At 67.3% G+C, this 456,624-nt stretch carries 446 protein-coding genes, 7 tRNA genes, 3 rRNA genes, 2 pseudogenes and 1 riboswitch (2 of these 459 cut by a window edge); of the genes and pseudogenes, 301 read left to right on the top strand and 157 right to left on the bottom strand.

Annotated features, from left to right (window positions below):
• Both OD997_RS06410 and OD997_RS06405 read right to left on the bottom strand, forming a co-directional pair.
• Nucleotides 1–1,606: the 5' portion of a phospho-sugar mutase gene (locus tag OD997_RS06410; RefSeq protein ID WP_434330860.1), read on the bottom strand. It extends 65 nt beyond the left edge of the window; only the first 1,606 of its 1,671 coding nucleotides appear in the window; it begins with the start codon at nt 1,604–1,606; its stop codon lies beyond the left edge, outside the window.
• Nucleotides 1,603–2,436, bottom strand: a complete 834-nt coding sequence (locus OD997_RS06405; RefSeq protein WP_434330859.1) for a purine-nucleoside phosphorylase — start codon at nt 2,434–2,436, stop codon at nt 1,603–1,605. Before OD997_RS06405 ends, OD997_RS06410 begins: the two co-directional genes overlap by 4 nt.
• Nucleotides 2,437–2,484: 48 nt before the next feature.
• Between OD997_RS06405 and OD997_RS06400 the strand changes: the two genes are divergently transcribed.
• Complete coding sequence (locus OD997_RS06400) at nt 2,485–3,939, top strand: NAD(P)H-quinone dehydrogenase (RefSeq protein ID WP_194285947.1); 1,455 nt, start codon at nt 2,485–2,487, stop codon at nt 3,937–3,939.
• Nucleotides 3,940–4,015: 76 nt separating this feature from the next.
• On the opposite strand, the gene OD997_RS06395 is transcribed toward OD997_RS06400, so the two are convergent.
• The 4 genes from OD997_RS06395 to OD997_RS06380 are packed head-to-tail and all read right to left on the bottom strand — an operon-like array spanning nt 4,016 to nt 6,176.
• Nucleotides 4,016–4,312 carry a WXG100 family type VII secretion target gene (locus tag OD997_RS06395; RefSeq protein WP_434330858.1) on the bottom strand — a complete coding sequence of 99 codons (297 nt, stop codon included), beginning with the start codon at nt 4,310–4,312 and terminating at the stop codon, nt 4,016–4,018.
• Nucleotides 4,313–4,322: 10 nt separating this feature from the next.
• Nucleotides 4,323–4,763, bottom strand: coding sequence for a hypothetical protein (locus OD997_RS06390; protein WP_056373374.1), 441 nt, complete (start codon nt 4,761–4,763; stop codon nt 4,323–4,325).
• Nucleotides 4,744–5,112, bottom strand: a complete 369-nt coding sequence (locus tag OD997_RS06385) for a hypothetical protein (protein ID WP_434330857.1) — start codon at nt 5,110–5,112, stop codon at nt 4,744–4,746. Before OD997_RS06385 ends, OD997_RS06390 begins: the two co-directional genes overlap by 20 nt.
• Nucleotides 5,112–6,176 carry a hypothetical protein gene (locus OD997_RS06380; RefSeq protein ID WP_434330856.1) on the bottom strand — a complete coding sequence of 355 codons (1,065 nt, stop codon included), beginning with the start codon at nt 6,174–6,176 and terminating at the stop codon, nt 5,112–5,114. Before OD997_RS06380 ends, OD997_RS06385 begins: the two co-directional genes overlap by 1 nt.
• Nucleotides 6,177–6,291: 115 nt before the next feature.
• Here OD997_RS06380 and OD997_RS06375 point away from each other — a divergent pair, with 115 nt between their 5' ends.
• Nucleotides 6,292–7,173, top strand: coding sequence for a hypothetical protein (locus tag OD997_RS06375; RefSeq protein ID WP_434330855.1), 882 nt, complete (start codon nt 6,292–6,294; stop codon nt 7,171–7,173).
• A gap of 56 nt (nt 7,174–7,229) precedes the next feature.
• On the opposite strand, the gene OD997_RS06370 is transcribed toward OD997_RS06375, so the two are convergent.
• Nucleotides 7,230–8,996: a biotin carboxylase N-terminal domain-containing protein gene (locus tag OD997_RS06370; RefSeq protein WP_434330854.1), complete on the bottom strand. Its 1,767-nt coding sequence runs from the start codon at nt 8,994–8,996 to the stop codon at nt 7,230–7,232.
• Between the two features lie 78 nt (nt 8,997–9,074).
• Complete coding sequence (locus OD997_RS06365; RefSeq protein WP_434332348.1) at nt 9,075–9,713, bottom strand: Maf family protein; 639 nt, start codon at nt 9,711–9,713, stop codon at nt 9,075–9,077.
• A 23-nt stretch (nt 9,714–9,736) separates the two neighbouring features.
• Here OD997_RS06365 and OD997_RS06360 point away from each other — a divergent pair, with 23 nt between their 5' ends.
• The 5 genes from OD997_RS06360 to OD997_RS06340 all read left to right on the top strand — a co-directional run bounded on the left by OD997_RS06360 (nt 9,737) and on the right by OD997_RS06340 (nt 15,394).
• The gene (locus tag OD997_RS06360; protein WP_434330853.1) at nt 9,737–10,966 is read left to right on the top strand and encodes a class I SAM-dependent RNA methyltransferase; all 1,230 of its coding nucleotides are present in this window, start codon (nt 9,737–9,739) and stop codon (nt 10,964–10,966) included.
• Nucleotides 10,967–11,004: 38 nt separating this feature from the next.
• Nucleotides 11,005–11,667: a response regulator gene (locus OD997_RS06355; protein WP_431071697.1), complete on the top strand. Its 663-nt coding sequence runs from the start codon at nt 11,005–11,007 to the stop codon at nt 11,665–11,667.
• Nucleotides 11,657–12,889, top strand: a complete 1,233-nt coding sequence (locus tag OD997_RS06350) for an ATP-binding protein (RefSeq protein WP_434330852.1) — start codon at nt 11,657–11,659, stop codon at nt 12,887–12,889. Before OD997_RS06355 ends, OD997_RS06350 begins: the two co-directional genes overlap by 11 nt.
• Nucleotides 12,886–13,896, top strand: coding sequence for a hypothetical protein (locus tag OD997_RS06345; protein ID WP_434330851.1), 1,011 nt, complete (start codon nt 12,886–12,888; stop codon nt 13,894–13,896). Before OD997_RS06350 ends, OD997_RS06345 begins: the two co-directional genes overlap by 4 nt.
• A 298-nt stretch (nt 13,897–14,194) precedes the next feature.
• A complete protein-coding gene (locus OD997_RS06340; protein ID WP_434330850.1) occupies nt 14,195–15,394 on the top strand; it encodes an ROK family transcriptional regulator in 1,200 nt (399 codons plus the stop codon).
• Between the two features lie 211 nt (nt 15,395–15,605).
• Here OD997_RS06340 and OD997_RS06335 read toward each other — a convergent pair whose 3' ends face one another.
• The 5 genes from OD997_RS06335 to OD997_RS06315 all read right to left on the bottom strand — a co-directional run bounded on the left by OD997_RS06335 (nt 15,606) and on the right by OD997_RS06315 (nt 20,248).
• Entirely contained in the window at nt 15,606–15,851 is a 246-nt protein-coding gene (locus tag OD997_RS06335) for an acyl-CoA carboxylase subunit epsilon (protein ID WP_434330849.1), read from the bottom strand.
• Nucleotides 15,848–17,437: an acyl-CoA carboxylase subunit beta gene (locus OD997_RS06330; protein ID WP_396653427.1), complete on the bottom strand. Its 1,590-nt coding sequence runs from the start codon at nt 17,435–17,437 to the stop codon at nt 15,848–15,850. Before OD997_RS06330 ends, OD997_RS06335 begins: the two co-directional genes overlap by 4 nt.
• 103 nt (nt 17,438–17,540) lie before the next feature.
• On the bottom strand, nt 17,541–18,542 hold the full coding sequence (locus OD997_RS06325) for a hypothetical protein (RefSeq protein ID WP_434330848.1): 1,002 nt from the start codon (nt 18,540–18,542) through the stop codon (nt 17,541–17,543).
• Between the two features lie 80 nt (nt 18,543–18,622).
• Complete coding sequence (locus OD997_RS06320) at nt 18,623–19,315, bottom strand: NTP transferase domain-containing protein (protein WP_434330847.1); 693 nt, start codon at nt 19,313–19,315, stop codon at nt 18,623–18,625.
• 147 nt (nt 19,316–19,462) lie between these two features.
• Entirely contained in the window at nt 19,463–20,248 is a 786-nt protein-coding gene (locus tag OD997_RS06315; RefSeq protein ID WP_434332347.1) for a pentapeptide repeat-containing protein, read from the bottom strand.
• Between the two features lie 201 nt (nt 20,249–20,449).
• Here OD997_RS06315 and OD997_RS06310 point away from each other — a divergent pair, with 201 nt between their 5' ends.
• Genes OD997_RS06310 through OD997_RS06300 form a run of 3 tightly spaced genes read left to right on the top strand, consistent with a single transcriptional unit; the run spans nt 20,450 to nt 23,197 of the window.
• The gene (locus OD997_RS06310; RefSeq protein ID WP_434332346.1) at nt 20,450–21,349 is read left to right on the top strand and encodes an ABC transporter ATP-binding protein; all 900 of its coding nucleotides are present in this window, start codon (nt 20,450–20,452) and stop codon (nt 21,347–21,349) included.
• On the top strand, nt 21,325–22,890 hold the full coding sequence (locus OD997_RS06305) for a hypothetical protein (RefSeq protein WP_434330846.1): 1,566 nt from the start codon (nt 21,325–21,327) through the stop codon (nt 22,888–22,890). The genes OD997_RS06310 and OD997_RS06305 overlap by 25 nt, the downstream gene beginning before the upstream one ends.
• Before the next feature lie 40 nt (nt 22,891–22,930).
• Nucleotides 22,931–23,197, top strand: a complete 267-nt coding sequence (locus OD997_RS06300; RefSeq protein ID WP_046013003.1) for a DUF3039 domain-containing protein — start codon at nt 22,931–22,933, stop codon at nt 23,195–23,197.
• A 22-nt stretch (nt 23,198–23,219) separates the two neighbouring features.
• Here OD997_RS06300 and OD997_RS06295 read toward each other — a convergent pair whose 3' ends face one another.
• On the bottom strand, nt 23,220–24,545 hold the full coding sequence (locus OD997_RS06295) for a nicotinate phosphoribosyltransferase (RefSeq protein WP_434330845.1): 1,326 nt from the start codon (nt 24,543–24,545) through the stop codon (nt 23,220–23,222).
• Between the two features lie 75 nt (nt 24,546–24,620).
• Between OD997_RS06295 and murI the strand changes: the two genes are divergently transcribed.
• From murI to OD997_RS06270, 5 genes are all read left to right on the top strand, one after another.
• Entirely contained in the window at nt 24,621–25,454 is an 834-nt protein-coding gene (murI, locus tag OD997_RS06290) for a glutamate racemase (protein WP_056312239.1), read from the top strand.
• 48 nt (nt 25,455–25,502) lie between these two features.
• A complete protein-coding gene (rph, locus tag OD997_RS06285; RefSeq protein ID WP_056312237.1) occupies nt 25,503–26,237 on the top strand; it encodes a ribonuclease PH in 735 nt (244 codons plus the stop codon).
• Complete coding sequence (gene rdgB, locus OD997_RS06280; protein ID WP_434330844.1) at nt 26,237–26,830, top strand: RdgB/HAM1 family non-canonical purine NTP pyrophosphatase; 594 nt, start codon at nt 26,237–26,239, stop codon at nt 26,828–26,830. Before rph ends, rdgB begins: the two co-directional genes overlap by 1 nt.
• A gap of 61 nt (nt 26,831–26,891) precedes the next feature.
• Nucleotides 26,892–27,467 carry a dihydrofolate reductase family protein gene (locus tag OD997_RS06275; RefSeq protein ID WP_434330843.1) on the top strand — a complete coding sequence of 192 codons (576 nt, stop codon included), beginning with the start codon at nt 26,892–26,894 and terminating at the stop codon, nt 27,465–27,467.
• A gap of 83 nt (nt 27,468–27,550) precedes the next feature.
• Nucleotides 27,551–28,471: a cation diffusion facilitator family transporter gene (locus OD997_RS06270; protein WP_434330842.1), complete on the top strand. Its 921-nt coding sequence runs from the start codon at nt 27,551–27,553 to the stop codon at nt 28,469–28,471.
• Between the two features lie 4 nt (nt 28,472–28,475).
• Here OD997_RS06270 and ligD read toward each other — a convergent pair whose 3' ends face one another.
• Nucleotides 28,476–30,458: a non-homologous end-joining DNA ligase gene (gene ligD, locus OD997_RS06265; RefSeq protein ID WP_434330841.1), complete on the bottom strand. Its 1,983-nt coding sequence runs from the start codon at nt 30,456–30,458 to the stop codon at nt 28,476–28,478.
• 58 nt (nt 30,459–30,516) lie between these two features.
• On the opposite strand from ligD, the gene OD997_RS06260 reads away from it, so the two are divergent.
• Nucleotides 30,517–31,371: a Ku protein gene (locus OD997_RS06260; protein ID WP_434330840.1), complete on the top strand. Its 855-nt coding sequence runs from the start codon at nt 30,517–30,519 to the stop codon at nt 31,369–31,371.
• Between the two features lie 33 nt (nt 31,372–31,404).
• On the opposite strand, the gene OD997_RS06255 is transcribed toward OD997_RS06260, so the two are convergent.
• Together OD997_RS06255 and OD997_RS06250 are read right to left on the bottom strand one after the other, a co-directional pair.
• Nucleotides 31,405–32,175, bottom strand: a complete 771-nt coding sequence (locus tag OD997_RS06255) for a DedA family protein (RefSeq protein ID WP_056513283.1) — start codon at nt 32,173–32,175, stop codon at nt 31,405–31,407.
• A gap of 66 nt (nt 32,176–32,241) precedes the next feature.
• Nucleotides 32,242–32,323, bottom strand: a tRNA-Leu gene (locus tag OD997_RS06250).
• Nucleotides 32,324–32,442: 119 nt separating this feature from the next.
• Here OD997_RS06250 and OD997_RS06245 point away from each other — a divergent pair.
• The 3 genes from OD997_RS06245 to OD997_RS06235 are packed head-to-tail and all read left to right on the top strand — an operon-like array spanning nt 32,443 to nt 35,353.
• Entirely contained in the window at nt 32,443–33,630 is a 1,188-nt protein-coding gene (locus tag OD997_RS06245) for a CpaF family protein (RefSeq protein WP_434330839.1), read from the top strand.
• A complete protein-coding gene (locus OD997_RS06240) occupies nt 33,627–34,484 on the top strand; it encodes a type II secretion system F family protein (protein WP_434330838.1) in 858 nt (285 codons plus the stop codon). Before OD997_RS06245 ends, OD997_RS06240 begins: the two co-directional genes overlap by 4 nt.
• On the top strand, nt 34,481–35,353 hold the full coding sequence (locus OD997_RS06235) for a type II secretion system F family protein (protein WP_434330837.1): 873 nt from the start codon (nt 34,481–34,483) through the stop codon (nt 35,351–35,353). The genes OD997_RS06240 and OD997_RS06235 overlap by 4 nt, the downstream gene beginning before the upstream one ends.
• Nucleotides 35,354–35,361: 8 nt before the next feature.
• Here OD997_RS06235 and OD997_RS06230 read toward each other — a convergent pair whose 3' ends face one another.
• Complete coding sequence (locus OD997_RS06230; protein WP_290160466.1) at nt 35,362–36,048, bottom strand: hypothetical protein; 687 nt, start codon at nt 36,046–36,048, stop codon at nt 35,362–35,364.
• A gap of 297 nt (nt 36,049–36,345) precedes the next feature.
• On the opposite strand from OD997_RS06230, the gene OD997_RS06225 reads away from it, so the two are divergent.
• From OD997_RS06225 to OD997_RS06210, 4 genes are all read left to right on the top strand, one after another.
• Entirely contained in the window at nt 36,346–37,455 is a 1,110-nt protein-coding gene (locus OD997_RS06225) for a phage major capsid protein (RefSeq protein WP_434330836.1), read from the top strand.
• A 173-nt stretch (nt 37,456–37,628) separates the two neighbouring features.
• Nucleotides 37,629–37,940 (top strand): hypothetical protein, encoded by a 312-nt coding sequence (locus tag OD997_RS06220; protein ID WP_434330835.1) that lies wholly within the window; start codon nt 37,629–37,631, stop codon nt 37,938–37,940.
• Nucleotides 37,941–38,323: 383 nt separating this feature from the next.
• A complete protein-coding gene (locus OD997_RS06215) occupies nt 38,324–38,521 on the top strand; it encodes a hypothetical protein (protein WP_434330834.1) in 198 nt (65 codons plus the stop codon).
• Nucleotides 38,499–39,260, top strand: coding sequence for a hypothetical protein (locus OD997_RS06210; protein WP_434330833.1), 762 nt, complete (start codon nt 38,499–38,501; stop codon nt 39,258–39,260). The genes OD997_RS06215 and OD997_RS06210 overlap by 23 nt, the downstream gene beginning before the upstream one ends.
• A gap of 5 nt (nt 39,261–39,265) precedes the next feature.
• On the opposite strand, the gene OD997_RS06205 is transcribed toward OD997_RS06210, so the two are convergent.
• The 8 genes from OD997_RS06205 to OD997_RS06170 all read right to left on the bottom strand — a co-directional run bounded on the left by OD997_RS06205 (nt 39,266) and on the right by OD997_RS06170 (nt 43,775).
• The gene (locus tag OD997_RS06205; protein ID WP_434330832.1) at nt 39,266–39,433 is read right to left on the bottom strand and encodes a hypothetical protein; all 168 of its coding nucleotides are present in this window, start codon (nt 39,431–39,433) and stop codon (nt 39,266–39,268) included.
• Nucleotides 39,434–39,476: 43 nt separating this feature from the next.
• On the bottom strand, nt 39,477–39,638 hold the full coding sequence (locus tag OD997_RS06200) for a hypothetical protein (protein WP_434330831.1): 162 nt from the start codon (nt 39,636–39,638) through the stop codon (nt 39,477–39,479).
• Entirely contained in the window at nt 39,625–39,933 is a 309-nt protein-coding gene (locus OD997_RS06195) for a hypothetical protein (RefSeq protein WP_434330830.1), read from the bottom strand. Before OD997_RS06195 ends, OD997_RS06200 begins: the two co-directional genes overlap by 14 nt.
• A 156-nt stretch (nt 39,934–40,089) precedes the next feature.
• On the bottom strand, nt 40,090–40,392 hold the full coding sequence (locus tag OD997_RS06190; RefSeq protein ID WP_434330829.1) for a hypothetical protein: 303 nt from the start codon (nt 40,390–40,392) through the stop codon (nt 40,090–40,092).
• A gap of 535 nt (nt 40,393–40,927) precedes the next feature.
• On the bottom strand, nt 40,928–41,347 hold the full coding sequence (locus OD997_RS06185) for a hypothetical protein (RefSeq protein ID WP_434330828.1): 420 nt from the start codon (nt 41,345–41,347) through the stop codon (nt 40,928–40,930).
• A gap of 140 nt (nt 41,348–41,487) precedes the next feature.
• A complete protein-coding gene (locus tag OD997_RS06180; RefSeq protein WP_434330827.1) occupies nt 41,488–41,718 on the bottom strand; it encodes a hypothetical protein in 231 nt (76 codons plus the stop codon).
• 138 nt (nt 41,719–41,856) lie between these two features.
• Nucleotides 41,857–42,174 (bottom strand): hypothetical protein, encoded by a 318-nt coding sequence (locus tag OD997_RS06175; RefSeq protein ID WP_434330826.1) that lies wholly within the window; start codon nt 42,172–42,174, stop codon nt 41,857–41,859.
• A complete protein-coding gene (locus tag OD997_RS06170) occupies nt 42,171–43,775 on the bottom strand; it encodes a recombinase family protein (protein ID WP_434330825.1) in 1,605 nt (534 codons plus the stop codon). Before OD997_RS06170 ends, OD997_RS06175 begins: the two co-directional genes overlap by 4 nt.
• Before the next feature lie 44 nt (nt 43,776–43,819).
• On the opposite strand from OD997_RS06170, the gene OD997_RS06165 reads away from it, so the two are divergent.
• The 4 genes from OD997_RS06165 to OD997_RS06150 are packed head-to-tail and all read left to right on the top strand — an operon-like array spanning nt 43,820 to nt 45,235.
• The gene (locus OD997_RS06165; protein ID WP_434330824.1) at nt 43,820–43,984 is read left to right on the top strand and encodes a hypothetical protein; all 165 of its coding nucleotides are present in this window, start codon (nt 43,820–43,822) and stop codon (nt 43,982–43,984) included.
• 24 nt (nt 43,985–44,008) lie between these two features.
• On the top strand, nt 44,009–44,410 hold the full coding sequence (locus OD997_RS06160; RefSeq protein ID WP_434330823.1) for a TadE/TadG family type IV pilus assembly protein: 402 nt from the start codon (nt 44,009–44,011) through the stop codon (nt 44,408–44,410).
• A complete protein-coding gene (locus OD997_RS06155) occupies nt 44,403–44,834 on the top strand; it encodes a TadE family protein (protein ID WP_434330822.1) in 432 nt (143 codons plus the stop codon). The genes OD997_RS06160 and OD997_RS06155 overlap by 8 nt, the downstream gene beginning before the upstream one ends.
• 17 nt (nt 44,835–44,851) lie before the next feature.
• The gene (locus OD997_RS06150; protein ID WP_434330821.1) at nt 44,852–45,235 is read left to right on the top strand and encodes a hypothetical protein; all 384 of its coding nucleotides are present in this window, start codon (nt 44,852–44,854) and stop codon (nt 45,233–45,235) included.
• 26 nt (nt 45,236–45,261) lie between these two features.
• On the opposite strand, the gene OD997_RS06145 is transcribed toward OD997_RS06150, so the two are convergent.
• Nucleotides 45,262–45,822: an NUDIX hydrolase gene (locus tag OD997_RS06145; protein ID WP_434330820.1), complete on the bottom strand. Its 561-nt coding sequence runs from the start codon at nt 45,820–45,822 to the stop codon at nt 45,262–45,264.
• A complete protein-coding gene (locus OD997_RS06140; RefSeq protein WP_434332345.1) occupies nt 45,812–47,083 on the bottom strand; it encodes an MFS transporter in 1,272 nt (423 codons plus the stop codon). Before OD997_RS06140 ends, OD997_RS06145 begins: the two co-directional genes overlap by 11 nt.
• Nucleotides 47,084–47,191: 108 nt before the next feature.
• Here OD997_RS06140 and prfB point away from each other — a divergent pair, with 108 nt between their 5' ends.
• Nucleotides 47,192–48,301: a peptide chain release factor 2 gene (gene prfB / locus OD997_RS06135; protein ID WP_434330819.1), complete on the top strand. Its 1,110-nt coding sequence runs from the start codon at nt 47,192–47,194 to the stop codon at nt 48,299–48,301.
• A gap of 7 nt (nt 48,302–48,308) precedes the next feature.
• Here the strand turns inward: prfB and OD997_RS06130 are convergent, their stop codons facing one another.
• The gene (locus tag OD997_RS06130; protein WP_434330818.1) at nt 48,309–49,535 is read right to left on the bottom strand and encodes a DUF2510 domain-containing protein; all 1,227 of its coding nucleotides are present in this window, start codon (nt 49,533–49,535) and stop codon (nt 48,309–48,311) included.
• Between the two features lie 23 nt (nt 49,536–49,558).
• Nucleotides 49,559–51,025, bottom strand: coding sequence for a DUF2510 domain-containing protein (locus OD997_RS06125; RefSeq protein WP_434330817.1), 1,467 nt, complete (start codon nt 51,023–51,025; stop codon nt 49,559–49,561).
• Nucleotides 51,026–51,163: 138 nt separating this feature from the next.
• Here OD997_RS06125 and ftsE point away from each other — a divergent pair, with 138 nt between their 5' ends.
• The 3 genes from ftsE (at nt 51,164) to smpB (ending at nt 53,714) form a co-directional block, all read left to right on the top strand.
• Entirely contained in the window at nt 51,164–52,225 is a 1,062-nt protein-coding gene (gene ftsE / locus OD997_RS06120; protein WP_434330816.1) for a cell division ATP-binding protein FtsE, read from the top strand.
• A complete protein-coding gene (gene ftsX / locus OD997_RS06115) occupies nt 52,222–53,136 on the top strand; it encodes a permease-like cell division protein FtsX (RefSeq protein ID WP_434330815.1) in 915 nt (304 codons plus the stop codon). Before ftsE ends, ftsX begins: the two co-directional genes overlap by 4 nt.
• A gap of 101 nt (nt 53,137–53,237) precedes the next feature.
• Nucleotides 53,238–53,714, top strand: a complete 477-nt coding sequence (gene smpB, locus OD997_RS06110) for an SsrA-binding protein SmpB (protein WP_056312202.1) — start codon at nt 53,238–53,240, stop codon at nt 53,712–53,714.
• Here the strand turns inward: smpB and OD997_RS06105 are convergent, their stop codons facing one another.
• Together OD997_RS06105 and lexA are read right to left on the bottom strand one after the other, a co-directional pair.
• Complete coding sequence (locus OD997_RS06105; RefSeq protein WP_434330814.1) at nt 53,715–55,574, bottom strand: S9 family peptidase; 1,860 nt, start codon at nt 55,572–55,574, stop codon at nt 53,715–53,717.
• 44 nt (nt 55,575–55,618) lie between these two features.
• Nucleotides 55,619–56,305 carry a transcriptional repressor LexA gene (gene lexA, locus OD997_RS06100; protein ID WP_120493959.1) on the bottom strand — a complete coding sequence of 229 codons (687 nt, stop codon included), beginning with the start codon at nt 56,303–56,305 and terminating at the stop codon, nt 55,619–55,621.
• 282 nt (nt 56,306–56,587) lie between these two features.
• Here lexA and OD997_RS06095 point away from each other — a divergent pair, with 282 nt between their 5' ends.
• The 4 genes from OD997_RS06095 (at nt 56,588) to hisH (ending at nt 59,366) form a co-directional block, all read left to right on the top strand.
• A complete protein-coding gene (locus OD997_RS06095) occupies nt 56,588–56,950 on the top strand; it encodes a LysM peptidoglycan-binding domain-containing protein (protein WP_431071766.1) in 363 nt (120 codons plus the stop codon).
• A 78-nt stretch (nt 56,951–57,028) separates the two neighbouring features.
• Nucleotides 57,029–58,114 (top strand): histidinol-phosphate transaminase, encoded by a 1,086-nt coding sequence (locus tag OD997_RS06090; protein ID WP_434330813.1) that lies wholly within the window; start codon nt 57,029–57,031, stop codon nt 58,112–58,114.
• The gene (gene hisB / locus OD997_RS06085; protein WP_341954504.1) at nt 58,111–58,728 is read left to right on the top strand and encodes an imidazoleglycerol-phosphate dehydratase HisB; all 618 of its coding nucleotides are present in this window, start codon (nt 58,111–58,113) and stop codon (nt 58,726–58,728) included. Before OD997_RS06090 ends, hisB begins: the two co-directional genes overlap by 4 nt.
• Nucleotides 58,725–59,366 carry an imidazole glycerol phosphate synthase subunit HisH gene (gene hisH / locus OD997_RS06080; RefSeq protein ID WP_434330812.1) on the top strand — a complete coding sequence of 214 codons (642 nt, stop codon included), beginning with the start codon at nt 58,725–58,727 and terminating at the stop codon, nt 59,364–59,366. The genes hisB and hisH overlap by 4 nt, the downstream gene beginning before the upstream one ends.
• A 27-nt stretch (nt 59,367–59,393) precedes the next feature.
• Here the strand turns inward: hisH and OD997_RS06075 are convergent, their stop codons facing one another.
• Complete coding sequence (locus OD997_RS06075; RefSeq protein WP_434330811.1) at nt 59,394–61,211, bottom strand: AAA family ATPase; 1,818 nt, start codon at nt 61,209–61,211, stop codon at nt 59,394–59,396.
• A 155-nt stretch (nt 61,212–61,366) separates the two neighbouring features.
• Here OD997_RS06075 and priA point away from each other — a divergent pair, with 155 nt between their 5' ends.
• From priA to OD997_RS06060, 3 genes are read left to right on the top strand one after another with little or no spacing between them, the layout of a single operon-like run.
• Complete coding sequence (priA, locus tag OD997_RS06070; protein WP_434330810.1) at nt 61,367–62,113, top strand: bifunctional 1-(5-phosphoribosyl)-5-((5-phosphoribosylamino)methylideneamino)imidazole-4-carboxamide isomerase/phosphoribosylanthranilate isomerase PriA; 747 nt, start codon at nt 61,367–61,369, stop codon at nt 62,111–62,113.
• Nucleotides 62,097–62,921 carry an SseB family protein gene (locus tag OD997_RS06065; RefSeq protein ID WP_434330809.1) on the top strand — a complete coding sequence of 275 codons (825 nt, stop codon included), beginning with the start codon at nt 62,097–62,099 and terminating at the stop codon, nt 62,919–62,921. Before priA ends, OD997_RS06065 begins: the two co-directional genes overlap by 17 nt.
• Before the next feature lie 38 nt (nt 62,922–62,959).
• Nucleotides 62,960–63,367 carry a hypothetical protein gene (locus OD997_RS06060; RefSeq protein WP_434330808.1) on the top strand — a complete coding sequence of 136 codons (408 nt, stop codon included), beginning with the start codon at nt 62,960–62,962 and terminating at the stop codon, nt 63,365–63,367.
• Between the two features lie 95 nt (nt 63,368–63,462).
• Here OD997_RS06060 and OD997_RS06055 read toward each other — a convergent pair whose 3' ends face one another.
• Complete coding sequence (locus OD997_RS06055; protein ID WP_056513077.1) at nt 63,463–63,861, bottom strand: DUF1844 domain-containing protein; 399 nt, start codon at nt 63,859–63,861, stop codon at nt 63,463–63,465.
• 232 nt (nt 63,862–64,093) lie between these two features.
• Here OD997_RS06055 and infC point away from each other — a divergent pair, with 232 nt between their 5' ends.
• The 23 genes from infC (at nt 64,094) to argH (ending at nt 88,633) form a co-directional block, all read left to right on the top strand.
• Nucleotides 64,094–64,744, top strand: coding sequence for a translation initiation factor IF-3 (gene infC, locus OD997_RS06050; protein ID WP_311245886.1), 651 nt, complete (start codon nt 64,094–64,096; stop codon nt 64,742–64,744).
• A 72-nt stretch (nt 64,745–64,816) separates the two neighbouring features.
• Complete coding sequence (gene rpmI / locus OD997_RS06045) at nt 64,817–65,011, top strand: 50S ribosomal protein L35 (RefSeq protein ID WP_017828564.1); 195 nt, start codon at nt 64,817–64,819, stop codon at nt 65,009–65,011.
• Between the two features lie 32 nt (nt 65,012–65,043).
• On the top strand, nt 65,044–65,430 hold the full coding sequence (rplT, locus tag OD997_RS06040; protein WP_045252681.1) for a 50S ribosomal protein L20: 387 nt from the start codon (nt 65,044–65,046) through the stop codon (nt 65,428–65,430).
• A gap of 102 nt (nt 65,431–65,532) precedes the next feature.
• Complete coding sequence (locus OD997_RS06035) at nt 65,533–66,345, top strand: TrmH family RNA methyltransferase (protein ID WP_434330807.1); 813 nt, start codon at nt 65,533–65,535, stop codon at nt 66,343–66,345.
• 74 nt (nt 66,346–66,419) lie between these two features.
• The gene (locus OD997_RS06030; protein ID WP_434330806.1) at nt 66,420–67,088 is read left to right on the top strand and encodes a response regulator transcription factor; all 669 of its coding nucleotides are present in this window, start codon (nt 66,420–66,422) and stop codon (nt 67,086–67,088) included.
• A 6-nt stretch (nt 67,089–67,094) separates the two neighbouring features.
• A complete protein-coding gene (locus OD997_RS06025; protein WP_434330805.1) occupies nt 67,095–68,471 on the top strand; it encodes a sensor histidine kinase in 1,377 nt (458 codons plus the stop codon).
• Nucleotides 68,472–68,500: 29 nt separating this feature from the next.
• The gene (locus OD997_RS06020) at nt 68,501–69,448 is read left to right on the top strand and encodes a TAXI family TRAP transporter solute-binding subunit (protein ID WP_434330804.1); all 948 of its coding nucleotides are present in this window, start codon (nt 68,501–68,503) and stop codon (nt 69,446–69,448) included.
• A 353-nt stretch (nt 69,449–69,801) separates the two neighbouring features.
• Nucleotides 69,802–70,551 carry an amino acid ABC transporter ATP-binding protein gene (locus OD997_RS06015; protein WP_434330803.1) on the top strand — a complete coding sequence of 250 codons (750 nt, stop codon included), beginning with the start codon at nt 69,802–69,804 and terminating at the stop codon, nt 70,549–70,551.
• A 46-nt stretch (nt 70,552–70,597) separates the two neighbouring features.
• Nucleotides 70,598–71,506: a glutamate ABC transporter substrate-binding protein gene (locus OD997_RS06010; protein WP_434330802.1), complete on the top strand. Its 909-nt coding sequence runs from the start codon at nt 70,598–70,600 to the stop codon at nt 71,504–71,506.
• A 60-nt stretch (nt 71,507–71,566) separates the two neighbouring features.
• Nucleotides 71,567–72,223 (top strand): amino acid ABC transporter permease, encoded by a 657-nt coding sequence (locus OD997_RS06005; protein ID WP_431071793.1) that lies wholly within the window; start codon nt 71,567–71,569, stop codon nt 72,221–72,223.
• Nucleotides 72,220–73,161, top strand: a complete 942-nt coding sequence (locus tag OD997_RS06000; protein WP_434330801.1) for an amino acid ABC transporter permease — start codon at nt 72,220–72,222, stop codon at nt 73,159–73,161. The genes OD997_RS06005 and OD997_RS06000 overlap by 4 nt, the downstream gene beginning before the upstream one ends.
• Nucleotides 73,162–73,209: 48 nt before the next feature.
• Nucleotides 73,210–74,250 carry a phenylalanine--tRNA ligase subunit alpha gene (gene pheS, locus OD997_RS05995; RefSeq protein ID WP_434330800.1) on the top strand — a complete coding sequence of 347 codons (1,041 nt, stop codon included), beginning with the start codon at nt 73,210–73,212 and terminating at the stop codon, nt 74,248–74,250.
• Entirely contained in the window at nt 74,250–76,754 is a 2,505-nt protein-coding gene (gene pheT / locus OD997_RS05990; RefSeq protein ID WP_434330799.1) for a phenylalanine--tRNA ligase subunit beta, read from the top strand. Before pheS ends, pheT begins: the two co-directional genes overlap by 1 nt.
• 100 nt (nt 76,755–76,854) lie before the next feature.
• Nucleotides 76,855–77,571, top strand: a complete 717-nt coding sequence (locus tag OD997_RS05985) for a DUF402 domain-containing protein (protein ID WP_434330798.1) — start codon at nt 76,855–76,857, stop codon at nt 77,569–77,571.
• A gap of 64 nt (nt 77,572–77,635) precedes the next feature.
• Nucleotides 77,636–78,601 carry an NAD-dependent epimerase/dehydratase family protein gene (locus OD997_RS05980; protein ID WP_434330797.1) on the top strand — a complete coding sequence of 322 codons (966 nt, stop codon included), beginning with the start codon at nt 77,636–77,638 and terminating at the stop codon, nt 78,599–78,601.
• 23 nt (nt 78,602–78,624) lie between these two features.
• Nucleotides 78,625–78,718: riboswitch (TPP riboswitch) on the top strand.
• Nucleotides 78,709–79,557, top strand: coding sequence for a hydroxyethylthiazole kinase (thiM, locus tag OD997_RS05975; protein ID WP_434330796.1), 849 nt, complete (start codon nt 78,709–78,711; stop codon nt 79,555–79,557). It overlaps the preceding riboswitch by 10 nt.
• Entirely contained in the window at nt 79,554–81,704 is a 2,151-nt protein-coding gene (locus OD997_RS05970) for a bifunctional hydroxymethylpyrimidine kinase/phosphomethylpyrimidine kinase (protein WP_434330795.1), read from the top strand. Before thiM ends, OD997_RS05970 begins: the two co-directional genes overlap by 4 nt.
• Nucleotides 81,705–81,948: 244 nt before the next feature.
• Nucleotides 81,949–83,001: an N-acetyl-gamma-glutamyl-phosphate reductase gene (gene argC, locus OD997_RS05965; protein ID WP_434330794.1), complete on the top strand. Its 1,053-nt coding sequence runs from the start codon at nt 81,949–81,951 to the stop codon at nt 82,999–83,001.
• The gene (gene argJ, locus OD997_RS05960; protein WP_434330793.1) at nt 82,998–84,155 is read left to right on the top strand and encodes a bifunctional glutamate N-acetyltransferase/amino-acid acetyltransferase ArgJ; all 1,158 of its coding nucleotides are present in this window, start codon (nt 82,998–83,000) and stop codon (nt 84,153–84,155) included. Before argC ends, argJ begins: the two co-directional genes overlap by 4 nt.
• Nucleotides 84,152–85,069, top strand: a complete 918-nt coding sequence (gene argB / locus OD997_RS05955) for an acetylglutamate kinase (RefSeq protein WP_434330792.1) — start codon at nt 84,152–84,154, stop codon at nt 85,067–85,069. Before argJ ends, argB begins: the two co-directional genes overlap by 4 nt.
• Nucleotides 85,066–86,277: an acetylornithine transaminase gene (locus tag OD997_RS05950; protein ID WP_434330791.1), complete on the top strand. Its 1,212-nt coding sequence runs from the start codon at nt 85,066–85,068 to the stop codon at nt 86,275–86,277. The genes argB and OD997_RS05950 overlap by 4 nt, the downstream gene beginning before the upstream one ends.
• Nucleotides 86,274–87,203, top strand: a complete 930-nt coding sequence (gene argF, locus OD997_RS05945; protein WP_056312147.1) for an ornithine carbamoyltransferase — start codon at nt 86,274–86,276, stop codon at nt 87,201–87,203. The genes OD997_RS05950 and argF overlap by 4 nt, the downstream gene beginning before the upstream one ends.
• The gene (gene argH, locus OD997_RS05940) at nt 87,203–88,633 is read left to right on the top strand and encodes an argininosuccinate lyase (RefSeq protein WP_434332344.1); all 1,431 of its coding nucleotides are present in this window, start codon (nt 87,203–87,205) and stop codon (nt 88,631–88,633) included. The genes argF and argH overlap by 1 nt, the downstream gene beginning before the upstream one ends.
• 111 nt (nt 88,634–88,744) lie before the next feature.
• On the opposite strand, the gene OD997_RS05935 is transcribed toward argH, so the two are convergent.
• The gene (locus OD997_RS05935) at nt 88,745–89,332 is read right to left on the bottom strand and encodes a DUF1349 domain-containing protein (protein ID WP_434330790.1); all 588 of its coding nucleotides are present in this window, start codon (nt 89,330–89,332) and stop codon (nt 88,745–88,747) included.
• 59 nt (nt 89,333–89,391) lie between these two features.
• Between OD997_RS05935 and OD997_RS05930 the strand changes: the two genes are divergently transcribed.
• The 4 genes from OD997_RS05930 to OD997_RS05915 all read left to right on the top strand — a co-directional run bounded on the left by OD997_RS05930 (nt 89,392) and on the right by OD997_RS05915 (nt 93,150).
• Entirely contained in the window at nt 89,392–90,036 is a 645-nt protein-coding gene (locus tag OD997_RS05930; protein WP_434330789.1) for a SatD family protein, read from the top strand.
• Nucleotides 90,033–90,893 (top strand): hypothetical protein, encoded by an 861-nt coding sequence (locus OD997_RS05925; protein ID WP_434330788.1) that lies wholly within the window; start codon nt 90,033–90,035, stop codon nt 90,891–90,893. The genes OD997_RS05930 and OD997_RS05925 overlap by 4 nt, the downstream gene beginning before the upstream one ends.
• Before the next feature lie 62 nt (nt 90,894–90,955).
• Complete coding sequence (gene tyrS, locus OD997_RS05920) at nt 90,956–92,257, top strand: tyrosine--tRNA ligase (protein WP_434330787.1); 1,302 nt, start codon at nt 90,956–90,958, stop codon at nt 92,255–92,257.
• Nucleotides 92,258–92,352: 95 nt separating this feature from the next.
• Entirely contained in the window at nt 92,353–93,150 is a 798-nt protein-coding gene (locus OD997_RS05915; protein WP_434330786.1) for a DUF4184 family protein, read from the top strand.
• On the opposite strand, the gene OD997_RS05910 is transcribed toward OD997_RS05915, so the two are convergent.
• Nucleotides 93,135–94,394 (bottom strand): CoA transferase, encoded by a 1,260-nt coding sequence (locus OD997_RS05910; RefSeq protein WP_434330785.1) that lies wholly within the window; start codon nt 94,392–94,394, stop codon nt 93,135–93,137. The two genes, OD997_RS05915 and OD997_RS05910, sit on opposite strands and share 16 nt — an antisense overlap.
• A 661-nt stretch (nt 94,395–95,055) precedes the next feature.
• Between OD997_RS05910 and OD997_RS05905 the strand changes: the two genes are divergently transcribed.
• The 3 genes from OD997_RS05905 (at nt 95,056) to rrf (ending at nt 100,315) form a co-directional block, all read left to right on the top strand.
• A 16S ribosomal RNA gene (locus OD997_RS05905) occupies nt 95,056–96,580 on the top strand.
• Nucleotides 96,581–96,989: 409 nt separating this feature from the next.
• A 23S ribosomal RNA gene (locus OD997_RS05900) occupies nt 96,990–100,092 on the top strand.
• Nucleotides 100,093–100,198: 106 nt separating this feature from the next.
• A 5S ribosomal RNA gene (gene rrf, locus OD997_RS05895) occupies nt 100,199–100,315 on the top strand.
• The 16S, 23S and 5S rRNA genes sit together here, the layout of an rRNA operon.
• Before the next feature lie 45 nt (nt 100,316–100,360).
• Here the strand turns inward: rrf and OD997_RS05890 are convergent.
• Entirely contained in the window at nt 100,361–101,785 is a 1,425-nt protein-coding gene (locus OD997_RS05890) for a hypothetical protein (protein WP_434330784.1), read from the bottom strand.
• Here OD997_RS05890 and OD997_RS05885 point away from each other — a divergent pair.
• The 18 genes from OD997_RS05885 (at nt 101,744) to OD997_RS05800 (ending at nt 118,868) form a co-directional block, all read left to right on the top strand.
• Nucleotides 101,744–102,745, top strand: a complete 1,002-nt coding sequence (locus tag OD997_RS05885; protein ID WP_434330783.1) for a hypothetical protein — start codon at nt 101,744–101,746, stop codon at nt 102,743–102,745. The two genes, OD997_RS05890 and OD997_RS05885, sit on opposite strands and share 42 nt — an antisense overlap.
• Nucleotides 102,745–103,782, top strand: coding sequence for an HAD-IIA family hydrolase (locus OD997_RS05880; RefSeq protein WP_434330782.1), 1,038 nt, complete (start codon nt 102,745–102,747; stop codon nt 103,780–103,782). Before OD997_RS05885 ends, OD997_RS05880 begins: the two co-directional genes overlap by 1 nt.
• A 78-nt stretch (nt 103,783–103,860) precedes the next feature.
• Entirely contained in the window at nt 103,861–104,037 is a 177-nt protein-coding gene (locus tag OD997_RS05875; RefSeq protein ID WP_167347478.1) for a hypothetical protein, read from the top strand.
• Nucleotides 104,034–104,831 (top strand): TlyA family RNA methyltransferase, encoded by a 798-nt coding sequence (locus tag OD997_RS05870; protein ID WP_434330781.1) that lies wholly within the window; start codon nt 104,034–104,036, stop codon nt 104,829–104,831. Before OD997_RS05875 ends, OD997_RS05870 begins: the two co-directional genes overlap by 4 nt.
• The gene (locus tag OD997_RS05865; protein ID WP_434330780.1) at nt 104,828–105,742 is read left to right on the top strand and encodes an NAD kinase; all 915 of its coding nucleotides are present in this window, start codon (nt 104,828–104,830) and stop codon (nt 105,740–105,742) included. The genes OD997_RS05870 and OD997_RS05865 overlap by 4 nt, the downstream gene beginning before the upstream one ends.
• Nucleotides 105,739–107,430 (top strand): DNA repair protein RecN, encoded by a 1,692-nt coding sequence (gene recN / locus OD997_RS05860; RefSeq protein ID WP_434330779.1) that lies wholly within the window; start codon nt 105,739–105,741, stop codon nt 107,428–107,430. Before OD997_RS05865 ends, recN begins: the two co-directional genes overlap by 4 nt.
• Before the next feature lie 17 nt (nt 107,431–107,447).
• On the top strand, nt 107,448–109,145 hold the full coding sequence (locus tag OD997_RS05855) for a CTP synthase (protein WP_434332343.1): 1,698 nt from the start codon (nt 107,448–107,450) through the stop codon (nt 109,143–109,145).
• 36 nt (nt 109,146–109,181) lie between these two features.
• Nucleotides 109,182–109,760 (top strand): NUDIX domain-containing protein, encoded by a 579-nt coding sequence (locus OD997_RS05850; RefSeq protein ID WP_434330778.1) that lies wholly within the window; start codon nt 109,182–109,184, stop codon nt 109,758–109,760.
• A gap of 2 nt (nt 109,761–109,762) precedes the next feature.
• Nucleotides 109,763–110,665, top strand: a complete 903-nt coding sequence (gene xerD / locus OD997_RS05845) for a site-specific tyrosine recombinase XerD (RefSeq protein ID WP_434330777.1) — start codon at nt 109,763–109,765, stop codon at nt 110,663–110,665.
• Nucleotides 110,666–110,831: 166 nt separating this feature from the next.
• Complete coding sequence (locus OD997_RS05840; protein WP_056311554.1) at nt 110,832–111,665, top strand: ParA family protein; 834 nt, start codon at nt 110,832–110,834, stop codon at nt 111,663–111,665.
• Entirely contained in the window at nt 111,649–112,536 is an 888-nt protein-coding gene (locus OD997_RS05835) for a segregation and condensation protein A (protein WP_434330776.1), read from the top strand. Before OD997_RS05840 ends, OD997_RS05835 begins: the two co-directional genes overlap by 17 nt.
• Complete coding sequence (scpB, locus tag OD997_RS05830) at nt 112,526–113,128, top strand: SMC-Scp complex subunit ScpB (RefSeq protein ID WP_434330775.1); 603 nt, start codon at nt 112,526–112,528, stop codon at nt 113,126–113,128. The genes OD997_RS05835 and scpB overlap by 11 nt, the downstream gene beginning before the upstream one ends.
• A 73-nt stretch (nt 113,129–113,201) precedes the next feature.
• Nucleotides 113,202–113,990 carry a pseudouridine synthase gene (locus OD997_RS05825; RefSeq protein WP_056306897.1) on the top strand — a complete coding sequence of 263 codons (789 nt, stop codon included), beginning with the start codon at nt 113,202–113,204 and terminating at the stop codon, nt 113,988–113,990.
• Complete coding sequence (locus OD997_RS05820) at nt 113,987–115,132, top strand: prephenate dehydrogenase (RefSeq protein ID WP_434330774.1); 1,146 nt, start codon at nt 113,987–113,989, stop codon at nt 115,130–115,132. Before OD997_RS05825 ends, OD997_RS05820 begins: the two co-directional genes overlap by 4 nt.
• Nucleotides 115,125–115,799: a (d)CMP kinase gene (gene cmk / locus OD997_RS05815; protein WP_434330773.1), complete on the top strand. Its 675-nt coding sequence runs from the start codon at nt 115,125–115,127 to the stop codon at nt 115,797–115,799. The genes OD997_RS05820 and cmk overlap by 8 nt, the downstream gene beginning before the upstream one ends.
• Nucleotides 115,792–117,312 (top strand): ribosome biogenesis GTPase Der, encoded by a 1,521-nt coding sequence (der, locus tag OD997_RS05810; RefSeq protein ID WP_434330772.1) that lies wholly within the window; start codon nt 115,792–115,794, stop codon nt 117,310–117,312. The genes cmk and der overlap by 8 nt, the downstream gene beginning before the upstream one ends.
• 162 nt (nt 117,313–117,474) lie before the next feature.
• The gene (locus OD997_RS05805; protein WP_434330771.1) at nt 117,475–118,410 is read left to right on the top strand and encodes an NUDIX domain-containing protein; all 936 of its coding nucleotides are present in this window, start codon (nt 117,475–117,477) and stop codon (nt 118,408–118,410) included.
• The gene (locus tag OD997_RS05800) at nt 118,407–118,868 is read left to right on the top strand and encodes a hypothetical protein (RefSeq protein WP_434330770.1); all 462 of its coding nucleotides are present in this window, start codon (nt 118,407–118,409) and stop codon (nt 118,866–118,868) included. Before OD997_RS05805 ends, OD997_RS05800 begins: the two co-directional genes overlap by 4 nt.
• Before the next feature lie 153 nt (nt 118,869–119,021).
• Here the strand turns inward: OD997_RS05800 and OD997_RS05795 are convergent, their stop codons facing one another.
• The 6 genes from OD997_RS05795 to OD997_RS05770 are packed head-to-tail and all read right to left on the bottom strand — an operon-like array spanning nt 119,022 to nt 122,859.
• Nucleotides 119,022–120,476 (bottom strand): DUF222 domain-containing protein, encoded by a 1,455-nt coding sequence (locus OD997_RS05795; protein WP_434330769.1) that lies wholly within the window; start codon nt 120,474–120,476, stop codon nt 119,022–119,024.
• Between the two features lie 38 nt (nt 120,477–120,514).
• Nucleotides 120,515–120,901 (bottom strand): RNA-binding S4 domain-containing protein, encoded by a 387-nt coding sequence (locus OD997_RS05790; RefSeq protein ID WP_434330768.1) that lies wholly within the window; start codon nt 120,899–120,901, stop codon nt 120,515–120,517.
• Nucleotides 120,901–121,566: a lysoplasmalogenase family protein gene (locus tag OD997_RS05785; protein WP_434330767.1), complete on the bottom strand. Its 666-nt coding sequence runs from the start codon at nt 121,564–121,566 to the stop codon at nt 120,901–120,903. Before OD997_RS05785 ends, OD997_RS05790 begins: the two co-directional genes overlap by 1 nt.
• Before the next feature lie 38 nt (nt 121,567–121,604).
• Entirely contained in the window at nt 121,605–122,060 is a 456-nt protein-coding gene (locus tag OD997_RS05780) for a hypothetical protein (RefSeq protein ID WP_056306912.1), read from the bottom strand.
• Nucleotides 122,061–122,080: 20 nt separating this feature from the next.
• Nucleotides 122,081–122,278: a hypothetical protein gene (locus OD997_RS05775; RefSeq protein ID WP_434330766.1), complete on the bottom strand. Its 198-nt coding sequence runs from the start codon at nt 122,276–122,278 to the stop codon at nt 122,081–122,083.
• On the bottom strand, nt 122,275–122,859 hold the full coding sequence (locus tag OD997_RS05770) for a GNAT family N-acetyltransferase (RefSeq protein WP_434330765.1): 585 nt from the start codon (nt 122,857–122,859) through the stop codon (nt 122,275–122,277). The genes OD997_RS05775 and OD997_RS05770 overlap by 4 nt, the downstream gene beginning before the upstream one ends.
• A 118-nt stretch (nt 122,860–122,977) precedes the next feature.
• Here OD997_RS05770 and OD997_RS05765 point away from each other — a divergent pair.
• Nucleotides 122,978–123,054: transfer RNA gene (locus tag OD997_RS05765), tRNA-Pro, on the top strand.
• A gap of 121 nt (nt 123,055–123,175) precedes the next feature.
• Here the strand turns inward: OD997_RS05765 and OD997_RS05760 are convergent.
• Nucleotides 123,176–124,084 carry a hypothetical protein gene (locus OD997_RS05760; protein WP_434330764.1) on the bottom strand — a complete coding sequence of 303 codons (909 nt, stop codon included), beginning with the start codon at nt 124,082–124,084 and terminating at the stop codon, nt 123,176–123,178.
• Nucleotides 124,085–124,208: 124 nt separating this feature from the next.
• Nucleotides 124,209–125,045 carry a hypothetical protein gene (locus tag OD997_RS05755; RefSeq protein WP_434330763.1) on the bottom strand — a complete coding sequence of 279 codons (837 nt, stop codon included), beginning with the start codon at nt 125,043–125,045 and terminating at the stop codon, nt 124,209–124,211.
• Between the two features lie 224 nt (nt 125,046–125,269).
• On the opposite strand from OD997_RS05755, the gene OD997_RS05750 reads away from it, so the two are divergent.
• Nucleotides 125,270–125,437: a hypothetical protein gene (locus OD997_RS05750; protein WP_164481734.1), complete on the top strand. Its 168-nt coding sequence runs from the start codon at nt 125,270–125,272 to the stop codon at nt 125,435–125,437.
• 84 nt (nt 125,438–125,521) lie between these two features.
• Here OD997_RS05750 and OD997_RS05745 read toward each other — a convergent pair whose 3' ends face one another.
• Together OD997_RS05745 and OD997_RS05740 are read right to left on the bottom strand one after the other, a co-directional pair.
• On the bottom strand, nt 125,522–125,797 hold the full coding sequence (locus OD997_RS05745; RefSeq protein WP_056516395.1) for a hypothetical protein: 276 nt from the start codon (nt 125,795–125,797) through the stop codon (nt 125,522–125,524).
• Between the two features lie 64 nt (nt 125,798–125,861).
• Complete coding sequence (locus OD997_RS05740; protein ID WP_434330762.1) at nt 125,862–126,347, bottom strand: MarR family winged helix-turn-helix transcriptional regulator; 486 nt, start codon at nt 126,345–126,347, stop codon at nt 125,862–125,864.
• Nucleotides 126,348–126,421: 74 nt separating this feature from the next.
• On the opposite strand from OD997_RS05740, the gene OD997_RS05735 reads away from it, so the two are divergent.
• A complete protein-coding gene (locus OD997_RS05735) occupies nt 126,422–127,321 on the top strand; it encodes a VOC family protein (protein WP_434330761.1) in 900 nt (299 codons plus the stop codon).
• 67 nt (nt 127,322–127,388) lie between these two features.
• On the opposite strand, the gene OD997_RS05730 is transcribed toward OD997_RS05735, so the two are convergent.
• A complete protein-coding gene (locus tag OD997_RS05730; protein WP_434330760.1) occupies nt 127,389–128,978 on the bottom strand; it encodes an amidohydrolase in 1,590 nt (529 codons plus the stop codon).
• Entirely contained in the window at nt 128,978–130,213 is a 1,236-nt protein-coding gene (locus tag OD997_RS05725) for an MFS transporter (RefSeq protein ID WP_434330759.1), read from the bottom strand. Before OD997_RS05725 ends, OD997_RS05730 begins: the two co-directional genes overlap by 1 nt.
• 182 nt (nt 130,214–130,395) lie before the next feature.
• Between OD997_RS05725 and OD997_RS05720 the strand changes: the two genes are divergently transcribed.
• Both OD997_RS05720 and OD997_RS05715 read left to right on the top strand, forming a co-directional pair.
• Nucleotides 130,396–130,998, top strand: coding sequence for a TetR/AcrR family transcriptional regulator (locus OD997_RS05720; protein ID WP_434330758.1), 603 nt, complete (start codon nt 130,396–130,398; stop codon nt 130,996–130,998).
• 374 nt (nt 130,999–131,372) lie between these two features.
• Nucleotides 131,373–131,765 carry a hypothetical protein gene (locus OD997_RS05715; RefSeq protein ID WP_434330757.1) on the top strand — a complete coding sequence of 131 codons (393 nt, stop codon included), beginning with the start codon at nt 131,373–131,375 and terminating at the stop codon, nt 131,763–131,765.
• A gap of 42 nt (nt 131,766–131,807) precedes the next feature.
• Here OD997_RS05715 and OD997_RS05710 read toward each other — a convergent pair.
• From OD997_RS05710 to OD997_RS05700, 3 genes and pseudogenes are all read right to left on the bottom strand, one after another.
• Nucleotides 131,808–135,363: pseudogene (locus OD997_RS05710) on the bottom strand (error-prone DNA polymerase).
• On the bottom strand, nt 135,363–136,901 hold the full coding sequence (locus tag OD997_RS05705) for a DNA polymerase Y family protein (RefSeq protein WP_434330756.1): 1,539 nt from the start codon (nt 136,899–136,901) through the stop codon (nt 135,363–135,365). The pseudogene OD997_RS05710 and the gene OD997_RS05705 overlap by 1 nt, the downstream one beginning before the upstream one ends.
• Nucleotides 136,898–137,695 (bottom strand): hypothetical protein, encoded by a 798-nt coding sequence (locus tag OD997_RS05700; protein WP_434330754.1) that lies wholly within the window; start codon nt 137,693–137,695, stop codon nt 136,898–136,900. The genes OD997_RS05705 and OD997_RS05700 overlap by 4 nt, the downstream gene beginning before the upstream one ends.
• Nucleotides 137,696–137,827: 132 nt before the next feature.
• Here OD997_RS05700 and OD997_RS05695 point away from each other — a divergent pair, with 132 nt between their 5' ends.
• The 5 genes from OD997_RS05695 to OD997_RS05675 are packed head-to-tail and all read left to right on the top strand — an operon-like array spanning nt 137,828 to nt 141,099.
• On the top strand, nt 137,828–138,298 hold the full coding sequence (locus OD997_RS05695; protein ID WP_434330753.1) for a prepilin peptidase: 471 nt from the start codon (nt 137,828–137,830) through the stop codon (nt 138,296–138,298).
• Between the two features lie 35 nt (nt 138,299–138,333).
• On the top strand, nt 138,334–138,546 hold the full coding sequence (locus OD997_RS05690) for a response regulator (RefSeq protein WP_434330751.1): 213 nt from the start codon (nt 138,334–138,336) through the stop codon (nt 138,544–138,546).
• Nucleotides 138,539–139,183 (top strand): CYTH domain-containing protein, encoded by a 645-nt coding sequence (locus OD997_RS05685; RefSeq protein WP_434330750.1) that lies wholly within the window; start codon nt 138,539–138,541, stop codon nt 139,181–139,183. Before OD997_RS05690 ends, OD997_RS05685 begins: the two co-directional genes overlap by 8 nt.
• A 54-nt stretch (nt 139,184–139,237) precedes the next feature.
• Nucleotides 139,238–140,392 (top strand): type III polyketide synthase, encoded by a 1,155-nt coding sequence (locus OD997_RS05680; RefSeq protein ID WP_434330749.1) that lies wholly within the window; start codon nt 139,238–139,240, stop codon nt 140,390–140,392.
• Entirely contained in the window at nt 140,389–141,099 is a 711-nt protein-coding gene (locus OD997_RS05675) for a methyltransferase domain-containing protein (protein WP_434330748.1), read from the top strand. Before OD997_RS05680 ends, OD997_RS05675 begins: the two co-directional genes overlap by 4 nt.
• 56 nt (nt 141,100–141,155) lie before the next feature.
• On the opposite strand, the gene lpdA is transcribed toward OD997_RS05675, so the two are convergent.
• The gene (lpdA, locus tag OD997_RS05670; RefSeq protein ID WP_434330747.1) at nt 141,156–142,553 is read right to left on the bottom strand and encodes a dihydrolipoyl dehydrogenase; all 1,398 of its coding nucleotides are present in this window, start codon (nt 142,551–142,553) and stop codon (nt 141,156–141,158) included.
• A 9-nt stretch (nt 142,554–142,562) separates the two neighbouring features.
• Nucleotides 142,563–143,213, bottom strand: coding sequence for a copper resistance CopC family protein (locus tag OD997_RS05665; protein WP_434330746.1), 651 nt, complete (start codon nt 143,211–143,213; stop codon nt 142,563–142,565).
• Between the two features lie 99 nt (nt 143,214–143,312).
• Here OD997_RS05665 and OD997_RS05660 point away from each other — a divergent pair, with 99 nt between their 5' ends.
• The 3 genes from OD997_RS05660 (at nt 143,313) to OD997_RS05650 (ending at nt 145,129) form a co-directional block, all read left to right on the top strand.
• Nucleotides 143,313–143,798: an FHA domain-containing protein gene (locus tag OD997_RS05660; RefSeq protein WP_056306951.1), complete on the top strand. Its 486-nt coding sequence runs from the start codon at nt 143,313–143,315 to the stop codon at nt 143,796–143,798.
• Entirely contained in the window at nt 143,798–144,484 is a 687-nt protein-coding gene (gene ftsR, locus OD997_RS05655) for a transcriptional regulator FtsR (RefSeq protein WP_434330744.1), read from the top strand. The genes OD997_RS05660 and ftsR overlap by 1 nt, the downstream gene beginning before the upstream one ends.
• Nucleotides 144,485–144,583: 99 nt before the next feature.
• On the top strand, nt 144,584–145,129 hold the full coding sequence (locus OD997_RS05650) for a MerR family transcriptional regulator (RefSeq protein WP_056306955.1): 546 nt from the start codon (nt 144,584–144,586) through the stop codon (nt 145,127–145,129).
• Nucleotides 145,130–145,210: 81 nt separating this feature from the next.
• Here the strand turns inward: OD997_RS05650 and OD997_RS05645 are convergent, their stop codons facing one another.
• Complete coding sequence (locus OD997_RS05645; protein WP_311244406.1) at nt 145,211–146,023, bottom strand: ParA family protein; 813 nt, start codon at nt 146,021–146,023, stop codon at nt 145,211–145,213.
• A 93-nt stretch (nt 146,024–146,116) separates the two neighbouring features.
• Here OD997_RS05645 and OD997_RS05640 point away from each other — a divergent pair, with 93 nt between their 5' ends.
• The 3 genes from OD997_RS05640 to OD997_RS05630 all read left to right on the top strand — a co-directional run bounded on the left by OD997_RS05640 (nt 146,117) and on the right by OD997_RS05630 (nt 152,229).
• Nucleotides 146,117–149,524 (top strand): pyruvate carboxylase, encoded by a 3,408-nt coding sequence (locus OD997_RS05640; RefSeq protein ID WP_434330743.1) that lies wholly within the window; start codon nt 146,117–146,119, stop codon nt 149,522–149,524.
• Nucleotides 149,525–149,590: 66 nt separating this feature from the next.
• The gene (locus OD997_RS05635) at nt 149,591–151,738 is read left to right on the top strand and encodes an AAA family ATPase (protein WP_434330741.1); all 2,148 of its coding nucleotides are present in this window, start codon (nt 149,591–149,593) and stop codon (nt 151,736–151,738) included.
• Nucleotides 151,738–152,229 carry a peptide deformylase gene (locus OD997_RS05630; RefSeq protein ID WP_434330740.1) on the top strand — a complete coding sequence of 164 codons (492 nt, stop codon included), beginning with the start codon at nt 151,738–151,740 and terminating at the stop codon, nt 152,227–152,229. The genes OD997_RS05635 and OD997_RS05630 overlap by 1 nt, the downstream gene beginning before the upstream one ends.
• Nucleotides 152,230–152,290: 61 nt before the next feature.
• On the opposite strand, the gene OD997_RS05625 is transcribed toward OD997_RS05630, so the two are convergent.
• Nucleotides 152,291–154,123, bottom strand: a complete 1,833-nt coding sequence (locus OD997_RS05625; RefSeq protein WP_434330739.1) for an AMP-dependent synthetase/ligase — start codon at nt 154,121–154,123, stop codon at nt 152,291–152,293.
• A 151-nt stretch (nt 154,124–154,274) separates the two neighbouring features.
• On the opposite strand from OD997_RS05625, the gene OD997_RS05620 reads away from it, so the two are divergent.
• On the top strand, nt 154,275–154,973 hold the full coding sequence (locus OD997_RS05620; RefSeq protein WP_434330738.1) for a lysophospholipid acyltransferase family protein: 699 nt from the start codon (nt 154,275–154,277) through the stop codon (nt 154,971–154,973).
• Nucleotides 154,974–155,011: 38 nt separating this feature from the next.
• The gene (locus OD997_RS05615; protein ID WP_434330737.1) at nt 155,012–156,352 is read left to right on the top strand and encodes a class II 3-deoxy-7-phosphoheptulonate synthase; all 1,341 of its coding nucleotides are present in this window, start codon (nt 155,012–155,014) and stop codon (nt 156,350–156,352) included.
• 86 nt (nt 156,353–156,438) lie between these two features.
• Here OD997_RS05615 and pknB read toward each other — a convergent pair whose 3' ends face one another.
• A complete protein-coding gene (gene pknB, locus OD997_RS05610; RefSeq protein ID WP_434330736.1) occupies nt 156,439–158,385 on the bottom strand; it encodes a Stk1 family PASTA domain-containing Ser/Thr kinase in 1,947 nt (648 codons plus the stop codon).
• A gap of 79 nt (nt 158,386–158,464) precedes the next feature.
• The gene (locus tag OD997_RS05605) at nt 158,465–159,658 is read right to left on the bottom strand and encodes a LysM peptidoglycan-binding domain-containing protein (RefSeq protein WP_434330735.1); all 1,194 of its coding nucleotides are present in this window, start codon (nt 159,656–159,658) and stop codon (nt 158,465–158,467) included.
• A 221-nt stretch (nt 159,659–159,879) separates the two neighbouring features.
• On the opposite strand from OD997_RS05605, the gene OD997_RS05600 reads away from it, so the two are divergent.
• Nucleotides 159,880–160,224: an Rv2175c family DNA-binding protein gene (locus tag OD997_RS05600; protein WP_434332342.1), complete on the top strand. Its 345-nt coding sequence runs from the start codon at nt 159,880–159,882 to the stop codon at nt 160,222–160,224.
• Nucleotides 160,225–160,250: 26 nt separating this feature from the next.
• Here the strand turns inward: OD997_RS05600 and OD997_RS05595 are convergent, their stop codons facing one another.
• The gene (locus tag OD997_RS05595; RefSeq protein WP_434330733.1) at nt 160,251–161,351 is read right to left on the bottom strand and encodes a polyprenyl synthetase family protein; all 1,101 of its coding nucleotides are present in this window, start codon (nt 161,349–161,351) and stop codon (nt 160,251–160,253) included.
• An 85-nt stretch (nt 161,352–161,436) separates the two neighbouring features.
• On the opposite strand from OD997_RS05595, the gene OD997_RS05590 reads away from it, so the two are divergent.
• The 27 genes from OD997_RS05590 to OD997_RS05460 all read left to right on the top strand — a co-directional run bounded on the left by OD997_RS05590 (nt 161,437) and on the right by OD997_RS05460 (nt 190,312).
• Nucleotides 161,437–161,808 (top strand): DUF3040 domain-containing protein, encoded by a 372-nt coding sequence (locus OD997_RS05590; protein ID WP_434330732.1) that lies wholly within the window; start codon nt 161,437–161,439, stop codon nt 161,806–161,808.
• A 304-nt stretch (nt 161,809–162,112) separates the two neighbouring features.
• Entirely contained in the window at nt 162,113–162,544 is a 432-nt protein-coding gene (gene mraZ, locus OD997_RS05585) for a division/cell wall cluster transcriptional repressor MraZ (protein ID WP_056306971.1), read from the top strand.
• 117 nt (nt 162,545–162,661) lie between these two features.
• Nucleotides 162,662–163,600 carry a 16S rRNA (cytosine(1402)-N(4))-methyltransferase RsmH gene (gene rsmH / locus OD997_RS05580; protein WP_434330731.1) on the top strand — a complete coding sequence of 313 codons (939 nt, stop codon included), beginning with the start codon at nt 162,662–162,664 and terminating at the stop codon, nt 163,598–163,600.
• Entirely contained in the window at nt 163,597–164,184 is a 588-nt protein-coding gene (locus tag OD997_RS05575; protein WP_434330730.1) for a hypothetical protein, read from the top strand. Before rsmH ends, OD997_RS05575 begins: the two co-directional genes overlap by 4 nt.
• Before the next feature lie 39 nt (nt 164,185–164,223).
• On the top strand, nt 164,224–166,005 hold the full coding sequence (locus OD997_RS05570; protein ID WP_434330729.1) for a peptidoglycan D,D-transpeptidase FtsI family protein: 1,782 nt from the start codon (nt 164,224–164,226) through the stop codon (nt 166,003–166,005).
• Nucleotides 166,006–166,033: 28 nt separating this feature from the next.
• Complete coding sequence (locus tag OD997_RS05565; protein WP_434330728.1) at nt 166,034–167,446, top strand: UDP-N-acetylmuramoyl-tripeptide--D-alanyl-D-alanine ligase; 1,413 nt, start codon at nt 166,034–166,036, stop codon at nt 167,444–167,446.
• A complete protein-coding gene (mraY, locus tag OD997_RS05560) occupies nt 167,443–168,555 on the top strand; it encodes a phospho-N-acetylmuramoyl-pentapeptide-transferase (protein WP_434330727.1) in 1,113 nt (370 codons plus the stop codon). The genes OD997_RS05565 and mraY overlap by 4 nt, the downstream gene beginning before the upstream one ends.
• Nucleotides 168,545–170,083 (top strand): UDP-N-acetylmuramoyl-L-alanine--D-glutamate ligase, encoded by a 1,539-nt coding sequence (murD, locus tag OD997_RS05555; protein ID WP_434330726.1) that lies wholly within the window; start codon nt 168,545–168,547, stop codon nt 170,081–170,083. Before mraY ends, murD begins: the two co-directional genes overlap by 11 nt.
• Nucleotides 170,052–171,290 (top strand): putative lipid II flippase FtsW, encoded by a 1,239-nt coding sequence (ftsW, locus tag OD997_RS05550; RefSeq protein WP_434330725.1) that lies wholly within the window; start codon nt 170,052–170,054, stop codon nt 171,288–171,290. Before murD ends, ftsW begins: the two co-directional genes overlap by 32 nt.
• Entirely contained in the window at nt 171,287–172,363 is a 1,077-nt protein-coding gene (locus tag OD997_RS05545; protein WP_434330724.1) for a UDP-N-acetylglucosamine--N-acetylmuramyl-(pentapeptide) pyrophosphoryl-undecaprenol N-acetylglucosamine transferase, read from the top strand. Before ftsW ends, OD997_RS05545 begins: the two co-directional genes overlap by 4 nt.
• Nucleotides 172,364–172,427: 64 nt before the next feature.
• Nucleotides 172,428–173,825, top strand: a complete 1,398-nt coding sequence (gene murC / locus OD997_RS05540) for a UDP-N-acetylmuramate--L-alanine ligase (protein ID WP_434330723.1) — start codon at nt 172,428–172,430, stop codon at nt 173,823–173,825.
• A gap of 3 nt (nt 173,826–173,828) precedes the next feature.
• A complete protein-coding gene (locus OD997_RS05535) occupies nt 173,829–174,770 on the top strand; it encodes an FtsQ-type POTRA domain-containing protein (RefSeq protein ID WP_434330722.1) in 942 nt (313 codons plus the stop codon).
• A gap of 176 nt (nt 174,771–174,946) precedes the next feature.
• Nucleotides 174,947–176,098: a cell division protein FtsZ gene (gene ftsZ / locus OD997_RS05530; RefSeq protein WP_434330721.1), complete on the top strand. Its 1,152-nt coding sequence runs from the start codon at nt 174,947–174,949 to the stop codon at nt 176,096–176,098.
• Nucleotides 176,099–176,148: 50 nt separating this feature from the next.
• Complete coding sequence (locus OD997_RS05525) at nt 176,149–176,799, top strand: YggS family pyridoxal phosphate-dependent enzyme (RefSeq protein WP_434332341.1); 651 nt, start codon at nt 176,149–176,151, stop codon at nt 176,797–176,799.
• Between the two features lie 43 nt (nt 176,800–176,842).
• Nucleotides 176,843–177,322, top strand: coding sequence for a cell division protein SepF (locus tag OD997_RS05520; protein WP_434330720.1), 480 nt, complete (start codon nt 176,843–176,845; stop codon nt 177,320–177,322).
• A 3-nt stretch (nt 177,323–177,325) separates the two neighbouring features.
• Nucleotides 177,326–177,625, top strand: coding sequence for a YggT family protein (locus OD997_RS05515; RefSeq protein ID WP_434330719.1), 300 nt, complete (start codon nt 177,326–177,328; stop codon nt 177,623–177,625).
• Between the two features lie 154 nt (nt 177,626–177,779).
• Nucleotides 177,780–178,382 carry a DivIVA domain-containing protein gene (locus tag OD997_RS05510; protein ID WP_341958131.1) on the top strand — a complete coding sequence of 201 codons (603 nt, stop codon included), beginning with the start codon at nt 177,780–177,782 and terminating at the stop codon, nt 178,380–178,382.
• A gap of 9 nt (nt 178,383–178,391) precedes the next feature.
• Nucleotides 178,392–179,042, top strand: coding sequence for a signal peptidase II (lspA, locus tag OD997_RS05505; protein ID WP_434330718.1), 651 nt, complete (start codon nt 178,392–178,394; stop codon nt 179,040–179,042).
• A 2-nt stretch (nt 179,043–179,044) separates the two neighbouring features.
• A complete protein-coding gene (locus tag OD997_RS05500; RefSeq protein ID WP_434330717.1) occupies nt 179,045–179,965 on the top strand; it encodes an RluA family pseudouridine synthase in 921 nt (306 codons plus the stop codon).
• A gap of 97 nt (nt 179,966–180,062) precedes the next feature.
• Complete coding sequence (locus OD997_RS05495; RefSeq protein ID WP_434330716.1) at nt 180,063–180,662, top strand: GNAT family N-acetyltransferase; 600 nt, start codon at nt 180,063–180,065, stop codon at nt 180,660–180,662.
• 31 nt (nt 180,663–180,693) lie between these two features.
• Nucleotides 180,694–181,281, top strand: a complete 588-nt coding sequence (locus OD997_RS05490; RefSeq protein ID WP_434330714.1) for an RNA polymerase sigma factor — start codon at nt 180,694–180,696, stop codon at nt 181,279–181,281.
• Nucleotides 181,268–182,404, top strand: a complete 1,137-nt coding sequence (locus OD997_RS05485; protein WP_434330713.1) for a hypothetical protein — start codon at nt 181,268–181,270, stop codon at nt 182,402–182,404. The genes OD997_RS05490 and OD997_RS05485 overlap by 14 nt, the downstream gene beginning before the upstream one ends.
• A gap of 75 nt (nt 182,405–182,479) precedes the next feature.
• Nucleotides 182,480–185,998 (top strand): DNA polymerase III subunit alpha, encoded by a 3,519-nt coding sequence (gene dnaE, locus OD997_RS05480; RefSeq protein WP_434330712.1) that lies wholly within the window; start codon nt 182,480–182,482, stop codon nt 185,996–185,998.
• A gap of 116 nt (nt 185,999–186,114) precedes the next feature.
• Nucleotides 186,115–187,491, top strand: a complete 1,377-nt coding sequence (locus OD997_RS05475) for a hypothetical protein (RefSeq protein WP_434330711.1) — start codon at nt 186,115–186,117, stop codon at nt 187,489–187,491.
• Nucleotides 187,491–188,798: a histidinol dehydrogenase gene (hisD, locus tag OD997_RS05470; RefSeq protein WP_434332340.1), complete on the top strand. Its 1,308-nt coding sequence runs from the start codon at nt 187,491–187,493 to the stop codon at nt 188,796–188,798. The genes OD997_RS05475 and hisD overlap by 1 nt, the downstream gene beginning before the upstream one ends.
• A gap of 10 nt (nt 188,799–188,808) precedes the next feature.
• Complete coding sequence (nrdR, locus tag OD997_RS05465) at nt 188,809–189,279, top strand: transcriptional regulator NrdR (protein ID WP_056307011.1); 471 nt, start codon at nt 188,809–188,811, stop codon at nt 189,277–189,279.
• 10 nt (nt 189,280–189,289) lie between these two features.
• Nucleotides 189,290–190,312 carry a quinone-dependent dihydroorotate dehydrogenase gene (locus OD997_RS05460; RefSeq protein WP_434330710.1) on the top strand — a complete coding sequence of 341 codons (1,023 nt, stop codon included), beginning with the start codon at nt 189,290–189,292 and terminating at the stop codon, nt 190,310–190,312.
• A gap of 71 nt (nt 190,313–190,383) precedes the next feature.
• Here OD997_RS05460 and OD997_RS05455 read toward each other — a convergent pair whose 3' ends face one another.
• Nucleotides 190,384–190,971 (bottom strand): DUF3043 domain-containing protein, encoded by a 588-nt coding sequence (locus OD997_RS05455; protein WP_056307014.1) that lies wholly within the window; start codon nt 190,969–190,971, stop codon nt 190,384–190,386.
• A 46-nt stretch (nt 190,972–191,017) separates the two neighbouring features.
• Between OD997_RS05455 and OD997_RS05450 the strand changes: the two genes are divergently transcribed.
• From OD997_RS05450 to OD997_RS05430, 5 genes are all read left to right on the top strand, one after another.
• Complete coding sequence (locus OD997_RS05450) at nt 191,018–192,439, top strand: dipeptidase (protein ID WP_434330709.1); 1,422 nt, start codon at nt 191,018–191,020, stop codon at nt 192,437–192,439.
• 71 nt (nt 192,440–192,510) lie between these two features.
• Complete coding sequence (erpA, locus tag OD997_RS05445) at nt 192,511–192,876, top strand: iron-sulfur cluster insertion protein ErpA (protein WP_434330707.1); 366 nt, start codon at nt 192,511–192,513, stop codon at nt 192,874–192,876.
• Between the two features lie 96 nt (nt 192,877–192,972).
• Nucleotides 192,973–193,875 carry an aa3-type cytochrome oxidase subunit II gene (gene ctaC, locus OD997_RS05440; RefSeq protein ID WP_431071975.1) on the top strand — a complete coding sequence of 301 codons (903 nt, stop codon included), beginning with the start codon at nt 192,973–192,975 and terminating at the stop codon, nt 193,873–193,875.
• A 3-nt stretch (nt 193,876–193,878) separates the two neighbouring features.
• Entirely contained in the window at nt 193,879–195,612 is a 1,734-nt protein-coding gene (gene ctaD / locus OD997_RS05435; protein WP_056516527.1) for an aa3-type cytochrome oxidase subunit I, read from the top strand.
• A 3-nt stretch (nt 195,613–195,615) separates the two neighbouring features.
• On the top strand, nt 195,616–196,050 hold the full coding sequence (locus OD997_RS05430; protein ID WP_341958106.1) for a cytochrome c oxidase subunit 4: 435 nt from the start codon (nt 195,616–195,618) through the stop codon (nt 196,048–196,050).
• A gap of 94 nt (nt 196,051–196,144) precedes the next feature.
• On the opposite strand, the gene OD997_RS05425 is transcribed toward OD997_RS05430, so the two are convergent.
• From OD997_RS05425 to ctaE, 7 genes are all read right to left on the bottom strand, one after another.
• On the bottom strand, nt 196,145–196,564 hold the full coding sequence (locus tag OD997_RS05425; protein WP_434330706.1) for a rhodanese-like domain-containing protein: 420 nt from the start codon (nt 196,562–196,564) through the stop codon (nt 196,145–196,147).
• Nucleotides 196,565–196,650: 86 nt separating this feature from the next.
• On the bottom strand, nt 196,651–197,154 hold the full coding sequence (locus OD997_RS05420) for a GNAT family N-acetyltransferase (RefSeq protein ID WP_434330705.1): 504 nt from the start codon (nt 197,152–197,154) through the stop codon (nt 196,651–196,653).
• Entirely contained in the window at nt 197,151–197,564 is a 414-nt protein-coding gene (locus OD997_RS05415; protein ID WP_434330704.1) for a RidA family protein, read from the bottom strand. The genes OD997_RS05420 and OD997_RS05415 overlap by 4 nt, the downstream gene beginning before the upstream one ends.
• A 95-nt stretch (nt 197,565–197,659) precedes the next feature.
• Nucleotides 197,660–199,474: a cytochrome bc1 complex cytochrome b subunit gene (gene qcrB / locus OD997_RS05410; RefSeq protein ID WP_434330703.1), complete on the bottom strand. Its 1,815-nt coding sequence runs from the start codon at nt 199,472–199,474 to the stop codon at nt 197,660–197,662.
• Entirely contained in the window at nt 199,471–200,547 is a 1,077-nt protein-coding gene (qcrA, locus tag OD997_RS05405; RefSeq protein ID WP_434330702.1) for a cytochrome bc1 complex Rieske iron-sulfur subunit, read from the bottom strand. Before qcrA ends, qcrB begins: the two co-directional genes overlap by 4 nt.
• A 36-nt stretch (nt 200,548–200,583) precedes the next feature.
• A complete protein-coding gene (gene qcrC, locus OD997_RS05400; protein ID WP_434330700.1) occupies nt 200,584–201,387 on the bottom strand; it encodes a cytochrome bc1 complex diheme cytochrome c subunit in 804 nt (267 codons plus the stop codon).
• Nucleotides 201,388–201,407: 20 nt separating this feature from the next.
• Nucleotides 201,408–202,061 (bottom strand): aa3-type cytochrome oxidase subunit III, encoded by a 654-nt coding sequence (gene ctaE, locus OD997_RS05395; protein WP_082478282.1) that lies wholly within the window; start codon nt 202,059–202,061, stop codon nt 201,408–201,410.
• Nucleotides 202,062–202,253: 192 nt separating this feature from the next.
• Between ctaE and trpD the strand changes: the two genes are divergently transcribed.
• Both trpD and OD997_RS05385 read left to right on the top strand, forming a co-directional pair.
• Nucleotides 202,254–203,318, top strand: a complete 1,065-nt coding sequence (gene trpD / locus OD997_RS05390) for an anthranilate phosphoribosyltransferase (protein ID WP_434330699.1) — start codon at nt 202,254–202,256, stop codon at nt 203,316–203,318.
• A gap of 9 nt (nt 203,319–203,327) precedes the next feature.
• A complete protein-coding gene (locus tag OD997_RS05385) occupies nt 203,328–204,314 on the top strand; it encodes a PHP domain-containing protein (RefSeq protein WP_434330698.1) in 987 nt (328 codons plus the stop codon).
• A 1-nt stretch (nt 204,315) separates the two neighbouring features.
• On the opposite strand, the gene OD997_RS05380 is transcribed toward OD997_RS05385, so the two are convergent.
• Nucleotides 204,316–205,251, bottom strand: a complete 936-nt coding sequence (locus tag OD997_RS05380) for a 5'-3' exonuclease (protein WP_434330697.1) — start codon at nt 205,249–205,251, stop codon at nt 204,316–204,318.
• A 204-nt stretch (nt 205,252–205,455) separates the two neighbouring features.
• On the opposite strand from OD997_RS05380, the gene rpsA reads away from it, so the two are divergent.
• The 12 genes from rpsA (at nt 205,456) to OD997_RS05320 (ending at nt 218,874) form a co-directional block, all read left to right on the top strand.
• Entirely contained in the window at nt 205,456–206,910 is a 1,455-nt protein-coding gene (gene rpsA, locus OD997_RS05375) for a 30S ribosomal protein S1 (RefSeq protein WP_120493468.1), read from the top strand.
• Nucleotides 206,911–207,053: 143 nt separating this feature from the next.
• The gene (locus tag OD997_RS05370; protein ID WP_434330696.1) at nt 207,054–207,908 is read left to right on the top strand and encodes an ABC transporter ATP-binding protein; all 855 of its coding nucleotides are present in this window, start codon (nt 207,054–207,056) and stop codon (nt 207,906–207,908) included.
• The gene (locus tag OD997_RS05365; RefSeq protein WP_434330695.1) at nt 207,905–208,951 is read left to right on the top strand and encodes an aliphatic sulfonate ABC transporter substrate-binding protein; all 1,047 of its coding nucleotides are present in this window, start codon (nt 207,905–207,907) and stop codon (nt 208,949–208,951) included. Before OD997_RS05370 ends, OD997_RS05365 begins: the two co-directional genes overlap by 4 nt.
• The gene (locus OD997_RS05360; protein WP_434330694.1) at nt 208,948–209,808 is read left to right on the top strand and encodes an ABC transporter permease; all 861 of its coding nucleotides are present in this window, start codon (nt 208,948–208,950) and stop codon (nt 209,806–209,808) included. Before OD997_RS05365 ends, OD997_RS05360 begins: the two co-directional genes overlap by 4 nt.
• A 2-nt stretch (nt 209,809–209,810) precedes the next feature.
• Nucleotides 209,811–211,811, top strand: a complete 2,001-nt coding sequence (gene acs / locus OD997_RS05355; protein ID WP_434330692.1) for an acetate--CoA ligase — start codon at nt 209,811–209,813, stop codon at nt 211,809–211,811.
• A complete protein-coding gene (locus OD997_RS05350; RefSeq protein WP_434330691.1) occupies nt 211,808–213,112 on the top strand; it encodes an O-acetylhomoserine aminocarboxypropyltransferase/cysteine synthase family protein in 1,305 nt (434 codons plus the stop codon). The genes acs and OD997_RS05350 overlap by 4 nt, the downstream gene beginning before the upstream one ends.
• Complete coding sequence (locus OD997_RS05345; protein ID WP_434330690.1) at nt 213,109–213,693, top strand: CoA-binding protein; 585 nt, start codon at nt 213,109–213,111, stop codon at nt 213,691–213,693. Before OD997_RS05350 ends, OD997_RS05345 begins: the two co-directional genes overlap by 4 nt.
• Nucleotides 213,694–213,724: 31 nt before the next feature.
• On the top strand, nt 213,725–214,324 hold the full coding sequence (gene coaE / locus OD997_RS05340) for a dephospho-CoA kinase (protein WP_434330688.1): 600 nt from the start codon (nt 213,725–213,727) through the stop codon (nt 214,322–214,324).
• Nucleotides 214,321–215,535, top strand: coding sequence for an MFS transporter (locus OD997_RS05335; RefSeq protein WP_434330687.1), 1,215 nt, complete (start codon nt 214,321–214,323; stop codon nt 215,533–215,535). Before coaE ends, OD997_RS05335 begins: the two co-directional genes overlap by 4 nt.
• 55 nt (nt 215,536–215,590) lie before the next feature.
• Nucleotides 215,591–216,382, top strand: coding sequence for a GNAT family N-acetyltransferase (locus OD997_RS05330; protein ID WP_434330686.1), 792 nt, complete (start codon nt 215,591–215,593; stop codon nt 216,380–216,382).
• Between the two features lie 67 nt (nt 216,383–216,449).
• Entirely contained in the window at nt 216,450–218,522 is a 2,073-nt protein-coding gene (gene uvrB / locus OD997_RS05325) for an excinuclease ABC subunit UvrB (RefSeq protein WP_434330685.1), read from the top strand.
• Between the two features lie 19 nt (nt 218,523–218,541).
• On the top strand, nt 218,542–218,874 hold the full coding sequence (locus OD997_RS05320) for a TfoX/Sxy family protein (RefSeq protein WP_434330684.1): 333 nt from the start codon (nt 218,542–218,544) through the stop codon (nt 218,872–218,874).
• An 11-nt stretch (nt 218,875–218,885) separates the two neighbouring features.
• On the opposite strand, the gene OD997_RS05315 is transcribed toward OD997_RS05320, so the two are convergent.
• Entirely contained in the window at nt 218,886–219,128 is a 243-nt protein-coding gene (locus OD997_RS05315; protein WP_434330683.1) for a hypothetical protein, read from the bottom strand.
• 44 nt (nt 219,129–219,172) lie between these two features.
• Between OD997_RS05315 and OD997_RS05310 the strand changes: the two genes are divergently transcribed.
• The 16 genes from OD997_RS05310 to OD997_RS05235 all read left to right on the top strand — a co-directional run bounded on the left by OD997_RS05310 (nt 219,173) and on the right by OD997_RS05235 (nt 235,103).
• Complete coding sequence (locus tag OD997_RS05310; protein ID WP_434330682.1) at nt 219,173–219,616, top strand: MarR family winged helix-turn-helix transcriptional regulator; 444 nt, start codon at nt 219,173–219,175, stop codon at nt 219,614–219,616.
• A gap of 20 nt (nt 219,617–219,636) precedes the next feature.
• Nucleotides 219,637–220,368 (top strand): DUF4129 domain-containing protein, encoded by a 732-nt coding sequence (locus OD997_RS05305; protein ID WP_434330681.1) that lies wholly within the window; start codon nt 219,637–219,639, stop codon nt 220,366–220,368.
• Nucleotides 220,359–220,901: a hypothetical protein gene (locus OD997_RS05300; protein WP_434330680.1), complete on the top strand. Its 543-nt coding sequence runs from the start codon at nt 220,359–220,361 to the stop codon at nt 220,899–220,901. The genes OD997_RS05305 and OD997_RS05300 overlap by 10 nt, the downstream gene beginning before the upstream one ends.
• Before the next feature lies 1 nt (nt 220,902).
• Nucleotides 220,903–221,868, top strand: coding sequence for an AAA family ATPase (locus OD997_RS05295; RefSeq protein WP_434330679.1), 966 nt, complete (start codon nt 220,903–220,905; stop codon nt 221,866–221,868).
• The gene (locus tag OD997_RS05290) at nt 221,865–223,130 is read left to right on the top strand and encodes a DUF58 domain-containing protein (protein WP_434330678.1); all 1,266 of its coding nucleotides are present in this window, start codon (nt 221,865–221,867) and stop codon (nt 223,128–223,130) included. The genes OD997_RS05295 and OD997_RS05290 overlap by 4 nt, the downstream gene beginning before the upstream one ends.
• Nucleotides 223,127–223,654, top strand: coding sequence for a hypothetical protein (locus tag OD997_RS05285; RefSeq protein WP_434330677.1), 528 nt, complete (start codon nt 223,127–223,129; stop codon nt 223,652–223,654). Before OD997_RS05290 ends, OD997_RS05285 begins: the two co-directional genes overlap by 4 nt.
• Before the next feature lie 64 nt (nt 223,655–223,718).
• Nucleotides 223,719–226,607 carry an excinuclease ABC subunit UvrA gene (gene uvrA, locus OD997_RS05280; protein WP_056307078.1) on the top strand — a complete coding sequence of 963 codons (2,889 nt, stop codon included), beginning with the start codon at nt 223,719–223,721 and terminating at the stop codon, nt 226,605–226,607.
• Nucleotides 226,607–228,523 carry an excinuclease ABC subunit UvrC gene (uvrC, locus tag OD997_RS05275; RefSeq protein ID WP_434330676.1) on the top strand — a complete coding sequence of 639 codons (1,917 nt, stop codon included), beginning with the start codon at nt 226,607–226,609 and terminating at the stop codon, nt 228,521–228,523. The genes uvrA and uvrC overlap by 1 nt, the downstream gene beginning before the upstream one ends.
• Before the next feature lie 31 nt (nt 228,524–228,554).
• Nucleotides 228,555–229,427, top strand: coding sequence for an RNase adapter RapZ (gene rapZ / locus OD997_RS05270; protein WP_434330675.1), 873 nt, complete (start codon nt 228,555–228,557; stop codon nt 229,425–229,427).
• 68 nt (nt 229,428–229,495) lie between these two features.
• On the top strand, nt 229,496–230,473 hold the full coding sequence (gene whiA / locus OD997_RS05265) for a DNA-binding protein WhiA (protein ID WP_311244346.1): 978 nt from the start codon (nt 229,496–229,498) through the stop codon (nt 230,471–230,473).
• A gap of 187 nt (nt 230,474–230,660) precedes the next feature.
• Nucleotides 230,661–231,287 carry a superoxide dismutase gene (locus OD997_RS05260; RefSeq protein ID WP_056307086.1) on the top strand — a complete coding sequence of 209 codons (627 nt, stop codon included), beginning with the start codon at nt 230,661–230,663 and terminating at the stop codon, nt 231,285–231,287.
• A 115-nt stretch (nt 231,288–231,402) separates the two neighbouring features.
• Nucleotides 231,403–232,413 carry a type I glyceraldehyde-3-phosphate dehydrogenase gene (gap, locus tag OD997_RS05255; RefSeq protein WP_053096657.1) on the top strand — a complete coding sequence of 337 codons (1,011 nt, stop codon included), beginning with the start codon at nt 231,403–231,405 and terminating at the stop codon, nt 232,411–232,413.
• A gap of 10 nt (nt 232,414–232,423) precedes the next feature.
• Nucleotides 232,424–233,638 carry a phosphoglycerate kinase gene (locus OD997_RS05250; RefSeq protein WP_434330674.1) on the top strand — a complete coding sequence of 405 codons (1,215 nt, stop codon included), beginning with the start codon at nt 232,424–232,426 and terminating at the stop codon, nt 233,636–233,638.
• Complete coding sequence (tpiA, locus tag OD997_RS05245) at nt 233,629–234,420, top strand: triose-phosphate isomerase (RefSeq protein ID WP_056307090.1); 792 nt, start codon at nt 233,629–233,631, stop codon at nt 234,418–234,420. The genes OD997_RS05250 and tpiA overlap by 10 nt, the downstream gene beginning before the upstream one ends.
• Nucleotides 234,421–234,501: 81 nt before the next feature.
• Nucleotides 234,502–234,750 (top strand): preprotein translocase subunit SecG, encoded by a 249-nt coding sequence (secG, locus tag OD997_RS05240; protein WP_053096652.1) that lies wholly within the window; start codon nt 234,502–234,504, stop codon nt 234,748–234,750.
• Complete coding sequence (locus OD997_RS05235) at nt 234,750–235,103, top strand: RNA polymerase-binding protein RbpA (RefSeq protein ID WP_056307093.1); 354 nt, start codon at nt 234,750–234,752, stop codon at nt 235,101–235,103. The genes secG and OD997_RS05235 overlap by 1 nt, the downstream gene beginning before the upstream one ends.
• 72 nt (nt 235,104–235,175) lie before the next feature.
• Here the strand turns inward: OD997_RS05235 and OD997_RS05230 are convergent, their stop codons facing one another.
• Both OD997_RS05230 and OD997_RS05225 read right to left on the bottom strand, forming a co-directional pair.
• Nucleotides 235,176–236,381: a hypothetical protein gene (locus OD997_RS05230; protein WP_434330673.1), complete on the bottom strand. Its 1,206-nt coding sequence runs from the start codon at nt 236,379–236,381 to the stop codon at nt 235,176–235,178.
• A gap of 107 nt (nt 236,382–236,488) precedes the next feature.
• Nucleotides 236,489–236,559, bottom strand: a tRNA-Gly gene (locus OD997_RS05225).
• A gap of 109 nt (nt 236,560–236,668) precedes the next feature.
• Here OD997_RS05225 and OD997_RS05220 point away from each other — a divergent pair.
• The 11 genes from OD997_RS05220 (at nt 236,669) to OD997_RS05170 (ending at nt 246,615) form a co-directional block, all read left to right on the top strand.
• Nucleotides 236,669–236,742 (top strand) — tRNA-Pro (locus OD997_RS05220).
• A gap of 62 nt (nt 236,743–236,804) precedes the next feature.
• Nucleotides 236,805–238,325: a trigger factor gene (gene tig / locus OD997_RS05215; RefSeq protein WP_434330672.1), complete on the top strand. Its 1,521-nt coding sequence runs from the start codon at nt 236,805–236,807 to the stop codon at nt 238,323–238,325.
• Nucleotides 238,326–238,405: 80 nt separating this feature from the next.
• Entirely contained in the window at nt 238,406–238,903 is a 498-nt protein-coding gene (locus tag OD997_RS05210; protein WP_434330670.1) for a tetratricopeptide repeat protein, read from the top strand.
• An 81-nt stretch (nt 238,904–238,984) separates the two neighbouring features.
• The gene (locus OD997_RS05205) at nt 238,985–239,581 is read left to right on the top strand and encodes an ATP-dependent Clp protease proteolytic subunit (protein ID WP_042540775.1); all 597 of its coding nucleotides are present in this window, start codon (nt 238,985–238,987) and stop codon (nt 239,579–239,581) included.
• A 20-nt stretch (nt 239,582–239,601) separates the two neighbouring features.
• Nucleotides 239,602–240,243, top strand: a complete 642-nt coding sequence (locus tag OD997_RS05200) for an ATP-dependent Clp protease proteolytic subunit (RefSeq protein ID WP_056307101.1) — start codon at nt 239,602–239,604, stop codon at nt 240,241–240,243.
• Nucleotides 240,244–240,400: 157 nt separating this feature from the next.
• Nucleotides 240,401–241,336 (top strand): sugar-binding transcriptional regulator, encoded by a 936-nt coding sequence (locus OD997_RS05195; protein WP_056307103.1) that lies wholly within the window; start codon nt 240,401–240,403, stop codon nt 241,334–241,336.
• The gene (deoC, locus tag OD997_RS05190; RefSeq protein WP_434330669.1) at nt 241,333–242,334 is read left to right on the top strand and encodes a deoxyribose-phosphate aldolase; all 1,002 of its coding nucleotides are present in this window, start codon (nt 241,333–241,335) and stop codon (nt 242,332–242,334) included. Before OD997_RS05195 ends, deoC begins: the two co-directional genes overlap by 4 nt.
• An 11-nt stretch (nt 242,335–242,345) precedes the next feature.
• Complete coding sequence (locus OD997_RS05185) at nt 242,346–243,788, top strand: aldehyde dehydrogenase family protein (RefSeq protein WP_434330668.1); 1,443 nt, start codon at nt 242,346–242,348, stop codon at nt 243,786–243,788.
• Complete coding sequence (locus OD997_RS05180) at nt 243,785–244,654, top strand: aldehyde dehydrogenase family protein (protein WP_434330667.1); 870 nt, start codon at nt 243,785–243,787, stop codon at nt 244,652–244,654. Before OD997_RS05185 ends, OD997_RS05180 begins: the two co-directional genes overlap by 4 nt.
• A 159-nt stretch (nt 244,655–244,813) precedes the next feature.
• Nucleotides 244,814–246,082 carry an ATP-dependent Clp protease ATP-binding subunit ClpX gene (gene clpX / locus OD997_RS05175; RefSeq protein WP_434330666.1) on the top strand — a complete coding sequence of 423 codons (1,269 nt, stop codon included), beginning with the start codon at nt 244,814–244,816 and terminating at the stop codon, nt 246,080–246,082.
• A complete protein-coding gene (locus OD997_RS05170; RefSeq protein WP_434330665.1) occupies nt 246,079–246,615 on the top strand; it encodes an NUDIX hydrolase in 537 nt (178 codons plus the stop codon). Before clpX ends, OD997_RS05170 begins: the two co-directional genes overlap by 4 nt.
• A 27-nt stretch (nt 246,616–246,642) precedes the next feature.
• Here the strand turns inward: OD997_RS05170 and OD997_RS05165 are convergent, their stop codons facing one another.
• Both OD997_RS05165 and OD997_RS05160 read right to left on the bottom strand, forming a co-directional pair.
• The gene (locus tag OD997_RS05165; RefSeq protein WP_434330664.1) at nt 246,643–248,694 is read right to left on the bottom strand and encodes a M3 family metallopeptidase; all 2,052 of its coding nucleotides are present in this window, start codon (nt 248,692–248,694) and stop codon (nt 246,643–246,645) included.
• Nucleotides 248,691–249,599, bottom strand: coding sequence for a LysR family transcriptional regulator (locus OD997_RS05160; RefSeq protein ID WP_434330663.1), 909 nt, complete (start codon nt 249,597–249,599; stop codon nt 248,691–248,693). The genes OD997_RS05165 and OD997_RS05160 overlap by 4 nt, the downstream gene beginning before the upstream one ends.
• An 81-nt stretch (nt 249,600–249,680) precedes the next feature.
• On the opposite strand from OD997_RS05160, the gene tdh reads away from it, so the two are divergent.
• The 4 genes from tdh (at nt 249,681) to OD997_RS05140 (ending at nt 252,813) form a co-directional block, all read left to right on the top strand.
• Nucleotides 249,681–250,724: an L-threonine 3-dehydrogenase gene (gene tdh / locus OD997_RS05155; RefSeq protein ID WP_434330662.1), complete on the top strand. Its 1,044-nt coding sequence runs from the start codon at nt 249,681–249,683 to the stop codon at nt 250,722–250,724.
• The gene (locus OD997_RS05150) at nt 250,724–251,902 is read left to right on the top strand and encodes a glycine C-acetyltransferase (protein ID WP_434332339.1); all 1,179 of its coding nucleotides are present in this window, start codon (nt 250,724–250,726) and stop codon (nt 251,900–251,902) included. Before tdh ends, OD997_RS05150 begins: the two co-directional genes overlap by 1 nt.
• 72 nt (nt 251,903–251,974) lie before the next feature.
• Entirely contained in the window at nt 251,975–252,598 is a 624-nt protein-coding gene (locus OD997_RS05145; RefSeq protein WP_434330661.1) for an ArsR/SmtB family transcription factor, read from the top strand.
• Nucleotides 252,595–252,813, top strand: a complete 219-nt coding sequence (locus OD997_RS05140) for a hypothetical protein (RefSeq protein ID WP_434330660.1) — start codon at nt 252,595–252,597, stop codon at nt 252,811–252,813. The genes OD997_RS05145 and OD997_RS05140 overlap by 4 nt, the downstream gene beginning before the upstream one ends.
• 67 nt (nt 252,814–252,880) lie before the next feature.
• Here OD997_RS05140 and OD997_RS05135 read toward each other — a convergent pair whose 3' ends face one another.
• The 7 genes from OD997_RS05135 to OD997_RS05105 form a co-directional block, all read right to left on the bottom strand.
• Nucleotides 252,881–253,096 carry a hypothetical protein gene (locus tag OD997_RS05135; protein ID WP_434330659.1) on the bottom strand — a complete coding sequence of 72 codons (216 nt, stop codon included), beginning with the start codon at nt 253,094–253,096 and terminating at the stop codon, nt 252,881–252,883.
• Nucleotides 253,096–255,690 (bottom strand): valine--tRNA ligase, encoded by a 2,595-nt coding sequence (gene valS, locus OD997_RS05130; protein WP_434330658.1) that lies wholly within the window; start codon nt 255,688–255,690, stop codon nt 253,096–253,098. The genes OD997_RS05135 and valS overlap by 1 nt, the downstream gene beginning before the upstream one ends.
• 97 nt (nt 255,691–255,787) lie before the next feature.
• Nucleotides 255,788–256,261 (bottom strand): hypothetical protein, encoded by a 474-nt coding sequence (locus OD997_RS05125; RefSeq protein ID WP_434330657.1) that lies wholly within the window; start codon nt 256,259–256,261, stop codon nt 255,788–255,790.
• A 1-nt stretch (nt 256,262) separates the two neighbouring features.
• A complete protein-coding gene (locus OD997_RS05120; RefSeq protein ID WP_434330656.1) occupies nt 256,263–257,834 on the bottom strand; it encodes a hypothetical protein in 1,572 nt (523 codons plus the stop codon).
• The gene (locus tag OD997_RS05115; RefSeq protein ID WP_434330655.1) at nt 257,831–258,154 is read right to left on the bottom strand and encodes a hypothetical protein; all 324 of its coding nucleotides are present in this window, start codon (nt 258,152–258,154) and stop codon (nt 257,831–257,833) included. Before OD997_RS05115 ends, OD997_RS05120 begins: the two co-directional genes overlap by 4 nt.
• Nucleotides 258,155–258,196: 42 nt before the next feature.
• Entirely contained in the window at nt 258,197–258,490 is a 294-nt protein-coding gene (locus tag OD997_RS05110) for a WXG100 family type VII secretion target (RefSeq protein ID WP_434330654.1), read from the bottom strand.
• A complete protein-coding gene (locus OD997_RS05105; RefSeq protein ID WP_434330653.1) occupies nt 258,490–258,897 on the bottom strand; it encodes a YbaB/EbfC family nucleoid-associated protein in 408 nt (135 codons plus the stop codon). The genes OD997_RS05110 and OD997_RS05105 overlap by 1 nt, the downstream gene beginning before the upstream one ends.
• Before the next feature lie 157 nt (nt 258,898–259,054).
• On the opposite strand from OD997_RS05105, the gene OD997_RS05100 reads away from it, so the two are divergent.
• The 4 genes from OD997_RS05100 to OD997_RS05085 all read left to right on the top strand — a co-directional run bounded on the left by OD997_RS05100 (nt 259,055) and on the right by OD997_RS05085 (nt 264,024).
• Nucleotides 259,055–260,665 carry an ABC transporter substrate-binding protein gene (locus tag OD997_RS05100; protein WP_434330651.1) on the top strand — a complete coding sequence of 537 codons (1,611 nt, stop codon included), beginning with the start codon at nt 259,055–259,057 and terminating at the stop codon, nt 260,663–260,665.
• 103 nt (nt 260,666–260,768) lie between these two features.
• Nucleotides 260,769–261,710 carry an ABC transporter permease gene (locus OD997_RS05095; protein ID WP_434330650.1) on the top strand — a complete coding sequence of 314 codons (942 nt, stop codon included), beginning with the start codon at nt 260,769–260,771 and terminating at the stop codon, nt 261,708–261,710.
• Nucleotides 261,707–262,519, top strand: a complete 813-nt coding sequence (locus OD997_RS05090) for an ABC transporter permease (RefSeq protein ID WP_434330649.1) — start codon at nt 261,707–261,709, stop codon at nt 262,517–262,519. Before OD997_RS05095 ends, OD997_RS05090 begins: the two co-directional genes overlap by 4 nt.
• Nucleotides 262,516–264,024 (top strand): ATP-binding cassette domain-containing protein, encoded by a 1,509-nt coding sequence (locus tag OD997_RS05085; RefSeq protein ID WP_434330648.1) that lies wholly within the window; start codon nt 262,516–262,518, stop codon nt 264,022–264,024. Before OD997_RS05090 ends, OD997_RS05085 begins: the two co-directional genes overlap by 4 nt.
• On the opposite strand, the gene OD997_RS05080 is transcribed toward OD997_RS05085, so the two are convergent.
• A complete protein-coding gene (locus OD997_RS05080) occupies nt 264,014–264,664 on the bottom strand; it encodes a pentapeptide repeat-containing protein (protein ID WP_434330647.1) in 651 nt (216 codons plus the stop codon). The two genes, OD997_RS05085 and OD997_RS05080, sit on opposite strands and share 11 nt — an antisense overlap.
• A gap of 344 nt (nt 264,665–265,008) precedes the next feature.
• On the opposite strand from OD997_RS05080, the gene ileS reads away from it, so the two are divergent.
• The 4 genes from ileS to ndk are packed head-to-tail and all read left to right on the top strand — an operon-like array spanning nt 265,009 to nt 270,560.
• Nucleotides 265,009–268,374, top strand: coding sequence for an isoleucine--tRNA ligase (ileS, locus tag OD997_RS05075; protein WP_434330646.1), 3,366 nt, complete (start codon nt 265,009–265,011; stop codon nt 268,372–268,374).
• Nucleotides 268,371–269,723, top strand: coding sequence for a bifunctional folylpolyglutamate synthase/dihydrofolate synthase (locus OD997_RS05070; RefSeq protein WP_434330645.1), 1,353 nt, complete (start codon nt 268,371–268,373; stop codon nt 269,721–269,723). The genes ileS and OD997_RS05070 overlap by 4 nt, the downstream gene beginning before the upstream one ends.
• The gene (locus OD997_RS05065) at nt 269,720–270,142 is read left to right on the top strand and encodes a DUF4233 domain-containing protein (protein ID WP_434330644.1); all 423 of its coding nucleotides are present in this window, start codon (nt 269,720–269,722) and stop codon (nt 270,140–270,142) included. Before OD997_RS05070 ends, OD997_RS05065 begins: the two co-directional genes overlap by 4 nt.
• Nucleotide 270,143: 1 nt before the next feature.
• Entirely contained in the window at nt 270,144–270,560 is a 417-nt protein-coding gene (gene ndk / locus OD997_RS05060; protein ID WP_045254652.1) for a nucleoside-diphosphate kinase, read from the top strand.
• Between the two features lie 69 nt (nt 270,561–270,629).
• Here ndk and OD997_RS05055 read toward each other — a convergent pair whose 3' ends face one another.
• A complete protein-coding gene (locus OD997_RS05055) occupies nt 270,630–271,247 on the bottom strand; it encodes a vitamin K epoxide reductase family protein (protein WP_434330643.1) in 618 nt (205 codons plus the stop codon).
• Between the two features lie 283 nt (nt 271,248–271,530).
• Between OD997_RS05055 and OD997_RS05050 the strand changes: the two genes are divergently transcribed.
• A complete protein-coding gene (locus tag OD997_RS05050; RefSeq protein WP_434330642.1) occupies nt 271,531–273,966 on the top strand; it encodes an Rne/Rng family ribonuclease in 2,436 nt (811 codons plus the stop codon).
• On the opposite strand, the gene OD997_RS05045 is transcribed toward OD997_RS05050, so the two are convergent.
• Complete coding sequence (locus tag OD997_RS05045) at nt 273,931–274,197, bottom strand: DUF4031 domain-containing protein (protein ID WP_056307168.1); 267 nt, start codon at nt 274,195–274,197, stop codon at nt 273,931–273,933. The two genes, OD997_RS05050 and OD997_RS05045, sit on opposite strands and share 36 nt — an antisense overlap.
• Nucleotides 274,198–274,409: 212 nt before the next feature.
• On the opposite strand from OD997_RS05045, the gene rplU reads away from it, so the two are divergent.
• The 11 genes from rplU (at nt 274,410) to OD997_RS04990 (ending at nt 282,365) form a co-directional block, all read left to right on the top strand.
• Complete coding sequence (rplU, locus tag OD997_RS05040; protein ID WP_028501602.1) at nt 274,410–274,718, top strand: 50S ribosomal protein L21; 309 nt, start codon at nt 274,410–274,412, stop codon at nt 274,716–274,718.
• Nucleotides 274,719–274,737: 19 nt separating this feature from the next.
• Nucleotides 274,738–274,995 (top strand): 50S ribosomal protein L27, encoded by a 258-nt coding sequence (gene rpmA, locus OD997_RS05035; protein WP_028501603.1) that lies wholly within the window; start codon nt 274,738–274,740, stop codon nt 274,993–274,995.
• A 109-nt stretch (nt 274,996–275,104) separates the two neighbouring features.
• Entirely contained in the window at nt 275,105–276,607 is a 1,503-nt protein-coding gene (gene obgE / locus OD997_RS05030; RefSeq protein WP_434330641.1) for a GTPase ObgE, read from the top strand.
• Complete coding sequence (gene proB / locus OD997_RS05025) at nt 276,604–277,389, top strand: glutamate 5-kinase (RefSeq protein WP_434330640.1); 786 nt, start codon at nt 276,604–276,606, stop codon at nt 277,387–277,389. The genes obgE and proB overlap by 4 nt, the downstream gene beginning before the upstream one ends.
• Nucleotides 277,390–277,398: 9 nt before the next feature.
• Complete coding sequence (locus tag OD997_RS05020; protein WP_434330639.1) at nt 277,399–278,652, top strand: glutamate-5-semialdehyde dehydrogenase; 1,254 nt, start codon at nt 277,399–277,401, stop codon at nt 278,650–278,652.
• A 66-nt stretch (nt 278,653–278,718) separates the two neighbouring features.
• Nucleotides 278,719–278,943 carry a hypothetical protein gene (locus OD997_RS05015; RefSeq protein WP_056307176.1) on the top strand — a complete coding sequence of 75 codons (225 nt, stop codon included), beginning with the start codon at nt 278,719–278,721 and terminating at the stop codon, nt 278,941–278,943.
• A 6-nt stretch (nt 278,944–278,949) separates the two neighbouring features.
• Nucleotides 278,950–279,552 (top strand): nicotinate-nucleotide adenylyltransferase, encoded by a 603-nt coding sequence (nadD, locus tag OD997_RS05010; RefSeq protein WP_341957956.1) that lies wholly within the window; start codon nt 278,950–278,952, stop codon nt 279,550–279,552.
• Nucleotides 279,549–280,904 (top strand): hypothetical protein, encoded by a 1,356-nt coding sequence (locus tag OD997_RS05005; RefSeq protein WP_434330637.1) that lies wholly within the window; start codon nt 279,549–279,551, stop codon nt 280,902–280,904. The genes nadD and OD997_RS05005 overlap by 4 nt, the downstream gene beginning before the upstream one ends.
• Complete coding sequence (gene rsfS, locus OD997_RS05000) at nt 280,904–281,287, top strand: ribosome silencing factor (protein WP_434330636.1); 384 nt, start codon at nt 280,904–280,906, stop codon at nt 281,285–281,287. Before OD997_RS05005 ends, rsfS begins: the two co-directional genes overlap by 1 nt.
• A 1-nt stretch (nt 281,288) precedes the next feature.
• Nucleotides 281,289–281,981 carry an SDR family oxidoreductase gene (locus tag OD997_RS04995; protein ID WP_434330635.1) on the top strand — a complete coding sequence of 231 codons (693 nt, stop codon included), beginning with the start codon at nt 281,289–281,291 and terminating at the stop codon, nt 281,979–281,981.
• A 234-nt stretch (nt 281,982–282,215) separates the two neighbouring features.
• Nucleotides 282,216–282,365: a hypothetical protein gene (locus OD997_RS04990; protein ID WP_434330634.1), complete on the top strand. Its 150-nt coding sequence runs from the start codon at nt 282,216–282,218 to the stop codon at nt 282,363–282,365.
• A gap of 49 nt (nt 282,366–282,414) precedes the next feature.
• On the opposite strand, the gene OD997_RS04985 is transcribed toward OD997_RS04990, so the two are convergent.
• The 6 genes from OD997_RS04985 to OD997_RS04960 all read right to left on the bottom strand — a co-directional run bounded on the left by OD997_RS04985 (nt 282,415) and on the right by OD997_RS04960 (nt 287,230).
• Nucleotides 282,415–282,591, bottom strand: coding sequence for a hypothetical protein (locus OD997_RS04985; RefSeq protein WP_434330633.1), 177 nt, complete (start codon nt 282,589–282,591; stop codon nt 282,415–282,417).
• Nucleotides 282,592–282,696: 105 nt separating this feature from the next.
• Nucleotides 282,697–284,127, bottom strand: a complete 1,431-nt coding sequence (locus OD997_RS04980; RefSeq protein ID WP_434330632.1) for a PepSY-associated TM helix domain-containing protein — start codon at nt 284,125–284,127, stop codon at nt 282,697–282,699.
• A 10-nt stretch (nt 284,128–284,137) separates the two neighbouring features.
• The gene (locus OD997_RS04975; RefSeq protein ID WP_434330631.1) at nt 284,138–285,364 is read right to left on the bottom strand and encodes a Dyp-type peroxidase; all 1,227 of its coding nucleotides are present in this window, start codon (nt 285,362–285,364) and stop codon (nt 284,138–284,140) included.
• Nucleotides 285,364–285,897, bottom strand: a complete 534-nt coding sequence (locus OD997_RS04970) for a copper chaperone PCu(A)C (protein WP_434330630.1) — start codon at nt 285,895–285,897, stop codon at nt 285,364–285,366. Before OD997_RS04970 ends, OD997_RS04975 begins: the two co-directional genes overlap by 1 nt.
• Nucleotides 285,898–285,908: 11 nt before the next feature.
• Complete coding sequence (locus OD997_RS04965) at nt 285,909–286,502, bottom strand: copper resistance CopC family protein (protein ID WP_434330629.1); 594 nt, start codon at nt 286,500–286,502, stop codon at nt 285,909–285,911.
• A 122-nt stretch (nt 286,503–286,624) separates the two neighbouring features.
• On the bottom strand, nt 286,625–287,230 hold the full coding sequence (locus tag OD997_RS04960) for a hypothetical protein (RefSeq protein WP_434330627.1): 606 nt from the start codon (nt 287,228–287,230) through the stop codon (nt 286,625–286,627).
• 195 nt (nt 287,231–287,425) lie between these two features.
• Between OD997_RS04960 and OD997_RS04955 the strand changes: the two genes are divergently transcribed.
• Complete coding sequence (locus OD997_RS04955; RefSeq protein WP_434330626.1) at nt 287,426–289,582, top strand: hypothetical protein; 2,157 nt, start codon at nt 287,426–287,428, stop codon at nt 289,580–289,582.
• A 31-nt stretch (nt 289,583–289,613) separates the two neighbouring features.
• Here OD997_RS04955 and OD997_RS04950 read toward each other — a convergent pair whose 3' ends face one another.
• Nucleotides 289,614–290,744, bottom strand: a complete 1,131-nt coding sequence (locus OD997_RS04950; protein ID WP_434332338.1) for an AI-2E family transporter — start codon at nt 290,742–290,744, stop codon at nt 289,614–289,616.
• A gap of 326 nt (nt 290,745–291,070) precedes the next feature.
• Here OD997_RS04950 and OD997_RS04945 point away from each other — a divergent pair, with 326 nt between their 5' ends.
• The gene (locus OD997_RS04945; RefSeq protein WP_434330625.1) at nt 291,071–291,400 is read left to right on the top strand and encodes a hypothetical protein; all 330 of its coding nucleotides are present in this window, start codon (nt 291,071–291,073) and stop codon (nt 291,398–291,400) included.
• 91 nt (nt 291,401–291,491) lie between these two features.
• On the opposite strand, the gene OD997_RS04940 is transcribed toward OD997_RS04945, so the two are convergent.
• A tRNA-Ala gene (locus tag OD997_RS04940) sits at nt 291,492–291,564 on the bottom strand.
• Between the two features lie 108 nt (nt 291,565–291,672).
• On the opposite strand from OD997_RS04940, the gene OD997_RS04935 reads away from it, so the two are divergent.
• The 6 genes from OD997_RS04935 (at nt 291,673) to OD997_RS04910 (ending at nt 296,492) form a co-directional block, all read left to right on the top strand.
• Entirely contained in the window at nt 291,673–292,113 is a 441-nt protein-coding gene (locus tag OD997_RS04935) for a GNAT family N-acetyltransferase (RefSeq protein ID WP_434330624.1), read from the top strand.
• Nucleotides 292,114–292,155: 42 nt separating this feature from the next.
• A complete protein-coding gene (locus OD997_RS04930) occupies nt 292,156–293,220 on the top strand; it encodes an NAD(P)-binding domain-containing protein (RefSeq protein WP_434330623.1) in 1,065 nt (354 codons plus the stop codon).
• 63 nt (nt 293,221–293,283) lie between these two features.
• On the top strand, nt 293,284–294,075 hold the full coding sequence (locus tag OD997_RS04925; protein ID WP_434330622.1) for a hypothetical protein: 792 nt from the start codon (nt 293,284–293,286) through the stop codon (nt 294,073–294,075).
• Nucleotides 294,072–294,599, top strand: coding sequence for a hypothetical protein (locus OD997_RS04920; protein ID WP_434330621.1), 528 nt, complete (start codon nt 294,072–294,074; stop codon nt 294,597–294,599). Before OD997_RS04925 ends, OD997_RS04920 begins: the two co-directional genes overlap by 4 nt.
• A 44-nt stretch (nt 294,600–294,643) precedes the next feature.
• The gene (locus OD997_RS04915; protein ID WP_434330620.1) at nt 294,644–295,300 is read left to right on the top strand and encodes an SDR family oxidoreductase; all 657 of its coding nucleotides are present in this window, start codon (nt 294,644–294,646) and stop codon (nt 295,298–295,300) included.
• 4 nt (nt 295,301–295,304) lie between these two features.
• Nucleotides 295,305–296,492, top strand: a complete 1,188-nt coding sequence (locus tag OD997_RS04910; protein WP_434330618.1) for a glycoside hydrolase family 3 N-terminal domain-containing protein — start codon at nt 295,305–295,307, stop codon at nt 296,490–296,492.
• Between the two features lie 2 nt (nt 296,493–296,494).
• Here OD997_RS04910 and OD997_RS04905 read toward each other — a convergent pair whose 3' ends face one another.
• Genes OD997_RS04905 through OD997_RS04895 form a run of 3 tightly spaced genes read right to left on the bottom strand, consistent with a single transcriptional unit; the run spans nt 296,495 to nt 299,073 of the window.
• Nucleotides 296,495–297,370 (bottom strand): 3-methyladenine DNA glycosylase, encoded by an 876-nt coding sequence (locus OD997_RS04905; RefSeq protein ID WP_434330617.1) that lies wholly within the window; start codon nt 297,368–297,370, stop codon nt 296,495–296,497.
• Nucleotide 297,371: 1 nt separating this feature from the next.
• Nucleotides 297,372–298,397, bottom strand: coding sequence for an App1 family protein (locus tag OD997_RS04900; RefSeq protein WP_434330616.1), 1,026 nt, complete (start codon nt 298,395–298,397; stop codon nt 297,372–297,374).
• Between the two features lie 4 nt (nt 298,398–298,401).
• Nucleotides 298,402–299,073, bottom strand: coding sequence for a DedA family protein (locus OD997_RS04895; protein WP_434330615.1), 672 nt, complete (start codon nt 299,071–299,073; stop codon nt 298,402–298,404).
• Nucleotides 299,074–299,114: 41 nt separating this feature from the next.
• Here OD997_RS04895 and OD997_RS04890 point away from each other — a divergent pair, with 41 nt between their 5' ends.
• From OD997_RS04890 to OD997_RS04880, 3 genes are all read left to right on the top strand, one after another.
• Nucleotides 299,115–300,452, top strand: a complete 1,338-nt coding sequence (locus OD997_RS04890) for an anthranilate synthase component I family protein (RefSeq protein WP_434330614.1) — start codon at nt 299,115–299,117, stop codon at nt 300,450–300,452.
• A gap of 33 nt (nt 300,453–300,485) precedes the next feature.
• A complete protein-coding gene (gene leuS / locus OD997_RS04885; RefSeq protein ID WP_434332337.1) occupies nt 300,486–303,062 on the top strand; it encodes a leucine--tRNA ligase in 2,577 nt (858 codons plus the stop codon).
• A gap of 100 nt (nt 303,063–303,162) precedes the next feature.
• Nucleotides 303,163–303,765 carry a helix-hairpin-helix domain-containing protein gene (locus tag OD997_RS04880; RefSeq protein ID WP_434330613.1) on the top strand — a complete coding sequence of 201 codons (603 nt, stop codon included), beginning with the start codon at nt 303,163–303,165 and terminating at the stop codon, nt 303,763–303,765.
• Nucleotides 303,766–303,844: 79 nt separating this feature from the next.
• Here the strand turns inward: OD997_RS04880 and OD997_RS04875 are convergent, their stop codons facing one another.
• Together OD997_RS04875 and OD997_RS04870 are read right to left on the bottom strand one after the other, a co-directional pair.
• Nucleotides 303,845–305,119 (bottom strand): FAD-dependent oxidoreductase, encoded by a 1,275-nt coding sequence (locus tag OD997_RS04875; RefSeq protein WP_434330611.1) that lies wholly within the window; start codon nt 305,117–305,119, stop codon nt 303,845–303,847.
• Nucleotides 305,112–306,668: a cryptochrome/photolyase family protein gene (locus OD997_RS04870; RefSeq protein ID WP_434330610.1), complete on the bottom strand. Its 1,557-nt coding sequence runs from the start codon at nt 306,666–306,668 to the stop codon at nt 305,112–305,114. The genes OD997_RS04875 and OD997_RS04870 overlap by 8 nt, the downstream gene beginning before the upstream one ends.
• 247 nt (nt 306,669–306,915) lie before the next feature.
• On the opposite strand from OD997_RS04870, the gene OD997_RS04865 reads away from it, so the two are divergent.
• Entirely contained in the window at nt 306,916–307,653 is a 738-nt protein-coding gene (locus OD997_RS04865) for a hypothetical protein (RefSeq protein WP_434330609.1), read from the top strand.
• Between the two features lie 130 nt (nt 307,654–307,783).
• Nucleotides 307,784–308,470, top strand: coding sequence for a retron system putative HNH endonuclease (locus tag OD997_RS04860; RefSeq protein ID WP_434330607.1), 687 nt, complete (start codon nt 307,784–307,786; stop codon nt 308,468–308,470).
• Nucleotides 308,471–308,871: 401 nt separating this feature from the next.
• Here the strand turns inward: OD997_RS04860 and OD997_RS04855 are convergent, their stop codons facing one another.
• The 3 genes from OD997_RS04855 to OD997_RS04845 all read right to left on the bottom strand — a co-directional run bounded on the left by OD997_RS04855 (nt 308,872) and on the right by OD997_RS04845 (nt 311,006).
• Complete coding sequence (locus tag OD997_RS04855; RefSeq protein ID WP_434330606.1) at nt 308,872–309,876, bottom strand: type I glyceraldehyde-3-phosphate dehydrogenase; 1,005 nt, start codon at nt 309,874–309,876, stop codon at nt 308,872–308,874.
• Nucleotides 309,873–310,355 (bottom strand): GNAT family N-acetyltransferase, encoded by a 483-nt coding sequence (locus OD997_RS04850; RefSeq protein WP_434330605.1) that lies wholly within the window; start codon nt 310,353–310,355, stop codon nt 309,873–309,875. The genes OD997_RS04855 and OD997_RS04850 overlap by 4 nt, the downstream gene beginning before the upstream one ends.
• Before the next feature lie 78 nt (nt 310,356–310,433).
• The gene (locus tag OD997_RS04845) at nt 310,434–311,006 is read right to left on the bottom strand and encodes an NADPH-dependent F420 reductase (protein ID WP_434330604.1); all 573 of its coding nucleotides are present in this window, start codon (nt 311,004–311,006) and stop codon (nt 310,434–310,436) included.
• Between the two features lie 276 nt (nt 311,007–311,282).
• Here OD997_RS04845 and OD997_RS04840 point away from each other — a divergent pair, with 276 nt between their 5' ends.
• The 6 genes from OD997_RS04840 (at nt 311,283) to OD997_RS04815 (ending at nt 317,314) form a co-directional block, all read left to right on the top strand.
• The gene (locus OD997_RS04840) at nt 311,283–311,681 is read left to right on the top strand and encodes a nuclear transport factor 2 family protein (RefSeq protein ID WP_434330603.1); all 399 of its coding nucleotides are present in this window, start codon (nt 311,283–311,285) and stop codon (nt 311,679–311,681) included.
• Nucleotides 311,682–311,812: 131 nt separating this feature from the next.
• On the top strand, nt 311,813–314,518 hold the full coding sequence (locus OD997_RS04835; RefSeq protein ID WP_434330602.1) for a cation-translocating P-type ATPase: 2,706 nt from the start codon (nt 311,813–311,815) through the stop codon (nt 314,516–314,518).
• Nucleotides 314,515–314,865 carry a UBP-type zinc finger domain-containing protein gene (locus OD997_RS04830; protein WP_434330601.1) on the top strand — a complete coding sequence of 117 codons (351 nt, stop codon included), beginning with the start codon at nt 314,515–314,517 and terminating at the stop codon, nt 314,863–314,865. Before OD997_RS04835 ends, OD997_RS04830 begins: the two co-directional genes overlap by 4 nt.
• 86 nt (nt 314,866–314,951) lie before the next feature.
• Nucleotides 314,952–315,758 carry an SDR family oxidoreductase gene (locus OD997_RS04825; protein WP_434330600.1) on the top strand — a complete coding sequence of 269 codons (807 nt, stop codon included), beginning with the start codon at nt 314,952–314,954 and terminating at the stop codon, nt 315,756–315,758.
• A gap of 25 nt (nt 315,759–315,783) precedes the next feature.
• A complete protein-coding gene (locus OD997_RS04820) occupies nt 315,784–316,305 on the top strand; it encodes a universal stress protein (RefSeq protein ID WP_363520288.1) in 522 nt (173 codons plus the stop codon).
• Between the two features lie 34 nt (nt 316,306–316,339).
• Nucleotides 316,340–317,314 carry a DUF5996 family protein gene (locus OD997_RS04815; RefSeq protein WP_434330599.1) on the top strand — a complete coding sequence of 325 codons (975 nt, stop codon included), beginning with the start codon at nt 316,340–316,342 and terminating at the stop codon, nt 317,312–317,314.
• Nucleotides 317,315–317,367: 53 nt separating this feature from the next.
• Here OD997_RS04815 and OD997_RS04810 read toward each other — a convergent pair.
• Nucleotides 317,368–317,559, bottom strand: a pseudogene (locus OD997_RS04810) (LuxR C-terminal-related transcriptional regulator); the annotation flags it as partial.
• Between the two features lie 1,831 nt (nt 317,560–319,390).
• Between OD997_RS04810 and OD997_RS04805 the strand changes: the two are divergent.
• Nucleotides 319,391–322,234, top strand: a complete 2,844-nt coding sequence (locus tag OD997_RS04805) for an AAA family ATPase (RefSeq protein ID WP_434330598.1) — start codon at nt 319,391–319,393, stop codon at nt 322,232–322,234.
• Here OD997_RS04805 and OD997_RS04800 read toward each other — a convergent pair.
• From OD997_RS04800 to OD997_RS04775, 6 genes are all read right to left on the bottom strand, one after another.
• A complete protein-coding gene (locus OD997_RS04800; RefSeq protein ID WP_434330597.1) occupies nt 322,181–324,754 on the bottom strand; it encodes a LuxR C-terminal-related transcriptional regulator in 2,574 nt (857 codons plus the stop codon). The two genes, OD997_RS04805 and OD997_RS04800, sit on opposite strands and share 54 nt — an antisense overlap.
• Nucleotides 324,755–324,761: 7 nt before the next feature.
• Nucleotides 324,762–325,742: an aldo/keto reductase gene (locus OD997_RS04795; protein ID WP_434330596.1), complete on the bottom strand. Its 981-nt coding sequence runs from the start codon at nt 325,740–325,742 to the stop codon at nt 324,762–324,764.
• On the bottom strand, nt 325,739–326,179 hold the full coding sequence (locus OD997_RS04790; RefSeq protein ID WP_434330595.1) for a MerR family transcriptional regulator: 441 nt from the start codon (nt 326,177–326,179) through the stop codon (nt 325,739–325,741). Before OD997_RS04790 ends, OD997_RS04795 begins: the two co-directional genes overlap by 4 nt.
• A gap of 107 nt (nt 326,180–326,286) precedes the next feature.
• On the bottom strand, nt 326,287–327,003 hold the full coding sequence (locus OD997_RS04785) for an alpha/beta fold hydrolase (protein WP_434330594.1): 717 nt from the start codon (nt 327,001–327,003) through the stop codon (nt 326,287–326,289).
• Nucleotides 327,004–327,007: 4 nt separating this feature from the next.
• Nucleotides 327,008–327,967 (bottom strand): alpha/beta hydrolase, encoded by a 960-nt coding sequence (locus OD997_RS04780; RefSeq protein ID WP_434330593.1) that lies wholly within the window; start codon nt 327,965–327,967, stop codon nt 327,008–327,010.
• A gap of 108 nt (nt 327,968–328,075) precedes the next feature.
• Entirely contained in the window at nt 328,076–329,491 is a 1,416-nt protein-coding gene (locus OD997_RS04775; RefSeq protein WP_434330592.1) for an MFS transporter, read from the bottom strand.
• Between OD997_RS04775 and OD997_RS04770 the strand changes: the two genes are divergently transcribed.
• The 14 genes from OD997_RS04770 to OD997_RS04705 all read left to right on the top strand — a co-directional run bounded on the left by OD997_RS04770 (nt 329,490) and on the right by OD997_RS04705 (nt 342,593).
• A complete protein-coding gene (locus OD997_RS04770; RefSeq protein WP_434330591.1) occupies nt 329,490–330,590 on the top strand; it encodes an alpha/beta fold hydrolase in 1,101 nt (366 codons plus the stop codon). The two genes, OD997_RS04775 and OD997_RS04770, sit on opposite strands and share 2 nt — an antisense overlap.
• Nucleotides 330,591–330,625: 35 nt before the next feature.
• Nucleotides 330,626–331,363 (top strand): SDR family oxidoreductase, encoded by a 738-nt coding sequence (locus OD997_RS04765; RefSeq protein ID WP_434330590.1) that lies wholly within the window; start codon nt 330,626–330,628, stop codon nt 331,361–331,363.
• A 174-nt stretch (nt 331,364–331,537) separates the two neighbouring features.
• Nucleotides 331,538–331,804 (top strand): hypothetical protein, encoded by a 267-nt coding sequence (locus OD997_RS04760; protein ID WP_434330589.1) that lies wholly within the window; start codon nt 331,538–331,540, stop codon nt 331,802–331,804.
• 3 nt (nt 331,805–331,807) lie between these two features.
• On the top strand, nt 331,808–332,566 hold the full coding sequence (locus tag OD997_RS04755) for an SDR family oxidoreductase (protein ID WP_363520318.1): 759 nt from the start codon (nt 331,808–331,810) through the stop codon (nt 332,564–332,566).
• A 67-nt stretch (nt 332,567–332,633) separates the two neighbouring features.
• A complete protein-coding gene (locus OD997_RS04750) occupies nt 332,634–334,217 on the top strand; it encodes an SLC13 family permease (protein ID WP_434330588.1) in 1,584 nt (527 codons plus the stop codon).
• A gap of 63 nt (nt 334,218–334,280) precedes the next feature.
• Nucleotides 334,281–335,603 (top strand): NAD(P)/FAD-dependent oxidoreductase, encoded by a 1,323-nt coding sequence (locus tag OD997_RS04745; protein ID WP_434330587.1) that lies wholly within the window; start codon nt 334,281–334,283, stop codon nt 335,601–335,603.
• Between the two features lie 23 nt (nt 335,604–335,626).
• A complete protein-coding gene (gene sigJ, locus OD997_RS04740; RefSeq protein ID WP_320488602.1) occupies nt 335,627–336,553 on the top strand; it encodes an RNA polymerase sigma factor SigJ in 927 nt (308 codons plus the stop codon).
• 70 nt (nt 336,554–336,623) lie between these two features.
• Nucleotides 336,624–337,358, top strand: coding sequence for an SDR family oxidoreductase (locus tag OD997_RS04735; protein WP_285363244.1), 735 nt, complete (start codon nt 336,624–336,626; stop codon nt 337,356–337,358).
• A gap of 90 nt (nt 337,359–337,448) precedes the next feature.
• Nucleotides 337,449–338,459, top strand: coding sequence for an NAD-dependent epimerase/dehydratase family protein (locus tag OD997_RS04730; protein ID WP_434330585.1), 1,011 nt, complete (start codon nt 337,449–337,451; stop codon nt 338,457–338,459).
• A 59-nt stretch (nt 338,460–338,518) separates the two neighbouring features.
• On the top strand, nt 338,519–339,082 hold the full coding sequence (locus OD997_RS04725; protein ID WP_434330584.1) for a TetR/AcrR family transcriptional regulator: 564 nt from the start codon (nt 338,519–338,521) through the stop codon (nt 339,080–339,082).
• Between the two features lie 119 nt (nt 339,083–339,201).
• Nucleotides 339,202–339,897 carry a TetR/AcrR family transcriptional regulator gene (locus OD997_RS04720; protein WP_434330583.1) on the top strand — a complete coding sequence of 232 codons (696 nt, stop codon included), beginning with the start codon at nt 339,202–339,204 and terminating at the stop codon, nt 339,895–339,897.
• 25 nt (nt 339,898–339,922) lie between these two features.
• Nucleotides 339,923–341,200, top strand: coding sequence for an FAD-dependent monooxygenase (locus OD997_RS04715; RefSeq protein WP_434330582.1), 1,278 nt, complete (start codon nt 339,923–339,925; stop codon nt 341,198–341,200).
• A 114-nt stretch (nt 341,201–341,314) separates the two neighbouring features.
• The gene (locus OD997_RS04710; RefSeq protein ID WP_434330581.1) at nt 341,315–342,070 is read left to right on the top strand and encodes an SDR family oxidoreductase; all 756 of its coding nucleotides are present in this window, start codon (nt 341,315–341,317) and stop codon (nt 342,068–342,070) included.
• Between the two features lie 154 nt (nt 342,071–342,224).
• Entirely contained in the window at nt 342,225–342,593 is a 369-nt protein-coding gene (locus OD997_RS04705) for a DoxX family protein (RefSeq protein WP_434330580.1), read from the top strand.
• A 94-nt stretch (nt 342,594–342,687) separates the two neighbouring features.
• Here OD997_RS04705 and OD997_RS04700 read toward each other — a convergent pair whose 3' ends face one another.
• Both OD997_RS04700 and OD997_RS04695 read right to left on the bottom strand, forming a co-directional pair.
• Nucleotides 342,688–343,425, bottom strand: a complete 738-nt coding sequence (locus OD997_RS04700) for an SDR family oxidoreductase (protein WP_434330579.1) — start codon at nt 343,423–343,425, stop codon at nt 342,688–342,690.
• A 171-nt stretch (nt 343,426–343,596) separates the two neighbouring features.
• Nucleotides 343,597–344,391 carry an SDR family NAD(P)-dependent oxidoreductase gene (locus OD997_RS04695; protein WP_434330578.1) on the bottom strand — a complete coding sequence of 265 codons (795 nt, stop codon included), beginning with the start codon at nt 344,389–344,391 and terminating at the stop codon, nt 343,597–343,599.
• Between the two features lie 424 nt (nt 344,392–344,815).
• Between OD997_RS04695 and OD997_RS04690 the strand changes: the two genes are divergently transcribed.
• Nucleotides 344,816–347,014: a ComEC/Rec2 family competence protein gene (locus OD997_RS04690; protein WP_434330577.1), complete on the top strand. Its 2,199-nt coding sequence runs from the start codon at nt 344,816–344,818 to the stop codon at nt 347,012–347,014.
• A 40-nt stretch (nt 347,015–347,054) separates the two neighbouring features.
• The gene (gene holA, locus OD997_RS04685; protein ID WP_434330576.1) at nt 347,055–348,092 is read left to right on the top strand and encodes a DNA polymerase III subunit delta; all 1,038 of its coding nucleotides are present in this window, start codon (nt 347,055–347,057) and stop codon (nt 348,090–348,092) included.
• 138 nt (nt 348,093–348,230) lie between these two features.
• Here holA and rpsT read toward each other — a convergent pair whose 3' ends face one another.
• Nucleotides 348,231–348,491 carry a 30S ribosomal protein S20 gene (gene rpsT, locus OD997_RS04680; protein ID WP_053096545.1) on the bottom strand — a complete coding sequence of 87 codons (261 nt, stop codon included), beginning with the start codon at nt 348,489–348,491 and terminating at the stop codon, nt 348,231–348,233.
• Nucleotides 348,492–348,695: 204 nt separating this feature from the next.
• Between rpsT and OD997_RS04675 the strand changes: the two genes are divergently transcribed.
• Nucleotides 348,696–350,108 (top strand): MFS transporter, encoded by a 1,413-nt coding sequence (locus tag OD997_RS04675; protein ID WP_434330575.1) that lies wholly within the window; start codon nt 348,696–348,698, stop codon nt 350,106–350,108.
• Here OD997_RS04675 and OD997_RS04670 read toward each other — a convergent pair.
• The 5 genes from OD997_RS04670 to OD997_RS04650 form a co-directional block, all read right to left on the bottom strand.
• Nucleotides 350,026–350,826: an alpha/beta fold hydrolase gene (locus tag OD997_RS04670; RefSeq protein WP_434330574.1), complete on the bottom strand. Its 801-nt coding sequence runs from the start codon at nt 350,824–350,826 to the stop codon at nt 350,026–350,028. The two genes, OD997_RS04675 and OD997_RS04670, sit on opposite strands and share 83 nt — an antisense overlap.
• An 85-nt stretch (nt 350,827–350,911) precedes the next feature.
• Nucleotides 350,912–352,624: an ABC transporter family substrate-binding protein gene (locus tag OD997_RS04665; protein ID WP_434330573.1), complete on the bottom strand. Its 1,713-nt coding sequence runs from the start codon at nt 352,622–352,624 to the stop codon at nt 350,912–350,914.
• Between the two features lie 116 nt (nt 352,625–352,740).
• Nucleotides 352,741–354,672: an ABC transporter ATP-binding protein gene (locus tag OD997_RS04660; RefSeq protein WP_434330572.1), complete on the bottom strand. Its 1,932-nt coding sequence runs from the start codon at nt 354,670–354,672 to the stop codon at nt 352,741–352,743.
• Nucleotides 354,669–355,595 carry an ABC transporter permease gene (locus OD997_RS04655; protein WP_434330571.1) on the bottom strand — a complete coding sequence of 309 codons (927 nt, stop codon included), beginning with the start codon at nt 355,593–355,595 and terminating at the stop codon, nt 354,669–354,671. The genes OD997_RS04660 and OD997_RS04655 overlap by 4 nt, the downstream gene beginning before the upstream one ends.
• Nucleotides 355,595–356,578, bottom strand: coding sequence for an ABC transporter permease (locus OD997_RS04650; RefSeq protein WP_434330570.1), 984 nt, complete (start codon nt 356,576–356,578; stop codon nt 355,595–355,597). Before OD997_RS04650 ends, OD997_RS04655 begins: the two co-directional genes overlap by 1 nt.
• Before the next feature lie 240 nt (nt 356,579–356,818).
• On the opposite strand from OD997_RS04650, the gene lepA reads away from it, so the two are divergent.
• The 3 genes from lepA to hemW all read left to right on the top strand — a co-directional run bounded on the left by lepA (nt 356,819) and on the right by hemW (nt 360,631).
• Nucleotides 356,819–358,672, top strand: coding sequence for a translation elongation factor 4 (gene lepA / locus OD997_RS04645; protein ID WP_434330569.1), 1,854 nt, complete (start codon nt 356,819–356,821; stop codon nt 358,670–358,672).
• Nucleotides 358,673–358,743: 71 nt separating this feature from the next.
• On the top strand, nt 358,744–359,397 hold the full coding sequence (locus tag OD997_RS04640) for a DUF1990 family protein (RefSeq protein ID WP_434330568.1): 654 nt from the start codon (nt 358,744–358,746) through the stop codon (nt 359,395–359,397).
• Nucleotides 359,398–359,413: 16 nt separating this feature from the next.
• Entirely contained in the window at nt 359,414–360,631 is a 1,218-nt protein-coding gene (gene hemW, locus OD997_RS04635; protein WP_434330566.1) for a radical SAM family heme chaperone HemW, read from the top strand.
• 16 nt (nt 360,632–360,647) lie between these two features.
• Here the strand turns inward: hemW and OD997_RS04630 are convergent, their stop codons facing one another.
• The gene (locus OD997_RS04630; RefSeq protein WP_434330565.1) at nt 360,648–362,063 is read right to left on the bottom strand and encodes a carboxylesterase/lipase family protein; all 1,416 of its coding nucleotides are present in this window, start codon (nt 362,061–362,063) and stop codon (nt 360,648–360,650) included.
• Nucleotides 362,064–362,154: 91 nt separating this feature from the next.
• On the opposite strand from OD997_RS04630, the gene hrcA reads away from it, so the two are divergent.
• From hrcA to OD997_RS04585, 9 genes are all read left to right on the top strand, one after another.
• Nucleotides 362,155–363,186 (top strand): heat-inducible transcriptional repressor HrcA, encoded by a 1,032-nt coding sequence (gene hrcA / locus OD997_RS04625; protein WP_434330563.1) that lies wholly within the window; start codon nt 362,155–362,157, stop codon nt 363,184–363,186.
• A gap of 39 nt (nt 363,187–363,225) precedes the next feature.
• Entirely contained in the window at nt 363,226–364,341 is a 1,116-nt protein-coding gene (gene dnaJ, locus OD997_RS04620) for a molecular chaperone DnaJ (protein WP_056307243.1), read from the top strand.
• A gap of 14 nt (nt 364,342–364,355) precedes the next feature.
• Nucleotides 364,356–365,084 (top strand): 16S rRNA (uracil(1498)-N(3))-methyltransferase, encoded by a 729-nt coding sequence (locus tag OD997_RS04615; RefSeq protein ID WP_434330561.1) that lies wholly within the window; start codon nt 364,356–364,358, stop codon nt 365,082–365,084.
• A gap of 44 nt (nt 365,085–365,128) precedes the next feature.
• Complete coding sequence (locus OD997_RS04610) at nt 365,129–365,476, top strand: HIT domain-containing protein (protein WP_434330560.1); 348 nt, start codon at nt 365,129–365,131, stop codon at nt 365,474–365,476.
• 64 nt (nt 365,477–365,540) lie between these two features.
• Nucleotides 365,541–366,566 (top strand): PhoH family protein, encoded by a 1,026-nt coding sequence (locus OD997_RS04605; protein ID WP_434332336.1) that lies wholly within the window; start codon nt 365,541–365,543, stop codon nt 366,564–366,566.
• A gap of 16 nt (nt 366,567–366,582) precedes the next feature.
• Nucleotides 366,583–367,041 (top strand): rRNA maturation RNase YbeY, encoded by a 459-nt coding sequence (ybeY, locus tag OD997_RS04600; RefSeq protein WP_056516826.1) that lies wholly within the window; start codon nt 366,583–366,585, stop codon nt 367,039–367,041.
• Nucleotides 367,038–368,333, top strand: a complete 1,296-nt coding sequence (locus OD997_RS04595; protein WP_434330559.1) for a hemolysin family protein — start codon at nt 367,038–367,040, stop codon at nt 368,331–368,333. The genes ybeY and OD997_RS04595 overlap by 4 nt, the downstream gene beginning before the upstream one ends.
• Nucleotides 368,326–369,222, top strand: a complete 897-nt coding sequence (gene era / locus OD997_RS04590; protein WP_434330558.1) for a GTPase Era — start codon at nt 368,326–368,328, stop codon at nt 369,220–369,222. The genes OD997_RS04595 and era overlap by 8 nt, the downstream gene beginning before the upstream one ends.
• Nucleotides 369,222–370,166: an NADP-dependent oxidoreductase gene (locus tag OD997_RS04585; protein WP_434330557.1), complete on the top strand. Its 945-nt coding sequence runs from the start codon at nt 369,222–369,224 to the stop codon at nt 370,164–370,166. The genes era and OD997_RS04585 overlap by 1 nt, the downstream gene beginning before the upstream one ends.
• On the opposite strand, the gene OD997_RS04580 is transcribed toward OD997_RS04585, so the two are convergent.
• Entirely contained in the window at nt 370,163–370,801 is a 639-nt protein-coding gene (locus OD997_RS04580; RefSeq protein ID WP_434330556.1) for a hypothetical protein, read from the bottom strand. The genes OD997_RS04585 and OD997_RS04580 overlap by 4 nt on opposite strands.
• Nucleotides 370,802–370,999: 198 nt before the next feature.
• Between OD997_RS04580 and leuA the strand changes: the two genes are divergently transcribed.
• Nucleotides 371,000–372,754: a 2-isopropylmalate synthase gene (leuA, locus tag OD997_RS04575; protein WP_434330555.1), complete on the top strand. Its 1,755-nt coding sequence runs from the start codon at nt 371,000–371,002 to the stop codon at nt 372,752–372,754.
• A gap of 74 nt (nt 372,755–372,828) precedes the next feature.
• On the opposite strand, the gene OD997_RS04570 is transcribed toward leuA, so the two are convergent.
• Complete coding sequence (locus tag OD997_RS04570) at nt 372,829–373,524, bottom strand: trimeric intracellular cation channel family protein (RefSeq protein WP_434330554.1); 696 nt, start codon at nt 373,522–373,524, stop codon at nt 372,829–372,831.
• A gap of 34 nt (nt 373,525–373,558) precedes the next feature.
• Between OD997_RS04570 and recO the strand changes: the two genes are divergently transcribed.
• Both recO and OD997_RS04560 read left to right on the top strand, forming a co-directional pair.
• Complete coding sequence (recO, locus tag OD997_RS04565) at nt 373,559–374,305, top strand: DNA repair protein RecO (RefSeq protein ID WP_434330553.1); 747 nt, start codon at nt 373,559–373,561, stop codon at nt 374,303–374,305.
• A complete protein-coding gene (locus tag OD997_RS04560) occupies nt 374,302–375,105 on the top strand; it encodes an isoprenyl transferase (protein ID WP_434330552.1) in 804 nt (267 codons plus the stop codon). The genes recO and OD997_RS04560 overlap by 4 nt, the downstream gene beginning before the upstream one ends.
• Here the strand turns inward: OD997_RS04560 and OD997_RS04555 are convergent.
• Nucleotides 375,045–375,659, bottom strand: coding sequence for an AAA family ATPase (locus OD997_RS04555; RefSeq protein WP_434330551.1), 615 nt, complete (start codon nt 375,657–375,659; stop codon nt 375,045–375,047). The genes OD997_RS04560 and OD997_RS04555 overlap by 61 nt on opposite strands.
• Before the next feature lie 53 nt (nt 375,660–375,712).
• On the opposite strand from OD997_RS04555, the gene OD997_RS04550 reads away from it, so the two are divergent.
• Nucleotides 375,713–376,405, top strand: a complete 693-nt coding sequence (locus OD997_RS04550) for a DsbA family oxidoreductase (RefSeq protein ID WP_434330549.1) — start codon at nt 375,713–375,715, stop codon at nt 376,403–376,405.
• Here OD997_RS04550 and OD997_RS04545 read toward each other — a convergent pair.
• Nucleotides 376,402–376,896, bottom strand: a complete 495-nt coding sequence (locus OD997_RS04545; protein WP_434330548.1) for a glutathione peroxidase — start codon at nt 376,894–376,896, stop codon at nt 376,402–376,404. The two genes, OD997_RS04550 and OD997_RS04545, sit on opposite strands and share 4 nt — an antisense overlap.
• A 59-nt stretch (nt 376,897–376,955) precedes the next feature.
• Between OD997_RS04545 and dusB the strand changes: the two genes are divergently transcribed.
• The 5 genes from dusB to OD997_RS04520 all read left to right on the top strand — a co-directional run bounded on the left by dusB (nt 376,956) and on the right by OD997_RS04520 (nt 382,345).
• The gene (gene dusB, locus OD997_RS04540) at nt 376,956–378,110 is read left to right on the top strand and encodes a tRNA dihydrouridine synthase DusB (RefSeq protein ID WP_434330547.1); all 1,155 of its coding nucleotides are present in this window, start codon (nt 376,956–376,958) and stop codon (nt 378,108–378,110) included.
• Nucleotides 378,100–379,494, top strand: coding sequence for a deoxyguanosinetriphosphate triphosphohydrolase (locus tag OD997_RS04535; RefSeq protein WP_434330546.1), 1,395 nt, complete (start codon nt 378,100–378,102; stop codon nt 379,492–379,494). The genes dusB and OD997_RS04535 overlap by 11 nt, the downstream gene beginning before the upstream one ends.
• Nucleotides 379,494–381,362 (top strand): DNA primase, encoded by a 1,869-nt coding sequence (gene dnaG / locus OD997_RS04530; protein ID WP_434330545.1) that lies wholly within the window; start codon nt 379,494–379,496, stop codon nt 381,360–381,362. Before OD997_RS04535 ends, dnaG begins: the two co-directional genes overlap by 1 nt.
• Nucleotides 381,363–381,398: 36 nt before the next feature.
• Entirely contained in the window at nt 381,399–382,172 is a 774-nt protein-coding gene (locus OD997_RS04525; RefSeq protein WP_434330544.1) for an ATP-binding cassette domain-containing protein, read from the top strand.
• 97 nt (nt 382,173–382,269) lie between these two features.
• Nucleotides 382,270–382,345: transfer RNA gene (locus OD997_RS04520), tRNA-Asn, on the top strand.
• Between the two features lie 144 nt (nt 382,346–382,489).
• Here OD997_RS04520 and OD997_RS04515 read toward each other — a convergent pair.
• Both OD997_RS04515 and def read right to left on the bottom strand, forming a co-directional pair.
• The gene (locus tag OD997_RS04515; RefSeq protein ID WP_434330543.1) at nt 382,490–383,005 is read right to left on the bottom strand and encodes a septum formation family protein; all 516 of its coding nucleotides are present in this window, start codon (nt 383,003–383,005) and stop codon (nt 382,490–382,492) included.
• Nucleotides 383,006–383,125: 120 nt separating this feature from the next.
• Entirely contained in the window at nt 383,126–383,692 is a 567-nt protein-coding gene (gene def, locus OD997_RS04510) for a peptide deformylase (RefSeq protein WP_434330542.1), read from the bottom strand.
• A 49-nt stretch (nt 383,693–383,741) separates the two neighbouring features.
• On the opposite strand from def, the gene OD997_RS04505 reads away from it, so the two are divergent.
• Entirely contained in the window at nt 383,742–384,752 is a 1,011-nt protein-coding gene (locus OD997_RS04505; RefSeq protein WP_434332335.1) for a DMT family transporter, read from the top strand.
• A gap of 10 nt (nt 384,753–384,762) precedes the next feature.
• Here the strand turns inward: OD997_RS04505 and pgl are convergent, their stop codons facing one another.
• Genes pgl through tkt form a run of 6 tightly spaced genes read right to left on the bottom strand, consistent with a single transcriptional unit; the run spans nt 384,763 to nt 392,862 of the window.
• Nucleotides 384,763–385,548 carry a 6-phosphogluconolactonase gene (gene pgl / locus OD997_RS04500; protein WP_434330541.1) on the bottom strand — a complete coding sequence of 262 codons (786 nt, stop codon included), beginning with the start codon at nt 385,546–385,548 and terminating at the stop codon, nt 384,763–384,765.
• Nucleotides 385,548–386,483 carry a glucose-6-phosphate dehydrogenase assembly protein OpcA gene (locus OD997_RS04495; protein WP_056307286.1) on the bottom strand — a complete coding sequence of 312 codons (936 nt, stop codon included), beginning with the start codon at nt 386,481–386,483 and terminating at the stop codon, nt 385,548–385,550. The genes pgl and OD997_RS04495 overlap by 1 nt, the downstream gene beginning before the upstream one ends.
• The gene (gene zwf, locus OD997_RS04490) at nt 386,480–388,030 is read right to left on the bottom strand and encodes a glucose-6-phosphate dehydrogenase (RefSeq protein ID WP_434330540.1); all 1,551 of its coding nucleotides are present in this window, start codon (nt 388,028–388,030) and stop codon (nt 386,480–386,482) included. Before zwf ends, OD997_RS04495 begins: the two co-directional genes overlap by 4 nt.
• A gap of 22 nt (nt 388,031–388,052) precedes the next feature.
• Entirely contained in the window at nt 388,053–389,660 is a 1,608-nt protein-coding gene (locus OD997_RS04485; RefSeq protein ID WP_434330539.1) for a glucose-6-phosphate isomerase, read from the bottom strand.
• Complete coding sequence (tal, locus tag OD997_RS04480; RefSeq protein ID WP_434330538.1) at nt 389,657–390,769, bottom strand: transaldolase; 1,113 nt, start codon at nt 390,767–390,769, stop codon at nt 389,657–389,659. Before tal ends, OD997_RS04485 begins: the two co-directional genes overlap by 4 nt.
• Entirely contained in the window at nt 390,766–392,862 is a 2,097-nt protein-coding gene (gene tkt, locus OD997_RS04475) for a transketolase (RefSeq protein ID WP_434330537.1), read from the bottom strand. Before tkt ends, tal begins: the two co-directional genes overlap by 4 nt.
• 331 nt (nt 392,863–393,193) lie before the next feature.
• Between tkt and OD997_RS04470 the strand changes: the two genes are divergently transcribed.
• Nucleotides 393,194–394,108, top strand: coding sequence for a heme o synthase (locus OD997_RS04470; protein ID WP_434332334.1), 915 nt, complete (start codon nt 393,194–393,196; stop codon nt 394,106–394,108).
• Here the strand turns inward: OD997_RS04470 and OD997_RS04465 are convergent.
• Both OD997_RS04465 and OD997_RS04460 read right to left on the bottom strand, forming a co-directional pair.
• Nucleotides 394,054–394,500 (bottom strand): hypothetical protein, encoded by a 447-nt coding sequence (locus OD997_RS04465; RefSeq protein ID WP_434330536.1) that lies wholly within the window; start codon nt 394,498–394,500, stop codon nt 394,054–394,056. The genes OD997_RS04470 and OD997_RS04465 overlap by 55 nt on opposite strands.
• 86 nt (nt 394,501–394,586) lie before the next feature.
• A complete protein-coding gene (locus tag OD997_RS04460; RefSeq protein WP_434330535.1) occupies nt 394,587–395,696 on the bottom strand; it encodes a COX15/CtaA family protein in 1,110 nt (369 codons plus the stop codon).
• A gap of 233 nt (nt 395,697–395,929) precedes the next feature.
• Between OD997_RS04460 and sufB the strand changes: the two genes are divergently transcribed.
• The 6 genes from sufB to OD997_RS04430 are packed head-to-tail and all read left to right on the top strand — an operon-like array spanning nt 395,930 to nt 401,146.
• Nucleotides 395,930–397,348, top strand: a complete 1,419-nt coding sequence (gene sufB / locus OD997_RS04455; protein ID WP_042537589.1) for a Fe-S cluster assembly protein SufB — start codon at nt 395,930–395,932, stop codon at nt 397,346–397,348.
• Between the two features lies 1 nt (nt 397,349).
• Nucleotides 397,350–398,555, top strand: a complete 1,206-nt coding sequence (sufD, locus tag OD997_RS04450) for a Fe-S cluster assembly protein SufD (RefSeq protein ID WP_434330534.1) — start codon at nt 397,350–397,352, stop codon at nt 398,553–398,555.
• On the top strand, nt 398,552–398,878 hold the full coding sequence (locus tag OD997_RS04445) for a non-heme iron oxygenase ferredoxin subunit (RefSeq protein ID WP_434330533.1): 327 nt from the start codon (nt 398,552–398,554) through the stop codon (nt 398,876–398,878). The genes sufD and OD997_RS04445 overlap by 4 nt, the downstream gene beginning before the upstream one ends.
• The gene (gene sufC / locus OD997_RS04440; RefSeq protein ID WP_056516888.1) at nt 398,879–399,649 is read left to right on the top strand and encodes a Fe-S cluster assembly ATPase SufC; all 771 of its coding nucleotides are present in this window, start codon (nt 398,879–398,881) and stop codon (nt 399,647–399,649) included.
• Nucleotides 399,650–399,659: 10 nt separating this feature from the next.
• A complete protein-coding gene (locus tag OD997_RS04435; RefSeq protein ID WP_042537580.1) occupies nt 399,660–399,989 on the top strand; it encodes a metal-sulfur cluster assembly factor in 330 nt (109 codons plus the stop codon).
• 2 nt (nt 399,990–399,991) lie between these two features.
• The gene (locus tag OD997_RS04430) at nt 399,992–401,146 is read left to right on the top strand and encodes a MalY/PatB family protein (protein WP_434330532.1); all 1,155 of its coding nucleotides are present in this window, start codon (nt 399,992–399,994) and stop codon (nt 401,144–401,146) included.
• A 20-nt stretch (nt 401,147–401,166) separates the two neighbouring features.
• On the opposite strand, the gene OD997_RS04425 is transcribed toward OD997_RS04430, so the two are convergent.
• Nucleotides 401,167–401,751 carry a TetR family transcriptional regulator gene (locus OD997_RS04425; RefSeq protein ID WP_434330531.1) on the bottom strand — a complete coding sequence of 195 codons (585 nt, stop codon included), beginning with the start codon at nt 401,749–401,751 and terminating at the stop codon, nt 401,167–401,169.
• Between the two features lie 55 nt (nt 401,752–401,806).
• Here OD997_RS04425 and OD997_RS04420 point away from each other — a divergent pair, with 55 nt between their 5' ends.
• Genes OD997_RS04420 through OD997_RS04410 form a run of 3 tightly spaced genes read left to right on the top strand, consistent with a single transcriptional unit; the run spans nt 401,807 to nt 403,666 of the window.
• Complete coding sequence (locus OD997_RS04420; protein WP_434330530.1) at nt 401,807–402,394, top strand: biotin transporter BioY; 588 nt, start codon at nt 401,807–401,809, stop codon at nt 402,392–402,394.
• The gene (locus tag OD997_RS04415) at nt 402,384–403,076 is read left to right on the top strand and encodes an energy-coupling factor ABC transporter ATP-binding protein (RefSeq protein WP_434330529.1); all 693 of its coding nucleotides are present in this window, start codon (nt 402,384–402,386) and stop codon (nt 403,074–403,076) included. The genes OD997_RS04420 and OD997_RS04415 overlap by 11 nt, the downstream gene beginning before the upstream one ends.
• Nucleotides 403,073–403,666, top strand: a complete 594-nt coding sequence (locus OD997_RS04410) for an energy-coupling factor transporter transmembrane component T family protein (RefSeq protein ID WP_434330528.1) — start codon at nt 403,073–403,075, stop codon at nt 403,664–403,666. The genes OD997_RS04415 and OD997_RS04410 overlap by 4 nt, the downstream gene beginning before the upstream one ends.
• Here the strand turns inward: OD997_RS04410 and OD997_RS04405 are convergent.
• From OD997_RS04405 to OD997_RS04390, 4 genes are all read right to left on the bottom strand, one after another.
• Nucleotides 403,613–404,929, bottom strand: a complete 1,317-nt coding sequence (locus OD997_RS04405) for an acyltransferase family protein (protein ID WP_434330527.1) — start codon at nt 404,927–404,929, stop codon at nt 403,613–403,615. The two genes, OD997_RS04410 and OD997_RS04405, sit on opposite strands and share 54 nt — an antisense overlap.
• A 110-nt stretch (nt 404,930–405,039) precedes the next feature.
• Nucleotides 405,040–405,711 (bottom strand): response regulator, encoded by a 672-nt coding sequence (locus OD997_RS04400; RefSeq protein ID WP_434330526.1) that lies wholly within the window; start codon nt 405,709–405,711, stop codon nt 405,040–405,042.
• Nucleotides 405,708–406,964, bottom strand: coding sequence for a sensor histidine kinase (locus OD997_RS04395; protein WP_434330525.1), 1,257 nt, complete (start codon nt 406,962–406,964; stop codon nt 405,708–405,710). The genes OD997_RS04400 and OD997_RS04395 overlap by 4 nt, the downstream gene beginning before the upstream one ends.
• Before the next feature lie 5 nt (nt 406,965–406,969).
• Entirely contained in the window at nt 406,970–407,590 is a 621-nt protein-coding gene (locus OD997_RS04390) for a DedA family protein (protein ID WP_434330524.1), read from the bottom strand.
• Between the two features lie 27 nt (nt 407,591–407,617).
• Here OD997_RS04390 and OD997_RS04385 point away from each other — a divergent pair, with 27 nt between their 5' ends.
• The 5 genes from OD997_RS04385 to OD997_RS04365 all read left to right on the top strand — a co-directional run bounded on the left by OD997_RS04385 (nt 407,618) and on the right by OD997_RS04365 (nt 411,299).
• Nucleotides 407,618–408,004 (top strand): CHY zinc finger protein, encoded by a 387-nt coding sequence (locus OD997_RS04385; protein ID WP_434330523.1) that lies wholly within the window; start codon nt 407,618–407,620, stop codon nt 408,002–408,004.
• 74 nt (nt 408,005–408,078) lie between these two features.
• Entirely contained in the window at nt 408,079–409,677 is a 1,599-nt protein-coding gene (locus OD997_RS04380; protein WP_434330521.1) for an ABC-F family ATP-binding cassette domain-containing protein, read from the top strand.
• 36 nt (nt 409,678–409,713) lie between these two features.
• Entirely contained in the window at nt 409,714–410,328 is a 615-nt protein-coding gene (locus OD997_RS04375) for a pyridoxamine 5'-phosphate oxidase family protein (protein ID WP_434330520.1), read from the top strand.
• Nucleotides 410,325–410,528, top strand: coding sequence for a hypothetical protein (locus tag OD997_RS04370; protein ID WP_434330519.1), 204 nt, complete (start codon nt 410,325–410,327; stop codon nt 410,526–410,528). Before OD997_RS04375 ends, OD997_RS04370 begins: the two co-directional genes overlap by 4 nt.
• Before the next feature lie 3 nt (nt 410,529–410,531).
• The gene (locus OD997_RS04365) at nt 410,532–411,299 is read left to right on the top strand and encodes a hypothetical protein (protein ID WP_434330518.1); all 768 of its coding nucleotides are present in this window, start codon (nt 410,532–410,534) and stop codon (nt 411,297–411,299) included.
• A 6-nt stretch (nt 411,300–411,305) separates the two neighbouring features.
• Here the strand turns inward: OD997_RS04365 and OD997_RS04360 are convergent, their stop codons facing one another.
• From OD997_RS04360 to OD997_RS04350, 3 genes are all read right to left on the bottom strand, one after another.
• Complete coding sequence (locus tag OD997_RS04360; RefSeq protein WP_434330517.1) at nt 411,306–412,118, bottom strand: SURF1 family cytochrome oxidase biogenesis protein; 813 nt, start codon at nt 412,116–412,118, stop codon at nt 411,306–411,308.
• 187 nt (nt 412,119–412,305) lie between these two features.
• Complete coding sequence (locus OD997_RS04355; protein ID WP_434330516.1) at nt 412,306–412,662, bottom strand: DUF3099 domain-containing protein; 357 nt, start codon at nt 412,660–412,662, stop codon at nt 412,306–412,308.
• A 65-nt stretch (nt 412,663–412,727) separates the two neighbouring features.
• Nucleotides 412,728–413,411, bottom strand: a complete 684-nt coding sequence (locus OD997_RS04350) for a DUF4190 domain-containing protein (RefSeq protein WP_434330514.1) — start codon at nt 413,409–413,411, stop codon at nt 412,728–412,730.
• Nucleotides 413,412–413,547: 136 nt separating this feature from the next.
• On the opposite strand from OD997_RS04350, the gene OD997_RS04345 reads away from it, so the two are divergent.
• Nucleotides 413,548–414,255, top strand: coding sequence for a beta-ketoacyl-ACP reductase (locus OD997_RS04345; RefSeq protein ID WP_042537549.1), 708 nt, complete (start codon nt 413,548–413,550; stop codon nt 414,253–414,255).
• A gap of 37 nt (nt 414,256–414,292) precedes the next feature.
• Here OD997_RS04345 and OD997_RS04340 read toward each other — a convergent pair whose 3' ends face one another.
• From OD997_RS04340 to glgC, 3 genes are read right to left on the bottom strand one after another with little or no spacing between them, the layout of a single operon-like run.
• Complete coding sequence (locus tag OD997_RS04340) at nt 414,293–414,991, bottom strand: alpha/beta fold hydrolase (RefSeq protein ID WP_434330512.1); 699 nt, start codon at nt 414,989–414,991, stop codon at nt 414,293–414,295.
• Between the two features lie 32 nt (nt 414,992–415,023).
• Nucleotides 415,024–415,659: a phosphoserine phosphatase SerB gene (serB, locus tag OD997_RS04335; RefSeq protein ID WP_434330511.1), complete on the bottom strand. Its 636-nt coding sequence runs from the start codon at nt 415,657–415,659 to the stop codon at nt 415,024–415,026.
• A gap of 60 nt (nt 415,660–415,719) precedes the next feature.
• A complete protein-coding gene (glgC, locus tag OD997_RS04330) occupies nt 415,720–416,961 on the bottom strand; it encodes a glucose-1-phosphate adenylyltransferase (protein WP_056307331.1) in 1,242 nt (413 codons plus the stop codon).
• A gap of 69 nt (nt 416,962–417,030) precedes the next feature.
• Here glgC and glgA point away from each other — a divergent pair, with 69 nt between their 5' ends.
• The 3 genes from glgA to OD997_RS04315 all read left to right on the top strand — a co-directional run bounded on the left by glgA (nt 417,031) and on the right by OD997_RS04315 (nt 419,367).
• Nucleotides 417,031–418,215 (top strand): glycogen synthase, encoded by a 1,185-nt coding sequence (gene glgA / locus OD997_RS04325; protein ID WP_434330510.1) that lies wholly within the window; start codon nt 417,031–417,033, stop codon nt 418,213–418,215.
• Nucleotides 418,216–418,232: 17 nt separating this feature from the next.
• Nucleotides 418,233–419,018 carry an ABC transporter ATP-binding protein gene (locus OD997_RS04320; protein WP_434330509.1) on the top strand — a complete coding sequence of 262 codons (786 nt, stop codon included), beginning with the start codon at nt 418,233–418,235 and terminating at the stop codon, nt 419,016–419,018.
• A gap of 91 nt (nt 419,019–419,109) precedes the next feature.
• Nucleotides 419,110–419,367 (top strand): type B 50S ribosomal protein L31, encoded by a 258-nt coding sequence (locus OD997_RS04315; RefSeq protein WP_028501712.1) that lies wholly within the window; start codon nt 419,110–419,112, stop codon nt 419,365–419,367.
• Between the two features lie 67 nt (nt 419,368–419,434).
• On the opposite strand, the gene OD997_RS04310 is transcribed toward OD997_RS04315, so the two are convergent.
• From OD997_RS04310 to OD997_RS04300, 3 genes are all read right to left on the bottom strand, one after another.
• Nucleotides 419,435–419,716 carry a hypothetical protein gene (locus OD997_RS04310; RefSeq protein WP_434330508.1) on the bottom strand — a complete coding sequence of 94 codons (282 nt, stop codon included), beginning with the start codon at nt 419,714–419,716 and terminating at the stop codon, nt 419,435–419,437.
• 68 nt (nt 419,717–419,784) lie between these two features.
• Nucleotides 419,785–421,035: an alpha/beta fold hydrolase gene (locus tag OD997_RS04305; protein ID WP_434330507.1), complete on the bottom strand. Its 1,251-nt coding sequence runs from the start codon at nt 421,033–421,035 to the stop codon at nt 419,785–419,787.
• A gap of 1 nt (nt 421,036) precedes the next feature.
• Nucleotides 421,037–423,040 (bottom strand): DUF262 domain-containing protein, encoded by a 2,004-nt coding sequence (locus tag OD997_RS04300; RefSeq protein ID WP_434330506.1) that lies wholly within the window; start codon nt 423,038–423,040, stop codon nt 421,037–421,039.
• Nucleotides 423,041–423,216: 176 nt separating this feature from the next.
• Between OD997_RS04300 and OD997_RS04295 the strand changes: the two genes are divergently transcribed.
• A complete protein-coding gene (locus tag OD997_RS04295) occupies nt 423,217–423,990 on the top strand; it encodes a hypothetical protein (RefSeq protein ID WP_434330505.1) in 774 nt (257 codons plus the stop codon).
• A 188-nt stretch (nt 423,991–424,178) separates the two neighbouring features.
• A complete protein-coding gene (locus OD997_RS04290; protein WP_056516966.1) occupies nt 424,179–424,682 on the top strand; it encodes a DUF3145 domain-containing protein in 504 nt (167 codons plus the stop codon).
• A 141-nt stretch (nt 424,683–424,823) separates the two neighbouring features.
• Here OD997_RS04290 and OD997_RS04285 read toward each other — a convergent pair whose 3' ends face one another.
• The gene (locus OD997_RS04285) at nt 424,824–426,227 is read right to left on the bottom strand and encodes a PLP-dependent aminotransferase family protein (RefSeq protein ID WP_434330503.1); all 1,404 of its coding nucleotides are present in this window, start codon (nt 426,225–426,227) and stop codon (nt 424,824–424,826) included.
• 95 nt (nt 426,228–426,322) lie between these two features.
• On the opposite strand from OD997_RS04285, the gene OD997_RS04280 reads away from it, so the two are divergent.
• The gene (locus OD997_RS04280; RefSeq protein WP_434330501.1) at nt 426,323–426,979 is read left to right on the top strand and encodes a YczE/YyaS/YitT family protein; all 657 of its coding nucleotides are present in this window, start codon (nt 426,323–426,325) and stop codon (nt 426,977–426,979) included.
• Between the two features lie 68 nt (nt 426,980–427,047).
• Here the strand turns inward: OD997_RS04280 and OD997_RS04275 are convergent, their stop codons facing one another.
• The 6 genes from OD997_RS04275 to aceE form a co-directional block, all read right to left on the bottom strand.
• The gene (locus tag OD997_RS04275) at nt 427,048–428,286 is read right to left on the bottom strand and encodes a beta-ketoacyl-[acyl-carrier-protein] synthase family protein (protein WP_434330500.1); all 1,239 of its coding nucleotides are present in this window, start codon (nt 428,284–428,286) and stop codon (nt 427,048–427,050) included.
• Between the two features lie 90 nt (nt 428,287–428,376).
• Nucleotides 428,377–428,625, bottom strand: coding sequence for an acyl carrier protein (locus OD997_RS04270; protein ID WP_017202249.1), 249 nt, complete (start codon nt 428,623–428,625; stop codon nt 428,377–428,379).
• A gap of 70 nt (nt 428,626–428,695) precedes the next feature.
• Entirely contained in the window at nt 428,696–429,697 is a 1,002-nt protein-coding gene (locus OD997_RS04265; protein ID WP_311244223.1) for a beta-ketoacyl-ACP synthase III, read from the bottom strand.
• Entirely contained in the window at nt 429,694–430,614 is a 921-nt protein-coding gene (locus OD997_RS04260) for an ACP S-malonyltransferase (RefSeq protein ID WP_434330499.1), read from the bottom strand. Before OD997_RS04260 ends, OD997_RS04265 begins: the two co-directional genes overlap by 4 nt.
• Nucleotides 430,615–430,719: 105 nt before the next feature.
• Complete coding sequence (locus tag OD997_RS04255; protein WP_434330498.1) at nt 430,720–431,925, bottom strand: PucR family transcriptional regulator; 1,206 nt, start codon at nt 431,923–431,925, stop codon at nt 430,720–430,722.
• A 31-nt stretch (nt 431,926–431,956) separates the two neighbouring features.
• Nucleotides 431,957–434,683: a pyruvate dehydrogenase (acetyl-transferring), homodimeric type gene (aceE, locus tag OD997_RS04250; RefSeq protein ID WP_434330497.1), complete on the bottom strand. Its 2,727-nt coding sequence runs from the start codon at nt 434,681–434,683 to the stop codon at nt 431,957–431,959.
• 214 nt (nt 434,684–434,897) lie between these two features.
• Between aceE and OD997_RS04245 the strand changes: the two genes are divergently transcribed.
• The 3 genes from OD997_RS04245 (at nt 434,898) to OD997_RS04235 (ending at nt 436,522) form a co-directional block, all read left to right on the top strand.
• The gene (locus OD997_RS04245) at nt 434,898–435,506 is read left to right on the top strand and encodes a carboxymuconolactone decarboxylase family protein (RefSeq protein WP_434330496.1); all 609 of its coding nucleotides are present in this window, start codon (nt 434,898–434,900) and stop codon (nt 435,504–435,506) included.
• A 9-nt stretch (nt 435,507–435,515) separates the two neighbouring features.
• The gene (locus OD997_RS04240; protein WP_434330495.1) at nt 435,516–436,409 is read left to right on the top strand and encodes an RNA polymerase sigma-70 factor; all 894 of its coding nucleotides are present in this window, start codon (nt 435,516–435,518) and stop codon (nt 436,407–436,409) included.
• A gap of 40 nt (nt 436,410–436,449) precedes the next feature.
• Nucleotides 436,450–436,522: transfer RNA gene (locus OD997_RS04235), tRNA-Val, on the top strand.
• 100 nt (nt 436,523–436,622) lie between these two features.
• On the opposite strand, the gene OD997_RS04230 is transcribed toward OD997_RS04235, so the two are convergent.
• Nucleotides 436,623–437,459 carry an alpha/beta fold hydrolase gene (locus OD997_RS04230; protein ID WP_434330493.1) on the bottom strand — a complete coding sequence of 279 codons (837 nt, stop codon included), beginning with the start codon at nt 437,457–437,459 and terminating at the stop codon, nt 436,623–436,625.
• A 193-nt stretch (nt 437,460–437,652) separates the two neighbouring features.
• Here OD997_RS04230 and OD997_RS04225 point away from each other — a divergent pair, with 193 nt between their 5' ends.
• Nucleotides 437,653–438,870 carry an MFS transporter gene (locus tag OD997_RS04225; protein WP_434330492.1) on the top strand — a complete coding sequence of 406 codons (1,218 nt, stop codon included), beginning with the start codon at nt 437,653–437,655 and terminating at the stop codon, nt 438,868–438,870.
• A gap of 98 nt (nt 438,871–438,968) precedes the next feature.
• Complete coding sequence (locus OD997_RS04220; protein ID WP_434330490.1) at nt 438,969–441,254, top strand: helix-turn-helix domain-containing protein; 2,286 nt, start codon at nt 438,969–438,971, stop codon at nt 441,252–441,254.
• A gap of 21 nt (nt 441,255–441,275) precedes the next feature.
• Here OD997_RS04220 and OD997_RS04215 read toward each other — a convergent pair whose 3' ends face one another.
• On the bottom strand, nt 441,276–442,328 hold the full coding sequence (locus OD997_RS04215) for a PucR family transcriptional regulator (RefSeq protein WP_434330489.1): 1,053 nt from the start codon (nt 442,326–442,328) through the stop codon (nt 441,276–441,278).
• A gap of 225 nt (nt 442,329–442,553) precedes the next feature.
• Here OD997_RS04215 and OD997_RS04210 point away from each other — a divergent pair, with 225 nt between their 5' ends.
• From OD997_RS04210 to OD997_RS04200, 3 genes are read left to right on the top strand one after another with little or no spacing between them, the layout of a single operon-like run.
• The gene (locus tag OD997_RS04210; RefSeq protein WP_434330488.1) at nt 442,554–443,279 is read left to right on the top strand and encodes an alpha/beta hydrolase; all 726 of its coding nucleotides are present in this window, start codon (nt 442,554–442,556) and stop codon (nt 443,277–443,279) included.
• Nucleotides 443,272–444,918 (top strand): MFS transporter, encoded by a 1,647-nt coding sequence (locus tag OD997_RS04205; protein ID WP_434330487.1) that lies wholly within the window; start codon nt 443,272–443,274, stop codon nt 444,916–444,918. Before OD997_RS04210 ends, OD997_RS04205 begins: the two co-directional genes overlap by 8 nt.
• A 14-nt stretch (nt 444,919–444,932) precedes the next feature.
• The gene (locus tag OD997_RS04200) at nt 444,933–446,144 is read left to right on the top strand and encodes a cupin domain-containing protein (RefSeq protein WP_434330486.1); all 1,212 of its coding nucleotides are present in this window, start codon (nt 444,933–444,935) and stop codon (nt 446,142–446,144) included.
• Here the strand turns inward: OD997_RS04200 and OD997_RS04195 are convergent, their stop codons facing one another.
• The gene (locus tag OD997_RS04195; RefSeq protein ID WP_434330485.1) at nt 446,145–447,398 is read right to left on the bottom strand and encodes an FAD-dependent oxidoreductase; all 1,254 of its coding nucleotides are present in this window, start codon (nt 447,396–447,398) and stop codon (nt 446,145–446,147) included.
• Entirely contained in the window at nt 447,395–447,754 is a 360-nt protein-coding gene (locus OD997_RS04190) for a UBP-type zinc finger domain-containing protein (protein ID WP_434330484.1), read from the bottom strand. Before OD997_RS04190 ends, OD997_RS04195 begins: the two co-directional genes overlap by 4 nt.
• A gap of 144 nt (nt 447,755–447,898) precedes the next feature.
• On the opposite strand from OD997_RS04190, the gene OD997_RS04185 reads away from it, so the two are divergent.
• A complete protein-coding gene (locus tag OD997_RS04185; protein WP_434330483.1) occupies nt 447,899–448,885 on the top strand; it encodes a Dyp-type peroxidase in 987 nt (328 codons plus the stop codon).
• Here the strand turns inward: OD997_RS04185 and OD997_RS04180 are convergent.
• The 3 genes from OD997_RS04180 to OD997_RS04170 are packed head-to-tail and all read right to left on the bottom strand — an operon-like array spanning nt 448,882 to nt 450,481.
• Nucleotides 448,882–449,169, bottom strand: coding sequence for a DUF6510 family protein (locus OD997_RS04180; protein ID WP_434330482.1), 288 nt, complete (start codon nt 449,167–449,169; stop codon nt 448,882–448,884). The genes OD997_RS04185 and OD997_RS04180 overlap by 4 nt on opposite strands.
• Nucleotides 449,169–449,894 (bottom strand): ferredoxin reductase, encoded by a 726-nt coding sequence (locus tag OD997_RS04175; protein WP_434330481.1) that lies wholly within the window; start codon nt 449,892–449,894, stop codon nt 449,169–449,171. Before OD997_RS04175 ends, OD997_RS04180 begins: the two co-directional genes overlap by 1 nt.
• Complete coding sequence (locus OD997_RS04170) at nt 449,891–450,481, bottom strand: sulfite oxidase-like oxidoreductase (protein ID WP_434330480.1); 591 nt, start codon at nt 450,479–450,481, stop codon at nt 449,891–449,893. Before OD997_RS04170 ends, OD997_RS04175 begins: the two co-directional genes overlap by 4 nt.
• A gap of 199 nt (nt 450,482–450,680) precedes the next feature.
• Here OD997_RS04170 and OD997_RS04165 point away from each other — a divergent pair, with 199 nt between their 5' ends.
• The 9 genes from OD997_RS04165 to fliF all read left to right on the top strand — a co-directional run.
• Entirely contained in the window at nt 450,681–451,538 is an 858-nt protein-coding gene (locus tag OD997_RS04165; protein WP_434330478.1) for a sigma-70 family RNA polymerase sigma factor, read from the top strand.
• A gap of 116 nt (nt 451,539–451,654) precedes the next feature.
• Nucleotides 451,655–452,479 carry a flagellin gene (locus OD997_RS04160; RefSeq protein WP_311244215.1) on the top strand — a complete coding sequence of 275 codons (825 nt, stop codon included), beginning with the start codon at nt 451,655–451,657 and terminating at the stop codon, nt 452,477–452,479.
• 102 nt (nt 452,480–452,581) lie between these two features.
• A complete protein-coding gene (fliD, locus tag OD997_RS04155; RefSeq protein WP_434330476.1) occupies nt 452,582–453,946 on the top strand; it encodes a flagellar filament capping protein FliD in 1,365 nt (454 codons plus the stop codon).
• A 57-nt stretch (nt 453,947–454,003) separates the two neighbouring features.
• Nucleotides 454,004–454,414 carry a flagellar export chaperone FliS gene (fliS, locus tag OD997_RS04150; RefSeq protein ID WP_434330475.1) on the top strand — a complete coding sequence of 137 codons (411 nt, stop codon included), beginning with the start codon at nt 454,004–454,006 and terminating at the stop codon, nt 454,412–454,414.
• Nucleotides 454,415–454,421: 7 nt separating this feature from the next.
• Nucleotides 454,422–454,700, top strand: a complete 279-nt coding sequence (locus tag OD997_RS04145) for a hypothetical protein (protein ID WP_434330474.1) — start codon at nt 454,422–454,424, stop codon at nt 454,698–454,700.
• A 109-nt stretch (nt 454,701–454,809) separates the two neighbouring features.
• Nucleotides 454,810–455,157, top strand: a complete 348-nt coding sequence (locus OD997_RS04140) for a flagellar basal body rod protein FlgB (RefSeq protein ID WP_434330473.1) — start codon at nt 454,810–454,812, stop codon at nt 455,155–455,157.
• Complete coding sequence (gene flgC, locus OD997_RS04135) at nt 455,154–455,546, top strand: flagellar basal body rod protein FlgC (protein WP_056307381.1); 393 nt, start codon at nt 455,154–455,156, stop codon at nt 455,544–455,546. The genes OD997_RS04140 and flgC overlap by 4 nt, the downstream gene beginning before the upstream one ends.
• Complete coding sequence (fliE, locus tag OD997_RS04130) at nt 455,546–455,863, top strand: flagellar hook-basal body complex protein FliE (RefSeq protein ID WP_434330472.1); 318 nt, start codon at nt 455,546–455,548, stop codon at nt 455,861–455,863. The genes flgC and fliE overlap by 1 nt, the downstream gene beginning before the upstream one ends.
• Nucleotides 455,863–456,624: the start of a flagellar basal-body MS-ring/collar protein FliF gene (gene fliF / locus OD997_RS04125; RefSeq protein ID WP_434330471.1), read on the top strand. It continues 879 nt past the right edge of the window; only the first 762 of its 1,641 coding nucleotides appear in the window; its start codon is at nt 455,863–455,865; its stop codon lies off the right edge, out of view. The genes fliE and fliF overlap by 1 nt, the downstream gene beginning before the upstream one ends.

The following is a 456,624-nucleotide window of genomic DNA, read 5'->3' as shown; positions in this document are numbered from 1 at the left end:
GTGCGGCCGACTCGGCCTTCGCGTCGATGTAGACCTTGAGCTTGGGTTCGGTGCCGCTGGGTCGGACGATGATCCGGGATCCGTCGGTGAGGCGGTACCGCAGCACATCCCCCGACGGCTGTCCGGGTCCCGCCTGCAGCAGATCTTCCGCCGAGGCGATGGTGTGCCCGCCGAACTGCGACGGCGGCAGCGTGCGCAGCGAAAGCATCACGGTGCCGATCACCGAGAGATCGTCGACGCGCACCGACACCTGACCGCTGGCGAAGTGGCCGTAGGTGTCACCGAGCTCCGTCAGGAGATCAGCCAGCGACTTGCCTCGCTCGTGCGCCTCGGCCGCGAGGCCGAGGATCGCCACGGCAGCCGAGATCCCGTCCTTGTCGCGGACGGTCTCGGGGTTCACGAGGTAGCCGAGGGCTTCTTCGAATCCGAACACGATCCCTGGCGCGCGCGAGATCCATTTGAAGCCCGTGAGCGTCTCGTGGAAGTCGAGCCCGTGATGTGCGGCGACCGCGCCGAGACCGGGGGAGGAGACGAGCGAGCAGGCCAGGGATGCGCCGGGTGTGCCCGCAGCCGCCTTCGCGGCGCGCGCTCCGAGCAGGAGGCCCACCTCGTTGCCGGTGAGGCGACGCCAGCCGTTCTCGGACGAGGCATCGGGGATCGCGACGGCGAGGCGGTCGGCGTCCGGGTCGTTCGCGAGGATGAAGTCCGCCTGCACTCGGCGAGCACGGGCGAACGACAGATCCATCGCTCCCGGCTCCTCCGGGTTCGGGAACGACACGGTGCGGAACGTGGCGTCGGGCTTCAGCTGCTCTCCGACGACCATCGGCTGCGGGTAGCCGGCCGCCGCGACGATCTTCGACAGGGTCTCCCATCCGACGCCGTGCATCGCGGTGTACACCCACCGGATGTCCGATGCGGATGCCGGAGCAGGGGCCACTGCGGCGGTCGCGGCGACATAGGCGTCGACGACGTCCTCACCCGCCGTCTCGTAGACGGTCGACCGGGGAAGAGCACTGACGTCATCCGCATCGGCGATCCGCTGGATGTGCGCGGCGATCTCGGCATCCGCCGGTGCGACGATCTGCGAGCCCTGATCCGCGCCGCCCAGGTACACCTTGTAGCCGTTGTCGTTCGGGGGATTGTGCGATGCCGTCACCATGACCCCGGCATCCGCCCCGAGGTGCCGTACCGCGAAGGCGAGCACCGGGGTGGGCAGAAGGCGCGGGAGGAGGATGGCGCGGAGCCCTGCGCCGGCGAAGAGCTCGGCGGAGTCGGTGGCGAAGACCCGCGAGTTGCGGCGCCCGTCGTAGCCGATGATCACGGTCGGGGTGCCGCCGTGCGCGCGTTCGCGCAGGTACGAGGCGAACCCGGCCGCAGCCTGGGCGACGAGCACGCGGTTCATGCGGTTGCTGCCGGCACCGAGAGCACCGCGAAGCCCCGCGGTGCCGAAGGCGAGGCGCGTGCTGAAGCGATCGTCGAGATCGGCGATCGCTGTCTCGTCGCCGCTCGCTGCACGGGTGATCACCGCGGCGAGCTCGTCGCGGGTCTCGTGGTCGGGGTCCTGCCGCATCCAGGCGCGAGCCTGCGCGAGGCGCTCGTCGCTCACAGCGCCTCGACCACTCGGGCCAGCAGCGCCGAGATCACAGGCTCGGCCTCGCGGCCTGCCTCGATCACCTCGGCATGGCTGAGCGGCGTCTTCTGGATGCCGGCGGCGAGGTTCGTGATGAGCGAGAAGCCGAGGATCTCCATGCCGGCTTCACGAGCGGCGATCGCCTCGAGGGCGGTGGACATGCCGACGATGTCGCCGCCGATGTGCTTCGCCATCTGCACCTCGGCCGGGGTCTCGTAGTGCGGGCCGCGGAACTGCGTGTAGACGCCCTCGTCGAGCGTGGGGTCGACGCTGCGAGCGATGTCGCGCAGGCGCTTCGCATAGAGATCGGTCAGGTCGATGAAGGTCGCGCCCTCGAGCGGGGAGTCGGCCGTGAGGTTGATGTGGTCGCTGATCAGCACCGGCTGTCCGGGCGTCCACGTCTCGCGGACGCCGCCTGCACCGTTGGTGAGCACCATGATCTTCGCCCCCGTGGCTGCGGCTGTGCGCACCGAGTGCACGACCCGGCGCACACCGTGGCCCTCGTAGTAGTGGGTGCGGGCGCCGATGACGAGCACGTTCTTGCCGTCGGGGGTGCGGATGCTGCGCAGAGTGCCCACGTGCCCTTCGAGAGCGGGCTTCGAGAAGCCGGTCACCTCGGTGGCGGGGATGGTCGCTGTGGTCTCGCCGATGATGTCGGCGGCCTTGCCCCAGCCGCTGCCGAGGGTCAGGGCGATGTCGTGCTTCTCGACTCCGGTCAGGCGCGCGATGTCGGCGGCTGCGTCGGCTGCGACCTCGAACGGGTTCGCATTCGGGTCGTCGAGGGGGTTGCTGTGTGTTTCGGACATGGATCCACTCTAGGAAGGTGCAGGCTCGGGGGCCAGGATTGCGGAAGAATGGAGATCATGTCTTCCACCCCTTTTGAGCGCACTCAGCGCGTCGCCGTGCTCGGCGGCGGTCCCGGCGGCTACGAGGCGGCGCTCGCCGCCGCCCAGCTCGGAGCCGAGGTGACCCTGGTCGAGCGCGTGGGCGTCGGCGGTGCGGCGGTCCTCACCGACGTCGTGCCCTCGAAGAGCCTGATCGCGACGGCCGATGCGGCCATCGCGATCTCGGAGGCATCCGACCTGGGTGTGCAGTTCTACGCGAAGGGCGAGCATGGCAAGCCGCTCAAGCCCGAGATCGCCATCAACCTCGCCGCCGTCAACAAGCGCCTCATCGCCCTCGCCGGACAGCAGTCCGAGGACATGCGCTCCGCCCTGCTCGAGGCCGGAGTGCGCATCCTCTCGGGACACGGGCGCCTTGAGGGCCCGAACGCGATCATCGTCTCGACCGGTCACGGCGGCACGGACTTCGACCGCATCGAGGCCGACACGATCATCGTCGCCGTCGGCGCGTCGCCGCGCGAGCTGGACTCGGCGAAGCCCGACGGCAAGCGCATCCTCACCTGGACGCAGCTGTACGACATGAAGGCTCTGCCCGAGCACCTCATCGTCGTCGGATCCGGCGTGACCGGTGCCGAGTTCGCCTCCGCCTACATGAACCTCGGCGCCAAGGTCACCCTGGTGTCCAGCCGCGACCAGGTGCTTCCGGGCGAGGATCAGGATGCCGCGCGCGTGCTCGAGAAGGTCTTCAAGCGCGGTGGCATGACGGTGCTCTCGAAGGCTCGCGCCGAGAAGGTCGAGGTCACGAAGGACGGCGTGACGGCGACGCTCTCGGACGGCCGCACGGTCGACGGCAGCCACTGCCTCATGGCCGTCGGATCGATCCCCAACACCGCGGGCATCGGCCTCGAGGATGCGGGAGTCGAACTCGACGAGAGCGGACACGTCCGCGTCAACCGCGTGGCTCGCACCTCGGTTCCCAACGTCTACGCCGTCGGCGACTGCACGAACTTCTTCCCGTTGGCATCCGTCGCGTCGATGCAGGGCCGCACGGCCGTCTTCCACGCGCTGGGCGACATCGTGATCCCGCTCGAGCTGATCAAGATCACGTCGAACATCTTCACCGCGCCCGAGATCGCGACGGTCGGATACTCCGAGAAGGACGTCGAGGACGGCGTGGCTGACGGGCTCGTCTACAAGCTGCCTCTCGCCGCGAACCCACGGGCCAAGATGATGGGCATCAAGGACGGCTTCGTGAAGCTCATCGCCCGCAAGGGCTCCGGCACCGTGATCGGCGGCGTGATCGTCGGACCGAAGGCATCCGAGCTGATCTACCCGATCGCCGTCGCAGTCGAACGCCGTCTGACGGTCGACCAGGTCTCGCGTGTGTTCGCGGCCTACCCGTCGCTGTCGAGCAGCATCACCGACGCGAGCCGGGCGATGCACCTCGTCAACGCGAAGATCTCCTAGCTCGTCGAGACGGTCGGACCGCGGCCGGTACCGTCGTCTGCGAGGACGGTACCGGCGCGAGTCCGCCCGTCTCGCCTCAGCGTGCCCAGACGGCCGCGTCGCGGCGATCCTGCGCGCGGAAGCTGTTGTTGCCCCGATGGGCGATCGCGGACAGCGCATGTGCGATCGCCGTCATCTCGCGCATCGACTGGTGCCATTCGCGCTGCGCCACACGATAGGCGACCTGTGCCTCTCCTGACCACTGCCAAGACAGCGCGTCCGCCGCAGCCTCGAGTCGATCGAGCTCGGCGTCGATCTGCCTCACATGCTCCGAGATCTCGGTGCACGCGGCGTCCAGCTGGTCGTGCTCGATCGAGATGATTCGAGTGTCCATCTCACTCCCCTCAGAAGTCCTTCTGCGATGTGCAGGTCAGTGTGCCGTCGAGTGTCGCCGACGTCTCGAGTTCGGCCGGATACCCGTCGGTGGAGGTGCCGATTCGGGCTTCGGCGTTGTCGAACGTCACCGCGCCGTCATGCTCGAACGCGTCCGTCGTCAGCAGCCACCGGTCGTCTCCGAGGCTGATCCAGGTGGTCGCGTCCGCGGCACCGGAGATGGACGCGGTGAACGCCGAGAGCTCGCCGACGCGGTCCTGCGCGCTGGATGCGGTGAATCGATCGCCTGAGGTGACGCACTGCAGATCTGAAACCGAGACGGTCTGTCCTTCGCCCTCTTCGAACTGCACGGTCAGCGTGGATTCCGCGGAAGACGAGCAGCTGCTGAGCAGGATCGCGGCGAGTGCCGTGCCGACGACCGCGAGCGCGCGCTCACCGCGCACGGTCGTCACCCGAACCGGTCGTGTCGGAGCGGTCGCCCGGTCCGTACAGGAAGGCCGTTCGCACGGCTTCTCGCTGCTCGTCGTCCATATCGGCGAGGGCGGCCCTGAGCAGGCGGCCCGCCTCTTCCATCCGTGCGGCGAATGCCGGGGTCTGGGCGACGTCGCGGAGCGTCGCGCGTCCGGCGAGCGCCGCCTGAGCGCGATTGCGCACCGATTCGTCCATCTGCGGATCGCGGCTCAGGCGTGCGAGCAGTTCGCGGGCGCGGAGGTCGAGGGGGCTTCCGGCCTGAGCGGTGCCGAGCACGCGGGGCTGGCCGGGGACTTCTCCTTCGGGAGAGATCGAGGGGTCGTCCATCATCAGTTCACCTGCGCATTGTCGTATCCGACGGGGAGGGGGAGGTCGGTGCCGCCCGCGAGCAGCGAGCTCAGCACTCCCACCGAGGCGTTCAGCGCGTCGAAGAAGGTCAGCACGGACTGCACGGTGTCGTAGGCGGACTTGGCGAGCCACAGGGCGTATCCGATCTCGATGCCACCGCAGAGGTAGCCGAGGATTCCACCGACGACCGTCTCGATCGTCACTGTGCCCGCCGCGATGCAGACGGCGGCCACGAGTGCGGCGTCGAGGATCTTCGAGAAGATGCCGCTCACCAGTGCAGCCGTGCTGATCATGCCCCGCGCCACCATCTCGAACTCCGGTCCGAGCTCGGCGATCTTGGTGCCCGCCTCGCGGAGGAGCTCCGCGAGGTCGGTGAAGAACGCGTTCGCGGCTGTCGCCGCTTCCCCGGTCCAGGATCCGGCGGTCACGGCCATCTCGTAGGCCACGTTGTCGCCCTGGGTGCCGGTGTAGGCGCCGAGCTTCCGGAGCGAGTCCGAGACTTCGTACAGCTTGTTCCAATCGCCGCTGAAGTTCTTGGAGATGACGTCGAGGTAGTTCCAGTCGAAGATCCAGTCCAGCACCTGGGCCAGCACCGACGACGGGCTCAGCCAGTCGGTCGTGAGGATGGTGGAGACCAGATCCTCCGGAGTCTCCGTGGCCGGAGGGGACAGCTCGTCCACTGCGTTGTGGGGCGAACCGGACGACGCGTCGTCCGCCGATGTCGTGGCACCGCTGCCGCCCCCGCCGGGATAGTTCCGGTCGAGGTCGGCTTCGATCGCGTCGTCGAGTTCGAGTGATCGGGTCGCCGTGCCCTGCAGCTCGGTCGCGGATGCCGTCAGCGCGGTGTTCAGTGCGCCGAAGTAGCTGTTGAGTGCCTCCACCGTCTCATTGGCCGCGAACAGAGCCTTCGAATAGACGAAAGAAGTGTCGAGGTACTCGAGCGTGATGTGGTCGGACGCGTAGGTCGTGGCTGTTGCCGTCGATCCGGAATCGTCGGTCAGTGCGCTCGCGTGCGCCGTGAGTCGCGCGGGGTCGATCCGATACATGCGATCCTTCCTCGGTGGTGGTCCGGCGGCCAGCCTACTTCGAATGCGCTGCGATAATGGTGGCCATGCCACGTTCCGTCGTCGAACCGCCGCTCCTCTTCGCGGAGGGGAACCGGTGACGGATCCTCTCGCATCGCCACGGTTGCAGGGATGGCCGGCGAAGTGGGGTGAACGTCGCCCTCGACGTAACCGAGGCATGCTCTGGCTCGGCGTGGTCCTCCTCGCCGCCGCGGCCGCCATGATCGGATTCTCGGGCGGTGCCGACGGCCCGCTGTGGTCGGGTGCGTTCGTCGCGCTGTTCGGTCTCACGGCACTGGCGGTCGCTGCTCGCAGGCCTTTCGTCGAGGGGCGCGCGCGTCTGGTCGACGCCACGACTCTGACGCGCGGGCGGATAGGAAGCCCCGATGCGCGCGTGCACTTCGTGTCGGAGCGACGGCCGGGCGTCGTCACCCTGATGCTGTGTGTCGTGTGGGCCATCGTGCTCACGGCCGCGACGATCGTGGCGGTCGTGATCGGGCTGACCGGCCGTCCTGAGGCCTTCCTCGGAGTCGCGGTGCTCGCAGCGACCGCCGCGCTGTTCGTCTACACGGCCGTGCGCGCGGCCATCACGCAGTACCGCTCCGACTCTTTCGGCCGTCGATCGATGGGGGTGGGCATCGGCCACGACGGGGTGCTCCTGATGCGTGCCACCGAGGCCCTGTACGTGCCGTGGAGCGCGATCCGCCGGGTGGAGCCGGACCTGACCGAGCCGCGACGCGGCATGGACGAGCTCCCGCTCATCAGACTCCGCGTGGATCCGAGTCGCGTGACTGCATCAGACGGGATGCGTGTTCCCGCCACGGTCACCGTGGCCCCGGCGATGCTGAAGACGCACCCGCAGGTCGTCTGGTCCGCGCTGCGGGAGTTCCACGATTCGCCGGCGGCACGCGCCGCCCTCGGCACATCGACAGGGCAGCGACTGTTCGACGAGTGGTGCGCGTCTGCCCCTGCGGACTGAGGGAATGACGAAGGCCCCCGCCTCGAGGCGGGGGCCTTCGTCATGACTCTCTGCGGTCAGCTGATCGTGAGCAGCTGGTGGCCGGCGGCGACGGTGGCACCCGCGGTGGCGGCGATGTTGCCGACCGTGCCGTCCTTGTGCGCCTGCAGCGGCTGCTCCATCTTCATCGCCTCGAGGACGACGACGAGGTCGCCCTTGACGACCTGCTGCCCCTCTTCGACGGCGACCTTGACGACCGTGGCCTGCATCGGGGACTTCACGGCGTCACCGGACGCACCGGCGCTGACCGAAGTGGCGTGGTTGCGACGAGACGGCGGCACGGCGGCCGGTCGTCCCGCGGTTCCTGCGGCGACCGCGACACGGTCGGGCAGGCTCACCTCGAGCCGCTTGCCGGCGACCTCGACGACCACGGTGTGGCGGTTCTCAGCGGCCGCAGGAGACTCGAGCTCGCCGTCCCATGCGGGGATGTCGTTCTCGAACTCGGTCTCGATCCAGCGGGTGAAGATGCCGAACTCGCCGTTCTCCGCGGTGAAGGCGGGATCGCGGACGACCTTGCGGTGGAACGGGAGAACGGTCGGGAGACCCGCGACCTCGAACTCGTCGAGGGCACGGCGCGAGCGCTCGAGCGCCTCGGCGCGGTCCTTGCCCGTGACGATGATCTTCGCGAGCAGCGAGTCGAATGCTCCCGAGACCGAGTCGCCGGCGGTGACGCCGGAGTCGAGACGGATGCCGGGGCCGCCGAAGGTCTTGAAGACGTGGACCGGGCCCGGCTGCGGGAGGAAACCGCGACCGGGGTCCTCACCGTTGATGCGGAACTCGATCGAGTGTCCGGTCGGCTTCGGGTCGTCGTAGTCGATGGTGCCGCCGGCGGCGATGCGGAACTGCTCGCGCACCAGATCGATGCCGGTGACCTCTTCGGAGACGGGGTGCTCGACCTGCAGACGGGTGTTGACCTCGAGGAACGAGACGGTGCCGTCGGCGCCGATCAGGAACTCGCAGGTGCCCGCGCCGACGTAGCCGACCTCCTTGAGGATGGCCTTCGATGCCGAGTACAGCAGGTCGTTCTGCTCGTCCGTGAGGAACGGCGCAGGCGCCTCCTCGACCAGCTTCTGGTGGCGGCGCTGCAGCGAGCAGTCGCGGGTCGAGATGACGACGACGTTGCCCTCGGCATCCGCCAGGCACTGCGTCTCGACGTGGCGGGGCTTGTCGAGGTACTTCTCGACGAAGCATTCGCCGCGGCCGAACGCCGTGACGGCCTCGCGGGTCGCGGATTCGAACAGCTCGGCGACCTCGTCGAGCTCACGGGCGACCTTGAGGCCGCGTCCGCCGCCGCCGTATGCGGCCTTGATGGCGATCGGCAGACCGAACTCCTTCGCGAAGGCGACGACCTCGTCGGCGCCGGTCACGGGGCCGGGGGTTCCGGGGGCGAGCGGGGCGCCCACCTTCTCGGCGACGTGGCGGGCCGTGACCTTGTCTCCGAGTGCCTCGATGGCCTCGGGGGAGGGGCCGATCCAGGTCATTCCCGCACCGATGACGGCACGGGCGAACTCGGCGTTCTCGGCGAGGAAGCCGTATCCCGGGTGCACGGCGTCTGCGCCGGCACGGCGGGCGATCGAGAGGATCTTCTCGATCTGCAGGTAGGTCTCGGCGCTCGTCGCTCCGCCGAGGGCGTAGGCCTCGTCGGCGAGACGTGTGTGCAGAGCGTCGCGATCCTGGTCGGCGTACACGGCGACTGAGGTGATCCCCGAGTCACGAGCGGCACGGATGATGCGGACGGCGATCTCGCCGCGGTTGGCGATGAGCACCTTGGCGATATCAGGCATGGTTGCCAGCCTAGCGAGAAGCCCCCCGATCTCTTTGACGACTCTCCACAAGAAAGAGGGAGAAACGTCGACGAGACCCTACGACCAGAGGTCGGTCCAGGTGACGCCCAGCTCCGCGGCCAGTCGACGCACGGTCGACAGCGACATCCCCACGACGGTCGACGGGTCGCCGTCGACGCGGGTGATGAAGGCTCCGCCCAGGCTGTCGACCGTGAACGCGCCCGCGACGTGCAGGGGCTCACCCGACGCGACATAGGCGGCGATCTCGGCATCCGTGATGTCGTCGGCGAACGTCACCGCCGCTTCGGCGGTCGCGGTGGCCTCGACGGGGTCGACGCCGGGGGAGACCCGGAACACCGAATGGCCGGAGTGCAGGATGCCGGTGGCGCCGCGCATCTCGTGCCAGCGGCGGGTGGCCTCCTCTGGCGTGTAGGGCTTGCCGTAGACGCGGCCCCCGAGAGCGAACATCGAGTCGCCCCCGATCACGATGCCGTCGAAGAGACCCTCGGCGGCGAGTTTGTGCGCGACGTCGGCGGCCTTCGCTCGAGCGAGGAGCAGCACGAGTTCCGCCGGGGGCAGGTCGGTGCCGCGCGCTGCCGCCGCGACGGCCGCCACGGCATCCTCATCCACGGCCGGCGACTGCGTGAGGGGCTCGATTCCGGCCTGTCGCAGCAGCATCAGACGGGCGGGGGACGTGGAGGCGAGGCAGACGCGCATGTGCACCACCGTATCCTCGAAGGATGACTTCTTCCCCAGCCCTGCTCGATCTGGACATCACCGGCATCGCGCACGGCGGTACCTTCATCGCCCGCCACGAGGGACGCGTCATCTTCGTCTCCGATGCGATCCCCGGAGAGCGGGTGCGTGCGCGACTGACTGAAGACTCGACGAGCGAGTCGAAGAGCTTCTGGCGCGCGGAGACGGTCGAGGTCCTCGAGGCGTCGCCGCACCGTCGCCCGCACATCTGGTCGGAGGCCGACGTCTCCCGTGCACCGGAGGACCGCCCGGGAGGTGCGGACCTCGGACACATCGACCTCGTGCATCAGCGGGTCCTGAAGCGTCAGGTGCTGACCGAGGCCCTCGACCGTTTCGCGGGTGCGGGTCTCGAGGCTCCCGAGATCGAGGCGGTCGACTCCTCCGACGGCACCGGATGGCGAACCAGGGTCACGCTGCACGTCGACGATGACGGACAGGTCGGGCCCTATGCCGCGCGCAGCCACCGTGTGATCCCCGTGGGCTCGCACCCGCTGGCGCGTCCGTCGATCGCCAGGGCCGCGCTCGCGCTCGCCGGCGGCGAAGCAGGCAGCGTCGATCTGGTCGAACCCGGCGACGGCACGGTCAGGGTCATCCGTCGCGAGCGGCTCGATGAGCGCCCCGCGCGAGGACAGGGTCGACGACCCGCACCCGAGGTCGTCTACGAGCAGGTGGGCGATCGACGCTTCCAGGTCGATGCCGGCGGCTTCTGGCAGGTGCATCCGCGGGCTGCATCGGTGCTCGACGGTGCCGTGTACGGCATCCTCGACGGCCACGTCGACCCCGAGAAGAAGCACTTCGATCTCTACGGAGGCGTGGGACTCTTCGCCGCATCGCTCGCGGATCTCGGCGGCACCGACATCGTCACGGTCGAATCCAGCAGACGCGCGACGGCTCACGCGCAGCAGAACCTCGCTCCGCTCGACGTCAGCGCGGTGACTGCACGCGTCGACCGCTACCTGGCGGGAATCCCGGCGGGGACGAAGGCGGGCGCAGTCGTCCTGGACCCGCCACGGGCCGGTGCCGGACGCGCTGTGGTCGAGGCGCTCGACGCTCTCGCGCCCGAGGCGATCGCCTACGTGGCCTGCGATCCTGTCGCCCTGGCGCGTGACCTCGGCACCTTCCGCGAGCGCGGGTGGAACGTGGGGACTCTCCGCGGTTTCGATCTGTTCCCGCACTCGCATCATTTCGAGGTCGTCGCTCTGCTCACGCGCTGACGGGGATCGACACCCGCGAGAATCACTAGGCTGGGTGGATGAGCAGGGTCGCACTCATCGACGATCACGAATCCGTCCGCCTCGGTCTGGAGGCCGCGTGCGCCCGGGACGGCGCGCAGACGGTCGTCTTCTCCGGCAGCACAGTCGTGTCGTACCTCGAGTGGCGATCCGCGTCCTCGGCCCCGCCCGCGGACGTGGTCGTGCTCGACCTCACGCTGGGCGACGGCACGACGGTCACCGAGAACGTCAGATCGCTCGTCACAGATGGGGCGAGCGTCGTGATCCACAGCGTCGCCGACCGCCCGGCAGCCGTCCGGGAGGCGCTCGCGGCGGGTGCCGCCGGAGTCGTCAGCAAGTCCTCGGCGCTCGACGATGTGCTCGATGCGATCCGCACAGTCGCCGACGGAGAGGCTCTCAACAACGTCGAATGGGCGAGTGCCGTCGACGGTGACCGAGATTTCGCGGATGCACAGCTCTCTTCTCGTGAGCGCGATGTACTGCGCCTGTACGCGGCGGGACTGCCGTTGAAGGCGGTGGCCGAGCGTCTCGGCGTCGCGTACTCGACCGCCAAGGAGAACATCACCCGGATCAGAGTGAAGTACGTCGAGGTCGGGCGCCCGGCGCCGACCAAGGTCGATCTTCTCCGCCGCGCGATGGAGGATGGGATCGTCGCCGCAGACGGGGCGCCGAGTGCCCACTGACCCGCTCAGCATCCGTGATGCCTGGAGCAAGATCCCTTCCCCGGGCAGCGTGGAGACCGAGTTCGAGCGATTCACCGGCAAGCGCATGGAGCGCATCCTCGCGACGGTCGTCGCGATCGGATCGGCGATCCTCGGAGCCCAGGCGCTGATCGCCGGGATCACGACGATGTCGTGGTCGGACGGCGCGCGGATCGCGATGCTGCTGGTGGTCTTCATCCCCCTCGTGGTGATGCTGATCGCCTGCGTCGTCGGCCGAGGGGTGCGCACCGCATCGGGTGCGTTCGCGATCATCTACACCGTGGCGCTCGGAGCCTGGCCGAGTTTCGTAGACCCGGTGGGAAAAGCCGCGGATCAGCCGTGGATCTTCTTCCTCGTCAACGTCGGCGTCGTCGCCGCGATGCTCGCGTTCCCGCTGTGGCTGCAGTTCGCCTGGGCAGTCGGTCTTCCGTTCGTCTACGGGTACGTGCGGCTCGTCGAGGGAGCGTTCTCGCGAGACTTCTGGGTGACCACGGCGTTCGACGTGTCATTCACGCTGATCCTCGGCATCGTGATCATCGCGCTGGGCTGGATGTTCCGATCCGTTGCCGCCGGTGTCGACGAAGCACGTGCACACGCCGTCGCCTCGTACGCTTCTGCCGCAGCGGCTGCCGCCGCCGAGGAGGAGCGGGCGACCATGTCGGCGCTCATGCACGACAGCGTCCTCGCCGCCCTCATCGCCGCTGAGCGGGCCGAAGGCGAACGCGCTCAGGACCTCGCCGTCGGAATGGCGCGCGAGGCGCTCACCCGGCTCGCGAACACCGAGGCCGCGGTGGCGCAGGAGGGCAGCGACGAACCGGTCGGCGCCGCGCAGATCGTCGTCGAGCTGCGGCGGGCGCTCTCCGAGCTCGGAGCGGATGCCATCGTCGAGGAGCGTGGAGGGATCGGACTGATCCCCGGCCGTGCCGCGCGGGCCCTCGTGCTCGCCGCCAGGCAGGCGCTCGGCAACGCCGTGACGCACGCGAACGGACGGGGTCTGCACATCCTCGCTGAGGGGAAGGGCGACGAGGGTATCAGCGTGACGATCACCGACACCGGTCCCGGGTTCGATGTGAAAGCCATCGGCGCCGACCGCCTGGGCATCAGCGCCTCGATACTCGCGCGTATGGCCGGAGTCGCCGGTACGGCGGAGATCGACTCGAGCGAGTGCGGAACCACCGTGACGCTCGGTTGGGAGCAACCGTGAACCGGACCGTTCGCAGCGTCGCGACCTCGCTCGCGGTCGGATTCGCGATGTACTTCGCCGCCAGGGGTGTCTGGTGGATCGAGCAGCCCACAGGACCTCTGCTGATGGTGGCGGCGATCGGTCTGTACCTCGTGGTCGTGAACGCGGCCATTCTGTGGGATTCGGCGACCTCGGTCCGGATGCCTCTGTGGGTCGCGCTCGTCTCGGTGGCGTCCAGCGTGCTGATTCCCATCCTCGTGACGTCGTCGCTCGATCCTCTGATTCTGACCGCGCCGTTCGCCACCTGGTACATCGGTGCACTCGGTCTGATGGGAATCGTGTGCATCGTGCGTCGCCGATTCGTGATCGGGTGGCTCGTCGTTCTGATCCTCGTCGTCGCCTCGTCGGCGTTCCTGGGGTTCTTCGTGGCGTTGTCGCTCGGTCTCGTCGGGTCATTCATGTGGGTCGCTGTGGCCCATCTGCTGGTCATGTTCTGGGATCGGGCGGTGCGCGACACCGAGCGACTCGCCGGCATCCAGCAGGCGGTGTCCGCGTGGCACGCGACACAGCAGGTGCGGCAGAAGGAGCGGCGCCTGCGCACGCAGTTCGCGCTCGCCGTCGCCGGCCCTGTGCTGAGTCGCGCCGTCGCATCCCGGGGCGCGCTCGACGCCGAGGAACGGCTCCAGGCGCGGCTCGCCGAGGGGCGGTTGCGTGACGAGCTGCGCGGCGCCGATCTGCTCAACGATGCGGTGCGGGATGCGATCGAGGATGCCAGGCGGCACGGCGCCGTCGTCACCGTCTTCGACGAGGGCGGTCTGGACGATGTCGGCGAGGGTCGACGAGCCGTGATCCGCGATGAGCTGGCGAGGGTGCTGCGCCAGGCCGACGTGGAGCGGTGGATCATCCGCGCCGCACGGGACCCCGTGACGGCCGTGACGGTGGTCGGCAGGGCCGGTGCCGGAGGCCAGAGCGACGACGATGCCGTGGACGTCTTCCACGAGATCCCCCGTGAGGTGCCGGAGTACTGAGGGCCCCTGCCCTCGGCTCTGGCCGGGGGAGGAGGTCAGAGTCGAGGTCAGACAGAGTGGGCGAGGGGCGGCGAATCCGCCAGCCCCTCGCCATGCGGACAGTTACCCGAAAACCATCCGCTGGTGGCCGGTCTGCGTCTATCTACCCTGGGACAGAGAGACCAGCCGAACGCGAAGCGTCTCCATAAGTCTCATGGTTAATCAAATCGTTGTCTGTAGGTATTTTGGGGGACACGGGGATGGCGCCCATGCGAGAAGATGGGGCATGGGAATGCGTCGAGGAACCAACCTCCCCCGAATGGGTGACTTCAACCAGTCGGTGATCCTCGAGGCCATCCGCCGCTCGACCGAGGGGCTCAGCCGGATCGAGCTCGTCGAGGCGACGGGGCTCTCCGCTCAGACGATCACGAACATCACTCGCCGCCTGCTCGACGCGGGGTTCATCGCCGAGGCCGGCCGGACGATCAAGGGACCGGGCAAACCCCGTGTGACTCTGCGTCTGGTCGCGGAGAGTCGCTTCTCGGTCGGCGTGCATCTCGATCCGGCGCTCATCACGTTCGTGCTGCTGAACATGTCGGGCGCCGTGGTCCACCGGCATATCATCCGGACGCCCGACAAGGATCCGCAACGCATCGTCGAGGCCATCGCTCAGGCGATCGATGCGCTCGTCGACGAGGCCGGTGTCGACCGCTCTCTCGTCGCAGGCGTCGGGGTCGCGGCTCCCGGCCCGCTCGACGCGCGGAAGGGAACGGTGATCGATCCGCCGAAGCTGCACGGGTGGCATCGTGTTCCGCTGCGCTCGGTGCTCGCCGAGGCGACAGGGTTCGACGTCACCCTCGAGAAGGACACGACTGCTGCTGCGGTGGGCGAGCTGTGGACGGGAACCGATGCCACCGAGGGCTCATTCCTCTTCATCTACCTCGGCACCGGGCTCGGCGCGTCCGTGGTGCGCGAGGGCGGTGTCATCACTGGCAGTTCCCACAACTTCGGCGAGATCGGCCACATCATGGTCGATCCCGAGGGGCCGGTGTGCTCGTGCGGCTCCCGCGGATGCGTCGAAGTGGTGTGCACCCCGCAGGCGATCGTCGAACAGGCCGAAGCTGCGGGACTGTTCGAGGATGATCGACAGGCAAGCGACGAGCGTGCGGTCGAAGAGCGATTCACGCTGCTGTGCGAACGGGCCGCTGCCGGCGACATGCCCGCGCTCGGGGTGCTGCGCCGTTCGGCCGCGCACCTCGTGGTTCTGATCTCGGTGCTGACGAACGTGCTCGACGTCGACCGCGTCGTGCTCGGTGGACCGTTCTGGGGTCGTCTGTCCGAGGTGTATCTGCGTGAGATCCCCGAGCCGCTGAACCGACGCAGCGCGACGCGGGCGGTGCACGCGCTTCCTGTCGACGGAACAGTGGTGGGTGATGATGTGGGCGCTGTCGGAGCGGCCTGCGTGGTGCTCGACGCCGTCCTCACGCCGCGGGCTTCGGATCTCTATCTCGAGGACTGAACGCTCCCTCAACTGCCATACCGGTATATCGGTTGTGGTGCCACGTTGATAATTCCAATCGATGTACTATCGAACGGATGCGCCGACTGGGGTGATCCGATTGCGGGACGACGGTCCCGCATCGACCGGGGGAGACTGTCTGCGTGGCCCGAGAGCTGGGGGGCTCCGGGCCTCGCAGGCCTCGCAGCTCACCCGATCAGCGGTGGGGCACTCAGCGCGAGAAGCGGCCCCACGGGATGTCCCGCCGAAGTGGCCTGCGCAGGGGGCGCTGCGTGCGAGTCCACGCCGAGACGCGAGGCTCGTCGACGACTGCATCCGCCGATTCCTGCGCGTACGCGTCACTGACCACCGCGATGAGTGCGGCGAGCTCCTCTTCCGTGGCGGAGCCGCGCGTGATCTCGATCGTCGGCGGACGCTCTGCCTCCGCCGACGATCCCGGTGCGTCCTGCGCGCTCACAGCGGGATGTTCCCGTGCTTCTTGGGCGGCAGCTCCGCCCGCTTGCCACGCAGAGCGCGGAGGGCCTTGGCGATGGAGACGCGGGTGTTCGCCGGCTCGATGATGCCGTCGATCTCGCCGCGCTCGGCGGCGAGGAACGGTGAGGTCACGCTGTACGTGTACTCGTTCGCGAGGCGCGTGCGCACGGCGGCGACGTCTTCGCCCGCCTCTTCGGCGCGCTTGATCTCACCGCGGTAAAGGATGTTGACTGCCCCCTGGCCGCCCATGACGGCGATCTCGGCGGTGGGCCAGGCGAGGTTCACATCCGCGCCGAGCTGCTTCGAGCCCATGACGATGTAGGCGCCGCCGTAGGCCTTGCGGAGGATCACGGTGACCAGCGGCACCGTCGCCTCGGCGTACGCGTAGATGAGCTTCGCGCCTCGGCGGATCACACCGGTCCACTCCTGGTCGGTGCCCGGCAGGTAGCCGGGAACGTCGACGAGTGTGACGATCGGGATCGAGAACGCATCGCAGAAGCGCACGAACCGGCTGGCCTTCTCGCCGGCCTCGATGTTCAGCGTTCCGGCCATCTGCGACGGCTGGTTCGCGATGATGCCGACCGACCGGCCCTCGACGCGTCCGAAACCGATCACGATGTTCGGGGCGAAGAGCGGCTGCACCTCGATGAAGTCCCCGGCGTCCACGACGTGCTCGATGACCGTGTGGATGTCGTAGGGCTGATTGGGCGAGTCCGGGATGATGGTGTTCAGCGTGCGATCGGCATCTGTGGTCTCCCACTCGAAGCCGCTCTCGTAGCCGGGGATCTCCGCCATGTTGTTGTCGGGCAGGAAGCCCAGAAGCGTACGTGCGTAGTCGATCGCATCGTCCTCGTCTTCGGCGAGGTAGTGCGCGACGCCGGAGCGGGTGTTGTGCGTGAGGGCTCCTCCGAGCTCCTCCATGCCGACATCCTCGCCCGTGACCGTCTTGATGACGTCCGGGCCGGTCACGAACATCTGACTGGTCTTGTCGACCATGATCACGAAGTCGGTCAGTGCGGGGCCGTAGACGGCGCCACCGGCGGCCGGACCCATGATGATCGAGATCTGCGGGATGACACCGGACGAGCGGGTGTTCAGGCGGAAGATCTCGCCGTACTTGCTGAGCGCGAGAACGCCCTCCTGGATCCGCGCGCCGCCCGAGTCGAGGATGCCGATGATCGGCATGCCGCCCGAGAGGGCGAACTCCATGATCTTGATGATCTTGTCGCCGGAGACCTCGCCGAGCGAGCCGCCGAACGTGGTGAAGTCCTGCGAGTAGACCGCGACCGTTCGTCCGTGGATCGTGCCGACGCCCGTGACGACCGAGTCCCCGTATGGCCGGTTCTTATCCATCCCGAAGGCCGTGGTGCGGTGGCGCACGTACTCGTCGAACTCGACGAAGCTTCCTGGATCGACGAGCAGCTCGATGCGCTCGCGGGCGGTCATCTTGCCCTTGGCGTGCTGCTTGTCGTGCGCGACCTTCTCAGCGTCGACAACGGCTTCGTTGTAGCGAGCGCGGAGGTCTGCGATTCTGCCGGCGGTGGTCGAGAGTTCGGGCTTGTCCGTCACGGATTCCACCCTATCGTCGGCTAGGCCCCGTCCGTTGGATGCTCGCCACAACGGGTCGCCGGATCCTTTGGCGGCTCTCTCGGGTCGGGCGGTCCGCGCGGAGTCAGTCGTTCCGAGTGGGATCCGCGTCCGCGCCGAGCATGTCCGACAGATCGTGTGTTCCCGACCGCTGGTCCGTACCGCCTTCGATCTCGGCCGCGCCGCCCCGGCGGCCACGACCCACCGAGGAGATCTTCCGACCCGCCCAGCCGACGCCGCGTGCGGCGGTACCGGCCGCGCCCGCGACCGCCCCGCCGACGAACTGCGCGCCGTGGAGCATCCGCAGTTCGAGCTTCTCGGCACCGTCGACGGGTTCGAGGTCGAGTGGCATATCCATCGGAGCCGCGCCGAAGGCACGGTGCGAGGTCGTGAGCACTCGGCGTCCGAGAATGTGGTTGCCGGCCCCACCCACCGCGGCACCGACGCCGAACGGCAGCGCCTTGCCGATGAACGAGGCGCCGCCCTTGGCTGCGAACTGCCGGACGAACATGCTCTTGAGTCGGTCGACCAGAGGTCCGACCGCGGCGCGGGGGAGTGACTTCGTCACCATCTCGCCCCAGTACGTCGATCGGCTGCCGCCCTTGCCCGACGCCTCCCCGGCGAGCTGACCGACGAGGGCGACGCCCTCCTTGCCGAGCATCAGGGTCATCACGAGAGCTCTCGCCCTGTCGGGATTCGAGACCGCGATGCCGTGCACCTCGGCGACCGATTGGGCGAACAGGGCGGTCGATTCGACGAAGCCGACGGTCTCGACCGCGGACAGCGCGAGGGTGATGCCCGTGCCGATCCCGGGGACCACTGCTGTCGCACCGACGGCTGCGCCGCCGGTGGTCACTGCGGCCAGGTAGCGGCGTTCGAGGATGCGGATGATCTGTTCGGGCGACGCGTGGGGGTTGCGCAGACGGATGCTGCGGATGTGCGCGAGCACGAGTGGGCGCTGGATCGCGAGGACGCGATCCAAGCCCCGCACCATGAGCGGATGCTCGGTGGAGCCCACCGGCGGCACGCCCCTGTCCCACGGGGAGTCGTCGGGGAGGGAGTGGATCTTGTGCACCTTGGGGGCCATGGATCGATCCTAAGAACACAGCCCGAAAAAACGCCGAAAGCCCGGCACCCTTGACGGGGCCGGGCTTTCGTGACAGATGATCAGACGAACAGGTTCGCCCGCTCGAGGTCTTCGGCGAAGTCGACCTCGACCGCGTACAGGTCGGAGACGTCCATCGGCTCGAGCAGGAGGCCGTCCTCGGCGATCGCGAGTTCGAGTCCGCGCTCGAAGTAGTCCTGGTCCTCGACGCGCTGCAGCTGGCGCATGAACGCCTGCTTGTTCGCGGAGGAGATGTAGTTGATGCCCACGGCCTCGCCGAGTCCGCCCTTGACGGTCTTGGAGAGCTCATTGATGAAGCCCTCGGCGGTGACCGTGTACTTCACCTCTTCGTCGCTGACCTTGGAGGTGTTCACCGTGACGAACGACTGGTCGCGCTCGATGTAGGCCGCGGCGCGACCCAGGATCATCGGGTCGAAGACGACATCGCCGTTCATCCAGAGCACGCCGGACTTTCCCGTCGCACCCAGGGCGCGAAGAAGGCTCTTCGAGGTGTTCGTCTCGTCGTAGCGCTCGTTGTGCACGTAGTTGACGTTCGGGAAGGCCTCGATGATGGTCTCGGCGCGGTAGCCGACGACGGCGGTGATGCGCGCGTCGGTGCCGAAGGCTGCGCGGATGTTGTCGTGCTGCTGGCGCATGATCGTGCGGCCGTCGCTCAGCTCCGTGAGCGGCTTCGGCAGCGCGCGGCCCAGGCGTGAGCCCATTCCTGCTGCGAGGATGACGGTCTGAAGAGTCACGAGTGCTCCTAAAGGAAGTATGTGTTCACGGTCGGTTCACCGACCAGACACTTCGTCGTGCCGAGAGTCATGCTAGCGATCGAGCCTGGGAACCCCCGGGTGATGTCGACGCTGTTGCCAATTCGTGATCCAGTACACACCCAACACTCAGATTCGTCCACATCGATGCCCGACACGGGCCGATCTGTGATTCCGAGGGCCAATTGTTGCGGCGACCCTAAGAAAGTGGGCGCCCGTTGATACCGTAGGACGGTGACTGCTTCCCCCGACGACCGCACCGATCAGGTGGCCGACGCCGCGCCCTCGACCGCCAAGACGACGCCGGCTCGGAAGACGCCGGCCAAGAAGGCGACGAGCGCCCGAACGCCCGCGAAGTCGGCTGCCGACAAGGCCGCCGCGACGATCGAGGTGGTGGTCGAGCCTGCGTTGAAGATCGATCGAAGCGCTGCTCCTACGGCCCCGCGTCTCGCCACGGCGAACAAGGCTCCGTCGACGACTGCGCGCACGGCTGCAGCAAAGGATTCGGCACGCCCCGCGGGTGCTCGCGGCACTGCGGCGAAGACGACCACAGCGCGCTCGACGACGGCGAAGACGACTGCCGCGAAGACGACTGCGGCGAAGACTGCTGCCGCGAAGACTGCTGCGGCGAAGACTGCTGCGGCGAAGACGACGGCCGCGAAGACTGCTGCGGCGAAGACGACGGCCGCGAAGACCGCTGCGGCGAAGGCTGCCGCCGAGAAGAGCGCTGCAGCGAAGTCCACCGCTCGTACCTCTGCCGCGAAGACCGCTTCGGCCCGGACAACGGCCGCGAAGACCGCTGCTGCGAAGACTGCGGCAGCTAAGGCCGCAGCTGCCAAGGCCGCTGAGGTTGAGGCCGAGGAGGCAAAGGCCGCCGAGGCACGCGTCGCGGAGGCGAAGGCCGCGGAGGCGCAGGCCGCGGAGGCGCAGGCCGCGGCGCCACAGGCCGCGGCGGCGCAGGCTGCGGAAGCGACCGCGATCGTTCTCGACGACGCGACTGACGCTCGTGCGGACGGCGCAGAAGAGGTCTCGTCGGTCGTCGAAGAACCCCGTGTCGACGACGTCGCCGCACCTGCCGTCGAGTCACCGGCGGCGGACGCTGCTCCGCTCGAGGGTGTGGCCGCCGATTTCGACGTCTACGACGACCCGACAGCCGAGGGCTCGGCCGACGAGAATCCGGTGTCCGAGGACGACGACGCCGTCTCCGACGCGGATGCGACGGATGAGGCCGTCAGCGGTGTCGAGGCGGCATCCGGCTCCGAAGCGATCCGCATCCGTGGCCTGGTCAAGAGCTTCGGCGACCACACGGCTGTCAACGGCATCGATCTGACCGTACCCGCGGGATCGTTCTACGGAATCGTCGGACCCAACGGAGCGGGCAAGACGACGACCCTCTCGATCGTCGCGGGGCTTCTGCGCGCCGACGAGGGGAACGTCGTGATCTGCGGCATCGACCAGGCTGCCAAGCCGCTCGCGGCAAAGCGGATGATGGGTGTGCTTCCCGATCGGCTGCGCACGTTCGATCGCCTCACCGGCCGCCAGCTCCTCTACTACTACGGTCTGCTGCGTGGCCTCGCCTCGAATGTCATCGAGAAGCGCGTCGGTGACCTCGCACGCGCCTTCGACCTCGGGGAGGCGCTGAACCGCGTCGTCTCCGATTACTCGGCCGGTATGACGAAGAAGATCATGCTCGCGGGAGCGATGATCCACTCGCCGCGCGTCCTGGTGCTCGATGAGCCCTTCGAAGCAGTCGATCCCGTGTCATCCGCGGTCATCCTCGACATCCTGCGCGCATATGTCGACCACGGGGGAACCGTCATCCTCTCGAGTCACGGTATGGATCTCGTCGCGCGTGTCTGCTCGCGGGTCGCGATCATCGTCGGAGGAGAGGTCCTCGCCGAGGGCACGATCGACGATGTGCGTGCAGGACAGACGCTCGAGGCCCGCTTCGTCGAGCTCTCCGGTGGTATCAGCGAGGTGGAGGGGCTCGAGTGGCTGCACACGTTCTCCGACTGAGGGCGGCGCTCCTGATCGGGTCGCTCCGCGGCGAACGTCGGGTGCGCACGCTGATCATGCTCGCCGTGATCGTCGTCCTCACGGTCGTGGTCTGCGCCGCGGTCCTGAGCCTCCACGACGCGCCGGTCGCCGTCGCACGCACGGTCATCGTGCTCGGCAGCGCCGCATTGCTGCTGGGGTTCCTGGTCGGCCCGATACTGGTCGGCGCCGTCGATCAGCTCGATCCCCGGCGGTTCGCCGTGTTCGGAGTCGACGAGCGGCAGATGCCGTGGATCCTCGCCCTCGCCTCGTTCATCAGCGTCCCGAGTCTGGCGCTGCTCGCAGTGAACATCAGCGTCTGCATCGTCGCGATCAGGCTGGGCGCTCCATGGCTCCTCGCTGTGCTGATGAGCTTCATCAGCCTCGTGTCGACGATCCTGGCGGCGCGGATCGGAATGGCCGTCAACGCACTCGTCCTGCCCGAACGCCGATCGCGCGAGCTCACCGCGCTTTTCGCGCTCGCTCTGATCGTCATCGCTTTCCCCGTGGCCGTCTTCCTGGCGTCCCTGAAGTGGGACGGCGAAGTGCCCGCCGCGGTCGGCACTCTCGCAGCAGCGGTCGGAGTCACACCCTTCGCGGCCTCCTCGCGCTTCCTCTTCTCATTCGCGACGGACGACAACACCGGCAACTGGATCAGCGGCGTCGTGGCGTTCGCGACCGCGGCGATCCTCTGGGCGTCGTGGACCTGGCTGGTGCGTCGACTGCTGACCACCACCGAGCGACCCGTCACCTCGCGCGAGCGATCAGGACTCGGCTGGTTCGGTCTGCTGCCCTCGAACGCGTTCGGCGCGATCGCGGCGCGGAGCCTCGTCTACTGGCTGCGTGACCGTCGGTACATCATGAATCTCATCGTGGTTCCCGTCGCTGGCGCGCTCACAGTGCTTCCCCTGCTCGTCGCCGGTGTGCCGCTCGAGATCGCAGCGCTCGTGCCCGTCCCGGTGATGGCGCTGTTCTTCGGATGGCTCCCGCACAACGACGTCGCCTACGACTCGACGGCCCTGTGGACCCACGTCGCGAGCGGTGTGCGCGGTATCCCCGATCGCCTGGGACGACTGGTGCCGGTCGTGCTCGTCGCCGTGCCGGTGCTGGCGATCTCGGTGCCTTTGACGCTGCTGTGGATCGACGACTGGCGCCTGCTGCTCCCGCTCACGGGACTCGGAGCCAGCCTGCTGCTGTCGGCGCTGGGGTTCTCGAGCATCGTGTCGGTGATCGCTCCGTATGCGGTTTCCCGCCCAGGCGACAGCCCGTTCCAGCAGCCCCAGCGGCCGACCTCACGCGGCGCCTACGGCCCGGCCGCGGCGTTCCTCGGTGCCATCGTGGTGAGCATCCCGACCATCTGGCTGCTGGTGCTCACGATGCTCGAGGGCTCGCAGTTCGCCCCGGCGACGTTCTGGGCCGGGATCGCCACGGGGCTGGTCATGCTCGCCGTCGGCGTGAGCGTCGGTGGTCGGATCTTCGAGCGCGGGGGCGAGCGCCTGATGGAGTTCGTCGAGACCGCGTGACAGCCGCCCACCGTGGGCTGTGCACGGCTAGACTCTCGGCATGAGTACTCCGCTGGACAGCCCCGATCAGGGCGGCGTGGCAACGCTTGATCGCGAACTGGAAGAGCTCCTCCGGGAGGAGAATCTCGAACCGGGCGACCACGAGCGCTTCTCGCATTACGTGAAGAAGGACAAGATCCTCGAGTCCGCCATCACCGGCAAGCCGGTGCGTGCGCTGTGCGGCAAGAAGTGGACTCCGGGTCGCGACCCGGAGAAGTTCCCTATCTGCCCCACGTGCAAGGAGATCTACGAGTCGATGATCAGCTGAACCGCGCGGGTTCAGCGGCAGATCAGCTCGCGTCGACGAACACGGTCGGGATGGCCGGGTCAGACTTGCTCAGTGCGAGGGCTCTGACCGGAAGCTCTTCGCGCACGCGCAGGTGATGCGTCCGAGCGGATGCCGTGCCCTCCGGCCCTTCGAATGCGGTGTCGATCTCGCCGGCCTCGACGAACGTGGTCTGCAGCGCGCGACCCTCCGGGTGCTCCGCCGGGGTGTCCAGCTGCTCGAAGCCGTCCGAGACCACGACGGTCTCGGATGTGGCCACGCCGTCGACGAGAGTGCGGAACGCTGCCTTGCGTCCTCCGTGGGATGACTTGTCGGTCGAGGCCTTCGCCACGCCGATCCAGGCTCCCGTCGGATCCTGACGGGCGACGAGCTTGTAGACCATGCTCGCCGTGGGATAACCGGATCCCGTGACGACCGAGGTGCCGACGCCGTATGCATCGACCGGTGACGCCGCCAGCGCGGCGATCGCGTATTCGTCGAGGTCGCTCGTGACCGTGATCCGCGTGTCCCTCGCGCCGAGCTCGTCGAGTTGGGCACGCACCTCGGCAGCGACGATCGGGAGGTCGCCGGAGTCGATGCGCACTCCACCGAGGCCGGTGCCGGCGACACGGATGGCCGTCTCGACCCCCGCGCGGATGTCATAGGTGTCGACCAGCAGGGTCGTGTCCGTTCCGAGGCTGTCGATCTGCGAGCGGAAGGCCTCCTCCTCGGTCTCGTGCAGAAGCGTCCACGAGTGCGCGGCCGTTCCCATCGTCGGGATGCCCCATCGACGGCCGGCCTCGAGGTTGCTCGTCGCGCGGAAGCCGGCGATGTACGCGGCGCGGGCCGCAGCGACGGCGGACTGCTCGGCGGCTCGGCGCGATCCCATCTCGGCGAGCGGCCGCTCGCCCGCGGCGATGCTCATCCGGGAGGCGGCAGTGGCGACGGCAGAGTCGTGGTTCAGGACGCTGAGCGCGAGGGTCTCGAGCACGACGGCGTCGGCGAAGGTGCCCTCGACGGTGAGGATGGGGGAGCCGGGGAAGTACAGCTCGCCCTCCCGGTAGCCGCGGATGGAGCCCGTGAAGCGGTAATTCTCGAGGTATGTCAGCGAGTCGGCATCCACCACGTCGTTGTCGCGCAGGAAGCGCAGCTCGTCGTCGCCGAAGCGGAAATCGCGCAGCAGGGAGAGCAGACGGCCCGTGCCGGCGACGACGCCGAAGCGGCGCCCGCCGGACAGACGTCGTGAGAAGAGCTCGAACACGCTCGGACGTGAGGCCGTTCCGTCGCGCAGCGCGGCGGCGAGCATGGTCAGTTCGTAACGATCGGTCAGAAGCGCCGTGGACGTCGTCATGCGCTCAGCTTAGTGACGACATCCGCTCGGGTTGCTGAGCATGACGCGGGGCGCGCGCGGGTAGGCTGGTGAGTCATGAACGACGCCCCGATCGGAATCTTCGACTCCGGTGTCGGCGGACTCACGGTGGCCAGAGCCATCAGAGCCCAGCTGCCCCGGGAATCGTTCGTCTACATCGGCGACACCGCGCACTCGCCGTACGGCCCGAAGCCGATCGCCGATGTGCGCCGTTACAGCCTCGAGGTGCTCGACACGCTGGTCGATCAGGGTGTCAAGATGCTCGTGATCGCCTGCAACACGGCATCCGCTGCCATGCTGCGTGATGCGCGCGAGCGATACGACGTCCCGGTCGTCGAGGTCATCGGCCCCGCCGTCCGCCGTGCCGTGTCGACCACGCGCAACGGGCGCGTGGGCGTCATCGGCACGGTCGGGACGATCGGCTCACGCGCCTACCAGGACATGCTCGAGGTGAACGAGCGTCTCGAGGTCTTCACGGCGGCGTGCCCCCGCTTCGTCGAGTTCGTCGAGGGCGGCATCACCGGCACGCCCGAAGTCCTCGCCACCGCCGAGGAGTACCTCGCGCCGCTGCGTGACGCAGAGGTCGACACACTGGTGCTCGGATGCACGCACTACCCGTTCCTCCGCGGTGCGATCAGCTACGTCATGGGGGAGGGCGTCACGCTCGTCTCCAGTGACGACGAGACCGCGGGCGACGTCTACCGTCAGCTGGTCCGCGGTGACCTTCTCGCATCGCCCGATGCCACCGCCTCGTACGTCTATGAGGCGACGGGCGACTCGACCACCGAGTTCACCGCGCTCGCCAACCGTCTGATGGGCCGGGAGGTGCGCGACGTGCAGCTCGTGCAGACCGGTGTCATCACGCTTCCGGAGTCGGCCGCAGGGCTCTGACTCCTCCGCAGCATCCATCCGCTTCTTCCACCCCACCGAAGGAATCCCATGACCAGCATCGTCCGCGCCGACGGCCGCTCCACCGACCAGCTCCGTGAGATCACGATCGAGCGAGGCTGGAGCAGCCACGCCGAGGGATCGGCGCTGATCAGCTTCGGCGGCACCAAGGTGCTGTGCACCGCATCGTTCACGAACGGCGTGCCCCGGTGGCTCACCGGCAAGGGCAAGGGATGGGTGACCGCCGAGTACTCGATGCTTCCCCGTGCGACAAACAGCCGCAACGACCGCGAGAGCGTGAAGGGCCGCATCGGCGGACGCACGCACGAGATCTCTCGCCTGATCGGCCGGGCGCTGCGTGCGGTCGTCGACACGAAGGCCCTCGGCGAGAACACGATCGTGATCGACTGCGACGTGCTGCAGGCCGACGGCGGAACGCGCACGGCTGCGATCACCGGCGCCTACGTCGCTCTGGCGGATGCGATCGAATGGGGCCGCGAGAAGAAGTTCATCGGCAAGAACTCGACGCCGCTGCTCGACTCCGTCGCCGCCGTCTCGGTCGGGATCATCGACGGTGAGCCCATGCTCGATCTCGCATATGTCGAGGACGTCCGCGCCGAGACCGACATGAACATCGTCGTGACCGGTCGTGGCCTGTTCGTCGAGGTGCAGGGCACCGCCGAGGGCGCGCCGTTCGACAAGCGCGAGCTCGATGCGCTTCTCGAGCTCGGCGTCGCGGGCTGCGCCGATCTGAAGGATCAGCAGCTGAAGGCGCTCGCAGGCTGATGAAGGTCGTCCTCGCCACGCACAATCCGCACAAGGTCGCGGAGTTCCAGCAGATCGTCGCGTCCACGCGTCCCGATCTCGAGGTCGTCGGATACGACGGCCCGGAGCCGGTCGAGGACGGCGTGACGTTCGCTGCGAACGCGCTCATCAAGGCGCGCGCCGCCTCGCTGCACACGGGACTCGCGGCCCTCGCCGACGACTCCGGTATCTGCGTCGATGTGCTCGGCGGGTCGCCCGGGGTCTTCTCCGCCTACTGGGCGGGGCAGAAGAAGGATGCGGTGGCCAACCTCGAGCTGCTGCTCGACCAGCTCCACGACATCGCTGACCCGCACCGCGCCGCCCACTTCAACTCGACCATCGCACTGGTGACGCCGGAGGGCGCTGAGCATGTGGTCGTCGGGAACTGGCCGGGTCGCCTGGCCTCCGAGGCATCCGGCGGAGGCGGGTTCGGCTATGACCCGATCTTCATCCCGGACGGACAGCCGGAGGGCGCCGAGCGCACGGTAGGGGACTTCACCGCCGACGAGAAGCAGGCGCAGTCGCACCGCGCCCGCGCGTTCGCAGAACTGGTGCCGTTGCTCGCCGATCTCTGAGCCACCGAACTGTAACCACTACGCTTGACGTACGTCATGCGTAGTGGTTACGGTGGTCCGCATGCGAGAACTCACCTACTACATCGGCGTCACCCTCGACGGGTTCATCGCGGGCCCCGCCGACGAGGTCGACTTCTATCCGGTGACCCCGGCCTTCGCCGAGACCCTGGGCACCGAGCTCGCCGATATCCAACCCGCACACGTGCGCGCCGGGCGAGGAGGCGTCGACGAGCCGCTCACCCGCTTTGACACCGTCGTGATGGGCCGCCGAACCTTCGAGCCCGCGCTGCACGCCGGGATCACCGACCCGTACTCGCAGTTGCGCACCGTCGTGTTCAGTCGTTCGCTCGATGATCCGGGCGAGCCGAACGTCGAGATCGTGCGCACGGATCCCGTCGCGCGGATGCGCGAGCTCAAGGCGGAGCCCGGTCTCGGCATCTACCTGGCCGGCGGCGCCGTGCTCGCCGGCGTGCTCCTCGATGAGATCGACAGGCTGATCGTCAAGAAGTACCCGGTGATCGCCGGCTCCGGCATCCCGATGGTGAGTCATCCCTTCGCCCCGACGCAGTTCGCGCTCGATCAGGTGCGCTCGTTCGACAACGGCTGCGTCGTGCTCGAATACACCCGACTGCGCTGAAGGCGCGGTTACTGAGAATCATCACCATTCCCGACTGCGCGTAGACCCGCCGGACGGCGCGATCGCCGGTCTAGCCTGGAAGCATGCACGATCACGCCCCCGCCGCCGGCGGCATCCGCTCTGCGAGTCATCGCCGTCTCCTGGCGATCTCGCTGAGCCTGACGGCGACCATCATGGTCGTGCAGGTCGTGGGTGCGATCCTCACCGGCTCTCTCGCGCTTCTGGCGGATGCGGCTCATATGTTCACCGACGCGTCGGCGCTCGTGATCGCGCTCATCGCGGCGGCTGTGGCCGCACGCCCGGCCGATGACCGCCGCACCTTCGGATACCAGCGCGCCGAGGTGTTCGGGGCGCTGATCAACGCGATCATCCTGATCCTCCTCGCCGGATGGGTCGGGATCGAGGCCGTCGGACGCCTGATCGACCCGGGCGAGACCGAGGTCGCCGGAGGGCTGATGCTCGTCGTCGCGGTCGTCGGACTCGTGGCCAATGCGATCTCGATGTGGCTCCTGAGCCGTGCCCAGCGCACCAGCATCAACGTCCGCGGTGCATACCTCGAGGTGATGGGCGACCTCATCGGCTCGGCGATGGTGATCATCGCCGCGATCGTGATCGTGACGACCGGATGGATGCCGGCTGATGCGCTCGCGTCGATCATGATCGCCGTGCTGATCATCCCGCGCGCGATCGCGCTGCTGCGTGAGGTGTTCTCGGTGCTCTCCGAATCGGCTCCGGAGGGCACGGCGGTCAGCGACATCCGCCAGCACCTGCTCGACTACGACGGAGTCGTCGGAGTGCACGATGTGCACGTGTGGCAGCTGACCCGAGGTGCTCCGGTGTTCAGCGCGCATGTCAGCGTCGAACCGGCGCTCCTCGCCGACGGGCGATCCGCGAAGCTGCTGAGCGACCTGCAATCGTGTCTCGCGCATCACTTCGACGTGGAGCATTCGACCTTCCAGATCGAACCGGCCGAGCAGTCGGACTGCGAACCGCATCACGCGTGACGCGTCAGCTCTCGACGAGGACCTCATCGGGAGATTTGTCGGGTCGCAGGCCGCGCCAGCGCGAGTGACGGAGCACGCCGTCGGGGGTCCAGTTCGCGAACTCGACCTCGCCGACCAATTCGGGCTCCACCCAGAGTGCGTCCGAGGCGTCGAGAGCGGGTACTCCGTTCAGCGGGGCTGATTCGACGCGCAACGGCGCGAGACGCCCGAGCAGATCGCGCAGCATGCGGTCCGTGAAGCCGGTGCCGACGCGTCCCACGTATCGCAGCCGTCCGGAGTCCGGTACCGCGAGCAGCAGCGACCCGAACGTGCCCTCGCGGTCGCCCTTGCCCGGACGGATGCCGACGATCACGACCTCCTGCATCCGGGTGAGCTTCAGCTTGAGCCAGGCGGGGGAGCGCTGCCCGGCGCGATAGCGGGAGGCGGGGTCCTTCACGACCACGCCCTCGAGTCCGAACTCCTCGCTCGCTGCCAACGCGGCGTCCACGTCGTCGAACACGGGCGGCACCTGAATCGGGGCCTCCAGATCCGAGACCACCTCTTCGAGCAGAGTGCGTCGCTGTGACAGCGGCATCGAGCTGAGGTCGTGCCCGTCGAGGCGCAACAGGTCGAAGACCATGTAGACGATCGGGGTGCGCACGACCTCGCGTTCGATCTCGCGGGGCCGCGTGAGGTGCATCCGATTCTGCAGCAGTGAGAAGCTCGGCCTGCTGTGCGAGTCGAAAGCGACGATCTCCCCGTCGACGATCGCGTCGCCGACCGGGAGGAAAGGGGCGCCGTCCGCGGTGAGCTCGGGGTAGCGGGCGGTGATGTCCGTACCGCTGCGGGCATGCAGCAGCATCCGTCCGTCCGCCCAGGTGCCGATCGCCCGGATTCCGTCCCATTTCACCTCGACCCAGGAGGGCGAGCTGAGCGCGCGGGCGATCGCGGGTGTGCCGTTCTCGGCGAGCATCGGAGACACGGATGCCGGGGCCGAGGATGCCGGGGCACTCGCCGCGCCGGAGATCCGCGGGCGGTGTCGCGCAGGTGCGGCGGGCTGTGCGGAGGCGGCGTGCTCATCGGATGCTGCGGGGTTCGGCGCCTGCACGTGCGGTACGTGCTCCGTGCGCAACGGTGCGAGGGGATCGATCCCTGATTCCGCGCGCTCCAGCACCGTCGCGAAGTCGAGTTGCGCCAGGTCGGGGTCGTCGAGTTCGTCCCAGGTGCGGGGTGCGGCCACCCAGGGCTGTGCTCGGCCGCGCATCGAGTACGGCGAGATGGTCGTCTTCTTGCCGTTGTTCTGGCTCCAGTCGAGAAACACCTTGCCGCCGCGGGCAGCCTTCGCCATGGTGCTGGTGGCGATGTCGGGATGCTCGGTCTCGATGAGGCGGGCGACCTCTTTCACCACTGCCGAGATCTCGTCGCTGGTCTGCTGACCGGGAAGGGCGGCATACAGGTGGATGCCCTTGCTGCCGCTGGTGACGGGAACGGGGTCGAGGCCGATGTCGGTGAGCAGGCCGCGGGCGATCCGGGCGACCTCGGCGCACTGGGCGAGACCGACGCCGGGGCCCGGGTCGAGGTCGAGCACGAGGCGGTCGGGGTTTCCGGGGAGGCCGTCCGATGCGAAGCGCCACTGCGGCACGTGCAGCTCGATCGCGGCGACCTGGGCGAGCCAGACGAGGGTCGGCACGTCCTCGACGAGCGGGTACTCCTTCGCGCCGTCGGAGTGACGGATCTCGTGCCGCGGGATCCAGGTCGGCGCTCCGGGCTCGAGCTGCTTCGTGAAGAAGGAATCGGCGGGATGCTCGGCCGTTCCGACTCCCTCCACCCAGCGCTTGCGTGTGACCGGGCGGCCGTCGAGCAGGGGGAGGATGTGGGGCGCGATCGCCGTGTAATACGCGATGATCTCGCCCTTGGTCGCGCCGCTTTCGGGGTAGACGACCTTGTCGAGGTTGGTGATGCGCAGGCGGCGGCCGTCGATCTGCACGTTCTGCGCCTCCGGAGCCATAGCGCCAGCGTAGTCAAGGTACTGGCCGCGACCGGGGCGCCTGGTGTTCACTGGGGGCATGAGAACGATCTGGAAGGGCGCGTTGACCTTCGGCCTCGTGAACGTGCCGGTCAAGGTGTACTCCGCGACGGAGGACCACGACGTGCCGCTGCATCAGGTGCACGAGAAGGACGGCGGTCGCATCCGGTATCAGCGCACCTGCGAGGTGTGCGGCGAGACGGTGGCGTATGCCGACATCGATCGCGCCTACGTCGAGGAGGGGCAGACGGTCGTGCTCACGAAGGACGACCTGGCGGCGCTGCCCGCCGAGAAGAGCCGTGAGATCGACGTGGTCGAGTTCGTGCCGTCGGATCAGGTCGATCTGCTGACCCTCGACAAGCCGTACTACCTCGAGCCCGACTCGAAGTCCCCCAAGGCCTATGTGCTGCTGCGCAAGACGCTCGAGCAGACCGATCGCACGGCGATCGTGCGGTTCACGCTACGTCAGAAGACCCGTCTGGCGGCACTCCGCGTGCGCGGCAAGGTGCTCGTGCTGCAGACGCTGCTGTGGGCAGACGAGGTGCGCGAGGCGGAGTTCCCGGCGCTGGACGAGGACGTGCGGATCTCGAAGAAGGAGCTCGAGCTCTCGGCATCCCTCGTCGACAGCTATTCGGCCGACTTCGACCCCGAGTCCTTCGTCGACGAGTATCAGAAGGAGCTGCGCACCCTGATCGACGCCAAGATCGAGGCGGGTGACACGTTCGACGTCTCGGAGACCTTCGGCGAGGCAGAGGGCGACGCCAAGAGCGGCGAGGTCATCGACCTCATGGAGGCGCTGCGAGCCAGTGTCGCGCGCACCAAGGCCGCGCGTTCCGAGTCCGCCGACAGCAAGGCGAGCACCAAGAAGAGCCCGAGCAAGAAGAAGGCGGGCTGAGTCCTCAGCCCGCCTTGTCTCACTCGCTCGAGGTCAGTGCTTGCCGTCTCCGTCGAAGTCGGGAGCGCGGTCGAACACCTCGGGGTCGAGCGTGAGCTCTTCGGCCTCGGCGGCGTCGGTCTCGCCCTCACCGGCGAGGGCTTCCTTCTTCGCCTTGTGACGCTCGGACAGGTAGTGCCAGAGGGTCACCAGCGCGGTGCCGCCGACGGCCGCGAGCAGGATCAGGTCGATGTAGCTCTCGACGAATTCCGCGATCGGCGGGATGAACCCGATCGCGTAGCCGAACATCGTGAGGCCGAAGCCCCAGAGGATCGCGCCGATGAGGTTGTAGAGCGTGTAGCGGCGCCACGGCATATGACCGACACCGGCGGCGACCGGCGCGAATGTGCGGACGATCGGCACGAAGCGGGCGAGGATGACGGTGATGCCGCCGAAGCGCTCGAAGAACGCATTGGTGCGCTCGACGTTCTTCTTGCTGAAGAGTCCCGATTCTTTGCGTTCGAAGACCGCAGGCCCGCCCTTGTGACCGATAAGGTAGCCGACTTCACCACCGACGAACGCGGACAACCCGATGAGCAGCGCGACGATCCAGACGTTGATGCCGAAGACGCCGTGCTCGGAGCCGGCGATCGGATGCGACAGCAGACCCGAGATCACGAGCAGCGTGTCGCCCGGCAGCAGGAAGCCGACCAGCAGGCCGGTCTCGGCGAAGACGATGAAGCACACCACGAGCAGCGCCCAAGGGCCGGCCGAGCCGATGATGGTGGCGGGGTCGAGCCAGGGGATGAGAGCGGCGTGATGCATGGATTTCCCGTCGTAGTGCGCTGTGCGGCGGTCAAGTCGTCGGCCGCACGGCATGCGACTGAACGGTGCGGAAGGTGGGACTTGAACCCACACGCCCTAGGGCACAGGAACCTAAATCCTGCGTGTCTGCCAATTTCACCACTCCCGCGCGGTGAAATCAGTCTACTGACCGGGAGATCGCGCGTTCCTGGGGATCCACCCGCAGGTGGTGGCCGGCGCTGTGGATAACTCCGGAGGCGGGAGCCGGATCCTTGCGAGGATGCTCGGGTGATCCACCCCTCCGTCCTGGTCGTCGAGCGCGTCCGTCAGCGCCTCCGCACAGAGGGGACGGACCCGTCGCTGGATGCTGAGGTCGCTCGCGTCGTCGCGCTCGCCGAGGTCCGTCGTTTCAACGATGTCGCGCTCGCCCGGGGTGAGACTCCGATCGATGACGAGGCCGGATGCGTGCGCGATGTCCTCGCCGCGGTGAGCGGCTTCGGCGTGCTGCAGCCGCTGCTCGACGACCCCGAGATCGAGGAGATCTGGCTCAACGGCCCCGAGAGCATCCATGTCGCGCGGGGTGGTGTGTCGCAGCGACTCGCGCTGCGGGTGAGCGACGCGCAGCTGCGCGATCTCGTCGAGCGGATGCTGCAGTCGACCGGTCGTCGGGTGGACATCAGTCAGCCTTTCGTCGATGCGTCGCTCGCGGATGGATCGCGACTGCACGTGGCCATCGCAGATGTCGTGCGGGGGTCCTGGTCGGTGAACATCCGCAAGTTCCTGCCGCGCTACCGATCGCTCGACGCCCTCGTCGCACACGGGGCGCTCCCCACCGACCTCGCAGTCACTCTGCGTCAGGCGATGAGAGGCGGGAAGAGCGTCGTCGTGTCCGGGGCGACGCACGCGGGCAAGACCACGTTCCTCGGCGCGCTTCTCGCATCGTGCGCCGATGAGCAGCGCATCATCACGGTCGAGGAGACGTTCGAGCTCGCCGTCGACGGCCCTGATGTCGTCTCGTTGCAAGGACGCCAGGCGAGTCTCGAGGGAACAGGCGAGATCACGCTGCGCCGGCTGGTGAAGGAGGCGCTGAGAATGCGTCCCGATCGCCTCGTGGTGGGAGAGGTCAGGGATGCGGAGGCGCTCGATCTCGTCCTCGCACTCAACACCGGCGTGCCGGGTGCAGCCACGGTGCACGCGAACTCCGCAGCCGACGCGCTCGACAAACTGACGCTCCTGCCGTTGCTGGCGGGCAGGAACATCGACCGGTCCTTCATCGCGCCGGCGCTCGCCGCCGCAGTCGACCTGGTGGTGCACTGCGTGCGCGGCAGCGACGGCGTCAGACGAGTGCACGAGGTCATCGCGCCGACGGGGGAGGTCCGTGACGGCAGACTCATGACCCGATCGGTGTACGCGCACGGTGCGGATATGAACGCGGGTCGGCGTGGCGATCTCCGACGTGTCGGAGGCGAAGGGTGACGGCTCTGCTGGGCGCCTTGCTCGCCGCCGGCATGCTGCTGTGCGCGTCGCCGTGGGTCTGGCCTCCTCGACCTGAACAGGAGAAGACCAAGCGGCGGGGAGTCGTGATCCGCATGCTCGAGGAGGCGGGCTTCGGCAGCATCCGCCCTCGCGCATTTCTGGTCACTGTGGCTCTGGTCGCACTCGGCGCCGCATCGGTCGTCTGGCTCGTCACCGCGATTCCCATCCTCGCTGTGCTTGCCGGTGCGACAGCGGGAACGGCTCCGGTCGTGTTCCTGCGCTCCCGCCGCCTGCGACTGCGCAAGCTGCGTCGCCAGCTCTGGCCCGACGTCTGCGACCTGCTGATCGCGTCCATCCGCGTGGGGCTCTCGCTGCCGGATGCGGTGGCGAGTCTGGGCGAGACCGCTCCTGCGATGATGAGGCCGGCCTTCATCGTGTTCGCGCGGGATCTGCGGGCCACGGGACGATTCGAGACGAGCCTCGATCGGGTGAAGTCCTCACTGGCCGATCCGATCGCCGATCGCATCATCGAGACCCTCCGGATGGCCAGACAGGTCGGTGGCACCGAGCTCGTAGGCGTTTTGAGGGCGCTGTCTTCGTCGGTGCGCGCGGATGCGGCTCTCCGAGGGGAGGTCGAGGCGCGTCAGTCGTGGATTCGAGGTGCGGCTGTCCTCGGTTCCGTCGCGCCGTGGGTGATCCTCGGCCTGCTGGTGCTGAGGCCCGAAGGCGCTGCGGCCTACGGTACGCCAGAGGGGGTGCTGGTGATATGCCTCGGCGCCGCAGTCTCGGTCATCGCCTACCGCATCATGATCCGGATCGGGCGTCTGCCGGAACCGGGGCGGTGGTTCGGGTGAGTCTCCTCTCTTCGTTCGCCGTCGCGGTGCTCGGCGGTGGAGCGCTGTCGACGGGCCTGCTGTGCATCCTCGCGACACTCCCACGGTGGTCGGCGCAGTCGCTGAGTATGCGGGTGGCACCGTATGTGCGGGACGCCGTCGCCGACGAACGACTGCCGGAGATCGCCCTCCCGCGCGCAGGAGTCCTTCCCAGCAGGGGAGGATCGCCGTGGAGCCGTTCGTCGGCGATCTTCGAACGACTGCTCGGCGGTGGCGAAGCGCTGCGGGGGAGGATCGCCCAGGCTGGTCTCTCCGTCGACCACGCAACCTTCCGCGGCAGACAGCTCGGCTGGGTGCTAGGCGGGATCATGAGCGGGGCACTCGCTCTCATCGTGCTCGCGATAGCCGGGCGCATGAGTCCTCCGATCGCTCTGCTCCCCGTCCTGCTCGGGAGTTGCGCAGGGGTCGGCTTCGACCTGCACCTCACCGCCCGCGTGAGGTCACGCCGAGCACGGCTCACCGATGAGCTGCCGACGACACTCGAATTCCTCTCGCTCTGCCTCTCGGCGGGTGAAGGATTTCTCGACTCTCTGCGCCGAGTGGCGGCGGTCGGATCGGGTGAGCTCACCGTGGAGTTCCGCAGAGTGGTGGTCGCCGTCGGGACGGGGTCATCCCTCACCGACGCGCTCGGTGAGATGTCGGGCCGTCTGCAGCTGCCCGCGTTGGCGCGCGCGGTCGATCAGGTCGTCGCCGCTCTCGAACACGGTGCGCCGCTGTCGGCCGTCCTGCACGCACAGGCAGGAGACGCCCGTGAGGACGCCAAGCGTGTGCTGATCGAACAGGCCGGGCGCAAGGAGATCCTGATGCTCCTGCCCCTCACAAGCGGGTAATTACTCTTTTACTTGGGATTGCTGAGCAGGGCTGTGGCGACACCGCTCACCGCCCCACCGAAGATCGTGCCGCCGAGACCCACCCAGATCGTGGTGGCCAACGAGACCTGCCGGTCCTTCGCCTCCTGCCGATTCCGGAGAACGAGCTTCGTCCGTCCGAGCCTCTTGTAATCGCGCCAACTCACGACGTTAACGAATACTGCAGTGCCCAGGGCAACCAGCGAGAGAGCGATGAGGATCACCAGCTGTGGGATGTTCTCAACCCCCATCCTCGTGAAGGACCACGCCAGGATGCCGAGAGGCGCGGCCGTCAACGCGAGCTGGGCGAAGAATCGTGGAGCAAGGCTCCGGCGGTGTTGCTCAAGGAGGGAGACCGCATCCTCGACAACAGCTTGAGCGAATGGGTCGCTATCCGTCGTTTCGACCACGCACTTCTTGGGGTACAGGAATATGTTCACCCCCGGGTTGCTGGCCTGCAGGACGAGCCCGGATCGTTCTCTCTCCGTCGAGTCCCGCAGATCGTCAGCCACGGTGGCGGTAGAAGTTCCTGCCAGGATCCGTACTTCTCCGACGTCCTTGGAGAGTCTCGCGATTATCGCGTCGATGTCGCTCAGGTAGAGCGTCACGGGGCCAACGGACCGGACGTTTCTGTAGGGCAGTTTCGGCTTGACGACCGGGTTTCGCGACATTGGCATGAGCCCAACCTTATCGACGCGGCGTTCCCTCTGTCGGAGCCCGGTGTTAACCTGTCCGTAGCAGGGCGCGATCGTCCGTGGCAACGAGGAGGAACCCGCGAGGGTCAACTCGGAGGACCGCCAGCGTTCGACCTGTGAGCAATGCGGTCAGCCTCCCATCCGGGGCGCTGCGGAGGAGGGCGTGAGCCCCAACGCAGCTGAATAGCCTGGGTCGGTTCGAGGTCCGCTGCACGCGATTCGCACGTCTGACGCATCCCCGCGTCCGTGCTCGCTCTCCCAGGGAAGGACCCCATTCTCATGGACCCCAAGAAGAAGTTCGCTCAAATCAAGGCCGCAATGGCCGCAGTCGTGAACGGTGCGAAGGCAGCAGGTCGCGATATCACCGAGGCGGAGCTCGCCTCCCTCGAGCAAAAGGCCGAAGAGGCCGCACGACTGCAGAAGTCGATCGACATGATGGATCGCGGCACCGCAATCCTCGACCTGTTCAAGCAGGGCGATGACAACGACGGGGAAGGCAGCAGCGCGAAGGCGTCGTTCCTGAACGTGAAGGCCACCGCCCGCTCGGTCGCTCAGAAGGCGATCGGCACCTCGTCGGACCTCGTGGGTGTCGAGTTCATTCGCGGCATCGTCCCCATCGACCGCCCGCGCACGTCACTGCTGCAGGCGATCCCCGCGATCCGCCGCAGCAGCCCCGTCTACGAGTACCTTCGTCAGACGGTCCGCACGATGAACGCGGCCCCGGTCGCGGAGGGTGCGCTCAAGCCCACCTCGATCGTGACCATGGAGCCCGTCGAGGCGAAGCTCAAGGTGTTCGCTCACATCAGTGAGCCGATCCCGAAGTACATCCTCGAGGACAACGACGAGGTGCAGCGGTTCATCGAGTCCGAGTTCGTGAATGGACTCGACCTGGCGATCCAGGCGCAGCTCGTCAGCGGCTCCGGGACGGGGGAGAACCCCCTCGGCTGGCTCAACGCGTCCGGGATCCTCACCGTGACCGGTGTGGACCTCATCACCACGGCACGGAAGGCGATCGAGCGGCTCACGGCGAACGGGCGCACCCCGTCGTTCATCGCCGTGGCACCCGCCGACTGGACGACCGCGCTCACCACGCGCAACACGTCGGGCAACTTCGACTTCGGACCCACCACACCGGTGAACGAAGCCGAGATGAAGCTGTGGGGCGTGGACGTGATTGAGTCCCCGGCAGTCACTGCAGGGACCGTGTGGACCCTCGCGGAAGGTGCGAACTCGCTCAGCACGGACGGCAAGGTCGATGCGCGCTGGTCGGACTCCATGTCCGACGACTTCGCCCGCAACCTGGTCCGCCTCCGCGTCGAGACTCGCGTCAACTCCGACGTGCGCACCCCGAGCGGCATCGTCAAGGGCGAAATCGTCCCGACGCCGTAAGACCCACCGGGGGCGGCGACGCTCCTTTCGGCACAGGCTCACACCTTGAGCCGCCCCCGGTGCACCCACGCAGCCGCATCGAGCCTCCTCACGCACGCTGCGACCGCTCCCCGGGGGCCGGGTCAGTCCATTGGCCCGGCCCCACCACACACGACGGCTCGAGGAGCCCCACCATGACCACACCCACCCGAACGCCCGACGAAGAACGAGTGATGCGCGCCTACAAGGCGGGGCAGCACCTCACCGCCGAGGAGAGCAACACCCGCACCCGCATCCGCCGCCGCGAGCAGCGCGCCTGGCGAGCGACCCGCGACCCGCAGCACATCGCCCGCGAATGCCACCGCGCCCACCCAGACGGCACCAAGCCGTGCCCAGGCTGCGGACGCACACTCCCGCTCGAGCACTTCGCTGCGGCCCCGCACGAGCTCGACGGCCTCCACTTCCGCTGCACCACCTGCCACCCACCCCGCGGCGCGGACCACTAGACCGACACTCCGCACGCAGCACCCCTTCGCCACGTCGATACGAACACTCACAGGGGGAGGGGGGTCGCAGTCTGAACAAGGCGTCGCCCGAAAGCGAGCGCCCGGCAGGGTTTCTCTCACCCCCCGGCAGAAGCGTGATTTCGAAGATTCAATCAAGCGAACGAGGTTGTCTTAGCTCGAGATCGGGCTTTCTGCGCCCGACGCACCGGAACGACGAACCCGATGTTTGCGGAACGCGGGTGATGTATCGGAACGCGGAGAGGCTTTATCGGGCCGCGCGCGCCTAGTGTCCTACGTTCGACATAGGGTGGAGAAACTCCACACGCAATACCGATCCGGGATCTGGTTCCCAATAGTCTCGGGTCACGAGGAAGGACGCTCACATGGCACCCGTGATCGAAGTTTTGCCTATCGACCTGATCCGCCGTCGCGAGGGACTCCTGAGCGAACTCGGTCTGGGCTCCTACGCAGAGTTCCTCGAGTGCGAGAGGCTCGGGCTGCTGACAGACACTCAGTGGGGTCGCATCGACGACCTGCATGGGATTGCGTTCCTTCTCGGTGACGACGCAGAGCGCGGCTGACGCCGAGGCGACCGAAAGGGTCACTCGTCAAGCCCAAGACTTCGCTGAACGGATAGCTCACACGATCCGCTCGACTTTGCCCGGCGACCCGGTAATCGCAGCATTGCGGGAGCCCACCGGAAGAGTTCAGATCACTGCGGTCGAGGTCGATACGAATGGCAATCCTACGAGCGTGCCGACTGAGATGCCGCTCTTCATCGCCAAAGAGAAGGTAGCTCGCTGGCGACTGAGCATGAGTATGCAGCTCGATTGGACTAACAAGTTCCTCAAGACTCGTGCTTCGGCCTTGGCGCTCACTTCTGAATACGAGAGCGCCCCGCTTGCGCGGCTCGAGTACCTGTCTACGACACATACGGCACCCGTCTCGCACTGGCAGTTCCACGCTGAGAGGGGAGCTTTCTCGCATTTGCTTGCCCGAGCTTCTTCGAACAGCCGCTACGTGACCGGGAGGCCTCACTCGCTCTCGACACTGCACTTCCCGGTGGGCGGCGAACGCTATCGGCCCTCGATCGAGGACTTCATCGAGTTCCTCATCCGAGAGTGCGGAGTAGATCCGCAGCCGGGGTGGGAGGCCGCCGTACAGGAAGGGCGCGAAATCTGGCGTCGTATGCAGACGCGGACGGTGGTTCGAGACCTTCAAGCGGAGGCGGCACAGACATTGAAGGACCTCGGGTGGACGGTCACAGCACCGGATGACTTCGATGAAGGCGCACCCCCAAACGCCATGCTGAAGTGGTGAGGGCCTCAGCGCGTCTCGATGAGCTCGCCGGTCATGGCGGCGCGGATGGGGACCGGGCCAGGCTGGGCGTCCGCGTAGATGCGTGCGGCGAGCAGAGACTCGAAGCGGAGGCGGTGGCCGGGCTCGTCGGTGACAAATGGGAGGCGGATCAAGGACGGGGCTGCGCTACTCATGCCGCTCACTGTCTCCTCGATCCGCCTCAGCCGCGCGCGCGATCTACCGCCAGCTGCGCGAGTCCCACTGTGCGGCGTGCTCACTGGGCACGTACCGCCAGTCGGTCGGTTCACCTAGCTCGTCGTCCCACCCGGTCGGCACCCAGACCGTCGCGCGCGGAGGCTTGTGGCCCACGTTCACGAGCGGGTCGTCATCCCTGCTCATCGGTGCCCTCTCCGACTTCCGCGAGGGCCGCGTCCGCCTCGAGCGCGAGCAGCCCAGCCCGGACCAAACCCCGCCAGTCCTCCTCGCCCACGCCGATCGCTGCGAGCGCCCCATAGGCGGTCGCGGTCTCGTGGGCGAGGTGGAGGATCAGGTCGAGGCCGTCACCGCCCTCAGCGAGGAACGCCGCGATGTGTGCTCGGGCGGTCTTGTCGTTCTGCTCGGCAGCGTCCAAGGTCAGCAGCCCCGCGGTGTAGGCCGCGAGTACCTCCCGGCGGTGCGTGTCACTCGTGGTCATGGTCTGGCTCCTTGGTGTCGTGATCGAGTTCTGCAAGGTCGAACAACGTAGGTTGCTCGGGTTCGGTTCGTCCTTGATGCCGCATTGCGGCCATTGCGGCTTGTGCCGCGTAGAACTGCTGCATGCGTGGGCTGCACTTGCGCTCGCCGCGGGCGGTCACGGTTTGAAGCCCTTCTTCGCAACCGAGCCGAGCCACAACCGTTCGAGGTTCTGTCGCGCAGCTGCGAGGCGCTCATCGCGCTCCGCGCCGGGCGGGTACGCGTCCTCGATCGCTGCGGCAGCTGCTTGTGCGGCGACCTCCCGCAGTTGCGACGGTTCGAAATCGAGCGGGATATGCGAATCCACCCGCTCGCGCACGATCTGATGCATCGCGATCCGGGGGAGCGCGTCGAGGGCGGCATCCTGCGCGCGCTCCCGCATGCTGCGGACCTGCGATCCGGCGTCCTGTCGATTCGTCATCCTCGGCTCCTCTCGTCGTTGCTGAATTCGCGTGCGCATCCCGAGGTGGTGACGACTGAGCGAAGCGAAGGAGGAGCCACCGGTGACTGCCTCAAGACTCGACCACCTCGCATGTCACGCGGGAGGTCTGCCGTGGCCTGGGCATGGCTGATGACGAGCGGGTGATGAGGTGGGTGACTCCGCCTCCCGTGTTCCGTTCGAAGAGAATCCCTCATCGATACCGGAGCGCAGCGGAGGTGTCGGCCCAGCGGCGAGCGTTCAAGAACCTGACCCGCGCCTAGCTTCATCCGCCCGTAGCCGGAGTGAGGCGGAGCCGAGCGCAGCGGAGGGGCGGATGCGCCCGCCTCTGCGACTAGCGGGCGCGGAGAGGCAGCGGAGCGAAGCGAGGATGCCTTAGTACGGCGCGGTTTCCGCGTCACGCCAGATTCCGCGTGACGCGATTTCCGCGTCACGGGAGATTCCGGGTAACTGGGGTCTGGGAGACTTCCGCGGAATTCGGCGTGACGCGGAAACCGCGGGACGTAGAAATCGACGTTCATGGGAGGCTCTGCCAGGGGACGGGCTTGACTGTCAGGATCCGTGGCTTGCCGTCCTCGCCCCATTCGATGTCGGCGCTTATACCCGGAGCTCGCACACCGGTAAGGGTGGGGCAGTAGGTGAGGCTGTGTCGCTTCTCGCGTCGTGCTCCAGCGCGAGCTTCCATGCGCTGCAGGATCAGTAGCGGGTGCTGCCGGTTCGGTTCGGTGCTGAGCTTCTTGAGCGCCCGCTGCACCGCATCGCTGCTCGCGTCGATGCGCGTTGCAATGCTCTCCTGATCGATCCACGCGAAACCCGCCGGTCCGATGTGCTCGAGCACGGTCGAGAGAACGCGCAGGTCGAACGTCCGCAGTTCGATGCTCGGCTCGCGGACGAGGCGCAGGATGAACGACTCGATAGACTCGCGGGTAAGGCTCACCGTGCATCACCGCCCTCCGAAGTCGAGCGCAGCAATGTCCGCGACGGGTGGTACCGTGGCCGCAGCAATCGGGCGTCCTTGGCTGGGGACCTGGTGCATGAGGGGCCGGGAGCGCGCAGCACCGGCCCCTCCCTCTGCCCTCATCCGGCATCACCCGAACTCGCCCGGAGCCCGAGTCGCGTGCCGATCCGAGCTGCTTGTTCAGGAGTGAGTGTGGGGCCGTCCTCGAGGAGCTGCGCGATGCGTTCCTCGAGGATGCGGCGCTGGTTGTCGTCTAGTTCGGCCTGCAGTTGGGGCGGGAGTTCGCCGTGCCACCGCGTGTGGATGGCCTTCTGAGCGTTGAGGCGTCGGGTGACAGAGTCGATGGGCATGGGTCACGGCTCCACTGAATGTGGTGAGCGTGACCAGATGCCAGGCTGGTTCGTGATCTACGCGTCCGCTGGCTGAGCCGCATCCGCAAGGGCTGAACTACGAGGCCCAGCATACGCGCGTTGGACGTATGGGGGAACTCAGCGCGGCGCGGTGTCGTCGGGATCCCCGATCGGGGTGGACCACGCTTCAATCATCGCCTCGTGGAGCTCGGGGTTCTGCGTGACGAGACCGTCTCGAGACTGCACATGGTCCGCACGCACCTCATTCCCGTCGCCCACGGCGGAGCGCCTCGCGGCCGACTCCACCACCATGTAGTCCCTCTTGCAGCGCTCGCAGCGAGCACCCATCCATCCCAGCGGGGCGCGTAGCGGCGACAAAGCCAGCGGTATCCCTCCCTCCGCAGAGATGAGCGGATGCCGCTTCTCGCAGCGAGCGATCACGAGTTCACCAGTCATGCTGCGACTCGGCGCTCGACGCGAACTAGCTCGGGGTCGAACTTGCGGCCCGACCCGGACGGCATGATGGTGACCGTTACCAGCATGTCCACGAGCTCGCGCCTCACTTCGACCGGCGCAGCATGCCACCGCTCGGCTACGTCCCCCGCGGCAAGGAATCCTTGCAGCGGGGTCGGGGTTGCGTCCCGTATCCTCCTTGCAAGGCGCTCTCGGTCGCTGCGGAGGCGACCGGTGATGCGCTGCAGCTGCTCCCCGGTGATCGTGTCGTCCGCGAACTGATCCGCGGCGATCGCGAGCTTCGCATCGATGCGCTCGATGTCCGCCCGAGCCTCATCGGCAGCGTCGGCGTCCCCGAGGGCGTGTAGCTGGATCGTCCGAGGGTCTTGCAGCAGAGCGAGCACCATCGTCTCGACCATCGCGTCTACGGGAGCTTGGCGTCGGCGGACTCGGTAGCACTCGACGCAGAAGTATGTGGCGTCCTGCCGTCGCTTCTCACCATTCGCGAGCGTTCGCACGCTTCCCGTCTGTCGACGCATCGTTCCGTCGCAGCGACCGCACTTCGCGACACCGGACAGAAGGTGGCGGAATTCTGCTCCGCCCTTGTTCGAGCGCCGCGCGGGGTCGTCCAGAAGCGCGCACAGGCGCTCCCAGGTCGCGTCATCGAAGATGCGCTCGCCGTTCGTATCCCCGATAATTCGCCCCCGGAACTCTCGCTTTCCCGCGTTCTGAGGGCGGCGAACTGCTTGGCGCAGTGAGGCGGCAGACCACGGCACAACCCGTACCTCTCCACCGCCGGAGCGAGCTGCGACGCGCGCGAGGCGTGCCGACTCAGGAGAAGGCACGCCGCTCTCGTTCAGGGCAGCGGCGATGCGTCGAAGCGACCCACCCGACAGGAGCCCGTTCGCCACCTCGCGGAGAACAGCGGCTTCGTCCGGATTGACCACATCGCGCGCGGCACGCTTTCCGGCCTTGTCAGCCGGAATTCGCACGAATCCGTAGGGGACGCGCCCGTGGGGCTCTCCGCTCTCTGCCTTCTGCTCCAGCCGCCTCCGGAGTCGCCGCGCCATCTGCTCCGACTCATGCCGAGCGACCGACCCCTTGATCCGCGCCGTGAGGCGACCCTGCGGCGTGGCAAGATCCACCTCACCGCCCACCGACGCCAGAGCGAGTCCATGCGAGTCCGCGAAATCGATCACGTCTTCGAGCTCGCGAGGCGTTCGACTCAGCCGGTCTACGTCCCAAACGACAATCGCTTGGACATCTCCGGCCCGCACAGCCTCGGTCATCGCTTGGTACTTCGGGCGCACCTTCGAGCGGTAGGCGCTCGTGTCGTTCTCCTCGAACACCTGGACCACCTCCCAGCCCTTAGCCGCTGCGAGGCGTCGGCAGTCTTGCTCCTGACGCTCCACGCCGAGCTCGTCGCCGTCCTTGTCCTCGCTGATGCGGGTATAGATCGCTGCGCGCATGGATGACCCTTTCCTTACAAGGATATTAGCTGCTGTATAAGCCCGCTCGTGTTCCTGATCCTCCCGCTCTCGGTGCTCTTCGCCATCTACCCGGGACTCTTCATCCTGCGACTCGGCATCGGCTGAGCGCCCCACGAAAGGACGACATGAACACTCTTCGACACAGGCAGGGAGGCAAAGTGGCCATCGCGCGCGAGTTCCTCGACGACGAGCGCGGGGATGTCCCCGGCTGGGTGCTCGTCACGTTGATGACAGCAGGGCTTGTCGTGCTGATCTGGGCGGTGGCGGGTCCGGCGCTGAGCACCCTGTTCGAGCAGGCGATCCAACGTGTGTCGGGCATCTGAGGTGCGAGTGCCCCTGTGCCGGACATGAGGGCTGGTCATCGGCTCTTCGACGAACGCGGTTCGAGCCCTGTCGAGTTCGTGATGGTGGGGACCCTGCTCACTTTGCTGACTCTCGCCGTGATGCAGCTCGCCCTCGCGGTGTACGTCCGCAACGTCGTGCATGATTCGGCCGTCGAGGGGGCGTACTACGCCGCACTCGCCGACACGAGCCTCGAAGAGGGCGCAGAGCGTGCGCGAGCACAGATCGTCCGTGCCGTCGGAGAGGCCTATGCCGAGGACGTGACAGTCGGGCGCTCGACGTCGCTCGGGCAGCCGACGATCGATGTGCGCGTGCGGACCACACTTCCGGTGATCGGGCTGCTCGGCATCCCGTTCGCGCTGGAGGTGGAAGCCCATGCTCCGGAGGAATCGTTCGGCGATGGATGACGACGGCTCGGCGGCGCTCGAGTTCATCACCGTCGGGGTGGTGCTGCTCGTGCCACTCGTCTACCTGATCATCGCGCTCGGGGCGATCCAGGAGCAGACGCTCGGCGCGGAGGCAGCGGCGCGGCACACCGCGCGGGCCATCGCCCTGGCGCCGGACGCGGAGAGCGCACAGCGGAGCGGCGAACGAGTGCTCGCCAGCGCCTCGGAGCAGTACGGCATCGACCCCGACTCGGTAGAGGTGTCCGTGACCTGCGCTCCCGAGACCGCGGCATGCCCGTCCGCGGGAGCGACGATCACCGTCGTGGTCGCAGCGAGGGTATCGCTGCCTTTGATCCCGGCGATCTTCGGCCTGGACGAGGCCGCATCCGTGTCTGTCGAGGGAACCGCGGTGCAGAAGGTCTCGAGACTGTGGGGCGCGGGGTGAGAGACGACGACGGGAGCGTGCTCCTCCTCACCCTGGGATACGCACTGCTCGCTCTCGCCCTCATCTTCGTGGGCGTGTGCGCCACAGACCTGTACATCTCCCAGAAACGGCTGGATGCGCTCGCCGACGCGGCAGCGCTCGCCGGAGCCGACGGGTTCACGCTGGTCGTCGAGGGGGCGACGGTGCACGCCGACCTCACCGACGAAGGCGTCAGAGAGCAGGCGCTCGCTCTGGTCGCCGTGGTGCCGGGCGACACGACCGTGGTGACAGCCACCGCACCCGACGGGCTCTCGGCTCGAGTGACGGTCGCTGGGGAGTGGTATCCGCCCGTGCTGTCGATGTTCGTGCCCGACGGCGTGCGGCTCGAGGCGACGGGCACGAGTCGCACGGCGCTGAGATGACTCCCGCACGACAGCACGTGGCGCGATCAGATGTGAAGTCGGTCCCTCAAGCGCCGTACCCGTCCGTCGAAACCCGGCGGAACCTCATCGGGGAGGGCAGTGATCGGCCACCAGCGCACATCCTCCGACTCGTCGCTCACGATCAGCGCCGCATCGTCCGAGACGACGACGACGACGGCGATCCCGATGTCGAGATGCGAGGAACAGCGGCCGAACGAAGAGGAGAGCCCGTGATGATCGAGGTCGTACACGAGAGGCTTGGTGAGAGCCGACACGACGACACCGGTCTCCTCCCGCAGCTCGCGCAGCGCGGCGTCCGCGATCGACGCATCGCCCGTCTCGAGATGCCCGCCGGGCTGCACCCAGAACTGCCCTTTGGCATGGAACACGAGCAACGTGCGGGTGAGTGTCGGATCGAACACGAGGGCCGACGCCGTGGCGTGGTCGGGGCCGTCGTCGCGCGACACGGGGCCATGCTCGTCGGGGAAGAACGTCGCGAAGTCGGCCCGCGCCGCCCGCTCCAGGTCGGAAGTCGCCGCGGCCCCGAGGACCAGACGACGCACGTCTGCGGCGAGATCAGCGCTCACGAGGGCTCCTCTTTCGCGCGGGGAACGAACCGGGGGATCCACCTTTCGCGCGGGGAACGAACCGGGGGATCCACCGGATGAAGCCTCCGGCGCCCACCAGGCCGATCACACCCATGACCGCGGCCGCTATCGGCAGCGAGGCGATCGCGATGATCCCCGACACCATCAGGGGAGCGATGGCCCCACCGGCATCCGTCAGCGTGCGCCACGAGCCGAGGAACGCGGCGGGCTCGGTCTTCGGAGCGACATCGGCGCCGAGAGTCAGCAGGATGCCGCTCGACAGCCCGTTGCCCACGCCGAGTACCGCGGCGAACATCCCGAACCACAGCACCGCGGCATCGAGGTCATGGGTGAACGACATCGCGAGGAATCCGGCACCCATGAGCACCATCGCCGGCATCGCGGCCCAGAGGCGTCCGAACCGATCCATCACCTGCCCGCTCGCGTAGAACAGGGCGAAGTCGATCGCGCCCGAGATCCCGACGACGAGGGCGATGGTCGACGCATCGAGGCCGAGCGAGAGACCCCATAGCGGAAGCACCACTTGTCGCGCCGACCGCACGGCTGAGAGTGACGCGGCGGCGAGGCCGAGGCGGCCGAGCACGGTGCGCTGCTGCCACATCGTGCGGAAGATGCCAGGGCGGCCGACGACCGGGATCGAGCCGGTGACCGGCTCGCCCGAGTCCTCAGACAGGGGAGCGGTGCGCACCGGGGTGGTCGGCGCGATCGTCTTCTCGGGATCCGGACCGAACAGCACGAGAAGCACCATGACGATCAGGCACCCGAGGAAGAACCAGATCGCGGCGGTCTCCGACCCGAACAGCTGCAGGAGACCCGCGGCGACGAAGGGGCCGATGAAGATGCCGAGACGGAAGCTGCCGCCCAGCAGCGAGAGCGCGCGGGCGCGGAACGCGATCGGCACCCTCGTCGTCATGAAGGCGTGACGGGCGAGACCGAAGGCGGCGGCGCAGAAGCCGAGGAGGAAGACGGATGCAGCGAGCACGCCGAGCGACGGCGCGAAGACCATTCCGACGCCCGCACCGATCGCGATCACTCCCGCGATGACCATGGTGAACCGCTCGCCGATGCGCGATACGGCCCAGCCGGCGGGCAGGTTTCCGCAGAGCTGACCCACGACCAGCGCCGAGGCGACGAGTGCGGCGAACGCCACATCCGCCCCCATGCGTGCCGCGATCACGGGGATCAGAGGGATGACCGCGCCCTCGCCGAGCGAGAAGAGGATGGTGGGGAGGTACACCATCGGCCCGAATCGTCTCAGGACCGTGGATGCGCTGCTCACTCGTTTCACGCTACTCCCGTTCCGAACCCGTCCCCGCCCGCACAGGCGGCACGTTAGGCTGGACGCGACATGCTCGAACTCGATCTCTCCGCCGACATCCAGGCCCTGCGACTCACCTACGGTGACATTCGCGAGGTCATCGACGTCGATACGCTCCGTTCCGACATCGCACGCCTCAGCGAGGAAGCCGGCGCGCCGGACCTCTGGGACGACACCGACCGTGCCCAGAAGGTGACCAGCGCGCTGAGCCACCGGCAGTCGGCGCTCGCGAGGGTCGAGGGCATCGGCTCGCGACTCGACGACCTTGAGGTGCTGGTCGGGCTCGCGAACGAGATGGGCGATGAGGAATCGGCCGTCGAGGCGCGTGCCGAACTCAACGCTCTCACCGAGATCATCAACCAGCTCGAGGTCCAGACGCTGATGGACGGCGAGTACGACGAGCGCTCCGCGATCATCACGATCCGCTCGGGTGCGGGTGGCGACGACGCCACCGACTTCGCCGAGATGCTGATGCGCATGTACCTGCGCTGGGCCGAGCGTCACAAGTACCCGGTCAAGGTGCTCGACACCTCATACGCCGAGGGCGCGGGCATCAAGTCGGCGACGTTCGAGATCGACGCCCCCTACGCGTTCGGCACCGTCTCGGTCGAGGCCGGCACGCACCGTCTGGCCCGTATCAGCCCGTTCGGCTCTGCCGACAAGCGCCAGACGTCGTTCGCCGCGGTCGAGGTCATCCCGCTCATGGAGGAGGCGACCGAGGTCGACATCCCCGAGAGCGACATCCGCGTCGACGTGTTCCGTTCGTCCGGCCCGGGTGGTCAGTCGGTCAACACCACGGACTCGGCCGTGCGCCTGACGCACCTCCCGACCGGAATCGTCGTCTCGATGCAGAACGAGAAGTCGCAGATCCAGAACCGTGCCGCCGCCATGCGCGTGCTGCAGACCCGCCTCCTGCTGCTCCAGAAGGAGGAGGAGGCCGCGAAGAAGAAGGAACTCGCCGGCAACATCACGGCGAGCTGGGGCGACCAGATGCGCTCGTACTTCCTCTACGGCCAGCAGCTCGTCAAGGATCTGCGCACCGGGCACGAGTCGGGAAACCCTGCAGCCGTGTTCGACGGTGACCTCGACGGATTCATCTCGGCGGGCATCCGCTGGCGCAAGCGCAAAGACGAGGACTGAGCTCGTCTCAGCGGGCCGCGCCCTCGAGGGTTCCCGTGACCTCTTCGTAATCGAACACGATGCACTGGATGGCGCGATCGTTCGCGCGCTTCCATGACGTCTCGGTGGGAACGAACCAGTAGTTATCGAGCACCGAGTCCGTGTACGGGATGCCGATGAACTCCTCGAAGGCGGCGTCGCAGCGCTCGGTGGCGATGGTCTGCAGCTCGGCGTCACCGGGGAAATCACCGTCCGGCGCATCGAAGATGAAGTAGACCTCGTCGGTGTGCGGCTGATCGCACGGGACGACGGGAAGGTCGTAGACCTCGTCCTCCCACTCCACCAGGGGAAGGCAGTGTCCGACCTCGAGATCGTTGATGTAGACCCTCTCGGTGCCCTCTGCCGCCGACTCGTCGGTCTCTTCGCCGTCGGACGACGAGGAGCCGGGCGATGACGTCGGTGTGATCGGATCAGGCGCGGCCACACCGAGCGACAAGAGCATCACCGCGATCGCGACGATGGTCCCGAGGACGCTGACGCCGATGCCGACGATTCCCGGCCATTTCATTCCGCGGAGGAACACCGACACCAGGGAGGCGACGAAGCCGACCCCCAACAGGACCCAGCCTGCGAGTGCGATCGATGGGAAGCAGGAGAGGACGAGTCCGATCACCGCGACGCCGAGACCGATGATGCCGAGAACGGAGAGCGTCGGCTTCGCCGGCGGGGGAGCGAGCACGCCGAAGGGAGCGGTCGCACCCTGCGCGGGGTACGCCGTGCCCTGCTGGCCGTGCATCGGCGCAGGCCCCCAGGCTGGCGCACCTGCAGTGGGGCCGGGGCACGCATCGGCCGAAGTCGCCGGCTGGAGGACGTACGGTGGCTCGAACGTCGCGGACTCGATCGAGGGCGACGCCGGGCTTCCGACGACCGGATCCACGCCCGCCGTCGACTGCCCGGAGGATTCGACGGCGGGCGTGGCGATGCCCTCAGCCGCTGAGTCTTGTGGTGCGACATGCCGATGCGCGGAGTCCGGCTGCTGCACGGAACTCTGCTGCTGCACGGAACTCTGCTGCTGCACGGAACTCTGCTGCTGCACGGAACTCTGCTGCTGCACGGAACTCTGCTGCTGCACGGAACTCTGCTGCTGCGTGGTGGCCGGAGCCTGCGCTGCGACGGTGTGCTCCGTCCACGCGACTCCGTCCCACCAGCGTTGCCGGCCTGAACCGTCGTCGTACCACCCCGCCGGGGTCGTCATGCCTGCTGCTCCGTACTACGCGCTCAGCCCGCGGACGGGGTGAACGGGATGCGTGCGACGTCCTGCAGGAGTTCATCCGTGAAGGTGATCACGTACGAGGAACTCTGCGCGACGTCGAAGGTGATCTTGCCGCTGACAGTGTCTCCCGCGGCGAGCTCCTCTGCCACGATTCCGTCGACGTAGTAGTCATAGGTGCCTTCGGCGCCTTCGGCGGTCTCGAGTGCGAAGTAGAACGGGTTGATGTAGCTCGTGCCCGAGACGCCGGTGAATGTGACATCGAGGATCACGTATCCGCCGTTGGTGGAGGGGATGCTCGATCCGTCCGACGTCGCCCACGTGGCCGAGTTGATCGTGACCTCGCTGGTGCCCGACATCTGCTCGATCGTCACGGGGGAGCCGAGCTCGCCCTCTACGACATCCGTGGGGCCGGCGTCCGGGTCGTCGGTGCCCTCGTCGGTACCGGGGTCGGTGCCGTTGTCGGTGTCGGAGTCGCTTGACGGCGGCGCGGTCGGGAGATCGCGCACGACTTCCGAGACCGTCGCGAACACGATGACGAAGAACATCACGATCGCGATGATCGCGCCGACCACAGAGAGGATGAGGCCCGAGATGCCCGGCCACTTCTTGCCCTTGAGGAAGAGGGAGATCAGCGACACGATGAATCCCGCCGCGAGCAGCAGCCACCCGAACCCGAAGACCACCGGGATGCACGACAGGATCGTGCCGAGCGCGGCGAGCCCGAGGCCGACGATGCCGAGGACGGACGGCTTGGTGGGCGCTGCCGGGGCGGCGCCTCCGTAAGCGGGCGAGTAACCGCCGGCGGCGCCGTAGGCCTGACCTGCGGGCGCGTAGGCGTTCGCGCCGGGGTAGCTGGGTGCCGCTCCCGGGTAGCCGGGTGCGGGGTATGCCTGCGTCTGTCCTGCATCCGCGGCGCCGGGGTAGGCGGGCGCGCTGCCGGGGTAGGCGGGTGCGGCGTTCGCGTACGGCGGGACGTTGCCGTCGAGCGGCGTGGAGGCACCGGGTGCGTCGGCACCGGGTGCGGTGTACTCCGTCGACGACGCGTCGGAAGGAGTCTCGGGGGCAGACCACGATGCTGCGGAATCGGGAGCGGCGACCTCATCGACGGGCGATGAGGAGTCGGAGCCAGAGCTGGCTGCGACGGGCTCGGAGGCGGGAGCGTTCCAGGAGGGGCTCTCGACGGCCGCCACGGAGTCGAGCGCTGCCGCGGTCTCGGCTGCTGCTGCGGACTCGGGGGACGCATCGACAGCCGAGCGCCCGTCATCGGTCGCTGCAGTGTCGTGGCCTGCGGATGCGGACTCTGAGACGCCCGCGTCGGCGTCGGTCGTCACGGCCTCAGGCTCGGAAGCCGCAGACTCCGTCTCGACCGCTGCCGGCTCTGCGACCGGAGCGAAATGCTCGGTCCATTGCGTGCCGTCCCACCAGCGCTGGCGCCCGGATCCGTCGTCATACCAGCCTGCAGGCGTCGTCATGGTTCCCCCTCGGAGTCGTGTTCCACGCTGACGGCATGGATCGGCACCTCCATGTATAGCAGTGCGGGGCGACACTCCGGGGGTGCGCGGGGTGTCGCTCGCGAGCACGGGACACGGCGCGCTTAGGCTCGAACAGCCATGATTCGGTTCGAGAACGTCACGAAGCGCTACCGCGGGACCTCACGGCCCGCTCTGTCCGCTGTCGACTTCGAAGTGCAACGCGGGGAGTTCGTCTTCCTCGTGGGTGCATCGGGGTCCGGCAAGTCCTCCTGTCTGCGACTCATCCTCCGAGAGGACGTGCCGACGACCGGCCGCGTCGCCGTTCTCGGACGCGACCTGCGATCTCTCGCAAACCGCAAGGTGCCGTACTTTCGTCGCCACATCGGCTCCGTGTTCCAGGATTTCCGCCTCCTGCCATCGAAGACCGTCTACCAGAACGTCGCATTCACCCTGCAGGTGACCGGCTCCTCGCGCGGATTCATCCAGCAGGCCGTGCCCGAGGCGCTCGCTCTGGTCGGACTCGACGGCAAGCAGAAGCGGATGCCGCACGAGTTGTCCGGTGGAGAGCAGCAGCGCGTCGCGATCGCCAGGGCGCTCGTGAACAGGCCTCAGGTGCTGCTCGCGGACGAGCCGACCGGAAACCTCGACCCGGCGACCTCGGTCGACATCATGCAACTGCTCGCGCGGATCAACGCCGGAGGCACCACCGTTCTCATGGCCACGCACGAGGCCGCGTTCGTCGATCAGATGCAGCGACGGGTCATCGAGCTCCGTGACGGCGAGATGGTGCGAGACGAGGTGCACGGCGGATACGGCGACACCTCGAACATCCCGCGTCTGGTTCCCGAAGAGGTTCGGGGAGCCGCGGCGGCTGCGGCTCTCACCGCCGTGCAGGAGGTGCAGCGCCAGACCGCCGACCTGTCGGTCGTGCGAGCCGCGCTCGCGGAGGAGCTCAGCGCACAGCGCAAGGCTGCGGCCGCATCCTCCGACGCCGTGCCCACGGCATCGGAGACCCCTGAGGCCCAGGCCGCTCCCATCGAGCCGCCGATCGCTGACGAGAGGCCCGCCGACGCGCCGGCATCCGTCGGTCCGCTCACGCATCCGATCCTGCTTCCGCAGGTCGACGTCGCCGAACTCGGCGTCGCCGATCGTCTCGGCCTGTCCGACGACGGCGCCGAGGAAGTGGGGCCGACCTCATGAGAATCGGACTCATCCTCACCGAGGCCCTTGGCGGCCTGCGGCGCAACATCTCGATGGTCATCTCCGTCGTGCTCGTCACCTTCGTGTCGCTGACGTTCGTCGGCGCGGCAATCCTGATGCAGGCCCAGATCGGCACGATGCGCGGTTACTGGACCGAGCGCGCACAGGTCGCCGTCTACATGTGCTCCGATATCTCGGAGCAGAAGACCTGCGTCGACGGCGGGGCCTCCGAAGAGCAGGTCAACGCCGTGCGCGCCCAGCTCGATGGCGAGGCTCTCGCGCCGCTCATCAGCGAGGTGAGCTACGACTCCAAGGAGGACACCTACGCCAAGCTCGTGGAGCAGCTCGGTGAGGAACAGGCGAGCGTCATCACCCCCGAGCAGGCCTTCGAGGTCTTCTTCGTGACGATGAAGGATCCCGGCCAGTCCCAGGTGATCGCCGAGGCGTTCAACGGCGTGGCGGGCGTCGAACAGGTCACGGACCAGTTGCAGTACCTCGAACCGCTGTTCTCCGCGCTCACGGTCGCCACCTACATCGCCGTCGGCATCGCCGTGCTCATGCTGATCGCCGCCATCCTCCTGATCGGCACGACCATCAGGCTCTCGGCGTATGCCAGACGCAAGGAGATCGGCATCATGCGCCTGGTGGGCGCCTCGAACCGCTTCATCCAGACGCCGTTCGTGCTCGAGGGCGTGTTCGCCGCGTTCCTGGGCTCCGTGCTCGCGAGCGCCGCCGTGGTCGCGGGCGTGCACTTCGGCGTCAACGGCTATCTGCGAGGTCGAGTCCCGTTCATCACCACCTGGGTGTCGATGCAGGATGCCGCAGTCGTCGTGCCCGTGCTGATCGGCATCGGAGTCGTCCTGGCCGCGCTGTCAGCCGGCTTCGCCATCCGTCGCTGGCTGCGCACCTGACCGCGTCGCCTGCGGGAGTGTCGTCGGTATAGACTGACAGGCTGTCGTGCGCCCGTCATCGGGCTCTGGAACCACCGCACGACGCGGATCAGGAGAGAATCATGCCCAGGGAACGCGGGGAGAAGGTCATCGCGACCAATCGTCGCGCACGTCACGACTACAACATCGAGAAGTCGTACGAGGCGGGGATGGTGCTCACCGGCACCGAGGTGAAGTCGCTGCGCCAGGGGCGCGCGAACCTGAGCGACGGATACGCGTTCGTGAAGGGGAACGAGGTCTTCCTCGATTCCGTGCACATCCCGGAGTACTCGCAGGGCCACTGGACGAACCACTCCGCCAAGCGCATCCGCAAGCTGCTTCTGCACCGCGAGGAGATCGCGAAGCTGCAGCATGCGGTGTCGGCCGGCGGTTACACCCTGATCCCGCTCAAGCTGTACTTCTCGGACGGGCGTGCCAAGGTCGAGATCGCTCTCGCGAAGGGAAAGCGCGAGTTCGACAAGCGTCAGACCCTGCGCGAACGTCAGGACACGCGCGAGGCCGAGCGGGCGATGCGCCTGCGCAACCGCACCGGAGACTGATCAGCTCGACGGGGTGAATCCGAACGCGCGCCCGAGGAACGCGAGCTCCCGCTCGAGGGCGTCGACGATCGTCTCGGTCGAGCGGAATCCGTGTCCCTCGCCCGGGTACAGCACGTACTCGTGATCGATGCCTCGGGCCCGCAGCGCGTCGCGCACGGCCTCCGACTGTTCGGGCGGCACGACACGGTCGTCCGCGCCCTGCATGAGCAGCACCGGAACGTCGATCCGAGCAGCGTGCGTCAGCGGTGACCGGTCGACGTACAGCGCCTCAGCCTCGGGCAGCGGGCCGACAAGCCCCTCGATGTAGTGCGCTTCGAAGTCGTGGGAGTGCTCGGCCAGCATCCGAAGGTCCGTGACCCCGTATCGGCTGATCCCTGCGGCGAAGATCCCGCCGCGAACGAGGGCGGAGAGCACTGTCCACCCGCCGGCGGAGCCACCACGGATCGCGATGCGGGCAGGGTCCGCGTCGCCGGTCTCGGCGAGACCCCGTGCGGCCGCGATCACGTCGTCGACGTCGACCACGCCCCACGCGCCGTCGAGGCGTTCGCGGTATGCGCGGCCGTATCCGGTCGAACCGCCGTAGTTCACGTCGAGCACACCGATGCCGCGGCTCGTGTAGAAGGAGATCGCGGCGGATGCTGCGCCCGTCACGTGCGCCGTGGGCCCGCCGTGGACGAGCACGACGTAGGGAGGGAGCTCTCCCGCGGGAGCCGAGATCGTGGGATGGGCCGGCGGATAGGCGAAGGCATGCACCGGACCATGCGCGCCGTCGACGAGGATGGCCGATGCCGGTGGCATCCATGCCGGGTCGGTCGGCTTCGCGCCGGTGACCGCGATCACCTCGTCGGAGTCGAGGTCGACGCACCATACGCCGGGGGTCGTGGTCGAGCTGTTCCCCGAGAGCAGGACCCGGGATCCTGAGACGTCGTCGACGCTGACATGGCCGTCGGCGGGGAGGGCGAGTGCACGGGCGCGTCCGTCCGCGTCGAGCACGACCACTTCGTCGCGTCCGTTCGTGCGCACTGCGACGATCCGCCCATCGTCGAGCGGCCGATACCAGCGGTTGCCCAGCACCCACAGTCCGTATCCGGTGTCGGCGTCGACGTCATCGATGCGAACGGCAGGGAGTGCGGCGCCGCTGCTGTCCAGTTGCACGCGATGCAGCGCCCAGCGACCGGCCGGGTCATCTGCGTACAGCAGCTCGTCGTCCCCGGTCCACTCGGGCTGCAGGGCTGCGCGCGTGGCCAGCTCAACGGTGGCGATCCCGTCGGAGACGGCGAGTGTGGCATGCTGCCACGGCGTCTGGCTGCCCGTCCACTGCACCCAGGCGACCCGAGATCCGTCTGGCGACAGCGCCGGATGCGCATAGAAGCCTTCGCCTTCGACGACGGTCGCCACCAGCGACGGATCCTCCGCGGCAGAGCCGTCGACGGGGATCTCGAAGATGCCGCGGCGGTGAGGCCCGCGGGTGAGATCCTCGCGGACGGCGAACAGCCGCCCCTGCTGCAGCCTCAGACCGCCGTGGGCGGCGCCGGCGGGTGTCAATGGCTCGGGCTCGTCCCCGCGGCGCTTCCGGTGCACCCTCTGATCCTTCGCGTCGACGAAGTAGAGCGTGCCCTCGGCATCCGCGGTCCAGGCGCCGCCGCCGTACTCGTGGACGCGGGAGCGGGCGCTCCACGGTGCCGGAAGGATCTCGGCGCCGGTGGAGCTGCGCACGGTGAGTCGCCCGCCCTCGGACGGAACGGACTCACCCCACCAGATCTCGTCGCCGACGAACGCCGAGCCGTCGATCCTCGGGGAGGACGCGGCGACCCCGGACGCCGAGAACGGAGAAGGCCAGGTACCGAATGGCGAAGACATGCTTCGAGCCTAGGCGCGGTGCCTCGTCGCGCGCTCAGAGAGGTTCAGACTGCGCGCAGCACCGCGACGATCTTGCCGAGGATGACCGACTCGTCGCCGAGGATGGGTTCGAATGCCGAGTTGCGCGGCAGCAGCCAGGTGTGGCCGTCGCGGCGGCGGAGCACCTTGACGGTGGCCTCGCCGTCGAGCATCGCCGCGACGATCTCACCGTTCTCCGCGCTGCCCTGCGAGCGGACGACGACCCAGTCGCCGTCGCAGATAGCAGCGTCGATCATCGACTCTCCCGAGACCTTGAGCATGAAGAGGTCGCCCTTGCCTACGAGCTGGCGGGGGAGCGGGAAGATCTCCTCGACCTGCTGGTCTGCGGTGATCGGCACGCCGGCGGCGATCCGCCCGACCAGGGGAACCAGTGCGGCATCGCCCACGGGAGTCGCGACGTCGGCCGGGTTCTCGCCGCTCGTGCCGGGAAGGTCGATCAGGACCTCCATGGCACGCGTCTTGCCGGGATCGCGGCGCAGGTAGCCGCTGAGTTCGAGCTGCCCGAGCTGATGCGTCACGCTCGACAGCGACTTGAGTCCGACCGCGTCGCCGATCTCGCGCATGCTCGGCGGGTAGCCGTACCTGCTGATCGACGTCTGGATGACCTCGAGGATCGCCATCTGCTTGGGGCTCAGGCTCTTCCGGCGACGGGTGCGCGGGACGTCGGCGTCGGTGGCGGAGTTGTCGCTCATGGTGCTCCTCAGGTGTGCGATTCCGGCGTCTCAGTTCGAATGTCGGAGGCCCGTGGTGGGGTGTTCGTATCGAAACCGTATCCGAGAATCGCGCAGATGTGGAAGATCTGTTCGAGCGTGTCTGCCGATTCGCGGGTCACTTTTTCGAAGAACGCTTGACAGATGTTCGAATTCGAAGATAACTTCGGAACGTAGCTTCGCATTCACGGCTCCCGGCCGAGGCGCGGATGCGAACGCTACGCCAACTTCACCGCCCACGCGGTAGATGCAGAGGAGCACGACATGAGCACCATCACCTTCAGCAACGCAGCAGTCCTCCCGGCACGTCCGGCGACGAAGCTCCGCCTGACGGTGCGCGGTCGCCGGGTCGTGCTCGCACTGGCCGCAGTTCCGCTCGCGGCGGGCATCGCGTTCGCCGCGCTGAGCGGCGGCAGTGCGATGGCCTCGGGTGAGCAGGTCGCGACGGCCTCCTTCGCGACCGTGACCGTGATGCCGGGCGACACGCTCTGGTCGATCGCCGAGGGCATCGCGCCGGGGGCGGACCCGCGAGAGGTCATCGGGGACATCACCCGCCTGAACCTGCTTCGGGGCGGCGCTCTCCAGATCGGCCAGGAACTGGCGATCCCGGCGCAGTACTCGGAGTGAGTGATCGGCGGCGTCGGGCCGGCTTCATTCTCTGTCACCGCGCGCATCGGTGAGGTTCACGCCGCCTACCATGGAAGGGTGACTGCATCACTCGCTGACCTCCCCCTTCGCGACGACCTCCGAGGGCTCACGCCGTACGGCGCTCCTCAGGCGCCGCTCCCGATCGCCCTCAACGTCAACGAGAACACGCATCCGGTTCCGGATGCCGTCGCGAGCGACATCCTCGACGACATCGCCGTCGCGCTCCGCGACGTCAACCGCTATCCCGACCGCGAGTTCACGACCCTGCGCGAGGGGTTCGCCGAGTACCTCGGACACGGCCTCGACGCCAGCCAGATCTGGGCGGGCAACGGGTCGAACGAGGTGCTCCAGCACATCCTGCAGGCGTTCGGCGGTCCTGGGCGCACGGCCTTCAGCTTCGCCCCGACCTATTCGATGTACCCGCTGATCTCGCAGGGCACGGGAGCGCGCTGGATCGCGGGCACCCGGCAGCCCGACTACTCGATCACACCCGACGAGGCGGCCGCGCAGGTCGCCGAGGTCGACCCCGACGTCATCCTGCTGTGCTCGCCGAACAATCCGACGGGTACGCCGCTCGGGCTCGATGTCGTCGAGGCCGTCTACGAGGCATCCCGAGGCATCGTCGTCGTCGACGAGGCGTATCAGGAGTTCGCACCGCGCGACGCCGCCTCTGCGCTGACCCTGCTCGACGGGCGCCCGCGCCTCGCGGTGTCCCGCACGATGAGCAAGGCGTTCGCGTTCGCGGGCGCCCGCGTGGGCTACCTCGCCGCCGACCCGGCGTTCATCGACGCCCTGCGTCTCGTGCGGCTGCCCTACCACCTGAGTGCGCTGACCCAGGCCGCGGCTGTCGCCGCGCTCCGCAACTCCGACGTGATGCTGGGCATGGTCGAGGAGATCGTCGACCAGCGTGATCGGATATCGGCGACGCTCGAGGCGCTCGGGTACACCCCGCACGAGTCGTGGTCGAACTTCGTCCTCTTCGGGGGAGTGGCAGAGCCGCAGAAGGTCTGGCAGCAGCTGTACGACCGGGGAGTGCTGATCCGCGACGTCGGGATCCCGGGGCACCTCCGCGTCACCGCCGGCACCGAGGCGGAGACCACCGCGTTCCTCGATGCCCTCGCCTCGATAGGATCGGCTTCATGAGCACCCCCGCCCAGACCCCACGCACCGCCACGCGTGTGCGCAGCACGTCGGAGTCCACCGTCGAGCTCGAGCTGAACCTCGACGGCACCGGTGCGAGCCGCATCGACACGTCTGTGCCGTTCTTCGACCACATGCTGACGGCCTTCGCGAAGCACTCGCTCACCGACCTCACCGTACGCGCATCGGGCGACACGCAGATCGACGCACACCACACCGTCGAAGACATCTCGATCGTGCTCGGTCAGGCGATCCGAGAGGCGCTGGGCGACAAGTCGGGGATCTCCCGCTACGGCGACGCCCTGGTCCCGCTCGACGAGGCGCTGGCGCAGGCCGTCGTCGACATCTCGGGCCGCCCGTATCTCGTGCACACCGGGGAGCCTGCCGGCTTCGAGCACCACCTCATCGGGGGTCACTTCACGGGCTCGCTCGTGCGCCACTCGTTCGAGGCAATCACGTTCAACGCCGGTCTCACTGTGCACGTGCGCGTGCTCGGCGGGCGCGATCCGCACCACATCGCAGAGGCCGAGTACAAGGCCTTCGCGCGTGCGTTCCGCCAGGCGAAGGCGCTCGATCCGCTGGTCGACGGCATTCCGTCGACCAAGGGTGCGCTGTGAGCACAGCTCCTCGGGTCGCCGTCTTCGATTACGAGTCCGGCAACGTCCACTCTGCAGTGAAGGCTCTTGTCGCGGCAGGCGCAGATGCGGTGCTCACGCGCGACCGAAAGGAGGCGCTCGAGGCCGACGGCCTCGTCGTCCCCGGCGTGGGTGCGTTCCAGGCCGTCCGCGACGCGCTGCACGCGCACGGCGGTGACGAGATCATCGATCGGCGACTCGCCGGTGGGCGACCTGTCCTCGGCATCTGCGTCGGCATGCAGGTGCTCTTCACACATGGCGTCGAGCGCGGTCACGACTCGGAGGGTCTCGGCGAATGGCCGGGAGCAGTCACCGAGCTGAATGCTCCTGTGCTGCCGCACATGGGGTGGAACACGGTCGAACCCGGCGCTGACTCGGTGCTCTTCAAGGGGATCGAGAACGAGCGCTTCTACTTCGTGCACTCCTATGCCGCGCAGTCGTGGGAACTCGACGTGATCCCGCCGTTCCCGCAGCCGGTGCTGACGTGGACGACGTATGGCGACCCGTTCCTCGCTGCCGTCGAGAACGGTCCGCTCTCGGCCACGCAGTTCCACCCGGAGAAGTCCGGCGAGGCCGGCATCCAGCTGCTGCGCAACTGGGTCGACAGCCTGCGGCCCTGACTCGACACCCGCCGCGGTCGCTGCGGGTCAGAAGCCGCGCGCCACGGCGGCTGCGGCCGAGAGCCACGCCTGCTGTGTGGGCGCCGCGAGCGCACGCAGGCGCAGGTGTCCGTCGACCATCTCCCGATCGAAGGGGATGTCGACGACTTCGCGCGCCAGCGGGCGGTATCCGGCGACGACCTCCGCGACCTCGGTCGATGAGGCCTTGGGGTCGGCCTGACTGACCACGACGACGGATTCGCGCGCGAGTCGCGCTGAACGCTCGTCGCGGTCCTCGAGCGCTTCGAGAAGCAGCGCTCCGGCCTCGGCGTGGTCGTCACGCGTCGTGGTGGCGACGACGATCTGGTCCGCGAGGTCGATCATGCGCAACCACATCGGATCGGATTCGTCATTGCCCGAATCGATGATGATCAGTCGGTAGAACTTCGCCGCGACCGCATGGATCGAATCCACGTCTGCCGGGCTGAGACGATTCTCGTGTGCCAGCCGGATGGGCTTGGACCGCAGCACGTCGTACTTCTCCTGCGGTTGGTGGTGAACGAAGTGCGCCAGATCTGCCGACTGGCCCTGGGCGCCGAGCAGACGCTGCGTCTGCGGCAGGAGTTCGAGCAGGGTGCGGTCGTGGGCTCCTGTCTCGGTGCGCCATCCGAGCGTGCCCCGGGTCTGGTTGTTGTCCCAGGCGAGCACGCCGGCGCCGCCGTACTGGGCGAACACAGCCGACAGCAGCACCGTGGCGGGAGTCTTGCCCGCTCCGCCCTTGCCGTTGACGACGGCGACGGTGCGCGGGCCCGGCCAATGGCGGCTGACCTCGTGCTCGTCGTCGCGTACGGCGCGCTCGCGGGCATTGGGGCCGAGGGAGAACCCGACGCGATTGAGGAGTCCGCGACCGCCTCGGCGGGCGGGCTCCTCTCGCCGTTCCTCCTGCAGGAAGGAGCGACGTTCGACTCCCTGTTCCCGCTGGCGTCGACGCGACGAGGCCGCTGCTTCCGCCTGCGTCGGTGCGGTGGTGCCGGGTGCGAGCGTGGCGGGCGGGATCGGCGTCGCTGCCGCCGGGGCGGGAGCCGGTGCCTGGACCGGTGACTGTGCCTGGACCGGTGACTGTGCCTGGACCGGTGACTGTGCCTGGACCGGTGACTGTGCCTGCTGGATTGCGGTGGGCCGTGTGTCCGGAGGGCCCGTGACCGGCGCTGACGGGATGCTCGCCGGGGGAGCGGAGAAGCGCGGTGCCGGTGCCGGTGCCGGTGCCGGTGCGGTTGCGGTCGAGGGACGGAGCGGTGCCGTTGCCGGCTGTGCAGACGCTCCCGAGGTCGTCGGCGCGGAGGGTGCGGCTGCGCCGGGCGTCGGCGTAACACCGGAAGGCAGGGAGGGCGGAGCGGACGCGGGCGGGGTCGCCGGAGCTGATGCAGCCGATGCAACTGGAGGTTCTCCGGTAGGCATCGTCCGCACAGGTGCCGGAGGGACAGCAGGAGGAGGCGTCAGAGTAGCGGATCGTCCGGCGTCCGCGGATGCGGGAGTCACCGGTGTCGGCGCGCCGGCCTCAGGGAGGGCGGGGGCTGCGGCGGCGGCTGCGGCTGCCGCAGCGCGAGTCCCTGGCGCAGGGGTGTTCGACGGCGCACTCGCTGCAGGGGGCCGCTGGGGCGCCGGAGCCGACCAGTCGACGGCGACGTTCGCGGCGGGGGCGTTCGCGGTGCGTGCCGCCGGGCCCGATGGCTGTGGACCGTTCGCCCGCTGCGCGGCATCCTCATGCGCGCCCGGTGCGGGTTCGACGCCATCCGGAACCTCGGGAGGCACCGGATTGCCCCGACGAAGGGGTCCGCTTCCCCGCGCTTCCGCATCGCGCACCATGGAACATCTCCTCACCGACCGAACAGGGGCGTCTTCGAGGCTACCGCGTGGTGTCCGTCGTTCTCTGCCGTCATCATTTTGGAGCGGGCGGATGCGCGGGCTAGTGTCGACTCTCGTGCCGACGAATCGGCCCTCCCATCTCACCTGAGGACGTCATGAACGACTTCGCGCAGTCCCCTTCGCTCACTCTGCTCCCCGCTGTCGATGTCGCGGGTGGCAAGGCCGTCCGCCTCACGCAGGGCGAGGCCGGCACCGAGACCAGCTACGGAGACCCGTTGGACGCGGCAGGGGAGTGGGTCGCGCAGGGCGCGAAGTGGATCCACCTCGTCGACCTCGATGCGGCATTCGGTCGCGGGAGCAACGCCCCGATCCTCCGCAAGGTCATCAAGCAGTTCAAGAACGTCAACATCGAGCTGTCGGGCGGCATCCGCGACGACGCCACGCTCGAGGCCGCTCTCGAGAGCGGTGCGACACGCATCAACCTCGGCACTGCCGCGCTCGAGAACCCCGAGTGGGCGGCCGACGTGATCGGTCGCTTCGGCGAGGCGATCGCCGTGGGCCTCGACGTCCGCGGCACCACGCTCGCCGCTCGCGGCTGGACCAAGGAGGGCGGCGACCTCTGGGAGGTCCTCGAGCGTCTCGAGGATGCCGGGTGCAGCCGTTACGTCGTCACCGATGTCACCAAGGACGGCACGCTCAAGGGCCCGAACCTCGAACTCCTCCGCGAGATGACCTCGCGCACCCCGAAGCCCGTCGTGGCATCGGGCGGCATCGCGAACCTCGATGACATCGCCGCGTTGCGCGAGCTGGTTCCGCTGGGTGTCGAGGGCGCGATCGTCGGCAAGGCACTCTACGCCGGCGCGTTCACGCTGGCTGAGGCTCTGGATGTCGCAGGGGACTGACGACGCCTGCGGCCACGGCCCCGAGGGCCATGGCGCGCACGACCATGCCGCAGGCAATCGGGGTGACTCCGCCGGTGTGCCCTGGGAGGGGCGCAGCTTCGAGTCGAACCCGCATGCGGGGGACGACGGTTCCGCCGACCCCGCTCTTCTCGACGCTCTGCTGCGCTTCCGGGCAGGCTCCGGTGCCCAGACCGAGGTGGTCGACGCGTTCCGCACCGCTCGGGTCCTGATCCCGCTGATCGCCGAGAAAGGTGAAGAGGGGGTGGCACCCAGCGGGCTCGCGGTCGACAAGACGCAGGAGCTCTCGATCGTCACGGTGGCCGCGCCTGACGGCCGGCGAGTGCAACCCGTGTTCTCCTCCGTCCAGGCGATGCAGCGATGGGATGCGACGGCGCGGCCCATCCCGGTCGAGGCCACGCGCGTGGCACTGTCGGCGTCCGCGGAGGACACCGACCTGATCGTGCTCGATCCGACTTCCGAGACGGAGTTCGTGTTCCGCCGTCCTGCCGTGTGGGCGATCGCTCAGGGACACCGCTGGGAGCCGAGCTTCCTGTCTCCCGAGGTCTTCGGCGCGCTGCAGGCGAGCGTCGCCCACGAGCTCGCGGTCATCGACGTGGCGGTCGCCGCCGGGGATCCGGATGCGCGGCTGCGGGGACCCGAGCTGATCGTCGTCCTCGAACTCGTCGACGGGCTCGAGCGTGAGGTTCTCGACGCGGTGCTCGCTCGGCTGGCCCAGCGCTGGGCGGCTGATGACCGCATCGCCGTCCTCGCCGACTCGCTCACCGTGAAGCTGCGCCGCTCGCTCTGAGCAGCTGCGGCGCCTGACCTCTTCGTTAGGGTGGCGGCATGCGCAGAGCAGCCATGGCCATCGCGACCGCCACAGCAGTGTTCCTGCTCGCCCTCACCGGTTGCGCGACCGCCTGCCCGGCCATCGGCTGGATCAACGCGCTGACGGTCGACACGAGTGCGATCGACGGCGTCGCCGAGTTGCAGTTCTGCGTCGACGACGAGTGCTCGCCGCGCGCAGGTGAGACTCCACCGACGGGTTCGGTGTCGACGATGTTCTGGGCGGATCAGGACGGCGCCGAATGGACGCTGAATCTCGACATGCGCGCACCCGAGACGGTGACGATCCGGCTCTTCGGTGCCGACGGAGCGCTTCTGCACGAGTCCGAGCACGCCATCGACTGGACAGCACCGACCGGTCAGTGCGGCGGCGCTTCCACCGCCCCGCCGCTCATCCTGGAGCCCTGACTGGTCCCGTCTCGCTCCGCTTGCTCGACGGTCGGGGAGTCCTCGATCCGACGGACGATCCCGGCGCCCGGACCATGAGATCCGAGCAACAGTGCCTAGTTGACCGGCCCCGTCCACTTCTCGCCAGGCCCCTTGCCGATCGGGTCGGGGATCGTGGACGCCTCGCGGAACGCGAGCTGCAGGGAGCGCAGGCCGTCGCGGAGAGAGCGGGCGTGCATGTCGCTGATCTCGGGCGCTCCGGCGGTGATGAGACCTGCCAGGGCGTTGATGAGCTTGCGCGCCTCGTCGAGGTCGAGCTGCGCCGCGGCATCCGGGTCGTCGGCGAGGCCGAGTTTGACGGCCGCAGCGCTCATGAGGTGCACCGCGGCGGTCGTGATGACCTCCACGGCCGGCACGTCGGCGATGTCCCGTGTGGCGGAGGACGCCGCCTCCTCTTGCCGTGCCCAGCGCTCTTCGCGCTCGCGTGCAGCCTCGTCCGATGCCTGGTTCGTCACTTCGCCTTGCCTTCTGTTAGACTTTGTCGGGCTCCGGAGCGTAATGCTCCGGCACGAAAGAGGATTCACTTCCCACCCGCGCTTGCCGTTCCAGGCTACCGGGTCTTGCACTCCACCGGATCGCGTCGTCAGATGCATCCGGCAGGCAGGGTGCAGAGCCGGCGTCTGAATGCCGGTGGGTGGGGGACGATTCTGATTTCGCCCGGGATGCTGACTGCATCCTGGTGGCCGAATCCACTCGTCTAAGGAGTTACGCATCAGCGATCCCCGCACCAATGAGCGCATCCGCGTCCCCGAGGTCCGCCTCGTCGGCCCCGCGGGTGAGCAGATCGGCGTCGTCCGCATCGAGGCGGCGCTGCGCCTCGCGCAGGAAGCCGACCTCGACCTCGTCGAGGTCGCACCCAACTCGAAGCCGCCCGTGGTCAAGATCATGGACTACGGCAAGTTCAAGTACGAAGCTGCCCAGAAGGAGAAGGAAGCTCGCCGCAACCAGGCGAACACCATTCTCAAGGAGGTCCGTTTCCGCCTGAAGATCGAGGCGCACGACTACACGACCAAGCTCAAGCGCGCCGAGGGCTTCCTCAAGGCGGGCGACAAGGTGAAGGCCATGATCCTCTTCCGCGGTCGCGAGCAGTCGCGTCCCGAGCAGGGTGTCCGTCTTCTTCGCAAGTTCGCAGAGGATGTCGCCGAGCTCGGAACCGTCGAGTCGAACCCGACCATCGACGGCCGCAACATGGTCATGATCGTGGCTCCGCTGAAGAGCAAGTCCGAGGCCAAGCAGGAGCAGAACGCGGTTCGCGACGCACAGCGCGCGGCGAACAAGCAGGCTGCTCGTGAGGCCAAGAGCGACGCAGACGCACCGGCCGAGGCCGCAGCGGAGTAACTCCGCCCCCCAGACTCCCGCACCGCGGGTTGACACCGTCGCCTGAGAAGGCGCCATACGAAGGAAGAGAAGATGCCGAAGCAGAAGACCCACTCGGGTGCTAAGAAGCGCTTCAAGATCACCGGCAGCGGCAAGCTGAAGAAGCAGCAGGCCGGAATGCGCCACAACCTCGAGCACAAGTCGAGCCGTCGCACCCGCCGCCTCAACCAGGACCAGGTGCTGTCGAAGGCTGACACCAAGGTCGCGAAGAAGCTTCTCGGTCGCTGACGCGCCCGAACGCACGATAGGAACACAGGAAAATGGCAAGAGTCAAGCGGGCGGTAAACGCCCACAAGAAGCGTCGCGTCATCCTCGAGCGCGCGTCCGGCTACCGCGGTCAGCGTTCGCGCCTCTACCGCAAGGCCAAAGAGCAGGTCATCCACTCGCTCGTCTACTCGTACCGTGACCGTCGCAAGCGCAAGGGCGACTTCCGCCGTCTCTGGATCCAGCGCATCAACGCCGCTGCACGCCAGAACGGCATCACGTACAACCGCTTCATCCAGGGCCTCGGCCTCGCGGGTGTCACCGTCGACCGTCGTATGCTCGCTGACCTCGCGGTCAACGACGCCGCGACCTTCACGACGCTGGTCGAGACGGCCAAGAAGGCTCTGCCCTCTGACGTCAACGCCCCGAAGTCGGCCGCGTAAGCAGCTCTTCACCACAGAGGACGCTCTCCTTCGGGAGGGCGTCCTCTGTCGTTTCCCCGGTGTTTGCGCAGCAAGGCGCCCGCGGTTCTCTAGACTGTGAACGTGCTGGAGAACCCCCGTTCGCCCCGAGTCCGAGCCGTCGCGAAGCTGACCAAGCGCAGCGCGCGCAGCGAGACGGGTCTGTACCTTCTCGAAGGTCCTCAGGCCGTCCGCGAGGCGCTGACCTACAGCCCCGAGGCCATCGTCGAGCTCTTCTCGACCCCGACCGGGTGGGAGAAGCATCCCGACATCCGCTCGAAGGCGGCGGATGCCGACGTCGAGGTCGAGTACGTCACGGAGTACGTGCTGAATGCGATGGCCGACACCGTCACGCCACAGGGACTCGTCGCGGTCGTGCGTCAGACGCCGACCTCGGTGCGTGACGTCTTCGCTGCGTCCCCCCGCCTCGTCGCGATCTGCGAGGAGATCCGCGATCCGGGCAATCTCGGCACGATCATCAGGGCGGCCGACGCCGCAGGCGCCGATGCGGTGATCCTCACCGGACGGACGGTCGATCCGTACAACCCGAAGGTGGTGAGGGCCACCACGGGCTCGCTGTTCCACCTGCCCGTGTCGGTGGGCGCCGAACTCGACGACGTCGTGAAGAAGGCGCATGCCGCGGGGCTGCGGGTGCTTGCCGCTGACGTGAAGGGCGACGATCTGCTGCGCGCGCGTGCAGACGGAATCCTGGCGGAGCCGACCGCGTGGCTGTTCGGCAACGAGGCGCGAGGCCTCGAGGATGAAGCGCTGGCGCAGGCGGATCAGGTGCTCAAGCTTCCGATCTTCGGTCGAGCCGAGTCGCTGAACCTCGCGACAGCGGCGAGTGTGTGCCTGTACGAGAGCGCGTTCGCCCAGCGGGCGGAATCCCTCTCCTGATCGCCTCATCCGAGGTGAGCCTGCACGACTGATAGGTTTGTCCCTGCTCGAGCGGAGAAGGGGACCCGGAGTCGATGCGGATTCTGATCGTGGAGGACGACGAGCGCGTCGCCGCTGCACTCGAGGCCTTCCTCGCGCGATCGGGGTATGCCACGGTGAGGGCTGCCGACGGCGCATCCGCATTGGAGATGCTGGGCGCTGACACCGAGGTCGTGCTTCTCGATCTGGGGCTGCCCGACGTCGACGGCATCGACCTGTGTCGCCGTATCCGTGGCCGCTCGGAGGTCCCGATCGTCATCGTCACCGCACGGAACCAGGTCACGGAGCGCATCAGAGGTCTGCGCGCCGGGGCCGACGACTTCGTGGTCAAGCCCTACGACGTCCATGAGCTCCTCGCCCGGATCGAGGCGGTCACACGCCGGTCGCGGCCGGTGCGCCCGGAATCGGAGGCGCGGGTGCTGCTGCAGGACGGAGAGGTCGAGATCGACCTCATCGCCCGCCAGGTGATCATCGACCGGGAGGCCATCGAGCTCACCCGCAAGGAGTTCGACATCGTCGCTGTCCTCGCCAGGTATCCAGGTGTCGCCGTGCCGAAGGAGCGCCTCATCCGCGAGGTGTGGAACACCGACTGGCGGGGCTTCGGACACTCGCTCGAGGTGCACGTCGGTGCGATCCGGCGCAAGGCCGGCCAGCGCAGCCTCATCGAGACCGTGCGTGGCGTCGGCTACCGGCTGGCGGGGTAGCGGCGGATGCGCAGACGTCTGATCGTCGTGTTCCTTGTTCCGCTGGTCGCGATCCTGCTCTCGCTCGGCGGTGCCGCGGCCTGGAGTGCCACGCGCAGCATCCAGCAGGCGTTCTACACCGAGCAGCTCGGGGACGTCGGGTACTTCGTGACCAGCGCCCGCCAGGCGCTGCGCTCGGGGAGCGCCACGGTGATCGACGCCGAGGTCCGGCGTTTCGAGCAGGTCTACGGCATCGACGTGGTCGTGTTCGATCTGACGGGAAGCGTCTGGGCTGCGGGGAACAGGAACGCCGAGGTGCTCGCCGAAGACGAAGCGGCTCTGGTCCGGCTCGCTCTCTCCGGACGCCGGGCGGATGCTCCCGAGCCCGTCTTCCCCTGGGGCACGGCGGAGTCCTCGATCGTCGAACCGGTCTTCGACGACGGCGACGTCATCGGAGCGGTGATGGTGTCGGCGGATGTCGAGGCGCCGCGCACCGAGATCGTCCAGCAGATCCTCGTGCTCGCGATCGTGTCGATCGTGTCGATCGGGCTCGGAGTCCTTCTCGTCTTCCAGCTCGCCCGGTGGGTGCTGTCTCCCGTCCGTCGTCTCGACGAAGCCATGATCGCGATCGAGCGCGGAGAGATGGATGCCAGAGTCGCGGAGGACACAGGGCCGCCGGAGCTGCGCAGGATGACCCGGGTCTTCAACGGTATGGCGGACGAGATCGAGAGGGTCATGACGCGACAGCAGGAGTTCGCGCTCAATGCCTCGCACGAGCTGCGGAACCCGCTCAACGCTCTGCTTCTGCGCGTCGAGCACCTCTCGACCGGTCTCGACCCCGGCTGGGACGACGACGTCGAGGAGACCAGGGAGGAGGGGAGGCGCATGGCGCGGATCCTCGAGACCCTGTTGGGACTCGCCAGGGGTGGGCGAGCGGACACCACGATCTCCGCCGTCGATCTCTCGACTCTCGCGACGAGGCGCGCCGAGGCGTGGCGCGAGGTGGCCTCCCAGCGGCAGATCCGCACCCGCGCGACCGGAGGCGATCCGGTGATGAGCGTCACCGACCGCACGATCGTCGAGAGCGCACTCGATGCGGTGATCGACAATGCGGTGAAGTTCTCGCCGTCGGGCGCGGTGGTCGAGATCTGTGCGCACCGTGACGGCGACCTGTGCCGGCTCACGGTGCGCGATCACGGACCAGGGCTCACTCCCGAGCAGGCGGCGAACGCGGCTGACCGATTCTGGCGCAGCGATGACAGCGGTGATACGCCGGGCTCGGGCCTGGGGCTCGCCATCGCCACCGACCTGCTCGGATCGATCGGCGGCGAGCTGCGGGTCGAGTCGCCCGACAGCGGTGGTCTGCTGGTCACGCTGCTGCTTCCGGACGGAGCCGCCGAATGAGTCGGCGGGGGAGCGCCGATCGGAATCCGGTGCGGATCGCAGCGATCATCGCCGTGCTGGCGGTCGTCGGTGTGTCGAGCGGGTGCAGCCCACGAGCGAGCGAATGGGACGGCTCCCGGTACGAGATCGCGAGCGGAGGATCCGACGGGGTCTACTTCGCGTACGGATCCGAGCTCGCCGATGAGCTGTCGGCATGGCTCGACGTCGACATCGTCGCGGAGGAGTCCGCGGGCTCGGTCGACAACCTCCTGCGGGTGAGCTCGGGAGAGGCGCTTCTCGGCTTCGCTCAGGGCGATGCGGCCGCGGATGCCGTCGCAGGCGCCGGAGCCTTCGACGATCCGCTGCCGGTACGCGCCGTCGCCCGGCTCTATGACGAATACCTGCACGTGGTCGTGCGTGCGGACTCGGAGATCGACGACCTCACCGATCTCGCGGGCACGACGGTGTCACTCGGCGCGGAGAACTCCGGCGTGCACGTCATCGCCGCGCGAGCACTGGATGCGGCGGACGTCGACATCACGTCGATCAGCGACCCGGAGCTCGGCCTGCGCGAATCGATCGGCGCGCTCGAGCGATCCGAGATCGACGGCTTCTTCTGGGTCGGAGGCATCCCCACACCGGGCATCGCGGAACTCGCGGTGACGACCCCGGTGCGACTGGTGCCGATCGATCAGAGCTGGGTGAACGCGATCAACGCGCGCTACTCCGACGCGTATCGTCCCTCGGACTTCCCCGTCGGGCTCTACGGGCTCGACGAATCGCAGCCCACGATGGCGGTCCCGAACTACCTCGTCACCGCATCGGACACATCCGACGCCGTCGTGCGAGATGTCCTCACCGGCCTGTTCGACGCCAGAACCCGGATCGCCCAGGACGTGCCCGTGGCCGCTCTGCTCGATCGCAGACAGGCCATCTTCACGGGGCCGGTCGAGCTGCACCCCGGCGCGATCGAGTACTACCGGGGCGAGCGGGACTGAGCCCTCAAGAAATCCTCAAGAAGTCCGCCGGCCCGCGTCCCACTCTGCCAATCTGGTCATCGATCGCGCTCGATTCGACGGAGAATTCAGATGCCACAGAGCCCACGCCATTCATGCAGGCGCGGGCTCGGTCTTTCTCCGAAAGAGTCCCGTGATCGCATCCGATCGGAGGCTTGCTGCCCCGTTCCACCAGGGGGACGAACGCGGCAGCAGGGACGCCCCCACGGTTCGCGGGGGCGAACCGTGGGGCACTCCGGATATCGGGTCCGATCGGTCCCGACCCGTGGTTACGAACGTGTAAATGTCCACTCGACTGTGTGTCGCCACGCGATCGACCTGGCTAGTTTGGAGAAATGATGACCACCGGTAAGCCTCTCGTCGTTGTCGACAACGTCCAGAAGCACTATGGCGACTTCCAGGCGCTCACGGATATCGACCTCACGGTGAACGCCGGCGAGGTCGTGGTCGTGATCGGTCCGTCGGGCTCGGGCAAGTCGACGCTGTGTCGCACGATCAACAGGCTCGAGACGATCACGAGCGGCACGATCAGCATCGACGGCAAGGCGCTCCCCGCTGAGGGCAAGGGCCTCGCGACGCTGCGCGCCGACGTCGGCATGGTGTTCCAGTCGTTCAACCTCTTCGCTCATCTGACGATCCTCGAGAACGTCACCCTCGGTCCCATCAAGGTCCGAGGGATGAAGAAGGCGGATGCCGACAAAGAGGCCATGGCGCTCCTGGAGCGCGTCGGGGTCGCCCAGCAGGCATCGAAGCTCCCTGCTCAGCTCTCGGGCGGACAACAGCAGCGCGTGGCGATCGCCCGTGCTCTCGCCATGCAGCCCAAGGTCATGCTCTTCGACGAGCCGACCAGCGCGCTCGACCCCGAGATGATCAACGAGGTGCTCGACGTGATGGTCGAGCTCGCCCACGACGGCATGACCATGATCGTCGTCACCCACGAGATGGGCTTCGCACGCAAGGCCGCCAACCGAGTGGTCTTCATGGCGGACGGGCGCATCGTGGAGGAGGCGACTCCCGAGGAGTTCTTCACGAACCCGAAGAGCGATCGCGCCAAGGACTTCCTCTCCAAGCTCCTCACGCACTGACGAGCTTCACAGACCTTTGCACACACAGCACACGAAGGAGACGCACATGCGACGCACACGGACACTGGCAGGAATCGGGATCGCGACGGTGGCACTGTTCGCGTTGACCGCCTGCAACAGCGGCAGCCCGTCCAGCCCCGGCGCCGGCACCGGCGGCGACGAGGGCGAGGACTCGACCTGGTTCGAGGTCGCCGAAGACGTGCAGCTCGAGGGCAGCCCGACGTTCGACGCCATCCAGGAGCGCGACAAGGTCATCGTCGGCGTCAAGGAGGACCAGCCCGGTCTCGGCTACCTCGATGTCACGACGGGGGAGCGCACCGGCTTCGACGTCGACATCGCCCGCTGGATCGCGGCGTCGCTCGGGTATGACGAGGACAAGATCGAGTTCAAGCCGATCGCCTCGGCGAACCGCGAGCAGGCGATCACCAACGGTGACATCGACTACTACGTCGGCACCTACTCGATCAACGACAAGCGCAAGGAGCTCATCGACTTCGCGGGCCCGTACTTCATCACCGGCCAGGGACTCCTGGTCGCCGCTGACGCGGACGACGCCGAGGCGCTCGAGGACTTCAACGGCAAGACCGTCTGCTCGGCGACCGGCTCGACGCCGATCCAGAACATCAAGGCGAACTTCCCCGACATCAAGACGCAGGAGTACGACCTGTACTCCGCGTGCGTCCAGGATCTGATCGACGGCAAGGTCGACGCGGTCACCACCGACCAGGCGATCCTGATCGGCTACGCGGCCCAGTACCCGGATGACGTGAAGGTCACCGGCGGCCTCTTCACCGAGGAGCGCTACGGCGTCGGTCTCACGAAGGGCGATGACGCACTGCGCACGCACATCAACGAGCTCTTCACCGACGGTGGCGACATCTGGCAGGCGATCTTCGACAAGAACCTCGGCTCCAGCGGCATCGAGGTCGAGCAGCCCGAAGTCGACGCGTACTGACCTGACCTGGGCGGCCTTCTTCGGGAGGCCGCCCACACAGTCTGAAGAAGGGAGGGTGGCGTGGACGTCATCTTCGGCAACCTCGATCTCTGGGGAGAGGCGATCAGCAACACGCTGCTCGTGTTCTTCGCCGGAGGCATCATCGCGCTGATCCTCGGCCTCATCGTCGGGGCGATGCGCGTATCGCCGGTGCCGATCGCCCGGGGCGTCGGCACGGTGTACGTGAACACCGTACGCAACACCCCGCTGACTCTCGTGTTCTTCTTCTTCATCTTCGGGTACCCGCAGCTGGGTCTGCCCGAGCTGTCGAACCTCGTTCTCGGCATCCTCGCCATCGGCATCTACACCGCCACGTACGTGGCCGAGGTGCTGAGGGCGGGGATCAACACCGTTCCAGTCGGACAGGCCGAGGCCGCGCGAGCGATCGGCCTGCCTTTCGGGCAGGTGATGGGTCTCGTGATCCTCCCTCAGGCGTTCCGTTCCGTGGTCCCGCCGATGATGAGCGTGTTCATCGCCCTGCTGAAGAACACGACTGTCGCTGCCGGGTTCTCGGTTGCCGAGCTCGCCGCACTGCGATCGACGGTCAACGACTCCGCCGACCGACCCGGCAACCCCATGGAGGTCCTGCTCTGGGTCGCCGTGGTGTTCGTCGCCCTGGTGCTGCTGTTGAGCTGGCTGCAGCGATATCTCGAGAACCGATGGAGGATCGCGCGATGAGTTCCGTACTGTACGACGTCCCGGGGCCCCGGGCGATCGCCCGCAACCGCATCATCGCCATCCTCACGATCGTCCTCGTCCTGGTCGCCGTCGGATTCGTGGTCTTCCGCATGGTGGAGACCGGGCAGTTCTCGGCAGAGAAGTGGTACGTCTTCACGTTCTCGAACGTGTGGATGGGCATCCTCAAGGCGCTCGGCAACACCCTCGCCGCTTTCGGATTCGCTGCGCTCCTGAGCGTCATCCTCGGATTCCTGCTCGCGATCGGGCGGCTGTCCGACCATGCGTGGATCCGTATTCCGATCACCGCCGTCACCGAGCTGTTCCGCGCTGTCCCTGTGCTGGTCTTCATGATGCTGCTCTACTACGGGCTCCCCGTCGTCGGCATCAAGATGGATCCGTACTGGGCCGTGGTGCTCGCCCTCATGGCCTACAACGGGTCGGTCCTCGCCGAGGTGCTGCGCGCCGGCGTCGAGTCGCTGCCCCGGGGTCAGAAGGAGGCCGGGTACGCCATCGGTCTTCGCAAGAGCGGCGTCATGCGATTGATCCTCCTGCCGCAGGCGATCCGAGCGATGCTCCCGGTGATCGTGGCGCAGCTCGTCGTCACGATGAAGGACACGGCTCTCGGCTTCATCATCACGTACCCCGAGCTTCTCTACTACGCGAAGCAGCTCACGTCTCAGCAGGGGCGTCCGATCCTGCAGTCGGCATTCGTGATCGGTGGCATCTACATCATCATGTGTCTGATCCTCTCGGGCATCGCCCGGTGGGTCGAGATCAGCACTCGCCGCTCGCCGAAGGTGCAGGCCATCCACGCCGCAGAGGATCCCCGCCAGCATGGCGACGGAACGGACACCGAGCTCATCACCCTGCAGCGCGGAGGCAGCGGATTCGGCGGTACCGGCGGTGTAGGCGGGCTGGACAGCTCCGATCCGAAGTGACCTCTACCGGCGCGGGGCGACCTCCCCGCGCCGGTAGACTCCTGTCTCGTGTCTGAGTCTCCCGAAATCACCCCGGAAGCAGTCGAGGCCGCAGTCGCTGCGGCGCTCGAAGCGATCGCCGCAGCCGCCGATACGGCTGAGCTGAAGGCCGCCCGTGCCGCTCACGTCGCAGAAGGATCGCCGCTCGCGGTCCTGAACGCGTCGATGCGCCAGGTGGCTCCCGAGAACAAGGCCGCGTTCGGCAAGCTCGTCGGCCAGGGCCGCGGCCAGGTCACCCAGGCGTTCGCCGCCAAAGAGGCCGAGCTCGCGACCGCGGAGGTCGCCGCGCGTCTCGAGTCCGAGCGCGTCGACATCACGGCGGTGCCCTCGCGCACGCGCGTCGGCGCACGGCATCCGCTGACGCTGCTCAGTGAGCAGATCTCCGACATCTTCGTCGGCATGGGCTGGGAGATCGCGGAGGGACCGGAGCTCGAGCACGAGTGGTTCAACTTCGACGCCCTGAACTTCGACGTCGATCACCCCGCCCGCCAGGAGCAGGACACCTTCTACGTCGACCCGCCCTCGCGCCATCTCGTGATGCGCACGCACACGAGCCCCGTGCAGGTGCGCTCGATGCTCGACCGCGACGTGCCGATCTACGTGCTGTGCCCCGGTCGCGTCTACCGCACCGACGAGTTCGACGCGACGCACCTGCCGGTCTTCACTCAATTCGAGGGTCTCGTCGTAGACAAGGGCATCTCGATGGCGCACCTCAAGGGCACGCTCGACCATGTCGCACGCCAGCTCTTCGGTCCGGAGGCCAAGACGCGCTTCCGCACGAACTTCTTCCCCTTCACCGAGCCGTCCGCCGAGCTCGACCTGTGGCACCCGACCTTCAAGGGCGGCGCCCGATGGATCGAGTGGGGTGGCTGCGGAATGATCAACCCGAACGTCCTGCGGGCGGCCGGGATCGATCCCGATGTCTACAGCGGCTTCGCATTCGGGATGGGCGTCGAGCGCGGACTGATGTTCCGCAGCGATGTACAGGACATGAGGGACATGGCAGAGGGCGATGTCCGATTCAGCGAGCAGTACGGGATGGTGGTGTGATGCGCGTCCCGCTTTCGTGGCTGCGTGAGTACGTCGATCTGGCAGAGGATGCGACGCCCGAGGACGTCCTGGCGGCGATGGTCACCGTCGGCTTCGAAGAGGAGGACGTCCACCGCTTCGAGATCTCGGGTCCCGTGGTCGTCGGCCAGGTCGTCTCCCTCGAGGCCGAGCCCCAGTCGAACGGCAAGACCATCAACTGGTGCCAGGTCGATGTCGGCGAGGCGAACGGCGGCATCCGCGGGATCGTCTGCGGTGCCCACAACTTCGTCGCCGGCGACAAGGTCGTCGTGACGCTGCCCGGCGCCGTGCTGCCCGGTCCGTTCCCGATCGCCGCGCGCAAGACCTACGGTCATGTGTCCGACGGCATGATCGCATCCGCGCGCGAGCTGGGTCTCGGCGACGAGCACGACGGCATCCTCGTGCTCGCCGACCTCGGCATCGACGCGCCTGTCGGCACCGACGCCATCGCCCTGCTCGGGCTCGACGACGTCGCGGTCGAGATCAACGTCACCCCCGACCGCGGATACGCATTCTCGCTCCGAGGTGTCGCCCGCGAGTACTCGCACGCCACCGGCGCGACCTTCCGCGACCCGGCCGAGCGCGACTTCGCCGAGCTCCAGCCGGGCACGGGCCACACGGCGGTCGTCGACGACGCAGCCCCGATCCGCGGACGCGCCGGTGCGAGCGAGTTCGTCACCCGGGTGGTCCGCGACGTCGATCCCTCGCGGCCGACCCCTCCCTGGATGATCGCTCGCCTGTCGCTCGCGGGCATGCGCTCGCTCGGCATCCTGATCGACATCACCAACTACGTGATGCTCGAACTCGGCCAGCCGCTGCACGGGTACGACCTCGACAAGCTCGCGGGTGGGATCACGGTGCGCCGTGCGGCCGCCGGCGAGAAGATGACGACCCTCGACGGCCAGGAGCGCACGCTCCACGCCGAGGACCTGCTCATCACGGATGAGTCCGGCCCGATCGGCCTCGCCGGTGTCATGGGTGGCGGTACCACCGAGATGAGCGACACCACGCACAACGTGCTCATAGAGGCAGCGACGTTCGACCCGATCACGATCGCGCGCACCGCGCGTCGGCACAAGCTGCCGAGTGAGGCGTCCAAGCGCTTCGAGCGGGGCGTCGACCCGCTCGTGCCGTTCGTCGCTGCTCGTCGCGCGGCGGACCTGATGGTCGAGCTCGCCGGCGGAACGCTCACCGACGAGGGCGGCGCGCTGTTCGCCGAGGTCTTCGTCGCCGACATCGACCTGCCGAAGGGATTCGTGCAGGGGCTCATCGGCGTCGACTACACCGACGCCGAGATCGAGGGAGCACTGACGATCATCGGTGGCGAGGTCACGGCGACGGATGACGGCTGGACAGTCATCCCGCCCACCTGGCGCCCCGATCTCACCGACAAGTGGTCGCTCGCCGAGGAGGTGGCCCGCATCCACGGACTCGACCGCATCCCCTCAGTGCTGCCGACGCCCCCGTCCGGTCGCGGGCTGACCGCTCACCAGCACGGCCGCCGTCGGGTCGCCGACGCGCTGGCCGCCGCCGGCTTCGTCGAGACGCCGTCGTTCCCGTTCACGACCGAGGCGGAGAACGACCTGCACGGTTCGGCGTCGGGCGCGCATCTGCCCAGCATCCGGCTCGCCAACCCGCTCGACGGATCCGCTCCGTACCTGCGGCGGTCGCTCATCCCCGGGCTCCTGCAGACCGCGCATCGCAACATCTCCCGCGGTCTCACCGATCTCGCGCTGTTCGAGACCGGTGTCGTCTTCCTGCCTGAGCCGGGTGTCGAGTACGGCACCGACGAGGTGCCTCCGCTGGGGGCGCGTCCGTCGGATGAGACGCTCGCCGCGCTGAACGCGTCGATCCCGCCGCAGCACCGGCACGTGGCGGTGCTGCTCACCGGCAACATCGTCGCGCGCCAGCCCGGTCGCGCCGCAGAGCCTGCCGGCCTGTCCGAGGCACTCGATGCTGCTCGCGTCGTCGCTGCGGCCGCAGGCGTCGACATCGACGTCGTCCAGGGGCAGCGTGCCGCGCTGCACCCCGGGCGCACCGGCGTTCTGTCGGTGGGAGATGTCGAGGTCGGGTACGTCGGTGAGCTCCACCCCGACGTCGCCGCCGGTGCAGACCTCCCCGGTCGTGCCACGGTGCTCGAGCTCGATCTCGACGGCATCCTGACGCTGGCTGTGCCCCGCGCGGTCGCCGCTTCCCTGTCGACGTTCCCCGCCGCCACGCAGGACGTCTCGCTCGTGCTCGGCGCCGACGTGCCTGCGGGCGACGTCCGTGCTGCGTTGGCGGAGGGAGCCGGTGCACTGCTCGAGGCGATCCGTCTCGTCGACGACTACCGCGGAGAGGGCCTCTCTGAGGGGGAGAAGAGCCTCACGTTCGCGTTGCGGTTCCGCGCCGACGACCGCACGCTCACGGCGGCCGAGGCCACCGAGGCGAAGCTCGCCGGTGTCGCCGTCGCCTCCGAGCGCTTCGGTGCGACGCTGCGCGACTGACAGGCGCTGCACGACTCTGCTTCCCTGAGATGGGCGCAGAGTCGTGCGGCACCCGCATCCGCTCCACGACCGAGCGGATCGACCGGGGTACCGTGTCGTGATGAGCATCCTTCCCCACAGCACCCCCGCGGCGGTGCCGGACGGTGTCCGTGCGATGGGCGAGGGGCCCTTCCTGCAGCCGGGCGATCAGATCGACTGGCACTACCGGAAGCCGGGCTGGCAGCCGGGTGACCCGTCGACCATCACGCCCATGCGCGTCGTGCGCGACGATGAGCGCGGTCTCGTGGCCTGGCTCGCGCCGGGAACGCTCCAGGAGGGGCAGGGGACGCCCGAGGGCGAGCGGATACGCGTGGTCCCGCTGGAGCGGCGCTGGCTCGATCCGCGGACACGGATCGTCGAGGAGTGGTGGGGCAACGGCATCCTGCGCATCGCTCCGGCGGGCGCCGCATGGTCGGTGTGGTTGTTCTGGAGCGACGTGAGCGGGCCTGACTGGCAGTTCGCCGGATGGTACGTGAACCTCGAGAACGCACATCTGCGCACGGATCACGACACCTACTCGTCTGACCACATCCTCGATGTCGAGATCGAACACGACGGTCGCGTGCGCCTCAAGGACGAGGACGAGCTGGTCGCCGCGATCGCGCAGGGTCGCCTCACGCCCGAGCAGGCCGCGCAGATCGAGCGACACGCGGACGCCGCGATCGAGTCGTTCCATGCGGGTGCGTGGCCGTTCGATCCGGAGTGGCGGGACTGGCGCCCTGACCCCTCGTGGACGGTGCCGGAGCTGACGGGGCTCGGAGACCTGCGCAGGTCGTGAGCACGGCATCCGCCCTGAGCGGAAGACCCTTCCCCTCGGGCCCGGATGCTGGTGGCATGGGGGCATGACAGACGTACTGATCCTCGGTGGAACGGGCTGGCTGTCGGGCCGGATCGCCCGACGAATGCTGGTTAACGGGGCGACCGTGATGTGTCTCGCCCGGGGCGGACGCCCCTCTCCCGAGGGGGCGAGCCTGGTGCTGGCCGACCGGGATGATCCCGCGGCGTACGACGCCGTCTCGGGTCGTGACTGGGACCACGTGATCGACATCTCATCGAACGCGGCGCAGGTCGCGGCCGCGGTGGCCGTGCTCGGCGATCGAGCCGGTCGCTGGACGTATGTCTCGTCGATGTCGGTGTACTCGGACGACGCGACGGTGGGAGCCGACGAGACGGCGCCGCTGCACGCGCCTGCGCAGCCGGGCGACGAGTACGAGTACGGCGCGCAGAAGGTCGCGGCCGAAGACGCCGTGCGTGCGCTCGGCGAGCGAGCGCTGATCGTGCGCCCCGGTCTGATCGTGGGCGAGGGCGATCCGAGCGATCGCTTCGGCTACTGGGCCGCGGCGTTCCTGCGCGCGGTCGACGGGCCGGTCCTCGTTCCGAGTGCTGAGGGGCGCAGCGCGCAGGTGATCGACGTCGACGATCTGTCGGAGTTCGTCGCCACCACGCGCGCCACCGGCGTGGTCAACGCGATCGGCGACCGGCATCCTCTCGCTGAGGTGCTCGCGACCGTGCGGCAGAGCGCCTCACACGGAGGCGACGCGGTGACGGCCGACGATGACTGGCTGGTCGAGAACGGCGTCGAGTACTGGGCGGGGGAGCGTTCGCTGCCCCTGTGGCTGCCCGCCGACATGACCGGCTTCATGACCCGCGCGAACGCGCGGTACCGCGACGCGGGCGGCTCCCTGCGACCGCTTGATGAGACCGTCGCGGCCGTGATCGCCGACGAGCAGGGGCGAGGGATCGATCGCGACCGGCGCGCCGGCCTCACCCGCGCCGAGGAACTCGTGCTGCTGCAGCGGCGAGGGTGATCTCCGGTCGTCGCTAGACTTCGAGCAGTGACACGGGGTGCCGCATCCGCGGCTGAGAACAGACCCGTCGAACCTGATCTAGTTCGTACTAGCGAAGGGATGTCGCATTGAGCGATCGTCTGCGTCCAGAATCCGAATCGACCCTGGTGGCCTCGGCTGCCGAGCTGCTGTCCGCGCTGCGTGGGTCACCACCGCTGACCCACTGCATCACCAACGCCGTCGTCACCGGCTTCACGGCCAACGTGCTGCTGGCTCTCGGGGCGGCACCCGCGATGGTCGACATCGTCGATGAGGCCGGTCTCTTCGCCGGCGCCGCATCCGGGGTGCTGATCAACCTCGGAACCCCGACCCCCGAGCAGCGGGCCGCGAGTCTCGAAGCCGTCGCCGGTGCGGCAGCCTCCGGCACTCCGTGGGTGCTCGATCCGGTCGCGATCGGTTCGCTGCCCGTGCGCACGGCGCTCGCGCACGACCTCGTCGCCCGCCGCCCCACAGCGATCCGCGGGAACGCCTCCGAGATCCTCGCGCTCGCAGGGCTCACCGCCGGAGGGCGCGGGGTCGATGCCACCGACACCACGGATGCCGCCTCCGACGCCGCCCTCGCACTCGCCGCCCGTCACGGCGCGGTCGTCGCCGTCTCGGGACCCGTGGACCTGATCACGGACGGGCGCCGCGTCGTGCGGGTCGCGAACGGCGACGAGCTGCTCACCAGGGTCACCGGTGGGGGATGTGCGCTGGGCGCCGTGATGGCAGCCTTCCTCGGGACCGCCCGCACGGCCGGGACCGATCCGCTGACCGCCGTCGCGTCGGCGAGCCTGGTGTACACGATCGCCGCGGAGCGCGCCGCCGCACGGGCCTCGGGTCCCGGCAGCTTCGCGGTCGAGCTCCTCGACGCGCTCGCCGCGGTGAGGCCGCATGACATCGCTGCTGCGGCACGCGTCGAGGAGCGTGCACTGTGATCGCGGACCTCTCGCTGTATCTGGTGACCGATCCGGATCTCTGCGGGGAACGCGGTGTCGTCGAAACGGTCCGCCGTGCGGTCGACGGGGGAGTGCGCATCGTGCAGCTGCGGGACAAGACGGCGACGGATGCCGAGACCACGGCGCAGCTCGTCGAGCTCTCCCGCGTGATCGACGGTCGTGCACTGCTGGTCGTGAACGACCGCCTGGAGGCTGCCCTCGCCGCGCGGGATCAGGGTGCGAGGGTCGACGGCGTGCATCTCGGGCAGGGCGACGCCTCGGTGCTGCGTGCGCGAGAAGCTCTGGGCGTCGAGGCGCTCATCGGCCTCACGGCGAACAGCCGGGAGCACTTCGAGGCTGTGCGCGCGCTGCCGCCCGGCACGGTCGACTATCTGGGCGTCGGCGTCATCCGCCCCACCGACACCAAGCCGGACCATCCGCCGGCCCTCGGCGTCGAGGGCTTCCGAGCTCTCGTCGAGACGACCACGCTCCCGTGCGTGGCGATCGGAGGCGTGGCGATCGACGACACCGAGCGGCTGCGGACGGCGGGGGCGGCCGGCCTCGCCGTGGTCTCGGCGCTGTGCTCGGCTGCCGATCCGGCCGAGACCGCAGCGACGTTCGTGCGTCGTTGGCGCGCGGCCGGAACGCCGCGCGTGCTCAGCATCGCCGGGAGCGACCCGTCCGGTGGGGCGGGGATCCAGGCCGATCTCAAGTCGATCGCTGCGAACGGCGGCTACGGCATGGCGGCGCTCACCGCGCTGACCGCTCAGAACACCACCGGCGTGCGGGGCGTGCACGTGCCTCCTGCACCCTTCCTGCGCGAGCAGCTCGACGCGATCTCCGCCGACATCGTCATCGACGCGGTCAAGATCGGGATGCTCGCGAACGCCGACGTCATCCGCACGGTCGCCGACTGGCTCGATATCGTTCGGCCGCCGATCGTCGTCCTCGATCCGGTCATGGTCGCCACCAGCGGTGACAGGCTGCTCGATCAGGATGCCGAGGCGGCGTTGCGCGACCTCCTCCGGCGTGCGCACGTCGTGACGCCCAATCTCGGCGAGCTCGCCGTGCTGGCGCGACGGACGATCGGGGGATGGGACGACGCGCTCGCCGCAGCGGAGGAGCTGTCGACAGTCAACGGGGTGGCGGTGCTCGTGAAGGGAGGGCACCTCGAAGGAGACGATGTCCCCGATGCGCTCGTGGATGCCGCCGGGGGAGCGCGGCGCGAATACCAGGGCCGTCGGATCCGCACCGCGAACACGCACGGCACGGGGTGCTCGCTCTCGTCCGCGCTGGCCACCCGCCTGGCTCGTGGCGAGACGGCCGTCGACGCCGTCGCCTCGACCAGGGCGTGGCTGCGTGAGGCGCTGCGCGAGAGCGAGACGCTGCGCGTCGGACGCGGTCACGGACCGGTCAGCCATTTCGCGGGACTGTGGGAGCGTGGCGGGCTCGAGACGCGACCGACGCCGGCGCAGATCCGGACCGCGTGGTGGGCGCGCACTGCCGATGTGAGGGCGGGGATCGACGAACTCCCCTTCATCCGCGGACTGGCCGACGGCACCCTCGATCGGGAGCCGTTCCTGTTCTACCTCGCGCAGGACGCGCTGTACCTCCGCGAGTACGCCCGCGTGCTCGCTCAGGCCTCACGCCTCGCCCCTACGCCGCACGAGCAGGCGTTCTGGGCGCACTCCGCCGAGGGGGCGATCATCGGCGAGCTCGAGCTGCATGCGTCATGGCTGACTCCGGGTGAGGGAGTGGATGCGGCGATGTTCTCGGTCGCTCCCGCTCCGGCGACCGTGGCCTACCTCGACCATCTGCGCTCCGTTGCGTTCGGCGGTGACTACGCCGAGCTCGTCGCCGCGGTGCTGCCGTGCTTCTGGCTCTACACCGACCTCGGGCAGCGTCTGCACGCGGGGGAGTTCGGCGAGTACGCGCGGGATCCCCGGCATCCTTTCGCCTCCTGGCTCGTCACTTATGCGGACCCGGCGTTCGAGGAAGCGACGGATCAGGCGATCGCCCTGGTCTCGGCCGCAGCGGCGGCAGCCGCCCCGGCCACCAGGGATCGGATGCTCCGCGCTTTCGAGGTGTCGAGCGCTCACGAGCTCGCCTTCTTCGCCGCACCGTTCGCCTCTGCCGTCTCTGCGTGACTCAGTGGATTTGCGCATGCCGCGACGAGCGCGCTATCGTCGCGGCATGCCTTCGGCCGCCACCGCAACTCTGACGCTCGCTCCGAGCGTCATCGCCGTGCGCCGACGCCGCAGCGGCCGCCGACTCTAGGCGACCCTGCGCTTCTGCCTGCACACGCACGGCGGTCGAGTGCCGGTGTCGCCGCCCCGGTTCCCGACACTGCACCCCGAGTTCGACACGGGGCCTGACCGTTAAGGTAGAAGCATGACGTACTCCGTCGCCGTCTCCGGCGCATCCGGCTACGCGGGCGGCGAGATCCTGCGCCTCCTCGCGTCGCATCCCGACATCGAGATCCGCACCGTCACGGCGCACTCGAATGCAGGCCAGCCGCTGGTGGAGCATCAGCCGCATCTGCGTTCTCTCGCCCACCTCACGCTGCAGGACACGACCCCCGAGATCCTCTCAGGGCACGACATCGTCTTCCTCGCCCTCCCGCACGGTCAGTCCGGCCAGTACACGGATGCGCTCGGCGACACCCCGCTCGTGATCGACGCGGGAGCCGACCATCGACTCACCTCGCAGGATTCGTGGGACTCGTTCTACGGGGGCGACTTCCACGAGCCCTGGGCCTACGGCGTGCCCGAGCTGCTGGTCGGCGGCGTCAAGCAGCGGGAGACGCTGCGCAGCGCGACGCGGATCGCTGCCCCGGGCTGCAACGCCTCGACCGTGAGCCTCAGCCTGGCGCCGGGACTCGCGGCGGGTGTGATCGATTCCAGTGACATCGTCTCGGTTCTTGCGGTCGGTCCTTCGGGGGCGGGCAAGAGCCTCAAGACCAACCTGCTCGCCAGCGAGATCCTGGGCAGCGCCAACCCCTATGCGGTCGGAGGCGCCCATCGGCACATCCCCGAGATCCGTCAGGCGCTCGCCGCAGCGTCCGGGGCCGCACCCGACGGCATCCGCATCTCCTTCACGCCCGTCCTCGTGCCGATGTCGCGGGGGATCCTCGCCACCTCGACGGCTCCCATCGTCGATGGCGTCAGCGATGCCGAGATCCGTGCCGCGTGGGAGGACGCATACGGTGACGAGACCTTCGTGCAGCTCCTGCCGGCCGGTCAGTTCCCACGCACGGCCGATGTCCTCGGTGCGAACACCGCGCTGATCGGTCTCGCCATCGATCGCGCCGCGAACAGGGTGACCGTGGTGACCGCGGTCGACAACCTCGTCAAGGGCACCGCCGGCGCTGCCATCCAGTCCATGAACCTCGCGCTGGGGCTGCCCGAGTCCCGCGCCCTCTCAGTGAACGGAGTCGCGCCGTGAGCGTCACCGCCCCCGCAGGATTCGAGGCGGCCGGAGTCGCCGCCGGCCTCAAGTCGACCGGCAAGCCCGATGTCGCCGTTGTCGTCAACCGTGGCCCGCGCAAGGTCGGTGCCGCGGTCTTCACGAGCAACCGTGCCAAGGCCAACCCGATCATCTGGTCGCAGCAGGCAGTCGCCGACCGCGTGGTCGAGGCGGTCGTGCTGAACTCGGGGGGAGCGAACTGCTTCACCGGCAGCTTCGGCTTCCAGACCACCCACCAGACCGCCGAGAAGGCCGCCGAGCTCCTCGGCGTCAGCGCCGGCGACGTGCTCGTCTGCTCGACCGGTCTCATCGGCGTCGGCGACGAGGTCTTCCGTGCCAAGGTGCTCTCCGGCACCGAACAGGCCATCGCCGCGCTGTCGACCGAGGGCGGCGAGGTTGCGGCAGAGGCCATCATGACCACCGACAGCGTCTCGAAGACCGCGGTCGTCAGCCGCGACGGCTGGAGCATCGGCGGCATGGCGAAGGGCGCGGGCATGCTCGCCCCCGGGCTCGCGACGATGCTCGTGGTCATCACGACGGATGCCGTGCTCGAGCCCCTCGAGGCCGATGCCGCGCTCCGAGCCGCGACCGGCACCACGTTCGACCGCCTCGACTCCGACGGCTGCATGTCGACGAACGACCAGGTCACCCTGCTCGCGAACGGCGCATCGGGTGTCGTTCCCGACCTCGACGACTTCTCGGCGGCACTCGCCGACCTCTGCCAGCAGCTCGCGGTCAAGCTTCAGGGCGATGCCGAGGGCGCGAGCCACGACATCACCATCGAGGTGCAGCACGCGGTCTCCGAGGGGGAGGCGGTCGAGGTCGGACGCTCGGTCGCGCGCAACAACCTCTTCAAAGCGGCCATCTTCGGCAACGACCCCAACTGGGGCCGGGTGCTCGCCGCGATCGGCACCACGGGCGCGCAGTTCGACCCGTACGACGTCGATGTCTGGATGAACGGCGTGCGCGTGTGCAGCGAGGGCGGCCCCGATCGCCCGCGTGAAGAGGTCGACCTGACCCCCCGAGCGACGCACCTGGTGATCGACCTCAAGGTCGGCGAGGCGACGGCGACGATCCTCACGAACGACCTCACCCACGACTACGTGCACGAGAACAGCGCCTACGCCTCATGACCGACATCCAGGACACCACACCGGACGTCGCCGCCGTCAAGGCCGCGACGCTCATCGAATCGCTCCCGTGGCTGAAGAAGTTCCGCGACCAGATCGTCGTCGTCAAGTACGGCGGCAACGCGATGGTCTCGGACGAGCTGCAGGAGGCCTTCGCACAGGACATCGCCTACCTCCGCTACGTGGGTGTGCTGCCGGTCGTCGTGCACGGCGGTGGGCCGCAGATCTCCGACATGCTGCAACGCCTCGAGATCCCGAGCGAATTCAAGGGCGGTTACCGCGTCACCAACACCGAGGCGATCAGCGTCGTGCGCATGGTGCTGACCGGTCAGGTGAACCCGCAGCTCGTCTCCAAGATCAACTCGCACGGTCCGATCGCGACCGGGCTCAGCGGTGAGGACGCGGGGCTCTTCGGCGGTCGCCGCCGCGGAGTGGTCATCGACGGCGAGGAGATCGACCTCGGCCGCGTCGGCGATGTCGTCGAGGTCGACCCGACTCCCGTGCTCGACCATCTGGCGGCAGGACGCGTGCCGGTGGTGTCCAGCATCGCGCCCGACCTCGACCACCCGGGTCAGTCGCTCAACGTGAACGCGGATGCCGCGGCCGCAGCTCTCGCCGTGGCGCTCAACGCGCGCAAGCTCGTCATCCTCACGGATGTCCCCGGGCTCTATGCCGATTGGCCCAACCGCGACTCGCTCGTCTCGCACCTCACCTCGGAGGCGCTCATCGAGATGCTGCCGACACTCGAATCCGGCATGATCCCGAAGATGAAGGCCTGCCTGGATGCGATCCAAGGGGGCGTCGACGCCGCCGCCATCATCGACGGACGTGTGCCGCACTCGGTGCTCGTCGAACTCTTCACCAGCAAGGGAATCGGAACAGAAGTGGTCATGGGAAGCGCAGGGACGAACGCATGAGCAATTGGCAGGATGACGCAGCGAGCGATCTGGTCCTCAACGCCGGGCCCCGCCTGGCGATGCTCACGCGCGGCGAGGGCTCGTATCTCTGGGACTCCGAGGGCAAGCGCCACCTCGACTTCCTCGCCGGCATCGCGGTGACGTCGCTCGGGCACGCGCATCCGGTGTTCGTCGAGGCCGTCTCACGGCAGGCGGCGACTCTCGCGCACGTGTCGAACTACTTCGCGACCCCCTCCCAGCTCGCCCTCGCCGCGCGGCTCAAGCGCCTCGCCGGTGCCGGCATCGACGGTCGCGTGTTCTTCTCGAACTCGGGCGCCGAGGCCAACGAGGCCGCGTTCAAGCTCGCCCGTCTGCACGGCGGCACAGAGAAGCCGCGCATCATCGCTCTCGAGAACGGGTTCCACGGGCGCACCATGGGCTCGCTCGCGCTGACGGCCAAGGCCGCCATGCGGGCGCCGTTCGAGCCGATGCCCGGCGGAGTCGAGCACATCCCGGCGACGATCGAGGCTCTCGAGGCGGCGATCGACGATCGGGTCGCCGCCGTGATCGTGGAACCCATCCAGGGTGAAGCCGGTGTCGTCGAGCTGCCGGAGGGCTACCTGCAGGCGGCGCGGTCGCTGACTCTGAAGCACGGAGCGCTGCTCATCGTCGACGAGATCCAGACGGGGGCCGGACGCACCGGAGCCTGGTTCGGATTCAGTCACGAGGGCATCACTCCCGACACCATCACGCTCGCGAAGGGCATCGGCGGAGGCTTCCCGATCGGCGCGCTGGTCACCTATGGTGCCGCGAGTTCGCTGTTCACCCCGGGTTCTCACGGCTCGACGTTCGGCGGCAACCCGCTGGCGACCGCCGTGGCCGACGCGGTCCTCACCGAGATCGAGAGCGCGGGCCTCGTCGACAACGCGGCGCGCCGTGGCGGGCAGATCCGCGAGATCATCTCCGGGATCGACTCGCCCCTCGTCACCGGCATCCGCGGCCGCGGACTGCTCATCGGGGTGGCACTCAGCGCCCCCGTCGCGAACGACGTGGTCGCTGCCGCCCAGGAGCGCGGACTCATCGTGAACGCCGCGAACCCCGAGACCGTGCGCATCGCACCGGCACTCACCATCGGAGACGCCGAGCTCGCCGAGTTCCGCGAGCTCTTCGCCGCATCTCTCGCCGATGTCCAGGCATCCCTCACCGAATCCGGAAAGGCCCTCGCATGACCCGCCACCTTCTGCGTGACGACGATCTGACCCCCGCAGAGCAGGCGGAGATCCTCGATCTCGCCATCGAGCTGAAGAAGGACCGCTGGGCGAACAAGGCTCTCGCCGGTCCCCAGACGGTCGCGGTGATCTTCGACAAGTCCTCGACCCGTACCCGCGTCTCGTTCGCGGTGGGCATCGCCGATCTCGGCGGTTCGCCGCTGATCATCTCGACCGCCAGCAGTCAGCTCGGCGGCAAGGAGACCCCGTCCGACACGGCGCGGGTGCTCGAGCGCCAGGTCGCGGCCATCGTCTGGCGCACCTATGCGCAGGCGGGTCTCGAGGAGATGGCCGCCGGCACCACGGTCCCTGTCGTCAACGCGCTCTCCGACGACTTCCACCCGTGCCAGCTGCTCGCCGACCTGCTCACGATCCGCGAGCACAAGGGAGACCTCAAGGGCCTCACCCTGACGTTCTTCGGCGACGGTCAGAGCAACATGGCGCACTCGTATGCGCTGGCAGGCGTCACCGCCGGCATGCATGTGCGCATCGCGTCGCCCGCCGACTACGCGCCCCGCGCCGACGTCGTCGAGGCTGCCGATCGCCGTGCCGCCGAGACCGGTGGTTCCATCACTCTCTACACCGATGCGGTCGAAGCCGCAGCCGGTGCGGACGTCGTGGTCACCGACACCTGGGTGTCGATGGGCAAGGAAGAGGAGAAGCTCGCGCGCATCCGCGATCTCGGTGGCTACAAGGTGACACCCGAGACGATGCAGATCGCCGATTCCGAGGCCATCTTCATCCACTGCCTCCCCGCCGACCGAGGCTACGAGGTCGACTCCGAAGTCATCGACGGACCGCAGAGCGTCGTCTGGGATGAGGCCGAGAACCGGCTGCACGCGCAGAAGGCGCTGCTCGTCTGGCTGCTCGGCAAGAAGGACGCATGATGGCCGACTCGAAGAACGAAGGCACCAACGAAGGCGCGCTGTGGGGAGCTCGTTTCGCGAGCGGACCCTCACCCGAGCTGGTGGAGCTCAGCCGGTCGACGCACTTCGACTGGGTGCTCGCACCGTACGACATCGCCGGCTCCCACGCCCACGCGACAGCGCTCGCGGCGGCCGGGTATCTCGAACCCGACGAGGCGGCACGGATGCACGAGGGCCTGGACGCCGTCGCGCGCAAGGTCGCCGACGGCACCCTGCAGCCCGTCCCGTCCGATGAGGACGTGCACGGTGCTCTCGAGCAGGCGCTCATCGCCGAGCTCGGACCGGAGCTCGGCGGGCGCCTGCGCGCCGGTCGCAGCCGCAACGACCAGATCGCCACGCTCGTGCGGATGTATCTGATCGATCATGCCCGCGTGATCGCCCGTGACCTGCTCCGCGTCATCGACGCGCTCGTAGCCCAGGCAGAGGCTCACCCGGACGCGATTCTTCCCGGACGCACGCACCTGCAGCACGCGCAGCCGGTGCTGCTCGCCCATCACCTGCAGGCGCACGGATGGCCCCTCGTGCGCGAGCTCGAGCGTCTCGTCGACTGGCGTCGTCGTGCAGGCGTCTCGCCCTACGGCGGGGGAGCCCTCGCGGGGTCGACGCTCGGCCTCGACCCGGCTCTCGTCGCGACCGAGCTCGGCCTCGATCGTCCGGCCGAGAACTCGCTCGACGGCACGGCCGCACGCGACGTGGTCGCCGAGTTCGCCTTCATCACCGCGATGACCGGCGTCGACATCTCGCGTCTGAGCGAGGAGATCATCCTCTGGAACACGCGTGAGTTCGGATTCGTGACGCTGCACGACAGCTACTCGACCGGGTCGAGCATCATGCCGCAGAAGAAGAACCCCGACATCGCCGAACTCGCTCGCGGAAAGTCCGGGCGTCTCATCGGAAACCTGTCGGGTCTCATGGCCACGCTCAAGGGCCTCCCGCTCGCGTACAACCGCGACCTGCAGGAGGACAAGGAGCCGGTCTTCGACTCCGTGCAGACCCTCGAGGTCGTGCTCCCCGCATTCGCCGGAATGATCGCGACGCTGCGCTTCGACACCGAGCGGATGGCGGCGCTCGCTCCCCAGGGATTCTCGCTCGCGACCGATGTGGCCGAGTGGCTCGTGAAGTGGCGGGTCCCGTTCCGCGACGCACATGAGATCTCCGGCGCCCTCGTCCGCGCCTGCGAGGAACAGGGAATCGGCCTCGAGGACGCCTCCGACGAGCTGCTGCTCTCGGTCTCACCGCACCTGGTCCCGGACGTCCGTGAGGTTCTCACGATCGAGGGTTCCGTGGCCTCGCGCACCGGCGCCGGAGGAACCGCGCCCGTCCGGGTGGCCGAGCAGCGCGCAGAGCTCGTGGCCCGGGCTCAGGCGGCCGCGCACGCGCTCGGCCTCTAGCCGGCATCCCGGCGGCGCGACGGCTCGCACGACGCAGGACGGCCCGTGGAGGCTCTCGATGAGAGGCTCCACGGGCCGTTCGGTTCTCCGCTGATGGCTCGCTGGAGAGACTCAGTGCAGCGCGGCGTCGGCGGACGAGCGCGTCCAGCGGGTGAAACGCACGACGAGACCGGAACGCGTGGGGCCGGCGAGGAAAGGACCGGCGGATGCGGCGGCATCGCCGTCGAACGGAGCGACCCTGACGAGTCGCCACTCACCGTCATCCGCACGTGCGCGCACGATCACGGCATCCGGCCAGCGGCTCACTCGCACGGTGATCTCACTGCCGTGCCAGTCGTCGACGTAACCGACCGACCAGTCGGAGCGGATGTCGGTGACCACGGCTCCGAGGCCGAGGTGGTCGTCGGCGTACTCGATGCCCGCCTTGATCCAGTGCTCGTCGTCGATGCGCACGAAGACGCCGGCCTGGTCGAACTGGCCGTCCCACGGTGCGCGGAAGGTGACGTCCATGGCTTCGCCCACCGCCAGGGGAGCGAGCAGCGCATGCTCGGTGTCGTGTACGAAGCCGTACGCGGTATGCCGCCAGGCATCGCTGCCCTCCACGGCGGTCACGTCGAGGCTCTCGCCTTCTGTGGCAAGAGCGGCGGGTGCGTGGGTCCAGGAGCCTTCGGCCCAGGGGATGATGTCTGATTCAGGCATGTTCCGAGACTATAGCCAAATAGGGCATAAATGGAAGTTATTCGTGATACGGTTATCACATGGTCATCGCCGTACTCGCCGATATCGTGGGCTCTCGCCGGCTCGCCGATCGGTCGGCGGCGCAGCGGATCCTCGATGACGCCATCAGGCGGGTGGAAGGCGACCAGCCCCTCGCGCACCAGCCGCTGACACCCACGGTGGGCGACGAGCAGCAGGGCGTCTACCTCGCGCTCGAAGACGCGATGGTGTCGCTCCTGATGATCCAGCTCGCTCTTCCCGACGGCATCGCCTTCCGCTTCGGGATCGGCGTCGGCGACGTGCGTGCGGTCGACTCCGTGCACGGCGAGCTCGCAGACGGCCCCGGTTGGTATGCCGCGCGGGCCGCGATCGAGACCGTGCATGCCAGAGAGGGACGCACCGTGCCGCGCACGCGCACGTGGATTGTCGGTGCCCACGGGCAGGATGAGGTTATGGACAGCGTGATCGCCGCATCGAACGCCTACCTCCTCGTCCGTGACGAGCTGGTCGGTGCGATGAACGAGCGCGAACGTCGCCTCACCTACGGGCGCCTGATCGGCAGATCGCAACACGAGCTGGCGGCCGAGGAGGGCATCTCGCAGCCGAGCGTCTCGAAGTCGTTGCGCAGCGCAGGGAGCGCCGCACTCATCGAGGGCGTGGCCGCCTTGAGAGGATCGAACGCATGATCGTCGCCGGGTTCCTGCTGCTGGCGGTGGGTGCCGCCGATCTCGTGCGCCAGTTCGTGCCGCGTCGGTGGATCGGCTACCTCGTGGTGGCCGTCATCCTGCTGCTGCTCGGCAGCGTGAGCGATGCGCTGCTGCCAATGCTCGCAGGTCTGATCGTCGGTGCGCTCTGGATCTGGTGCATGCCGTCGGAGCGACGGGCACCGCTCGGGTTCTGGCCCGCCGTGCTGCTCGGCGTGCTGAGCATCGGTTCCGTGGTGTGGCTCGGCGCTCGCGCCGACGCCGGGCTGATCGGCTCGGTGTGGACCCTGAATTCGCCGTTCGGCGACGTCCCGTTCGATCTCGCGATCCTCACCCTGGGCGCGGCCGTCTTCCTGCTCGAGTCGTCGAACCTCGTGGTTCGCGCCGCGCTCGACGGCGAGCACACCTGGCGTCCCGCCGAGCTGCGGCTCGTCGCGTCCGACACCGTGGGCTCCATCCCTGCTGCCTCCGACGGCGTTGCCGCCGAACCGGGCCATGACGCCGCGGCCGCAGGTTCTCCGGTCGAGGGGGCGACTGCCGAAAGCGCGTCAGCCGAGGGGGTGTCCGCCGGCACCCCGGCAGCCGACCCTCGGGCCGGATTCAAGGGTGGGCGCCTGATCGGGCCGCTCGAGCGCATCCTGGTGATGATCCTCACACTGGCCGCCGCCTACCCGATCCTTGCGGCGATGCTCGCGGCCAAGGGCATCGTGCGATTCCCCGAGATCTCGCGTGACGGTGAGACCGGCGCGAGAGCCGAGTACTTCCTGGTGGGCAGCCTCGTGAGCTGGGTGATCGGCCTGGGCGCGGCGTTCCTGGTGTGGTGGGCAGCCCACAGCTGACAGCGGCGATCCGTCCGTGCGGCGGCGAATGGCGGGCATCCACCGCTGATAGCCTGGAGCGCGTGTCGAATACCGATCTGACGACCGCCCCGCCGGCGATCGACCCCACGTTCGAGAACGTGTGGGACGAACTGCTGTGGCGCGGCCTCGTCCATGTGTCCACTGACCAGGAGGCGCTGCGCGCCCTTCTCGCCGGGGACCCGATCACGTATTACTGCGGTTTCGACCCGACTGCTGCCAGCCTGCACCTCGGCAACCTGGTGCAGCTGCTGACGCTGCGTCGCATCCAGCTCGCCGGGCACAAGCCGCTCGGCCTGGTCGGCGGCTCGACCGGCCTCATCGGCGACCCGCGGCCCACCGCCGAGCGCACGCTCAACACGCGTGAGACCGTCGAGGAGTGGGTCGGGCGCCTGCGGACGCAGGTCGAGCGCTACCTCAGTTTCGAGGGCGACAACGCTGCGCGCATCGTGAACAACCTCGACTGGACGGCGCCTCTGTCGGCGATCGACTTCCTGCGCGAGATCGGCAAGCACTACCGTGTCGGCACGATGCTGAAGAAGGATGCGGTCGCCGCGCGCCTCAATTCGGATGAGGGCATCAGCTACACCGAGTTCAGCTACCAGATCCTGCAGGGCATGGACTTCCTCGAGCTGTACCGCCAGTACGACTGCGTCCTGCAGACCGGCGGCTCGGACCAGTGGGGCAACCTCACCAGCGGCACCGACCTCATCCGTCGGTCCGAAGGCGTCGCTGCGCATGCGATCGGCACGCCGCTGATCACGAACAGCGACGGCACGAAGTTCGGCAAGAGCGAGGGCAACGCGATCTGGCTTGATCCGGAGATGTGCAGCCCCTACCGGATGTACCAGTTCTGGCTCAGCACGGCGGATGCCGACGTCATCGAGCGGCTGAAGGTCTTCACGTTCCTGACCCGCGCCGAGATCGAGGAGTACGAGGCGCTCGTCGAATCCGAGCCCTTCCGGCGCGCCGCCCAGAAGCGTCTGGCGCTCGAGGTCGTCGCCACCGTGCACGGCATCGATGCGACGGCCGCGGTGATCGCGGCATCCGAAGCGCTTTTCGGCCAGGGCGATCTGACTGCACTGGATGCGTCGACGCTGCGCACTGCGCTGGAAGAGCTTCCGAACGCCACGGTCGATGCGGGCTCATCTGTCGTCGACGCGCTTGTCGCGACGGGGCTGGTCTCTAGCCTGTCCGAGGCTCGTCGCGCGATCGGTCAGGGTGGCGTGTCTCTCGACGGCGAACGCGTCGACGACGACGCGGCAACCGTGCAGGGTGCACTTCCCGGAGGCGTCTCTGTGCTCCGCCGTGGCAAGAAGACCCTTGCGGGAGTCTTCCTCACCTGACGATCGATCTCTGATCGCGAGACGGCGGTCGCCTGGGCTGTTCTCAGGTGGCCGCCGTCACGCTTCTCGCCAGCCGGATCGACAGGAGACATCGGATGCCGTTCACACCGAGCCACGCGCTGGTCGCCCTGCCCTTCATCCGCACCCCGCTCGTGCCGGCGGCGATAGCGATCGGTGCGATGACTCCCGATCTGCCCCTGTTCGTGCGCGGTGTCGGCCTCGAGTACTCGTTCACGCACACGTTCGCCAACGTGGTGTGGACCGCACTGGTCGCGTTCGTGCTGTTCCTGGTCTGGCGCGTCGTGCTCCGTCCGGCAGTCGGTGAGCTCGCCCCGCTCTGGCTTGCCGAGCGTATCCCCGCCGGGTGGTCCCGGTCGGGAGTGGAGGCGGCAGGAATCGCGGTGGGCGTCGGGTCGAAGCGACCGTGGTACCCGGTGCTGCTCGCGGTCTCACTGATCCTGGGTGTGCTGTCGCACATCCTCTGGGATCTCTTCACGCATGAAGGACGCTGGGGCGTGGACGCACTCCCCGCCCTCGACGAACTGTGGGGTCCACTGACCGGATACAAGTGGCTCCAGCACGGGTCGAGCGTGATCGGTCTTCTGATCATCGGGGTCTGGGCAGTGCTCCGACTGCGTCGATCCGAGCCGCGGGGCGACGTGGTGCAGATACTGCCTGCGGGAGTCCGGATCGCCTGGTGGCTGTCGCTTCCGGTGATGCTGGTCACGGCCGCAGTCATCGGATACCTGGCGTACGGTCCGTTCACCGAGGAGTTCACGTACCAGCACCTCGCCTATCGGATGCTGCCTCCGGCCTGTGCGCTGTGGGGCGCGCTCACCCTCGTGCTGTGTCTGGCGCTGCCGCTGTTCCGTCGGCATCACCAGCGCGGCTGATCCGACCCCCACCGACGCGGAGCCGCGAACTCGAGCCCGGGAAGTGCGGGACCGGCCGTAGTGACCTTCCGTCCGGCGACGTCGAACGTCGTGGAGTGAGCACTGGTGTCGAACTCGCGCACCTGTTCCGGTGCATCGGCGCGTGGCATTCCGAGCAGCTCAGCGGCCACGCGGCGCAGTGACGTGCGCACCATCCAGCTGCCGCCGTCGCGCTGACGCCGCTCGAGCAGTGCGATGACGGCGGTCGCGAGCAGGTAGCCGGCGCTGTGGTCGAGTGCCTGGGCAGGGAGCGCTCCTGGCCGATCGCCGTCGGGGGACTCGATCATCGAGATCCCGGACTCCGCCTGCACCAGGCTGTCGAAGCCGGCGCGATCCGGCTCGTCCAAGCCCCAGGCGGTGAGCTGGGCGATCACCAGCCCCGGATACCGCTCGGTCAGTGCGGATGCGGACAGGCCGAGGCGGTCGAGCGATGACGGCCGGTATCCGAGCACGACGACATCCGCGGCGGCGAGAAGCTCGCGGAAGCGCTCGCTTCGCGCGTCGAGCAGCGTCGTCCTCTTGCCGTGACCGGTGTCCAGGTGCTGCCACTCGGGTTCTGCCAGACGGGGTGGATCAACGCGGAGCACGTCGGCGCCGAGCAGTGCGAGAGTTCGGGTGCACACGGGGCCCGCGATCACCCGAGTGAGGTCGAGGACGCGGATGCCGCTGAGCGGAGCCTCGTCTCGCTCGAGCGGGATGCGCCGCGAGCCGGACTGGTCCGCATCCCGATGAGTGACATCGAGCAGGGGAGTGGCACGCCACCGCGAATCGAGGTGTGGATCCTCGCGGAGCACGGGGACGGCGAGGCCGCGTTCCGCGGTGATGAGCTCGACCGCTTCGGTCGTCGTACACCCCAGGATGGCTGCACGCACGGCGTCGCCGGTGGCGCCTGCTCCGAGTCCGAGCCCGGCGAGGAGGCGGTGGGCGTGATGCGGATAGTTGCCGTGGGTGCGCACCCAGCCATCCGTCGAGCGCCAGAACCCCGAGTACGCGGACCACACGTCGGGTGCGATGCCATCGATCGCGAGAACGCGGTCGCTCCTGTAGGCGGTGGAGATGCGGTCGGGATCCGGCAGTTCTCGGATGCCGGCCATCAGACTGACCGCGTGCACGCTCGCCCACGCGAGATCCGCGGTCGCAAGACGTGACGGGAGCGGGACGGGGTGGGGTCGGCGGTCGCCGATGTCAGGCGCATCGTCAGTCATGCCGAGATCGGAGAACACCTGTTCCAGCAGTGTCTCTGAGGGGGAGGGAATCGGGGGCCGGGTCACGCTGCGATCGTACTCGTGACGCCGATCCGCGGCGATAACTGATCCTGGACTGGGGAAATTTTGAACGGTAGCGCCTGCGACACGCCCGGGGGTGGTGCCCCGATTTGCCAGAACCCCGGAACCCACGTAACTTATTACTTGTTCGCCCCACAGGGAAGCGGAGGAGCCAAGAGCTTCACCCCCCTCAAGCGGAGAACCACCTCCCACTCCACTCACTTGTGAGAACAGACGCCCGCGTCTAGGATGGGAGATCCACCCCTTCTGCGGCTGTCACAGGCTGCGCAGCGGATCCAAGATCTGCACGGCGCGCTGATTTGACAAGCGAGTCAGGGTGGCTAAGATAGAGAAGTTGCCCTTCGGGCCTGGTTGTGATGACTGGGTCGTGGGAGCATCCGATCCTTGAGAACTCAACAGCGTGCACTTGTCAAATGCCAAATTATCCTCGTCTAGCTTCGGCTAGTTGAGAATTCCTTTGGATCAAAGACCAACCTCCTTGTGGGGTTGGCATTCGGATGAAGTCAGCAATGAATTTGTCTCTTTGGTCAGCATCAAACTCGCTGCGTCACCGTTTTCCCGGTGTCGTATGCATTTCTTTTTTACGGAGAGTTTGATCCTGGCTCAGGATGAACGCTGGCGGCGTGCTTAACACATGCAAGTCGAACGGTGAACACGGAGCTTGCTCTGTGGGATCAGTGGCGAACGGGTGAGTAACACGTGAGCAACCTGCCCCTGACTCTGGGATAAGCGCTGGAAACGGCGTCTAATACTGGATACGAGTAGCGACCGCATGGTCAGTTACTGGAAAGATTTATTGGTTGGGGATGGGCTCGCGGCCTATCAGCTTGTTGGTGAGGTAATGGCTCACCAAGGCGTCGACGGGTAGCCGGCCTGAGAGGGTGACCGGCCACACTGGGACTGAGACACGGCCCAGACTCCTACGGGAGGCAGCAGTGGGGAATATTGCACAATGGGCGCAAGCCTGATGCAGCAACGCCGCGTGAGGGATGACGGCCTTCGGGTTGTAAACCTCTTTTAGCAGGGAAGAAGCGAAAGTGACGGTACCTGCAGAAAAAGCGCCGGCTAACTACGTGCCAGCAGCCGCGGTAATACGTAGGGCGCAAGCGTTATCCGGAATTATTGGGCGTAAAGAGCTCGTAGGCGGTTTGTCGCGTCTGCTGTGAAATCCGGAGGCTCAACCTCCGGCCTGCAGTGGGTACGGGCAGACTAGAGTGCGGTAGGGGAGATTGGAATTCCTGGTGTAGCGGTGGAATGCGCAGATATCAGGAGGAACACCGATGGCGAAGGCAGATCTCTGGGCCGTAACTGACGCTGAGGAGCGAAAGGGTGGGGAGCAAACAGGCTTAGATACCCTGGTAGTCCACCCCGTAAACGTTGGGAACTAGTTGTGGGGTCCATTCCACGGATTCCGTGACGCAGCTAACGCATTAAGTTCCCCGCCTGGGGAGTACGGCCGCAAGGCTAAAACTCAAAGGAATTGACGGGGACCCGCACAAGCGGCGGAGCATGCGGATTAATTCGATGCAACGCGAAGAACCTTACCAAGGCTTGACATATACGAGAACGGGCCAGAAATGGTCAACTCTTTGGACACTCGTAAACAGGTGGTGCATGGTTGTCGTCAGCTCGTGTCGTGAGATGTTGGGTTAAGTCCCGCAACGAGCGCAACCCTCGTTCTATGTTGCCAGCACGTAATGGTGGGAACTCATGGGATACTGCCGGGGTCAACTCGGAGGAAGGTGGGGATGACGTCAAATCATCATGCCCCTTATGTCTTGGGCTTCACGCATGCTACAATGGCCGGTACAAAGGGCTGCAATACCGCGAGGTGGAGCGAATCCCAAAAAGCCGGTCCCAGTTCGGATTGAGGTCTGCAACTCGACCTCATGAAGTCGGAGTCGCTAGTAATCGCAGATCAGCAACGCTGCGGTGAATACGTTCCCGGGTCTTGTACACACCGCCCGTCAAGTCATGAAAGTCGGTAACACCTGAAGCCGGTGGCCTAACCCTTGTGGAGGGAGCCGTCGAAGGTGGGATCGGTAATTAGGACTAAGTCGTAACAAGGTAGCCGTACCGGAAGGTGCGGCTGGATCACCTCCTTTCTAAGGAGCATCTGACTCTTCGGAGTCCAGAACCCAGATCGAAGGCATACGTTCTTCGCTGGGAGCTCATGGGTGGAACATTTGACATGACATCGAGATCTGATCTCGGAGCTAGTACGCAACTTCGGTTGGTGGAACGGTCTGGGTGAGGGGGCAGGTGTCTGCACGCTGTTGGGTCCTGAGGGACCGGATGCGATCTTCGGATCGTTTCTGTACCTCTGGGCCTCTTGTTGTTTCCCCTGTGTGGGGTGGCGAGAAGGGGTACCGCCCGTACTTTGAGAACTACACAGTGGACGCGAGCATCTTGCAACTGATCTTCGGATTGGTTGCACAAGATGATCTTAAAGATCATTAGTCAATTTCATGCCAGGCTTCGGCCTGGTGTCGATTCTGATTCAAACTCATGTGATTTCAAGTCTTTAAGAGCAAACGGTGGATGCCTTGGCATCTGGAGCCGAAGAAGGACGTAGCAATCTGCGATAAGCCTCGGGGAACTGATAAGCAAGTTTTGATCCGAGGGTGTCCGAATGGGGAAACCCCGCTGGGCGGCGTGCCGACCTAGTGACTCCCGCCTGAATATATAGGGCGGGTAGAGGGAACGTGGGGAAGTGAAACATCTCAGTACCCACAGGAAGAGAAAGCAACCGCGATTCCGTTAGTAGTGGCGAGCGAAACCGGAACAGGCTAAACCTAGCGTGTGTGATAGCCGGCAGGCGTTGCACGTTGGGGGTTGTGGGACTTTTCAGTCATCTCTGCCGAGATGGCGGCGTTACACGATGGTATAGACGAACGGTCTTGAAAGGCCGGTCATAGAGGGTGCCAACCCCGTAGTCGAAATGCCAACCGTGGCGCGAAGAGTATCCCAAGTAGCACGGGGCCCGTGAAATCCCGTGTGAATCTGTCAGGACCACCTGATAAGCCTAAATACTCCCAGATGACCGATAGCGGACAAGTACCGTGAGGGAAAGGTGAAAAGTACCCCGGGAGGGGAGTGAAATAGTACCTGAAACCGTTTGCTTACAAACCGTTGGAGCAGCCTTAGTAGCTGTGACAGCGTGCCTTTTGAAGAATGAGCCTGCGAGTTAGCGATATGTGGCGAGGTTAACCCGTGTGGGGTAGCCGTAGCGAAAGCGAGTCTGAATAGGGCGATTCAGTCGCATGTCCTAGACCCGAAGCGAAGTGATCTATCCATGGCCAGGTTGAAGCGACGGTAAGACGTCGTGGAGGACCGAACCCACTTAGGTTGAAAACTGAGGGGATGAGCTGTGGATAGGGGTGAAAGGCCAATCAAACTTCGTGATAGCTGGTTCTCTCCGAAATGCATTTAGGTGCAGCGTTGCGTGTTTCTTGCCGGAGGTAGAGCTACTGGATGGCCGATGGGCCCTACAAGGTTACTGACGTCAGCCAAACTCCGAATGCCGGTAAGTGAGAGCGCAGCAGTGAGACTGTGGGGGATAAGCTTCATAGTCGAGAGGGAAACAACCCAGACCACCAACTAAGGTCCCAAAGCGCGTGCTAAGTGGGAAAGGATGTGGAGTTGCCTTGACAACCAGGAGGTTGGCTTAGAAGCAGCCACCCTTGAAAGAGTGCGTAATAGCTCACTGGTCAAGTGATTCCGCGCCGACAATGTAACGGGGCTCAAGCACGCCACCGAAGTTGTGGCATTGACATTATTGGTAGGCCTTCGTGGTCCAGCCGTGTTGATGGGTAGGAGAGCGTCGTGTGGCCAGCGAAGCGGCGGTGTAAACCAGCCGTGGAGGCTACACGAGTGAGAATGCAGGCATGAGTAGCGAAAGACGTGTGAGAAACACGTCCTCCGAAAGACCAAGGGTTCCAGGGTCAAGCTAATCTTCCCTGGGTAAGTCGGGACCTAAGGCGAGGCCGACAGGCGTAGTCGATGGACAACGGGTTGATATTCCCGTACCGGCGAAGAACCGCCCAAGCTAATCCAGTAGTGCTAAGTGTCTGAATCCCAGTGACTGATCCCTTCGGGGTGACGCTCTGGGCCTAGCGCACGACCCCATTCTGGTGCGGTTAGCGTATTAACAGGTGTGACGCAGGAAGGTAGCCCAGCCGGGCGATGGTTGTCCCGGTGCAAGTGCGTAGGCCGAGTCGTAGGCAAATCCGCGACTCATACAGGCTGAGACACGATGCGAATAAAAAGTGGGTGATCCTATGCTGCCAAGAAAAGCATCGACGCGAGGTTCTAGCCGCCCGTACCCCAAACCGACTCAGGTGGTCAGGTAGAGAATACCAAGGAGATCGAGAGAATCGTGGTTAAGGAACTCGGCAAAATGCCCCCGTAACTTCGGGAGAAGGGGGGCCTTCGACGTATTAGGACTTGCTCCGAAAGCGTTTGGAGGCCGCAGAGACTAGTGGGTAGCGACTGTTTACTAAAAACACAGGTCCGTGCCAAGTCGCAAGACGATGTATACGGACTGACGCCTGCCCGGTGCTGGAAGGTTAAGAGGACCGGTTAGCCGCAAGGCGAAGCTGAGAATTTAAGCCCCAGTAAACGGCGGTGGTAACTATAACCATCCTAAGGTAGCGAAATTCCTTGTCGGGTAAGTTCCGACCTGCACGAATGGCGTAACGACTTCCCAACTGTCTCAACCGCGAACTCGGCGAAATTGCATTACGAGTAAAGATGCTCGTTACGCGCAGCAGGACGGAAAGACCCCGTGACCTTTACTACAGCTTGGTATTGGTGTTCGGTGTGGCTTGTGTAGGATAGGTGGGAGACTGTGAAGCATGGACGCCAGTTCATGTGGAGTCATTGTTGAAATACCACTCTGGTCACTCTGGATATCTAACTTCGAACCGTAATCCGGTTCAGGGACAGTGCCTGGTGGGTAGTTTAACTGGGGCGGTTGCCTCCCAAAAAGTAACGGAGGCGCCCAAAGGTTCCCTCAACCTGGTTGGCAATCAGGTGTCGAGTGTAAGTGCACAAGGGAGCTTGACTGTGAGACTGACAGGTCGAGCAGGGACGAAAGTCGGGACTAGTGATCCGGCAGTGGCTTGTGGAAGCGCTGTCGCTCAACGGATAAAAGGTACCTCGGGGATAACAGGCTGATCTTGCCCAAGAGTCCATATCGACGGCATGGTTTGGCACCTCGATGTCGGCTCGTCGCATCCTGGGGCTGGAGTAGGTCCCAAGGGTTGGGCTGTTCGCCCATTAAAGCGGTACGCGAGCTGGGTTTAGAACGTCGTGAGACAGTTCGGTCCCTATCCGCTGCGCGCGTAGGAAATTTGAGAGGATCTGACCCTAGTACGAGAGGACCGGGTTGGACGAACCTCTGGTGTGTCAGTTGTTCCGCCAGGAGCACCGCTGATTAGCTACGTTCGGGATGGATAACCGCTGAAAGCATCTAAGCGGGAAGCCGGCCTCAAGATGAGATTTCCATACCTTCGGGTGAGAGGCTCCCAGCCAGACTACTGGGTTGATAGGCCAGATGTGGAAGTGCAGTAATGCATGCAGCTGACTGGTACTAATAAGCCGATGACTTGATAACACACCGTTTGTTGGTGCTACGCGTCCACTGAGTGGTTCTCGATGTACGGTCGAGAACCGCATGACAATGACTTTGTTATGTGTTTTGATTGAAACATCTATAGTGTTTCGGCGGCCATAGCGTGAGGGAAACGCCCGGTTACATTCCGAACCCGGAAGCTAAGCCTCACAGCGCCGATGGTACTGCAGGGGGGACCCTGTGGGAGAGTAGGACACCGCCGGACTTCTTTTAAGCAAATGGCCACCCATCGTTGGGTGGCCATTTTGCGTTAACAACATCTAGAACAGGGAGCATCATGCCGGAAGACCAAGAACGCCGTCCGCGTCGCAACGACGACAATGGATCGCGTGGTCACCGTCCTTCCGGTGGACGCCCCGACCACAACCGCAGCAGCGGCCCGCGCCGTGATGATGCTCCCCGTTCGGGTGGGTACAACCGCGATAACCGTGATGGTGGCGCTCCCCGCACGGGTGGCTACAACCGCGACAATCGCGATGGTGGCGCTCCCCGTTCGGGTGGGTACAACCGTGACAGCCGTGATGGTGGCGCCCCGCGTTCGGGTGGCTATAACCGGGACAACCGCGATGGCGGTGCTCCCCGTTCGGGTGGGTACAACCGCGATAACCGTGATGGTGGCGCTCCCCGCACGGGTGGGTACAACCGCGATAACCGTGATGGTGGTGCTCCTCGCACGGGTGGGTACAACCGTGACAGCCGTGATGGTGGCGCTCCGCGTTCGGGCGGATACAACCGCGACGGTGGCGCGCCCCGCACGGGTGGCTACAACCGCGACAACCGTGATGGTGGCGCACCTCGATCCGGTGGCTACAACCGCGACAGCCGTGATGGTGGTGCTCCTCGCACGGGTGGGTACAACCGTGATGGTGGCGCTCCCCGTTCGGGTGGGTACAACCGCGACAGCCGTGATGGTGGGGCTCCCCGTTCGGGTGGGTACAACCGTGATGGTGGCGCTCCCCGCACGGGTGGGTACAACCGCGACAATCGCGATGGTGGCGCTCCCCGTTCGGGTGGGTACAACCGCGATGGTGGCGCTCCCCGTTCGGGTGGGTACAACCGCGACAGCCGTGATGGTGGGGCTCCCCGTTCGGGTGGGTACAACCGTGATGGTGGCGCTCCCCGCACGGGTGGGTACAACCGCGACAATCGCGATGGTGGCGCTCCCCGCACGGGTGGGTACAACCGTGATGGTGGGGCTCCCCGTTCGGGTGGGTACAACCGCGACAACCGCGACAACCGCGACAACCGCGACAACCGCGACAACCGCGACAACCGCGACAACCGCGACAACCGCGATGGCGGTGCTCCTCGCACGGGTGGGTACAACCGCGACAACCGCGATGGCGGTGCTCCCCGTTCGGGTGGGTACAACCGTGACAACCGCGATGGCGGTGCTCCCCGCACGGGTGGCTACAACCGTGACAACCGGGATGGTGGCGCTCCCCGTTCGGGTGGGTACAACCGTGACAACCGCGATGGCGGTGCTCCCCGTTCGGGTGGGTACAACCGTGATGGTGGCGCTCCCCGCTCCGGTGGTTACAACCGCGACAACCGCGATGACCGCGCACCCCGTCAGGACCGCGATTCGTCTCGCTCCTACCCGCAGCGCGGGGGAGCGGGTCGCGAGCGTCCGGTGCAGGCCGATGGCGACCGTCCGCGGTTCAACGACCCGCACATCCCCGACGACGTCACTGCTCGGGACCTGCACACCTCCGCTCGCAATGAGCTGAAGACGCTGAGCAAGGAGAACGCCGATCTCGTCGCGCGTCACCTGGCGATGGCATCCCGCCTCATCGACGAGGACCCGGCGCTGGCCCACGAGCATGCTCTTGCGGCGTCGCGTCGCGCGGGTCGTATCGCCATCGTCCGCGAGACGCTCGGCATCACCGCCTATGCGACAGAGGACTTCGCTCTCGCTCTCCGCGAGCTGCGCACCTACCGCCGCATCTCCGGCAAGGACGATCAGATCGCCCTCATGGTCGACAGCGAGCGGGGTATCGGTCGTCCCGACCGTGCGCTCGAGACCGGCCGCGCGATCGACCGTTCGGCTCTCACCACCCCCGTCCGCGTCTCGCTCGCAATCGCCATGTCGGGCGCACGTCTCGACCAGGGCGACCTGGAACTCGCACTCGGCGAGCTCGAGATCCCGGAACTCGACCCGGATCGCGCGTTCGAGTGGAGCCCTGCGCTCTTCGCCGCTCGCGCCGCCGTTCTCGAGGATCTGGGACGCACCGAAGAGGCCGAGTTCTGGGCGCACCGTGCAGAGGTCGCCGCTGAAGCACTCGGCGTCGACGAGGCCGGCGACGAGGAGATCATCATCGAGGACGGCCTCATCGAGGGCGACTTCGACGATGAGGACCACGCTGAGCAGCCCGTCGCTGACGACTCTCACGCTGATGCGGCTGAAGCGGTCACGGACGCCGCGGACGACGACGCAGACGCCGCTGACATCGAGCCCGAGCCCGAGCCCGAGCCCGAGCCCGAGCCCGAGCCCGAGCTCGAGCCCGAGCCTTCGATCGACGACGAGGTGCGCGAGCTTCTCGGCGAAGACGACGTCGAGCACGGGTCCGACGAGTCCGACGTTGCCCCGGAGGACGATAAGCGTTCCGAGTCCGGCTCCTCTGAGGAGGCGTAGTGGGGCTGTTCTCCAAGAAGCCTGCGCTTCGGACGCCTCTCGACGGGGTGGATGCCGTGCTGGCCGACCTCGACGGTGTCGTCTACGCGGGTCCGGGCGCTCTGCCGTACGCAGTGGAGAGCCTCAACGCCGCCGCGGCATCCGCGCGACTCGGATACATTACGAACAACGCATCGCGCACGGATGCCTCTGTCGCCGAGCACCTGACGAGTCTCGGGCTCGAAGTCGCGCCGGCTGATGTGATCACCAGCCCGCAGGCGGCGATGCGCCTGCTCGCCGGGATCGTCCCGCCTCCGGCGACGCTGCTGATCGTCGGGGGAGCAGGACTCGTTGACGAGGCGGAGAAAGCCGGCTACACGGTGACCCGCAGCGCAGAGGATGCTCCGGATGCCGTCGTGCAGGGCTTCGCCCCCGAGGTGGCCTGGACGGATCTCGCTGAGGCCGCCTTCGCCCTGAAGGTGCCGGAGGAAGAGGGTGGCATCCCCTGGATCGCCACCAACACCGACTGGACCATCCCGCGCGAGCGTGGGGTCGCCCCCGGCAACGGCACGCTCGTGTCCGCCGTGCACACGGCCATCGGTCGTCTCGCGACCGTCGCGGGAAAGCCCGAGACGCCGATCTTCGAAGAGGCGACGGAGCGTTTCGGCGCCGAGAAGCCGCTTTTCATCGGAGACCGCCTCGACACCGACATCCTCGGTGCCGTGCGTGCGGGTATCGACTCCGCGCTCGTGCTCACGGGGATCGACCGCCCCAAGCACGTGCTCGCGGCTCCTGAAGGATCCCGGCCGACGTACATCCTCAGTGACCTCCGGGAACTGCATGAGCCGTATCCCGAGGTCACGTCGAAGGATGGCATCCATTCGGTCAACGGCGCCTCCGTCCGCGTCGTCGGAGCGGACGTCGAGATCGTCGCCGAGGGCGACTCGCAGATCGACCTGCTGCGCGCCGGTGCGGCCGCGATCTGGGCATCCGGAACCCCGGTGTTCGTGCTGCGTGTGCCCGAGCGTCTCTACGACGACCCGTTCCACCGTCCCTGATCGGCTACGGCGCGAGTCACCTGGCCCGCGCCGCCGTGGCTCCGCCGACGCGTCGGCCCCGCCGCGTACAGTAGAACCGTGAGCGAAGAGACGACGAACGCACCGACCGACGGTCTGTGGAGTCGCCTGCGCCTGATCGAGGGGCAGCCTCTCGCTGCCCGCGCGGGCGCATACTCCGGGCTGCATGACGAACTCTCCCGTCGCCTCGACAGCGGCGCGAAGCTCGATCAGCGCGACGCGCCGGGCGCCCGATGACGCGACTCGACGCCGCCCTCGCCGCGCGAGGCCTCGCCCGTTCGCGCACCCACGCCGCCACGCTGATCGCAGAAGGCGTGGTGAGCATCGACGGGCGACCGGTCGTGAAGGCCTCGACGCCCGTCGCGGACTCCGCAGAGATCACCGTCGCCGCGACCGATCACTATGTCGGGCGGGCGGCTCACAAGCTGATCGCCGCACTCGACGGATTCGACATCTCCGTCGAAGGGCGCCTGGCGCTCGACATGGGCGCCTCAACGGGAGGATTCACCCAGGTGCTCCGCGAGCGCGGAGCTCGTCGGGTTCTCGCCGTCGACGTGGGGCACGACCAGATGGCGTCGTCGATCGCATCCGACCCGGCCGTCGTGGTCGTCGAGGGCTACAACGTCCGTCACATGACGCCCGAGAACCTGAAGGATGTCACGGGTGAGACCGAGGCTCCCGACCTGGTCGTCGGCGATCTCTCCTTCATCTCCCTCGAGCTCGTCCTTCCCGCAGTCGCGGGCGTCGCCGCCCCCGCAGCTGACATCATCCTGCTGGTGAAGCCGCAGTTCGAAGTCGGACGCACCGCGGTCCGAGGCGGGCTCGTCACAGACCCGGCGACTCGCGCCGATGCCGTGGCCCGCACCGCATGGAGCGCCTTCGACGCGGGACTGGGGATGCTCGGCATCCTTCCCTCCCCGATCCTGGGGACGCACGGCAACTCGGAGTATCTTCTGCACCTCGCGCCGGGGCGCGGAAGCGATCCGTCAGAATGGTCGGACCGCATCAACACACTGGCAGGGAGACGATGAACGAGCGCAACATCCTGGTCGTCGCCCACGCCGGGCGCGAGGACACCGTCGACGCGGCTCGGAAGGTGATCGATGAACTCCGCGGCGCCGGTGCGCGTCCGGTGCTCGCGGCCGACGACAGCGTCGACCTGCGCGCGGTCGACCCTCGCTTCGCCGACGTCGACGTGCTCGGCGAGACGGTGCAGCAGGAGGAGCTCGAACTCGCCATCGTCCTCGGAGGCGACGGTACGATCCTCCGCGCCGCCGAACTCGTACGCGGCTGCGCGGCACCTGTGCTCGGCATCAACATGGGCCATGTCGGCTTCCTCGCCGAGATCGATCGGGACGACATGGATGCGGCCGTGCGCCGCGTCATCGACCGCGACTACGAGGTCGAGGATCGTCTGGCTCTGTCCGTGCGGGTCAAGGACGTCGACGGCACGGTCGTGTACGAGACCTTCGCGCTGAACGAGGCGACGGTCGAGAAGGCCAGCCGTGAGCGCATGATCGAGGTCGTGCTCGAGATCGACGGACTCCCGCTGTCGAGTTTCGGCTGCGACGGCATGGTCGTGTCGACCCCGACCGGGTCCACCGCCTACAACTTCTCGGCGGGAGGCCCTGTCATCTGGCCGAGCGTCGAGGCCATCGCCGTCGTGCCGCTCTCAGCCCATGCACTGTTCGCGAAGCCGCTCGTCGTCAGCCCGGATGCGGCAGTGGCGATCGAGATGCTCGAGGGCACCTCGGGCGCCGGCATCCTCTGGTGCGACGGACGACGATCGCACGACCTCCCGCCGGGGGCGCGCGTAGTGGTGCGGCGCTCGTCGCGCCCCGTGCGGCTCGCCCGCCTGCACCCCACCGCGTTCACGAACCGGTTGGTGCGCAAGTTCCGGCTGCCGGTCGCGGGCTGGCGAGGACAGGGGCCGACCGCATGATCGAGGAGATGCGGATGCAGGGGCTCGGCGTGATCGCCGACGCCGTGCTGCCTCTCGGAGCAGGGTTCACCGCGATCACCGGCGAGACCGGTGCGGGCAAGACCATGGTGGTCACGGGGCTGGGGCTGCTGCTCGGACAGCGTGCGGATTCCGGTGCGGTGCGAGCGGGAGCGACGCAGGCATCGGTCGCCGGCGTATGGATCGTCCCCGAGACCGGCGACGTCGCCGACATCGTCGCGGACGCCGGGGGAGAGCTGGAGCCCGCAGGTGCGGGCGCCGCCGAGCTGTACGTGTCGCGCACGCTCAGCGCCGAAGGGCGCAGCCGCGCGAGCGTCGGAGGTCGCGCAGCGCCTGCCGGGGTGCTCTCCGCCCTCGCCGAGGAGCTCGTCGTCGTCCATGGGCAGTCGGAGCAGCTTCGGCTGCGCTCATCCGCGGCTCAGCGCGACGCTCTCGACCGCTTCGGAGGTGCGTCCATCGCCACTGCGCTCGAGGCGTACTCCTCGTCGTTCGCGCGCTGGCGCGAGCTCGACGCCGAGATCACCGACATCACGGAGAACCGCGATCGACGGGCCGAAGAGGCCGCGCGTCTGCGGGAGGCACTCGCCCTGATCGAGGCCGCTGCACCCGAGCCCGGCGAAGACGTCGAGCTGTCCGCGCGAGCCGAACGTCTGGCGAATGCTGAGGAGCTCCGTCTCGCCGCCTCCCTGGCCCACAGTGCGCTCTCGAACGAAGAGGGCGAACCCGACGCATCCGCTCTGATCGCTGAAGCCCGGCGAGCGCTCGAGCGCGTCTCCGACACGTCTCTCACCGAGATCTCCGCCGGCCTCGCCGACATCGGCTATCGCATCGCCGATGTCGCGGGCCAGCTGTCCGCGTACCTCGCCGATCTCGACGAGACCGGCCCTCATGAGCTCGCAGCGGTCGAGGAACGTCGTGCTGCCCTCGGAACCCTGATCCGCGCGCACGGGTCGCTGGATGAGGCTCTGGAGCTCTGGCAGACGGGTTCGGCTCGACTCGCCGAGCTCGACGACGACGGCGAGCGACTCGATCGGCTCGAAGCCGAACGCGATGCTGCCCGTGCCGAGCTCGACGCCCGTGCCGATGCACTGACCGCCGAGCGCGCGGCGGCGGCCGCGAAGCTCGGCGTCGCAGTGAGCGATGAGCTGCACGCGCTCGCGATGCCCGACGCCCGACTCGAGGTCGCCGTCACGCCGGGCGCCGAGAGCGCGCACGGCCGCGATGACGTCGCGATCCTGCTGGCGCCACACCCCGGAGCCGAGCCGCGATCCGTCGGCAAGGGCGCATCCGGGGGAGAGCTCTCCCGCGTCATGCTCGCGATCGAGGTCGTGATCGCCGGAACAGACCCGGTGCCGACCTTCGTGTTCGACGAGGTCGACGCCGGCATCGGCGGCGCCGCGGCGATCGAAGTCGGACGACGACTCGCCCGGCTCGCCGAGAAGTCGCAGGTCATCGCGGTGACGCATCTCGCACAGGTCGCGGCGTTCGCCACGAACCATCTGTCTGTCGTCAAATCCCACGATGGCGCTGTCACGGCGTCCAGCGTCCGCCGTCTGGAAGGGGAGGAGCGCGAGGCCGAGATGGCCCGACTGCTCTCCGGACTGACCGATTCGGACGCCGCGATCACCCACGCTCGGGAACTTCTCACCCTCGGCACCTCCACTGACTGATAGGATCGAAGCCCGTGATGAACTCTTCTTCTGCGGGGCCCAAGAACGACACGACCAAGCACATCTTTGTGACGGGTGGTGTCGTTTCGTCTTTGGGTAAGGGGCTCACTGCCGCAAGCCTCGGAAACCTTCTGACGGCACGCGGACTCCGCGTCGTCATGCAGAAGCTCGACCCGTACCTGAACGTCGATCCGGGCACGATGAACCCGTTCCAGCACGGCGAGGTCTTCGTCACGGACGACGGCGCCGAGACCGATCTCGACATCGGGCACTACGAGCGCTTCCTCGACATCAACCTGTCGCAGGCCGCCAACGTCACGACCGGCCAGATCTACTCGCAGGTCATCGCCCGCGAGCGCCGCGGCGAGTACCTCGGCGACACCGTGCAGGTCATCCCTCACATCACCGACGAGATCAAGCGACGCATGCGTCTGCAGGCGACCGAGGACCCCCGTCCCGACGTGATCATCACCGAGGTCGGCGGCACGGTCGGTGACATCGAGTCGCAGCCGTTCCTCGAGGCGGCACGTCAGCTCCGCCACGAACTCGGTCGCGACAGCGTGTTCTTCGTGCACGTATCGCTCGTGCCCTTCATGGGCGCGTCCGGCGAGCAGAAGACCAAGCCCACCCAGCACTCGGTCGCAGCCCTCCGCCAGGTCGGCATCCAGCCCGACGCCCTCGTGCTGCGCAGCGACCGTCCGGTCAGCGAGAGCAACCGCAACAAGATCGCGCTCATGTGCGACGTCGACGCCGAAGGTGTCATCAACACCGTCGACCTGCCGAGCATCTACGACATCCCGTCGACGCTCAACGATCAGGGACTCGACTCGTACATCGTGCGCCGCCTCGGCCTCGATCAGAAGGCCGCAGACGAGGTGGACTGGTCGCGCTGGAGCAAGGTTCTGCACGCGGTGCACAACCCCAAGCATGAGGTGACGATCGGCCTGGTCGGCAAGTACATCGACCTTCCCGACGCCTACCTCTCGGTCACCGAGGCGCTCAAGGCCGGTGGCTTCGCCCAGGAGACCAAGGTCAACATCCGCTGGATCCCTTCGGACCGCTGCGAGACCCCCGAGGGCGCGCAGGAGCAGCTCGCCGCACTCGACGGCATCTGCGTCCCCGGCGGATTCGGCATCCGCGGCATCGAAGGCAAGCTCGGCGCGCTCAAGTTCGCCCGCGAACAGGGCATCCCCACCCTCGGCCTCTGCCTCGGCCTGCAGTGCATGGTCATCGAGTACGCCCGCGACGTGGCCGGCATCGCCGAAGCATCCTCGAGCGAGTTCGATCCCGAGACCACCGAACCCGTCATCGCGACGATGGCCGAGCAGGTCGAGATCCTCGACGGCGGCGACCTGGGCGGAACCATGCGCCTCGGCCTCTACCAGGCCGCACTCGCCGAAGGATCACTGGCGCGCGAGCTGTATGGCGCCCCGGAAGCCTCCGAGCGCCACCGCCACCGCTACGAGGTCAACAACGCGTACCGCACGCGTCTGTCCGAAGCCGGTCTCGTCTTCTCGGGTCTGAACCCCGAGCTCGACCTCGTCGAGTACGTCGAGCTTCCGCGCGACGTGCACCCGTACTACATCGCCACGCAGGCGCACCCCGAGCTCCGCTCGCGTCCGACCGCCCCGCACCCGCTGTTCCGCGGTCTCGTCGGAGCCGCGATCGAGCGCCACCGCTCGAGCGAGCTGTTCGACGTGGAAGCCGATGCGTGAGTTCGGCGAAGCCGATGCGTGAGTTCGACGAAGCCGATGTCTGATCTCGACGCACTGCGAGACGAGCCCGTCGAGCCCGAGATCCTCCACAGCGAGATCGGGTTCGAGGGCGTCGTCTGGAACGTGCGCGACGACCGCGTGCGCTACGGCGAGGGAGAGATCCGTCGCCAGTACGTCGCACACACGGGCGCCGTCGCGATCCTCGCGCTCGACGACGACGGCCGCGTGCTGCTGATCCAGCAGTACCGGCACCCGATCCGTCACCGCGACTGGGAGTTGCCTGCCGGTCTGCTCGATGTGCCGGGGGAGGAGCCCGTCGAGGCAGCTCGCCGCGAGCTCGCCGAGGAAGCCGACCTGGTCGCCTCGGGCTGGGAGCTCCTCGTCTCGTCGTGGACGACACCCGGCGGCAACGACGAGGTGATCCACATCTTCCTCGCGACGGGCATCTCTGCAGCGCCGTCCGCGCACGCACGGGAGGACGAAGAGGCCGACATCCGCGTCGAGTGGGTTCCGCTCGACGACGCGGTCACGGCCGTGCTCGACGGTCGCATGCGCAACGGCATCCTCAGCATCGGTGTGCTCGCGGCCGCGCAGAGGCTGCGCGACCTGAGCTGAGCATGCAGCTCGCCCGTGCGTTGGACACGTATCTGCGTCACGTCACGATCGAGCGCGGTCTGAGTGAGCACACCATCTCTGCCTATCGCCGGGATCTCGGGGGGTATCTGGAGTGGTTGGATGCCGAGGGCATCGTCGACACTGCGGAGATCACACCGGCGGTCGTCGGACGCTTCATCGCGGATCGCTCGTCCGCCGACCCTGCTCCGGCCGCGACGAGCCTCGCGCGGTTGCAGTCGTCCGTGCGGGGATGGCACCGGTTCCTCGCCCGCGAGGGCATCGAGGACGACGACCCCAGCGGACGGCTGAGGCCGCCCAAGGCTCCGCAGCGCCTCCCCAAGGCGCTGACCATCGATCAGGTCGAGCGGCTCCTCGCCGCGCCGTCAGGCGATGACCCTCTCGGCATCCGCGATCGTGCTCTGCTCGAGCTGCTCTACGCGACGGGCGCGCGGGTGTCGGAGGCCGTGGGCCTCGACGTCGACGACCTCGCGCACGGCGATGTGCTGCGGCTTCGGGGCAAGGGATCGAAGGAGCGCATCGTCCCGATCGGGTCCTTCGCCCGCACGGCTGTGGACGCCTACCTCACGCGGGTGCGGCCGGGGCTCGCAGCGAAGGGACGGGCATCGGCCCGGCTGTTCCTCGGTGCGCGCGGTGCTCCGCTGTCTCGGCAGAGCGCGTGGCTCGTGATTCGCGCGGCGGCCGAGCAGGCGCAGATCACCGCCGAGGTCTCGCCGCACACCCTGCGCCATTCGTTCGCGACGCATCTGCTGCAGGGCGGCGCTGACGTGCGCGTCGTGCAGGAGCTCCTCGGGCACGCATCGGTGGCGACGACCCAGATCTACACGCACGTGTCGGTGGACACCCTGCGAGACATCTACGCGACCTCCCACCCCCGCGCCCGCTGACCCGCCACGCGCGGGCAGCGCGGCGAAAACACGGGATCGCCGGGGCTGAGGCGTCGATACCCCCGGGCGATCGCTAGAATCGACCAAGCACGAAGGAGCAGGAGAATCGGTGGCTGAGAACGCGGCGAAGTCCAGGGCGAAGACGTCGAAGACCGACGACACACCCATGGGACCCACCGGGCGTCCCTATCACGGCTTCGCGACCCCGGAACCGCTCGCCTCGCACGGTCCCGCTCGCATCATCGCCCTGTGCAACCAGAAGGGCGGCGTCGGCAAGACGACGACGTCGATCAACCTGGCCGCGGCCCTCGCCGAATACGGCCGCAAGGTGCTGGCCGTCGACTTCGACCCGCAGGGTGCGCTGTCGGCCGGCCTCGGCATCCAGACGCACGACGTGCCGACCATCTACGACCTGCTGCTCGACACCAAGCGCGATGCGCATGACGCGATCGTGCAGTCGGGCGTCGAGGGCCTCGACGTGATGCCCGCCAACATCGACCTGTCCGCCGCCGAGGTGCACCTCGTCAACGAGGTCGCGCGTGAGACGATCCTGGCCCGCGTGCTGCGTCAGGTGGCGGGGGAGTACGACGTCATCCTCATCGACTGCCAGCCGTCGCTCGGTCTGCTGACCGTCAACGCGCTGACCGCGGCGCACGGCGTGATCATCCCGCTCGAGTGCGAGTTCTTCGCGCTGCGCGGCGTGGCTCTGCTGATCGAGACCATCGACAAGGTGCGCGACCGACTGAACCCGTCGATCACGATGGACGGCCTCCTCGCCACGATGTACGACCCGCGCACGCTGCACTCTCGCGAGGTCCTCGAGCGCGTGGTCGAGGCGTTCGGCGACGACGTGCTCGAGACCGTGATCGGTCGTACGGTGAAGTTCCCCGACGCATCGGTCTCCGGTGTGCCCATCACCGAGTTCGCTCCGGAGCACGCCGCCGCCCAGGCGTACCTGCGGCTGGCGCGGGAGCTGGTCGCCCGTGGCGCTGTCGCCTGAGGTCGAGCCGTCCGACACAGCGGCTGAGGCCGCAGCCACGGCTGCCGAGGGGCCGGTCCCTGACGTCGTCAGCGAGGCGCCGTTGGCTGATCCGGGATTCCGGGTCTCGCTGACGAACTTCGACGGACCGTTCGATCTGCTGCTGAACCTGATCTCGAAGCATGAGATGGACATCACCGAGGTGTCGCTGAGCGCCGTCACGAACGAGTTCATCGCGTACCTCAAGGAGCTCGACGACGACGAGGAGCTCGATCAGGCCTCCGAGTTCCTGGTCGTCGCGGCGACCCTGCTCGACATGAAGGTCGCGGGTCTGCTTCCGCAGGGAGAGCTGGTGGATGCCGAGGCCGTGGCGCTGCTCGAGGCCCGCGATCTGCTCTTCGCGCGCCTCCTGCAGTACCGCGCGTTCAAAGAGGTCGCGGCGTGGTTCGCGCGCTCCCTGCAGCGCGAGGACCGCCGCCACGTGCGCGCCGTCCGTCTCGACGAGAAGCACCGCAAGAAGACCCCGGAGCTTGTCTGGTCGCTCAGCGTCGACGACTTCGCCGCGCTGGCTCTGCTGGCGTTCGCGCCGAAGGAGATCCCGCACGTCGGGCTCGACCATCTGCACGCGCCGCTCGTCAGCATCCGGGAACAGGCCGCGATCGTCGTGACTCTGCTGCGCACCGCCGAATCGGTGAGCTTCCGAGAGCTGGTCGCGGGTGTCACGGAGCCGGGGATCGTCGTCGCGCGTTTCATCTCCGTGCTGGAGCTGTACCGCCACGCGGCGCTCTCCTTCGAACAACTGGAACCGCTCGGCGAGCTGACGCTGCGCTGGGCTGCCGACTCCTGGTCGGACGAGACTCTGGCATCTCTGGGAGCCGATTATGACCGATGACGTGACCGAAGCCCCGACCGACGAGGTCGTCCGCGAATCGCCTCTCTCCGAAAGGATCGAGGCGATCCTGCTGATCATCGACGAGCCGATCGGTCTCGTCGCTCTCGCGGCCGCGGTCGGCTCGCCCGTCGCCGCAGTGAGGCAGACCCTCGAGACGCTCGTCGACGACTACGACGGCAGGGGACAGGGCCCGCGGCGCGGGTTCGAACTCCGCGAGGTCGGCGGCGGATGGCGTCTGTACGTCCGCGAGGATCACGACGACGTGGTCGCCGAGTTCGTCGGTGGCCAGGCGCCCGCACGGTTGTCGCAGGCGGCGCTCGAGACGCTCGCGGTGATCGCCTACAAGCAGCCGGTGACTCGCAGCCAGGTGGCGTCGATCCGCGCGGTGAACGTCGATTCCGTGGTGCGTACGCTGCTTGCACGCGGTCTCATCACAGAGCTGTTCGCGGACTCCGAGACCGGTGCGATCAACTACGGCACCAGCGATGCACTCCTGCAGCACCTCGGCATCAACTCGCTCGACGAGCTGCCCCCCATCTCTCCTCTGCTCGACGACGGCGCAGACGGCTTCGACGAAGGGACCATCCGATGACGTCGGAGTCTTCGACGACCGCGGTTCGGACGGACATCGCGCACAGTTTCAGTTTCAACGAAGGGACCATCCGATGAGCGGCTTCGAGACACCCGAGGGAGTTCGCCTGCAGAAGGTGCTGTCAGCGGCGGGCGTGGCCTCGCGGCGCGTGATCGAGCAGTACATCGTCGAGGGACGCATCCGTGTCAACGGCGTGACCGTGACCGAGCTCGGCCGACGCGTCGACCCTGAGAACGACCTCATCGACGTCGACGGCACCGCCGTGCAGCTCGATGTGTCCAAGCGCTACGTGATGCTCAACAAGCCCACCGGCGTCGTGAGCAGCCTGCGGGACGAGAACGGCCGCCCCGACCTGCGCCGGTTCACCGACGACTACGAAGAGCGGCTCTACAACGTGGGGCGTCTGGATGCCGAGACCAGCGGACTGCTGGTCCTGACGAACGACGGCGACCTCGCTCACGTGCTCGCGCACCCGTCGTTCGGCGTCACCAAGGTCTACATCGCCAAGGTCGAAGGCGAGGTGACGGCTCAGACGATCTCGAAGCTCACCAAGGGGATCGAGCTCGAGGACGGGCCGATCGCCGCAGACAAGGCACGCCTGCTCGACACCTCCCGCGGGTCGAGCCTCGTGGAGCTGACCCTGCACTCGGGTCGCAATCGGATCGTGCGCAGGATGCTGGCCGCGGTCGGCCACCCTGTCACCGAGCTCGTGCGTCGGCAGTTCGGCCCGCTGCACCTGGGAACCCTCCCGGTTGGGAAGACGCGCGAACTGACTAAAATCGAACTGGGCGCGCTCTTGACTCTGTCGCGCCGTGATTCCGGTGTCGCCGAGGCGCCAGGCGAGCAGCAGGAGAACGAGTGACCGATACGACGAGTGCGCCCACGGGGGCCCGGAGTTCTGTCGCGCCGCGAACCGCGGCCAGGCTCTCCGGAACCGTGCGCGTCGTCGGCGCCGGCCTGCTCGGCGCGAGCATCGGCCACGCGCTTCGCGCCAAGGGCATCGACGTCGTCCTCGCCGACACCTCACCTGCACAGCTGCGCCTGGCGATCGACTACGGCGCAGGCCGTGCGGTCGCCGAAGATGATGCGCCGGCGCTCGTCGTCGTCGCCGTGCCGCCGGATGTCACCGCCGACGTGATCGAGGCGGAGCTCGCCCGATTCCCCGATGCCGTCGTCACGGACGTGGCGAGCGTCAAGCTCGAACCCTTCCGCAGTCTGCGTGACCGCGGCGTCGACATCACCCGCTACATCGGCTCTCACCCGCTCGCCGGACGCGAGCGCGGCGGGGCGATCTCCGCACGCGCCGACCTCTTCATCGGTCGCCCCTGGGTCGTCTGCCGCGATGCCGACACCCGGGCGGCAGACCTCGCTCTCGTCGAAGCGCTCGCTCTCGACGTCGGCGCGATGCCGCTCGAGATGACTCCGGAGGAGCACGATCGCTCCGTCGCTCTCACCTCGCACGTTCCTCAGGTCGTCGCCAGCCTCCTCGCCGGACGGCTCGCGGTGGCCGATGAGGGGGCGCTGCGTCTGTCGGGCCAGGGAGTGCGCGACACGACGCGCATCGCGGCATCCGCTCCTGAACTCTGGGTGCAGATCCTCGGCGCGAACGCCGGGCCCGTCGTGGAGATCCTCGACGCTCTGGCAGCCGATCTCCGTGAGGTGTCGGATGCGCTGCGTGCGCCCGAGGCGCCGGGTGCCCGGCGCGTGGTGGCGGAGACCATCCGGCAGGGCAACGACGGTGTCGAGCGACTGCCTGGCAAGCACGGGCAGAACCAGAGATTCGAATCCCTCGTCGTCATGATCGACGACACCGCGGGTCAGCTCGGTCGTCTGTTCGGGGAACTCGGCGAACTCGGCGTGAACGTCGAGGACCTCCGCCTCGAGCACTCGCCGGGCGCGCAGTTCGGTCTCGCCGAGATCAGCGTCGAGCCCGCTGCGCTGCATGGCGCGATCACCGGACTCCAGGAACGCGGCTGGCGGATTGCAGGTACGACCAATGACTGATTTCATCGCCATCGACGGACCCGCCGGTTCCGGCAAGTCCAGTGTGTCCAAGGCTGTCGCTCGCAAGCTCGGGTTCGGCTACCTCGACACCGGCTCGGCCTACCGCGCGCTCGCCTGGCATGTTCTCGACCGGGGGGCGGACACGGCGGATGCCGACGCCGTACTCGCCGCCGTCGCCGAGTTCCCGGTGCGACTGGGCCTCGATCCCGACGACCGCACCGTGCAGGTCGGCGACGCGGACGTCACCGACGCGATCCGCGAACCGTCGGTCTCCGGCGCCGTGAGCGGTGTCGCGCGAGTGCCCGAGGTGCGCGAGCAGGTCAACCATCTGTTCCGTTCCCTCGTCGCCGATGCGCCGTACCCGGCCGTCGTCGTCGAAGGGCGGGACATCACGACCGTCGTCGCCCCCGATGCGCCCGTGCGCATCCTTCTCACGGCCGCACCCGAGGTGCGCGCCGCACGACGTGCCGGCGAACTCGCCGGCGAGAACGCCCAAGCCGTCGCCGCCGCACTGCACAAGCGCGACGCATCCGACAGCGCCGTCGTCGACTTCCTGAACGCCGCAGAGGGCGTCGAGGTCGTCGATTCGACGGAGCTCGATTTCCCACAGACCATCGACGCCGTCCTCACGGTGATCGAACGAATCCGAGGAGCACACCATGGCTGACGACGAATACGAAGGCGGCCCCGACCAGCTCGCCGAGAAGATGGACCAGCTCGACGAGCAGCTCGCCGAAGCGCGCGCGGAGACGCTGCGCGCCGGACTCGCCGACTACGACCTGGACGATGAGGATGCAGCCCTCCTCGCCGGGATCACGATGGGCGAGGACGGGATCCAGTTCTTCCCCGCCCTGCCGGTCGTCGCGATCGTCGGACGACCGAACGTGGGCAAGTCCGCGCTCGTGAACCGCATCCTCGGCCGCCGTGAGGCCGTCGTCGAGGATACCCCCGGTGTGACCCGCGACCGCGTGACGTACAAGGCCGAGTGGGCCGATCGTCGCTTCTCGCTCGTCGACACAGGTGGCTGGGAGCCCGACGCTCGCGGCATCGACCGCTCCGTCGCGGCTCAGGCTGAGGTCGCGATCGACCTCGCCGATGTCGTGCTGTTCGTCGTCGACGCGATGGTCGGCGCCACATCGACCGACGAGCACGTCGTGAAGCTGCTGCGCAAGAGCGGCAAGCCCGTCTTCCTCGTCGCGAACAAGATCGACGACGCGCGCCAGGAGCCCGAGGCTGCGGCTCTCTGGAACCTCGGACTCGGCGAGCCGCACCCGGTCTCGGCCATTCACGGTCGTGGAGTCGCCGACCTGCTCGACGCTCTGCTGAAGACGCTCCCCGATGTCTCCGCGGTGGCGAAGGCGGAGATCGGTGGACCCCGTCGCGTCGCGATCCTCGGTCGCCCGAACGTCGGAAAGTCCTCACTGCTCAACAAGGCAGCAGGCGAGGAGCGCGTGGTCGTCAACGACCTCGCCGGTACGACTCGTGACCCGGTCGACGAGATCGTGGAGCTCGGCGGCAAGCTGTGGCGTCTGGTCGACACCGCCGGAATCCGTCGTCGTGTGCACATGGCACAGGGTGCTGACTTCTATGCGTCGCTTCGCACCTCGGCCGCTCTCGAGAAGGCTGAAGTCGCAGTCGTCGTCCTCGATGTGTCCGAGACGATCAGCGAGCAGGACGTGCGGATCATCGACCTCGTGCTCGAGTCCGGTCGCTCGCTCGTGCTCGCGTTCAACAAGTGGGACCGTCTGAACGACGACGACCTCGAGAACGCCGACCGCCGCCGTTATCTCGAGCGTGAGATCGAGCAGGACCTGGCGCACGTCGCCTGGGCTCCGCGCGTGAACATCTCGGCCAAGACGGGTCGTCACCTCGACAAGCTGGTGCCTGCGCTCGAGACGGCGCTCGAGAACTGGGACCGTCGTATCCCGACGGGCAAGTTCAACGCCTTCCTCGCCGAGCTCGTCGCCGAGCACCCGCACCCGCTGCGCGGAGGAAAGCAGCCGCGCATCCTGTTCGGCACCCAGGCGTCGACGCGTCCGCCGACGTTCGTGCTGTTCACGACCGGCTTCCTCGACCCGGGATACCGCCGATTCATCCAGCGTCGCCTTCGCGAGCTGTACGAGTTCGACGGAACCCCGATCGTCATCAACATGCGAGTGCGCGAGAAGCGCCAACGCTGAGTCGCATCCGAGTCGCCACTGTGCCCGCGCGAATTCGCGCGGGCACAGTTGTTTCTGCCGTGCGTCGATGAGAGTGCTCCGGAACCGCCGTCTGCAGGGCGGCTGTTCCCGCGTATGACCCGCGCGGATGCCGATACCCGGATGCTGTGACAGGCTGAGGGGGTGACTGTCGTACCTCCCGCTGCCGGTGAACCTCGTCGCCCGGACGGGCCGCGGAACCCTGGTGATGCCTGGGTGATCGCGCCGTCGGGGGAGAAGTACTGGGGCCGCTTCGGTGCGGCCGGACTGCTGGCGTTCGACCACGAGCGCGGGATCCTTCTGCAGCACCGGGTCTCCTGGAGCCACTTCGGCGGAACCTGGGGTCTGCCGGGTGGTGCTCTGCACGCGGGTGAGAGCGCGATCGTGGGTGCAGTGCGCGAGGCGCAGGAGGAAGCCGGCGTTCCTGACGGCTCCGTGCGACCCCGCTTCACGAGCGTGCTCGATCTGGATATCTGGTCGTACACGACCGTGATCGCCGACGTGGTGCGGCCGTTCGAACCTGTGATCAGTGACCCGGAGAGCGTGGCTCTCGAGTGGGTGCCAGTCGATGAGGTCGACACGCGGCCGCTGCATCCCGGATTCGGGAGCGCCTGGCCTGTTCTGCGGGAACTGCTCGATGTGCGGCCTTCGTTGGTCGTTGATGGTGCGAACGTCGTCGGTTCCGTGCCGGACGGATGGTGGAAGGACCGTGCCGGTGCTGCCACGCGTCTCGCCTCGCGCCTGGACGGGCTCGCCCTGCCGGCGTCTGAGCTCGGCGTCGGGGGAACGACCTGGTTCCCGGAGATCGCTCTCGTGGTCGAGGGTCGCGCTCGCGGGATCTCGGCACCGGAGACGGACGGGTCCGCCCAGCTGCTGCCGTCCGGTGTCGTGTCGGTGGTCGACGCGGATGCTGCCGGTGACGACACGATCGTCGCCGAGGTCGAGCGTCGAGTTCGCGCTGGGCAACGGGTAGTGGCCGTGACGAGCGATCGCGAGCTGCAGGCTCGGGTCCTGTCGGCCGGGGCGTCGCAGGTGCAGTCCGCAGGCTGGTTGCTCGGTGTGTTCGACTCCGGACGATGAGCCGGCGTCGGGTTCCGCTGACGGCTGCGGATCGCGTGGGAGACGCGATCGGTGTCGGCGCCGCACTCGTCGGCACGGTCGCGGTGCATCTGGCTCTGTTCAGCGGTGATCGGTACTTACCTCTGCGATTCCTGGTCTTCCCGCTCGACAACGTCATCGCATTCAGTGCGTTCTGGATATCGGTGGTGCTTCTTGGGATCGCCATCATCCGCGCAAGTCGAGCCCGTGCGTGGAATGTTCTGAGCTCCCGCAGCGGACCACGTGATGCGGCTACCCCGGGATCGGTGACCCGCCGTGCGCTGAGGTCTGCGGCACTCGTCGCCGCGATCAACGCGCTCTTCATGATCGTGTTCGTGATCGGAGCTGTCGTGGCCTTCGTCGTGATCTTCGTCATTGCTGCGGCGCTCATCGCCGGGGTCTACATCGTGCTGAAAGCGACTGCGCCTTCGGCGAGCTGAGGCCGGGCGGGGTGGGGCAGGGCAGGGCAGGGCCGCCGGGCAGGGCCGTGAATAGCCTGCGTCCGTGAGTTTTGGTGCCTCCCCCGCCCGGCGGTCCTGTGTGCTGGTGCCCACGGGTGACCGCGCAGAGATGCGAGTCCTTCGCGCTCGGGCTCAGACGAACATGACCCGTCGACGCGGTGGGTCGGCGTAGCTCCGACCGAGCGGACTCGTCCAGTTGACTGTCCCATCGGAGGTCTGGCGAGCTGTCCATCGATACCGTTCATCGATGTCGGGGTGTTTGAGCGAGTGGTGCGTGGTGCAGAAATGGCTGAGATTGTCGATGCGCGTTCGCCCACCGCGCGCATGGTCGTGATTGTGGTCGATCTCGCACCGGTGCACCGGCATCCTGCACCCGGGGAATCTGCAGTGCTCATCTCGCGCTCGAAGGAAGCGCTTCATCTGCTCTGTGGGGGAGTATGAGTCAGTTTCGGTGACCAGGCCAGTCGCGTCGAGGAACAGGCGGGCCCATCCTTTGCAGTGGCCTGCGAGCCCGCGTGCGACATCGGGATCCAGTGGTCCGTGACCGTCGAGTTCGGCAGGTCGGTCGTCGTCTCCGGCGAGAGTGCTCGCGGCAACGGTGACCTGGATTCGGGCCGAGATGTTCTCGAGCCCGGTGCCGTTCGCTTCGCTCGGGTCAGCGGCGAGGAGGAGGTCTGCGAGCAGATCGGCGCGGATCTGGTCGAATGTGCGGGTGTCGCGGGAGAGATGCTCGATGTCGGGGCTGGTCGGATCGGTCATCGGGTCGATCAGGCCAGCGAGCGGATCGACGACGAAGGTGCCGTCGGCGGCGATGACTCCTGCTTCGAAGTACGCCGCGTATCGCGGGTCTTCGGGGGAGAGGTCGGAAAGGCGCAGCGAGTTCTCGGTGTCGTCCAGCGGATCGAGGATCGGCTCTCGCTCGTCGCGAGTGCGGTCGATGTGTCGCGCCATTTGTGTGAGTCGATCGGAGATAGCCACGGCGACCCACTCCGGCAGGATGGCCGTGAGCGCCGCCAGCCCGTCGCCCACCGACCGGACGGTGACGCAGCGTTCGGCGGCCGCGCGCCGCTGAGTCTCGACGACGGTCTCGCCCACGAGGCCGGCCGCGACCTTGCGGGCATGAGTCTTCGTGCGCGAAGCCGTGTCATGCTCGGCGACCACCAGCACTGCGGTCTCGTAGAGACCCATGGTCGCGGCTTCCACGCGTCCGTCGCGGATGGCGTCGTCGACGATCTGACTGGCTCGAACGATCTCGCGGACGTGGTGCGCAGTGATCGAGCCGGCGGCGAACGATGCGAACACGGCAGGCAACGCCCGTGACAGGGTGCGCGCATCGGTGAATGCGTACTCGATCGAGCCCTTCGGGATGTGCGCGGCTGCGGAGTACTCCGCAATCATCGAGCGATAGATCGCGTCGCGGTGGTACGGGCTTTCGGAGACGTCGCGGTTGTGCACGTCGATGCGCTCGGCGAGTAGCGCGTAGGACTCGGCCTCGAGTGCTGCGATCTGACGCCGCTTGTCGGCCCACTCATCGAGCAGGCGACAGCGCTCTTCGAGATCGAGGTCGAGATCGGTGCGTGGGGCCATGCGCCCAGTTTAGAAGATATGTTCGAAGCATTCTAGGGTCAGCCGTGGAATATGCCGTCATCTTCCGTGCTGCGCCCGCGCAGCCTGTCGATGTCCCGTCGCTCTCGTTTCGTGGGCCTGCCCGCGCCTCGATCGCGCAGTCCGAGTGCCGCCTGAGGCTCGCGCTCCGGCGTGCGGTCTTCGTATGCCAGCGCGGCGAGAGGCGCGCCGACGCGCTTGACGAGCAGCTGTCGCACGAAGAGGATCCGGTCGAAGCCCGCGATGCGCACGCGCAGTTCGTCGCCGATGCGGATGTGCTGCGCGGCCTTGACCTTGTCGCCGTTGACGCGTACATGCCCCGCACGGCATGCAGTCGTCGCGGCGGAACGCGTCTTGTAGATGCGGATCGCCCAGAGCCAGCTGTCGACCCGTGCGGCATCGGCCATCAGGCATCTCGCTTTCTCAGTGCGATCAGCGCGCCCGCGATGATCAGTCCCTGCCCGATCGTATAGGTCGCCATGATCGCGGGGCTGCTCCAGGCAGGGAGCGAGTCGGGGAGGAAGAGTCGGAGAGCGAGCAACGTGTCGCTGGTGAGGAAGAACGCGCCGCCGACAGCGACGAGCGGGTGACACCGGGTCGAGAACGCCGCGGTCGCGCCGAGGATGAGCCCGTAGACCGCGACCGCGATCAGCAGGCCGCCCGTATGCGGGCCCAGGAAGGCGAGCATCGCGACCCACCATGCGGCGTAGATCAGCGCCCACCACGGCATCCGTCCCCGGCCGACGTGGCGGATGAAGAGTGCGATGTACGCCAGGTGTGCGATGCCGAAGAAGAGGAGCATGAGCGGCACTTCTGGCGCGGTCGGGAAGAGCGCTCCCGCGCTGTCGCCGAGCCAGGAGAACACGATCGCCGCGAAGAGCAGCGCCAGAGCGGCACGTGAGCGGATCGTGCGCATCGACACGAGCACGGGGATCGCGAGCAGTGGCATCAGCAGGAGCTTGCTCGGGCCTGCCGCGGGGCTCTCGAGAGCGAGCAACGCCACATGGATCGCCGACACTGTGATGTACGGGACGAAGGCCCACAGAGGCGGGGCGGCCGGGCGGCGCTGCATCCTCCCATCGTATGGCGGGCGGGATGGCGTCTGCCCGTTCAGGACTCGACGGTCACCTGCGTGATCTGGCCGTCGGTGCCGAGATGCACTGCGGGCCAGTAGCCCTCGGGGAAGTGCTCGCCGCACGAGTCGATGAAGTGCAGCACGATGGTTCCGTCGGCGGATGCCTCGAGGGTTTCGAGGGTGAGATCGGATGCGGCGTCGTCGAGCTCGTGCTGCTCAGGCGTTCCCGTGCTGAAGGCCGCGACGATGGCGTCGGAGGCGAGGCGACGGAGAACCGCGAGAGCGGCGATGGTCTCGTGGACGTGGGGAAGCAGGGCGCTCGCCTCGTCCGAGTTCGTGCCCTCGATCATGAGGTCGAGAGGTGCGCCCTGAGCGACGGTTCCGCCGGCGTACCAGTCATGAGTGAGGACCGTGCCGTCGGAGAGCTCGGTCGTCGCGCGGATGAAGGTGCCGAGCTCGGGGTCGTCGATGGTCGGATGCTCTTCGCTCATGCTCCCACGCTAGTCGTCGGTCAGGGTGCGAGCGAGCGCCTCTGGAGCTCGAGGCGCTCTCGAAGGATGCGGATCGCCTTCGGCCCCACGCCGTGAATGGCGAGGAGCTCCCGCTCTGAGACGGCATCGAACTGGTCGAGGCGAGTGAAACCGTGCAGGGCCAGCTCGCGCCGGGCGACCTTGCCCATCGACGCGGGGAGCTCCGAGTCGTCGGTCACGCCGTCAGCTCCAACGCGACGAGGGCTCGGCCGGGCTTCATCTCGGCCTGCTCTTCGAAACCGGCGGCCAGGAATGTGCCCAGCGTGCCGTGGAAAAGGTCGTTGGTGCGCTTCTTCTCGCCTCGGGTGTCGACCGGGTAGCCCTCTATGAGTCGCGCACCGGATGCTCGCGCGAAATCGACTGCGGCACGCAGCAACTCGTGGTTGAGCCCTGTCCCTCGATGCTCGCGACGGACGACGAAGCACGTCACCGCCCAGACCGAGACGTCGTCGAACGGCTCCGCCGTGGTGGCGGCGATCATGCGGGTGCGCGGAATCCGTGCCTGCACCGAGCGCGGTCCGATGCGGATCCACCCCGCGGCCTCGCCGTCGACATAGGCGATCAGGCCCGGAGGGGGGCCATCGGCGATCTCGTCGCGGAGCATCTCCGTTCGCTGCGGGGTCGTCGTCTCGTTCCAGTCCTTGTTGCTCAGCATCGGCCAGATGCACTGACAGCTGGCGCCGTCGCCGCCGCCGGTGAGCGCATGCTGCACGTCATCCCATCGGGCGGTCGTCGCCACCTCTGTCGTGATCGTCACCATGCATGCGACGGTACGCCGGGCCTCCGACACCCCGCAACGCCCGGCGGTCGCTCGGTTCGCGGACCGCCCGCGAGTGGGGCTAAGATAGGGGAGTTGCCTGCGCGAGAGTGCAGAACAACGGGCTGTGGCGCAGCTTGGTAGCGCACTTGACTGGGGGTCAAGGGGTCGCAGGTTCAAATCCTGTCAGCCCGACCACAAAGGCTGTTGGCAATACTGATCGCCAACAGCGAGAAAAAGAGAAGGGCACCAGCTTCGAGCAGGTGCCCTTCTCTTTTCGTGTCTGCGGAGTCCGATGCGGATCAATACTGACGAGTGGCTACCCCTGGCTGGCGCAGTAGGCCGACAGTCGCTCCTCACCAGAGGTCAGGGCCCCGTCCCATGCGGCAAATGCTGCGTCTGCCTCAGCGATGTACGCATCGAGCTCGTCCTCAGAGAGCTGGAGCAGCTGCTCCTCGGTGAGCAGAGTGGAGAACCCGTTCTCGTAGAACGTCTCGTACGCGTCGTACATCCGCGCCATCTCTGCGTGGGCCTCGGGATCGGTCACCTGCACCAGTGCGGCTTTGAGCTGCACGAGCCCATCGGCCGCTTGGCGCTGAGCCGCCGCCACGTCTCCGGTGGCCGCGACAGTGGATGCACCGTTGTAAAGCACACCTGCATCGACCCAGTCGCCATTGGCAATCTCGCACGCCTGCGTTACAGTCTGACCGCTCTGCATCAGTCCGCACAGATCGTAACGCTGCACGTCCGCATCCGACATCTGCTGCAGGATCTCGGTCTTCTGCTTCCCCAGAATGACCAGGAGATTCGCGGGATCATCCAGATCGACGACATACCCTTCCGGAACATCGCCCAGGCCCGGCCAGATGGTGTCGGCATACTGCTGATGTGCACTGATCGACGCGTCGAGGGCCGCTCGCAGTTCGGGAGCATCGACACGCTCAGCGATGCCTTGCAGGGCGGAGATCACCGCCTGGTGCTCCGTGTGCTTCTGCGCAAAGTCTTTGCTCTGGGTATCGGCTTCGAGCGCCACCCACGGATCGAGAGCGAATCCCCATTCGACGTTCACCGTCTTGCATGCGCCATCGAGGCTCGGCTCCGTCTGCGAAGTAGGCGCTGGAGCGGAATCGTCCTCGGCGGAAGGGATGAGCGCCGTGCATCCCACAGCGCTCACGGTCAACGCGATGACCGCCGTGATGATTCCTGCGCGCCTGATGGCACTTCCCATGCTGTCCCCCCGGGTGGTTCCTCGTATCGCAATCCTCGCTCATCGTCTCAGAGGAAACCGCCATTCTCGATTCGTGAACACGAAGATGACCATCGGGCGTCACTTCAGCGCCGTTGAAAGCCGGTCACCAGGTCGCGCCTGTGTTGGCCCATTCCAGTGTCGACAGCTTCGCCTCGATCGTCTCGAGGCCGATGGTCCCGCATCCGACCAGAGTGAGCCCGCGCAGTCGCGGGAGGTCGTTGATCGCGCCGATGCCGGTGATCTTCTTGCAGTACTGGATGCTCACGATCTCGAGTCGCTGGAGTGCGGCCAGTTCCGAGATGTCACCGAGAGACGTGAGGTTCTTCAGGCGCAGCGACTCCAACTGGGGGAGCGCGCTGATCCCGGTGAGGCTCGTCAGGGTGCGTCCACCGATCAGCCCGAGACGGCGGAGCCCGACCGGCTCGACGAGTCGGAAGATCTCTTCGTCGATGGGGACGTTCAACAGGTTCAGCTCTTCCAGCGGCAGTTCGAGGGCCTGCCGCACATTGCTCAGAGATCTCTGCGGATAGAGGGAGAGCGCTCGAAGGGCAGGGAAGTGCTCGTTCTTGAATCGGAAGGGTTCGCCGACGTAGAGGGTCTTCAGGTTCGGCACCACCACATCCGGCCATACCAGTGTGCGATCGCTGATGTGCACCGAGAGCTCTTCCAGATTCTCGGGGAGGTCGCCCTGCCGCAGTCCGGTGACGACGGTGGGGAGCATCCTCCCCGGGCCGATGCTGAGGGCTCTCAGGTTCGTCATCGCTGAGATGATCTCCGGCAGACGGTCGATCGGGCCGTCGAGGGGTGACCACAGGTGCACATCGGTGACGCGTGACAGCCGTTCGGTGTCGTACGGCAGGTCGTAGAACACGAGGTCCCTGTCCGGCACGTCGAACAGGTCCTGGTGCTCACTGTGTAGCACCATGGTCCGCTTGCTCATGATCCCCTCATCCATTCAGTCTCGGTTCCGCCGGCCGTCGTCCACGCCACGACTCAGAGTAGTTGTGCGTGCTGTCGTCGTACCTGCAACTGCCGGTCCGTACTGCATGAGGGCATACCAGGCCCGCGCCGAAGTCCGAAGCACCCGGATTCCGCCGCCCGTCAACCCCCTCCGCCGATCGGGCACCCGCGCGTAGCGTCGGTATCTCCGACAGAGGAGACGCAATGAGTGATCTGCAGAACACGCACGGAACATCCGGCGGCGACGACGAGGCGGACACCGCCTCCGGTGGCGCCCCCGAGGAGTCGACGTCGAAGAGCACCGAGGAGATCCTCGAGGACGAGACCACCGACGACGACGGCAAGCCGCTCGAGAACCCGTCCGGCGGCTGAGTCGACCCGCGCTTTCAGATGAAGACCCCTATCCGACCTTCAGGCCGGGTGGGGGTCTCGTGCGTGCGAGAGCTGGGGCGGGAGTTACGCCGTGCGCACCGTGAGCATCCGCCAGCCCTCGGGTACCTTCGCCCGGAGGGATGTCATGTCCTCGGCTTCGATCTGCTCGATGCCGTCGACGCGCTTGAACGTGCCCATGGCCTCCATCTTCGCCTCGCCCTTGAGCATACGCACGGGGGCCGACGTCAGATCGAACCCGGGCTTGCGATGCTGCTCGAGCTCCACGAGCACCTCTGCGAGGGTCGTCCCGATCACGTCGGCGGTGCTGGACTCGACGGGGCGGATCAGAGCGATGAGCATCGTCCCAGCCTATGCCGCGATCGCAGCGCTGCCCGATGCCGCACCGGAGCGGATCGCCGAGCGTTCACCGAGGCGCAGGGGAGCGATGCTCTCCATCCGTGAGGCGCCCGGTGATCGCACTCATGATCTCAGCGAGCGACTCGAGCTGCGCCGGCGTCAGCGCATCGATCACGAGCTGTCGGGCCGTGTCTATGTGACCGGGCATGGCATGGATCAGCTGCCGTCGCCCCTCGGCGGTGAGGCGGACGTTCGTCGCGCGCCTGTCTTCGGGGCTGGGGAAGCGGTCGACGATGCCGCGGGTCGCGAGCCGGGTGCACACGTGTGAGAGCCGGGGGAGTGTGGCGTTCGTCGATGCGGCGAGCTCGGTCATCCGCAGAGTGTTCTCGGGCGCGAAGCGCAGGGAGGTCAGCACCATGAACTCGAAATGCGTCAGGTGCGCATCCCTCTGCAGCTGTGAATCCAGCGCTACGGGAAGCAGCTGGGACACGGCGATCAGTCCGAGCCACGCGTCGGACTCGCACTCGTCCATTCGAGGAACCCGGAATACCATGGGCTCATCGTACGTTACTTGTAGCGACAATCAATTGCGAGGACAGCCCGATCTCGGGCGGAACGGAGCCGATCATGACAGGCACGATCGACGCCTGGCGCGCCCCCGCCGTTTCGACGGCAGGTTCCGCACCCGACGGCGCGCGCATGAACGCGGTCGAGCTGCTGGTCCGCGACCTCGATGCGATGACGGCGTACTACCAGCAGGCCGTGACCCTCGACATCCTCGACCAGTCCGGCGCGACGACGACCCTCGGTCGTGCCGGTGAACCGATCATGCGGCTGCGTCAGGAGAAGGACCTCCCGACGGCCGATCCCCGTGCCGCCGGGCTCTACCACACGGCGATCCTGTTCCAGGATGAGTCACGGCTGGCGGCCGCGCTGCTGTCGGTGGCGCAGCGCGCCCCGCAGACCTTCACGGGTTCCGCCGATCACCTCGTCAGCGAGGCGTTCTACTTCACCGATCCCGAAGGCAACGGTCTGGAGCTCTATCACGACCGTCCGCGGGAGCAGTGGCAGGTCGCGCCAGACGGGTCGGTGCACATGGACTCTCTCGCACTCGACCCGAATCGCTTCCTCCGGCAGTGGCTGACCCCGGGTGCCGCGGACGAAGGCGAGACGGCGACGATCGGGCACGTGCACCTGCAGGTCGGCGACATCCCGACGGCCCGTCGGTTCTACTCCGACATCCTCGGATTCGACGTGACCGCGGCTCTCGGGAACTCCGCGCTGTTCGTGTCCGCGGGCGGGTACCACCACCACATCGGCATGAACACCTGGCAGAGCGCCGGAGCAGGACCGCGTGCGGCCTCGCTCGGGCTCGGCGACGTGCGCGTGACCGTGCCGACCCGCTCCGACATCGAGGAACTCGCCGACCGACTCTCGTTCCACGGCATCGAATCTGACGACGACGGGCGCACGCTGCGTCTGAGCGACCCGTGGGGGACGCGGCTGGCGCTCACGCCGGACAACTGACCGGAGCGGACTGCGGACAGACGGGAGAAGCCGCAGCCCGACCGGCTGCGGCTTCTCCTCGTCGTCCTCAGGCCTCGTACACCGTGCGGCCGGCGATCACCGTCCGCACGACCCGCGCCGTGAGCAGCGACCCGTTGCCCTCCGCGAACGGATCGGTGTCGAGCACTGCAAAGTCGGCGGCCTGACCGATCGCGATGCGACCTCGCCAGGATCCGTCGCCGATCGATGCCGCGGCATCCCTCGTGGCATGGGCGATCGCGCGATCGAGCGGCAGCGCGAACTGCGGATGCACCGCCGGCACGTCGGGATCCAGGGCTGACGCGCGCGTCGCGGCGACGTACATGTTCGCGAGAGCCTCGTGCGGGGCTGTCGGCGCATCGGTGGAGAACGCGAGCAGCGCTCCGGCATCCTCGTACTCCGGCCAGGCGAACGCGCGCTCGGCACGATCGTCGCCGAGCTGGGCGGCCCAGTTCGCGAAGATCGCGGGGTCGGCGTGCACCGGCTGCATGGATGCCGTCACACCGAGTCGCGCCATCCGCTCGGCGGTCCCCGGTGCCGCGTACTCGAGGTGCTCGATCCGGTGGCGGCGGGGGCGGTCGCCGTTCACGGTGATCGCATGCTCGATGGCGTCGAGTGCGAGTGTGCTCGCCTCATCGCCGATCGCGTGCATCGCCACCTGCAACCCGGCAGCGTCCGCGGCGGCGACCACCGGTAGCAGGCGCTCAAGGGGCCAGATCGGAGCCGCATTCGTGCCGTCGGCGTACGGCGCTCGCATCGCGGCGGTGCACGCGTCGATCGTGCCGTCGAGGACGAGCTTGATGCCGATCACGTCGACACCGTTCGTGTCGGTGCCGGCGAGCTCAGCCGCTTCGGCGACCTGAGCCAGGTTGGCCTCGTCGTCGCCGGTGTTCGCGACGAACCAGTGCGCGGCGATCCGCAGCGGCAGCCTGGCCTGTTCCGCCGCTCGTCCGAGCGCGTCCAGGGCGAGACGGTCGAACGCCATGTCCACGGCGCCGGTGACCCCCGATGCGAGGTAGGCCTCGACGACCCGCGCGACGGCGGCATCCCGCTGCACGTCCGTGGTCACCGCGTCGCGGTGGGCCCAGGCGTGCTGCTGCGCCGCGGTCTCGTAGAGCATCCCGGTCGCGTCGCCGTCGGCATCCCTCTCGATGCGTCCGCCGATCGGATCCGGAGTCTCGCGGGTGATTCCGAGAGCGACCAGCGCTGCCGAGTTGACCCAGCAGGAGTGGTAGTCGTTCGCGTCGAGGTAGACCGGGATGTCCGCGACCACGGCATCGATCATCGCGGCCGTCGGAGCGCCGCCGGGTATCGCGTCGAAGAGCCAGCCGCGTCCGCGAAGCTCGCCGTCGGCGCTCTGCCGCGCCCGGCTCAGTCTGTTCTGGATCTCCTCGAGCGAGCCCGCATCGGTGAGCCCCACCTGACCGAGCGCCTCGCCCATCATCAGCAGATGAGTGTGCGCATCGGTGAAGCCGGGGAGCACGGTGCGGCCACCGAGGTCGACGGTGTCGTCGGCAGGAGGTGCATCGGCTTCGAGGCCCACGAAGGCGAACGACTCGCCGTCGACGACCACGGCATCGGCCCAAGCGGCGTCATCGGCGGTGAAGAAGCGGGCGTTGCGGAACACGGTGCGGGGCATCAGAGGGTCTCCGAACTGGTGGCGGCACGCTCGAGGCGTGTGGAGAGGAGGGCGATCGCGCTCGCGGGTACGGCGAGGACGAAGCTCGCGATGCCGAGGGCGACGGCGAAGCCCTGGAATCCGAGAACGCTCACGAGAGCGGCGCCGATCACGGGAGTGAGCGCCGAGCCCACCAGGTAGACGGCGAGAAGCGGTCCCGACCAGCGACCGTCGGCGTCCAGCGCTGCCGAGGTCGAGACGAAGTACATGAAGGCGATCGCGTACACGGTGTTCCAGGCGATGAAGACGACGATGAACGCGGTGGGGTCGGTCGTGAACCCTTCGACGATCTTGAGCACGCCTCCGGCGACCAGCAGCACTGCCAGGGGCAGAGCGCGTCCGAGTCGGGATCCCACGATCATGAGCAGCAGTGATCCGATCAGGCCGCCCGCGGTGGCTCCGCTGAGGGCGATGCCGAGCCCCTCGGGTGTCAGTCCCGTCTGCTCCGCGCCCATGACGCCCGCCATCGCCCAGAGCGAATCCTCGCTGGCCGCCCAGAGGGTGAACACGACGAGCAGGCCGAAGCCGGCCAGGGCGACCGTGCGTGACCGTGCGGGGGAGAGCCGGACCGTGCCTGTCGGCGGCACCTCGATCGGCATCGCTTCGGCCACGGCCGCTGCTGCCTGAGGGGCCGCCACGGGGGCGGCCGGCAGCCACGCCGAGACGACGAGACCGACGATGCTGAACAGTGCCAGCGCGCCGAACACGTCGATCGGGGCCAGGCCGACGAGCGGGATGACAGCGAGGACGACCGTGATCACGCCGCGGTTGGCTAGGCCGTTGAACCCGGCGACCCGGTCGGGGTTGCGGAAGGCAGCGAGGGCGGCGCCGGATGCCGCGACAGCGCCGCCGGCGCCCGCACCGCCGAGGAGGAGCGCCGGAAGCATGAGAGTGGGGACGAGTGCGGCCGTGGCGAAGCCGACCGCCGCGATCGCGAGCCCCGCCCGCGCGACGGTTCGTCGATGCGCTCCGGCGCAGAGGGGCGCGATGGCGAGTCCGGTCACTGCGGTGAGCAGCAGAGTCGCGGTGACCAGCCAGCTCGCGGCGAGCACGTCGATGCCGAGCCCGGTCTGCGCGGCCGTGATCATGTACGGCGACAGGTTGACGCCGAGGTAGCCCGCGATGCCGATCGCGAAGGTCGCGGTGGCGGTGGGCAGTCGGAGGGGGACTCGGGTGCTGAGATCGATGGCGGTCATGGTTCTCCCACGGAGAGGGGCACGGCGATGTGCGCGGATGTGATGCCGGAGTGCGTTGGGTAGGGCACGTTCTCGTAAACGAATGGTGTTCGTCAACGAATGGTGTTCACTATTATGCACAGGAGGAATGCAGCGGGGAAGACCTTTCTCGCCACCCCTCCGAATCAGAGAGCGAGCGTGCGATGCCCAGGCCGACGAGTCCCCTTCTGTCGCCGGAGATCATCGGCGCCGCCGGCCTCGAGCTGTCGAAGGCGGGAGAGCCGTTCGGAGTGAACGCGATCGCCCGCAGACTGGGGGTGCGCCCCTCGTCGCTGTACAACCACGTCGACGGCATGGACGGCATCATCGAGCAGATGCGCGGCAGGCTCATCGAGGACTACCGCGTCGAATCGCGCGGTGAGCCCTGGGATCGGTTCCTCATCGATCTGCTCCGGCGGCAGCGGCACATGTACGCAGATCACCCGGCTCTCGTGCCTCTCCTGATCGGCAAGACCATCACGCATCCGGCGGTGATCGCCGCCTATGACGACCTCGCGACCGTACTCGTCGAGGGGGGATTCCCCGAAGATGAGGTGCTCACGGTGATCGCGGTCATCGATGCCTTCGCGATCGGCTTCGGTCTCGACCTGGCCTCACCGGACGAGGTGTGGGAGCCCGGGGAGGGGACTCGCACGCTGGGGCGGGTGCTCGACGGGGCGGAGCGAGGGACCGCGCGGGCTGACCGTACGTTCGAGCTCGGGGTCGGACTGCTTCTCGACTCGCTGCGCGCGCGCCTCGTGCGCTGAGTCGGTGGCGGACGGCGGCGGGTCGCGCGTCGGGTGATCGGCGGAGTGTCCGGGCCAGTCCGGCGGAGTGTCCGGACGATCGCAGGCCAGCGCGTTCCGCGCGGTGCGGGGCTGGTTGCCCTCCCGAGTCATCCAAACCCCATTTTGGATCGCTCGAGAGGGCTCACCGTCCTTCCCGGACGGTAGGGGAGGCGGCGAAAGACTTTCGCTGCTCTCTCGACTGATATCCCCAGATGTTCAGCCGGTAGCCCCCGCTACTTCTTGCAGAATATCGCTTAATCCTCTTGTCCGCCATTTGGGGGACAAAGAAATCTACGAATATTTCTTCCGAGACTGGGGCTTGTCGCGAGAACGTCCACTCATAGAGTGGGTTCATGGACAGAAAGCTCGTGGTCAACGCGCCCCTCGCCATCGCGCACGGACACCGCGTCGAGGTGTCGGAGCGCGTCGACGAGCTGACCGGGGAGTCCGTGATCCTCTCTGTCATCGACCTCGACACTCGCATCCGGTATCGCCGGCCCGAAGAGCCGCGAGGGCAGGTCAGCCGGTGGCTGGGTCGTGTCGTCGACTGCACGGTGACGATCGGGCTCGGCCACGGATCGCACACCACGCTCACGGTCGAAGCCGATGGTGATGGGCGAGGTGCGACCAGTGCCCGAACAGCTCTGCACGGTGCGGATGCCGCGGTGGACGCGGCGAAGGCCGAAGCCGACCGCTGGGGCGGTGGGGACCGCGTGCCCGAGCCGGAGCCTGAGCGCTTCTGGTGAGCACTCCGCGGATCCCGTGAACGGCAGGTACGGTTTGCCCGTTCATCGGAAGTCCCGCGAGCGATGGGTGACTCCAGTGCGGAGGTCTTCGAAGGCATCTGCGAGAACGTTCACGACGCCCTCCGCCGAGCGCTCGAGGATGCCGCGGATGATGAGAGCGGGTGAATCGCGCGCCACTCGGTGATAGCGGCTCCACACCCCCGTCGAGCAGATGACGTTGACCAGGCCGCTCTCGTCTTCGAGGTTGAGGAACGTGACGCCCGCCGCGGTGGCCGGGCGCTGCCGATGCGTCACGAGGCCCGCGACCTCGATGCGTCTCCCCGTCTCATGGCTCTGGAGGTCGAGGGAGGTGAGTACGCCCCGCTCTCGGAGGAGTGCGCGGAAGTGCGCCATCGGGTGGTCGTCGGTCGAGACGCCGGTCGCCCAGAGGTCGGCGGAGAGTCGTTCATAGCTGGACTGATCCGTGAACAGCGGCGGCTGCACGGCGACGGTCGTTCCCGGGAGGAATCGCGAACGGTCTTCCGCGGCCGCCCCGGACAGCCAGATCGCCTCCCGGCGCTGGAGCCCGAGACACTCGAACGCCCCGGCGGTCGCCAGAGCCTCCAGCTGCGCAGCCGTGGCATCCGTCCGCCTCACCAGGTCGTTCAGATCACGGAAAAGGCCGCCGGACTCGCGCTCGGCGACGATCCGCTCCGCCAACGGCAGGCCGATGCCGCGGACGCCACCGAGTCCCATACGCACGGCATAGCCGCCGTCTCTGCGGTGCGCCGCCGATTCGTCGGGCAGTGATCGGTCGAAGCGCGGCACGCGTGGCTGAAGCGGGTCGGCACAGGAGTCCAGGCCGGTCGGGATCCGGAGAGGCGCCCCCTCGAGCGGCTCCAGGGTCTCGGTCGCCCCCGAGGCATGCAGATCGGGACGCCGGACCTCGACCCCGTGTCGACGGGCGTCTGCGGTGAGCGTCGATGCGGAGTAGAAGCCCATCGGCTGCGACCGCAGCAACCCCGCGAGGAATGCCGCCGGGTAGTGCAGCTTGAGCCAGGAGCTGGCATAGACGAGCAGGGCGAAGGACAGCGAGTGTGATTCGGCGAAACCGAAGTTCGAGAACGCCTGGATCTGCGCGTAGATCCGGTCCGACTGCTCGGCGGAGAGCCCGCGCCTGGTCATCCCCGCGTAGAGCTTGTCTCGGACCTTCTCGATCTTCTCGAGTCCGCGCTTGGACCCCATGGCGCGGCGGAGCAGGTCGGCCTCGTCTGCCGTGCAGTCGCCGATGGCCGTCGCCATCTGGATCAGCTGCTCCTGGAAGATCGGGATGCCCAGCGTGCGCTCGAGGATCGGCTTGAGATCGTCGTGCGGGTAGGGGATCTCGAGCACCACCGGGTCTTCGCCCCTGGCAGCCCTGGCGCGGTTCTCCTCGTCGAGGGCGTCCTTCGCCATCTTCCGACGGACGAAGGGGTGCACGGCGCCGCCCTGGATGGGCCCTGGCCGGATGAGCGCGATCTGGATGGCGAGGTCGTAGAAGGCCCGCGGCTGCAGTCGGGGGAGCAGGCCGATCTGCGCACGCGACTCGACCTGGAACACCCCGATCGAGTCCGCGCGGCAGAGCATGTCGTAGACCGCCGGCTCTTCTTTGGGCAGCGTCTCGAGGGTCCACAGCTCGCCCGTGGCGTCGTGGATGAGGTCGAAGCAGTGCTGGAGAGCTGCCAGCATCCCGAGCCCCAGCAGGTCGAACTTGACGAGCCCCATCCAGGCCGCGTCGTCTTTGTCCCACTGGATGACGGTGCGGTTCTCCATCCGCGCATGCTCCACGGGCACGACCTCACCCACGGGTCTCGCAGTCAGCACCATTCCGCCGGAGTGGATGCCGAGATGCCGAGGCGCCTTCAGCAGCTCACCCGCGTAGTCGAGCACGTTCGCGGGGATGTCGTGCTCGTCGGCGACCTCGAGGCCCGCGCTCCATCCGTCGACCTGCCGGGACCAGGCGTCCTGCTGCCCTGGCGAGTAGCCGAGAGCCCTCGCCGACCTCGAGGCCCGCGCTCCATCCGTCGACCTGCCGGGACCAGGCGTCCTGCTGCCCTGGCGAGTAGCCGAGAGCCCTCGCCATGTCGCGCACGGCGTTCTTCGGTCGGTACTGGATGACATTCGCCACCTGCGCCGCGCGTTCCCTCCCGTATTGGCGGTAGACCCACTGGATGATCTCCTCCCGGCGGTCGGAGTCGAAGTCCACATCGATGTCCGGCTCCTCCTGACGTGTGGTCGCGAGGAAGCGCTCGAAGGGCAGGCGGTAGAGGATCGGGTCGACGGCGGTGATCCCGAGCAGATAGCAGACGGCGCTCGCCGCAGCCGAGCCGCGGCCCTGACAGAGGATGCCGAGACGCTTCGCCTCGGTGACGATCCCGTGCACGATGAGGAAGTAGCCGGGGAAGTCCTTCTCCTCGATGACATCGAGCTCGCGTCCGATCCTGCGGCGACCGTCGGCATCCAGGCGCGGGTACTTCGTCGGCACCGCCTCCCACACCAGGTGCCGCAGCCAGCTCATGGGAGTGTGTCCGTCGGGCACCTCCTGCTTCGGGAGCGCAGGGCGCGCTCGGCGGAGGGGGAAGGCGGATGCTGCGGCGAGCTCCAGCCCGTACGAGATCGCGCCGGGATGGCGACGGAAGCGTGCCGCCATCTCGGCGCCGCTGCGCAGATGCGCTCCTCCGTGTGCGGGGAGCCAGCCGTCTAGGTCGTCCATGCTGCGGACTGCACGCACCGCGGCGACGGCCTCGGCGAGAGATGCCCGCTCGGGGGCGGCGTAGTGCACGTTGTTCGTCGCCACCACGGGCAGTCGCATCCGCCTGGCGAGGTCGGCGAGAGCATCGTTGCGTCGGGAGTCCTGCGGGTCGCCGTGGTCGAAGAGCTCGACGGCGACGTGATCCTGCCCGAAGAGATCGACCAGGCGGCGCAGCGGGGTGTGCGCGTCACCGGCTTCGAGGCCACGGCGGACGCCGCCCTTGCGGCACCCGGTGAGGATCGTCCAATGCCCGTCTGCGGTGGCGGCCAGCTCATCGAGATCGTAGACGGGGCGCCCCTTCTCTCCACCGCGGAGGTGAGCGGCCGTCATCGCTCCGGAGAGCCGGTGGTAACCCTCCAGCCCGTCGGCGAGCACGAGCAGATGGTCGCCGATCGGATCGGGGGTGCCCCGCTGAGGCGCGTCGAGCCCGAGGGAGAGCTCGGCCCCGTACACGGTCTGCACCTTGACGTCCATCAGCTCTGCGACCTCGGCGAAGCGGGCAGCACCGTAGAAGCCGTCGTGGTCTGTGAGCGCCAGCGCGGTCAGGCCCAGCCGCTCGGCTTCGGCGAGGAGGTCTTCGGGGGAGGAGGCTCCGTCGAGGAAGGAGTACGACGAATGCGCATGCAGCTCGGCATAGGGGACGGCGTCCTCCGGCCGGCCGACCGTGGTCGGAGGAGTCCTCTTGCGTCGGGTGCTGATGGGGCCGGGATCCGGACGTGTGCCCTGGGGTGTGCTCGGTGGCGTCCCGCCGGTCGGGTACGGCGACTCCTCGCCGCTGAGGGTGCGTTCCAGTTCGTTCCATGACAGAGGGGGATTGTGCCAGCCCATCAGCGATACCTCCCCTCGGCCCACCAGCGATCGCCTGTGCAGAAGACCAGCCAGGCGCGGTCATGGTCGTCGATGATCTGCAGACGGTGTCCTCGCTTGCCGCCGCCGGCATCCCATCGACGCTCGTGGATGGGCCAGGGGCCCGCCCACGCCTGCACATCGTCACCGTCGATGCGGGTCGGCGCGGCGGAGAGCGCCCCTCGCTCGTCGACGAGGACCGTCGCGCCGTCGGGAGCGAGCACTCCGATCGGCCGAGGCGGTCGGAACACCTCGGCGGGAAGGGGATCAGGAAGGCTCCCCGGCCAGGGGCGCCCGGGGTCTCGGGGTGCGACCGCGCGTTCTCCCCAGGGCGTGAGCACCTGTCGGTCGGCGAGCCAGCGCCCGCCGGAGAGCGCTGCGGTGACCACGCCCTCGTGACCGAGCATCGTCTGCACGCGGGAGATGGCGTGGTGCAGACGCTCATCGGTGCCTGAGCCGAAGAGGCCCGGCTGGTGGTGTGCGGCATCATCGACGGCCACGGGGACGATGCGCACCAGTTCGATGCCGCCGAAAGCCCGTGCCTCATCGATCGGCTCCTTGGCGGACTCCGCCCCCAGTGCTTCGAGCTGCCAGCGCACCCGGTCTACGAGGTCGGCCGCATCGAAGCAGGTCGGGTGCAGCCAGGGACGGGAGAACACCGTGCCGTTGTCGTCGATCAGGTCGATGCGCACCTCGGTGCACACGACCGATGCGTCACCGAGCGCGAGCATCACCGCGTCAGCCGTCTGCCGGACCGCGAACGCCACCTGATCGGCTCCGGCCAGAGCGGGCTCGAACTCGACGGAGCGCACGAGCTCGGGATCGGGTGGCCGCGGAACCACGGCGCGGGAGTCCGCTCCGGCGGCGAGAGCGTGCAGACGGGCACCGCGCTCGCCGAAGCGATCACGCACCTCGATCTCGTCGAGGGCGGCGAACTCGCCGAGCGTGCGAACCCCCAGCCGGATCAGAAGACCCGTGAGCTGTTCGTCGCGCAGCACGCTCACGGGCAGCGGGGCGAGGAAGTCGTTCGCGAGCCCCGCGGGCACGACGGTGCAGGGCGTGCGCCCCCTGGCGGCGAGCTCTGCCGTGAAGGGACCGTCGGCGATGCCCACGCGCACCTCGGGGAAACCGGCTCCGGCGAGGACGTCGATCAGCGCCGTACCGGCTTCGGCCTCACCGTCGTGGTACCGGGATATGCCCCTCGCTCGCACCGCCGCGAGCCCAGGCCGCAGCAGAGCCGCACCGGGGGCGTGCTTCTCGATGAGCTGCAGCACCGGCAGGAAGGCCCGCTCATCTCGGGCGGCATCGTGAGGAAGCACACGCAGCGACGAGATGTGCCCCTGTGCGACGCGGCGACGCTGACCCGCGCGGACGCCGTGCTCCCTGGCGGAGGCGGTGCAGGCGATGACGGTGTTCGCCTGCACCAGGGCGGTCGGCGCATGCGGTGGGGGGCCGCCCAGAGCGGCTCGCAACGGCCAGTCGGGGAACCACAGGACCAGGACTCGGAGAGGCGAGGTCATCCGGCCACCGCCAGTGGCGGGTATTCGAGAGGGGTGCCGGCTCCGCCGCGCAGGCCATGCAGCGTGGTCGGCGCGGTCGTGATCTCTTCGAGGATCTTCTCGGACGGCAGCTCTTCGACCGCTCCGTGGGTTCCGGGAAGGCGCACCCGAACGCTCGAGGACAGCGGACTGTGCCTCGTCCTCGCGGTCACCGTCGCCGTCGACCCCTCGATCAGCCCCCACCCCTCGCCGACCCCGAGCCAGTGCTGGTCATGGAGCCGGATCGCGCCCTCGCTCTGCGGCCAGGCGCCTGTCGCCGTGGACTCGGTGACCAGGAGCGTGCTCCCGCGGTCGCGGAGTCGGGCGCTCAGACGGGACACATCGGCATCGCGTGCCCTGCTGCCCGGCTGCACGGCGATCAGCGGGACGACCTCGGCGAGTGCGGAGGTCGCGGCGAGCCAGCGGTCTCCCGGCTCGGGGACGAGGATGAGCCGGGCGAGTTCGATGCCGAAAGCCGCTGCGGCCTCGACCCCCAGTGTGGGCATGCCGACCACGGCGCACCAGAGCCCCTTGCTCGACGCCGCGGCGAGCAGAGCGAGGACGAGGCTGGGCGAGGGGGAGACGCTGTAGGCCGTGCCGGTCTGCAGCCCCTCTTCGGGAAGCAGGGAGGAGAAGGCCGGATCGAGGGGCAGCAGCGGATGCTCGCTGCGTCTGCGCTGCATGCGGCTGATCTCCCGGCGCAGCCGAAGCACCTCTCCGGCGCGGGAGTCGCCAGCCGGAGAGAGCGCGGTCACCGCATCGAGCCCGATCCCCATGTATCCATCCTCGAAGATATGTACGAATAAAGCAACTGGAGATGATCACAGTAGTTCGAACCTCCGACATAGAGGCGGATGGTTATCCACACCCGGTCGAGGACGGCATCCGTCGTCTCCTACCCTTCCGAGATGGATCCCCGCAGCGTGCTCGTCCTGATCGTCCACCTGGTGCTGTTCATGGTCGGCATCCGGCTCGTCGTGGTCGACATCCGCACCCATCGGCTGCCGGACCGGATCGTCCTCCCCACCCTCGCGGCCCTCCTCGTGCTCACGGTGGCCGATGCCCTCATGCTCGGCGACAGCGGCGCGCTGACCAGAGCCGCGCTCGGGATGCTGATCCTCGGCGGCTTCTACGCGATGCTCCGCCTGCTCGGGCGAGAGGGGATGGGCGGGGGCGATGTGAAGCTCGCCGCCGTGATCGGTCTGGTGCTCGGGTGGCACAGCTGGCAGGCGCTCGCCGTGGGCGCGGCGTCGGCGTTCGTCCTGGGAGCGCTGTACGCGCTGGCGCTGATGGCATCGCGTGCGGCCGACCGATCCACGCGCATCGCCTTCGGGCCGTGGATGATCCTCGGCGCGCTCCTGGGCATACTCGGGGGATGACCCCTCATCCGCGACGACGGGGATAGGGTGAGCACATGGCACTCGCACGACTTCACGGCGGCCCGCTCGACGGGCAGATCATTCCTCTCGGCGACGCGGACGACAAGCTGATCGTCCCTTACAGCGAGACTCAGGTGGTGTACAACCGACGCGGTGAGGAGCAGAACACCGGCGACACCGACGGCCCCACCGAGATCGACTACTGGTTCGACGAGTCCCTCGAGGACCTCACCCTCACGGATGACTGAGAGCGGCACTCCTTCGCAGTCCGGCTCCGAGCCGACCAGGGTCGTCGAGGTCGAGCGCAAGTACGACGTCGATGAGGCCACGCTCCTTCCCGAGTGGAGTGGGCTGCCCGGTGTTGATGCGGTGTCAGAGGGCGAGGTGCGCGAGCTCGACGCACGCTACCTCGACACCGACGACGCCGAGCTCTCTCGCGCCGGGGTGGCGCTTCGCCGCCGCACCGGCGGCCCGGATGCCGGGTGGCACATCAAGGGACCCCGCGAAGGCGACGGACGCCTCGAGATCGGATGGCCGCTGGGCGACGACGACAGCATCCCGGATGCGGTGACCGACACCCTCTCCCGATGGACGACGGGGCGACTCACGCCCCTCGCCCGCATCGAGAACAGTCGCACCGCGTACCTGCTCTCGGGTGCCGATGGCGTGATCGCCGAGTTCGTCGACGATCGGGTCCGCGCGACCGACCTCCGGCAGGACGTCCAGCGCGAATGGCGTGAGTGGGAGTTCGAACTCGGCCCGGCCGCTCCGGCGGATGCCGCGGGGCGAGAGGCCCTGTTCGATGCCGTCGAGAGAGCGATCTTCGCCGTCGGCGGTCGTGAGGCGGCATCCGGCTCGAAGCTCGCCCGTGCTCTCGGTTTCTGACACACGGCGCAAGCCCCTTCCGCCTCGCCGCGAGATGGTGCTTGAGTGACTGACATGAGCCGTTCCGCCGTCCTCCGCTCGCTGCAGACGATCGTCCCCGACACCGTCCTCGAGCAGAACGAGGTGCGCGACATCTTCGCCTCGCAGCCGGATGTCGGAAGGCTCGCGCAGCGGATCATCGGCGCCTCCTTCAACGGCTCGGGTATCGACACGCGGCACACGGTCATCGACGAGTTCTCGTGGCACCCGCAGTCGGACGAACCGATGTTCTTCGAGCGGGAGAAGAACCTTCTCCGCTCACCCGGGACCAAGGCGCGCAACGATCTCTACGTGCGGGAGGCGTCGCGTCTCTTCGTCGAAGTGGCGCGTCGCGCCCTGGATGCCGATCCCGACGTGTCCGCCGCCGACGTCACCCACGTCATCACGGCATCGTGCACAGGCTTCCACGCCCCCGGCCCGGAGTACGAGATCGTGCGAGGGCTCGGGCTCCCGGACAGTGTGCAGCGCTATCACCTGGGCTTCATGGGCTGCTACGCCTCGATGCCGGCGCTCCGCGCCGCGAGCCAGTTCTGCGCGGCGGACCCCGACGCCGTGGTCCTGGTCGTCAGCGTCGAGCTGTGCACGGTGCATCTGAGATCGACGGAGGACCCGGATCTCATCGTGGCCAACTCCCTCTTCGCCGACGGAGCGGCCGCAGGCATCGTCACGGCTCGTGACCTTCCCACGCCGACTCCGGGGGTTCGTCTCGACGGCTTCCACACGGCGATCGCCGCGGAGGGCGAGCAGGACATGGCGTGGACGATCGGCGACAACGGCTTCGAGATGATCCTGTCGACCAGGGTTCCGCAGATCATCGGCGAGACCATCGTCGGAGCGATACGCCCGCTCTACGCCCGCGAGGGAGAGCTCGCCGAGGCCTTCGACGAGGGGCGGGTGGGGGATCGCGTCGAGCACTGGGCCATCCATCCCGGTGGCCGGAGCATCCTGGATCGGGTGCAGGAACGACTGAATCTCTCGGATGCTCAGCTGCATCCCGCACGCGAGACGCTGCGGGTCAACGGCAACATGTCGAGTGCGACGATCCTCTTCGTCATCAAGCGCATCCTCGACGACGGGGCCTCGGAGGGGTCGCGCGTCGCCGCGATGGCGTTCGGCCCGGGGCTGACGGCCGAGAGCGCGCTGATGACGGTCGTCGCCGGCGTCGCATGAGCCACGATCTCTCGACCCGCGCATCCGATGCGCGAGAGCTCATGGACGACCCCGACGCGGACATCGCCATGCTCGAGCGCACCTACGACCGCTTCCGCCTCGTGAACGCCCTCGTGTCGGGCACTGGGGAGTTCTATCGCCGAGACATCCGTCCCCGGGCTCGGCGCGGCCCGATCCGCATCCTCGACATCGGGGCCGGCGGCGGCGACGTCTGCCGGATGATCGCGTCGAGGCTGCGTCGCGACGGGCTGACCGCGGAGATCACCGCGCTGGATGCGGATGAGCGCGCCATCCGGTGGGCCGCCGCCCACGACGCGGGATCGGGTGTCCGGTACCGCTGCGCCCTGTCGGAGGCACTCGTCGCGGAGGGGGAGCAGTACGACCTGGTCTTCTCGAATCACGTGCTTCATCACCTCACGGAGCAGGAGCTGCAGAGCCTGCTGCTCGACTCGCGACGGCTCGTCGGCGAGGACGGGCTCGTGGTGCATCGTGACATCTCCCGAAGCCGGGCCGCGTATGCGCTCTACAGTGCGGTCACCTGGCTCTTCTCCGGCACGCTCTTCCGAGGATCGTTCATCCGCGAGGACGGACTCATCAGCATCCGTCGCTCGTACACGCCGAAGGAACTGGGCTCGATCGCGACGTCAGGGTGGACCGTGCGGTTCGCTCTTCCGTCGCGGCTCGAGCTGAGGCGCGCCGGACGGTGACGCACGAAGGCCGGGTCACGCGCGAGCGTGCCGGGCCTTCGTGCTGATCGGGTGGATCAGAAGTTGATCATGTGACCCGCGAGGCCGTGGAAGCCCTCCTGCAGCGCCTCCGACAGGGTCGGGTGGGTGTGCACGTTGCGGGCCAGCTCGAGAGCCGTGAGGTCCCACTTCTGCGCCAGCGTCAGCTCGGGCAGGAGCTCGGAGACGTCGGGGCCGATCATGTGGGCGCCGATGAGTTCGAGGTGCTCGGCGTCGGCGATCAGCTTGACGAATCCGACGGGCTCGCCGAGGCCGTGCGCCTTGCCGTTCGCCATGAACGGGAACGTCGCGACCTTGATCTCGCGCCCCTCGTCCTTGGCCTGCTGCTCGGTGAGGCCGAACGAGGCGACCTGCGGCGAGCAGAACGTCGCGCGAGGCATCATGCGGTAGTCGCCGAGCGTCTGGGTCTCAGCGCCGCCGATGGTCTCGGCAGCGACGACACCCTGCGCCTCTGCCACGTGGGCGAGCTGCAGCTTGGCGGTGACATCGCCGATGGCGTAGATGCCCTCGACGTTGGTGCGCATGTGGTCGTCGATGTCGATCGCGCCGCGCTCGGTGAGCTTCACGCCGGTGGCCTCGAGTCCGAAGCCCTCGATGTTGGGGGCGAAGCCGACCGACATGAGCACCTTGTCGGCCTCGATCGAGCTCTGCTGCCCGTCCTTGCTCGTGTACGAGACGGTGACGGACGAGCCGTTGTCGACGACGGACTCGACCTTGGTGGAGGTGAGGATGTCGACGCCGTAGTTCTTGTACTGCTTGGCGATCTCCTTCGACACGTCCGCATCCTCGTTGGGGAGTGCGCGGTCGAGGAACTCGATGATCGTGACCTTGACGCCGTAGTTCGTCATCACGTAGGCGAACTCCATGCCGATGGCGCCGGCGCCGACGATGACGATCGACTTCGGGAGCTCACGGCTGAGGATCTGCTCTTCGTAGGTCACGACGTTGTCGCTGAGCTGCACTCCGGGGAGCAGGCGGACCTTCGAACCGGTCGCGATGATCGCGTTGTCGAAGGTGACCTCTTCGGTGGTGCCGTCGGCCTTGGCGACCGAGATCGCCTTCGGGCCGGTGAAGGTGCCGCGACCGTCGTACTCGGTCACCTTGTTCTTCTTCATCAGGAAGTGGATGCCCTTGACGCGCCCGTCTGCGACGACACGGCTGCGATCGAACGCCTTGCCGTAGTCGATCGTGAACTCACCCGAGATGCCGAAGAAGTCGGCCTTGTGGTTGAGCGTGTGTGCGAGCTCCGCGTTCTTCAGAAGAGCCTTGGAGGGGATGCAGCCCACGTTGAGGCACACACCACCCCAGTACTTCTCTTCGATGATGGCGGTGGACAGACCGAGCTGCGCGCTGCGAACCGCAGCGACGTATCCGCCAGGACCTGCACCGAGGATGACGACATCGTAGTGTGGCATGCCTTAAGCCTATCGTTCCGTGGGGGCGTCGGAATCGGTCGAACCGCGGGTGCGGCGGCCCTGGATCACGAGCCAGACGACGATGCCGACGATTACGAGCACGCCGGCGATCGCGAGCACCCAGATCATGGTCGTCGCGGGGGACGAGTCGCTCTCCTCGGGTGCGGCCGTGGCGTCCGTTCCGGGGCCGGCGGTCGCGGCGGGAGTCGGCTCGGCGGTCGTGGGGGATGCCGTCGGCTCCGCGGTCGCGATGCTCTCCGTGCCGGTCGTGACGGTGAAGTCGAACTCGCCGGAGGTGGGGTGGCCGTCGCTCGAGACGACCTTCCAGACCACGTGGTAAGCACCTGCCGGCGCCTCGGCTGCGAGCGGCTGGGTGACGACCGCACCGTTCAGGGTCGGAGCGCCGTCGGTGACGGGGCTGCCCGCGGGATCCGTCACGACGATCTCGGTCGCGCCTTCGCCGTCGATGAGCTTCGCGCTGAAGGTGAGGGTGAGCTCGGTCGGCAGCGTCTCGACCGTGCCGTCGGCTTCGGGGGACGACGCGAGGAGGCTGTCGTGCGCTGAGGCGGAGAGCGGCGCGAACAGCACCAGGAACGCTGTCAGGAGGGCTGCTGCGAGAGCGATCGGGGCTGCGGGGAGGCGGCGAGCTGTGGTTTTCACATGCTCAGCCTATGAAGCATCGGTATGTGATGGCTGAGTGTGAAGGGAGCTCCCGCGTGGGGTCGCTGATCAGTTAGTCTGGAGGACTAGGAGGGCAAAGTGACAGACAGCGAAACCCGATCGGGCGGAGACGCCGCGATCCATCGTGCCGGCGAGCAGAGGCACGACGTGACGCAGACGTTCGGGCATGACTCGGACCTTTCCTTCGTGCCCTTCGGCGCGGAGTTGACGGATGTGGAGCAGGCTGCGATCTCGGCCCTTCCCTCCGGTTCCGCGCTGCTGCTGGTGCGCTCCGGAGCGCTTGCGGGTGCGCGCTACCTGCTCGACACGGACGTGACGACAGTGGGCCGCCACCCCGAGGCCGACATCTTCTTCGACGATGTGACCGTCTCGCGTCGTCACGCCGAGGTCACCCGCACCGGGTCGACCTTCGAGATCATCGATCAGCGGTCCCTCAACGGCACGTACGTGAACGGTGAGCGCGTCGACCGCAGCGCTCTGGTCGACGGCACCGAGCTTCGCGTCGGCAAGTTCCGGCTGAACTTCTTCGCCTCTCCCGTCGATCGCGTCGCGGCGATCGACTGATGGCGGCTTCCCCCGCCCGCGAACGCTCAGCGTCCGCGGGTCTTCTGAGCATCGGTCAGGTCCTGGCGCGACTCACGCCAGAGTTTCCCGAGCTCACCTCCAGCAAGCTCCGCTTCCTCGAGGTCCAGGGGATCGTCACGCCGTCGCGCACCGAGTCGGGCTACCGCAAGTTCTCGCAGGCCGACATCGAGCGGCTGCGTCTCGGTCTCACTCTGCAGCGGGATCACTACCTTCCTCTCAGCGTCATCCGCGAGCAGCTCGACGAGGCCGAGGCGAACGGCGAATCCTCGACTCTCGTGCCGCCGCCCTCGATCACTCCGACACCGCGTCGCTATCGCCGCAGCGAGCTGCTGTCGGCGGCAGGCGCGGGCCCCCAGCTGCTCAACGACGCCATCAGCACCGGTGTGATCGTGGCGCAGGAGAGCTACCCCGAGTCCACGGTCACGCTTCTGCGCGGTCTGGTCGCCCTCGACCGCCACGGCATCGAGCCTCGCCACCTCCGTTCACTGCGGCAGGGTGCCGAGCGCGAGGTCGCGCTGATCGAGTCGGCCATGTCATCGCTGCTGCGCCGCACCGACACCGCGTCGCGCGCGAAGGCGAGCGACATGGCTCCGAACCTGGCCGCCAAGATCGACGAAGTGCGTTCGCTCTTCGTCAAAGACGCGATCGCACGGTTGCTTTCGTAACGAACTGATTGCGACACACCTTCGGTGTCGTACGGATGTCATTGCCGGTGCCGGAGGGCTGCTCTAGCGTGGAGGTAACGGCTCCAGGGAGGATTTCAGATGAATGCGGATGAGCGTGCAGGCGACCCGCGGTTCGTACCCGAACTCCTCTTCACCGACGGCCTGCCGGCCATGGATGACGAGGTCGGCTATCGCGGTGCCGTAGCTGCTCGTGCAGCGGGCATCACCTACCGTCAGCTGGATTACTGGGCCCGCACCGAGCTGGTCGAGCCCACCGTTCGCGGTGCGAGCGGCTCCGGCTCGCAGCGCCTCTACGGCTTCCGCGACATCCTCGTGCTCAAGCTCGTGAAGAGCCTGCTCGACACGGGCATCTCGCTGCAGCAGATCCGTACTGCGGTCGACGAACTCCGCCGCGCGGGCATCCGCGATCTCGCAGGAACGACCCTCATGAGCGACGGCGCCTCCGTCTACCTCTGCACGTCGAACGACGAGGTCATCGACCTGGTCAGCCGCGGTCAGGGCGTCTTCGGCATCGCTGTCGGCAAGGTGCTCCGCGAAGTGGAGTCCACGCTGGTCGCGTTCGACGCGACGTCGCCGGATCCGGTCGATGAACTGTCGGCACGGCGTACCAAGCGCTCCGCCTGAGCATCCGCGGCCTCGAGCCGCCACAGAACGAAGAAACGGCCACCCTCGCGAGAGGATGGCCGTTCTGCTGTCTGCGGTCGGTCAGGCCTGTGCGCCCGACTCCGCGACCTGGATGCGGCCGGTGCGGATGATCCGGTCGAGCAGCTGGTCGAAGTCCGAGGCGAGTTCCTGAGCCGAGTCTCCCGGCCAGATGTGCAGCGGCTTGGCCGCGCCCTGTGCCTGCTGGAGCGACGTGCGTTCGGGCAGCTGCGGGGAGAGCACGAGCGGACCGAACATGTCGCGCAGCTCCTTGATGCGGAACTGGTGCTCGATCGACTGCGGACGGACGCGGTTGACCACGATGCCGAGCGGCTGCAAGCGAGGGGAGAGGCCTCGACGGATCTCCTCGATCGCACGGAGGGCACGGTCGGCGGCGGCGACGGAGAAGAGGCCGGGCTCGGTGACGACCATGACGCGGTCGCTGGCCGCCCAGGCCGTGCGGGTGAGGGCGTTCAGCGAGGGCGCGCAGTCGATGAGGACCAGGTCGTAGTCCGCCTCGACGGCCGCCAGCGCCTCCTCTAGCTTCCAGACGTCGCGCACACTCGGGTGCGGTCCGTCGAAGTTGATCGCGGAGGGGCTTCCGATCAGCACGTCGATGGTTCCGGGGTGCACCTTGGCCCAGCCGCTGGAGGTGATCGCCTGACGGACGACCTTCTCCTTCGGGTTCGCCAGGACATCGGCGATGTTGAGCCGACCTGCCACCTGGATGTCCATGCCGGTGGACACATCGGACTGCGGGTCGAGGTCGACGACGAGCGTTCGGACACCACGGGCGAAGGCCGCTGAGGCCAAGCCGAGGGTCACGGTCGTCTTGCCGACGCCTCCCTTGAGAGAGCTGACGCTGAGTACGTGCACGAACACCACGTTACCTTCCCCTAGGCTGGGTGCACACTCAGCCCCGCCCCATGCGCGACGAATCAGGCGTGCATCGAGCCCCCAGAGGTGTGCATGTTCCAGAAGATCCTTGTGGCGAACCGCGGCGAGATCGCGATCCGTGCCTTCCGTGCGGCATTCGAGGTGGGTGCCAGGACGGTCGCCGTCTTCCCTCATGAGGACCGCGGGTCGGTCCATCGGCTCAAGGCCGACGAGGCGTATGAGATCGGCGAACGGGGCCATCCGGTCCGCGCGTACCTCGACGTCGATGAGATCATCCGTGTCGCGAAGGATGCCGGGGCGGACGCGATCTACCCGGGCTACGGATTCCTCTCCGAGAACCCGGAGCTGGCGGAGAAGGCCGCTGCGAACGGCATCACCTTCATCGGCCCGCCGTCGCAGGTCCTCGAGATGGCCGGCAACAAGGTCGAGGCCAAGCGCCACGCCATCGAGGCCGGCGTCCCCGTGCTCCGCTCCACGGAGGCATCCGACGACGTCGACGCACTCGTCGCGCAGGCCGCCGAGATCGGCTTCCCTCTCTTCGCCAAGGCCGTCGCCGGGGGTGGCGGGCGCGGGATGCGTCGCGTCGAGACGGCCGCGGAGCTCGCTCCCTCTCTCGCCGAGGCGATGCGCGAGGCCGAGAGCGCCTTCGGAGACCCGCGGATGTTCCTCGAGCAGGCCGTGCTCCGACCGCGCCACATCGAGGTGCAGATCCTCGCCGACAAGTCCGGTGAGACCGTCCACCTGTTCGAGCGCGACTGCTCGGTGCAGCGTCGCCACCAGAAGGTGGTCGAGATCGCACCGGCCCCGAACCTCGATGACAGCATCCGCACCGCCCTTCACGGGTACGCGGTCGCCTTCGCCCGTTCGATCGGGTACGAGAACGCCGGAACCGTGGAATTCCTTCTGGAGACCGCGGGGGAGCGCACCGGCGAGGTCGTCTTCATCGAGATGAACCCGCGCATCCAGGTCGAGCACACCGTCACGGAAGAGATCACCGACGTCGATCTCGTGCAGAGCCAGATGCGCATCGCCGCCGGACAGACTCTCGCCGAGCTGGGACTCGAGCAGAAGAACCTCCACGTGCGGGGCGCAGCCCTGCAGTGCCGCATCACGACCGAGGACCCCACGCAGGGGTTCCGCCCCGACACCGGGAAGATCACGACCTACCGTTCACCGGGCGGCGCCGGCATTCGCCTCGACGGCGGCACCGTCCACCAGGGCGCTCAGATCAGCCCCCACTTCGACTCGATGCTGGCGAAACTGACCTGCCGCGGTCGTGACTTCCCGGCGGCCGTCGCTCGCGCTCGTCGTGCGCTGGCGGAGTTCCGCATCCGCGGCGTCTCGACGAACATCCCCTTCCTGCAGGCGTTGCTGGACGATGAGGCCTTCGTCGCCGGAGACGTGAGCACCTCGTTCATCGACGAGCGCCCCGACCTGCTCCGAGGCCGCGAGTCGAAGGACCGCGGCACGAGGATCCTGAACTGGCTGGTCGACGTCACGGTCAACAAACCGCACGGCACTCATCCGGGGTCGCTGGATCCGCGCACCAAGCTTCCGGCGATCGACCTCTCGATCGAGCCCGCCGCCGGGTCGCGCCAGCGGCTCCTCGAACTCGGCCCTGAGGGATTCGCCAGAAGCCTGCGCGAGCAGAGTGCTCTGGCGATCACTGACACGACGTTCCGCGATGCCCACCAGTCGCTGCTCGCCACCCGGGTGCGCACGAGGGATCTCGTCGCCGTCGCCCCCCACATCGCCAGGATGACGCCCGGACTGCTCTCGGTCGAAGCCTGGGGCGGGGCGACCTACGACGTCGCGCTGCGATTCCTCGGCGAAGACCCGTGGGAGCGTCTCGACAAGCTCCGGGCAGCCCTGCCGAACGTCGCGATCCAGATGCTGCTCCGAGGACGCAACACGGTGGGGTACACCCCGTACCCGACGGCCGTGACCGAAGCCTTCGTGCAAGAGGCAGCGGCCAGCGGCGTCGACATCTTCCGGATCTTCGATGCGCTGAACGACGTCGAGCAGATGCGCCCGGCGATCGAGGCCGTCCGCAAGACCGGCACGGCGGTCGCCGAGGTGGCGCTCTGCTACACGGGCGATCTGCTCAACCCTGCCGAGGACCTCTACACGCTCGACTACTACCTGAAGCTCGCTGACCAGATCGTCGCGGCCGGCGCCCACATCATCGCCATCAAGGACATGGCAGGGCTGCTGCGCCCCGCTGCAGCGGCGAAACTCGTCGCGGCGCTGCGCGAGCGCTTCGACCTCCCCGTGCATCTCCACACTCACGACACCCCCGGCGGGCAGCTCGCGACCCTTCTGGCCGCCAGCGCTGCGGGAGTGGATGCGGTGGATGCGGCATCCGCTCCGCTGTCCGGCACGACGAGTCAGCCGTCGCTCTCGTCGCTCGTCGCAGCGCTCGCGCACACCGACCGCGACAGCGGCATCGACCTCGGCAGCGTCTCGGACCTCGAGCCGTACTGGGAGGCCGTCCGTCGGGTGTACGCGCCGTTCGAGTCCGGTCTGCCGGGACCCACAGGGCGCGTCTACCGCCACGAGATCCCCGGTGGTCAGCTGTCCAATCTGCGACAGCAGGCCAAGGCTCTGGGGCTTGCAGACGACTTCGAGCTCATCGAGGACATGTACGCCGCCGCCGACCGCATCCTCGGACGTGTTCCCAAGGTCACTCCGTCGTCGAAGGTCGTCGGCGACCTGGCGCTGCACCTCGCAGCGGTCAAAGCCGATCCCGCAGACTTCGAGGCGAACCCCGAGAAGTACGATGTGCCGGATTCCGTCGTCGGATTCATGGCGGGCGAGCTCGGAGACCTCCCCGGCGGCTGGCCCGAGCCCTTCCGCACGAAGGTACTGGCCGGTCGCTCGGTGCGTACCGGGCTCACGGAGATATCGGCGGACGACGAAGCCGCGCTCGCGGGCGACAGCGTCACCCGTCGGGCACGTCTGAACACCCTCCTGTTCCCGGCTCCGATGCGCGAGTTCACTCAGATGAGGGACAGGTTCGGCGATCTCTCGGTACTCGACACCAGCGACTACCTCTACGGACTCGTGCAGGGGCAGGAGCATCTGGTCGAGATCGACCGTGGAGTGCAGCTGTTCGTCGGCCTCGAGGCCATCGGCGACGCGGACGACAAGGGCATGCGCACGGTGATGACCACCCTGAACGGCCAGCTTCGACCGGTGTTCGTGAGAGACAGGGCGGTGGCCGTCGACACCCATGAGGTCGAGAAGGCCGACACCTCGGTCGCAGGTCACGTGGCTGCCCCGTTCTCCGGCGTGGTGACGCTCAAGGTCGAGGTCGGCACCGCGGTGCGGGCTGGCGAACCGGTCGCATCCATCGAAGCGATGAAGATGGAGGCGGCCATCACCGCCTCCGTCGACGGCGTGATCGAACGCCTCGCCATCGGGGCGACGCAGCAGGTCGAAGCAGGAGATCTTTTGGTCGTCATCAGTCCTGCGCACTAATCTTGTGCGGGCGAGGCCGCGCTCGACGCAGCGCACCCGAGGCCCGCACAAGCTTGGAGCGACAACGTGACCCCGAAGAACGTGGCAGAACCGCCGGACGAGGAGTCCAGAGGGGTGCTCGACGACGCCGCATCCCTGGACACGTCGGGCATCGGAATCCTCGGCAACACCGCTCAGGTGAGCGTCATCCTCCCGAAGGACGACGATGACGACCTTGAAGACGACAGCGTCATCGACGGCGAGGTCGTCGCTGACCTGATCATCGACGAGCCCGTGGCCGCTGCCAAGGCAGCTGCCGAGACCGCTGCGGCGGCGGAGATCTCTCAGCCGGTGCTGGGATCTGCCCCGATGATCATCGAGCTGCCCGCGGAACCTGCGGGTGCTGCTGAGGAGCCCGATGAGAGTCCGGAGCCGGAGCCGGAGCCGGAAGACGAGGCTGAGGGTGAGAGTGAGGCCCAGGCCCAGGCCCAGGCCCAGGCCCAGGCTCAGGCTGACGCGGAGAACGACGAGGACCAGGGTGAGGACGAGCCTGCAGTGGCTGCTCTGCCCGACCGCTCGGCCGAGCTCGAAGTCGTCACAGTGGCCGTGCCGAACGCCGAAGTCGAGCCCGAGCCCGAGCCCGCTGATGAGGGCGCGCTCGCGCCATCATCCTCCGACGCAGTTCCCGAGGCTGAGTCGGCCTCGGATGTAGCCGAAGCCGAGCCCGCCGACGATTCCGAGATCGCGCCCGCATCCGACGACGAGCGGGAACCGGAGACCGAACCCGTCTCTGAGACAGGCTCTGAGCTCGAAGCGGTTTCTGAGCCCGAGCCGGAGGCGGAGCCCGAGCCCGAGCCGGAGCCGGAGCCTGCCTCCGAGCCCGAGCCCGAGCCCGAGCCCGAGCCCGAGCCCGAGCCCGAGCCCGAGCCCGAGCCCGAGCCCGAGCGCGAGCCCGAGCCCGAGCCCCGGATCACTCGTGAGCGCGCGATCGATCGCGATTCCCCTGAGTCGACGCCAGTCGCGTCTGCCTCCGCGACGGCCGAGTCCACGGGCACCGACGTGGTGGCCCAGGAGGCCGCGGCTGCTGCGGCATTCATCGCGAGGGCGCGCGCCGACCTCGACGCCGGACGCGGCTCGCGCCGATCGGCGGCCGCGGCATCACTCGCCAAGAAGGAGAGCCAGCCAGTGGAAGCATCCAAGAATGTGCCGGCCCCCGCACAGGCCACCCGTGCCGGTCGCGCGGAGGTCCAGCTCGCGTCGAAGCGCCTGGACGACCTCGGAGACTCGTCGCGCGAGAGCGCAGACCTGCTCACGGCGGATCGGCTGCTCGATCCGCACCGACTCACCAAGCCGGAGCCGGAAGGCGCCTGGAGCCACTTCCTCTATACGATCTCCGGCCGTCGGATCAACATCGGTGACGGCAAGCGCGCGCGTCAGCGCAAGGCGCTGAGCGCCAGGATCGCCGCCCCGATCATCGGGGGCGCTCGATTCATCCCGGTCCTGTCGCGCAAGGGTGGCGTCGGAAAGACGACGATCACTGCGTTGCTCGGCATGGCGCTCGCGGATGCGCGTGACGATCGAGTCATCGCCGTCGACGCGAATCCCGATCGCGGCACGCTCGCCGAGCGAGTCGTGCGACCTCACCACAACAAGACGGTGCGCGACCTCGTGCGCATCCACGACGAGGTGCGGGGCTATCACGACATCTCCGCGATCGTCGCTCGCGATGCGACCCGACTCGACGTGCTCGCCTCCGATTCCGACCCGCGCATCGCGGAGGCGTTCAGCGACAGCGACTACCGGGACGTCGCCGGCGTCGCCGCCCACTACTACTCGCTGGTCCTGACCGACACAGGGACAGGCATCGTCCATTCGGTCATGTCTGCGACGCTCGACCTCGCGGACCAGCTGGTGATCGTGTCGGGGCTCAGTGTCGACGAGGCTCGCCTCGCGTCCGAGACCCTCACGTGGCTCGAGAGCAACGGGTACGCCGAGCAGGCACGTGACGCGGTCGTGGTGCTGAACCAGTCGACGCCCGGTGCGCCGCTCGTGCGCCTCAACGAACTCGAGGCGCACTTCCGCACGCGCGCCAAGAACGTGGTGCGGATGCCGTACGACGCGCAGATCGCCGGCGGCGGAACCATCGTGTTCGCGAACCTCCAGCCCGAGACGAGGGTGGCAGCGCGCGAGCTCGCCGCACTGCTCGTCGAGGGCATCCGGGCGAAGGGCGCCTGATGGCGGTTCGCGAGATCCGGGTCTTCGGAGACCCCGTGCTCCGTACCGTGTGCACACCGATCGGCGACATCGATGACGGCGTGCGCGCCCTGGTGACGGATCTGGTCGACACCGTGGAGGTTCCGGGGCGCGCAGGCGTCGCGGCTCCCCAGATCGGAGTCGCCGTTCGGGCCTTCAGCTACAACATCGACGGTGACATCGGCTACGTGCTCAATCCGGTCCTGACCGAGGTTCGCGGCGAGCCCGTGCCGACGGGGGAGGGATGCCTGTCCGTCCCCGGGCTCTGGCACGATGCGATGCGTCACCCCTGGGCCCGGGTCGAGGGGATCGACCTCGACGGCTCGCCTGTGGTGCTCGAAGGCGATGGCCTCCTGGCCCAGGCGCTGCAGCACGAGACGGATCATCTCGACGGCAAGCTCTATCTCACGCGACTGGATGCCGAGACGCGCAAGCGCGCGATGCGCGAGGTGCGCGAGAGCGACTGGTTCTGAATAGCCGACACATGCGAGAAGGGCCCCGCCGGAGCGGGGCCCTTCTCGCATTCAGACCTTCTCAGCCGCCGATCGCGACGTTGGTCGTCGTGACGGGCTCGTCGTAGATGGCGGCGATCTCGTCGGCGAAGTCGCTCATGATCACGTTCCGCTTGATCGAGAGCTTGGGGGTGAGGTGTCCGGACGCCTCAGTCCATTCGCTGTCGAGGATCGTGAACTTGCGGATCGACTCGGCACGCGAGACGCGGGTGTTGGCCGCATCCACCGCCTTCTGGATCTCGGCGCGCACCGCATCGTTCTTCGCGGCGACTGCGAGGGTCATGTCCTTGTCGAGACCGGCGTTCGCGAGCCACGTCGGCAGCATCTCGGAATCGAGGGTGACGAGGGCCGAGATGAACGGGCGCTGGTCGCCGACGACGACGACCTGGCCGATGATCGGGTTGGCGCGGATCGGGTCCTCGAGCGCGGCCGGTGCGACGTTCTTGCCGCCTGCCGTGACGATGATCTCCTTCTTGCGGCCGGTGATCGTGAGGAAGCCCTCGGAGTCGAAGCTGCCGATGTCGCCGGTGTGGAACCAGCCGCCCTCGCTGAAGGCCTCTGCAGTCGCCTCGGGATTGTTCCAGTACTCCTTGAACACGTTCACGCCGCGCACCTCGATCTCGCCGTCATCGGCGAGACGGACGCCGACGCCGGGGAGAGCGGGGCCGACGGTGCCGATCTTGGACTTGTCGGCGAGGTTCACCGTCGCGGGTGCCGTGGTCTCGGTCAGGCCGTAGCCCTCGAGGATAACGACGCCGAGGCTGTGGAAGAAGTGACCGAGCCGCGCGCCGAGCGGAGCGGAGCCCGAGACGGCGTAGACGATCCTGCCGCCCATCGCTTCGCGCAGCTTGCTGTAGACCAGCTTGTTGAACAGTGCGAACTTGAGCCGGGTTCCGAACGGGACGCTCTTTCCCGCTTCGAGCAGCTTGGAGTGCTGGATCGCGACGTCGGCCGCCGCGCGGAAGATCTTGCCCTTGCCGCCGGCCTCGGCCTTCTGCTCCGCCGAGTTGTAGACCTTCTCGAACACGCGAGGCACGGCGAGGAGGAAGGTCGGCTTGAAGGAGCCGAGCGCCGGCAGCAGCTGACGGGTGTCGGGCTGATGCCCGGTGCGGACGCCCGCGTGGATGTTCAGGATCGAGATGAAGCGCGCGAAGACGTGCGCGGTCGTGATGAACAGCAGCGTCGAGGAACCGGGCGTCTGCACGACGGCATCCAGTGCCTTGGCGGAGTTGCGGGAGAGCTCGACGAAGTTGCTGTGCGTGAGCACGCAGCCCTTCGGGCGACCCGTGGACCCGGATGTGTAGATCAGGGTGGCGATGTCGGAGCCGACGGCGATGTTGCGGAGGCGCTCGATCTCGGCGTCCGGCACGGACGCTCCCTGTGCCGTGAGCGCATCGATGGCGCCGAGGTGGAGCTGCCACACCTCGCGGAGCAGCGGGAGGTCGCCGCGGACCTCGTCGAGTCGGGCGAAGTGCTCGGGCGATTCGACCATGACGGCGATCGCGCCGGAGTCCTCGAGGATCCACTGGATCTGGGACGGCGAGCTGGTCTCGTAGATCGGCACCATCACCGCGCCGGCATAGAAGAGCGCGAAGTCGACGAGGGTCCACTCGTAGGTGGTGCGGGCGAGGAAGCCCACCTTCTCGCCGGGCTGGATGCCGGCTGCGACGAAGCCCTTGGCGAGAGCGATGACCGCGGTCTGGAAGTCGGCGGCGGTGATGTCTCGCCAGCCCTCCCCGTCGGGGACGGCGAACAGGGGGCGATCCGGAGTCGCCTCGACGCGCTTGGCCAGCAGGTCGGCGATGTTCGCATCGGGATCGGCGGGGACGACGGCGGGGACTTCAAACTGGACCACGGCAGCTCCTTCGGTACCGGTCGGGCACTGGGTTGCACACGAGTCTAGGGCATGACACCCGGTCGCACATCGGATGAGACTGAGTCGCCTTTCGCGGTCGACCGGAAGCGGGCGCTGGCGGATCGTCGACACGGCGCTAGACTTCACCTCGATGTTCTACTGGCTGATGAAGTACGTCGCGATCGGACCCGTCGTCAAGGCCGTCTTCCGACCGTGGGTGGTCGGGCGTGCGAACATCCCGGCCAACGGCGCGGCGATCCTCGCCAGCAACCACCTCTCATTCGCTGACTCGATCTTCCTGCCGCTCATGATCGACCGCCCCATGTCGTTCCTCGCGAAGAGCGACTACTTCACCGGGCGCGGGATCAAGGGCTGGGCGACGAAGTTCTTCATGAAGGCCACCGGCCAGATCCCGATCGACCGCTCGGGCGGCAAGGCCTCAGAGGCATCCCTGAACACGGGACTGCAGGTGCTGGGAAGAGGCGACCTCCTGGGCATCTATCCCGAGGGCACCCGCAGCCCCGACGGACGCCTCTACCGCGGACGCACCGGCATCGCCCGGATGGCGATGGAGGCGAAGGTGCCCGTCGTCCCCGTGATCATGGTCGACACCGACACGGCGATGCCGATCGGTCAGCGACTGCCGCGAGTGGTGCGCGTCGGGATCGTCATCGGAGAGCCCCTCGACTTCTCGCGATACGCGGGAATGGAGAACGACCGATACATCCTGCGCTCGGTCACGGACGAGATCATGGTCGCCCTCCAGCGGCTGGGGGAGCAGCAGTACGACGACGTCTACGCGTCGACCGTGAAGGACCGCCTCCCGGCGCGCGTCACACGACGCTCCTGAGGCATCTCGGCTCCGCCGCGCGCACTAGGCTGGACATCATGCTCCAGCACCACATCGACGCGCTTGACGCGTGGCGCTCGCTCCCGATCAAGCAGCAGCCTCAGTGGCCCGACGCCGAGCGCGTCTCCGAGGTCTCGACGCAGATCGCAGCGCTTCCGCCCCTGGTGTTCGCCGGCGAGGTCGACAACCTCCGCGACCGTCTCGCACGCGCAGCATCCGGGCGGGCCTTCCTGCTCCAGGGTGGCGACTGCGCAGAGACGTTCGCCGGCGCCACCGCCGATCAGATCCGCAACCGGATCAAGACCGTCCTGCAGATGGCGGTCGTGCTGACGTATGGCGCCTCGATGCCCGTCGTGAAGATGGGCCGCATGGCCGGCCAGTTCGCCAAGCCGCGTTCCAGCGACACCGAGACCCGCGGCGACGTCACGCTGCCGGCGTACCGCGGCGACATCGTGAACGGCTACGACTTCACCGAGGGCTCGCGTCGCGCCGATCCGGGCCGTCTGCTCCAGGGGTACCACACCGCCGCGTCGACGCTGAACCTCATCCGTGCCTTCACGCAGGGTGGGTTCGCCGACCTCCGTGAGGTGCACTCGTGGAACAAGGGCTTCGCACAGAATCCGGCGAACCAGCGCTACGAGCGCATGGCCGCCGAGATCGATCGCGCCATCAAGTTCATGGAGGCGGCCGGTGCCGACTTCGACGAGCTCACCCGCGTCGAGTTCTTCACGGGCCACGAGGGTCTGCTGATGGACTACGAGCGACCGATGACGCGCATCGACTCCCGCACGGACACGCCGTTCAACACCTCGGCGCACTTCCTGTGGATCGGTGAGCGCACGCGCGATCTCGACGGCGCGCACATCGACTACTTCTCGAAGATCCGCAACCCCATCGGTGTCAAGCTGGGTCCGACCACGACGCCCGAGACGGCGCTGGCTCTGATCGACAAGCTCGACCCGAACCGCGAGCCCGGACGATTGACGTTCATCACGCGCATGGGCGCGGGCAAGATCCGCGACGCTCTGCCGCCGCTGCTCGAGGCCGTCCGCGACTCGGGCGCGCAGCCGCTGTGGGTCACCGACCCGATGCACGGCAACGGCATCACGACGCCCACGGGTTACAAGACGCGTCGCTTCGACGACGTCGTCGACGAGGTGCGCGGCTTCTTCGAGGCGCACCGCGCCGCGGGCACGTTCCCCGGCGGCATCCACGTCGAGCTCACCGGCGACGACGTCACGGAGTGCCTCGGCGGATCCGAGCACATCGACGAGGCCGCGCTCGCGACTCGCTACGAGAGCCTCTGCGACCCGCGTCTGAACCACATGCAGTCGCTCGAGCTGGCCTTCCTCGTGGCTGAGGAGCTCGAGAAGCGCTGACCCCCGCGTACTGAGAAGACGAACCGCCCTTCCCGAGAACGGGGAGGGCGGTTCGTCTTTCCGGAATCGCTGGCGCGAGCCGGCGATCAGCCGCTGAGCTGGATCGAGAGCTTGACGTTGCCGCCGCGGGGGAGCTGCTTGTCGGCTCCGGGATCCTGGGCGGTCACGCGCGCCAGGTCGGCGAATCCGGGCAGGTCGCCCCAGGCGGCGTAGCTGGAGGTGAAGCCGGCGTTCTCCAGAATGCCCTTGGCTTCGACGAGGGTCTTGCCCGAGACGTCCGGAACCGGGAACAGCTCAGGCCCCTTCGAGACGATGAGCTGCACAGTGTCGCCGGGGCGCCAGTTGCCTTCTTCGGCGCGATCGGCGACCCCGACCACGAGGTCCTTCGCGACCGACTCGCTGAAGACGGACTGGACGTCGGCCGCGACCAGGAGCTGCTTCTCGGTGAGTGTGTTCGTCGCCTGATCCACCGACATGCCGGATACGTCGGGGAACGCGCCAGCAGAGACGTAGAGCTCGACCGTGTCGTCTTCGAGAAGTTCGCAGCCCTCGGCGCAGGCATAGACCTCGCCGCCGTCGCGCGGGGTGACGAAGGCGTTGATCACGCGCCCTGCATCGGCATCGGAGAACAGCACCAGAGACGTCTCGGTCGTGTTGACCTTGATCCCCGACAGATAGTCGCGGGCCTCCTGCTCGGTCTTGCCGTTGAGGGCTTCCGCTGTGTGCGAGGCGGGGCCGGTGGAGATGTACACCGTGACCTCGGTGCCCTTGTCGAGTCGCTCGCCCTCATCGGGGTCGGTGCGGATCGCCTGATCCCTGGCGACATCGATCGAGTTCTCCTCGCCGCGGACGGGGACGAATCCCTCTGCGGTCAGTGCGTCGGCTGCGGCTTCGTACGAGAGTCCTGCGACCCCCGGGACGGCGACGAGCGAGCCCGGCCCCGAGCCGAACCACCAGCCGACGCCGCCGGCGACGGTCGCGAGGAGCAGCACGAGGGTCAGCAGGAACGCTCCGCGTGCGCGACGCCTCGACGATCGGCGACGCAGGAGGGTGGCGTTGTCGACGGATTCCGGCACCGGGGCCGTCGGGTCGGCGATCACCATCGTGCTCGGCATGACCTTCGTCAGGTCGGCCGAATCGGCCTGGGAGCGCTGCGAGGTGGTCGCAGCAGCGACGGCGGGGGCGATGCCGAGGCCTCGCTCGATCTCGCGCAGACGCTCGAGCATCTGCCCGGCGTCGTCGGGGCGTTCGTCCGGGGACTTCTCGGTCGCCCACAGCACGAGCTCGTCGAGCTGCTCGGGTACCCCGGGGTTGCGCACACTCGGGCGCGGCACGGATTCGGTCGCGTGCTGGAAGGCGATCTGCATGGGCTGCTCGCCCTTGTAGGGCTGCTCGCCGACGAGCATCTCGTAGAGCATGATGCCGAGTGCGTAGATGTCGCTGCGGGCGTCTGCGGTGCCTCGGGTCACGAGTTCGGGGGCGAGATAGGCGATCGTCCCGAGAAGCTGCTGCCCGGTGGCGGTGTTCGCAGTCGTCGCGCGCGCGAGCCCGAAGTCGCCGATCTTGATGCGTCCGTCCTCGGCGAGCAGCACGTTCTCGGGCTTGACGTCGCGGTGGACGATTCCGGCGCGGTGCGCGGCGGAGAGACCGGCGAGCACCGCATCCATGATCGTGATGGTCTGGGGGATCGTGAGCCGCTTCTGCTCGCGCAGGAGCTCGCGCAGCGTGATGCCGGGGAGGTACTCCATCACCAGGTACGCGAGTTCGCCGTCCTGGCCCTGGTCGAACACGTTCACGACATGCGGGTCGGCCAATCGAGCAGCCGCACGTGCCTCCTGGATGAAGCGGCTCTGGAAGGCCGAATCGTCGCTGAGGTGCGCGTGCATGACCTTCAGGGCGATGCGTCGCTCGAGCCTGAGATCCGTCGCCACGTACACGGTGGCCATGCCGCCGCGTGCGATCCGGGCGCGTACCCGATACCGACCGTCGACAAGCCGCCCGATGAGGGGGTCGGCCTGCTGATTGGTCGTCACGTCAAGATTCTATGGAGAACTGCCTGAAAGCTTGGGGAGCGGCTCGCCCCTGGACCCTGCGGGTTTGCCCGGAAGAGGGTCACCCGTGAAGGCCGAGCCACTGATAGGCCTGGGTCTCCCACTGGCCGTAGCGCTCGGGATAGGCCGAGATCTGCACCGCCTGCGCGGCATCCGTGAATCGCATGCCCTCCCAGCCGGTGATGTCGAGAAGTCCCCGGGAGCCCTGCCCGTTGGGGTCGGATGCGCCGCCGAAGAACACGCGGGTGCTCCGGTCGGCGTCGATCGCCTGCTCCGGTGTTCCCCAGCCCATGCTCGGTCGCTGCTGGAACAGTCCCAGTGAGTCGCGGTCTCCCCACGAGAGGTTCCGCAGGCTGGATTCGACCATGGCGGTCGCGAGGGCGATGGCGATCCCGCGATCGGAGACTCCGAGATTCCGCCCGACGCTGATGATCAGGTGGGCGTTCGCGGCCTGCTCCGCATCGAGATTTGCGAACAGTTGGCCGGGTGGCGCGGTCGCAGCGGCGGGCGCCGGTGCCGGTGCGGTGACTGCGGCGGCGCCGGCTACGACGATGCTCTGCCCGGGATAGATGATCGAGCCCGAGCTCAGTCCGTTCATCGCGTAGAGCTGCGCCACGGACGTGCCGTATCGCTGAGCGATCCCGAAGAGTGTGTCGCCTGCGACGACAGCATGCGTCTGCCCACCCGACGCCACCGGGGCGGGGGCCGCGGAGGCGACGGCCACCGGCGCGGGTGTCGACGTTCCCGAGAGCGCGAGCTGCTGGCCGGGGTAGATGACGGATGCTCGGGTGAGGCCGTTCGCCGCCAGCACTGCGTCGACGCTCGTGCCGTACCGCTGCGCGATGCCGAACACCGTGTCGCCCGCCGCGACCACGTGGGTCGCCGTCGCGGGGGCTTGAGCCGGGGGAGCGGCGGGTGCCACCGGCGCGGACGCTCCGGCGAGGGACAGCGTCTGCCCCGGGTAGATGACGGATCGCCAGGTGAGGGCGTTCCACGCGAGCACATCTACCGTGCGGAGGCCGAAGCGGTTCGCGATCGACGAGATCGTGTCGCCGGGCTGCACGGTGTATGCAGCGGGGGGCGCCTCTGCCATCTTGACTTGCGTGGCACTCGAGTGGAGCCGCTCGATGGGCGGCGTGACGGCGTCTGCGGACGCGGGTACGACCGCGATCGCGCCAGAGAGGGTGCCCAGCACCGCGGCGGGCACTCCGAGCTGGAGATAGCGCGTTCGGCGCGCGACAGCATGCGTTCTCAAGGTGGTCTCCCTTGTTCGGCGTCTGCCCACGCTGACACGTATGTATACGGAAGTCAACAGAAGTGACAGGAGGTACCACTGTGACTAGTGGGACGAAAGTGACTCGATGGCACCGCAGAAATGCGGCGGCCGCGAAGAGATGAGATAGTTGCAACGTGTCTGTTCCGTCTGAAAGCAAGCCGTCTGAAACCTCGCAGTCCGAGACCGCGTCCGAGAACAGCGTGACCACTCCCGGCGTCACCGCCACCGAGTGGTTGACGATGCCGGATCTCGTCGAGGTCCTCGACGAGGCGCTGGGCCGTGTGCGACGACTCATCGACGAGCACTACCTCATCGGGTCGCGTCGCTCCGGCGTGTTCGCGGTCCCCTCGGTGTTCATCGTCGACGGTCAGCCGCTGTCCTCGCTGCGCGGGACGATCATCGTGCTGCAGGACGCCGGGTTCAGCGACGACGAGGTCATCGACTGGCTGCTCGCGCCCGAGGAGGAGCTGGGTCGTTCGCCGATCGATGCTCTTCTCGCGGGTCACAAGAGTGCGGTCCGCCGCGTCGCCCGCACGCTCGCCTGAACCCGCGAGCCTGATCGGAGTTGCGTTCAGGCTGACCGGACGGTCGCCGCACGCGCGAGATCGCGCAGGTCGCCCACGGCCGCATTGTCGAGGCGCGCGCCGGAGAGCGCGTGGTCGGCATCCTTCGCATAGATGTCGATCATGCGCTCGACGCGATCGAGCGCACCGGAACCCGAGATGGTCGCCTGGAGGAAGGCGACCTGCTCGGTCGTGAGGTCAGGGTCGCCGAGCATCTCGTCGAACAGATTGCGCGCCGACGTGTCGAGGGACTCCCTGGTGAGTGCGACCAGAACTGTGCGCTTGCCCTCGCGCAGGTCGTCGCCCGCCGGCTTTCCCGTCACGGCGGCATCCCCGTAGACCCCCAGGACGTCGTCGCGCAGCTGGAACGCCATGCCCACCGGGTGGCCGAACCGGCGCAGGGCGTCGAGCTGGTCCTCGGCACCGCCTGCGATCGCGGCGCCGAGGACCAGTGGCTGCTCGATGCTGTAGCGCGCGGACTTCAGCGAGACGACCCGTAGAGCACGCTCGACATGGGAGTCGGTCGCGTGCACGCTCCACGCCGACTCCTCGGCGATGTCGAGGAACTGACCGACCGTCACGTCTCGGCGCATGCGAGCGTATTCGCGGCGCACGGCCGCGGCGTGCGGCAGCGAATCGATCGCATCTTCGAGCAGATCGTCACTCCAGGCCACGAGCAGGTCGCCGAGGAGGATCGCGGACGAGCGACCGAACGCCGCCGCATCGCCGACCCATCCGGACTCACGATGCGACGATTCGAGGGCTCGGTGCGCTGCGGGGCGACCTCGGCGAGTGTCGGAGTTGTCGATGAGGTCGTCGTGCACGAGGGCAGCCGACTGGAAGATCTCCAGAGCCGCGCAGACATCCCAGAGTGCGGTCGATTCCTCGACGCCCCGATCCGTGAATCGGGCGACGGCCTGCCACCCGGCATGGCAGAAGCGTGCGCGCAGACGCTTGCCCCCGACGAGGGTGTCGGCCGCCGACTCGAGGAGGACCATGGCGTCAGGCCCGTAGTCGATCGACTCCTCCTTCATTCGGTCGAGGAAGAGCCGCAGGCGAGTGGCGACGGCGTCGGAGACGAGTGTGGGGGACGGCACGACTCCCAGCATACGTAAAGCCAAACGGAGGCCTTACGGCTAGCCCCGACCGACATACCGCGCGTAGAATGGATGGACGATACCCGAGGGGGACGAAATGCCACTCTCCGAACAGGAGCAGCGTCTGCTCGACGAGATGGAACGCCATCTCCTCCACAACGACGCCGACGTCGTGAGTGCGCCGTCAGGTGACCGCGCACTCAGCTACCGCAATCTCGTGTACGGAGCGCTGCTGCTCCTCGCGGGTGTCGGCGGGTTGATCGTCGGTGTCGTGCTCGGCGACGTGTGGGGTGTCGTGGTCGGCGTCATCGGTTTCGCTGCCATGCTCGGTGGCGTGATGCTCGCCGTCACCCCGGTTCGCAGGCCTCTCTCCGCCGTTCCCCGTGAGCGGGCGACCAAGCAGAAGAGTTCGGCATCCTTCATGGATCGCATGAACGACCGATGGGATCGCCGCCAAGACGGTCAGTGACCCTCACTTCCTTTTCCTCGAAGGCCCGGATGCTCTGAGCATCCGGGCCTTCGTCGTTTCTGTGCCCGGGCCCGGGCACAGGTGAGGATCGGCTCTGCACTCCCGAGGGAGCGCCTTCTGCCCCTGGCGCTCCACCGTCCTCCACCCGCCCTCCACCTCGCTCCACCGCGTGATCACGCGGAACTTCGGCGTGCCTGCATCCGCTCGGGCTGTCAATCCGAGGATTGACCGTAGGTTTGTGGAGGAAAGTGGAGTAAAGTGGGGTGCACCTCGAGTTGGCCGGACGCAGAGGGGGTGATGGCTGATGTTGCTGGGAACGCATTCTCCGAAGTTGGACGACAAGGGACGGGTCATCCTTCCCGCGAAGTTCCGCGAAGACCTCGGTGGCGGCATCGTCGTCACACGAGGCCAGGAACGCTGCCTCTACGTCTTCAGCACGGCCGAGTTCGAGGCGATGCACGAGCGGATCCGTCAGGCACCGCTCGCGAACAAGCAGGCACGTGACTTCATGCGCCTGTTCCTCTCCGGTGCGAGTGCGGAGATGCCAGACAGCCAGAACCGCATCACCATCCCCGTGCACCTTCGTCAGTACGCGGGCCTGCAGAAGGAACTCATCGTCACCGGTGTCGGCGCACACGCCGAGATCTGGGATGCCGAGAGCTGGAACACCTACCTCGCAGCCGGCGAGGAGACATATGCCGATCTCGAGCAGGAGGTGATCCCGGGACTGTTCTGACCACGGCTGTGATGCCCCGCCGCTCCTGCCCCGACACACTTCCCCGGTGCCGGGTCGAGAAGCGGAGGGGGATCAGGGCCCTGGTCACCGACATACAGAGGTCACCCGAGAAAGATCATGAACCTCCGCGACATCCACACCCCCGTACTGCTCGATCGCTGCGTCGAGCTGCTCGCTCCCGCCCTGCAGGCCGACGGAGCGGTGCTCGTCGATGCCACTCTCGGCATGGGCGGTCACTCCGAGGCTCTGCTCGAGCGCTTCCCGAACATCCGTCTGGTCGGTCTCGACCGCGACACCGACGCGCTGCGCATCGCGGGGGAGCGGCTCGCCCGATTCGAGGACCGGGTCACGCTCGTGCACACCGTGTACGACGAGATCGGGCTGCACGCCCAGGGCGCGGCCGGCATCCTCTTCGACCTCGGCGTCTCGTCCCTTCAGCTCGACGAAGCCGACCGCGGCTTCGCCTACTCGAAGGATGCTCCGCTGGACATGCGGATGGATCAGACGAAGGGCGTCACCGCCGCAGAGGTCATCGCGACCTACAGCGAAGGCAACCTCCGTCGCATCTTCGAGCGCTACGGCGAGGAGAAGCTGGCCGGCCGCTATGCGCGATTCATCATCGCCGCACGCGAGAAGCAGCCGATCACCCGCTCGGGAGAGCTCGTCGAGATCCTTCAGGCCGCGACTCCTGCTGCGGCTCAGCGCGCAGGGCACCCCGCGAAGCGCGTGTTCCAGGCTCTGCGCATCGAGGTCAACGCTGAGCTCAACGTCCTCGCCGATGCGATTCCCTCGGCCATGGACGCACTCGCTGTCGGCGGACGCATCGTCGTGATGTCGTACCAGTCGCTCGAGGATCGACTCGTGAAGCAGGCCTTCGCCGCAGGCGCAGCGTCGACCGCGCCGCGGGGCCTGCCCGTCGAGCTGCCGGAGCACGCACCGCGCTTCCGCATCATCACCAAGGGCGCCGAACTCGCCGACGACGACGAGCGCGCCAGGAACCCCCGGGCGATCCCGGTACGGCTGCGTGCCGCAGAGAAGGTGCGGGAGACCTCATGAGCCTGAATGCGCTGGCGCCCCGGCCCCATTCTCAGCCTGACGCACCGTCGCGCGCGCCGCGTCGCCGCCTCGAGCCGGTCACGGGAACGCCGGCCCGCCGCAAGCCGAAGCTCGCCTATGCGCTCATCGCCGTCGCGGGAGCGCTGGCGATCGGAGCCGTGCAGATCGGGCTGTCGCTCGCGATCACCCAGGACTCGTTCACGCTGGCGAGTCTCTCGTCCGAGCAGCACGAACTCGACCTCCGCACGAACGCACTGCAGGAGGACCTGACCGGTCTGAGCTCGCCGCAGTCCCTCGCGACAGGAGCCGCTGCACTCGGCATGGTGGTCGCCGGCTCGCCGGCCTACCTGCGACTCAGCGACGGTGCCGTGTTCGGTCAGGGGACAGGCGCGGTCGGGGCATCGACCATCGATCCGAACGGTGCCGGCGCAGTGAGCAACGCTCTGTTGAACGACGTGCCGGTGAATGCCTCCACAGAGGATGACGCCACGCCGGAAGGCACGCCGGACGGCACTGCGGGGCAATCCGCCGAGGAGCTGCCGCCGGCCATCACCGACGGGCTCCCGAGCCCCAGCACCCGCTAGCCGGATCCACCGACCATCACGACCTGACGGAGAGAGTCCATGACGACACGAGCCACCCGGACGCCCCGGCGACGCACGGTCGTCGCGCTGGCAGTGATCCTGTCGATCCTCGCCGCGTTCGTCGTGCGACTGGTCGACATCCAGGTGGTCAAGGCTGACGAGCACGTCGCGCAGTCGCTGGAGTTCATCGCGCACGGCACCGCCATCCCCGGGCAGCGCGGATCCATCGTCGACGCGGACGGCGCCGTGCTCGCCGAGAGCGTCAACGTCTACGACGCCCAGCTGAGCCCTCAGGTGATCCGACTCCTCGAAGAGGATGAGAAGAACCCACCGGCGCTGCCGTGGGCCGAAGCCTCCACTCGCATCGCTGAGATCATGGGGCTGGATGCCGAGAAGCTCCGCGACGACGTCGCCGCCGCGCTTGCCGAGAACCCCGACTCTCAGTACTTCCCCCTCGTGAAGGGCCTCAGCACCGAGCAGTACATCGAGCTGCGCGACCTCAAGATCTCGTCCTACCTCACGATGAAGCCGCGCGAGGTGCGGGTCTACCCGAACGGCGCCGTCGCCGGAAACCTGCTCGGTTACCTCAACGGTGCGGGTGAGGCTCAGGCCGGCATCGAGAAGATGGACGAGAAGTGCCTCGCACCGACCGACGGTGAGGAGTCGTACCGCACCGGCAAGAACGGCGTGGTCATCCCCGGCAGCGAGAGCAAGGTCGACGCCGTGGACGGCGGCGCTGTGCAGCTCACGATCAACAGCGATCTGCAGTGGTACATGCAGCAGATGATCGCCGAAGAGGCACAGGCGCAGGGCGCGAAGGGCGGCACCGTGACGGTCGTCGAGGTCGCCACCGGCAAGATCCGGGCGGCCGCGGAGTGGCCGACCATGGACCCCAACGACCTGGATGCCTCGTCGTCCGACACCTGGGGCAGCAAGCTCTTCACCTACCCGTTCGAGCCCGGCTCGACGTTCAAGGCGGTCACCGCCGCGGCGATCATGGAGAACGCCGGCGTGACCATGACGAGCCCCACGGTGTCTGCTTCGTCGAAGGAGAAGTTCGACAACGGGGCCGTGATCAACGACGCGTTCGTGCACCCGACCTTCCAGTACACCCTCGCCGGCGCGCTCATCGACTCCTCGAACGTGGCACTGTCGAAGTTCGGCACCATGGTGAGCCCCGATGTGCGTTACGACTACCTGCAGCGCTTCGGAGTCGGCACCAGGACCATCGACTTCCCGGACGAGGCCGGCGGCCTGCTGCACCCGACCAGCGAGTGGGACAACCAGTCGCTGTACACGACCACGTTCGGACAGTACTTCACTGTCACCGCCCCGCAGCTCGCAGGCGCCTACCAGGCGATCGCGAACGGCGGAGAGAAGATCGGCCTGTCACTGATCGAGTCCTGCACGACGCCCGACGGCACGGTCGTCACCCCCGAGGCTGCGGCGCACGACCAGATCATCAAGCCCGAGACCGCCGCTGACCTGACGCGGATGCTCGAGAATGTCGCCGTCCAGGGCGGCAACGCCGAGCGCATCCAGGTTCCCGGCTACCGCGTGACCAGCAAGACGGGTACCGCGCAGATCCCGGACGGCAACGGCGGATACAAGGCCGGCGTGTACTACACCAGCATGGTGGGCTTCGCTCCCGTCGATGACCCTCAGTACGTCGTCGTGGTGACTCTCGACGAGCCGACTAGAGTTACATCGTCTGCTGCCACCGCGTCGGCCTTCCAGAAGGCGATGACCCAGACCATGAAGACCTACCGCGTGATGCCGTCCTCGACTCCGATGGACGCACTGCTTCCCAAGTTCGAATAGACGGCGCCCTGCCGCGCCTGGAGACGTCATGATCGCCCTGTCGCTTGCTGAGATCGCCACCGTCCTCGGGGGTGATCTCCGCCTCGCCGGTACCGCGACCGCCGAGACCCTCGTCGACGGCGTGGTCGACACCGATTCGCGCAACATGGCGCCCGGATCCGTCTTCGTCGCGAAGCCGGGGGCGGAGACCGACGGTCACCGCTTCGTCGGCTCTGCGCTGGCCGCCGGCGCCGTTCTGGCCATCGTGGAGCATCCGGTCGACGACGAGATCACGCAGATCGTCGTGCCGAGCGCCGTGGGCGCCCTCGCCGATCTCGCGCGCGAGGTCGTAGCCCGCGTGCGTGCCGAGGGGAACCTCAAGATCGTCGGCATCACCGGGTCGAACGGCAAGACGACGACCAAGAACTTCCTGGCCCGCATCCTCTCCGGCGAGGGCGAGACGGTCGCGCCCATCAATTCGTTCAACAACGAGGTCGGCGCTCCGGTGACGATGCTGCGGATCACGCACGACACGCGCTTCCTCGTCAGCGAGTTCGGTGCGGACGCCCCGGGCAGCATCGCCCGTCTCGCGGGACTCGTGGAGCCGGACATCGCCGTCGTGCTGATGGTCGGCATGGCGCACGCCGGCGGCTTCGGCGGCATCGAGGCGACGGCCAAGGCCAAGTCCGAGCTGGTCGCCGCGGCCATACCCTCAGGAACGGCCGTGCTCAACGCCGACGACCCCCGTGTCGCGGCGATGCGCGAGCTCGCGGTCTCGCGCGGCTTGCAGGTCGTCGGCTTCGGCCAGAGCGCCGCGGCAGATGTGCGAGCCCATGACCTCGAGGTCACCGCATCCGGCACCTCCTGCGTGATCGAGGCCGCGGGGGAGCGGCTCCCGCTCCGACTGCAGGTCCTCGGCGCGCACCACATCGGCAATGCCCTCGCCGCCATCGCGGCTGCGCGTGTGCTGGGCGTCTCGACGGCCGACGCGATCGCGCGTCTCGAGACGGTCGAGATCGCCGAGCGCTGGCGCATGCAGCCGATGGGCAACGACCGGGTGCGCATCATCAACGACGCCTACAACGCGAGTCCGGACTCGATGGCCGCGGCGCTGCGCACCCTCGCGCAGATCACCGGCCCCGACGAACGGACGGTCGCCGTGCTCGGCGCCATGAGCGAGCTGGGTGAGACGGCGGGTGAGGAGCACGACAGGATCGGTCTGCTCGCCGTGCGGTTGAACATCCAGCGGATCGTGGTCATCGGCCCCGAGGCCCGCCGCCTCTTCATCTCCGCGATCGGCGAGGGCTCGTGGGACAGCGAGGCCGTGTTCTTCCCCGACCAGGACTCAGCCTTCGAGTACCTGCGCGGCGAGCTGCGCGACGGCGACCGCGTGCTCGTGAAGTCATCCAATTCCGTCGGGCTCCGGCACCTCGGCGATCGTCTGGGAGAATTGTTCTCGTGAGATCTCTCATCATGGCGGCCGCCATCTCGCTCGCCTTCACCCTCTTCCTGACTCCCGTCTTCCTCCGGCTCTTCCGGAAGTGGGGCTGGGGACAGGTCATCCGCACGCCCGAGGCGATCGAGAACCCGAGCCACGAGGCGAAGCGGGGAACCCCGACGATGGGCGGCGTGATCTTCATCGTCGGCACCATGGTCGGCTACTTCACCGGAACCTACGTCGGTGGCGGCACGCCCTCGACATCCGCGCTCCTCGTCATCTGGCTGATGGTCGGTTTCGGGGCCGTCGGCTTCATCGACGACTACATGAAGGTGCGCAGCCAGCGCAGTCTCGGACTCTCTGGATGGCGCAAGATCATCGGCCAGCTGCTGGTGATCATCCCGTTCGGCATCGTCGCGCTGAACTTCCCGAACTCGTACGACCAGACGCCGGCATCCGGCTCGATCTCGCTCTTCCGCGACATCCCCTGGCTGAACCTCTTCGCCTTCGCCGCGATCCTCGGCTGGGCCCTGTACCTGCTGTGGATCTCGGTGATCGGCGTGGCGACGTCCAACAGCGTCAACCTCACGGACGGGCTCGACGGCCTCGCTGCGGGAGCCGGAGTCATCGTCGTCGGCGCGTACAGCCTGATCGCCTTCTGGCAGTTCAAGCAGTCCTGCGTCGGCGAAGGCGTTGAATCGGCGGCCATCGGCGGATGCTACGAGGTGCGCGATCCGTTCAGCCTGGCGATCATCGCCGCGTCGTTCGCCGCCAGCCTCATCGGATTCCTCTGGTGGAACGCCCCCAAGGCCAAGGTCTTCATGGGCGATGTCGGGTCGATGGCGATCGGCGGTGTGATCACCGCCATGGCGATCCTCACCCGCACCGAGCTGCTGCTCTTCGTGATCGCCGGTGTGTTCGTCCTCGCGTCCGGCTCGGTCATCCTGCAGCGTGCTTACTTCAAGGTCACCCGCGGCAAGCGGCTGTTCCTGATGAGTCCCTTCCACCACCATCTCGAGATGCGCGGATGGTCGGAGGTCACGATCGTGGTGCGGATGTGGATCATCGCGGGCCTTCTCGCCGTGTCTGCCGTCGGACTCTTCTACGTCGAATGGCTGACGCGTGTCAGCTGAGTCCAGACTCGCGACGCTGACCAGCTGGCACTCCGACTGGTCGGGCCTGCGGGTCGCCGTGCTCGGGCTCTCGATGACCGGGTTCTCGGTGGCCGACACGCTCACGGAGCTCGGAGCAGATGTTCTCGTGCTGAGCGAATCGGCCGAGCAGGAGTACGCCGATCTCCTTCCCGTGATCGGCGCGCGCCTCGAACTGGGATCGCTCGCCGAGGTGCCCGAGGTCCTGAGCGACTTCGCCCCCGAGGTGGTCATCGCCTCTCCCGGTTTCTGTCCCGCGCACCCCGTGATCCGGTGGGCGCAGCAGTCGGGCATCTCGATCTGGGGTGACATCGAGCTCGCCTGGCGCGTCCGCGACAAGGTCACGCGCGCCGACGGCACTCCGGCCGACTGGGTGCTGATCACCGGCACGAACGGCAAGACCACCACGACGCAGCTGACGGCGTCCCTGCTCGTCGAGGGTGGGCTGCGTGCGGCCCCGTGCGGCAACATCGGCGTGCCGGTGCTGGACGCCGTGCGCGATCCCGAAGGCTTCGACGCGCTCGTCGTCGAGCTCTCCAGCCACCAGCTCTGGTACCTCGGACAGTCCAGCGCCGAGGGACAGATCTTCCCGCACGCGTCGGTGTGCCTGAACCTCGCGGACGACCACCTCGTATGGCACGGCAGCGCGCAGGCGTATCGCGACGCGAAGGCGGTCGTGTATCGCAACACCCGGGTCGCCTGCGTCTACAACAAGGCCGATGAGGCGACCAGGATCATGGTCGAGGAGGCCGAGGTCGTCGACGGCGCCCGCGCGATCGGATTCGATCTCGGGATCCCCGGTCCCAGCGATCTCGGCGTGGTGGAGGGGCTGCTCGTCGATCGGGCGTTCCTCGATGATCGGGCGACCAGCGCCCTGGAGCTGACGACGGTCGCCGACTTGCAGGACGTCGGCCTCGCCGCACCGCACATCGTGCAGAACATCCTCGCGGCCAGCGCCCTCGCACGTTCGCTCGGGGTCGAGCCCGAAGCCATCCACGCGGCCCTCCAGTCGTTCCGACTCGACGAGCACCGCATCCAGGTCATCGCGCGCCACGCCGGCATCACCTGGGTCGACGATTCCAAGGCGACGAATCCGCATGCCGCGGCCTCGTCGCTGCGCGCCTACCCCGGTGCGGTCTGGGTCGTCGGAGGGGATCTGAAGGGCGTCGACATCGCCGATCTGGTCGCATCCGTCGGCACGACGGCCCGTGCGGCCGTCGTGATCGGTGTCGAGCGCACCTCCGTCGTCGCGGCATTCGAGCGACACGCGCCGGGGGTGCCGGTATTCGAGGTGGATGCTGGCGAGACTGGTCACGTCATGAATCGCGTCGTGGAGATCGCCGCGGGGATCGTCGATGGCGAGGGAACAGTTCTGCTGGCCCCCGCAGCGGCATCCTTCGATCAGTTCTCCAGCTACGCGGATCGCGGACACCGCTTCGCCGAGGCGGTGCGGGACTGGATAGACCGGGGGAGCGCCGATGACGCAGGTCGCACGCCCCCCTCGGTCTGAGTCCGGCCGCACCTCGTCGGGCGGTCTCGCCGCCCGCGTCTCCCTCGGGAAGCGATTCACCCCGGTCTCGACCGAGTTCCTGATGATCGCGTCGGCCGCCCTGATGCTGACCATCTTCGGCCTCGTGATGGTGCTCTCGGCGACGAGCGCGACCGCGGTGTCGAAGGGCGAGAACCCGATGGACGGCGCGCTGCGCCAGGGGATCTTCGCCGTGCTCGGCATCCCGTTGATGTTCCTGATCTCGCGGCTGCCCATCGCCTTCCTCAAGCGCATGGCCTGGCCGGCGCTGTTCGGCTCCATCGCCCTGCAGCTGCTCGTCTTCACGCCCCTCGGCATCGAGGACGGCGGTAACCGCAACTGGATCATGATCGCCGGGTTCACCCTGCAGCCGTCGGAGTTCCTGAAGCTCGCGCTCGCGCTCTGGGTCGGGTACGTCCTGCTGCGCAAGCAGACGATGCTCGGGACCTGGCATCAGGTGTTCATCCCGGTGGTCCCGGTCGGGGCCCTCGCGATCGGCACGGTCATCGCCGGAAAAGACCTCGGCACCGCGATGGTGCTGGTCATCGTCCTGCTCGGCTGCCTGTTCTTCTCCGGCGTGAAGCTGCGGCTGTTCATCCTGCCGGTGCTGCTCGGCATCGTCGCGGTCATCGCCCTCGCGGTCACGAGCCCTGACCGCATGCGGCGCATCACGGCCACGTGCTCCGACATGTCGGCCTACACCGGTGACTGCTACCAGTCGATCCACGGGATCTGGGGCATGGCCTCCGGCGGCATCTTCGGCGTCGGTCTCGGCAACTCGCAGGAGAAGTACGGGTGGCTGCCCGCTGCCGGCAACGACTTCATCTTCGCGATCGTCGGAGAGGAGCTCGGGCTGATCGGCTGCATCGTCGTCCTCGCGCTCTTCACGCTCTTCACGGTCGGCGCCTTCCACATCATCCGCAAGACGGACGACCCGTTCATCCGCGTCGCGGCCGGCGGCCTCACCGTCTGGATCACCGGACAGGCCGTGTTCAACATCGGCGTCGTCATCGGGCTGTTCCCGGTCATGGGCGTTCCGCTGCCGTTCATGTCGCAGGGCGGCACGGCGCTCCTCGCGGTGCTCATCGCCTGTGGCGTCCTGCTGTCCTTCGCGCGCACTCTCAAGGTGCCGGAAGCACGTGCGGCTGAGCGGACCCCCTCGGCAGGGCGGGGTAGGGTCACACGGTGACCACGTACCTTCTCGCCGGCGGTGGAACCGCCGGTCACGTCAACCCCCTGCTCGCCGTCGCCGACGGACTGCGAGCCCGCGAAGCCGATGCGACCGTCCTCGTGCTGGGCACGGCAGAGGGACTCGAGTCCCGGCTCGTCCCCGCCCGCGGATACGAACTCCTCATCGTCGACAAGGTCCCGTTCCCGCGTCGTCCGAACAGGCAGGCGGCGGCATTCCCCGGCCGTTTCCGTCGGGCGATCGCGCAGGTGCGGGAGCACATCCGTGCACACGGCGTCGACGTCGTGGTCGGATTCGGCGGATACGCCTCGGCTCCGGCCTACGTCGCCGCGCGCCGAGAGGGTGTTCCCTTCGTCGTGCACGAGGCCAATGCCAAGCCTGGCCTCGCGAACGTGCTGGGTGCGCGTCGCGCCGCAGCGACCGGAGTCGCCTTCGGCGGCACGAAGCTGCGCGGAGGCGAGGTCGTCGGCATGCCGCTGCGCCGCGAGGTGATCGAGCTCGACCGCGCCGCCGCTCGCGACGAGGCCGCAGAGCACTTCGGGCTCGATGCCTCTCGTCCGGTCCTGCTCGTGTTCGGCGGATCGCTCGGAGCTCAGCGCCTGAACGAGGCGCTCGCGGACTCCTGGGGCGACGTCCTGGCCGCCGGATGGCAGCTGCTGCACGTCACGGGCGAGCGCAGCGACCTGGCCGACCCCGAGGTGCCCGGCTATGCGCTGCGTCGTTACGTCGACCGCATGGATCTCGCGTTCGCCCTGGCCGACCTCATCGTCTCGCGCTCCGGGGCGGCGACGGTCAGCGAGATCAGCGCGCTCGGCATCCCCGCGCTGTACGTGCCGTACTCGGTGGGCAACGGCGAGCAGCGGCTCAACGCGGCATCCGCCGTCGCCGCCGGCGCCGCCCGTCTGCTCGACGACGCCACCTTCGACGGCGACGCCGTGCGACGCATCGTGATCCCCGTGCTGAAGGATCCGCAGCGGCTCTCGTCGATGGCGGACGCTGCAGGTCGAGTGGGCACCCGCAGCGGCACCGAGAACGTCATCGCCCTCGTGGACCGAGCCCTCGGGCTCGTCTGACTCCGTTTCAGACACGGCTCAGCGCCGCCGAAACGTCCTCACCGAAAAGTAGACTGAATCCGACATGATCAGACCTGACCTCACCCTCCCGATCCCCGAGTCGATCTCCTCCGCGCACTTCATCGGCATCGGCGGATCCGGCATGAGCGGCCTCGCCAAGATGTTCCTCGACGCCGGCATCCGCGTGTCCGGGAGCGACCGGGCGGACAGCGACAATCTCCGCGCCCTTGCAGCGGCCGGTGCCACGGTGCACGTCGGACACGATGCCGCCCACCTCGGCGATGCCGACACCGTGGTGCACACGGGAGCGATCTGGCCCGAGAATCCCGAGTTCCTCCTCGCGAAGGAACGTGGATTGCACGTGATCCATCGTTCGCAGGCCTTGCACTGGCTGATCGGCGCGCGGAGGCTCGTCTCGGTCGCCGGTGCGCACGGTAAGACGTCGTCGACCGGCATGATCGTGACGGCTCTTCAGGCGCTCGGTGCCGACCCGAACTTCGTGAACGGCGGCGTGATCGAGCAGCTCGGAGTCTCCAGTGCGACGGGCACGGGTGAGCTCTTCGTGATCGAGGCCGACGAGTCGGACGGCACCTTCCTGCTCTACGACACCGCGGTCGCGCTCATCACGAACGTCGACCCCGACCACCTCGACCACTACGGGTCCGACGAGGCCTTCCACGACGCGTTCGTGCGCTTCGCCGACGCCGCCACCGAGGCCGTCGTCATCTCCAGTGACGATGCAGGCGCGCTGCGCGTGGGCGCCGGGCTCTCGCACCCGAACGTCATCACCTTCGGGCAGGCCGAGGATGCCGACGTCCGCGTCACCGACATCGTGGCTGCGGGCCCCGTCTCCGCGACGATCACCCGGGGCGAGGAGAGCGTGAGGCTGCAGCTCGCCGTGCCCGGCGCGCACAACGCGATCAACGCGGCGGGAGCCATCACGGTGCTCCTGTCCGTCGGCTTCGACCTGGCGGAGTCCGCGCGCGCCGTCGAGGGCTTCGCCGGCACCGTGCGCCGGCTCGAGCAGCACGGAGTCGAGCGCGGCGTCACGGTCTACGACGACTACTCGCACCACCCGACCGAGGTGCGGGCGGCGCTCGAAGCGATGCGCTCGATCGCCGGCTCCGGCAGGATCATCGCGATCCAACAGCCCCACACGTACTCGCGCACGCAGCACATGTTCCGTGAGTTCGCCGACGTGCTCGAGGCCTACGCCGACCACACGGTCGTGCTCGACGTCTACGGTGCCCGCGAGGACCCGGTTCCCGGTGTCACGGGTGAGCTGGTCAGCGGTGCCTTCCGGGACCCCTCGCACGTGCACTTCGTCGCGGACTGGCAGCAGGCCGCCGACTACACGGCGTCGGTCGCACGTGAGGGCGACTTCGTCGTGACTCTCGGCTGCGGAAACGTCTACCAGATCATCCCGCAGGTGCTCGAGTCGCTGCGGACCACAGAGGTCTAGGCGATGCGACGTCCGCCTCCGCTTCCCACGCCTCCCGCGGGTCTCGCGGAGGACGAGTCCGCAGCCGGGCGACGGGCGGGCTCTCGTGGTCGCGCACGCGCCGCTGCGGGTGGCGGCCGGCGCGAGGATGCGGATGTCGTCGATCTCGGGGCCTTCGCAGGAGGCGCTGGCGCGGAGGACGCCGAGCGGCCGACGTCGACGCGTGACGTCTGGCGTGCCGCGCGCGCACGACGCAAGGCGCTCCGGGCGGAGATCCGGCGCTTCACCCAGCGCTCACGTCGTCGACGGATCATCTGGCTGAGCGCGATCGGGGCTGTCGTCCTCCTCGTCGGGGGAACCACCGCCGCGGCATACAGTCCGCTGTTCGCGGTCGAGAAGATCACCGTGGTGGGCGCGACGACCCTGGATGCCGCGACGGTCGAAGCCGCACTGGTCGACCAGGTCGGCACCCCGCTCGCCTCGATCGATTCGAGCGAGGTCAAGGCGTCTCTGCTGGCCTTCCCGTTGATCGAGACCTATGCACTGGAGGCGAGACCGCCGCACGACCTCACGGTGCGGATCGTCGAGCGCACACCCGTCGGCGTCATCCGCTCTGAGGCGGGGTACACGCTCGTCGACGCCGCAGGGGTCGCTCTCGCGACGACGTCGGATCAGCCTGCCGGGCAGCCCGTCCTCGACATCGAGGGCGGCACCGACTCTGCAGCCTTCGAGAGCGCGGGTCTCGTCGTGCGATCGGTGCCGGCCGACCTGAGAGCGATGCTCACGGGCGTGCGGGCGACGTCGCCGGATGACGTGACGCTCACGTTGAGCTCGGGTCTCACCGTCGTGTGGGGAAGCTCCGAGGACTCGCCGATGAAGAGCGAGGCCCTCTCGAAGACCCTGATCGGGCGTCCGGACGCATCCACGATCGACGTCACCTCGCCGCACGCGGTGGTCGTCGGCTGAGGTTTCGACGGCAAACGGGCGACACGCCCGTGTCGTTGCGGGTGCGCGGGGGCGTGACGCTTACCTTCGAACAAGAGAAACCAATACCGGGAAATACTTTACACCTCTAGTTGAGGTTTAAGGTTCAACCCTCGGAATCTCGCCCAAAGACAGGCTCGACTATTCGGAGGCCGGCCATGAGCCAGAACCAGAACTACCTCGCCGTGATCAAGGTCGTCGGCGTCGGCGGTGGCGGCGTCAACGCCGTCAACCGCATGATCGACCTCGGTCTCCGCGGAGTCGAGTTCATCGCAGTGAACACCGACGCGCAGGCGCTGCTGATGAGCGACGCCGACGTCAAGCTCGACGTGGGCCGCGAGCTCACTCGCGGACTCGGCGCAGGAGCAGACCCCGAGGTGGGCCGTCGCGCCGCCGAGGACCACGCGGAGGAGATCGAGCAGGCTCTCACGGGTGCCGACATGGTCTTCGTGACCGCAGGTGAGGGAGGCGGGACCGGAACCGGTGGCGCCCCCGTCGTCGCGCGTATCGCGAAGTCGATCGGCGCACTGACGATCGGTGTCGTGACCAAGCCGTTCTCGTTCGAGGGTCGCCGTCGTCAGAGCCAGGCCGAAGCCGGCGTGGTGAAGCTCAAAGAAGAGGTCGACACCCTCATCGTGGTGCCGAACGACCGACTCCTCGAGATCAGCGATCGCGGGATCTCGATGATCGAGGCGTTCGCCACCGCAGACCAGGTCCTCCTCGCGGGTGTGCAGGGCATCACCGACCTCATCACGACCCCGGGTCTGATCAACCTCGACTTCGCGGACGTCAAGTCCGTCATGCAGGGCGCGGGTTCCGCACTCATGGGAATCGGATCGGCGCGCGGCGCCGACCGCGCGATCAAGGCCGCAGAGCTGGCCGTCGAGTCGCCGCTCCTCGAGGCGAGCATCGAGGGCGCCCACGGCGTTCTGCTCTCCATCCAGGGTGGATCGAACCTCGGTATCTTCGAGATCCACGACGCCGCGGACCTCGTCAAGGAGGCCGCGCACCCCGAGGCGAACATCATCTTCGGTACGGTCATCGACGACACGCTCGGCGACGAGGTGCGTGTCACGGTGATCGCCGCCGGCTTCGACAGCGGCGAGCCGTCGCTGCGTCTGGACCCGATGGTCGTCACGCGACCCGCTGCGGCGAGCACGCTCCCCGAGGTCGCTCTCTCGAACGACGAGGACAGCAAGCCCGCCTCCGAGACCGTCGAGGCCGAGAAGACCCCGCAGCGCGTCACGGCCACGAGCATCGAGCCCGCTTTCGCGGATGACGACATCGACATCCCCGAATTCCTGAAGTGACCCTCGCGCAGGGCGAGGAGGAATCGGGCCTGGCCGCGCGGCTCTCGGCGATCGATGAACGGATCGCCGAGGCCGCGCGCCTGGCCGATCGGGATCCGGGGGAGATCACCCGGATCGTCGTGACGAAGTTCCACCCCGCCTCGCTCGTGCGCGATCTGCATGCGCTCGGTGTGCGAGACGTGGGGGAGAACCGTCAGCAGGAACTCTCCTCCAAGGTCGGCGAGCTCGAAGACCTCGATGTCCGCTGGCATTTCATCGGACAGGCGCAGACCAACAAGGCGTCGGCGATCCGGCGGAGTGCGGATGCGGTGCATTCGGTCGACCGCGACAGGCTCGCGGATGCCCTGCACAGGGCCGCAGAGGGCGATGACGTCCTCGACGTGCTCGTCCAGGTGAATCTGACGGCGGACGAGGGGCGAGGCGGCGTCGCGCCCGACAACGCGCGCTCGCTCGCCGAGCACATCCTGACCCTTCCGTCGCTACGCCTGCGAGGGGTGATGGGCGTGGCTCCTCTCGATGAGGAGCCTGCATCGGCGTTCGCCCGGCTGCGCGCTGTCGCCGACGGAGTGCGCGAGATCGAGCCCGCCGCCGAATGGATCTCTGCGGGCATGACCGGTGACTTCGTCGAAGCCATCGATGCCGGCGCGACACACCTGCGGATCGGCTCCGCAATCACGGGACCCCGCCCCGACCGGGGTTAACCTGTGAACAGACCAGCCCGACACGTTCGAACCGGAGGACACGATGGGTAACCCGCTGAAGAAGACCATGGTGTATCTCGGCCTCGCCGACGAGGAAGAGGCTTACGAGGAGCAGGCTCCGGCCCGCGCCCACCGCGAACGTGATCGCGACCGCGAGCGTGACCGGGAAGAGCCCGCTCCGGCGCCCGTCACCCCGCTGCGGCGCCCCGTCGCCGTGCGCCAGCCCGCAGGAGGGGCAGTGAACGAGATCCTCACCGTGCACCCGAAGCAGTACCGCGATGCTCAGCTCATCGCCGAGAGCTTCCGCGAAGGTGTCCCGGTCATCATCAACCTCTCTCAGATGAGCGACGCCGACGCTCGCCGTCTGATCGACTTCGCATCCGGTCTCTCGCTCGGCCTGTACGGCCGTATCGAGCGGGTCACCTCCAAGGTGTTCCTGCTCTCGCCGGAGAACATCGCTGTGTCGGGCCACGGGGGAATCGCGCACGCAGACGCTGAGTCCGCGGGCTTCGACCAGTCGTAGACCGTGGGGATCGTCGTCTCCATCGTCGCCAGCATCATCCATCTGGCGCTTCTGCTGTATCTGCTGGTGCTCTTCGCTCGTCTGATCCTGGGCTACATCCCCATGTTCAATCGGGAGTGGCGACCCAAGGGTGCGGGTCTCGTCGCAGCCGAGCTCGTCTACACGCTGACCGATCCGCCTGTCCGGTTCTTCCGGCGGATCATCCCACCTCTGAGGATCGGCTCGATCTCGCTTGATTTCGGGTTCTCGATCACGATTCTGATCGTCCTGATCCTCATGAGCGTCGTCCGTAATTTCATCTGAGCCCTGCCCGACTTCGGTGCCGCGGAGTGTCGCGGCGTCGCGGCTGACAGGCTCGGGGACTATGCTTGGCTCCCAGGTGCGCGCCCCGGGTTCGCGCCACATCACGACCACGCCATTCTCGAAACTGGCAACCGAACTCATCGAAGGAGCCACCATGGCACTTACCCCGGATGACGTCGTCACCAAGCAGTTCCAGCACGTCCGCTTCAAGGACGGCTTCGACCCGGACGAGGTCGACGACTTCCTCGACGAGATCGTCATCGAGTGGCGCAAGGCCCTCGAAGAGAACGTCGAGCTCAAGGCCAAGCTGGCCGCATTCGAGTCCGGCGATGCGCCGGTCGCTGCTGCGGCTCCCGCGGCCGAGGCGCCCGCGCCCGTCGTCGAAGAGACGCCCGTCGCCGCACCGGCCGAGCCCGCTCCGTCGGGTTCCGCGACCGCCACCGCCGGCATCATCGAGCTCGCACAGCGCCTCCACGACGAGCACGTCGCTGAGGGTGAAGCCAAGCGCGCTCAGCTCATCGCCGACGCCGAGGGCGAAGTCAACCGCATCCGCACCGAGGCCGAGGCCAAGCAGCGCGAAGAGTCGGCACGTCTCGAGCGCGAGCGCAACACGCTCGAGGCTCGCATCACCGAGCTCCGCAACTTCGAGCGCGACTACCGCTCGCAGCTGCGCGGCTACATCGAGGGCCAGCTCCGCGACCTCGACGAGAAGTCGGCGTCGACGGACTCGACCCCGGTCTCTGCGATCGGACTGTAGGTCGTCCCTTTGCCAGGACGCCCTGCCCTTCGTCGGTCGGCGGCTGGCGCGATCGTTGCGATTCTCGCAGCGATCGTGCTGGCCGCCGATCAGTTTGTGAAGTACCTCACCACCGAGAACCTGCCGCTGCAGGAGCCCGTCCCGGTGCTCGGTGAGTTCCTTCAGCTGTATTACGTGCGCAATCCCGGTGCGGCGTTCTCGCTCGGGTCCGACGTCACGTGGATCTTCACCATCGCACTCGCGGTCGTCGCCGGCGTGATCGTGTGGAAGGCCTTCGGCCTCCGCTCCCGGCTGTGGGCTGTCGTCCTCGGCTGTCTTCTCGGTGGAGTTCTCGGCAACCTCACGGATCGCCTGTTCCGCGATCCCGGTTTCCCCATGGGGCATGTCGTCGACATGATCTCGATGCCGTGGATGATGCCGGCGATCTTCAACGTCGCGGACATCTTCATCGTCACGGGGATGATCTCCGTCGCACTGCTCGTCGTCTTCGGGCTGCGTTTCGACGGTACTCGCGAACGCGACCACGCCCCCGTGGAGACGGACGAAGAAGCTGAAGCCGTCGCGATCGCCGACGAGGCGGATGCCGTGGCGCAGACGGACGCCTCGCGCACCGACAGCACGTCTCCCGATGCGCCGGCCGCCGCGTCGGACGGGCGCTGAGCGTGGATTTCCGCTCCCTTCCCGTCCCTGAGGGGCTGGAGGGAACGCGCGTCGACGCCGGCTTGGCCAAGATGCTCGGCTTCTCCCGCACCTTCGCCGCGGATGTCGCCGCAGCCGGAGGTGTGCGTCTCGACGGCGTCACACTCGACAAGTCCGATCGTCTTCGCGGCGGCGGGTGGCTCGAAGTGGAGTGGCAGCCGAAAGAGGAGCCGCGGATCATCCCGATCGCAGTACCCGAACTCGGGATCGTCTACGACGATGACGACATCGTGGTGGTCGACAAGCCCACAGGCGTCGCCGCACACCCGTCTGTCGGCTGGGAGGGCCCCACGGTGGTGGGTGCTCTCGCCGCCGCAGGATTCCGTGTCGCCACGAGCGGCGCGCCCGAGCGTCAAGGTGTCGTGCATCGCCTCGACGTCGGCACCAGCGGGCTCATGGTCGTCGCCAAGAGCGAGTCGGCCTACACGGCGCTCAAGCACGCCTTCAAGGAGCGCACGGTCGAGAAGATCTACCACGCGGTCGTCCAGGGGCACCCCGACCCGCTCACCGGCACGATCGACGCACCGATCGGTCGGCATCCGAATCACTCGTGGAAGTTCGCGGTCGTTCCCGACGGCAAGCCCTCGGTCACCCATTACGAGACGCTCGAGGCGTTCCCTGGCGCCTCGCTCCTCGAGATCCATCTCGAGACCGGTCGCACGCATCAGATCCGCGTGCACATGGCCGCACTCCGGCATCCGTGCGTCGGCGACCCGCTCTACGGTGCGGACCCCACGCTGTCGGCGAGGCTCGGACTCACCCGCCAATGGCTGCATGCGCACAAGCTCGCATTCTCGCACCCGGCGACGGGGGAGTGGGTGCAGTTCGAGTCGGCGTACCCGGCGGACTTCGAGAACGCTCTGGCGGTCCTGCGAGGCGAGTAGCCCCTTCGGTCGGCAGATGACGAGAACAGCGCTCGTGGCATGCCCGAGCCCCACTGAGCGCCTAGGCGATGTCGGTGGGGTGGGCCAGACTGGGCGCATGAGCATCGAGGTGCGACCTGCGACCGAGTTCGACGACGTGGCTACTCTCGTCGGCCCGAAGAAGCCGACATCGAACGTGTGCTTCTGCCTGAGCTATCGGATCGGTAGTAAAGAGAACAACGAGCTGAGAGGCTCCCAGCGCGCGGATCGGGTGCGTGAGCTCTGCCATCAGGACCCGCCTCCGGGCGTGATCGCCTACCTCGACGACGAACCGGTCGGATGGGCGGCGGTGCATCCGCGCAGCGACACGAGCTTCGCTCGGAACAGACTGATCCCGAAGGTCGACGATCTCGACGTGTGGTCGCTGTGGTGCATTCGCGTCCGCCCGGGCCATCGCAAGCGGGGGATCTCGCACGCGCTGATCGACGGAGCCGTGGCGTATGCGAAGAAGCGAGGCGCCCCGGCGATCGAGGGGTATCCCGTCGACAACCGCGGAGAGAAGGTGAATCTCACCATGGCGTACGTCGGCACGAGGAGTCTGTTCGAGGCGGCGGGCTTCACCAAAGCCGCCGACACGGGGTCGACTCTCGACGGCTTCCCTCGGGTGCTGATGAGGCTCGATCTTCGAGGGCGGCCGATGTCGTCGAAGAAATCGTGAACCGGATCCCGGCTCACGGGCAATACACAGTGTGAACACAGACAGCGAGATCATCCGGCGGTCGCTGGATCAGCCGTCGGCCTTCGCCGAGCTGTTCGACCGACACGCACGCGCGGTGAACGCCTTCGCGACGTATCGCATCGGTCGGAGTGCTGCCGAGGATCTGCTCAGCGAGACCTTTCTTGTGGCCTTCCGCCGCAGGGCGGACTTCGACCTGGCCAAGGAGTCGGCTTCGCCGTGGCTGCTCGGAATCGCCTCCACGCTGATCCGTCGGCACCGAGTGGTCGAGGCGAAGCACTGGCGGTCGTTCGCCGCCGTGGCCGCCGGTGAAGAGCACGTGACGCTCGGCGGGCTGGACGATGCGATGAGGCGAGTCGATGCGGAACGCGAAGTGCGCGCGCTCAGAGAGAGGATCGCGGTGCTCGCCCCCAAGGACAGGGAGACGCTGCTTCTCTACGCCTGGCAGGGGCTGAGCTATGAGCAGATCGCGGAGGTGCTGTCGGTGCCCGTCGGCACCGTGCGTTCGCGGCTGAACAGGGTACGCAGACGGTTGGATCCCACGCGAAGGATCCAGGCATTCGAGAAGCAGCAGGGAGGGGAAGTCCATGGACGTGTTTGAGAGGGTTCGGCAGACCAAGCCCGTGAACGAGGCCGACGACCTCGATCTCGGTTCTGCCCGATCGCGGCTGATGAGCGCGATCGAGGCCGAGCGGCTGCCGGTGAGGTCTCGGGCATCACGGCGGCCATGGATCATCGCTGGGGGGCTCGCGGGGGCGGTCGCCGCCGTCACCGTCGGTGTTCTGGTCGTGAACGGGTTACCGAGTCCCGCGCCGATGATCGAGGCGGTGCCGACGCGCGAGCCGGGGAGTCTTCTCGTTCCCACGCCCTCGCCGGAGCCGCCGGCGACCGAGACATCGGCCGAGGTGCTGCGCGGTGCGGCGGCGGCCGCGGCAGAGTTCGTGCCGCCGACGCTCGCGCCCGGCCAGTATCTCCGTCGTGAGTGGACGACAGAGGATCTGTATGTGTATGAAGATGCCTTCGGTTCATGGGCGACGCCTGGGTGGGGTGGGTCGCGGGAGACCGCGACGAGCGCGTGGGTGGTGGGTACGCGCGGGACACAGTACGTCCCTGCTGATCTGGCGAGCCAATGGTACGGGTCGGTGGGGCAACCGGAGCTCCTGTCGAGCTTCGGCGACAGTGCGGAGATCACGGCAGGATCTCAGGTGCTCCCGGGGATGCTCGGATCGCGCCCTCAGCTTGAGCCCTACGATGTCTTCGCGCCGTGGTCCGTCGGTGGCGAGAGCGATCTCGCCTCCGTCTTCGCGGCGATGCCCGCGGACCCCGAGGAGATGGTGAGCTGGATCCGGGATCGGGTGGAACCGGAACGACCGGGAGGGGAGGACTTCAAGGTCGGCTGGACCCTCATCGGGCTGCTCTCGTACAACGCGGGCCCGCCGGACGTCCGGGCCACTATGTACCGGGCGCTCAGTCTGCTCCCCGGTTCCACGGTCGGCGAGGAACAGGCGGGAGGAGCGCGTACCCTCACGTTCGAGTCTCGTTTCGGGTGGGCGTCCGATCCCTCGGACTCGTCATTGACGCGCTTCACGGTGACGATCGACATGGCGAGCGGTGGCATCAGGGAGACGACGTACACGTCGGATGTCGGTGAGGGCATCGTCCCTGCCGAGATCCCGAATTCTCGAGTGATCTACACGGTCGGCGTGGTGGACGGGCTCCCCTGATGACGACGCCGACATCGGGTCGTGCGGCGGACACGCCTGCGCCCGATGTCGGACGCCGAAAGTAGAATCGAAGGCATGGCATCTGACTCCTTCGTCCACCTGCACGTGCACAGCGAGTACTCGATGCTCGACGGGGCGGCGAAGATCGCGGCGATGACTCAGGCGGCTGCCGATTACGACATGCCGGCCATCGCGGTGACCGATCACGGCAACACCTTCGCGGCCTTCGAGTTCTACAAGGCGGCAAACGCCGCAGGCGTCAAGCCGATCATCGGACTCGAGGCCTACGTCACCCCCGGCACGCACCGCAGCGACAAGACGCGCGTGCAGTGGGGGTCGCCCGATCAGAAGAGCGACGACGTCTCGGGCTCCGGTGCATACACCCACATGACGATGTGGAGCGAGAGCACGCAGGGGATGCACAATCTCTTCCGGCTCAGCTCGCTGTCGAGCATGGAAGGCTACTACTTCAAGCCCCGCATGGATCGGGAGCTCCTGCAGACCTACGGCAAGGGACTGATCGCCACGACCGGATGCCCGTCCGGCGAGATCCAGACCAGGCTGCGACTCGGCCAGTACGACGCGGCTCGCGCGGCGGCGGCGGAGTTCCAGGATCTGTTCGGCAAGGAGAACTACTTCGCCGAGATCATGGATCACGGGCTCTCCATCGAGCGTCGGGTCATGACCGATCTGATCCGCCTCGCCAAGGATCTGAGCATCCCACTCGTCGGCACCAACGACTCCCACTACACCCACCAGCACGAGGCCGACGCGCACGAGGCTCTGCTGTGCGTGCAGTCCGGTTCGACGCTCGACGACCCGAACCGCTTCAAGTTCGACGGCGACGGGTACTACATCAAGACGGCCGCAGAGATGCGGCAGCTGTTCCGCGACCACCCCGAGGCCTGCGACAACACGCTGCTCATCGCAGAACGCTGCGAGGTCGAGTTCAACACCGCGGCGAACTACATGCCGCGCTTCCCCGTGCCGGACGGCGAGACGGAGGACAGCTGGCTCATCAAGGAGGTCGAGGCGGGCCTCCACTATCGGTACCCGAGCGGCATCCCCGACAAGGTGCGCAAGCAGGCCGAGTACGAGACCGGCATCATCCTGCAGATGGGCTTCCCGGGCTACTTCCTCGTCGTCGCCGACTTCATCAACTGGGCGAAGGACAACGGCATCCGCGTCGGCCCAGGTCGTGGTTCCGGTGCAGGCTCGATGGTCGCCTACGCCATGAAGATCACCGACCTCGATCCCCTCGAGCACGGCCTCATCTTCGAGCGGTTCCTCAACCCCGACCGTGTCTCGATGCCCGACTTCGACGTGGACTTCGATGACCGTCGCCGCGGCGAGGTCATCGACTACGTGACCAAGAAATACGGCTCCGAGCGCGTCGCGCAGATCGTCACCTACGGCACGATCAAGTCGAAGCAGGCGCTGAAGGACGCCGGGCGAGTGCTCGGCTTCCCCTTCAGCATGGGCGAGCGACTGACCAAGGCCATGCCGCCGCCCGTCATGGGCAAGGACATGCCGCTCGACGGCATGTTCGACTCCGCGCACCCCCGCTACAAGGAGGCGAGCGAGTTCCGTGCGCTGATCGAGACAGACCCCGAGGCGAAGACGGTGTTCGACCGTGCCCTCGGGCTGGAGGGCCTCAAGCGCCAGTGGGGAGTTCACGCCGCCGGCGTGATCATGTCGTCCGAGCCGCTGCTCGACATCATCCCGATCATGCGCCGTGAGCAGGACGGTCAGATCGTCACGCAGTTCGACTACCCGTCGTGCGAGTCGCTCGGCCTGATCAAGATGGACTTCCTGGGGCTGCGCAACCTCACGATCATCTCCGACGCGCTCGACAACATCCGCACCAACAGGGGAGAGGAACTCGACCTCGAGCACCTCGAGCTCGACGACCGCGGAGCATACGAACTGCTCGGCCGCGGAGAGTCGCTCGGCGTCTTCCAGCTCGACGGCGGGCCGATGCGCGCGCTCATGCGTCTCATGCGTCCCGACAACTTCGGAGACATCTCGGCTCTCATCGCGCTGTACCGTCCGGGGCCGATGGGTGCGAACTCGCACACGAACTACGCGCTGCGAAAGAACGGCCAGCAGCCCATCACGCCGATCCATCCGGAGTTCACCGAATCGCTCGCCGACATCCTCGACGAGTCCTACGGCCTGATCATCTATCAGGAGCAGGTCATGGCCATCGCGCAGCGTGTGGCCGGATTCTCGCTCGGCCAGGCCGACATCCTCCGTCGAGCGATGGGCAAGAAGAAGAAGTCCGAGCTGGACAAGCAGTTCGAGGGCTTCCAGGCAGGTATGCACGCGAACGGCTACTCCGACGGAGCCGTCAACGCGATCTGGGAGATCCTGCTCCCGTTCTCCGACTACGCCTTCAACAAAGCCCACTCAGCCGCCTACGGCGTCGTGTCGTACTGGACCGCCTACCTCAAGGCCCACTATCCCGCCGAGTACATGGCCGCACTGCTCACCAGCGTCGGCGACTCGAAAGACAAGATGGCGCTGTATCTGAACGAGTGTCGCCGGATGGGCATCAAGGTGCTCCCGCCGGACGTCTCTGAATCCATCAACTACTTCGCCGCCGTCGGCGACGACATCCGATTCGGGCTCGGTGCCGTGCGCAACGTCGGCAGCAACGTCGTCGAGGGCATCGTGAAGTCGCGGAAGGACGAGCGCTTCACCTCGTTCCACCACTTCCTCGACAAGGTTCCGCTGCACGTCTCGAACAAGCGCACTGTGGAGTCGTTGATCAAAGCGGGCGCCTTCGACTCGATGGGCGATTCCCGCCGGGCGCTGCTGGAGATCCACGAGGACGCCGTAGAGGCCGCCGTGGATCGCAAGCGGAACGAAGCGCAGGGCGCGATCGGCTTCGACTTCGACAGCCTGTACGAGGGCACGGACGAGGTGGCGCCGGCCAAGGTCCCCGCGCGGCCGGAGTGGATCAAGAAGGACAAGCTCGCATTCGAGCGCGAGATGCTCGGCCTGTACGTCTCTGACCATCCGCTCGCAGGGCTCGAAGTGCCTCTCGCGAAGCACGCGTCGATCTCGATCCACAACCTCATCAACTCCGAGGAGATGCAGGACGGCGAACAGGTCACGGTCGCCGGGCTCGTCACCAGCGTCCAGCACCGCGTGGCGAAGGCGAGCGGAAACCCGTACGGCATGATCACCGTCGAGGACTTCAACGGCGAGGTGACGGTCATGTTCATGGGCAAGACCTACACCGAGTTCCAGCACATCCTCCAGCAGGACTCGATCCTGGCCGTCCGCGGTCGCGTCTCGAAGCGCGACGACGGGCTCAACCTCCACGCGCAGTCGGCGTTCGCCCCCGACGTCGGCTCCTTCGATGCCGCGGGACCGCTCGCACTCGTTCTGGCTGAGCAGAGAGCGACCGAGAGGGTCATGAACGAGCTCGCCGAGGTCTTGCGCCGACACAACGGAGACACCGAGGTGGTTCTGCGAGTGCACCGTGGCGGCACGGCTAAGGTGTTCGACGTCCCGATGCCCGTGAAGGTCTCCGCCGACCTGTTCGGTGATCTCAAATCCCTCCTCGGGCCGAGCTGTCTCGGCTGATCCGACCCCTTACAGGAGTCGCCCGATGACGTCCTCCCGGATGCACCGGGTAGTATCAGGACGCGTTCGGGTGCAGGGCGTCAGAGGCTCTGCACCGTGGCGAAAGGACCACCCCCATGAGCACGGAATCCCCCTTCCTGAACAGTGACGGCTCGGATGCAGACGGTGCAGCCGAGGCCCCCGAGTCCGCTGTCGACGAGGTCTTCTCCGATGACGACGGTGTCCTCTACGACGACGAGGTGACGCCGGAGTTCGGCATCCTCGGGTTCACCCTGCGTGAGCTCCTGATCGTCGGCGTCTGGCTCGTCGCGTTCGTCTCCTCGTTCTTCCCGCATGCCGTCGACTCCTCGATCTGGGGCACGGGCATCCAGTGGATCCTTCCGATCGGTGTGCCCACGGTCGCGGTCTTCCTGTTGATTCTGCGCCGGTTCTCACCGGACGGCATCCGCCGGGTCGGATCCCTGGGGATCGATCAGTTCGCCTCCGTCGCCTTCTCCGTCGCAGCCGTCTTCTGGGTCGGAGCGCTGTGGAGCGCAGTCGCCTTCGCGATCGAATTCGGCGTCTTCGCTCTCTCCTGGAGCGGCATCGTCCAGCTCGTCGCATCTGTCGCGCTCGTGGTCCTCACCGTGTTCGCGCCGCTGGTCCCCGGACTCAGAGAAGACTTCCACGGCCGTCTCGTCACGCTCGCGCACCGCAACGCGAACCCGGTGCGCCCCGTCATCCCGCGTCCGCGCCCCGAGCCGGCGCCGGTGGCGGACGTGACTCCCGAGACGATCTCGGAATCCGCCGACGGCTCCGTCCCGGGGGCATCTCTCGCCGCGGCGGGGTATGCGTCCGACCCCGTCGCGCAGTACGCGTCCGATGAGGCCGAGCAGTACGGGCCCGACACGACCGCGCAGTACGCGCCCGACACGATCAGCTCGTACGAGGATGCCCCTCGAACCGAGCAGGCGCCGCACACCACACAGGCCTTCCCCGCCGGTGGACTCGACGTCGAGCTGTCCGGGCAGCAGGCGACCGACGAGGTCGCCAGGCTCGACCTGGCCGATCACGTGCCGCTCGCCGCGCACGCATCCGGCGGCGGGACGGGCACAGAGCAGGCGACATCCGATGAGGACTACGTCCCGGCCTACTCTCGCAGCAGCCGGGGCCAGGAGCCCGAGATCGTGTCGGACACCGGAAGCATCGAATCGCTGCTGGGGGCGACGGCTCAGGACGTCTCGTCTGCCGAGACCACCGCGTTCCCCGCCGTGGAGGATCACACCGACGTCCACGCGAACGCCGCATACGACGCTGCCCCAGCTCCTCAGCCGTTCTGGGTGCTCGCTCCGACCGAGCGCGACGTTCACGACGAGCGGGGCGAGGCGATCTTCCAGATCGGTCCGAATGCCTGGGCTCTCGTCATCGAAGACCGCGGCGGCGCCTACGTCGTGCGACACGACGATGGTCGCATCGGCTACCTGCACGACATCGCAGACATCACGAAGGGCTGATCTTGCGCACGATCGATCTGCGGGGGCGCGAGCTCTCGCCGGCTGACATGCTCGCGGCCGTGCCGCGAGCCACCCAGGCACGCGCCGAGGCACTCGACACGGCGGCGCGGATCGTCGAGGACGTGCGTGCGCGCGGCGAAGAGGCGCTCCGGGAGCAGGCCGACAGATTCGACCGCGTCTCCGGGCACGAACTCCGAGTGCCGGCCCAGCACATCGCCGATGCCCTCGAGGTCCTGGCGCCTGAGGTCCGTACCGCCCTCGAGGAGGCGATCCGTCGGGTGCGCATCGCCTCGGCCGCCCAGGTGCCCGCCCCCCAGGTCACCCAGATCGGCGCCGGTGCCACCATCACCCAGCGCTGGCAACCGGTGCACCGCGCGGGCGTCTACATCCCCGGAGGCAAGGCGGTGTATCCGTCGAGCGTCATCATGAACGTCGTCCCGGCACAGGTGGCCGGAGTCGAGCAGATCGCGCTCGCATCCCCTCCGCAGGAGGACCAGGACGGACGCGTCCACCCGACGATCCTCGCAGCGGCCGGGCTCCTCGGCATCACGGAGGTCTATGCGATGGGCGGCGCGGGGGCCATCGGAGCGTTCGCGCACGGTGTCGCCGGGATCGGCCTCGATCCGGTGGATGTGCTGTCTGGGCCGGGAAACAACTACGTCGCCTCGGCGAAGAGGGCTGTGGCCGGTGTCGTCGGCACGGATTCCGAGGCCGGGGCCACCGAGATCCTCGTCGTCGCGGACTCGGCCGCAGACCCGCGACTGATCGCCGCCGACCTCGTGAGCCAGGCGGAGCACGACGAGCAGGCGTCGGCGGTCCTCGTGACCGATTCGGAGAAGCTCGCGGACCGCGTGGTGTCCGAGGTCGCCAGGCAGGCCGCCTCGACGCGCCACGCCACCCGCGTGGCTGCAGCGCTCGACGGCCCGCAGTCCGCGATCGTTCTCGTCGACGACCGCGCGATGGCCACCGCGTTCAGCAACGCCTATGCGCCGGAGCACCTCGAGCTGCACCTCGAGGATGCCGAGGCCGCGGCAGAGTCGTTCACCAGCGCCGGTGCCGTCTTCGTGGGCGACCACACGCCCGTCAGCCTCGGGGACTACATGGCGGGCAGCAACCACGTCCTCCCCACCGGGGGACAGGCGCGCTATGCGCCCGGCCTCGGCGCCTACACGTTCCTCCGCCCGCAGCAGGTGATCTCGTACGATCGCGCAGCCCTCGCCGAAGTCCGTGCCGGAGTCGTCGCACTCGCCAACACCGAGGTGCTTCCCGCGCACGGTGAGGCGATCGAGGCTCGTTTCACGGCGTAGGATCGGTCAGATGCACTGCCCCTTCTGCCGTCACTCGGACTCTCGGGTCATCGACTCCCGCACCAGCGACGACGGTCTGTCGATCCGCAGACGACGGCAGTGCCCCGAGTGCGGCGGTCGATTCACGACGACCGAGACGGCGAGCCTCAACGTCATCAAGCGGTCGGGCGTCATGGAGCCGTTCAGCCGCGAGAAGGTCATCTCCGGTGTGCGCAAGGCCTGCCAGGGCCGACCCGTGACCGAGGCCGACCTGGCCATCCTCGCCCAGCGCGTGGAGGAGGCCGTGCGACAGACCGGTGTCTCGCAGCTCGACACGAACGAGATCGGGCTCGCGATCCTCGGTCCGCTCCGCGATCTCGACGAGGTCGCCTACCTGCGGTTCGCGAGCGTCTATCAGGCGTTCGATTCGCTCGAGGACTTCGAGAGCGCGATCACCGATCTCCGCGCCGACCACGTGAAGCCGGAGCCCGTCGACCGGTAATCTGGCAGGGATGTATCCGCTGCTCTTCCGCGCTGTCCTGTCGCGCTTCGACCCCGAGTTCGCCCACCACGCCGGGATGGCGGTGATCCGCGTACTCGGTGTGCCCCCGTTCTCCTGGGCGACGCGCGCGCTCACGAAGCCCGACCCGTCGCTGCGTGTCGAGGCGCTCGGGCTGACCTTCTCGTCGCCGTTCGGCATCGCCGCGGGCTTCGACAAGAACGCGATCGGTGTGCGCGGGCTCGCGGCTCTCGGATTCGGGCACGTCGAGGTCGGCACAGTGACGGCGATCCCGCAGGACGGCAACCCCAAGCCGCGGCTCTTCCGGCTCGTCGCGGACCGGGCCGTGATCAATCGCATGGGCTTCAACAACGAGGGTGCGGACGCTGCCGCGCGGCGACTCGCGAAGTTGCGCCGAGGAGCCCCGGACACCGTGATCGGCGTCAACATCGGCAAGAGCCGGGTCGTCGACGTCGAGGATGCCACAGCCGACTACGTCGCGTCGGCGACCAGGCTCGCACCGCTCGCCGACTACCTCGCGGTCAACGTGTCGTCACCCAACACGCCAGGCCTTCGAGGCCTGCAGGCCGTCGAGACCCTGGCTCCACTGCTGAGGGCCGTGCGCGCGGCATCGGGATCCACGCCGCTGCTCGTCAAGATCGCCCCCGACCTCCCGGACGACGAGATCACGGCGATCGCCAAGCTCGCCGTCGACGAGGGACTCGCGGGGATCATCGCGCACAACACGACTATCAGCCGCGAAGGCCTCACCACCGACGCCGCGACCGTCGAGGCGGCGGGGGCCGGCGGCCTCTCCGGTGCGCCGCTCAAGGAGCGTTCGCTGCAGGTCCTCCGACTCGTCCGTGCTGCCGTCCCCGAGGACTTCTGCGTGATCGCCGTCGGGGGAGTGGAGACCCCCGCGGACGTGCAGGAGCGACTCGCCGCCGGGGCGACACTCGTGCAGGGGTACACGGCCTTCCTGTACCGCGGCCCTTTCTGGGGGCGCGAGCTCAACAGGGGACTCGTGCGCGGCTGAGACCACCCGCAACGCAGAAGAGGCGTCTCGTGCTCGTGAGAGCAGGAGACGCCTCTTGCGCGTGACGGGTGTCAGGCGGGGTAGTCGCCGCGCTTGACCTGAGCCTTCGGCAGGCGCATGAAGCGCATCTGCAGCGACCGCATGGCGGCGTACCAGCCGAGGCCGCGCTCCATGCGCTCCTGGCCGAACTTCGCTGCGATCTTGCGCTTGACGCGGAAGCCGAGAAGGACCATGCCGCCGATCGCGAGGATCAGGTAGGCCATCATGACCAGGTAGGCCCAGCCGGCGATGGCGAAACCGCCGATCGCGAGGTTTGCGGGGAGCAGCGAGATGAGGATCACGAGCACCATCACGCCCATCACGAACTCCGCGGGGTGCCATCCGGCATCCACGTAGTCACGCACCCAGCGGCGCTGCGGGCCCTTGTCGCGTGCGGGGAGGAACTTCTCCTCGCCGGCGGCGAGACCTGCCTGCGCGCGGTTGCGCCGCTCGTTGAGCTCGGCGCGGGCCGCGGCCTTGGCCTCTTTGGTGTTCGCGACGAGAGGGCGTCGGCGTGCGGCCTCCTGCTCGGCCCTGGTCGGCGTCGGGCGTCCCTTGCCCGAGCCCGGCGTCTCGGAGGCGTCGTCGTTCGTCGGAGGGGAGACAGGGGAAGTGGCCACGAGGTTCCTCGGTTCGGTGAAGGTGGATCACCTTAAGATTACTCGCATGACATCTCCTGCCCAGCCCGGTGACCAGAATCTGTCCAGCGAGCGCGAACCCGCCGTCCTCGAAGCGGCATCGACAGGCTTCCCCGCAGCGCTGAGCGACCTCGGTCGGCTCGTGCGCATCCCCGGTATGGCCTGGCCCGCTTTCGACCAGACGCAGCTGGAGCGCAGCTCTGAGGCCGTCGCCGCTCTGGCGACCGACACCGGAGTCTTCGACGAGGTCCGCATCCTCCGGGCGGCGATCCCCGGAACCGACGAGCACGGGCAGCCGGCGGTGCTCGCCACACGTGCCGCACGCAACGGCAAGCCCACCATCCTGCTCTACGCGCACCACGACGTGCAGCCTCCCGGTGACGACGCTCTGTGGGAGACCCCGCCGTTCGAGCCGACCGTTCGCGACGGACGCCTGTACGGGCGCGGAGCGGCAGACGACAAGGCCGGCATCATGGCGCACATCGCCTCGATCCGCGCGGTCGCCGAGGTGATCGGCGACGACCTCGAACTGGGGATCGCGATGTTCATCGAGGGCGAAGAAGAGTACGGATCGCGCTCGTTCGCCCAGTTCCTCGCGGACAACAAGGAGTCGCTGCGCGCAGACGCCATCGTGGTCGCCGACTCCGGCAACTGGGACTCGGCCACCCCGGGGCTGACGGTGTCACTGCGTGGGAACGCTCGATTCACGGTGCGGGTGCGCACCCTCGACCACGCATCCCATTCGGGGATGTTCGGCGGAGCGGTACCCGACGCGATGATGGCGACGGTCAAGATGCTCTCCACCCTGTGGAACGACGACGGCTCGGTCGCGGTCGCGGGGATGACGGAGCGGGATGCTCCCACGCCCGAGTACGGCGAGGAGACCCTCCGCGATGAGGCAGGACTCCTCCCGGGCACCTCGCCGATCGGCGACGGCACGATCCTCAGCCGGATCTGGAACAAGCCGGCAGTCACCGTCATCGGCATCGACGCGACGAGCGTCGAGGCGGCATCCAACACGCTTCTTCCCGAGGTCACGGTCGTCGTGAGCGCCCGAGTGGCCCCCGGCCAGTCCGGCGAGGAGGCGTACGCCGCCCTCGAGGCGCACCTGCGCGCGCATGCGCCTTTCGGCGCAGAGCTGACCTTCTCCGACGTCGACCTGGGCAACGGATTCCTGGTGGACACGAGCGGATGGGCCGTCGCGCTCACGCGGGACGCGATGCGCGACGGCTACGGCGTCGCACCGATCGACCTCGGTGTCGGTGGATCCATCCCCTTCATCGCCGACCTCGTGCGGGAGTTCCCTGCCGCACAGATCCTGGTCACCGGCGTGGAGGACCCGCACTCCCGGGCGCACAGCCCCAACGAATCCCTGCATCTCGACACCTTCCGCCACGCGGTCGCCACCGAGGCCCTTCTCCTCTCCCGCATGAACGACATCATCATCTGAGCCCGTTCCGCCCGCCGGAGGGTAAAATCGAGTCACCAGCCGTGCGAGCGCGGCCCGTCACAAGGAGCGACATGAGCGACACCACACTGACTGCAGCAGAGTCCACCCAGGCGCACGGCGTGAAGCTGACCGACGCCGCGGCCACGAAGGTCAAGAACCTCCTCGAGCAGGAAGGCCGTGATGACCTGCGTCTGCGCGTCGCCGTCCAGCCCGGTGGATGCTCGGGCCTGATCTACCAGCTCTACTTCGACGAGCGCTACCTCGAGGGCGACGAGACCGTCGACTTCGACGGCGTCGAGGTCATCATCGACAACATGAGCGTCCCGTATCTCGACGGTGCATCGATCGACTTCAAGGACACGATCTCGGAGCAGGGCTTCACGATCGACAACCCCAACGCTGCGGGCAGCTGCGCCTGCGGAGACAGCTTCCACTGATCCGAACCCCTCCGCCAACCTGCGTGGTTGGCATGAATCAGGTGTGAGGTTGCCCTAGACTTGGGTGTGCCCTGTCCGCAATCTGAAAGGTGCATCGTGCCCTCGAAACGCCGCCTTCGTTGGGCCGCTCTTCCTCTGGGAGTAGCGGCAGCCGTGGCCCTGGCGGGATGTACTGCCACTGAGCTGAACGGTTACCTGCCTGGCTTCGTGGAGGGTGAGCCTGCGGCCACCAACCAGACCGAGCGCGTGTCCTCGCTCTGGGTGAACTCCTGGATCGTCCTGCTCGCCGTCGGCGTGATCACCTGGGGCCTGATGGCCTGGGCCGCGATCGCGTACCGTCGCCGCAAGGGACAGACCGGCCTGCCGGTGCAGATGCGCTACAACATGCCGATCGAGATCTTCTACACGATCGTGCCGCTCATCCTGGTGCTGGGAATGTTCTTCTTCACCGCTCGCGACCAGAGCGCGATCGAGGCGAAGTGGGATGACCCCGACGTCGAGATCACCGCGATCGCCAAGCAGTGGGCGTGGGACTTCCAGTACGACGGCGAAGAAGAGGACAACTCCGACGCCGTATGGACCATGGGCATCCAGGCTCAGCCCGACGCCGCCGGCAACATCGACCAGGCGCAGCTTCCGACCCTGGTGCTGCCGGTGGACCAGAAGGTCACCATCAACCTGCAGTCGCGCGATGTCATCCACTCGTTCTGGATCATCGACTTCCTCTACAAGAAGGACATGTACATCGGGAAGGACAATTCCTGGTCCTTCATCCCGACGCGTGTCGGCGAGTACGCCGGCAAGTGCGCCGAGCTGTGCGGCGAGTACCACTCGATGATGCTGTTCAACGTCAAGGTCGTCGAGCAGGACGAGTACGACGCCTACCTCCAGTCGCTCGAGGAGGAAGGCAACACCGGCGACATCACCGATGCGTACGACCGTCTGTCGAACTTCCCGGGCACCACCGCAACGACCGACTCCGAGGAAGGAGAGGAGTAAGCCATGTCGACAACTGAAGCCCCCCGCACCGACGAGGCCCCCCGCTCCCGACCCACGACTCTGCCCGCACGCCAGGCCGCTCTCATGAGCTCCTCGCGCGTCGAGCAGAAGGGCAACATCGTCGTCAAGTGGATCACCTCGACCGACCACAAGACGATCGGGTACATGTACCTCATCGCCTCGGTGCTGTTCTTCCTCCTCGGCGGCGTGATGGCCCTCGTCATCCGTGCAGAGCTGTTCGCTCCCGGGATGCAGATCATCCCGACGAAGGAGCAGTACAACCAGCTCTTCACGATGCACGGCACGATCATGCTGCTGATGTTCGCGACGCCGCTCTTCGCGGGCTTCGCGAACGCGATCCTGCCGCTGCAGCTCGGAGCGCCCGACGTCGCGTTCCCGCGTCTGAACGCGTTCGCGTTCTGGCTCTTCCTCTTCGGCTCCACGATCGCCGTGGCCGGCTTCCTCACGCCTCAGGGTGCCGCGTCGTTCGGATGGTTCGCCTATCAGCCCCTCGCGAGCGCCTCGTTCTCGCCGGGTGCAGGCGGAAACCTGTGGATGGTCGGCCTGGGCATCTCGGGCTTCGGCACCATCCTCGGAGCGGTGAACTTCATCACCACCGTGATCACGATGCGTGCCCCCGGCATGACGATGTGGCGTATGCCGATCTTCTCGTGGAACACGCTCATCACGAGCCTCCTGATCCTGATGGCCTTCCCGGTGCTCGCAGCTGCGATCTTCGCCGCGGCAGCAGACCGAATCCTCGGCGCGCACATCTACGACCCGGCCAACGGCGGTGTCCTGCTCTGGCAGCACCTGTTCTGGTTCTTCGGTCACCCCGAGGTCTACATCATCGCCCTGCCGTTCTTCGGCATCGTGTCGGAGATCTTCCCGGTGTTCAGCCGCAAGCCGATCTTCGGATACAAGACCCTGGTCTACGCGACGATCGCCATCGCTGCGCTGTCGGTCGCGGTGTGGGCTCACCACATGTACGTCACGGGCTCTGTGCTGCTGCCGTTCTTCGCCCTGATGACCATGCTCATCGCGGTGCCGACGGGTGTGAAGATCTTCAACTGGATCGGCACGCTCTGGCGAGGATCCGTGACGTTCGAGACGCCGATGGTGTTCGCACTCGGCTTCCTCGTGTCGTTCGTCTTCGGTGGTCTGACCGGCGTCATCCTCGCGGCTCCGCCGCTGGACTTCGCTCTCTCCGACTCCTACTTCGTGGTCGCTCACTTCCACTACGTGGTCTTCGGTACGGTCGTGTTCGCGATGTTCGCCGGCTTCTACTTCTGGTGGCCGAAGTGGACCGGACGCATGCTCAACGAGCGCCTCGGCTACGTGCACTTCTGGATGCTGTTCATCGGCTTCCACATGACGTTCCTCATCCAGCACTGGCTGGGCGTCGACGGCATGGTTCGTCGCTACGCGGACTACTCGGCGGCAGACGGCTGGACCTGGCAGAACCAGGTGTCGACGATCGGTGCGATCATCCTCGGTGCGTCGATGCTGCCGTTCTTCCTGAACGTCTGGATCACGGCACGCAAGGCGCCCAAGGTCACGGTCAACGACCCGTGGGGCTACGGGGCATCGCTCGAATGGGCGACGTCGTGCCCGCCGCCGCGTCACAACTTCACGTCGATCCCGCGCATCCGCAGCGAGCGTCCTGCATTCGACCTGAACCACCCCGAGGCAGCGGAGTTCACGCCTGCCGCGCCCGGCGAGCGAGAGGGCCACTGAGCCATGCGCGACAACGTCATTCTCTGGTGGATCCTGACCGCGTTCTTCGCGCTGGTCGGCGTCGTCTACACCGGCTGGCACATCCTGGCGACTCCGTCGGAGAACTTCGCCGAGCGGATCGAATGGGTCGGTACCGTGGCGCTGTTCTTCGCAGCCTTCATGGGCGCGCTGATCGCGTTCTACCTCGATCGCACGCACAAGGCGCAGAACGGCGAGCTGCCCGAAGACATCCTGACCAGCGACATCGACGACGGTGACCCCGAGCTCGGCGAGTTCAGCCCCTGGTCCTGGTGGCCGATCGTGCTGGCCGGATCCGCGGCGGTGTTCGTCGTCGGACTCGCGGTCGGTCACTTCCTGCTCCCGATCGGCCTCGCGATCTTCGTGGTCGCGATCGTCGGCTGGGTGTACGAGTACTACCGCGGCAACTTCGCACGCTGAGTGTCACGAAGAAGGGCCCCTGGGATCCGTCCCAGGGGCCTTTCTCGTCGTGTCCCCGCACCGCCGGACCGCCTGTCGATGGCCGGGGCGATGTCTAGGCCTTCGTGCGCACCCGTGCCACACCGGTGAGCGGATCGACCGGGCGGTGGTGCACGCCGTCCGCGTCCTCCACCGGATAGCCCTCGCGAACCCAGTACTCGAAGCCACCGATCATCTCGCGCACCTCGTACCCGAGGGCGGCGAACTCCCTGGCACCCTTCGCGCCGGCATTGCACCCGGGGCTCCAGCAGTAGACGACGACCGCGGCGTCGGAGGGGATCACGGCCGGAGCTCGGGTCGCGATCTCGCTGTAGTGCATGTGAATGGCTCCTGCGACGCGTCCCTGGGCCCAGGCCTCGTCAGAGCGGACGTCGATGACGACGATCTCTTCTCCGGCCTTCAGCGCGGCGTGGACGTCGCTGGCGTCGGTCTCGTAGGCGAGTTTGGCGGCATAGTAGTCAGCGCGATCGATCATGATCCCAGCGTAGGGAGAGGTCGGGTGGTGCGCCCTCGTCATCCGGACGAGGGAGCGCCGGATTCCGCCAAAGTCGAAGTGGCCGCTCAGAGCTCCACGGTCATCTGCACACGTCGTCCGTAGCGATCGAGCGAGAGCGAGGCCTCCGTGTCGACGAGGCCGCGCTGGAACGGGGTCTCCGGGATGCTCTCGAGGAATCCGCACGAGGCGTAGAACGGAGCGTTCCACGGGATCTCGGCGTAGGTCCGCAGCGACATTCGCGTGTAGCCGCGTTCACGGGCTTCGTCCAGCGCAGCGCCGACGAGGCGGCGTCCGTAGCCCTGGCGACCGGAAGAGGGGAGAACGGAGAGCTGATCGAGGTGGGCGTGACCGTCGGCGTCGAGCACATGGACGAAGCCGATGGGGGAGGAGTCCTCAGGGTCCTCGACCACCAGGACGAAACCGGGCGCTCCGAGCCTCTCGGCTCCATCGCCGGCCGGCGGCCATTCGGGTGCTCCGAGGCTGTCGATCAGAAGTGCATCGGCATGTGCCTCGATGGCGTGCAGGGCTTCGGCATCCTCGGAGACGCCCGGACGGATTGTGCCGTTCATCGTGCCTCCTCCGCGACTGCCGCGATCGCTTCTATCTCGACCAGCTGGTGATCGTAGCCGAGCACTGTGACGCCCAGGAGGGTGCTGGGTACGTCATGGTCGCCGAAGGCCGCATGTACGACGTCCCAGGCCGCCACCAGATCCTTCTGGGACGACGAGGCCACCAGGACGCGTGTGCTGATGACGTCGGTGAGTGACGCGCCGCTGGCGCGCAAGGCCTCGCGCAACGTCGTCACGCATCTGGCGGCTTGCGCGGAGTAGTCACCGGGTGCGGTTGTGCTTCCGTCTTCTTCGAGAGGGCACGCGCCGGCGAGGAAGATCAGACGGGATCCGGACGGTGCGGTGGCCGCGTACGCATAGGGCGCTGCGGCGAGGTCGGCGGAACGGATGAGTTGGACTGCTGAGCTCATGTCACGATCCTTCCACGCCGAGATGAGAGGCTCCCGGATACGACGAAGGCCCTGTCCGAAACGGACAGGGCCTTCGTCGTGGGGGAGCGGCGGTCCTACTCTCCCTCCTCCGACTTCTTCTTACGAGGCTTCTTCACCGGCTCGGTCGAGATGACCGTGCTGGGGGTGTTCGGCGTTTCGTCGACGTGGGTCTCACTCACGGTCAACGGAGCGTCAGGGAAGCCGGCACGCTCGTGAGCGCCCTGGATCTCGGCAGCTTCGGTCTCTTCGTTGTGGGCTTCGACGTGGTGCTGGTGAGCATCCGCGGCCTCGACCTCGGCCTGCGTGAGCGGGGCGAGACGATCCTCGAAGAACCAGCGCGAGACGGAGGAGCGCAGGTTCTCGGTCCACGAGATGCGTCCCTTCGCGTTCGGACGGACCACCAGCGGCTCGTAGCCGTCGACGTCGATGAGCTTCCAGCGGTCGTACTTGTCGACCGGCTGGTGCACCTCGATGAACTCGCCGCCGGGGAGGCGGACGATGCGGCCGGACTCGAAGCCGTGCAGGACGATCTCTCGATCCTTCTTCTGCAGCGCGAGTGCGATGCGCTTCGCCACGAAGTACCCGAGCACCGGTCCGACGAACAGCAGTGCCTGGAGCGTGTGGATCACGCCCTCCATCGTCAGCATGAAGTGCGTCGCGATGAGGTCCGAGGAAGCCGCAGCCCACAGCACCGCGTAGAAGACGACGCCTGCCACGCCGATGGCGGTGCGGGTCGCCGCATTGCGCGGACGCTGAGCGATGTGGTGCTCGCGCTTGTCGCCCGTGATCCACGCCTCGAGGAACGGGTAGATCGCGACGAGCACGATGAACAGTCCGAGCACGATGACCGGAAGCAGGATGCCGAACGACCAGGTGTGGTTGAGGAACACGACGTCGAGGTTCGACGGGGCCAGTCGCAGCGCGCCGTCCGCGAATCCGATGTACCAGTCAGGCTGGGTACCGGCGGAAACGGGGGACGGGTCGTAGGGGCCGTAGTTCCAGATCGGGTTGATCTGGAAGAACGTCGCGATCAGCACGATCGTGCCGAAGACGATGAACAGGTAGCCGCCCATCTTCGACATGTAGACCGGCATCATCGGGTAGCCCACGACGTTGTCGTTCGTGCGGCCGGGGCCGGCGAACTGCGTGTGCTTGTTGACGATCATCAGCATCAGGTGCACGACGATCAGACCGATGACGAGCAGCGGCAGCAGCAGGATGTGCAGCGTGTACAGGCGGCCGACGATGTCGGTGCCGGGGAACTCGCCGCCGAAGAGCAGGAACGAGATCCAGGTGCCGACCAGCGGGAAGCCCTTGATCATGCCGTCGATGATGCGGAGGCCGTTGCCCGACAGCAGGTCGTCAGGCAGCGAGTAGCCGGTGAATCCCTCGGCCATCGCGAGGATGAACAGCACGAAGCCGATCACCCAGTTGAGCTCGCGGGGCTTGCGGAACGCGCCGGTGAAGAAGACGCGCAGCATGTGCACGCCGATGCCGGCGACGAAGACGAGGGCTGCCCAGTGGTGGATCTGGCGGACCAGAAGACCACCGCGGAGGTCGAACGAGATGTGCAGGGACGACTCGAGGGCCGCCGACATCTCGATACCGCGCATCGGGGCATAGGCACCGGTGTAGTGGGTCTCGACCATCGACGCCTGGAAGAAGAACGTCAGGAAGGTTCCGGAGAGGAACACCACCACGAAGCTCCACAGCGCGATCTCGCCGAGCATGAAGGACCAGTGGTCGGGGAAGATCTTGCGTCCGAGCTCCTTGACGAAGCCGGAGATGCTGGTGCGCTCATCGATGTAGTTCGACGCGGCGCCGACGAATCGGCCGCCGAGAGGCGCCTTGTTGTCCTTGTCCTCTTTGGACAGCGTTGCGGTGCTCAATGGCGCTCCCAGAAGCTCGGGCCGACGGGCTCGGTGAAGTCACTGCGTGCGACGAGGTAGCCCTCGTCGTCGACGGTGATGGGCAGCTGCGGCAGCGGGCGTGCGGCCGGGCCGAAGATGACCTTGGCGTGATCCGTGACGTCGAACTGCGACTGGTGGCAGGGGCACAGGAGGTGGTGCGTCTGCTGCTCGTAGAGAGCGACAGGGCAGCCGACGTGCGTGCACACCTTGGAGTACGCGACGATGCCGTCGTACGACCAGTCCTTGCGGTCCTCGGCCTCGATGAGCTGCTCGGGGCGCAGGCGCATCATCAGCACGATGGCCTTCGCCTTCTCCTCGAGGTAGCCGTCGTGGTGGCTGAGGTCTGCGAGGTCCTCGGGGATCACGTGGAACGCGGATCCGAGGGTGACGTCAGCGGCGCGGATGGGGGTGCCATCGGGGTCGCGAACGAGACGCTGGCCCTTCTCCCACATCGTGTGCTTCAGCAGTGCGACCGGGTCGCCCGCTGTGGGGTCTTCGGGGGTGCTGTGTGGAGCGAGGCCGCGGAACAGAGTCACACCAGGGATGATCGAGGCGACGATCGCTGCGAACAGCGAGTTGCGGATCATGGTGCGGCGTCCGAAGCCGGACTCCTCGTTCGCGGTCTCGAACGCCTCGATGACAGCTTCGCGCGTCGATTCCTTGCCACGGGTGGGGTGGCGGTACTCGATGTGCTCCTTGTCGCTCATGAGCGCCTTGGACCAGTGGATCGCCCCGATGCCGATCGAGAGCAGCGCGAGTGCGATGCCCAGACCGATGAAGAGGTTGTTCTGACGGATGTCGATGAGCGCGCCGCTCTCGATGGGGAACAGCATGTAGGCGGCGACCGCCCAGATGCTTCCTGCCAGCGAGAGGTAGAACAGGGTGTAGACCGTGCGCTCCGCAGCCTTCTCAGCGCGCGGGTCCTTGTCGGTCATCCGCTCGCGGTGCGGCGGCAGCCCGGGGTTCTGCACGGGATCGCTGACTGCGACACCCAGCCCCGGAGAGGGCTGGTAGGCCCTGTCAAGAGCCTGCGAGTCGTCGTCGTGTGCCATGGTGCTCCTCGTACGTTCCTCTTCGATGAATAAGCGTCAGTTGGACTTCGCCGTGATCCACACGGTGATGGCGACGAGCGCGCCGATCCCGAAGATCCAGACGAACAGGCCCTCGGAGACGGGACCCAGCGAACCGAGCGAGAATCCGCCGATCTGCACGGACTGCTGCTGGTAGAGCAGAGCCGAGATGATGTCGCGCTTGTCTTCGTCCGACAGGTTCATGTCGCCGAAGACGGGCATGTTCTGGGGGCCGGTGACCATGGCCGCGTACATGTGCAGTGCGCTGGTCTCGGTCAGGGCAGGGGCGTACTTGCCCTCGGTGAGTGCACCACCGGCTGCTGCCACGTTGTGGCACATGGCGCAGTTGACGCGGAACAGCTCGGCGCCGTTCGCGACGTCGCCGCCTCCGTCGAGGATGTGCTCTTCGGGGAAGGTCGGGCCGGGAGCGGACTCCTGCACGAACGACGAGATCGCCAGGATCTGGTCCTCCGTGAACTGCGGCGTCTTCTGCGGGGCCTGCGGTCCCTGCATCTGCAGGGGCATGCGTCCGGTCGACAGCTGGAACTCGGTCGCGAGCTCACCGACGCCGTAGAGGCTCGGGCCGTTCGCGGTTCCCTGCAGGTCGAGACCGTGGCAGGTGGCGCAGTTCGCCGTGAACAGCTTCTCGCCGTCTTCGACGGTGAGGGTGCTCTCAGCGGTGGTCTGCGTGTCGGTCGCAGCGAAGGCTGCGGATGTTCCGGCGTACACGGCGCCGGTGATCATGAGGCCTGCTCCGATGAGGGCCACCGCAGCCAGGGGACTGCGACGGCCGTTCGAACGGCGCTTCTTCTCTCGTGCCATCTCGGGGATCAGCTCCGCTCTTATTTCAGGAAGTAGATAACGACGAACAGCACGATCCAGACGACGTCGACGAAGTGCCAGTAGTAGGACACCACGATCGAGGACGTCGCCTCTTTGTGCCGGAAATTCTTGACGGCGTAGGCGCGGCCGATGACGAGGAGGAACGCGATGAGACCGCCGGTGACGTGCAGGGCGTGGAAGCCGGTCGTCAGGTAGAACGCGGATGCGTAGGAATCGGCGTTGATCGGCATGCCCTCAGCGACGAGCTGTGCGTACTCCCACACCTGGCCGGACACGAAGATCGCGCCGAGTGCGAAGGTGAGGAAGAACCACTCGACCATGCCCCAGCCGAAGAGGCGACGGCGGCCGGCGAGGTTCTTCTGCCCCTTGGCGATGCGGTACGGCTGCAGGTCCTCTGCCGCGAACACGCCCATCTGGCACGTGAAGGAGGAGAACACCAGGATCGCCGTGTTGACGAACGCGAACGGAACGTTCAGCAGTTCGGTGCGGTCGGCCCAGAGCTCCGGTGAGGTGCTGCGGAGAGTGAAGTAGATCGCGAAGAGTCCCGCGAAGAACATCACCTCACTGCCGAGCCACACAATGGTGCCGACAGCTACCGGGTTGGGGCGCTTGATCGTTCTTGCCGCCGGGGCATACGTCGCTGAGGTCGTCACCCTTCCATTATGGCCGATCCTCGGGCGTGATTCTCGCACCGGAGGGCTCCGATTCGCTGTCATGCGACTTAGGCAACCCTAAGAAAACGCTGCGAATCCTCGGTGAATCCGCGGGAAACAGGGGGTGCCACGGGCGAGAGTGCCCATGCGGAAGAGTCTGCACGTTTTCCCGGCGCCGATAGGATCGCACACATGGCTGATTCCCTGACCTGGTCCGACGTGCTCACCACTCTTCTGGAGCGCCGCGACCTCAGCGTCTGGGAGTCCACCTGGGCCATGCGCCAGATCATGCGCGGCGACGTGACCGAGGCGCAGCTCGCGGGCTTCCTCGTGGCACTGCGAGCCAAGGGGGAGACGATCGATGAGATCGTCGGGTTCCGCGACGCGATCCTCGAGGCGGCCGTCCCCCTTCCTGTGTCGCCGAACGTCCTCGACATCGTCGGCACCGGCGGCGACCGGGTCGGCACCGTCAATGTGTCGACGACCGCAGCGGTCATCATCGGCGCCACCGGCGTGCCCGTCGTGAAGCACGGCAACCGAGCAGCGAGCTCTGCCTCCGGATCATCGGATGTACTGAGCGCTCTCGGGCTCGAGCTCACCCTCGACCCGGCTGCGGTGTCGTCGATCCTCGATCGCACCGGCATCACCTTCGCCTGGGCCGGCGCTTTCCACCCGGGCTTCAAGCACGCGGGTGCGGTTCGCGCAGAGCTCGGGGTTCCGACGGTGTTCAACATGCTCGGCCCGCTCTGCAACCCCGCCCGAGCCGAGGCCAACGCCGTCGGTGTGGCGCAGCTCGAGCGCGTCCCGCTCATCACCGGGGTGTTCCGCACCCGGGGTGCGACGGCGCTGGTGTTCCGCGGAGACGACGGCCTGGACGAGCTGACCACCACCGGCCACAGCCGCATCTGGGAGGTCACTCGCGGTGACATCCACGAGCACGACCTCGATCCGCGTGACCTCGGCATTCCCGTCGCGGACCTCGCCGATCTGATCGGTGGCACTCCCGACCACAATGCGGAGATCCTGCGCAGGACGCTCGACGGCGAGAAGGGTGCGGTGCGCGACATCGTGCTGCTGAACGCCGCGGCAGGGATCGTCGCGTTCGAGCTGTCGCAGGATGCCGCGCAGGTCCAGCGTCCGATCCTGGAGCGCCTGCGCGAGGGATACGAGCGTGCGGCCGCCGCTGTGGACGACGGCCGGGCCATCGCGAAGCTGGACGAGTGGATCAGCGTGAGCCGAGAGCTCGCCTCCGCGTAGGGAATTGATATGGACCCCGTCGCCGCTCTGCTCGAGATCGCGTCTCTGCTGGAGCGCGAACGGGCGTCGCGCTATCGGGCGAAGGCGTTCCGCCAGGCAGCGGCGACTCTGCAGCAGCTTCCCGAGGACGTCCGTGAGGACCCCACCCGGCTGCGCGCCGCCAAGGGCATAGGGGAGTCGACCTTCGGCGTCATTCGGCAGGCGCAGGCCGGTGAGGTTCCGGACTATCTCGTCGAGCTGCGTGGAGAGGTCGAGCCCGAGGTGGAGTCGCAACTGCGCGCCAGGCTCCGCGGTGACCTGCACGCCCACACGGACTGGTCCGACGGCACTACTCCCATCCCCGTGATGGCGGCGGCGGCGCGGGCGCTCGGGCACGAGTATCAGGCGATCACCGATCATTCGCCGCGCCTCCGGGTCGCCAGAGGGCTCTCGGCCGAGAGGCTCCGCGAGCAGATCCCCCTCGTGCGGGCGGAGTCGGGAGACGGGTTCACCCTTCTCGCGGGGATCGAGGTCGACATCCTCGAGGACGGCGCCCTCGACCAGGAGGACTCGCTGCTCGGCGAGCTCGACATCGTCGTCGCATCCGTCCATTCGAAACTTCGCATGGAGGTGAGGCCGATGACGGCGCGGATGATCGCCGCCGTGTCGCACCCGCGAGTCAATGTGCTCGGGCACTGCACCGGCCGCCTCGTCCAGGGCGAGCGGGGCACTCGGCCGGAGTCGCAGTTCGATGCGCACGCCGTGTTCTCGGCCTGCGCCGATAACGGCGTCGCGGTGGAGATCAACTCCCGGCCCGAGCGACAGGACCCGCCCGACGAGCTGATCGCGATCGCCCTCGATGCGGGGTGCCTCTTCTCGATCGACTCCGATGCGCACGCGCCGGGTCAGCTGTCGCTGCTGGACCACGGCGCCGCGCGCGCGGAACGGGCCGGAGTGCCCGCCTCCCGCATCATCACGACCTGGGGGCTCGACCGGCTGCTCGCCTGGGCGAGCTGACTCAGCCTTCGACGGTGGCCACGGCCGCGATGGCGCGCGCCATCGAAGATCCGAGGTTCCACTTCTCCGCGAGCGCCGTCGCGGCGGCCGCCTCGGCCGGGTCGAGCGGCCGCAGCGCCTCGGCCGGCGCCACGATGTCGAGATCGGGTGCCACGGCGACGACCGTCGGTGCGACGTCGAGGTAAGCGGACGCGGCGAGGATCTTCGCCCGGACCCCGGCGCTCATCCCTTCTCCGGCTTCTGCTGCCGCGCGGATCCCGGCGAGATCCCCGTGGGACTGCAGCAGAGTCGCTGCGGTCTTCTCTCCGACCCCGGCGACGCCCGGCAACCCGTCGGACGCATCGCCCCGCATCGTGGCGAAGTCGGCGTACTGACCGGGGAGCACGCCGTACTTGGCCACGACCACGGCATCCGTCACGATCTCGAGGTTGCTCATGCCGCGAGCGGTGTAGATGACACGGACATCCCTCGCGTCGTCCACGAGCTGGAAGAGGTCGCGGTCGCCCGTGACGATGTCGACAGGCATCGTCGCGTGCGTGGCGAGGGTGCCGATGACGTCGTCCGCCTCGTGCTCGGCGACACCGATGATCGGCATGCCGAGGCGGCCGAGCGTCTGACGGATGAGCGGGATCTGCGCCTCGAGAGGATCCGGGACCTCTTCGACATCGGGACCCGCCTCCACCACTTCGACGACTCGGTGCGACTTGTAGCTCGGGATCAGATCGACCCTCCACTGCGGCCGCCAGTCGTCATCCCAGCAGGCGACCACGTGTGTCGGCTCGTAGAGCGTGATGAGCTTCGCGATGATGTCCAGCAGGCCGCGGGCCGCGTTGATCGGGGAGCCGTCCGGCGCAGTCACCTTGTCCGGAACACCGTAGAAGGCGCGGAAGTAGAGACTGGCGGTGTCGAGCAGAAGAAGCTTGTCGGCGCGGGGCATGCCGACAGTCTGTCAGCGTGCGGGCCGCGCGTGGTATTGCATCCTTCGCGCAGCCCCGAGATCTGATAGCCTTGACTGTCACTCGTGGCGTGCCTATGCATGCCCGGGTGGCAGAAACCAAATCAATCGCTGCAGAGCTCGTGATCGGTCGTGCGCGGCCGGAGCCTTCAGCCCGAGTCTCCATTCACAAGGACAACCCACTACATGACTACCGCAACGACCGCCCCGGCCACCAAGCAGGTCGCCATCAATGACATCGGATCTGCTGAGGACTTCCTGGCCGCGGTCGAGAAGACCCTGAAGTTCTTCAACGACGGCGACATCATCGAAGGAACGATCGTCAAGATCGACCGCGATGAGGTCCTCCTCGATGTCGGATACAAGACCGAGGGTGTCATCCCCTCGCGCGAGCTCTCGATCAAGCACGACGTCGACCCCAACGAGGTCGTCAAGGTCGGCGACGAGGTCGAGGCCCTGGTTCTCCAGAAGGAGGACAAGGAAGGCCGTCTGATCCTCTCCAAGAAGCGTGCTCAGTACGAGCGTGCCTGGGGAGATGTCGAGAAGATCAAGGAGAACGACGGCGTCGTCACCGGTACGGTCATCGAGGTCGTCAAGGGTGGACTCATCGTCGACATCGGCCTCCGTGGCTTCCTCCCGGCTTCGCTCATCGAGCTGCGCCGCGTCCGCGACCTCACGCCGTACCTCGGCCAGGAGATCGAGGCCAAGATCCTCGAGCTCGACAAGAACCGCAACAACGTCGTGCTCAGCCGCCGTGCGCTGCTCGAGCAGACGCAGTCGGAGTCGCGCACCACGTTCCTGAACAACCTGCACAAGGGTCAGGTCCGCAAGGGTGTCGTCTCGTCGATCGTCAACTTCGGTGCGTTCGTCGACCTGGGCGGCGTGGACGGCCTCGTGCACGTCTCCGAGCTGTCCTGGAAGCACATCGAGCACGCCTCCGAGGTCGTCGAGGTGGGCCAGGAGGTCACCGTCGAGATCCTCGAGGTCGACCTCGACCGCGAGCGCGTCTCCCTGTCGCTCAAGGCGACGCAGGAGGACCCGTGGCAGGTCTTCGCCCGCACCCACGCGATCGGTCAGGTCACGCCGGGTAAGGTCACCAAGCTCGTTCCGTTCGGTGCGTTCGTGCGCGTCGCAGACGGCATCGAGGGCCTCGTCCACATCTCCGAGCTCTCCAGCAAGCACGTCGAGCTGGCCGAGCAGGTCGTGTCGGTCGGCGAAGAGGTCTTCGTCAAGGTCATCGACATCGACCTCGAGCGTCGCCGCATCTCGCTCTCGCTGAAGCAGGCGAACGAGGCCGTCGACGTCAACGGCACCGAGTTCGACCCGGCGCTCTACGGCATGCTCGCCGAGTACGACGAGGCCGGCGAGTACAAGTACCCGGAGGGCTTCGACCCCGAGACCGGTGCGTGGAAGGACGGCTTCGACACCCAGCGCGAGGCATGGGAGCAGGAGTACGCTGCAGCCCAGGCTCGCTGGGAGGCGCACAAGGCTCAGGTTGCCAAGGCAGCCGAGGCCGAGGCGGCCGCTGGCGACGACTTCGGCGGCCAGGTCTTCTCGAGCGAGGCCGCAGGCGCGGGCACGCTCGCTGACGACGAGGCACTCGCGGCACTCCGCGAGAAGCTGTCGGGCGGCAACGCTTAAGCATCACGCTCTGGAACGGGCCGTCATCCTTCGGGGTGGCGGCCCGTTCCGCGTCTCCACCCGTATCCCGGGACGTGGAGGCTACGTGACCGAACATTACGTCCACATTCGTCACATTTCAGCGGGTTGGACAGCATGGGCGTATGACCTCCCTGCTCTCCGCGCCCTCCACGGCTCGCGGCCCGGCCAATGCCGGCACCGCCCAGCCCGTGCGTCTGCACGGGGTGGAACGGAGCTTCCCCGTCGCTCGCGGTCGGCGTGACGTTCTCCGCGGGATCGACGTCGAGGTCGCAGCCGGCGAGATCGTCGCGATCGTCGGGCCCTCCGGGTGCGGCAAGTCCACGCTCCTGCGGCTGGTCGGCGGATTGGATGCGCCGACGGGTGGCAGCATCCTGCTCGATGACACAGGCGTCGCCGACGTCGACGAGCGCACCGCGATCGCCTTCCAGGAGCCCCGACTCCTGCCGTGGCGGACGATCGCGCAGAACGTCGAGCTGGGGCTTCCCCGCGGCACCGCGCGACGTGAAGGCCGCGAACGCGTGCGCGAGCTGCTCGAGCTCGTCGGTCTCGAGCAGGCCGCCGACCAGCGTCCGCGTGAGGTGTCGGGTGGAATGGCGCAGCGCGCCTCGCTCGCCCGCGCACTCGCTCGCAACCCCGGCGTCCTCCTCCTGGACGAGCCCTTCGGCGCGCTCGACGCCCTCACACGACTGCGGATGCACGATCTTCTCCTGAAGATCCACGCCGCAGAGCCCACGACCGTCCTCCTCGTCACCCACGACGTCGAGGAGGCCCTCTACCTGGCCGATCGCGTGCTGCTGCTGCGCACGCTGGTCGCCGATTCCGAGACGGACGCGCCCTCCATCGCGCGCACGATCACGGTTCCCGGCATCCGCCCCCGCGACCGCGCCGATCGCGGCCTCGCGGACCTCCGCGCCGAACTCCTCGAGGGACTCGGCGTCGACACCCACCACAGCACCGCCACCGAGGAGACCCGATGAGCACCATCACCCGCCGAATCATCCCCGCGATCGCCATCGCCGGGACGATGATGCTCGTCGCGTCCGGCTGCGTCGCCGGGGAGAACGCCACGGCCTCCGACACCTCGAAGGACGATGCGGCCGCCACGAGCGAGTGGTCGTCCGACACGCTGTCGATCGACTTCGCGACCTACAACCCGCTGAGCCTCGTGATCCGCGACCAGGGAATCCTCGAGGACATCCTGGGCGACGACGTCGACGTCGAGTGGGTGCAGTCCGCCGGCTCCAACAAGGCGAACGAGCTGCTGCGCTCCGGGTCGATCGACGTGGGATCGACCGCCGGCTCCGCCGCGCTTCTCGCGCGTGCGAACGGCTCGCCCATCCAGGTCATCGACATCTTCTCGCAGCCCGAGTGGTCTGCGATCGTCGTCGGCCCCGACAGCGACATCACCTCGGTCGAGGACCTCGCAGGCAAGTCGGTCGCCGCGACGAAGGGCACGGACCCCTACTTCTTCCTGCTGCAGTCTCTCGAGGAAGCCGGCCTCTCGGTCGACGACGTCGAGGTGCAGAACCTCCAGCACGCGGACGGGCGCGCAGCGCTCGACGGCGGCTCGGTCGACGCCTGGGCGGGCCTCGACCCGATCATGGCCGCGGCCGAGGTGGAATCGGGCGACCAGCTCATCTACCGCAACGTCGACTTCAACACCTACGGATTCCTGAACGCCACCGAGGACTTCATCGAGAACCACGCAGACCTCGCGCAGGCTGTCGTCGACGCCTACGAGCAGGCGCGCGAGTGGGCCCTCGAGAACCCCGACGAGACGGCCGCGCTGCTGGCCGAGGTCGCGGGCATCGACATCGAGGTCGCGAAGACCGTCATCACCGAGCGCTCGAATCTCGATGTGAGCGGCATCCCGGGAGACGACCAGGTCGCGGTGCTCGAGAAGATCGCTCCCGTGCTCGTCGACTCCGGTGATGTCCAGGGCGGCAAGGACTCGGTCGACAAGGCGCTGGACTCGATCGTCAACGCCACCTTCGCAGAGAAGGCGGTCGGGGGCGAGTGAGCCTTCCCGACCAGCGCGTGGTGGTACCCGCGGACGCACGGGAGGCGCTCGACGCTACTCGTGGCGTCCGTCGGCACGCCGAGGTGGGCGCGCGGCATGCGTGGGACCGTCCGGTCGTGCGCGTCATCGGCGGATTCCTGCTGCCCGCCCTCATCATCATCGCCTGGCAGATCGTGACGACCACCGGACTCGTCGCGCCCTACCTCCTCCCGTCCCCTGAGTCCGTCTTCGCCGCCGGTGTCGAACTGGCCGACCGCGGTCTGCTCTGGACCCACATCGCGATCTCGGTGCAGCGCGTGCTGCTCGGCTTCGCGATCGGATCCGTGATCGGACTCGCGATCGCGGGGATCGTCGGTCTTTCGAGGATCGGCGATGTTCTGCTCAGCCCCACGCTCTCGGCTGTCCGTGCGGTCCCGTCTCTGGCCTGGGTGCCGCTCCTGATCCTCTGGATGCAGATCGGGGAGGAGTCCAAGGTGACGCTGATCGCCATCGGTGCGTTCTTCCCGGTCTACACGACCGTCGCATCGGCCCTCCGACACGTCGATCCCCAGCTCGTCGAGGCAGGACGCTCGTTCAGCCTCCGTGGCTGGTCGCTGTTCCGCACCGTGCAGCTGCCCGCCGTCGTGCCGTCTGTGGTCGCAGGCCTCCGCCTCGCACTCGCGCAGGCCTGGCTGTTCCTCGTCGCCGCCGAGCTGATCGCCTCGTCGATGGGACTCGGGTTCCTGCTCACGGACTCGCAGAACAGCGGACGCGTCGACAGGATCATCCTGTCGATCGTCCTGCTCGCGCTTCTCGGCACGATCACCAACGCCCTTCTCGTGCTGGTCGAGAAGTATCTCCTCCGACGGTGGGTGTGACCGTGTCAGAGGCACGCCTGCACGAGACCCGTACGTACCCGGCGCCCGCCGGCTTCGCCGCGGCGGCGAACGTGACCGCCGAGGCATACGCCCGGGCTGAGTCCGATCCGACCCTCTTCTGGGAGCAGGCGGCCGAGCGGCTCGACTGGGCCGAGCCCTGGCACACGGCTCACGAATGGGATCCGCCCGTGGAGGACGCCGTTCCCGCCGCGCGCTGGTTCGTCGGCGGACGGCTCAACGTCGCGTACAACTGCGTCGACCGCCATGTCGAGGCCGGCCGCGGTGACAAGGTCGCGCTGCACTTCGAGGGCGAGCCGGGCGACCGCATCGCAGTGACGTACTCCGACCTCCAGGACAGGGTGTCTCGCGCAGCCAACGCGCTCATCGCACTCGGCATCCGCCCGCGCGACCGTGTGGTCATCTACCTCCCGGTGCTGATCGAGACGGTCGTGATCACCCTCGCCTGCGCGCGCGTCGGAGCCGTGCACTCACTGGTGTTCGGAGGGTTCTCTGCCGAGGCGGTGCGGTTCCGGCTCGCCGACACCGGAGCCAAGCTGCTCGTGACGAGCGACGGCCAGTTCCGCCGCGGCACCGCCACCGAGGTCAAATCGACGGCCGACATCGCGGCGGCGGATCTGCCCGACCTCGAGCATGTCCTCGTGCTCCGGCGCACCGGGCAGGACGTCCCCTGGACCGAGGGACGCGACGTCTGGTGGCACGACGTCGTCGACACCGCCTCGTCCCGGCACGATCACCAGGCGTTCGATGCCGAGCATCCGCTCTTCATCATCTACACGTCGGGAACCACCGGGAAGCCGAAGGGGCTCGTCCACACATCCGGCGGGTACCTCACGCACGCGAGCTGGGCGCACTGGGCCCATTTCGATGCGAAACCCGACGACGTGCACTGGTGCACGGCGGATCTCGCCTGGGTGACCGCGCACACGTACGAGATATACGGTCCTCTCTCGAACGGTCTGACGCAGGTCATCTACGAGGGGACGCCGGACACGCCGAACCGCGAGCGACACCTCGAGATCATCGAGCGCTACGGCGTGACCGTCTACTACACCGCGCCCACGCTGATCCGCACCTTCATGACCTGGTTCGGTGCGGAGCTGCCGCAGGGCCGCGACCTGTCGACGCTGCGTCTGCTCGGAACGGTCGGTGAGGCGATCAACCCTGAGGCGTGGATCTGGTTCCGCCGCAACTTCGGGCGTGACGAGCTCCCGGTGGTCGACACCTGGTGGCAGTCCGAGACCGGGGCGGCGATGATCGCACCTCTCCCGGGAGTGACGACGCTCAAGCCCGGCTCCGCATCAGTGCCGCTGCCCGGTATCGACGCGACGGTGGTCGACGCGAACGGCGATGAGGTCGCGCCCGGAAGCTCCGGAACGCTCGTGGTGCGGCGTCCGTGGCCGGGAATGGCGCGGACCGTGTGGGGCAACCCCCAGCGATACCGTGATGCGTACTGGTCGGCCTACGCCGGACACGGCGAGCACGGCGGATACTACGTCGCCGGTGATGGGGCGACGCGCGATGCCGACGGCTACATCTGGATCCTCGGCCGCCTCGACGACGTCGTGAACGTGTCCGGCCACAGGCTCTCGACGATCGAGATCGAATCGGCGCTCGTGGCGCACGACACGGTCGGGGAGGCAGGCACCGCAGGCGTCGCCGACCCCGTCACCGGGCAGGCCGTCGTCGCCTTCGTCACCGCGTCAGGACGTGCAGAGGTGTCGACCTCGCAGCTGAGAGGACAGGTGGCGACCGCGATCGGACCCGTCGCCAAGCCGAAGCACATCGTCGTGGTCCCCGATCTGCCGAAGACGCGCTCCGGCAAGATCATGCGACGGCTGCTCGCACAGCTGTGGGAGGCCGAGCAGGATCGGCGTGCAGGGCGCGCACCAGCTCCACTCGGAGACACGACATCTCTGCAGAACCCGTGGGCCGTCGACGACATCGCCGCCGTGCTCGAGACCACCGAACTGAGGACGCAATGACGGAAGAACACCGCTTCGGTTTTCGCACGAGGGCTCTCCATGCCGGAGGCACACCCGATGCCGCGACGGGTGCCCGCGCCGTGCCGATCTACCAGACGACATCGTTCGTGTTCGAGGATGCGACGGACGCCGGCAACCTCTTCGCACTGCAGAAGTACGGCAACATCTACTCGCGCATCGGCAACCCCACCGTCGCCGCGCTCGAGGAGCGGCTGGCATCGCTCGAGGGCGGGATCGGCGCCGTCGCTACCGCGTCGGGCATGAGCGCCGAGTTCATCACGTTCGCTGCGCTCGTCGGAGCGGGTGACCACGTCGTCGCCTCGGCGCAGCTCTACGGCGGCACCGTGACCCAGCTGGACGTGACGCTACGTCGATTCGGCGTCGAGACCACGTTCGTCGCCTCCACGGATCCTGCGGACTACGCGGCGGCGATCCGGCCCGAGACCAAGGTCGTCTACGTCGAGATGATCGGCAACCCGTCCGGTGAGATCGCCGACATCGAAGGCCTCTCGGAGGTCGCGCACGCTGCCGGTGTGCCGCTCGTCGTCGATGCGACACTGGCCACGCCCTACCTCGCGCGTCCTCTCGAGCACGGCGCCGACATCGTCATCCACTCGGTGACGAAGTTCCTCGGCGGGCACGGCACGACGCTCGGAGGCGTCGTGATCGAGAAGGGAACGTTCGACTGGGGCAACGGGCGCTTCCCGCAGATGACGGAGCCCGTGGAGTCGTACGGCGGGATCAAGTGGTGGGACAACTTCGGCGAGTACGGGTTCCTCACCAAGCTCCGCACCGAGCAGCTGCGCGACATCGGACCGGCATTGAGCCCGCAGTCCGCCTTCAACCTGCTTCAGGGTGTCGAGACACTGCCGCAGCGGATCGACGCCCATCTCGCCAACGCGCGCATCGTCGCGAACTGGCTGGCGTCCGACCCCCGCGTGGAATACGTGACCTGGGCGGGGCTCGAGGGGCACCCGCATCATGAGCGCGCCGCGAAGTACCTTCCGCTAGGGCCGGGGTCGGTGTTCGCGTTCGGAGTGAAGGCCGAAGACGGTCGCGCGGCGGGGGCGACGCTGATCGAGAACCTCCAGCTCGCATCGCACCTCGCCAACATCGGTGACGCGCGTACGCTCGTCATCCACCCCGCATCCACCACCCATCGACAGCTCACGGAATCGCAGCTCGTCGCGGCCGGAGTGCGCCCCGACCTCATCCGGATCTCGGTGGGCCTCGAGGACGCGGATGACATCATCTGGGACCTGGACCAGGCGCTCAGCACGGCGACGGGAGCGAACCGATGAGCGACACGAACATCGCGGGGGCAGACGCCTGCGCTCTCCCCGCTCCTCAAGCCGCTGCGGCATGCGCGCTTTCCGGAGCCGCCCCGCAGCACCCTGAGCGCACGTGGGAGGGGCCGAGCCAGCAGCAGCGCTTCGGCATCCTCCGACGCGCGAAGTCCGTCGCGATCGTCGGCGCATCGAACAACCCGGCCCGCGCGTCGTACTTCGTCGCGACCTATCTGCTCTCGAGCACCGCGTACGACGTCTACCTCGTCAATCCGCGTGAGTCGTCGATCCTCGGACAGCCGGTCTACGCATCGCTCGCCGATCTCCCCGTCGTCCCCGACATCGTCGACGTGTTCCGTCGGCACGAGGATCTGCCCGGTGTCGCGCAGGAGGCGATCGACCTCGGTGCGCAGACGCTGTGGTTGCAGCTGGGATCGTGGAACGAGCAGGCGGCTGCCCTCGCCGAAGGCGCGGGGCTCTCCGTGGTGATGGATCGCTGCATCAAGATCGAGCACGCGCGGTTCCACGGCGGACTGCACCTCGCCGGATTCGACACGGGTGTCATCAGCTCGCGGCGGCAGCTGCTCGGACGCTGAGCACGGCCGGGTCGAAGCCTAGACTGGCCGCATGGCTCTCATCGCGCTCACCGGCGGCATCGCCTCCGGGAAGTCGACCATCGCACGACGATTGGCCCAGAGGGGAGCAGTCGTCGTCGATGCCGACCAGATCGTGCGCGATGTGCAGGCCCCAGGGACGCCGGTGCTCGCAGGCATCGCCGAGACGTTCGGTGCAGAGGTCATCGACGCCACGGGCTCGCTCGACCGCGCAGCCCTCGGCGCGAAGGTCTTCGGGGATGCCGAGCAGCTGGCGCAGCTGAACGCGATCGTGCACCCTGCGGTCCGCGCCGAGTCGCAGCGCCGCTTCGACGACGCGATGTCCGCGGATCCCTCGACTGTCGTCGTGTACGACGTGCCGCTGCTGGTCGAAGCGCGCGTCGATGATCCCTGGGACCTGATCGTGGTGGCGCACGCGCCCGTGGACGAGCGCAGGCGTCGGCTCGTCGAGCTGCGCGGCATGTCGGAGCGGGCCGCGCAGGAGCGGATCGACGCACAGGTGTCCGACGAGCGCCGCCTGGCGATCGCCGACGTGGTCATCGACACGTCCGGATCGCTCGAGCAGACGCTCGCGCAGACGGATGAACTCTGGGAGCGGATCAGCACGTCGTGACCTTCACCGGTCACGCCCCCGGATCGCCCGTGTACCGTCGCTTGATCGTCGGCCTGTTCTTCGCGGGGATCGCGACCTTCGCGCAGCTGTATTCACCTCAGGCGGTACTGCCGCAGCTGTCGGCCGATCTCGGGATCTCGCCGGCGAGCGCGGCGCTGAGCGTGTCGGCGGCGACGCTCGGGCTGGCTGCAGCCGTCATCCCGTGGTCGATGGTGGCCGACCGCATCGGGCGCGTGCAGGCGATGGCGATCGGTGTGCTCACGGCGACCGTGCTGGGACTCCTGGCCCCGCTCAGTGCGGGGATGGAGATGCTGCTGACGCTGCGCCTGCTCGAAGGAGTCGCGCTCGGTGCCGTGCCCGCGGTCGCGCTGACGTATCTCAGCGAAGAGGTCAGTCCGCGAAACGCGGCCGCCGCAGCAGGGAGCTACATCGCCGGGACGACGGTGGGCGGGCTGCTCGGTCGGATCGTGTCCGGCATCGTCGGCGAGCAGTCGGGGTGGCAGGTGGGAATGTGGGCGGTCGCAGGGCTGTGTGCGATGGCGGCCGTGCTGTTCCTCTGGCTGACGCCGAGGGCGCAGGGCTTCGTACCCGGACGATTCCGTGACGACGCCGGACCGGGAATGCTCGCTCGCCTGGTGGCGCCGCTGCGATCGGGTCGTCAGCTCGCACTGTACGCCCAGGGATTCCTGCTCATGGGAGCATTCGTCGCCGTCTACAACTACCTCGGGTTCCACCTCGCCGAGCCGCCCTTCGCTCTGCCGGCCTGGGTGGTGACGCTGCTCTTCCTCGCCTACCTCGCCGGCACCGTCTCGTCGCCGTGGGCAGGCTCCCTGGCCTCTCGCTTCGGGCGATACGCGGTGCTGCTGGGTGCGATCGCCGTGATGGCCGCGGGCGCGGCTGCGATGCTCGCTCATGCCACTCCGTTCGTGCTCCTCGGGTTGCTTCTCTTCACGGGAGGATTCTTCGGTGCGCACGCGGTGGCATCGGGGTGGGCGCCGGTGGCGGCAGGACCCCACAGCAGAGCACAGGCATCCTCGCTGTACTACTTCGGCTACTACGCGGGATCCAGCCTGTTCGGCTGGGCGCTCGGCATCGTGTTCGGCCAGGTGGACTGGGTGTGGTTCATCGTCGCGATCCTCGCGATGTGCGGCCTCGCTGCAGGCTTGGCGGCCGTGAAGCTGCGCGCATCGCCGGGCACCGATCCCTCCTGAGCGAGGGCTGAGCCGCGGGAGTCGCAGGGCAGCGGCTTCCTGGAAGGATGGGCACATGCGTCAGAATCTCCTCGCCGCGTACGACGGACAGCTCCGGACAGATGCCGAGACCGCTCACGCACTCGCCGTCTCATCGACAGGTCCCCTCCGTCTCGCGGTGTTCCCGGGCGGCCGCGGGTTCGTGTCGTACGCGAACCTGGGTGGAGCGGACACCGCACGGGTGGCCGAGCTCGTCGATGCCGCGATTGAGCACTTCCGCGGCATCGCGGGCATCACGAGCGTGGAGTGGAAGACACGCGGCCACGATCACGCACCGGGGCTGCATGATGCGCTCGTCACCCGAGGCTTCGTTGCGGAGGACGCCGAGTCGATCATGATCGGCGAGGCGGCTCTGCTCGCCGAAGAGGTCGCGATTCCGGATGGAGTGGAGCTGCGTCGTGCACTCAGCGACGCGGATGTGCTGGCCATGGAGGAGATGCAGGGCGCCGTCTTCGACGACCCCGACTGGCGCGCGCGGGCCGAGATGACTCTGCAGCGCATCCGCTCGGACGACACGGTGGAGCTGTGGATCGCCGTGGCCGATGGCGCCGTGATCAGTGCCGGGCGCCTCGAGCCCGTGGCGGCGACGGACTTCGCGGGGCTCTGGGGTGGCGCGACGATCGCCTCGTGGCGGGGCCGTGGGATCTACCGCGCGCTCACCGCGCAACGCGCACGTTCCGCGCTCGCTCGAGGCAAGCGGTATCTGCAGTCCGACTCGACGGAGTTCTCCCGGCCCATACTCGAACGTGCGGGGCTCATCAGGGTGTCGACCACCACTCCCTACGTCTGGACGCCGGAGGCGGACTGAGCAGCTCTCCGTTCGCTGCTGACGGACGCGCGACCCCGGTGTCGGTGGCCCGGCATACGCTGGAGGTATGCAACCCACGCGCAGTGTCCGTCCCTTCGAGGTCATCAGCGAGTACGAGCCCGCCGGCGACCAGCCGAAGGCCATCGCCGAGCTGGCGTCCCGCATCAATGCAGGTGAGACCGACATCGTGCTGCTCGGTGCGACGGGTACCGGCAAGTCGGCCACGACCGCGTGGCTCGTCGAGCAGGTGCAGCGCCCGACGCTGGTGCTCGCGCACAACAAGACGCTCGCCGCCCAGCTCGCCAACGAGTTCCGCGAGCTGATGCCCAACAACGCGGTCGAGTACTTCGTCTCGTACTACGACTACTACCAGCCAGAGGCCTACGTCCCGCAGACCGATACCTTCATCGAGAAGGACTCGTCGATCAACTCCGAGGTCGAGCGTCTCCGCCACTCGACCACGAACTCGCTGCTCAGCCGTCGCGACGTGATCGTCGTCTCCACCGTCTCCTGCATCTACGGCCTCGGTGCGCCTGAAGAGTACCTTCGCGCCATGGTCGCCCTGCAGGTGGGGGAGCGATACGACAGGGACGCGCTCATCCGGCAGTTCATCGCGATGCAGTACAACCGCAACGACGTCGACTTCTCGCGCGGCAACTTCCGCGTACGCGGCGACACGATCGAGATCATCCCGGTGTACGAGGAGCACGCGATCCGCATCGAGCTGTTCGGCGACGAGATCGAGGCGCTGTACTCGCTGCATCCGCTCACGGGCGAGGTCATCGAGAAGCTCGATGCGGTTCCGATCTTCCCCGCTTCGCACTATGTGGCGGGAACCGATGTGATCCAGCGCTCCATCGGCACCATCGAGCACGAGCTGGAGGAGCGGCTCAAGGAGTTCGAGCGTCAGGGCAAGCTGCTCGAGGCGCAGCGTCTGCGCATGCGCACCACGTTCGATCTCGAGATGCTGCAGCAGCTCGGCTTCTGCTCGGGGATCGAGAACTACTCCCGGCACATGGACGGTCGTCAGCCCGGCGAGCCGCCGCACACGCTGCTCGACTTCTTCCCCGATGACTTCATGCTCGTTATCGACGAATCGCACGTCACGGTCCCGCAGATCGGTGCCATGTACGAAGGCGATGCCTCGCGCAAGCGCACCCTCGTGGAGCACGGATTCCGTCTGCCGAGCGCGATGGACAACCGACCGCTGCGCTGGGACGAGTTCAAGAACCGCATCGGTCAGACGGTGTACCTGTCGGCGACCCCCGGCAAATACGAGATGGGCATCGCCGACGGTGTGGTGGAGCAGATCATCCGCCCGACGGGCCTCGTCGATCCGCACATCATCGTGAAACCGTCCAAGGGGCAGATCGATGATCTCCTCGAAGAGATCCGGGTTCGGGTGGGGCGTGATGAGCGCGTGCTCGTCACGACGCTCACCAAGAAGATGTCCGAAGAACTCACCGACTTCCTCGGAGAGCACGGCGTGCGGGTGCGCTACCTCCATTCCGATGTCGACACGCTCCGTCGTGTCGAGCTGCTCAGCGAGCTGCGGGCCGGCGTCTACGACGTGCTCGTCGGCATCAACCTGCTCCGCGAAGGTCTCGACCTGCCCGAGGTGTCGCTGGTCGCGATCCTCGATGCCGACAAAGAGGGCTTCCTGCGCTCCGGCACGTCGCTGATCCAGACGATCGGTCGAGCGGCGCGAAACGTGTCGGGTGAAGTGCACATGTATGCCGACAAGATCACCGATTCGATGGCCAAGGCCATCGAGGAGACAGACCGTCGTCGTGAGAAGCAGGTGGCCTACAACCTCGAGCACGGGATCGACCCGCAGCCGCTGCGCAAGCGGATCGCCGATATCACCGAGGTGCTCGCTCGAGAGGGCGCGGACACCGCCGAGATGATGTCAGGGCGCGGGCGTGCGACCGGCAAGGGCAAGTCGCCGACACCGAATCTCCGCCGCACGGGGATCGCGGCGGAGGGTGCTCAGCAGCTCGAAGCCGTCATCCAGGACCTGTCCGATCAGATGCTCGCGGCCGCGGCCGAACTCAAGTTCGAGCTCGCCGGGCGACTGCGCGACGAAGTTCAGGACATGAAGAAGGAGCTGCGTGCCATGGAGAAGGCCGGGCACGCCTGAGTTCCAGGAGGCGACGACGATGGATGCGTCAGGAGAAGAGCTCGCCGACCGCGTGCGCGCGCTGCTGACCCTCGACGGAGACATCGAGGAGAAGCGGATGTTCGGCACCCGTGCTTTCCTTCTCGGCGGACACATCCTGGTCGGAGCCCGCAGCGGTGGGGTGCTCCTCGTTCGAGTGGACGAAAAGCACGGCGCGGTCCTGATCACCAGACCGGGCGTCGCGACCGCGGTCATGGGACCCCGGACTATGGGAACCGGATGGCTCGATGTGTCGCCGGGCGCGCTGGTCGGCGATGACGATCTGGCGTTCTGGCTCGACGTCGCTCGCGAGGACGCAGCCCGCGACGGCTGACCGCTCGAGTATCAGGGGCAGTGGACGAGCGTCTTCGGGCCTGAGCGATCGATCTCGTGCTCACTCATGGGCGCTCCGCAGAGCGGGCAGGCTCGTTCTGCTCTCTCGGCAGCGCTCGGCGGAGGCGTCTTCTCGTAGGGGCCGACCGACGCGGGGCCGGCGAACCGAATCAGATTCGAGTTGATCCAGGAGTAGAGCCCACCGGCCTCGCGGATGCGCGAGCGAAGAGGAGGGCGATTACTGGAGCTGGCCATGTTGATTAGTGTACTAACCATTAGTGCCGTTGTATAGTCGAGCCGTGACCGCTACGGATGATCTGCTCAAGCTGGACAACCAGCTCTGCTTCGCCCTGGTGACCGCCGCGCGCAACGTCGTCGCGATCTACCGGCCGATCCTGGATCCGCTCGGGCTCACGCATCCGCAGTACCTCGTGATGCTCGCGCTGTGGGAGCGCGCACCGCGCCAGCTCAACGACCTCGCCGCTGATCTCGCTCTCGAGCCGGCCACCGCGTCGCCGCTGGTCAAGCGCCTCGAGGCCGACGGGCTGGTCGCCCGGCAGCGCAGCTCGGAGGATGAGCGTCGCCTCGACATCACCCTCACGGATGCCGGACGTGCGCTCCGCGAGCGAGCGCTCGACGTTCCTCGTCAGGTCATGGCGGCGGTGGGCATGGATCTCCAGCAGATCGCGACCCTGCGCGACGGGTTGTCGGCTTTCGCGGGTCGCCGCCCGACCCCGGAGTGACCGCGTCATAGGGTGTGGGCATGCCGAGTGACCGCCCGACGACCGATGCGCGTCGGGGTGTTCATCGGCTCGGACTCGTGAGCGCCGTCGCCGCACTGTTCCTCATCGTGATGATCGCCGCCGCGATCCAGGGTGCGCCGACATTCCGTCCGTCGGGGCCGGTGTCGCCCGCGTCGGAGCCACCGGTTCCCACGACTGCGCCCGGCGCGACGGGGCTTCCGGAAGAGGTCGAGGTCGACCCCACGAGTGCCGCGGTGGTGCAGGTGTTCGCAGCGATCCTGATGCTCCTCGTGGTCGCCGGCGTCATCGCGCTCCTCGCGATCATCGTCCGAGCGCTGCTGCGGGCCTGGCGCAACAGGCCCACGGAGCGGCGCGACGGGGCCGAGGTCGCTGCCGAGGTCGCCGAGGTGGCTGCGGTTCCCGAACCGGAGGTGGTGGTCGAAGCCATCAGGCGTGGCATCGCCGGGGCGCTGCAGGCCATCGACGAACGCGCGCTGCCTACCGACGCCGTCATCGCTGCGTGGGTCGGCCTCGAAGAGAGTGCGGCGGATGCGGGGGTCGTACGCGCTCCGAGCGAGACGCCGGGGGAGTTCGCCCTCAGGGTCATCACGCGGCGCTCCGGCATCGAGGACGACGCGTCGGAGCTGCTGACCCTGTTCGAGCAGGTGCGCTTCGGCGCCCACCGGGCCACCGAATCCGAGAGGCACGCCGCCCGCGCTGCGCTCCGCCGGATCGAAGAGGTATGGCGATGAGGTGGGGGCGCACCGTCACCGCCGCCGTGGCCGCGGTGATCGCCGCACTGGTGCTCACCGGTTTCGGGTTCACCTGGCCTTTCGTGATCGGGTGGAGTCTTGTCGTGGTCGCGCTCGCGCTTCTCGCGCAACTCGCGGTGCCGCTCGATCCCGGCTTCGACGCCCCGCACATACCTGTGGAGCCCGATCGACGGCCGACGGAGATCTCCCGCATGGCGTGGGCGCTGAACACGCACACGGGGCTCGCCGGCACGCAGATCACGCGCCGCGTGCGGGAAGCCCTCCGGCATCGGCTCCAGCGCCGCGGAGCAGACCCGGCGGACCCCACGAAACGGTCGCTGGTCGCGGCGCTGATCGGCCCCGATCTCTGGGCTCGACTGGAAGGCCCGGGGACCACCATCGTCGACATCGAGCGAGCGCTCGACGTGATCGACGCTCTCAGCCCGGTGCCGTCCGCAGAGATCACGACTCCACCGGACGCACCGCCCTCATCCACCGGCCGCGCGTCGCTGTTCCCGAGACACAGGAGATGACATGACCACATCCACCGAGATCGCCGAGGCCGGCGCTCGAATCCTCGCCGCCGTGCGCACCGTCGTCGTCGGGATGGATGACCCGCTCGAGATCGCGCTCGCCTCGATCCTGGCCGGGGGGCACGTGCTCTTCGAAGACGTGCCAGGGCTCGGCAAGACCCTCGCGGCACGCAGCCTCGCCTCGGCGCTGGGGCTCTCATTCCGCCGGCTCCAGTGCACCCCGGACATGCTCCCTGGCGATGTCACCGGGTCGTACGTCTACGCGCCCGACTCCTCGGACTTCATCTTCCGACCGGGGCCGATCTTCACCGGTCTCCTCCTGGCCGACGAGATCAACCGCACGACGCCGAAGACGCAGTCCGCGATGCTCGAGGCGATGGCTGAGCGACAGGTCACCGTCGAGGGCAACAGCTTTCCGCTGCCCGCGCCGTTCCACGTGATCGCCACGTCGAACCCCATCGAGTACGAGGGCACCTATGCCCTCCCCGAGGCGCAGCTCGACAGGTTCATGGTCAGGCTCTCGGTCGGGTATCCGGACGTGTCCGGCGAGGCGCAGATCCTGCAGAACCGCGTCGGCCGGCGGCAGGAGGCCACGCACGTCCCCGCCGTGATCGATGCGGAACGTCTCGTCGAGCTTCAGGCCGTGGTCGAAGCCATTCACGTCGACGAGGACATCGCGCGGTACTGCGTCGAGATCGCGCGCGCGACACGGACGGCGCCGAACGTCGAGGTCGGGGCCTCCCCGCGCGGCTCTCTCGGCCTGCTGCTGCTGGGGCGCGCCCTGGCCGCCCTGGACGGTCGGGATTTCGTGCGACCGGATGACATCAAGCGGATCGCCGTGCCCGTGCTCGCCCATCGCCTCACGCTGACGCCGCAGGCTTGGGCCCAGGGCGCATCGGCCGCCGGCGTCGTGCGTGCGGTCGTCGGGCAGGTGCCCGTTCCTCCGACGCTGAAGGAGCGCGTGTGACGAGACCATCGGTACACGGTCGCTGGAGTCCGGCACTGGCCGTCGCGATCGTCGGCGCGATCGCTCTCGCCGCCATCGGGCTGCTGTTCTCGCGTCCTGATGTCGTCGCCATGGGGCTTCCGATCGCACTGTGGAGCGCCTTCGCGCTCGGTCGGGGAACCTCGGGTATCGGGGCCGAGCCGAGTGTCTCTTCTCGCCCGAGCGCCGATGGCGAGCTGCTCACCGCGATATCGGTGGAGGGCGACGCCGAGATGGTCGAGCTCTTCGTGGTGCACTCCGAGCGCAGGATCCGACGTGTGATCGTTCCCGGGCTCGGGGCCGGGGCCATGGTCCTCGCACGCAGCCGCGTCCTTCATTCGGGCCCCGCACTCCCGGTGCAGGTATCGACGCGCGGTCTCGCGCTCGACGGTGCCGTGCTCTCGGAACCGTCCGAGATCGTCAGGAGCAGACGCCAGGTCGCCCCGACGCCCCGCACCGTCGGGATGCTGCCGCTGCCGAGGCGTCTGACCGGTCTGCACGGCTCGCACGAGGGGCGACGCCCCGGCCAGGGCGGCGACTTCCGGGACATCCACGCGTTCGCGCCCGGAGACGAGCTGCGTCGTGTCGACTGGCGTGCGACGGCGCGGATGGCACGGCGACCGGGCGAGTTGCTCGTGCGGCGGACCCACACCCTCAGTGATGCGTCCGTGGTGATCGCGATGGACACCTCGGAGGACCTCGGAGAGGTCGTCGCGTCGTGGGGGAGCGGGGACTTCGAGCGCAGCGGCGTGACCTCGCTCGACAACGCCCGTGAGGCCGCTCGCGGGCTCGCCGGTGCCGCCATCGATGCCGGCGACCGTGTCGCGCTCCATGTCCTCGTGCACGGTGGGCGGTCGCTGCGCAGCGGCGGATGCTCGCGACATCTCGCACGTCTCGAGGCGGCGATCGCGGCGACGGGGCAGGCTCGCGATGACGCGGCCTTTCGCCGGACCCCTCATGTCCCGCACGGCTCGGTCATCCTCGTCCTCTCCACATTCTTCCAGGGAGCCGCCGCGCAGACCGCGCTGATGTGGCGGGCGAGCGGTCACAGCGTCGTCGCGATCGACGTGCTGCCGCGGCTCGATCGTTCGCGCCTCACCCGCACTCAGCTCATCGGCCTGCGTACGGTGCTGGCGGAGCGTGAGAACGTGTTCGCCGACCTGCACGGTGCGGGCATCGACGTGGTGACGTGGGCGGACGATCCGTCCTCCGCGCTGCGCGAGATCGCGAGGGCCAGGCGATGAGAGCGCCGAACGACACGCTGAAGACCGCGCCCGCCGTCTCCTGGATCGTGGTGCGGGTCGTGTTGGTCGCCGTCGTCGCGGTCGGGGCGTTCGTGCTCAATCCCCTCGTCGGGTGGCAATGGGCAGCCGTCATCCTGGCGGTGACCGCCGCGGTGTTCCCGCAGACGTTCGCCGCGTGGGGCGGGGCCGCGTGCATCGTGATCGGGATGCTCTTGTCCGAGCCGGATCTCGGCCGGGCGATGCTCGCAGTGCTCGTCGTGCACACGATCCACGTCCTGACGTCGCTGACCCTCGTGATCCCTCACGGCTCACGAGTCGTGCTCGCCGCGCTGCGCCCGACCGCCGTCCGTTTCGTGCTGGTGCAGGCGATCGCCCAGCCGCTGGCGATGGCCGTCATGCTCGGCGTCGACGGAGCCGAGGGCACTGCGCCGTGGGCGGTCGTCGCCGGAGGTGGCGCGGTCGTCGCGGCCGCAGTGCTGCTGCTCGTGAATGCGAATCGGCCCCCGGCTGCGGAGAGCCACTGACGGCGAGTGCCTTCCTGTGAGCCCTCACGGAGCCAATGTCCGTGGCCCCTCGTAGACTTGATCAGTGCCTATCGTCCCGGTTGCAACCCCAGGAAAACTCAGTGTTCGCGGTGCCCGCGTCCACAATCTCAAGAACGTCGACATCGACATCCCACGCGACTCTCTCGTCGTGTTCACCGGCCTGTCCGGATCGGGAAAGTCCAGTCTCGCGTTCGACACGATCTTCGCCGAAGGGCAGCGTCGCTACGTCGAATCGCTGAGCGCCTACGCGCGGCAGTTCCTCGGCCAGGTCGACCGACCGGACGTCGACTTCATCGAGGGGCTGAGCCCTGCCGTGTCGATCGACCAGAAGTCGACCAACCGCAACCCGCGGTCGACGGTCGGCACGATCACCGAGATCTACGACTACATGCGCCTGCTCTGGGCGCGCATCGGCATCCCGCACTGCCCCGAGTGCGGTGAGCGCATCCAGCGCCAGACCGTGCAGCAGATCGCCGACCAGCTCATGGAGCTGCCTGAGCGCACCCGCTACCAGATCGTCGCGCCCATCGTCTCGCAGAAGAAGGGCGAGTTCGTCGACCTCTTCCGTGAGCTCGGGGCCAAGGGATACTCGCGCGCGATCGTCGACGGCGACCTGATCCAGCTCGCCGAGCCGCCCACGCTCAAGAAGAGCTACAAGCACGACATCGCTGTCGTCGTCGACCGTCTCGTGGCGGCTGACGACATCCTCGGTCGCGTCACCGATTCGGTCGAGACCGCACTGGGGCTGGCCGGTGGCGTGGTGCAGGTGAACTTCGTCGACGAAGAGGGCGACGACGCCTGGCAGTCGTTCTCCGAGAAGCTCGCATGCCCGAACGGTCACGCACTCTCGCTCACCGAGATCGAGCCGCGCACCTTCTCGTTCAACGCGCCGTTCGGCGCCTGCCCGGCCTGCTCAGGACTCGGCACGCGCATGTCGGTCGACATCGACCTGATGCTCGGCGACGAAGAGCTCTCCATCCGCGAGGGCGCGATCGTCCCGTGGACCACCCAGGGCAAGGGCCTCTTCCAGTACTACGAGCGACTGCTCGAGGGGCTGGCCGACGACCTCAAGTTCTCGCTCGACACTCCGTGGCAGGACCTCAGGGTCGACGTGCAGGACGCGATCCTGCGCGGCGACAACTACAAGGTCACCGTCAAGTTCAAGAACCGGTACGGGCGCGAGATGCGCTACGCGTCCGGCTTCGAGGGCGTCGTCCCCTACATCGAGCGGCAGTACGCGCAGGCCGAGTCGGACACGCAGCGTTCGCGCTGGGGCGAGTACCTCCGCGAGGTGCCGTGCCCGGTATGCGACGGCAACAGGCTCAAGCCCGAGGTGCTCGCGGTGCAGGTGCACGGCCACTCCATCGCCGAGGTGTCGCACCTCAGCCTCGCCGACGCCCGCTCCTTCATGGAGACCCTGACGCTCACCGACCGTGAGGCCAAGATCGCGGCGCAGGTGCTGCGCGAGATCCGCCTGCGGCTCGACTTCCTGCTGCAGGTCGGTCTCTCCTACTTGAACCTCAGCCGCTCGGCCGGCTCACTCTCCGGTGGCGAGGCGCAGCGCATCCGACTGGCGACTCAGATCGGATCCGGGCTCACGGGCGTGCTCTATGTGCTCGACGAGCCGTCGATCGGCCTCCACCAGCGCGACAATCGACGGTTGATCGACACCCTGCTCAAGCTCCGCGATCTGGGCAACACGCTCATCGTCGTCGAGCACGATGAAGAGACGATCGAGGCGGCCGACTGGGTCGTCGACATCGGCCCTGGTGCTGGTGTGAACGGTGGCGAGGTCGTGCACTCGGGGCCGTATTCGGCTCTGCTCGACGCGCCGGATTCGATGACGGGGGAGTACCTCTCAGGGCGACGCGAGATCCCGACGCCCGCGAAGCGTCGCAAGCTCGACAAGAAGCGCATGCTGAGCGTCGTCGGCGCCCGCGAGAACAACCTCAAGAACGTGAGCGTCAACTTTCCGCTCGGCGTCCTGACGGCCGTCACGGGCGTGTCCGGATCGGGCAAGTCCTCGCTGGTCAACGACATCCTCTACCAAGTGCTCGCTTCACGGCTCAACGGTGCGCGCACAGTGCCCGGAAAGCACACGAGAGTCTCTGGGCTCGACAACCTCGACAAGGTCGTGCACGTCGACCAGGCGCCGATCGGCCGCACCCCGCGCTCCAACCCTGCGACGTACACGGGTGTGTTCGACCGCATCCGCTCGCTGTTCAGCGAGACCCCCGAGGCGAAGGTCCGCGGCTACCAGCCGGGGCGCTTCAGCTTCAACGTCAAGGGCGGTCGCTGCGAGGCGTGCTCGGGCGACGGCACGATCAAGATCGAGATGAACTTCCTCCCCGACGTGTACGTCGACTGCGAGGTGTGCCACGGCAAGCGCTACAACCGCGACACGCTCTCGGTGCACTACAAGGGCAAGAACATCGCCGAGGTGCTCGAGATGCCGATCGCGGAGGCCGCGGAGTTCTTCGAGCCCATCCAGGCCATCCACCGGTACATGAAGACCCTCGTCGACGTGGGCCTGGGGTACGTGCGTCTCGGTCAGTCCGCGACGACTCTCTCCGGCGGCGAGGCGCAGCGCGTCAAGCTCGCCACCGAGCTCCAGCGCCGCAGCAACGGCCGCAGCATCTATGTGCTCGACGAGCCGACGACAGGTCTGCACTTCGAAGATGTGCGCAAGCTCCTCGAGGTGCTCAACGGCCTCGTCGACAAGGGCAACACGGTGATCGTCATCGAGCACAACCTCGATGTGATCAAGTCCGCGGACTGGGTCATCGATCTCGGACCCGAGGGCGGTTCCGGCGGCGGTGAGATCCTGGCGACCGGCACCCCCGAGCAGATCGCCCGGGTCGAGGACAGCCACACCGGCCAGTTCCTCGCCGAGATCCTGGGTGAGGGGCGCGCCGCGAAGAAGGCCAGCTGATGGCCGACGTGCTGCCGTACAAGCCGAGGGCAGGCGAGATTCCGACCAACCCCGGCGTGTACCGGTTCCGGGACGCCGACGGGCGCGTGCTCTACGTCGGCAAGGCGAAGAACCTGCGTCAGCGCCTGTCGAACTACTTCGCACCGTTGCGCACGCTGCACGAGCGCACCAGGCGGATGGTGACGACGGCGTCGTCGGTCGAGTGGACGGTCGTGTCGACCGACGTCGATTCGCTGCAGCTGGAGTACATGTGGATCAAGGAGTTCGATCCGCCCTTCAACGTGCGGTACAAGGACGACAAGTCGTACCCGTTCATGGCGGTCACCCTGGGAGATGAGGCCCCTCGGGTGATCGTCACCCGGAATCGCAAGATCCCCGGCGCGCGATACTTCGGCCCCTATCCCAAGGTCTGGGCGGTGCACGAGACGATCGATCTGATGGTCAAGGCCTTCCCCATCCGCACCTGCAGCGACTCGAGCTACAAGCGGGCGATGCAGACGGGGCGGCCGTGCTTCCCCGGGCAGATCGGCAAGTGCGGCGGGCCGTGCTCGATGACCGTCACGATCGACGAGCACCGCGCGATGGTCGACGACTTCGTCGCGTTCATGGCCGGCGGTGACGAGCGGTTCACGCGCGAGCTGACCACGAGGATGCTCGCGGCGTCCGCGGCGATGGATTACGAGGCCGCGGCGAAGTACCGCGACAAGCTCTCGGCGATCGAGGCCGTGCTCGGCAAGAGCGCGCTGGTGCTGGCGGCCGATGAGGACGCCGATCTGTTCGGCATCGCGGAGGACGAGCTCGCCGCCGCTGTGCAGCACTTCGTCATCCGCGGTGGACGCGTGCGCGGTGTGCGCGCGATGACGATCGAGAAGGAGATCGACATCTCTGGCGCCGAGCTCGTCGACCAGGTGCTGCAGCGCGCCTACGGCGATGCGCAGGACGTGCCTCGGCGCATCCTCGTACCCTCGCTTCCCGACGACGCGGCCGAACTCGAGGTGTGGCTGCGGGAACGACGGGGCAAGAAGGTCGAGATCGCGGTCGCCCAGCGCGGTCAGCGCGCCGACCTGATGCGCACGGCGACGCTCAACGCCCAGCAGGCGCTGATCCGCTACAAGACCCGACGCACGAGTGACTACGTCGCGCGCACCCAGGCCCTGACCGACCTGCAGGACGCGCTGGGCCTGGCCGAAGCACCCCTGCGCATCGAGTGCTTCGACATCTCGCACCTGGGCGGCACCAACGTGGTCGCCTCGATGGTCGTCTTCGAAGACGGTCTTCCTCGCAAAGACCAATATCGATCGTTCAACATCGCCGAGACGACCGACGACACCGACTCGATGTACCAGGTGCTCCGTCGACGCCTCGCATACCTCGACCGCCCTGAGGAGGCCGACGAGCCTGCAGCGGTCGTGGCTGTCTCCGGCGAGACCGAAGACGGCCTCGAGGAGGTCGTCGTCGAGGTCAAGCGCAAACCGCGGTTCGCCTATCCGCCCCAGCTGCTGCTCGTCGACGGCGGCCAGCCGCAGGTCGAGGCGGCGGCGCGGGCGCTCCGCGATGCCGGGCACACCGAGATCGCTGTGTGCGGCATCGCGAAGCGGCTCGAGGAGATCTGGCTTCCTGGCGAGGACTTCCCGGTCATCCTGCCGCGCACCAGTGAGTCCCTCTACCTGCTCCAGCGGCTGCGCGATGAGGCCCACCGCTTCGCGATCACCCACCAGCGCAAGCGACGCAGGAACGACATCTCTTCGGTGCTCTCCGAGGTCCCGGGGCTCGGCGCCTCCCGGATCAAGGTCCTCCTCAAGCACTTCGGATCCGTCACCGCTCTCCGGGCTGCGGCACCGGAAGAGATCGAAGAGGTGCAGGGGATCGGGCCCGTGCTCGCTCAGAACATCCATACGCATCTCTCCACTCGCTAGGCTGGTGCATGCGGGGGGAGAAGGAGTAACCATGGCTGACGGGGAAAAGGGCGAGTTCCTCATCGTCACGGGCATGTCCGGCGCTGGACGCACGACGGTGGCGAACGCACTCGAGGACCTCGGCTGGTATGTCGTCGACAACCTGCCGCCGCAGATCCTCCGACCGCTGCTCGACCTCACCGACATGGGCGGCACCGCCCTGCCCAAGGTCGCCGCGGTGGTCGATGTCCGAGGACGCAATCTCTTCGATGACTTCCCCGGAGTCGCTCGGGCACTGCGATCACGCGGATCCGTCCGGGTGCTGTTCCTCGATGCCTCCGACGACGTGCTCGTCCGACGGTTCGAGTCGGTGCGCCGACCGCAACCGCTCCAGGGCGACGGAACGCTTCTCGACGGGATCCGCATCGAGCGTCACAAACTCGCTCCGATCAGGGAATCCGCCGATCTGGTCATCGACACCTCGGCGCTCAACATCCATCAGCTCGCCACCCAGGTCTCCGAGCTGTTCTCGGAAGAGGGTGCTGCTCGTCATCGCGTGACGTTGATGAGCTTCGGCTTCAAGTACGGGCTGCCGACGGACGTCGATCTGGTCGCCGACATGCGATTCCTTCCCAACCCGTTCTGGAACGAGGAGCTGCGAGGGCTCACCGGCAAGGACGAGCCCGTCAGGGACTACGTGTTGTCCCGCGAGGGCGCCACCGAATTCCTCGACGCCTATACCGCGGCGCTCACCCCGGTGCTCGAGGGATATCAGCGCGAGAACAAGAGCCACTCGACGATCGCGATCGGCTGCACCGGCGGCAAACACCGCTCGGTCGCCATGGTGGAGGAGCTGGCTCGTCGGCTCGCCGCCGTGCCCGGGGTGGCCGTGAACGTGCGTCATCGCGACCTCGGCAGGGAATAGCAGGAGCCTCCGTCAGAGTAGGCTGGAGGTTTGCGTCGCGATCCGGCGCGTGAGCGTAGAGGAGTGTCGTGGCACTAACCACCGACGTCAAGGCTGAGCTGGTCAGCATCCGTAATGCACCCCCGACGGTGCGTGTGGCGGAGGTCACCTCGATCCTCCGGTTCGCCGGCGGATTGCACTCCATCGCCGGGCGGGTCGCCGTCGAGGCGGAGGTGGATGCCGAGATCCTCGCGCAGCGTGTCGCCCGCGACCTCGCCGAGATCTACGGTGTTCGGCCCGAGATCGCCCAGGTGCAGTCCAGCACGGCGAACGACGGCGCCCGCTGGGCCGTCAGGGTCATCGCCTCCGGCGAGACGCTCGCCCGCCAGACCGGGCTGCTCGACCAGCGTCGTCGCCCCGTCCGCGGCCTGCCCAACCGCCTGACCACCGGGTCCCGTGCCGAGATCGCCGGTCTCTGGCGCGGCGCCTTCCTCGCTGCAGGAACCCTCAGCGAGCCGGGTCGATCGGCCATGCTCGAGGTCGCGTGCCCGTCGTCCGAAGCGGCCATGGCGCTCGTGGGTGCGGCACACCGTCTCGGCGTGGCCGCCAAGGCGCGCGAGGTGCGCGGCATGCCGCGCGTCGTCGTCCGCGAGGGCGAGGCGATCCGCACGATCCTCAGCGAGATGGGCGCTCAGAAGACCGCCGTCACGTGGGAGGAGATGCGCCAGCGCCGCGAGGTCCGCGCGGGTGTCAACCGTCTCGTGAACTTCGACGACGCGAACCTTCGTCGCTCCGCGCAGGCCGCCGTCGCCGCCTGCGCCCGGGTAGAGCGAGCGCTCGAGATCCTCGCCGACGAGGTGCCCGACCACCTCAAGGTCGCCGGGGAACTCCGCCTCGCGCACCGCGACGCGAGCCTCGACGAGCTGGGTCATCACGCCGACCCGCCCATGACCAAGGATGCCGTCGCAGGACGCATCCGTCGTCTTCTGGCCATGGCCGACAAGCGGGCGCAGCAGGAGGGCATCCCGGGCACCGAGGCCGCGGTGCCCGCCGGACTGGACGTCTGAGCCCGTCCATCGACATCAGCGAGGCGATCCCTGTCAAGGGGTCGCCTCGCTTCGTCATATGCGGGAAGGATCAGGGTCGGCGACACGTTGTCGTCACTAGGATGAGTTAAGTCCGCTCTACGCCGCACCTCGGCGGCGCAGAGGATCGGCAAGCGCCGCGGCGCGGCGCGGATTGGATGAAAGCGACATGGCGATTTACACGCTCCCCGACCTTCCCTACGACTTCGCAGCCCTCGAGCCGCACATCAGCGGCAAGATCATGGAGCTGCACCATGACAAGCACCACGCGACCTACGTCGCGGGCGCCAACACCGCCCTCGAGCAGCTCGCCGAGGCCCGTGACAGCGGCAACCTCGCCAACGTGAACAAGCTCGAGAAGGACCTCGCGTTCAACCTCGGCGGTCACGTCAACCACTCGATCTTCTGGACGAACCTGTCGCCGACCGGCGGCGGACAGCCCGAAGGCGAGCTCAAGGCCGCGATCGACGAGTTCTTCGGCTCGTTCGAGAAGTTCCAGGCGCACTTCACCGCCAACGCCCTCGGCATCCAGGGCTCCGGCTGGTCGGTGCTCAGCTGGGATTCGATCGGGCAGCGCCTGATCATCCAGCAGCTGTTCGACCAGCAGTCGAACACCGCAGCAGGCACCGTGCCGCTGTTCCAGCTCGACATGTGGGAGCACGCCTTCTACCTCGACTACCTCAACGTGAAGGCCGACTACGTCAAGGCCGCGTGGAACATCGCCAACTGGGAGAACGTCGCTCAGCGCTTCGAGGCAGCCCGCGAGAAGACGAACGGCCTGCTGGTACTGTCGTAATCGGGTCGCGTCCCGACGGGCCCAGTCTCGTCGGGACGCCATCTCAGCCAAAAACCCCCGCGCACCGCGCACGCACGATTGCTGCGCACAGCGCACGAGAAACAGGGAGACCTGAGTGTCTGTCAAGATCGGTATCAACGGCTTCGGCCGTATCGGACGCAACTACTTCCGCGCGGCTCTCGCGCAGGGAGCGGACATCGAGATCGTCGCTGTCAACGACCTCACCGACAACAAGACCCTTGCCCACCTTCTGAAGTACGACTCGGTGGGCGGCGTCCTCGATGCTGACATCAGCTACGACGACGAGAGCATCACGGTCAACGGCAAGGCCATCAAGGCGTTCGCAGAGCGCGACCCCGCCGGTCTCCCGTGGGGCGAGCTGGGCGTCGACATCGTCATCGAGTCGACCGGCTTCTTCACCAAGGCCGAGCTCGCCAAGAAGCACATCGAGGCAGGCGCGAAGAAGGTCCTCATCTCGGCACCGGGCACCGGCGTCGACGGCACGTTCGTCATGGGCGTGAACGAGGACACGTACAACCCGGAGACCGATCACATCATCTCCAACGCCTCGTGCACGACCAACTGCCTCGCACCGCTGGCACAGGTCTTCAACGATGCGTTCGGCATCGACCGCGGCTTCATGATGACGGCTCACGCCTACACCGCAGACCAGAACCTGCAGGACGGCCCGCACAGCGACCTGCGTCGCGCCCGCGCCGCCGCCATCAACATCACCCCGGCATCCACCGGTGCTGCCAAGGCGATCGGCGAGGTCCTCCCCGAGCTCCAGGGCAAGCTGAGCGGCTCGTCGTACCGCGTGCCGGTCCCCACCGGCTCGATCGTCGACCTCACGCTGATCACCGACCGTGAGAACCTCACGGTCGAAGAGGTCAACGAGGCGTACAAGAAGGCCGCTGCTGACGGTCGCCTCGCCGGCTTCCTGCAGTACAACGAAGACCAGATCGTCTCGAGCGACATCGTGCACAACCCGCACTCGTCGATCTTCGATGCCACGCTGACCAACGTCAGCGGCAACCTGGTCAAGGTCTCCAGCTGGTACGACAACGAGTGGGGCTACTCCAACCGCCTCGTCGACCTGACCGAGTACGTGGCAGAGCGTCTCTGAGACATCTCCCATGACTCTGCGCACCCTGGATTCACTGGGTTCGCTCGAGGGCAAGCGCGTCATCGTCCGTTGTGATCTCAACGTCCCCCTGCGGGATGGGATCATCACGGACGATGGCCGTGTCCGCGCCTCGTTGCCGACCCTCAACGCACTGATCAACGCGGGCGCCCGCGTTGTCGTGTGCTCGCACCTCGGACGACCCGACGGTGCGCCCGACCCGCAGTACAGCCTCGCACCGGTCGCCCAGCGACTTTCCGAGCTGCTCGGCAAGCCGGTCGCGTTCGCTCGCGACACCGTCGGCGAGTCGGCGCAGGAGGCAGTCGCCTCCCTCGAGGACGGCGGCATCGTCGTCATCGAGAACCTGCGGTTCAACCCGGGGGAGACCTCGAAGGACGACGCCGAGCGCGGCGCCTTCGCGGCTCAGCTCGCAGAGCTCGGCGACGTCCTCGTCTCCGACGGCTTCGGTGTCGTGCACCGCAAGCAGGCGAGCGTCTACGACCTCGCCGAGCTGCTGCCGTCCGCGGCCGGTCTGCTCATCGCCGCAGAGCTCGACGTGCTCGACCGTCTCACCGAGAACCCCGAGCGCCCGTACGCGGTCGTGCTCGGCGGGTCGAAGGTGAGCGACAAGCTCGGCGTCATCTCGCACCTGCTGCCGCGCGTGGATCGCATCCTCGTCGGCGGCGGGATGCTGTTCACCTTCCTGAAGGCACAGGGCCACGCCGTGGCATCCAGCCTTCTCGAAGAGGATCAGCTCGAGACCGTCCGCGGCTACATCGCCGAGGCCGAGAAGCGCGGCGTGGAGCTCGTGCTCCCGACCGACGTGGTGGTCGCATCCTCGTTCTCGGCTGATGCCGACCACGAGGTCACGGCCGCGGACGCCATCGAGAGCACCGCTTTCGGTTCCGCCGGAATCGGCCTGGACATCGGTCCGGAGACGGCCGCTCGGTTCGCCGAGGTCATCCGCGGATCCAAGACCGTGTTCTGGAACGGCCCGATGGGCGTGTTCGAGTTCCCGGCCTTCGCCGGTGGTACCAAGGCGGTCGCGCAGGCGCTCACCGAGGTCGACGGTCTCAGTGTCGTCGGCGGTGGCGACTCGGCTGCGGCCGTGCGTCAGCTCGGCTTCACCGACGACCAGTTCGGTCACATCTCGACCGGCGGCGGCGCCAGCCTCGAGTTCCTCGAGGGAAAGAAACTACCCGGCCTGGAGGTGCTCGGATGGGCCTGAACGCCCGTACCCCGCTGATCGCGGGAAACTGGAAGATGAATCTCGACCACCTGCAGGCGGTCGCATTCGTGCAGAAGCTGCACTGGACGCTCAAGGATGCCAAGCACGAGGACGGCTCGGTCGAGGTCGCGGTGTTCCCGCCCTTCACCGACATCCGCAGCGTGCAGACGCTGATCGACGCGGACAAGATCCCGTTCGCGCTCGGCGCGCAGGACATCTCGGCACACGATTCCGGTGCATACACCGGTGAGGTGTCGGGAGCGTTCCTCGCGAAGCTCGACGCGAAGTACGTCATCATCGGCCACTCGGAGCGCCGCGAGTACCACGCGGAATCCGACGAGGTCGTCGCGGCGAAGACGAAGGCCGCGCTCAAGCACGGCCTCTCGCCGGTGATCTGCGTGGGCGAGACCGCGGAGGACCTCGAGAAGTTCGGCGCGAGCGCGGTTCCGGCCGGACAGCTCGAGGCTGCTCTGCAGGGGCTCTCCAAGGATGCCGACATCGTCGTGGCGTACGAGCCGGTCTGGGCCATCGGCTCCGGCCAGGCCGCGACGCCGCAGCAGGCGCAGGATGTCTGCGCTGCGCTGCGCACGGTGATCGCCAAGGTCCTCGGTGACGACGCTGCGGCGCGCACCCGGATCCTGTACGGCGGATCGGTCAAGTCGGCGAACATCGCGAGCTACATGCGTGAGCCCGATGTCGATGGCGCACTCGTCGGAGGCGCGAGCCTCGTGGTCGACGAATTCGCCGCGATCATCCGCTTCGAGAAGCACGTCGGCGTGTGAGTGTGGCGGGGTTCCGGCCCCGCCGCACCGTATACTTGACCGTTACCGGGGCAATCCTGCCCCAGCGAAAGGCTCTTCCTCGTGGAAATTCTCGAGTTCGTCCTGCAGGTGGTGCTGGGCATAACCAGCGTCCTGCTGACTCTCCTCATCCTCCTCCACAAGGGTCGCGGTGGCGGCCTGTCCGACATGTTCGGTGGCGGAATGACGTCGGCTGTGGGCTCGTCGGGTCTCGCTGAGCGCAATCTCAATCGTTTCACCGTGATCCTCGCTCTGGCGTGGTTCGTGTCGATCGTCGCGCTCGGTCTCATCACGAAGTTCGAGGTGATCTGATGGCTACCGGCGGCAATGCGATCCGAGGGACCCGTGTCGGTTCCGGCCCCATGGGCGAGCAGGATCACGGCTACCACGCCGACCGCATCGCGGTGTCCTACTGGGACGGTCTCGGCAACGAGACGGTCCGCTACTTCGCGGCTGGTCTTCCTGAAGAGGAGATCCCCGAGACCATCGATCACCCGCAGTCCGGGTTGCCTGCCGGGCGCGACAAGGCCAACCCGCCTGCGCTCGCTAAGGCGGAGCCGTACAAGACGCACCTCGCGTATGTGAAGGAGCGTCGTACCGACGAAGAAGCCGTCCAGCTTCTCGAAGACGCGCTCACCCAGCTGCGTGAGCGTCGGGGACAGTGACCTCGACCTGATCTCAGAGAAGAAGCCGTCGCGATCTGATCGCGGCGGCTTCTTCCGTATCCGGCGGTGGTGTCAGCGGCATCCGGCTGCGGCGTCGATATAGGACTGCGGCGGGTAGCCGTACGCCCAGACGCCGTTCGCGTCGTCCGTGAACCCCATGCTGATGGCCCACGCGGTGGCCCACTTCTCGATGCTGTCCTGCGTCGACGAGTCGTACATGTCCTCGCACTTCACGCTGATGGCGTGGCCGACCTCGTGCGCGACGAGTGCCTTGCTGCGATCGGCCGGCCACTGCTCGGCCACCGAGTTCGAGAGCTCGATCACCGCGCGATCGGGTTCATCCCACCACCAGGTGGTCAGGCCGCCCATGCTCCCGTTCTCGCCGGCAGTGTTCACGATCTGGTTCCAGTCGAACTCGAGCAGCACACCTGGTGCGAGCGAACGCGCATACGCCTCGATCTCGAGCCGCACGCCCTGCAGAGGACCGGCCTTCTCGCTGAGCTCCGCGTTCTCGGAGGCGACGACCTGTGCAGCGGCATCCTGAAGAGCCACGAACGTGGTGACGGTGGAGTCGTCGAGAGCGGAGGCGCCGGCGGCAGTGGAGGCGGCATCACGCAGCGCGATGACATCGTCGTTCTTGGCGGAGACGTGCGCGGCCTCGAACGAAGCGGCCGCGGTCGCAGCGGAGCCGAGGAACGCGAGACCGGCATCCGTCACCAGCGTCTCGGCCTCAGCGAGCGCGGGCGATTCCTCGGCGAGCTCGGAGTCGAGATCCTCGAGATCCTGGATATCGAGCCGGAGTCCGTCGGATGCGCCGAACAGCTCCCAGAAGAAGACGGGTTTCGATCCTTCATCCGGCAGCACGGTGTCGAGCACCTGATCGGCGGACGCCGAGGTGTCGGCGGCCTCGGTGATCGACACCGCCAGCGCCTCCTTCGCGGTCGGATCTGCGAGCACGCCGGAATCGCTGTTGAGCAGGAGGGTCGCGGTGTCGGAGGTCGAGACGAGCTGGTCGGACGAGAGCGTGACATCTGCCGCCGTGTCCTGAACGGTTTCCCTCGCGCTGTCGAACTCCGCGCGCGTGTCGTCGTACCCGAGGTTCGCGGTGACCTGCAGCGCTCCCACGGCCGCGACGGCGACGAGTGCGCCGAAGGTGCCGATGAGGGGTCCCGTCCTCGTCTTGCGCGGCCGTGGTGCCTGCGGGAACGCGCTCCCGATGCGCGCGGGGAGGAGATGGCCTCCGGGTGAGGGCTCGGAGAAGCCGTGGGGAGCAGACATTCGGTGGGGACCTCCGGTCGGGACCTACGTATCTCGACTCTGCCAGAAGAACGCCCGCTGACGGGAGAACGTCGAAGGCCCCCGCGTCTGCGGGGGCCTTCGGAGTGAGGGGCTGACGAGAATCGAACTCGCATCATCTGTTTGGAAGACAGAGGCTTTACCACTAAGCTACAGCCCCGTTGTCGGCCTGATCCGGGAGGATTGTGCCGACTCATCGATCATAGCGGACTGACGGAGGTGCTCGTGTCCGTTAGACTCGGTGGGGCTGAATCTGCATGCGGATTCCCCGGGGCGTAGCTCAGTTTGGTAGAGCGCCCGCTTTGGGAGCGGGAGGTCGCAGGTTCAACTCCTGTCGCCCCGACATGGCTTCAACGGCCTGACAGCCGCGATTCAGCGCGGAAATCACAAGGAGAGCACACCAGAATGGCGAACAGCACCGTCGAGAAGCTGACCCCGACCCGGGTCAAGCTCAGCATCACGGTCACCCCCGACGACCTCAAGCCCAGCATCGCGCACGCCTACGAGCACATCGCTCAGGACGTTCAGATCCCCGGCTTCCGCAAGGGCAAGGTCCCCGCTCCGATCATCGACCAGCGCATCGGTCGTGGCGCGGTCATCGAGCACGCGGTCAACGAGGGCCTCGACAAGTTCTTCCGCGACGCGACCGTCGAGCACAAGCTCCGCGTCGTCGGCCGCCCCGCCGCCGACATCACGCAGTGGCCGAACGAGAAGGACTTCTCGGGCGACCTGCTCGTCGACATCGAGGTGGACGTCCGCCCCGAGATCGAGATCCCCGCGTACGACGGCATCACCCTCACGGTCGACGCCGTCGAGGCCGACGAGGCTGCGCTCGACGCAGAGCTCGAGAACCTGCGCGCCCGCTTCGGCACGCTCGTTCCCGTCGACCGCCCCGCAGCGAAGGGTGACTTCGTCGAGCTCGACCTCGTCGCCACCATCGACGGCGCCGAGATCGACCGCGCCGAGGGTGTCTCCTACGAGGTCGGATCGGGCGAACTGCTCGAGGGCATCGACGACGCGATCGAGTCGCTCACCGCAGGCGAGGACACCACGTTCCGCTCCGCACTCGTGGGCGGCGACCACGCCGGCTCCGAGGCTGAGGTCTCCGTCACCGTCAAGGCCGTCAAGGAGCGCGAGCTTCCTGAGGCGGACGACGACTTCGCTCAGATCGCCAGCGAGTTCGACACGATCGCCGAGCTCCGCGCGAGCCTCGCCGAGCGCGTCTCCCAGCAGGGCGTCTTCACGCAGGGTTCCGCAGCGCGCGACAAGCTCGTCGAGACGCTGCTCGAGCAGATCGACATCCCCGTTCCGCCGAAGCTCATCGAAGACGAGGTGCACAACCACCTCGAGGGCGAGAACCGTCTCGAGGACGACGTGCACCGCGCCGAGGTCACCGAGGCCAGCGAGAAGCAGTTCCGCACGCAGGTGCTGCTCGACACGATCGCCGAGCAGGCCGACGTGCAGGTCTCGCAGGAGGAGCTCTCGCAGTACCTCATCCAGTCGGCATCGCAGTACGGCATGGCTCCCCAGGAGTTCGTCGAGGCGCTGCAGTCGTCGAACCAGCTTCCCGCGCTCGTCGGTGAGGTCGCCCGCAACAAGGCCCTCGCCATCGCACTCGGCAAGGTCAAGGTCGTCGACACCAACGGCAAGCCCGTCGATCTGTCGGACTTCGTCGTGACCGACGACGAGGCTGAGACCGAGGCTGCGGCTGACGAGAAGCCCGCCAAGAAGGCTCCGGCGAAGAAGGCCCCTGCGAAGAAGGCTGACGACGCCGAGGCGGCTGAGAAGCCCGCTGCGAAGAAGCCTGCTGCGAAGAAGGCCCCTGCGAAGAAGGCCGACGACGCCGAGGCGGCTGAGAAGCCCGCCGCGAAGAAGCCCGCTGCCAAGAAGGCTCCGGCCAAGAAGGCTGCCGACAAGGCTGAGTGATCGAACACGATCTCGATGAGAGGGGCGGATGCTGCGGCATCCGCCCCTTTCTCGTGAACCGACGAGAAAGGGGCGAGGACATGACGAAGACCTGGGATGATCGCATCGACGATGTGTGGGCCGAGGCATCCGGCGAGGAGGTCGGCGACGACACGATCACCCGCATCGACGCTCTGGCCGCCGAGCGCGGCACGGACGACGCGCGTGCGGAGTTCGAGCGAGCAGGAGCCAGGGATTCCGCCGGTCGCCCGGCGGAGGCCGTCGAGCTGTACCGCCGCGCACTCGCTCTGGGCCTCGACGACGAGCACAGGCCGCAGTGCGTGATCCAGCTGGCCAGTTCGCTGCGCAACCTCGGCGAGTTCGACGAGGCGCTCGCGGTGATCCGCGCTGAGGATGAGCTGTCGGCGGACGGCCCCTATCGCGATGCCGTGGCCACCGTCCACGCGCTGATCCTGGCGAGCTCTGGGCGGCCGGCGCACGGTCTGTCCGTCGCGCTGCTGGCTCTCGTTCCTCACCTGCCTCGGTACCACCGCTCGATGACGGCCTACGCGCACGAGATCGCGGAACTCGACGCCTGATATGCCGACGGCGAACACGGCCTGAGCGCCGCGTTGTCGCCGGTAGATTCGAATCACTGAAACACGGAATCAGGAGCTGACATGGCTGCAGAACCCCTCCTCGCTACGAGCGTCTTCGACCGACTGTTGAAAGACCGCATCATCTGGCTGGGATCGGAGGTGCGCGACGACAATGCGAACGAGATCTGCGCGAAGATCCTCCTTCTCGCCGCAGAGGACTCCGAGAAGGACATCTACCTCTACATCAACTCGCCCGGCGGATCGATCACCGCGGGCATGGCGATCTACGACACGATGCAGTTCGTCCCGAACGACATCGTCACCGTCGGAATCGGCATGGCTGCATCGATGGGTCAGCTGCTGCTGACCGCAGGCACGAAGGGCAAGCGCTACATCACCCCGAACGCGCGGGTGCTGCTGCACCAGCCGCACGGTGGCTTCGGCGGCACGTCGAGCGACATCCAGACGCAGGCGCAGCTGATCACCTCGATGAAGAACCGCCTCGCCGAGATCACTGCGGCGCAGACCGGCAAGTCTGTCGAGCAGATCAACGAAGACGGTGACCGCGACCGCTGGTTCACCGCCGATGAAGCGCTCGAGTACGGCTTCGTCGACCACATCCGCGACTCGGCCACCGACGTCGTCGGTGGCGGCGGAACCGACCAGGACATCAAGTAACGGAAAGCGAAAGGACTCTCATGTACGCACCCACCTTCCGCTCTGCCGGCGATCTGCCCTCCAGCCGCTACGTGCTTCCTCAGTTCGAGGAGCGCACGGCATACGGCTTCAAGCGCCAGGACCCCTACAACAAGCTGTTCGAAGATCGCGTGATCTTCCTCGGCGTCCAGGTCGACGACGCGTCGGCCGACGACGTCATGGCCCAGCTCCTCGTTCTCGAGAGCCAGGACTCCGAGCGCGACATCACGATGTACATCAACTCGCCCGGTGGCTCGTTCACCGCTATGACGGCGATCTACGACACGATGCAGTACGTCGCGCCGCAGATCCAGACCGTTGTGCTCGGTCAGGCGGCATCCGCCGCCTCCGTACTGCTCGCGGGCGGCCACCCCGGAAAGCGTCTCGCTCTGCCCAACGCCCGAGTGCTCATGCACCAGCCGGCGATGGGTGAGGCCGGACACGGTCAGGCGTCCGACATCGAGATCCAGGCGGCGGAGATCCTCCGCATGCGCACCTGGCTCGAGGAGACCATGGCTCGCCACACCGGCAAGCCGGTCGAGCAGGTCAACCGTGACATCGACCGCGACAAGATCCTGTCCGCCGCCGAGGCGCTGGACTACGGCATCGTCGATCAGGTGCTCACCTCGCGCAAGCGCGTCTGACGCACTGCTGTTCTGAAAGGACGTCGGCCCCTCCGGGCCGGCGTCCTTTCTCGTGTGCGCGGCGAATGCGCGACCCCGTAGCGGAAGAGTGCGCATATGAGCACACGGGTGCGCGAACGGTGATTCCGCCGTAAACTGGATGCGGAAGGAGGATGCCGTGGAAGAAGAACTCACCATGGTCCGCGTCGCTGAGCTGTACTACGACGAAGACAAGACCCAGGACGAGATCGGGGCACTCCTGAAGCTCTCCCGTTGGAAGGTGGGCCGTCTGCTCACCCAGGCGCGTGAGCGTGGCATCGTCCGGATCGAGATCGTGCATCCGCGAGCTCGGCGCCTCGGGCTCGAGCGCCAGCTCGTCGAGCGCCATGGACTCAGGGCCGCAGTCGTCGTGCCGTCTCCCGACGGCGATGACGGCACGCTCGAACGCGTCGCTCAGGCCGCCGCCGACTTCCTCACCGCCATGCGTCCCGTTCCGCGTACCCTCGGCGTCAGCTGGGGGCGCACGCTCCGCGCCGTCGCCGAAGCGCTGCCCGACGGGTGGGCCACCGGCGTCACGGTCGTGCAGCTCAACGGGGGAGTGAGTCTCAACCGTCGCTCGGGCGGAGCCGCAGGCCTCGCCGTCACGATCGCCCAGCGCGCGTCCGGACACGTGTCCCTTCTGCCGAGCCCCGCGATTCTCGAACGTGTCGAGACCAAGCAGGCGATCGAGGCCGACCGCACCGTCGCGGCCGTCCTCGAAGAGGCCGCCGAGGCGCAGGCGTTCCTGTTCACGGCCGGTCCCTGCGACGCCACCTCTGCCCACGTCGAGAACGGCTACCTCTCGGCGTCCGACGTCGAGGAGCTCGCCCGCCGCGGCGCTGTCGGCGACGTGCTCGGGCGTTACATCGACGCGGACGGCAACATCGTCGACCCGCAGCTCGATGCCCGGACGGTCGGAGTCGACCTCGGTCGGCTGCGCGCCGCGAAGCGCTCGATCTTCGTCACCGCGGGTGACGCCAAGCATGACATCGCGCGTACAGTCGTGACCAGCGGCCTGTGCAGCGTCCTGGTGACAGATGAGACCACAGCACGAGCATTGTTGGAGGAACAATGACGACCCAAGAACTCAGCCGCAGAGCGGCGGTGGACGTCCTCGGCGGTGAGCCAAATGACACCACGCTCCGCCGCTTCCTGCATGGACTCCCCGGCGTCGACGCCGTCGGCCTCGAGCAGCGCGCTGCCGGGCTCGGCACGCGATCGATCAAGACGACGTCGAAGGCCTGGGCCCTCGACACGATCATCAAGCTGATCGACCTCACGACCCTCGAAGGCTCGGACACGCCCGGCAAGGTGCGGTCGCTGGTCGCGAAGGCCAAGAACCCGGATGCCGCAGACCCGTCGACCCCCAAGGTCGCCGCCGTCTGCGTGTACGGCGACATGGTCGGCGACGCGGTCGAGGCGCTCGGTGCGTTGCACGGAGATCCGGACGACGGTCTGATCTCGGTCGCCGCGGTCGCCACGGCCTTCCCGAGCGGACGCTCGTCGTTGGCGATCAAGCTGGCCGACACGGCGGAGGCCGTCGCGGCCGGTGCCGACGAGATCGACATGGTCATCGACCGAGGGGCGTTCCTCTCCGGTCGCTACGGACTCGTGTACGACCAGATCGCCCAGGTGAAGGAGGCGTGCCGTCGTGCGGACGGCTCGTACGCCTCGCTCAAGGTAATCCTCGAGACCGGTGAGCTGAACACCTACGACAACATCAAGCGCGCGTCGTGGCTCGGCATCCTCGCCGGCGGCGACTTCATCAAGACGTCCACCGGCAAGGTGCAGCCCGCCGCCACCCTGCCGACGACGCTGCTGATGCTCGAGACGGTGCGCGACTGGCACCGCGGCACGGGGGAGCGCATCGGCGTGAAGCCCGCCGGCGGCATCCGCGCCTCCAAGGACGCGGTCAAATACCTCGTCACCGTGGCCGAGACCGTGGGTGAGGAGTGGCTCCAGCCGCACCTGTTCCGCTTCGGAGCCTCGAGCCTGCTGAATGACGTGCTGCTGCAGCGTCAGAAGCTCACCACCGGCCACTACTCCGGCCCCGACTATGTCACGATCGACTAGGAGCCCCGAATATGTCATTCCTGGAATACGCTCCGGCACCGGAGTCGAAGGCAGTCCTCAACCTCAAGGACAGCTACGGGCTGTTCATCGACGGCGAGTTCGTCGACGGTTCGGGCCCGAGCTTCACCACCATCTCGCCCGCAGACGAGAGCCGCATCGCCGAGATCGCGTCCGCGAGCGATGAGGACATCGACCGAGCGGTCGTTGCCGCTCGTCGGGCCTACGACAAGACCTGGTCGAAGATGAGCGGTCGCGATCGGGGCAAGTACCTGTTCCGCATCGCCCGCCTCGTGCAGGAGCGGGCTCGCGAGCTCGCGGTCGCCGAGAGCCTCGACAACGGCAAGCCGATCAAGGAGAGCCGCGACGTCGACGTGCCTCTCGTCGCCTCCTGGTTCTTCTACTACGCGGGCTGGGCCGACAAGCTCGACCACGCGGGCCTCGGAGCCAATCCCCGCGCGCTCGGCGTCGCGGGGCAGATCATCCCCTGGAACTTCCCGCTGCTGATGCTCGCATGGAAGCTCGCGCCCGCCCTGGCCGCCGGTAACACCGTCGTGCTGAAGCCCGCAGAGACCACGCCGCTCACGGCGCTGATCTTCGCGGAGATCCTGCAGCAGGCAGATCTTCCGGCGGGCGTGGTCAACATCGTGACGGGTGCAGGTGCCTCCGGTGCCTCTCTCGTGCGGCATCCGGATGTCGACAAGGTGGCCTTCACCGGCTCGACCGGGGTCGGCCGCGACATCGCCCGCGCCGTCGCCGGGACGAACAAGAAGCTCACGCTCGAGCTCGGGGGCAAGGCCGCGAACATCGTGTTCGACGACGCGCCGATCGACCAGGCCGTCGAAGGCATCGTCAACGGCATCTTCTTCAACCAGGGGCACGTGTGCTGCGCGGGAAGCCGACTGCTCGTGCAGGAGTCGATCCACGACGAGGTCATCGATCGTCTGAAGAACCGTCTCTCGACCCTGCGTCTCGGCGACCCGCTCGACAAGAACACCGACATCGGTGCGATCAACTCGGCGGCGCAGCTGGCCCGCATCCGCGAGCTCAGCGACATCGGCGAGGCCGAGGGCGCGGAGCGCTGGACGGCGGACTGCGTGATCCCCGACAAGGGATTCTGGTTCGCTCCGACGATCTTCACCGGAGTCGAGGCGTCGCATCGCATCGCCCGCGATGAGGTCTTCGGACCAGTCCTGTCGGTGCTCACTTTCCGTACGCCTGCCGAGGCGATCGCGAAGGCGAACAACACGCCCTACGGTCTCTCCGCGGGTATCTGGTCGGACAAGGGCTCCCGCATCCTGGCGGTCGCCGACCGGCTCCGCGCCGGCGTGATCTGGGCCAACACGTTCAACCGTTTCGACCCGTCGAGCCCGTTCGGCGGCTACAAGGAGTCCGGATACGGCCGCGAGGGCGGACGTCAGGGTCTCACCGCGTACCTGAAGGGGGCCGCAGCATGAGCAAGCGACACGGTGCCAATGACCGACTCAGTGTTCCGAAGACGTACAAGCTCGCGATCGGCGGTGCCTTTCCCCGCAGCGAGTCGGGTCGCACCTACGAGGTGCTCTCGGCGAAGGGGGCGTTCCTCGCGAACGCCGCTCAGGGCTCCCGCAAGGATGCCCGCGATGCTGTCGTCGCCGCACGTGCTGCGGTGAAGGGCTGGTCCGGAGCGACCGCCTACAACCGCGGACAGGTGCTCTACCGTGTCGCCGAGGTGCTCGAGGGGCGCCGGGCGCAGTTCATCGACGAGATCACCGCGCAGGAGGGGGCTTCGGCCTCCGCCGCGGCAGCGCAGGTGGACGAGGCGATCGACCTCTGGGTCTGGTACGCGGGCTGGTGCGACAAGTATGCACAGGTCGCCGGCAACGCGAACCCCGTGTCGGGGCCGTACTTCAACATCTCGGTTCCGGAGCCCACCGGTGTCGTCGCGATCGTGGCGCCGCAGGACTCCGCTCTTCTCGGCCTGGTCTCTGTCGTCGCGCCCGCACTGGTGGCGGGCAACACGGTCGTCGTGATCGCGAGCGAGCGGCATCCGCTCTCCGCCATCAGCCTCGCCGAGGTGCTCGCGACCAGCGATGTGCCGGGGGGAGTGGTGAACGTCCTCACCGGGTCACCGGCCGAGATGGCACCGTGGCTCGCCTCGCACCAGGACGTCAACGCCCTCGATCTGGCCGGAGCCGGGGATCTCGAGTGGATCGACATGCAGATCGCAGCGGCCGACACGCTGAAGCGCGTCCTCGCCCCGGGCGAGGTGGTGGCGTCGCCCGAGCGCATCGGAGCATTCACCGAGGTCAAGACGGTCTGGCACACCAAGAGCATGGTCTGACATCACCGGAAGGCCCGCCCAGCGCATCGCTCGGGGCGGGCCTTCCGCGTGCGAGTCGATACGGACTCGAGATGTCCTCCGCCGCGCCAATGCGTCCCGGTGTCGGATGCAGCGGTTAGGCTCAGTAGACGATCTCTGGATCCCCCTAGGAGGACGCGCATGGCCCGTATCGGTGAAAGCGCTGACCTGTTCAAGTGCTCGTTCTGCGGAAAGAGCCAGAAGCAGGTGCAGCAGCTCATCGCTGGCCCCGGTGTGTACATCTGCGACGAGTGCGTCGAGCTGTGCAACGAGATCATCGAGGAGCGGATGGCCGAGTCCTCCGCTGAGGGCACGGCAGATTTCGAACTGCCCAAGCCCCGCGAGATCTTCTCCTTCCTCGAGGAGTACGTCGTCGGTCAGGAGCCCGCGAAGAAGGCTCTCTCCGTCGCTGTCTACAACCACTACAAGCGCATCCGTGCGCACGGCACTCTGCAGACGGCCGAGCAGAAGGCCGAGAGCATCGAGATCGCCAAGAGCAACATCCTGCTGATCGGTCCGACCGGATGCGGCAAGACCTACCTGGCGCAGACCCTCGCGAAGCGTCTGAACGTGCCGTTCGCCGTGGCAGACGCCACCGCGCTGACCGAGGCCGGTTATGTCGGTGAAGACGTCGAGAACATCCTGCTCAAGCTGATCCAAGCGGCCGACTACGACGTCAAGCGTGCTGAGCAGGGCATCATCTACATCGACGAGGTAGACAAGATCGCCCGCAAGGCCGAGAACCCGTCCATCACGCGAGACGTCTCGGGTGAGGGCGTGCAGCAGGCGCTGCTCAAGATCATCGAGGGCACGGTCGCTTCCGTGCCGCCGCAGGGCGGACGCAAGCATCCGCATCAGGAGTTCCTGCAGATCGACACCTCGAACGTGCTGTTCATCGTCGCCGGGGCGTTCGCCGGCCTTGAAGACATCGTGTCGGCGCGTGTCGGCAAGCACGGCATCGGCTTCGGCGCCCCGCTGCACGACAAGGGCAAGGACCTCGACCTGTTCAGCGAGGTGCTCCCAGAAGACCTGCACAAGTTCGGACTGATCCCCGAGTTCATCGGCCGGCTCCCGGTGGTCACGAATGTCTCACCGCTCGACCAGGATGCTCTCATCGACATCCTCACCGGTCCTCGCAACGCGCTCGTCAAGCAGTACCAGCGCATGTTCGAGCTCGACGGGGTGCAGCTCGAGTTCGAGGAAGAGGCTCTGCGATCCATCGCCGACCTCGCGGTCGAGCGCAAGACTGGTGCGCGCGGACTCCGAGCGATCCTCGAAGACGTGCTCGGTCCGATCATGTTCGAGATCCCCTCGGCCGAAGACGTCGCCAAGGTGATTGTGACCCGCGCGGCCGTCGATGAGGGCGCGCCTCCCACGATCGTGATGGAGCGCAAGCGCAAGAGCGCGTGAGTCCGGCTCTCGAGCCCTGGCGGGTCGTCGACAGCGATACCGTCGTCGCCGACCGCTGGATCCGTGTGCGCGCGGACGACTGCCGTGATGCGGACGATCGTCGGATCGCGCCCTACTACGTGCTCGAGTACGGGGACTGGATCTCACTGCTCGCGCTGGATGCCGACGGCGACGCGATCATCGTCGAGGAGTATCGCCACGGAGCGGGGATCATCGCGATGGGGACGATCGGAGGAGGCGTCGAACCCGGCGAAGCCCCGATCGAGGCAGCGGCCCGGGAACTCCGCGAGGAGACGGGCTACGAGCCGGGTGAGATCGTCGAACTCGGATCCACCTGGGCGAACTTCGGCAACCACACCAACCGCGTCCATCACTTCCTCGCCCGCGGTTGCGTCCGCGTCGCCGAGCAGGCGCTCGACGACAGCGAGGCGATCGCCGTGCACGTCGTGTCTCTCGACGGTCTCGGCGACCACCTCGCTCAGAGCTATCACCAGCTCACCTGGTACAAGGCGATGGAACTGCTCGACCGCTGAGACGAGCTGGAGCCCGGAGGATCCGGCTCAGGTATCCAGCCCCCGACGCTTCAGCAGCGGGGCGATCTCCGCGTCGCGGCCACGGAAGTCGCGGTACGCGTCAAGAGGGTCCTTCGACCCGCCGACGCCGAGGAGGCGTGCTCGGAATCGATCGCCGTTCTCCCGCGTGAGCCCGCCGTTCGCTCGGAACCAGTCGACGGTGTCGGCGTCGAGCACCTCGCTCCAGATGTAGGAGTAGTACCCCGCGCTGTAGCCGCCCGAGAACACGTGGGCGAAGTAGGTCGACGAATAGCGGGTCGGCACCACCGGGTCGTCGAGGCCGATGTCGGCGAGCGCGGCGCTCTCGAAGGAGGAGACGTCGTCGATCTCGGCGTCGGGCCCCACACGGTGCCAAGCCTGGTCGAGCCAGGCGGCCGCGAGGTACTCGCTCGTGTCGTGCCCCTGGTTGAAGGCCTCGGTCGCGCGCAGCCGTGCGACGATCGCCGGGTCGAGGGGCTCGTCGGTCTCGTGGTGACGCGCGTAGTTGTCGAGCACTTCGGGCCAGAGGATCCACATCTCGTTCACCTGGCTGGGGAATTCGACGAAGTCCCGGAAGACGTTGGTGCCGGCGAAGTGCGGATACGTCACCACGGCGAACAGGCCGTGCAGGGCGTGGCCGAACTCATGGAAGAGCGTGGTGACCTCGTCGAGGGTCAGCAGGGTCGGCTCTCCGTCGCCGGGAAGCGGCACGTTGAGGTTGTTGACCACGACCGGGAGCGTGCCGCGAAGGTGCGACTGGCTCACGATGGGGTTCATCCATGCGCCGCCGCGCTTCGAGTCGCGCGTGTAGAGATCGAGCACGTAGAGTCCGAGCGCGGTGCCGTCGGCGTTGTGCACCTCGAACACGCGTGCCCCCGGGTGGTATGCCACCAGGTCATGCCGTTCGGCGAAGGTCACGCCGTAGAGCCGGGTGGCGGCGAAGAAGACGCCGTCCTGCAGCACCCGCTCGGCCTCGAACCACGGGCGGAGGGCGCTCGTGTCGATGTCGTAGCGTGCGGTGCGCACCTTCTCGGTGTAGAACGCCCAGTCGTGCGCCTCGACGGGGAAGGGTGCGCTCTCGGTCTCGTCGACGATCGCCTGCAGTGCGTCGCGCTCCGCACGGGCGTTGCGTGCGGACGGGGCGGCGAGGTCGCGCAGCATCCGCTCGACAGCCTCGGGCGTCCCCGCCGTCTCGTCGGCCGTGACGTAGGCGGCGTGCGATGCGTGCCCGAGCAGCTCTGCGCGCTCTGCGCGGAGTCGCACGATCTCCTGCAGTACGGGTCGGTTGTCGTTCGCGTTGTCGCGCGATGCGCGGGCGCGGGACGCGTCCATGATCCGCCGCCGTGCCTCGCGGTCACGCAGCTGCGCGAGATAGGGGTGCCCCGTGAACAGGGGCAGCGAGATCAGGAACCTGCCTTCGAGACCGCGCTCGGCGGCTGAGCGGGAGGCGGCGGAGAGCTCACCGGTGCTGAGACCGGCGAGTTCCTCGACGGAGTCGAACACGACCGCCAGGTCGTTGGTGTCGTTCAACAGGTTGCGCTCGAAGGTGTTGTTGAGCGTCGAGAGCTGCTGATTGAGCAGGGTGAGCCGCTCCTTCGCTACGTCGTCGAGGGCGGCGCCCGCGTGCGTCATCTCACGGTGGTGCCGCTCGACGAGATAGCGCTGCTCGTCGTCGAGGTCGAGGTCGGCGAGCTGTGCGTGCACCTGCTGCACGCGCCAGTACAGGGCTCCGTCGAGGGTGATCGCGTCCTGATGCGCGGCCATCAGCGGAGCGAGATGCTCGTCGATCTCCTGGATCTCGGGCGTCGCATCGGCCGACGTCACCGTGTAGAACGCATGCGCGACTCGGTCGAGCAGTTCGCCGGAGCGCTCGAGCGCGTCGATCGTGTTCTCGAAGGTGGGCATCGAGCGCACCATCGTGATCCGCGAGATCTCGCGGAGGTGCTCGTCGAATGCGACCTCGAACGCGGGAAGGTAGTGCTCAGGCCTGATCGCGGCGAAGTCGGGGAGACCGTAGGGGAGCGTGGACGGCTGGAGCAGCGGGTTCGAGGCGTCGGTCATCCTCTGAGCCTAGCCATCACCCGCTGGAGAGCCTCGACGACGAGGCGGACGGACTGCCGCCTCAGATTCTCTGGCCGCGCGAGCACGTCGATCATCCGGTGGGTGCTGACTCCTCGCAGCGGGAGCCGGACGATGTCGCGATCGTCGACCGTGCGGCTCGTATAGCGCGGGAGCATGCCCATCACTCCGCCGGCGGCGACGACAGCGGCGACGGCCCCGTAGTCGTTGATCCGGTGGCGGATCTCGACGGGGCGGCCGGCCACGGCGGACACCGCGAGCAGCACGTCGTCGGGGGAGTATCCGACACGGCTCGTGACCCACGGGCTGTCGACCACGTCGAAGGACGTCACCTGGCCACGTGCGGCCAGGGGATGGGATGCCGAGACTGCGACGTCGAGCGGCTCCCGCACGAGTGCCAGACTGCGCACCCCGTCGGTGGGCCAGGGGGGTGAGTGCTCCATGCGATGCGCGAGCACGAGGTCGTAGCGGGCGGTGAGAGCCGGGAAATCGCTCTGCGCCACGTCCTCGTCCGTGAGCTGCACCGTCGGCGGCGCATCCGCCGCGTCGAGTTCTCGGATCAGCGAGCCGAAGAGCGCCTGTCCCACGCTGTGGAATCCGCTGACCGTGACGACGCCGGCACTGTCGCCCTCGAAGTCATCGAGTGCACTGCGAGCGGCTGCCATCGCGTCGATCGCTCCTGCACCGGCTGTGGCGAGCACCTCGCCTGCGGCGGTCAGCGTCAGGCGGCGACCGTCTCGGCGCGTGAGCGGCGTGCGAAAGCTCCGCTGCAGGGCCGCGAGGTGCTGCGACACGGCCGAGGGTGTGACGTGCAGGTTCTCGGCGACGGCGGCGACGCTGCCCAGCGCGCCGAGTTCTCTGAGGATCTGCAGCTGATGGAGCTCCATGCTCACAGATTAGCGTTTGCTACATCATCGATGCAGAAGATCGGGATTGCTCTACATCGTCGATCGCGATGGGATCGACATATGAAGGCACTGTTCAAGGCGGAACGCGCAGCCGGTCTCGAGCTCGTCGATCGTCCGGACCCCACAGCGGCGGCCGACGAGGTGGTGATCCGCGTGCTGCGCACGGGGATCTGCGGCACCGACCTCCACATCCGTCGCTGGGACGACTGGGCCGCGTCCGCGATCGAGGCTCCGCTCATCCCCGGTCACGAGTTCTACGGCGAGGTCGTCGAAGTCGGGCCGCTCGTTCACGACATCGCGGTGGGCGACCGCGTGTCCGGCGAGGGTCACATCGTCTGCGGCACGTGCCGCAACTGCCGCGCGGGGCGTCGGCAGATGTGCATCCGCACGATCGGCCTCGGGCTGCAGCGCGACGGCGCGTTTGCCGAATTCCTCGCCCTGCCGGCGACCAATGTCTGGGTGCATCACGCCGATGTCACACCGGAACTCGGCGCGATCTTCGATCCGCTCGGCAACGCCGTGCACACGGCGCTCACCTTTCCGCTCATCGGTGAGGATGTGCTCGTGACGGGATGTGGGCCGATCGGTCTGATGGCGATCGCCGTCGCCCGGCATGCCGGCGCCCGCTTCATCGCGGCGACGGACGTGAGTGCTCCCCGTCTCGAGATGGCGCGTCTGATGGGAGCCGACGAGGTCGTCGACGTCTCGGTCCGCGACATCCGTGATGCCCAGCACTGCCTCGGATTGCGCGAGGGCTTCGACATCGGGTTCGAGATGAGCGGCGCGGCGTCGGCGTTGCCCGCCATGATCGACAACATGAACCACGGTGGTCGGATCGCGATGCTCGGTCTGCCCAGCGCCGGCTTCGACATCGACTGGGGCAAGCTCGTCACCCACATGCTCACGATCAAGGGCATCTACGGACGCGAGATGTTCGAGACGTGGAACGCGATGGGGGCGATGCTGCAGACCAGCGCGACGCTGCGGGATTCGATCGGACGGGTGATCGCCGATGTGATTCCCGCGAGGGAATGGGAGCAGGGTTTCGCCGCGGCAGAGTCCGCGGGCACGGGAAAGATCATCCTTGATTGGACCGAGCTGTGATGTACGGAACATTCCAGAAGCATGTGGCGGGCGAGCTCGACGGCATCGAGGCTGCGGGCCTCACGAAGCACGAGCGCGGCATCCGCGGACCGCAGAGCGCCGAGATCACGGCGGACGGTGCGGAGGTGCTCAACTTCTGCGCCAACAACTACCTGGGGCTCGCGGACGATCCGCGAATCGTCGAATCCGCGACCGCGGCGCTGCAGGAGTGGGGCTACGGGCTCGCCAGCGTCCGTTTCATCTGCGGCACCCAGGAGCAGCACCTGGAGCTGGAGCGCCGACTCGCCGGGTTCCTCGCAACGGATGACGCGATCCTGTACCCCTCGTGCTTCGACGCCAACGGAGGAGTGTTCGAGACCCTGTTCGGTGCAGAGGACGCGATCATCTCGGACGAGCTCAACCACGCGTCGATCATCGACGGGATCCGTCTCTCCAAGGCTCGTCGACTGCGGTACCGGAACCGCGACATGGCGGATCTCGAAGCGCAGCTGCAGGCGGCATCCGATGCCCGCTTCCGGGTGGTCGTCACGGACGGCGTCTTCTCGATGGACGGCTACATCGCGCCCCTCGCCGAGATCTGCGACCTGGCGGAGCGCTATGACGCACTCGTGTTCGTCGACGACTCCCACGCCGTCGGCTTCGTGGGGGAGAACGGCCGCGGCACTCCTGAGCTGTGCGGCGTCGCGGATCGGGTAGACATCTACACGGGTACCTTCGGTAAGGCGCTGGGCGGAGCATCCGGGGGCTACGTCGCTTCGCACGCCGACATCGTCGCCCTGCTGCGTCAGCGCTCGCGACCTTATCTGTTCTCGAACACGCTCGCGCCCGCGATCGTGGCCGGAACCCTGACCGCTCTCGACCTGGTCGAGGGCTCGGCCGACCTCCGTGCGCGTCTGCGCGACAACGCCGCCCTGTTCCGCGAGCGGATGACGGCGGAGGGCTTCGACCTGCTGCCGGGGGAGCACCCGATCGTCCCGGTCATGTTCGGCGACGCGGCGCTCACAGCGCGCATCGCGACGGAGATGCAGGTGCAGGGGATCTACGTGACCGCGTTCAGTTTTCCCGTCGTTCCCCGCGGGCTGGCGCGGATCCGTGTGCAGCTGTCGGCGGCGCACACGCCCGAGCAGATCGAGAGATGCGTGGCTGCTTTCGTGGTCGCCCGCGCCGCCGTGAGCTGACGCCCGCCAGGCAAAGACTTCTTTGCAAAAGAATACTTGCAAAGAAGTCTTTGCAAGAGTAACTTTGCATGCATGTCAGAAGAAGAGCAGTTGCGACGACTCGATTCCGGGGCGCTCAAGGCCCTGGCTCACCCGCTGCGTGTGCGGATCTTCGATCTGCTCAGCGCGCACGGGCCGCAGACGGCGAGTTCGCTCGCCTCGATGCTGGGGGAGACCTCCGGGTCCACCAGCTACCACCTGCGCACACTCTCGGCGCATGACCTGATCCACGAAGTCGAGGGGCGAGGCACCGCTCGCGAGCGGTGGTGGGAGCTCCCGGAGGGGCGCATCGACATCCCCGGTCCGAGCCAGAGCATGTCGCCCGCGAACCGGGCAGCGGCGCAGATCGTGTCGTCGGAGTTCTTCCGCCTGCGACACGAGACCCTGATGTCCTACGTCAACCGGCCGGACACCGAGGTGCCGGAGGGGTGGAAGGACGCGGGCCTGATCGCCACGACCCTCCTCGAGATGACCCCCTCGCAGATGGAGGATCTCAAAGGCGAGCTCATGGGTGTCATCGAGAGTGCCGTCGGGCGATATCGCGGCCAGACCGGGCCCGATGTCCGCCGCGTGTCGATGCGCACCGAACTCTTCGACCTTCCGGCGACGGGGCCGGTGCTCTCCGATGCCGCCGACGCGAACGAGGAGGGATCATGACCAGCGCGACCATCCACCTCGTCGCGCCGACGCAGACGGAGCGAAGGCTCCTCGGTCTCGCCGATCTCCTCACGGGATTCGTCGAGCGACGCATCGCTCGCCGGGCTCAGAAGCGGGCACTCGCTCTCGACCTCCTGCGTGAGCAGCAGACCAGGCGACAGGACCCTCGTGCGGTCGAGCACATGCTCGCGCAGATCGGGCTCCCTCGGCGCTGAGACGCTCCGAGCACAGCGAAGCCCCCTGCCGCAGAGGCGGTCAGGGGGCTTCGTCGTCAGAGTCGGATCAGTCCTCGAACGGGCGGGCGATCACGTCTCCGGCACCGGTCTGCACGACCTCCCAGCCGTCATCGAGCTCGGCGATCGCGCGGCCCTCGAGCCAGGTGAGCGTCCAGTGCCCGGTGAGACCGCGCGATTCGACCTCGGCGATGGCCGGCCGGAGCGCGGCGGGAACCGATGCCGGTGGCTCGGAGCCGGCGGCCCACCGCGTGCCCAGCTGCATCAGGCGCCCTCGACCGGGGCGAGCTCGATCGCGGTGACTGCGAACTCCTCGGCCTCGGTGAACTCGAGATCGGCGATGCGCCCGACGGCTCGGAGATCGTCGGCCGCGGCGCGCAGCGCCTCGAGCTTGGCTGCCGGGGCAGCGATCGCCGCACGCGACACCGGAGTCTTCTGCGAGGCCTTCGCCTCGGTCTTGGCGCGGCGGATGCCGATCAGAGCCTCGCTCGCCGCCGACAGCACAGCCGTGTCGCCCTCGATGCCGAGTGCCTCGGGCCAGGCCGCGGTGTGCACCGAGCCCTCTTCGAACCACGACCACACCTCTTCGGTCGCGAAGGACACGATGGGTGCGAGCAGACGCAGCAGAGTAGACAGCGCCAGGCGCAGCGCGAGCGCGGCGGATGCCTGACCCACGTCGTTCTGGTTGTAGGCGCGCTCCTTGACGAGCTCGAGGTAGTCGTCGCAGAACGTCCAGAAGAACGCCTCGGTGACTTCGAGCGCTTTCGCCTGGTCGTAGTTCTCGTATGCCCTGGTCGCCTCGGCGATCACGGCGTCGAGCCCGGTGAGCATCGAGGCGTCGAGGGCATGGGTGACCTGCGCGCCCGCGGGCACGGGGAACGACAGCACGAACTTCGCCGCGTTCAGCACCTTGATCGCCAGGCGGCGACCGATCTTGACCTGCGTCGGGTTCTGCGGGTCGAAGGCGGCGTCCATGCCCAGGCGGCTGGAGGCGGCCCAGTAGCGCACTGCATCCGATCCGTGGGTCTCGAGGATGTCCGCCGGAGTCACGACGTTGCCCTTCGACTTCGACATCTTCTTGCGGTCGGGGTCGACGATGAAGCCCGAGATGGCGGCGTTGCGCCACGGCGACCGGCCGTCCTCGAGGGTCGAACGCAGCATGGTCGAGAAGAGCCAGGTGCGGATGATGTCCTGACCCTGAGGGCGCAGGTCGAACGGGGCGGTGAGCTGCCACAGCTCCTCATCGCGCTGCCATCCGCCGGCGAGCTGCGGGGTCAGCGACGACGTGGCCCAGGTGTCGAGGATGTCGGCCTCGGCCTCGAAGCCGCCGGCTACTCCGCGCTGATCCTCGGTGTATCCCGCAGGCACATCGGTGGTCGGGTCGATGGGCAAGGAGGCGTGGTCGGGAGCGAGGACGCGGTCGTAGTCGCGATCGCCGTTCTCGTCGAGTCCGTACCAGAGCGGGATCGGCACGCCGAAGAAGCGCTGGCGCGACACGAGCCAGTCACCCGTCAGGCCGCCGACCCAGTTCTCGTAGCGCACGCGCATGAATTCCGGATGCCAGGCGAGCTCGGTTCCGTGCGTGAGCAGCTCGTCACGGAGCTTCGCGTCGCGGGCGCCGTTGCGGATGTACCACTGCCGCGTCGACACGATCTCGAGCGGGCGGTCGCCCTTCTCGAAGAACTTCACCGCGTGGTTGAACGGCTTGCCGACAGCGGTCATGTCGCCGGTCTCCTGCAGCTTCTCGACGATCGCCTTGCGGGCCGAGAACACGGTCTTGCCGGCGAGCTCGACCGTGTACCAGTCGATGGCCTCGGGACTCGCCACGATCGACGGCGCGGCGGGCAGGAAGCGCCCGTCCAGACCGATGGTCGTCATGTTCGGCAGGTCGCCGCCGGTGGTGGTGCGCAGCTCGCGCCACCAGATGATGTCGGTCACGTCGCCGAAGGTGCAGACCATGGCCGCACCCGTGCCCTTGTCGGGCTGCGCGAGGTGGTGCCCGTGGATCTCGATCTCGGCGTCGAAGAAGGGCGTCCGCACCTTCGTGCCGATCAGGTGCTTGTGCGGGCCCTCGGGGTGCGTCACGATCGCGACGCAGGCGGGGAGCAGCTCCGGACGGGTGGTCTCGATCGTGATCGCGCCCGAACCGTCTGCGAAGGGGAAGTCGATGGTGTGGTACGCGGCCTGCTGGTCGCGGTCCTCGAGTTCGGCCTGGGCGATGGCAGAGCGGAAGTCGATGTCCCACAGGGTCGGCGCGAGCGACTGATAGGCCTCGCCGCGCTCGAGGTTGCGCAGGAACGCGAGCTGGCTCTGACGGATCGTGTCGTCGGAGATCGTACGGTACGTCTGGGTCCAGTCGACGCTGAGGCCGAGCTGGCGGAAGAGGGCCTCGAACTGCTTCTCGTCCTCGATGGTCAGGCGCTCGCACAGCTCGATGAAGTTGCGGCGGCTGATCGGCACCTGGTCGGCCGCGCGGCTGGACTTGTTGTCCCCACCCTCGAACGGCGGGGTGAAGTCGGTCTGGTACGGGAGCGTCGGGTCGCAGCGCACGCCGTAGTAGTTCTGCACGCGGCGCTCGGTGGGCAGGCCGTTGTCGTCCCAGCCCATCGGGTAGAAGACGTTCTTGCCGCGCATGCGCTCGAAACGCGCCTTGACGTCGGTGTGCGTGTACGAGAACACGTGACCGATGTGCAGACTGCCGGACGCCGTGGGTGGGGGAGTGTCGATCGAGTACACACCCTCACGGCCGGACTGTGCGGCGCGGAGTCGGTCGAACAGGTAGGTGCCCTGCTCCGACCACGACTCACCCCACTTCGCTTCGAGGCCTTCGAGTACGGGCTTGTCGGGAATCACGGACATGGAGGTCTCCTCGAGCGATGTATGCGGCACTGTGTGAGCGTGCCTGAGTGTGGGTTGTGCCCCACAGTCTAATCGCCCCGAACGTGTGGGGAGTCCCTCACTCGCCCCAGACGGCCTCCACGATCGCTGCCGCCTGGTCGTTCGTGACCGCCAGGTCGCCGTAGCTGGCCGCTCGCGTCTCGAGGTCCGGACTGATCTGCTCCACCACCTCTTTCACATCGATGGGTTCGCCATCGACATCGTTCACGGAGAGCTTGATCTGATCGCTCGGCACATCGTTGTTCTGGAGCACGATCGTGAGTATCCCGGCGAGATCATCGGCCGAGAGCTCGCCGTGGTCGAGATCCACCCCGACGATGAGGTTGAAGGTGAAGCCGTCGATTCCTTTCGCCGCGAACGAGTCGGTCACGCCGATGTCGGATTCGGCCAGGGCAGCGGGGATCGTCTCGGCGAAGTCTCCGTCGGAGAGCTCTTTCGTGATCGCTCCGCACCCGCTCAGCGCGACCATGGCGGCGCCGAAGGCGAGGATCGCGACTCCGCGGACGAGTCGAGTGACGCCGGTGGTGCTCATGTCAGCGTTCCACTCCCTGATAGACCTGGTGATCGACGACCGTACCACCGAGACCCGCGAGATCCCAGGGATCCGTGCCGTTGTTCGCGGCGTGGTATCCGCTCTCCCAGTCGCCGACGGAGTCTGCGTAGAGCGCGTTGTCGTGCGCACTGAATCCGTGTGATCCCGGAGGGTCCGGAAGGGTGATCTGGTGGATGTTCGGCGGGAGCACGGTCACGGGGGTGTTCGGGATGTCGATGGGCGACTGGCCGGGCAGCCCTGGCACGCCGACGAGGCTTCCGTCCAGCATCGGCACGACGTCCGTCGCGTGCTGGAACGCGTAGACCGGCACGTTCGGCGGCACGTGGAAGTTGTCGACGGGGGAGCCGTTGGTCACGACCCCGATCGGGTTGTACGGGAAGGACGAGTCCGCGGCGAGGTTCGCCGCCATGATGCCTCCCTGACTGAAGCCGGTCAGAACGACATCTGATCCTGCGGGGATGCCCGCCTGTTGCATCGCGTCCAGCACAGCGCGCTCGTACTGCGTGCGGAAGAGCGGATTGTCGAGCATCAGAGCGAGGTTGTTGTCGCGGTCGTTCATCGCGCCCGCGGGTCCGCCGACCTCCCACGCCTGCGTCGAAGGCAGCGACACGACCCAGTGCGTCGAGCCGTCGGGTGCGACGACCTGCTTGATGTCGATGGCGGTCGAATCCTCGCCGCCCATCGAATCGGTCGTGCCGTTGACCGAGACGAGGTCCGACAGGGAGTCGAGAGACGTCACCCCGTGAGCGTCCTTCCAGGCCTCGAGCTGTTCGTCGGTCAACGTCGCCGGATCGATCTCGTTCACGTGCGCGTCGTCGGTCAGGAAGTCGTGCAGGACGTTGCCGAACACGATTCCGAGAGGCCCTCCGGTGAGTGCTCCGACCAGTGGCAGCATGTCCACGAGCAGGTCACGCAGCGTCGCCAGTGCGTCTCCGATGAGCGGCACGAGCTTGTACAGCAGCTGCGCGAGCGAGACCACGGCGCCGGTGAGGCTCTTAACCAGAGCGCCCGCCGAGGTGATGAAGTCGGCGGCGGACGACGCGAAGCGCTTGATGTCGTCGATCTTCTTCAGCGGGTTGAGGCTGAAGCTGAAGAGATCGTCGGCGAACCGGCTGAGGCTCCCGAGGAAGTCGCAGATCAGGACCCGCGTCGACTCGATGATCTGGCTGACCAGGCGCACGGCGCTCGCGGTCGCCCCCGTCCACTGCGCCGCATCCTCGGCGACGGACAGCAGATCGCCGTACCGGGCGCGGAGCGCGCGGACGGTGCGTCCGTCCATGTCCGCGAGCCTCGGCTCGGCGTCCCGCAGCGTCTCGACGACCCTCCGGAGGGACTTCTCGGCATCCTCCCACCGCGAGGCGAATCCGCCGACCGTCCCCGGGTCACCCAGGAGGTCGTCGAACCAGTCGCGCAGCGGTGCGATGTACTGCATCAGCATCCCTGCGAAACCCGGGATGCTCGCGCAGTCCGCCTGCGATGCACTGGGCCCGGGCGCCCCGGCTGCCCAGGATCCGGAGCGCACCTGGCTGCTGATGCCGGCGATCGCGCTCACAGCTCGCCCTCGATCGCGCCGAACGCCGTCACAGCGCCGTCCTCGATCTCGCTGAACGCGTCGACGATGCCCTTGAGCCCCGTGCCGGTCGCGTCGGCGAGCGCCGTGGCCGCCGTGAGTGTGGACTCGGATGCATCGGCCAGTGCGTCGATGGCGGGGCCGAGCAGCGGCCCGCACATCGCGCCGAAGGCAGACTGCCCGACGCCTCCTGCGGCTGTCTTCGCCGCGGCGCCGAGGAGTTCGGCGGCGGTGGTGAGCGACTTCACGTGTGCGCGAAGCTCGTCCTCGTCGATGATGATCTGCTGATTGGCTGCGGTCATCGTGATCGGTTCCCCCCGATTGTGTGTCTGTGTGATCCGGCGTCAGCTGCCGCCGAGGACGCGCTGGCCGGCCAGGTCCGCGTCCGAGTACTGAGTCGCGAGATCTCCGAGCGCGTCGGAGATCGCGACGACGAGCGCGGTGCGTTCGCGCATGAGTCCGTCGAATCTGCCCTGCGCCGAGTCGAACGCGAGCTGGGCTTCGCCTGACCACGATCGGCGAAGGATCCCCGCGTGGGCGGCGAGTTCCTCGAGGGCGGCATCGATGTTGAGCGAGGCGACGCTGATCGCCTTCGCGGCCTTCGCCACCTGCGCGGGGTTGACCTCGATCACGCCCATCAGCGGTACTCGATCGTGCTGCCGCCTGCCTGCGGGAAGGCGGTGTCGATGTCGTTGCGCACGGCCGCGACGAGCGGCGAGCTCTCGCCGAGAGTCAGACTCATCGACGCCAGCACCTGCTCTGCGGCCGCGCGCTGCGCCTTCGCGATCGTCGCGGTGATGAGTCCGCCGAGTGCCGCGACGTCGGTCGCTGTGCTGATCGACGACAGCTGCACCGAGTCGATCCCGCCGGTGGGACGCGCGGTGACCGTGACGCGACCATCCGCAGACGAGACCGTCGCCGTGGTCTTCGCGACCTCGTCCTCGAGCTTCGACGATTCCGCTGCCAGGTCCTGCGCATGGGCTATCTGGGCATCGATCTTCGCGTTCAGCGCGGCGATCGTGTCCGAAAGTTCCTCGGTTGACACTGCTACCCCCTCCTCCGGTGTCCTCGCAGTATATGAGGAGCGGATGACGCGGTGAAGGTCGCGGAGCCCCCGTGTCGTCGAGGACGTCCTAGAATTGGATCGAGTCTAAGAACTGATGCATCCGCGTCGTCTCCCGCATTCCCTCCCGAGGAACAGCATGCCCATCTCCTTCCTGCGCCGCGCGATCCCGCTCGGCGCCACCGTTGCCGTGAGCGCTCTCCTGCTCAGCTCGTGCGCCGCTCCCTCATCCGAATCCGACGGCGGAGAGCTCGTCTGGTCGATCGAGGGTGCGAATCTCTCGGCTGGTCACATGGACCCTCAGGTGAGCCAGCTCGACGTCTCGGGCATGGTGCAGCGCGCCGTTCTCGACTCTCTGGTGTTCCAGGAGGACGACGGCTCGTTCACCCCGTGGCTCGCGAAGGAATGGACGGTGTCGGACGACAGCACCGAGTACACGTTCATCCTGCGCGACGACGTGACCTTCACCGACGGCGAGCCCTTCGACGCCGAGGCGGTCAAGGCGAACTTCGACCGCATCGTCGACCCGGAGACGGAGTCTGCCCAGGCGGCGTCGATGCTCGGCGCCGATTTCTATGAGGGCACGGAGGTCGTGGACGACCACACCGTCAAGGTCAGCTTCACCCAGCCGTACGCGCCGTTCCTGCAGGCGGCCAGCACTCCGCAGCTCGGCTTCTACTCGCCGGCGGTGCTCGCCGAGTCCGCCGATCAGCTGAAGGCCGGAGGCCCCGACGTCACGGTCGGCACCGGTCCCTTCGTGCTCACCGAGTACACGCCGGACCAGGAGCTCGTGTACACCCGCAACGACGACTACGCCTGGGGCCCGCACGGCGAGGACGCGCCCAAGGTCGAGACGCTGCGCGTCGAGATCCAGCCGGAGGCCTCGGTGCGCACCGGCGTCGTGCAGAGCGGCGAGGCGGATCTCGCGAGCAACATCCCGCCGAACCTCGCGGGCGACCTCGGAGACGGCATTACCGTCGACTCGATCGAGTACCCCGGGCTGCCGTACTCGCTGTACCTCAATGAGAAGTACGGCGTCTTCGCTGACGAGAAGGTCCGCCAGGCATTCGCCCGGGGGATCGACGTCGACGCGGCGGTCGACGAGATCTTCTTCGGCCAGTTCCCGCGCGCGTGGAGCGTGCTCGGGTCGACGACTCCCGGCTACGACGCCTCGCTCGAGGACAGCTGGCCGTTCGATGCCGCCGCGGCGAGCGCGCTGCTCGATGAGGCCGGGTGGACGGAGCGCGACAGCGACGGTATCCGCATGAAGGACGGGCAGCGTCTGTCGGCGCGGTGGATCGCCTGGACCCCGGTGCCGGACGACCGTGCGGCTCTGGCGAACGCGATCCAATCGGACCTCAAGGCGATCGGCTTCGAGGTCGTCCGCGAGGTGCTGGAACCGGGTGCCTACAACGAGCAGTACGGCCCGAAGACCTTCGATCTGACGGACTGGGGATTCTCGGGTGTCGACCCGGACTTCCTGCGAGCGCATCTGCACACGGACGGATTCCAGAACGCCTCGCAGGTCACTGATCCCGAGATCGATGCTCTGCTCGACCAGGCCGTCGCGTCCAGCGATCAGGATCAGCGCGACAGCATCTACACGCAGCTGCAGGAGTGGAACGCGGAGTACACGGCGATCGTCCCGCTCTACAGCCCGTCTGCCATCACCGCCGTCGGCGAGCGTGTGAGCGGTCTCGACTACGACCTGTATGGGCGGCCGCTGTTCTACGACGTGAGCGTCGGCTGACGACTGGGCCGTCGAGCGCCTTCCGGTATATCCCTGCTGTATCGTTCGTGAGCGAGCGCCGGGTACCGGAGGGCGCTCAGCAATCGTCGAGAGGGCGCGAACGGTGAAGGCAGCGCTGCTCCGCATCGTCGGACTCGCGGCATCCGTGGTGATCGTGCTCTGGGGCGCGGCGACGCTGGTGTTCCTGGCGTTCCGCATCGTTCCGGGCGATCCGGTCTCGGTGATGCTCGGACCGCAGGCCCAGGTCAGCGAAGCGGTCAAAGACGGCATCCGCGCAGATCTCGGCCTCGATCGCCCCCCGCTCGAGCAGTATCTGACGTTCATCGGTCAGCTCGCGCGGGGAGACCTGGGGGAGTCGTACCAGCTGCGGATGCCGGTGGCCGAGGTCATCGGTCGTCAGCTCGGGTCGACGCTGCAGCTCTCGGCGCTGGCGCTCGTGATCGCGGTGCTGCTCGCGCTCGCCGTCGCCCTGCTGGTGCGCGGTCAGGCGGGGCGAGCCGTCGCCGCGGGGATCGAGCTCGTCATCCTGTCGTCGCCGGTGTTCTGGATCGGTCTGATCCTGCTCAGCGTCTTCGCGTTCGGACTCGGATGGTTCCCCGTCTCGGGTGCGCGGAATCCGGCGACGATCGTGCTGCCGGCCATCACGCTCGCGCTGCCCGTGGCGGCGCTGCTCAGTCAGGTCCTGCGCGATGGACTCGTGCAGGCCGAGCGGATGCCGTTCGCCGAGACCGTCCGTGCTCGGGGTGCGGGCCCGACGTGGTTCACGCTGCGCCACGGGCTTCGGCACGGTGCCGCGAACGCGGTGACTCTGGCGGCCTACCTGACAGGATCGGTGCTCGGGGGAGCCGTGCTCGTCGAGACCGTCTTCGCGCGTGCGGGGCTCGGGCGGGTCACCCTCGCAGCCATCACCAACCGCGATCTGCCGGTGATCACGGGGATCATCCTGCTCAGCGCGATCGTGTTCGTGATCGTGAATCTCGTGATCGAGCTCCTGCATCCGCTCATCGACCCGCGTCTTCGCACGGAACGCGGGGGTGCGCGATGAAGCGCGCGCGGGTCGTGCTGCTCTGGTGCGCGGTGGCCGTGCTGCTGGTCCTCGCGTTCGCCGCCGCCTTCCCCGGAGTCCTCGCCACGCACGACCCCCTCCAGACGGACGTGCGGGCATCGCTGCTGCCGCCGAGTGCCGAGCACCTGTTCGGCACCGATCAGAGCGGCCGCGACGTGTATTCGCGGGTGATCCATGGAGCCGGGCGCTCGATCGGGATCGGTCTGCTCGCGACCGGCATCGCGCTCGCTGCAGGACTCCTCATCGGCGCGCTCGCCGGACTCGCTCCGCGGGGAGTCGATGCGACGCTCATGCGGGTCAACGACGTGCTCATGGCCTTTCCCGAGTTCCTGGTGGCACTCGTCGTCGTGGCGGTGCTCGGACCGGGGCCGGTCAACATCGCGATCGCGGTGACGCTCGCCGCCGTCCCCGTCTACATCCGTCTCGCGCGCGTGCAGACCCGCACGCTCCGCACCGCCGAGCACGTCGAGGCCGCACGCATTCTCGGGGTTCCTCCCGTGCCCGCCTTCGTCCGTCACGTGGTGCCGGGGGTGCTCGGCTCGTTGAGCGTGCTCGCGACGATCGGCATCGGATCCAGCATCCTCGCCGCGGCCGGACTCAGCTTCCTCGGCCTCGGTCCCTCGGAGCCGACACCCGAGTGGGGACTCATGCTCGCGGGTGGGCGCAACGTGCTGGGGCAGGCCTGGTGGATCGCCGTGTTCCCCGGCATCGCGATCACCGTGACCGTGATCGCAGCGACCGTCGTCGGCCGGATCCTGCGTGCCGGAGCAGAGGGGCGGACCTCATGACCGTGGCGCTGGAGCTGACGGGGCTGCACATCGATTTCGGTGGGGCACCAGTGGTCGACGGGGTGTCGATGACCGTGTCGCGTGGTGAGTGCGTCGCGATCGTGGGCGAGTCGGGGGCGGGCAAGTCGCTCACCGCCCGGGCGCTGCTCGGGCTGACGCCCTCGGACGCCCGCGTGCGCGTCGAGCGGCTCGTGGTCGACGGAACGGATGTCGCACGATTCGGCGAGCGGCGCTGGCGGGCCCTGCGCGGCGCCGGCATCGCGCTCGTCTCGCAGGATGCTCTCGTCTCGCTCGACCCGCTGCAGCGGGTGGGATCCCAGATCGCCGAACCTCTGCGCCTCCACAGCCTCGTCTCCGGGCGGGCGGCGCTGCGCGACAGGGTCCAGGAGCTGCTGCACCGGGTGTGGATGCCGGATGCCGACCGCAGAGCGCGGCAGTATCCCCACGAGCTCTCCGGGGGTCTCAGGCAGCGAGCGCTGATCGCCTCGGCCATCGCCGCGGAACCTGCGATCCTCGTCGCTGACGAGCCGACCACGGCTCTCGATGCGACCGTGCAGGCGAGGATCCTCGGACTGCTCCGCGGGATCGCGGATGCCGGCACCGCGGTCGTGTTCATCAGCCACGACTTCGCGGCCGTCCGTCGGATCGCCGATCGGGTGCTGGTCATGCGCGCCGGCGCGGTGGTCGAGTCAGGGTCGGTGGCCGAGGTGCTGGAGGCACCGCAGCACGAATACACCCGGCAGCTGATCGCCGCGACCATCCACGAGCCGAGGGTGACCTCCACAGACGACCCCTCGCCCGTGCTCGTGGCGACTGGTGCGACCAGGACCTTCGGCGAGATCGCGGCGGTGAGCGATGCGTCGTTCACCGTGCACGAGGGACGCACTCTCGGGATCGTCGGGGAGTCGGGCTCGGGCAAGACCACGCTCGCTCGGATGATCGTCGGCGTCGAGCAGCCCGACGACGGAGGACTGCGCTGGATCGGGGATCACCGCGTGCAGCTCGTGCACCAGAATCCGCTCGGTGCCTTCGACCCGCGGTGGACGATCGGTCGGTCGCTGAGGGAGGCGCTCGCCGCGGGCGGCGTGCTCCGCGCGATACGGTCCCGGCGTGTGGCCGAGCTTCTCGCCGAGGTCGACCTCGACCCCGTGCTGGCGAACCGTCGACCCGCCGCGCTGTCGGGCGGGCAGCGTCAGCGCGCTGCCATCGCACGGGCACTGGCGGCCGAACCCGAGGTGCTGGTGCTGGACGAGCCCGTGTCGGCGCTGGATCCGTCCGTGCGCGAACGTGTGCTCCAGCTGCTGCTCCGACTGCAGCGCGAGCGGCGGCTGACCATGATCTTCGTGTCCCATGATCTCGACGTCGTCGGTGCGGTCGCCGACGACGTGCTCGTCATGCAGGACGGCGTCATCGTCGAGCAGGGTGCGGTCGCAGACGTGTTCGCTTCGCCGCAGCATCCGTTCACGCAGGAGCTGCTCGAGGCGAACGGCCCCGTCAGTCCTTGACCTGGATGCCGATCCCCGCGGCGAGCACCGGGGCGAGCTGCTGCACCTGGAAGCTGCTCAGGGTCGTGCCGCGGAGGCTGTTCGCATCGAGGAACGCCGAGGCGTCGAGCCCGCGCAGATCCACGTGCGTGGCGCGCATGCCTCGTGAGTCCACCTCGTCCGAGCGCGTGTCGGTGAAGCGCACGCGCGTGAGGTCGGCCTGGGGCATGTCGATCGTCCGGATGCTGCACGCGGTGATCTCGATGTCGGCCGCCCGCACGCCACCGAGGTTGAGGTAGTCGATCCGCACGTCGCGGAGCTCCAGCTCGTCGATGCGCGCGCTGCTCAGATCGAGCGTGCCGATGCGGCCCCCACTGATGCGGACACGGCGCACGCCGGCATCCCGCATCTTGAGCGAGGCGATGCGGACACCCGTCATGTCGACGTCGATGAGGGTCGCACCGGTCAGGTCGACGCTGTCGGCGTCCGCCGTGATCGTGCACTGCTCGAGCGAGGCGTGGGCGAGGTCGGCAGTGACCTCCAGATCGAGCCGAGCCGCGAGCAGATCCGCACTGCGTCTCGCGGTCGCGGACTCGAACTCGACAGGAAGGTCGGGAGGCGAGACGCGGGGAGCCGCAGGGGATTCGGGGGAGCGGGCCATGCTTCGAGGGTAGGGGGTGGGGGAGACAGTCCCCGATACGTCCCACACTGGCTGGGTGCACAAGGACCTCGCGAGTGCACCGCCCCTCGGGAAGCGCACGCGCCGCACCGCGCGTACAATGGGAGCCAAGAGCTGTGATCCGGACATCACCGGGGAGCTCTCGGAAGAACGGTCGGCCCGCAAGGACCGACTCAGTAGAACCGAGCGGGGCAGGCCCGTCACAGCCGCAGTGAGAGTGGCTCCGCCGAGAGGCGCGGCACGCGAGGTGGTACCGCGGTCCCCGGAACGACACGCCGGACGGATCGTCCTCGCAGCAGCATCCGCCACGACTCCTGCGAGACGACATGACCTACCCGCGTTCCTCCTTCGGCCCCGCCGCCGACCAGGCTGCCTCCGTCGCCCCGAGCCCTCGGTTCCCTCAGATCGAGCGCGACGTGCTCGACTTCTGGGAGACCGACGAGACCTTCCGCGCCTCCATCGAGCAGCGCGAGGGCGCTGACGAGTGGGTCTTCTACGACGGCCCGCCGTTCGCCAACGGCCTGCCGCACTACGGGCACCTGCTCACCGGCTACGCCAAGGACGTCTTCCCACGATTCCAGACCATGATCGGCAAGAAGGTCGATCGCGTCTTCGGGTGGGACACCCACGGTCTGCCGGCCGAGCTCGAGGCCATGAAGCAGCTCGGCATCACCGAGAAGAGCGAGATCGAGGCCATGGGAATCGACGTCTTCAATGCGAAGGCGAAGGACTCGGTGCTCAAGTACACGCACGAGTGGCAGGACTACGTCACGCGTCAGGCCCGCTGGGTCGACTTCGAGCGCGGATACAAGACCCTCGACCTCGGATACATGGAGAGCGTGCTCTGGGCGTTCAAGACCCTGTTCGACAAGGGCCTCGCCTACGAGGGATACCGGGTGCTGCCGTACTGCTGGCGTGACGAGACCCCGCTGTCGGCACACGAGCTGCGCATGGACGACGACGTGTACCAGAACCGTCAGGACCCGTCGGTCACCGTCACCTTCCCCCTGACCGGGGCCAAGGCCGAAGCCCTCGGCCTCACCGCCGTGCGCGCCCTGGCTTGGACCACCACCCCCTGGACCCTCCCCACCAACCTCGCACTCGCCGTCGGCCCCGACATCGAGTACGTCGTGCTCCCTGCCGGCCCCGGCGGAGCCGCGGACGTGCACCAGATCGCAGGAACCACGGATGCCGCCGTCGAGGCCTCCGCGCACCGCTACCTCCTCGCCCGCGAGCTGCTGGGCGGCTACGTCAAGGACCTCGGCTACGAGTCCCTCGACGAGGCACTCGCCGCGGTCGACGCGACCGTGCGGGGTGCCGAGCTCGAAGACGTCACCTACGACCGCCTCTTCGACTATTACGCCGACGCAGAGACCTACGGCACCGAGAACGCCTGGCGCATCCTCGTCGACGACTACGTCACGGTCAGCGACGGCACCGGCATCGTCCACCAGGCCCCGGCCTACGGTGAGGACGACCAGCGGGTGGCGGGTGCCGCCGGCATCCCGACGATCCTGTCGCTCGACGACGGCGGACGCTTCCTGCCCAACGTCACCGACGTCGCCGGCCAGCTCTGGATGGATGCGAACACGCCGCTCATCCGTCTGCTGCGGTCCGAAGGCCGTCTGCTGCGCGAGCAGAGCTACGTGCACTCGTACCCGCACTGCTGGCGCTGCCGGAACCCTCTGATCTACAAGGCCGTCTCGAGCTGGTTCATCCGTGTCACCGACATCAAGGACGACCTGCTCGCGAACAACGAGCAGATCACCTGGGTGCCCGAGAACGTCAAGCACGGCCAGTTCGGCAAATGGCTCGAGGGCGCACGCGACTGGTCGATCAGCCGCAACCGCTACTGGGGCTCGCCGATCCCGATCTGGAAGAGCGACGACCCCGAGTACCCGCGTGTCGATGCCTACGGATCGCTCGAAGAGATGGAGCGCGACTTCGGCACCCTGCCGCGCAACCCCGAGGGCGAGATCGACCTGCATCGTCCGTACATCGATGACCTCACGCGTCCGAACCCCGACGACCCCACCGGCAAGAGCACCATGCGTCGCATCGAGGACGTCTTCGACGTGTGGTTCGACTCGGGCTCCATGCCGTACGCCCAGGTGCACTATCCGTTCGAGAACCAGGAGTGGTTCGACACGCATGCACCGGCAGACTTCATCGTCGAGTACATCGGGCAGACACGTGGCTGGTTCTACGTCATGCACGTGCTGTCGACCGCGCTGTTCGACCGCCCGGCGTTCACCGGCGTCAGCTGCCACGGCATCGTCCTCGGCAACGACGGCTACAAGATGTCGAAGTCGCTGCGCAACTACCCGGACGTCTCCGAGGTGCTCGACCGCGACGGCTCGGATGCGATGCGTTGGTTCCTCATGTCGAGTTCGGTGCTGCGCGGCGGCAACCTCGCGGTGACCGAGGAGGGCATCCGCTCTGGCGTGCGCGAGTTCCTGCTCCCGCTGTGGAATTCGTGGTACTTCTTCGCGACGTACGCGAACGCGGCGAAGCCCGGCGGATACGAGGCGACGTGGCGCACGGATTCCACCGATGTGCTCGACCGCTACATCCTGGCTCGTCTCGGCGACCTCGTGCACGAGGTGCGAGTCGACCTCGAGGGACTCGACTCCACCACGGCCTCCGCACGTCTGCGCGACTTCGCCGAGGTGCTCACCAACTGGTACATCCGTCGCTCGCGCGACCGGTTCTGGGAGGGATCGAACACCGACGCGTTCGACACGCTCTACACCGTGCTCGAGACGTTGACCCGCGTCGCCGCGCCTCTCGTGCCGCTCATCAGCGAGCGCGTGTGGCAGGGGCTCACGGGTGGCCGCAGCGTGCACCTGCAGGACTGGCCGGACGCCACCGCTTTCCCTGCAGCGGACGAGATCCGCGACGCGATGGATGCCGTGCGCGAGCTGTCGAGTGTGGCCAACGCGCTGCGCAAGAAGGAGAAGCTGCGCGTGCGGCTGCCTCTCGCCCGTCTCACCGTGGTGTCGCCGCTCGCCTCGTCGCTCGGCCAGTTCGAGGACATCCTGCGCGAGGAGCTCAACGTCAAGTCGGTCGAGCTCGTCGGGCAGTCGGCGACGACCGCCGCCGACTACGGCATCAGCCACCGACTCAGCGTCAACGCACGCGCCGCTGGCCCGCGCCTCGGCAAGAACGTGCAGACCGTGATCAAGGCGGCGAAGGCGGGCGACTGGTCGGAGAACGGCGGAGTCGTCACCGCCGGCGGCATCGCGCTCGAGCCGTCGGAGTACGAGCTCGCGCTCGAGACCACCGGGCGTCCGGAGGGCGAGGCGCTCGCGCTCGTGCCGGCAGGCGGCTTCGTGCTGCTCGACACGCAGACGACTCCCGAGCTCGAGGCGGAGGGCCTGGCGCGTGACGCGATCCGCGTCGTGCAGGAGGCGCGCAAGAACGCCGATCTCGACGTGAGCGACCGCATCGTGCTCGCTCTCAACGTGAGCGCCGCCGATGCCGAGGCTCTGCAGACGCACGCCGAGCTGATCGCGGGGGAGACCCTCGCGGTGGGCTTCGCGGTGCACGCGACCGACGAGATGGCCGCTCTGGTGCAGGACGTGACGAGCCCGGGTGATGGCGTGTTCCGCAGCGGCGCCACGGCGCTGGGCGCCGACAAGCGCCCGATCATCGTCACGATCGACACGAACATCGAGGAGCCGAGCGCATGAGCGCACGAGACAGGGCGGATGCCGTCTACGAGACGCTGCTGAGTCGCGCGGGCGAGCGCTGGGTGCAGCCGCGCAAGGAGCGCACCGCACGCATCCTCGCGTTCCTCGACGACCCGCAGCGCACGTACCGCGTCGTGCACATCACGGGGACGAACGGCAAGACGTCGACCGCCCGGATGATCGAGAGCCTGCTCAGGGCGCACGGTCTGCGCACCGGACTCTTCACGAGCCCGCACCTCGAGCGCTTCACCGAGCGCATCATGATCGACGGTCAGCCGATCGACGATGCCGCGGTCGCTGACGCGTGGGACGAGATCGAGCCGTTCGTCGGGATCGTCGACGCCGAGCTCGAGGCCTCGGGTGAGGAGCCGCTCACGTTCTTCGAGCTGCTCACCGTGCTGGCCTTCGTCGCGGTGGCCGATGCCCCGGTCGACGTCCTCGTGCTCGAGGTCGGCATGGGCGGCGAGTGGGACTCGACGAACACCGCCGACGGCGATGTCGCGGTGTTCGCACCGATCGACATCGACCACGCCGATCGCCTCGGTGGCACGATCGCCGCGATCGCCGCGGTCAAGGCCGGGATCATCAAGGAGGGTGCGGCCGTCGTCTCGGCGCAGCAGCCGGACGAGGCCGGCGACGTGCTCCGGCGTGTCGCCGCGGAGAAGAACGCCACGATCGCCTTCGAGGGTGACGAGTTCGGTCTCACCGACCAGAAGCTCGCGGTCGGAGGGCAGCTCATCTCGATCCGCGGGCTCGCGGGGGAGTACCTCGAGGAGTACCTGCCGCAGTACGGCGCGCACCAAGGGCACAACGCCGCTCTCGCGGTCGCCGCAGTGGAGGCGCTCATCGGCGGTGGGCAGCAGCAGATCGCGGCCGACATCGTCTCGGAGGGTCTGCAGGGCGCGACGTCGCCAGGTCGCCTTCAGCTGCTCGGCATCTCGCCCACGGTGATCGTCGATGCGGCGCACAACCCGCACGGCGCCGCCGCACTCGCTCAGGCGATGGACGACAGCTTCGACTTCGACGAGTGGGGAGTCGTCCTCGGCGTCCTCGGCGACAAGGATGCCGCGGGCATCGTGGCGAAGCTCGCGCCGGCGGCGGCCCACGTCTTCGCCACCGCCCCCGATTCGGACCGGGCGAGCGATGCGGATGCGATCGCCGATCTCGTCGAAGCCTCAGGGCAGCGCGCGACCGTGCATCCGACCCTCGCCGAGGCGGCGGATGCCGCCCGAGAGTGGGCGGCGTCGTCCGAGCGCCGCGCGGTGGTCATCGCCGGATCTGTCGTGCTGGCAGGCGAGGCCATCTCCCTTTCGGAGGAAGAGGATTGGAAGTCGGGGTGGCGGGCGTGAGCGCCGAGTCGGCATCCCCTCGTGCGCCTCGTGCACCGCGTCCCCCGCGCACCCTGGTGCAGAAGCTCGCACCGATCGTGCTCGGATTCGAGTCGATCGTCGTGTTTCTCGCGGGGCTCACGGTCTTCGGCCTGAAGACGCTTCCGCCGGGCATCCCGCAGTGGTGGGGGATCGTCGGCGGAGGCATCCTCGCTCTCGCCTGCATCGCCGTCGCGGGGATGATCACGAAGCCCTGGGCGATCACCGCGGGCTGGGTGATCCAGGTCGTCATCGCCCTGGGCGCGATCCTCGTTCCTGCCATCCTGCTGGTCGTCGTGATTTTCGGCGGCATGTGGGGGTATGCGACGATCATGGGGGCTCGATTGGACGCACGACGTCCTGACGGACCCGCGACCGAGACTCAGACAGAGAGTGAATGACATGGCCACCGAAGAAACCCTCGTCCTCGTCAAGCCCGACGGTGTCGCGCGCGGCCTCACCGGAGCGATCCTGGCGCGCATCGAGTCGAAGGGCTACGCGCTCGTCGACATCCGTCTGGTCGAACCCGACCGCGACCTCCTCGCCGAGCACTATGCGGAGCACGAGGGAAAGCCGTTCTACGAGCCGCTCCTCGAGTTCATGCTCTCGGGGCCGTCCGTGGCGATCCGCCTCGCAGGCAACCGTGTGATCGAGGGGTTCCGCTCGCTCGCGGGCACCACTGACCCGACGACTGCGGCACCCGGCACGATCCGCGGCGACTTCGGCCGCGACTGGGGACTCAAGGTCCAGCAGAACCTCGTGCACGGCTCGGACAGCCCCGAGTCGGCCGCACGCGAGCTCGGCATCTGGTTCGACTGAGCATCCTCGCACGACGAAGCCCGCCGCACGATCTCGTGCGGCGGGCTTCGTCGTGGTGGCAGCGGGGGATCAGAAGATGATGCGCGCCATCTCGCCGAGGAAGTCGAGACCCTGCAGCTGAGCCATCATGATGATGACGGCGTACGCGAGGATCGTGGCGAGCGGGACCCAGACCATGAGCTTGTCGGCGCGTTCCTGTGCCTTCTCGCTCTTCGTGAAGGTGCCGTTGCGGGTCAGATGCAGCATGGTCGCGAAGAACGTCGGGATCGTGACGGCCCAGGTGACCATGCACCAGGGGCACAGAACGCCGAGGTTCGGCGCGTAGAGGCTCTGGCCGATCAGCCAGCACACCAGCCCGAAGGCGAACGTGATGCCGGCGCCGAATGCGGCCCAGAACCAGCGGGGGAAGCGCGCGCCCGCCAGGATGGCCACGCCGACGACGAGCGGTGCGATCCATCCGGAGAGCCCCATGAGAGGGTTCGGGAATCCGAACACCTCGCCCTGCCACGAGCCGAGGTTCTTGCTGCACTGGATGAACGGACTGACATCGCAGGCGAGTGCGTCGGTCGGGTTCTCGAGCAGCACGAACTTCTCGACCGTGAGCTGGAAGGCGGCGAACCAGCCGACGACGCTCGCGATGATCAGCCAGACGGCATAGATGACGGGGCGGGTGCGCTGCTCGCTCATATGTGGATTATCACAGTGATCACTATGGATCGGGCGTGAGGCGAGCCGGAGAAAACGACGCGAGCATGCGACGATGCCGCGAACCGGCCCACTTGGTGCGATAATGGCCTGTGATGCATCGCTCGACGTTGTCGTTGTGAGCATCGACGCAGACTTCGGGGCCGTATGCCCCTCGCGATCAGAGCCATGAGCCGGTCGCACACCGAATGAGTTCGCGGCACCTGTAGGCGCCGCATGAGATTCGGCGGAACACGAAGTGTCCGCCACGAGGAGCACGCCAGAGATGGCCGACGAGAACAATGACTACGACGCCCCTACCCTCGATTTCTCTGCGGATGCTGACGCACCCGAAGAGGTAGTCGCCGACGCTCCGAGGGCTGGCGGCACGCCCGACGCTCCGGAGAACGGCGAGGGCGGGGCCCCCGCCGCAGAGGACGCTCCTGCTGTGGAGGATGCTCCTGCTGTGGAGGATGCTCCTGCTGTGGAGGATGCTCCCGTCGCGGACGAGAAGCCCGCGGACGAGAAGCCTGCGGACGAGAAGCCTGCGGACGAGAAGCCTGCGAAGGCGCCCGAGCCCGAGGCGCCCCAGGCGATCACCGCGGTGTCGCTGGGACTCCTTCCCGAGGTCTTCGTCTCGCAGGTCTCGACCCAGCTCCACTTCTACGCACCCGAGGTCGTGCCGCTGCCGGCGCACCCCGGTCGCGAGCGCGTGTTCGACCGCATCGCCGAGCGCGAGCCAGACGACTCCGCGTCCGGCCGTCGTGGCCGTCGCCGTCGCGGAGGCTCCGACGACGCAGATCAGCGCGAGCCGCGCGAACAGCGTGACGAGCCCCGCCAGCCGCGCCAGCGCGTCGTCGAGTACATCACCGAGCCGAAGGCGATCAAGGGTTCGACCCGTCTCGAGGCCAAGAAGCAGCGCCGTCGCGACGGTCGTGACGCCGGTCGTCGTCGTCCGGTCGTGACCGAGGCCGAGTTCCTGGCTCGCCGCGAGTCGGTCGACCGCAAGATGGTCGTCCGGTCGAAGAACGGTCGCACGCAGATCGGCGTGCTCGAAGACGGCGTGCTCGTCGAGCACTACGTCGCCCGCAATCAGGACGCGTCGCTGATCGGCAACGTCTACCTCGGCCGTGTGCAGAACGTCCTCCCGAGCATGGAGGCCGCGTTCGTCGACATCGGTCGCGGCCGCAACGCCGTGCTGTACTCGGGCGAAGTCGACTGGGACGGTGTCGAGACCGGCAACCAGCCCCGCCGCATCGAGCTGGCGCTCAAGGCCGGCGACCGCGTCCTCGTGCAGGTCACCAAGGATCCGGTGGGCCACAAGGGCGCACGTCTGACCAGTCAGATCTCGCTCCCCGGCCGCTACCTCGTGTACGTGCCCGGCGGTTCGATGAACGGCATCAGCCGCAAGCTGCCCGACAATGAGCGCACGCGCCTGAAGCGCATCCTCAAGGAGGTCCTGCCCGAGTCCTCGGGCGTGATCGTCCGCACGGCGGCCGAGGGTGCGACCGAAGACCAGCTGACACGCGACGTGCAGCGACTGACCTCCCAGTGGGAGCACATCCGCACGCAGGTCGAGAACCAGCAGGCGCCTGCGCTGCTGCACGCTGAGCCGGACCTCCTGGTCAAGATCGTTCGTGACGTCTTCAACGAGGACTTCACGAAGATGCTGATCCAGGGCGAGGAATCGCAGCGCACGATCCGCGCGTACCTCGAGAGCGTCGCCCCTGATCTGCTCGAGCGAGTGGAGTCGTACGAGGAGGAGACAGACCCGTTCGACGCGTTCCGCATCACGGAGCAGATCGAGAAGGCCCTCGACCGCAAGGTCTGGCTGCCCTCGGGTGGCTCTCTGGTGATCGACCGCACCGAGGCCATGACGGTCGTCGACGTCAACACGGGCAAGTTCGTCGGCTCCGGGGGAAACCTCGAGGAGACCGTCACCAAGAACAACCTCGAAGCCGCGGAGGAGATCGTCCGCCAGCTCCGGCTGCGCGACATCGGCGGCATCATCGTCGTCGACTTCATCGACATGGTGCTCGAGTCGAACCGCGACCTCGTGCTGCGTCGCCTGATCGAGTGCCTGAGCCGCGACCGGACCAAGCATCAGGTGGCCGAGGTCACCTCGCTGGGCCTCGTGCAGATGACCCGTAAGAAGCTCGGCCTCGGCCTGCTCGAGACCTTCAGCGAGGCCTGCGACGTGTGCGCCGGTCGCGGTGTCATCGTGCACCACGACCCTGTCGTGAAGCACCGTGCCAGCAGCAACGGCAACAGCAACGGCAACAGCGGTTCCTCGTCGAACCGTCGCCAGCGCGGTGGCAACGGGCAGAACCAGAACCAGAATCAGAACCAGGCCCAGGCCTCGGTGACGACCCACAGCATCCCCGAGGGCGCGAAGTCGGCGCTCGCGCAGATCGCAGCGTCGACTCGTGCTCCGAGCGCTGAGGAGGCCGCGGCAGATGTCCTCGCCGCCGCTCCGGTCGAGGTGCCCGCCGCCCAGGAGCGTACGAAGAAGCCCCGCAAGAAGCGCGGTGGCGACCGTAATGCTCCGAAGTCTCCGGCAGAGGCGCTGCTCGACTCGGTGCTGGACGCTCTTCCGGAGCCGAAGGCTCCCGGCCAGGGACGCGGTCGTCGCCGCGTCTCGACGGCTGCTCTCACCGGAACGCCGGTCTCGGTGAACTCCGAGCCGTCAGCGCCGGTCGCGGGCGGGGATCCGCAGTCCTGACGCGATGAGCCTCCGTACCAGCTCCTTGCCGTCGACGTGTTGCGCGCCGGCGGCGATGAGCCGGGGGACGAGTTCTTCCGGCACGTCGTAGTGGTCGAGGTCGAAGGCGCGCGCAGGCACGTCGTGAGACCTCGCGAAGGCGTGGAGCTCGTCGAGGTTGTCGTCGCTGACGAGGTGAGCCCAGAGACGCCCGTGTGCGGGCCAGCGGGGTTCATCGACGAGAACGGTCATCTCGTCAGCCTATGGCCGGACACACCGGACGGCGCGTTTTGCCACAGTGTCCTGCATCCGGTAAAGTAGTCCCTTGGTGCGTATGCCGCGTCGTCCTGGACGGTCGAAGCGGAGAGTCTTGCGTTCGTGCCCATCGCCCCCGCGATGCATGCAAGCAACAGTCTTCCCGTGAGATCTCGGAGCCGCGAGCTCCCCAACGAAACAGGTATGAAGTGGTTTACGCAGTAGTGCGCGCCGGTGGGCGGCAGGAGAAGGTCGAGGTCGGCACGATCGTTCAGCTCGACCGTGTCAAGGCTGCCCAGGGCGAGAAGATCGAGCTGGCCGCAGTGCTGCTCGTCGACGGCGCCACGGTGACCACCGACGCTGATTCGCTGGCGAAGGTCAAGGTCACGGCTGAGGTCATCGGCAACCTCCGCGGCCCGAAGATCATCATCCAGAAGTACAAGAACAAGACCGGCTACAAGAAGCGCCAGGGCCACCGTCAGGAGCTCACGCGCGTCAAGATCACCGGCATCAAGTAAAGACCGAGGAGACCAGGACATGGCACATAAAAAGGGCGCAAGCTCCACCCGTAACGGTCGTGACTCCAACGCTCAGCGACTTGGCGTCAAGCGCTTCGGTGGGCAGCAGGTTCTCGCCGGCGAGATCATCGTCCGCCAGCGCGGCACGCATTTCCACCCCGGCGTGAACGTCGGCCGTGGTGGCGACGACACGCTGTTCGCTCTGGCCGCCGGTGCGGTCCAGTTCGGCGCGAAGGGCGGCCGCAAGGTCGTCAACATCGTCGCCGCTGCTGAGTGATCACAGCACGACAGTAGACATCCGATTCGGGGCGGGCTTCGGCCCGTCCCGAATTCTGCGTTAGGCCGAGACTCCGTCTCGGCCCGACACCATTGATAAGGAGTGGGACATGGTCAGTTTCGTCGACACCGTGACGCTGCATCTGCGCGCGGGCAAGGGCGGCAACGGCTGTGTCTCGGTGCACCGCGAGAAGTTCAAGCCGCTGGGCGGCCCCGACGGCGGCAACGGCGGTGACGGCGGCGACGTCGTCCTCGTCGCGGACACCCAGACGGGCACGCTTCTCTCGTACCACCACTCGCCGCATCGCAGCTCCGGCAACGGCGGCCCCGGCATGGGAGACCACCGCGCGGGGTTCATGGGCGAGGACCTGGAGCTTCCGGTTCCCGTCGGCACCGTGGTGAAGAACCCGGCCGGTGAGGTGCTGATCGACATGATCGAGCCCGGCGAGCGGTTCGTCGTCGCGAAGGGCGGATACGGCGGCCTCGGGAACGCGGCTCTCGCGACTCCGAAGCGCAAGGCGCCCGGATTCGCGCTGCTCGGCACGCCAGGCGCCGAGGGCGACGTCATCCTCGAGCTCAAGACTGTCGCCGATGTGGCCCTCGTGGGCTACCCCTCCGCCGGAAAGTCCAGCCTGATCGGCGCGATCTCGGCTGCTCGTCCGAAGATCGCCGACTACCCGTTCACCACGCTCCACCCGAACCTCGGTGTGGTTCAGGCGGGGGATTCGCGGTATACCGTCGCTGACGTCCCCGGGCTGATCGAAGGCGCCAGTGAAGGACGCGGTCTCGGCCTCGAGTTCCTGCGCCACGTCGAGCGCTGCACGGCTCTCCTGCACGTGCTCGACTGTGCGACGCTCGAACCGGGACGCGACCCGATCTCCGACCTCGACGTCATCCTCGGCGAGCTCGCGGCTTACGAGGTCCCCGAGGGGCAGACTCCTCTGCTCGAGCGCCCTCAGCTGATCGCGCTGAACAAGATCGATGTCCCCGAGGCCCGTGACCTCGCCGACCTCGTGCGTCCCGACCTCGAGGCGCGCGGGTTCCGCGTGTTCGACATCTCCACCGTCTCGCACGAGGGGCTGCGTCCGCTGACCTTCGCGCTCGGCGAGATCGTCGACGCGCACCGTGCTGAGCTCGCGGCCAATGAGACACCGCGCGAGCGTGTCGTCCTCCGCCCGAGGGGTCCCAAGAAGGGCTTCGAGATCCGTGTCGAGGGCGGCACCTACGGCAACCTCTACCGCATCCTCGGTGAGAAGCCGGTGCGCTGGGTCCAGCAGACGGACTTCCAGAACGAAGAAGCCGTCGGATTCCTCGCCGACCGTCTTGAGAAGCTCGGCGTCGAGGATGAGTTGTTCCGCCTCGGGGCGGTGCAGGGCTCGACCGTCGTGATCGGCGAGGGCGACAGCATCGTCTTCGACTGGGAGCCGACCATGACCTCCGCTGCAGAGCTCATGACCGCTCCGCGAGGCACCGACCCGCGTCTGGCGCCGAACAGCCGTCGCACCACGTCCGAGCGCCGCGAGACCTACTACGAGCGCATGGACGCCAAGGCCGAGGCCCGCGCCGAGGTTGAAGCTCAGCGACTCGCGGCGTACCGCGAGGACGGGGAGTGACCGCTCGCACCAGGGCGGACCTCGCCACCGCTTCGCGCATCGTCGTGAAGGTGGGTTCGTCTTCGATCAGCGGAGAGTCGTCCTGGCGCATCCCCGTCCTGGTGGAGGCGCTGGCCGCAGCTCACGCGCGTGGGGCCGAGGTCATCCTGGTGTCATCCGGAGCGATCGCCACCGGCATCCCGTTCCTGCGCCTCGACGCGCGACCCACCGATCTCGCGACGCAGCAGGCCGCCGCAGCCGTGGGCCAGAACATCCTGGTCTACCGCTATCAGGAGTCGCTGCGTCCTTTCGACATCGTCGCGGGGCAGGTGCTGCTCACCACCGGCGACCTCGAGAATCCGACCTCGCGCTCGAATGCACGCCGAGCCATGGAGCGGCTGCTCGGTCTGCGCATCCTCCCGATCGTGAACGAGAACGACACGGTCGCGACGCAGGAGATCCGCTTCGGCGACAACGACCGCCTCGGAGCGCTCGTCGCGCAGCTCATCGAAGCTGACGCGCTCGTGCTGCTCAGTGACATCGAGTCGCTGTACACGAAGCCGCCGTCCGATCCGACGGCTGAGCCGATCGACATCGTCGCACCGGATGCCGACCTCTCGGGGCTCGAGTTCGGGTCGACGGTCGTGAACAGCGTCGGGACCGGGGGAGCGGCGACCAAGGTCTCGGCTGCGCGGCTCGCCGCGGCCTCAGGGATCGGCGTGCTCGTGACGAGCGCGGACCTGGTGGATCAGGCTCTCGCGGGCGCCGAAATAGGGACCTGGTTCGAGCCGGCGCTCTCCTAGACTGGGCGGATGACCGACCAGACCCCGCGGGTGCGCCTGGAGCGCGCCAAAGAGGCCTCCCGCGCCACAGCCGCACTGACCAGCGACGACAAGGCGCGGGCCCTCGAGGCGATCGCCGTCGCCCTCGAACAGAACGCGGCGACGATCATCGAGGCCAATGCTCTCGACATCTCCCGGGGTCAGGCCGACGGCATCGGCGACTCGTTGATCGATCGGCTGCGCCTCGACGAGAGGCGCGTCGTGGCGCTCGCCTCGGCGGTCCGCGATGTCGCCGCGCTGCCGGACCCCGTCGGGCGGGTCGTGGGAGGGCACCGGATGCCGAACGGCGTCGCGCTCGAACAGGTCAGGGTCCCGTTCGGAGTTGTCGGAGCGATCTACGAGGCACGCCCCAACGTCACGGTCGACATCGCCGCGCTCGCCCTGCGGTCGGGCAATGCCGTCGTGCTGCGCGGAGGCAGCGCCGCGCGCGACTCGAACACCGTGCTCGTGCAGATCATGCGCGATGCGCTCGAGGGTGCGGGTGTCACACCCGAGGCGGTGCAGACGGTCGACGACTTCGGGCGCGACGGCGCCAAGGCTCTCATGCACGGTCGTGGCTTCATCGATGTGCTCGTCCCTCGCGGCAGCGCCGGTCTCATCGAGACGGTCGTCACGGAGTCGACTGTTCCCGTCATCGAGACCGGGGCGGGCAACGTGCACATCGTGCTCGACGAGAGCGCTCCGGAGGACTGGGCCCGCGACATCGTCGTGAATGCCAAGGTGCAGCGGCCCAGTGTCTGCAATGCGGTCGAGACGGTCCTCGTGCTGCGCCAAGCCGCTCCGAGGCTGGTGCCGCTGGTCGCGAGCGCACTGCAGAGTGAGGGCGTCGCGATCCACGGTGACGACATGGTCGCGGGGCTCGTCTCGAACGTGATCCCCGCGACGGAGGAGGACTGGGAGACGGAGTACCTCAGCCTCGACATCGCGATCAAGGTCGTCGATACGCTCGACGACGCGATCGCGCACATCCGTCGCTACAGCACCGGGCACACGGAGTCGATCGTGACCACCGACACGCGCAATGCGGAGCGCTTCCTCGCCGAGGTGGACTCCGCCGTCGTGATGGTCAACACCTCGACTCGCTTCACCGACGGAGGCGAGTTCGGGTTCGGTGCTGAGGTCGGCATCTCGACCCAGAAGCTGCACGCGAGAGGGCCGATGGGGCTTTCCGAGCTGACCAGCACGAAATGGCTGGCGCGTGGGTCGGGGCAGACTCGCGGCTGAGGGCTAGACTAGGGGGCGCTGTGGCTCCTCGTGAGTCATGCCCGCCAGCCACGAAACGGAGTCAGGATGAACCTCGTCGCACAGATCGCGATGGCCGCTGCCGAAACCGAGCATCACGGCAATGTCCAGCTCGAGACGCTGATCTTCGGCGTGATCGCGATCATCGCGTTCGCTTTCCTCGGTCTCGTCACGCTGTCGTACAAGAACGTCGCCAACCGTCACTCCGCCAAGGCCGACGCCTGGGCGGCGAAGCACGGCAAGGACGGCCACGAGGCAGGGCACGGCCACTAGGCCCCTATGGACGACACGACCTCGCGTCCGGCGCGCATCGGTGTGATGGGCGGTACCTTCGACCCCATCCACCACGGGCACCTGGTCGCCGCCAGCGAGGTCGCGCACTCGTTCGATCTCGACGAGGTCGTCTTCGTCCCGACCGGACGCCCCTGGCAGAAGCCCGAGGTCACCCCGAGCGAGCACCGCTACCTCATGACGGTCATCGCCACGGCATCCAACCCGCAGTTCACCGTCAGCCGGGTCGACGTCGACCGCGAGGGCCCCACCTACACGATCGACACTCTGCGTGATCTGAAGAAGAGCAGGCCCGACGCGGAGCTGTTCTTCATCACCGGAGCCGACGCCGTAGCGCAAATTCTCAGTTGGAGGGACCATGATGAACTGTGGGAGTTGGCCCACTTCGTCGCGGTCTCACGTCCAGGACACATCCTGAGCACTGACGGCCTCCCGAGCGACAACGTCAGCCAACTGGAGGTGCCGGCGCTGTCCATCTCGTCGACGGCCTGCCGTGCGCGGGTCCGTGAGGACGAGCCGGTCTGGTACCTCGTCCCCGACGGAGTCGTTCAATACATCGCGAAGCATCATCTGTATCGGAGCAAGGCATGAGTACATCGGATCGGCAGGATCAGGGTCCGCTGACGCGTAAGCAGCTGCGTGAGATCCGGCTGACTGGTTCCACGCCTGTCATCACCCCGGAGGAGGCTGCGGCGGCCGCTGTCGCGGCACCGCCCGCTCCGCCGCTGCCCGGCGCGGATGAGGCGGTCGACCAGATCGACGCGTCGCCCGCACCAGCCGACGATGCTGCGGCGCAGGGTGACGGCGATGCTTCGTCCGCTACCTCCGGCGATGCCGGTGCTCCCTCCGGCGAAGCCGTTGCTACCTCCGGCGAAGCCGGTGCGGCCTCCAGCGGAGCCGTTGCTCCCTCCGGCGAAGCCGGTGCCGTTCCGCTGACGCGCCGTCAGGTGCGCGAGCGGGAGCTCGCCAAGACGGGTTCCGTTCCGGTCGACGGCGGAGATGAGACCGACGGATCGGGCGCGGAAGAGGCTCCGGTCGAGGAGGCGCCCGTCGATGAGGCTCCGGCAGAGACTGCCGCAACGGCAGAACCTCTGCTCGACAATCCTGCTCTCGCCACCTCGGTGCCCGCTTACACCCCGCCCGTGCCGGCAGATGACATCGATGATGCCGATGACGAGGTGGACGACGAGATCGCACACACCCCGGTCAGCGCCTCGACGAGTGTCGACACCTCCGGTGAGATTCCTCTCTCTCCCGCTGAGGTCGAGCTCGCGGGCGACGAGACGGATGACGAAGAGCCCGAAGAGGATGCTGTGGCCGCCGTCGCCGAGCTCGGCATCGAGGTCGAGTCTGCGGACGAGCACGACGAGATCGATCCGGACGATGTCCTCGCCGATGTCGACCGCAAGGACGACGCCGATCTTTCGGACGGCGAGCACCCGACGGTGAACCCGGCGTTCGGTCAGGGGCTCCTCAGTGACGACGCGGACACCCGCAAGCCCTTCTCGCCGTCGTTCGACGAGCTGCTCACGGTGGGTGACTCGACCGGTTCTCAGCACCTCGCGCCGAACACGCTGATCTTCAACCCCTCCCCGGGAGACGGCTCGCTGTCCGGCCCGGTCGCCTCCACGGGCGAGATCCTCGTGACCGGATCCTACGAACTTCCCCAGGGCCTCGGCTCTCAGGGTCACGCGCACGGCACCACCGACGGCAAAGACGTCGACGCCGTGCTCATCGACGGCGAACTGCCTCCGGCATCGTCGCCCACGCCGATCGCCGCCAGTGCGGCCGTCAGCACCATCAAGCCCGCAGGCGAGGTCATCCGCCCGCCCGCCCCCGAAAAGGGCAACAAGCTCATGCTCATCCTCGCGATCGTGGCGGGTGGTCTTGCGCTCGCGCTGGGCGTTTCCCTGATCGTCGCCTTCACCACGAATGTGTTCTGATGCAGTCACCTGAAAACGCCGTTGAGATGCTCCAGCTCGCGGTAGACGCCGCCGTCTCGAAGGGCGGTGAGGATCTCGTCGCGCTGAACGTGTCGGAGCCGCTGCCGCTCGTAGACATCTTCCTGCTCATCACCGGAAACAGCGAGCGCAACGTCGCCGCGATCGCCGACGAGATCGAGGACAGACTGATCGAGGCAGGGCACAAGCGTGTCCGCCGCGAGGGTCGAGCGGAGGCCCGTTGGGTTCTCCTCGACTTCGGCGATCTGATCGTCCATGTCTTCCACCAGGAGGAGCGGGTCTACTACGGACTCGAGCGCCTGTGGAAGGACTGCCCCGTGGTCCCGTTCGAGCTCGCCGACTCCGCCGCTGCAGACCGCAGCTGACATGAGCGTCCACCTGATCACCGGTGCCGGGTCCGGCATCGGTGCGGTCCTCGCGCGCCGTCTGCTCGACCGGGGTGATCAGGTCGTGGTGCTCGCACGCGATGCGGGTCGTGCCAAAGAGATCACCGCCGCGCTCCCTGGATCCTCTGCGATCGTCGGCGACCTCGCCCAGCCAGGGCGGCTGTCGTGGGCGCTGTCCAAGCAGACGGCTCTTCCCGAGCGCATCGACTCACTCGTGCATGCGGCGGGAGTCGTCGACCTCGGATCGGTGGCAGACCTGCCGGCCAACCTGTGGGAGCGTCAGCTCGCGGTGAACCTCGTAGGCCCAGCGGAACTCACGCGGCTCCTGCTGCCCGTGCTGCGCGTCTCGCGCGGGCGCGTGGTCTTCGTCAACTCGGGTGCCGGACTGCACGCGCATGCGGGCTGGTCCGCCTACGCGGCCTCGAAGCACGGTCTCAAGGCGCTGGCCGACTCGCTGCGCGCGGAAGAGTCCGAACATGGCATCAGAGTGACCTCGATCTACCCGGGGCGCACCGCGACCCCCATGCAGGAGCGGGTGCATCAACAGGAAGGCCGCGAGTACGACTCCGCGCGCTTCATCTCGGCGGATTCGGTCGCGACGACCATCCTGACCGCGCTCGATCTTCCCGATGACGCCGCCCTGACGGACCTGACGATCCGTCCGACCGGCTGATCTCGAGGCTGGTTCCGCCTTCCGACCCTGTCAAGGGGGTATCCGCCGCAGCGTCCACGATGGATGATCTGCTGGGGGAGACAAGTCTTGGAGGGCTGTTGAATGTCTGGAGATCCAGAGCCTAGATACGTACTGCGGCGAATCACCCCATCGGAATGGGTGATCAACGATCAGCGGTACGAGACAGATGATCCACGGCACGTCGTGGCTTGTGTGTATGACGCGGATGGCGGGGTGGAGGTCGTGCGACTGCGCGACCTGCCGCTCGAGGCCCGCTATGCGAACGCGTCAGAGGTGCTCGAAGCGGTCATGCGCGCCAAGGATCCGAGCAGGGCGACACGGCCGATCGTCATTCCGTCGCATCCTCCGCTCTTCGCGAACTGAGAGCGGCGAGTGGCGGGGTCCGTCGGCGGACCCCGCCACTCGCCGGCAGTCAGGCGTCTTCGTCGGCTGACCGCTCCGCCGCGAGACGATCGGCCTCGGCACCGTCGACCTGATCTGCATCGATGTCGGTGTCGAGAACGGCTTCGCCGTCGACTTCGCGCTCCGGCACGCCTGCGGCGTCGCCGTCGTCGGGCAACGGAACCAGCGGTGGGATCGGTGTGGACATGATGGATTCCTCTCCTGTCGTCGTGCCGGCAGAGTATTGCGGCTCCCGGAGGCACGGGAGTGGGTTGACCGCCGATCTTCGGCAGGGTAACGCGGGCAGTGAGAGTCAGGAGGGCGAGCGCATACGGCGTCGGCGGAGGACGCCGAGCACCGCATCGACGGCGAGGAACGCCAACAGCGTCCATCCCACCAAGGGCAACCAGAGGCCGATCAGCACGGATGCGGCAGCGACCACGCCGATTCCCCACCACGGGGCTGACCGCAGCGCGGGCGACGGCGGTGCGCCGACGAGGCGGTTCGAATCGCGCGCGGGACGGCGTCGCCACCACATCAGGTAACCCAGCACCACCATCGACGCCAGTGCGAGCGCGACGACGAACAGGACGATCTGATTCGCGAGGCCGAACATCACTCCCATGTGGAGGTTGACACCCCAGCTGGCGAGCTTCGCGGCGAGGGGGAAGTCGGCGAAGTCGACCCGGTCCACGAGCTGCATCGTGGTGCCGTCGATCGCGAGTGAGTCTGCCTCGGTGGGGAAGCCCGTCTTGATCTCTCGCACGGTCCACGCGGTGCCGATCTCTGCCGGGGGCTTGATCTCGACTTGACCCGTGTTCACGTTCTCGCGCTGTGCGATGGCGAGCATCGCGTCGAAGGTCGCCGGGTTCGCGGCACCTGTCGATGCGATCGGAGCTCCGTGGTGATGGGCGTGCTCGTCGGCTGCGGGCTCCGCGCCGTCGAGGCTCGTGCTCACGGTCGGCGTTGCGCCATCGAAGGAGGCGCGCAGGTCTGCTATGTTCGCGCCGGCGTACTGCGACCAGGTGATGCCGGTGGCAGAGAGGAAGAGCGCGCCGAGCAGCACCCAGACGCCGACGGATGCATGCCACCCGAGGAGCCCGCGATACCCCCGGTGGCGGACGTTCGGGCGGACGAGGTCGCGCTTCGCACGTGCTGTGCGAATGCGCATCACCCAGAGGGCGAGCCCGGCGATGGCGACGATCCCCAACCAGGATGCCGCGAGCTCGCTGTAGAGGCGCCCGGTGTCGCCGAGGTTGAGGTTGCGGTGCAGGTTACTGATCCACGTCCGAAGCGGCGTGGATCCGCTCGTGCCGTAGACGACCAGGTCGCCTCGGATCTCACCCGTCCCGGGATCCACGAACACCGCTCGGGACTCGCTGGAGCCGAGTCCGTCCTCCGAGTACATGATGCGTGTCGTGTCACCGTTCTCGGGTGCAGGGCGCACCGCGAACAGGACGGCGTCGTCACCCATGTACTCGTTCGCCGTCTCGATCTGCGTGGCGAGAGAGAGCGTCTTCTCCGAGGGCGGAGCGTGCAGCTCCTGTGCGTAGACGGCTTGTTCGAGCTGCGGGGTGAGGGCGTACAGCGCCCCGCTGAAGGCGGCGACGAGGATGAAGGGGCCGATGAGGATCCCGGCGTAGAAATGCAGGCGCAGCATCAGAGCGCCGAACCAGCGTCCTCGTCGCCGGGTCTGTCTCGCGGTCGGTGGTGGAGTCGCCGAATGCGGCTCGGTGAGAGTCATGTGCGTGCTTTCAGGTGAGGAGTGTGTCGCCGATGAATCCGTCTTCGCCGCATCCGGGAGGAATCGCGAAGACGGCGGAGCCGATGGGGATGGTCCATTCGTTGAGCAGATCGAGTTCGTCGAGACGTCGCTGCATCGGTGTGAACTGGCGGTCGATGTCGGCTTGGAACGAGACGAAGATGAGGCCCGATTCTGAGACCTCCGCTCCGACCGGGCGCTCGTCGTAGTTGTACCCGCGCCGGAAGATCCGCTCTTCGCCGTCCCCGCGGGCACGGCGGATGTGGGCGAACTGCGGGATGACGGGGAACCCGATCGCGGTCTTCGCGTCGAAGTCCGGCTCGTCGAACTCCTCGGTTCCGGTCAGCGGTGCGCCGTCGGCGAGTGTCCGGCCCACCGACGCATCGCGACCGCTGCGGTCCAGGCGATCCCACTTGTCGAGGTCCATGCGGATGCGGCGCACGACCATGCCGGTACCACCGGACAGCCAGCCCTCGCCCGTCCACACGACCTCGTCGAAGTCTGCGGTGCCGGGCTGCGGGTTGGTCGTCCCGTCGACCTGACCGAACAGGTTGCGCATCGTGGTTCCAGGACGCTCGGTGCCATATGCGCGCCGGAAACCCTGCTGCGTCCAGCGGATGCTCGCGAACCCGCGCGCATCCTTCAGCAGCATCCGGGTCGCGTGGGCGACGGTCAGCGGGTCATCGCCGGCGATCTGCAGCAGCAGATCCCCGTCGGAGAACTCGGGACGCAGGCGATCCACCCGGAAGGCGGGGAGCGGCGCGAGCCACGAGGGGGCGTCCGCGCCTGCTCGAGCGACGAGCCCGGGGCCGAAGCCGAAGGTGACCGTCAGCCGCGCGGGTGACAGAGCCAGCTCGGGTTCGGAGTCTGCCAGCGCCGGGCGCCCCTGTGTGAGCCGAGCAGCATCGTCGGTGAGGACACGCATCAGGCGTGTCAGCGCACTCCGGTCGATCTCGTCGTGCAGATCGAGAGCGACGAAGATCCCGTGCGCCTGCGCGGAGGTGTCGACACCGGCCTGGTGTTCTCCGAAGAACGGCACCTTCTCGTCGCCGTTCATGGGTGTCGAGACCGACGCGTCGTCAGGGGACCGACGGTTCAGGGCGAAGTCCGCTCCGACCGCCGCGACCGCGCCGACGCCGGCGACAGCACCTCCGAGGAGGAACTGTCGCCGAGTCGACCCGGAACGGCGGGAGCGGGCGCCCTCAGCGGGCGCGGGCATCAGTGATCCATGCCCTCGTGCTCGTCGCCCTCTTCGTAGTTCTCGTTCGCACCGGAGTAGTCCTTCACGGGAGCCGTGAACTCGTACGTCGAGTCGTCCGAGAACGTGAGAGTGAACGTCGCCTCCTCGCCCGCCTGCAGCGGCGCGCTCAGATCCATCAGCATGATGTGGTTCGCGCCGGGTTCCAACGCCAGGTCAGAACCTGCGGGGATCACGAAGCCCCCTTCGATCTCGCGCATCACCATCTCGCCCGATTCGTTCTCGACCGTCTCGTGGAGTTCGAGCATGTTCGATGCGTCCGAGGCCACCGAGACGACCGTCACGTCGGCGTCACCGCTGTTCACGATGGTGCCGAAGGCCGCCGACATACCGTCGTCGGCCGACTTCACCCAGGCATCCTCGATGGTGATGGTACCTCCCGCCGGCACAGTCGCGGAGTCTGCCGGGGCGCTCTCTGCCGCGCACCCGGTGAGGGCGAGCAGCGAGACGGCGATGACCGCCGCGAGACGGGGGAGGGTGGTGGTGTTGTTCATTGTGGTGCCTTTCACAGATCGTCTGTCGCCCGAGGACGACGAAGGAATCGAAGGAGGACGAGCGCGAGGACGGCGATCGCCGCTCCGCCCAGTCCGACGAGCAGCACCCTGACGGCGCCGCCCGATTCGTCTGCGATCTGATCTGCTGCAGGGGCCGAGGTGGCGGCCGTCGTCTCGTCGTCCGCGGGGCTGCCCGCCGAGGCTGTCGCCATCGGCGGCGCGTCGCCGATCGTGAAGGGGATGACCCCCGAGATCGGGTGCCCGTCCTCCGACACGACCTGCCACCGCACCTGATAGCCCGCCGCCGGCATCGCCGGATCCAGCTCCGCGGTCACCGTGTTTCCGACGACCGTGACAGCCCCGGCGACCCAGTCGGTACCGGACTCGTCGACCACGAGGACCACGGCGCCCGTCAGGGCGGAGTCGAGCACGAGGAGTTCACCGGAGAAGGTCATCGAGACGCTCGACGGTGCCGCGGCGAGCCGTTCGCCTTCGCCGGGAGTGCTCGCGACGAGCTGGTCGTGCGCGGACGCGGGCAGCGCTGTCGCGAGTACCGCGACGACAGCCACCGCCAGCCCCGCCGCGAGGCTGCGGAGAGGAGACATGAGAGAAGAGGCCTTTCGACGGACGCCGACCATCGACGTCGTTCCTGCGTTCAGAGCCACGCGACAGAGCGCGCGGCGGTGACGCGCGTCGCGGCCCAGAGCGGCCGTTCGCGCGGATCGGATCAGATCGCAGTGTGCGCCGGTGGGGCGCGGCCTCGGAGAGTGGTGAGAAGAATGGATGCGACCGGGGCGGTGGTGAGGAACTCGCCCTGCACACGCTGCGCGGAGGAGAGACCCGGGCGCACGAGCACCGCATCGATACGTCGCTGCACCCAGCGGACCGCCTGCGCGGCCAGTTGGCGGAGCGCCATCGCGAGACGCTCGCCCCGGTGCAGGGCGAGCACGGTCAGCATCGCCGCGACGGCGTGGCCGAGCCACATGCTGCTGTCGGCGACGACGGCCTCAGGGATTCCTGTGGAGGGAGGCAGGATCAGCGGTGCCCCGTGCACGTGCGGTGTCGACGCTCCGGACGGCGAGATGGTGCCGAGCACGAAGAGCGTGTGGAAGAGGAACTGGCTCAGGGCGACGGAGATGCTGAGACGCGTGACCGAGAGTCGGCGTCCCGCCAGAAGCACGCAGATCATCAGGGACAGAACCCAGGGCACGACGAGTCCGAGGACTCCGGGCATCTCGCCGCCGCCCGTGACGTGACCTGCCAGCGCGGTGAAGATCGCGAGCGTCGATGCAGCGAAGCCGCGGACGACGGCGGGCTTCCTGGACTCGGTCACCCCTCAAGTCTGGCATGACTCGGTCCGAGAGCCCTTCCGCGCTTGTGAGCACGCGGTGGGGGTCCCGACCGACCGGGGGACGTTCTCTCGATCGCCGTGCGACGGAGCATTGGATAGGGTTTCGATGGCGTGCCCGTCGGTCGATCGGCACGGACGAACGGGGGAGATGTGCACGATTCGGTGACGGCTCGAGAGATGTACGGACCGCCGAGGGCCATCGATCTCGCATTCGGGAGGCCTGCGCCGACCATCGCATACGAGGTTCCGCTCGTGATCGTCTGGATCGTCGTCGCATCGATTCTGGTGACGGTCCTCTCCGGTGAGCTGGCCATCGTCAACAACGAGGTGGCCGCGCTCCGTGCCGGCCCCGGATTCGCGGTCGGTGTCGCGATCCTGGCCGTCACGCTAGCGATCGCCCAGGGGTTCGGCATCACCGCCGCGACGCTCGCCGTCATCGCAGCATCCGATGGGCGATCGATGACCGTCCGCGAGGCATGGCGCGGGGCGTTGCGGCGCCCCGGAAGCGTGGCGATCGCTGGGCTCATGCTTCTTGCCCTCATGGGGATCGTCTTGCTTGTGACGTCGTTCGCGGCGATCATGCCTGTCGTCGGCATCGTGGCCGGCATCGTGCTGCTCGTGGTCGGGATCATCCTCGCTCCGCTGCTGCTCGCCTGGCCCTTGGTGGTCACGCGCCGGAAGTCGCTCCCCGCCGCACTCGCGTGGGGGTGGCGATCGCCTCGTCTCTTCCGCGGTCAGATGGCCGAGCCACTCGGGAACCCACGGCTCGCGGTCGTCGTCACGATCGTGCTCACGGGTGTCATCGCGCTCGTCGTGAGCTGGCTGGCAGGTCTGCTGCCGGCCGGGTGGTGGACGCCGTCCGTCGGAGCCGTTCTCGCGATCGTGCCTTTGTCGGTCGTGCAGCTGCTGCTCGCTGCCGTGTCGGTGCGCGGAGCCGCACTCCGCATCGACGAGCCGCTGCTGGCTGCGGCGAGTGACGCCGAGGCCGCCCCTCTCGAGCGTCGTCGGGGCACGCTCATCGGTGCCGCCGCGCTCGCCGTGCCCGCGGTCGTCGCCGCGCTCCTCGTCGCCGTGAACCCGTGGCAGATTCCCGCATACGCCGCTGCCGACGTGCACCGCGTCTGGAACTCTTCTCAGATCGTGTCCTGGCAGGGCGGCACGGTCGTGCTCTCGCGCCTGGGCGGTGAGGATTCCTTCGCGAGGGTCTGCGCGGGCGATAACTGCGGACCGGAGCACGAGATGCTCTCGATCCTCCCGACGGCCATCGCTCCCGCCGCCGACGGCGGAGTGCTGTCGGCATCCTGGTATCCGATCGAGGGTGCCGACGAACAATCGGGGAGCTTCGAGCTGAGAGTGACGCACAGCTCACCCGAGTCTCTGGCCACCTGGTCCGAATCACTCGGAGACGACGCGTCCGATGCCGAGAAGTCCGATGGCTGGTCGGGATTCCCGGGAGACGAGCGCGTGCTCGGTGGGATCGACTCGACCTTCCGATCCGCGACGTCGGTCTTCAACCGGGGCAACCAGAGCCTGATGGCCGTGGCGATCGACTCGAGTGGTGACGCTCCGGTGATCGCCTCGATCGTGCGGCCGTTGGAGTCTCGTACAGCGACCATCGCCCTCGACTTCTGCGCCGATGCCGGCTGCACTGCGAGCGAGCGCACGACACAGGAGGTGCAATGGGCCTCCTGGAGCACCAACTCCACCACGCTCGACGTCGCCTCGACCGGCGACGGCGGTTCGGCCGTCGTGACGCTCACCGATCGTGGTGAGGACGAGGAGGATATTCCTCTTCGCGTTCTCACGGCTTCTCCCGAGGGCGAATGGGCGACCTCGGTGCTCGACGCAGAGGTCCCCGGCGACGCGGTCACCGACCTCGACCAGACGCACGGAGCCCAGGTCGCGATCGGTGCGGACGGGCTTCCGGTGGTGTTGTTCCGCGCGGTGGACCGCTCGACGCTGCGGCTCTTCTCCTGCGCGGATGCATCGTGCTCGACGGCGTCGATCACCGACATCCCGGCCGAGACCGACCTCCTTCACACGCCCGCGCTGGCGATCGACTCGAGCGGGCGCCCGCTCATCGCGACGATCGACAGAGCCGTGAATGTCGCTCTGCTCTCGTGTGGCGACGCTGCCTGCGAATCCCGCACGAGCATCCCAGTTCTAGCGGCTGCGCCGACCGACGGCGGCTTCTCCCACGGCCTCGCTCTCGCTGTCGACGACGAGGATCGGCCGCTCATCGCGGTGGGTCTCCGACGGGCGGGCTCCGAGGCGAAGGCGACGTCCAGCGGAACGGTCGTGGCCTGCACGGCCCCGCGCTGCGGCGGCGAGTAGTCGGCCGCCGCCGCAGACCTCGGGCTGCGCCTCAGACCTGTTCCGGGCGCTTCTTCCGGAACGGTCGCGCCGGCGTGTGCGGGCCGTCCCAGACAGTGATGATCCCCCAGGCGACGGCGGCGATCGGCACGGAGAGCACGGCGCCGACGATTCCGCCGAGGATCGTGCCTGTGGTCAGCGCGAGCAGGATGACGAGCGCATGCAGCTTGAGCGATCGGGCCATCACGACCGGCTGGAGGAAGTTGCCCTCGAGCTGATTCACGAGGACCACGATTCCCACGACGATGAGGGCTGCGATCGGGCCGTGTGTGACGAGGGCGACGAGAGCGGCCAGGATGCCGGCGGCAGTCGCGCCGACGAGTGGGATGAACGCCGTCAGGAAGACGATGACGGCGAGCGGGATCGCCAGCGGGATCTGCAGGATCGCCAGACCGATCCCGATGCCGAGGGCGTCCGCGGCCGCGACGATGGACGTTCCGCGGATGTAGCCGCCGAACACGTCGACCGTCTTGTCGCCGATCCGGCGTGCGCGCTCGTAGCTCGCACCGGTGAAGGGGCGGAGCAGGAACTCCCAGATGCGCGGTCCGTCCTTGAGGAAGAAGAAGAGCACCACGATCATCAGCGCCAGGCCCGTGAAGAAGCTCGCGGTCGCCGAGACACCGGCGAGCGCTCCGCGGCCGAACGAGGCGCTGGTGAGGAACTCGCCGGCGCTCGCCCACACGTCGTCGAGGTCGATCGCGGAGACGTCGAAGGGGAGCGTGCCCAGCCACGCCGTCACCTGGGCGATGCCGTCGGTGGTGGAGTCGACGAGGTCATCCCACTGGGAGCGAACAGTGAGAACGATCACCCACACGATCCCGCCGAGGATCGCGAGGATGCCGATCAGCGCGATCCACGTCGCCAGGATCGAAGGGACGCCCTTGCGTCGCATCAGAGCGACGAGAGGATGGATGGCGGATGCGAGGATCAGCGCGATGGTGACCGGGATGAAGACCAGTGACAGCTGGGTGATCACCAGGACGCCGACGGCGACGAGTGCGAGCACCGCCAGCGTCTGCAGACTGCGGGTCGCCGCGAGACCGAGGCCCTTGGACCAGAGTCCTGGCTCTCGCGGTGGAGCGGAGCCGTCAGACAGGGGCTCGGTTCGTCGAAAAAGTCCCAGCACTCGTGGTCTCCCGCTCTTCAGGGATCGCCGTGTCAGCGATCGATGGCCTCGCATGTATATCCGGGACGCGAGGGGAAGGCAAGCCCCTGGCGCCCGGATGCATACCCAGTCTGTCGCGTTCGCGGGTCTGAACAGTGAGCGACAACGGTGAATGGCACGATTCGGTCCGAGTCATCGCGTAACAGAAGCCGGGTGCCCGAGTCTCTATAGGTGTGAGGGCGATATGACGCACGGTCGTGCGTCGTCGTCAGATGAGAGGAGCGCCGCTGATGAGTGTGCTGACCAGGACGCGACTACGTCATCGATTCCGTGCGGAGGCCACGATGCACTCGGCGGTCAGGGATTTCTCCGCGGTCGGGCTGCCTGCGGACCCCCTCACCGCGCGAATAGAACTGGGGGAGGAGGGCACGTTGGCCGCCCACCTCGACGTCGCCGATCGCACACTGCGTGTCTGCGCCGAGCAGCATCAGCGCCTCGCTGTCGCGGTCGCGTCGTTCCTCCAGGAGGGGGAGTTCCTCCGTGGGAACCGGTGGCCGACCATCCCCGGACTGGGTCTGCTTCGGCCGATGGTGCAGGGCGACCGAGCCGTCTGGGCTCTGCCGGACGGGGACGTCCTCTGCGATATCGGCGATCTGTTCGAACCTGTCCCGTAGACGCGGGCCTGCATGTTGGGTGAACGGTGTGGGCACGGGCGTAGCCGAATGCGGATACAAGAAAACCCGCGATCTCTCGCGGGTTTCGTTGTGGACCTGGGGGGACTCGAACCCCCGACCCCCTGCATGCCATGCAGGTGCGCTACCAGCTGCGCCACAGGCCCAGAACTGCTTCCCGACTGCTCGAAGCAACTTGAACAGAGTACTACACGGATCGCGCGCAACACCAATCGGGGCGGGGCTCCCGGGCGCGTCGCCCTAGGGTGGACAGCATGATGAAGATCACTGCTGTCACTCGAGATGACTTCGAGGAATGGTCTTCGCTGTGGAACGGGTACCTGACGTTCTACGGAGCGGAGATAGCCGACGATGTCACGAGGCGCACCTTCGACCGCATCGTCGCCGACCGCGAGATCCACGGCGCCATCGCGCGCGACGACGCCGGCCACGCGATCGGCATCGTGCACTGGCTCACGCACTCGGCAACATGGAGCGACACGGACTATTGCTATCTCGAGGACCTCTTCGTCGCCCCGGGGTCGCGCGGGTCCGGCGCCGGACGGGCGTTGATCGCCCACGTGCGCGCCTGGGCAGAGGCGCAGGGCTGCGCGAAGGTGTACTGGCTCACGCAGGAGGGCAACACCACGGCCCGGACGCTCTACGAACGCGTGGCGACGCACACCGGCTACACGCACTACCAGATCTCGCTCTGACAGCGCCGGAACAACCACACGCCCGCAGGCGTTGACACCATCGTGAGCATCCTGGACAGCGTCGTGATCGGCGCCGGTCAGGCCGGTCTGTCGGCCTCCTTCCATCTGACCCGTCTCGGCATCTCCCACGTCGTGCTCGATTCCAATACCGAGCCCGGCGGAGCGTGGCGCCATCGGTGGGACGCACTCACGATGCGCGATGTGCACGGCGTGGCCGAATTGCCGGACGATTCACCCCCGCCGCGCGACGGGCAGCGGGCGAACATCGCTGTTCCGGCATACTTCGCGGCGTACGAGCGACAGCATCACCTCCCGGTGGTCCGCCCGGTGCGCGTCGATCGGGTGGCGGACGAGGACGGCGTCCTCGTGGTTCACGCGGGGGACCGGCTGTGGCGCTCGCGGACGCTCGTGAACGCGACCGGAACCTGGACGCATCCGTTCCTACCGCACTACCCGGGGATGGAGACTTTCCTGGGAGAGCAGCTCCACACGGTCGACTACCCGGGGCCGGCGCACTTCATCGGCAAGCGAGTCCTCGTCGTCGGCGGAGGGGCCTCGGCCGTACAGTTCCTCGGAGCCCTCGCCCCGCTTACCGACACGCTCTGGGTGACCCGCACGGAACCCGTGTGGCGGAACGATGACTTCACTCCGGAAGCGGGCGCTGCAGCGGTCGCTCTCGTCGAACAGCGGGTGGCGCAAGGGCTCCCGCCGCAGAGCGTGGTGAGCGTGACGGGCCTGATGCTGCGGCCTCAGGAGCGCGAGGCCGAGCGTCTGGGCGCCTACGCCGCGCGCCGCCCGATGTTCTCACGCATCGAGCCGGACGGCGTCCGTTGGGCCGACGGGTCGTTCGAGCGCGTCGACGTGATCCTGTGGGCGACCGGGTTCCGCCCCGCGATCGCACATCTCGCCCCGCTGCACCTGCGCAGTGCAGCAGGCGGCATCCGGCTCGATCGCGACGGCCGCGGGACGACCGCGGTGCAGGATCCTCGCATCCAGCTCGTCGGCTATGGTCCGTCCGCGAGCACGATCGGCGCGAACAGGGCCGGTCGCTCGGCGGCGAAGGGCGTGCAGCGCGCATTGGCTGGGGCGTCCGTCCGCACCGTGTGACGCGGCCGGATCCGCCGCAGCCGCTTCTGTGATGCGGCGACAGGTCGTCGCTACGCTGAGGGCATGATCCGCATCGTCGTCCTGGTCATCTGGCTGCTGCTGTCGGCGTGGCTCGTCATCTGGACCGGCGAGGGCCTGTTCGGGGTCGATCAGCGCGAGTCGATCCTGCCGTTCTCCGGAGAGGACACCCTGGGCGGACCGATCATCATCGGGGTCGCCTGGGGGCTGATCCTCACTTTCGGTGGCACGATGTCCGGCCTCGGACGCCGCAAGAGAGTCCGAGGGGAGTCGCAGATCGGAGTGGGGCGCATCGTCGAGATCTCCCGCACCGGCCTCACGGTCAACGACGTCCCGCAATACGACCTGTTCATCCGTGTCGCCCCGAAGACGGGGGAGGACTTCGTCGGACAGCTGCGGATGCTCGTCGACCCGAGCGATCTCGCCTCACTCCAGATCGGACAGCCTATCCCCGTGAGGTACAGCCTGACCGACCAGGACACGGTCGAACTCGCAGACATCACCGACCCGACCGTTCGGGACGCGATGCTGCAGTGGCGGATCGATCGTGGTCTCATCGACCCTCGCCTGGTGAGAGCGCGAACGACGGGCACGCAGGTGCCCGCCTCGGTTCTTGCGGTGCGGCCGACCGGGCGTCGCCTCGAGGGGCAGAGCGAGCTCGAGCTCACGGTGCTCATGGCGCCGGAGGGCGCCTCGACCTGGGAGACCGACACGACGGTCTTCGCGTACCCCGAGGCGATCTCGCGGTTCCAGGTCGGCGCGCCGATCTGGGCGTTCTACCGCCGCGAGGATCCGAAGACCGTGGCCGTGACGATCGAAAAGGAGGCGGGACGATGAACATCATCGACACGCTGATCTGGCTGATCAACTTCCCCGCGGCGCACGGATACGCGATGGTGTTCATCGCGGGCTTCTCGATCCTCGGTCTCTTCGCCATGTCCTTCTCGGGTTCGGCGCCCCGTGTGTCATTACGGCGTGTCCGCGAGCGCGAAGGGCTGCTTCACGGTGAGGTCCCCGCGAGGGGGAAAGCCGCGGGCACCGTGCGCCGCATCGTGTTCCGGGTCCTCGCCTTCCTCATGCTGGCGAACCTGGTGATCGGCATCCTCAGCCTCACGGGGGTGCCGATCACGCGCGCCTACATCCACGAGCACGGTCAGCCGACGACCGGCACGGTCAATGGTGACTGGGTGACGTTCACGACCCCGAACGGTGTGGAGTACACGATCGAGAGCAACTTCTTCACGCCGGCCGTGTACCCCGATCGTGATGCCTACCTGCCCTCCGGTGAGCCGGTGGTGGTGCGCTACCTGCCTGGACACCCGCAAGCCTTCGTCATCGACAGCTCGCAGGGACCGCGCTGACTGCATCCTGAGCCGGTGTCGGCAGAGGCGCGTAGGGTGAAGACATGTCGCGAATCATCGTCTTCGGCGGCCACGGCCGCATCGCTCTGCTGCTCGCCCCTCTGCTCGTCGCCCGTGGGGACGAGGTGACGTCTGTCATCCGCAACCCGGATCACGTCTCCGAGGTCGAAGAGACGGGAGCCCGCGCGCTGGTCGCAGACGTCGAGACCCTCGGCACGACCGAGCTCGCGGACATCATCCGCGGTCATGATGCGGTGGTCTGGTCGGCAGGCGCGGGCGGCGGATCCGCAGAGCGGACTTATGCGGTCGACCGAGACGCCGCGATCCGTACGATGGATGCCTCGGCCGAGGCCGGCACCGGCCGCTACGTCATGGTGTCGTGGATCGGCTCGAAGGCCGACCACGGTGTCGCGGAGGATTCGGACTTCTTCCCGTATGCCGACGCGAAGTGGGCGGCCGACGAGCACCTGCGCGGCACCGAACTCGACGGCACGATCCTCGGGCCAGGAACGCTGACGTTCGACGAGCCGACCGGCCGCATCGTCCTCGATCCCGAGGGCAAGGGAGAGGTCTCCCGCGCCGATGTGGCAGCGGTGATCGCCGAGTCCGTCGCCAACCCGTCGACCTTCGGTCGCACCATCCGGTTCGGGAACGGCTCCGGCGACTCGGCGGTGCCGATCGCCGACGCGCTCAGCGCCTGACGCCGTGTTCCGGCGACGCGCCTGGGCGGTCGCAGCGGCTGCGATCGTCGGACTGTGCGCCGCGACGGCGTCTTCGACGGCATCCGCCCAGACCGGTCACGGAGCCGAGGCGCGCACCGCGACCACGGGCGCCTCGGGGCCTGAAGCGCGGGCCGAGATGCTCGTGGGACGCATGACGACGGCTCAGCAGGCGGCGAGCATCGTCATGGGGCATGTTCCGACGACGGATGGCACAGCGCTGAACGCGTACATGGCGCAGGGGCTCGGTGGATTCATCCTGATGGGAGCCAACATCCCGGCGACCGATGCCGAGCTCGCAACCCTCACCGCATCCCTGACGATCGACCCCGAGCTTCCTCCGCTCATCGCGATCGACCAGGAGGGCGGCATGGTCTCGCGCCTGCCTGCCGACGACTACGCCGCGTCGACGACGCTGAAATCGCTGCCAGTCGCCGACACCGCTGCAGCCTTCTCCGCCAGGGCGGCGCTGGTCGCCAAGTCGGGGATCACCATCGACTTCGGCACTGTCGCGGATGTGACCGCCGATCCGTCGTCGTTCATCTACGCCCGGGCGCTCGGCACGGATCCGCAGTCGTCGGCCGAGAGAGTCGCAGCCGCCACCGCAGCCCAGGAATCCGTCGTCGCGTCGACGCTCAAGCACTTTCCCGGACACGGCGCGGCTCCGGGTGACTCGCACCATGCGATCCCGTCGACAGGCGAGACGCTCGACGAGTGGCGCGCGAAAGATGCGGTGCCGTTCGTGGCGGGCATCGACGCCGGGGCGTCTCTGCTGATGTTCGGCCATCTCGCCTACACGTCCGTCGACCAGGCACCCGCGTCGCTCTCCGCACGGTGGCACGAGATCGCCCGCGACGAACTGGGGTTCGACGGCGTGATCGTCACCGACGACCTGGGGATGCTGCAGTCCTCAGGGCTTCATGAATACGCCGACCCGGTGGCCAACGCCGTCACGGCGGTCGCGGCGGGCAACGACCTCGTTCTCATGATCGCCGGGTCGACCACCGACACGGCGGCCGAGATCGTCGCCGGGATCACCGCGGCCGTCGACTCGGGGACGCTCCCGGTCGAACGGCTCGAGGACGCCGCCACACGGGTGATGGCGCTCAGGCTCCAGTCCAGTGCAGCGAGCGCCGAGTGGTCGCTGTGCACGGAGTGCGAGCCCGCCGGCTGACGTCAGGCGCTGACTGCCACCGGGTGTGCGGAGCCGAGCCAGGCCTGCAGGAGCTCAGCGCGAAGGCGCGTGCCGCGCTCGGCGAACCCGCGCTGCTGTCGCACATACTCGGCTTTGCCTTCGGCGGTCTCGATGGGCACCGGCACCACGTCCCAGGCGGACAGATCGTAGGGAGCGGCCTGCATGTCGAGCAGGCGGATGTCGCGGGCGAGCTCGAACGCGTCGAGGAGCAGCTCCCCGGGGACGAGGGGACCGAGCTTCAGAGCCCACTTGTACAGGTCCATGCCGGCGTGGAGGCACCCTGGCTGCTCGAACAGGGGCTGATCGTCACGAGTCAGCTCGGTGCGATTGCGGGGCACGGCCTCCGGCGTGAAGAAGCGGAACGCGTCGAAATGGGTGCAGCGGAGGTCGTGGTTCTCGACGACCGCGTCCGTGCCTGCCTGCCCGAGCCTCAGGGGAACGGGATGCCGGTGCTCGTCGGCGCGGTACACCATGGCCCACTCGTGCAGCCCGAAGCATCCGAACTGTCCGGGGCGCGAGGCGGTGCGCCGCAGCATCCGCTCGATGAGGGCAGCGAGTTCGGATTTCTCGTTCGCGAACACCGTGGCATCCGGGATCACGCTGTCGTCGTCGGCGCCGGGAGAGTACCAGCGCCAGTTCAGCCGCTCGGGAGCATCCTCAAGCTGCACGCCTGCACCGGGGTGCCACCGCCGCAGCTGGGCGGGCTTGTAGTTGTAGTAGGTGAAAAGGAAGTCCCAGACCGGGTGCTTCTCGCGCCGGGATGCTCTCTCCCTGTGTGCTGAGGTGAGCGCCTCCGCCCGAAGCCGATGCGCATGCTCACGCTCCAGCCACTCGTGCCGAGGGAGAGAGATGGTCATGTCAGCGGAGGATGCCGGCTTCGCCGAGCAGATCGCGCAGCCCTGCGCCGTCCTCGGCGCTCACCCAGGGGGCGACGTCTTCGGAGTGCGGCTCGTGGCCCGCGCGTCCACCGGCGAGCACGGCCTCGGCGGGCAGCAGGCGACGGATCGCCACACCGGCCACAGAGGCGGGATGCTCGTCCATGAACTCCGAGTAGATCGCCTCGTCGTGCTGACCGTCGTCACCGATGAGCAGCCACTTGACGTGCGGGAACTCCGACGCGAGGCGTCGCAGGTTGGTGAGTTTGTGCTCGCGCCCGCTGCGGAACCAGCGGTCGTGAGTGGGTCCCCAGTCGGTGAGGAGCATGGAGCCCGCAGGGAACAGGTGGCGTCCGAGGAAGCGACGCAGCGTCGGGGCGACGTTCCATGCCCCGGTGGAGAGGTAGATCATCGGGGCGCCGGGGTGCTCGCGCAGCACCTGGTCGAGGAGCACGGCCATACCGGGAACCGGGATGCGGGCGTGCTCGTCGACGACGAAGGAGTTCCACGCGGCGATGAAAGGACGAGGGAGGGCCGTCACCATGACGGTGTCGTCGACATCCGAGACGATGCCGAAGTGCGTCGACTCCGCGACGATGAACGCCGTTGCTTCGACGGGCTCCTGACCCTCGACCGAGAACGTGAAGGTCTGCCACCCGGGCTCGAGATCCACGTGGACCACGGAGTCGATCACACCACCACGGTCGGCGACGACGTCGTGCACCGAGTCGCCGATCCGCACGGCCACCTTCGCGAAGCTGACAGGGATGCCGACGAAGCTCCGCCAGCCGCGCACGCTCGCAGGCTCCCCGTCTTTCGTGCTGCGCAGCGGAGGGACGATGAGCACCCGTCCCACGACGCGCACCCATCCCGGTCCGCCGTATCCGGGGAAGGGGAGGATGGTGGCGGTGCGGCCGCGACGGCGCGCTCGCTTCTCTCGCCACACATGGAGGCGGTGTTCGAGACGCGCGAACCAGTGGATCCGGGGCGCCGGGGGTGACGAAGCCATTGCTTCAGTCTTTCACGTCGGTCGCGTCCCCCGTGTCGGAGATGTCGAGGTGACGAGCCTCGAGCCGGGAGAGAACCTTCTTCGCGACGAAGACCGCGAGCAGGAAAAGGGCGATGACGCCGACGAAGATGTACCCCGCGTAATGCACGCGGTCGGCGAGCTCGTCGAAGCTCCCGGCGGCGAGAGAGGTGACGCTCACATACGCCGTGGCCCAGATCAGGCAGGCAGGCGCGGTCCACGCGAGGAAGCGGCGGTACGAGTAGTGGCTCATCCCCACGGTGAGGGGGACGAGTGAGTGCAGCACGGGGAGGAAGCGGGAGAGGAAGATGGCGATACCGCCTCGGCGGGCGAGGTACCGCTCGGCGCGTATCCAGTTCTCCTCGCCGACCCGTCGACCGACCCAGGATGCGCGGATGTGCGGACCGATCCAGCGTCCGAGCCAGAATCCGATGCTCTCGCCGATCAGGGCACCCACCACGACGGCTATCACCATCGCCACGGCCTCGGGCACGCTGGTGACTCCGATGGATGCGACGAGCACGACCGTGTCGCCGGGGAACACGAGGCCGATCAGGACGCTGGTCTCCAGCAGGACCGCGAGTCCGGCCACGAGAGTCCGAGCGACCGGGTCGATCGATCGCATGAACTCGATCAGCCACGGCACCAGGTCGTCCACCCCTCGAGAATACGGGAGGCGCCGCGGCCTAGGCTGAGAACGTGCCCGAACGTCTGAGCACCCGCGTCCTGGCGGACCGGGTGGATCCCGCAGCGCTCTTCCTCGCGCTCGAGCAGGTGGAGCCTGACGTCTTCTGGCTCGACGCCGGTGCCTCTGCGTCCGAGGGGTGGAGCTTCATCGGCACGGGAGAGCTGTCCGCGTTCCCCGAGGACGTTCGACTGGATGCGTCTGCGGGGGACCGGTCTGCCCTGGACGGAGATGTCGTGCGTCCTCCGCTGCGGGGAGGCTGGGTCGGCTGGTACGACTATGAGACGGGCGCCCGCGCCGCAGGGGCCCCGGTCGCTGATTCCGGCCAGTACGCAGGTGACGCCTGGATGCGCATCACCCGCTTCACCGCTTTCGACCACATGACGGGGCGCATCTGGGCCTGCGCCCCGGAGGGGAACCTCGATGAGTGGGTGGCATTCGTCACGGAACAGGGCTCCATGGACGTGCAGGATGCCTCCGCGCTTGCCGCGGAGCCACGTCGAGTGGACGCCAGGCACACTCCTGACGAATACGCGGCCCTCATCGAACGGTGTCGCGACCTGATCCGCGCCGGGATCGCGTACCAGCTCTGCCTGACGACCCGGTTCACGGTTCCGGGGGAGCACGACCCGGTGTCCGTCTACCGTCGGCTGCGATCCGCGACCCCCGCCCACCACGGAGGCTTCGTGCGCATCGGCGGACGATCCCTGCTCAGCGCGAGCCCCGAGCAGTTCCTGCACGCCGAAGACGGAGTCATCCGCACCCGCCCCATCAAGGGGACGCGACCGCGCAGCGACGATCCGGTGCAGGACGCCGCGCTCGCCGCGGAACTCGCGACGGACGTCAAGGAGCGTGCCGAGAACGTCATGATCGTCGACCTCATGCGCAACGACCTCTCGCAGGTGTGCGAGCCGGGGTCGATCCGCGTCGACGCGCTGTGGGCGGTCGAGAGCTATCCCGCCGTGCATCAGCTCGTCAGCACCGTGAGCGGTGTGGCGGCCGCCGGCACCACGGCGGGCGCCCTGTTCGCCGCGTCCTTTCCCGCCGGGAGCATGACCGGCGCCCCCAAGCTGTCGGCGATGACATGGCTGCACGAACTCGAGGGCGGGCCGCGAGGGGTCTACGCCGGATGCTTCGGATACATCGGCGACGACGGCTCGCTCGACCTGGCGATGGTCATCCGCAGCATCGTCATCGACGCGGAGAGCGCGGTGATCGGGGCGGGCGGCGGGATCACCTGGCGGTCGGTCGCGGCATCCGAGGTCGCAGAGGTGGCGACGAAGGCGCAGGCGCCCCTCGCAGCGCTGGGCGCGGAAATGCCCGCGGCCTGGGCTTCCGATATCCTGAACTGATCCCCTTTTCCCTTCAGATTGGTCGTGCGTTCGTTGTCTGAGAACCTGTCCACCTCTCCCGTCGACGAGGAGACCTCCTCGGCGCACGCTATCCAGGCCAAGTGGCAGAAGTACTGGGCGGAGAACGAGACGTTCCTCACCGGCGGCGACGACGACAAGCGGCCCCGCCGCTACGTGCTGGCGATGTTCCCGTACCCCTCCGGCGACCTGCACATGGGCCACGCCGAGAACTACCTCTACTCCGACATCGTGGCCCGTTTCTGGCGCCACCGCGGGCACAACGTCCTCAACCCGATCGGCTGGGACTCCTTCGGTCTGCCGGCCGAGAATGCGGCGATCCGCCAGGGAGCCGATCCGCGCGAGTGGACGTATCAGAACATCGCCCAGCAGAAGCAGGCGTTCCAGAACTACGGCGTCTCGTTCGACTGGTCGCGAGTGCTGCACACCTCCGACCCCGAGTACTACCGCTGGAACCAGTGGCTGTTCCTGAAGCTGCACGAGCGCGGCCTGGCCTATCGCAAGAAGAGCGCCGTCAACTGGTGCCCGAACGACCAGACGGTGCTCGCGAACGAGCAGGTCGTCGACGGACGCTGCGATCGCTGCGGTGCCGAGGTCGTGAAGAAGAAGCTGACCCAGTGGTACTTCAAGATCACGGACTACGCCGACCGGCTGCTCGACGACCTGAATCAGCTCGAGGGCTTCTGGCCGCACAAGGTGCTGCAGATGCAGCGCAACTGGATCGGCCGCTCGGTCGGTGCCGACGTCGACTTCCGCATCGAAGGCCGCGACGAGCCGGTCACGGTGTTCTCGACGCGTCCCGACACGCTGCACGGTGCGACCTTCTTCGTCGTGGCGCCCGATTCGGACCTGGCGAGCGAGCTCGCGAAGGATGCTCCCGCCGAGGTGCGCGCGCGCTTCGAGAAGTACCTGGGCGATGTGCAGAAGACCACCGACGTCGACCGTCAGGCGACGGACCGTCCGAAGACCGGCGTGTTCCTCGAGCGGTTCGCGATCAACCCGGTCAACGGCGAGAAGCTGCCCGTGTGGGCCGCGGACTACGTGCTGGCCGATTACGGCCACGGCGCGGTCATGGCCGTGCCCGCGCACGACCAGCGCGACCTCGATTTCGCCCGTGCCTTCGACCTGCCGGTCAAGGTGGTCGTCGACACGACGGCGCCGATCACCGGTGCGATGCCCATCATCGAGGTCGACGACGAGGGCGTGCCGATCGACACGGGTGCCGCTCTCGACGAGCAGAACCCCGCATCCACCGGCATCGCCCTGACGGGTGAGGGCCGGATGATCAACTCCGGAGCCCTGAACGGTCTGTCCAAGCGCAACGCGATCGCCCGTGCGATCGAGCAGCTCGAAGCCTCGGGGACGGGTCGCGCGGCGAAGAACTATCGCCTCCGTGACTGGCTGATCTCGCGCCAGCGTTTCTGGGGCACCCCCATCCCGATGCTGCACGCCGAGGACGGCCGGATCATCCCGGTGCCCGAGGACCAGCTGCCGGTGAAGCTGCCCAGTGTCGAGGGGCTCGACCTGAAGCCCAAGGGCTCGTCGCCCCTGGGCGCAGCCGAGAGCTGGGTGCGCACGGTCGACGCCGCGAGCGGTGACCCCGTGCTGCGCGACCCCGACACCATGGACACGTTCGTGGACAGCTCGTGGTACTTCCTGCGATTCCTCTCGCCGAACAGTGACACGGTGGCGTTCGATCCGGCTCAGGCCGCTCGATGGTCGCCGGTCGACTCGTACATCGGCGGCGTCGAGCACGCGATCCTGCACCTGCTGTATGCGCGCTTCATTACCAAGGTGCTGTTCGACATGGGCCTGATCGACTTCACGGAGCCGTTCTCGAACCTCATCAACCAGGGAATGGTCCTGCTCGACGGCGCCAAGATGTCGAAGAGCAAAGGCAACCTGGTGCTGTTCGAAGAGGAGCTCGACGCCTACGGCGCGGACGCGCTGCGTGTGGGGCTCGCGTTCGCGGGGCCCGTGGAGGACGACAAGGACTGGGCCGACGTCTCGACGACCGGTGCGCAGAAGTTCCTCGCCCGCGCGCTGCGCATCGCGAACGAGGTCTCGTCGCCGGTCGATGTGGTGTTCGCCGGTGGCGACGCGGCGCTCCGCCGCGCGACCCATAAGCTGCTCGCGGATGCTCCGGCCCTCGTCGAGCAGACGAAGTTCAACGTGCTGGTCGCGCGCCTGATGGAGCTGGTGAACATCACCCGCAAGACCATCGACGGTTCTGCCGGTGCGGCTGATCCGGCCGTTCGTGAAGCCGCCGAGACGATCGCCGTGATGCTCGACCTGATCGCGCCGCACACCGCGGAGGAGATCTGGGAGATCCTCGGTCACGAGCCTTCCGTGGGCCTGGTCACCTGGCGCTCGGCCGATCCTGCTCTGCTCGTGGAGGACACCGTGACGGCTGTCGTGCAGGTGGGCGGCAAGGTCCGCGCCCAGCTCGAGGTGCCCGCGCGCATCGGCGAGGCCGAGCTCGAGGCGCTGGCTCGCGCCGATGACCGAGTGATCCGTTCGATCGGCGACCGCGAGATCGTCAAGGTCGTCGTGCGCGCCCCCAAGATCGTCAGCATCGTCGTCAAGGGCTGACGCCCGCACCGTCTCTGCACATCAGGCCGCCCGCGGGGATTCTCCCCGTCGGGCGGCCTGACGCATGAGAGGCATCCTCCCGTGCGCCTAGCGTTGCGGGATGCCCGACTCCGCCGCAGCTCCGCCGCCCCCGCCGCGTCGGTTGCGCCTGGGAGTCGGTGCCGCCATCGTGCTGGCACTCGTCGTGCTCTCCGCGGCTGTCGGTCTCGGGCTGATGCGAGGACAGGCTGCGCCGACCGAGTCGGTGCCGCTCGCGACCGATGCCGCCGGGGGAGGCGGTTCCACAGGAGAGCTCTACGTGCACGTGCTCGGCGCTGTCGAGCAGCCGGGGCTCTACGTCCTCGATCTCGACTCTCGTCTGGTCGATGCGGTGGCGGCTGCCGGTGGAACCACTGACGAGGCTGACCTGACCGCGATCAACCTCGCTCGCGTACTCGCCGATGGTGAGCAGATCATCGTGCCGACTGTCACCGCGATGGCGGATGGTCCTGGGGCCGTCGCGCCCGCCGACGACCGGGTGGACCTGAACGCGGCGGACCAGGCCGCGCTCGAGACGCTGCCGCGCATCGGTCCTGCCCTGGCCGAGAGGATCATTGCCTGGCGCGACGAGAACGGGAGGTTCCAGTCGGTCGACGATCTCCTGGCGGTGCCGGGGATCGGTGAGAAGCTGCTCGCGGGCATCCGCGAGGGCGTGCGGGTGTGAGAAGTGGTCCGCGACGGCGTGCGGGTGTGAGAAGTGGTCCGCGCCGGCTTGTCTGGGCGTCTGTCCGAGCGGGACGTCGTCAGGCGTGAAGAGATCTGGCGCTGCGCGAGGATCCCGCGTCACTCAGGACCGCGCGTGCGGCACGTTCGCCGGATGCGAGTGCGCCTTGAATCGACGCGGTGTCCCGGTGGTCGCCTGCGATGTACAGTCGCTGGGCGTAGCGCGCCGACCGCGCTGCGCCCAGGGGCGCCGGTTGCGCCGGAAGCGCGTCGACGATGTCGTCACGCCGGATCAGCTCCCACGCGTCGATGTCCGCACCCCAGATCTCGCCCAGGTGGCGGCGGACCTCGAGCTCCTCGGCGGGATCGCCACCGCGCGGCAGTAGACACGTCGCGGCGATGAGGTGGCGCCCGGCCGGGGCGTACGAGGGCACAGTGTGCGTCATCACGACGGTGTTCACGACGGGGCCTCGGCCTCGGCCGTCGACGGTCAGCAGCGCCGATCGGGTCGGAGGCTCGGCGGCGGCGAACCACCACGTCTGCAGACCGTTCGTCGCCGGACGGGCAAGCCCCGTGAGGTCGGCCACGGCATCCGGGCCGACCGCGACGACCACCCGTGCTGCGTTGACGGATTCACCGTCGCTCAGCTCCACCCGGATACCGTCCCCGCGGACCGAGCACCGTTCCACCCCGGCACCGAGACGGACGTCAGTGCCTGCCGTGCGCGCATGCGCGGCAAGCTGCTCGGGGACCGCAGCGATCCCTTGTGCGGGTAGACCCGGGCGGCCGAGCGCGAAGTACCGCACGAGCAGCCGGGCGAACGCGTTCGACGTCTCACCCTGGCCCTCCGCCAGAACCCCGGCGAGGAACGGCTCGAGCACCGCGGTGCGGAGCGGACCGCTGAGGCCCACGGCATCCCATCCCTCGCGCAGGGTGACATCGTTCCGGGCGAGACGCTGGAGTGGATGCACCAACGCCGGAGCGGCCCAGCGGACCAGCGCGACGGCATCCCGACCGCTCACCAGGCCGCTGCGCAGAGATGTGGCGATCGACAGGGGGTATCGGAGCGGATGCCGCAGCTCTGCCATCCCCTCCGTCGTGCGCACCCGCACGCCCACCGGGAAGCTCCCGAGCGCGAGTGCGTCGAGATCGACACTGCGCCGGAGAGCCGGGTAGGCCGGATTGAGCACCTGGAAGCCGCGATCCAGTCGGAACCCGTCGACGATGTCGGTGCGCTGGCGTCCTCCGACCGCATCCGCGGCCTCGAGAACGACGACATCGAACCCGCGTGCCGAGAGCAATCCGGCGCATCGGAGCCCCGCGAGGCCTGCTCCGATCACGATCACGTCATGCATTCGCGACGACCTCCCCTCGGCGGATCGCCGACGCGCGCTTGCCGATCGCTGCGCGTTCGTCGTCGTCGATCCGATCGACGTTGCGCACCTGCAGGGCCATGCGCGGGTTCGCGGAGAGAGTGTCTTGGTGGCGCATCAGAAAGTCCCAGTAGAGAGTAGTGATCGGGCAGGCATCCGCCCCGACGCGTTTCTTCGGGTCGAATCGGCACGTGCGGCAGTGCGGGCTCATCCGCGAGATGTAGGCACCGGATGCCGCGTAGGGTTTGCTTCCCATCAGCCCGCCGTCGGCGAACTGGCTCATGCCCAGGGTGTTGGGCAGTTCCACCCACTCGACGGCGTCGACGTAGACGGCGAGGTACCAGGCGTGCACTTCGGCCGGTTCGATCCCGAGAAGCAGGGCGTAGAGACCGGTCACCATCAGCCGCTGGATGTGATGGGCATAGCCGTTCTCCAGCGTGGTGCCGATCGCGTCGGCCATGCACGCCATCGAGGTGTCGCCCGTCCAGTACCAGTCAGGCAGCGGCTCATGCGCGTCCAACGCGTTGCGGCGGGCATACCCCGGCATCTGAGTCCAATAGATTCCGCGCACGTACTCGCGCCATCCGAGTATCTGCCGGATGAAGCCCTCGACTGATGCCAGCGGCGCACGTCCGTCGCGATAGGCGGTCTCCGCTGCGGCGACGACCTCACGCGGATCAAGGAGCTTCAGGTTCATCGCGGCGGACAGATGAGCGTGCCACAGCCACGGCTCGCCCGGCCACTGGGCGTCCTGGAAGTCCCCGAACCACGGCAGGCGCTCGTCGATGAAGAGCGCGAGCGACTCGAGCGCCTGTGCGCGGGTGACCGGCCACGCGAACGTGTCGAGTCGACCGGGGTGGTCGGCGAAGCGCTCGGCGACGAGCGCGAGAACGTCGCGGGTCACCTCATCCGGCTCGAACGCCGCTCTCGGCGGCACCATCCCCGGCCCCTGCGCCGGAAAAGCCTTGCGGTTCTCGGCGTCGTAGTTCCACGCACCGCCCTCGGGCTTCCCGTCGGGTGTCATGAGGATGCCGAACCGCTGACGCTGCTCCCGGTAGAAGTACTCCATCCGCAGCGTCCGGCGCTCGTGCATGTGAGCGGCGAACTCGCTCAGCGTGCAGAAGAAGTGGCGGTCCTCGCGGATCTCGAGGGGGATGCCGGCATCCGCCGCCACCTGTCGCAACGACTCGAGCACCCGCCAGTCGCCGGGAGCGGTCATCTGAAGCGATGCGGGAGCGAGACGCGCTATATCGGAGAGGAGTTGATCGGCGAGCGTGCCGCGGTTGCCGGGATCGTCCAGAGACGTGTAATGCACCTCTCGTCCCGCGGCGCGCATCTCGGCTGCGCAATGGCGCATGGCCGACAGGAACAGAGCGGTTCGCGGCTTGCTGCTCCAGACGTGAGTGGACTCCTCAGCGACCTCGGCCATCCACACCGCATCTCTGAGCGGATCGAACCCGTCGAACCCGCTGGCCTCGAGATCGAGCTGGTCGCCGAGCACGACCACCAGATTGCGCAGCGTCCGCTCCATGGCACCAGCGTACGACGGGATGCCGGGGAGTGGACGCCCGCACCGAGTCGGCAGCGCACCTCTCTCCTGTGCCGCGGTCGTCCTGCGCTCCTGCACATCAGGCGCTCGATGACGTCTGTCCACAGTGAGCGGTTCTGTGTCGGAGGGGACAGGTGATGCGACTCTAGGTTCGTCTGATGCGAGGACCCGCGAAGAGCGTCAGGATCCGAGGGATGGCCACGGTCATCATCCGTGACGGTGTGAGCGGGTGAAGCGGGACCTCCGGCTGCTGCCGGTCGCCGGGGGTGTGTGGGGGGTGGCGCTCCTGTGCGTGTTCGTGCCTGCATCGGCGGGGTGGTGTGCGCTTGCGGGTGCGGTCGGCGCGGCGATCGTGGCTGCGGTGGTGCTGAGACGCGCAGACCGTGTCGCGTCGCGGGCCGCTCTGCTGGTGGTCGTGCTGGCGGCGGTCGTGGCGGTCTCGTTCACAGCGATGTCGTCGCTGCCGGGGCGTGACAGCTCAGCATCGTGGGACGGGCGCGTGGTCGAGGCGACGGGCGAGGTCACGTCGTCGGCATCGATCGGTCGTGACGGGCGGCTGTGGGTGGAGATGCAGCTCACCGGCATCGGCTCACCCGGGGCGGTGTGGGCGGCATCGGCACCGGTGCGGATCGGCATCGACCCGGCCGATGGGTTCGATCTCGGTGCGAGGGTTCAGGTCACGGGTGAGGCTGCGGCGACGGATCCGGGTGAGCGTTCTGCTCTCGTCGTGTTCGCGAGTTCCGCGTCGGTCGAGGCTCCGGCATCGGGTGTCTTCGCCGTCGCGGCCGATGTGCGAAGCGCGTTCATCGAACGGTCGCTGCGTCTGCCCGAACCGGGCGCCGGATTGCTCCCCGGACTCGCGGTGGGCGACACCCGCTGTCGCACAATCGAAGCTCATCAGCGACTACACGGTTGCCATAGAACGTGGGGAGCAGGAAAGCGACGAAGGCCGTCGTCTACGAGGTGAGCTTGAGGATTTCTATGGGTCGACTCATCGTGTCCTGCGCGATGCTGACCGCTTGACTCGGTTCCAGCAGATGAAGCTAAGAGCTGAGGGTAAGAAAGGCTCCGCGGGAGATCGGCAAGAGGGCTGATCCGTGCATCTTCTAGATCGTGGGGGTGTCCGCGCACCCGATTGTTTGGACGACTATGACTATTCCGATCACACGTGGAAACAATTCGGCAAAGCGTGTAAGAGAGAAGTCAGAGCCCGCCTAGTGGAGATGCAGGGCATACCGGGCGTCAGCACCGCTTCTGGCGCGAACGAGTATGGCGTCCGTTGCGCGTACTGCGAAGGTCCTATTTACGTCGACGGCCATATTGAACACTTTCGACGCAAGAACCCCGCGCATTTTCCGGAATTAACGTTCGAATGGAGTAACCTCTTTCTCGCATGTCGTTCCGTCTCCCACTGTGGACACTTCAAGGATCGACGCTCCTCAGATTCGTACTCGCCGGCCGATCTAGTCAAGCCGGACGAGCGTGATCCTGAGGCGTTCCTGTTCTTCTCATCGAACGGACGGGTCTATCCCAAGGATGGTCTCGACTCGATCAACATGCACATTGCCACGGAGACGATCAGGGTCTTCAATCTCAACGATGACGCCCTCGCGGCACGGCGCCGGAGTGCCCTGAAGCCATACTTCGAGCAGATCTCTGAATTTCTCGATCTCGGGATGGAACTTGACCCCCACGAGCTTTTCGACGACCTGGCCAGCGAGATCCTGCGCACCCAATACGAAGCCTACGCAACTACAATCAAGCACTTTCTTCGGCCGCACTAAGGGTGGGTCATCCGCGCGGTGACGACGTGGCCGCGTTCAATCGATGATTTGTGCTCGTAGCATGCAAACTCATGCTGGTGGCGTGGGCATGCTCGCCCACTGCACTGAGCTCTAACGTCCGCACTCACCGCACGGGTGGTTGCCGCGAGTGTGCCCATTGCAGCCAGCCGCGAGCATCATCATCCCGAGGAAGCGGGTTCGCGCCGATAGTCGGGATAAGTGGTCTTATCGTGGCCAATGGGCCAGACGTTGAAGTGAGATGAGGCTGAGTAGGTGCCGGGCGTCTAGGCAGTGCTCGAGCGGGATCGCGGGAGTGCGTGCGTCTGCAAAGAGCAGTGCCGCGGAGCTCGATGCACGGCCTCCGCGACTCAGCCAGTCACAGCGATGCAGGTGCGTTCCGCTCAGTTTTCTGTGGACGCCAAGTGAGCAGCTGTCTCGGCGAGACGCATCGAGAATCCGGCCTCGTTGTCATACCAAGCCGCCACGGAAACCATGCCGTTGAATGACTGGGTCAGCGGAAGGTCCACGATCGAGGAATGCGGATCTCCGACGATGCGGGCCGAGGTCCACTCGTCTTCGAACACATCAAGGATGCCGTGGAGGGGTCCCGCTGTCGCAGCACTGCGGAACACGTCGCGAAGATCCTCCGTCGCGATCTCGTGCTCCGGAATCACGTTGAGCTCCACGATGCTGCCGGTGCGTACGGGCACCCGATAGGCCTTTCCGGTGATCTGCAGATCCGGCCAGATGAAACCCAGGGCTTTCGCAGCGCCGGAAGAGGAAGGGATGATGTTCTCTGCGCCGGCCCAGGAGTCTCGCCTGGACTTCGTTGGTTGGTCGGTCAGCGACTGAGTGTTCGTGTACGCATGGACCGTTGAGAAGACACCGAAGCGGATGCCCGTGGACTCGAGGAGAACCTTGACGACGGCCGCAAGTGCGTTGGTGGTGCAGCTAGCCATGCTGATGATCTTGTGCGCACCGCTGTCGTAGTCGTCCAGGTTGATGCCCGGTAGCAGCACGGCGTCGCAATCTTCAGCAGTCTTGCTCGGGCCGCTGATGAGCACGCGCTCGGCGCCGTTTGCGAGATGCCGCTCAGCTGCTTCCCGGGTGACGCCGCGGCCGGTGCAATCGACGACCAGATCGATGCCGAGCGCGTTCCAGTCCGGCACGCCCTCGCGGGAGTTGATGTACGTGATTCGCCTACCGTCGATGGAGATGGACGCGTCGTCGTCTGAGGCGACACCTGGCCACCGTCCGTAGTTCGTGTCCACCTCGAGGAGCGCGGCGAGGTCACCGGCCGAAGCGATGTCACAGACGACGCTCGGGAAGAAGAGGTCGTTCTGCACGGCGCTGCGCACAAGCTGGCGGCCGATACGTCCGAAACCGTAGACGGCGATGTTCTTCATGATGTGATCCTTCGAGTGAGGAGTTGATCGCTGGGTGTATGTCCCGGATGTCTCGCGTCGACCAGGTCCCCATACTCCGGATTCTGGTTGATGTAGGCCGAAACCAGGGGGCAGTAAATGGTGACGAGCAGCCCGCGATCGCGCACGTCGTCAAGGGCGTAAGCGATGAGCTCTACAGCGATGCCTCGCCCTCGGAACTCCGGAACAACCGTCGTTGAGAGGATTACGACCCGGTTACCCATCTGTTTGAACTCGATCGTCGCCACCTCGAACTCCTCGAGGCTGGCCACGTAGTGACGCCGAACGTCGTCGCGGTGCACGACCATCTCGAACTCCGCGTCCACCGAGGGCAGATCGACGTCGCGAAGACTGTCCCTGCGAAGGTCCGCCAGGCCGTCCCGAAGGAACCTGTCCTCGGCTGTGTGGACTGCGGATTCGGAGCCTTCGCTCTCGCCGCTGTTCTGTTGCGTGCTCATCATTCGCGTCCATTCTTCAGGGGATCGGTTTCAATCGACCGCGCATCGTGGATGTCGACTGCCGGGTCATGAGGCAGCGGGTCACCCGATGAAGACGAATCCACCCTCGGTGGCATTGGCTTCAGAGAAGGTGATCGCCATCTGGAGGTAGCACAACGCCTCCTGCGCCTCGGCGCGGTCAAGGGTGCCGACGTCAAATGTCTCTGCCCCAGCACGGCTCGCCATATCGAGGACAAATGCCGCGGCATCGCGGTCATCGGATGAAGCAAGCACAGTGAGCGGCTGGTCGTCGATACTTGCGGCCTTCAGATGACCGGCGTAGTTGGTGTTGAATGCTTTGACGATCCGGCTGTCGGGCAGCGCCTCAGCGAGAGCGGCAGCCGCGCTCCCTTGCGGGGCGCGTACCCGAGCAAGCGGGTCGAAGGTGACGGGATTGCTGATGTCGATGATGATCTTGCCCGCGAGAGCTTCGCTGTGATCTCTGATGATGTGCTCGTGCGCGGTGTAGGGAACAGCCAGGAGGACAGCATCGAAGCCTGAAGCATCCCACTCCTCGCCACGGCCGACCGCCTTGGTTTCGACAGAAGCTCTCGCCAGAAACTCGCTGATGGCGCTGGCCATGTTTCCGTTGCCAAGAATCAGGATCGATGTCATGAGCTTTCTCCTTCTGTAGGCATCATCGCTTCGCGCATGTCGACAGCGAGGGCTGGGCAAACTGCGCTGCTCACAGACTGCTTCAGCCGATGAGAGAAGCGAAGAGTCATTCGACCCAGAACTACTCAAGTCATCGCCCGGTGTTGTGTGTGAGGGCCCTGATTGCGCCGGTCAGTGAAGACGAGTGAGTAGCGCGCTGGGTCGACTTCGAGTCATCTGACTGCTGACTTCGCACGCCGCGGGCGCGAGCCTGAATGCCTAACGGAAGGGGTCGAAGTGGATCCGACGAGAGAGCCAGACGGCGGGGCGATCTGCCGACTGGAGCGTGAACTAATCGTCAGGGATTTTCTGGCGACATTCAACGCTGCACCTCGCGATGCTGAAGGCACGGCTTCGATCGCTGCCTTCCTGCACCCCGATGTGGTGTACCGTCCTTCCCTGTGCCATGGGGCTGTCGGTCGCGACGCCGTCGCGCGCGTCTGTGAGCAGGTGCGCGGTGCGTTCGAGACATTCGCGATCGAAGTCGAGTCGCTACTGGTGGGGGAGGGGGTGATTCTCGTCGAGCACGCGATGCGCGTAGGTCTCATCGGGGTTCCCGTGCAGAACCTGATGGGCTTCTCAAGCTTTCAGATCAGCGGCGAGCTCATCAGCGAGTGGCATCAGGTGCATGTATGACCCCTCGCGCGTGAGCCGCGCGCGTTGCGCAACGGGCAATCGATGAGTCATGTGACCCGAAGACGCATGCGCGTTTTTCGTCCAAGGTGAGTGATGTCCACTGCTCAGTGGGCTGCGGTCGAGGAGAGATGATGGCAACCCAGCACGAGTCCCAGGATCAGTCGTACGCTCGCTCTCCCGAGGAGGTTCTCCGAGTCCTCGAGGTCTCTCGCGAGGGGCTCCGTCAGGACGAAGTGATTGCGAGACAGCGGAGCTTCGGGCCGAACCGGCTTCCTGAGGCCAGAAGACGAAGCCCTGTCCTGCGATTCCTCGGTCACTTCAACAACATTCTCATCTACATCCTGCTCGCATCGGCTGTCGTGAAGGCTGCCTACCGGGATTGGATCGATTTCTGGGTGATCTTCGTCGTCGCCCTCGCCACGGGGCTCATCGGTTTCCTTCAGGAGGGCCAGGCCGAGCGCGCACTCGCCGGTATCCGACGGATGCTCTCCTTGCATGCGACAGTGCTGCGAGATGGTGAATGGTCGGACGTAGTCGCCGAGGAACTTGTGCCGGGCGACATAGTGCGTCTTCGCCCGGGCGATCGCGTGCCCGCCGATCTGCGCCTTTTGACCGTCGAAGGCTTGGAGATCGATGAGTCCCCCCTCACCGGCGAATCGGTACTCGCGGTCAAGGGGACGGGGGCTGTGCCTATCGGAGCGGTGCTCGGCGATCGCGTCGGGATGGCGTTCTCTGGAACAGTTGTGGGCGCCGGTACCGGAATCGGCATGGTTGCGGCTACGGGAAGCGACACGGAGCTCGGTCGGATCCAAACTCTCATCGACGAAGCGGATCCCCTCGGGACTCCTCTGACGGGGCAGCTCGATCGCCTCGGCAAACGGATCGCAGCGTTCATCCTGGTGCTGGCGGGAGTGATGACGGTTGTCGGTTTGCTGCTGCACGGTGACGGGCCGGAACAGCTGCTCGACTCTGCGATCACCTTCGCCGTAGCTGCCGTCCCGGAAGGGCTGCCGGCGATCGTCACGATCACACTCGCTCTCGGCGTGCGGCAGATGGCCCAGCGCAACGCGATCACGCGGAAACTCACGGCTGTCGAGACGCTCGGCGAGGTGACGACGATCTGCTCGGATAAGACCGGAACTCTGACGTACAACGAGATGACAGTGCGCTCGCTCGTCACATCGCGGGATCGGTACTCGATCACAGGGGTCGGGTACAGCCCCGAAGGCCACGCGGTCTCAGAGCACTCGGGGGAGACCGCTTCCTTCCATGAGCGTCGCGACCTGCAAGAACTCGTGATCGCTCTTTCCCGCTGCACGGACGCAGCCGTCCAGAAGACTGACGATGGCTGGTCAGTCGTCGGCGCGCCTACAGAAGGAAGCTTGGTGGTGCTCGCGCGCAAAGCGGAGTTCACGGGGGAGGGATACCAGCGGACGGCCGAGCTACCGTTCAACTCCAAGAACAAGCTCATGGCTGTGCTCGACCGATCTCCGGACGGCAGCGTGCGCCTGATAGCGAAGGGGGCGCCCGATCGACTCCTCGATCGATGCGCGTACCAGCTCGACGCGAATGGTGACAGGACGCCGCTACGACGACAAGAGTGGGACGACGCGGTGGACTCGTTGGGTCGTCAGGGGTTGAGAGTCCTCGCTGCTGCTTCTGCTCCCTCATACGGAGCAGCGACCATAGGCCTTGGGGACGTGCACAGTCTCACGCTGTTGGGACTTGTCGCGATCGCGGATCCACCACGCGCCGAGGCAATCGAGGCGATCCGTCGCTGCCGAGAGGCAGGCATTCGGGTCACGATGATCACCGGAGACCACGCATCAACTGCATCCGCGATCGCTGCGGAGCTCGGGATCGCGGGGCGGTCTTTTCCTCGGGTGGTGACCGGCGCCGAGCTGCAGGTGATGTCGGATGTCGATCTTGCAGATATCGCACCGACCGTGGACGTCTTCGCTCGTACGAATCCGGAGCACAAGATACGAATCGTTCGTGCGTTGCAGTCGCGACGTCAGGTTGTTGCGATGACGGGGGACGGTGTGAATGATGCCCCCGCTCTTACGCGTGCTGACATCGGCATCGCGATGGGCATCAACGGAACCGAAGCAACGAAAGAGGCGGCAGACATCGTCCTCGCCGACGACGACTTCGCCACGATCGAGCGGGCGGTAGCCGAGGGGCGGCGCATCTTCGACAACATCCAGAAGTCACTGATGTTCATCCTCCCGACGACTTTCGCCCAAGCGCTGATCGTTCTGACAGCGGTCATCATCGGGTTCGTTCCGCCGCTTCAGCCGACTCAGGTGCTGTGGGTGAATCTGGTGACCGCCATTACTCTTTCCCTGGCTCTCGCATACGAGCCGGCCGAACAAGGGCTGATGTCCCGGCCGCCTCGAGCCGTCACATCCTCGATGATCGACGGCATCCTCATCGCGAGGATCACGGTCGTGACGCTACTGATCACAGCGGCGTCGATCGGCATCTTTTTCGTGGAGCTGGGGTCAGGTTCGTCGTTCGCCATTGCGCAGACCAGCGCGGTGACCGTGCTCGTTCTCGGACAGGTTGCGTACCTGTTCAACTCACGATTCTTGCGCGTCTCGAGCTTCTCCCTTCGTGCGCTCCGCGGCAACCCAGTCGTCTGGGTATCTGTCGGTATCCTGCTCCTGCTTCAGCTCGCTTTCACGTACGTGCCGGCTATGCAGGAGTGGTTTCACACGGCACCACTCACATGGCGAGAATGGGGCATCGCCCTCTCGCTCGCTGTAGCGATCTTCCTGATTGTGGAAGTGGAGAAGGCGATCGCTCGGGCGGCCAGGAAACGGAGGAAGCCATGAGAGATATCGACCCGAAGGCGGTCCCAAGCGGCACGGGGTGCGTGGACTGCGACGATGTGGGCTCGTGGTGGGTGCACCTCCGCCGCTGCGCGGCATGCGGCCACGTGGGATGCTGCGACAACTCCCCGAATCGCCATGCGACAGCTCATGCCGCGAGCACGGGCCACCCGCTGATCCAGAGCTTCGAGCCGGGGGAGGAGTGGTTCTGGGATTACGACAGTGAGCAGTACGTCGACGGACCGGTCCTTGCTCCGCCCCAAAGCCATCCCGATGATCAGCCTGCCCCGGGGCCGGCCGGTCGAGTGCCCGCTGACTGGAGGCAGATTCTGAGGGCCAAGGGCGCGTGAATCGACATTGACGGTGTGCGGGTGAGAGCACCGAATCGAGTCGATTGACCTACGCCGACAACCAGCGGCTGCGGGATAGTCGGATCATGGAGCACAAGAAGAAGATCGTCGTTGTCGGCGGCACCGGCCTGGCTGGGTCTGCAGTGGTGAGGACCCTCTCCGAGCAGCCCGTTGACCTCGTCGTAGCGTCTCGGGCCACTGGGGTGAACTCATTCACGCGCGCGGGTCTTGAGGAAGCGCTTGATGGAGCGGACGTTGTCATCGATGTCACCAACTCCTCCTACACCGATGAAGCGGCAGCTCTCGAATTTTTCGAGGTGTCGAGCTTGAACCTGGTGAACGACGGACGCGCAGCGGGAGTCTCGCATCACATCGTGCTCTCCATCGTCGGGGTCGAGAAACTCGCGAATTCCGAGGGCGGCTATTTCCGAGCGAAGGCTCTCCAAGAGCGAATCGTCGCAGAATCTGGGGTGCCCTACACGATCATCCACTCCACACAGTTCTTCGAGTATCTCCGCAGCATCGCAGCGTTCGCGACGCGTCAAGGGCGGGTGACTGTCCCCGACGCGCTGGTCCAACCAGTGGCGGTCGAGGAAGCCGCGAAGGTGATCTCAACGGTCTCGTTGTCTGAACCTCGCAACGGGGTGCTCGAAGTCGCAGGTCCGCAACGCGGCCGGCTGAAAGACTTCATCCGCTTCGATCTCGCCTCGGTTCTCGACGATAGGCAGGTCGTCGCCGACGCCTCCGCCACGTACTTCGGAGAACTTCCGACGGACGATCTTTTCCTTCCGGGGCCGTCCGCTCAGCTGTCCGACGTGACGATCTCGGAGTGGCTCGAAACTGCGCGCGCGGCTCAACCAGACCTGTTGCATGTGAGCTGGCCGTTCCCGTGAGATCGAACCCCCAGAGATCGGAAGAATGATGTCCACACAACATGAGGCCCCTCTTCCGGAGGACGTGGAGCAGGGCGTCCTGATTGCCGGCGCGATCCCCGGAGGCGACCCCGCGGTACTCCATCACGCAAGCGCTCTCGCTCAGGCGATGGGTGTTCCACTGCTGGTCGTGCATGTCGATACCACCATCGAAATCGACCTGCCCGATCCTGATGGCTACGTCCGTCCTGTACTCGAGGCGCTTCGGCGCGGCGAAGCGGATCTTGAGATCGTTCGCAGAGAGGCGAAGTCAGTTCTCGAGCAGACAAGTGTCGAGTGGACCGTGGTCCAGGTGGCCGGTGATCCGGCGATGGCTTTGCATCATCTTGCTGAGCGCTACCACGCGTCGATGTTCGTTGTTGGTACTCGGCGCGGCGACATCGGAGACGCCGTTCGTGAATTCTTGGACGGCTCCGTGGCGTTGCGCCTCACTCGCCATCAGTCTCGCCCGGTCGTGGTGATTCCGACAGGGGTCATCCACCCCTGGCGTAGCGAGGGCGACGGATGAGAAATGCCAGCGTGCGGCGCCGAAAGGGCCTGCGATGGAGACCCTGAATGAGGTAGCCCTCCCGTATGCGGAATGGCAGCCCACGAAAGAGACGATCCACAGGTATCTGCAGATCGTAGGGAAACTGCGCCTCGCCGTCAGCCCGAGGCGAAATCACTGGTGGAATGTACCGTTCCATGTGACGGCTTCGGGTATCACTACTCGCCCGATGGGCCGAGACCCGGTGTTTGCGATCGACTTCGACTTCATCAATCACCGCTTGATCGTGGCCACAAATCACGGGTCTCGAAGTTCCTTTTCTCTCCAGGGACTGAGCGTGGCAGAGTTTCACGATGCCCTCGTCCACGCGATGCTTGCGGTGGGTGCGGACCCGTTCCCCATATTGCTGTCCCGCCCGTTCGATCTCCCGGACAGCGACCGTCAGTTTCGAGTCGACGACGAACATCGCTCCTACGATCCTTCAGCAGCCGCAACATACTGGCGGGTGCTCGCCGACGTGAACATCCTGTTGGAGGAGTTCTGCGGCCGATACTCCGGAAAGACGAGTCCGGTCCACCACTTCTGGCACACCTTCGACATCGCAGCGACACGGTTCTCCGACGCCATTGTTGAGCACGGCGGTGGCGTCGACCCCGTCACACGAGAGGCCTATTCGCGTGAGGTCATGAGTTCGGGCTTGTGGTTCGGTGACGCAGAGACACCGGAGCCGGCGTTCTACGCGTACACATCGCCGGAGCCAAACGGACTGTCTGACCAAGCCCTACCTGATGGCGCGAACTGGCGGCCTCGAGGCGGCGAGCACCTTGCGGTGTTCCCCCTCTCCGCTGCGCAGCGCACTGGCGACGTCCGAACAGCTGCGTTGGAGTTCTGGGAGGTCGCTTACCGCGCCGGTGCGATGCTTGCCAACTGGGACATCGATCGACTGTCCTGCCCCGACGGGGTGACTGATCCGTTGCTGCGCATCTCGATCGCTTCGACTGCGGCGCCGCTCAGGGCGTCCCGCAGCTGAGCCCTCGTCGTCACGCCCAGTTTCGGGAACAGCCGATACAGGTGCCCCGCTACGGTTCGCGGCGACAGGAACAATCGCCGACCAATCTCCTTGTTCGAGAAGCCGGCGGCCGCCAACTCGGCGACGCGCGCTTCCTGCTCCGTGAGAACGGACACCACGTCGTCGAGTGGTTCCCTTGTGGTGGTGCGCAATTCGCGCTGCACACGGTCGACCCAGGCCACCGCTCCGATGTTCTGGAAGTCCATCCTCACTCGTAGTAGCTGATGCCGCGCCTCAGTGATGCGTCGCACGCGGCGAAGGCGTTCTGCGTAGACGAGCCGTAGACGAGCGGCCTCGTACACAAACGGCAGACCTTCGGCCTCAAGAAGAAGCCCCTCCATGCGTTCCAAGGCGTAGTCGTTGTCGAGGATCGCCTCGCAGGCATGGAGGACGAAGTCCGCACGAGTCGAGCGGAAGGTCTGCATCAACACCGTCGACTCTTCCAGGCGCTTCTTCGCCTCCGAGATCATGTCGATCTTCGTGGCGAAGTCCACAAAGTCGAAGACCTCGATCGGACCGTAGGGGCCGACAGTAAGACTGAGGTGGTCTGGTCGACGCGTCAGCAATAGAGCCAGGGCAACGTCGTAGTTCCCTCGTGAACCTTCGAGAAGAATGATCACCGATTCAGTTACGGCGCGGAGGCGGTGCGCACGGCGTATTCCTGGATCGGAGAGCACGCGTTCCACACGCTCACCCGCTCGATCGCGTTCGCCGCGGAAGGCTTCGACAACGGCCAGCATCGTTTCCGCGTTCAGAGCCAGGAGATTGCTTTCGACTCGACGAGCGAGAGTGAGCGCGTCCGCAGCCGTCTCTTCTGCCGCCGTCCAGAACTGCGACTGAATCTGTACGTGCGAGAAGAAGGTGGTCCGGATCAACCCCGCAAGAGCGTTGGGTGAGGTCCTGCCGACCCGTTCTGAGGTCGCATGCCCGGCCAACCTCATCGTCTTGAACGCGTCAAGGACGTCCGCGATGCTTTCAACAACCTCCACCCAACTCCGTCTTCTGTCTGGCTGCGCGTCAGAGATGCGAGTGACATCGGGGGCGTTGACCGCTGACATCGTGGCCGCGATACGGTTCAAGGTCGGATGTACTTCGTTGACCTCGGATGCGACCGTCTCGATGTACTCGCCCCACCCAGACTCCTGAGGGTCCACCATGCAGCGCAGCGCGAGAACCGTCAAGCATTGGTTGCGGATGTCTGGGTCGGTCACTTTGCTCAGCGTCGCATGGAGGGTGCGATGCGCCGCTTGCATGTCGTCCTCATGAAGAAGCTGAATGAGCGCACGGGCGGGCGCGGTCCAGTTCAACAGGCCGTCGCCCTCGCCGAGAGCCGCACCCCGTGCGATCAGCCGGCGGGCGAGGCCAAGGTCGCCTTCAAACGCGGCGACGTTGGCGGCTCGAGCGACCAGCAGCGCTATCTCGATAGGTTCCGATCGCTGTTCCGCCGCGTCGAGCAGCCACGCCACCGCCCATGACGGGGCCCCCGCTCGTTCGAGGTGCGCGCCAGGGTCGAGGGCAGCAAGACTCGCGCCCTCGAGCAGAGCGTCGCTGACCTCCGTCGGGTTCGCGGCGGCGAGTGCGACCACGCGGCGCGATGAATCCGCGGTATGGAGAGCGCCATCCTCCCGACGCAGGATGAAGCCGATCTGAACAGCCTCCTGCTCCTGCGCGGTCTCCACAGATGGTCGTGGAGCCGACGTCGTCGCAACACGCAAGATGAGGGATCGCGCATCCGGGCTCGCATCGCGGAAAGCGCGGACCGCCTGCTGATCAAGGTCGAGAGACGAAGGCTGCGGGATCTGACCAGTCCAGGCCGTGGAGATGAGCTCGTCCGGCGGAGATGCCGGAAGGGGGTGCTCGGAGCCGTAGAGGTCGAGCATATGACGCACGGCGAGCGGTGACAGCTTCGGGAAGCGGCTGCCAATGGAAAGTATGTCGCTCATACAAGCAAAATAGAAAAGATTGATGTTCCGCACATCACACGTATTCCGGGCGCGTTAACATGCGTGCGGCACCAGCGAGCAACGGAGAGAAAAAATGAGCGACGACGAAGCCGTAGTTGGCTCGGATGGTGTGGCAACAAGCATCCGCGGCAGGGCTACAGAACTCGCGCGGCTGCGGCAGGCCGTGAGCGCGCTCGGCGGGGGAAAATCCGCGCATGTGCTTGTGCTCGGCGAGCCCGGGGCTGGTAAATCGACGCTTCTCGACTTTGTCTGCGAGGAGGCGCGCGCGGCGTCCATACCTGTGGCACTTGTGCGGGCCGGTGGAATCCCATCGGCCGGCGTGGCGGCAACGCTCGCCGAGGCGCTGTCGGCGCCGAACGTGGCGGCCATCGATACCGCTACCGCTGCACAGATGGATTCGTCCGTCGAGCTTCGGTACTGGTGGGTTCAGGAACTCGAGGCCGCGATTGAGAGACTTGCGCAACCGGTTCTGGTCGTAATCGATGATCTGCAATTCGCTGACGAGCTCACACGCCTTGCGGCCCGTGCGCTGCCGTTGCGACTGGGACGCTCTCCGGTCGTTTGGGTAGTCGCTCAGCGCACCAAAGATTTCGAGCAACGCTCAACTCACAGCCGTGGCGCTAGCGCAGCTCTCGAGGATGCCATTGTGCTTCCGCGGCTGGACGAGCATGCAGTGTTCGAAGTGGCAGCAGACATTCTCGGCGGTGCGCCCAACACAGAGATCAGGACGCTGCTAGCGCATGCCGACGGGCTTCCTTTGCGCGTGACGAGCTATGCGCGCGAGCTACGCGACGCCGGCGTAACGCAGCTTAGTGACGGGGTCGTTTCTCTCGCGGTCGACTATGCGGGGGAGCACGAGGATTTCGCAGACCCCGTCGAGCGACGTTTCGGGCTGCTTAGCTTGCCTGCACGTCAGCTCGCCCTGTCTGCGTCGGTCCTTGGACTGCAGTTCACTTTGACCGAGGTGCTCGCTCTCACCGGTCAGCGGGCGGGGCAGATCCTCGAGCCAGTAGAAGAACTCCTTCGATCGGGAATTCTGCATGATTCCGGTGGAGCTCTCGAGTTCGAGCATGAGATTGTGAGGAGTGCTGCGGAGGCGCAGCTGGACGAGGGGAAGCGCAACCTTCTGCGTCGTGCAGCGTATGCCCTAAGTAGGGAGGACGGCGGTCGCCCCACCACCCTGGGTCAACGCGCGCTTCGCGCTGTCGAGCACACCGAGTTCGAGGAGACAGGAGCGCCGTCGCGCGCCGACGCGCTTGCGATCGTAGAGGACGCGCTGACCATCGTCCTCGATGAAGATGCATCTCTGGCTGCAGATCTCATCGAACGCCGTCTGCAGCTGCTCGATGTATCGGGAGCTGGACTGCGGGCGGCGATGGCCGACGCGATCCCCGTGATGCTGCACGCTGGGCGAATGGCCGAGGCGCGTGAGCTCGCGCGTCGAGGGATCGCCGCGAATATGGACCCTGACGAAGAGGTAGCGGCCCGTCTCGCTCTTGCTCAGCTGACAACGCTGGATGAACCGCGCGCGACTCGCGAGAACCTCGATGTCGCCCTGCGGCTGCCGGTCAAGTCTCCAGTCTTGAAGGCGCGTCTGGCCGCCCTCAGCACCCGACCGTATACCAGCGACTATCTCTACGATGCGCTGGAACTGGTGCTACCCGCGGTTCGCGAAACCGTGCTGGCAGCCAATGACGATGTTGCGCTCTCGACGTTCGAGCATGTGGAAGCGATCGCGGCGTTCCACCGACACGAGTGGGCGTTCGCGCGTGAGGCGATCAGCAGAGCAGAAGAACGAGGCCAGCGCACGGGCGGATCAGAGTCATGGTTCGCGAGTCTCATCAGGGTCTCGTTGTTGAGATGTGTGGGACGCCCGCTAGATGCACTGCTTTCGATCGACCGAGAGATAAGAGCAGCGGACGAGCGACGGCAGGCACTGGCACTCCTGCATCTGCAACTGGTGCGGGCGAACATCCTTCTGGACCTGGGCCGACTCGATGAGGCAGAGATTCAAGCTGAGGCGGTGCGCGAGCTGGGTGAAGACATTGGTGCCGAGTGGACGGTAGATGTGGGGGCCGTATCGATACTTGCGCAGGTCGCTGTGCATCGCGACACCCCAGATGTGAGGGACAGACTCGGTCCAGCGGCCGCGCGGTTCGCTGAGGACAAGGTAGCCAGTCAGCGCCTCGGCGGTGAGTGGACTGAGATGCTCCTCGCTGATATCGCAGGGGATCGGACGACGATCGAGATGCGGACGCGCGGAGACCATTACAGGTCGCGTATCCTCGGGCCGCCAGTGGGCGGCGCGTCAGACGTCCTCGACGACGTGTACTTCACGCGGCTGGTACTCGAGAACGGGATGCCGGAACGGGCGCGCAAGGTCGAGAGCATGGCGCGCGAGCGCGCGCGCATCACTGAGGCTCCGATCGCGCACGGGGTTTTGGACCACGTCGTAGGACTGATTGATGGAGACCCGCGAAGACTTGAGTCTGCTGCCAGGGTGTATAACGAGATCAGTCGCCCGCTGGCGGAGGCTGCGGCGTGGGAGGACCTTGCTGTTGCACAGAGCGTCGGCGACTCCGCAACCTCGGCCGACGCGCTCCGGCGCGCTCACACGCTGTTGTCGTCTTGTGACGCCACCCGATCGCTGGCTCGCGTCGAAGGGCGACTGAGAGATTTGGGGGAGCGTCCCCCGGTCCGTGTCAGTACACGGAATGCCCTCGGTCTGACGGCCGCAGAGCAGCGAATCGTAGATCGCGCGGTAAGAAACGAAACCGCGGCTGAGATCGCGGCGTTCCTATACCTCTCCAGGAATACGGTGACAGCGCACCTCCGTCGCATCTACGCCAAGCTCGATGTGAGATCACGACAGCAAATGATCGAGGTCGTCAGGGCCCATGGCGTCGCCCCGCGGTGACGCCGCCTCATGCCATCGACGTAACTCGTCGCGCGAACTGATCCCAAGTTTGATGTAGACGCTTCGCAGATGCGCCACGACCGTGTGGCGCGAGAGCAAAAGGTCTGCAGCGATCCGCGTCATGGAGGGCCCAAGGACGGCGCGTTCAACGATCTCCTCCTCCATCCAGGTCAGACCGCGGCTGCCGTGTGTCTCTCCGGTCGGAGACTGCCGGATCGTGCGCCCGCTCGCGCGCAGCTGTCGTCTCATTCGTGCCGCACGTCGGGTCGCGCCAGCGCGGTAGTACAACCGGTGCGCTGACTCCAGATCAGGTACGCCCGATCGTGCGGCAAGCCTCTCAGAGAGCTCGCCGGCGGAAGCGAGCGCATCCGCTTCCAGCAACGGGCGCGTGAGGCGTTGCCACAACGCAGCCGCTGTCCTCAGCTGATCGGGCCGACTGAACATAAGCCCCTCCACGTGCGCAGCGATCGCCCGGGCGATCGCTGCTTGCGGGTTTTGCCGTTTACGCTCTTTCGCTGAACGAAGGCATCGCTCAGCCAGATCTGAGTACTTCAGGTTCACGCAGGTCTGCATCAGGAACACGTCGTCCTCGGGATCAGTCCAGGGCAGCACCTCGTGTCCGTGCTCCAGGGAGGCCCTCAACTCTGACGCGGCGATCGTGATCGCGTGCTCCTGCTCGAGCTCCTCTGCTAGGAGAAGTCGCCACGTGGCGCGCCGAACCGCGGCGTCGTCGTTCCCCGCTGCAGGCGGGGCGAGGAGCTCGTCGACCTCTGCGAGCATCTCGCGATCTCCTCGGAATAGTGCGGCATGCAGCTTGGTCCGGATGGCGACAGACTGCATTCTGTCCTCGATGCGAGGCGCGTCAGAGTCCTGGGGGTGAAGAGGAAAGGAAGTTGCGTGATCCAACCGACCGAGCGACATCTCGACGGATGCCCGGAGAGCTGCGAGCGGGCGGAGTACGACCGTCTTGCCTTCGGTGTTCGCACGGGCAGCGACGTCGTCGTAGAGGGTGAGCGCTCCCGCCGAGTCACCAAGAAGATGGTGCACGTGCCCCTGCCACAGAGCCGGAATCCCCCAGTAGCCGAGCGGTATGTCTGCGGACCTTAGGCGAGCGACAGCAACCCCAGCCAGAGCCCTGGCCTCATCGAAGTGCGAGGCCTGCATCCGAGCGGACGATAGCGCGAGGTGGAGAAGGCCCAGAGACTCGGAGTCCTCCAAGAAGGCCGCAGCCACTAGCGCTTCGGGAGCCTCAGCGGAGACTATCTCGTCGAATCCCAGACGGGCGAGGTAAAACATCCGAAGCGCGCGCAGCCTGATGTGCGTCGCAGAGTCCGCGGCCGCGAGTGTGAGGCCTTCTTCGGCCAGACGAAGAGCGTCCTTGGCGAGTGGCTCGATTCTCGCGAGCCACACCATACCGTGTGCATCGAGTTCGTCATTGGTTCGACCGATGAATACGCGCGCCACAACCTCCACGGCCTTTTGTGTCTGCGAGGTCTGCCAGAGCAACATCAGTAGGGAATCGGCTACCGGTCTCATGCGGGGATCGTCGTCGTCGGGGAACAGGGACATCGCGTGCTCCCCGAATTGAATCGCCTCACGCGGACTCACGTCTTTCAGTTCGTGCATGGCATCGACCGCCATCTCGCGTAGCCCGGTGTCGATGCTTCTGACGCGGCTAGCAGGAAGATTGGTCCCCTCTGTGAGGGCTTCTCCGAGGAGGAACGCTGCGGGTACACCTCGATCTCGCAACGCCCCGACAATCTCTCGACGCAAACCGATGCGGACGGCAGGAGAAAGCCTCTGCTCGGCTTCCTCTGATGTGAGTCGGTTGGCAGGTAGGACCAGCTCTCCTCTGTTCCACAACTGCCCCCGTTCGACCGCGGCGCGAACATTGGCGCGAACCTCGGTTTCGCTGATAGCCATCAACACACTGAGGACCTCCACCGAGAGCGCAACCGGTGCGACGGCGGCGAGGGCAACTAGCGCGTGAGAGTGGGCGGGCAGCTCGTGAGTCCCGGCCACTGGCTCGCGTCCATGCGCTCCGGACGCAGCCGCATCCGTCGGCGAAATCCGCGTTGTCTCCATCACTGCCCAGATCGCGTGCCGGGGGCCCTGCCGTCGCGAGAGCGATCGGTACACCTCGGCGATGACAGGCTCCTCGTTCGAGGGGGGCGAGACGATCAGCACTGGTTGATCTCTGGCGAGATCATCGAGCGCCTCCACGATCATCCTCGACAAAAGACGCTGGTTATGGTCCAAGAGACGCCAAAGCGGAACGGCGGCAAGCGGGGTCGGCAGGAATCGGTTGATCGCGAGAAGCAGACTGCCGCCCGCGATGAGATGGCAGTCTGAATCGTCGTCCGCACGAACAACAATCGCACCCGAAGCAATCGCTGCGTCAACGAGCTCCCCGGCATCTGTCAGGCCCGGGGGAGCGGTGAAGACCCCACCTGCTCCCGAGATGAGCGCGCTCAGAACATCGCTCGTCCAGCGAGCGAGCCCATCCTCGGGTGCCATCATGCGTCTGTCAGCGGTCCGTCCCGACCGGCGCATCGATCCCGTCGCGGGACCCTACGATCTCCGCAGTCGGCAATGCCTCCCGAAGCTGCCGGCGATCAGCGTCGCTCAGAACAATGGATGCCGCCTTGACGTTCTCTTCGAGTCGGCGGCGGTGGCGCGTACCAGGAATCGGCACAACGCCTTCGGAGATCACCCATGCGAGAGCGATCTGGGCGACGGATGCGCCGTACCCCTGCGCAATCGACTCGACCTTGTCGACAAGGCGCCTGTTCGCTTCGAACGCATCCGGTTGGAAGCGAGGAAGGCCACGCCGCGCGTCACTCGGATCAAGGTCGTCCAAGGACTTGACTCCGTCAGTGAGAACTCCTCGACCGAGCGGAGAGAAAGCCACGACGCCGATTCCCAGTTCGTCGGCGACGGCCTTCTCATCGTTCACGAGCATGTCGCGCGCGAAGAGCGAGAACTCGGACTGCACGGCAGCAATCGGATGCACTGCCTGCGCGCGTCGAAGAGTGGGCGCTGATGCTTCGGAAAGCCCGATGTGGCGAACTTTCCCCTCTTTCACCAACTCAGCAAGACCCCCGACGCTCTCTTCGATTGGCACCGCTGGGTCGACGCGGTGGAGATAGTACAGATCGATGACGTCCATCCCCAGGTGACGTAGCGAGCGTTCGCACGCGCGACGGATGTATTCCGGGGTGCCGTTGCGACCATGGATCGTGCCATCGTCGTCCGTCTCTGCTGATGCCTTTGTCGCGATGATGATCTCGTCGCGGCGGTTGCCGAGCGCCCGACCGATCAGCTTCTCGTTCTCAAAGGGGCCATAGGCTTCGGCAGTATCGATCAGAGTGACGCCGAGATCGACGGCGCGGTGCAAGGTGGCAATCGCCTCGGTTTCGTCCGTGGCGCCGTAGTAGGCGCTCATTCCCATGGCGCCCAGGCCGATCATCGATACGCTCAGCCCGTCGCCGAGATTGAACTCCCTCATTTGATCCTCTTTTCATTCTGCGATGTGGCCCGGTGTTCGACCACGTCGCGGTAGGCGTCGATCTTCGTCTGCAGCGCTTCGAGGTGACGGTGGGTTCGGGTCAGCACGTCAAGGACGGACTGGCGATGCTCCTCGAGCACCCTCAGCCTCTCCGCCTCCGACCCTTCGCGACGGGAGAGATCGGCAAGCACCCGCATATCTCCGATCGACATGCCTGTCTCTCGGAGCATGAGAAGACCATTGATCCACTCCATGTCGTGTCGGCCGTAGCGTCGATGGCCGGAGGGGTCTCTGCGAGTCGGGTCAAGCATCAACCCTTCGCGCTCGTAAAAACGAAGCGCTTGAACGCTGAGTCCCGTCACCCGCGCAACCTGGCCGATCGTCAAGCCGGCATCGGGGATGTCGACATCGATCGTCGGCAAGGTGATCGCGTGCATGTTCCTATCCTGAAACCTATAGTGCGGTAGAGGTCAAGTCGTGAGACGCATCGAATGTCGGGTGAAGCGTGCGCCGCACACAAATAACGCGCGGCGCACGCCCCAGATCACCGTGTGGCGTGGAAGGCCGAGAGGATCGTCTTCGCCACAGCCGCCGGCTGAGACACGGCGAGTGCGTGCGACGCGCCATCGATCACCGTCGCCTCGCGCGCCCCCGCACGCTCGGCGAGGAAGGCGATGGCTTCAGCGGGGATGTTTCGATCAGCGCCGGCGTAGATGAACCACGACGGCACGGACTTCCACCCGGGCTGCGCTGCGGGCAGCGGTTCGTTGAGCGCTGTTTCGGTGATCGGCCTCTGAGTCTGGGCCATGAGTCGCGCGGTGGCATCGTCCACGTCAGCACAGAACTGTGCGTGGAAGACGTCCTCGCGGATCGTGAGGTCCACCTGCCCCGACGTCAGGACGTTCGGCTGCAGTGATTCTCCCAGGGTGCTCCCGGGGAACTTGCCGGCGAGATCGGCCGCGGATTCGCCGGTGTCAGGAGCGAAGGCTGCGACGTAGACGAGCGCGCGCACGTTGTCTACGAGCGACGATGCCTCCGTGGCGACGACTCCGCCGTAGGAGTGCCCGACGAGCACCACCGGGCCATCGATCGAGCGGACGACATCCGCCACGTACTCGCCGTCGGACGTGACGGAGCGAAGCGGATTCGCAGCGGCGATCGCGTGGACTCCTTCAGCAGCGAGGAGCGAGATGACGTCGTTCCAGCTGGCGGATTCGGCGAAGGCGCCGTGGATGAGTACGACAGTTGCTTCCTGAGACATGGTTTTAGTCCTTCCGGTTGGTGCCGAGTGCTTTGCGGAGTACGTGGACGGCGACGCCCACGGCCGCGGTGGACGCTGCGCTTGTGCGCAGCGGGTTGAGCATCATGAAGTCGTGGATGATGCCGTTGAATCGAATCGACGTCGTGCGGACGCCTGCCTCGATGAGCCGGCGGGAGTACGCCTCACCTTCGTCCCGCAACACGTCGTTCTCATCGACGATGACCAGCGCTTCCGGCAGACCGTTCAGTTGCTCGATGCTCGCCCGCAGGGGCGACGCGGTCACCTCGTTGCGAACCTCGAGATCCGGAGCGTACGCGTCCCAGAACCACGCCATCGACTTGGCGGTGAGGAAGGGCCCGTCAGCGAACTCGGCGTAGCTGGCGGTGTCCTGTCCGGCATCCGTCACGGGGTAGTACAGCGACTGGTGCACGAAAGAGACCTCGCCGCGCTGTTTGGCGAGGATAGTCACTGCGGCCACCATGCATCCGCCAACGGAGTCTCCCGCGATCGCCATACGCGAGGAGTCGATTCCGTGCGCATGACCCTCGGCAGTGAGCCACCGGGCCGTCGCGTACGCCTGCTCGATGGCGACGGGGTAACGAGCTTCCGGCGAGCGGTCGTATTCCACGAACGCGACGGCAGCATCGACCCCGACCGCGAGCTCACGTACGAGTCGGTCGTGCGTTCCAGCGTTGCCCAGGATCCACCCGCCACCATGGATGTAAAGCACGACTGGGAGTTCGCCGGTCGCGCCTTTCGGGCGGACGAGGCGCACCCGAACGTCACCGACCTTCGCGAGAACGGTGACCCATTCCTCGTCGATCTCGTGCTTCTCGATCGGCGCCGACTGCACATCGTCGAGAACTTTGCGTGCCCCCTCCGGACCGAGCTCGTACAGGAACGGAGGTTTCGATGTCGCGTCGGCAAAGGCTTGCGCTTCACTCTCAAGGACATGAGGTTTCATGACAGAACTCCTTCAGTCGGAATATCACTCTCTGAAACGAGGGCGTGAGGCGATCGTGCTCCTCACGGGGTCTTGGATGAGAGAGTCGAATGACTCAGGCGAGTCTGCTCAGAGTTCCATCCAGCCACTGCGCTTCCTCGGCACGGAGCGGATACCTAGGTACGAGGTCACTGCACCGGCGAACATCAGTGCAGCGGTGACGATCGCAGCGCGATGAAAACCGTCGAGGTCCAACGTTCCGCCGACGACAAGGGCCAGCAGCGCAACGACAATCAGTCCCGCCACGCGGGAGACGGCGTTGTTGACCGCCGATGCGATGCCGGATCGGTCCGATCGGGCTGCACCCAGGACTGCAGACGTAAGTGGCGTGACGGTGAGGGCGAGTCCCAATCCGGTCAGGATCATGCTGGGCAGCATCTGCCACCAGTACGAGAACTCCGAACCCACGGTGAGCAGAAGCAAGGCGCCGAACCCCATGAAGGCCGGCCCGACGGTCATGAAGATTCGTGGACCCCAACGTCCGCTGAGGACGCCGATGCGTGAGCTGAGGAAGACGAGAAGTAGAGTCATCGGCAAACTGGCGAGCCCGGCCAATGTTGCCGGAAAGCCTGCGTTCTGCTGCAGGTAAACAACGACCACGAATCCATTGAGTGAGATCCCCGCGTAGACGAACGCCGTTGTCAGGTTCCCGGCCGTGAAGTTCCGCTTTCGGAACATATCCAGCGGAAGGATCGGTTGCGGCGTGTGAGCCTGGCGGACGATGAAAGCGATGAACAAGATCGCGCCGCACGTAAGTGGTATCCAGATGGCGGGGGCGTTCCAACCGAGCGCAGGTTGCTCGATGAGCGCGAACACCAATGCGCCGAGGCCTAGAGTGCAAAGGGCGGCGCCGATCCAGTCGATTCCGGATCCTCGTTGCCGGGAGTCTCTCAGGCGACCGCGCGCGAGCAGAGCAAGCGTCGCAGCTATGGGAACCACGTTGACCACGAACGCCCAACGCCACGAGAGTACATCCACGAAGACGCCTCCGATGACAGGGCCGACGATCATGGCGGCAGTGGTCATCGCAGTCCAGATTCCGATAGCCCTCCCGCGGTCCGTCCCGGAGAAGTTCGACGTGATGAGCGCCAGAGAGCTCGGAACGAGAAATGCCCCGGCTGCGCCCTGAACAGCGCGCGCGACGATGAGGAACTCCGCGGTCGGCGCAAGCGCGATCCCAATCGACGCGACCCCGAAACCGAGAAGGCCGATCCGAAGAACAAGAACTCGGCCGAAGACATCACTGATTGAGCCAGCAACGAGTATGAGCGCGCCCAGAGTGATCAGGTAGGCGTCCACAACCCACTGCTGCGTACGCAGGCCGCCGCCGAGCTCTTCGCTGATTGATGGGAGCGCGACATTCACGATCGTGCCATCCAGGAAGGCCACGAACGAACCGAGTACTGCAACCCAGAGAACAAGCCGCTGAGTAGAGGTCAGCGGCCCTGAGGAGAGTGGAGTTGAGTCAGCGGAGGTGGCGGTCATGGCGATCACGGTAGCCCGACGCCGCCCGTGCGCGGTGCGTGTCAGCTACTCGGCTGAGTCGAATGACCTAACCCCGGATCGGAGCGGACCAACACACTTGCAAAGTGGATCGAATCATGAAGATCAAGAACGTTGCGACGAACGCACTCATGCGCACGAGGTCGTCCTTGTGAACCCGCCGCTGAATGCGACAAACCGCATCCAGGCGGGAGAGCTTTCCATCGCATACGTCGATGAGGGCGGGCATGACGCGGAGCCGGTTGTCCTCCTGCACGGTTTCCCCTACGACATCCACAGTTACGACGACGTCGTTCCCCTGCTCGTCGAAGCCGGCTTCAGGGTTCTCGTACCGTACCTGCGCGGGCACGGCCCCACGACGTTCCTGAGACCGGACGGCCCTCGTTCAGGCCAACAGGCTGCGCTCGGCGCCGACCTGCTCGCGTTCATGGACGCCCTGGGGCTCGAAAAGCCGATCCTCGCCGGGTACGACTGGGGCGCACGCGCGGCCTGCGTCGTCTCGGCACTTTGGCCGGACAGAGTGCGCGGCCTCGTGTCGGTCAACGGGTACCTCATCCAGGACATCGCGACTTCTCAGTTGCCGATACGTCCGGACCTCGAGGCGGGGCTGTGGTACTTCTGGTACTTCAGCACAGATCGTGGACGCGCCGGACTATCAGAGAACCGTAAGGCGATCGCCGAGGTGATCTGGAAGCGGAACTCTCCGGAATGGCATTTCACCCGAGACCACCTCGACCTCGTCGCAGAGTCGTTCGAGAACGCCGCATACGTCGACGTCGTCATCCATTCGTACCGGCATCGGTTGGGGCTCGCCCCTGGAGATCCTCAATACGAGGCGATCGAATCGGAACTCAGCAAACGACCGGTGATCACGGTACCCACCGTCACCCTCGACGGGCAGGCAGACGGGAATTTTCCCGCGACAGACGGGAGTTCCATCGCTCACCTGTTCTCTGGGCCCCGCCTGCATCGCCAGGTCCCGCGGGCAGGCCATAACCTCCCGGCAGAATCCCCGCGCACCTTCGCGGAAGCCATCCGCGATGTCGCCGACCCTTCCGGACTCGGCAAGGGAACCCCATGACTATCGCAGAGCAATCACAGAGCAAGGAGCATGAAATGAAGATCGTCGTTTTCGGAGGCACGGGCCGCATCGGATCGCAAGTGGTGGATTTGCTTCGTGATGAAGGTCACGAAGTTGTCGTCGCGGCCGTACCAGAGGTGGACGCACTGAAGGGCACGGGCATCGCAGCAGCGCTCGCGGGCGCAGATGTAGCCGTCGATGTGACGAACGCCATGATCTTCGACGAGGAAGAGATCGTCTCGTTCTTCACGACGACCAGCCGCAACATTCTTCAGGGAGAGATCATGGCCGGCGTCGGTCGCCACGTCGTGCTCTCCATCGTCGGTGTCGATCGTATGAATGCGACCTCGTACCTGGCCGGCAAGGTCGCTCAGGAGCGCACGGTGGCTGAAGGCGGAGTCCCATACACGATCGTCCGTGCCACTCAGTTCCAGGAGTTCCTTCCGGGGATCGCAGACATGAGCACCGTCGACGGTGTTGTGAGAGTGCCCCCGATCCTTCTCCAGCCCACGGCAGCAATCGACGTCGCACGAACAGTCGCAGACGTCGCGGTTCACGATCCCGGCACCACCGTCGTCGAGGTGGCGGGGCCGGAACGGGCACGGATGTCCGAGTTCATCGAAGAGGCGCTTCGTCGCGCAGATGACGAGCGCACGGTGGTTGAGGATCCGGAGGCGTTGTACTCCGGCGTCTTCCTCCCGGAGGACGGGTTGGTGCCGGTCGGCGACGCGCGGATCGGTGAGATCTCGTTCAACTTGCGCGGACAGAGCTGACCGATGAACGGGACTTCGAAAGTAGGCGCGCTTCAGTACTCCGCCTTGATCGCAACCGTGATCATCGCCGCGGTTGTGGGAGTCTGGTCCTTCGCGTTCCCGCAGTCGTTCTACGACCATTTTCCTTCCGTTCTCGGGGAGTGGATCTCGCAAGACGGCCCGTACAATGAGCACTTGGTGAGGGACCACGGGGCGATGTACCTCGCTCTCGGAGCAGCCAGCGTGGCGGGATTCTTCTGGCGCGAGCAGGCTGTCTACCGGGTATTGGGTATCGCGTGGACCGTCTTCGGCGTTCTGCACTTCTCGTACCACGTCACTCACCTCGGCCACATGTCAGCCTCAGACGCGACCAGCCAGGTCATCGTTCTCATCGTTGCGGTGGTGCTCGGCGTCGGACTGTTCATCCCGCCCCGGGCGCGACGGTCGAAAACCGGTGGCTGAGCGATGAGGATCGCCATAGCCGGAGGAACAGGCACGGTCGGGAGTCACGTGTCACGAATCGCTGCGGAGCGGGGCCACGAAGTCGTGGTTCTCGCGCGCAGCCGAGGAATGGACTTCTTGACGGGCGCGGGGCTGACGAAAGCCCTCGAAGGAGTGGACTGCGTCATCGACGTTTCCAACATCACGACGCTTTCCGCTGTGACGGCGACACAGTTCTTCGTTGCCGTCACAGGAAACCTCGAAACGGCCGAGACGGAAGCGGGCGTGGGACACCACGTACTGCTCTCCGTGGCTGGTATCGATGCGATCAACTCGTCGTACTATGCGGGCAAGCTGGCACAGGAGCATGCCGTGCGTGCAGCTCGGACTCCTCACACGATCGTGCGGACTGCGCAGTTTCACGAGTTCGCCGAGCAAGTCGTCCGGCAGACATCATTCGCCGGTCTTGCCCTAGTCCCGCGGACTCTTACTCGGCCGGTCGCCGCTCGAGACGTCGCTCGCAGACTCGTGAATTCCGCCGAGGCGGGGCCGCGCGAGAGCCTTCCCGATCTTGTCGGCCCGAAGGACGACACGCTCATTAGTATGGTGCGGCGAATGATCGAGTTCGATGGCGCTTCAAGAAAAGCCATCGAACTGAGACTCCCCGGTCGCTATGCGCGCGGGCTTGCCTCTGGTTCCTTGCGCGGATCCGCTGATAGGGAACAGTCCGCTCTGACGTTCAACAAGTGGCTCACCACCCCAGACCACACCCGGAGCCATTGAAGAGCTGAGCCGCACGGCAACAGGTCGATCGAACGGGCTGCGAACGAGGAAAGCAGAGGTGCTACCGATGGATCAGGTGGTTATCGCTTTCGGTCTACTTCTCGCGGTGGTGGCCGCTTTCGTCACGAATCGCCTGCCGCCGGTCCTCGTTGCAGCCGCCGTGCCGATCGCGCTGTGGGCAACCGGGCTGTTGACGCTGGAAGAGTCGTTCGCTGGTTTCGGAGATCCACTCGTCATCTTCATCGCTGCCCTTTTCATCGTCGGCGAAGCACTCGTTGCCACCGGTGTGACGGCATGGCTTGGTAAGCAGATTCTGAGGCGGGCGGGGAGACGTCGTGGTCGTCTCACACTCGTGATCGGTTTCGCAGCCGCATGCTTGGCTGCTTTGATCAGTATCAACGGCGCCGTCGCCGCGCTGCTCCCGATCGTGGTTGTCGTCGCGGTTCGAGCGGGCATCGTGCCCTCGAGGATGCTGATTCCACTTGCATTCGCCGCGAGCGCCGGCTCCCTCCTCACACTTACCGGCACTCCCGTAAACGTCGTCGTATCCGACATCGCGGCACAGTCCGGTGGACGCGAGTTCGGCTTCTTCGAGTTCGCGCTGGTGGGTGTTCCGCTCGTCGTTTTGACGATCGGCTTCACGGCTGCGCTGGGAGGGACCCTGCTGCCGCATCGAGTGGCGGAACGTCTCGACGAACAGGCGAGCGATCCCGAGGAGAGCGCTAGAGCATGGGGCGCAACGTATGACGTGGAGGTGGGACCTGGCCATCATTTCGGTCCGGATGAGGGTGTCATCGAGATCCTGATCGCACCTCGATCAACACTCATCGGACGCCGTGTGAGCCCGGGTATGCGCACCCGTCATGAAAACTTGGTGGTCTTGGCCCACAGCAGGTTGGGCGACGGCAGAGCATCGGATCCTGATACTGACGGTGTCGTCCTCCGTGCTGGTGATTCGGTGCTTGTCCATGGGCCTTGGGAGTCGTTGCACCGCTACGCGGCATCGTCAGATGTCATCGCCGTGACGTCCCCGCGATCGCTTCAGCGTGGTGTCCCTCTCGGACATGGCGCTCGTCGTGTGCTGACCATTCTGGTGACGATGATCGTGCTTCTTGCAACCGGACTCATTCCGGCCGTGATGGTCGGACTACTCGCCGTCGGCGCGCTAATCATCACTCGAGTCCTCACACCGCTTCAGGCGTTTCGCTCGGTGTCATGGGAGTCGGTCGTCCTCATCGCCTGCATGATTCCCTTGTCAACCGCGTTCATCGCCACCGGGGCGGCCGATGTCGTCGCGACCGGTCTTCTCGCGCTGGTCGGGACCGCCGCCCCACAGCTCGCATTGCTGGCGATCTGCATCGTGACGGTTCTGTTGGGGATGTTCATGTCGAACGTCGCGACGGTACTTGTCGTCGCGCCTGTGGCCGTCGCTGTCGCCGCCACACTTGAACTGAGCATCCTTCCGTTCATGATGGCGTTGACTGTCAGCGGCGCGGCGGCTTTCTTGACCCCGGTTTCTACGCCCGTGAATCTCATGGTCATGCAGCCGGGCGGATACCGCTTCGGCGACTACTGGAGGGCAGGGCTGCCGCTGACGGTCCTGTACGTCGCTGTCGCCGTCCTCTACGTTCCGCTCGTCTGGCCGTTCTGACGCACCGTGCTCACATCTGCGGCGGCTGCGTCGTCACATATTTGAGAGAGAGAAGGTAGCACCGTGAAGGACATCGTGATCGTCGGCGGCGGGTATGCGGGTTTTTACACCGCCTGGAAGTTGGAGAAGAAGCTCCGCTCGAGCGAAGCACGCGTCACAGTCATCGACCCTCGGCCGTACATGACGTATCAGCCCTTTCTTCCCGAAGTGGCCGCGGGCTCAGTGGAAGCGCGTCATGTCGCAGTTCCACTGCGACGGCACCTTCGACGCACGCGACTCATCGCCGGAGCCGTCACGCGAATCGATCATGCGTCTCGCACCGTGACCGTCACTCCCAAAGACGGCGGACCGTTTCCGATCAGCTACGACATCATCGCGGTAACCGCCGGTGCCGTCACTCGTACTTTCCCCATCCCAGGTCTTCTCGAGGAGGCGATTGGGTTGAAGCAGATCGAGGAGGCGGTCGCAATCCGTGACCACATCATGACGGCCTTCGATCGAGCGTCTGTTTTGCCGGCGGGACCAGAACGCAGCAAACTCCTCACCGTCACGTTCGTTGGCGGCGGCTTCTCCGGCGTCGAGGGCTTCGGGAAGACGTTGTCTTTGGCTATGGCTCTCCTAAAGTCTTACCCTGAGCTCGCCCCCACCGATATCGCCTTCCATCTCGTCGAAGCACAGGGCCGGATTCTCCCTGAGGTGACCGCAGGCCCGGGGCGTTGGGTAGTGCGTCACCTGGAGAAGCGCGGTGGCCGGATCCACTTGAACGCTCAACTGCAGTCTGCCGTGGGTGGGCACGTCGTGCTCTCCACCGGCGAGGAATACGACAGCGGACTCATCGTCTGGGTCGCAGGCAATGCAGCGAACCCGGTTGTCGCGACCCACACCGATTTGCCTCTCAACGAGCGCGGTCTCGTACGCGTTCGAGCCGACCTTCGCGTCGAGGACGCCGACGGTGTCGTTGTCACGGATGCGTGGGCGGCGGGGGATGATGCGGCTGTGCCCGACCTGGTGGCGCCGAGGGCCGGAGCGCTTGCTGTCCCGAACGCTCAGCACGCTGTGCGCCAGGGCAAACGTCTCGCCAAGAACCTCATCGCGACGCTCAGAGGGCAAGAGCCGGCTGACTACGTCCACCACAACCTCGGCGTCGTCGCCACCCTCGGGCTGGGGCGGGGAATCTTCCAGTACAAGAAGATCGTCATCACCGGATTTCCGGCATGGGTGATGCACCGCGGTTATCACGTGTTGGCGGTTCCGACGTGGGAGCGGAAGTTCCGCGTGCTTCTCATCTGGATCAGTGCCGTCTTCGCGGGTCGCGACATCACCTCCCTCGCGTCTGTGAAAGACCCTCGCCGCGCCTTCCTCACCGGTGGGAAGGTGGACGAGTGACGGCCAGTGGGGATCCTCATCGCATGTCCGAGCCAGATGGGCAGGACGAGAGTCTGCTCGATGTCTTCGCGGAGCGACGACGACTCGTAGCGATCGGCTACCGCATGCTCGGAACGATCGCCGAGGCAGAAGATGCCGTGCAGGAGACGTACATCCGCTGGTACCGGATGACTGATGCGGAACGAGCCGCGGTCGCCAACAAGCAAGGATGGCTGACACGGGTCATGAGCCGAGTCTGTCTCGACGTCCTCGGTTCCGCACGCGTTCGGCGGGAGAAGTACATCGGCGAATGGCTGCCGGAGCCTGTTCCCTCCGACTTGTTCTCGGGCCACGCGCTTGCGGCATCGAGCGCGAACGCGGATCCGCTGGACAAGGTGTCTCTCGATGAAGAAGTCAGCACGGCGCTGTTGATCGTCATGGAGAGTATGACTCCCGCGGAGAGGGTCGCCTTCGTGCTGCACGACGTCTTCGCCGTGCCGTTTGATGAGATCGCCACCATCGTCGGACGCAGCACTCCGGCCGTCCGGCAACTAGCCGCTTCAGCACGTCGACGTGCACGCGAGCACGATGTCGTTCCCGGTCGCACACGCGAGCACGACGAGGTCATCGTGGCTTTCGCGGCAGCATGCGCGGACGGGGACCTGGTGCCATTGATGGCGATGCTGGACCCGTCTGTCACCCTCCGGGCAGATGGCGGAGGGATTGTGAACTCTGCCCGCCGTCCGGTTCTCGGAGTGTCGAACGTGGCCCGCTTCATGATTGGGATGCTGCAGAAGCGGCCGTCGCTCGTCATGGATCAGCAGAGGACCGGTGACGGCATCGCTCTCGTGATGAGAGATCAAGGGCACCCCAGAGGCGTGATGAACATCAAGGTCAGAGGCGGCTTGGTTACCGACGTATGGCTCCAGGTCAATCCCGCGAAGCTCAGCGCGTGGCGAGCGAGGCACTGACCTCACAAAACCGCGCCCCGGATCGTCATGATGATGAGCCGACAGGTGTCGGACGGGAAGGGAACATCCAATGAAGATCCTGATCATCGGCGGCAACGGACATGTCGGCACACGCCTCACTGCGCGCCTCCGCGAACTCGGACACGAAGTCACGGCCGCCTCGCGCGGGAACGGTGTCGACGCTCTCACCGGTCGAGGCCTGGGAGAGGCGATGGAGAACGTTGACGCCGTCGTCGACGTCCTCAACACGATGGAGATGGATGCCGCGGCAGCGACTGCTTTCTTCCGTGGAACCACAGAACGCGTCCTCGCCGCCGAGCACTCTACCGGCGTACGCCACCACGTGCTGCTCTCCGTGGTGGGCGCCGACCGCGCGCTCGCGAACGGATACTACGCGGGCAAGGTCTCACAGGAAGACGCTGTCCGCGACGGCGACATCCCGTTCACGATCGTCCGCGCAACTCAATTTCATGACTTCGTGCCGACGATCGCCGACTGGCTCACCGTCGACGGAGCGGTCAACGCGCCGCGGATGAAGCTTCAGCCGGTTGATGTGGACGACGTGGTCGAGCTGCTGGCTGAGATCGCTCAGGGCGCACCGCTCAATGGCACCGTCGATCTGGCCGGGCCAGAAGTTTTCACTCTCGACGAGCTCCTGCGCTCGTCGCTTTCGCTGGCAAACGATGAACGTCCGGTCGTGACGGTAGAGGGTACGGCTCTCGGCGCTGACGCTCTTGACTCCCTCGTGCCGCTCGGAGACCATCGCAGCGGCAAGACCCGCTACCCGTCCTCGACATCGCTGTGAGGCGAACGCCAGTTATCCGGAATAGATTCCGGATAACTGGCGTTTCCAGTTCATGTCCGCATGACGCGGCCACTGACAGGAAGAAGCAGCATGTACGACAACGACCACCAGTCCCCGCGCGACATCGTTGTGATCACGGGTGCGAATGGGTATTTGGGAAGCCACCTTGTGGCCCAAGCGCTAGAAGCTGGATACCGAGTGCGCGCAACGGTTCGTGAGGATCGGCGCGGCGATGAGCTACGTGAGGATCTGACACGCGCAGGACGGGCCTCGCTCGAGAACTTGGAGATCGTCCTCGCGGAGCTTGATGCAGACGCGGGGTGGGCCGGCGCAATGGAAGGGGCCAGATTCGTGCTGCACGCCGCGTCACCCTTCCCTGCATCCGCGCCCGCTCATGAGGATGAAGTCATTGCTCCAGCACGAGACGGAGCGATTCGTGTCCTTCGAGCTGCGCGAGACGCCGGTGTAGAGCGGACGGTTATGACTTCGTCGTTCGCTGCGGTCGGATACTCACCGAAGGAGTCTGCGTCTTACACGGAAGCTGATTGGACTCATCCCGAGGGGGATCTCCAGCCCTACATCAAATCGAAGGTTGTTGCGGAACGCGCGGCATGGGACTTCGCTACGACGAACCCCGGGTTCGATCTCGTCGTGATCAATCCGGTCGGAATCTTCGGGCCTGCGCTCGGGCCGAAGCTCTCGACGTCCGTGGGGTTCGTCAAGGCGATGCTCGATGGCGCCATGAAGAGCGTGCCGAGGCAGCACTTCGGTGTGGTGGATGTGCGTGACACAGCTGCGCTGCATCTGGCCGCGTTGACCCACCCCGCTGCCGCCGGCGAGCGATTCCTCGCTGTCGCCGATGGACCGTCCGTGAGCTTCTTGGACGTCGCAATGATGCTCAAGGAGTCGCTCGGTGAGCGCGCATCTCGCGTCCCCGATGTGGAAGACAGCATGAGCAGCGACGGATCGGATGCCGCAACGATTCCGTTGATCAGCAACGCCAAGGCGAAGCAGGTTCTCGGATGGGTGCCGCGTCCGGTGCGAGATACCATCGTCGCGACAGCGGATTCACTGACGGGACTCGGTCTCCTCGATCAGTGAGTCGCGGGCGAGCGGTGCTATAAACGGGCTACACCCTTTGCCCAGACGAAAGCGGACGCATGAGCTCGACCAGCCGACCACTTCGGGTGGACGCGCGTGCAAACCGAGCCCGTGTGCTCGAGGCCGCGCTCCGAGTGTTCGCGCAGCGTGGCGGCGACGCCAGCTTCACAGATATTGCTAAGGAAGCTGGCGTGGGGGTCGGCACGGTCTACCGTCATTTCCCGACGCGAGAGGATCTCATCGATGCCGCTTACGCGGACGAGATCCGATCACTGACCGATGCCGTCCCTCAATTACTCCTGCAGATGGAACCGCGGCAAGCCCTGAGACGCTGGATGGACCTGTTTGCCGCGTACCTCGGAGTGAAGAGCAACCTGATCGCGTCCGGAGGATCCAGCGCCTTCGCAAGTGGCACCCACGCACACAGCCGCGAGCAGAACATCGCGGCTGTGGCGATGATCCTTGGCGCGCGAGACGATGCGACACCGAGGCTCACGGCCGAGGAGTTGCTGTTGTCGACAGGGGGCATCATCCTGACCACTGACTCCCCGGATCTGGTGACCCAGCGAGCAAGGATGCTGGACTTCTTGGCAGAGTCGGTCTGGACTAAGTCGCGCGCGTAAGTGCGGCCGACGGGTGGGCCCGCATCGGCGAGTGGCTCACTCCGGACATGGCTCGTTGCGATCAGGATGGACTTACAGCGGCGCGAGCGCCGTCAAAGCGAGTGAAGAGGAATGCATTGATGCCAGGCCTACCCGAGCACAGCTCCGACACTGCGGCGCGCATCCTTGCGGCCGCCAGCGATCTCCTTCTCCGACGAGGCGAACGTGCCGTAACCATCGCGGAAGTCGCCCAGCGCGCGAAAGTCGGCAAGGGCACGGTCTACCTCTACTGGGCGAGTCGAACGGACCTGATCTTTGGATTGATCGCTCGCGACTTCTTGGCTTTAGCTGAGGAGTTCACTCGGAAGTTCAGCGCCGATCCTGATCTCGCGCGCCCGTCTCGTCTTTTCCCGGAGTTGCTGAGAACTGCGCCGGGACGGCCTTTCGTTCGTGCCGTCCTGTTGGAAGACGAAGACCTTCTCGGGGTTCTGGCTGCCGACCCACGGTCGAAAGCCATCACGGATGCGCTCGGCCCGGAGAAGTTGATGATGGCCGTCCTGCCATCGTGGCGCGCAGGCTCTCTCGCGAGCGACGACTGGACATTGGAAGACCAGGCCTACGCTGTGCTGGCCGTGTTCCGAGGATTTCTCTTCAGTCACGAACTTGAGGCCGATGGTGACGCACAGGTTGATACACCGGAGATCTTCGGAAGAAGTATGGCGGCGGTTCTGGGGGAGAAGCGTGCGGCTCCCGGTGAGGTGACAGCGGCTAGTGAAACGATCATCCGCTACCTCGAAGAAGGTACGGATCTCGTGCTCAGCAAGATCGCCTCGTAGGCCAGAAGGAGAGTAAACTGACCATATGACCAAAACAGTCAGTTACTCAGAATCCATCCAACTTCCCCAACGTCGTGCTCTCGTGGTGGGAATGGGGGTGACTGGACTTGCTACCGCGGGGCGCCTGGCTGCCGCCGGTTGGGAGCCAGTCCTCATCGAACGCTCCGCGGATCGTAGGCGTGGCGGGTACTTCATCTGTCTCTTCGAAGCGGGACGGTATGCCGCCGAACGACTCGGGATCCTTCCGTTCCTCCATGACCGCAATCCGCAGGGACGCACTTTTCTCACGGATCGGAAACTGCGGTCCCAGCGTGCGCTCGGACTCAAAGACCTTCCCGGTTCGCCTTGGATGCTGTTGCGCAGCGATGTCGAAGACGCGGCTTTCGAAGCGCTTCCTGACGACGTCGAGATCCGGTACTCGACTGTTCCGGTGTCTGTGGACGCTGATGGAGATGGGGTCGATGTCACTCTCCGCAACCTCGCGAACGGTTCGGAGCGAACCGAGAGGTTCGACCTCGTGGTCGGAGCTGACGGCGTGAGGTCGTCCGTGCGACGACTGGTGTTCGGACCCGACGAGGATTTCCTGCAATCGTTCGGGTACATGATCTACGCCTTCCAGTACGAGGGTCAGCCTCGAGGGATGCGGACGGGTCAGAGCCTCACCCTCGTGGAACCGGACCGTGCCCTGTGGGGGTTCGGGTTCTCCGACCACGACCCGACCATGATGCTGAGCTATCGCACGCACGACCCCGCGGGAGAACGCGCCAAGATGCCTGCTGAACGGCTACGCGAGGTGTTCAGCGACAGCCCACTCGGCGAGACTCTCAGCGATGTGCTCGAAGCAGCGGAACACGCGCCTTCACCTCTGTGGGACACGGTCGAGCAAGTACACATGCCGCGCTGGCACCGCGGAAGAGTGGTTCTGGTCGGCGATGCCGCGTGGTGCGTGACTCTGTTTGCGGGGATGGGAGTGTCCGCGGGACTGATCGGGGCCGACGTCCTGGGATCTGCTCTAGAGCGGCACCCGGAGGATGTCGACCAAGCCCTCTCTCACTGGGAAGAAACGATGCGCCCGACGATCGAGAACTATCAGCAGATCGGCGTCACCCAGCAGGATCTCTTCGTCCCGAGAAACCGTCGCCAGATCGCCCTTCGGCACGTGATCGCGTGGTTGTCGCGTCGACGCTACGGGCACGTCGTCCTCGATCGACTGCTGCACGGTGAAGCCGACTCGCGTACCACTGATGTCGTTCTCCCTCCGGCGCCCTCATCCAACAACGGAGAGCACATGCTTGTCGCCTGATCGTGCACATCGGCCTCGTGTAGCCGACGAAGATGAGCGCACCTCACACCTGTGGTGTCTGCATCGTCAATACTTCGAGGCATACCTCGATCGCCTCACCACGAAGGGAAATCCATGAAGATTGCAATCGCAGGTGGAACTGGCACCGTGGGGCGTCACGCCGTGAGCTCGGCGCAGCAGCGCGGTCACGAGGTCGTCGTCCTCTCGCGCAAGAACGGTGTCGATGTCATCGACGGCACCGGCCTAGATCAAGCGCTCGTCGGAGTGGATGTGGTCGTCGATGTCCTCAACACCACCACGCTTTCCACCAAGAAGGCCGTGAACTTCTTCAGCACCGTTACGCGAAACCTTCTGGCCGCAGAAGCACGGGCCAGCGTCTCACATCACGTGGCGCTGTCGATTGTGGGCATCGATTCGATCGACACCTCGTACTATGCGGGAAAACTGGCTCAAGAGCGCCTCATCCTTGCGTCCGATGTGCCGCACACCATTGCCCGCGCGGCGCAGTTTCACGAGTTCGCCCAGCAGATTGCCTCTCAGACGACAGTAGGACCCGTCACCCTCGTTCCGAGAACTCTTTCGCGTCCCGTGGCCGCGTTCGAGGTGGGCGCCCATCTCATCGAGGTCGCCGAGTCGACGCCTGCAGGGCGCGCGCAAGACCTGATCGGGCCTCAGAACGAGACGCTCGTTGGCATGGTGCGTCGTATGTATGCCCACGACGGCATCTCTCGTCGAGCACTGGACATTCGCTTCCCGGGCTCGTACGGCGCTGGTCTCGCATCGGGGGCGCTGCATGGTGACGAAAGCGTGTCGCGCATCAGCGCAACCACCTTCGACGACTGGCTGGGATCCGCCACCAGAGTCAGGTAAATCGCTACTCCTCTCGTCGCGGCCGACTTAGGCCGTACTCCCATCGGTCGGTGCGAAGCGCAGCGCAGGCAGCGATTTCACGTGCTCTGTGAGTCGATTGACTCTCTCGCTGCACGAGATCCGATCGGGATACTGGCGTCGGAGGTTGTGACTCATGGTGATACTGCTCTGGATATTGAACGGCGTGCTGGCGATAGTGTTCGCCAAGACTGGTTCTTTCAAGCTAAGTCGGTCAAGGGATGATCTTCGCGCGGCCGGTATGGGTTGGGTTGATAGTTTTCCGCGCGGATCCGAGAAGGTAATCGGTTTCGCGGAGATCTTTGGGGCGATCGGATTGGTTGCCCCGCTGCTCACTGGAATCGCGCGAGTTCTCGCTCCGATCTCGGCGCTCGCGCTCATGTTCTTGCTGCTCGGCGCGATCGGGACTCACCTGCGCCGTAAAGAACGTGCGACGTTCCCGCTCGTGCTGGCTGTGTTCTGTCTGCTCAGCGCCGTCCTTGGCTTCGTGGTGATACGCGACTAAGCAAGGCAGCAGAATACCGAGCACGCGATCTCGAGGCCCGTCTACCGTGATCTTGCGGTAGACGGACACTCGATATACCGACGAGCTCTAGAGCTCAGTCCGCGGTCGGGATGTCGCGAACCGGGTAGAGCACGCTCCCCATTCGATACTCGCCGCGAGGGACCATGGCATCGATCGGCCCGTCGCTCTCGACCGTGATCACCTCGCGTGTGTCACCGGATGCGGCGAGGGTTCCGCGCAGCAGGTCGTCCATATGGAAACGCTCCGGCCCCGCGATCTCCACTTCGCCCAGCGGTGGTGCAGTCAGGGCGACCTCGCCCAGCAGCGCTACAAGTTCATCTAGTTCCACGGGCTGAATCAGATCGCGAGGCGCCATCACTTTGCCCTCCACCGTGTGCTGGTCGGCGAGGACCGGAACGTAGCTCTGGAACTGGGTAGAACGCACGATCGTGTAGGGAAGCGTTCCCTCCTTGAGTGCGCGCTCCTGCGCCACCTTGCCGAGGTAGTAGCCGATCTCCGACGCGTCACCTTCTCCGACACCGACGATGGAGAGAAGGATGTGATGCTTGACGCCAGCTCGCTCACCCGCCGCGGACAGTGCTTTAGTCGTCCCCTCGAAGAAGTCAACAGCACCTTCTTTATCGAAACGCCCGGTATTCAGGACGTTGACTATGGTGTCAACGCCTTCGAGCACTTCCGCGACCCCTGTGCCCTGGATGTAGTCCACGCCGTCGTCGAGTCCGCCGGAGACCACCTCCACGCCGTTCTGCTCCAACAGATCTGCGACCTTCGAGCCGACTCGTCCTCGCCCGCCCGCAATTAGCACCTTCACGACTTAATACTCCTTCCGTGAAGCGGTGGTTCCGCCCACAAAGGAGTGACGATTCACGTCGGGATAATGTGAGGACGCCTCGCTCAGCTCGTCTGCGCTGCCGAGGTCAGTGTCGACTGTGAGCGCGAGTTTACGTGTTCTGACGTGTCGACTCGTCGTGTCCGGCAGGCCCTAGGGAATGATTGAGTCGATGTAGCCGCCGTCGACGCGTACCGCGGCACCGGTCGTTGCGGACGCGAGCGGGGATGCGAGGTACGCGACCATGTTCGCGATCTCCTCGGGCTCGATGAGTCGCTGCAGCAGCGACTGCGGACGGTGCAACTTCATGAACTCGCGCTGCGCTTCGTCCCACGGCAGCTCATTGTCGACCAGCTCGTAGACAAAGTCCTCCACGCCGCCGGTGTGGGTCGGGCCGGCGAGCACAGAGTTGACCGTGACGCCGGTGCCCGCAGCTTCCTTCGCGAATCCGCGGGAGACGGCGAGCAACGCCGTCTTCGACATTCCGTAGTGGATCATCTCCGCGGGGATCACGACCGCCGAGTCGCTGGCGATGTTCAGCACCCGGCCCCAGCCGCGCTCCTTCATCCCGGGAAGTGACGAGCGGATCAACCGAACGGATGCGAGCACGTTCACGTCGAAGTAGCGTCGCCACTCGTCGTCAGTGATGTCGAGGGCGGGCGCAGAGCCGAAGATGCCGAGGTTGTTGACGAGGATGTCAACGGGGCCGACGGCAGCGAGCACTGCATCTGCACCATTCGTGTCCGTGACGTCACCGGGGGCCTGGATCAGGTCACGACTCGGATTCTCGCTTTCGAGATCAGCGACGACGGACGCAACTGTTTCAGATGAGCGTCCGTTGATGGCGACACGAGCTCCCGCGTCCGCCAATGTCGCTGCTATCGCTCGCCCAATGCCCTGGGTAGAGCCGGTGACCAGGGCGGCCTTGCCTTCGAGGTCGATGCGCATTTTAGGGTCCCTTCCGCCATTGTGCTGTCTCGTCCGACAACTGGAGTAGCGCTCACGCATATCGGAGACGATTGATGAGCAACGTTACGCCGAAGGTCGTTGTGCGTGTGCCGTGCCGGTTCTGCTCTTCCGGTTAGGGACGAGGTGGCCCGGAACTGATTGCACCTCGACCGGTCTGCACATGGAGCAGCTTTCCGGCGTTCTCCACGGTCGTTGGGACGGCGGCAAAGCGTACTGATGGCGCACTCGTATGGTGTTTCGATGTCCGAGCCAGCCGAGACCAAGGATCTGAGCGAGAAGATGCTGACAGGCAGTCGTGACAGGGCACGCGGGTGAGGCGCGATCCGCGTCTTCTCCCCATCGCCGGGGCGGTATGGGTGGTCGCGCTGCTCGGCGTGTTCGTACCCCCTCGGCGGGGTGGTGCGTGCTCGTCGGGGTCGTCGGGGCATGCGTGGTGCTGGGTGCGATGCTGCGGCGCCGTGCCGTTCGAGCATCGGCGGCGGGCGTGGGGCTCGTCGTGCTCGCAGCTGCGGCGGCGGTGTCGATCACAGTCATGGTCGCGACACCGGCGCGCGAGGGCGCCGCGTCGTGGGACGGACGTGTGGTCGAGGTGACGGGGGAGGTCAGCACCTCGGCGTCGGTCGGTCGGGATGGGCGCCTGTGGATGGAGGTGCAGCTCACGGGCATCGGGTCGCCGGGGTCGGTGCGGGCGGCATCGGCTCCGGTGCGGATCGGCATCGACCCGGCCGACGGGTTCGATCTCGGTGCCACGGTCCGGGTGAAGGGCGAGGCAGCGGCGACGGATCCGGGGGAGAGGGCAGCGCTCGTCGTGTTCGCGAGCGAGGCGTCGGTCGAGGAGCCGGCATCCGGGGTCTTCGCGGTCGCGGCCGGATTGCGCAGCGCCTTCATCGACCGGGCGCAGCGACTTCCCGAGCCCGGAGCGGGCCTGCTTCCCGGACTCGCAGTCGGCGACACCCGCGCGGTGTCGACCGAGCTGAACGATGACATGCGCACCAGCGGTCTCAGCCACCTGACGGCGGTCTCCGGAGCCAACTGCGCGATCGTCGTCGGCGCCGCGTTCTGGCTCGCCGCTCTCTGCGGCGCCGGCCGCAGGACTCGGGTCATCGCGGCGGCCGTGGTGCTGGCCGGCTTCGTCATCCTCGTCACGCCGGAACCCAGTGTGGTCCGGGCCGCGGTGATGGCCGGCGTCGCGATGATGTCGGTGCTCCTCGGGCGTCCGAGGGCGGGGGCAGGGATGCTCGCGCTCAGCGCCGTCGGCATCCTGATCGCCGATCCCTGGCTCGCGTCGACGCCGGGGTTCGCGCTGTCGGTCGCCGCCTCCGGTGCGCTGATCCTGCTCTCGCCGGCGCTCACTCGCGGTCTGGCTCGGTGGATGCCCCAGCCCCTGGCCCTCGCGATCGCGGTGCCGACCGCGGCGCAGCTCGTGTGCGGGCCGGTGATCGCACTGTTCGCCGAACAGCAGTCCCTCGTCGGGCTGGTGGCGAATCTGCTGGCGGCGCCCGCTGCTCCGATCGCCACGATCATCGGACTTCTCGCCTGCCTCGCTGCTCCGATGCCACCCATCGCCGACCTGCTGGCTGCGTCTGCATGGCTGCCGGCCGCGTGGATCGCCCAGACCGCGACGATCAGCGCGCGACTCCCGTTCGCGCAGATCGTGATGGAGCCCGGGATCGGGAGCGCCGCGCTCGTCGCGCTCGTCAGCGCCGCGCTCGGGATCATCCTCTCCGGTGGTTTCCGCAGACGAAGGATCGTTCGGGGGGCGGCGGCCACCGTTCTCGCGCTCGTGCTCGCCCTCGGCGGTGCGCACGTCGTCCTCAACGGGCCCCTGGCGAGTGCGACCACCCCTGACGGGTGGGCGGTCGCCGCGTGCGACGTCGGCCAGGGCGACGCGCTCCTCGTTCGCTCGGAGGGGCAGATCGCGCTCATCGACACGGGCCCTGCACCCGAGCCCCTGGCAGCCTGCCTTCGTGCGCTCGGCATCGATCGGATCGACCTGCTGGTCCTCACGCATTTCGACCTCGATCACGTGGGTGGGATCGAGGCCGTGCAAGGGAGAGCCGACACGGTTCTGCACGGACCCACGGGAGAGATCGGTGACGAGCGGATGCTGCGGCGCCTCGCCGAGGGCGGCGCCACGGTGACGGACGCGGCGGCAGGGATGCACGGCGAGCTCGGAGCGGCATCGTGGCAGGTGCTCTGGCCCCAGCGCGAATCCACGGCTTTCCCACCGGGAAACGACCAGAGTGTGGTGCTCGAAGTGGGAGGGGGAGAGGTGCCGCGATCGCTCTTCCTCGGAGATCTGTCGGCGGAGGCGCAGCGGATGCTGTCGCGCACCGCCCACATTCGGGGGAGCTTCGCGGTGGTCAAGGTCGCACACCACGGGAGCGCCGATCAGGATGCCCAGCTCTACGTCGATCTGCATCCGCTCGTGGCGCTGTTCAGCGCCGGCGTGGACAACGACTACGGCCATCCACGCGCTGAGACACTGGCCTCGCTCGCGGCCACCGGCGCGCGCGTGTTGAGGACCGATCGACAGGGGTTGCTCCTCGTCGGCCTCGACGACAGCGCACTCCAGCTCTGGACCGAGAAGCAACCGCCATGACCGCGAGATCGACGTCGGCGGCCCCCGGTAGGCTGAGATCATGGCTGCTTCTCGTACCCCCTCCCGTGGCGGTGCGAAGACGGTCAAGGTCGCTCAGGTCTCGTGGCGAGAGCCCCGCCCCGCACCCGTCGTTCTGGTCTTCGGGCCCGAAGAGGTCTGCGCAGAGCGTGCGATCGCCGGGGTCCGCGACTATCTGCGCGCCGAAGATCCCGCTCTCGAGGTCAGCGACGTCCGCGCCGACGACTACGCTCCGGGCACGCTGCTCTCGCTCACCTCTCCTTCCCTCTTCGGAGAGCCACGTCTCGTGCGTGTCTCGGGAGTGGAGAAGTGCTCCGACGCCTTCCTGCAGGAGGCCGTGTCGTACCTCGATCACCCGCAGGAGGGTGCCACGGTCATCCTGCGGCACACCGGTGCGAGCGTCCGCGGCAAGAAGCTGCTCGACGCGCTTCGTGCCGGCACGGGCGACGGCATCGAGATCCCGTGCCCCGCGATCAAGCGAGACAGTGACCGTGTCGACTTCGCGGCGGGGGAGTTCAAGGCGGCCAAGAAGCGGATCGCGCCGGCTGCGCTGCGCGCCCTGGTCTCGGCTTTCGCCGACGATCTCACCGAGCTCGCGGCCGCCTGCCAGCAGCTGATCGGCGATGTCGAAGGCGACATCACTGAAGACGTCGTGACCAAGTACTACGGCGGGCGTGTCGAGGTGTCGGCGTTCGTCGTCGCCGACACGGCCATCGCGGGTCGCTACGGCGAAGCCCTCGTCGCGCTCCGCCACGCTTTGGCCTCCGGGGCCGATCCCGTGCCGATGGTGGCCGCGTTCGCGATGAAGCTGCGCACCATGGCGCGTGTCGCCGGAAGCCGCGAGCCGAGCAGGCAGCTCGCGCAGCGCCTCGGTATGAAGGACTGGCAGGTCGACCGTGCGAAGCGCGACCTCGCCGGATGGAACGAGCGCTCCCTCGGGATGGCCATCCAGGCCACCGCCCGCGCAGACGCCGAGGTCAAGGGTGCATCGCGCGACCCGGTCTTCGCGCTCGAGCGCATGCTCACGGTCATCGCCACCCGGCAGCCGTTCGGGGAGTGAGTCTCGTCGCCCGCCGGGGCGACGCCCTCGCGCTGCGACACCGCTCGCCCGTGAATTCGTTGTGCACCCGGGGCACGCGAAAGAGCCCGCCCCGCGAACGGGACGGGCTCTTGTCACACCGACAAGCGGGGGATCGGCTCAGAGAGCGGAAACCTGCTTGGCGATGGAGGACTTGCGGTTCGCAGCCTGGTTCTGGTGGATGACACCCTTGCTGACGGCCTTGTCGAGCTTGCGGGAAGCAGCCTTCAGAGCAGCCTCGGCTGCGGCCTTGTCACCGGAGACGACAGCGGCGCGCGTCGCGCGGATGTGCGTCTTCAGCTCGCTCTTCACGGCCTTGTTGCGCTCGTGAGCCTTGTCGTTGGTCTTGTTGCGCTTGATCTGCGACTTGATGTTTGCCACGTGTGGACGCTTTCTGTACGGAGTTATTAGGAATGCCGGCAGAAGAAGAGGGCTTCCACGCGGCGGTCGTGAGGGAAGAACCCACACGCAAGCCAAGAACCAACTCTACCAGCATCAGGGCGTTTCGCCCTAAACGGTGCTCGGGCCGTGCGCCACGACAGGAACGACACGCGGCGGCGACATCGAGACCGGGTCGCGCACGCGATGGCACCGGGTGCACAATCATCAGTATCCCGACATCCTCGTCGTGACACAGACGTCAAGGAGCGCCATGAGTTCTGCCCTCCCGCCCCGTTCCCGCGCGACGGCGACGACCCCGCAGGCAGCGCCGAGGTGAGCATCCTCAAGAAGGTCGGCGCACGCTGGATGACGGTGTTCACGCTCGCGTGGCTGGCGATCTGGACGGTGCAGCTGACCCCCGTGCAGCTTCTCCTTCCCCTGCAGCTCAACACCTCGGATGACGACTGGATCAGCGGGGTCGTCTCGTCCGGGTTCGTGCTCGGCATCGGCGGACTCGCAGGAATCATCGCCGGCCCCGTCGCGGGCGCCCTCTCCGACCGTGCGGGAGTCGGGCGGCGTCGTCGGCGTCCCTGGGCGATCGGCGGCGTACTCCTCACGGCGGTGTTCCTGGTCGTCACCGGGTTCAGCGAGGGCCCCTGGGCCGTCGGAGGGGCCTGGGTCGGGGTGACGATCGGCGTCGCCGTGTCGTCGGCCGCGTTCACCGCGCTGATCGCCGACCAGCTTCCCGCGACGCAGCGTGGAGCGGCATCCGCAGCCGTGGGCTCGAGCCAGGCGGTGGGAATCGTGCTCGGCGTGGGACTCGTCGTGCTCCTCGGCCTCGGGATCCGCGACGGGTACCTGCTGCTCGCCGCGGTGATCGCGGTGATCGGCACGGGAGCAGCATTGGCCCTGCCCGACCCGCCCGCCCCGAGCGAGGCCGCATCTGCCGACCCCGTGCCGGTCGAGAGCGGCCGTCGGCTCCTCGCATCCTTCCGTGATCGGGACTTCGCCTGGATGCTGTGGGGGCGCCTCGTCACCAACATCGGAAACGCACTCGGCACCGCGCTGTTCCTCTTCTTCCTGCTCCACGGCCTGCACCAGGAGACGGTCGTGGCGCAGGACAACCTGCTGCTGCTGATCGTCGTCTACACGCTGTTCGTCGTGCTCGCGTCGGTGCTCACCGGCATCGTGTCCGACCGCACGGGCAACAGACGCACGCTGACGATTGTGGCCACGCTCGTGCAGGCCGCGTCGGGCGTCGTGATCGCGATCGTGCCGACGTTCGAGGCGACGATGATCGCCGCAGCTCTCATGGGGCTCGGGTACGGAGCGTTCTCGACCGTCGGTCTGGCCTTCGCCGCAGACCTGCTGCCGGACGAGAAGGACCACGCACGCGACCTCGGGATCGTCAACGTGACGGCCGCGCTCGGTCAGCTGATCGGACCTGTCCTCGGCGCGGGCCTCGTGGCGCTCGTCGGCGGTTTCTGGCTCGTGTTCGTCGCTGCCGCCGTGCTGTCGCTGGTGGGCGGCGCGCTCACTGCTCTGGCGCGACAGCCCGTTCGTCAGTACCTAGATGAGGGCCTGACGCAGAACCGGCCTCAGCCCCAGGAGCAGTGAGGCCGGCATCGATCGTGGCGACGGCCAGCCTGACGACGGCGTTGAAGACCTGCGGGCGCATCGCCGTCACGAGGTGCGTCGTCCGAGGAACGATGATGAGCTCGGCATGCGGCGCGAGCCGCTGGAACAGCGCCTCGTTCACCCGAAGCTGGTCCCACTGGCCGTTGACGAACCACAGCGGCACCCGGATGCGGGCGACCGCCGTCGCGAGGTCCAGCGCCGAGAGGTTGCGCAGCGCGGTGTCCTGCGTGTCCAGTGCGTACCCTCCGGCCGCGAAGTCGGAGCGCGTCTCCTCGGGGATCGTCGCCTCCAGGATCCGCTGGGTGAGCCACATCCCCCGGTCGGGCAGGCGATCGACCGCACGGGCGATCACGCGGTACGCGGCGAGTCCCGCGCCGCGGGGGAGCGAGGTGCACGACGCCGCGATCAGCCCCGCCACCGGAGGCTTCTGGGCGCCACCGACATAGGCGAGCGACAGCAGGCCACCCATCGAGTGCCCCACGAGCAGCACGGGCCCGTGCGTCGCCGCGTCTCTCACGGCGGCATCGATCGTATGCAACGCCTCGTGCAGTGTGAAGTCCTCCACCATGCGCGTCCCGTGACCGGGGAGGTCGACGGCGGTGGCCGAGATGCCCTGCTCCTCGAGGAAGACGAGCTGCGATCGCCACATGGTGGCAGACGTGCGGATGCCGTGCACGAAGACGATCTGGACGCTCACGCGTTCAGCATAGAGAAAGCGGGGCCGGTGGATGAACCACCGACCCCGCCTCTCGAAGAACTGATCGAGTCAGTCTTCTCAGGAGTTACTTCTCGTATCCCACGTTCTCCACCGGCGTGATGCCGAAGAGGTCGAGACCCACGTAGGGCTCAGGCGTGAGGTTGGCGAGGCCTTCCTTGACGGTCCAGATCTCCGGGCCGTTGAGGACCGGGATGATGCCCCAGGTCTTCGCGAAGATCTCGGACTCCATCTCCATGGCCTTCTTGGTCTGCTCGACCGGGTCGGAGATCGTCTCGAGCTCCTCGTGGATCATCTTGTCGATCTCCTCGGTGCCGGTGCCCGACAGGTTCAGGCCGCTGTCCGAGCAGTACAGCTGGCAGAACCAGGCAGCACCGAACGGGTCGGACGACGTGAAGTTGAGGAAGAAGATGTCGCCGTTCTGCGTGGTGTAGTCCTCGGCGAAGTCGGCGGACGGACGGGTGTCGATCGTCACCTCGACGCCGACCTCCTTCAGCTGCTGCTGCACGGCCAGGGAACGGGCCCGCGCGGTCTCGGTGTCGGAGTGGACCGGGAAGACGAGCGACAGACGCACGCCGTCCTTCTCACGGACGCCGTCGGAGCCGGCGACCCAGCCGGCGTCATCGAGGAGCTTGTTGGCACCCTCGGTGTCGCCGTCCTTGCGGCCGGCCTCTTCCAGAGCGTTCACGTAGTCGGGCTGGAACGAGAACAGCGTGAGGGACCCGGCGGGCTCCTCGGTGTAGTTCAGGCCGTTGAAGACGATGTCCTTGACCTGCTCGATGTTGATCGCCTCGAAGACGGCCTTGCGGACATCGAGGTCGGCGAGTGCGGGGTTCGACGAGTTGAGCGTGAAGATCGCGTTCGCGGTCGCCTGACCCTTGTAGGTCTTGACGCCGTCGAGGCCCTCGACCTGAGCGAGAAGCTCGGCGCTGCCGGTCTCGGCCATGTCGACCTCGCCGTTGCGCAGAGCGTTGACCGCAGCGGTCGGCTCCATCTGGATGAAGGTCACCTTGTCGAGCAGTGGAGCGTTGCCCCACCACTTCTCGTTCGGGACGAGAGTGACGACGCCGCCGGTCTTGTCGAAGTCCTCGACCGTGTAGGGGCCAGCGCCCCACTCCGGGTGCCAGTCGCCGAGGAACGCCGTGTTGAAGAGCTCAGGCGTGTTGACGGCGGGGTGCAGGAGCTGCGAGTAGACCATCTCGGGCCAGGCGAACTCGCCCTTGAAGGTGACGATGACGTCGCGGTCGTTCTCGCCGGCCTCGACGGACTCGATCTCCTTCCAACCGTCGGTCGCGTTCGGCTGGTACTCCTCGTTGGTGCCGTTGTTGGCTTCCCAGGTGGCCTTGAACGCGGTGACGTCGATCGGAGTGCCGTCGTTCCAGACAGCCTTCTCGTTGACCTTGAAGTGCAGAACGGTCTTGCCGTCTTCGACACCGAACGAGTAGTCGTCGAGGTATGCGTCGTTCTTCTTGACCGTGCCGTCAGGATCCATGAGCAGGATCTGCGGGCGGAACCACGTGCCGACCTGGGTGACGCGAGCGTCGCCGTCGCTGTGGAAGTAGTTCAGCTGCTCGGCGATGTTCGAGATGGGGATGCGGAGTTCGCCGCCCTCTGCGAGGTTCTCACGGGGCTGCGGGTTGTAGTCCGCGCCCTCGACCGTCTGAGCTTCACCTTCGCCGCTGTTGCCGCCGCCGTTGCTTGCCGGTGCACACCCGCTCATGACGAGTGCGAAGGCGGCGCCGAGAGCAGCGATGCCCATCAGCTTCTGATGCCGTTTCATGGTACTCCTTAGTGCCTGTCGGCCTTACTTGGGATAGGGGCAGACTAACCCCGCATCTCGCGGGCGAAACCCCTGCGACACGGAACCGTTATCGGACCGTGCACATCGCTCACCGGTCAGCCTGTCGCGACCGCTTCGGCGTCGAACCCCTCCACCGGGAGGATGATCCGCTCACGCGTGCGCTCGATGTCGGGGTCGGGGATAGGGATCGCCGACAGCAGCGCCTTCGTGTACGGATGCTGTGGATCGTCGAACACCTGATCCACGTCACCGTGCTCGACGAAGGAGCCCTTGTACATGACCGCGACCCGGTCGGCGATGTGCCGCACGACAGCGAGGTCGTGCGCGACGAAGAGGTACGAGAGGCCGAGCTTGGCCTTGAGCTCGTCGAGCAGGTTGATGACACCGGCCTGGATCGAGACGTCCAGAGCCGAGACCGGCTCGTCGAGCACGACGATCTTGGGGTTCGTCGACAGCGCGCGGGCGATGCCGATGCGCTGGCGCTGACCACCCGAGAACGCCTGCGGGAAGCGGTCGCTGTGCGCCGGGTCGAGACCGACCAGCCCCATGAGCTCCTCGACGCGGTCGAACACGTCGTCCTTGCTCATCCCGATCGCGAACATCGGCTCGGCGATGATGTCCCAGACCGTCATGCGGGGGTCGAGAGCACCCATCGGGTCCTGGAACACGATCTGCAGGTCCCGACGGAGCTTGCGCTCCTCCGACCGGTTCTTGATGTCGGCGACGCTCGTGCCGCCGATGCGGATGTCGCCGTCCTCCTGGGCGACGAGATCCATGATCTGCAGCAGGGTGGTCGTCTTGCCGCTGCCGGACTCGCCGACGATCGCGAGGGTCTCTCCCTGACGGATGTCGAAGCTGATTCCCTTGACAGCGCGCACCTCGCCGACCTGACGTTTGAAGAAGGCGCCCTTCATCAGCGGGAACGTCTTGTTCATGTTCACGGCCTCGAGGGTGATCGGACGATCCTCGCGCGGCACCTTGGCGAGCGAGCTCTCAGGGATCTCCGGGATCGGGAACACCGGCAGTCCGCCGATCCTGCCGTCGTCGTCGATGTCGTTCGCGCGGATGCACGCGACGGAGTGATCTGTGTGGCCACTCGTGTCGACCGGCATCAGTTCGGGCTCGCGCTCACGGCACGCGTCGATCGCGATCGGGCAGCGCGCCGCGAAGGGGCACGCGTCAGGCAGGTTGATCAGCAGAGGCGGGTTGCCCTTGATCGGGATCAGGGGGACCTTCTCGGTCTTGTCGACGCGAGGGATTGCTCCGAGGAGGCCGATCGAGTACGGCATCCGCGTGCGGTAGAACAGCTCGCGAACCGGCGCCTGCTCGACGGGCTTGCCCGCGTACATCACGAGCACGTCGTCGGCGGTCTTCGCGACCACACCCATGTCGTGGGTGATGATGATCATCGCCGCGCCGGTCTCCGCCTGCGCCTTCTCCATGAGCTCGAGGATCTGCGCCTGGATGGTGACGTCGAGCGCGGTGGTCGGCTCGTCGGCGATGATCAGCTTCGGGTCGTTGGCCATCGCGATCGCGATCACGACGCGCTGGCGCATTCCGCCGGAGAACTCGTGCGGGAACGCCTTCATGCGGCGCTCGGCCTCGGGGATCCCGACGAGCTTCAGCAGCTCGACCGAGCGGTCCCAGGCCTCCTTCTTCGACAGCCGGCGATGCACGGTCAGCGCCTCGATCAGCTGGTCGCCGATCGTGAAGACCGGGGTGAGCGAGGTGAGCGGGTCCTGGAAGACCATCGCCATGCCGTTGCCGCGGATCACCGAGAGCTGCTTGTCGGTCTTGCCGAGCAGCTCCTGACCGTCGTAGACGATGGAGCCGGTGACCTTGGCGTTGTCGTCGAGCAGGCCCATGATCGCGAGTGACGTGACGGACTTGCCCGAGCCGGACTCGCCGACGATGCCGAGCGTCTTCCCCGCTTCGAGGTCGAACGAGACGCCGCGCACGGCGTCGACACGGCCCGCCTCGGACGGGAAGCTGACCTTGAGGTCGCGGACGGACAGAACAGTATTCATGCGCGACCTCCAGCCGCCGAGGTCGGATCGAGGGCGTCGCGCAGACCGTCGGCGATGAGAGCCATCGAGACGGTGAGCAGCGTCAGCGCCGCCGCGGGGAAGTAGAACAGCCACGGAGCGCTCACGAGCGTGCTCGAGCCGTAGCCGATGAGCGCTCCGAGCGAGACATCAGGCAGCTTCACACCAAAGCCGAGGAACGAGAGCGCGGTCTCCGTGAGCACCGCCGAGACGACACCGAGCGTGAAGTTGATCACGAGCAGCGAACCGATGTTCGGCAGCATGTGGCGGACGACGATGCGCATGCCCGAGAGGCCGGCGTACCGTGCGGCGTGCACGTACTCCCGCTCGCGGATCGAGAGCGAGAGCGTCCAGATGATGCGGGCGGGGAAGAACCAGCCGACGACGAAGATCATCACGAGCGAGATCACGAGCCAGTTTCCGCCGGCGTCGTTCGAGATCATCGCGAGGATCAGGAAGTTCGGGACCACCATCATGAAGTGGATGATCGCGAGCATGATCCGCTCGTACCGGCCGCCGAAGTAGGCGGCGGTGGCGCCGATGAGCGCCGAGACGACGGTGGTGCCGATCGCGACCAGTGCGGCGATCATCATGGACCGCTGGAGGCCGACGGCCACCTGGGCGAAGTTGTCGTTGCCCGAACCGTTCGTCCCGAACCAGTGCTCGGCCGACGGCGCCTGGCGCAGCGCGAGGAAGTCGAGGTCGGTGTGCGAGTACGGAGCGATGAGAGGCCCGACGATCGCGAACACCACCAGGAGGGCGAGGATCACGACGCCGATCAGCGCGCCGCGGTTGCGCATGAAGCGACGCGTGTACAGCGTCAGCATCGACGTCCGCTTGCGGTTCTTCGGACGTTCGGTGGTTTCCGCGATCTCGGGGGAGACCCCGATGCTTTCCAGAGCCATCAGCTCACCCGCACTCTCGGATCGAGGACGACGACGGCGATGTCCGCGAGGATCGCGCCGATCGCCGTCATCAGGGCGCCGAATGCCGCGACCGCGACCACGCCGTGGATGTCGTTGTTGTTGAGGGTCTGGATGAAGTAGCGACCCATTCCGTTCCAGTTGAAGATCGTCTCCGTCAGCACCGCGCCGGTGAAGACCGCGGGGATCGTGAACGCGACCTGCGTCGTGACCGGGATCAGCGATGTCCGCAGTGCGTGCTTGCGGATCGCCTGCTGCTTGGTCAGGCCCTTCGCCCGCGCGGTGCGCACGTAATCGGCCTTGATGTTGTCGAGCAGCAGCGAGCGCTGCAGGAAGTGGATGCCCGCATACCCCGTGAGCACGAGGCCCAAGGTGGGGAGCGTCAGATGCTGCAGCACATCTATGAGGACGGGGAAGAAGCCCTCGACCCCCTGACTGGACGAACCCACCACGTAGAAGACCGTCGTGCCGACGGCGTTGTTGAAGTTGATCGCCAGAAGGACCAGAGCGAAGCCTGCGACCACCGTCGGGATGTTCATCGTGATGATGCTGGTGCCCTGACCGATCCGGTCGGCGAGCTTGTACTGCCGCGAGGCGGTGTACACACCGAGCGCGATGCCGAGGATCGTCGTGATGATCGTCGCTCCGAGCACGAGCTCGGCGCTGATCCAGACGCGGTAGGCGACCTGCTCGTTGACGGACTCACCCGTGGGGCTCAGGCCCCAGTTCCAGTGGAAGAGGATGTTGGAGAACCAGGTCCACCACCGCTCGATGAGCGGTACCGACTCGCTGAGATTGCGAGGGCGGAGCAGATTGTCGATCTGATCGGCCGAAAGCGGAGGACGCCGCCCGACGTAGTTGTTCTCCGGGTCGAGATAGAGCCACGCGAGGAAGTAGGTGATGTTCGTCGCGATGACGATCATCAGCACCCAACCGAACAGGCGGCGCAACAGATACTTGATCAAGGTGATGATTCTTTCTCTTTTACAGACGCGCGCGGGATCCGCCGACGCAACGCTGAGCCGGGAAGACAGTCAATCACCATCTGCCGATCTGCGCGACACGACGCCTGCACGTGGTCTGTGACGGAGTCTTATCGCTCACGGGATCCGGTGTCACGGATGGCTCCCGGGCAACCTCGGCAGAATATCACCGGATCGGGCGAAGCGAGCATAAGCCTCGCCTCACCGTAGAATCGACGGGACATGTCACCACGCGCCCTCACTCCTCTTCAGCCTGCCGCGACGCCTGCCAAGCAGATCCGCAATTTCTGCATCATCGCGCACATCGATCACGGCAAGTCGACTCTCGCCGACCGCATGCTCCAGATCACCGGCGTGGTCTCGGACCGGGACATGCGCGCCCAGTACCTCGACCGCATGGACATCGAGCGCGAGCGCGGTATCACCATCAAGAGCCAGGCCGTGCGGATGCCGTGGGAGATCGAGGGGGAGACCTTCGCTCTCAACATGATCGACACTCCCGGCCACGTCGACTTCACGTACGAGGTGTCCCGATCGCTCGCAGCGTGCGAGGGAGCGATCCTGCTCGTCGACGCGGCACAGGGCATCGAGGCCCAGACGCTGGCGAACCTCTACCTCGCTCTTGAGAACGACCTGCACATCATCCCGGTCCTGAACAAGATCGACCTGCCGGCGGCCGACCCCGAGAAGTACGCGAAGGAGCTGGCATCCCTCATCGGCGGCAAGCCCGAAGACGTGCTGCGCGTCTCGGGCAAGACCGGTGCAGGGGTCGAGGAGCTGCTCGACCGCCTGGTCAAGGAGATCCCGGCACCCGTCGGCGACGCTGAGGCGCCTGCCCGAGCCATGATCTTCGACTCCGTCTACGACGCCTACCGCGGTGTCGTCACCTACGTCCGCATGATCGACGGCAGCCTGTCGCCCCGCGAGCGCATCCAGATGATGTCCACGGGCGCTACCCACGAGGCGCTCGAGGTCGGCGTGTCGAGCCCAGAGCCGGTGCCCACCAAGGGGCTGGGCGTCGGCGAGGTCGGCTACCTCATCACCGGCGTGAAGGACGTGCGGCTCTCCAAGGTCGGCGACACCGTCACGACGGCGCGCAGGCCTGCGACCGAGGCCCTCGCCGGCTACACCGATCCCAAGCCGATGGTCTTCTCGGGGGTCTACCCGATCGACGGCAGCGACTACGCGGAGCTCCGCGAGGCGCTCGACAAGCTCAAGCTCTCGGACGCCTCACTGCAGTACGAGCCCGAGACGTCGGTCGCCCTCGGTTTCGGCTTCCGCTGCGGATTCTTGGGACTCCTGCACCTCGAGATCATCACCGAGCGTCTCGAGCGCGAATTCGGCCTCGACCTCATCACCACCGCACCCAGCGTGATCTACGAGGTGCTCACCTCCGACACCGGCGAGACCGTGACGGTCACGAACCCGAGCGAGTACCCAGACGGGCGCATCGGTTCGGTGTCGGAGCCGATGGTCAAGACGGCCATCCTGCTGCCCAAGGACTACGTCGGCACCGTGATGGAGCTGTGCCAGTCGCGTCGCGGCGCACTGCTGGGCATGGAGTACTTCTCCGAGGAGCGCGTCGAGCTCCGCTACATGATGCCGCTCGGTGAGATCGTCTTCGACTTCTTCGATCAGCTCAAGTCGAAGACCCAGGGCTATGCCTCGCTCGACTACGAGCCCGCCGGACAGCAGGAGGCGGACCTCGTGAAGGTCGACATCCTCCTGCAGGGTGACAAGGTCGACGCGTTCAGCTCGATCGTGCACCGCGACAAGGCATACGCCTACGGCACGCTGATGACGGAGCGTCTGCGCAAGCTGATCCCTCGCCAGAACTTCGAGGTGCCGATCCAGGCCGCCATCGGCGCCAGGATCATCGCCCGCGAGACGATCAGGGCGCTGCGCAAGGATGTGCTCGCCAAGTGCTACGGCGGTGACATCAGCCGCAAGCGCAAGCTCCTCGAGAAGCAGAAAGAGGGCAAGAAGCGCATGAAGATGGTGGGCCGTGTCGAGGTGCCGCAGGAGGCGTTCATCGCAGCGCTCTCCGGCGATGTCGAGGGCAAGGACAAGAAGTAGGCTTCGCGGGTCGGGGCGTTCCCGGCGCGTGGAGGGTGATCGTCCAGGGAACGGGAAGTAGGCTGGAAATCATGCGGCGCGGGACTTTCCGAGACGACACGGTGGACTATGCGGCCGTGGGTGCGACCCACGCGCCCGATCTGATGCAGTACCCGCCGGAGCGCAGTATCCCGGCGGAGAACTCCTGGCGGATCGGCAGCGGCATCGAACGCTTCCAGTCCGCCGGTGAATCGCTCCTGACCTGGACGGCGCAGCGTGCCTCGGGCCTGAGCGTCGAGGATGTCCGCCCGGCACCGGGCCCCGCCTACGCCGGAGTGAGCTTCGATGCGGAGGGCAACCCGATAGCCCCGAGCAAGACCGACGTCGAGCAGCGCTTCGATGCCGAGGGCACTCCGTTCGCGGGGCCGGGGATGACCCTCCGTCTGCACGGGCGTGTGAGCGGGATGCGGGCGGATGCCGAACTCCGTGTGATCTCGGTCACCGAAGAGAAGCGCCGCATCGGATTCGTGCTGGGCACGGTCGGCGGCTCCGTCGTGCGCGGTGAGGAATCGTTCGACATCGACTGGCGCGAGGACAACGACGAGGTGTGGTTCTCGGTGCGCGCATTCGATGCGCCGAACTCCCTGCTGTACCGCGTCGTCCCCGCGCTCGTGAAGCGCCGCCGCCGGGAGCTGTTCGCACGCTACCTGCGGGCGATCTCGCCGCTCTACGCGACTCCGGTCTGATGGCCGCAGTTCTCTGATGGCTGGTCCCCTTCCCCTGGGTGATCCGGCACCGGCAGACGGACGCCTTCCGTCCGATCTCGCGATCGACCCGGCCACGCCGTTCTCGGCCTATCTGCACGTCCCCTTCTGTCGGGTGCGCTGCGGCTACTGCGACTTCAACACCTACACGTCCGGCGAGCTTCGCGGTGCGAAGCAGGAGGACTACGCCTCGACGCTGATCACCGAGATCGACCTGGCGAAGCGCGTTCTCGCGGATGCGGGCGCGCTGCGACCGATGGACACCGTGTTCTTCGGCGGAGGCACCCCGACGCTGCTCCCTGCAGGGGACCTCGCTCGGATGCTCGGGGCCGCGACCGATGCGTTCGGCCTGGTGGCCGGCGCCGAGGTCACGGTCGAGGCCAACCCCGACACCGTGACGCCCGCGGTCGCCCGCACACTCGCGGACGCCGGTGTGACCCGACTGTCGATCGGCATGCAGTCGGCGGTGCCGCACGTGCTTGCGGCGCTGGATCGCACCCATCGCCCCGAGAACGTGACGACGGCGGTCGCCGCGGCGAAGGACGCAGGCCTCGCCGTGAGCGTGGACCTCATCTACGGCGCCCCCGGTGAGTCGCTCGGCGATTGGGAGGCGTCGCTCGATGCGGCGCTCGCACTCGAGTCGGACCACATCTCGGCGTACGCGCTGATCATCGAGGACGGCACGAAGCTCGCGCGGCAGATCCGCCGAGGCGAGGTGCCGGCGCCGGACGACGACCTGCAGGCCGACATGTACGAGCTCGCCGATGCGCGTCTCGCAGCGGCGGGCTTCGACTGGTACGAGATCAGCAACTGGTCGCGCACTGTGGAACAGCGCTCGCGACACAACCTCGCGTACTGGCGGGGGAGCGACTGGTGGGGCTTCGGCCCCGGCGCGCACAGCCACGTCGCAGGGCTCCGGTGGTGGAACGTGAAGCACCCGGCCGCCTATGCGCAGCGTCTCGCCGCCGAGGAGTCGCCGGCCGCCGGAACCGAGCGTCCCGATGCGGAATCGAGGACCCTCGAGCGCGTTCTGCTGTTGAGCCGCATCCGCGAGGGGATCGCGGTCGCCGACCTGCAGCCGGACAAGCGCACGCGTGTCGCCGGCCTGATCGCGGACGGCCTCGTCGACCCCGCTGCCGCGGTGCGCGGGCGGGTGCAGCTCACGCTGCGCGGTCGTCTTCTCGCCGACGCCGTGGTGCGCGAGCTCACGGACTGACCACGGGTCTGGGTCGCTACGGCAGCAGGTCGAGTGCCTCTATGCGCCGCTGTGCGACGGTCGAGGTCTGCGCGTCGAAGAGCCGTGTCGTCCGCTCGGGACCGAACTCCGGCCACCCCGGATCCCCGGTCTTGATGAACGAGATCCACGCCGAGTGCATCTCGTCTGCAAGACCCTGCGGCGCGTCCGTGCCCGCGAGCCGCTGTGCTTCGGGGTCGCCGAGGCGATCGAACACGAAGCCCAGCTCGAGAGCGTGGGCTGCACGCAGGTCGCGGACCCGGCTCTGCCAGGCGAATTCGTAGACGTAGGTCGGCGCCGTGCGCGCCCGGGCCAGCCGGGTCAGCGGCGCACGGAGCAGGAAGTCGGTGGCGAGCTGTCCGAAGATCTCGCCCGTGGAGGCTCCGGGGAAGGTCGCACGATAGGCCGCGACGGCGGCCCTGGGGATCCGCAGGGCCAGTCGCGCGAGCAGCAGCTTCGCCTCGCTGATTCCGGCGAGGGCTGCCGGCGGGAACCAGAGTCGATACTCGTCGGTGTTGCTCCCGATGAGGAGAGGGACGTCGGTGTCGGCGAGGACCTCGTGCGGCGACCGCGGAAGCGACTCGGCATCCACCGCGAGCTGGAACCCGGGTGCCCCGCCCAGCGGCGACGAACCGGCGGCCTGTCGTCGCCTCGCGTGGAGCAGCTTCGCGGGGGACGCTCCGAGGAAGCCCGAGCGGTCGGCTGTGATGCCCAGCCGCTTCGCGAGCTGCGCTGTGACGCGGCCGGCCTTCTTCGCGGTCTGCGCCTCGAGCGGTCCGGATTCGATGATCGCCCGCGCGATCAGCGAAAGCGACGAGGGGTTCGCGAGCAGACCGGCGACGATCGCACCGCCGGCGGATTCGCCCATGACCGTGATCCGCGACGGGTCGCCGCCGAACGAGGCGATCTCGTCGTGCACCCATGCGAGTCCGGCCGCGGCATCCTGCAGCCCGAGATTTCGAGGGACGCCGTCGAGCACCGAGAAGCCCTCGGATCCCAGGCGATAGTTGATCGACGCGAAAACGATCCCGGCCCGGGCGAATGCGGCCCCGTCATAGAGGGGCAGGGCAGCGGTGCCCCGCTCGAGAGCGCCGCCGTGGACCCAGAGGACGACGGGCGCGCCCGAGGCGTCATCCGGCGCCCAGACGTTGACCGAGAGGATCTCGTCTCCCGGGATCTCGACAGAGCCCAGCAGATCGGCGATCGCGCCGGGGTACGGATGCTGGGGAGCCGTCGGCCCGAACGCCGTGGCGTCGTGGACGCCCTCCCACGCGGGAGCGGACTGCGGAGCGCGGAAGCGGTTCGGCCCGAACGGTGCGGCGGCGTACGGGATGCCGAGGTAGCGACGCACTCCGTCAGCCGCTTCGCCCCGCACGATTCCGGTGGACACGGTGACCTGCGGCGCGACACTCATACCCGTCATCGTAGGGCGATCAGCGCGGTGGACGCGTCGGCGGGTAGAATTGGCACTCGTACCCAGTGAGTGCCAGAGGGAGGGAGTTGCGATGGTCAGTGAAAGAGGCCTCCAGGTTCTCCGCGCGATCGTGCAGGACTACGTCGAGACGCACGAGCCGGTCGGCAGTCGATCGATCGTCGACCGCTACTCGTTCGGTGTGTCCGCCGCGACGATCCGCAACGACATGGCACTGCTCGAAGACGAAGAGCTGATCGCCGCGCCGCACACATCGTCCGGCCGTGTTCCGACCGACAAGGGCTACCGCGTCTTCGTCGATCACCTCGCGCAGCTGCGTCCGCTCACGGTCGCACAGCGCACAGCGATCGAGTCGTTCCTCACGGCACCCTCCGACCTCGACGATCTGATGGTGCGCACCGTCCGCGTGCTCACCCAGCTCACGGGCCAGGTCGCTCTCGCTCAGTACCCGTCTTTCGCGCGGGCGCACCTCACCCACCTCGAACTCGTCGCGCTGTCGCCCAACCGGCTGCTGATCGTCCTCGTCACCGATGCGGGTGGGGTCTCCCAGCGCATGGCGCCGCTGCCGGTCGATGTCGATGACGCCGACATGGCGATCCTTCGTGCGCGACTGTCGGCGCTCATCACGGGGCGGGCGGTGAGCGACGCGGCCGAGCGGCTGCAGAACCTGCTCGCCGCAGACGAGCACCCGAACGACGTGGCGCTCCGGACACTCGCGACGATCATCATCGACGAGCTCAGTGCGTTCCGTCAGGAGCGCCTGGTGATGGCGGGAGCCGCGACGCTCGCGCGACGCGAGCAGGACTTCCGCGGCAGCATCCACCCTCTGCTCGAGGCGATCGAGGAGCAGGTCACCCTGCTGCGCCTGATGAGCGAGATGGAGGCGGACTCTCATGGCCTCGCGGCCAGCATCGGTACGGAGAACGCCTCGTTCGGCCTCGGCGAGGCATCGATCGTGGCCAGCAACTACGCCGCACCCAGCGGCACGGCGCGTGTCGGCGTGATGGGGCCGACGCGCATGGACTATCCGAGCAATCTCGCGGCTGCGCGGGCTGTCGCCCGCTATCTCTCGCGGATGCTCGATGAAGACGAGGCGTCCCGCTGACGCGGGCGCCCAGAGAACAGCACACGCAGAAGGGCCATTGTGGCAGACCACTACGAGGTACTCGGCGTCTCCCGTGACGCCTCCACCGACGAGATCAAGAAGGCATACCGACGCCTGGCTCGTCAGCTCCACCCGGACGTGAACCCGGGCGAGGACGCCGCCGAGCGGTTCAAGCTCGTGACGCACGCGTACGACGTGCTCAGCGACGACGACTCGCGTCGTCGCTACGACATGGGCGGCGGAGACGGCGCGGCCGGGAACTTCGGCGGCTTCGGCGGTTTCGGCGACATCTTCGAGACGTTCTTCGGCGCGGGGCAAGGTGGCGGCAGGGGAGCGCGCCCGCGGTCCCGCCGCGAACGCGGGCAGGACGCCCTGGTCCGCGTGACGCTCGATCTCGGCGACGTCGTGTTCGGTGCGCACCGCGACATCGAGGTCGACACGGCTGTCCTGTGCGAGACCTGCAACGGCTCGTGCTGCCAGGAGGGCACGTCTCCCGTCACGTGCGACATCTGCGGAGGCTCCGGTCACGTGCAGCGCCAGGTCCGGAGCCTGCTCGGCAACGTCGTCACCTCCCAGCCCTGCGGCACCTGCGAGGGCTACGGGACGACCATCCCCTACCCGTGCGGCACCTGCGGCGGACAGGGACGCGTGCGCTCGCGTCGCACGGTCTCGCTCGACATCCCGGCCGGCGTCGAGACGGGTCTGCGCCTGCAGCTCCCCGGATCCGGCGAGGTCGGCAAGGCGGGCGGCCCGAACGGCGACCTGTACGTCGAGGTCACCGTCAATCCGCATCCCTCCTTCAGCCGTGACGGCGATGATCTGCTGGCGACCCTCGAGGTCTCGATGCCAGACGCGATCCTCGGCACCGAGACCACGATCCAGGGGCTCGACGGCGAGGTCGACCTCGAGGTCCGCTCCGGCGTGCAGTCCGGCGACGTCCTGACGATCAAGGGTCGCGGCATCACACCGCTGCGGGGCAGCCAGCGCGGCGATCTCCGTGTCGGCGTCCAGGTGGTCACCCCGACCAAGCTCGACTCCGCGCAGCGGGCGCTCATCGAGGACTTCGCGAAGAAGACGAAGGCGCCGGGTCCCCAGCTCGCGCAGTTCCAGCAGGGGCTCTTCTCGAAGCTCCGCGACCGCTTCCGCTCGCACTGACCCGGACGGCGCTCATGGCTCTGCACTTCCTCGTCGAATCGTCTTCGGATGCCGCGGTCGGCGACCTCGTGTCGCTCACCGGGGCCGAAGCCAAACACGCCGCGGTGGTCCGCCGTCTCCGCGTCGGCGAGGCGGTGACCGTCGGCGACGGCGCGGGGGTGTGGCTCACCGGTGTCGCCGAGGAGGTCTCGCCCTCCCGTGTCGACGTCCGTGTGTCCGAGCGATCGGCAGACCCCGCGCCCACTCCTCGTCTCGTCCTCGTGCAGGCGCTGGCGAAGGGCGATCGCGACGAGCTCGCGGTGCAGGCCGCCTGCGAGCTCGGCGTCGATGAGATCGTGCCGTGGCAGGCGAGCCGCAGCATCTCGAGGTGGGAGGGCGCCAAGGCAGTCAAGGGCCGGGAGCGCTGGGCGACCATCGTCCGCGAGGCAGCCAAGCAGGCGCATCGTGCGTGGGTTCCGGAGGTGTCGGCCCCGGCATCGACCGCAGATCTCGTGAAGCGTGCGTCGTCCGAGCGCGTACTGCTGCTCGATCCGAGCGCGACCACCCGGTTGTCGGCGCTCGAGCCCGACGGTCGAGACCTCGTGCTCGTCGTCGGACCGGAGGGCGGCATCTCGGACGACGAGCTGGCGAAGCTGTCCGACGCCGGTGCCGAGCGCGTGCTGCTCGGAGACACGGTGCTGCGCACCTCGACAGCGGGCCCGGCGGCCATCGCGGTCCTGTCCGTGGCGCTCGGTCGCTGGTGATCTCGCGACGGGCCCGTCCGCGCTGCGGTCAGTAGACTGGGAGCATGACCGAGCCCTCGATCTTCACGCGCATCCTGAACGGTGACATCCCGGGCGAGATCCTGCTCGATACCGGTCGGGTATTCGCGATCCGTGACATCAACCCGCAGGCCCCGCTGCATGCGCTCGTGATCCCCAAGACCGAGGACTACCGCGACGTCACCGAGCTCGCGTCTGGTGACCCTGGTCTGCTCGCGGAGATGGTCGCAGCGGCCAGGCAGCTCGCGTCCGAGCACGCGAACGGCGAGTATCGCCTCATCTTCAACAACGGCGCGAGCGCCGCCCAGTCCGTCTTCCACGTGCACGCTCATGTGCTCGGCAACATCGAGGAGAACAAGCTCGTTGGCTTCTGACGAAAACGATTCCGTGACCGCATCCGACACCGCCGTCGAGAAGATCTACGCCGACGGCGTCGCCATGGTGCAGCTTCTCGGCCCCCAGGACCGACTGCTGCGGATGCTCGAGAAGGAGCACCGCGACGTCCAGGTGCTCGTCCGCGGCAACGAGATCACGCTCACGGGGGCGGCCGACGCCGTCGCGAAGGCGAAGTCGCTCGTCGACGAGCTGATGACCATGACGAAGGCCGGCCACGACCTCGCTCCGAGCGATGTCACACGCTCCGCGCATCTGCTCCGCAATGACGGCGGTCCCCGCCCGAGTGAGGTGCTCGGCGAGGCGATCCTGTCGACCAGGGGCAAGGTCATCCGCCCCAAGACCCTCGGCCAGAAGGAGTACGTCGACGCGATCGAGGAGAACACGATCGTCTTCGGCATCGGGCCTGCCGGTACCGGAAAGACCTACCTCGCCATGGCGAAGGCCGTCCAGGCGCTGCAGCGCAAGGAGGTCACCAGGATCATCCTCACGCGTCCTGCCGTCGAGGCCGGTGAGCGACTGGGCTTCCTGCCCGGCACTCTCACCGACAAGATCGACCCGTACCTGCGCCCTCTCTACGACGCGCTGAACGAGATGATGGACCCCGAGATCGTCCCTCGCCTGATGGCGACGGGGACGATCGAGGTGGCACCCCTCGCGTACATGCGCGGCCGCACGCTCAACGACTCGTTCGTGGTGCTCGATGAGGCGCAGAACACGACGCCCGAGCAGATGAAGATGTTCCTGACGCGTCTCGGTTTCGGCTCGAAGATGGTCGTCACCGGTGACATCACCCAGGTGGATCTTCCTCAGGGCTCGTCGGGGCTGCGTCTCGTGACGCGTGTGCTCGACGGCATCGACGACATTCACTTCGCCCGCCTCACGAGCGAGGACGTCGTGCGTCACTCGCTGGTCGGCCGGATCGTCGACGCGTACAGCGAATACGACGAACGCCGCACCGCTCAGCGCTTCGAGCGCGAGCAGGCGGCAGAGTTCGCCAATCGCGCCGACCGCCGCGGCGCACAACGACCAGGACCCCGGGACCGGATGCCGAAACGCGGCCTCTCCTGATGAAACGAGCACAGCCATGATCGAGATCAACAACGAGTCGGCCATCGACGTCGACGAGACGGTGCTGCAGCGACTGACCGACTTCAACCTCGCGCAGATGCATGTCAGCCCTGACGCCGAGGTCGCGATCGTGCTCGTCGACGAAGGCGCCATGGAAGCCCTGCACGTGCAGTGGATGGATGAGCCCGGCCCCACTGACGTGCTCAGCTTCCCCATGGACGAGCTGCGCCCCGGCACGGAGGACCGCCCGACGGCCCCCGGGCTGCTCGGCGACATCGTGCTCTGCCCACAGGTCGCCGAGGCGCAGGCGCAAGCGGCCGGTCACACGCTGATGGACGAGCTGATCCTGCTCACCACGCACGGCCTGCTCCACCTGCTCGGGTTCGACCACGCCGAGCCCGATGAGGAGCGCGAGATGTTCGGACTGCAGAAGGAGCTCATCCAGGGCTTCGCCGCGTCTGAACGTCGACGATGACCGCGGCCCTCCTTCTCGCCGGCGCCGTTCTGCTCGTCGCGTTCGGCGGACTCATGGCCGCGATCGATGCCGCGTTCGGCGTCACATCACGCTCCGACATCGCCGAGATGGGCACCGAGGGGCGCAACGCCCGGCACCTCGCCCGTATCGCCACCGATCCCGACGCCCACGTCAACGCCGTCGCGTTCATCCGCGTGCTCGCCGAGACGGCGGCAGCCGTGCTCGTCACGGTCGCCTTCAGCATCCTGTTCGACAACATCTGGTGGGCGATGCTCGCCGCGGCGCTGCTGATGACAGGCATCAGCTTCGTGCTGGTCGGGGCGAGTCCCCGATCATTCGGCCGTCACCATGCCGAGGGCATGCTGCGCGCGAATGCGCCGGTGGTCCGCGGGCTGCGGGTCATCCTCGGCCCGCTCGCCGAGGGTCTCGTGGTGCTCGGCAACCGGGTGACGCCTGGGCGCGGGCGCAGCTCGTTCACCTCGGAGGAGCAGCTGCTGAGCATGGTCGACGAGGCCGCCTCGAACGACCTGATCGAAGCGGACGACCGCGACCTCATCCACTCGGTCTTCGACTTCACCGACCAGTTCGTGCGAGCGGTGATGGTGCCGCGGACCGAAATGGTCACGGTCGATGCGACAGCGACGACGAGCGAGGCCATGACGCTGTTCCTGCAGCGCGGCGTCTCGCGCATGCCGGTGGTCGACGACGACGCCGACGACGTCGTCGGAGTGCTCTATCTCAAGGACCTCGTGCTGTTCGCCTTCCGCGACGAGAACGCGTGGCGAGCGGCATCCATTCGTCCGATCTCGCGTCCGGCGACCTTCGTCCCCGAGTCCATGCGCGCGGAGACGCTCCTGCAGCAGATGAAGCGGGACGCTGTGCATGTGTGCCTGGTGATCGACGAACACGGCGGAATCTCGGGGCTCGTGACACTCGAGGACCTCATCGAGGAGCTCGTGGGCGAGATCTCCGACGAGTACGATCAGGTGTCGGCGGAAGTCGTCGAACTCGGCGATGGACGCTATCGCGTGAGCGCCAGACTCTCGTTGGAAGACGTCGGCGATCTCTTCGGCCTCGAGCTCGAGGACGAGGACGTCGACTCCATCGGCGGACTGCTGGGCAAGGCGCTCGGACAGGTTCCGCAGCCGGGAGCCACGGCGACGGTCGACGGACTGACGCTCACCGGCGGAGCCTCCAGAGGGCGAGGCCGCGGAATCGCGACGGTCTTCGTCGAACGAGCAGAGCACGACGCGGAATCGACCGCAGACGAGAGAGATGACGACGATGACTGAGCAGATGCGAAGCGGATTCGTGACCTTCGTGGGGCGGCCGAACGTCGGGAAGTCGACTCTCACCAATGCGCTGGTCGGTGAGAAGATCGCGATCACGAGCGAGAAGCCCCAGACCACGCGACGGGCGATCCGCGGGATCGTCAACCGCCCGGAGGGGCAGCTCGTCATCGTCGACACACCCGGTATCCACAAGCCCCGCACTCTGCTGGGCGAGCGGCTCAACGATCTCGTCGAGCAGGTTCTGGGCGACGTCGACGTCATCGGGTTCTGCGTGCCCGCGACCGAGAAGGTCGGCCCCGGCGATCGCCGCATCGCGGCGTCGCTCGACGGATATCGCCGTGCCAAGAAGATCGCGATCGTCACGAAGACGGATGCGGCCAGCCGCGACGACATCACCGAACGACTCCTGGAGGTCGATGCGCTTCGCGAGGACTGGGACGCCGTGATCCCGATCTCCGCACTCACGAACGACCAGCTCGAGGTCCTCGCCGACGAGGTGCTCTCGCTCATGCCCGAGGGCCCCGCCCTGTACGGCGAGGGGGTGACCACCGACGAGTCGGAGGAGGATCGGATCGCGGAGATGATCCGCGAGGCGGCGCTCGACGGCGTCCGCGACGAGCTTCCGCACTCGATCGCGGTCGTGATCGACGACATCGCACCGCGCGAAGGCACCGACCTGACCGACGTCCACGCATCGATCGTGGTCGAGCGCGACAGCCAGAAGGCGATCATCATCGGCCACAAGGGCAAGCGCCTCGCCGACGTGGGGCGTCGTGCACGCGCCGGCATCGAGGAGCTCCTCGGCACTCGCGTGTTCCTGGGACTCCACGTGAAGGTCGCGAAGGAATGGCAGCGCGACCCGAAGCAGCTCGGACGTCTCGGCTTCTGATGGCGCGGCACTGGATCGCCACCTCGTGGGGCTCGCCGGATGCCTGGCAGTTCGTCGAGTACGAGGTGCCGCGTCCAGGCCCAGGTGAGGTCACCATCCGGGTGCACGCGGCCGGAGTGAATCCGGCTGACGCCAAGCATGTCGCCGCGGCCAGGCCAGGCGCCGAACTGCCGGTGCCGATCGGATACGAGATCTCGGGTGAGATCACGGCGCTCGGACCGGAGACGACGATCGGCTCGGGCGATGCGGCGGTCGGTGACGAGGTCGTCGCGTTCCGCGTGCGGGGTGGCTATGCCACCGAGCTGACGATCCCGGCGGAGAAGGCGTTCGCGAAGCCGACCACTCTCACCCACGCGGAGGCGGCGAACCTGCTGCTCGCCGGCACCACGGCAGCCGAGATGCTCGCGGTGACGGGTGCCTCGAGTGGTGAGACGATCCTTCTGCACGGAGCATCCGGCGCCGTCGGAGTGAGTGTGCTGCAGCAGGCCGCGCTGCGGGGGATCCGTGTGATCGGCACAGCGAGCCTCGAGCGGTTCGATGTCGTTCGCCGATTCGGGGGAGTCCCCGTGACTTACGGGTCGGGCCTCGTTGATCGGCTCAGAGATGCCTCGGGCGCAGAAACCGTGTCTGCAGCCCTCGACGCCGTGGGCACCGATGAAGCCGTCGACGTATCGCTCGAGCTCGTCTCCGACCGGAGTCGCATCGTCACGATCGCCGCTCCGGGCAGGGCGAAGAGCGACGGCATCCTGGCGATCGCCGGCTCGATGCCCGACAGCGCGCGATTCCGAGATGCCGTTCGCGGTGAGCTGGTCGCGCTCGCGCAGGCGGGAGAGCTGGTCGTCCCGCTCGCGAAGACCTTCGCGCTGGACGATGCGCCGGCAGCGCTCGCGCTTCTCGCAGACGGCCACCCCGGTGGCAAGCTCGCTCTGATCCCGTCGGACTAGTCGATCTCGCGCAGCGCAGACGTCACGAACACGACTCCCTCGCCGTACGCCGCGTCGACGGCCGCCTGCAGAGTGCCGTCATCCCAGACCACCTGCACCCAGACGTATCCTCTGTCGGTCCAGAGGGTGAGTGCCCCGTCGCCGAGCGACGCCCCGAGTTTGTCCTGCGCCCGCGCCAGGTCGGCGTCGGACGACGTTCCCTCGATTCCTCCTGCCGGATCGTCCGGCCGCACCGGGTCGTACAGCGCGAGCATGATCGGAGGGTCGGTGACGGTGTATCGCTCGCCGTCATAGGTCCCGTAGACCGCATAGGTGCCCCAGGTGACGTCGCCACTGGTCTCGCTGCCGTCGACGCCGTCCCACGTCCAGCCGTCGAGCGGGATGCCCGAGCATTGCGGAGGGTACGACTCGGCGACAGCACCGAGGCACAGCTGCGTCTCACCGGCGACGTCGAGCACTGTGCCCGTCCCGATCACCCGACCCTCGGGAGGCACGACGGCGCCGGAGTCCCAGGTGGGTGATCCGGAGCTGGTCGGTGCGGGGGAGGAGCCCGGACCAGCGGCGCATCCGGCCACGCAGAGCACCCCTGCGAGGGCTGCTGCGGCGAGAAGCATGCGGCGGTGCGATGTGCTCATGCCTGACAGTGTCTCGTGCCGGGCGATCGTCTCAGGGTCGGGTCCGAAGGATCTCGGCAACCCTGCTAGCATGGCCGCATGCCTTTCGGCGGTCTGCTTCTTCTTAGCTGCCGCGACGAGTCCTAAAGCTAGGGCCTTCCTCGTCGCGGCGCTTGTGTTGGCCCGTTCATATTTCTGACGAAGAGAAGAAGCCCCATCATGCAGAACACTCAGCGCCCGTCTGCGATGCCGATCCACAAGTATCGGCCGTACCACGAGCAGATCGCGGTCAACCTGCCTGACCGCACCTGGCCCGACGCCCGCATCACCGAGGCCCCGCGCTGGTGCGCGGTCGACCTTCGCGACGGCAACCAGGCACTCATCGATCCGATGTCGCCCGAGCGCAAGCGGGTGATGTTCGAATTGCTCGTCAGCATGGGCTACAAGGAGATCGAGGTCGGGTTCCCGTCGGCGAGCCAGACGGACTTCGACTTCGTCCGTCAGCTCATCGAGGAGAACCTGATTCCGGACGACGTCACGATCCAGGTTCTGACGCAGGCGCGCGAGCACCTGATCGCCCGCACGTACGAGTCGATCGCGGGCGCCAAGCAGGCGATCGTGCATCTGTACAACTCGACGAGCGTGCTGCAGCGCGAGGTCGTGTTCCGCACCGACAAGCAGGGCATCATCGACATCGCACTCGAGGGTGCCCGCCTGTGTCGGAAGTTCGAGAAGACGATTCCCGACACGAAGGTGTACTACGAGTACTCGCCCGAGAGCTACACCGGCACTGAGCTCGAGTTCGCCGTCGATGTCTGCAACCAGGTGATCGAGATCTTCGAGCCCACCCCCGACCGCAAGGTCATCATCAACCTCCCCGCCACCGTCGAGATGGCCTCGCCGAACGTCTACGCCGACTCGATCGAGTGGATGAGCCGCAACCTCGCGCACCGCCAGAACGTCATCCTGTCGCTGCACCCGCACAACGACCGCGGCACGGCGATCGCTGCGGCCGAGCTCGGCTACATGGCCGGCGCCGACCGCATCGAGGGCTGCCTGTTCGGCAACGGAGAGCGCACGGGCAACGTCGACATCGTGGCGCTGGGCATCAACCTCTTCACCCAGGGCATCGACCCGCAGATCGACTTCAGCGACATCGATCAGGTCAAGCGCACCGTCGAGTACTGCAACCAGCTGCCGGTGCCCGAGCGCAGCCCGTGGGCCGGAGACCTCGTCTTCACCGCCTTCAGCGGATCGCACCAGGACGCGATCAAGAAGGGCTTCGAGGCGATGGCCGTCCGTGCCGAGGCCGAGGGGGTCACGGTCGACGACATCGAGTGGGCCGTTCCCTACCTGCCCGTCGACCCGAAGGATCTCGGTCGTTCCTACGAGGCCGTGATCCGCGTGAACTCGCAGTCCGGCAAGGGTGGCGTCGCGTACCTGCTCAAGGCCGACCACGCGATCGACCTGCCGCGCAAGCTCCAGATCGAGTTCTCGGGCGTCGTGCAGACCAAGACCGATGCCGAGGGTGGCGAGGTGACGAGTGAGCAGATCTGGTCGATCTTCAACGACGAGTACCTGCCCGCCGCGGACACCGAGGCCAAGTGGGGTCGGTTCGAGCTGCTGTCGACGCAGACCCGCAGCGACATGTCGGGCGACGTCGTGCTCGATGTGACGCTGCGCGACGACGACCAGCAGGTCGCCGTGGCCGGCAACGGCAACGGACCGATCGCGGCGTTCATCGAGGTCCTGCGCGGCCAGGGGTTCGACATCACTCTCTACGACTACGTCGAGCACGCTCTCAGCGCCGGGGGCGACGCGCAGGCCGCGGCGTACGTCGAGCTGCAGATCGGAGACCAGCGTCTGTGGGGCGTCGGCATCGACGGCGACATCTCGACGGCCTCGCTCAAGGCGATCGTCTCGGGTGTCAACCGCTCGATCCGCACGCGCCAGCAGGAGCTCGCCTCGGTCTGATCCTCGGATGAACGAACGCCCCACCGGTCATCGGGTGGGGCGTTCGTCGTCCAGGGGATGCTCAACGCACCGGATCACTCGGCACTGGGCTTGATGATGGGGATCACGCCGGTCTCTGCCGCGACCTTGCGGCGGTAGATGCGACGCTGCTCGGGCAGTGAGACGTCGAAGGTGACGGCGAGGATGCGGATGATGCTCGTCACCGCGATGCCGATGACGGCCGCGAGGGTGATGGGCATGCCCAGCGCGACGGCGATCACGATGAACGTGCACCCGGCACCGGCCGCGACCGCGTAGAGCGAGCCGACGTGCATGATCGCGGTTGGCAGACCCATCAGCATGTCGCGGAGCACACTGCCGCCGACGGCCGCGCAGACGCCGATGAAGACGGCCGGGACTTCGGGGATGCCGAACGCGAGCGCCTTGCTCGTCCCGAAGGCGCCGAACATCCCGATCACGACGGCGTCGAGCACGACGATCGCCGTGTTCAACCGGGTGAAGAGCCCAGCGAGGAGCATGCCGAGCAGCGCCGCTCCACCGGCGGTCACCAGGTACCACTGGTTCTGCAGCGTCGCCGGAGTCTGCCCGAGCAGGATGTCGCGGATCAGACCGCCGCCCATGCCGATCATGATCCCGATGATCGCGACGCCGAGCCAGTCGAGTCGTCGCTGCCCCTGGAATCCCGAGGCGAACATCGCCCCCTGCACGCCACCGAGGCCGACGCCGAGCAGGTCCGCCCAGAGCGGAATGATGAAGAGCGGTTCGGTCACGCCCCTATTCTCCCGCACGGAGGATAATCGAACGGTGCCCACCTATCGAGACGAAGCGGTGATCCTGCGCACCCACAAACTGGGTGAGGCGGATCGCATCGTCACGATGCTCTCGCGGCGGCACGGCAAGATCCGGGCCGTGGCGAAGGGAGTGCGGCGCACCTCGTCGAAGTTCGGTTCGCGCCTCGAGCCGTTCATGGTCGCCGATGTGCAGCTGTATCAGGGCCGCACACTCGACATCGTGCAGCAGGCCGAGTCCCTCGGCTCCTACGGGTCTGACATCGCTGCGCACTACGACCGGTTCACGTCAGCCAACGCGATGGTCGAGACCGCCGATCGCCTGAGCGACTCCGAGGCGACGCCGGAGCAGTACCTGCTGCTGGTCGGAGGTCTCCGGGCGCTTTCCCGCGGTGAGCACTCTCCTCGCAGCATCCTCGATTCCTACCTGTTGCGCGTGATGGCGCTGTCGGGGTGGGCGCCGTCGCTGGGGGATTGCGCTCGGTGTGCTGCTCCTGGGCCGCACGCCCACTTCGTCGGCCAGCTCGGCGGGGCGGTGTGCGGGAACTGCGCACCGGCCGGCAGCCCGAAGGTCGCCGAGAAGACCCTGTCGCTGCTCCGCTCGCTGATGGCCGGTGACTGGGAGACGATCGATGCCGCGCCTCACGCCGACAACGCCGCCGCATCAGGCCTCGTCGCCGCCTACGCCCAATGGCACCTGGAGCGCGGCATCCGCTCGCTCGCGCACCTCGTGGCCGACATCCCCCGAGAAGGAGCACGGTGACCCCGAAGCCCTATACCCACAAGGATGCGGTGGCGTACCGCCCGCTCGACTGGACGGGCGTGTATCCGCCCGCCTTCCCTGCAGTGCCCGAGCACGTGGCGATCGTCATGGACGGCAACGGCCGCTGGGCGAACCGCCGCGGCCTCAATCGCGTGGAGGGTCACAAAGCGGGGGAGGAGGTGCTGCTCGACGTGGTCGCCGGCGCGATCCAGGCCGGGGTGAAGCACCTCTCCGTGTACGCCTTCTCGACCGAGAACTGGGCGCGGTCGCCTGAAGAGGTGCGCTTCCTGATGGGGTACAACCGTGACGTGCTCCATCGCCGCCGCGATCAGCTCAACGAGTGGGGTGTGCGGGTCCGCTGGGCCGGCCGCAAGCCGCGTCTCTGGGGCAGCGTCATCAAGGAGCTGCAGTACGCCGAGGAGCTGACGAAGGGCAACGACGTGCTCACGCTCACCATGTGCGTGAACTACGGCGGGCGGATCGAGCTCGTCGACGCGATGCGGTCGATCGCCGCCGATGTGGCAGCAGGCAAGGTCAAGCCGAATGCGATCAGCGAGAAGATGATCCGTCGCAATCTCTATGTGCCCGACATGCCGGACGTCGACCTGTTCGTGCGCAGCTCGGGGGAGCAGCGCACCTCGAACTTCCTGCTGTGGCAGGCGGCCTACGCCGAGATGGTGTTCCTCGACACGCTCTGGCCCGACTTCTCGCGCGAGGAGCTGTGGCGTTCTATCAGCATCTACCTGTCGCGTGACCGTCGCTTCGGTGGTGCGATCGATACGCCTGACGCGCCGGCCTGAGCACGCAGCCAACGCTCCGTCTCCCGCGGATGGCGCAGCCGCACGATCGTGAGGTGCGGGAAACTCTCCTGTTTCAGAGGCATCTGTGTCGTCCACGATGATCTGGTCTTCGTCTGCCAGGAGAGGATGTTGCGCTCTGGATCGCGCGTGGTCAGCAGCTGCCAGATGGGCTTCTCGATGTTGCCGTTGTACATCTCCGTGCGGAGGATGCTGCGGCTGAGAGTACGCCGCAACAGACGCGTGCGCACGACGGACCACGGATAGTCGAGCCAGATCGCCAGCTGGGCGCGTGGCGTCATGATCTCGTCGGTGCCCTTGCTCGTGTACTGCCACTCGGTGACCCAGCGGTCCTCTGAGGCGAAGGCGCGCACGTCGTCGATGAACGACGGACGCGGCGTCCAGTTCTCGCCGTGGAACAGCCCGTCGATCTCGACGTGGCGCAGGTCCCATAGCTTCGCCACGCGTCGAGCGAGCGTGGTCTTGCCGGAGCCGGTCACTCCCGCGATCAGCACCCGATCGGGGCGGAGGGGGAGAGGATCGGCGGCCGAGAGCATCCGAGAATCCTACCGACGGAATAGCCCATAGGTGCATGCGGTTGGATGTCAGTGTGAGTGAAGCCATCTCGATTGACATCTGGTCCGACATCGCCTGCCCCTGGTGCTACATCGGCAAGCGCAACCTCGAGAAGGGACTCGAAGCCGTTGCCGGCGACGATGACGCCCCACAGGTGAACATCACCTTCCACTCGTTCGAGCTCTCGCCCGACACCCCCGTCGACTTCGACGGCGACGAGATCGACTTCCTCGCCGGCCACAAGGGGATGCCGCGCGAGCAGGTCGAGCAGATGCTCTCGCACGTCACAGGCGTCGCCGAGGGCGCAGGACTCGCCTACCGCTTCGATCTGCTGCAGCACACGAACACGGTCAAGGCCCACGAGCTGCTGCACTTCGCGAAGGCTCAGGGCGTGCAGCACGAGATGGAGGAGCGCCTCATGTCGGCGTACTTCACCGAGGGCAAGCATGTCGGTCGCATCGACGATCTTGTCGAGCTCGCGGTCGAGGTGGGGCTCAACCCCGACGACACCCGCGAGGCTCTCGTCTCGGCCCGCCACCTCGCCGACGTCCGCCAGGATCAGGCACAGGCTCAGGCGTACGGCATCCAGGGTGTGCCGTTCTTCGTGATCGACGGCCAGTACGGGATCAGCGGTGCCCAGCCACCCGCAGCCTTCGAGAACGTGCTTCGCGACCTCTGGGCCAAGCGCGGAGAGGCCGAGTCCGAGCCTGAGGCTGCAGCGGTCTAACGGGTCAGCGCGGCTTCGATCGCGCCGACGATCTCGGGGTCGTTCGGCTTCTGCTTCGGGCGGAAGCGGACGACCTCGCCGTCGGGCAGCACGAGGAACTTCTCGAAGTTCCACTCGACGCGGCCGGCCTTGCCGCCCGCATCCGGGGTCTCCTTCAGCGACTTGTAGAGCTCGGTGGCGTTCCTGCCGTTGACCTTCACCTTGTCGTTGATGGGGAACGTCACGCCGTAGGTCGTGGAGCAGAACTCCTTGATGTCCTCGACGGAGCCGGGCTCCTGGCCGAAGAACTGGTTGCATGGGAACCCGACGACACTGAACCCGCGGTCGCTGTAAAGGCGCTGCAGCTCCTCGAGCTGCTCGTACTGCGGAGTCAGGCCGCATTTCGAGGCGACGTTGACCACGAGCACCACATCGGCACCCAGATCGTCGAGCGTCTTCTCGTTGCCGTAGGCGTCGGTGAAGGGGATGGAACGGACTGCGGGATCGGTCATATTCACAGCTTAGGTCGATGCGCCGAGACGGGCTCCGTGTCTGGGAGAATGGGAGGGACATGACTCTCGCCACCGCTTCCGCTCGCACCCTCAACATCGGTCCGATCGCTCTCGACGTACCGGTCGTCCTCGCACCCATGGCGGGTATCACCAACACCGCGTTCCGTCGGCTCTGCCGCGAATACGGCGCAGGGCTCTACGTGAGCGAGATGATCACGTCTCGCGCACTCGTCGAGCGCAACGAGACGACGATGCGTCTGATCCGCCATCACGAATCCGAGACTCCTCGCTCGATCCAGCTCTACGGGGTCGACCCGCACACAATCTCCGAGGCCGTCCGCATCATCGTCGCCGAGGATCACGCCGACCACATCGACCTGAACTTCGGATGCCCCGTTCCGAAGGTCACGCGCAAGGGCGGGGGAGCGGCGCTGCCGTGGAAGAGCTCCCTCTTCTCGCAGATCGTCACCCAGGCTGTGAAGGCCGCAGGCGACGTGCCGCTGACCATCAAGATGCGCAAGGGGATCGACCCCGACCATCTCACCTTCCTCGACGCCGGCCGCGCAGCCGAAGACGCGGGCGTCTCAGCGATCGCGCTGCACGCCCGCACGGCGAGCGAGTTCTACTCCGGCCACGCCGATTGGAACGCGATCGGCGAGCTCAAGCAGGCCGTCACCAGCGTCCCCGTGCTCGGCAACGGCGACATCTGGTCGGCCGATGACGCCGTGCGCATGATGCAGCAGACCGACTGCGACGGCGTGGTCGTCGGACGCGGATGCCTGGGCAGGCCCTGGCTCTTCGGCGAGCTCGCCGCGGCCTTCGGGGCCGAATCGCACCCGGTCGACGCGACGCTCGGCTTCGTCGCCGACGCCTTCCGTCGTCATGCCGAGCTGCTCGTCGAGTTCTTCGAAGACGAAGACCGCGGATGCCGCGATGTGCGCAAGCACGTGGCCTGGTACTTCAAGGGCTACCCGGTGGGCGGCGACATCCGCACGGGGCTCGCGACGGCATCCAGCCTTGCCGAGATCGATGAGCTGCTGGGTCAGCTCGACCACACCGCTCCGTACCCCGGCGCGGATGCCGAGGGCCAGCGCGGTCGCTCGGGTCGCCCGAAGCGCCCGGCGCTGCCGGACAAGTGGTTGGAGTCGCGCGAGCTCGCGGCGTCGGCTTCCGAGATGATGCGAGGGGCGGAGATCGAGAACAGTGGCGGTTGATCCTCAGGTGGACTCGGCGCGCGGGCGCTCGGACGGATACGACCCGCGCGACGCCGAGCGATTCTTCGCCGAGACGCATCGATCCGAACGCGACGACTTCGCCCGCGACCGTGCTCGGGTGCTGCATTCCGCGGCGCTGCGCCGCCTTGCCGCCAAGACGCAGGTCCTCAGCCCGGCCAGCACGGCCGACTTCGCCCGCAACCGCCTCACCCACTCGCTCGAGGTCGCACAGGTCGGGCGCGAACTCGCGACCGCGCTCGGCGTCTCGGCCGACGTGGTCGACACCGCGTGCCTCAGCCACGACCTCGGTCACCCGCCCTTCGGGCACAACGGTGAGCGGGCGCTCAACGAGTGGGCCGAGCCGATCGGCGGCTTCGAAGGCAACGCGCAGTCGCTGCGCATCCTCAGCCGCCTCGAGGCCAAGGCCATCGACGACGACGGCCGCTCGGTAGGGCTCAACCTGACCAGAGCCAGCCTCGACGCGACCTGCAAGTACCCGTGGACGGTCGACAGCCCCGTGCCCGACCCCGGCGGACGCCTCAAATTCGGCGTGTACCCCGAAGACGAAGAGGTCTTCCGGTGGATGCGCGACGGAGTCCCCGGACGCCGCCGGTGCATCGAGGCCGAGATCATGGACCTCTCCGACGACATCGCCTACTCGGTGCACGACTTCGAGGATGCGATCGTCAACGGCTACGTCGACGTCGCGCAGCTCTCCGACCCGCGTCAGCACGAGGCGTTGATCGACCGCATCCAGCAGTGGGTCGGCTACGACTTCACTCGCGACGACCTCGCTGACGCGCTGTACCGCCTCGCCTCGCAGCCGATGTGGCTGCAGTCCTTCGACCGCTCCCGCCACGACCTGGCTCGGCTCAAGAACCTCACCAGTGACTTCATCGGTCGATTCGCCCGCGCCGCCGTCTCGGCGACCCGCGAGGCGTACGCCGGCCCGACGCTCGTGCGCTACAACGCTCACGTCGTGGTGCCGCGCGTGATCGAGGCCGAGATCGCCGTGCTCAAGGGCATCATGGGGCAGGCCATCGTCACGATCGACGCGCGCAAGGGCGTCTACAAGGAGCAGCGACGCGTGCTCACACGCCTCGCCGACGCGCTGTGGTCGACCGATACGCTCTGGTCCGCCGGAGCGGATGTGCTCGAGCCCGCGTTCTCGGCCGACTTCCGCGACGCGACGACCGACGGCGAACGCGCGCGGGTCATCGTCGACCAGATCGCGAGCCTCACCGATCAGAGCGCGATCGACTGGCACAACAGACTCGTCGGCGAGATCGACCCCGCGGAGGTGGGCATCTGGACGCCGCGTCATGCGCGACCGGGTGCTCGTCAGCACACGCCGCGGCAGGCGGTCGTCGAAGGGGCCGGCTGATGCCTCGCATCCGCCAGGCCGACGTCGACGAGGTCAAGGCCCGCACCAACATCGCCGACATCGTCGGAGAGCGCGTCGCGCTCAAGTCGGCCGGAGTCGGATCCCTCAAAGGGCTCTGCCCGTTCCACGATGAGAAGAGCCCGAGCTTCCACGTGCGGCCACAGGTCGGCTACTACCACTGCTTCGGATGCGGTGAGTCGGGCGACGTGTACTCGTTCCTCCGCGAGATGGACCACGTCAGCTTCACCGAGGCCGTCGAGCGCCTCGCGGGCCGCATCGGTTTCGCCCTGCACTATGAGGACGGCGGATCCGCTCCCGAGACGAGCGGGCGCAGTCGCCTGTATGCCGCGAACACCGCTGCCGCGGAGTACTTCCGCGGGCAGCTGCTGACGGCGGATGCCGAGGCAGGACGCCGCTTCCTCGGGGAGCGCGGCTTCGACGCCGGCGCTGCAGCGCACTTCGGGGTGGGATTCGCTCCTCGTGGCTGGGACAAGATGCTGAAGGCGCTCACGGCGCAGGGCTTCACGCGCGACGAGCTGAGCGCGGCAGGGCTGGTCTCGACCGGTCAGCGCGGTGTCTACGACCGATTCCGCGGCCGTCTCGTGTGGCCCATCCGTGATGTGTCGGGTCAGACGATCGGGTTCGGCGCGCGCAAGCTGTTCGACGACGACCAGGGGCCGAAGTACCTGAACACTCCGGAGACGCCGATCTACAAGAAGGCGCAGGTGCTCTACGGGCTCGACCTCGCCAAGCGCGACATCTCGCGGGGCGACCCCCGCCGAGTCGTGGTGGTCGAGGGATACACCGACGTCATGGCCTGTCACCTCGCCGGTCTCACGACCGCGATCGCCACCTGCGGTACCGCGTTCGGCACCGACCACATCAAGGTGCTGCGCCGCGTCATGGGCGACGACAACGCCTCGGGTGAGGTCGTCTTCACGTTCGACGGTGACGAGGCGGGGCAGAAGGCCGCGCTGCGCGCATTCACCGAGGACGATCGCTTCAACGCGCAGACCTTCGTCGCGGTCGCCCCTGACGGCCTCGACCCCTGTGATCTCCGACTCCAGCGCGGCGATGCCGCCGTGCGGTCGCTCATGGAGACCAAGCAGCCCATGTTCGAGTTCGCGATCGACCGCAAGCTCTCGGGCTTCGACCTCTCCACGGTCGAAGGACGCGTGGGCGCGCTGCGCGCTGCGGCGCCGATCGTCGCCGAGATCCGCGACCGCCTGCTCCGCCCCGGATACGAGCGGGTGCTGGCGCGTCGACTGGGCATGGACCCGACCGAGGTTCACAACGAGGTCGAGCGCGCGGCGCGCGGCGGATCGCAGACGACGCGTCACGAGTCGAGCAGCCGGCACGAGGTGACGATCGACCCCACGACCGGTGCGCCGACGGTGGCTCCGGTGACGCTGGCCAGCCTGCCGCGCACGGCGGATGTCGCCGTCGAGCGCGACGCGCTGATGGGCGCTCTCCAGTACGGCCACCAGATCGATCAGGCGCTGCTCGGCCGTGCGCTCGGCAGCCCGTTCCGCACGCCAGGGCTCGACGCTGTGCGCGAGGCCGTCGCAGCCGCTCCCGACCGCACTCGTGCAGGGTGGGTGACGGATGCCGTGAACTCGGTGCGGGAGCCGTACCGGTCGCTCGCGGGCGAGTTGCTCATGACACCTTTCCCCGCGCGCAACGAGGCCGGCGCCGTCGCATCGACCACCGACCTCGCGCGCAGACTCATCATGCGCAGCCTCGAGCACGATAAGCAGGAGCTCCTCGGGGCCGTGCAGCGGGTGCCGGCCGATTCCGACGGTGGCCGTGCCCTGCGCATGCGACTGCGCGACATCGACGTGGAGCGTCAGAGGTTCGCCGAGTCGTAACGGCGGCCGCCCAGCCGAGCAGGGCAGGATGGAGGAATGTTCTCCCGGCCCGAATCGACCAACGCGATCGACAGCTCCGACCTGGTCATCGACCGCGTCGGGCACAGCGGTCCGACCCGCGCGATCGACGGGGTGAGCTTCTCCCTCGCACCGGGTGAGCTCATCTGCGTGGCGGGGCCCACCGGGTCCGGAAAGTCCACGCTGGTCGCTGCCTTGGCGGGATCCACCGACCCGTCCGTCCGTGTCGTCGGAGGCACCGCCCAGGTGTGCGGTGTCGACATCCGTCGCCCTGGTCGCAAGCACCGTCTGCTGACCTACCGCACCGGGTTCGTGCCGCAGGGGGCGGGGGCCGATCTGCCGCCGCAGCTCACGGTGAACGAGGTGATCGCCGAGCCGATCCTCATCCGCGAGAAGCGCGTCAACACCAAGGCGCTGTCCATCAGGGTGGCGACGCTGCTCGACGAGCTGCATCTGCCGCTCGGCACCGCCGCGAAGTTCCCCTACGAGCTCAGCGCCGGTATGCGGCAGCGCGTCGCGATCGCGAGATCGTTCGTGCTCGAACCTCGCGTTCTCATAGCCGACGAGATCCTCGCGAACCTCGACCTCGAGGTTCGTCCCGTCGTCTTCGACGCGATCACCCGGCGCCGCAAGGAGCAGGGGATGGGTGCGTTGCTCGTCACCAACGACGCCGATTTCATCCGAGAGCTCAACGCCGAGACGCTCATGCTCCGCGGCGGTCACGTCGTTGCGCGCGGGGTGGGAAAAGACCTCCTGTGGGCGCCGAACGCGGAGGCGGATTCGCAGCACTGAGGGTGCCCGTACGCGACACGCCCGATGTGCGGCCCGTGTCACGAGCACGCTCCGGAGTTTGCTAGGATTGACGAGTTGCCCGCGCAGCGGAGCACATTCCTCGGTAGCTCAATTGGCAGAGCAGCCGGCTGTTAACCGGCAGGTTCTTGGTTCGAGTCCAAGCCGGGGAGCCAATGAAAAGCCCCTCTTCGGAGGGGCTTTTCCCTTTCCCTCGGTCCGTCCGTGGCGATGGATCGCAGCCCGTGGTGGGGAGATCGATCCCGCGCACGAACGAAGGCCCCGTCGATGACGGGGCCTTCGTTCGTATCAGCGTCGGATCAGCGTGCTGCGCCCTTGAGCGAGCCCGTGGTCTGGCCGGCCGGGTCCGAGATGACGCACTGCACGATGCGGTCGTTCAGCTCGTCCCAGGTCTGCTGGGTCGGGGTGATCGGGTAGACCTCGAGCACGGAGTCGTTGAACGCGATTCCGACGAAGCTCGTGTAGGCATCTCCGATGCACTCCTGCGAGGCTGCGTCGACGTTCTCCTCGGAGAACTCGCCGTCGTCCATCGTGATCTCGTAGTAGACCTCTTCGTCGTGCGGCTGGTCGCACGGCACGACGTCCGCATCCTCGATCAGGCCGGTGGCGCTGGCCATCTTGCAGTCGCCCAGCTTGAGCGCGAAGATGTCGATGTTCGAGCTTTCGGTGACCTGCCCGGTGTCCTCGTCGCGGTCGGCGTCTCCCGAACCGCCACCCAGGATCCCGTTCAGCGCGCTACATCCGGTCAATGCGACCGACAGCGCCACAGCAGAACCTGCAAGCGCCAGTGCGCGTCGCGTGCGCAGTTTCATCATGATTTCCCCTCCCAGAGCCTCTTGGTGCGTGGTATGTCGAGATACCACCTCAAGCACGGTATCCGGCTCGGAGTCTGTGATGCAACTCCGAGAAGGCTTTGATTGGGCTGAAAGGTTAGGTCAACCTTCCAAGTCGTCGACTCCGGGCATCCAGCTGGTGCCGCCCTTGCCCCAGCCTCGCTTCTTCGCGATCTTCTGCACGGTCTTCCAGTCGCCGTCCGACAGGCGGTCGATGTAGAGGATGCCGTCGAGGTGATCGAACTCGTGCTGCATGATCCGTGCACGCCAGCCGTCCACCGCGATCTCGACCGGCGCACCGTCGAGGTCAAGACCTGTGACCCGCACCCGCTCGGAGCGACGCAGGGGGAAACGCTCGCCGGGGAAGGAGAGACACCCTTCCGACTCGAGGTCGTCGTCCGGGTCGCCCGGCTCCAGCGGCACCATCCAGAGCTCGGGGTTGATGATGACGCCGCGCCACGGCTGGTCGTCATCGTCGACGTAGGCATAGGTGTAGATGCGCAGCGGCACACCGACCTGAGGTGCGGCGAGGCCGACACCGGGAGCGGTGTCCATCGTCTCGAACATGTCGGCGACGAGTGTGCGGATGTCGTCGGAGATCTCCTCGACGACGGAAGCGGGGGAGTGCAGGACGGGGTCGCCCATGATGCGAATAGGAAGAACAGCCACGCCATAACCCTACTCGGCGCACATCGCCGGGTAGGGTCGTAGGGTGAGCATCTCCGTATGGACAGCTGGGGCGGAAGACGTCACCGACCAGCTGGTAGGCGCGTTCCAGAACCCGGGACTGCTCCTCGGCATCCCCCTCGCGCTCGCGGGCGCGGTCTTCATGTCGCTCGGCGCGCAGTATCAGCACCGCGGCGTCGAGAAGATGGAGCGCCTGAGCGGTGCGGACGGAGCATCCGGCCTGTCGATGGCTCAGGTGCGCGGGCTGCTGACTCGACCGTCGTGGCTCATCGGAACCCTGATGCTGGGCCTTGCCATCGTGTGCCAGCTCGCGGCCCTCACCGTGGCGCCGCTCATCGTCGTGCAGCCTCTCGGCGCGATCGCGCTGGTCATGACGACGCTGCTGAACGCCCGCATCTCAGGGCACTCACCCACCAAGCAGTCCATCACGGCGATCATCTGCTGCGTGGGCGGCATCTTCCTCTTCGTCTTCTTCGCGGCGATCTTCGCCACCGAGAAGGACGTCACCGACACCGAGCTGTTCACGATCCTGGCGATCCTGCTCGTGGTGATCATCATCCTCGGTGCCTGCTGGCTCGTGCTGCGTCACCGGATGCGTGCGCTCTTCTACATCGTGGGCGCCGGAATCCTCTACGGTTTCGTCGCGACGCTCGCGAAGGTGGTCATCAAGCGGGTTCAGGCCGGCAACTTCGAGTGGATCACCATCGTCTGCGTGATCGCCCTGATCGCTGCTGCGGCCGTCGGCGCCTACTTCGTGCAGACCGCGTACAGTTCTGGTCCGCCTGACCTGGTCATCGCCGGGCTCACCGTCGTCGACCCGCTGATCGCCGTGCTGATCGGCATGGTCGTGCTCGGCGAGGCGGCCGCGGCGCCGCCGTGGGTGCTCGTGATCTTCGGCATCGCCGGTGCGATAGCAGTGTGGGGCGTCGTCGGACTGGCGCGCTATCACCCTCAGGTGCTCAGCGACAGCCAGGACCTCGGCATCACCCGCGGAAGCGACGAGCATGCGAAAGGCCCCGAGGCGAAGAACCCCGAGGCCTGATCACACCGGTTCAGTAGGCCGGATCGATGAGATCCGGTGATACCTCCGAGGCTGCTGCCTCGTCGACGAAGAACACCGTGCGCTTGCGCCCCTTGGCGCCCGCCGCGGGGACGTTCGTGTAGCTGGCCCCTGCGAGAGCCAGACCCAGCGCTGATGCCTTGTCAGCACCCGTGAGCACGAGCCAGACGCGCTTGGACGCGTTGAGCACGGGGCGGGTCAGCGTCACACGCTCCGGCGGAGGCTTGGGAGAGTCGCGCACCGGCAGTGCCGCGGCATCCGTCACGGTGACCTCGATGCGATCGGGGAACAGCGACGCGATGTGGCCGTCGGGGCCGACGCCGAGGAAGCACACGGCGAACGAGGGCCACGGGTGCTCGTCGGTGCCGAACTCCGCGAGGTCCGCGGCATACGCGTCGGCGGCCTCGTCGAGGGTCAGGCCCTCGCCTGCGCCGGCGACCTCGTGCACGTTCTCGGCGGGGACGGGGATGTGATCCAGCAGGGCCTCACGCGACTGCAAGGCGTTGCGGTCGGCGTCGTCGCGGGCGACGAAGCGCTCATCGCCCCACCAGAAGTGCACGAGGGACCAGTCGATCTGCGACGACCGCGGGTCGTCGCGCGTGGCGCGCAGAACCGCACCGCCCATCGAACCGCCCGTGAGGGCGACGTGGGCGATGCGACCGTTGCGTGTGCGCGCGCGAAGACGTGTCAGGAATCTGTCGGCCACTCTCGCGGCGAGTGCTGCGGGGGTGGATTCGACCACGACTCGCTTCTCTGCGGACGCTGTCTGCGACGACATCATTCTCCTGTCTCGGGCGGACCCAGCTTCTCCCAGCCCTCGGTGATCACTCGACCGTACAGGACGTCGGGGTCGAGGCGACGCAGCTCCTCGGCGAGGCATTCGCGCAGAGTGCGGCGGGGGAGGTGCAGATCGTGGTCCGGCTGATCCGGCTGCGTCAGCACCGCGACGCCCGGCGTCGGACGCTCGAGCAGGATGTCGCCCGAGGCGCGGTGGAGCCGCACGGACTTGATGCCCTCCTGCCAGTGCTCCGGGTCTTCGTACGACCAGGTGACGGGGATCTCGAGCGCCATCTGCAGCCAGGCGGCGAGCAGCGCGGTCGACGGCGAGGCGGACCCGCCGCGCACCTCGACGGCTGCGACCTCTTCGAACGGCGGCTGATCGAGCACGGCGGCGAGCTGCTCGCGCCAGTGCGTGAGGCGCGTCCACGCGAGGTCGGTGTCGCCGGGAGCATGCGTCTCGCCGAGCAGTGCAAGACGGTCACGCACGTCGGGCGCGGTGGCCGCATCCGTGATGCGTCGCTGGGCGATCTTGCCGAGGGGTGACGTGGCGGGCGAGGTCGGTGCCTCTTCCGGCCACCAGGCGACGACCGGTGCATCGGGCAGGAGAAGACCCGTGACCAGGCTCTCCTCGTTGCTGGCGGCGTCTCCGTAGGCGTGGAGCACGACGACCTCGGAGGCGCCGGCGTCACCGCCGACGCGGATCTGCGCGTCGAGGCGCGACTCGCCCTCACCCGTGGTGAGAACGATCACGCGCATCGGGTGCTCGCGAGACGCATCGTTGGCCGCATCGATCGCAGCCTCGGCGACGCCGTTGCGTGCCGAGATGATCAGCGTGAGCACGCGGCCGAGGGCGACGGCGCCGCCCTCTTCGCGGACCTTGACCAGCTGCTTGGCGACCTGGCTGACGGTCGTGTCGGGAAGGTCGATGATCACGGGCGTCTCCAGACTCGTCCGTCACGGGCAAGGAGGTCGTCGGCGGATGCCGGACCCCACGAGCCGGGTGCGTACTGGTCGACCGGGCCGCCTTCGGCTGCCCAGAACTTCTCTACAGGGTCGAGGATCTTCCACGAGAGCTCGACCTCTTCGTGCCTCGGGAACAGCGGCGGGTCGCCGAGCAGGACGTCGAGGATGAGCCTCTCGTACGCTTCGGGGCTCGCCTCGGTGAAGGCGTGGCCGTAGCCGAAGTCCATCGTGACGTCGCGCACGTTGGTGCCGTTGCCGGGAACCTTCGAGCCGAAGCGGATGGTGACTCCCTCGTCGGGCTGCACGCGGATCACGAGCGCGTTCTGACCGAGTTCCGCCGTGTTGGAACGACCGAAGAGATGCTCCGGCGCCGACTTGAACACGACCGCGACCTCGGTGACGCGTCGTCCGAGGCGCTTGCCGGTGCGCAGATAGAACGGCACGCCTGACCAACGGCGGGTGTCGATCTCGAGCTTGATCGCGGCATACGTCTCGGTCGCCGACTCCGGGTTCATGCCGTCTTCATCGAGGAAGCCGGTGACCTGCTCGCCGCCCTGCCATCCACCCGCGTACTGGCCGCGGGCGGTCGAGAGGGAGAGATCGTCGGGCACGTGCACCGCGGCGAGGACCTTCTCCTTCTCGGCACGGAGGTGCTCGGCCGACAGGCTGATCGGCTCTTCCATCGCGGTGAGCGCGAGCAGCTGCAGCAGGTGGTTCTGGATGACGTCACGAGCGGCGCCGACACCGTCGTAGTAGCCCGCGCGGCCACCGACGCCGATGTCCTCGGCCATCGTGATCTGCACGTGGTCGACGTAGTTGCGGTTCCAGATCGGCTCGTACAGCTCGTTCGCGAAGCGCAGCGCCAGGATGTTCTGGACCGTCTCCTTGCCGAGGTAGTGGTCGATGCGGAAGATCGAGTCCGCCGAGAACGCGACCTCGAGGGCGGCATTGAGCTCCCGCGCGGATTCGAGGTCGTGCCCGAATGGCTTCTCGATCACGACGCGGCGCCAGCGCTCGTCGTCATCGTCGTTCTCGCCGACGAGACCCGAGTCCTTGAGCTGCTTCGCGACCAGCGGGAAGTCCTTCGGCGGGATCGACAGGTAGAACGCGTGGTTCCCCATCGTGCCGCGCTCGACATCGAGCTGGTCGACCGTCTCGCGGAGCTTGCGGAACGAATCGGGGTTGTCGAACTCGCCCGAGACGAACCGGATGCCCTGCAGCAGCTGCGCCCACGTCTCCTCGCGGAACGGGGTGCGTGCATACTGCTTCACGGCGTCGTAGACGACCTGAGCGAAGTCCTGGTCCTCCCAGTCCCGCCGGGCGAAGCCGACGAGTGCGAATCCGGGCGGCAGGAGTCCGCGGTTGGCGAGGTCGTAGACCGCGGGCATGAGCTTCTTGCGTGACAGGTCTCCGGTCACACCGAAGATCACGAGGGCGCTGGGCCCCGCGATCCGGTTGAGACGGCGATCATCGGGGTCACGCAGCGGGTTGTGCCCGCGCGAGATGGGAACAGACATCGGTGGGGGATTCTCCTGGCTGTTACTTCTGTGCTGCTTCGAAGAGGGTGAGGACGTCGGCCGACGAATCGGTGATCGTCAGGGAGACGACCGGACGGCCGTGCTCGGCGAGGACACCGGCATCGCCGGCGGCCTGCGCTTCGATGAGCTGCCCGAACGTGAAGGGCCTCTCGGGGATCTCGAGATCGACCTCGGTGCGCTCCAGGATCTGCACGAACACGCCCTGAGCGGGTCCGCCCTTGTGGTACTGACCCGTCGAGTGCAGGAAGCGCGGACCCCATCCGAAGGTCGTCGGACGACCGGAGTCAGCGGCCACGAGTTCGCGGAGGCCCTGCAGCTGCGGCACGTCGAGCCGGTTCACGTACGCCTGGACGGACACGTAGCCGTCTGCCGGAAGCTGAGCCCAGAGCGCATCGAGCACGCCTTCGACGGTCCCGGATGCCGCGAGAGCGGCGTCGGACACGCGCACCTCGACGCCGTTCTCGACGAACGCGGGCGCGGTGGGCTCGGGTCGTGCGTCCAGCAGGCCGCGGGCCGCCACCTTGGCGGACTCGACGTCGGGCTGGTCGAAGGGGTTGATGCCGAGCAGGTAGCCCGCGATCGCCGTGGCGTACTCCCAGACGACGAGCTGAGCGCCCAGCGAGCCGCTGACCAGGATCTCGCCCTCGTGCCGTTCGCGGAGGTGGAACTCGTTCGCGTCGTCGACCAGACGCACGATCTGCAGGTCCGACGGCTTCGAGTCGAGCTCCGGCGACACAGGCAGGAGGACGACGGGCAGGATGCCGGTGCCGTCCTTGCCCGTGGATTCGGCGATGAGCTGCTCGATCCAATCGGGCAGACCGTTGATGTGCGTGCCGTCGGTGATCAGACCCAGCTTGTCGCGGCGGGGCGACGTGGCGGAGATCGCGGCAGCGAGCCGCAGCGCCGGGTTGTCGGCGGAGTCGATCGCGACCTCGAGAAGCGAGGCGTCGGCCTCGTTCAGGAGTTCGTCGATGTCGGCTCCGGCGAGCCCGGACGGGACGAGGCCGAAGGCGGTGAGCGCCGAGTAGCGCCCTCCGACGTCCGGGTCCGCGTTGAAGACGCGGTACCCCGCCTCGCGAGCCGAGACATCGAGCGGCGAACCGGGGTCGGTGACGACGATGATGCGCTCGACAGGGTCGATGCCCACGTCGCGGAACGCGGCTTCGAACGTGCGGCGCTGCGAGTCGGTCTCTACCGTGGAGCCGGACTTCGACGACACCACGAGCACGGTCTCCTCGAGGCCCTCGTCCAGTGCGGCGAGCACCTGGCTCGGAGCGGTGGAGTCGAGGATCGTGAGCGCCACGCCCGCGGTCTGGGCGATGACCTCAGGAGCGAGCGAGGACCCGCCCATGCCGGCGAGCACGACGCGCGTCACACCCTTCGCGTGGAGATCCGCGCGAAGAGCGGTGATCTCAGCGACCAGCGGGCGCGAGACCGAGACCGCTTCGATCCATCCGAGGCGGATCGACGCCTCGGACTCGGCTGCCGGACCCCAGAGGGTCGCATCGCCGCCGGTCAGGCGTGAGGCGATGAGGTCGTGGACGAGAGCGGGAACCGTCTCGTCGATCGCGACCCGAGCCGCGCCCGAGGCGTGGATCGCGATCGTCATCGCTGCGCCTCGAGGCCCTCTGCCACCTGGGTGAGCAGGTCGTGCCAGGAGTCGATGAACTTGGCGACGCCCTCGTCCTCGAGCACCTGGGTCACGTCCGTGAAGTCGATGCCGAGGTCGGCGAGGCCGGCGAAGACGGCACGAGCCTCTTCGTAGCCACCGGTGATGGTGTCGCCGGTGACGACGCCGTGATCGAAGGTCGCCTCGAGCGTCTTCTCGGGCATCGTGTTCACGACGTCCTTCGCGACGAGCTCGGTGACGTAGAGGGTGTCGGGAAGCGCCGGGTCCTTGACGCCGGTCGACGCCCAGAGCGGACGCTGGGCGTTCGCGCCGGCCGAGATCAGGTCCTGAGCGCGCTTCTCGGCGAACGTCTTCTCGTAGAGCTCGTAGGCCAGACGGGCGTTGGCGAGTCCTGCCTTGCTCTTGAGAGCCTCGGCCTCGTCGGTGCCGATGGCCGAGAGACGCTTGTCGGTCTCGGTGTCGACGCGCGACACGAAGAACGACGCGACCGAGTGGATGCTCGACAGGTCGATGCCGGCGCTGTGCGCACGCTCGAGGCCTGCGAGGTAGGCCTCGATGACCTCGGCGTAGCGCTCCAGGCTGAAGATCAGGGTCACGTTGACGCTGATGCCCGACGCGATCGCCTCGGTGATGGCCGGGAGCCCGGCCTTCGTCGCGGGGATCTTGACGAGGAGGTTCGGACGGTCGACCTTGGCCCAGAGCTGCTTGGCCTGTGCGACCGTGCCCTCGGTGTCGTGCGCGAGATCGGGGGAGACCTCGATCGAGACGCGACCGTCGACGTGGCCGGAAGCCTCCCACACGGGGCGGAAGACGTCGAGTGCTGCCGCGACGTCCTGGGTCGTCGCGGCGAAGACGGCTTCTTCGGCCGTCGCGCCAGAGGCTGCGAGCTCGGTGACCTGAGCGTCGTAGGACGTGTTGTTCTTGTCGGTGATCGCGTTCGCGAAGATCGTCGGGTTGGTGGTGACGCCGACGACGTTGCGGCTCTCGATCAGCTCGGCCAGGTTGCCGGAGGAGATGCGGGTGCGGGACAGGTCGTCGAGCCAGATGCTGACACCGGCTGCTGCGAGGTCTGCGGTGGGGGTGCTCATGCGTTCTCCTTGATGGTCTCGCGTGCGGCCGCGATGACGGCCTCGGTGGTGATGCCGAACTTCTCGAACAGGGTCTTGTAGTCGGCGGAAGCGCCGAAGTGGTCGATGCCGACCGAACGGCCGCGGTCGCCGACGATCCCGCGCCAGCTGAGGACGGAACCCGCCTCGACCGAGACGCGGGCGGTGACGGCCTTCGGCAGGACCGACTCGCGGTACGCCTCGTCCTGCTCGTCGAACCACTCCAGAGACGGAGCGGAGACGACGCGGACGCCCACACCCTCTTCGGCCAGGGCCGCGCGGGCATCGACCGCGAGCTGGACCTCGGAGCCGGTCGCGATGATGATCACGTCGGGGGTGCCGTTCGGCGCCTCGGCGAGCACGTACGCGCCCTTCGAGACACCGTCGGTCGAGGCGAACACATCGCCGTCGGCCGCACCCTGACCGCGCTCGAACACCGGGATGTTCTGACGCGTCAGGGCGATGCCCGCGGGGCCCTCGTGGCGGCGCAGGATCTCGAGCCAGGCGGCCGAGGTCTCGTTGGCGTCGGCGGGGCGCACCAGGGTGAAGTTCGGGATGGCGCGGAGCGTCGCGATCTGCTCGACCGGCTGGTGCGTCGGGCCGTCCTCGCCCAGGGCGACGGAGTCGTGCGTCCAGACGAAGATGCTAGGGACATTCATCAGCGCGGCCAGACGCACCGGCGGGCGCATGTAGTCGCTGAAGATGAGGAAGGTGCCGCCGAAGGCGCGGGTCGGGCCGTGCAGCACGATGCCGTTGACGATCGCACCCATGGCGTGCTCGCGGATGCCGAAGTGCAGCACGCGACCGTAGGGGTCGCCCGACCACTCGTGAGTGGACCACTCGGCCGGGATGAAGGACTTCGAGTCCTTGATCGTGGTGAGGTTCGACTCGGCGAGGTCGGCCGATCCGCCCCAGAGCTCGGGGAGCTCGGCGGCGAGTGCGTTGATGACCTGGCCGGATGCCGCGCGGGTCGAGACGTCCTTGCCGCTGGCGAAGACCGGGAGAGCGGACGTGATGTCGGCCGGGAGCTCCTTGGCCTCGAGGCGGTCGAGGAGCGCCTTGCGCTCGGGGTTGGCCGCGGCCCACGCGTCGAACGACGTCTGCCACGCGGCACGCGCCTCAGCGGCGCGGTCGGCGAGAGCCCGGGTGTGGGCGATCACGTCGTCCGCGACGACGAAGTGCTCCTCGGGGTCGAAGCCGAGGACCTTCTTGGTCGCGGCCAGCTCGTCGCCGCCGAGGGCGGAGCCGTGGATCTTGCCGGAGTTCTGCTTGCCGGGCGACGGCCAGCCGATGATCGTCCGGAGGATGATGAGCGACGGCTTCGAGGTCTCGCCCTTCGCGGCCTCGATGGCGGCGTTCAGCTCGGCGACGTCCTCGACGTACTCGCCCGTCTTCTTCCAGTCGACGGTCTGGACCTGCCAGCCGTAGGCCTCGTAGCGCTTCGCGACGTCCTCGGTGAAGGCGACGTTGGTGTCGTCCTCGATCGAGATCTGGTTGGAGTCGTAGATCGCGATGAGGTTGCCGAGCTCCTGGTGGCCGGCCAGCGAGGATGCCTCGCTGGTCACGCCCTCCTGGAGGTCGCCGTCACCGGCGATCACGTAGACGAAGTGGTCGAACGGGCTCGTGCCCGCAGCCGCCTCCGGGTCGAAGAGGCCGCGCTCGTAGCGGGCGGCGTAGGCGAAGCCGACGGCAGAGGCGAGACCCTGGCCGAGCGGGCCCGTGGTGATCTCGACGCCCTTGGTGTGGCCGTACTCGGGGTGGCCGGGGGTGAGCGAGCCCCAGGTGCGGAGCGCCTTGAGGTCGTCGAGCTCGAGACCGAAGCCGCCCAGGTAGAGCTGCACGTACTGCGTCAGCGAGGAGTGTCCGACCGAGAGGATGAAGCGGTCGCGGCCGAGCCAGTCGGTGTCGGTCGGATCGTGGCGGAGAACCCGCTGGTAGAGCAGATACGCGGCCGGAGCGAGGCTCATCGCGGTGCCGGGGTGGCCGTTCCCGACCTTCTCCACGGCATCCGCTGCCAGAAGACGCGCGGTGTCCACCGCACGTCGGTCGATCTCATCCCACTGCAATTCCGACACTGTTAAGCCCTTCTGCAACTGTTCGAGAGCGTCCGGAGTGCACATTCGCAGACCGCAACGTTACGGAGGGGTGTGTGATGTGCGCCGGGCGCGCGAGTCATTTCAGCATAGCGCCGTGATGTGACCCGTTACCTCGTCTTACAACGCGTCACCGTCCCAGGAATTCCGCGGCGGAACCGGCGTGTCGCCTCCTCGTGGGACCGGGGACCACAGTCATCGATACGCGGTCTCGCGGCCGCCCGGGCGCGTCCGCCGGGCAGGGCGGGCCGGGCCTCCGGTGTGCCCTAGACTGGGAAACGCTGTCGTGACGCGTGTGGAGGAGGCGATCGAGATCTCGACGATGTCTGATCAGACCGTTGTGAAGAAGTCCATCGGTCGTACCGTGAAGGCGTACGTCGCCCTCACCAAGCCGCGCGTCCTCGAACTGCTGCTGGTGTCCACCGTCCCGGTGATGTTCCTCGCCCAGGGCGGACTGCCCGACATGTGGCTGGTGCTCGCCACCGTGATCGGAGGCTCGCTGAGCGCCGGCTCGGCTGCGGCGTTCAACATGTACCTCGATCGCGACATCGACGCGCACATGCACCGCACCGAGAACCGTCCGCTCGTGACGGGAGAGATCACCCCGCGGGGCGCTCTGATCTTCTCCTGGACCCTCGCTGTGCTCTCGACCGTGTGGCTCTGGTTCACGACGAACTGGCTGGCCGCCACGCTGTCGGCCGCGGCGATCTTCTTCTACGTCGTGATCTACACGATGATCCTCAAGCGCCGCACCGAGCAGAACATCATCTGGGGCGGCATCGCCGGATGCTTCCCGGTCCTCATCGGCTGGGCGGCCGTCACCGGCTCGCTCGACTGGCCCGCGTTCATCCTCTTCGCCCTGATCTTCCTCTGGACGCCGCCGCACTACTGGCCGCTGTCGATGAAGTACAAGGACGACTACGACGACGTCGACGTGCCCATGCTCGGGGTGACCCGCAACGCCTCGCAGGTCGGCCTCCAGGTCATCCTGTACGCCTGGGCGACCATCGCCTGCTCGCTGCTGCTGATCCCCATCGCGAACATGGGCCTCGTCTACACCGTCTCCGCGCTGGTGTTCGGCGGCTGGTTCATCTATGAGTCGCATCGCCTCTACAACCAGGCTGTGCGGGGGAACGAGGCGCGGCCGATGCGAGTCTTCCACGCCTCGATCACCTACTTGACGCTGATCTTCGTGGCCGTCGCGGTCGACCCGCTGCTGCCGTTCTGACCCTCGTCGCTCTCGACGACCGCCTCATCCTCCGAGGTGGCAGCGGCCGTGTTCGGATCGGTGGTGGTCTCGATCGCGTCGTCGGCGTCCGCCTCTGACGTCCAGTCGATGGGTTCGACGACGACGGGTGCGGTGGTGGGAATCAGCGCCTGCACCGCAGTGAGCGCGATCGCGACCAGGAATCCGATGACTCCCGCGCCCAGGAGTGCAGCGCCGACCACGACGAGCGACTGGCCGACGTAGACCTCTATACCCGTGGCTGTGCCGTCGAGGAGAGTGCTCGTCATCGTGCCGATCTGCCCGGCGATCAGCCACCCGCCGACGCCCGCCGAGGCGAGCGAGAGCACGAGGAGGAGCCAGAAGCCGATGCTGCGTGTCAGTGACTTGTTCATGTCAGCCACCGTGCATGACGGACTGATGAGCCTCCGATGCCGGAGCTATGCATCCACTGTGCCGGCCGTCCAGCCAGCGGCCGGTCTCACTCCTGAGCGGCGGCAGGCTTCTTCAGATGCAGCACCACGACCGTGTAGGCGGCAGCCGACAGCGACGCGAGCACCATGTGGATGCCGACGAGCAGCGGAGGGAGTCCCTCACGCGCCTGCCAGATTCCGACGCCCACCTGAACAAGGATCGCCAGCACGAGGACGAGAAGCCACTTGCGCGGTTCGAGCCGAAGCGCCCACGCCGAGATCGTCAGCGCGGCGACGAGAGCGGCGAGGATGTATCCGGGCCACGAGTGCACATGGGCGAGGATCGTGGCATCGAATCCGTGCCGCAGCACGTCGGCGTCGCCGGAGTGCGGCCCGGAGCCCGTGGTCAGCACGCCGAAGACGATCGTGACGGCCAGGGCGAGACCGGTGACATGGCTGAGGATCGCGAACCACTTCGGGACGGCGGTCACGCGGGGGCCGGCCGCGGCGTAGAGCCGCACCAGGAAGGCGGCCGTGACGCACACGAGCAGCAGCGACGAGACGTAGTGGAACCCGACGATGAAGGGGTTCAGACCGGTGAGGACGGTGATGCCGCCCACGAGTGCCTGCGCGACCACTCCGACGAGGACGATCCAGGCGAGGACGACGAGATCGCGCCGGTCAGATGCGAGCCTGAGCGAACGGATCATCGCCGCGATCACCGTGACGAGCAGGGCGCCCATGGCGAACGGCGTCGCGGGGAGGGAGAAGAGGGAGGCGAGCCCGAACACGATCGCCGCGGCCACGATGCCGCTCGCGGCGAACCGCAGTGCGGAGAACACGAGACGTCTGCCGCCGACACGCGCCAGCACGAGCAGGAGGACGGCGAGTGCGATGATGCCGACGACGCCCGTCATCACACGGTTGCCGAACTCGATGATGCCGTGTATGCCCTGATCGGCATAGATCGGCACGAGGGACTCAGGAGTGCAGAGCGGCCATTCCGAGCATCCGAGGCCTGACCCGGTGAGACGCACCGCACCACCGGTGCCGATGATGATGGTCTGCGCGAGGAACGAGAGCCAGGCGCATACGCGCAGCATCCGTCCCCAGCGGTGCGCGGCCGTCGAGGGCATCTCTGGTGCATTCGTGGGGGAGGAGATCGTCGTCTCGGGCATAAGTCTCTCCGAACCGCGCCGGACACGGCGAGCGGCCCTGTCTTCAGGCGGAACCTGTAGAATCGGATTGTTGCGATGAGCGCTGACCGCGCTGAAGCATCGCTAACAGTTTAGGCGCGATGGATGCGCCGGTGATGAGGGCCCACCAACGGCACCCGCTCCCGCAGACTCGACGGGGATCAGGTGTGTCGGGGCGGATGACACCGTTTTGGGACCTGTGAGGAGAGTGTGTGATGTCGGATGTGCTGATCGACCGCCCGGAGCTTGACGGCCTGGGGGTGTACGAATTCGGGTGGCATGACGAAGATGCTGCCGGAGCCATCGCCAAGCGCGGTATCTCCGAAGAGGTGGTCCGCGGGATCTCGGCGCTCAAGCACGAGCCCGAATGGATGCTGAAGACCCGTCTCAAGGGATACCAGCTCTTCGGACGCAAGCCGATGCCGACCTGGGGTGCAGATCTCAGCGAGATCGACTTCGACAACATCAAGTACTTCGTGCGCTCGACCGAGAAGCAGGCGCAGTCGTGGGAAGACCTTCCCGCAGAGATCCGTGAGACCTACGAGCGCCTCGGCATCCCCGAGGCCGAGCGTCAGCGTCTCGTGGCCGGAGTCGCAGCTCAGTACGAGTCCGAGGTCGTCTACCACCAGATTCGCGAGGACCTGGAGGAGCAGGGTGTCATCTTCATGGACACCGACACGGCGCTGCGCGAGCACCCCGAGTTCTTCGAGGAGTACTTCGGTTCCGTCATCCCCGCGGGCGACAACAAGTTCGCAGCCCTGAACACCGCCGTATGGTCGGGCGGATCGTTCGTGTACGTCCCCAAGGGAGTGCACGTCGAGATCCCGCTGCAGGCGTACTTCCGCATCAACACCGAGAACATGGGCCAGTTCGAGCGGACCCTGATCATCGCTGACGAGGACAGCTACGTCCACTACATCGAGGGCTGCACGGCGCCGATCTACAAGTCGGATTCCCTGCACTCGGCCGTCGTCGAGATCATCGTGAAGAAGAACGCCCGCGTTCGCTACACGACGATCCAGAACTGGTCGAACAACGTCTACAACCTCGTCACCAAGCGCGCGGTCGCGCACGAGGGCGCGACGATGGAGTGGGTCGACGGCAACATCGGCTCCAAGGTGACGATGAAGTACCCGTCGATCTACCTGATGGGCGAGCACGCCAAGGGCGAGACGCTCTCGGTCGCCTTCGCGGGTCCTGGCCAGCATCAGGATGCCGGCGCCAAGATGATCCACATGGCGCCCTACACGCAGTCGTCGATCGTCTCGAAGTCGATCGCGCGCGGCGGCGGACGTGCCGGATACCGCGGTGAGGTGCGAGTGGACGCCAATGCGCACCACTCCGCGAACACCGTGCGCTGCGATGCTCTGCTCGTCGACACCAAGTCGCGCTCCGACACCTACCCGGCGATCGACATCCGTGTCGACGACGTGCAGCTCGGCCACGAGGCCACGGTCTCGAAGGTCAGCGAGGAGCAGCTCTTCTACCTCCAGTCCCGCGGCATGCCCGAGGACGAGGCGATGGCGATGATCGTGCGCGGCTTCATCGAGCCGATCGCGCGGGAGCTGCCGATGGAGTACGCGATGGAATTGAACAAGCTCATCGAGATGGGCATGGAAGGATCGGTCGGCTGAGATGACGGCCCAGACGACGACGCCGACGGCGTCGCATCATTCGAGCGCGCATGTCGACCCGGCCGCGCAGGTCGCGGACGCCGGATTCGTTCCGGTGCAGACGCGTTCCGAGCGCCCGCACTCGTTCGAGCCGGCGGACTTCGGTGCGCCGACCGGTCGCGAGGTCAACTGGAAGCACACTCCCGTCGCGAAGCTCTCGCCCCTCTTCGAGGTCGCGGGCTCCGCTGAGGGAGTGAGCTACACGTTCGGCGCAGGAGAGCAGTACGTCTCCGCGCCCCTCGCCGCCGGCGACGCTCCTCGCGGCGAGGTCTTCCTCGCCGAGGACATCACCGCGGCCATCGCGTGGCAGGGTTCCCCCGAGGCGCTGCACATCCGCATCCCTCGTGAAGAAGAGGTCGCTGAGCCGATCCTCGTGTCGATCGACGGTCTCGGCGCGGAACTGCGCGCGGATGCCCATATCGTGATCGAGGCGCTCGAGCACAGCTCGGCGACCGTGGTGCTCCAGCACACCGGCGCCGCGCAGTACTCGCAGAACGTCGAGATCATCGTGCGCGACGGAGCGAAGCTCACCGTCATCAGCCTGCAGCAGTGGCAGGATGCGGCCGTGCACACCTCTGCGCACCAGGCTCGCGTCGACGCGGATGCCACCCTCAAGCACTTCGTCATCAGCTTCGGCGGCGGCGTCGTGCGTGTGAACCCGAGCGTCGAGCTCGCGGGTGCCGGATCCGAGGGCTACCTCTACGGTCTGTCGTACGCCGATGCGGGTCAGCACCTCGAGAGTCAGGTGTACCTGCACCACAAGGGCCCGCACACCAAGGGCGACGTGCTCTACAAGGGCGCGCTCCAGGGCGAGGGTGCGCACAGTGTGTGGATCGGCGACGTGCTGATCGGCGCCGATGCGACGGGCACCGACTCGTACGAGGCGAACCGCAACCTGGTGCTCACCGAGGGCGCTCGCGCCGACTCGATCCCGAACCTCGAGATCGAGACCGGAGACATCCTCGGTGCCGGCCACGCCAGCGCCACCGGGCGTTTCGATGACGAGCAGCTGTTCTACCTGCAGGCTCGTGGCATCAGCGAAGAGGAAGCACGCCGCCTCGTCGTGCTCGGATTCCTCACGGACATCGTCCAGCGTCTGGGCATCCCGGCCCTGGAGGCCGAGCTGCTCGACGCGATCGAGACGGAGCTCGCCGAGGTGAACGCGTGAGCGCCGAGCGCGTGTGCGGCGTCGCGGAACTCGAGCAGGACATGCCGATCCGTGTCGAGCCGCACGGCGTGCCGATCACCGTGATCAAGGACTCCGAAGGCGTGATCCACGCCATCGGAGACACCTGCACGCATGGCGACATCTCTCTCGCCGAGGGCTTCGTCGAGGGTGACACCGTGGAATGCTGGGCCCACGGCTCGGCGTTCTCCCTGCTCACCGGCAAGCCCCAGAATCTCCCCGCTTATGAGCCCGTTCCGGTCTACGTCGTCGAGATCGACGGCGACGACGTGCTCATCGACCCGACTGTGACGAAGGAAGTCTGAATGTCTGTTCTTGAAATCCGCGACCTGCATGTGACGGTCGAGACCGAGGCGGGGACCACTCCGATCCTCAACGGCATCAACCTCACCATGAACACAGGTGAGACGCACGCCATCATGGGCCCCAACGGCTCGGGCAAGTCGACCCTCGCGTACACGATCGCCGGACACCCGAAGTACACCGTGACCTCGGGGTCGATCACCTTCGACGGCCAGGACGTGCTCGAGATGAGCGTCGACGAGCGCGCTCGCGCCGGCCTGTTCCTCGCCATGCAGTACCCGGTCGAGATCCCGGGCGTCACGGTGACGAACTTCCTCCGCACCGCCAAGACGGCACTCGACGGCGAAGCCCCCGCGATCCGCGGCTGGACCAAGGACGTCAAGGCGGCCATGGCGAACCTCCGCATGGACCCGAAGTTCGCGCAGCGCAACGTCAACGAGGGCTTCTCGGGTGGCGAGAAGAAGCGTCACGAGATCCTCCAGCTCGAGGTGCTCAAGCCGAAGTTCGCCGTCCTCGACGAGACCGACTCCGGTCTCGACGTCGACGCCCTGAAGATCGTCTCCGAGGGCGTCAACCGCGCCAAGGAGTCCACCGGTCTCGGCGTTCTGCTCATCACGCACTACACGCGCATCCTCCGCTACATCCGTCCCGACTTCGTGCACGTGGTCGTCGCGGGCAAGATCGTCGAAGAGGGCGGCCCGGAGCTCGCAGACCGGCTCGAGGACGAGGGATACGACCGTTTCCTCGACCCCGCAGCCCCCGTCGAGGCGTAGGCTGATTCGCATGACAGCCACCCTCACGGACGAGAAGTACGACGAGGTCACCGAGGCTCTCAAAGACGTCATGGACCCGGAGCTCGGGATCAACGTCGTCGACCTCGGTCTCATCTACGACCTCGCATGGGATGACGAGAACGATGCTCTCGTCATCCACATGACACTGACCAGTGCCGGCTGCCCCCTGACCGACGTCCTCGAAGACCAGACCGCACAGGCTCTGGACAGCGTGGTCGACCGCTTCCGCATCAACTGGGTGTGGATGCCGCCGTGGGGTCCGGAGAAGATCACCGACGACGGCCGCGACATGATGCGCGCCCTCGGCTTCGCGATCTGAGGATGCTCGAGGTCACGGCTCTGCCCCTGGCAGAGCTCCGCGAGCGGAGCAGCGAGAAGTGGCGGGAGTATCCCGCCGACGTGCTTCCGCTGTTCGTCGCGGAGACCGACTTCCCGCTCGCACCCGCGATCTCGACGGCGCTCAGCCGCGCCGTCGAGACGGGGGACACCGGGTACATCGCCTCACGGACGCCGTTGCCGTCCGTGTATGCGGAGTTCGCCCGGCGACGATTCGACTGGCACGTCGACCCTGCACGCGTCCGCAGCACTGCGGACGTGAGCATGGGCATCGTGGAGATACTCCGTCGCGTCACCCAGCCGGGGGAGCGCGTCGTCGTGACCCCTCCCGTGTATCCGCCGTTCTACGATCTGGTCGCCGAGGCCGGCGCCGAGGTCTCGCGTGTTCCGCTGCGTGACACGGGCACGGCATGGGAGCTCGACCTCGACGGCATCCGCGCCGCGTTCGAGGACGGCGCGACCGCGATCCTGCTCTGCAACCCGCACAACCCGACGGGGACGGTCCACAGCCGCGATTCGCTCGCCGCGCTGGCCGAGATCGCCGACGAGTTCGGCGCTTCCGTGATCTCCGACGAGATCCATGCGCCGCTGGCGCAGCCCGGCACCGGTTTCACGCCGTTCCTCGACACCGGTGAGGCCGCCGAGCGGGTCGGATTCGCGGTCGTCAGCGCGAGCAAGGCCTTCAACCTCGCCGGCCTCAAATGCGCCCTGATGGTGACCGCATCCGACGCCACGAGCGAGGTCGTGCGCGGCCTGCCGATCGAGGTCGTCTGGCGCACCGGGCAGTTCGGCCTCCTGGCCGCCGTCGCCGCGTTCTCGGAGGAGAGCGATGAATGGCTCGACGGGCTCCTGAGGACGCTCGATGCGAATCGCGTGCTTCTCGAGGATCTCCTGGCCGCGAAGCTTCCTGAGGCGCTTTACCGGATCCCGGACGCGGGCTACCTCGCCTGGATCGATCTCTCCGGCCTCGGGTGGGGTGATAATCCGGCGCGCCGGATCCTCAAGGAGGCCAGGGTCGCGCTGCACTTCGGGCCGGCATTCGGAGACGAGGGCGCGGGGTATGTGCGTCTGAACTTCGGCACGAGCCCCGAGATCATCACCGAAGCCGTCGAGCGCATCGCGGCGCTTGCGCAGAGATGACTCCGCAGTAGCTGACGGCGTCACCGGAGCCGGTGACCGCGCACTTCATCGTCGACGGCGCCCCCGGCCAGCGCCGCTACGCCGAGGTCGAAGATTCGATCAAGGCCCGCGGTGACGTCGACGACTTCGCCGGCGGGAAGGGCTCCGTGGCTGTCGGCGTGCATGCGCTGCTGCACGAGCGTCGCGTGACCGAGGATGAAGTGCAGCAGCGCGATCGCGCGCTCTCGTGGGTCGGCGTCTCCCCGGTGTCGGAGGGACTCCTCCAGTGCTGACTGCGCGTGCGCGGAGCCGAGCTGCAGCGCATACGTGCTGAGTACCAGCTCCGCGCCGTCGCGATAGGCGAACAGGGCATCGCGGATGCTGCGGGCTGTGGTCAGCACATCGGCGTCGTCGCGGGGGATGGCCGAGGTGATGCGGTCGGCGAGCTCGGCGAGCAGCTCCTGCTTGCTCGTGAAGTGCCAGTAGAGCGCGCTCGGCTGGACGTCGAGCCTGCTCGCGATCCTGCGCATCGAGAGATCGGCGAGCCCGACCTCGTCGAGGAGCGCCAGCGCCGCGCGAGCGACCCCGTCGCGGTCATGACGGGTCGAGTTGTGATCCGGGCTCATGTTCTCACTATAGTGAACACCGTTCAGGTGAACAGTGTTCAGGAAGGTGTCCTACATGACGCAGCAACGAGGCGACCTCGGTCGCGAACTGGCCAGAGTGGCGATCTTCGCCGCCCTCATCGTGGTGCTCGGCATGGTGACGATACCGATTCCCGGCGGGGTGCCAATCACCGCGCAGACTCTCGGGGTGATGCTCGCCGGCGCCGTGCTCGGTCCGCGGCTCGCTCCGCTCTCGATCCTGCTCGTGCTCGCTCTCGCAGCTCTCGGTCTTCCGGTTCTCGCCGGCGGACGAGGTGGCCTCGGGGTGTTCGTCGGCCCCACGGCCGGATACCTTCTCGGGTGGGTCGCCGGAGTCATCGTGATCGGACTGATCGTGCACCGGGGCAGGTTCACATGGTGGCGTATCGCGCTCGGCACCGTGGTCGGGGGCATCCTGGTCGTGTATCTGTGCGGGATCCCCGTCACCGCGCTCGTCCTCGGCCTCGACCTCGCACCGACGGCCGTGGCGGCCCTGGTGTTCCTGCCGGGGGACCTCCTCAAGGCCGCGGCGGCAGTGGCGCTGACGCTCGCGCTGCGGCGCGCGTACCCGAGAGCGTTCGGCTCTCGGGATGCTCTCGTGCCTGCGTCCGCGCGTGCGGTCTGAGACCGGGGTCGCCCGCATCGCGCTCGACGGGGTGACCGTCGAACGCGAGGGCCGGCGGATCCTCCGCGACGTCAGCGTCGACCTCACGGCGTCGCGCATAGCGGTCATCGGCGCCAACGGATCGGGCAAATCGACGTTCGCGCGGCTTCTCAACGGCCTCGTCGTGCCCACGTCGGGGCGGGTGAGCGTGCACGGTCTCGACACGCGCCGAGATGTCGCGGCGCTGCGTCGCCGCGTCGGCTTCGTGTTCACCGACCCGCAGGCCCAGATACTGATGCCGACCGCTGCCGAGGATCTCGCGCTGTCGCTGCGCGGCCTACCCAGGGCGGAGGTCGATGCGCGGGTGGCCGATGCGCTCGCGGAACACGGACTCGCGGATCGGGCGGACATCGCGGCGTCGGACCTCTCCGGCGGTCAGAAGCAGCTTCTCGCTCTCGCATCGGTGCTGATCACCCGACCGGAGCTGATCGTCGCCGACGAGCCGACGACCCTGCTCGATCTGCGCAACGCCGCGCGTATCGCCGGTCTCCTGCTCGCGCAGTCGGCGCAGGTCGTCATCGTCACCCACGATCTCGAACTCGCGGCACGCTGCGATCATGCGGTGCTGTTCGACGACGGAGCTGTCGTGGCCGCCGGTCAGCCCGGTGCCGTGATCGCCGCCTACCGGAACCTGTGCCGATGATCCAGATGTACAGGCCGGGTGCGAGCGTCCTCCATCGGATGCCTGCCGGTGCGAAGCTCACGATCTTCGCCGCGCTGGCGATCGGGCTGTCCGCCTACCCGCACGATGCCTGGAGCATCGGTGTCGCTTTGGTCGGCGTATGCTCCCTCTTCGTTCTCGCCCGTCTTCCGCTGCGCGTGCTGATCGCTGAAGTATGGCGCCTCCGCTGGCTCGTGCTCGTGCTCGGAGCGGCCCTGTGGATCTTCGCCTCGCCTCATGCGGCCTGGATCAGCACCGCTCGGGTCATCTCGCTCGTGCTGCTCGCCTCGCTCCTCACCATCACGACGCGGATGGGCGATCTGCTCGCTGTGCTGCACAGGATGCTCCTGCCGCTCCGACGCCTCGGAGTCGATGCCGACGCCGTCTCGATGACGATCTCGCTCACGATCACGATGATCCCGGTCGTGGCATCGTTCGCCGACGAGGTCAGGGACGCGCAGCGCGCGCGCGGGGTTCGGCTGGGGATGCGGGGTGTCGTGCCCCTTCTCGTCCGCACGCTACGCCACGCGGACGATGTGGGCGACGCTCTCGCCGCTCGCGGTCTGGTGTGACGGCCTCGCCAGTCGCAGGGCCCAGAGCATTCCGATCACGGCGACGGTCGCAGTCAGCACGGTCGTTCCGAGCACCAGCAGCAGGACGACGGCGGTGAGCCCCGCGGCCACGGCGCCGAGTACGCGGCGCGGAGCCTCCGTCGGAGCGGGAGACGACCGGGTCTCGAACCGGGTGAGTGCGACAGCCGCCGCAGCGGTGAGGGCGAGCGCGGTCGCGAGCCAGAGCGGACGAGTGAGCCACCACGCGACGCTGCTCGGCTCGGGGAGGGTCATGCCCGTCGCCAGCGCCGCCACAGCCGAGAGCCCGGCCATGCCGAGAAGAACCGGCATGTGCCAGAGGTAGATCGTCATGGTGCGGCGATTGACGAACGCGGCGAAGGCCGCAGCCCTGGGACGCCGGCTGAACGCGTCGATGCGGTCCCGGAACAGCGAGACGGCGCTCAGATGCACGACGCCGACGAGCAGGAGCGCTCCAGTCGGCGGGTTGATGTTGGCGATGAGGTCGGGGGAGTAGACGCCGCTCGTGAACGTCGCGACGAGGCCGGCCGCTGCCGCCGCGCCGCCGACGACTCTGCAGCGCCTGCTCAGCCGTCCGATCGTCCCGTCCGCGAGAAAGAACCCGATCTGCTGCAGTGCGAGCCACACGAAGGCGAGGTTGAGGAACCCCAGGCCGTCGACACCCGTCATGGCCCGGAGTCCGTCGACAGCGAGCGCAGCCACCACCAGTGCCGCCAGGGTCGTCTTCGGCATCCTGTCGTGCGCACTCGCGAGCATCGGGAGCAGGGACTGGCAGAGAAGGAAGACGCCGAGGAACCAGAGCGGCTGGCCGTAGCGGAACCCCGCGACCACCACGAGCTCTGCGGGTACTCCCGCGAGGCTCAGCATCGCGAGAACTGCGCCCACGATCCCGATCGTGACCACGGCCGGACCGACGAGCCGCTGCACCCGAGCGGCCACGAACGCGGATGCGCTGCCGCCGCGCTCCCGCTGCCTTCTGCGCGCGAGGAATCCCGCGAAGCCGCCGATGATGAAGAACAGCGGCATGACCTGCAGCATCCAGCTCACCGGCACGATCCACCCGGTGCCGTCGCTGGCGTTCTCGAACACAGGCGAGCCGTCGACGACGGTGACACCCACCATGATCGCGTGCAGCAGTACGACGCCCACGACGCAGAGCGCGCGCAGGAAGTCGATCGCACTGTCTCGACCACTCGGCAGCGGAGCATTCTGAACGGTGAGCGGGGGCGACTCGGCGATGGTCATCTTTCCTCCTCGGATGGGTGTCCGAGGAGCGTATGAAGACGATGCAGGGCGGGGGATCAACCCGTGGGGCTGTTCACCCCCCTACTGCGGGGTGATCTCGCCGACAACGTTCACGACGCGGGCTCGACGAGCCCGGTGTCGTAGGCGAGGATCACGGCGTGCACGCGGTCACGCAGCCCGAGCTTGCCGAGCACCTTGCCGACGTGGGTCTTGACCGTCTGCTCGGCGATGAACAGGTCGCCGGCGATCTCGCTGTTCGATCGACCGCGGCCGATCAGCACCAGCACCTCGCGTTCGCGCTCGGTGAGGCCGGCCAGTGCGGCGGCTGCCTTGGGAGTGCGAGGGCGGCGACCGGCGAACTGCTCGATCATCCGCCGCGTGACGCTCGGTGCGAGCAGCGCGTCGCCGCCCGCGACCACGCGCACGGCATGGACGAGCTCCTCGGGGAGAGCATCCTTCAGCAGGAATCCGCTCGCACCGGCTTCCAGGGCGTCGTAGACGTAGTCGTCGATGTCGAAGGTCGTGAGCATGAGGATCCGGGGCACGTGTGCTGCGGGGTAGCCGGGGCCCAGGATGCGCCGCGTCGCCTCGATGCCGTCGATCTCCGGCATCCGCACGTCCATCAGGATGACGTCCGGATCGAGGCGGGCGGCGAGGGTGACGGCTTCGGCCCCGTTCGCCGCCTGACCCGCGACACGGATGCCCTCGTGGGCGTCGAGGAGTGCGGCGAAGCCTGCTCTGACCATGGCCTGGTCGTCCGCGATGAGGACGCTGATGGTCACGGAGCCTCCTTCAGGGATGCGGTGGTGTCGGTGTGCGGATCCGGGTGATGGAGAGGCAGCGACGCCGCCACCTCCCAGCCCCCATCGGTGGTCGGCCCGGCCGTGAAGCTGCCTCCGAGCAGTTCGACGCGCTCACGCATGCCTCGGAGCCCGTATCCGCCGCCCGTCGGTGCCGGAGGAGCGGAGGCGCGGCCGTTGCGCACCCGGATGCGGACCGCATCGGCGTCCGCCTGCACCCGAACGGTCACTGCTGAGCCCGAGGCATGCCGCACCGCGTTGCTCAGAGCCTCCTGAGCGATCCGGAACGCAGCGATCTGCACGGCCTGCGATGCGTCCGCTGCGGCGCCGGTGATCTCCAGTCCGACCGTGACTCCCGCTCGTCGGATGGTGTCGACGAGCGCGGGGATGTCGTCGATGCGCTGCTGCGGAGCGAGCTCAGCGGTCTGATCCTCGGTGCGCAGGACGCCGAGCATCCGTCGCATCTCGGTGAGGGACGCCCGCGCGGTCGCCGCGATGCTGTCGAACTCGGTAGACGCCGCGTCGCCGATCTCGGGAAGCCGGTATCGCGCAGTGGACGCCTGCACCTGGATCACCGACATGCTGTGCGCGATCACGTCGTGGAGCTCCCTGGCGATGCGCGTGCGCTCCTCGACGAGCCCGCGGCGGGATTCCTCGAGGGCGGAGTGCTCGCGCTCGCGGGTGAGCTCGGCCGACACCCGCACCCGGCCAGCGATCAGGACGGCGACGAGGAACATCGCCGCGGCCACGGACGTCGTGACGATGAGGTCGGCTGTCGCGCTGCCGGCCGTGGGTGCGGTGGCGACGATCTCGGGGCGCAGCAGGGGAGCCGTGAGAGAGAGGACGACTCCGATCGCAAGGGGGAACGCGCCGATCCTGGCACCGTGTACGAAGGTCACGACGCCGACCAGGAGCACGAAGGTCAGCAGCGCGGGCACCGACCACGGCCACGGCGATTCGGTCGCGAGCGTCGGGACCACGAGCAGTGGGAGTGTGAAAGCAGACGCGGAGAAGGCCACGATCGCCCATCGAGGGTGTGTCAGCGCCAGCAACGGAGATCCGCAGAGGGCAGCCCCCAGAATGAAGGACAGGGGGAGGGATGTCCCGTAGAGCACGGTCTGGATCGGCACCAGCACGCAGAACAGCACGAAGCACGCAGCGCCAAGTGCCGCCAGAGCGGCGGTGCGGCGGCTGATGCGGGGAGCGCGCTCGGTGCGCGGCCGACGACGTGCCATGACTGTCATCCTGCCAGCTGTGCCACGGGGGCACGTCGTCGACGGGCGGCCGCGACCCGGTCGATGACGAGCCCGATGACGAGTGCCACGACGATCCCGATACCCGCGCTGAGCAGCGGCTGCTCCGTGACCCACGAGCCGGCGAGCAGGCCGATGGCGAGGCTGAGCGCACTCCAGCTGATGCCGGCCACGACGCTCAGGGGCAGGAACCGTCGCCACGAGAAGCGGAGGGCGCCGGCCGACATGTTGACGGCGACCCGTCCTACCGGGATGTAGCGGGCGCCCAGGATGAGAGCGGCGCTGCGCTGCTCGAGTGCGCGTTCGGCGTGAGCGAATGCGGCAGCCACACGGGGGCGACGCATCCACGTCCAGCGGGTGGTGCCCAGGCGCCGTCCGAGCGCGAAAGCGATGTTGTCACCGATCGCGGCGCTCAGCGCGGCGATGAGCCCCAGAGGGATCAGAGCCCACAGCTCGCCCGTCGAGGTCAGCACCGCCGCCGCGGCGACGAGGACGGTCTCGCTCGGCACCGGCGGGAAGAACCCGTCGATGACGGTCACCGCGAGCAGTACGACGTACAGCCAGGGCGACGCGACGGTCTGCAGAATGAGCTCGTTGATAACATCCACCCCAGAAGGCTAGGAAGGAGGTGGCACGTGGGGCATCACCCTGAGGTATCGACCGCATCCCCCCGGAGAGGTAGATCGGCCGACCGTCCGACGCTGGTCGGTGAGACCACGGTGCGCGGGCTCGTGGTCGACGGCGAGACGCGATGCGAGCACCATCGCGGTCCGCTCGACGTCATCGCGATCCGGTTCGCCTGCTGCGGCGATTGGTACCCGTGCCATCTGTGTCACGAAGAGGTGGCCGGTCATGCGGCACGCCAGTGGGGAAGAGACGAGCGCGAGACGCCGGCGGTCCTCTGCGGTGTGTGCGGGTCGGCGCTGAGCATCCACGAATACCTCGACGCGCAAGGGTGCCCAGAGTGCTCCGCCGGGTTCAATCCGGGATGCCGGACGCACCACCATCTCTACTTCGACTGAACACCCAGCTGAGCGATCTATACTGGGAGTTTGGCCGCTCGGCCGATTCCCCTTGAACGAACGGACATCCCGCTGTGCTTGCCGTGCACGAACTCGAGATCCGCGTGGGCGCACGCCTCCTGATGGAGAACGTGTCGTTCCGTGTGAGCGATGGAGACAAGATCGGTCTCGTCGGCCGCAACGGTGCAGGCAAGACCACGCTCACCAAGGTCCTCGCCGGTGACGTCCTCCCGTCGGGCGGCAGCGTGACCCGGTCGGGCGAGCTCGGCTATCTGCCGCAGGACCCTCGTTCGGGCAACCCCGAAGACCTCGCACGCACCCGCATCCTCGACGCCCGCGGACTCGGTCAGCTCAACCTGGGGATGACCGAAGCCGCGCTCGCTATGGGGTCCGACGACCCCGTGGTCGCCGACAAGGCGATGAAGCGCTACGCGCGTCTCACCGAGGAGTTCGAAGGCCAGGGCGGGTACGCGGCCGAAGCCGAGGCCGCCTCCATCGCGAACAACCTGTCGCTGCCCGACCGCATCCTCGACCAGCCGTTGTCGACGCTGTCCGGTGGTCAGCGCCGTCGCATCGAGCTGGCCCGCATCCTCTTCTCCGATGCCGAGACGATGATCCTCGACGAGCCGACGAACCACCTCGACGCCGACAGCGTGGTGTGGCTGCGCGAGTTCCTCAAGAACTACAAGGGCGGCCTGATCGTGATCAGTCACGACGTCGAGCTCGTCGGCGAGACCGTCAACCGGGTCTTCTACCTCGACGCGAACCGCCAGATCATCGACACCTACAACATGAACTGGAAGAACTACCTGCGTCAGCGGGTGGCTGACGAGGAGCGCCGCAAGAAGGAGCGCGCCAACGCCGAGAAGAAGGCCACGACCCTGCAGCTGCAGGCAGCCCGCTTCGGGGCGAAGGCGTCGAAGGCCGCGGCCGCGCATCAGATGATCGCGCGCGCCGACAAGCTGCTCGCCGGCCTCGACGATGTGCGTCAGGAAGACCGCGTCGCCAAGCTGCGCTTCCCGAAGCCGGCCCCCTGCGGCAAGACCCCGATGATGGCGACAGGTCTGTCGAAGTCCTACGGCTCACTCGAGATCTTCACCGACGTCGACCTCGCGATCGACCGAGGATCCAAGGTCGTGGTCCTCGGACTCAACGGTGCGGGCAAGACGACGCTGCTGCGCATGCTCGCGGGCGTCGATCAGCCGGACACCGGCCAGCTCGAGCCCGGTCACGGTTTGAAGGTCGGGTACTACGCGCAGGAGCACGAGAACCTCGATGTGAACCGCTCGGTGCTCGAGAACATGGTGTCGGCCGCTCCGCACATCACAGAGATGGAAGCGCGTCGGGTGCTCGGCTCGTTCCTGTTCACCGGCGATGACGTGCTGAAGCCCGCCGGAGTGCTGTCGGGCGGTGAGAAGACGCGTCTCTCGCTGGCGACCCTCGTGGTCTCGTCGGCGAACCTGCTGCTGCTCGACGAGCCCACCAACAACCTCGACCCCGCGTCGCGAGAGGAGATCCTCGGTGCGCTCGCTCACTACGAGGGGGCGGTCGTGCTCGTCTCGCACGACCCCGGAGCCGTGCAGTCGCTCAACCCCGAGCGCGTGCTGATCCTCCCGGACGGCGTCGAGGACCTCTGGAGCCAGGAGTACCAGGACCTCATCGAGCTCGCCTGACCCGCATCGTCCGTGGTCGGTGGCATAGTCGACAGCGTGACGCACGAACAGGAATCGGACCTTGTCTCTCTCAACGAGTGGTTGAAGGGCAGGCACGCTCTCACCGGGCTCGCTCCGGATTGGGATATCGGTGCGCTGCCTGACGAGCCGAGCGCCCTCTTCGCTTCCTGGTTGCGCGAGGCTGCGGATGCCGGAGTGGCAGAGCCGCACACCGTCACCCTCGCGACCGTGGACGCTGATGGACTTCCCGATGCGCGCACGCTCATCCTGAAGAGGATCGACGACCGCGGGTGGGCGTTCGCCAGCACGAGATCCTCACGCAAGGGTGCGCAGCTCGCCGCCGTCCCTGCGGCGGCGCTGAACTTCTGGTGGCAGCCCCAGGTGCGTGCCGTGCGGGTCCGCGGGCGCGTGGAGGAGGCGACGCCCGACGAGAGCGCCGCCGACCTCGCCGCGCGCTCTGCGTCCGCGCGTGCCGACATAGCGGCCGGTGACTGGACGCTCTGGCGACTGATTCCGACCCGCATCGAGTTCTGGCAGGGATCGAGAGACCGCCGCCACACCCGTGTGGTCTACGACGCGGCGGACGACGGCTGGTCTCGAACGGTCATCGGCGGGCCCGCTGATCGGCTGACGGAAGATCGGGGAGCATGAACGGCTTCCAGGTGGTCGAGATCGGAGCCCCCGGCACCGTGATCCGCGTCGGCCAGGGCGTGGCCCGCACCTGGCGCGCTCGACCTGACAGCACCGGCGAACTGCGCTGGCTCTGCATCCGAGCCGGCGGCACGGAACTCCCGCGCCTTCCCGACGACAGCTCCCGTCTTCCCGAGAAGGCCATGCCGTGGGCGGACTGACTCATGGCTGAGTCCCTGCCACCTGTGCCGTCGCCGGCGCCGGTATTCAGCGACGACTTCTCGAGCGGGCTCGACGACGAGAGGTGGATCGCTCACTACCTCCCGCAGTGGACCGAGCCGGAGCGATCGCAGGCGCGGTATGCGATCGTCGAGGCCGGCCTGCAACTGCGAATCGAAAGCGACCAGCTCGATTGGCGGGAAGAGGATGCGCCGCTCCGAGTGTCGAATGTGCAGACCGCGGTCTTCTCCGGAGTGATCGGCTCGACGCGCGGCACTCATCGCCATCGCCAGGACGGTCTCGAGGTGCGTACCGAGACGCCGTCACGTCTTCTGTTCGCTCCGACGCGTGGACGGATCGATCTGACCGTCGCTGCGAGCACGGACGAGGGGTGCATGCTCGCAGCGTGGCTCGTGGGCATCGAGAATCTCGCTGAGAGGGACGCGGGCGAGATCTGCATCTTCGAGATCGACGCCGATGCCGTCTCGACGACGACGCGGGCGCGGGTCGGCGTCAAAGCTCACCATGATCCGAGGCTCACGACCGACATGGCCGAGGTCGTACTCCCGTTCGATGCGTGTGAGCCGCACACCTGGACCGTGATCTGGGGCGACGGCGAGACCGTCATCGGCTGCGAGGGGAGGGTGCTGCGGCGCATCCCACAGTCTCCGGACTATCCGATGATGCTCCTGATCGATCTCTTCGAGATCGGTGCTCCCTCGGGTGATTATCCCGAGACCGCCGTCGTCTCCGGGGTGACGGCCTGGGACTGAGGCGCGTCAGCGCGCGTCGAGGAGCTCGTCCTCGACATCCGCATCCTTGTCGCGGCGTCGGGACTTCTTGACCGGAGCGGGCACGCCCTCGACCTCCTCACGGTGCTTCACGATCTCGGTGCGGATGATGTAGCCGATGAACACGAAGCCCATGAGCGCGAACAGGATCCACTGGATCGCGTACGACAGATGCGGGCCGGGGTCGTCGGTGGGGGAGTCGAATCCGCCGAGCGTTCCTCCGCCCGCTGGCTCCTCGCTGACGATCTGCCCGTACGCGCTCGTGATCACGTCGCCGCTGACCAGCTCGGCGATCGAGGGGAGGTTGATCGTCGGCACCTGGCCCTCGGGCGCACCTCGGCCCGACGCCGGAAGCTGCTCGCCCGGGCGCAGTCGGACGATGACCTCGACCTCGCCGCTCGGGGGCGAGGGCACCGCGTCGGGCGCATCGCCGTCTCCCGGGGGGACCCACCCCCGGTCGACGATGAACACCCGGCCGTCGACGTCGCGGAACGGGACCAGCACCTCGAAGGCGCTCGTGCCGCCGTGCGGGCGGTTGCGCACCAGAAGCTGCTCGTCGGCGACGTACTCGCCGGTGAGGACGACCGGATGCCACACATCACCGGGATCGAGTGATCCGTCGGCGCCGATGAGCTCGGCGAGCGGTACGGCATCCGCGTCGTAGTTCTTCTCGACCAGGGCGATCTGCTCGGATCTGGTCTCGTTGCGGTCGAACTGCCAGTTGGACAGGAAAGCGCAGGCGATCGCGAAGCCGATCGCGATCAGCACGTACACGGTCCATCGACCCATTCGGGCACTCATGAGGGGACACCATCTCTCACGGTCACGGGGAAATCCCTGGCTGCCAGATAGTCGCGAAGGAAATCGACGTGCTCAGCGCAGGCGAGCCAGATCTTCTCACGGTCGGCGGCGTGGATGCGCGGATTGCGCCACACCACCTGCATGGTCGCTGCGTTCCGGCATCCGGCCCGCGAGCACTCCAGTCCACTCACTCGCGATCCTGGCGGCTTTCGTGAATGGTGAACACACCGGGGACGTCGTCCTGCACGATCGGGAACGTCTCGACCGGCGCTGGAGCTTCGATCTCCTGCACGGGGGACTCTGCGATGGGCTCGGTGCTGTCGCTTCCGGCGTTCGCGAACACCACGGCGATATACGGCAGCACGGCCGCAGCGAGGGCGAAGACCCAGGTGTACCAGCCGTAGGGCTGGATGAACATCATGAGTCCGAAGCACACGATTCTGATCGCCATCGTGAGCACGTACCGGCGCACGCGGTGGTCTGCCTCGTCCTGCGGCGACTGCGGCAGAGAGGTGACAGCAGGGACCGAGTGCTTGCTCTTCACGATGACTCCAGCCTACGCCGGTGCAGGCATGACGGCGCGCCCTGCGGCGCCCGGAAAGGCGAGAGTCAGGAGGAGAAGATGAACGGCAGAGTGAAGGCGCCGAAGAACACGAAGCTGATGATGGTCATGACGATCGTGATCACCAGGAAGCCGACCATGATGTAGCCCATGATCAGACCGGCGAAGGCCATGCCGCGACCTCCGATCGCCGGGTTCGCCTTCGTCTGACGCAGCGCCATGTGGCCCGTGATGACGGCGACGATCGAGGCGAGCAGCGGGATGAGCGCCCAGAAGAGCACGACGCCCGCGATGCCGCAGATGAGAGACGTGACAGCGAGTCCGCTCGCGGGGCGCGAAGGCGGATAGATCGGAGCGGCGTAGGTCGGGTACCCGGCACCGGGCTGACCGGGCGCGGGAGCGCCGTGCTGCTGCGGGGCTGCGCCGTACGGCTGGATGGCCGCGGCGCCATAGGGCTGCTGCGCCGGTGCTGCGCCGTAGGGCTGCTGCGCCGGTGCTGCACCGTACGCCTGCTGGCCGGGAACGAACGACGGCGCGGCACCGGGGTAGGCCTGCGTCGGCGCGGTGCCAGGGTATGACGGTGCGGGGACCGCGCCGGGGTACGCCGGCGTCTGCGGAGTCGAGGGGGCCGACTGGTGGGGCACCGCGGGCGGCGCCGGTGCGAGCGGCGGGGCCGCGGGCGGAGTCGGCTGCTGTCCGCCCGGAGGGGTGGGGATGCTGTTGTTGCTCACGGTGATGCCTTTCGTCGAGATCAGCGTCCCAGTCGGGGCGGGGGCTGTCAAACGCGCGCCCGATCGAGGGACGGCATCATCGGTAGGATCGATGACGACCCGGCCCCGACCCCCACCGGCCAGATCAGGAGTGGAAATGAGTTCTCGCGTCGTCCTCGTCACCGGCGGCAACCGCGGCATCGGTCGTGCGATCGCCGAACGATTCGTCCGCGACGGATACCGCGTCGCCGTCACAGCGCGCAGCGGTGAAGGTCCCGAAGGCACACTGACGGTCCGCGCCGACGTCACGGATGCCGCTGCGCTCGATGCCGCGTTCACCGAGGTCGAGCAGCAGCTCGGACCGGTCGAGGTCGTCGTCGCGAACGCGGGCATCACCAAGGACACTCTTCTGCTGCGGATGAGCGAGGACGACTTCGACAGCGTCGTCGCGACGAATCTCGGCGGTACCTTCCGGGTCGTCAAGCGTGCCTCGAAGGGGATGCTCCGTGCGCGCTTCGGTCGCGTGATCCTGATCTCCAGCGTCGTCGGGCTGTACGGCTCAGCCGGCCAGGTGAACTACTCTGCGTCGAAGAGCGCGCTCGTGGGCTTCGCCCGATCGCTGACGCGCGAGCTGGGCGGACGCGGCATCACCGCCAACGTCGTCGCACCGGGCTTCATCGAGACCGACATGACGGCGGAACTCCCCGAAGAGACACAGAAGCAGTACAAGGCGAACATCCCGGCGGGGCGCTTCGCGACTCCCGACGAGGTCGCGGGAGTCGTCACCTGGCTCGCCGGGGACGACGCGGGCTACATCTCCGGTGCCGTCATCCCGGTGGACGGCGGACTCGGGATGGGTCACTGAGTCGAGCGCAGGGCTGAGCCGAGCCCAGGGCGCGGCCTCAGCGTCGGGTGACGGCCGCATCGATCAGGTCGGCGAGTCTGTGTGGCACCGAGAACTGCGGCCAATGACCTGAGCCGATGCGCACGACCTCCGCGTCGCCTATCGCCCGGAACTCGTCGGCGTACGGGCCCCACTGCTCGAGCTCGGACTCGAGCGTCTCTCGGTCCATGCCGCCCATGAGCAGCGTCACGGGGACGGAATGCCGAGCGCCGGGACCGAGCGTGATGTCGTCGGTGGGTACTCTGGCCGGCACGCTTCGTGCGAGAGGCGCGGTGCGCGCGCGAGTCTCGTCGTCGAGATCGTCGACGTCTTCGGCGGGGAAGAAGTCCCAGCCGGGGAAGGGAACGACGCCGTCGACCACCTCGAACTCGCTGATGCTGAAACCGGAGGGCGGCGGAACGGTGTCGACGAACACAGCTCTGGTCACGACGTCGGGGCGCGCATCCGCGACACCCCAGGCGACATTGCCACCGCCGCTGTGCCCGACCACCACGACCGGCCCGCCGACGGCGTCGACCGCGGCCACGGCGGCGTCGACCCACTCGGAGATGCCGATCTCGGATGAGTCGTCGGCTGAGGCTCCGACGCCGGGCATCGTCAACGGATGCACGGTGTGACCGGCGCGCTGGAGATCTACGGCGACGTCGTTCCAGCTGGAGGCATCGAGCCAGAGGCCCGGGATGAGGATGATGTCCATGGCCCGACGATAGACCGGGCCACCGACATGCGCTACGGGAGCAGTGCGATGACCTCGGACAGGTCCTGGGGGCCGACGACCAGGCTCGCCGCGGCGCGTACGGCCGGCTTCGCGTTGAACGCGAGTCCGAGCCCGGCGACCGACATCATCTGCAGATCGTTGGCGCCGTCACCGATCGCGATCGTCGCGTGACGCGAGACACCGAGCTCGTCCGCCCAGGCCAGCAGCGACGTGGCCTTCGCGGCGGCATCGACGATCTCGCCGTCGACGCGGCCGGAGAGAGCGCCGTCTGCGACCTCGAGGCGGTTCGCGCGCCAGCGGTCGACACCGAGTCCCGGGGCGACGTCGTCGAGGATCTCGTGGAAGCCGCCCGAGACGACGCCGACGACACCGCCGCGTTCATGGACGGCAGCCGTCAGCTCGCGCACGCCGGGGGTCGGTTCGATGCGGGCGAGCACGCGGGCGAAACCGGACACCGGCACGCCTTCGAGAGCGGCCACGCGTGAGCGCAGGCTCGTCGCGAAGTCGATCTCACCGCGCATCGCGGCCTCGGTCGCTGCCTCGACCTCGGAACGGCGTCCGGCCTCGTCGGCGATCAGTTCGATCACCTCGTTGCGGATGAGGGTGGAATCGGCATCGAGTACGACGAGGAAGCGCGCAGAGGTCACGCCTCAGAGCCTATCGACAGCCGTGGTGGTCGACGTGCGGTCCGACCCGTGACGACGCGGTCACCGTTCGATGAACAGGCCCTTGCCGACCACGGTGATGCCGGACTCCGTCACGGTGAAGCCTCTGGCGAGGTCTCGCTCTCTGTCGACGCCCACCGTCGCGCCGTCGGCGAGAACCACGTTCTTGTCGAGGATCGCACGATGCACTCGAGAACCCGCGCCGACTCTCACTCCGTCGAAGACCACGGAGTCGGTGATCGTCGAGCCGCCGCCCGCGAGCGTCCACGGACCCACGACGCTGCGCTCGAGGTGCGTGCCCGACAGCACGGATCCGAGCGACACGATCGAGTCGATCGCGTTTCCGATGCGACCCACCGAATCGCGCACGAACTTGGCGGGCGGCGAGTTCACCGCCTGCGAATGGATCGGCCATTCCATGTTGTAGAGGTTGAAGATCGGGAGCGTCGAGATCAGGTCCATGTGGGCGTCGAAGAAGGAGTCGATCGTACCCACGTCGCGCCAGTACGAGCGGTCGCGGGGAGAGGACCCCGGGACGTCGTTCTGCTTCATGTCGTAGTACCCGGCCTCACCGCGGTCGACGAAGTACGGGACGATGTCGCCGCCCATGTCGTGTCCGGAGGTCGGTGATTCGCCGTCGGCCTCGACAGCCGCGATCAGAGCGTCGGCGTCGAAGATGTAGTTGCCCATGGACGCGAGCACCTCGTGGGGCGAGTCCTCGAGGCCGGCGATGTCGGTCGGCTTCTCGAGGAACTGCTTGATGCGTCCGGTCTCGGTGTCGGCGTCGATCACGCCGAACTGCGAGGCCATCGCGAGGGGCTGGCGGATGCCGGCGACGGTGGCCTTCGCGCCGGATTCGATATGCGCCTCGAGCATCTGGCGGAAGTCCATGCGGTAGACGTGATCGGCGCCGATCACGACAACGATGTCGGGCTTCTCGTCGTTGATCAGGTTGAGGCTCTGGAGGATCGCGTCGGCGGAGCCGGAGAACCAGCGCTTGCCGAGTCTCTGCTGCGCCGGAACGGAGGTGACGTACGAGTCGAGCAGAGCGGACATGCGCCACGTCTGCGAGATGTGGCGGTCGAGGCTGTGCGACTTGTACTGCGTGAGGACCACGATCTGGCGAAGGCCCGAATTTATGAGGTTCGAGATCGCGAAATCGATCAATCGGTACTGTCCGCCGAAGGGCACTGCAGGTTTCGCGCGATCAGCCGTGAGGGGCATGAGACGCTTTCCCTCGCCGCCGGCGAGGATGATGCCGAAGATCTTCTTTGGTGCGGACATGCACCAACCATAGAGGCGAATCGGCCCGGCGAACTAGCATCTGGACAAGTGAGTCACTACCGTCTAGACATGCGCGTCGAGATGATCACGAAGGAATACCCGCCGGAGATCTACGGGGGTGCGGGCGTCCACGTCGCCGAGCTCGTCACAGCCCTCCGGCAGAATATCGATGTACAGGTTCGAGCCTTCGGTGCTCCTCGCGATGAGGCGGGCACTTTCGCCTATCGGACGCCCTCCGAACTCGCCTCCGCGAACGCCGCGCTGCAGACGCTCGGCACCGATCTCGAGATCGTCGCCGCGATCTCCGACGCCGACCTCGTGCACAGTCACACCTGGTACGCGAACTTCGCGGGGCACATCGCCTCCCAGCTGCATGGCATCCCTCACGTGCTCACCGCGCACAGCCTCGAGCCGCTGCGTCCGTGGAAGGCCGAGCAGCTCGGCGGCGGATACGCGGTGTCGAGCGGCATCGAGAAGCTCGCCTACGAGAACGCGGCAGCAGTCATCGCGGTCAGCGCGGGGATGCGCGCCGATATCCTGCGCAGCTACCCGTCGGTCGACCCGGCCAAGGTGCGCGTGATCCACAACGGGATCGACGTCGAACGGTGGCGGCCGGTGCAGAACCCCGCCTTCCTCGAATCCGTCGGGATCGATCCCGCTCGTCCGTCCGTGGTCTTCGTCGGACGCATCACTCGGCAGAAGGGCCTCCCTTATCTGCTCCAGGCCGCTCGGCTGCTCCCGCCCGAGGTGCAGCTCATCCTCTGCGCCGGAGCCCCGGACACCCCAGAGATCATGGCGGAGGTGCAGGAGGGCGTGAAGCTCCTCCAGCAGACCCGCGACGGTGTCGTCTGGATCGAGCGGATGCTGCCGCGCGACGAGCTCTCGGCGATCCTCACCGCAGCGACCACCTTCGTGTGCCCGTCCGTGTACGAGCCGCTGGGCATCGTGAACCTCGAGGCCATGGCCTGCGGCGCCGCGGTCGTCGGCACGGCGACCGGCGGGATCCCCGAGGTCGTCGCCGACGGTGTCACCGGACGGCTCGTGCCGATCGAGCAGCTGCAGGACGGCACGGGCACGCCCGTCGACCCTGAGCGCTACATCGCCGATCTCGCCGGGGTCCTGACCGAGGTGACCTCCGATCCGGAGCGCGCACGAGCGTACGGCGAAGCCGGGCGAGAGCGTGCACGCGACGAGTTCAGCTGGGGCGCGATCGCCGACACCACGCGCGCGCTGTACGCGGAGCTGACCTCCTGAGCCGATAGGCTGGAAGCATGTCGAGCGCTCTGGAATTCACCGACGTCGTCGTGCGCCGTGAGGGCCGCGACATCATCGATCACGTGACCTGGCAGGTCGACGATGATCAGCGATGGGTGATCCTCGGACCGAATGGCGCGGGCAAGACCACCCTGCTCCAGCTGGCCGACACGCTCATGCATCCCACCTCCGGAACCGTGACGGTTCTGGGGGAGACCCTCGGTCGCACCGACGTGTTCGAGCTGCGTCCGCGCATCGGCTTCGCGTCCTCGGCGATGGCGAAGCGCGTGCCCCGCGATGAGACCGTGCTGAACACCGTCCTCACAGCCGCGTACTCGGTGCTCGGTCGGTGGAACGAGAACTACGAGGACATCGACGAGCGTCGCGCGCTGCGCGTGCTCGGCGACTGGCGTCTCGAGCACCTGGCGGACCGCACGTTCGGAACGCTGAGCGACGGCGAGCAGAAGCGCGTCCAGATCGCACGGGCCGTCATGACGGACCCGGAGCTGCTTCTGCTCGACGAGCCGACGGCGTCGCTCGACCTCGGGTCGCGCGAAGAGCTGCTGGCCCTGCTCAGCGGCTACGCCTCGTCGCCGACGACCCCCGCGATGCTGATGGTCACCCATCACGTCGAGGAGATACCCGTGGGCTTCACGCACGTGCTGCTGATGCGCGAGGGGCGCATCGTCTCCGCCGGCCCCGTCGCCGAGACGCTCACGGCCGAGACGCTGACCGAGACATTCGGCATGCCGATCGTGCTCACCAGCGAAGACGGCCGCTATGCCGCGCGCGCGGCATCCTGATCACGATCTGATAGAATCGATCCTTGGTGCTCTCTGCACCGCAGACTTCCCTCGTCCCTGGCACAATCCAGGGCAGCAACTAAGGAATCCCATGAAGACTGACATTCACCCCGAGTACAAGGCTGTCGTGTTCCGCGACCTGGGCTCGGGAGAGACGTTCCTCACCCGTTCGACCGTGACGGGCGACAAGACCATCGAGCTCGACGGCGTCGAGTACCCCGTCATCGACGTCGAGATCTCGTCGGCATCGCACCCGTTCTACACGGGCAAGCAGCGCATCATGGACTCGGCCGGCCGCGTCGAGAAGTTCAACCAGCGCTTCAAGGGCTTCGGCGGCTCGTCCAAGTAACGACCTCCGCACTCGAAGGCCCCGTGTTCCTCGGAACACGGGGCCTTCGTCGTACCTGCGGCGGCCGTCAGATGTCGATCACGATGCGTTCGCCGTCGATCCTGCTGGGAGGGTCGCCGGCGGAGGGAGCGGGAGCGGTGCGCGAGGTCTGTCGGTCCCGCTCCATGCCGGCCTCATGTGCCGAGGGCATCCAGATCGCCTCGAAGGATCCGCCCATGCCGCCGCCGGCACTCTCGTACTTCTTCTCAAGGGGCGCCTTCGCGTAGGTCGCCACGATCACGACGACGACTGCGATCACGATGACGAGAAGGATCGCTATCGTGAGGAGCATCCCGAAAGCCTGGGCCATGAGACCAGGCTATTCGGCGCGTGTTCGTATCGGCATCCGCCTGTAGGAGGATCTCTGGCAGAGGAGTCTCAGCGGATGCGGCGACCGTGCGCGAGGTCGAAGAGGCGGGTCAGCACAGGACCGGAGCGCACGCCGTTGTGCTCGTGCTCACTGGTCACCCAGAGCTTCACGCCAGGCAGCAGACGGGAGGTCTCGAGAGAGAACTCCATCGGCACGTAGACGTCGTTCACGTACACCGCCGCAGCACCCGTCGCCCCGGAGGTGGCGATGGCGACCTCGTCGTAGATCCGCGGCCACTCGAATTCCGCGAGCGCGAGCGTGACGTCGCGCCACGGCTGGAATGCCGGGACCGTCTCGGTCCAGTCGCGGCGGATGTGCTCGCCCGTGAACAGGGTGACGTCGTCGCGGAAGTCCTGGGGCTCGGTGCGCTCCGCCGACCATCGTGTCGCGTGACCGCTCGCGTAGCTCGACTCGTGGAACGCGAAGTAGAGCGGATTGCGGCCGCCGTACGGCATCGCGTGCATGAGATCGTGACGGAAGGCGTTCGACGCGGGATCGCGCTCGAGCAGCGACCAGACGGTCTGCCACCCGTCGTTCGTGCCGAGCGCGGAACCCACGGAGCGCAGCCGTGACGGGGAGACCACTTCACCGTCCGGAAGCACGATGTCACCGGACTCCGCCCGATCGACCAGACGGCGCATGGCGTCGCGGTGCTCGGGGAACCGGCGGTAGTAGTGCTCGGATGCCGAGCGCATCTTGTCGTAGCAGCGCGCGTAGACCTCGTCGGGGTGCCGGGTCACCGTGCTCAGGCCGCCGGTGATGAACACGTCGGCGAGCGAGTCCGCGTCGGTCGACAGGTAGGCCAGTGTCGTGAAGCCCCCGAAGGACTGACCCAGCACGCTCCACGTCTCCGCAGCGAGGTGCTCGCGCATCGCCTCGCAGTCGCGGACGATCGAATCCGCGCGCAGATGGGTGAGGTATTCCGCGACCTCGGTGGAGCCGCGTTCGAGGTCTGCATCGCCGACCGGTGTCGAGAGCCCGGTGCCTCGCTGATCGAGCATCACGACCCGGTAGTGGGCGAGAGCCTCATCGAGCCATGCGGGGGACGTCGACGAGTGGAACGGGCGCGGCGCCTCGTGCCCAGGGCCGCCCTGCAGGAAGACGAGGTAGGGGAGTCGTTCGCCTCCCTCGCGCGTGACGACGCGGGCGAAGACATCGATCGTGCGGGTGTCGGCAGGGTCTCCCCAGACGAGCGGCACGGTGAGCGTGTGCTCCTCGACGGTGAGGTCGAGCAGTCGGCGGATGGTGGTGGTGGTCATGTCACATCACATTCCCGATATAGGAGTACTTGACGAACACCTCGGAGGCGATGCCCGCCTCCGAGAGCACGCCCTGCACCGCGTTCATCATGTAGTTCGAATCCCACCCCATGTACAGATGGTGCGACTCGTCGAGCTGGTCCCACTGGCCCTTCCAGGCCATGCCGTCGTAGATGGGTCCGCCATGCGCGGCGCAGTACGAGACGGCAGCGGCACGCGTGTCGGTCCACGCGCGCCGGAAGACGCGATTGAAGAGGTACCTGACGTCGAAGACCTCCCAGCGCTCGCCTCGGTACTCGACGTATTCGAACTCCCGCTCCCAGCCGGCGGGCCAGCCGCGTCGGCGGACGGCGTCGAGGATGGGTGTCAGTCCGTCGTCGTCGATCTCGGGCAGGGCCGGGCGGGCCCAGATGCGCAGCAGATCGGCGGTGAGGCGCACCGTGCGGTCCGAGATCGCAGCGGTGCTCCAGGTCGCAGTGCGCCCGAGCGCCTTCGTCTCTGTCACCGTGCTGCGCGCATACGCCGAGTCGCGCTTGTCGGCGAACGACTCGCCGAACACGCGCTCCGCGAGGTGCTGCTCGAGCAGGGTGAGGTTGCCGAGGGTGGGAGCGAGAGCCCGGTGGGCGTTGCGCTCGTCATCCGAGTAGTCGATCCATGGGCGTACTCCGTCGCCCGACCAGCTGTCGCTCGGGACGGTCGGGACGATTTGCTCGACGTCGAAGTCGATCACGTCGTCGACGCCCTCCAGGCGCCCGAGCACATAGGCGGGATGCGGCAGCTCGCTGTACTTCAGCACCGCACTCACGCGCTCGTCCGACGGGGTGATGCGCGCGAAGGCTCGGGCCAGGGCATCCCTGCCGTCGGAGCGAGCGCGGCAGAGACGTGCCACGAGGCGCTCGTTGGGAAGGTTGACCAGCGTACGACGCAGGTACATGGCCTGGATCCACTCGAGCGTCTCGAGGAGCTCGTCACGCTCGATGAGGCCTCGCGAATGGTCGCTGTAGACGCTCAGTACCAGGGGGTAGGACGCACGGCCGAAGGTGTTCACGAACCGCAGCTGCTGCGCGATCTCGGGATCGTTCTCGAGAGACGGGTCGAGCAGGATGCCGTAGATCTCGGCGTAGTGCCGCCATACCTCGGCATCCGCCTGCAGGTGATCGAGGTCGACACGGGGAAAGGAGTGCCGGAACGCGCTGTACACGCCGTGCTCGCCGTTGGCGGCGACCTCGCGGCCCGTCGTCATCACCAGGTAGTGCCGCCAGAAGGCGCCGATCGTCTCTCCGGTGTGGCGTTCGATCGGCAGCCAGAACCGGGTCTCGACATCGAGCTGCTCGGCGTGGGTGAGACCCATCAGGATGTAGTTGTGGATCAGCTCGTGATCGCGCAGCGGTTCGCCGGTGGAGTTCAGGCTCTCGAAGATCTGCTGCGCATTCGCTTCGGCGCCGAGGGTGATCGACACGTGCTCGAGTCTCTGCAGCCCCCGCCAGATGAGCGGAGCCTCGTCGGTGTGCACCTGGCTGCGGAAGAACGCGTAGTTGTCGTCGAAGCGCGACTCGCGCTCGGCATGGTCGCCGCGCTCGAGCACCACCGACTCGTACAGCTCGGCCCAGGCATCGTGCGGGCGCAGCTTGGTGCGGGTGGCGTCGTCCGGGCGCACGAGCACGCGGTCCAGCTCTACGGCGAGCTCGGGCGAGGAATCCTGCACCGCGTGTCGCAGCGCTGCCACGAGCAGCATGAGCGTCGTGATGCGCTGCTGGCCGTCGATCAGCACGAGGTCGGTGTCGGCGTCGGAGTCATCGGCCGCCGACAGGATCGATCCGATGAAGTGACGATGGGAGTCGTCTTCTCGGGCGACCGCTCGGACGTCCGAGAGCAGCTGCTCGCATCCGCCGATGTCCCATCGGTACTGACGCTGGTACACCGGCACGACGATGGTGGTGGAGTCCTCTGCGAGCCACTCGATCGTGTTGACAGCTGTCGCCTCGACGTTGGTCGCAGTGCTCATGCTGGTGTCTCGCCCTCCCGTAACGCCCGGCGCCGAGGAGTCGCCAGGCGCCCGATTCAGTCTATTCGCTTATTCACGGCGGCCCCCTGCGGCGCTCCAGAGCCGCCCTGTTAGGCTTGCCTTATCAGGGCCTGTTAAAACGTGCTGGCCCCCGATGAAAGGACATGACCTAGATCATGGGATACATCAAATCGAAGGCACTCGAAGACAAGGGCTTCGTCGTTCTCGACAGCTACGACCAGGAGCTCGACCCCAAGGAGTGGCTCGACATCGAGTACAACGACTGGAAGTCGTCGGGAGACACCCGCTTCGCGCCTCTCGCCAGCGCCAAGGGTGAGATCGAGTGCAACGGCTTCTGGAACCACAAGCCGCCGCGCACCGACAAGGACGGCGTCTGGATCGACGAGCAGACCTCCAAGGCTCCGAACCTGACGCGCCGTGCGCAGGAGCCGGGTGCCAACGTCGGTCGCTGCCGCGTGATCGAGCTGCAGCCGACCCCGTACGGCGAGTGCCTGTACAACCTCCACCAGGACGACAACAACCGTCTGAACCCCGACGGCACCGGCTGGGTCGTCCGCGGTTTCTTCAACCTCAGCGACGACAAGGACAGCTTCTTCGTCCTCCGCGAGAACCGCACCGACCCGAGCATCGAGTACCGCATCGCGCTCCCGGCCGGTGCCCAGCTGATCGTCGACACGCAGCGTCTGTGGCACGCGGCGACCCACGTCGGCACCGAGCCCCGGTACTGCCTCATCACGTCGTGGACGTCGGGTCCCGAGCTCGACGCCTACATCGAGAAGTACAACGGCACGCAGGATGTGCCGAACGTCGATGTTCCGCAGGACGTGCTCGAGGCCGGATACGCCGAGCAGGCTCGCCGCGACGCCGCCCGTGCCGCGTACTACGCCGCCAAGGGCCAGCAGGTCAAGCAGGCGATGAGCGAGGCCTGAGCCTCATCCCATCGAAGACCGGCGACGGTCCGAAGGCCCCGGTCCCTGTGACCGGGGCCTTCTCCGTGGAATCACATGCTTGTGATTTCGCCTGGTCTGGGCGAGAATAGCCCCATAACCGCATATTCACGCCAGTTCTCGTTGTTTCAGGTCGTTGGGGAAGACGCACCTGATGAAACGGAGAGATCATGGCGACGGCTTACGCACGCGGAGTGGTTTTCGTCCACTCTGCACCTCGCGCGCTCTGCCCGCACCTGGAATGGGCGGTAGGACGCGCCATCGGTCGTGCGGTGAACTTCGACTGGAGCGACCAGCCGGTGCTCGACGGCGCACGCCGTGCCGAGTTCTACTGGGACGGCCCGGTCGGCACCGGTGCGGCTCTCGCCACTGCGATCCGCGGCTGGGAGCACCTCCGCTTCGAGGTGACCGAGGATCCCACCCCTCGCAGCGACGGCGGCCGCTGGCTGCACACTCCCGACCTCGGCATCCACTATGCGCAGACGGATGCGGCGGGGAACATCGTCATCGGTGAGGACCGCATCCGCTACGCGATGGAGATCGCCGCCGGAAGCGCGAGCGAACTGCAGCGGGAACTCGACATCGCCCTCGGCTCGGCCTGGGACGAGGAGCTCGAGCCCTTCCGTCACGCGAGCGATGACGCCAGGGTCGTCTGGCTGCACAAGGTGGGCTAGTCGACGACACCGCACAGACCTGGAACGGGAAGGCGCGAGTATCGGATGCCGGTGAGTGATCCCGGACGCTGAGAAGGCGAATCCCTGTTCCACATGACGAGGACCCCGCCCCTGCATCAGGGACGGGGTCCTCGTCTGCATTCAGATGACGGCAGACTTCGGCATCTCCTGACGCGCGGACGATCCGCCGGCCATGACGTCGTCCCAGGCGAGCTGCAGTCGTGCCATCGCATCGGCTGTGCGCTCGGGAGGAAGCGTGATGGGGATCCGCAGGCGTCGCTCCAGGACTCCTCCCGTCGAGAAGCGGGGACCCGGCGGCAGGATGAGACGGTGGTCGCGAGCGGCGAGGGAGAGTGCCGTCGATATCGGCGCCCCGAGATCGAGCCAGGTCGAGAGGCCGCCGGGCGTCGTCGGCGTCGACAGTCCGCCGAGGGATGCGAGGCCCTGCGTGACCGCCTCCCGGCCCGCTCGGAGCCGCGTCGTGACGTGAGCGGTGAGCGCCGGCATGTCCTGCAGGAGCTCGACCGCGATGCACTGCTCGAGAAGCGCGGTGCCCAGCTCGAACGAGGGGCGGGTGGCGAGCAGACGTGTGATGAGGGAGCGCTCGGCGCGGATCCAACCGATGCGGAGCCCACCCCAGGCGATCTTGGACATCGACCCGACCGTGACGATCTGCGGACTGTACGCGGCCATAGGCAGAGGCGACCACCCTCGATCGATGTCGAGCTCGGCGGTGGTCTCGTCGACGATCACGTGCGTGCCCGAGTTCCTGGCGGTCGTCGCGATGCGGGACCGCTCGGCGTCGCTCAGGGTCGCCCCTGTGGGGTTGTGGAAGTCGGGGATGAGATAGGCGACGTGCGGCCGGCTGCGCAGGAGGGTGTCGGTGAGGTGGCGCTCGTCCCACCCCGTGACGTCCACCGGGGTGGGGAGAAGTCGGTACCCGTGCCGGTGAAGGGCCTCCAGAGCATGGGGGAATGTCGGCTGTTCGACGAGGGCTCGTTCGCCGCGTCGGCCGATCGTGGCGAGGACGAGGTGGAACGCGTTGAGTGCGCCCGACGTGATGATGATCTCGTCGGCATCGGTCTCGACGCCGCGTTCCGTGAACCGGCGCGCGACCGCCTCGCGCAGCTCGGGGAGGCCGCGCAGTGAATAGCCGCTCGTCCCTCGAAGCGCGGCGAGTCGGGGGAGCGACCTCACCGTCGCGTCGTACAGGCCTGGAGTGGAGTCCATCGAGGCGATGGAGAGGTCGATGGCGTCGTCGTCGTCGGTGCGCGGGGAAGCGGGTGTCGAGTGCGGCAGGGCGACCCGCGTGCTGCCGCCGTGCAGCCGGGACACGTAGCCGTCTTCTTCGAGGAGCCCGTACACCCGGGTCGTGGTCGATCGTGAGCGGCGCAGCTCGAGCGCGAGAGCCCGCTCGCTGGGCAATCGCTCTCCGACGGTGAGCCGGCCGTCGAGGATCAGCGCGCGGATCTGCTCGGCCAGCGCAGCCGCCGTGGCTCCGGCGACGTTCCGTGCGCCCAGCTGCTCGACCAATCGAGATGTCATCACTCCAGCATGCCCCAAAGTGGACTGTTCAGAGCAGGCCACTTTTCACGGACTGGCCTCCGCATGGAGCAGAGCAGCGGGGCCACGATGGAACAATGCACCTCCGTTCCGTCTTCCTCCCCATCGCAGCCACCAGCCGGCGCGACATCGTCGAGCGCATCGTGCAGCTGCTCGCGGGCCTGTTCCTCTATGGCGTCGCCCTCGGTCTGATGGTGCGCGGCGGTATCGGCGTCGCGCCATGGGATGTGCTCGCCCTCGGGATCTCCGAGCAGGCCGGCATCGGCTACGGAGTCGTCACCGTGCTCGTCTCGGTTCTCGTGCTGGTGCTGTGGATCCCGCTCCGCCAGCGTGTCGGGCTCGGCACGCTGCTGAACGCCCTGCTCGTGGGTCCGAGCGCGGACCTGGCCCTCTTCGTGCTGCCCGCGCCCCCGTCGATCTGGGTCGGCGCGCCGATGTTCGTGGCGGGGCTTCTCCTGCTCGCATTCGCGACGGGTCTCTACATCGCCGCGGACTTCGGCCCGGGGCCGCGCGACGGTCTCATGACCGGTCTCGTGGCGCGCACTGGCAAGCCCGTCTGGCTGGTGCGCACCGTCATCGAGGGCAGCGTGCTGCTGATCGGGTTCCTCCTCGGCGGGCCCGTCGGTGTGGGAACGGTGCTCTTCGCCTTCGGGGTCGGCCCGCTCATCGGCTGGTTCCTGCCCTGGACCACGCGTCTGCGCGCGGCTCGTTCTCTGCAGATCGCCCGGGCATAGTCCCGACACGTCGGAAGACGAGAACGGCCCCCGGGTTTCCCCGGGGGCCGTTCTCACGTGTCTGCGTGTCAGTCGGCGCTCGCGAAGACAGCGACGGCGTTGTGCCCGCCGAAGCCGAACGAGTTGCTGATCGCGTAGAGCTTGCCGTCGCCGAGCGGCTGGGCCTCGCCGGAGAGCTTGAACGGCACGGCCGGGTCGGGCTCGGTCATGTTGATCGTCGGCGGAGCGACGCGGTCGCGAAGCGCGAGGAGCGAGAAGATCGCCTCGAGGGCTCCCGTACCACCGAGCAGGTGACCGGTGGATGCCTTCGTGGCCGACACCGGGATCTCGTCGATGCGGTCGCCGAAGACCTTCTTGAGCGCGACGTACTCGTTGGGGTCGCCTACCGGGGTCGACGTCGCGTGAGCGTTGATGTGGGCGACCTGGTCGGCGGTGATGCCGGCCTCCTCGAGGGCCTGGGTGACAGCGCGCGCGGCGCCGTTGCCCTCGGGGTCGTTGCCCGTGATGTGGTACGCGTCTGCGGTGACTCCGCCCCCGAGGACGTAGCCGTAGATCTTGGCGCCGCGAGCCTTGGCGTGCTCCTCGGTCTCGAGGATCAGCACTGCGGCACCCTCGCCCATGACGAAGCCGTCGCGGTCGATCGCGCCGGGGCGGGATGCGGTGGCAGGGTCGTCGTTGCGACGCGACAGCGCCTGCGCGGAGGCGAAGGAGGCCATGGTGATCGGGTGGATCGCCGATTCGGTGCCACCGGCGATCACGACGTCCGCGAGACCGTCCTGCAGGTGGTGGAACGCGTGGATGATCGACTCGGTGCTGGAGGCGCACGCGCTGACGACGGTCTGGGCGTAGGCGCGAGCCTGGAACTGCAGCGACAGGTTGCCGGCTGCGGCGTTCGGCATCAGCATCGGCACGGTCAGCGGCATCACGCGACGGGGGCCCTTCTCGCGCAGCGTGTCCCACGCGTCGAGGAGGGTCCAGAGGCCGCCGATGCCGGTGGCGAAGTCGATGCCGAGGCGCTCAGGGGCGACCTCGGGCGAACCTGCATCCGCCCAGGCCTCGCGTGCCGCGATGAGGGCGAACTGCGAGGAGGGGTCGAGCCGCTTCGCCTCGTGGCGGGGCAGGACCTCTTCGGGACGGACGATCGCCTCGGCGGCGAAGGTGACGGGCAGCTCGTACTGCTGAACCCAGTCGTGTTCGAGGGTGCGGGTTCCGGACTGTCCTGCGAGCAGGTTGGTCCAGTTGTCGGGAGCTGTCCCGCCGATGGCGGACGTGGCGCCGATGCCGGTGACGACGATGCGCTTGGTCATGTGTGGTTCCTTGTCAGGCGGGTCGAGGAGAAGGCGGGCAAGGCGGAGGATGCCACGCCCCGCATGTGCGGGGGTGGCATCCTGCGTGGATTACTCCTGGCCGGCGACGATGAAGTTGACGGCGTCTCCGACGGTCTTGAGGTTCTTGACCTCGTCGTCGGGGATGGTGACGCCGAACTTCTCCTCGGCGTTGACGACGATCGTCATCATCGAGATCGAGTCGATGTCGAGGTCGTCGGTGAACGACTTCTCGAGGGCGACCTCGGAGGCGTTGATGCCGGTCTCGTCGGTGATCAGCTCTGCGAGGCCAGCGAGGACCTCATCGTTGGTGAAAGCCATGTGGTCTTCCTCTTTCTTACGGGTTGTATATCGGAACCGTGGAACAGTCTAGGGAAAGGTCGGCGCGTTCTCAGGGGAGGACGACGACCTGAGCGGCGAACACGAGGCCCGCGCCGAAGCCGATCTGCAGCGCGAGGCCTCCGGAGAGCTCGGGATGCTCGGCCATGAGCCGGTGACTCGCGAGCGGGATCGAGGCGGCGGAGGTGTTGCCGGTGGTCTCGATGTCGCGCGCGATGACGGTGGACTCAGGCAGCTTGAGCTGCTTGGCGAACTCGTCGATGATGCGCATGTTCGCCTGGTGGGGGATGAACGCGGCGATGTCGGTCGGCTCGACGCCGGCCCGATCGAGTGCCTCTCGAGCGACCTTGGCCATCTCCCACACCGCCCACCGGAAGACCGTCTGGCCCTCCTGGCGGAGGGTCGGCCACGGCACCTCGCCGTCGCGGAACTCGGTGAGCGTGCCGTTCATGCCGACCGCGTCGGCCTTCGAGCCGTCGGAGCCCCAGACCGCAGGAGCGATGCCCGGCGTGTCGCTCGGGCCGATGAGCGCGGCACCCGCGCCGTCGCCGAGCAGGAACGAGATGCTGCGGTCGGCGGGGTCGACGATGTCCGAGAGCTTCTCGGTGCCGATCACGAGGGCGTAGCGTGCGGCACCCGACCTGATCAGCGCATCGGCCTGGGTGACCGCATACGCGTATCCGGCGCAGGCGGCGTTGATGTCGTAGGCTGCCGCGGGGTTGGCGCCCACACGGTCGGCGACGATCGCGGAGACCGACGGCGACTGCTTGGGGTTGCTGATGGTGGCCACGATGACGAGGTCGACCTGGTCGGCCGAGATGCCGGACTTCTCGATCGCCTCGGCCGCCGCGGTGGTCGCGAGATCGATCGCATCCGTGCCCTTGTCGGCTCGCACGCGGGTCACGATGCCGGTGCGCTGGCGGATCCACTCGTCACTCGAGTCGATCGGGCCGATCAGGTCGTCGTTCGGCACCGCGTTCTCGCCGCGGGCCGCGCCGTAGGAGTAGATCCGGGTGTACGCGGGACCGGTGACCTGGTTCAGGGTGGGGCTCATGCGGCTTCTCCGTTCAGCAGCGCGACGGCCGCATCGAGGTCATCGGGGGTCTTGACGGCGACTGTCGGCACGCCGCGCAGGCCACGCTTGGCGAGACCGGTCAGCGCACCCGCAGGAGCGAGCTCGATCAGGCCGGTGATGCCCTGATCGGCGAAGGATGCCATGCACAGGTCCCACCGCACGGGCGAGGAGACCTGGTCGACGAGGTAGCTCAGTGCCTGCGAACCCTCGGTGACGACCGAGCCGTCGCGGTTCGTCCACAGGGTGATGTCGGGGTCCGAGGGGGTGACGGTCGACACGGCGTCGCGCAGTGCGGCGACGGCTGACCCCATGAACGACGTGTGGAAGGCCCCGGCCACCTGAAGGGGGATGACGCGGGTGCCCTTGACGGGCTCGGTGGCGAGGGCGTCGAGCCCTGCGAGCTCGCCGGCCACGACGAGCTGGCCGCCGCCGTTGTAGTTCGCGGGGGAGAGCCCGAGCTCGCTCAGGCGCGTGAGGATCGTCTCCTCATCGCCGCCGAGGACCGCGCTCATACCGGTCGGGGTCTGCGCTGCGGCATCCGCCATCGCACGACCCCGGATGCCGACCAGGCGCATCCCGGTCTCGGCGTCGATCACACCGCTGCCCACGAGGGCCGCGATCTCACCCACCGAGTGGCCGGCGACACCGTCTGCCCGGCGTCCGGCACGGGCCGTCAGTGCGTTCGCGGCGATGAGCGACGCGGCGACGATCAGCGGCTGCGCGACGCGGGTGTCACGGATCGTGTCGGCATCCGACACCGTCCCGTGCTGCTGGAGGTCGACCTCCGCGGCTTCGGAGTAGGTGGCGAGGGTCTCCGTCACGCCGTCCAGCTCGAGCCAGGGGGAGAGGAAACCGGGGGTCTGCGAGCCCTGTCCTGGGCATACGACGACAATCACCACCCCAGTCTGCCAACGATCCGCCGGAAGTGGTGGATGATCCATCACAAGATTCCGAAGAACCCTTGTGTGTGGCGTACAGCAGATCGGGGTCTGCCGTGCGGATCAGCGGGAAGGGCGACGCAGCGGCGCGCGACGGCGGACCTGCTCGGCCGCGCCGATGGAGCCGAGGATGAGTGCCGTCTGCAGGATCAGAGCCTCGCGCGGACCCGTGGCATCCCAGCCGATGACCTCGCTGACGCGCTTCAGGCGGTAGCGGACGGTGTTGGGGTGCACGAACAGCTCCCGTGCGGTGGCCTCGAGCGATCGGCCGTTGTCGAGGTAACTCCACAGCGTCGTCACGAGGTCGGTGGAGTGCGCCTGCAGCGGGCGATAGATCCGCTCGATCAGAGTCTGCTTCGCGAGGGGATCGCCCGCGAGCGCACGCTCGGGCAGGAGGTCGTCCGCGTCGACAGGACGCGGCGCGCTGCGCCAGGCGCGAGCGACGGCGAAACCCGCGAGAGCGGCGCGCGCGCTCTGGCTCGCATCGACGAGGGCAGCGACGGCGGGGCCGAGGACCACGTACCCTGGGCCGAACGAGGGCTCGAGGCGGGTCGCGATCTCCTCGAAGCCGAGCTCTTCCTCTTCGCCTTCGGCGGGTTCCTGGCCCGCGATGCGGGCTCGACCGATGACGAGCACGAGGCGTGACCCCTGGACTCCGATGAGCACGTCCACCGCGAGCTTGCGCGCCGTGCGGCGCACGAGATCGACGTCGAACTGCGGGGGAGTCGTGCCGACCAGAACAGCGACCTCGCCGTGGCCGTGCCAGCCGAGCGCGGCGATACGGCTCGGCAGCTCTTCGTCGGCTTCACCCGTGAGGATCGAGTCGACGACCAGAGCTTCGAGTCGCGCATCCCACAGTCCTCGAGCCTCGGCGGCTCGGGCGTACACGTCGGCGGCGGCGAACGCGACATCGCGCGAGTACAGCAGGATCGCCTCGCGGAGATCTCCGCCTCGGCCGGCGACCCGCTCTTCGGTCACCTCGACCGTGACGCGGATGAGCTGCAGCGTCTGCTGCAGGCTGACGCTGCGCAGAAGCTCGCGCGGTGCCGCGGCGAAGATGTCCGCGGCGATCCAGGGGGTGGAGGTCGGATCCTCGTACCACTGGATGAAGGAGGTGATGCCGGCCTGAGCCACCAGCCCGACCGCAGAGCGGCGGGCCGGTGGCATGTCGGCGTACCAGGGCAGGGTGTCCTCGAGGCGCTTGATCGTCACCGAGGCGATGTCACCGGAGATCCGGCGCAGCCAGGTGAGCGTGGCGGACTTGTCCATGCCGCGCGAAGAGGAACCCGTCACCGATGGCTCAGCTTTCGCCGCCCGCGTTGCCGCTGGTGCCGGCGTTCACGTCGTGCAGGCTGTACTTCTGGATGGCCTGCGCGGCGAGAGAACGGTCGACGACCCCGTCTTCGGCGAGCGACTGCAGCGTGCGGACGACGATCGACGGGCCGTCGATCTTGAAGAAGCGACGAGCAGCGGCGCGTGTGTCGGAGAATCCGAAGCCATCGGCGCCGAGCGTCGCGAAACGCTGCGGAACCCACGGACGGATCTGGTCCTGCACGGCGTGCATGAAGTCGCTCACAGCGACGACCGGACCTTCGGCGCCCTGCAGCTTCTGCGTGAGGTACGCGGTGCGGGGCTCTTCCTCCGGGTGCAGGAAGTTGTGCTCGTCGGCGGCGAGACCGTCGCGGCGCAGCTCGGTCCAGGAGGTGACCGACCAGACATCGGCGATCACGCCCCAGTCGTTCTTCAGCAGCTGCTGCGCCTCGAGGGCCCAGGGGAGTCCGACACCCGATGCGAAGAGCTGGGCGCGGGGGCCCTCGCCCTCGCCGACCGAGATGCGATGGATACCGCGAACGATGCCGTCGACGTCCACATTCTCAGGCTCGGCGGGCATGACCATCGGCTCGTTGTAGAGCGTGATGTAGTACATGACGTTCGGGTCTTCGTGGTTGCCGCCGTACATGCGCTCGAGACCCGAACGCATGATGTGCGCGATCTCGTAGCCGTAGGCCGGGTCGTACGAGACCGTCGCCGGGTTGGTGGCGGCGAGCAGGTGCGAGTGACCGTCGGCGTGCTGCAGGCCCTCACCCGTGAGGGTGGTGCGACCGGCCGTCGCGCCCATGATGAAGCCTCGGGCCATCTGGTCACCCGCGGCCCACTGGGCGTCGCCGGTGCGCTGGAATCCGAACATCGAGTAGAAGAGGTAGATCGGGATCAGCGGCTCGCCGTGGGTGGCGTAGGACGTGCCGGCCGCGGTGAATGCCGCCAGAGCGCCTGCCTCGTTGATGCCGACGTGCACGATCTGGCCCTGCGGGCTCTCCTTGTAGGCGAGGAGGAGCTCACGGTCGACCGACGTGTAGTGCTGGCCGTTCGGGTTGTAGATCTTCGCCGACGGGAAGTACGCGTCCATTCCGAACGTACGGGCCTCGTCCGGGATGATCGGGACGATGCGGTGGCCGAAGTCCTTCGAGCGCAGCAGGTCCTTCAGCAGACGGACGAAGGCCATGGTCGTGGCGATCTCCTGAGTACCGGAGCCCTTCTTGGGCAGCGCGTACGCGGTGTCGTCGGGGAGCGAGAGCCCGACGTGCGTGGAACGACGCTCCGGCAGGTAGCCGCCGAGGGCCTGGCGGCGCTCGAGCATGTACTGGATCGTCTCGTCCTGCGGGCCCGGGTTGTAGTAAGGGGGCAGGTACGGGTTCTCCTCGAGCTGCGAATCCGTGATCGGGATGTGCATCGCGTCGCGGAACGTCTTGAGGTTGTCCAGCGTCATCTTCTTCATCTGGTGGGTCGCGTTGCGGCCCTCGAAGTGCGGACCGAGGCCGTAGCCCTTGACGGTCTTCGCGAGGATGACGGTGGGCTTGCCCTTGTGCTCGGTCGCGGCCTTGAACGCGGCGTAGACCTTGCGGTAGTCGTGTCCACCGCGCTTGAGGTTCCAGATGTCGTCGTCGGAGTAGTCCTTGACGAGGGCCGCGGCACGCTCGTCGCGTCCGAAGAAGTGCTCGCGGACGTACGCGCCGGACTCGGCCTTGTACGTCTGGTAGTCACCGTCGGGGGTGACGTTCATGAGGTTGAGCAGTGCGCCCTCGGTGTCGCGGGCGAGCAGGTCGTCCCATTCGCGACCCCATACGACCTTGATGACGTTCCAGCCCGCGCCGCGGAAGAACGACTCGAGCTCCTGGACGATCTTGCCGTTTCCGCGCACCGGGCCGTCGAGGCGCTGCAGGTTGCAGTTGACGATGAAGGTGAGGTTGTCGAGGCCTTCGTTGGCTGCGACCTGCAGCTGGCCGCGGCTCTCGACCTCGTCCATCTCGCCGTCGCCGAGGAACGCCCAGACGTGCGACTGCGACGTGTCCTTGATGCCGCGGTTCTCGAGGTACTTGTTCGACATCGCCTGGTAGATGGCGTTGATCGGACCGAGACCCATCGAGACCGTCGGGAACTGCCAGTACTCGGGCATCAGACGCGGGTGCGGGTACGACGGGATGCCGTGCGGCGCGTGCGACTTCTCCTGGCGGAAGCCGTCGAGCTGGTCCTCGCTCAGGCGGCCTTCGAGGAACGAGCGCGCGTAGGTTCCGGGGGAGGCGTGGCCCTGGATGAAGATCTGGTCGGCGCCGCCGGGGTTGTCCGCGCCCTTGAAGAAGTGGTTGAAGCCGACCTCGTACAGAGCAGCCGAGGACGCGTAGGTCGAGATGTGGCCGCCGACGCCGATGCCGGGGCGCTGGGCGCGATGCACCGTGATCGCGGCGTTCCAGCGGATCCACGCCCGGTAGCGGCGCTCGATCTCTTCGTCACCCGGGAACTCGGGCTCGTTCTCCGCGGCGATCGTGTTGATGTAGTCGGTGGTCGGGACCATCGGCACGCCCAGGTGCAGCTCCTTCGAGCGCTTGAGCAGGCTGAGCATGATCTCGCGGCCACGCCCGTGGCCCTTGGCGTCGACGAGCTCGTCGAGCGACTGCTGCCACTCGCCCGTCTCTTCCGGATCGCTGTCGAGGGGGCCCTGGGAGTACGGATCCTGGTCGTGCACAGTCACGGGGGAGCCTTTCGTCAAGCTGGCAGGTCATGCCATTGAAACGGGAAGCGACGCGGGCAGCCTTGTCGGCTGTGCACAACGCGTGCCTCCCTCACCCTATCCCCCTTCACGGACGGCCGGATGCCGCAGGTGTCCTTCGAGTCGTCTGTCACATCAGGAGCGTGGCCGGTGTCTTCATGTCGAAGGTCCCAACGACAGGACAGGAGCAACGCGCATGAACAGCAGCAGCACGGGTCGTCTTCCGGCGGCGGAGGTCACGGGTGTCTACGGAGCGATGGTGAAGGTGTTCGCGAAGAAGATGATGGGCCGTGTGCCGGAGTCGGTCGGAGTGCTCTGGAACAACCCTGCGGTGATGAAGGACGCGATGGGCATGGGCCGCAGATCCGAGGGGTGGAAGGAACTCGACCCCGAGCTGGCCTCCTATGCGGCGATGGCGGCGGCGGCCACGGTCGGCTGCAGCTTCTGCCTCGACTTCAACTACTTCATGGGACACAACCGCGGTCTCGACGAGGCGAAGATCCGGCAGGTCCCGCGCTGGCGCGACGCGACGGTCTTCTCTCCGGTCGAGCGGCGGGTCATGGAGTACGCGGAGGCCGCCAGCCAGACTCCGCCGGCGGTGACGGATGAGCTCTCGGACGCGCTGCTCGCGGATCTCGGCGCGGCGGGTCTGGTCGAACTCGCCGCGCGGGTGGCGTTCATGAACATGAGCGCGAGGATGAACGTGGCACTCGGCATCCGCTCGGAGGAGTTCGCCGACGCGTGCGGGCTGCCCCCGCTCGCCCCACCGCCGGCGTCCCGCGACTCGGCTCAGCCTGCCGCGTAGGCTCGCGTCATGGACCGCGTCACGCACGCCGACGACGACCCGTTCGTCGTGCACCGCAACCTGCTGTTCACCGTGGCCTACGAGATGCTCGGGTCTGCGGCGGACGCCGAGGACGTGCTGCAGGAGTCGTGGCTCCGGTGGTCCGCCGTCGATCAGGCGAAAGTCGATGCGCCGAAGGCGTACCTCGTGCGGATCGTGACGCGGCAGGCGCTCAACCACATCCGCTCGTCCTCCCGGCGCAGGGAGGACTACGTCGGAGAGTGGCTGCCCGAGCCCTTGCTCACATCCCCTGATGTCGCGGATGACGTCGAGCTGGCCGAGAGCCTGTCGATGGCGATGCTCACGGTGCTCGAGACGCTCGGCCCGGCCGAGCGCGCCGTGTTCGTACTGCGCGAAGTATTCGACGTGCCCTACGACGAGATCGCCGACGCCGTCGGGAAGACCCCGGCCGCGGTGCGCCAGATCGCGCATCGCGCGAAGGATCATGTCGCGGCGCGGCGCCCGAGGATCCGCGTCGTACCCTCGGAGCACGAGCGTGCGGTCACCCGGCTGGTCGCCGCGCTGGAGAACGGAGACATCCAGGGGCTGATGGACGTGCTCGCCCCGGACGCGGTCTCGGTCGCGGGCAGCGGCGGCAAGGTACGCGGTGCGGCGCGAAAGCCGCTCGTCGGGGCGGACGCCATCGCGCGGTACCTCATCGGCAGTCTCGCCAAGTTCACCCGTGAATTCCGAACCGTGATCACGACGATCAACGGAGAACCCGCGATCCGCGTGGAGATCGACGGACAGCTCGCCGGGATCGTGACGGTCGCAGTCGAGGACGGGCGGATCACGCGGATTTACTCGACGGCGAACCCGGACAAGCTCGGGCGCGTCGACCAGGCAGTGCCGCTGGTGCGCTGACGCACGCACCGTGTGCGCTCTTGGCTAGGATGGTCGGGAAGGGCCTTTAGCTCAGCTGGTAGAGCGCCACGTTTACACCGTGGATGTCGTCGGTTCGATCCCGGCAGGGCCCACTCCATAGTCTGATCCTCCCGCCGGACCGCTGGCGTGCTCACGTCGACGGCGCACCCGGGCGTCGAGCCCGGATGCGCCGTCGAGCGGCTGCGAGGCCGCTTACTGCTGGATGAACGCGAGGATGTCGGGGTTGATCACATCAGCGTGCGTCGTCAGCATGCCGTGCGGGAACCCGCTGTAGATCTTCAGCGTCGAGTCGCTCAGAAGCTCGGCCTGCTTCACCGACGCGTCCTTGTACGGCACGACCTGATCGTCGTCGCCCTGGATGACGAAGACCGGTACCGTGATCGCCTTGAGGTCGTCGGTCTGGTCGGTCTCGGAGAAGGCCTTGATCCCCTCGTAGTGCGCGAGGGCGCTGCCCGTCATCCCCTGGCGCCACCAGTTGTCGACGACAGGCTGCGACAACGTGACACCATCGCGGTTGAACCCGTAGAAGGGTCCTGCGGCGACCGCCTGGAAGAACTCGGCACGGTTCGCTGCCAGAGCCTCGCGGAAGCCGTCGAAGACCGCGATCGGCGTGCCCTCGGGGTTGGCGTCCGTCTGCACCATCAGCGGGGGCACCGACGACACGAGCACCGCCTTGGCGACGCGGCCCTGCGGCTGACCGTATTGCGCGACGTAGCGTGCGACCTGGCCACCACCCGTCGAGTGCCCGATGTGGATCGCGTTGCGCAGGTCGAGATGCTCGACCACCGCCGACGCATCACTCGCGTAGTGGTCCATGTCGTGGCCGGTGCCGATCTGAGACGATCGTCCGTGGCCGCGACGGTCGCTGGCGATGACGCGGTAGCCCTTGTCGAGGAAGTACAGCATCTGGGCGTCCCAGTCGTCCGACGAGAGCGGCCAGCCGTGGTGGAACATGATGGGCTGCGCGTCGGGGCTGCCCCAGTCCTTGTAGTAGATCTCTGCGCCATCATCCGTGGTCACGAACGCCATGATCAGCCTCCAGGTTTCCGTCGTCCCGAACGATGCCGGGCGACTGTCGATCGCCCCACGTGTGCGTCGTGGGAGCGCGACCACGCTAACCCGTGCGCCCGCGCCGCCCGCTCGACATCTGTCCAGGATCCGTCCTGGTCGTCTTCGACATCTGTCCGGTGTCGATCGGCGTTCTCTCGGTAGCCTCTCCACCATGTCGAACTCTCGCATCTCGCACGGTGCGGGATTCTGGGTGGTCGCGGCCGCCTTCCTGCTCGTGATGGCGTACGCGACGGTGCCCACACCGCTCTATCCGCTGTACCAGGAGGCCGACGGCTTCCCGGTCTCGGTGATCACGCTGATCTTCGCGGCCTTCGCCGTCGGCGTCGTGCTCAGCCTGTTCCTGCTCGGGCACGTCAGCGACTGGATGGGTCGGAGACGGATGCTGGTGATCGCGATCCTCATCGCCGCTCTCAGTGCCGTCCTGTTCCTGCTGTGGCACGAGGTGCCCGGTCTTCTCGTCGCGCGGCTGGTGAACGGCGCGAGTGTCGGCATCCTCACCGCCACCGCCACCGCGCATCTCGGCGAACTGCGCGCACATGCCAGACCGACCGAGAACGTCATCGTCGCGGCGTCCGTGGCCGGTGCCGCGAATCTCGGGGGATTGGCGCTCGGGCCACTGATCGGAGGGCTGTTCGCCGAGTTCCTCCCCGCGCCGCTCGTGCTGCCGCACGCGGTCTTCCTCGTCGTGCTCATCGCCGTCGCGATCGCCGTCGCCTGCGTCCCCGAGACCGTGGCGCCCCCGAGTGAGCCACGGCGATACCGGCCCCAGCGGATCGCCGCTCCGCCGAGCTCGAGAACCGCGTTCATCGCCGCCGGGTTCGGCGCCTTCGCGGGGTTCGCCCTCTTCGGGCTCTTCACCTCGCTCGCACCGACGATCCTCATCAGCACGTTCGGCGAACACGACCACCTCCTCGCCGGGGTCACGGCGTGCTCGGTGTTCGCCGCCGCGGCATCGGGGCAGGTGGCTCTCGCTCGCGTCCCGCTGCGCATCCAGCTCACCGTCGCGGCCGTGTGCTGCGCACTGGGCCTCGTCGCGGTCGCGGCAGGAACACTGCTGCCCTCGCTGGGGGTGTTCCTCGGCGGAGGCGTGGTGGCCGGCGTCGGTGTGGGGCTGCTGTTCAAGTCGGCGGTCGCCACGGCATCCGGTCTTGCAGAGCCGGGACGCCGCGGCGAGACGCTCGCGCTGATCTTCCTGATCGCATACTGCGGGCTCGCTCTGCCGGTGCTCGCGATCGGAGTCATCCTCTCCTTCGCGTCGCAGACGACGGTGCTGCTCGTGTTCATCTCGATCGTCCTGGTCGCGACCGTCTCAGCAGCCCTGGTCATGCGTCGCGCGATCGTCCGCCCGGCGTCTCGCGCGCAGGGTTGATCGCCTGTGCCGACCGGTGACGAAACCGCCCCGTAACCGGCGCGCCATCATCGCGAGGAGAAGACCTGCCAAGCTGACATCAGCGAAAGGCGGACGTCGTGACCGAACCCTCACCCTTCGGGCTGCTGCTGCGGTCGCTGCGAGTGGGCCATAATCTGACCCTCGAAGCGCTCGCCGCGCAGTCGGGCGTGAGTGTGCGCACGATCGGCGACCTCGAACGAGGCGCGAGCACCTCTCCGCAACGTCGCACGGTCGACGCACTGGCTGACGGACTCGGCTTGGACGCAGCCGATCAGCATGCCTTCCTGCGTGCGGCGCGCGCCCGCCCCCGAGCCGCCCTGGCCCCCGACGGCCCTGGCGCGATCTCCCCGCACAGGGTGTTCGACTTCTCGGGACGTGATGCCGAGATCGATGAAGCGCTCGAGATCCTCCACGGGCCACGGGCGTCCGACACCCAGCGCCCTGCGCTGATCATCAGCGGGGCTCCGGGAATCGGCAAGACGACCGTCGCGATCGAGATCCTCGAGCGAGATCGGTCGAGCGGCCGCCCTGCGGTCTTCCTCGGGCTGGACGGCTTCAGCTCGTCGCCCCTCAGTGCGCTGCAGGTGATGACCGCGATGTTGCGCCAGCTTCCCGGGGCCGAGCAGAAACCGCCCGCGGATCTCGGCGAGGCGAGAGCACGATGGCGGGCAGCCGTCGACATCGCCCCGGTCACGGTGCTGCTCGACAACGTCGCGAACGAGGCGCAGATCCGTCCCATCCTGTCGATCTGCGCCGGCGATGTCGTCGTCGTGACCTCTCGTCGCAGTCTCGCCGGCCTCGAGGGCGTGCGGCGACTGCGTCTCGGACCGCTCCGCCGGGAGGAGAGCATCGCCTTCCTGCATCGGCTGATCCCGCAGGCGGCGAGCGGAGAGGATGCTCTGGGCGAGGTGGCGGGCCTCTGCGACGACATCCCCCTGGCGCTGCGCGTGGTCGGCAATCGCATCGCCAGTCGGCCCGCATGGACGGTCGATGATCTGCTCGGTCGGATGCGCACGTCGGAGGACCGGCTGCGCCTTCTCGTCGCCGGCGATCTGGCAGTGGAAGCGGCCATCTCGCTCTCCTACGACGAGCTCGACCCGCGCACCGCCGCCCTGTTCCGCTGGATCTCCCTCATCGACGGCAGGACGTTCGGCGCACATCTCGCCGCTGCGGCGGTGCGTTCGTCTGATCTCGCAGAGGTCGAATCGCGCTTGGACGATCTCACAGATCTGGGGATGCTCGAGGCGCGCGGCGGCGATCGCTACCGTCTGCACGACCTGATGCGGCTCTTCGGGCGGAGCAAGCTGCGTGCGTCGGTCGGACCCGATGAGATCGCGCGTCGCGGCGACCACATCCGCTCCTGGCTTCTCGGAACCCTGGAACGCGCGGGCGCCTGGTACGAGCCGCAGAGGGAGCCGACCGCGCTCGGGCGCACCGGCCGCGGGTTCACGAGCGCAGAGGCCGCCGCAGCGTGGATCCGCACCGAGGCCGAGCACTGGTGGCCGGCATACACCGAGGCCGCCGAGGTCGGAGAAGACGAGACGGTCTGCGACGTCGCCGATGCGCTGCACTGGTACTCGGACATCTGGATGACGTGGGGCAACTGGCACCGGTTCTATTCGCTCGCGGCGAGCGCGGCGGAGAGCCTCGGGGACCCGGCGAAAGAAGCCGCGCAGCTCGGCTATGTCGCGTGGGCCGAGATCGTCGAGGTCGGTGATCGGGAGAAGGCGGTGGTGACCGCACGTGCGGCGCTGGCCGCAGCGATGCGGGCCGGCGACGTCGCGCAGCAAGGGTGGGCGCACTATTACATCGGCTGGGCGAGTTGGACACTCGATCGTCTGGTGGAGGCGGATGCGGCCGCGGTCGCCGCGATCGACGCGTTCACCGACGCCCAGGAGACGACGGGTTCGGAGAACGCCCAGTTGCTGTCGTCACTGATCAAGAGCAAGCGCGGTCAGTTCCTCGAATCCATCGAGGAAGCGGAGGCCGCACTCGCGCGGGTGCGGTCCGCCGCGACCGCTGACAGCGTCACCGGGGTCATCACCCAGTACGCGGCATGTCTCGAACTCATCGATGCATACTCCGCCGTCGGGCGGCATGAGGATGCGATGCGGATCGGCGAGCAGGGCCTCGCCCTCGCTCGCGCTCTGAAGGACGACACCCGAGTGCTGTTGATGATGCGTCGGCACATCCGGGTACTCATCCAAGCCGGCGAGGGAGAGGCGGCGATCGCTGAGGCGGATGAGGCGCTGCGCCTTCTCGGGCCGGGCAGCAGCGAGGCGTTCATCTTCGCCAGAGTGCGCCGGGAGGTGTCGCTGATCGGCACACCCGAATCACCCGGCGCGGCCACGGCTTCGGCCTGATCGGCGGATGCAAGACCGACGTCACAGTCGACCGGTGGATTCCCAGAGCCGGATGAGCTTCAGTGCCAGGTGCAGAGTGCTGCGCTTCACACCGTCGTCGAGCGCCTCCTTGACCAGCGGGGGCATGCGCTCGAGCCGGTAGTAGAGGGTCGTGCGGTGGACGAAGAGGATCTGGCACGCGGCGACCACGTTCGCACCGACGTCGAGGTACGTCTCGACGGTGAGGCGCTGGCTGTCGTCGGTCTGGGAGTACAGGACGTGCGCGGCCGGCGAGATGATCCGAAGGGCGTCGGGGTCTGCGGATGCGGAGGCGAGCAGCCGCCAGCCGCCGAGCTCGCTCGCGTCGACGGACGGATGGAACTGGGGGAGGGCTGCGGCGAGAGAGGCGGCGATCGCCGCCTCGTCGGCGGCGCTGCGGAGGTCTGTCGCGCCTCTCGCAGGCGACGCGGATCCGATTCCGAGGATCCTCATCCCGCGTCGGGCGGCTTCCTGCAGCAGGACGTCGGCGAGGTCGCCGTCGGCCGGCTGCCCGACCAGCACGACCACACCGCCCTCGAGCGTGACGAAGTGAGCGGGGACGGGACGAAGATGGGCGAGGTGGCGGCCGAAGGCGATGCGGTCGACGTCTGTGACTGCGGAATCGATCAGGATCGCGCGCACGACCGTGCCCGCTTCGCGGTCCACCCACCTCTGCCGGAGTGCGCGCGAGTAGGCGTCTCGGCGCACCGACTCCTCGGCGTCCAGCAGATCCCGCAGGATCGACTCGCGATCCGCCCGCACGGAACCGGGGCCACGACGAAGGGTGATCCTGACGAGCGCGGACGCCGCATCGACGGCTTCGAACTCGCTCGCCGTGAGGGGGGTGCCGGCGCCCGGATCGACCAGGATGAACGCGATGGCTGCACCGTCGTCCTGCACCGGGACGGAGAGGAGCGACGCCGATGCTTCGTCCGCCGGTGCCGCCGCCCCGGACTCGCGGATGACCACCCAGCGGTTCAGGGACGCCTCGAGCTGGAGGGCGATCTCATGCAGCGCCAGGGAGTTGGCGTCCGTCGTCGTGTCGCTGATCGTCATGGGTTCGCTCCTGTGCGGGGGATGGGCTCACCGTGTCGCTCTGCGTCGATGGAGGGAATCCCGTCATCGAACTCGAGTACGTCTCATGCAACTCTCTCGGGAGCTCGCACACCAGGCGGAAAGCAGGCAGAAGTGGGATGCCCGGTATTCGACTCCTGTCGGATGGTCGTGGACGCCTCGGTTCTTAGATTCGTCTCACACGGACGACGACCGCGAGGTGGCGAGATGATGAGAACCAGCACGGTCGTCCTCGTGCACGGTGCCTTCCTGGATGCCTCGGGGTGGTGGCCGGTCGTTCTCCGTCTGCTCGACGGCGGACACCGGGTGCTCGCCCCTGCGGTGATCGGTCGCAGCTTCCATGGCGACTGCGACTACATCCGCTCGTTCGTCGAGCGCGTCGACGGAGAGGTGCTCCTCGTCGGTCACGGATACGGCGCAGCGGTGATCACCGTGGCGGGCGGGGCGAACAATGTCACCGGACTGCTGTTCATCGCGGGGTACGCGCTCGAGCGGGGCGAGAGCATCGACGAGCTGTGCGGTCGGTTCGCCCCGGCCGAGGCATCAGGGCATCTCGCGTCTGCTCTGTTCCCGGATGGCGACGGAACCTTCCGCACAGAACTCACCGTCACCCCTGATCGTTTCGCCCGTCTGCTCGCCGAGGGCCTGCCCTCCGACGAGTCGGGTGTTCTCGCGGTATCGCAGCGGCCGATCGCCGATTCGGTGTTCGCCGAGCGTGCCATGGAGACCGCCTGGCGGACGAAGCCCAGCTGGGGCGTGGTGGCGACCGAGGATCGCCTGGTCGCCCCGCAGATGCAGCGCTTCGGGTATCGGAGGGCAGGCTGCCGGACGGTGACGGCACTCGACGGGCCGCATCTGGTCACGCAGACCCACGCCACGGACATCGTGCGGATCATCGACGGCATCCTTCGGGAGGTCGCGAGCCATGGCTGAGCCGCAGGTGGCATCGGCCGACGGCCGCACCGGATGGCGTGCGGGTTTCGCTCCTCTCGCCGTGCCGATCTTCCGTCTGGTGTGGCTGGCGTCGATCGTCAGCAACATCGGAAGCTGGATGCAGACGGTCGGCGCTCAATGGCTGCTCGTGCAGGACGACGGATCCCCGCTGCTGGTCGCGCTCGTGCAGACGGCGTCGGCCGCGCCCGTGCTCCTGTTCGCGATCCCCGCCGGTGTGATCGGCGAGTTCCTCAACCGTCGGCGCGTGCTGCTCTGGTCGCAGATCGTGCAGCTCGCGGTCGTTCTCGGGCTGACCTACCTGACGGCGGTCGGTCAGACGACCACGACGATCCTGTTGGCGTCGACGTTCGTGCTGGGGACGGTCTCGGCCATCCAGCTTCCGGCGTTCCAGGCGCTCGTACCCGACATCGTGCCGCCGAAGCTGCTCATCGACGCGGCGAGCCTCTCGTCGATCGGCGTGAACATCGCGAGGGCCGTGGGACCGGCGATCGCCGGCCTCGTGGTCGCGCAGTTCGGGGTCGCGGCGGTCTTCCTCCTCAACGCGCTCTCGTTCCTCGTGTTCCTCGGGGTGCTGTTCTTCTGGAAGACGTACCGTCCACCCGCGACGCGGCCCGAGCCGTTCGTCGACGCGACCAGGGCCGGCATCCGCTACATCCGCCATTCGCGGGTCGTGCGGCTCATCCTGCTGCGCCTCGCCGTCTTCCTGGTCCCCGCGAACGCGCTGTGGGCGCTGCTGCCGACCATCGCCAAGAGCTCGCTCGGATTCAGCGCGAGCGGCTACGGACTGCTGCTGGCCGCCCTGGGCGCCGGGTCGATCGTCGGAGCCTTCGTGCTTCCGTGGGCGCGTCGGGTCGCGGCGGTCAACGGCGTGGTCCTCGCGTCGTCCGTGCTCTTCGGCGCGGGCCTCGTGGCGCTCGTCACCTCGCCCACCCTGTGGATCACCTTCCCGGCGCTGGTGGCGACCGGGCTCGCCTGGATCGGTGTGATCGCCACCATCAACGGAACGATCCAGGCATTCCTGCCCGTCTGGGTGCGCACGCGCGGCCTGTCGTTCTACCAGCTCGTGCTGTTCGGATGCACCGCCGCCGGCTCTGCGGGCGCAGGTGTGCTCGCGGCCATCTGGGATCCGGGACTGGTGGTCGTCGGGGCAGGGGTCCTGTGCGCACTCGGTGGGCTCTCTCTGCTGGTGTGGCCCATGCCCGCGACGGCAGGCATCGGTCGGGGGATCGTCGAAGTGCCCGGAGTCGAGGATCGGCCGCGCGCGGACGGCGACGACGACTCCGCCGTTCTGGTTCTGGTCCGGTATCGGGTTCCGCAGGCGCGGAGACGTGAGTTCCTCGACCTGATGCAGCGCGTGGAGCAGACGCGTCTGCGGACCGGAGCCAGACGGTGGCAGGTGTACGAGGATGCGGACGATCCGGATTCGGTCGTCGAGGCGTACGGGGTCGGCTCATGGCGAGAGCATGTGAGCCAGCACGAGGGGCGGACCACCGAGTTCGATGCAGAGCTCATCTCTCGGGCCCGCGCCATGAGCGACACTGCGCCGGAGATCGAGCACCTGCTCGAGATCCCGCGACCTCACCGCCACCGCCCTTCGACCATCCCCACGCACGAGTAGAGAGAGGCCTTCACATGGTTCCCGACGAGCAGTCCATCCCTCGCCCCGAGGTGCCCTCGCTGGGTGACCCCGATCTGCCGCAGGAGGGCGAGATCAACATCGCCGACCGTCCGCAGAGCAACACGATGACCGGACCGCAGAACGAGGTCATCGAGTCGCAGTTCCCGAACCAGATGCACGCGCCGGCGACCGACATCAGCACGCAGCCGTTCTTCTGGTCCTCGTTCAACATCTCCCCCCGCCGTGTGCAGCGCGGCGGCTGGGCACGGGAACTGACGAAGCAGGACTTCCACATCTCGGACGAGATCGCCGGAGTGAACATGTACCTCGAGCCCGGCGGCATCCGCGAGCTGCATTGGCACCAGACCGCCGAGTGGGCGGTCATGACCCGGGGTAAGGCACGGGTCACGACTCTCAGCCGCTCGGGCCTTCCCGCGGTGGAAGACGTGGAGGAAGGTGACCTGTGGTTCTTCCCCGCCGGCACCCCGCACTCCCTGCAGGGCCTCGGCCCGGACGGCGCCGAGTTCGTGCTCGCGTTCGACGACGGCGACCAGTCGGAGTCGAACACGCTGCTGCTGACAGACTGGTTCGCCCACACCCCGCCCGAGGTGCTCGCGAAGAACTTCGGTGTCGCGCAGTCGGTCTTCTCCGACATCCCGCTGCACAACCTCTGGATCTTCCCCGGGGAAGAACCGCCTGCGCTCGACGTCGACCAGGCCGCCGCGGGCGTGGAATGGGGCATGGAGCCCGTCATCTTCCGCCTGTCGCGGTCGAAGCCTCTGTACGAGAACTCCGGCGGATCCATTCAGATCGCCGACTCGACCAACTACGCGTACTCGAGCACGGTCGCCGCCGCACTCGTCACCGTCGAGCCCGGATCCATGCGCGAACTGCACTGGCACCCGAACGCCGACGAGTGGCAGTACTACCTGCGCGGCTCAGCGCGCATGACCGTCTTCAACACCGGCCCCCATGCGAACACGACCGACTTCCGCGCGGGCGACGTCGGCGTCGTGCGCAAGAACCTCGGCCACTACATCGAGAACACCGGCGACGACGTGCTGCAGTTCCTCGAGGTGTTCCGCACCGACAGGTACGAGGAGATCTCGCTCGCGAACTGGCTCGCGCACGTGCCACCGCAGCTCGTCGCCGCGCACCTGAACATCGACCCCGCGGTGCTGGCGACCTTCCCCCGAGGCGCACAGGGCATCACCCCGCTGCGCTGATCAGAGCGGCGCGACCTCGGCCAGGTAGCGGTGGATGAGGGTGACCGCCATCGCGCCTTCGCCGACCGCCGATGCGACGCGCTTGACGGAGTTGGCCCGGACGTCGCCGGCGGCGAAGACCCCGGGAACAGACGTCTCGAGGTAGTGGGGCGCGCGCTCGAGGGGCCATCGATCCAGGTCGCCGGGGGAGAGGTCGATGCCGGTGAGCACGAAACCGCGCCTGTCGAGCCGCACATCGGTGGTCTGCGCCCATTCGGTGTTGGGCGCTCCGCCGATGCAGACGAACAGGTGGGTGGCCGGCACCCGCGTGGTGGCACCGGCCTGGTCGAGGGTGATCTCGCGCAGGTGGTCGTCTCCGTCGACGGCCACGACCCGGGTATTCACGAGGATGGTGACATTCGGCTGTACGGCGAGTCGGTTGAGCAGGTACGCCGACATGGTGGCGGAGAGCGACGGCCCGCGCACGAGCACTGTGACGTGCGCGGCGTGCGCGGCGAGATTCATCGCGGCCTGCCCGGCGGAGTTCGCGCCGCCGACCACGTAGACGCGAAGACCGATGCAGGCGGAGGCCTCGCTGGTGCCGGCGCCGTAGTAGACGCCCGCGCCCTCGAGATCGTGCGCGCGAGCCAGGTCGAGTCGGCGCCACTGCACCCCCGTCGCGCACAGGGCGGCGTGTGCGTGGATCTCGGAGCCGTCGGCCAGTCGGGCCCGCACGTCGTGGTCGGTGAACGTGCGGTCGACCCCGTGACGCATGAGCACGAGGTCGGCACCGAACGAGACCGCCTGCCGGCGTGCACGTTCGGCGAGCTCTGCCCCGGAGATTCCGCCGGGAAAGCCGAGATAGTTCTCGATCAGGCTGCTGAAGCCCGCCTGTCCGCCCACGGCGTCGCGTTCGACGACCGCGACGGAGAGACCCTCCGACGCCGCGTAGACCGCGGCCGAGAGTCCGGCAGGACCTGCACCGTGGATGATCAGGTCGTACGTCGACCGGGACGGCGGATTGACCCAGCCCAGCGCCGCCGCGACCTGCTCAGGGGTCGGGTCCTCGAGGATGGCGCCGTCTGACAGGATCACGAGAGGCAGAGCCCTGCCGACGAGGTCGACGCCTGCCGCAGACGCGGATCCCGGCGGCACCACGATCGAGAGGAACGGGACCTCGCTGCGGGTCAGATAGTCGCGCAGGGCGTAGGCATCCGGGCCATCGGCATCCGCGACGACGCGGAGAGGCTGCTTGTCGTCTGCGGGCGCGATCATGCGTTCCCGGCGAGCTGCTCTTCCCAGTCCGCCGGCACCCGCTCAGCGGGTCCGGGGGTGGTCTGTGTCAGCGGGTGGCTCCGCGGGGGAGCCAGAGCGGGACCGTCGAAGGCGGTCTCGGTGCCGAAGTCCCAGAACCAGTCCTCGCCGGGCTCGAAGCTCTGGATGACTCGATGGCCGCTCGTGTGCGCGTGCGTGGTCCCATGCTTGTGCAAGGAGTCATCGCAGCATCCGATGTGTCCGCAGAAGGCGCACCGACGCAGATGCAGCCACCAGGAGCCGATCTTCTCGCAGTCCGCGCACCCGGGTCCGGATGGGGGGACGTCCGCACGGATGAAGTCGCTGGCGTCGCTCATGAGCGATCCTCCTGTCGTCGGTGTGTGCTGTCGAGGTCATGATGTCCGGTTTCCTCGTCGTGCTCAAGGGTGCCCGGTGCGACCGGTCTTTTCCTCCGACAGTCGTCGAAGCGCGGCTCGCTGTCATCCTCTAGGTTCGAGAACGTGAGCAGCTCTCCCTCCCGCCGCGTCCCCATCGAGTCGCAGAAAGTCGACGCGCCTCTGACCTCCAGCGCGACCTTCCTGGTACTCGAGGTCGGCCCCGGCACGGACGCGGCCGGTACGGCGCGAGACGTCATCAGCGGCATCGACGACATCGTCAAGAACGTCGGCTTCCGCGACCTCGACGCCGAGCTGTCGTGCACCGTCGGCATCGCATCATCGCTCTGGTCGAGGCTCACGGCCCGGAAGGCTCCGGCCGAGCTGCACCCGTTCGTGACGGTCGGAGGCGCGGTGCACACGGCGCCGAGCACCCCCGGCGACCTGCTGTTCCACATCCGCGCGAACCGTCGGGATCTCGTGTTCGAGTTCGAGCGCCAGCTTCTCGGTGCGCTCGGCGATGCCGTGACGGTGATCGACGAGACCACGGGGTTCCGCTACTTCGACGTCCGCGACCTGCTCGGCTTCGTCGACGGCACCGCGAATCCGGTCGGGAACGCCGTGGCCGATTCGACTCTCGTGGGCGCGGAGGACGGCGACAACGTCGGGGGCAGCTACGTCGTGATCCAGAAGTACCTGCACGACCTCGGTCAGTGGCAGACGCTGACGACCGAGCAGCAGGAGAGCATCATCGGTCGCAAGAAGGCGGACAACATCGAGTTGGACGATGCCGATGTCGGTCAGAAATCGCACAAGACCCTCGCCACCATCGTCGTGGACGGAGTCGAGCACGACATCCTGCGCGACAACATGCCGTTCGGGAGCCCGGGGTCGTCGTCGTTCGGCACCTACTTCATCGGCTACTCCCGGTACCTGTGGGTCATCGAGAAGATGCTCGAGAAGATGTTCATCGGTGACCCGCCCGGCGCGTACGACCGGCTGCTGGACTTCTCATCGGCGACGACCGGCTGCACCTTCTTCGCGCCGTCGGCGGACTTCCTCGCGGGGCTCGCCGACGAGCAGCTGCCCGTTATTTCACCGGGTGCTCACTAGCGCGGATCGGGTGACCACTGCAGCCGGGTGAGACCGCCGATCGTGAGTGTGCGCTCGGCGGTCGACCGCAGATACGTCAGCAGAGTGTGACCGCACCCTCGACAGAGCAGGATGACGCCCGCCGCATCCAGCTCGGCGATCGCATCCGCCAACGCGGCCTCGTGCTCGCAGTGTGCGCAGGCGGCACGGGCGCCTGTCATGTCTCGGCCGAAGATCTCGAGCAGGAGCCCGCCGGCGGCATTGCCGTCGACCCTCTCGCGATGGCCGGGGTGGGCAGAGTCCATCAGGCACCTCCGAAGCGCTCGGTACGGATGCGGTCGGGGGAGTGCCCCGCCGTGACGAGCAGATCTGCGACCGCTTCGACGAAACCGGTCGGCCCGCAGACGAAGACCGAGGGATGCTCCGTGGGAGCGATCGTCGAGGCGGCGATCGTGGCGGCGTCCACTCGTCCGGCGGGCCTCGGGAAGCCGTCGGGAGTCGCTCGGGTATAGGCCCAGTCGAGGAGGAAGGCGTCGTCGACGAGGCCCTGCAGCTCGTCGGCGTAGAACGCGTCGTCGCTCGATCGCACCGAGTACAGCATCCGCATCGGTGCGGGGCTGCCGGAGCGGGCGTGCACCCGGGCCATCGCGAGCAGCGGCACGATGCCGGATCCGCCGGCGATCAGCTGCACGGGTTCGGTGTGGTCGGGAGTCCAGACGAAGTACCCGCCGATCGGACCGCGGACCTCGAGCTCGTCGCCGGGCCGGACGTCTTCGACGAGATAGGGGGAGACCTCTCCGTCGGGCACCTCGTCGACCGCCAGTTCGAGCAGCGCGGCGTCGCCGGAGGAGGCGAGTGAATACGACCGGACCGCCTGGTATCCGTCATCCGCGGTCAGGCGCACGTCGACGTGCTGACCGGCGAGATTGCCCGGCCAGCCGTCGACCCGCAGCTCGAGCACCCGACCGTGCGGCGTGGCCGGTCGTGCCGCGACGACTGTGGCGACGAGCCACAGCGGTGCGGAGGTCACCAGTACCGCTCCTCTTTCCAGGGGTCGCCGTACATGTTGTAGCCGTTCTGCTCCCAGAAGCCGGGTTCGTCCTTCTCGAGCAGATCCAGGCCGTGCACCCATTTCGCCGACTTCCAGAAGTAGAGATGCGGCACCAGCAGTCGGGCAGGGCCTCCGTGCTCGGCTGCGAGGGGCTGGCCGTCGAACTCGAACGCGACCCATGCCTTGCCGCCGGTGAGGTCGGCTCGGGGGACGTTCGTCGTGTAGCCGCCGTAGGAGAAGACCCGGGTGTAATCGCCTCCGCCGGCGTCCGCCAGGAGGTGATCGAGAGACACCCCTCGCCACCGCGTGCCGAGCTTCGACCAGCGGGTCACGCAATGGATGTCGGTGGTGACGTCGTCGATGGGGAGCGCCTGCAGCTGTTCCCATGACCAGGTGCGGCGGATGCCGTCGAGGCCGACGACCGCGAACTCCCAGGTGTCCGTCGCGACACGCGGGGTCGGCCCGGCCGACAGGACCGGGAAGTCCTCCGTCAGGTACTGGCCGGGCGGGAGGCGGTCGTCCGATTCGCGTCGCCGTGCACCGAATCCGCGGGAGATCACACCCATGCTCGTCCTCTTTCGTCGGTCGAACCCATTCCACCCGATCGCGCAGCCACGGCCCTGCTGCACATGTCGAAGCCTGGTGCGCGTATCGCCCTGAGTCTATGGCCGACAGGGTCAGATTGTTATGTGCCTTTTTTACTCATAAACGTGAACTTCGTGCTAGCTTCACTCGTAAAACAGTCGACAGAGCCACGGAGTCACATTGCTGAGTAATTCTGGCGTTTCCGCTGATTCCGGCACCAGTGCCGACATCCCTCCGACCCCCGATCAGCTGGCGCGCGACAACATGCCGCTCGCCACGTTCCTCGCGGTCGAGAAGGCACGCTCGGCCACCCACGTCGATCTCGACGATCTCCTGTCCGCTGCGCGGTTGGGCCTTGCCCGGGCGGCGATGTCGTACGACGCATCCCGGGGCATCCCGTTCGGGGCGTTCGCGAGCAGTCAGATCAACTGGGCGATGCTGTCGGAGATGCGCCGAGCCGACCCTGCGGGGGAACGGGGCCGCGACAAGATCGAACGCCTGCGGGTCGCCGCCGAGACGGTGCTCGCCCGCACAGGGCGCGCCGCGAGCATCGCCGAACTGTCGAGGGAATCCGGGCTCGACGTCGAGGCCGTCTCGGAGATGATGCAGCTCGACGAGATGGTGCGCACCGCCATCAGCTTCGACGAGCACTTCGATGTCGAGACAGGTCGCCAGGCGGTCGATCTCACCGACAGCGTGATCCTCCCCGAGCACGCGGTCGAGCAGTCCGAGACACGCACGATGGTGAACCGCGTGGTCGATGCTCTTCCTGCGGCGATGCAGCAGGTCGTGCGCGGCATCTACCTCGAGGACCGCATGGTCAAGGACATCGCCGAGGAGCTCGCGGTCAGCCACGCCTATGTGTCGAAGCTGCGCTCCCGCGGCCTCGTCCTCATGCGCGAGGCCATGGAGGCCTGGGAGAACGGCACGACGGGTGACCGCTCCACCAAGGCGAAGACCGAGTTCTTCGAGGCGTTGTTCGGCCCCGCCCGCGTCGACACGCGCGACCGATCGGGTGAACTCCTCGTCGCGATCTGAGGCGATGTCAGAATCTTCGCGATCGGTGGTTACGCCGACGTCGCATGTCGCGAATATCGGTTGTGCAGGTCCACGGATGGACCCGCATTCAGTCCCATAACCACGGAGGAACACTCATGGGTCTTCAGATCGCAACCAACGTCGGTGCACTCAACGCGTACCGCAACCTGTCCGTCAACCAGAACGACGTCTCGAAGTCGCTCGAGAAGCTCTCGAGCGGTCTGCGCATCAACCGCGCAGCAGATGACGCCGCCGGCCTCGCCATCTCCGAGGGCCTGCGTTCGCAGGTCAACGGCCTGAACGTCGCAGCCCGCAACGCTCAGGACGGCATCTCGGTCATCCAGACCGCAGAAGGCGCCCTGACCGAGGTCCACTCGATCCTGCAGCGTGTCCGCGACCTCGCGGTCCAGGCGGGTTCCGACTCGAACAACGCCGATTCGCGTGATGCCATCAAGACCGAGATCAACACGCTCGGCGAGGAGCTGACCCGCGTCGCAGCCAGCACGAACTTCAACGGGATCAAGCTGCTCGACAGCGCGAGCACGCTGACGTTCCAGGTGGGCGCAGGCTCCGAGGCCGCCGAGGACCAGATCGCTGTCACCCTCACCAACTTCTCGGGTCTGGGTGCCACGATCAGCGGCCTGACCGTCGATTCCGCCGCAACCGCTCTCGCGTCGATCGCGACGATCGACACGCAGATCACCGGCGTCTCGACGGCTCGCGCCGGTCTCGGTGCGGTGCAGAACCGCTTCGAGTCGACGATCAACTCGCTGCAGGTCTCGGCCGAGAACCTCGCTGCGGCCAAGAGCCGCATCGCGGACACCGACATGGCCGCCGAGATGGTCAAGTACACCGCCTCGAACATCCTGCAGCAGGCCGGTACCGCCATGCTCGCGCAGGCGAACCAGTCGGGCCAGGGCGTCCTGCAGCTTCTCCGTTGAGTCGCTGCGCCTGAGGCGCATCGGGCGCCCGGGCGGATTCATCTCCGCTCGGGCGCCTTCCTGTAGGACACCCTTGACCGCATCGCACGGAAGACGACCGGGATGAAACTCGACGGACTCGTATCAGGGCTCAAGACGGAAGAGCTCATCAAGGCGCTGATGGATGTCTCGGCCATTCCGAAGACGTTGATCACGAACAAGATCGCGGACCGCAACTCGATCATCACGAACCTCCAGTCGCTGAACACCACACTGCAGGAGCTCGTGGCGAAGTCCAAGACCGCCGCCGGTCCGACGTCGCTGGCGTCGTTCACCGCGACGTCTTCCTCCGACACCGTCACTGTCACCGCAGGGGCTAAGGCCACCGCGTTCTCCACGGCGATCGTCGTCGACGCCGTCGCCACCGCGCACTCGGTCGTGACCGCCGCGGGCGGATCGACGGCGTGGGGCGGCACGTTCACCCTCGTCGGATCCGACGGAGAATCCGTGGAGGTGACCCCGCTCGGCACGGGGCCGCAGGATCTCGCCAAGGCCATCAACGCCTCGAAGGCCGGCGTGAGTGCCACCGTGGTCCCCGCGGGCACGGATGCCGACGGCAAGCCGCTCTCGCGCATCCAGCTCACCTCGATCGAGACGGGAACCACCGGCGGCTTCACCGTGCACAGGGGCACGGCCGCCGACGTCGCCTCCGGAACCGCTGCGGATCTCGGCGCCGAGCCGGGCGCCGCGATCATCACGCAGGGCGCCGACGCTCGCATCCGCCTCTTCGCCGGCACCGCCGCGGAGCAGACGCTGAACAGCGCCAGCAACACGATCAGCGTCGGGGAGGGCATCGAGGTCACCGTCACGACCGCGAGTGCCGATCCTGTGACGGTGACCGTGGCACGGGATGCGAAGAAGCAGACCACGACGGCCGAGGCCTTCGTCAAGGAGATCGCCGCACTCCTGACCCGCATCGACAAGGGATCGACGGCGACGGTCGGAGGAGTCGGCGAGACGACCACCCTGGGTGTGTTCACGGGCGACAGCACCGTCCGCAACCTCCGTGGCGCACTCACGAGTGCGATGCAGCATCCGGTCGACGGCGTCTCGCCCTCGACGATCGGCATCGCGATCAGCGACAAGGGAGTGCTCTCCTTCGACGCCGAGAAGTTCGCCAAGGCGCTCGCTGAGGATCCTGAGAAGACGCAGGAGCTGTTCTCGTCCATCGCGGGACGCGTGGAGGGCGTGACGAATCAGTACTCCGACAAGTACGACGGACTCCTCACCCAGCGGATCACCGGTCAGGAGAGCGAGGTCAAGACGCTCAAGACCCAGGTCGAGCGCTGGGACATCCGGCTCGAGCAGCGACAGGCCACGCTCGAGCGCACCTACGCGCAGCTCGAGGTCCAGCTCTCGAAGCTGCAGTCGCAGTCCTCGTGGCTCACCTCTCAGCTCGCCGGTCTCTCCTCGTCGTCGGATTCCTGACGCCTCCGGCATTCACACCCGTCTTCCTGACCCCGCACCGCATCGGAGCTCGCACACATGGCACTCACCTCCCTCGACCGGGCCAAGCAGCAGTACCTCGAGCAGCAGGTGGCATCGGCCACCCCCGAGCGTCTGCTCACCCTGCTCTACGATCGCCTCCTGGTGGACATCGACCGCGCGGCGTCCGCGCAGGATGCCGAGGACTGGCCGGGCGCCGGCACGCATCTGACGCACGCGCAGTGGATCGTGGCCGAGCTCAACGGCTCGCTCACCGATGTCTGGGACGGCGCGGAGGAGCTGCGCGGCGTATACACGTACCTCACCGCCCGCCTGATCACCGCGAACATCTCGCGGGACCGCGCCGCGACAGCGGAATGCCGGGAACTCGTCGCGCCGCTGCGCGACGCCTGGCACGCGGCAGCCGAGATCACGACCGCTTCCGCGCCACGCGCCTCGGCTCTGGGCTGAGACAGACGTGCCCGATAATCTGACCGAGTGGCTCGCGGTGCTCGAGCAGTTCGAGCGCGCGCTCGACGCCGCAGACGAGACGCTCGACCCCCGGGCCTTCGAGCCGCCGTCCGGGCCGATCCCTGACGAGCTCAGGGCGCGCGCCGAAGCGGTGCTCACCCGACAGCAGCTCATGATCGGCGGACTCACGGCGTCGCGCGCCCACGTGGCCCGCGAGATCGCTGCACTGCGCCGCGTCCCCAGCGCACGACAGGACGCCCCCATCTACCTCGACGTCCAAGGGTGAGCACTCGGGGTTACGGCGAGCGCGGACTGTCGCGATAGTCCACACAGAGCACGGATCGCTCGACGATTGGCCAAGGATCGGCCTCTCCACCAATATCCGGAGTGCCCCCGTGCTCGAATCCGTCACCTCCTCCGCGCTGATCAGCGCTCTCGACGGTCTGGCGTTGCGCCAACGCTCGATCGCCGAGAACATCGCCAACGTCAACACCCCCGACTACCAGGCGCAGCGCGTCCGGTTCGAGGACGAGCTGCGATCCGCCGTCGAGAACGGCTCCGGCACCGTCGCAGCCACCGTCGAGCGGTCGCTCGAGCCCACCCGGCTGAACGGCAACAACGTCAACCTCGACACCGAGACGCTGTCGAACATCGACACGGTGCTGCGATTCCAGTTCGCCAGCCAGGCGATCGGCGGTCAAGCCGCATCGATCACCAAGGCGATCGGTCAGGCCTCCGCATGACCTTCGACGCCATCGGCATCGCCGGCACGGGCCTGACTGCGCACCGCAAGTGGCTCGATGCGCTCAGCGACAACATCGCCAACGTCAACACCGCCACTCCCGCAGGCCAGGAGGCCTTCCGCGAGAAGTTCGTCACCGTGCAGGCGGGCACCGACAGCCCCGGGGTCTACGTCGCGGGCGTCGTCGAGTCGGACGCCGAGGGCAAGCTCGTCTACGACCCCGAGCACCCGTACGCGAACGAGGACGGATACGTGCAGTACCCCAACGTCGAGCTCGGCGACCAGATGAGCATGCTCATCCTCGCCCAGCGTGGATACGAGGCGAACGCCGCGGTCGTCGACCGCGCCAAGACGACCTATGAGGCCGCGCTGCAGATCGGACGCAACTGATGAGCGGCGCTGTCGAGGCGGTCTCCGCCGCGGGTGTCACCCCGCTTGCACCCCTCAGCTTCGAGACCGGTCCTGAAGCCACCGGTGCGTCGTCGGCGGGCGCGTTCGCGACCTCCCTCACGGGTGCCGTCGAGAACCTCCAGCAGCTGCAGTCGACGTCGAACGGGCTGGCCGTCCAGGCCGTCACGGGCGACCTGCAGGACATCCACCAGGCGATGATCGCCTCGAGTCGGGCCTCGGTGACGCTCGATCTGGTGGTCGCCGTCCGTGATCGCAGCGTGTCGGCGTTCAACGAGATCATGAGGATGCAGGCCTGATGCCGAAGATGCTCACGGGATACTACGACCGCGCGAAGCAGGTCGTCGGGGGATTCTCGCTCGCCCAGCGCACGATCGCCATCATCGGCCTGGCCCTGCTCGTCATGGGCGCCATCGCTCTGGGATCATGGCTGACCAAGCCGCAGATGAGTCCGCTGTTCACCGGGCTGAGTGCGGGGGATGCCTCGGCTGTCGTCGAGCAGCTGAAGTCCGCCGGCGTCGGCTACGAACTCACAGAGGGCGGCGCCACCATCCTCGTACCGGACGACCAGGTGTACGCGCAGCGGCTCGCTGCGGCATCCGCCGGTCTTCCCGGTGACACCAGCGAGGGATACACGCTGCTCGACAAGATGGGCGTGACCGCGAGCGAGTTCCAGCAGTCGGTCACCTACAAGCGGGCGATCGAGGGGGAGCTTGCGGGCACGATCGGCGCGATGGAGGGAATCTCCACCGCATCCGTGCAGTTGGCGATCCCCGAAGAGAGCGTCTTCGTGTCGGAGCGGCAGAGCCCCACCGCATCGGTCTTCGTGAAGACCCGCAGCGGGGCGACTCTCAGCGACGAGAAGATCGAGGCGATCGTGCACCTGACCAGCGCCGCGGTGCCGGGCATGACGCCCGAGGATGTCGCGGTCACCGACCAGGACGGCAGGGTGCTCTCCGCCGTCGGCACGGGGCTCACGGGCTCGTCGTCGAAGCAGGCGACCGAGCACGAGGCGAAGGTCGCCGCATCCGTCAGCAAGATGCTCGAGACCATCGTGGGT

This window comes from Microbacterium sp. CGR1 (assembly GCF_051062835.1).
Taxonomy (GTDB): Bacteria; Actinomycetota; Actinomycetes; order Actinomycetales; family Microbacteriaceae; genus Microbacterium.
This window is presented reverse-complemented; position numbering and strand designations above follow the sequence as displayed.

Bases quoted from the DNA above. Each gene is read 5' to 3' on its own strand.
- pgl (WP_434330541.1), bottom strand. From the start codon at position 385,548: ATGTCGTCGCAGACAGCGTCCGCAGAGAAGCGAGTCGTGGTCGAATCC.
- OD997_RS04545 (WP_434330548.1), bottom strand. From the start codon at position 376,896: ATGACCGATCCCGCAGTCCGTTCCATCCCCTTCACCGACGCCTACGGC.
- OD997_RS04525 (WP_434330544.1), top strand. From the start codon at position 381,399: ATGTTCTCCCGGCCCGAATCGACCAACGCGATCGACAGCTCCGACCTG.
- OD997_RS05935 (WP_434330790.1), bottom strand. From the start codon at position 89,332: ATGCCTGAATCAGACATCATCCCCTGGGCCGAAGGCTCCTGGACCCAC.
- murI (WP_056312239.1), top strand. From the start codon at position 24,621: ATGAACGACGCCCCGATCGGAATCTTCGACTCCGGTGTCGGCGGACTC.
- OD997_RS05675 (WP_434330748.1), top strand. From the start codon at position 140,389: ATGAGCCACGATCTCTCGACCCGCGCATCCGATGCGCGAGAGCTCATG.
- xerD (WP_434330777.1), top strand. From the start codon at position 109,763: ATGCAGCTCGCCCGTGCGTTGGACACGTATCTGCGTCACGTCACGATC.
- hisB (WP_341954504.1), top strand. From the start codon at position 58,111: ATGAGCACCCCCGCCCAGACCCCACGCACCGCCACGCGTGTGCGCAGC.
- OD997_RS05145 (WP_434330661.1), top strand. From the start codon at position 251,975: ATGTCAGAAGAAGAGCAGTTGCGACGACTCGATTCCGGGGCGCTCAAG.
- qcrA (WP_434330702.1), bottom strand. From the start codon at position 200,547: ATGGCACACGACGACGACTCGCAGGCTCTTGACAGGGCCTACCAGCCC.
- OD997_RS05915 (WP_434330786.1), top strand. From the start codon at position 92,353: ATGCCGTTCACACCGAGCCACGCGCTGGTCGCCCTGCCCTTCATCCGC.
- OD997_RS05250 (WP_434330674.1), top strand. From the start codon at position 232,424: ATGACTCTGCGCACCCTGGATTCACTGGGTTCGCTCGAGGGCAAGCGC.
- OD997_RS05985 (WP_434330798.1), top strand. From the start codon at position 76,855: ATGAGCATCCTTCCCCACAGCACCCCCGCGGCGGTGCCGGACGGTGTC.
- zwf (WP_434330540.1), bottom strand. From the start codon at position 388,030: ATGTCTGTTCCCATCTCGCGCGGGCACAACCCGCTGCGTGACCCCGAT.
- OD997_RS04365 (WP_434330518.1), top strand. From the start codon at position 410,532: ATGGCTGAGTCCCTGCCACCTGTGCCGTCGCCGGCGCCGGTATTCAGC.
- recN (WP_434330779.1), top strand. From the start codon at position 105,739: ATGATCGAGGAGATGCGGATGCAGGGGCTCGGCGTGATCGCCGACGCC.
- ybeY (WP_056516826.1), top strand. From the start codon at position 366,583: ATGATCGAGATCAACAACGAGTCGGCCATCGACGTCGACGAGACGGTG.
- OD997_RS06105 (WP_434330814.1), bottom strand. From the start codon at position 55,574: ATGTCTTCGCCATTCGGTACCTGGCCTTCTCCGTTCTCGGCGTCCGGG.
- OD997_RS04595 (WP_434330559.1), top strand. From the start codon at position 367,038: ATGACCGCGGCCCTCCTTCTCGCCGGCGCCGTTCTGCTCGTCGCGTTC.
- OD997_RS04770 (WP_434330591.1), top strand. From the start codon at position 329,490: ATGGCGATCACGGTAGCCCGACGCCGCCCGTGCGCGGTGCGTGTCAGC.
- OD997_RS04370 (WP_434330519.1), top strand. From the start codon at position 410,325: ATGAACGGCTTCCAGGTGGTCGAGATCGGAGCCCCCGGCACCGTGATC.
- OD997_RS05750 (WP_164481734.1), top strand. From the start codon at position 125,270: ATGAGTGATCTGCAGAACACGCACGGAACATCCGGCGGCGACGACGAG.
- OD997_RS06215 (WP_434330834.1), top strand. From the start codon at position 38,324: ATGGCACCCGTGATCGAAGTTTTGCCTATCGACCTGATCCGCCGTCGC.
- OD997_RS05520 (WP_434330720.1), top strand. From the start codon at position 176,843: ATGGGTAACCCGCTGAAGAAGACCATGGTGTATCTCGGCCTCGCCGAC.
- OD997_RS04420 (WP_434330530.1), top strand. From the start codon at position 401,807: ATGACGCAGCAACGAGGCGACCTCGGTCGCGAACTGGCCAGAGTGGCG.
- OD997_RS05840 (WP_056311554.1), top strand. From the start codon at position 110,832: ATGGGACCCACCGGGCGTCCCTATCACGGCTTCGCGACCCCGGAACCG.
- OD997_RS05200 (WP_056307101.1), top strand. From the start codon at position 239,602: ATGTACGCACCCACCTTCCGCTCTGCCGGCGATCTGCCCTCCAGCCGC.
- OD997_RS06175 (WP_434330826.1), bottom strand. From the start codon at position 42,174: ATGACTGGTGAACTCGTGATCGCTCGCTGCGAGAAGCGGCATCCGCTC.
- scpB (WP_434330775.1), top strand. From the start codon at position 112,526: ATGACCGATGACGTGACCGAAGCCCCGACCGACGAGGTCGTCCGCGAA.
- OD997_RS04825 (WP_434330600.1), top strand. From the start codon at position 314,952: ATGGAGCACAAGAAGAAGATCGTCGTTGTCGGCGGCACCGGCCTGGCT.
- OD997_RS05630 (WP_434330740.1), top strand. From the start codon at position 151,738: ATGGCGGTTCGCGAGATCCGGGTCTTCGGAGACCCCGTGCTCCGTACC.
- OD997_RS05685 (WP_434330750.1), top strand. From the start codon at position 138,539: ATGACTGAGAGCGGCACTCCTTCGCAGTCCGGCTCCGAGCCGACCAGG.
- OD997_RS06380 (WP_434330856.1), bottom strand. From the start codon at position 6,176: ATGTATCGGATCGACCCCGCGCGACTCACGGCGCACGCGAGCGCACTG.
- OD997_RS04310 (WP_434330508.1), bottom strand. From the start codon at position 419,716: ATGGCCCAGGCTTTCGGGATGCTCCTCACGATAGCGATCCTTCTCGTC.
- OD997_RS05720 (WP_434330758.1), top strand. From the start codon at position 130,396: ATGCCCAGGCCGACGAGTCCCCTTCTGTCGCCGGAGATCATCGGCGCC.
- dnaG (WP_434330545.1), top strand. From the start codon at position 379,494: ATGCCTCGCATCCGCCAGGCCGACGTCGACGAGGTCAAGGCCCGCACC.
- OD997_RS05260 (WP_056307086.1), top strand. From the start codon at position 230,661: ATGGCGATTTACACGCTCCCCGACCTTCCCTACGACTTCGCAGCCCTC.
- OD997_RS05015 (WP_056307176.1), top strand. From the start codon at position 278,719: ATGAACCTCGTCGCACAGATCGCGATGGCCGCTGCCGAAACCGAGCAT.
- OD997_RS06230 (WP_290160466.1), bottom strand. From the start codon at position 36,048: ATGCCAATGTCGCGAAACCCGGTCGTCAAGCCGAAACTGCCCTACAGA.
- OD997_RS06300 (WP_046013003.1), top strand. From the start codon at position 22,931: ATGAGTACTCCGCTGGACAGCCCCGATCAGGGCGGCGTGGCAACGCTT.
- OD997_RS05235 (WP_056307093.1), top strand. From the start codon at position 234,750: ATGGCTACCGGCGGCAATGCGATCCGAGGGACCCGTGTCGGTTCCGGC.
- OD997_RS05300 (WP_434330680.1), top strand. From the start codon at position 220,359: ATGGCGATGAGGTGGGGGCGCACCGTCACCGCCGCCGTGGCCGCGGTG.
- OD997_RS04340 (WP_434330512.1), bottom strand. From the start codon at position 414,991: ATGGACATCATCCTCATCCCGGGCCTCTGGCTCGATGCCTCCAGCTGG.
- OD997_RS04955 (WP_434330626.1), top strand. From the start codon at position 287,426: ATGTACGGACCGCCGAGGGCCATCGATCTCGCATTCGGGAGGCCTGCG.
- OD997_RS06405 (WP_434330859.1), bottom strand. From the start codon at position 2,436: ATGTCCGAAACACACAGCAACCCCCTCGACGACCCGAATGCGAACCCG.
- OD997_RS04255 (WP_434330498.1), bottom strand. From the start codon at position 431,925: ATGGACAAGTCCGCCACGCTCACCTGGCTGCGCCGGATCTCCGGTGAC.
- OD997_RS04970 (WP_434330630.1), bottom strand. From the start codon at position 285,897: ATGAACAACACCACCACCCTCCCCCGTCTCGCGGCGGTCATCGCCGTC.
- fliE (WP_434330472.1), top strand. From the start codon at position 455,546: ATGAGCGGCGCTGTCGAGGCGGTCTCCGCCGCGGGTGTCACCCCGCTT.
- OD997_RS04240 (WP_434330495.1), top strand. From the start codon at position 435,516: ATGGACCGCGTCACGCACGCCGACGACGACCCGTTCGTCGTGCACCGC.
- OD997_RS04835 (WP_434330602.1), top strand. From the start codon at position 311,813: ATGGCAACCCAGCACGAGTCCCAGGATCAGTCGTACGCTCGCTCTCCC.
- OD997_RS04170 (WP_434330480.1), bottom strand. From the start codon at position 450,481: ATGGGTGTGATCTCCCGCGGATTCGGTGCACGGCGACGCGAATCGGAC.
- OD997_RS05745 (WP_056516395.1), bottom strand. From the start codon at position 125,797: ATGCTCATCGCTCTGATCCGCCCCGTCGAGTCCAGCACCGCCGACGTG.
- OD997_RS05090 (WP_434330649.1), top strand. From the start codon at position 261,707: ATGAAGCGCGCGCGGGTCGTGCTGCTCTGGTGCGCGGTGGCCGTGCTG.
- OD997_RS05415 (WP_434330704.1), bottom strand. From the start codon at position 197,564: ATGAGCTCAGCAGTCCAACTCATCCGTTCCGCCGACCTCGCCGCAGCG.
- OD997_RS06000 (WP_434330801.1), top strand. From the start codon at position 72,220: ATGAGTTCCGTACTGTACGACGTCCCGGGGCCCCGGGCGATCGCCCGC.
- OD997_RS05865 (WP_434330780.1), top strand. From the start codon at position 104,828: ATGAACGAGCGCAACATCCTGGTCGTCGCCCACGCCGGGCGCGAGGAC.
- OD997_RS04850 (WP_434330605.1), bottom strand. From the start codon at position 310,355: ATGATGAGCACGCAACAGAACAGCGGCGAGAGCGAAGGCTCCGAATCC.
- OD997_RS04805 (WP_434330598.1), top strand. From the start codon at position 319,391: ATGAGCGACGACGAAGCCGTAGTTGGCTCGGATGGTGTGGCAACAAGC.
- OD997_RS06095 (WP_431071766.1), top strand. From the start codon at position 56,588: ATGAGCACCATCACCTTCAGCAACGCAGCAGTCCTCCCGGCACGTCCG.
- OD997_RS04715 (WP_434330582.1), top strand. From the start codon at position 339,923: ATGACCAAAACAGTCAGTTACTCAGAATCCATCCAACTTCCCCAACGT.
- OD997_RS04705 (WP_434330580.1), top strand. From the start codon at position 342,225: ATGGTGATACTGCTCTGGATATTGAACGGCGTGCTGGCGATAGTGTTC.
- OD997_RS05230 (WP_434330673.1), bottom strand. From the start codon at position 236,381: ATGTCTGCTCCCCACGGCTTCTCCGAGCCCTCACCCGGAGGCCATCTC.
- rsfS (WP_434330636.1), top strand. From the start codon at position 280,904: ATGCAGTCACCTGAAAACGCCGTTGAGATGCTCCAGCTCGCGGTAGAC.
- OD997_RS04425 (WP_434330531.1), bottom strand. From the start codon at position 401,751: ATGAGCCCGGATCACAACTCGACCCGTCATGACCGCGACGGGGTCGCT.
- OD997_RS05855 (WP_434332343.1), top strand. From the start codon at position 107,448: ATGAACTCTTCTTCTGCGGGGCCCAAGAACGACACGACCAAGCACATC.
- OD997_RS05910 (WP_434330785.1), bottom strand. From the start codon at position 94,394: ATGACTGACGATGCGCCTGACATCGGCGACCGCCGACCCCACCCCGTC.
- OD997_RS04265 (WP_311244223.1), bottom strand. From the start codon at position 429,697: ATGAGCCCCACCCTGAACCAGGTCACCGGTCCCGCGTACACCCGGATC.
- OD997_RS06340 (WP_434330850.1), top strand. From the start codon at position 14,195: ATGGGTGACTTCAACCAGTCGGTGATCCTCGAGGCCATCCGCCGCTCG.
- OD997_RS05870 (WP_434330781.1), top strand. From the start codon at position 104,034: ATGACGCGACTCGACGCCGCCCTCGCCGCGCGAGGCCTCGCCCGTTCG.
- OD997_RS05150 (WP_434332339.1), top strand. From the start codon at position 250,724: ATGTACGGAACATTCCAGAAGCATGTGGCGGGCGAGCTCGACGGCATC.
- rapZ (WP_434330675.1), top strand. From the start codon at position 228,555: ATGGCTGACGGGGAAAAGGGCGAGTTCCTCATCGTCACGGGCATGTCC.
- ftsW (WP_434330725.1), top strand. From the start codon at position 170,052: ATGACGCAGGTCGCACGCCCCCCTCGGTCTGAGTCCGGCCGCACCTCG.
- OD997_RS06010 (WP_434330802.1), top strand. From the start codon at position 70,598: ATGCGACGCACACGGACACTGGCAGGAATCGGGATCGCGACGGTGGCA.
- OD997_RS04215 (WP_434330489.1), bottom strand. From the start codon at position 442,328: ATGACGATCAGCGACACGACGACGGACGCCAACTCCCTGGCGCTGCAT.
- OD997_RS05705 (WP_434330756.1), bottom strand. From the start codon at position 136,901: ATGACCTCGCCTCTCCGAGTCCTGGTCCTGTGGTTCCCCGACTGGCCG.
- OD997_RS05140 (WP_434330660.1), top strand. From the start codon at position 252,595: ATGACCAGCGCGACCATCCACCTCGTCGCGCCGACGCAGACGGAGCGA.
- OD997_RS04275 (WP_434330500.1), bottom strand. From the start codon at position 428,286: ATGACCAAGCGCATCGTCGTCACCGGCATCGGCGCCACGTCCGCCATC.
- OD997_RS04655 (WP_434330571.1), bottom strand. From the start codon at position 355,595: ATGGCTCTGGAAAGCATCGGGGTCTCCCCCGAGATCGCGGAAACCACC.
- OD997_RS04410 (WP_434330528.1), top strand. From the start codon at position 403,073: ATGATCCAGATGTACAGGCCGGGTGCGAGCGTCCTCCATCGGATGCCT.
- deoC (WP_434330669.1), top strand. From the start codon at position 241,333: ATGACGACCCAAGAACTCAGCCGCAGAGCGGCGGTGGACGTCCTCGGC.
- sufB (WP_042537589.1), top strand. From the start codon at position 395,930: ATGTCGGATGTGCTGATCGACCGCCCGGAGCTTGACGGCCTGGGGGTG.
- OD997_RS05790 (WP_434330768.1), bottom strand. From the start codon at position 120,901: ATGGCCGATGCCGCACGGGTCGACAGCTGGCTCTGGGCGATCCGCATC.
- OD997_RS06395 (WP_434330858.1), bottom strand. From the start codon at position 4,312: ATGGACACTCGAATCATCTCGATCGAGCACGACCAGCTGGACGCCGCG.
- OD997_RS06255 (WP_056513283.1), bottom strand. From the start codon at position 32,175: ATGCATCACGCCGCTCTCATCCCCTGGCTCGACCCCGCCACCATCATC.
- hemW (WP_434330566.1), top strand. From the start codon at position 359,414: ATGGCTGGTCCCCTTCCCCTGGGTGATCCGGCACCGGCAGACGGACGC.
- OD997_RS05485 (WP_434330713.1), top strand. From the start codon at position 181,268: ATGGACGTGTTTGAGAGGGTTCGGCAGACCAAGCCCGTGAACGAGGCC.
- tal (WP_434330538.1), bottom strand. From the start codon at position 390,769: ATGAGCACCCCCACCGCAGACCTCGCAGCAGCCGGTGTCAGCATCTGG.
- OD997_RS05165 (WP_434330664.1), bottom strand. From the start codon at position 248,694: ATGACCGACGCCTCGAACCCGCTGCTCCAGCCGTCCACGCTCCCCTAC.
- OD997_RS05595 (WP_434330733.1), bottom strand. From the start codon at position 161,351: ATGCTGGGAGTCGTGCCGTCCCCCACACTCGTCTCCGACGCCGTCGCC.
- OD997_RS04160 (WP_311244215.1), top strand. From the start codon at position 451,655: ATGGGTCTTCAGATCGCAACCAACGTCGGTGCACTCAACGCGTACCGC.
- OD997_RS06370 (WP_434330854.1), bottom strand. From the start codon at position 8,996: ATGCCTGATATCGCCAAGGTGCTCATCGCCAACCGCGGCGAGATCGCC.
- OD997_RS04345 (WP_042537549.1), top strand. From the start codon at position 413,548: ATGAGTTCTCGCGTCGTCCTCGTCACCGGCGGCAACCGCGGCATCGGT.
- holA (WP_434330576.1), top strand. From the start codon at position 347,055: ATGGCTGCTTCTCGTACCCCCTCCCGTGGCGGTGCGAAGACGGTCAAG.
- OD997_RS04815 (WP_434330599.1), top strand. From the start codon at position 316,340: ATGGAGACCCTGAATGAGGTAGCCCTCCCGTATGCGGAATGGCAGCCC.
- OD997_RS04555 (WP_434330551.1), bottom strand. From the start codon at position 375,659: ATGCTCTCGGCCGCCGATCCTCTCCCCCTCCGCCCCGATCGGGTGCTG.
- OD997_RS05620 (WP_434330738.1), top strand. From the start codon at position 154,275: ATGTTCTACTGGCTGATGAAGTACGTCGCGATCGGACCCGTCGTCAAG.
- OD997_RS04710 (WP_434330581.1), top strand. From the start codon at position 341,315: ATGAAGATTGCAATCGCAGGTGGAACTGGCACCGTGGGGCGTCACGCC.
- OD997_RS04725 (WP_434330584.1), top strand. From the start codon at position 338,519: ATGAGCTCGACCAGCCGACCACTTCGGGTGGACGCGCGTGCAAACCGA.
- OD997_RS05135 (WP_434330659.1), bottom strand. From the start codon at position 253,096: ATGCAGCTGGGCACGCGGTGGGCCGCCGGCTCCGAGCCACCGGCATCG.
- OD997_RS04980 (WP_434330632.1), bottom strand. From the start codon at position 284,127: ATGACTCTCACCGAGCCGCATTCGGCGACTCCACCACCGACCGCGAGA.
- OD997_RS04695 (WP_434330578.1), bottom strand. From the start codon at position 344,391: ATGCGCATCGACCTCGAAGGCAAGGCCGCCCTGGTCACCGGCTCTACC.
- OD997_RS05715 (WP_434330757.1), top strand. From the start codon at position 131,373: ATGGACAGAAAGCTCGTGGTCAACGCGCCCCTCGCCATCGCGCACGGA.
- OD997_RS04750 (WP_434330588.1), top strand. From the start codon at position 332,634: ATGGATCAGGTGGTTATCGCTTTCGGTCTACTTCTCGCGGTGGTGGCC.
- ftsR (WP_434330744.1), top strand. From the start codon at position 143,798: ATGGCGGCTTCCCCCGCCCGCGAACGCTCAGCGTCCGCGGGTCTTCTG.
- OD997_RS04210 (WP_434330488.1), top strand. From the start codon at position 442,554: ATGATGAGAACCAGCACGGTCGTCCTCGTGCACGGTGCCTTCCTGGAT.
- OD997_RS06060 (WP_434330808.1), top strand. From the start codon at position 62,960: ATGCGCAGAGCAGCCATGGCCATCGCGACCGCCACAGCAGTGTTCCTG.
- OD997_RS06065 (WP_434330809.1), top strand. From the start codon at position 62,097: ATGTCGCAGGGGACTGACGACGCCTGCGGCCACGGCCCCGAGGGCCAT.
- OD997_RS05385 (WP_434330698.1), top strand. From the start codon at position 203,328: ATGGACCCCGTCGCCGCTCTGCTCGAGATCGCGTCTCTGCTGGAGCGC.
- OD997_RS04300 (WP_434330506.1), bottom strand. From the start codon at position 423,040: ATGAGCACTGCGACCAACGTCGAGGCGACAGCTGTCAACACGATCGAG.
- OD997_RS04875 (WP_434330611.1), bottom strand. From the start codon at position 305,119: ATGCATGACGTGATCGTGATCGGAGCAGGCCTCGCGGGGCTCCGATGC.
- sigJ (WP_320488602.1), top strand. From the start codon at position 335,627: ATGTCCGAGCCAGATGGGCAGGACGAGAGTCTGCTCGATGTCTTCGCG.
- OD997_RS04845 (WP_434330604.1), bottom strand. From the start codon at position 311,006: ATGACATCGATCCTGATTCTTGGCAACGGAAACATGGCCAGCGCCATC.
- OD997_RS04730 (WP_434330585.1), top strand. From the start codon at position 337,449: ATGTACGACAACGACCACCAGTCCCCGCGCGACATCGTTGTGATCACG.
- OD997_RS04900 (WP_434330616.1), bottom strand. From the start codon at position 298,397: ATGGCTTCGTCACCCCCGGCGCCCCGGATCCACTGGTTCGCGCGTCTC.
- OD997_RS05575 (WP_434330730.1), top strand. From the start codon at position 163,597: ATGAGCCTGAATGCGCTGGCGCCCCGGCCCCATTCTCAGCCTGACGCA.
- OD997_RS05380 (WP_434330697.1), bottom strand. From the start codon at position 205,251: ATGCCCCGCGCCGACAAGCTTCTTCTGCTCGACACCGCCAGTCTCTAC.
- OD997_RS06295 (WP_434330845.1), bottom strand. From the start codon at position 24,545: ATGACGACGTCCACGGCGCTTCTGACCGATCGTTACGAACTGACCATG.
- OD997_RS05085 (WP_434330648.1), top strand. From the start codon at position 262,516: ATGACCGTGGCGCTGGAGCTGACGGGGCTGCACATCGATTTCGGTGGG.
- OD997_RS05980 (WP_434330797.1), top strand. From the start codon at position 77,636: ATGACAGACGTACTGATCCTCGGTGGAACGGGCTGGCTGTCGGGCCGG.
- OD997_RS05730 (WP_434330760.1), bottom strand. From the start codon at position 128,978: ATGCCCCGCACCGTGTTCCGCAACGCCCGCTTCTTCACCGCCGATGAC.
- OD997_RS05475 (WP_434330711.1), top strand. From the start codon at position 186,115: ATGAGCACGGAATCCCCCTTCCTGAACAGTGACGGCTCGGATGCAGAC.
- OD997_RS05020 (WP_434330639.1), top strand. From the start codon at position 277,399: ATGACCGACCAGACCCCGCGGGTGCGCCTGGAGCGCGCCAAAGAGGCC.
- OD997_RS06355 (WP_431071697.1), top strand. From the start codon at position 11,005: ATGAGCAGGGTCGCACTCATCGACGATCACGAATCCGTCCGCCTCGGT.
- OD997_RS05495 (WP_434330716.1), top strand. From the start codon at position 180,063: ATGAGCATCGAGGTGCGACCTGCGACCGAGTTCGACGACGTGGCTACT.
- OD997_RS06130 (WP_434330818.1), bottom strand. From the start codon at position 49,535: ATGACGACCCCGGCGGGGTGGTACGACGACGGTTCAGGCCGGCAACGC.
- dnaE (WP_434330712.1), top strand. From the start codon at position 182,480: ATGGCATCTGACTCCTTCGTCCACCTGCACGTGCACAGCGAGTACTCG.
- OD997_RS05110 (WP_434330654.1), bottom strand. From the start codon at position 258,490: ATGGGCGTGATCGAGGTCAACCCCGCGCAGGTGGCGAAGGCCGCGAAG.
- OD997_RS05930 (WP_434330789.1), top strand. From the start codon at position 89,392: ATGGTCATCGCCGTACTCGCCGATATCGTGGGCTCTCGCCGGCTCGCC.
- OD997_RS05345 (WP_434330690.1), top strand. From the start codon at position 213,109: ATGAGCGACACGAACATCGCGGGGGCAGACGCCTGCGCTCTCCCCGCT.
- OD997_RS05450 (WP_434330709.1), top strand. From the start codon at position 191,018: ATGACATCTCCTGCCCAGCCCGGTGACCAGAATCTGTCCAGCGAGCGC.
- rpmA (WP_028501603.1), top strand. From the start codon at position 274,738: ATGGCACATAAAAAGGGCGCAAGCTCCACCCGTAACGGTCGTGACTCC.
- OD997_RS04395 (WP_434330525.1), bottom strand. From the start codon at position 406,964: ATGGCACGTCGTCGGCCGCGCACCGAGCGCGCTCCCCGCATCAGCCGC.
- OD997_RS04830 (WP_434330601.1), top strand. From the start codon at position 314,515: ATGAGAGATATCGACCCGAAGGCGGTCCCAAGCGGCACGGGGTGCGTG.
- OD997_RS04465 (WP_434330536.1), bottom strand. From the start codon at position 394,500: ATGAACAAGTCACTGACACGCAGCATCGGCTTCTGGCTCCTCCTCGTG.
- OD997_RS06195 (WP_434330830.1), bottom strand. From the start codon at position 39,933: ATGACCACGAGTGACACGCACCGCCGGGAGGTACTCGCGGCCTACACC.
- rpsA (WP_120493468.1), top strand. From the start codon at position 205,456: ATGACTACCGCAACGACCGCCCCGGCCACCAAGCAGGTCGCCATCAAT.
- OD997_RS04245 (WP_434330496.1), top strand. From the start codon at position 434,898: ATGAACAGCAGCAGCACGGGTCGTCTTCCGGCGGCGGAGGTCACGGGT.
- OD997_RS04855 (WP_434330606.1), bottom strand. From the start codon at position 309,876: ATGAAGAACATCGCCGTCTACGGTTTCGGACGTATCGGCCGCCAGCTT.
- OD997_RS04290 (WP_056516966.1), top strand. From the start codon at position 424,179: ATGGCGACGGCTTACGCACGCGGAGTGGTTTTCGTCCACTCTGCACCT.
- sufD (WP_434330534.1), top strand. From the start codon at position 397,350: ATGACGGCCCAGACGACGACGCCGACGGCGTCGCATCATTCGAGCGCG.
- trpD (WP_434330699.1), top strand. From the start codon at position 202,254: ATGGCTGATTCCCTGACCTGGTCCGACGTGCTCACCACTCTTCTGGAG.
- priA (WP_434330810.1), top strand. From the start codon at position 61,367: ATGAACGACTTCGCGCAGTCCCCTTCGCTCACTCTGCTCCCCGCTGTC.
- hrcA (WP_434330563.1), top strand. From the start codon at position 362,155: ATGGTCAGTGAAAGAGGCCTCCAGGTTCTCCGCGCGATCGTGCAGGAC.
- OD997_RS05825 (WP_056306897.1), top strand. From the start codon at position 113,202: ATGAGCGGCTTCGAGACACCCGAGGGAGTTCGCCTGCAGAAGGTGCTG.
- OD997_RS05950 (WP_434330791.1), top strand. From the start codon at position 85,066: ATGAGCAATTGGCAGGATGACGCAGCGAGCGATCTGGTCCTCAACGCC.
- flgC (WP_056307381.1), top strand. From the start codon at position 455,154: ATGACCTTCGACGCCATCGGCATCGCCGGCACGGGCCTGACTGCGCAC.
- OD997_RS06140 (WP_434332345.1), bottom strand. From the start codon at position 47,083: ATGGTGTACCTCCCCACCATCCTCTTCTCGCTCGGCGAGGGCGCGGTC.
- tdh (WP_434330662.1), top strand. From the start codon at position 249,681: ATGAAGGCACTGTTCAAGGCGGAACGCGCAGCCGGTCTCGAGCTCGTC.
- OD997_RS05055 (WP_434330643.1), bottom strand. From the start codon at position 271,247: ATGAGCGAGCAGCGCACCCGCCCCGTCATCTATGCCGTCTGGCTGATC.
- OD997_RS04630 (WP_434330565.1), bottom strand. From the start codon at position 362,063: ATGAGTGTCGCGCCGCAGGTCACCGTGTCCACCGGAATCGTGCGGGGC.
- prfB (WP_434330819.1), top strand. From the start codon at position 47,192: ATGCTCGAACTCGATCTCTCCGCCGACATCCAGGCCCTGCGACTCACC.
- era (WP_434330558.1), top strand. From the start codon at position 368,326: ATGACTGAGCAGATGCGAAGCGGATTCGTGACCTTCGTGGGGCGGCCG.
- OD997_RS04800 (WP_434330597.1), bottom strand. From the start codon at position 324,754: ATGATGGCACCCGAGGATGGGCTCGCTCGCTGGACGAGCGATGTTCTG.
- OD997_RS05115 (WP_434330655.1), bottom strand. From the start codon at position 258,154: ATGACCGCAGCCAATCAGCAGATCATCATCGACGAGGACGAGCTTCGC.
- OD997_RS04780 (WP_434330593.1), bottom strand. From the start codon at position 327,967: ATGAAACCTCATGTCCTTGAGAGTGAAGCGCAAGCCTTTGCCGACGCG.
- valS (WP_434330658.1), bottom strand. From the start codon at position 255,690: ATGTCCGTGATTCCCGACAAGCCCGTACTCGAAGGCCTCGAAGCGAAG.
- OD997_RS05320 (WP_434330684.1), top strand. From the start codon at position 218,542: ATGGATGCGTCAGGAGAAGAGCTCGCCGACCGCGTGCGCGCGCTGCTG.
- OD997_RS06030 (WP_434330806.1), top strand. From the start codon at position 66,420: ATGCGGATTCTGATCGTGGAGGACGACGAGCGCGTCGCCGCTGCACTC.
- argC (WP_434330794.1), top strand. From the start codon at position 81,949: ATGACGTACTCCGTCGCCGTCTCCGGCGCATCCGGCTACGCGGGCGGC.
- nadD (WP_341957956.1), top strand. From the start codon at position 278,950: ATGGACGACACGACCTCGCGTCCGGCGCGCATCGGTGTGATGGGCGGT.
- OD997_RS06205 (WP_434330832.1), bottom strand. From the start codon at position 39,433: ATGAGTAGCGCAGCCCCGTCCTTGATCCGCCTCCCATTTGTCACCGAC.
- OD997_RS04935 (WP_434330624.1), top strand. From the start codon at position 291,673: ATGATGAAGATCACTGCTGTCACTCGAGATGACTTCGAGGAATGGTCT.
- OD997_RS05680 (WP_434330749.1), top strand. From the start codon at position 139,238: ATGAGCCGTTCCGCCGTCCTCCGCTCGCTGCAGACGATCGTCCCCGAC.
- argH (WP_434332344.1), top strand. From the start codon at position 87,203: ATGGCCGACTCGAAGAACGAAGGCACCAACGAAGGCGCGCTGTGGGGA.
- OD997_RS05695 (WP_434330753.1), top strand. From the start codon at position 137,828: ATGGATCCCCGCAGCGTGCTCGTCCTGATCGTCCACCTGGTGCTGTTC.
- OD997_RS05430 (WP_341958106.1), top strand. From the start codon at position 195,616: ATGCGCGACAACGTCATTCTCTGGTGGATCCTGACCGCGTTCTTCGCG.
- OD997_RS05350 (WP_434330691.1), top strand. From the start codon at position 211,808: ATGACGGAAGAACACCGCTTCGGTTTTCGCACGAGGGCTCTCCATGCC.
- OD997_RS05285 (WP_434330677.1), top strand. From the start codon at position 223,127: ATGAGAGCGCCGAACGACACGCTGAAGACCGCGCCCGCCGTCTCCTGG.
- OD997_RS04485 (WP_434330539.1), bottom strand. From the start codon at position 389,660: ATGACGATCGCGATCCACGCCTCGGGCGCGGCTCGGGTCGCGATCGAC.
- OD997_RS04205 (WP_434330487.1), top strand. From the start codon at position 443,272: ATGGCTGAGCCGCAGGTGGCATCGGCCGACGGCCGCACCGGATGGCGT.
- clpX (WP_434330666.1), top strand. From the start codon at position 244,814: ATGGCCCGTATCGGTGAAAGCGCTGACCTGTTCAAGTGCTCGTTCTGC.
- OD997_RS05330 (WP_434330686.1), top strand. From the start codon at position 215,591: ATGCGTCAGAATCTCCTCGCCGCGTACGACGGACAGCTCCGGACAGAT.
- OD997_RS04870 (WP_434330610.1), bottom strand. From the start codon at position 306,668: ATGGAGCGGACGCTGCGCAATCTGGTGGTCGTGCTCGGCGACCAGCTC.
- OD997_RS05050 (WP_434330642.1), top strand. From the start codon at position 271,531: ATGGCCGACGAGAACAATGACTACGACGCCCCTACCCTCGATTTCTCT.
- OD997_RS05100 (WP_434330651.1), top strand. From the start codon at position 259,055: ATGCCCATCTCCTTCCTGCGCCGCGCGATCCCGCTCGGCGCCACCGTT.
- OD997_RS06160 (WP_434330823.1), top strand. From the start codon at position 44,009: ATGAGGGCTGGTCATCGGCTCTTCGACGAACGCGGTTCGAGCCCTGTC.
- OD997_RS04785 (WP_434330594.1), bottom strand. From the start codon at position 327,003: ATGTCTCAGGAAGCAACTGTCGTACTCATCCACGGCGCCTTCGCCGAA.
- OD997_RS06155 (WP_434330822.1), top strand. From the start codon at position 44,403: ATGGATGACGACGGCTCGGCGGCGCTCGAGTTCATCACCGTCGGGGTG.
- OD997_RS04820 (WP_363520288.1), top strand. From the start codon at position 315,784: ATGATGTCCACACAACATGAGGCCCCTCTTCCGGAGGACGTGGAGCAG.
- OD997_RS04945 (WP_434330625.1), top strand. From the start codon at position 291,071: ATGCACTCGGCGGTCAGGGATTTCTCCGCGGTCGGGCTGCCTGCGGAC.
- leuA (WP_434330555.1), top strand. From the start codon at position 371,000: ATGCAGAACACTCAGCGCCCGTCTGCGATGCCGATCCACAAGTATCGG.
- OD997_RS04610 (WP_434330560.1), top strand. From the start codon at position 365,129: ATGACCGAGCCCTCGATCTTCACGCGCATCCTGAACGGTGACATCCCG.
- mraZ (WP_056306971.1), top strand. From the start codon at position 162,113: ATGTTGCTGGGAACGCATTCTCCGAAGTTGGACGACAAGGGACGGGTC.
- OD997_RS04430 (WP_434330532.1), top strand. From the start codon at position 399,992: ATGCTCGAGGTCACGGCTCTGCCCCTGGCAGAGCTCCGCGAGCGGAGC.
- OD997_RS04735 (WP_285363244.1), top strand. From the start codon at position 336,624: ATGAAGATCCTGATCATCGGCGGCAACGGACATGTCGGCACACGCCTC.
- OD997_RS05365 (WP_434330695.1), top strand. From the start codon at position 207,905: ATGAGCACCATCACCCGCCGAATCATCCCCGCGATCGCCATCGCCGGG.
- OD997_RS05925 (WP_434330788.1), top strand. From the start codon at position 90,033: ATGATCGTCGCCGGGTTCCTGCTGCTGGCGGTGGGTGCCGCCGATCTC.
- cmk (WP_434330773.1), top strand. From the start codon at position 115,125: ATGACTGATTTCATCGCCATCGACGGACCCGCCGGTTCCGGCAAGTCC.
- OD997_RS05740 (WP_434330762.1), bottom strand. From the start codon at position 126,347: ATGGTATTCCGGGTTCCTCGAATGGACGAGTGCGAGTCCGACGCGTGG.
- OD997_RS04640 (WP_434330568.1), top strand. From the start codon at position 358,744: ATGCGGCGCGGGACTTTCCGAGACGACACGGTGGACTATGCGGCCGTG.
- OD997_RS05160 (WP_434330663.1), bottom strand. From the start codon at position 249,599: ATGGAGCTCCATCAGCTGCAGATCCTCAGAGAACTCGGCGCGCTGGGC.
- OD997_RS04905 (WP_434330617.1), bottom strand. From the start codon at position 297,370: ATGACCATCTCTCTCCCTCGGCACGAGTGGCTGGAGCGTGAGCATGCG.
- OD997_RS06385 (WP_434330857.1), bottom strand. From the start codon at position 5,112: ATGATGGACGACCCCTCGATCTCTCCCGAAGGAGAAGTCCCCGGCCAG.
- OD997_RS04435 (WP_042537580.1), top strand. From the start codon at position 399,660: ATGACAGCCACCCTCACGGACGAGAAGTACGACGAGGTCACCGAGGCT.
- OD997_RS05570 (WP_434330729.1), top strand. From the start codon at position 164,224: ATGACGACACGAGCCACCCGGACGCCCCGGCGACGCACGGTCGTCGCG.
- ileS (WP_434330646.1), top strand. From the start codon at position 265,009: ATGACCTACCCGCGTTCCTCCTTCGGCCCCGCCGCCGACCAGGCTGCC.
- OD997_RS04925 (WP_434330622.1), top strand. From the start codon at position 293,284: ATGATCCGCATCGTCGTCCTGGTCATCTGGCTGCTGCTGTCGGCGTGG.
- OD997_RS04285 (WP_434330503.1), bottom strand. From the start codon at position 426,227: ATGACATCTCGATTGGTCGAGCAGCTGGGCGCACGGAACGTCGCCGGA.
- OD997_RS05125 (WP_434330657.1), bottom strand. From the start codon at position 256,261: ATGAGCACCACCGGCGTCACTCGACTCGTCCGCGGAGTCGCGATCCTC.
- OD997_RS04615 (WP_434330561.1), top strand. From the start codon at position 364,356: ATGGCTCTGCACTTCCTCGTCGAATCGTCTTCGGATGCCGCGGTCGGC.
- OD997_RS05640 (WP_434330743.1), top strand. From the start codon at position 146,117: ATGTTCCAGAAGATCCTTGTGGCGAACCGCGGCGAGATCGCGATCCGT.
- OD997_RS04915 (WP_434330620.1), top strand. From the start codon at position 294,644: ATGTCGCGAATCATCGTCTTCGGCGGCCACGGCCGCATCGCTCTGCTG.
- OD997_RS05315 (WP_434330683.1), bottom strand. From the start codon at position 219,128: ATGGCCAGCTCCAGTAATCGCCCTCCTCTTCGCTCGCGCATCCGCGAG.
- tig (WP_434330672.1), top strand. From the start codon at position 236,805: ATGGCGAACAGCACCGTCGAGAAGCTGACCCCGACCCGGGTCAAGCTC.
- OD997_RS05700 (WP_434330754.1), bottom strand. From the start codon at position 137,695: ATGGGGATCGGGCTCGATGCGGTGACCGCGCTCTCTCCGGCTGGCGAC.
- OD997_RS05650 (WP_056306955.1), top strand. From the start codon at position 144,584: ATGAATGCGGATGAGCGTGCAGGCGACCCGCGGTTCGTACCCGAACTC.
- uvrC (WP_434330676.1), top strand. From the start codon at position 226,607: ATGGCCGACGTGCTGCCGTACAAGCCGAGGGCAGGCGAGATTCCGACC.
- ftsX (WP_434330815.1), top strand. From the start codon at position 52,222: ATGAGAATCGGACTCATCCTCACCGAGGCCCTTGGCGGCCTGCGGCGC.
- dusB (WP_434330547.1), top strand. From the start codon at position 376,956: ATGACTCTCGCCACCGCTTCCGCTCGCACCCTCAACATCGGTCCGATC.
- OD997_RS06180 (WP_434330827.1), bottom strand. From the start codon at position 41,718: ATGCCCATCGACTCTGTCACCCGACGCCTCAACGCTCAGAAGGCCATC.
- OD997_RS04270 (WP_017202249.1), bottom strand. From the start codon at position 428,625: ATGGCTTTCACCAACGATGAGGTCCTCGCTGGCCTCGCAGAGCTGATC.
- OD997_RS04965 (WP_434330629.1), bottom strand. From the start codon at position 286,502: ATGTCTCCTCTCCGCAGCCTCGCGGCGGGGCTGGCGGTGGCTGTCGTC.
- OD997_RS04295 (WP_434330505.1), top strand. From the start codon at position 423,217: ATGGGATACATCAAATCGAAGGCACTCGAAGACAAGGGCTTCGTCGTT.
- OD997_RS06360 (WP_434330853.1), top strand. From the start codon at position 9,737: ATGACTTCTTCCCCAGCCCTGCTCGATCTGGACATCACCGGCATCGCG.
- OD997_RS06260 (WP_434330840.1), top strand. From the start codon at position 30,517: ATGAGAACGATCTGGAAGGGCGCGTTGACCTTCGGCCTCGTGAACGTG.
- OD997_RS06220 (WP_434330835.1), top strand. From the start codon at position 37,629: ATGACCACACCCACCCGAACGCCCGACGAAGAACGAGTGATGCGCGCC.
- obgE (WP_434330641.1), top strand. From the start codon at position 275,105: ATGGTCAGTTTCGTCGACACCGTGACGCTGCATCTGCGCGCGGGCAAG.
- ligD (WP_434330841.1), bottom strand. From the start codon at position 30,458: ATGGCTCCGGAGGCGCAGAACGTGCAGATCGACGGCCGCCGCCTGCGC.
- nrdR (WP_056307011.1), top strand. From the start codon at position 188,809: ATGCACTGCCCCTTCTGCCGTCACTCGGACTCTCGGGTCATCGACTCC.
- OD997_RS05590 (WP_434330732.1), top strand. From the start codon at position 161,437: ATGCCACTCTCCGAACAGGAGCAGCGTCTGCTCGACGAGATGGAACGC.
- OD997_RS04280 (WP_434330501.1), top strand. From the start codon at position 426,323: ATGCACCTCCGTTCCGTCTTCCTCCCCATCGCAGCCACCAGCCGGCGC.
- der (WP_434330772.1), top strand. From the start codon at position 115,792: ATGGCTGACGACGAATACGAAGGCGGCCCCGACCAGCTCGCCGAGAAG.
- OD997_RS04975 (WP_434330631.1), bottom strand. From the start codon at position 285,364: ATGCCCGCGCCCGCTGAGGGCGCCCGCTCCCGCCGTTCCGGGTCGACT.
- fliD (WP_434330476.1), top strand. From the start codon at position 452,582: ATGAAACTCGACGGACTCGTATCAGGGCTCAAGACGGAAGAGCTCATC.
- OD997_RS05005 (WP_434330637.1), top strand. From the start codon at position 279,549: ATGAGTACATCGGATCGGCAGGATCAGGGTCCGCTGACGCGTAAGCAG.
- OD997_RS04765 (WP_434330590.1), top strand. From the start codon at position 330,626: ATGAAGATCGTCGTTTTCGGAGGCACGGGCCGCATCGGATCGCAAGTG.
- OD997_RS06325 (WP_434330848.1), bottom strand. From the start codon at position 18,542: ATGGCCCCCAAGGTGCACAAGATCCACTCCCTCCCCGACGACTCCCCG.
- OD997_RS04180 (WP_434330482.1), bottom strand. From the start codon at position 449,169: ATGGACTCTGCCCACCCCGGCCATCGCGAGAGGGTCGACGGCAATGCC.
- OD997_RS04660 (WP_434330572.1), bottom strand. From the start codon at position 354,672: ATGAATACTGTTCTGTCCGTCCGCGACCTCAAGGTCAGCTTCCCGTCC.
- OD997_RS05725 (WP_434330759.1), bottom strand. From the start codon at position 130,213: ATGACCGCCATCGATCTCAGCACCCGAGTCCCCCTCCGACTGCCCACC.
- OD997_RS04995 (WP_434330635.1), top strand. From the start codon at position 281,289: ATGAGCGTCCACCTGATCACCGGTGCCGGGTCCGGCATCGGTGCGGTC.
- OD997_RS06270 (WP_434330842.1), top strand. From the start codon at position 27,551: ATGCACGATCACGCCCCCGCCGCCGGCGGCATCCGCTCTGCGAGTCAT.
- OD997_RS04195 (WP_434330485.1), bottom strand. From the start codon at position 447,398: ATGATCGCGCCCGCAGACGACAAGCAGCCTCTCCGCGTCGTCGCGGAT.
- coaE (WP_434330688.1), top strand. From the start codon at position 213,725: ATGGCTCTCATCGCGCTCACCGGCGGCATCGCCTCCGGGAAGTCGACC.
- OD997_RS04755 (WP_363520318.1), top strand. From the start codon at position 331,808: ATGAGGATCGCCATAGCCGGAGGAACAGGCACGGTCGGGAGTCACGTG.
- OD997_RS05785 (WP_434330767.1), bottom strand. From the start codon at position 121,566: ATGCAGCGCCGCCCGGCCGCCCCGCCTCTGTGGGCCTTCGTCCCGTAC.
- OD997_RS04720 (WP_434330583.1), top strand. From the start codon at position 339,202: ATGCCAGGCCTACCCGAGCACAGCTCCGACACTGCGGCGCGCATCCTT.
- OD997_RS05535 (WP_434330722.1), top strand. From the start codon at position 173,829: ATGCGACGTCCGCCTCCGCTTCCCACGCCTCCCGCGGGTCTCGCGGAG.
- argF (WP_056312147.1), top strand. From the start codon at position 86,274: ATGACCCGCCACCTTCTGCGTGACGACGATCTGACCCCCGCAGAGCAG.
- OD997_RS06225 (WP_434330836.1), top strand. From the start codon at position 36,346: ATGGACCCCAAGAAGAAGTTCGCTCAAATCAAGGCCGCAATGGCCGCA.
- argB (WP_434330792.1), top strand. From the start codon at position 84,152: ATGACCGACATCCAGGACACCACACCGGACGTCGCCGCCGTCAAGGCC.
- OD997_RS05305 (WP_434330681.1), top strand. From the start codon at position 219,637: ATGCCGAGTGACCGCCCGACGACCGATGCGCGTCGGGGTGTTCATCGG.
- OD997_RS04405 (WP_434330527.1), bottom strand. From the start codon at position 404,929: ATGACCATCGCCGAGTCGCCCCCGCTCACCGTTCAGAATGCTCCGCTG.
- OD997_RS04305 (WP_434330507.1), bottom strand. From the start codon at position 421,035: ATGACCACCACCACCATCCGCCGACTGCTCGACCTCACCGTCGAGGAG.
- rplT (WP_045252681.1), top strand. From the start codon at position 65,044: ATGGCAAGAGTCAAGCGGGCGGTAAACGCCCACAAGAAGCGTCGCGTC.
- OD997_RS06400 (WP_194285947.1), top strand. From the start codon at position 2,485: ATGGAGATCATGTCTTCCACCCCTTTTGAGCGCACTCAGCGCGTCGCC.
- OD997_RS05510 (WP_341958131.1), top strand. From the start codon at position 177,780: ATGGCACTTACCCCGGATGACGTCGTCACCAAGCAGTTCCAGCACGTC.
- OD997_RS05770 (WP_434330765.1), bottom strand. From the start codon at position 122,859: ATGGTGACGATCACGACAGAGGTGGCGACGACCGCCCGATGGGATGAC.
- OD997_RS04795 (WP_434330596.1), bottom strand. From the start codon at position 325,742: ATGAGGGAGTTCAATCTCGGCGACGGGCTGAGCGTATCGATGATCGGC.
- OD997_RS04985 (WP_434330633.1), bottom strand. From the start codon at position 282,591: ATGTCCACACCGATCCCACCGCTGGTTCCGTTGCCCGACGACGGCGAC.
- OD997_RS04460 (WP_434330535.1), bottom strand. From the start codon at position 395,696: ATGCCCGAGACGACGATCTCCTCCCCCACGAATGCACCAGAGATGCCC.
- ndk (WP_045254652.1), top strand. From the start codon at position 270,144: ATGGCCACCGAAGAAACCCTCGTCCTCGTCAAGCCCGACGGTGTCGCG.
- qcrC (WP_434330700.1), bottom strand. From the start codon at position 201,387: ATGGCACGAGAGAAGAAGCGCCGTTCGAACGGCCGTCGCAGTCCCCTG.
- OD997_RS05080 (WP_434330647.1), bottom strand. From the start codon at position 264,664: ATGGCCCGCTCCCCCGAATCCCCTGCGGCTCCCCGCGTCTCGCCTCCC.
- OD997_RS05205 (WP_042540775.1), top strand. From the start codon at position 238,985: ATGGCTGCAGAACCCCTCCTCGCTACGAGCGTCTTCGACCGACTGTTG.
- OD997_RS04515 (WP_434330543.1), bottom strand. From the start codon at position 383,005: ATGATGAAACTGCGCACGCGACGCGCACTGGCGCTTGCAGGTTCTGCT.
- OD997_RS05795 (WP_434330769.1), bottom strand. From the start codon at position 120,476: ATGGCCCCACGCACCGATCTCGACCTCGATCTCGAAGAGCGCTGTCGC.
- OD997_RS05565 (WP_434330728.1), top strand. From the start codon at position 166,034: ATGATCGCCCTGTCGCTTGCTGAGATCGCCACCGTCCTCGGGGGTGAT.
- ctaD (WP_056516527.1), top strand. From the start codon at position 193,879: ATGTCGACAACTGAAGCCCCCCGCACCGACGAGGCCCCCCGCTCCCGA.
- OD997_RS05185 (WP_434330668.1), top strand. From the start codon at position 242,346: ATGTCATTCCTGGAATACGCTCCGGCACCGGAGTCGAAGGCAGTCCTC.
- OD997_RS05425 (WP_434330706.1), bottom strand. From the start codon at position 196,564: ATGATCGATCGCGCTGACTACTATGCCGCCAAACTCGCCTACGAGACC.
- ftsZ (WP_434330721.1), top strand. From the start codon at position 174,947: ATGAGCCAGAACCAGAACTACCTCGCCGTGATCAAGGTCGTCGGCGTC.
- rph (WP_056312237.1), top strand. From the start codon at position 25,503: ATGACCAGCATCGTCCGCGCCGACGGCCGCTCCACCGACCAGCTCCGT.
- glgA (WP_434330510.1), top strand. From the start codon at position 417,031: ATGCGCGTCGAGATGATCACGAAGGAATACCCGCCGGAGATCTACGGG.
- OD997_RS05370 (WP_434330696.1), top strand. From the start codon at position 207,054: ATGACCTCCCTGCTCTCCGCGCCCTCCACGGCTCGCGGCCCGGCCAAT.
- OD997_RS04190 (WP_434330484.1), bottom strand. From the start codon at position 447,754: ATGAGCGACGCCAGCGACTTCATCCGTGCGGACGTCCCCCCATCCGGA.
- smpB (WP_056312202.1), top strand. From the start codon at position 53,238: ATGCCCAGGGAACGCGGGGAGAAGGTCATCGCGACCAATCGTCGCGCA.
- erpA (WP_434330707.1), top strand. From the start codon at position 192,511: ATGAGCGACACCACACTGACTGCAGCAGAGTCCACCCAGGCGCACGGC.
- pheT (WP_434330799.1), top strand. From the start codon at position 74,250: ATGCGCGTCCCGCTTTCGTGGCTGCGTGAGTACGTCGATCTGGCAGAG.
- OD997_RS04675 (WP_434330575.1), top strand. From the start codon at position 348,696: ATGGCACCGGGTGCACAATCATCAGTATCCCGACATCCTCGTCGTGAC.
- lpdA (WP_434330747.1), bottom strand. From the start codon at position 142,553: ATGCCACACTACGATGTCGTCATCCTCGGTGCAGGTCCTGGCGGATAC.
- OD997_RS06275 (WP_434330843.1), top strand. From the start codon at position 26,892: ATGCGAGAACTCACCTACTACATCGGCGTCACCCTCGACGGGTTCATC.
- OD997_RS04585 (WP_434330557.1), top strand. From the start codon at position 369,222: ATGGCGCGGCACTGGATCGCCACCTCGTGGGGCTCGCCGGATGCCTGG.
- rsmH (WP_434330731.1), top strand. From the start codon at position 162,662: ATGAACCTCCGCGACATCCACACCCCCGTACTGCTCGATCGCTGCGTC.
- OD997_RS05760 (WP_434330764.1), bottom strand. From the start codon at position 124,084: ATGGGAAGTGCCATCAGGCGCGCAGGAATCATCACGGCGGTCATCGCG.
- OD997_RS05295 (WP_434330679.1), top strand. From the start codon at position 220,903: ATGACCACATCCACCGAGATCGCCGAGGCCGGCGCTCGAATCCTCGCC.
- OD997_RS04360 (WP_434330517.1), bottom strand. From the start codon at position 412,118: ATGAGTGCCCGAATGGGTCGATGGACCGTGTACGTGCTGATCGCGATC.
- OD997_RS05615 (WP_434330737.1), top strand. From the start codon at position 155,012: ATGCTCCAGCACCACATCGACGCGCTTGACGCGTGGCGCTCGCTCCCG.
- OD997_RS04665 (WP_434330573.1), bottom strand. From the start codon at position 352,624: ATGAAACGGCATCAGAAGCTGATGGGCATCGCTGCTCTCGGCGCCGCC.
- OD997_RS05735 (WP_434330761.1), top strand. From the start codon at position 126,422: ATGACAGGCACGATCGACGCCTGGCGCGCCCCCGCCGTTTCGACGGCA.
- OD997_RS06125 (WP_434330817.1), bottom strand. From the start codon at position 51,025: ATGACGACGCCTGCAGGCTGGTATGACGACGGATCCGGGCGCCAGCGC.
- OD997_RS06015 (WP_434330803.1), top strand. From the start codon at position 69,802: ATGATGACCACCGGTAAGCCTCTCGTCGTTGTCGACAACGTCCAGAAG.
- OD997_RS04790 (WP_434330595.1), bottom strand. From the start codon at position 326,179: ATGCACGCGATCACCTTGCCGACGATCGATGTCGACATCCCCGATGCC.
- rdgB (WP_434330844.1), top strand. From the start codon at position 26,237: ATGAAGGTCGTCCTCGCCACGCACAATCCGCACAAGGTCGCGGAGTTC.
- OD997_RS05755 (WP_434330763.1), bottom strand. From the start codon at position 125,045: ATGAGCAAGCGGACCATGGTGCTACACAGTGAGCACCAGGACCTGTTC.
- OD997_RS05690 (WP_434330751.1), top strand. From the start codon at position 138,334: ATGGCACTCGCACGACTTCACGGCGGCCCGCTCGACGGGCAGATCATT.
- OD997_RS06200 (WP_434330831.1), bottom strand. From the start codon at position 39,638: ATGAGCAGGGATGACGACCCGCTCGTGAACGTGGGCCACAAGCCTCCG.
- OD997_RS06025 (WP_434330805.1), top strand. From the start codon at position 67,095: ATGCGCAGACGTCTGATCGTCGTGTTCCTTGTTCCGCTGGTCGCGATC.
- lexA (WP_120493959.1), bottom strand. From the start codon at position 56,305: ATGAGCGACAACTCCGCCACCGACGCCGACGTCCCGCGCACCCGTCGC.
- OD997_RS05460 (WP_434330710.1), top strand. From the start codon at position 189,290: ATGTATCCGCTGCTCTTCCGCGCTGTCCTGTCGCGCTTCGACCCCGAG.
- OD997_RS06365 (WP_434332348.1), bottom strand. From the start codon at position 9,713: ATGCGCGTCTGCCTCGCCTCCACGTCCCCCGCCCGTCTGATGCTGCTG.
- OD997_RS05780 (WP_056306912.1), bottom strand. From the start codon at position 122,060: ATGAGCGAAGAGCATCCGACCATCGACGACCCCGAGCTCGGCACCTTC.
- OD997_RS04225 (WP_434330492.1), top strand. From the start codon at position 437,653: ATGTCGAACTCTCGCATCTCGCACGGTGCGGGATTCTGGGTGGTCGCG.
- OD997_RS06075 (WP_434330811.1), bottom strand. From the start codon at position 61,211: ATGGTGCGCGATGCGGAAGCGCGGGGAAGCGGACCCCTTCGTCGGGGC.
- murC (WP_434330723.1), top strand. From the start codon at position 172,428: ATGATCAGACCTGACCTCACCCTCCCGATCCCCGAGTCGATCTCCTCC.
- tpiA (WP_056307090.1), top strand. From the start codon at position 233,629: ATGGGCCTGAACGCCCGTACCCCGCTGATCGCGGGAAACTGGAAGATG.
- OD997_RS04315 (WP_028501712.1), top strand. From the start codon at position 419,110: ATGAAGACTGACATTCACCCCGAGTACAAGGCTGTCGTGTTCCGCGAC.
- glgC (WP_056307331.1), bottom strand. From the start codon at position 416,961: ATGTCCGCACCAAAGAAGATCTTCGGCATCATCCTCGCCGGCGGCGAG.
- OD997_RS06190 (WP_434330829.1), bottom strand. From the start codon at position 40,392: ATGACGAATCGACAGGACGCCGGATCGCAGGTCCGCAGCATGCGGGAG.
- OD997_RS04580 (WP_434330556.1), bottom strand. From the start codon at position 370,801: ATGAGCACATCGCACCGCCGCATGCTTCTCGCCGCAGCAGCCCTCGCA.
- OD997_RS04775 (WP_434330592.1), bottom strand. From the start codon at position 329,491: ATGACCGCCACCTCCGCTGACTCAACTCCACTCTCCTCAGGGCCGCTG.
- OD997_RS04920 (WP_434330621.1), top strand. From the start codon at position 294,072: ATGAACATCATCGACACGCTGATCTGGCTGATCAACTTCCCCGCGGCG.
- rpmI (WP_017828564.1), top strand. From the start codon at position 64,817: ATGCCGAAGCAGAAGACCCACTCGGGTGCTAAGAAGCGCTTCAAGATC.
- OD997_RS05045 (WP_056307168.1), bottom strand. From the start codon at position 274,197: ATGACCGTTCTCGTCGATGAACCCCGCTGGCCCGCACACGGGCGTCTC.
- OD997_RS04880 (WP_434330613.1), top strand. From the start codon at position 303,163: ATGCCCGACTCCGCCGCAGCTCCGCCGCCCCCGCCGCGTCGGTTGCGC.
- OD997_RS04320 (WP_434330509.1), top strand. From the start codon at position 418,233: ATGTCGAGCGCTCTGGAATTCACCGACGTCGTCGTGCGCCGTGAGGGC.
- OD997_RS05420 (WP_434330705.1), bottom strand. From the start codon at position 197,154: ATGAACGGCACAATCCGTCCGGGCGTCTCCGAGGATGCCGAAGCCCTG.
- OD997_RS05850 (WP_434330778.1), top strand. From the start codon at position 109,182: ATGTCTGATCTCGACGCACTGCGAGACGAGCCCGTCGAGCCCGAGATC.
- sufC (WP_056516888.1), top strand. From the start codon at position 398,879: ATGTCTGTTCTTGAAATCCGCGACCTGCATGTGACGGTCGAGACCGAG.
- OD997_RS05180 (WP_434330667.1), top strand. From the start codon at position 243,785: ATGAGCAAGCGACACGGTGCCAATGACCGACTCAGTGTTCCGAAGACG.
- ftsE (WP_434330816.1), top strand. From the start codon at position 51,164: ATGATTCGGTTCGAGAACGTCACGAAGCGCTACCGCGGGACCTCACGG.
- OD997_RS05800 (WP_434330770.1), top strand. From the start codon at position 118,407: ATGAGCCGGCGTCGGGTTCCGCTGACGGCTGCGGATCGCGTGGGAGAC.
- uvrB (WP_434330685.1), top strand. From the start codon at position 216,450: ATGCAACCCACGCGCAGTGTCCGTCCCTTCGAGGTCATCAGCGAGTAC.
- OD997_RS05070 (WP_434330645.1), top strand. From the start codon at position 268,371: ATGAGCGCACGAGACAGGGCGGATGCCGTCTACGAGACGCTGCTGAGT.
- OD997_RS04200 (WP_434330486.1), top strand. From the start codon at position 444,933: ATGGTTCCCGACGAGCAGTCCATCCCTCGCCCCGAGGTGCCCTCGCTG.
- fliS (WP_434330475.1), top strand. From the start codon at position 454,004: ATGGCACTCACCTCCCTCGACCGGGCCAAGCAGCAGTACCTCGAGCAG.
- OD997_RS04605 (WP_434332336.1), top strand. From the start codon at position 365,541: ATGGTGCAGCTTCTCGGCCCCCAGGACCGACTGCTGCGGATGCTCGAG.
- lepA (WP_434330569.1), top strand. From the start codon at position 356,819: ATGTCACCACGCGCCCTCACTCCTCTTCAGCCTGCCGCGACGCCTGCC.
- OD997_RS05210 (WP_434330670.1), top strand. From the start codon at position 238,406: ATGACGAAGACCTGGGATGATCGCATCGACGATGTGTGGGCCGAGGCA.
- OD997_RS04230 (WP_434330493.1), bottom strand. From the start codon at position 437,459: ATGGCGTTCGTGACCACGGATGATGGCGCAGAGATCTACTACAAGGAC.